The organism is Reichenbachiella sp., assembly GCF_033344935.1.
Lineage (GTDB): Bacteria > Bacteroidota > Bacteroidia > Cytophagales > Cyclobacteriaceae > Reichenbachiella.
The window spans coordinates 288,358-725,000 of record NZ_JAWPMM010000001.1 but is presented as its reverse complement, the minus strand read 5'-3'; the positions used below and the strand labels follow the sequence as shown (position 1 = coordinate 725,000).

At 40.1% G+C, this 436,643-nt stretch carries 362 protein-coding genes and 3 tRNA genes (2 of these 365 only partly in view); 151 read left to right on the top strand and 214 right to left on the bottom strand.

The window, feature by feature from the left end; translation table 11 throughout:
* The 3 genes in view from recJ to R8N23_RS03035 are tightly spaced (at most 59 nt apart) and all read left to right on the top strand, a layout consistent with a single transcriptional unit that may run on beyond the window.
* On the top strand, positions 1-1,393 hold the 3' portion of the coding sequence (gene recJ, locus R8N23_RS03045) for a single-stranded-DNA-specific exonuclease RecJ (RefSeq protein WP_318170092.1). It extends 299 nt beyond the left edge of the window; 1,393 of the gene's 1,692 nt are visible here — the last part of the coding sequence; its start codon lies beyond the left edge, outside the window; its stop codon occupies positions 1,391-1,393.
* Between the two features lie 59 nt (positions 1,394-1,452).
* On the top strand, positions 1,453-2,184 hold the full coding sequence (gene lptB / locus R8N23_RS03040; RefSeq protein ID WP_318170091.1) for an LPS export ABC transporter ATP-binding protein: 732 nt from the start codon (positions 1,453-1,455) through the stop codon (positions 2,182-2,184).
* Positions 2,185-2,223: 39 nt separating this feature from the next.
* Entirely contained in the window at positions 2,224-3,708 is a 1,485-nt protein-coding gene (locus tag R8N23_RS03035; RefSeq protein WP_318170090.1) for a GH3 auxin-responsive promoter family protein, read from the top strand.
* Here R8N23_RS03035 and R8N23_RS03030 read toward each other — a convergent pair whose 3' ends face one another.
* The 17 genes from R8N23_RS03030 to R8N23_RS02950 form a co-directional block, all read right to left on the bottom strand.
* Positions 3,709-4,362 carry a hypothetical protein gene (locus tag R8N23_RS03030; protein WP_318170089.1) on the bottom strand — a complete coding sequence of 218 codons (654 nt, stop codon included), beginning with the start codon at positions 4,360-4,362 and terminating at the stop codon, positions 3,709-3,711.
* A 10-nt stretch (positions 4,363-4,372) separates the two neighbouring features.
* Entirely contained in the window at positions 4,373-4,900 is a 528-nt protein-coding gene (locus R8N23_RS03025) for a hypothetical protein (RefSeq protein WP_318170088.1), read from the bottom strand.
* Positions 4,901-4,915: 15 nt separating this feature from the next.
* On the bottom strand, positions 4,916-6,067 hold the full coding sequence (locus R8N23_RS03020) for a hypothetical protein (RefSeq protein ID WP_318170087.1): 1,152 nt from the start codon (positions 6,065-6,067) through the stop codon (positions 4,916-4,918).
* The gene (locus R8N23_RS03015; protein ID WP_318170086.1) at positions 6,064-6,576 is read right to left on the bottom strand and encodes a hypothetical protein; all 513 of its coding nucleotides are present in this window, start codon (positions 6,574-6,576) and stop codon (positions 6,064-6,066) included. Before R8N23_RS03015 ends, R8N23_RS03020 begins: the two co-directional genes overlap by 4 nt.
* Positions 6,563-7,159 (bottom strand): RNA polymerase sigma factor, encoded by a 597-nt coding sequence (locus R8N23_RS03010; RefSeq protein ID WP_318170085.1) that lies wholly within the window; start codon positions 7,157-7,159, stop codon positions 6,563-6,565. Before R8N23_RS03010 ends, R8N23_RS03015 begins: the two co-directional genes overlap by 14 nt.
* 23 nt (positions 7,160-7,182) lie before the next feature.
* Entirely contained in the window at positions 7,183-7,812 is a 630-nt protein-coding gene (locus tag R8N23_RS03005) for a class I SAM-dependent methyltransferase (RefSeq protein ID WP_318170084.1), read from the bottom strand.
* The gene (locus R8N23_RS03000; protein WP_318170083.1) at positions 7,809-8,639 is read right to left on the bottom strand and encodes a UbiA family prenyltransferase; all 831 of its coding nucleotides are present in this window, start codon (positions 8,637-8,639) and stop codon (positions 7,809-7,811) included. The genes R8N23_RS03005 and R8N23_RS03000 overlap by 4 nt, the downstream gene beginning before the upstream one ends.
* Before the next feature lie 69 nt (positions 8,640-8,708).
* Positions 8,709-9,608, bottom strand: a complete 900-nt coding sequence (gene atpG, locus R8N23_RS02995) for an ATP synthase F1 subunit gamma (protein WP_318170082.1) — start codon at positions 9,606-9,608, stop codon at positions 8,709-8,711.
* 9 nt (positions 9,609-9,617) lie between these two features.
* Positions 9,618-11,198, bottom strand: coding sequence for a F0F1 ATP synthase subunit alpha (atpA, locus tag R8N23_RS02990; protein ID WP_318170081.1), 1,581 nt, complete (start codon positions 11,196-11,198; stop codon positions 9,618-9,620).
* Between the two features lie 56 nt (positions 11,199-11,254).
* Positions 11,255-11,812 (bottom strand): ATP synthase F1 subunit delta, encoded by a 558-nt coding sequence (gene atpH, locus R8N23_RS02985; protein ID WP_318170080.1) that lies wholly within the window; start codon positions 11,810-11,812, stop codon positions 11,255-11,257.
* Between the two features lies 1 nt (position 11,813).
* The gene (gene atpF, locus R8N23_RS02980; RefSeq protein ID WP_318170079.1) at positions 11,814-12,308 is read right to left on the bottom strand and encodes a F0F1 ATP synthase subunit B; all 495 of its coding nucleotides are present in this window, start codon (positions 12,306-12,308) and stop codon (positions 11,814-11,816) included.
* Between the two features lie 68 nt (positions 12,309-12,376).
* Positions 12,377-12,583 (bottom strand): ATP synthase F0 subunit C, encoded by a 207-nt coding sequence (gene atpE, locus R8N23_RS02975; RefSeq protein WP_084373165.1) that lies wholly within the window; start codon positions 12,581-12,583, stop codon positions 12,377-12,379.
* A gap of 36 nt (positions 12,584-12,619) precedes the next feature.
* Positions 12,620-13,705, bottom strand: a complete 1,086-nt coding sequence (gene atpB, locus R8N23_RS02970; protein WP_318170078.1) for a F0F1 ATP synthase subunit A — start codon at positions 13,703-13,705, stop codon at positions 12,620-12,622.
* Between the two features lie 14 nt (positions 13,706-13,719).
* Positions 13,720-14,109, bottom strand: a complete 390-nt coding sequence (locus R8N23_RS02965; protein WP_318170077.1) for a hypothetical protein — start codon at positions 14,107-14,109, stop codon at positions 13,720-13,722.
* Between the two features lie 3 nt (positions 14,110-14,112).
* On the bottom strand, positions 14,113-14,358 hold the full coding sequence (locus tag R8N23_RS02960; protein WP_318170076.1) for an AtpZ/AtpI family protein: 246 nt from the start codon (positions 14,356-14,358) through the stop codon (positions 14,113-14,115).
* Positions 14,312-14,734 (bottom strand): polymer-forming cytoskeletal protein, encoded by a 423-nt coding sequence (locus R8N23_RS02955; protein WP_318170075.1) that lies wholly within the window; start codon positions 14,732-14,734, stop codon positions 14,312-14,314. The genes R8N23_RS02960 and R8N23_RS02955 overlap by 47 nt, the downstream gene beginning before the upstream one ends.
* A 16-nt stretch (positions 14,735-14,750) precedes the next feature.
* The gene (locus tag R8N23_RS02950) at positions 14,751-15,617 is read right to left on the bottom strand and encodes a M23 family metallopeptidase (protein WP_318170074.1); all 867 of its coding nucleotides are present in this window, start codon (positions 15,615-15,617) and stop codon (positions 14,751-14,753) included.
* A gap of 183 nt (positions 15,618-15,800) precedes the next feature.
* Here R8N23_RS02950 and R8N23_RS02945 point away from each other — a divergent pair, with 183 nt between their 5' ends.
* Genes R8N23_RS02945 through uvrC form a run of 3 tightly spaced genes read left to right on the top strand, consistent with a single transcriptional unit; the run spans position 15,801 to position 22,387 of the window.
* Entirely contained in the window at positions 15,801-18,311 is a 2,511-nt protein-coding gene (locus tag R8N23_RS02945) for a methyltransferase (RefSeq protein WP_318170073.1), read from the top strand.
* Positions 18,308-20,575, top strand: coding sequence for a transglycosylase domain-containing protein (locus R8N23_RS02940; RefSeq protein WP_318170072.1), 2,268 nt, complete (start codon positions 18,308-18,310; stop codon positions 20,573-20,575). The genes R8N23_RS02945 and R8N23_RS02940 overlap by 4 nt, the downstream gene beginning before the upstream one ends.
* A 12-nt stretch (positions 20,576-20,587) precedes the next feature.
* A complete protein-coding gene (gene uvrC / locus R8N23_RS02935) occupies positions 20,588-22,387 on the top strand; it encodes an excinuclease ABC subunit UvrC (protein ID WP_318170071.1) in 1,800 nt (599 codons plus the stop codon).
* Between the two features lie 33 nt (positions 22,388-22,420).
* Here the strand turns inward: uvrC and gldN are convergent, their stop codons facing one another.
* The 9 genes from gldN to R8N23_RS02890 form a co-directional block, all read right to left on the bottom strand.
* Positions 22,421-23,287: a gliding motility protein GldN gene (gene gldN / locus R8N23_RS02930; protein WP_318170070.1), complete on the bottom strand. Its 867-nt coding sequence runs from the start codon at positions 23,285-23,287 to the stop codon at positions 22,421-22,423.
* Between the two features lie 11 nt (positions 23,288-23,298).
* Positions 23,299-24,882, bottom strand: a complete 1,584-nt coding sequence (gldM, locus tag R8N23_RS02925; RefSeq protein ID WP_318170069.1) for a gliding motility protein GldM — start codon at positions 24,880-24,882, stop codon at positions 23,299-23,301.
* A gap of 35 nt (positions 24,883-24,917) precedes the next feature.
* The gene (gene gldL, locus R8N23_RS02920; protein WP_318170068.1) at positions 24,918-25,751 is read right to left on the bottom strand and encodes a gliding motility protein GldL; all 834 of its coding nucleotides are present in this window, start codon (positions 25,749-25,751) and stop codon (positions 24,918-24,920) included.
* 40 nt (positions 25,752-25,791) lie between these two features.
* Positions 25,792-26,850: an SUMF1/EgtB/PvdO family nonheme iron enzyme gene (locus R8N23_RS02915; RefSeq protein ID WP_318170067.1), complete on the bottom strand. Its 1,059-nt coding sequence runs from the start codon at positions 26,848-26,850 to the stop codon at positions 25,792-25,794.
* A 186-nt stretch (positions 26,851-27,036) separates the two neighbouring features.
* Positions 27,037-28,005 carry a type IX secretion system membrane protein PorP/SprF gene (locus tag R8N23_RS02910; RefSeq protein ID WP_318170066.1) on the bottom strand — a complete coding sequence of 323 codons (969 nt, stop codon included), beginning with the start codon at positions 28,003-28,005 and terminating at the stop codon, positions 27,037-27,039.
* Between the two features lie 100 nt (positions 28,006-28,105).
* On the bottom strand, positions 28,106-28,891 hold the full coding sequence (locus R8N23_RS02905; protein WP_318170065.1) for a uroporphyrinogen-III synthase: 786 nt from the start codon (positions 28,889-28,891) through the stop codon (positions 28,106-28,108).
* 32 nt (positions 28,892-28,923) lie between these two features.
* Positions 28,924-29,748: a DUF4271 domain-containing protein gene (locus tag R8N23_RS02900; RefSeq protein ID WP_318170064.1), complete on the bottom strand. Its 825-nt coding sequence runs from the start codon at positions 29,746-29,748 to the stop codon at positions 28,924-28,926.
* A 289-nt stretch (positions 29,749-30,037) separates the two neighbouring features.
* Positions 30,038-31,060, bottom strand: a complete 1,023-nt coding sequence (locus R8N23_RS02895) for an MraY family glycosyltransferase (protein WP_318170063.1) — start codon at positions 31,058-31,060, stop codon at positions 30,038-30,040.
* Positions 31,061-31,107: 47 nt separating this feature from the next.
* Positions 31,108-32,799 carry a BamA/TamA family outer membrane protein gene (locus tag R8N23_RS02890; protein ID WP_318170062.1) on the bottom strand — a complete coding sequence of 564 codons (1,692 nt, stop codon included), beginning with the start codon at positions 32,797-32,799 and terminating at the stop codon, positions 31,108-31,110.
* 26 nt (positions 32,800-32,825) lie between these two features.
* Between R8N23_RS02890 and hemW the strand changes: the two genes are divergently transcribed.
* The gene (gene hemW, locus R8N23_RS02885) at positions 32,826-33,950 is read left to right on the top strand and encodes a radical SAM family heme chaperone HemW (RefSeq protein ID WP_318170061.1); all 1,125 of its coding nucleotides are present in this window, start codon (positions 32,826-32,828) and stop codon (positions 33,948-33,950) included.
* Positions 33,951-34,087: 137 nt separating this feature from the next.
* Positions 34,088-34,429, top strand: coding sequence for a hypothetical protein (locus R8N23_RS02880; RefSeq protein WP_318170060.1), 342 nt, complete (start codon positions 34,088-34,090; stop codon positions 34,427-34,429).
* Here the strand turns inward: R8N23_RS02880 and R8N23_RS02875 are convergent.
* The 7 genes from R8N23_RS02875 to R8N23_RS02845 all read right to left on the bottom strand — a co-directional run bounded on the left by R8N23_RS02875 (position 34,426) and on the right by R8N23_RS02845 (position 43,138).
* Complete coding sequence (locus tag R8N23_RS02875; RefSeq protein WP_318170059.1) at positions 34,426-35,148, bottom strand: LytR/AlgR family response regulator transcription factor; 723 nt, start codon at positions 35,146-35,148, stop codon at positions 34,426-34,428. The two genes, R8N23_RS02880 and R8N23_RS02875, sit on opposite strands and share 4 nt — an antisense overlap.
* Before the next feature lie 2 nt (positions 35,149-35,150).
* Positions 35,151-36,188: a sensor histidine kinase gene (locus R8N23_RS02870; protein ID WP_318170058.1), complete on the bottom strand. Its 1,038-nt coding sequence runs from the start codon at positions 36,186-36,188 to the stop codon at positions 35,151-35,153.
* A gap of 111 nt (positions 36,189-36,299) precedes the next feature.
* A complete protein-coding gene (locus R8N23_RS02865; RefSeq protein WP_318170057.1) occupies positions 36,300-37,643 on the bottom strand; it encodes an NAD(P)/FAD-dependent oxidoreductase in 1,344 nt (447 codons plus the stop codon).
* Between the two features lie 103 nt (positions 37,644-37,746).
* The gene (locus R8N23_RS02860; protein ID WP_318170056.1) at positions 37,747-38,484 is read right to left on the bottom strand and encodes a rhomboid family intramembrane serine protease; all 738 of its coding nucleotides are present in this window, start codon (positions 38,482-38,484) and stop codon (positions 37,747-37,749) included.
* A 36-nt stretch (positions 38,485-38,520) separates the two neighbouring features.
* Positions 38,521-41,394 carry an excinuclease ABC subunit UvrA gene (gene uvrA, locus R8N23_RS02855; protein WP_318170055.1) on the bottom strand — a complete coding sequence of 958 codons (2,874 nt, stop codon included), beginning with the start codon at positions 41,392-41,394 and terminating at the stop codon, positions 38,521-38,523.
* A gap of 31 nt (positions 41,395-41,425) precedes the next feature.
* The gene (locus R8N23_RS02850; protein WP_318170054.1) at positions 41,426-42,151 is read right to left on the bottom strand and encodes a TIGR00730 family Rossman fold protein; all 726 of its coding nucleotides are present in this window, start codon (positions 42,149-42,151) and stop codon (positions 41,426-41,428) included.
* 78 nt (positions 42,152-42,229) lie between these two features.
* On the bottom strand, positions 42,230-43,138 hold the full coding sequence (locus tag R8N23_RS02845; RefSeq protein WP_318170053.1) for a TIGR01777 family oxidoreductase: 909 nt from the start codon (positions 43,136-43,138) through the stop codon (positions 42,230-42,232).
* Positions 43,139-43,232: 94 nt separating this feature from the next.
* Between R8N23_RS02845 and R8N23_RS02840 the strand changes: the two genes are divergently transcribed.
* A complete protein-coding gene (locus tag R8N23_RS02840) occupies positions 43,233-45,164 on the top strand; it encodes a cation:proton antiporter (protein WP_318170052.1) in 1,932 nt (643 codons plus the stop codon).
* Between the two features lie 13 nt (positions 45,165-45,177).
* On the opposite strand, the gene R8N23_RS02835 is transcribed toward R8N23_RS02840, so the two are convergent.
* From R8N23_RS02835 to R8N23_RS02825, 3 genes are all read right to left on the bottom strand, one after another.
* Positions 45,178-46,971: a hypothetical protein gene (locus R8N23_RS02835; RefSeq protein ID WP_318170051.1), complete on the bottom strand. Its 1,794-nt coding sequence runs from the start codon at positions 46,969-46,971 to the stop codon at positions 45,178-45,180.
* Positions 46,972-47,114: 143 nt separating this feature from the next.
* Positions 47,115-48,605, bottom strand: a complete 1,491-nt coding sequence (cysS, locus tag R8N23_RS02830) for a cysteine--tRNA ligase (protein ID WP_318170050.1) — start codon at positions 48,603-48,605, stop codon at positions 47,115-47,117.
* Between the two features lie 59 nt (positions 48,606-48,664).
* The gene (locus R8N23_RS02825) at positions 48,665-49,072 is read right to left on the bottom strand and encodes an OsmC family protein (protein ID WP_318170049.1); all 408 of its coding nucleotides are present in this window, start codon (positions 49,070-49,072) and stop codon (positions 48,665-48,667) included.
* A 131-nt stretch (positions 49,073-49,203) separates the two neighbouring features.
* Between R8N23_RS02825 and R8N23_RS02820 the strand changes: the two genes are divergently transcribed.
* The gene (locus R8N23_RS02820; RefSeq protein ID WP_318170048.1) at positions 49,204-49,944 is read left to right on the top strand and encodes a hypothetical protein; all 741 of its coding nucleotides are present in this window, start codon (positions 49,204-49,206) and stop codon (positions 49,942-49,944) included.
* Between the two features lie 89 nt (positions 49,945-50,033).
* A complete protein-coding gene (gene lipA, locus R8N23_RS02815; RefSeq protein ID WP_318170047.1) occupies positions 50,034-50,921 on the top strand; it encodes a lipoyl synthase in 888 nt (295 codons plus the stop codon).
* Between the two features lie 36 nt (positions 50,922-50,957).
* Here the strand turns inward: lipA and R8N23_RS02810 are convergent, their stop codons facing one another.
* The gene (locus tag R8N23_RS02810) at positions 50,958-51,686 is read right to left on the bottom strand and encodes a DUF6503 family protein (RefSeq protein ID WP_318170046.1); all 729 of its coding nucleotides are present in this window, start codon (positions 51,684-51,686) and stop codon (positions 50,958-50,960) included.
* A 146-nt stretch (positions 51,687-51,832) separates the two neighbouring features.
* On the opposite strand from R8N23_RS02810, the gene R8N23_RS02805 reads away from it, so the two are divergent.
* Positions 51,833-52,198 carry a VOC family protein gene (locus R8N23_RS02805; protein WP_318170045.1) on the top strand — a complete coding sequence of 122 codons (366 nt, stop codon included), beginning with the start codon at positions 51,833-51,835 and terminating at the stop codon, positions 52,196-52,198.
* Positions 52,199-52,201: 3 nt separating this feature from the next.
* On the opposite strand, the gene R8N23_RS02800 is transcribed toward R8N23_RS02805, so the two are convergent.
* Positions 52,202-52,753, bottom strand: a complete 552-nt coding sequence (locus tag R8N23_RS02800) for a hypothetical protein (protein ID WP_318170044.1) — start codon at positions 52,751-52,753, stop codon at positions 52,202-52,204.
* A 128-nt stretch (positions 52,754-52,881) separates the two neighbouring features.
* On the opposite strand from R8N23_RS02800, the gene R8N23_RS02795 reads away from it, so the two are divergent.
* The 3 genes from R8N23_RS02795 to R8N23_RS02785 are packed head-to-tail and all read left to right on the top strand — an operon-like array spanning position 52,882 to position 55,083.
* Positions 52,882-53,547: a hypothetical protein gene (locus R8N23_RS02795; RefSeq protein WP_318170043.1), complete on the top strand. Its 666-nt coding sequence runs from the start codon at positions 52,882-52,884 to the stop codon at positions 53,545-53,547.
* Positions 53,548-53,557: 10 nt separating this feature from the next.
* Entirely contained in the window at positions 53,558-54,013 is a 456-nt protein-coding gene (locus R8N23_RS02790) for a nuclear transport factor 2 family protein (RefSeq protein ID WP_318170042.1), read from the top strand.
* 50 nt (positions 54,014-54,063) lie between these two features.
* Positions 54,064-55,083, top strand: coding sequence for a glycosyltransferase family 2 protein (locus R8N23_RS02785; protein WP_318170041.1), 1,020 nt, complete (start codon positions 54,064-54,066; stop codon positions 55,081-55,083).
* Between the two features lie 6 nt (positions 55,084-55,089).
* Here the strand turns inward: R8N23_RS02785 and R8N23_RS02780 are convergent, their stop codons facing one another.
* The 8 genes from R8N23_RS02780 to R8N23_RS02745 form a co-directional block, all read right to left on the bottom strand.
* Complete coding sequence (locus R8N23_RS02780) at positions 55,090-55,947, bottom strand: bestrophin family protein (protein ID WP_318170040.1); 858 nt, start codon at positions 55,945-55,947, stop codon at positions 55,090-55,092.
* Between the two features lie 82 nt (positions 55,948-56,029).
* The gene (locus tag R8N23_RS02775; RefSeq protein ID WP_318170039.1) at positions 56,030-56,617 is read right to left on the bottom strand and encodes a DinB family protein; all 588 of its coding nucleotides are present in this window, start codon (positions 56,615-56,617) and stop codon (positions 56,030-56,032) included.
* A 231-nt stretch (positions 56,618-56,848) separates the two neighbouring features.
* Positions 56,849-57,292, bottom strand: coding sequence for a hypothetical protein (locus tag R8N23_RS02770; RefSeq protein ID WP_318170038.1), 444 nt, complete (start codon positions 57,290-57,292; stop codon positions 56,849-56,851).
* A 129-nt stretch (positions 57,293-57,421) separates the two neighbouring features.
* A tRNA-Pro gene (locus tag R8N23_RS02765) sits at positions 57,422-57,495 on the bottom strand.
* 128 nt (positions 57,496-57,623) lie between these two features.
* Positions 57,624-60,215, bottom strand: a complete 2,592-nt coding sequence (locus R8N23_RS02760) for a TonB-dependent receptor (RefSeq protein WP_318170037.1) — start codon at positions 60,213-60,215, stop codon at positions 57,624-57,626.
* 29 nt (positions 60,216-60,244) lie between these two features.
* Positions 60,245-61,225, bottom strand: coding sequence for a FecR family protein (locus tag R8N23_RS02755; RefSeq protein ID WP_318170036.1), 981 nt, complete (start codon positions 61,223-61,225; stop codon positions 60,245-60,247).
* Between the two features lie 58 nt (positions 61,226-61,283).
* Positions 61,284-61,865 carry an RNA polymerase sigma-70 factor gene (locus R8N23_RS02750; protein ID WP_318170035.1) on the bottom strand — a complete coding sequence of 194 codons (582 nt, stop codon included), beginning with the start codon at positions 61,863-61,865 and terminating at the stop codon, positions 61,284-61,286.
* 8 nt (positions 61,866-61,873) lie between these two features.
* Entirely contained in the window at positions 61,874-62,734 is an 861-nt protein-coding gene (locus R8N23_RS02745) for a UbiA family prenyltransferase (RefSeq protein ID WP_318170034.1), read from the bottom strand.
* 110 nt (positions 62,735-62,844) lie between these two features.
* Between R8N23_RS02745 and R8N23_RS02740 the strand changes: the two genes are divergently transcribed.
* Both R8N23_RS02740 and R8N23_RS02735 read left to right on the top strand, forming a co-directional pair.
* A complete protein-coding gene (locus R8N23_RS02740; RefSeq protein WP_318170033.1) occupies positions 62,845-63,942 on the top strand; it encodes a type III polyketide synthase in 1,098 nt (365 codons plus the stop codon).
* Between the two features lie 4 nt (positions 63,943-63,946).
* Positions 63,947-64,654, top strand: coding sequence for a methyltransferase domain-containing protein (locus tag R8N23_RS02735; RefSeq protein ID WP_318170032.1), 708 nt, complete (start codon positions 63,947-63,949; stop codon positions 64,652-64,654).
* Here the strand turns inward: R8N23_RS02735 and R8N23_RS02730 are convergent, their stop codons facing one another.
* The 7 genes from R8N23_RS02730 to R8N23_RS02700 all read right to left on the bottom strand — a co-directional run bounded on the left by R8N23_RS02730 (position 64,655) and on the right by R8N23_RS02700 (position 72,194).
* Positions 64,655-65,236, bottom strand: a complete 582-nt coding sequence (locus tag R8N23_RS02730; protein ID WP_318170031.1) for a nitroreductase — start codon at positions 65,234-65,236, stop codon at positions 64,655-64,657.
* Between the two features lie 83 nt (positions 65,237-65,319).
* Positions 65,320-66,618 (bottom strand): peptidoglycan DD-metalloendopeptidase family protein, encoded by a 1,299-nt coding sequence (locus tag R8N23_RS02725; protein WP_318170030.1) that lies wholly within the window; start codon positions 66,616-66,618, stop codon positions 65,320-65,322.
* A 15-nt stretch (positions 66,619-66,633) separates the two neighbouring features.
* Positions 66,634-68,628, bottom strand: a complete 1,995-nt coding sequence (locus R8N23_RS02720) for a protein-disulfide reductase DsbD family protein (RefSeq protein WP_318170029.1) — start codon at positions 68,626-68,628, stop codon at positions 66,634-66,636.
* Positions 68,629-68,688: 60 nt separating this feature from the next.
* Positions 68,689-69,942: a methionine adenosyltransferase gene (metK, locus tag R8N23_RS02715; RefSeq protein WP_318170028.1), complete on the bottom strand. Its 1,254-nt coding sequence runs from the start codon at positions 69,940-69,942 to the stop codon at positions 68,689-68,691.
* Positions 69,943-70,017: 75 nt separating this feature from the next.
* Positions 70,018-70,722, bottom strand: a complete 705-nt coding sequence (locus R8N23_RS02710; protein ID WP_318170027.1) for an SAM-dependent methyltransferase — start codon at positions 70,720-70,722, stop codon at positions 70,018-70,020.
* A complete protein-coding gene (locus R8N23_RS02705; RefSeq protein WP_318170026.1) occupies positions 70,719-71,480 on the bottom strand; it encodes an alpha/beta fold hydrolase in 762 nt (253 codons plus the stop codon). The genes R8N23_RS02710 and R8N23_RS02705 overlap by 4 nt, the downstream gene beginning before the upstream one ends.
* On the bottom strand, positions 71,481-72,194 hold the full coding sequence (locus R8N23_RS02700; protein ID WP_318170025.1) for a pyridoxine 5'-phosphate synthase: 714 nt from the start codon (positions 72,192-72,194) through the stop codon (positions 71,481-71,483).
* A 108-nt stretch (positions 72,195-72,302) separates the two neighbouring features.
* Between R8N23_RS02700 and R8N23_RS02695 the strand changes: the two genes are divergently transcribed.
* The 11 genes from R8N23_RS02695 (at position 72,303) to R8N23_RS02645 (ending at position 82,237) form a co-directional block, all read left to right on the top strand.
* Positions 72,303-72,752, top strand: coding sequence for a GatB/YqeY domain-containing protein (locus R8N23_RS02695; protein ID WP_318170024.1), 450 nt, complete (start codon positions 72,303-72,305; stop codon positions 72,750-72,752).
* A gap of 3 nt (positions 72,753-72,755) precedes the next feature.
* A complete protein-coding gene (locus R8N23_RS02690; protein WP_318170023.1) occupies positions 72,756-73,295 on the top strand; it encodes a CvpA family protein in 540 nt (179 codons plus the stop codon).
* Positions 73,296-73,348: 53 nt separating this feature from the next.
* Positions 73,349-74,119 (top strand): alpha/beta hydrolase, encoded by a 771-nt coding sequence (locus tag R8N23_RS02685; RefSeq protein ID WP_318170022.1) that lies wholly within the window; start codon positions 73,349-73,351, stop codon positions 74,117-74,119.
* Positions 74,116-74,781, top strand: coding sequence for a CBS domain-containing protein (locus R8N23_RS02680; RefSeq protein ID WP_318170021.1), 666 nt, complete (start codon positions 74,116-74,118; stop codon positions 74,779-74,781). The genes R8N23_RS02685 and R8N23_RS02680 overlap by 4 nt, the downstream gene beginning before the upstream one ends.
* Before the next feature lie 12 nt (positions 74,782-74,793).
* Entirely contained in the window at positions 74,794-75,672 is an 879-nt protein-coding gene (locus tag R8N23_RS02675) for an NAD kinase (protein ID WP_318170020.1), read from the top strand.
* Positions 75,673-75,756: 84 nt separating this feature from the next.
* Positions 75,757-76,830, top strand: coding sequence for a hypothetical protein (locus tag R8N23_RS02670; RefSeq protein WP_318170019.1), 1,074 nt, complete (start codon positions 75,757-75,759; stop codon positions 76,828-76,830).
* Positions 76,831-76,838: 8 nt separating this feature from the next.
* Positions 76,839-77,561 carry a DUF6089 family protein gene (locus R8N23_RS02665; protein ID WP_318170018.1) on the top strand — a complete coding sequence of 241 codons (723 nt, stop codon included), beginning with the start codon at positions 76,839-76,841 and terminating at the stop codon, positions 77,559-77,561.
* An 82-nt stretch (positions 77,562-77,643) separates the two neighbouring features.
* On the top strand, positions 77,644-78,384 hold the full coding sequence (locus R8N23_RS02660; protein WP_318170017.1) for an isoprenyl transferase: 741 nt from the start codon (positions 77,644-77,646) through the stop codon (positions 78,382-78,384).
* Positions 78,385-78,415: 31 nt separating this feature from the next.
* Positions 78,416-81,070: an outer membrane protein assembly factor gene (locus tag R8N23_RS02655; protein WP_318170016.1), complete on the top strand. Its 2,655-nt coding sequence runs from the start codon at positions 78,416-78,418 to the stop codon at positions 81,068-81,070.
* Between the two features lie 59 nt (positions 81,071-81,129).
* Positions 81,130-81,681: an OmpH family outer membrane protein gene (locus R8N23_RS02650; RefSeq protein ID WP_318170015.1), complete on the top strand. Its 552-nt coding sequence runs from the start codon at positions 81,130-81,132 to the stop codon at positions 81,679-81,681.
* Between the two features lie 13 nt (positions 81,682-81,694).
* The gene (locus R8N23_RS02645; RefSeq protein ID WP_263051930.1) at positions 81,695-82,237 is read left to right on the top strand and encodes an OmpH family outer membrane protein; all 543 of its coding nucleotides are present in this window, start codon (positions 81,695-81,697) and stop codon (positions 82,235-82,237) included.
* Between the two features lie 26 nt (positions 82,238-82,263).
* Here the strand turns inward: R8N23_RS02645 and R8N23_RS02640 are convergent, their stop codons facing one another.
* From R8N23_RS02640 to R8N23_RS02605, 8 genes are all read right to left on the bottom strand, one after another.
* Entirely contained in the window at positions 82,264-82,641 is a 378-nt protein-coding gene (locus R8N23_RS02640; protein WP_318170014.1) for a hypothetical protein, read from the bottom strand.
* Entirely contained in the window at positions 82,638-83,813 is a 1,176-nt protein-coding gene (gene chrA / locus R8N23_RS02635; protein WP_318170013.1) for a chromate efflux transporter, read from the bottom strand. Before chrA ends, R8N23_RS02640 begins: the two co-directional genes overlap by 4 nt.
* Entirely contained in the window at positions 83,813-84,784 is a 972-nt protein-coding gene (locus R8N23_RS02630; protein WP_318170012.1) for an isopenicillin N synthase family dioxygenase, read from the bottom strand. Before R8N23_RS02630 ends, chrA begins: the two co-directional genes overlap by 1 nt.
* A gap of 29 nt (positions 84,785-84,813) precedes the next feature.
* The gene (locus R8N23_RS02625; protein WP_318170011.1) at positions 84,814-85,272 is read right to left on the bottom strand and encodes a DUF4399 domain-containing protein; all 459 of its coding nucleotides are present in this window, start codon (positions 85,270-85,272) and stop codon (positions 84,814-84,816) included.
* Between the two features lie 62 nt (positions 85,273-85,334).
* On the bottom strand, positions 85,335-86,027 hold the full coding sequence (recO, locus tag R8N23_RS02620) for a DNA repair protein RecO (protein WP_318170010.1): 693 nt from the start codon (positions 86,025-86,027) through the stop codon (positions 85,335-85,337).
* Positions 86,027-88,252, bottom strand: coding sequence for a hypothetical protein (locus tag R8N23_RS02615; RefSeq protein ID WP_318170009.1), 2,226 nt, complete (start codon positions 88,250-88,252; stop codon positions 86,027-86,029). The genes recO and R8N23_RS02615 overlap by 1 nt, the downstream gene beginning before the upstream one ends.
* On the bottom strand, positions 88,242-88,838 hold the full coding sequence (locus R8N23_RS02610; RefSeq protein WP_318170008.1) for a thymidine kinase: 597 nt from the start codon (positions 88,836-88,838) through the stop codon (positions 88,242-88,244). The genes R8N23_RS02615 and R8N23_RS02610 overlap by 11 nt, the downstream gene beginning before the upstream one ends.
* A gap of 5 nt (positions 88,839-88,843) precedes the next feature.
* Positions 88,844-89,167, bottom strand: coding sequence for a 2Fe-2S iron-sulfur cluster-binding protein (locus R8N23_RS02605; protein WP_318170007.1), 324 nt, complete (start codon positions 89,165-89,167; stop codon positions 88,844-88,846).
* A gap of 31 nt (positions 89,168-89,198) precedes the next feature.
* Between R8N23_RS02605 and R8N23_RS02600 the strand changes: the two genes are divergently transcribed.
* Both R8N23_RS02600 and R8N23_RS02595 read left to right on the top strand, forming a co-directional pair.
* A complete protein-coding gene (locus R8N23_RS02600; RefSeq protein WP_318170006.1) occupies positions 89,199-90,287 on the top strand; it encodes a hypothetical protein in 1,089 nt (362 codons plus the stop codon).
* 57 nt (positions 90,288-90,344) lie between these two features.
* Positions 90,345-90,950 (top strand): hypothetical protein, encoded by a 606-nt coding sequence (locus R8N23_RS02595; protein ID WP_318170005.1) that lies wholly within the window; start codon positions 90,345-90,347, stop codon positions 90,948-90,950.
* On the opposite strand, the gene rodA is transcribed toward R8N23_RS02595, so the two are convergent.
* From rodA to R8N23_RS02550, 9 genes are all read right to left on the bottom strand, one after another.
* A complete protein-coding gene (rodA, locus tag R8N23_RS02590; protein WP_318170004.1) occupies positions 90,951-92,216 on the bottom strand; it encodes a rod shape-determining protein RodA in 1,266 nt (421 codons plus the stop codon).
* A complete protein-coding gene (locus tag R8N23_RS02585) occupies positions 92,213-94,096 on the bottom strand; it encodes a penicillin-binding transpeptidase domain-containing protein (protein ID WP_318170003.1) in 1,884 nt (627 codons plus the stop codon). Before R8N23_RS02585 ends, rodA begins: the two co-directional genes overlap by 4 nt.
* A gap of 1 nt (position 94,097) precedes the next feature.
* Positions 94,098-94,613: a Rod shape-determining protein MreD gene (locus tag R8N23_RS02580; RefSeq protein ID WP_318170002.1), complete on the bottom strand. Its 516-nt coding sequence runs from the start codon at positions 94,611-94,613 to the stop codon at positions 94,098-94,100.
* On the bottom strand, positions 94,606-95,421 hold the full coding sequence (gene mreC, locus R8N23_RS02575; RefSeq protein ID WP_318170001.1) for a rod shape-determining protein MreC: 816 nt from the start codon (positions 95,419-95,421) through the stop codon (positions 94,606-94,608). The genes R8N23_RS02580 and mreC overlap by 8 nt, the downstream gene beginning before the upstream one ends.
* 5 nt (positions 95,422-95,426) lie before the next feature.
* Positions 95,427-96,455: a rod shape-determining protein gene (locus R8N23_RS02570; protein WP_084373086.1), complete on the bottom strand. Its 1,029-nt coding sequence runs from the start codon at positions 96,453-96,455 to the stop codon at positions 95,427-95,429.
* A 106-nt stretch (positions 96,456-96,561) separates the two neighbouring features.
* A complete protein-coding gene (gene purH, locus R8N23_RS02565; protein ID WP_318170000.1) occupies positions 96,562-98,088 on the bottom strand; it encodes a bifunctional phosphoribosylaminoimidazolecarboxamide formyltransferase/IMP cyclohydrolase in 1,527 nt (508 codons plus the stop codon).
* Between the two features lie 85 nt (positions 98,089-98,173).
* Complete coding sequence (gene purN / locus R8N23_RS02560; protein WP_318169999.1) at positions 98,174-98,746, bottom strand: phosphoribosylglycinamide formyltransferase; 573 nt, start codon at positions 98,744-98,746, stop codon at positions 98,174-98,176.
* Between the two features lie 7 nt (positions 98,747-98,753).
* Positions 98,754-99,626 carry a geranylgeranylglycerol-phosphate geranylgeranyltransferase gene (locus R8N23_RS02555; protein ID WP_318169998.1) on the bottom strand — a complete coding sequence of 291 codons (873 nt, stop codon included), beginning with the start codon at positions 99,624-99,626 and terminating at the stop codon, positions 98,754-98,756.
* Between the two features lie 9 nt (positions 99,627-99,635).
* A complete protein-coding gene (locus R8N23_RS02550; protein WP_318169997.1) occupies positions 99,636-100,259 on the bottom strand; it encodes a hypothetical protein in 624 nt (207 codons plus the stop codon).
* 312 nt (positions 100,260-100,571) lie between these two features.
* Between R8N23_RS02550 and R8N23_RS02545 the strand changes: the two genes are divergently transcribed.
* The gene (locus tag R8N23_RS02545; protein WP_318169996.1) at positions 100,572-101,153 is read left to right on the top strand and encodes an FISUMP domain-containing protein; all 582 of its coding nucleotides are present in this window, start codon (positions 100,572-100,574) and stop codon (positions 101,151-101,153) included.
* Here R8N23_RS02545 and hflX read toward each other — a convergent pair.
* Positions 101,150-102,319, bottom strand: a complete 1,170-nt coding sequence (hflX, locus tag R8N23_RS02540; RefSeq protein WP_318169995.1) for a GTPase HflX — start codon at positions 102,317-102,319, stop codon at positions 101,150-101,152. The genes R8N23_RS02545 and hflX overlap by 4 nt on opposite strands.
* A gap of 139 nt (positions 102,320-102,458) precedes the next feature.
* Here hflX and R8N23_RS02535 point away from each other — a divergent pair, with 139 nt between their 5' ends.
* The 5 genes from R8N23_RS02535 to R8N23_RS02515 all read left to right on the top strand — a co-directional run bounded on the left by R8N23_RS02535 (position 102,459) and on the right by R8N23_RS02515 (position 108,324).
* Positions 102,459-103,580, top strand: a complete 1,122-nt coding sequence (locus tag R8N23_RS02535; RefSeq protein ID WP_318169994.1) for a glycosyltransferase family 4 protein — start codon at positions 102,459-102,461, stop codon at positions 103,578-103,580.
* Between the two features lie 135 nt (positions 103,581-103,715).
* The gene (locus tag R8N23_RS02530; RefSeq protein ID WP_318169993.1) at positions 103,716-104,411 is read left to right on the top strand and encodes a polysaccharide biosynthesis/export family protein; all 696 of its coding nucleotides are present in this window, start codon (positions 103,716-103,718) and stop codon (positions 104,409-104,411) included.
* A gap of 3 nt (positions 104,412-104,414) precedes the next feature.
* Positions 104,415-106,745 carry a polysaccharide biosynthesis tyrosine autokinase gene (locus R8N23_RS02525; protein ID WP_318169992.1) on the top strand — a complete coding sequence of 777 codons (2,331 nt, stop codon included), beginning with the start codon at positions 104,415-104,417 and terminating at the stop codon, positions 106,743-106,745.
* Positions 106,746-106,771: 26 nt separating this feature from the next.
* Positions 106,772-107,488 (top strand): tyrosine-protein phosphatase, encoded by a 717-nt coding sequence (locus tag R8N23_RS02520; RefSeq protein WP_318169991.1) that lies wholly within the window; start codon positions 106,772-106,774, stop codon positions 107,486-107,488.
* A 107-nt stretch (positions 107,489-107,595) separates the two neighbouring features.
* Entirely contained in the window at positions 107,596-108,324 is a 729-nt protein-coding gene (locus tag R8N23_RS02515; protein ID WP_318169990.1) for an outer membrane beta-barrel protein, read from the top strand.
* On the opposite strand, the gene R8N23_RS02510 is transcribed toward R8N23_RS02515, so the two are convergent.
* A complete protein-coding gene (locus R8N23_RS02510) occupies positions 108,321-108,869 on the bottom strand; it encodes a PA-phosphatase (protein WP_318169989.1) in 549 nt (182 codons plus the stop codon). The genes R8N23_RS02515 and R8N23_RS02510 overlap by 4 nt on opposite strands.
* Before the next feature lie 59 nt (positions 108,870-108,928).
* Positions 108,929-110,356: an RNA polymerase factor sigma-54 gene (rpoN, locus tag R8N23_RS02505; protein WP_318169988.1), complete on the bottom strand. Its 1,428-nt coding sequence runs from the start codon at positions 110,354-110,356 to the stop codon at positions 108,929-108,931.
* 138 nt (positions 110,357-110,494) lie between these two features.
* Between rpoN and R8N23_RS02500 the strand changes: the two genes are divergently transcribed.
* Positions 110,495-111,223 (top strand): DUF547 domain-containing protein, encoded by a 729-nt coding sequence (locus tag R8N23_RS02500; RefSeq protein ID WP_318169987.1) that lies wholly within the window; start codon positions 110,495-110,497, stop codon positions 111,221-111,223.
* Between the two features lie 12 nt (positions 111,224-111,235).
* Here the strand turns inward: R8N23_RS02500 and R8N23_RS02495 are convergent, their stop codons facing one another.
* Positions 111,236-111,598 carry a hypothetical protein gene (locus tag R8N23_RS02495; RefSeq protein WP_318169986.1) on the bottom strand — a complete coding sequence of 121 codons (363 nt, stop codon included), beginning with the start codon at positions 111,596-111,598 and terminating at the stop codon, positions 111,236-111,238.
* A gap of 215 nt (positions 111,599-111,813) precedes the next feature.
* On the opposite strand from R8N23_RS02495, the gene R8N23_RS02490 reads away from it, so the two are divergent.
* Positions 111,814-114,201, top strand: a complete 2,388-nt coding sequence (locus tag R8N23_RS02490; RefSeq protein WP_318169985.1) for an ABC transporter permease — start codon at positions 111,814-111,816, stop codon at positions 114,199-114,201.
* Between the two features lie 23 nt (positions 114,202-114,224).
* Here the strand turns inward: R8N23_RS02490 and R8N23_RS02485 are convergent, their stop codons facing one another.
* Positions 114,225-115,133, bottom strand: a complete 909-nt coding sequence (locus tag R8N23_RS02485; protein ID WP_318169984.1) for an SDR family oxidoreductase — start codon at positions 115,131-115,133, stop codon at positions 114,225-114,227.
* Between the two features lie 121 nt (positions 115,134-115,254).
* Between R8N23_RS02485 and R8N23_RS02480 the strand changes: the two genes are divergently transcribed.
* Both R8N23_RS02480 and R8N23_RS02475 read left to right on the top strand, forming a co-directional pair.
* Positions 115,255-115,989 carry an ion transporter gene (locus tag R8N23_RS02480; protein WP_318169983.1) on the top strand — a complete coding sequence of 245 codons (735 nt, stop codon included), beginning with the start codon at positions 115,255-115,257 and terminating at the stop codon, positions 115,987-115,989.
* A gap of 1 nt (position 115,990) precedes the next feature.
* A complete protein-coding gene (locus tag R8N23_RS02475) occupies positions 115,991-116,782 on the top strand; it encodes an arylamine N-acetyltransferase family protein (protein WP_318169982.1) in 792 nt (263 codons plus the stop codon).
* A 14-nt stretch (positions 116,783-116,796) separates the two neighbouring features.
* Here R8N23_RS02475 and R8N23_RS02470 read toward each other — a convergent pair whose 3' ends face one another.
* The gene (locus R8N23_RS02470) at positions 116,797-119,718 is read right to left on the bottom strand and encodes an FAD-binding and (Fe-S)-binding domain-containing protein (protein ID WP_318169981.1); all 2,922 of its coding nucleotides are present in this window, start codon (positions 119,716-119,718) and stop codon (positions 116,797-116,799) included.
* Positions 119,719-119,950: 232 nt separating this feature from the next.
* On the opposite strand from R8N23_RS02470, the gene R8N23_RS02465 reads away from it, so the two are divergent.
* The gene (locus tag R8N23_RS02465) at positions 119,951-120,814 is read left to right on the top strand and encodes an ion transporter (RefSeq protein WP_318169980.1); all 864 of its coding nucleotides are present in this window, start codon (positions 119,951-119,953) and stop codon (positions 120,812-120,814) included.
* On the opposite strand, the gene R8N23_RS02460 is transcribed toward R8N23_RS02465, so the two are convergent.
* From R8N23_RS02460 to R8N23_RS02450, 3 genes are read right to left on the bottom strand one after another with little or no spacing between them, the layout of a single operon-like run.
* Positions 120,794-122,902: a cache domain-containing protein gene (locus tag R8N23_RS02460; RefSeq protein ID WP_318169979.1), complete on the bottom strand. Its 2,109-nt coding sequence runs from the start codon at positions 122,900-122,902 to the stop codon at positions 120,794-120,796. The two genes, R8N23_RS02465 and R8N23_RS02460, sit on opposite strands and share 21 nt — an antisense overlap.
* A gap of 16 nt (positions 122,903-122,918) precedes the next feature.
* Positions 122,919-125,027 (bottom strand): hypothetical protein, encoded by a 2,109-nt coding sequence (locus R8N23_RS02455; protein ID WP_318169978.1) that lies wholly within the window; start codon positions 125,025-125,027, stop codon positions 122,919-122,921.
* 30 nt (positions 125,028-125,057) lie between these two features.
* On the bottom strand, positions 125,058-125,750 hold the full coding sequence (locus R8N23_RS02450) for a hypothetical protein (RefSeq protein WP_318169977.1): 693 nt from the start codon (positions 125,748-125,750) through the stop codon (positions 125,058-125,060).
* A 197-nt stretch (positions 125,751-125,947) separates the two neighbouring features.
* On the opposite strand from R8N23_RS02450, the gene R8N23_RS02445 reads away from it, so the two are divergent.
* Both R8N23_RS02445 and R8N23_RS02440 read left to right on the top strand, forming a co-directional pair.
* Entirely contained in the window at positions 125,948-127,606 is a 1,659-nt protein-coding gene (locus tag R8N23_RS02445) for a S41 family peptidase (protein ID WP_318169976.1), read from the top strand.
* Positions 127,607-127,657: 51 nt separating this feature from the next.
* Positions 127,658-128,569 (top strand): bile acid:sodium symporter family protein, encoded by a 912-nt coding sequence (locus tag R8N23_RS02440; RefSeq protein WP_318169975.1) that lies wholly within the window; start codon positions 127,658-127,660, stop codon positions 128,567-128,569.
* A 636-nt stretch (positions 128,570-129,205) separates the two neighbouring features.
* On the opposite strand, the gene hemB is transcribed toward R8N23_RS02440, so the two are convergent.
* Positions 129,206-130,177, bottom strand: coding sequence for a porphobilinogen synthase (gene hemB / locus R8N23_RS02435; protein WP_318169974.1), 972 nt, complete (start codon positions 130,175-130,177; stop codon positions 129,206-129,208).
* A 258-nt stretch (positions 130,178-130,435) separates the two neighbouring features.
* Between hemB and R8N23_RS02430 the strand changes: the two genes are divergently transcribed.
* The 3 genes from R8N23_RS02430 to R8N23_RS02420 all read left to right on the top strand — a co-directional run bounded on the left by R8N23_RS02430 (position 130,436) and on the right by R8N23_RS02420 (position 135,774).
* Entirely contained in the window at positions 130,436-131,611 is a 1,176-nt protein-coding gene (locus tag R8N23_RS02430; protein WP_318169973.1) for an aspartyl protease family protein, read from the top strand.
* Between the two features lie 176 nt (positions 131,612-131,787).
* Complete coding sequence (locus R8N23_RS02425) at positions 131,788-135,156, top strand: methylmalonyl-CoA mutase family protein (protein WP_318169972.1); 3,369 nt, start codon at positions 131,788-131,790, stop codon at positions 135,154-135,156.
* A gap of 45 nt (positions 135,157-135,201) precedes the next feature.
* Positions 135,202-135,774, top strand: coding sequence for a hypothetical protein (locus tag R8N23_RS02420; protein WP_318169971.1), 573 nt, complete (start codon positions 135,202-135,204; stop codon positions 135,772-135,774).
* 124 nt (positions 135,775-135,898) lie between these two features.
* On the opposite strand, the gene R8N23_RS02415 is transcribed toward R8N23_RS02420, so the two are convergent.
* Both R8N23_RS02415 and R8N23_RS02410 read right to left on the bottom strand, forming a co-directional pair.
* Entirely contained in the window at positions 135,899-136,807 is a 909-nt protein-coding gene (locus R8N23_RS02415; RefSeq protein WP_318169970.1) for a DMT family transporter, read from the bottom strand.
* Positions 136,808-136,893: 86 nt separating this feature from the next.
* Positions 136,894-137,070 carry a hypothetical protein gene (locus R8N23_RS02410; protein WP_318169969.1) on the bottom strand — a complete coding sequence of 59 codons (177 nt, stop codon included), beginning with the start codon at positions 137,068-137,070 and terminating at the stop codon, positions 136,894-136,896.
* Positions 137,071-137,221: 151 nt separating this feature from the next.
* On the opposite strand from R8N23_RS02410, the gene R8N23_RS02405 reads away from it, so the two are divergent.
* Entirely contained in the window at positions 137,222-138,133 is a 912-nt protein-coding gene (locus R8N23_RS02405) for a LysR family transcriptional regulator (protein WP_318169968.1), read from the top strand.
* Positions 138,134-138,441: 308 nt separating this feature from the next.
* On the opposite strand, the gene R8N23_RS02400 is transcribed toward R8N23_RS02405, so the two are convergent.
* A complete protein-coding gene (locus R8N23_RS02400; protein WP_318169967.1) occupies positions 138,442-138,720 on the bottom strand; it encodes a hypothetical protein in 279 nt (92 codons plus the stop codon).
* Between the two features lie 156 nt (positions 138,721-138,876).
* On the opposite strand from R8N23_RS02400, the gene R8N23_RS02395 reads away from it, so the two are divergent.
* The gene (locus R8N23_RS02395; protein ID WP_318169966.1) at positions 138,877-141,042 is read left to right on the top strand and encodes a S9 family peptidase; all 2,166 of its coding nucleotides are present in this window, start codon (positions 138,877-138,879) and stop codon (positions 141,040-141,042) included.
* An 86-nt stretch (positions 141,043-141,128) separates the two neighbouring features.
* Positions 141,129-142,484, top strand: a complete 1,356-nt coding sequence (locus R8N23_RS02390; protein WP_318169965.1) for a hypothetical protein — start codon at positions 141,129-141,131, stop codon at positions 142,482-142,484.
* A 57-nt stretch (positions 142,485-142,541) separates the two neighbouring features.
* Here R8N23_RS02390 and R8N23_RS02385 read toward each other — a convergent pair whose 3' ends face one another.
* Both R8N23_RS02385 and R8N23_RS02380 read right to left on the bottom strand, forming a co-directional pair.
* A complete protein-coding gene (locus R8N23_RS02385) occupies positions 142,542-144,872 on the bottom strand; it encodes a T9SS type A sorting domain-containing protein (RefSeq protein ID WP_318169964.1) in 2,331 nt (776 codons plus the stop codon).
* A 176-nt stretch (positions 144,873-145,048) separates the two neighbouring features.
* On the bottom strand, positions 145,049-146,479 hold the full coding sequence (locus R8N23_RS02380; protein ID WP_318169963.1) for a helix-turn-helix domain-containing protein: 1,431 nt from the start codon (positions 146,477-146,479) through the stop codon (positions 145,049-145,051).
* A gap of 219 nt (positions 146,480-146,698) precedes the next feature.
* Here R8N23_RS02380 and R8N23_RS02375 point away from each other — a divergent pair, with 219 nt between their 5' ends.
* Positions 146,699-147,124 carry a secondary thiamine-phosphate synthase enzyme YjbQ gene (locus R8N23_RS02375; RefSeq protein ID WP_318169962.1) on the top strand — a complete coding sequence of 142 codons (426 nt, stop codon included), beginning with the start codon at positions 146,699-146,701 and terminating at the stop codon, positions 147,122-147,124.
* Here R8N23_RS02375 and R8N23_RS02370 read toward each other — a convergent pair.
* The 3 genes from R8N23_RS02370 to R8N23_RS02360 form a co-directional block, all read right to left on the bottom strand.
* Entirely contained in the window at positions 147,121-148,587 is a 1,467-nt protein-coding gene (locus R8N23_RS02370; protein WP_318169961.1) for a T9SS type A sorting domain-containing protein, read from the bottom strand. The two genes, R8N23_RS02375 and R8N23_RS02370, sit on opposite strands and share 4 nt — an antisense overlap.
* Positions 148,588-148,826: 239 nt before the next feature.
* Entirely contained in the window at positions 148,827-151,637 is a 2,811-nt protein-coding gene (polA, locus tag R8N23_RS02365; protein WP_318169960.1) for a DNA polymerase I, read from the bottom strand.
* 176 nt (positions 151,638-151,813) lie between these two features.
* A complete protein-coding gene (locus R8N23_RS02360; protein ID WP_318169959.1) occupies positions 151,814-152,269 on the bottom strand; it encodes a hypothetical protein in 456 nt (151 codons plus the stop codon).
* A 107-nt stretch (positions 152,270-152,376) separates the two neighbouring features.
* Between R8N23_RS02360 and R8N23_RS02355 the strand changes: the two genes are divergently transcribed.
* The 9 genes from R8N23_RS02355 to R8N23_RS02315 all read left to right on the top strand — a co-directional run bounded on the left by R8N23_RS02355 (position 152,377) and on the right by R8N23_RS02315 (position 160,695).
* Complete coding sequence (locus R8N23_RS02355; protein WP_412071663.1) at positions 152,377-153,285, top strand: M20/M25/M40 family metallo-hydrolase; 909 nt, start codon at positions 152,377-152,379, stop codon at positions 153,283-153,285.
* Positions 153,282-153,812 carry a hypoxanthine phosphoribosyltransferase gene (hpt, locus tag R8N23_RS02350; RefSeq protein WP_318169958.1) on the top strand — a complete coding sequence of 177 codons (531 nt, stop codon included), beginning with the start codon at positions 153,282-153,284 and terminating at the stop codon, positions 153,810-153,812. The genes R8N23_RS02355 and hpt overlap by 4 nt, the downstream gene beginning before the upstream one ends.
* A gap of 73 nt (positions 153,813-153,885) precedes the next feature.
* The gene (locus R8N23_RS02345; RefSeq protein WP_318169957.1) at positions 153,886-154,458 is read left to right on the top strand and encodes an adenylate kinase; all 573 of its coding nucleotides are present in this window, start codon (positions 153,886-153,888) and stop codon (positions 154,456-154,458) included.
* Between the two features lie 85 nt (positions 154,459-154,543).
* Entirely contained in the window at positions 154,544-155,536 is a 993-nt protein-coding gene (gene obgE, locus R8N23_RS02340; protein WP_318169956.1) for a GTPase ObgE, read from the top strand.
* Between the two features lie 105 nt (positions 155,537-155,641).
* A complete protein-coding gene (locus R8N23_RS02335) occupies positions 155,642-156,220 on the top strand; it encodes a nucleotide exchange factor GrpE (protein ID WP_318169955.1) in 579 nt (192 codons plus the stop codon).
* A gap of 2 nt (positions 156,221-156,222) precedes the next feature.
* Positions 156,223-157,350 (top strand): molecular chaperone DnaJ, encoded by a 1,128-nt coding sequence (dnaJ, locus tag R8N23_RS02330; RefSeq protein ID WP_318169954.1) that lies wholly within the window; start codon positions 156,223-156,225, stop codon positions 157,348-157,350.
* Positions 157,351-157,570: 220 nt separating this feature from the next.
* Positions 157,571-158,416, top strand: coding sequence for a hypothetical protein (locus R8N23_RS02325; RefSeq protein WP_318169953.1), 846 nt, complete (start codon positions 157,571-157,573; stop codon positions 158,414-158,416).
* Positions 158,417-158,480: 64 nt separating this feature from the next.
* Positions 158,481-159,395, top strand: a complete 915-nt coding sequence (locus tag R8N23_RS02320) for an ATP-binding cassette domain-containing protein (protein ID WP_318169952.1) — start codon at positions 158,481-158,483, stop codon at positions 159,393-159,395.
* Positions 159,388-160,695 (top strand): ABC transporter permease, encoded by a 1,308-nt coding sequence (locus tag R8N23_RS02315; RefSeq protein ID WP_318169951.1) that lies wholly within the window; start codon positions 159,388-159,390, stop codon positions 160,693-160,695. Before R8N23_RS02320 ends, R8N23_RS02315 begins: the two co-directional genes overlap by 8 nt.
* A gap of 43 nt (positions 160,696-160,738) precedes the next feature.
* Here R8N23_RS02315 and R8N23_RS02310 read toward each other — a convergent pair whose 3' ends face one another.
* Positions 160,739-161,233 carry an NUMOD4 domain-containing protein gene (locus R8N23_RS02310; protein ID WP_318169950.1) on the bottom strand — a complete coding sequence of 165 codons (495 nt, stop codon included), beginning with the start codon at positions 161,231-161,233 and terminating at the stop codon, positions 160,739-160,741.
* A gap of 168 nt (positions 161,234-161,401) precedes the next feature.
* On the opposite strand from R8N23_RS02310, the gene R8N23_RS02305 reads away from it, so the two are divergent.
* Positions 161,402-163,072 carry a formate--tetrahydrofolate ligase gene (locus tag R8N23_RS02305; protein ID WP_318169949.1) on the top strand — a complete coding sequence of 557 codons (1,671 nt, stop codon included), beginning with the start codon at positions 161,402-161,404 and terminating at the stop codon, positions 163,070-163,072.
* Between the two features lie 9 nt (positions 163,073-163,081).
* Complete coding sequence (locus tag R8N23_RS02300) at positions 163,082-163,387, top strand: DUF4286 family protein (RefSeq protein WP_318169948.1); 306 nt, start codon at positions 163,082-163,084, stop codon at positions 163,385-163,387.
* Here the strand turns inward: R8N23_RS02300 and R8N23_RS02295 are convergent.
* Both R8N23_RS02295 and serS read right to left on the bottom strand, forming a co-directional pair.
* Positions 163,384-163,830, bottom strand: coding sequence for a GNAT family N-acetyltransferase (locus R8N23_RS02295; RefSeq protein WP_318169947.1), 447 nt, complete (start codon positions 163,828-163,830; stop codon positions 163,384-163,386). The genes R8N23_RS02300 and R8N23_RS02295 overlap by 4 nt on opposite strands.
* A gap of 18 nt (positions 163,831-163,848) precedes the next feature.
* Positions 163,849-165,123 carry a serine--tRNA ligase gene (gene serS / locus R8N23_RS02290; RefSeq protein WP_318169946.1) on the bottom strand — a complete coding sequence of 425 codons (1,275 nt, stop codon included), beginning with the start codon at positions 165,121-165,123 and terminating at the stop codon, positions 163,849-163,851.
* Positions 165,124-165,423: 300 nt separating this feature from the next.
* Here serS and rho point away from each other — a divergent pair, with 300 nt between their 5' ends.
* Positions 165,424-167,043, top strand: a complete 1,620-nt coding sequence (gene rho, locus R8N23_RS02285) for a transcription termination factor Rho (RefSeq protein WP_318169945.1) — start codon at positions 165,424-165,426, stop codon at positions 167,041-167,043.
* A gap of 275 nt (positions 167,044-167,318) precedes the next feature.
* Positions 167,319-168,056 (top strand): hypothetical protein, encoded by a 738-nt coding sequence (locus tag R8N23_RS02280; RefSeq protein ID WP_318169944.1) that lies wholly within the window; start codon positions 167,319-167,321, stop codon positions 168,054-168,056.
* Between the two features lie 59 nt (positions 168,057-168,115).
* On the opposite strand, the gene recG is transcribed toward R8N23_RS02280, so the two are convergent.
* Genes recG through mutY form a run of 5 tightly spaced genes read right to left on the bottom strand, consistent with a single transcriptional unit; the run spans position 168,116 to position 173,700 of the window.
* Positions 168,116-170,212 carry an ATP-dependent DNA helicase RecG gene (recG, locus tag R8N23_RS02275; RefSeq protein ID WP_318169943.1) on the bottom strand — a complete coding sequence of 699 codons (2,097 nt, stop codon included), beginning with the start codon at positions 170,210-170,212 and terminating at the stop codon, positions 168,116-168,118.
* A 9-nt stretch (positions 170,213-170,221) separates the two neighbouring features.
* Positions 170,222-170,794, bottom strand: coding sequence for a gliding motility lipoprotein GldD (gene gldD, locus R8N23_RS02270; RefSeq protein WP_318169942.1), 573 nt, complete (start codon positions 170,792-170,794; stop codon positions 170,222-170,224).
* Positions 170,794-172,116: a gliding motility-associated protein GldE gene (gene gldE / locus R8N23_RS02265; protein ID WP_318169941.1), complete on the bottom strand. Its 1,323-nt coding sequence runs from the start codon at positions 172,114-172,116 to the stop codon at positions 170,794-170,796. Before gldE ends, gldD begins: the two co-directional genes overlap by 1 nt.
* Positions 172,117-172,137: 21 nt before the next feature.
* Positions 172,138-172,581: a single-stranded DNA-binding protein gene (locus R8N23_RS02260; RefSeq protein ID WP_318169940.1), complete on the bottom strand. Its 444-nt coding sequence runs from the start codon at positions 172,579-172,581 to the stop codon at positions 172,138-172,140.
* Positions 172,582-172,617: 36 nt separating this feature from the next.
* Positions 172,618-173,700 carry an A/G-specific adenine glycosylase gene (gene mutY, locus R8N23_RS02255; RefSeq protein ID WP_318169939.1) on the bottom strand — a complete coding sequence of 361 codons (1,083 nt, stop codon included), beginning with the start codon at positions 173,698-173,700 and terminating at the stop codon, positions 172,618-172,620.
* Positions 173,701-173,805: 105 nt separating this feature from the next.
* Here mutY and R8N23_RS02250 point away from each other — a divergent pair, with 105 nt between their 5' ends.
* Both R8N23_RS02250 and R8N23_RS02245 read left to right on the top strand, forming a co-directional pair.
* On the top strand, positions 173,806-174,096 hold the full coding sequence (locus R8N23_RS02250; protein WP_263052009.1) for an HU family DNA-binding protein: 291 nt from the start codon (positions 173,806-173,808) through the stop codon (positions 174,094-174,096).
* A gap of 449 nt (positions 174,097-174,545) precedes the next feature.
* Positions 174,546-176,096 (top strand): Rne/Rng family ribonuclease, encoded by a 1,551-nt coding sequence (locus R8N23_RS02245; RefSeq protein ID WP_318169938.1) that lies wholly within the window; start codon positions 174,546-174,548, stop codon positions 176,094-176,096.
* Positions 176,097-176,113: 17 nt separating this feature from the next.
* Here R8N23_RS02245 and R8N23_RS02240 read toward each other — a convergent pair whose 3' ends face one another.
* Positions 176,114-176,746: a porin family protein gene (locus R8N23_RS02240; protein ID WP_318169937.1), complete on the bottom strand. Its 633-nt coding sequence runs from the start codon at positions 176,744-176,746 to the stop codon at positions 176,114-176,116.
* An 87-nt stretch (positions 176,747-176,833) separates the two neighbouring features.
* Between R8N23_RS02240 and R8N23_RS02235 the strand changes: the two genes are divergently transcribed.
* Positions 176,834-177,862 (top strand): gliding motility lipoprotein GldB, encoded by a 1,029-nt coding sequence (locus tag R8N23_RS02235; protein ID WP_318169935.1) that lies wholly within the window; start codon positions 176,834-176,836, stop codon positions 177,860-177,862.
* Here R8N23_RS02235 and R8N23_RS02230 read toward each other — a convergent pair.
* A complete protein-coding gene (locus R8N23_RS02230; RefSeq protein ID WP_318169934.1) occupies positions 177,855-179,027 on the bottom strand; it encodes a glycosyltransferase family 4 protein in 1,173 nt (390 codons plus the stop codon). The two genes, R8N23_RS02235 and R8N23_RS02230, sit on opposite strands and share 8 nt — an antisense overlap.
* 83 nt (positions 179,028-179,110) lie before the next feature.
* On the opposite strand from R8N23_RS02230, the gene R8N23_RS02225 reads away from it, so the two are divergent.
* The 4 genes from R8N23_RS02225 (at position 179,111) to R8N23_RS02210 (ending at position 187,862) form a co-directional block, all read left to right on the top strand.
* The gene (locus R8N23_RS02225; protein ID WP_318169933.1) at positions 179,111-179,464 is read left to right on the top strand and encodes a hypothetical protein; all 354 of its coding nucleotides are present in this window, start codon (positions 179,111-179,113) and stop codon (positions 179,462-179,464) included.
* Positions 179,465-179,568: 104 nt separating this feature from the next.
* A complete protein-coding gene (locus R8N23_RS02220) occupies positions 179,569-183,522 on the top strand; it encodes a tetratricopeptide repeat protein (RefSeq protein ID WP_318169932.1) in 3,954 nt (1,317 codons plus the stop codon).
* 4 nt (positions 183,523-183,526) lie between these two features.
* Positions 183,527-185,623, top strand: coding sequence for an OmpA family protein (locus tag R8N23_RS02215; RefSeq protein ID WP_318169931.1), 2,097 nt, complete (start codon positions 183,527-183,529; stop codon positions 185,621-185,623).
* Positions 185,624-185,630: 7 nt separating this feature from the next.
* A complete protein-coding gene (locus R8N23_RS02210; protein WP_318169930.1) occupies positions 185,631-187,862 on the top strand; it encodes a hypothetical protein in 2,232 nt (743 codons plus the stop codon).
* Positions 187,863-187,865: 3 nt separating this feature from the next.
* Here the strand turns inward: R8N23_RS02210 and R8N23_RS02205 are convergent, their stop codons facing one another.
* Both R8N23_RS02205 and R8N23_RS02200 read right to left on the bottom strand, forming a co-directional pair.
* Positions 187,866-188,321, bottom strand: coding sequence for an OsmC family protein (locus tag R8N23_RS02205; RefSeq protein ID WP_318169929.1), 456 nt, complete (start codon positions 188,319-188,321; stop codon positions 187,866-187,868).
* A 40-nt stretch (positions 188,322-188,361) separates the two neighbouring features.
* A complete protein-coding gene (locus tag R8N23_RS02200; RefSeq protein ID WP_318169928.1) occupies positions 188,362-189,354 on the bottom strand; it encodes an adenosine kinase in 993 nt (330 codons plus the stop codon).
* Between the two features lie 247 nt (positions 189,355-189,601).
* Here R8N23_RS02200 and asnS point away from each other — a divergent pair, with 247 nt between their 5' ends.
* A complete protein-coding gene (asnS, locus tag R8N23_RS02195) occupies positions 189,602-191,053 on the top strand; it encodes an asparagine--tRNA ligase (RefSeq protein WP_318169927.1) in 1,452 nt (483 codons plus the stop codon).
* An 86-nt stretch (positions 191,054-191,139) separates the two neighbouring features.
* Complete coding sequence (sdaAA, locus tag R8N23_RS02190) at positions 191,140-192,036, top strand: L-serine ammonia-lyase, iron-sulfur-dependent, subunit alpha (protein ID WP_318169926.1); 897 nt, start codon at positions 191,140-191,142, stop codon at positions 192,034-192,036.
* A gap of 54 nt (positions 192,037-192,090) precedes the next feature.
* On the opposite strand, the gene R8N23_RS02185 is transcribed toward sdaAA, so the two are convergent.
* The 12 genes from R8N23_RS02185 to R8N23_RS02130 form a co-directional block, all read right to left on the bottom strand.
* Positions 192,091-192,933 (bottom strand): IS3 family transposase, encoded by an 843-nt coding sequence (locus R8N23_RS02185; protein WP_318169925.1) that lies wholly within the window; start codon positions 192,931-192,933, stop codon positions 192,091-192,093.
* Between the two features lie 23 nt (positions 192,934-192,956).
* Entirely contained in the window at positions 192,957-193,391 is a 435-nt protein-coding gene (locus R8N23_RS02180) for a helix-turn-helix domain-containing protein (protein WP_318169924.1), read from the bottom strand.
* 98 nt (positions 193,392-193,489) lie between these two features.
* Positions 193,490-194,824, bottom strand: a complete 1,335-nt coding sequence (locus R8N23_RS02175; protein ID WP_318169923.1) for a RagB/SusD family nutrient uptake outer membrane protein — start codon at positions 194,822-194,824, stop codon at positions 193,490-193,492.
* A gap of 15 nt (positions 194,825-194,839) precedes the next feature.
* Positions 194,840-197,812, bottom strand: a complete 2,973-nt coding sequence (locus R8N23_RS02170; protein WP_318169922.1) for a SusC/RagA family TonB-linked outer membrane protein — start codon at positions 197,810-197,812, stop codon at positions 194,840-194,842.
* Positions 197,813-198,045: 233 nt separating this feature from the next.
* Complete coding sequence (locus R8N23_RS02165; protein ID WP_318169921.1) at positions 198,046-200,964, bottom strand: TonB-dependent receptor; 2,919 nt, start codon at positions 200,962-200,964, stop codon at positions 198,046-198,048.
* A gap of 10 nt (positions 200,965-200,974) precedes the next feature.
* Positions 200,975-201,955 (bottom strand): FecR family protein, encoded by a 981-nt coding sequence (locus R8N23_RS02160; protein ID WP_318169920.1) that lies wholly within the window; start codon positions 201,953-201,955, stop codon positions 200,975-200,977.
* Between the two features lie 67 nt (positions 201,956-202,022).
* Positions 202,023-202,565: an RNA polymerase sigma-70 factor gene (locus R8N23_RS02155; protein ID WP_318169919.1), complete on the bottom strand. Its 543-nt coding sequence runs from the start codon at positions 202,563-202,565 to the stop codon at positions 202,023-202,025.
* Positions 202,566-202,691: 126 nt separating this feature from the next.
* Positions 202,692-203,576, bottom strand: a complete 885-nt coding sequence (locus R8N23_RS02150) for a peptidylprolyl isomerase (RefSeq protein ID WP_318169918.1) — start codon at positions 203,574-203,576, stop codon at positions 202,692-202,694.
* Position 203,577: 1 nt separating this feature from the next.
* Complete coding sequence (hemC, locus tag R8N23_RS02145) at positions 203,578-204,501, bottom strand: hydroxymethylbilane synthase (protein ID WP_318169917.1); 924 nt, start codon at positions 204,499-204,501, stop codon at positions 203,578-203,580.
* Entirely contained in the window at positions 204,498-205,625 is a 1,128-nt protein-coding gene (locus R8N23_RS02140; protein ID WP_318169916.1) for a DNA polymerase III subunit delta, read from the bottom strand. Before R8N23_RS02140 ends, hemC begins: the two co-directional genes overlap by 4 nt.
* A gap of 2 nt (positions 205,626-205,627) precedes the next feature.
* Positions 205,628-206,803, bottom strand: a complete 1,176-nt coding sequence (locus tag R8N23_RS02135; protein ID WP_318169915.1) for a putative sugar nucleotidyl transferase — start codon at positions 206,801-206,803, stop codon at positions 205,628-205,630.
* Positions 206,804-206,874: 71 nt separating this feature from the next.
* Positions 206,875-207,120, bottom strand: a complete 246-nt coding sequence (locus R8N23_RS02130; protein ID WP_084373219.1) for a type B 50S ribosomal protein L31 — start codon at positions 207,118-207,120, stop codon at positions 206,875-206,877.
* Between the two features lie 220 nt (positions 207,121-207,340).
* On the opposite strand from R8N23_RS02130, the gene R8N23_RS02125 reads away from it, so the two are divergent.
* The gene (locus R8N23_RS02125; protein WP_318169914.1) at positions 207,341-209,014 is read left to right on the top strand and encodes a hypothetical protein; all 1,674 of its coding nucleotides are present in this window, start codon (positions 207,341-207,343) and stop codon (positions 209,012-209,014) included.
* A 16-nt stretch (positions 209,015-209,030) separates the two neighbouring features.
* Here R8N23_RS02125 and R8N23_RS02120 read toward each other — a convergent pair whose 3' ends face one another.
* Positions 209,031-209,396, bottom strand: a complete 366-nt coding sequence (locus R8N23_RS02120) for a response regulator (protein WP_318169913.1) — start codon at positions 209,394-209,396, stop codon at positions 209,031-209,033.
* Between the two features lie 138 nt (positions 209,397-209,534).
* On the opposite strand from R8N23_RS02120, the gene R8N23_RS02115 reads away from it, so the two are divergent.
* The gene (locus R8N23_RS02115; protein ID WP_318169912.1) at positions 209,535-210,662 is read left to right on the top strand and encodes a cysteine desulfurase family protein; all 1,128 of its coding nucleotides are present in this window, start codon (positions 209,535-209,537) and stop codon (positions 210,660-210,662) included.
* On the opposite strand, the gene hemH is transcribed toward R8N23_RS02115, so the two are convergent.
* The 3 genes from hemH to R8N23_RS02100 form a co-directional block, all read right to left on the bottom strand.
* Positions 210,659-211,666, bottom strand: coding sequence for a ferrochelatase (gene hemH / locus R8N23_RS02110; protein ID WP_318169911.1), 1,008 nt, complete (start codon positions 211,664-211,666; stop codon positions 210,659-210,661). The genes R8N23_RS02115 and hemH overlap by 4 nt on opposite strands.
* 215 nt (positions 211,667-211,881) lie before the next feature.
* The gene (locus R8N23_RS02105; RefSeq protein WP_318169910.1) at positions 211,882-212,370 is read right to left on the bottom strand and encodes a hypothetical protein; all 489 of its coding nucleotides are present in this window, start codon (positions 212,368-212,370) and stop codon (positions 211,882-211,884) included.
* Positions 212,371-212,423: 53 nt separating this feature from the next.
* Positions 212,424-212,497 (bottom strand) — tRNA-Asn (locus tag R8N23_RS02100).
* A gap of 311 nt (positions 212,498-212,808) precedes the next feature.
* Here R8N23_RS02100 and R8N23_RS02095 point away from each other — a divergent pair.
* From R8N23_RS02095 to R8N23_RS02080, 4 genes are all read left to right on the top strand, one after another.
* Positions 212,809-213,246 carry an Hsp20/alpha crystallin family protein gene (locus R8N23_RS02095; protein WP_318169909.1) on the top strand — a complete coding sequence of 146 codons (438 nt, stop codon included), beginning with the start codon at positions 212,809-212,811 and terminating at the stop codon, positions 213,244-213,246.
* A 144-nt stretch (positions 213,247-213,390) separates the two neighbouring features.
* Positions 213,391-214,875: a Do family serine endopeptidase gene (locus tag R8N23_RS02090; RefSeq protein ID WP_318169908.1), complete on the top strand. Its 1,485-nt coding sequence runs from the start codon at positions 213,391-213,393 to the stop codon at positions 214,873-214,875.
* A gap of 119 nt (positions 214,876-214,994) precedes the next feature.
* Positions 214,995-216,539: an aldehyde dehydrogenase family protein gene (locus R8N23_RS02085; protein ID WP_318169907.1), complete on the top strand. Its 1,545-nt coding sequence runs from the start codon at positions 214,995-214,997 to the stop codon at positions 216,537-216,539.
* Positions 216,540-216,885: 346 nt separating this feature from the next.
* Complete coding sequence (locus R8N23_RS02080) at positions 216,886-217,881, top strand: acetamidase/formamidase family protein (RefSeq protein WP_318169906.1); 996 nt, start codon at positions 216,886-216,888, stop codon at positions 217,879-217,881.
* A gap of 217 nt (positions 217,882-218,098) precedes the next feature.
* Here the strand turns inward: R8N23_RS02080 and R8N23_RS02075 are convergent, their stop codons facing one another.
* The 7 genes from R8N23_RS02075 to R8N23_RS02045 form a co-directional block, all read right to left on the bottom strand.
* A complete protein-coding gene (locus tag R8N23_RS02075) occupies positions 218,099-218,701 on the bottom strand; it encodes a NifU family protein (protein ID WP_318169905.1) in 603 nt (200 codons plus the stop codon).
* 143 nt (positions 218,702-218,844) lie between these two features.
* A complete protein-coding gene (locus R8N23_RS02070) occupies positions 218,845-219,390 on the bottom strand; it encodes a hypothetical protein (protein WP_318169904.1) in 546 nt (181 codons plus the stop codon).
* Between the two features lie 77 nt (positions 219,391-219,467).
* Positions 219,468-220,877 carry a dicarboxylate/amino acid:cation symporter gene (locus tag R8N23_RS02065; RefSeq protein WP_318169903.1) on the bottom strand — a complete coding sequence of 470 codons (1,410 nt, stop codon included), beginning with the start codon at positions 220,875-220,877 and terminating at the stop codon, positions 219,468-219,470.
* Between the two features lie 118 nt (positions 220,878-220,995).
* On the bottom strand, positions 220,996-221,394 hold the full coding sequence (locus R8N23_RS02060) for a hypothetical protein (RefSeq protein WP_318169902.1): 399 nt from the start codon (positions 221,392-221,394) through the stop codon (positions 220,996-220,998).
* Between the two features lie 195 nt (positions 221,395-221,589).
* Positions 221,590-222,954 carry an IS4 family transposase gene (locus tag R8N23_RS02055; RefSeq protein ID WP_318169595.1) on the bottom strand — a complete coding sequence of 455 codons (1,365 nt, stop codon included), beginning with the start codon at positions 222,952-222,954 and terminating at the stop codon, positions 221,590-221,592.
* A gap of 188 nt (positions 222,955-223,142) precedes the next feature.
* Positions 223,143-224,219: a chorismate synthase gene (aroC, locus tag R8N23_RS02050; protein WP_318169901.1), complete on the bottom strand. Its 1,077-nt coding sequence runs from the start codon at positions 224,217-224,219 to the stop codon at positions 223,143-223,145.
* A 134-nt stretch (positions 224,220-224,353) separates the two neighbouring features.
* Positions 224,354-225,793 (bottom strand): BatD family protein, encoded by a 1,440-nt coding sequence (locus R8N23_RS02045; RefSeq protein WP_318169900.1) that lies wholly within the window; start codon positions 225,791-225,793, stop codon positions 224,354-224,356.
* Positions 225,794-226,159: 366 nt separating this feature from the next.
* Here R8N23_RS02045 and R8N23_RS02040 point away from each other — a divergent pair, with 366 nt between their 5' ends.
* Positions 226,160-227,074: a prolyl oligopeptidase family serine peptidase gene (locus tag R8N23_RS02040; protein ID WP_318169899.1), complete on the top strand. Its 915-nt coding sequence runs from the start codon at positions 226,160-226,162 to the stop codon at positions 227,072-227,074.
* Positions 227,075-227,098: 24 nt separating this feature from the next.
* A complete protein-coding gene (locus R8N23_RS02035; protein WP_318169898.1) occupies positions 227,099-228,703 on the top strand; it encodes a mechanosensitive ion channel family protein in 1,605 nt (534 codons plus the stop codon).
* Here R8N23_RS02035 and R8N23_RS02030 read toward each other — a convergent pair.
* Positions 228,693-229,364, bottom strand: coding sequence for a TVP38/TMEM64 family protein (locus R8N23_RS02030; RefSeq protein ID WP_318169897.1), 672 nt, complete (start codon positions 229,362-229,364; stop codon positions 228,693-228,695). The genes R8N23_RS02035 and R8N23_RS02030 overlap by 11 nt on opposite strands.
* Before the next feature lie 154 nt (positions 229,365-229,518).
* Here R8N23_RS02030 and R8N23_RS02025 point away from each other — a divergent pair, with 154 nt between their 5' ends.
* Positions 229,519-230,658: a PLP-dependent aspartate aminotransferase family protein gene (locus R8N23_RS02025; protein ID WP_318169896.1), complete on the top strand. Its 1,140-nt coding sequence runs from the start codon at positions 229,519-229,521 to the stop codon at positions 230,656-230,658.
* Positions 230,659-230,707: 49 nt separating this feature from the next.
* Here R8N23_RS02025 and R8N23_RS02020 read toward each other — a convergent pair whose 3' ends face one another.
* The 6 genes from R8N23_RS02020 to gltB form a co-directional block, all read right to left on the bottom strand.
* Positions 230,708-231,799, bottom strand: coding sequence for an alpha/beta hydrolase (locus tag R8N23_RS02020; protein ID WP_318169895.1), 1,092 nt, complete (start codon positions 231,797-231,799; stop codon positions 230,708-230,710).
* A gap of 112 nt (positions 231,800-231,911) precedes the next feature.
* On the bottom strand, positions 231,912-233,441 hold the full coding sequence (locus R8N23_RS02015; RefSeq protein WP_318169894.1) for a hypothetical protein: 1,530 nt from the start codon (positions 233,439-233,441) through the stop codon (positions 231,912-231,914).
* A gap of 35 nt (positions 233,442-233,476) precedes the next feature.
* A complete protein-coding gene (locus R8N23_RS02010) occupies positions 233,477-233,965 on the bottom strand; it encodes a MepB family protein (protein WP_318169893.1) in 489 nt (162 codons plus the stop codon).
* Positions 233,962-234,348 (bottom strand): DoxX family protein, encoded by a 387-nt coding sequence (locus R8N23_RS02005; RefSeq protein ID WP_318169892.1) that lies wholly within the window; start codon positions 234,346-234,348, stop codon positions 233,962-233,964. Before R8N23_RS02005 ends, R8N23_RS02010 begins: the two co-directional genes overlap by 4 nt.
* Positions 234,349-234,541: 193 nt before the next feature.
* Positions 234,542-235,957, bottom strand: coding sequence for a glutamate synthase subunit beta (locus R8N23_RS02000; protein WP_318169891.1), 1,416 nt, complete (start codon positions 235,955-235,957; stop codon positions 234,542-234,544).
* A 1-nt stretch (position 235,958) separates the two neighbouring features.
* Positions 235,959-240,446, bottom strand: a complete 4,488-nt coding sequence (gene gltB / locus R8N23_RS01995; protein WP_318169890.1) for a glutamate synthase large subunit — start codon at positions 240,444-240,446, stop codon at positions 235,959-235,961.
* Between the two features lie 209 nt (positions 240,447-240,655).
* Between gltB and R8N23_RS01990 the strand changes: the two genes are divergently transcribed.
* Positions 240,656-242,200 (top strand): hypothetical protein, encoded by a 1,545-nt coding sequence (locus R8N23_RS01990; protein ID WP_318169889.1) that lies wholly within the window; start codon positions 240,656-240,658, stop codon positions 242,198-242,200.
* Between the two features lie 333 nt (positions 242,201-242,533).
* On the opposite strand, the gene R8N23_RS01985 is transcribed toward R8N23_RS01990, so the two are convergent.
* The 3 genes from R8N23_RS01985 to R8N23_RS01975 form a co-directional block, all read right to left on the bottom strand.
* Positions 242,534-242,608 (bottom strand) — tRNA-Val (locus R8N23_RS01985).
* Positions 242,609-242,670: 62 nt separating this feature from the next.
* Positions 242,671-243,327, bottom strand: coding sequence for a DUF2461 domain-containing protein (locus tag R8N23_RS01980; RefSeq protein ID WP_318169888.1), 657 nt, complete (start codon positions 243,325-243,327; stop codon positions 242,671-242,673).
* A complete protein-coding gene (locus R8N23_RS01975) occupies positions 243,318-244,598 on the bottom strand; it encodes a UDP-N-acetylmuramoyl-tripeptide--D-alanyl-D-alanine ligase (protein WP_318169887.1) in 1,281 nt (426 codons plus the stop codon). The genes R8N23_RS01980 and R8N23_RS01975 overlap by 10 nt, the downstream gene beginning before the upstream one ends.
* 84 nt (positions 244,599-244,682) lie before the next feature.
* Between R8N23_RS01975 and R8N23_RS01970 the strand changes: the two genes are divergently transcribed.
* A complete protein-coding gene (locus tag R8N23_RS01970) occupies positions 244,683-246,854 on the top strand; it encodes a T9SS type A sorting domain-containing protein (protein ID WP_318169886.1) in 2,172 nt (723 codons plus the stop codon).
* Here R8N23_RS01970 and R8N23_RS01965 read toward each other — a convergent pair.
* From R8N23_RS01965 to guaB, 15 genes are all read right to left on the bottom strand, one after another.
* Positions 246,851-247,648: an amidohydrolase gene (locus tag R8N23_RS01965; RefSeq protein WP_318169885.1), complete on the bottom strand. Its 798-nt coding sequence runs from the start codon at positions 247,646-247,648 to the stop codon at positions 246,851-246,853. The two genes, R8N23_RS01970 and R8N23_RS01965, sit on opposite strands and share 4 nt — an antisense overlap.
* A complete protein-coding gene (locus R8N23_RS01960; RefSeq protein WP_318169884.1) occupies positions 247,636-248,769 on the bottom strand; it encodes a methionine aminotransferase in 1,134 nt (377 codons plus the stop codon). Before R8N23_RS01960 ends, R8N23_RS01965 begins: the two co-directional genes overlap by 13 nt.
* Position 248,770: 1 nt before the next feature.
* Positions 248,771-249,325: a peptide deformylase gene (gene def, locus R8N23_RS01955; RefSeq protein WP_318169883.1), complete on the bottom strand. Its 555-nt coding sequence runs from the start codon at positions 249,323-249,325 to the stop codon at positions 248,771-248,773.
* Positions 249,322-249,735 (bottom strand): Holliday junction resolvase RuvX, encoded by a 414-nt coding sequence (gene ruvX, locus R8N23_RS01950; RefSeq protein ID WP_318169882.1) that lies wholly within the window; start codon positions 249,733-249,735, stop codon positions 249,322-249,324. Before ruvX ends, def begins: the two co-directional genes overlap by 4 nt.
* The gene (locus R8N23_RS01945; protein ID WP_318169881.1) at positions 249,736-250,473 is read right to left on the bottom strand and encodes an iron-sulfur cluster repair di-iron protein; all 738 of its coding nucleotides are present in this window, start codon (positions 250,471-250,473) and stop codon (positions 249,736-249,738) included.
* Between the two features lie 79 nt (positions 250,474-250,552).
* Complete coding sequence (locus R8N23_RS01940; protein WP_318169880.1) at positions 250,553-251,518, bottom strand: MoxR family ATPase; 966 nt, start codon at positions 251,516-251,518, stop codon at positions 250,553-250,555.
* Positions 251,519-251,525: 7 nt separating this feature from the next.
* A complete protein-coding gene (locus tag R8N23_RS01935) occupies positions 251,526-252,872 on the bottom strand; it encodes a peptidylprolyl isomerase (protein ID WP_412071619.1) in 1,347 nt (448 codons plus the stop codon).
* On the bottom strand, positions 252,853-253,719 hold the full coding sequence (locus R8N23_RS01930) for a peptidyl-prolyl cis-trans isomerase (RefSeq protein ID WP_318169878.1): 867 nt from the start codon (positions 253,717-253,719) through the stop codon (positions 252,853-252,855). The genes R8N23_RS01935 and R8N23_RS01930 overlap by 20 nt, the downstream gene beginning before the upstream one ends.
* Positions 253,709-255,670, bottom strand: coding sequence for a peptidylprolyl isomerase (locus R8N23_RS01925; protein WP_318169877.1), 1,962 nt, complete (start codon positions 255,668-255,670; stop codon positions 253,709-253,711). Before R8N23_RS01925 ends, R8N23_RS01930 begins: the two co-directional genes overlap by 11 nt.
* A complete protein-coding gene (locus R8N23_RS01920; RefSeq protein WP_318169876.1) occupies positions 255,667-256,086 on the bottom strand; it encodes an ATP-binding protein in 420 nt (139 codons plus the stop codon). Before R8N23_RS01920 ends, R8N23_RS01925 begins: the two co-directional genes overlap by 4 nt.
* A 1-nt stretch (position 256,087) precedes the next feature.
* On the bottom strand, positions 256,088-256,429 hold the full coding sequence (locus R8N23_RS01915; RefSeq protein WP_318169875.1) for an STAS domain-containing protein: 342 nt from the start codon (positions 256,427-256,429) through the stop codon (positions 256,088-256,090).
* 1 nt (position 256,430) lies between these two features.
* On the bottom strand, positions 256,431-258,485 hold the full coding sequence (locus tag R8N23_RS01910; RefSeq protein WP_318169874.1) for a GAF domain-containing SpoIIE family protein phosphatase: 2,055 nt from the start codon (positions 258,483-258,485) through the stop codon (positions 256,431-256,433).
* A gap of 193 nt (positions 258,486-258,678) precedes the next feature.
* Positions 258,679-258,987 (bottom strand): type II toxin-antitoxin system RelE/ParE family toxin, encoded by a 309-nt coding sequence (locus R8N23_RS01905; RefSeq protein WP_318169873.1) that lies wholly within the window; start codon positions 258,985-258,987, stop codon positions 258,679-258,681.
* A gap of 3 nt (positions 258,988-258,990) precedes the next feature.
* Positions 258,991-259,233, bottom strand: coding sequence for a hypothetical protein (locus R8N23_RS01900; protein ID WP_318169872.1), 243 nt, complete (start codon positions 259,231-259,233; stop codon positions 258,991-258,993).
* Positions 259,234-259,437: 204 nt separating this feature from the next.
* Positions 259,438-260,907 (bottom strand): IMP dehydrogenase, encoded by a 1,470-nt coding sequence (gene guaB, locus R8N23_RS01895; protein ID WP_318169871.1) that lies wholly within the window; start codon positions 260,905-260,907, stop codon positions 259,438-259,440.
* 188 nt (positions 260,908-261,095) lie between these two features.
* Here guaB and hemA point away from each other — a divergent pair, with 188 nt between their 5' ends.
* Positions 261,096-262,376, top strand: a complete 1,281-nt coding sequence (gene hemA / locus R8N23_RS01890) for a glutamyl-tRNA reductase (RefSeq protein WP_318169870.1) — start codon at positions 261,096-261,098, stop codon at positions 262,374-262,376.
* Complete coding sequence (locus R8N23_RS01885) at positions 262,373-264,580, top strand: WG repeat-containing protein (RefSeq protein WP_318169869.1); 2,208 nt, start codon at positions 262,373-262,375, stop codon at positions 264,578-264,580. The genes hemA and R8N23_RS01885 overlap by 4 nt, the downstream gene beginning before the upstream one ends.
* On the opposite strand, the gene R8N23_RS01880 is transcribed toward R8N23_RS01885, so the two are convergent.
* Genes R8N23_RS01880 through R8N23_RS01860 form a run of 5 tightly spaced genes read right to left on the bottom strand, consistent with a single transcriptional unit; the run spans position 264,581 to position 271,851 of the window.
* Positions 264,581-265,849 (bottom strand): pitrilysin family protein, encoded by a 1,269-nt coding sequence (locus R8N23_RS01880; RefSeq protein ID WP_318169868.1) that lies wholly within the window; start codon positions 265,847-265,849, stop codon positions 264,581-264,583.
* Entirely contained in the window at positions 265,849-267,072 is a 1,224-nt protein-coding gene (gene porV, locus R8N23_RS01875) for a type IX secretion system outer membrane channel protein PorV (RefSeq protein ID WP_318169867.1), read from the bottom strand. Before porV ends, R8N23_RS01880 begins: the two co-directional genes overlap by 1 nt.
* 28 nt (positions 267,073-267,100) lie before the next feature.
* Positions 267,101-270,475, bottom strand: a complete 3,375-nt coding sequence (porU, locus tag R8N23_RS01870) for a type IX secretion system sortase PorU (protein WP_318169866.1) — start codon at positions 270,473-270,475, stop codon at positions 267,101-267,103.
* A gap of 39 nt (positions 270,476-270,514) precedes the next feature.
* Complete coding sequence (locus R8N23_RS01865; protein ID WP_318169865.1) at positions 270,515-271,207, bottom strand: CDP-alcohol phosphatidyltransferase family protein; 693 nt, start codon at positions 271,205-271,207, stop codon at positions 270,515-270,517.
* On the bottom strand, positions 271,204-271,851 hold the full coding sequence (locus R8N23_RS01860; protein ID WP_318169864.1) for an MBL fold metallo-hydrolase: 648 nt from the start codon (positions 271,849-271,851) through the stop codon (positions 271,204-271,206). Before R8N23_RS01860 ends, R8N23_RS01865 begins: the two co-directional genes overlap by 4 nt.
* 57 nt (positions 271,852-271,908) lie before the next feature.
* Here R8N23_RS01860 and R8N23_RS01855 point away from each other — a divergent pair, with 57 nt between their 5' ends.
* Genes R8N23_RS01855 through R8N23_RS01845 form a run of 3 tightly spaced genes read left to right on the top strand, consistent with a single transcriptional unit; the run spans position 271,909 to position 277,161 of the window.
* Entirely contained in the window at positions 271,909-272,976 is a 1,068-nt protein-coding gene (locus tag R8N23_RS01855; protein ID WP_318169863.1) for an FAD-dependent oxidoreductase, read from the top strand.
* A 4-nt stretch (positions 272,977-272,980) separates the two neighbouring features.
* Positions 272,981-276,229: a translocation protein TolB gene (locus tag R8N23_RS01850; protein ID WP_318169862.1), complete on the top strand. Its 3,249-nt coding sequence runs from the start codon at positions 272,981-272,983 to the stop codon at positions 276,227-276,229.
* Positions 276,230-276,285: 56 nt separating this feature from the next.
* On the top strand, positions 276,286-277,161 hold the full coding sequence (locus R8N23_RS01845) for a YicC/YloC family endoribonuclease (protein WP_318169861.1): 876 nt from the start codon (positions 276,286-276,288) through the stop codon (positions 277,159-277,161).
* A 79-nt stretch (positions 277,162-277,240) separates the two neighbouring features.
* Here R8N23_RS01845 and R8N23_RS01840 read toward each other — a convergent pair whose 3' ends face one another.
* The 10 genes from R8N23_RS01840 to tatA all read right to left on the bottom strand — a co-directional run bounded on the left by R8N23_RS01840 (position 277,241) and on the right by tatA (position 293,173).
* Positions 277,241-277,915 carry an energy transducer TonB gene (locus R8N23_RS01840; RefSeq protein ID WP_318169860.1) on the bottom strand — a complete coding sequence of 225 codons (675 nt, stop codon included), beginning with the start codon at positions 277,913-277,915 and terminating at the stop codon, positions 277,241-277,243.
* Positions 277,916-278,048: 133 nt separating this feature from the next.
* Complete coding sequence (locus R8N23_RS01835; protein WP_318169859.1) at positions 278,049-278,384, bottom strand: VanZ family protein; 336 nt, start codon at positions 278,382-278,384, stop codon at positions 278,049-278,051.
* A gap of 26 nt (positions 278,385-278,410) precedes the next feature.
* Complete coding sequence (gene gcvH / locus R8N23_RS01830; RefSeq protein WP_318169858.1) at positions 278,411-278,791, bottom strand: glycine cleavage system protein GcvH; 381 nt, start codon at positions 278,789-278,791, stop codon at positions 278,411-278,413.
* 101 nt (positions 278,792-278,892) lie between these two features.
* Positions 278,893-285,915, bottom strand: a complete 7,023-nt coding sequence (gene sprA / locus R8N23_RS01825; protein ID WP_318169857.1) for a cell surface protein SprA — start codon at positions 285,913-285,915, stop codon at positions 278,893-278,895.
* A 116-nt stretch (positions 285,916-286,031) separates the two neighbouring features.
* Complete coding sequence (ruvA, locus tag R8N23_RS01820; protein WP_318169856.1) at positions 286,032-286,625, bottom strand: Holliday junction branch migration protein RuvA; 594 nt, start codon at positions 286,623-286,625, stop codon at positions 286,032-286,034.
* Positions 286,626-288,899, bottom strand: a complete 2,274-nt coding sequence (locus R8N23_RS01815; protein ID WP_318169855.1) for an NADP-dependent malic enzyme — start codon at positions 288,897-288,899, stop codon at positions 286,626-286,628. It abuts the gene before it with no gap.
* 158 nt (positions 288,900-289,057) lie between these two features.
* A complete protein-coding gene (locus R8N23_RS01810; RefSeq protein ID WP_318169854.1) occupies positions 289,058-290,137 on the bottom strand; it encodes a DUF4837 family protein in 1,080 nt (359 codons plus the stop codon).
* A 43-nt stretch (positions 290,138-290,180) separates the two neighbouring features.
* The gene (locus R8N23_RS01805; protein WP_318169853.1) at positions 290,181-291,533 is read right to left on the bottom strand and encodes a lytic transglycosylase domain-containing protein; all 1,353 of its coding nucleotides are present in this window, start codon (positions 291,531-291,533) and stop codon (positions 290,181-290,183) included.
* 3 nt (positions 291,534-291,536) lie between these two features.
* Positions 291,537-292,970, bottom strand: coding sequence for an Asp-tRNA(Asn)/Glu-tRNA(Gln) amidotransferase subunit GatA (gene gatA, locus R8N23_RS01800; protein WP_318169852.1), 1,434 nt, complete (start codon positions 292,968-292,970; stop codon positions 291,537-291,539).
* Between the two features lie 2 nt (positions 292,971-292,972).
* Positions 292,973-293,173, bottom strand: coding sequence for a twin-arginine translocase TatA/TatE family subunit (gene tatA / locus R8N23_RS01795; RefSeq protein ID WP_176214756.1), 201 nt, complete (start codon positions 293,171-293,173; stop codon positions 292,973-292,975).
* Positions 293,174-293,419: 246 nt separating this feature from the next.
* On the opposite strand from tatA, the gene R8N23_RS01790 reads away from it, so the two are divergent.
* Entirely contained in the window at positions 293,420-293,998 is a 579-nt protein-coding gene (locus R8N23_RS01790) for a YceI family protein (RefSeq protein ID WP_318169851.1), read from the top strand.
* A 104-nt stretch (positions 293,999-294,102) separates the two neighbouring features.
* Complete coding sequence (locus R8N23_RS01785; RefSeq protein ID WP_318169850.1) at positions 294,103-294,411, top strand: LiaF transmembrane domain-containing protein; 309 nt, start codon at positions 294,103-294,105, stop codon at positions 294,409-294,411.
* On the opposite strand, the gene R8N23_RS01780 is transcribed toward R8N23_RS01785, so the two are convergent.
* Positions 294,408-295,046, bottom strand: coding sequence for a hypothetical protein (locus R8N23_RS01780; protein ID WP_318169849.1), 639 nt, complete (start codon positions 295,044-295,046; stop codon positions 294,408-294,410). The genes R8N23_RS01785 and R8N23_RS01780 overlap by 4 nt on opposite strands.
* Positions 295,047-295,129: 83 nt before the next feature.
* On the opposite strand from R8N23_RS01780, the gene R8N23_RS01775 reads away from it, so the two are divergent.
* Positions 295,130-295,441 (top strand): hypothetical protein, encoded by a 312-nt coding sequence (locus R8N23_RS01775; RefSeq protein WP_318169848.1) that lies wholly within the window; start codon positions 295,130-295,132, stop codon positions 295,439-295,441.
* Between the two features lie 214 nt (positions 295,442-295,655).
* Positions 295,656-296,744, top strand: coding sequence for an NAD-dependent epimerase/dehydratase family protein (locus tag R8N23_RS01770; protein WP_318169847.1), 1,089 nt, complete (start codon positions 295,656-295,658; stop codon positions 296,742-296,744).
* A gap of 133 nt (positions 296,745-296,877) precedes the next feature.
* Here the strand turns inward: R8N23_RS01770 and R8N23_RS01765 are convergent, their stop codons facing one another.
* The 5 genes from R8N23_RS01765 to R8N23_RS01745 all read right to left on the bottom strand — a co-directional run bounded on the left by R8N23_RS01765 (position 296,878) and on the right by R8N23_RS01745 (position 302,801).
* Entirely contained in the window at positions 296,878-300,108 is a 3,231-nt protein-coding gene (locus tag R8N23_RS01765; protein WP_318169846.1) for a T9SS type A sorting domain-containing protein, read from the bottom strand.
* Positions 300,109-300,200: 92 nt separating this feature from the next.
* On the bottom strand, positions 300,201-301,280 hold the full coding sequence (locus R8N23_RS01760) for an alanine racemase (protein ID WP_318169845.1): 1,080 nt from the start codon (positions 301,278-301,280) through the stop codon (positions 300,201-300,203).
* A gap of 12 nt (positions 301,281-301,292) precedes the next feature.
* Positions 301,293-301,745, bottom strand: a complete 453-nt coding sequence (locus R8N23_RS01755) for a DinB family protein (RefSeq protein ID WP_318169844.1) — start codon at positions 301,743-301,745, stop codon at positions 301,293-301,295.
* A 2-nt stretch (positions 301,746-301,747) separates the two neighbouring features.
* Complete coding sequence (gene folE / locus R8N23_RS01750; protein ID WP_318169843.1) at positions 301,748-302,431, bottom strand: GTP cyclohydrolase I FolE; 684 nt, start codon at positions 302,429-302,431, stop codon at positions 301,748-301,750.
* Complete coding sequence (locus R8N23_RS01745) at positions 302,391-302,801, bottom strand: 6-pyruvoyl trahydropterin synthase family protein (RefSeq protein WP_318169842.1); 411 nt, start codon at positions 302,799-302,801, stop codon at positions 302,391-302,393. Before R8N23_RS01745 ends, folE begins: the two co-directional genes overlap by 41 nt.
* 174 nt (positions 302,802-302,975) lie before the next feature.
* Here R8N23_RS01745 and R8N23_RS01740 point away from each other — a divergent pair, with 174 nt between their 5' ends.
* Together R8N23_RS01740 and R8N23_RS01735 are read left to right on the top strand one after the other, a co-directional pair.
* Positions 302,976-303,632 (top strand): phosphoadenylyl-sulfate reductase, encoded by a 657-nt coding sequence (locus R8N23_RS01740; RefSeq protein WP_318169841.1) that lies wholly within the window; start codon positions 302,976-302,978, stop codon positions 303,630-303,632.
* A 23-nt stretch (positions 303,633-303,655) separates the two neighbouring features.
* Entirely contained in the window at positions 303,656-304,579 is a 924-nt protein-coding gene (locus R8N23_RS01735; RefSeq protein ID WP_318169840.1) for an NAD-dependent epimerase/dehydratase, read from the top strand.
* Positions 304,580-304,655: 76 nt separating this feature from the next.
* Here the strand turns inward: R8N23_RS01735 and R8N23_RS01730 are convergent, their stop codons facing one another.
* The 3 genes from R8N23_RS01730 to R8N23_RS01720 all read right to left on the bottom strand — a co-directional run bounded on the left by R8N23_RS01730 (position 304,656) and on the right by R8N23_RS01720 (position 307,760).
* Positions 304,656-306,650 (bottom strand): T9SS type A sorting domain-containing protein, encoded by a 1,995-nt coding sequence (locus tag R8N23_RS01730; protein WP_318169839.1) that lies wholly within the window; start codon positions 306,648-306,650, stop codon positions 304,656-304,658.
* 185 nt (positions 306,651-306,835) lie between these two features.
* On the bottom strand, positions 306,836-307,231 hold the full coding sequence (locus tag R8N23_RS01725) for a DoxX family protein (RefSeq protein ID WP_318169838.1): 396 nt from the start codon (positions 307,229-307,231) through the stop codon (positions 306,836-306,838).
* A 46-nt stretch (positions 307,232-307,277) separates the two neighbouring features.
* Positions 307,278-307,760, bottom strand: a complete 483-nt coding sequence (locus tag R8N23_RS01720; protein ID WP_318169837.1) for a GAF domain-containing protein — start codon at positions 307,758-307,760, stop codon at positions 307,278-307,280.
* Between the two features lie 73 nt (positions 307,761-307,833).
* Between R8N23_RS01720 and R8N23_RS01715 the strand changes: the two genes are divergently transcribed.
* Positions 307,834-308,934, top strand: coding sequence for an NAD(P)/FAD-dependent oxidoreductase (locus R8N23_RS01715; RefSeq protein ID WP_318169836.1), 1,101 nt, complete (start codon positions 307,834-307,836; stop codon positions 308,932-308,934).
* A 21-nt stretch (positions 308,935-308,955) separates the two neighbouring features.
* Here R8N23_RS01715 and R8N23_RS01710 read toward each other — a convergent pair whose 3' ends face one another.
* Positions 308,956-309,801, bottom strand: coding sequence for a hypothetical protein (locus tag R8N23_RS01710; RefSeq protein ID WP_318169835.1), 846 nt, complete (start codon positions 309,799-309,801; stop codon positions 308,956-308,958).
* Positions 309,802-310,075: 274 nt separating this feature from the next.
* Here R8N23_RS01710 and R8N23_RS01705 point away from each other — a divergent pair, with 274 nt between their 5' ends.
* Positions 310,076-311,134 (top strand): methylated-DNA--[protein]-cysteine S-methyltransferase, encoded by a 1,059-nt coding sequence (locus R8N23_RS01705; protein ID WP_318169834.1) that lies wholly within the window; start codon positions 310,076-310,078, stop codon positions 311,132-311,134.
* Here R8N23_RS01705 and R8N23_RS01700 read toward each other — a convergent pair.
* Positions 311,131-311,862: a hypothetical protein gene (locus tag R8N23_RS01700; RefSeq protein ID WP_318169833.1), complete on the bottom strand. Its 732-nt coding sequence runs from the start codon at positions 311,860-311,862 to the stop codon at positions 311,131-311,133. The two genes, R8N23_RS01705 and R8N23_RS01700, sit on opposite strands and share 4 nt — an antisense overlap.
* 136 nt (positions 311,863-311,998) lie before the next feature.
* On the opposite strand from R8N23_RS01700, the gene R8N23_RS01695 reads away from it, so the two are divergent.
* Positions 311,999-313,315 carry a cytochrome P450 gene (locus R8N23_RS01695; protein ID WP_318169832.1) on the top strand — a complete coding sequence of 439 codons (1,317 nt, stop codon included), beginning with the start codon at positions 311,999-312,001 and terminating at the stop codon, positions 313,313-313,315.
* Between the two features lie 87 nt (positions 313,316-313,402).
* Complete coding sequence (locus R8N23_RS01690) at positions 313,403-314,719, top strand: HAMP domain-containing sensor histidine kinase (RefSeq protein WP_318169831.1); 1,317 nt, start codon at positions 313,403-313,405, stop codon at positions 314,717-314,719.
* Here the strand turns inward: R8N23_RS01690 and recF are convergent.
* Positions 314,711-315,817: a DNA replication/repair protein RecF gene (gene recF / locus R8N23_RS01685; protein ID WP_318169830.1), complete on the bottom strand. Its 1,107-nt coding sequence runs from the start codon at positions 315,815-315,817 to the stop codon at positions 314,711-314,713. The genes R8N23_RS01690 and recF overlap by 9 nt on opposite strands.
* A 120-nt stretch (positions 315,818-315,937) precedes the next feature.
* Between recF and pdhA the strand changes: the two genes are divergently transcribed.
* The 3 genes from pdhA (at position 315,938) to ribH (ending at position 318,304) form a co-directional block, all read left to right on the top strand.
* Positions 315,938-316,969, top strand: coding sequence for a pyruvate dehydrogenase (acetyl-transferring) E1 component subunit alpha (gene pdhA, locus R8N23_RS01680; protein ID WP_318169829.1), 1,032 nt, complete (start codon positions 315,938-315,940; stop codon positions 316,967-316,969).
* A gap of 76 nt (positions 316,970-317,045) precedes the next feature.
* Positions 317,046-317,750 carry a tetratricopeptide repeat protein gene (locus R8N23_RS01675; protein WP_318169828.1) on the top strand — a complete coding sequence of 235 codons (705 nt, stop codon included), beginning with the start codon at positions 317,046-317,048 and terminating at the stop codon, positions 317,748-317,750.
* A gap of 77 nt (positions 317,751-317,827) precedes the next feature.
* A complete protein-coding gene (ribH, locus tag R8N23_RS01670; RefSeq protein WP_318169827.1) occupies positions 317,828-318,304 on the top strand; it encodes a 6,7-dimethyl-8-ribityllumazine synthase in 477 nt (158 codons plus the stop codon).
* 1 nt (position 318,305) lies between these two features.
* Here the strand turns inward: ribH and R8N23_RS01665 are convergent, their stop codons facing one another.
* Entirely contained in the window at positions 318,306-319,790 is a 1,485-nt protein-coding gene (locus R8N23_RS01665) for a sodium:proton antiporter (RefSeq protein WP_318169826.1), read from the bottom strand.
* 231 nt (positions 319,791-320,021) lie between these two features.
* On the opposite strand from R8N23_RS01665, the gene R8N23_RS01660 reads away from it, so the two are divergent.
* From R8N23_RS01660 to R8N23_RS01620, 9 genes are all read left to right on the top strand, one after another.
* Positions 320,022-320,753 carry a type III pantothenate kinase gene (locus R8N23_RS01660; protein WP_318169825.1) on the top strand — a complete coding sequence of 244 codons (732 nt, stop codon included), beginning with the start codon at positions 320,022-320,024 and terminating at the stop codon, positions 320,751-320,753.
* On the top strand, positions 320,740-322,026 hold the full coding sequence (locus R8N23_RS01655) for a hypothetical protein (protein WP_318169824.1): 1,287 nt from the start codon (positions 320,740-320,742) through the stop codon (positions 322,024-322,026). The genes R8N23_RS01660 and R8N23_RS01655 overlap by 14 nt, the downstream gene beginning before the upstream one ends.
* Before the next feature lie 89 nt (positions 322,027-322,115).
* Positions 322,116-323,408 carry a tetratricopeptide repeat protein gene (locus tag R8N23_RS01650; protein WP_318169823.1) on the top strand — a complete coding sequence of 431 codons (1,293 nt, stop codon included), beginning with the start codon at positions 322,116-322,118 and terminating at the stop codon, positions 323,406-323,408.
* A 95-nt stretch (positions 323,409-323,503) separates the two neighbouring features.
* Entirely contained in the window at positions 323,504-324,046 is a 543-nt protein-coding gene (gene lptC / locus R8N23_RS01645) for an LPS export ABC transporter periplasmic protein LptC (protein WP_318169822.1), read from the top strand.
* A gap of 168 nt (positions 324,047-324,214) precedes the next feature.
* Positions 324,215-325,498 carry a hemolysin family protein gene (locus tag R8N23_RS01640; RefSeq protein WP_318169821.1) on the top strand — a complete coding sequence of 428 codons (1,284 nt, stop codon included), beginning with the start codon at positions 324,215-324,217 and terminating at the stop codon, positions 325,496-325,498.
* A gap of 85 nt (positions 325,499-325,583) precedes the next feature.
* Positions 325,584-327,692, top strand: coding sequence for a SurA N-terminal domain-containing protein (locus R8N23_RS01635; protein ID WP_318169820.1), 2,109 nt, complete (start codon positions 325,584-325,586; stop codon positions 327,690-327,692).
* 55 nt (positions 327,693-327,747) lie between these two features.
* Entirely contained in the window at positions 327,748-328,008 is a 261-nt protein-coding gene (locus R8N23_RS01630; protein WP_318169819.1) for a DUF493 family protein, read from the top strand.
* Between the two features lie 59 nt (positions 328,009-328,067).
* Positions 328,068-328,478: a hypothetical protein gene (locus tag R8N23_RS01625; protein ID WP_318169818.1), complete on the top strand. Its 411-nt coding sequence runs from the start codon at positions 328,068-328,070 to the stop codon at positions 328,476-328,478.
* A gap of 248 nt (positions 328,479-328,726) precedes the next feature.
* Entirely contained in the window at positions 328,727-330,091 is a 1,365-nt protein-coding gene (locus tag R8N23_RS01620) for an IS4 family transposase (RefSeq protein WP_318169595.1), read from the top strand.
* 388 nt (positions 330,092-330,479) lie between these two features.
* Here R8N23_RS01620 and purB read toward each other — a convergent pair whose 3' ends face one another.
* The gene (gene purB / locus R8N23_RS01615) at positions 330,480-331,835 is read right to left on the bottom strand and encodes an adenylosuccinate lyase (RefSeq protein WP_318169817.1); all 1,356 of its coding nucleotides are present in this window, start codon (positions 331,833-331,835) and stop codon (positions 330,480-330,482) included.
* A gap of 440 nt (positions 331,836-332,275) precedes the next feature.
* Between purB and R8N23_RS01610 the strand changes: the two genes are divergently transcribed.
* From R8N23_RS01610 to R8N23_RS01600, 3 genes are all read left to right on the top strand, one after another.
* Complete coding sequence (locus R8N23_RS01610; RefSeq protein ID WP_318169816.1) at positions 332,276-337,792, top strand: alpha-2-macroglobulin family protein; 5,517 nt, start codon at positions 332,276-332,278, stop codon at positions 337,790-337,792.
* Positions 337,793-337,990: 198 nt separating this feature from the next.
* The gene (gene pbpC / locus R8N23_RS01605; RefSeq protein WP_318169815.1) at positions 337,991-340,360 is read left to right on the top strand and encodes a penicillin-binding protein 1C; all 2,370 of its coding nucleotides are present in this window, start codon (positions 337,991-337,993) and stop codon (positions 340,358-340,360) included.
* Between the two features lie 57 nt (positions 340,361-340,417).
* Entirely contained in the window at positions 340,418-340,714 is a 297-nt protein-coding gene (locus R8N23_RS01600; protein ID WP_318169814.1) for a hypothetical protein, read from the top strand.
* On the opposite strand, the gene R8N23_RS01595 is transcribed toward R8N23_RS01600, so the two are convergent.
* From R8N23_RS01595 to R8N23_RS01585, 3 genes are all read right to left on the bottom strand, one after another.
* Positions 340,711-341,562 carry a hypothetical protein gene (locus R8N23_RS01595; protein WP_318169813.1) on the bottom strand — a complete coding sequence of 284 codons (852 nt, stop codon included), beginning with the start codon at positions 341,560-341,562 and terminating at the stop codon, positions 340,711-340,713. The two genes, R8N23_RS01600 and R8N23_RS01595, sit on opposite strands and share 4 nt — an antisense overlap.
* 58 nt (positions 341,563-341,620) lie before the next feature.
* Positions 341,621-342,037, bottom strand: a complete 417-nt coding sequence (locus tag R8N23_RS01590) for a DoxX family protein (RefSeq protein WP_318169812.1) — start codon at positions 342,035-342,037, stop codon at positions 341,621-341,623.
* A 97-nt stretch (positions 342,038-342,134) separates the two neighbouring features.
* Positions 342,135-343,004 (bottom strand): helix-turn-helix domain-containing protein, encoded by an 870-nt coding sequence (locus R8N23_RS01585; RefSeq protein WP_318169811.1) that lies wholly within the window; start codon positions 343,002-343,004, stop codon positions 342,135-342,137.
* A gap of 134 nt (positions 343,005-343,138) precedes the next feature.
* On the opposite strand from R8N23_RS01585, the gene R8N23_RS01580 reads away from it, so the two are divergent.
* The 3 genes from R8N23_RS01580 to R8N23_RS01570 are packed head-to-tail and all read left to right on the top strand — an operon-like array spanning position 343,139 to position 350,684.
* Positions 343,139-344,002, top strand: coding sequence for a DUF1080 domain-containing protein (locus R8N23_RS01580; protein WP_318169810.1), 864 nt, complete (start codon positions 343,139-343,141; stop codon positions 344,000-344,002).
* Positions 344,003-344,048: 46 nt separating this feature from the next.
* Positions 344,049-347,570 carry an ABC transporter permease gene (locus R8N23_RS01575; RefSeq protein WP_318169809.1) on the top strand — a complete coding sequence of 1,174 codons (3,522 nt, stop codon included), beginning with the start codon at positions 344,049-344,051 and terminating at the stop codon, positions 347,568-347,570.
* Between the two features lie 51 nt (positions 347,571-347,621).
* Positions 347,622-350,684, top strand: coding sequence for a DUF3971 domain-containing protein (locus R8N23_RS01570; protein WP_318169808.1), 3,063 nt, complete (start codon positions 347,622-347,624; stop codon positions 350,682-350,684).
* 53 nt (positions 350,685-350,737) lie between these two features.
* Here R8N23_RS01570 and R8N23_RS01565 read toward each other — a convergent pair whose 3' ends face one another.
* From R8N23_RS01565 to R8N23_RS01555, 3 genes are all read right to left on the bottom strand, one after another.
* Positions 350,738-351,670: a DUF4249 family protein gene (locus tag R8N23_RS01565; protein ID WP_318169807.1), complete on the bottom strand. Its 933-nt coding sequence runs from the start codon at positions 351,668-351,670 to the stop codon at positions 350,738-350,740.
* 5 nt (positions 351,671-351,675) lie between these two features.
* The gene (locus R8N23_RS01560) at positions 351,676-354,054 is read right to left on the bottom strand and encodes a TonB-dependent receptor (RefSeq protein WP_318169806.1); all 2,379 of its coding nucleotides are present in this window, start codon (positions 354,052-354,054) and stop codon (positions 351,676-351,678) included.
* Positions 354,055-354,291: 237 nt separating this feature from the next.
* A complete protein-coding gene (locus R8N23_RS01555) occupies positions 354,292-354,735 on the bottom strand; it encodes a DUF1801 domain-containing protein (protein WP_318169805.1) in 444 nt (147 codons plus the stop codon).
* 260 nt (positions 354,736-354,995) lie between these two features.
* On the opposite strand from R8N23_RS01555, the gene R8N23_RS01550 reads away from it, so the two are divergent.
* Positions 354,996-356,123, top strand: a complete 1,128-nt coding sequence (locus R8N23_RS01550; protein WP_318169804.1) for a DUF2911 domain-containing protein — start codon at positions 354,996-354,998, stop codon at positions 356,121-356,123.
* A gap of 54 nt (positions 356,124-356,177) precedes the next feature.
* Here the strand turns inward: R8N23_RS01550 and R8N23_RS01545 are convergent, their stop codons facing one another.
* Positions 356,178-358,760 carry an ABC transporter permease gene (locus R8N23_RS01545; RefSeq protein WP_318169803.1) on the bottom strand — a complete coding sequence of 861 codons (2,583 nt, stop codon included), beginning with the start codon at positions 358,758-358,760 and terminating at the stop codon, positions 356,178-356,180.
* 2 nt (positions 358,761-358,762) lie between these two features.
* Positions 358,763-359,104: a PadR family transcriptional regulator gene (locus tag R8N23_RS01540; protein ID WP_318169802.1), complete on the bottom strand. Its 342-nt coding sequence runs from the start codon at positions 359,102-359,104 to the stop codon at positions 358,763-358,765.
* Between the two features lie 120 nt (positions 359,105-359,224).
* Here R8N23_RS01540 and R8N23_RS01535 point away from each other — a divergent pair, with 120 nt between their 5' ends.
* The 4 genes from R8N23_RS01535 (at position 359,225) to R8N23_RS01520 (ending at position 361,993) form a co-directional block, all read left to right on the top strand.
* A complete protein-coding gene (locus R8N23_RS01535; RefSeq protein WP_318169801.1) occupies positions 359,225-359,452 on the top strand; it encodes a Kazal-type serine protease inhibitor domain-containing protein in 228 nt (75 codons plus the stop codon).
* A 225-nt stretch (positions 359,453-359,677) separates the two neighbouring features.
* Complete coding sequence (locus R8N23_RS01530) at positions 359,678-360,988, top strand: ammonium transporter (RefSeq protein ID WP_318169800.1); 1,311 nt, start codon at positions 359,678-359,680, stop codon at positions 360,986-360,988.
* Positions 360,989-361,083: 95 nt separating this feature from the next.
* Positions 361,084-361,443, top strand: a complete 360-nt coding sequence (locus tag R8N23_RS01525) for a DUF3703 domain-containing protein (RefSeq protein WP_318169799.1) — start codon at positions 361,084-361,086, stop codon at positions 361,441-361,443.
* 64 nt (positions 361,444-361,507) lie between these two features.
* The gene (locus R8N23_RS01520; RefSeq protein ID WP_318169798.1) at positions 361,508-361,993 is read left to right on the top strand and encodes a hypothetical protein; all 486 of its coding nucleotides are present in this window, start codon (positions 361,508-361,510) and stop codon (positions 361,991-361,993) included.
* Here R8N23_RS01520 and R8N23_RS01515 read toward each other — a convergent pair.
* From R8N23_RS01515 to uvrA (R8N23_RS01505), 3 genes are all read right to left on the bottom strand, one after another.
* The gene (locus R8N23_RS01515) at positions 361,990-364,176 is read right to left on the bottom strand and encodes a bifunctional alpha,alpha-trehalose-phosphate synthase (UDP-forming)/trehalose-phosphatase (protein ID WP_318169797.1); all 2,187 of its coding nucleotides are present in this window, start codon (positions 364,174-364,176) and stop codon (positions 361,990-361,992) included. The genes R8N23_RS01520 and R8N23_RS01515 overlap by 4 nt on opposite strands.
* A 161-nt stretch (positions 364,177-364,337) precedes the next feature.
* The gene (locus R8N23_RS01510; protein WP_318169796.1) at positions 364,338-365,510 is read right to left on the bottom strand and encodes a DUF1343 domain-containing protein; all 1,173 of its coding nucleotides are present in this window, start codon (positions 365,508-365,510) and stop codon (positions 364,338-364,340) included.
* Complete coding sequence (gene uvrA / locus R8N23_RS01505) at positions 365,510-368,326, bottom strand: excinuclease ABC subunit UvrA (protein WP_318169795.1); 2,817 nt, start codon at positions 368,324-368,326, stop codon at positions 365,510-365,512. Before uvrA (R8N23_RS01505) ends, R8N23_RS01510 begins: the two co-directional genes overlap by 1 nt.
* A 143-nt stretch (positions 368,327-368,469) precedes the next feature.
* On the opposite strand from uvrA (R8N23_RS01505), the gene R8N23_RS01500 reads away from it, so the two are divergent.
* Together R8N23_RS01500 and R8N23_RS01495 are read left to right on the top strand one after the other, a co-directional pair.
* The gene (locus tag R8N23_RS01500; protein ID WP_318169794.1) at positions 368,470-369,240 is read left to right on the top strand and encodes an acyl-CoA desaturase; all 771 of its coding nucleotides are present in this window, start codon (positions 368,470-368,472) and stop codon (positions 369,238-369,240) included.
* A gap of 151 nt (positions 369,241-369,391) precedes the next feature.
* Complete coding sequence (locus R8N23_RS01495; protein WP_318169793.1) at positions 369,392-370,861, top strand: aminopeptidase P family protein; 1,470 nt, start codon at positions 369,392-369,394, stop codon at positions 370,859-370,861.
* Between the two features lie 2 nt (positions 370,862-370,863).
* Here R8N23_RS01495 and R8N23_RS01490 read toward each other — a convergent pair whose 3' ends face one another.
* A complete protein-coding gene (locus R8N23_RS01490; protein ID WP_318169792.1) occupies positions 370,864-371,184 on the bottom strand; it encodes a Rieske (2Fe-2S) protein in 321 nt (106 codons plus the stop codon).
* A gap of 118 nt (positions 371,185-371,302) precedes the next feature.
* Between R8N23_RS01490 and R8N23_RS01485 the strand changes: the two genes are divergently transcribed.
* Positions 371,303-372,451 (top strand): aminotransferase class V-fold PLP-dependent enzyme, encoded by a 1,149-nt coding sequence (locus tag R8N23_RS01485; RefSeq protein ID WP_318169791.1) that lies wholly within the window; start codon positions 371,303-371,305, stop codon positions 372,449-372,451.
* A 106-nt stretch (positions 372,452-372,557) separates the two neighbouring features.
* On the opposite strand, the gene R8N23_RS01480 is transcribed toward R8N23_RS01485, so the two are convergent.
* A complete protein-coding gene (locus R8N23_RS01480) occupies positions 372,558-372,974 on the bottom strand; it encodes a globin family protein (RefSeq protein WP_318169790.1) in 417 nt (138 codons plus the stop codon).
* A 588-nt stretch (positions 372,975-373,562) separates the two neighbouring features.
* On the opposite strand from R8N23_RS01480, the gene R8N23_RS01475 reads away from it, so the two are divergent.
* Positions 373,563-376,355, top strand: coding sequence for a TonB-dependent receptor (locus R8N23_RS01475; protein WP_318169789.1), 2,793 nt, complete (start codon positions 373,563-373,565; stop codon positions 376,353-376,355).
* Positions 376,356-376,417: 62 nt separating this feature from the next.
* On the opposite strand, the gene R8N23_RS01470 is transcribed toward R8N23_RS01475, so the two are convergent.
* Together R8N23_RS01470 and R8N23_RS01465 are read right to left on the bottom strand one after the other, a co-directional pair.
* The gene (locus R8N23_RS01470) at positions 376,418-376,660 is read right to left on the bottom strand and encodes a hypothetical protein (protein WP_318169788.1); all 243 of its coding nucleotides are present in this window, start codon (positions 376,658-376,660) and stop codon (positions 376,418-376,420) included.
* A 3-nt stretch (positions 376,661-376,663) separates the two neighbouring features.
* Positions 376,664-378,565, bottom strand: coding sequence for a S9 family peptidase (locus R8N23_RS01465; protein WP_318169787.1), 1,902 nt, complete (start codon positions 378,563-378,565; stop codon positions 376,664-376,666).
* A 112-nt stretch (positions 378,566-378,677) separates the two neighbouring features.
* On the opposite strand from R8N23_RS01465, the gene R8N23_RS01460 reads away from it, so the two are divergent.
* Positions 378,678-379,532, top strand: a complete 855-nt coding sequence (locus R8N23_RS01460; protein WP_318169786.1) for a DUF1571 domain-containing protein — start codon at positions 378,678-378,680, stop codon at positions 379,530-379,532.
* Between the two features lie 10 nt (positions 379,533-379,542).
* Here the strand turns inward: R8N23_RS01460 and R8N23_RS01455 are convergent, their stop codons facing one another.
* A complete protein-coding gene (locus tag R8N23_RS01455) occupies positions 379,543-380,166 on the bottom strand; it encodes a rhomboid family intramembrane serine protease (protein WP_318169785.1) in 624 nt (207 codons plus the stop codon).
* Positions 380,167-380,314: 148 nt separating this feature from the next.
* On the opposite strand from R8N23_RS01455, the gene R8N23_RS01450 reads away from it, so the two are divergent.
* Complete coding sequence (locus R8N23_RS01450) at positions 380,315-381,019, top strand: porin family protein (protein ID WP_318169784.1); 705 nt, start codon at positions 380,315-380,317, stop codon at positions 381,017-381,019.
* 7 nt (positions 381,020-381,026) lie between these two features.
* Entirely contained in the window at positions 381,027-381,548 is a 522-nt protein-coding gene (locus R8N23_RS01445) for a hypothetical protein (protein WP_318169783.1), read from the top strand.
* A 5-nt stretch (positions 381,549-381,553) separates the two neighbouring features.
* Here R8N23_RS01445 and R8N23_RS01440 read toward each other — a convergent pair whose 3' ends face one another.
* The 10 genes from R8N23_RS01440 to R8N23_RS01395 all read right to left on the bottom strand — a co-directional run bounded on the left by R8N23_RS01440 (position 381,554) and on the right by R8N23_RS01395 (position 391,327).
* Positions 381,554-382,531 (bottom strand): polyprenyl synthetase family protein, encoded by a 978-nt coding sequence (locus tag R8N23_RS01440; RefSeq protein WP_318169782.1) that lies wholly within the window; start codon positions 382,529-382,531, stop codon positions 381,554-381,556.
* Positions 382,524-384,689 carry a ribonuclease R gene (gene rnr, locus R8N23_RS01435; protein WP_318169781.1) on the bottom strand — a complete coding sequence of 722 codons (2,166 nt, stop codon included), beginning with the start codon at positions 384,687-384,689 and terminating at the stop codon, positions 382,524-382,526. The genes R8N23_RS01440 and rnr overlap by 8 nt, the downstream gene beginning before the upstream one ends.
* Before the next feature lie 403 nt (positions 384,690-385,092).
* Complete coding sequence (locus R8N23_RS01430) at positions 385,093-385,557, bottom strand: VOC family protein (RefSeq protein WP_318169780.1); 465 nt, start codon at positions 385,555-385,557, stop codon at positions 385,093-385,095.
* Positions 385,558-385,629: 72 nt separating this feature from the next.
* Positions 385,630-386,445, bottom strand: coding sequence for a helix-turn-helix domain-containing protein (locus R8N23_RS01425; RefSeq protein WP_318169779.1), 816 nt, complete (start codon positions 386,443-386,445; stop codon positions 385,630-385,632).
* A gap of 96 nt (positions 386,446-386,541) precedes the next feature.
* Entirely contained in the window at positions 386,542-386,955 is a 414-nt protein-coding gene (locus tag R8N23_RS01420; RefSeq protein ID WP_318169778.1) for a hypothetical protein, read from the bottom strand.
* Between the two features lie 116 nt (positions 386,956-387,071).
* Positions 387,072-387,767, bottom strand: a complete 696-nt coding sequence (locus R8N23_RS01415; protein WP_318169777.1) for a DJ-1/PfpI family protein — start codon at positions 387,765-387,767, stop codon at positions 387,072-387,074.
* A 74-nt stretch (positions 387,768-387,841) separates the two neighbouring features.
* Positions 387,842-388,237, bottom strand: a complete 396-nt coding sequence (locus R8N23_RS01410; protein WP_318169776.1) for an ester cyclase — start codon at positions 388,235-388,237, stop codon at positions 387,842-387,844.
* A 130-nt stretch (positions 388,238-388,367) separates the two neighbouring features.
* The gene (fabF, locus tag R8N23_RS01405; protein ID WP_318169775.1) at positions 388,368-389,615 is read right to left on the bottom strand and encodes a beta-ketoacyl-ACP synthase II; all 1,248 of its coding nucleotides are present in this window, start codon (positions 389,613-389,615) and stop codon (positions 388,368-388,370) included.
* An 8-nt stretch (positions 389,616-389,623) separates the two neighbouring features.
* Complete coding sequence (locus R8N23_RS01400) at positions 389,624-390,184, bottom strand: TetR/AcrR family transcriptional regulator (RefSeq protein WP_318169774.1); 561 nt, start codon at positions 390,182-390,184, stop codon at positions 389,624-389,626.
* 33 nt (positions 390,185-390,217) lie between these two features.
* Positions 390,218-391,327, bottom strand: coding sequence for a sulfotransferase (locus R8N23_RS01395; RefSeq protein WP_318169773.1), 1,110 nt, complete (start codon positions 391,325-391,327; stop codon positions 390,218-390,220).
* A 156-nt stretch (positions 391,328-391,483) separates the two neighbouring features.
* On the opposite strand from R8N23_RS01395, the gene R8N23_RS01390 reads away from it, so the two are divergent.
* Positions 391,484-393,064, top strand: coding sequence for a SulP family inorganic anion transporter (locus R8N23_RS01390; protein ID WP_318169772.1), 1,581 nt, complete (start codon positions 391,484-391,486; stop codon positions 393,062-393,064).
* On the opposite strand, the gene R8N23_RS01385 is transcribed toward R8N23_RS01390, so the two are convergent.
* Entirely contained in the window at positions 393,061-393,564 is a 504-nt protein-coding gene (locus R8N23_RS01385) for a hypothetical protein (protein ID WP_318169771.1), read from the bottom strand. The genes R8N23_RS01390 and R8N23_RS01385 overlap by 4 nt on opposite strands.
* Complete coding sequence (locus R8N23_RS01380) at positions 393,561-394,496, bottom strand: glycerophosphodiester phosphodiesterase (RefSeq protein ID WP_318169770.1); 936 nt, start codon at positions 394,494-394,496, stop codon at positions 393,561-393,563. The genes R8N23_RS01385 and R8N23_RS01380 overlap by 4 nt, the downstream gene beginning before the upstream one ends.
* A gap of 156 nt (positions 394,497-394,652) precedes the next feature.
* On the opposite strand from R8N23_RS01380, the gene R8N23_RS01375 reads away from it, so the two are divergent.
* Both R8N23_RS01375 and R8N23_RS01370 read left to right on the top strand, forming a co-directional pair.
* Complete coding sequence (locus tag R8N23_RS01375) at positions 394,653-395,699, top strand: saccharopine dehydrogenase family protein (protein ID WP_318169769.1); 1,047 nt, start codon at positions 394,653-394,655, stop codon at positions 395,697-395,699.
* Positions 395,699-398,467, top strand: coding sequence for a FlgD immunoglobulin-like domain containing protein (locus R8N23_RS01370; RefSeq protein WP_318169768.1), 2,769 nt, complete (start codon positions 395,699-395,701; stop codon positions 398,465-398,467). The genes R8N23_RS01375 and R8N23_RS01370 overlap by 1 nt, the downstream gene beginning before the upstream one ends.
* A gap of 3 nt (positions 398,468-398,470) precedes the next feature.
* Here R8N23_RS01370 and R8N23_RS01365 read toward each other — a convergent pair whose 3' ends face one another.
* Both R8N23_RS01365 and R8N23_RS01360 read right to left on the bottom strand, forming a co-directional pair.
* A complete protein-coding gene (locus R8N23_RS01365; RefSeq protein WP_318169767.1) occupies positions 398,471-399,637 on the bottom strand; it encodes an aspartyl protease family protein in 1,167 nt (388 codons plus the stop codon).
* 104 nt (positions 399,638-399,741) lie between these two features.
* Positions 399,742-400,335, bottom strand: a complete 594-nt coding sequence (locus tag R8N23_RS01360) for a sigma-70 family RNA polymerase sigma factor (protein ID WP_318169766.1) — start codon at positions 400,333-400,335, stop codon at positions 399,742-399,744.
* Positions 400,336-400,608: 273 nt separating this feature from the next.
* Here R8N23_RS01360 and gldJ point away from each other — a divergent pair, with 273 nt between their 5' ends.
* Positions 400,609-401,838: a gliding motility lipoprotein GldJ gene (gene gldJ, locus R8N23_RS01355; RefSeq protein ID WP_318169765.1), complete on the top strand. Its 1,230-nt coding sequence runs from the start codon at positions 400,609-400,611 to the stop codon at positions 401,836-401,838.
* 47 nt (positions 401,839-401,885) lie between these two features.
* Here gldJ and R8N23_RS01350 read toward each other — a convergent pair whose 3' ends face one another.
* A complete protein-coding gene (locus R8N23_RS01350; protein ID WP_318169764.1) occupies positions 401,886-402,578 on the bottom strand; it encodes a ComF family protein in 693 nt (230 codons plus the stop codon).
* Positions 402,579-402,673: 95 nt separating this feature from the next.
* Here R8N23_RS01350 and R8N23_RS01345 point away from each other — a divergent pair, with 95 nt between their 5' ends.
* The 16 genes from R8N23_RS01345 (at position 402,674) to R8N23_RS01270 (ending at position 422,523) form a co-directional block, all read left to right on the top strand.
* Positions 402,674-403,033: a hypothetical protein gene (locus R8N23_RS01345; protein WP_318169763.1), complete on the top strand. Its 360-nt coding sequence runs from the start codon at positions 402,674-402,676 to the stop codon at positions 403,031-403,033.
* Complete coding sequence (locus R8N23_RS01340) at positions 403,034-404,413, top strand: ABC transporter substrate-binding protein (RefSeq protein WP_318169762.1); 1,380 nt, start codon at positions 403,034-403,036, stop codon at positions 404,411-404,413.
* 28 nt (positions 404,414-404,441) lie between these two features.
* Positions 404,442-407,705 carry a DUF4175 family protein gene (locus R8N23_RS01335; RefSeq protein WP_318169761.1) on the top strand — a complete coding sequence of 1,088 codons (3,264 nt, stop codon included), beginning with the start codon at positions 404,442-404,444 and terminating at the stop codon, positions 407,703-407,705.
* 33 nt (positions 407,706-407,738) lie between these two features.
* Complete coding sequence (locus R8N23_RS01330; RefSeq protein ID WP_318169760.1) at positions 407,739-408,140, top strand: ATP-binding protein; 402 nt, start codon at positions 407,739-407,741, stop codon at positions 408,138-408,140.
* Entirely contained in the window at positions 408,140-408,571 is a 432-nt protein-coding gene (ybeY, locus tag R8N23_RS01325; protein ID WP_318169759.1) for an rRNA maturation RNase YbeY, read from the top strand. The genes R8N23_RS01330 and ybeY overlap by 1 nt, the downstream gene beginning before the upstream one ends.
* 79 nt (positions 408,572-408,650) lie before the next feature.
* Complete coding sequence (gene mnmG / locus R8N23_RS01320) at positions 408,651-410,513, top strand: tRNA uridine-5-carboxymethylaminomethyl(34) synthesis enzyme MnmG (RefSeq protein ID WP_318169758.1); 1,863 nt, start codon at positions 408,651-408,653, stop codon at positions 410,511-410,513.
* Between the two features lie 3 nt (positions 410,514-410,516).
* Positions 410,517-411,401: a class I SAM-dependent methyltransferase gene (locus R8N23_RS01315; RefSeq protein WP_318169757.1), complete on the top strand. Its 885-nt coding sequence runs from the start codon at positions 410,517-410,519 to the stop codon at positions 411,399-411,401.
* Positions 411,398-413,152 (top strand): Ig-like domain-containing protein, encoded by a 1,755-nt coding sequence (locus tag R8N23_RS01310; RefSeq protein ID WP_318169756.1) that lies wholly within the window; start codon positions 411,398-411,400, stop codon positions 413,150-413,152. Before R8N23_RS01315 ends, R8N23_RS01310 begins: the two co-directional genes overlap by 4 nt.
* Before the next feature lie 382 nt (positions 413,153-413,534).
* Positions 413,535-415,343, top strand: a complete 1,809-nt coding sequence (locus R8N23_RS01305; protein WP_318169755.1) for a tetratricopeptide repeat protein — start codon at positions 413,535-413,537, stop codon at positions 415,341-415,343.
* Between the two features lie 126 nt (positions 415,344-415,469).
* On the top strand, positions 415,470-415,934 hold the full coding sequence (locus R8N23_RS01300) for a MarR family transcriptional regulator (protein ID WP_318169754.1): 465 nt from the start codon (positions 415,470-415,472) through the stop codon (positions 415,932-415,934).
* On the top strand, positions 415,927-418,329 hold the full coding sequence (locus tag R8N23_RS01295; RefSeq protein ID WP_318169753.1) for a 3-hydroxyacyl-CoA dehydrogenase/enoyl-CoA hydratase family protein: 2,403 nt from the start codon (positions 415,927-415,929) through the stop codon (positions 418,327-418,329). Before R8N23_RS01300 ends, R8N23_RS01295 begins: the two co-directional genes overlap by 8 nt.
* Positions 418,330-418,369: 40 nt before the next feature.
* Positions 418,370-419,545 carry an acetyl-CoA C-acyltransferase gene (locus tag R8N23_RS01290; RefSeq protein WP_318169752.1) on the top strand — a complete coding sequence of 392 codons (1,176 nt, stop codon included), beginning with the start codon at positions 418,370-418,372 and terminating at the stop codon, positions 419,543-419,545.
* Positions 419,546-419,862: 317 nt separating this feature from the next.
* On the top strand, positions 419,863-420,321 hold the full coding sequence (locus tag R8N23_RS01285) for a hypothetical protein (RefSeq protein WP_318169751.1): 459 nt from the start codon (positions 419,863-419,865) through the stop codon (positions 420,319-420,321).
* A 4-nt stretch (positions 420,322-420,325) separates the two neighbouring features.
* Positions 420,326-420,739 (top strand): MaoC family dehydratase, encoded by a 414-nt coding sequence (locus R8N23_RS01280; protein WP_318169750.1) that lies wholly within the window; start codon positions 420,326-420,328, stop codon positions 420,737-420,739.
* A gap of 121 nt (positions 420,740-420,860) precedes the next feature.
* A complete protein-coding gene (locus R8N23_RS01275) occupies positions 420,861-422,111 on the top strand; it encodes an MFS transporter (protein WP_318169749.1) in 1,251 nt (416 codons plus the stop codon).
* Entirely contained in the window at positions 422,071-422,523 is a 453-nt protein-coding gene (locus R8N23_RS01270; RefSeq protein WP_318169748.1) for a GNAT family N-acetyltransferase, read from the top strand. The genes R8N23_RS01275 and R8N23_RS01270 overlap by 41 nt, the downstream gene beginning before the upstream one ends.
* A gap of 17 nt (positions 422,524-422,540) precedes the next feature.
* Here R8N23_RS01270 and R8N23_RS01265 read toward each other — a convergent pair whose 3' ends face one another.
* The 6 genes from R8N23_RS01265 to R8N23_RS01240 all read right to left on the bottom strand — a co-directional run bounded on the left by R8N23_RS01265 (position 422,541) and on the right by R8N23_RS01240 (position 432,318).
* On the bottom strand, positions 422,541-423,107 hold the full coding sequence (locus R8N23_RS01265; protein WP_318169747.1) for a hypothetical protein: 567 nt from the start codon (positions 423,105-423,107) through the stop codon (positions 422,541-422,543).
* A 31-nt stretch (positions 423,108-423,138) separates the two neighbouring features.
* Complete coding sequence (locus tag R8N23_RS01260; RefSeq protein WP_318169746.1) at positions 423,139-424,254, bottom strand: TRAP transporter substrate-binding protein; 1,116 nt, start codon at positions 424,252-424,254, stop codon at positions 423,139-423,141.
* A gap of 62 nt (positions 424,255-424,316) precedes the next feature.
* The gene (locus R8N23_RS01255) at positions 424,317-426,104 is read right to left on the bottom strand and encodes a PKD domain-containing protein (protein ID WP_318169745.1); all 1,788 of its coding nucleotides are present in this window, start codon (positions 426,102-426,104) and stop codon (positions 424,317-424,319) included.
* Between the two features lie 44 nt (positions 426,105-426,148).
* Positions 426,149-427,345, bottom strand: a complete 1,197-nt coding sequence (locus R8N23_RS01250) for a hypothetical protein (RefSeq protein WP_318169744.1) — start codon at positions 427,343-427,345, stop codon at positions 426,149-426,151.
* Between the two features lie 154 nt (positions 427,346-427,499).
* Positions 427,500-430,649 carry a choice-of-anchor tandem repeat GloVer-containing protein gene (locus R8N23_RS01245; protein ID WP_318169743.1) on the bottom strand — a complete coding sequence of 1,050 codons (3,150 nt, stop codon included), beginning with the start codon at positions 430,647-430,649 and terminating at the stop codon, positions 427,500-427,502.
* Between the two features lie 97 nt (positions 430,650-430,746).
* The gene (locus R8N23_RS01240) at positions 430,747-432,318 is read right to left on the bottom strand and encodes a LuxR C-terminal-related transcriptional regulator (RefSeq protein ID WP_318169742.1); all 1,572 of its coding nucleotides are present in this window, start codon (positions 432,316-432,318) and stop codon (positions 430,747-430,749) included.
* Positions 432,319-432,519: 201 nt separating this feature from the next.
* On the opposite strand from R8N23_RS01240, the gene clpB reads away from it, so the two are divergent.
* The 3 genes from clpB to R8N23_RS01225 all read left to right on the top strand — a co-directional run.
* Positions 432,520-435,135: an ATP-dependent chaperone ClpB gene (gene clpB / locus R8N23_RS01235; protein ID WP_318169741.1), complete on the top strand. Its 2,616-nt coding sequence runs from the start codon at positions 432,520-432,522 to the stop codon at positions 435,133-435,135.
* A gap of 172 nt (positions 435,136-435,307) precedes the next feature.
* On the top strand, positions 435,308-435,670 hold the full coding sequence (locus R8N23_RS01230) for a response regulator transcription factor (protein WP_318169740.1): 363 nt from the start codon (positions 435,308-435,310) through the stop codon (positions 435,668-435,670).
* 248 nt (positions 435,671-435,918) lie between these two features.
* Positions 435,919-436,643: the 5' portion of an MBL fold metallo-hydrolase gene (locus tag R8N23_RS01225; RefSeq protein ID WP_318169739.1), read on the top strand. The gene runs 166 nt beyond the window's last position; the window shows 725 of its 891 coding nt (coding positions 1-725); the start codon lies at positions 435,919-435,921; the stop codon falls past the right edge of the window.

Genomic DNA, 436,643 nt, shown 5'->3' with positions numbered 1-436,643 from the left:
TTTTCTCAAAGAATTGTCACCCAATGTATTTACCTATATACCCGATCGCTATACAGAAGGGTATGGCGTTTCCCGAAAGGGCATCCAATGGGCCATTGATCACAATATCAATTTGTTCATTACCTTAGACTGTGGTATTCGCGCAGTCGATAATATTAAAATGGCTTCAGAAAATGATATAGATGTCATTGTTTGTGATCACCATTTACCAGGTGATCAACTCCCTCCTGCTGTTGCTATTCTTGACCCAAAACAATCCGACTGCACCTATCCTTATGATGAATTATCCGGATGTGGGATTGGTTACAAATTATTAGAAGCATTTTCCATTCAAAATGGAATTGAAAATCACAAGCTTTTGGATCTGTTGGATTTGGTAGCTGTGAGTATCGCTTCGGATATTGTTCCTATAACAGGTGAGAACAGGTTGCTCGCCTGGTTCGGGCTGAAGAAACTGAATAACTCTCCACTGCCTGGTTTTGCTGCTTTGATAGACAAAGCGGGTATGCGTACACCATTGAGTATTTCGGATGTAGTCTTTGGTATTGGACCTAGAATCAACGCGGCTGGAAGAATCGGTCATGCAAAAACTGCCCTTGACTTGTTGACCCAAGAAGTAAAAGAAGATGCTTATGTTTTTGCTGAAAAGCTCAATCTGGAAAATCAAGAAAGAAGAAACTACGACGAAAGCATAACTGCTACTGCGCTAGATATGATTCAGGCTGATGGACAAGCAGAAAAATGTAGCACTGTATTATATAAAGAGGATTGGCACAAAGGGGTGATTGGCATTGTGGCCTCCAGATGTATAGAGCATTATTATAAACCTACCATCATCATGACAGAGTCGAATGGTAAGATTACAGGATCTGCTCGATCGGTTAATGGTTTTGATATATATACTGCGTTGGAAAATTGCAGCGAACATCTGATCCAGTTTGGTGGGCACAAATACGCAGCCGGCTTAACCATGGAGCCAGATCAATTGGACAATTTTAAAAATGCCTTTGAAGAATCGGTCTCTTCTCTGATTGAAGAAAAACAAAAGACACCCGTCATAGACATCGATCTAGAAATTGACCTGGAAGACATCGATTTCAAGATGTTTGGTATTTTAAAACAGATGGGGCCTTTCGGTCCACAGAATATGCAGCCTGTTTTTTGTAGTCGAAATGTATTTTTGAAAAAAGAGGCACGAGTATTGAAAGAGAAACATCTCAAGCTTTTTATATCTCAAGCCGGTACTACTAATAATTTTGATGTGATTGGGTTTGGGCTTGGTCATTTTCATGACAAACTGGATACTCCATTCGATATTGTATATACAATAGAAGAAAATCACTACATGGGGCAGACTACTTTGCAGCTGATGCTGAAGGATATAAGAGTATGAGACCGATTAAATTGAATTATTATCATTAAAATTGCTGAACGCAAGAGTAGGTATATCATATGCAACTGAGGGCAGAAAATTTAGTAAAGAAATATAAGAGCAGAACGGTCGTAAAAGGCATTTCCGTAAAGGTGGATCAAGGTGAGATTGTAGGTCTACTAGGACCAAATGGCGCCGGTAAAACGACAAGCTTCTATATGACTGTAGGACTAATCAAGCCCAACAGCGGTCATATCTATCTGGATGACCAAGACATTACTGACCTGCCGATGTACAAACGGTCTAAGCTCGGCATTGGGTATCTGGCCCAAGAGGCTTCTGTTTTCAGAAAGCTCACAGTAGAAGAAAATATACTTGCCGTGCTTGAAATGAAGAACTTCACTAAACAGGAAAGGAAAGAAAAAGCCGAAGCATTGATGGAAGAGTTTAGTTTAACTCACGTGCGCAATAACTTTGGCATAGCCCTATCCGGTGGAGAACGAAGAAGGACAGAAATTGCCAGAGCACTCGCCATTGACCCTAATTTCGTTTTGTTAGACGAACCTTTTGCCGGTGTTGATCCGATTGCGGTAGAAGAAATTCAGACCGTAGTAGCTCAGCTGAAAAACAAGAACATTGGCATTCTTATTACTGACCACAACGTGCAAGAGACGCTCTCCATTACTGATCGTGCCTATCTGATGTTTGAAGGGCAGTTGCTTAAATCCGGGACTGCAGAGGAGCTCGCAGCGGATGAACAAGTTCGCCGCGTCTACTTGGGAAGACATTTTGAATTGAAAAGAAAAATTTAATCTAGCGTGCCTCTTTTTAATTCCATCCTCACCTGGGTCATGAGAAAGCGAATCCATCAAATGGAGCTTTTCATGAAGTATCCACACGAAGTTCAAAAAGAAGTTTTGACTCGCTTATTGCATACGGCCAAAGACACAGAGTTTGGCAGAAAGTATGATTTCAAGAATATAAAAACTTACGATCAGTATAAAGAGATTGTACCTGTTCAGGCCTACGAAGCTTTGTATCCTTATATAGAAAGGAGGATGAAGGGGGAACAAAAGCTGCTTTGGTCTTCGGATATCAAATGGTTCGCTAAGTCGTCGGGCACTACAAACGCTCGAAGCAAATTCATTCCGGTTTCGCCTGAAGCTTTGGAAGATTGCCACTTCAAAGGGGGTAAAGATTTGATCTCTATCTACGTCAACAACAATCCAGACACTCAGATGTTTACTGGCAAAGGGTTGGCCATCGGTGGCAGTCATCAGCTCAACGAGTTTGATCCCAATCACGATTCTCACTACGGTGATGTATCAGCAGTGATTATGCAGAACTTGCCTATCTGGGCACAATTCATCCGAACACCTTCTTTGGATGTAGCATTGATGGATAAGTGGGAAGAAAAGATAGAGAAAATGGCTGAATCCACAGCCAACGAAAACGTAACTAACATTTCAGGTGTACCTACCTGGACAATTCCTTTGATTCAAAGAATAAAGGAGATGAAAGGGACTGAAAATATTCTAGACGTCTGGCCTAATCTGGAGGTCTTCTTTCATGGAGCAGTAGCTTTTGGACCTTATCGTTCTTTGTTTAAAGAGCTGATCCCATCCGATCAGATGAATTATGTTGAAACTTATACAGCATCTGAAGGCTTTTTTGGGATTCAAGATCGCTCTGATTCAGATGAATTGTTGTTGATGCTGGACTATGGAATATTCTACGAATTCATTCCTTATGATGAAATTCAAAAAGAACATCCAAAAACTATAGGGTTAGGCGAAGTGAAGATTGGTGAAATCTATGCCATGGTCATTTCCACCAACGCTGGTCTTTGGAGGTACAGCATAGGAGACACCATAAAATTTACTTCAACGGATCCCTATCGAATAAAAATAGCCGGTCGGACAAAACACTTCATCAATGCATTTGGTGAAGAGCTCGTGGTGGAAAATGCGGAAACTGCGATTACCCATGCCTGCGAAATGACTGGAGCGGTAATTGAAAATTTCACGGCTGCGCCCATTCATTTTACTGATAAGACAAGTGGCGGTCACGAATGGGTGATTGAATTTCAGAAGTGCCCAGACAGTCTAGAAAGATTTGCCAGTATCCTTGATGAAAAACTAAGGGAAGTAAACTCTGATTATGACGCCAAGCGCTATAAAGATATTGCGCTAAAAATGCCTGTACTTCATTCTGCAAAGCCGGGTACCTTTTACGAATGGATGAAAAGAAGAGGAAAATTAGGTGGTCAAAATAAAGTGCCCAGACTGGCCAACAATCGAGAATATCTAGATGATATACTAACAATGCTAGCTTAATTAGAATTTACCCAGCTGAATCGAGACCACTCCTGAAAAACCGGATAAATCATCATCGTCTAAGTTTTCTAAAGACGAACCTTTCACCAATCTATACCCAGCGCCAAATCCTAATCTAAAGTGATGCGAGATATTAAGTTCGATAAGCGCAGAGGGTTCGAATACAAAAAATGATGAGGACTCCAACACAAAATCATTATCGCCATTCGCCAAATCAAAGTAATTATCATCCGAAACATCAAGTTGGCCTGCGCCAATAATCATTGGCACACTTAAATGGATGATCTCTCTGGACGCTACTTTAAACCCCATCAACATTCCGGCATAGCCGCCATAAAGGTTCAATTCTCTTGGTGCAGAAGTTTCTGGATTAAAGCCATCGAACTTTGACTCCGTGGTAATGCCATAACCAGCTACTCCTAACATAAAATATTTGTTGATCAATACTCCGCCATAAGCGCCTACTATCAAGGCTTGCTGATCCACTACTTCTCCCACTCTGAAATCAATATTTCCAAATCCTGTAATTTCCTTATCTCTACCAATAATGGATTTAACCTCATTGTTACTTGGCTTGTCAGTAAACTGCTGGGCCCAACTCAAAGAAGTCATAAGACATCCAACAAGTACAAATAGAAGTTTTAACTGTTTCATGACGCTAAGATTAAAATACATATTTGATGGCTATGGAAGCATCCCAAAAGTCAGCCTTGATTTTGCGCATGTCTATATAATTAAGATAGGGCTTCATGTCCAGACTCAACGTGATCGGAACACTCAACATGCGATATTCTATGCCAATCATACCATCTATTCCCATCGTCAGGTAGTTCTTTTCTTTGTATGTGAATTCCGTAGGGTCCGCATTCGATAGTTCCTTATCAATCCCTCCATGCTCTTCAGAACCTATATGTCCCCCAACTCCATAGTAGAAATAAAAATTCTCGTTGAAAGATACATGCATGGGTTGGTGTATCAGGTGAAGCACTGTAAGTTGAATACCACTTCTTCTATTGCTAATGATAGCCTCAATCGACTGCTCATCTACAATAAACTTCTTGAAAGTTAAACCAGAGCTGCCTCCCAATCTAATGCCAGCAGAACGATCGTATTGCTGAGCATGAGATTGAACTGAACTAAATATTAGCAGCATGAACAAACACACCGCTTTCATTAAATACAATTGTTTCATTGAGATAGACCTTGATTAGTTTTTATTGGTTATGCCTCCTGTTTCTTCCAGATAAACAGTCACTTCTCCTGATTCCCCTGCGATGGTTACTTGGCTTTGTTTTGGTTTTATCATGCCTACAACTCCAGTCAATGTAATGACTTTGTCATTGTCGGCACTTCGAGTTTTGTTCATTCCCATAAAATTGGATGTCAAAAACATCCGGTCTTCACGACCTGTAAGGGTGGCTGAAAAATATGACCCCATATCAAAGCTTATATTGACATCGGCTGTTTTACTCTTCAGGTTCACCAGATTGAAGTTGCTATTAATGCTGTGCACAAGCAAATCGCCATAGTTCAATTCCATGTCCAATCGGTCTAGCATACTATCTATGAGTATGTTTGAAAAACTGGAGTAACCCCTGACCGCTGTTGCTTTTGCCATATGGATTTTATCATTCCTAGAATCTACTTTCAAGCTTTGAACCGTCTTTACGTTAAAAGTAGAAGAACTGCTGGTGAGAACAATATCACCTCCCTCTCTTAAATCCAATTCAGCTCCTTTCAATTCCAAAAATGCCTTATCCAATTTTTTTATCCGAGCCTTACAAAAACTCAAATTCAACTTGCAGGTGCCAGCTAATTCGTCTGCTTTGAAATCTCCATGAGCCACACTAATATTAGATTCCTGACTGAGGCTTTCCATGTATACGTCTCCGTATTTATTGTCCAAAGTCACGGAAGCCTTATGTGGAATACTCAATTCGTAATCAACACTGATTTTATTTTTACTAATTAATGTTTTAGAGTAATCCCCCAAACTATTGATCACCTCTTTGAATACACTGGAGTTTCGATCGAATAAAGTCTCAATGGTTAAGACATCTCCGAAATTGGTGAAATCCACATCCACTCTTTCCATACTTTTGGTTAGCGCTTCATCGTTTTTACCATAGGCTGTGATCTTTACATTGACTTGAACTGAATCTTTGTCCCAGGTATTTAATATCACTTGGCCATACTTGTTAGTTAATTCGACAGTTGCAGTATTTTCCACTTTAAAACTTTGCGAAATATTCTTCACCAAAGTCCTAGACTGTGCTTGTGAGACATACGCTGCCACCATCACTCCAATTAAAATTAGAATGACCTTCCCCCACATTCGATATGTAGCGCGTTGTCTCATAGTTCCTTACGCTCCTCCAATTGGGTGATGATTTGTTCTAATATCTGCAATTTGATTTTGTAATTATCAATCATCGCATGAATCACCTCCTCATTGTCTGCGTTGTCCTTCAAATCACTTTTTAATTCATTGAAAGCTACATCCAAGGCCTCCATATTTCGAAAGACTTCTTGTTCCGCATTTTGATCCAATTGTGATATATGAGCGACTTTAGTGGCTATGAGCTCACCATAATAATACTCGGCCTCTTGCAATTCTGCGCTCATCATGAATTCCTGCGATTGACTTTTCCAATTGACCCAGCTCATATAAAAAGCAGCCCCAGTCACAACTAGAAAAACTGCCGCCGCTCTCCAAACATAAACAAGAGGAATCACCACGCTTTTGGCTCTTTTTTCAGCTTGTTCAAGTTTATCCGAAATCGCCTGCCAATCCTCTTGAGGATAATCGTAAACCTCAAAGGAATCACGATTTACATCTATAAAATTCTTTAAATCATTTGTTTCCATAGCCTTGGAATTTTTTGGTTTTCAGCAAGTCGCGGATTTTCTGCTTGGCCTTGCTGTACTGTGATTTTGACGCTGATTCCGAAATACCCATGATCTGACTGATCTCTTTATGATCGTACCCTTCGAACAAATACAAATTGAATACTGTCCTGCATCCATCGGATATTTGTTCCAAGGCTTTCATAATTGCCTGTGCCTCATGTCCAATAATCTCTTGATCAATCCATTCATCTTCATCGGCTGGATCCACATTTTCATCAATTGAAATGGCAAATATCCGTTTCTTCTTGATGGCGTTAATGCATTTGTTGACCGTTATTCTTTTGATCCATGCACTGAATGTGCTCAACTCTTTGAGGCTATGAATTTTCATAAAAGCCTCAACAAACGCATCCTGAAGTAAATCACGAGCCTCATCTTCGTCATTCATCATTCTTCTGCAGATATTATACATCGCGCCCGCATACCTCTTATACAATTCATTCTGTGCCACACGGTCGCCCGCTTTGCACTGAAGGATGAGTTTGTTGTGTATGTCGTACTGAATGTTTTTCACTTCTGCATTTGAATACTCTATAGACATCTCCTTTTTAGAATGGTTTCCAATTAAAAGACTTCTTTTTGATAGATAGCACTAAAAATAAATCGTGAAAAGAAATGGGCTTCTTTTTCCTTTCGGAATCCTGAGTCAAGCAATAGGCTATCTATATTTTTAAGTTTATTACTTTCTAGTTGAGTGGTCATTTTAAAAAACCAATGCATAATTGCAGAAAGTAACCTTTTCCACCAATTAGATTCCCGATTGTTAAAATCTGCTACTAATAAATTGGCACCTTCATTCATCATTGTTTTGATGCGATATAAATGCTCTTTTAGTGAGTGTTCCTTGAATAAATCAAGAAAGTAAAAACAACACACCCAATCATATTTACTCCGTGGAGTAAAGGACTCTAGCGTGACTTGCTGGAAATTCACTATCAAATTTGAAGAATCTAGGATGCGTTTTCTAGCTTTTTCGATCATTGAGGACGAAGGTTCGATAAAATCTATCTCCAGAGGAATATCCAAACGACTTAATGCCTCAAGTACCTTTCCAGTACCGCCACCAATAATAAGGATACGATCATTGGGTTTTAGATCTGACAGAAAGTGCGTTTGTGATTTTAGAAGATTACCTCGGAAAATCAACTTTGCTAGCACATCGTAGATCCAAGCAATACGGTCGTAATTGTTCAAAACAAAAAGATCAATCCTGGAAATAAAAACACTAAATCACCCACCCATCTGAAGCGTTCGTTTTTTTTGAACCATTGCGGAGCGAAATAAATAGCAGCTAATATCAAGGACATAACTATAAATATAGTCGTCAGCAAAAATTGGTTCAGAGATAGGCTAAAAAAGAAAACAGACCCAATGGACAACCCCAATAAAACAAGTAAAAGAAGCAGGTGATTCAAAGTCTTGACAACACCAAAGTGAGTGGCCCAAGATTGATGACCATCCTGTGTGTCATGTGCTACTTCGTAAAATGAGAACAACAATAAATTGATCGATGCCATCAATACAGTTTGCATAAACAGAAGATAGATCACCAAATCCATATCAGGCTTTAAAGAAAAACTCCCCAAGAATACTCCACAGCTATAGAGCACGGCGATGAATATTTCCTTAGCAAAGTAAATTTTGAACAGCCAAATGGATAAGAAATAGAGACCTACCAGTCCCAATAAAACACAGCCCAATATCAAAGTTTGGTAGGGGAGAAAAGATAAAATTCGAAGCCCAAAACAAGCAACGAGAACAAACACAATAAAAATGGGCTTCCGGAATTTCTTATGAAACGCATGTCGTTTCATACTGGGATCTCTTTCTGAGCTATTGCCGTCGATCAAATGATCCAATGTATAGATGAGCCAAATACAGCAGCCCAATGCTGTGGGAATACTCCAGTGCAAATCAGCATTTACAACTTTGCCAATAGCCAATGAAAATATAACTCCCCCAGTTACAACGTCGAGTGACAGCCAGCGCAAAACTGACAATATGGACTTGAAAACGCTCATAGTACAATCTAAAACAAAAAAGGCTGAACTTAAATGAAGCTCAGCCTTTCGTTTATGTTTTTATATGCCTTATCCATCGCTGGCCAATGCCTCAGCACCACCCACGATTTCAAGAATTTCCTTAGTAATTGCTGCCTGACGAGTTCTGTTGTAAGTCAATTTCAATGCTTTCAACATTTCTCCAGCATTGTCAGTGGCTTGATCCATGGCTGTCATTCGAGCGCCATGCTCTGAAGCATTCGACTCAAGCGCTGCTTTGTAGAACTGTACTTTCAACGATTTAGGGATCAACTCCTCAACCACATATTGCATAGATGGCTGATAGATATATTCCTGATTAGTGAAAGCTGACTCAGCCTCATCCGCAGTAGCCTCTACTTGCTCTACTGGCAAGAATTGCTCTACTTGAAGAATTTGAGTGGCCACATTTTTGAACTCGTTGTAAACTAATTCTACTTTGTCGTAATCACCATCAACAAAAGACTTCATCACATACTCCGCCGCTACTTTCGCTTGATCAAAAGATAGATCACCGAAAATACCATAGAAGTTGTCTACTACTTGATAATTTCTCTTAGAGAAAAATTCAAAAGCCTTTTTACCTAATGGTAAGATGTGAATGCCGTCGTGTTTGCTCTCGTAAGAGTAATTTTCTTCTATCAGATTGACAGTTGCTTTGAACACGTTGTTGTTGAAAGCGCCACACAACCCTCTGTCAGAAGAAACCACTACGAGAAGTACATTGTTCACTTCACGTTCCTGACCGTAGATATTATCAGAACTATCCTCCATACCTGCCGACACATTTTGCAATAAGCCCGTAAGCTTTTGCGAATAAGGCCTCATTTGAGTGATCTTATCCTGTGCTCTTTTCAGCTTGGCAGCAGCTACCATTTTCATGGCGCTAGTGATCTGCTGAGTTGAGGTTACAGAAGATATTCTGTTTTTTACTTCTTTTAAATTAGCCATTGCAGCTTATTAGTTTTCAAATCTTGTAGCAACTTCTTTCGCTACTTCGCCCAATTTACTTGTTGTATCGTCGTCGAACTTACCAGCAGCTAGTGCAGACAATATGTCGGCGTGCTGAGTTCTCATTACGGTTACAAATTCAGTTTGGTAAGCTCTAGCTTTTTCTACAGGCACCTTATCCATGAAACCTTTAGTAGAAGCATAAATAGTAGCTACTTGCTCACCCACTGGTATTGGAGAGTATTGTGCTTGCTTCAAAATTTCCTGGTTTTTCTGTCCTCTTGAAATTACCAATCGAGTGGCGTTATCCAAATCAGATCCGAATTTAGCGAAAGCTTCAAGCTCTCTAAACTGTGCCTGATCTAGTTTCAAAGTACCAGCCACTTTCTTCATTGATTTGATCTGTGCAGAACTTCCAACTCTAGATACTGAGATACCTACGTTAATCGCTGGTCTGATACCAGAGTTAAACAAGTTAGTCTCCAAGAAGATCTGACCATCCGTAATCGAAATTACGTTTGTCGGAATATAAGCAGAAACGTCACCCGCTTGAGTTTCAATGATTGGAAGTGCGGTCAAAGAACCACCACCTTTTACTTTTCCTTTCAATGACTCTGGTAAGTCATTCATGTCTTTTGCGATGTCATCATTGTCGTTGACCTTCGCAGCTCTTTCTAATAATCTTGAGTGAAGATAGAATACATCACCAGGATATGCCTCACGTCCTGGAGGTCTTCTCAAAAGCAAAGAAACTTCACGATAAGCAACCGCTTGCTTAGACAAATCATCATATATCACCAATGCTGGACGACCAGTATCTCTGAAGAACTCACCCACAGCAGCACCAGTAAATGGAGCAAAGAACTGCATTGGAGCAGGATCAGATGCAGAAGCAGAAACGATTACTGTGTAATCCATGGCGCCCGCTTTGTCCAAAGCAGCGTAGATACCAGCTACTGTAGATGCTTTTTGTCCTACGGCCACGTAGATACAAAATACAGGCTCACCCTTGTCATAAAATTCTTTCTGGTTGATGATGGTATCGATCGCAACAGCAGTCTTACCTGTCTGACGGTCACCAATGATCAATTCTCTTTGGCCTCTTCCAATCGGAATCATAGAATCGATTGAAGTAATACCAGTTTGTAATGGCTCATCTACAGGCTGTCTGTAGATTACACCTGGAGCTTTACGCTCCAATGGCATTTCGTAAAGATCACCAGAGATAGCCCCTTTACCATCGATAGGATTACCCAAAGTATCAATTACTCTACCACATAAGCCGTCACCAGCTTTGATAGAAGCAATTTGCTTGGTTCTTTTTACGGTATCACCTTCTTTTACGTCAGAAGATTCACCTAGCAATACAGCTCCTACGTTGTCTTCTTCCAAGTTCAAAACCATAGCTTTCAAGCCATTTTCGAACTCCAAAAGCTCACCTGACTGTGCTTCAGTCAAACCGTAGATTCTGGCTACACCATCACCTACTTGTAGTACTGTACCTATTTCCTCTAATTCAGCCTCTGTTCTGAAATTCGAGAGTTGCTCTCTCAATATCGATGAAACTTCATCTGGTCTTACATCTGCCATTACTGTAGTTAATTTTAGATCTTTTAATTTCTTATTGACAAATCACCGTCTGGTGATTACATTTTACTTTGATAGCCTTTGTCTACAAACTGAAGTCTTAATTCCTTCAACTTGCCACTCACGCTGTCATCTATTTGTTTATCACCAATTTTTAAAACGAAACCACCAATCAACTCAGGATTGGTTTTTTCGGTAAGTACCACATCGCTATTTGTGATCTTTTTCACGATGGCACTGATATCTTTTCTAATTGCATCAGAAATCGGGTGTACAGTGGTAATTGTACTTTCCACGATGCCTTTGAAAGTATAAAACTGCGACTTGAAAGCTGCAGCCACTTCTGGCAAATACATTTCTCTGTTCTTCTTGGCAAGGATTTCAAAAATAGACATGGTCAAGTCATTGACCTTGCCTTTGAAAATTTCCTTAAGGATAGCTAGCTTCTTGTAGTGGCTAATGATTGGATTTTTCAACATCAAAACCAAATCATGGTTGCTTTTGCAGACTTCTGTGAATTGCTCCATGTCCGCTACTACCTTGTCTAGACACTTTTTTTCTTCAGCCAGCTCTAGTAGCGCTTTGGCATATCTCGATGCTATCCTAAATTCTGACATCTCAGTTTACTTTTATGTCTTTGACCAAATCTTTAACCAATGTCTCTTGAGCCTTTTTGTCGGCCAAGCTACCTTTCAAGAGTTTCTCAGCAATATCCAATGACAATTCAGCCACCAAGTTTTTCACGTCGGCTAAAGCTGCGTTTTTCTCAGTGTTGATCACTGACTTCGCATCTTCTATCATTTTTGCTGTGATCTTAGATGTTTCGTCTTTCGCGTCTTCCTTGATTTTGTTAGCAATCTCGGTCGCATCTTTGATCATTTTATCTCTTTCTAGTCGAGCTTCTTCCAGCAAATATTCATTGTCTTGCTTGAGCTCTTCAATTTTCTTTTTGGCATTTTCTGCCGCGTCCAATGAGTCCTGAATGAACGACTCTCTTGTTCTCAACGCATCTGTGATTGGTCTCCATACGAACGCAGCCAATATTCCAAATACCGCTAAGAATACGATGGTCTGCCAAATGATAAGTCCAATACCGGGGGTAACTAATTCCATTATATTTTTTTTAATTGAAATAAGACCTGGCCCTGATGCCTAATGCAAACAGAGCCAAGTCAGAAAAATTAATTTCCTGCGTTTACAGACATAAAGCCAATTACTGCAGCAAACAAGGCAACACCTTCAATCAAGGCTGCTGCGATAATCATTGCTGTTTGAACTTTACCAGCTGCTTCAGGTTGTCTAGCGATACTTTCAGTTGCTCCTTTACCGATCATTCCGATACCAAGACCTGCTCCTAGTACTGCTAATCCTGCTCCTATTGCTCCCATTACAGTTAATTTATATGGTTAAAAAAAAATAATTTCTTAATGATGTTCTTCTACTGCTTGTCCGAAATACATCGAAGTCAATAGTGTAAATACATAAGCTTGTAGTAGCGCTACAAATAGTTCTAACATGTTCATCACTGTAGCGAATGCGGTAGAAGCTACTCCTACTGCGATACTCTGTGTGATGAAAGTCAAACTTATGATACTCAATATAATAATGTGCCCTGCTGTGATGTTCGCAAACAAACGAATCATCAATGAGAAAGGCTTAATAAAGATTCCTAATATCTCGATTGGCCATAAGATTAGATACAAAGGAAATTTTGCCAACCAGGGCATGCTGTTTCCTAATGGATCCAAAATATGCAACCAGTAAGTTTTTCTACCTGAGGCTAATGTGATGATCAAGGTAAGTCCTGCCAATGCCATACATACAGCAATATTACCTGTAAGGTTAGCTGCTGCTGGAAGGAGGCCTAACAGGTTTCCAAACCAGATGAAGAAAAATAGACTCAATAGATAAGGCAAATACCTTTCATATTTAGGGCCTACGTTTGGCTTCACAATTTCGTCTCTTACATAAATGATGATAGGCTCGAAAAATGACTGAACTCCTTTCGGCGCTCGTTTAGCGTTTTTCTTATACCCTCTAGCTACCGCCAAAAATATCAAAACCATTACTACGGCATTGATAAGTAACATCGCTACATTTTTAGTGATTGAAAGGTCTAGTGGGTGTACATTGGTGATGACACCAGCTTCATCATATTCCAAAGTGCCATTGGCATCTGTCTTATATATATGCTCATGCGCATTGAAGTAGTAATTGCCATTGCTTTCTACTGCGTTTTGTCCGTGATGGAATTCAGACGACATGAAAACTTGCAATCCATTGTCCCATAAGATAACGGGTAATGGGATGCTTACCGCATGTACTTCACCATTATCATCTTTGAGATCAAAAAGATGCCAATCATGAGCATCCATGATGTGATGATTGATCATCGTACTCGGGTCAAATTTTTCTCCTTCTTTCGATTCCCCCGCAAAACTTGCCTGTGATACAAACAGACCGAAAACCGCTAGTAAAATGTTGATTTTCAGATGCTTAAATGTTGTCATAATTCGACCGTTAATCATGTATTTTGATCTTGACTTGAATTTCGTCGCAAGTTAGACAATAAGGCTGTGATTTCAAACACTACGTAGATTAAATAGACAACCATAAAATTAAGAACAAACAATGCCGAATTTTCTGGGAACTTGATCAGGTAAAACATCACTGTGAAAAGTGAAACTAAAAACCTTAAACCCAAACCAACTAATGGCAATATAGCACTCTCAATATTTGGGTTTTTAGCAACGAGCAAATAGGTAATATGTATGCTGGTGTACAGAAACCATAGAAATCCTATGATTTGGTAAATAGCTGAGTGAACAAATGAAAATTTGAATACTTCTAAAAGACAGTAGCTTATTAAGATCAAAATCCCTGTGAAAACAGAGATTTTAGACAATTCTTTCATGAATTAATTTTTTGGCAGTTTTCGAAATAAATTGATCAATGCACCAGCTATTCCTAGCATTATTCCTACAAGCGTGAGAATCGAATCAAATTCGAAATGCTGATCTAATTGATTGCCCACCCAATACCCTATGATGATATAGGCGAGCATTTCAAATGCCATCCCTGAAAACTTTAAATAGGAAAGAGGCTGATCCTCTTCTTTATTCGGCTTTGAGGAGTTTTGATTTTCCTTCTGCGGTGTCTCCAATTTGAATTTCTTTAATGGTTACGCCCATTTTACATCCACCATTGAAGGTAGCTCCAGATTCCACGATCAACTTGTTAGTAATGATATCACCGTTGATGATTGCAGATGGTTTAAGGATCAATAATTCAGAAACTTCTACTTTTCCAGTCACATGGCCTGCGATCTCTGCGTTTTGTGCGATCAAGTTACCTTCGATATGTGAAGAATGTCCACATGCGGCTTTGGATTTGGTTTTCATATTCCCTACGATCTTTCCTTCTATCCGGATATTACCGTAAGTTTCGATATCACCATTCAGAAGGGTTCCCTTGCCAATGATGTTACTAGAGTTGCTAAGTTCTTCCACTTCTTTGATTTCTTGCTTATTATTAAACATTAGTACAGGTGTTTGTTTAAAATCTAATCAATTCCTCTGGGTTAATGGGATTACCATTGTACCACAGTTCAAAATGCAAATGCGGACCTGAAGTGAGCTCTCCAGTGTTCCCAATGATAGACACCACTTCTCCCGCGGTGACAAAATTACCTACGTTTTTCAACAAATCCGAATTGTGTTTATACATAGAGATCAAATTGCCCCTATGCTGGATGGCTAAAACATACCCGCTATCCTGTGTCCAGGAAGCAAAAATTACAGTTCCATCAGCTACAGATTTGACTGGCTCATCTTGTTTAGCTACAATATCAATTGCCAGATGATCAATTTGTGGATCGAAATGTTCAGACACGATGCCGTCCACTGGTTTGAAGAGAAAAAAGTCTTTGAGCTCTTCTGATAGTCTGTTGTCGGTCAATTGAAATTCAAGTCCACCCTTCTCAAACTCCTCCCGGAATTGAGAATCGATTGCATTGACACCTTGAGATTCGACAATTTCAGAAATCTCACTACTTTCAATACTCCCTGTATTTTCCACATCTGTATATTGGGTATCCTCACCAGACATGATCGTCTTGATGTTGCTAATAAAATCATCCTTCCTTTTTACTTCTAATTGAAGAGAATCCACTCGTGTCGCTAATTCCATCACCTGCTTGGTTGCCTTCAGCTCAGCAAAGCGAGGATCAAACCAAGCTTCCAATAACGAGGTGGATAAATAAAAACTCAAACCAAAGAAGGCAAAAAAGGAAAGCATCAAAACCAAAATAATCTTAGAGTATGTGAAACTATAAGTTGATTTTTCAGCAAAATTTTCCTCATTTCTTACAATGAGTAAATATTTAGTAGTTAGCCGATTAGAAAGGGTTCTCTTTTGTTCCAAGGAAATAGCTTCTGATTTGCGGTAAAAATATATATTAATAGATATTTACTAAGCCAATATTGTATTAATTGCGTTTGAATTGGCGTTTATTCGAAAACATTGAATTTGATCCATCGAAGTCTAATACTATTGCTCGGCGTTGCCGTCCTTTTGGGTTCCTGTGCTCCAGAAAAAAATAACGTGATGAGTAACTCTTATCACAATATGACGGCCCACTATAATGCTTACTTCATTGCATTAGAGCATATCAAAACTATAGAACAAACCATAGAGGATCAATACGACTGGAATTACAATCTGATTCTACCCATTTTTCCACAATTCGATTCCACTGCAGCCAGTTCGTTTAATGATCAGATAGAAGATTGCATAGAAAAAGCTTCATTGGCCATTCAAAGACACAAAGGATCTAAATGGGAAGACGACTCATATGTTTTGGTAGGCAAGGCCAGATTCTACAGTCTAGATTATCAAAATGCAGTAGAGACTTTTAAATATGTAAACACTAAAGGCAAAGACGATAATGCTAAACATGAAGCGCTTGTTGCACTGATGCGAACGTTTATAGAATATAAAGAAAGCAACAATGCCATTGCCGTTTCAGATTACCTCAAGAAAGAAAAGCTCAACAAGAAGAATCTAAAGAACCTTTACCTAACCAGGGGGTATTTGTATCAGAAGAGTGGGGACTACAACAATATGGTTCAAAATCTAATTCAGGCTGAAGACCTCATTACTAATTTCAAGGAAAGGGCAAGAATCAATTTTATCATTGGACAAGTGTACCAATCTTTAGGGTTCGACGGCGAAGCTTACAACTACTATAAACAGACACTCAAGAATAACCCTCCGTATGAACTATCTTTTTATACTAAATTGAACATGGCGCAGGTTACACAACTTGCCAAAACTAATGACGCAAAAAAAGTTAGGAAGTATTTCAAGAAGCTACTCAAAGACCGAAAGAATGAAGAGTTTAAGGATAAGATCTACTATGAAATGGCCAAATTCGAAGTGCGCCATGGCTATTTGGACCAAGGCATAGCCTATTATAATTCTTCCATTCGATCGAGTGTCAATAACAACAGACAAAAAGCACACAGTTATTTAAGTCTCGGCAAGATCTATTACGATAGTCTAGCTGAATATAAACTAGCTAAATTGTATTATGACAGTACACTAAGTGTGCTTCCCAAGGATGAAGCAGAATATGCAGAAATAGAAGCCCGACAGAAAATTTTAGAAAATTTCGTTGAGCAGTACACGATCATCCAGGTTAACGATAGTTTGCTTAACCTAACCAATTTACCTCCTGATTCTTTGGATCGATTTCTTGATGCCTACATTGCACAAGAAGAGGCTGCAGAAATGAAGCGACGAGAGGAGGAGAAAAAGAGAAAAAGAAATGCAGCCAGATTGGCGGCTAACAACTCTAGTGTATTTAGCCAAAACACAGGAGGGATTGGAGCCAACAACTATGAAGGCACCACTTGGTACTTCTATAATACGGCAGCCGTTTCGCGAGGGAAGTCTGAATTTAAAAGGGTCTGGGGGGATCGAAAGCTAGAAGACAATTGGCGCAGGTCAAATAGTACGGCCAGCATTTCAGCTGATGATGAAAATGAAGAGCCAGGTCCAGGCGGTGAAAAAGTTTCCAACAAGGATTCGGAGGAAGAAGAAGCGGAATTCAAAATTGACAAATCAGAGCTATTAGCCACTTTGCCTCAGACGGCAGAAGACAAACAAAAGCTGCTCGACGAAATAGAAGAAGCGACCTACCAACTAGGAAAAATTTACAACTTTGATTTGAATGAAAAACATAACTCTTCAGAAACTTATGAGAGTCTTTTTACTCGTTTTCCAGAGTCTGAATATCGTCACGAAGTATTGTATCTGCTCTATATAATTTTTAAAGAATTAGAAAATATTCCTAAATCTGAACGATACAAAAACATTTTACTCGAAGAAGCTCCAGAAAGTATCTATGCGAAAATTATTATCAACCCTAACTATAGAGCCGAATCACAAGCTGCAAGTGAAAAGCTAAAGCTAATATATGCACAGGCTTACAGTAGTTATCAAAGCGGCAACTATCAAGAAGCTATGGGCTTGATCAATGATGGCTTGAGAGAATATCCAGACAATGACTTTGTGGATAACATGGCTCTATTGAAAATACTTGTTCAAGGAAAGTCTGAGTCAATATATAAGTACCAATATGAGTTAAATAACTTTATCGCTACATATTCAGAAAGTGAGCTATTACCATATGCTGATTCTTTGGTAACTGCTTCAGAGCAGTATCAGATCAATCTGGTCAATAGTACGAGAGCGAAATACATTCCAAAATTTGAAAAACCTCATTTCTTCATCTTTGTTTATCAAACTGATCAGGAACTTTCAGATGCACTGCCACAGTATTTTAAAACACTTATTGCCGAGGACAGCCCACTGAAAATTGGAAATTTAATTCTGGACGAGCAGTATTCGATGATTCTTATCTCGGAATTTTCTGACAAGGAAACCGCCATCACTTTCAACAAGGAGGTAGAGACTGAAAAGCCTGCTGAAAAAATTAATAAGACTGGCAAATTCTATAATTTCGTAATCACGAAAGATAATTTCAACATTCTTTATCAAACAAAGGAATTGGACACGTATCTTAAGTTCTACAGGAAAAATTACCAGCAATGAATAAATACAAGAAGCTAATCGCATTAGTTTGGATTTTACTTGCCACCGGAGTACTGGCTATCTTCTTCATGTTTTATTCTATTAAAATTGACGCCTTTGGATTATTCGGTGGTCTTCCAAGTACTAAGTCTTTAGAAAAGCCTGATCCAGATCTTTCTTCTGAATTGTTCTCTGCTGATGGAGTTTCTCTTGGCAAATACTTTCGCCATAACAGAACAGAAGTCTCCTATAATGAGCTTTCTCAAGAACTCATAGATGCATTGCTAGTAACTGAAGATATAAGATTTACTCAGCATTCGGGGATTGATTTGCGTGGACTCGGCCGTGTGCTTTTCCAGACCATCCTCATGGGAAACAGAAATGCTGGAGGAGGAAGTACACTCACACAACAGGTAGCCAAAAATCTTTTCAAAACCAGAGACTTGGGTGGAAAACTTAGTGATGTGCCTGGCTTCGGCATATTCATTATTAAAATGAAAGAATGGATAGTTTCCGTTCAATTAGAAGCCTCCTATACCAAAGAAGAGATTCTTGCCATGTATCTCAATACGATTGAATATGGAAATAATACTTATGGTATCAAAGTAGCTGCACAGACCTATTTCAACAAATTGCCTAGTGAATTGAATCATAAGGAGTCAGCGATTCTTGTTGGATTAATTAATAAACCTACACGTTACAATCCTATCCGAAACCCTGAATTTGCTATGGAAAAAAGGACTGAGATTCTTTACAATCTATTGAAGTACGGAAAAATAGATCAGGAAGCCTATGACTCATTGAAGGTATCAGATTTTGGACTTCAGTATAAGGTTCAAGATCAAAATGAGGGACTCGCCACTTACTTCCGAACAGTGATGAGGAATTTCCTTATGGGCTGGGCTAAAACCAATGATTATGATCTATTCGCAGATGGACTGAAAATATATACGACTATAGATAGTCGCATGCAGCTGTACGCAGAGCAAGCAATGGCCGAAGAAATGGATACCTTGCAAAGTGTATTTATCAACCATCTACAGGGAGATGCGCCATGGATAGATGAAGATGGCAATGAAATTCTAGACTTCGTTGATAAGGCCATTAAACGTACACCCAACTACAGATCCCTTGCCAAAAAATATGGCGAAGATTCAGACTCTCTAAACTATTGGCTCAACTACCCAAGAGATATGACAGTATTTAGCTGGGGAGGAGAAATAGACACCACTTTCAGCTTGATTGATTCTCTTAAATACTACAAGCATTTTCTGCAAGCTGGCTTTATGGCTATGGACCCTCAAACTGGTCATATTAAAGCATGGGTAGGAGGCATCAATCACAAGTACTTCAAATTTGATCACGTCAAGCAAAGCAAACGTCAACCAGGTTCTACGTTCAAGCCTTTCGTCTATACGGCCGCCATTGACTTGGGGTATTCGCCATGCTATACCGCAGTAGATGCACCTGTGACTTGGATGATGGACGATCCTGAAAAACCAACCTGGACACCTCAAAACGCCAATGGAAAATTCACTGGTCAAACAATGACCATTCGACAGGCGATGGCCGCGTCAGTAAATTCGGTGACCGCTCGTATCATGCAAAAAATCACTCCTCGTGCTGCTGTGGATATGGCACACACTTGTGGAATTGAAAGCGATCTACCTGCCGTTCCAGCTCTCTGTTTGGGAATTGGAGAGGTATCCTTATATGAATTAGTAGGGGCCTATTCCACATTTGCCAATCAGGGTGTATGGACTCAGCCATTTTTTATCACTAGGATAGAAGATAAGAATGGTGTTGTCATTCAAGATTTCATACCTAAAAGGAGAGAGGCCTTGAGCGAAAAAACAGCCTATTTAATGATTCATATGCTCAAAGGAGCCATGGAAGAAAGAAATGGATCTGCACATGCACTGGATTACAGATTAAAGCAGAACAATGAAATCGGCTCGAAAACCGGGACCACACAAAATGCATCTGACGGTTGGTACATGGGCGTGACCCATGACTTAGTAGCTGGTGCATGGGTAGGTGGTGATGACCGTAGTATACACTTCAAATACTGGGCTTTAGGGCAAGGAGGAAAAACCGCTCGTCCTATATGGGAAAATTTTATGTTAAAAGTTTACGACGACCCAAGAACAGGTGTAGAAAAGGGGTATTTCAAAAAACCTAGTACCCCACTTGGCGTAGAATTAGATTGCGACCTCTATGAAGGTGGTACAACAGAGGCAGATTCCTTAAACATAGATTTAGGCTTTGATGACCTTGATCTTTAAGCACCACTTATTTTGGGTGAAAACAAATACCCCATAAATTTAAAAACTTTACCCAACGCTCCAGGCGTTTACAAATACTTCAATAAAGAGGTACTTATCTATGTTGGGAAAGCTAAAAATCTCAAGAAACGCGTATCTAGTTATTTCAATAGACAAAAGGGTGACAGTTTAAAAACCCGAAAACTCGTTAAAGAAATCGATCATGTAGAATATGTCATTGTTGATTCTGAATACGATGCTTTATTGCTCGAAAACAATCTAATAAAGGAAAACCAACCCAAGTATAATATCTTATTGAAGGATGATAAGAGTTTCCCCTTTATCTGTATTTCTAGCGAACGTTTTCCCAAAATCTTCTCAACTCGTAGAGATGAATTAAATGAAGGTGAGTATTTCGGACCTTATACGAGTGTCAAGGCGCTTAATAATGTGCTTGAATTGATCCGCAGCTTGTACAAAGTACGAACCTGTAACTACCTGCTTTCTGAGAAAAACATAAAAGAAAAAAAATTTAAAGTATGCCTGGAATATCATATTGGTAATTGCCTAGGTCCATGCGAAGGGCTACAGAAAGAAGAAGACTATTTATCAGAAATCGAACAGGCTCGGCACATCATTAAAGGACATCTCAAGATTGTAAAGGATCATTTTTTGTCCACTATGAAATCATCGGCTGAAAATCTGGAATTTGAAAAGGCCCAGGAATACAAAACAAAAATCGACTTTCTAGACAAATTTCAATCTAGGACTGTAATCGTTAACAAAAAGTTGAAAGGCATTGATGTAATTACCATCACTTCTACAGATAAGAAAGCCTTTCTTAACTATATGAGAGTAGATAATGGTATCATCAATATATCCGACTCATTAACTGTATCAAAACGCTTAGACGAAACGGATGAACAAATTTTAGAATTACTGATTATAGAACTCCGTGACAGGTTTAGTAGTTCATCTAAAACAATCCTGACAAATAAGACATTTGAATACTGGCAAGAATCCGTAGATATCATTGTTCCTCAAATCGGTGACAAGAAGAAGCTTGTTGAGCTATCGCTTAAAAATGCCCTTTATCATAAAAAAGAAGCCCTGTCTCAAGCAGAAAAGACTAAGCAAAAAGAAAACAGAGTTACACAACAGCTGATGAATGACCTTAAGCTAAAGGTAATTCCCAATCACATCGAATGCTTTGACAACTCCAATATCCAGGGCACTAATCCCGTGGCTTCGATGGTATGCTTCAAAAATGGAAAACCATCAAAAAAAGACTATCGACATTTTAAGATAAAAACGGTAGTAGGTCCAGATGACTTTGGTTCCATGAAGGAAATTGTTTTCAGAAGATACAAGAGGCTACAGGAGGAAAACTCACCCTTTCCAAATCTAATCGTCATCGATGGGGGTAAAGGTCAACTGCACGCTGCGTGTGATGCACTCAAAGCACTTGACATCTACACAGAAATCCCAATCATTGGCATAGCCAAAAGATTGGAGGAAATTTACTATCCAGAAGACAGTATTCCTCTCCATATTAGTAAAAAATCAGAATCACTTAAACTCATACAACAACTTCGAGACGAGGCTCATCGCTTTGCAATCACTTTTCATCGATCGCTCAGAAGTAAATCGCAAGTAGCTTCAGAACTAGATCAAATCGCAGGCTTTGGAGATAAAACCAAACAAAAATTACTTACCAAGTTTAAATCTTATAAAAAGATTATTCAAGCAAATCCTGAGCAACTGATAAATGTAATCGGACAAGCTAAGGCCAATATATTACTCGAGCATATACAAAAAAAGGGATCAAATTGATCCCTTTAAATATTATAAGTGCGTGGTTATGTATTAGAACTCCCAAAGTTCGTTCTCAAACTCAACCATATCGTATTCCAATTGTTTCGATGCCAATATTGCATCTCTTCTTGACTTTGTATAGATATCTACGATTCTGTCATCCCTTGGATTAGCTATTTTTGTCAAATTAGAACCAAATAACCTCAAGTTAAACGCATCAGCCATATTTCTATGTTCAGCCATATTCTGAGCATTATACCAAATAGCTTCATCCGGCATACTTCTCCACAAGGCTACCAAATCTTTATACTTAAAAGATGCTAATGGCTTCTCGAACAATGCTGGGTTCTTATCTGCAGGAAGAAAAAGAGTAATTGACTGAATATCATAGAAAATTCTCGATCTCATTCTATCGAAATAAACTTCTTCTTTCAATTCTGCAATAGAAAAATCTCTAGTTGCAAATTCATTCGTGTCAATAATTTCCTCTTCTGGCTCCTCTCCTTCATCTCCGCCTCCACCGAAGAAGTCGTCTTCAGCATCAGCACCAAATCCCATATCGATTTCCTCTTGAGTAAGTCCACCACCTTCGTCTTCAAACTTCATGTTTTCCAAAAAGGTCTCCTTAGACATTCTTGTATTCACAGAGTCGTTAGTATAAGGAAATAATAATCCTGCCTTTACAGCATTGATAAGGATTGTAGACAACTCACCATTTCTAGAAAAAAATGGAGCGTTTTGCTTTTCCTCCAAATCTATTCTTCTCCAAACGGTTTTTTTGAACATTTTGTATGCCTCATTAACAGGGTAAACGGAATCTTTATTATAGCCACCCGCTTTTTCCTGAGCCATACCCAACTCCACATTGAGTAATGCAAAACATACAAAAAGGCCAATTACATAACAAAATTTCTTCATAACCAATTTGTTTAATTTATTCTTATCGTGATGATCTTAGGTCCAAAATTAGGGAAATTTTCAACTTCACCTTTGAAATTCCTTCTCTGCACCTTTTTCACTTCAATTACCAAAGCATCACCCTCTCTGGCTTGACTTGCTAATGACGAGAGGTTCAAATCTGGACCTTTAGGTCTAACACTTCCTACAGATCTTCCGGCTCTAACCAAGTTAACTTCAGATTCCGCCACTCTAAATTTTGCATCCTTTGGCAAGAATTGAGCAAATGACTCATCTGGCTCAGCAGCCAACTTCAATGATCTTGGTGCACCCTTAACTCCTCTTTTCAAGTTAACAGGACCTCCCTTACCATAAACCACAATCTCTGGCTTAGGAATTCTTTTCACTTTAAAATCTTGAGATCCAATTAAATTGCCATTACTAGATACACTTAACGTCACTTTTGCAGATTTTGGTATAATTACCACCTCACCTTTATTAGCACCTTTAATGTTTACACCTCCTTTAGTAGTGAAAGATGGATTATAGGCTGTTCCCATAGCAGGAACCTGCACGTCCAATTCATTACCACAATTTAGATATAAAGCCTGAACCGAAGCTGACTGAATCTGCATTACTGGTTTAGATACGATATACTCAATGGTGTCAACAAAAGTAGTGTCTCTTCCACCTGGCATCTTCACACTAATTGCACCAATAAATGATTTGGTTGCATTACCAGATTTATCGTAGTTACCTGGAGTTGCTGTGAATGATACTTTACCCATTCCACCAACCACTTCAATTTCGTTACCATCTACGGTCATAGTTGGTGATACAGAAGAAGAAGATGCAGCGATAAAAAGATCCGCTTCGTATTTAGTTCCTGCAGCTACCACTTTAGAGTGAGGCTTAACCATTGGTACAATTTGATCAAATTTCAAATCTTCAGCACCTACCTGTCTTGCCAAGTCTTCTAGTGCCTTTGTTTCTTCTGAAATAACATCAGACTGAAACTGACTTAAAGAAGCTAGTGCTCCTACCATTGGTGTATTGTGGCCAAAGTTCAAATCTGCAAAACCTTTTTTGTTTTGGTTCGGATCTTTAGCAAACACTGGAATGTCTTTAGCATCTTTAGCTAAATCTCCAATATCTTCGTCTCCAGTAATATTTCTAAGGAATTTTGAATAACCATTTAGCTTCTCCTTTAGTTTATCACCTTCCTTTTCATTTACAAAAAGGGCAGAAGGAGCATCAATATCCTTTTGTCCAACATATACACCATCCTGAATGCCACCAGTCCTAGCAATTAGCTCTTCTTTATAGACTTCTAACATTTTAAGGATTTGAGTCGTTTCCGCTCTAACTTCCTGAGCTTTAGTCATAACAGCTACATCCTTTTCTCTGTTACCAGCATCGGAAACTGCATTTTGGATACTCTCTAATTTTTTAGCATTGTTAGTGACTTTTTCCTCATTAGTAAGCTCAAAAGCCTGATTAATGAAAATAAACTTCTCTAAAACACTATTACTTACTTGCAGAGCCAATAGGGCAGTCAGTACCAGGTACATCATGCCAATCATCTTGTCTCTTGCGGATTGTTTACCTCCAGCCATAATTTTCGCTTTTTAAGGTTAAAAGATTATTTAACTTATTTAGCTGATGAAGTATCTCCCCCACCTCTCATAGCTGCCAACATACTTCCATATATTTTGTTCAATGAAGTAATATTGGTATTTAAACTTGTCATTCCTGATCTGAATTTCTCAGTATCCTTAGCCGCTTCAGCCATACCTTCCATTGCAGAAGTTACGTTTGAGTAAAACTTGTTCATTGCCTTAACATGACTGTTGGCATCCTGAAGTTCCATTTCATATACTGCATTAAGTGCTCCCAAATTCTTGGTAACGTTTTTCACTTGTGAGTGATACTCAGAAGCGTCTTTAGAAGCATTTGCCATATCTGACATTGATGTAGCAGTAGTAGCATAAGATTTATTCATTTCGATGAGCGACTTAGATGCTGTTTTCACATTAGTGGCATACTCGTTGGTAGCAACCGCGGCATCACTTAAGTTGGACATTTTCTTAGCAGATTCGGCCATATTTCTCATGCCGTCACCCAAACTCTTAATCAGCTCAGGGCCAACTTTTGCTTCTGCAAGCATTTTATCCATTTGCTGTGAAGCACCGCCAGTTGCAGCAGGTACAGCTGCTCTTGGTTGAGCTTTAGGTCCATCATAGTCATCCGCTAATTCTGGATACACTTTAGACCAATCAGTTTCGGCATGTTTTGGTTCAAATGCACTTAAAAAGAAAATTGCAGCCTCAGTACTCAAACCGATTACTAGCATTTCCCCAGCACCTTGCCAGTGCATAATCTTAAACATGGCTCCAACAATTACTACAGCAGCTCCAATACCATATACTTTAGGCATTATTGTTGAAAACAAAAGCTCTTTAAATCCACCTTTTTTCGCACTCATATTATTTAATATTTTAGGTTATTTAATACAGTTATAATTATTAAAATTCATTCCCGCCAGATCGACCCAAATGAGTCATTGCACATCTAAATCCAATAGATGCTCTAGTGGAATCTTTAAATTCGTAAGTTTTAGTTCCGGTTTCAAGATAATAGGCAATATCTTTCCAAGAGCCGCCTCTGATCACCTTCTTAGGTTCATCCTCATCAAAGTAAGTAGGGTTCAAATCCCAAACCAATGGCATGGCCGAAGGATTAAAAGCATCTTCCACCCACTCCGCTACATTACCTGACATTTCATATAGTCCGTAATCATTAGCAAAGAAAGTTCCCACCGGTGAAGTATAGGCAAAACCATCATCAAAATAGTTGCCTCTTCCTGGTTTGAAGTTGGCGAGAAGACATCCCTTCTTATTTCTAATATAAGGGCTACCCCAAGGGTACTTATTCATATCTCTGCCTCCTCTTGCAGCATACTCCCATTCGGCCTCAGATGGCAATCTGAAGTTTGGCATAGGGAATAGACCACGATCGGCTCTAAAATTATTCAAATGATCCGTTCTCCATTTACAGAAGTACTTTGCAGCTTCCCAATCTACACCCACTACAGGATAGTTGTCAAAAGCTGGATGCGACCAATAATAAACCATCATTGGGTCCCCCATATGGTGAGTGAAGTCTCTAACCCAAACAGAAGAATCAGGCACTAAGTCCTCTACAACAAATCCTTCTGGCAGATCAGATTCCGATCCTTCAGTAATATCTTCAATAAACTGTCGATATTCATTATTTGTAATTTCCGTATCGTCCATATAAAATGGCCCGATCGTCACCTGCTTATTGTAATTGATTTGAGTAGCAGCAACATCTTCATCCGCCTGTCCCATATGGAATGTTCCCGGAGGAATAGCAACCATACCGAAGGGCCGAGTCATTTCCCAACCTTCTCGTCCTTGAGCTCCTATCAACTCTCCATTACTATCTATGGCTTGACCCTTGCCTCCTCCGAATATATTTAAGAGGCTGCAACTTTGGGTACCAACAAGAATTATGGATAGGAAAAGGAACGAAAAAATTTGGCTCACACTAAATTTATTCATAACACAATTTTTATAACATTCATACTTTAACATAACAAGTATACACAAAATATATTGCATGGATTAAACCATAAATATAATCTTTACAATTCAAGATACATTAATTCTTGAACAAAATTTATTTCACTCCGCTAAAATAAGAAAAGCGCCTGCTTTACAACTATTTCTAACTAACTAATTACCTATTTAATACCTAAAGCGAGGAGTTCTTATAATCTTTTTAGCACCTGTTGAAATTGAAGGCAGGTCGTAGCGAATGAAAATTTCGTGCGAGGTTGGTTGCTTAGCTGATTGCTCCTTAATTATATAATCAAACGAATAACCAGCTTTAAGTTGATTGTTGTCTAAAAATGAATAGCCCATCAACAAGGCCATTGCTTCATTGTTTCGATAACTCAGCCCGCCCCATATTTTCTTATTATAAGTGGCTATGACACTCAGGTCTATCGAATAAGTATTCAAGTCGCTGGCGACCAACATAGATGGGGTCAAATCAATATTGTAGGTGAGCCTGTAATTATACTCTCCATACAAGTTATAGATCATGCTTGATTTATTACTAACATTGCTAGAAGCATCAAGGCCATAATTCAATTCAGGTCTTAGCAAGTGGTTAACTCCAGCTGCTAATATGTAATTTTCCGTAGAGTAGCTCATTCCAAAAGCCAAATCGAAAACCGCTTGAGATTCTTTGGTTTGAACATTCTTCGGGTCTGAGGGATCTACAAATCGTAGCTTTGAAAAGTCCAATGTACGGTTAACAAATGCAGGCCTAATTCCAAAACTAAGCGTCCCTCTATTTAAGGTCTTATGGTAGGCTAATGATACCTGAGCCTCCATATTGTTTAGCACACCAAGCTTGTCATAAATTACATTTACCCCTAGACCTAAAGGCAATTCTTTAAAAGAGATTGGGGTTGAGAAATTCAAAAATTGAGTTGATGGCGCACCACCGTCTTGTTCAAATGTAGGTTCGTAACCTATCCACTGCGCTCTACTCAGCACGCTCACGCTTCCCTTTCCATCATGAGCTGTAAGCGCAGGGCTCCAATAAGACTTATTGAACATGTACTGAGTAAAATGAGGGTCTTGTTGAGCAATCGATGTAAAACCGACCGTCACCAATACAATCAATATAAATAAGGATTTCCTCATAAGGGATTTGGATTACAATTACGTTTAGCAACAACGTGTTATGTAATAATAATCAAAAATTGAAAATACCCTTACCTCGATCAGCACAAATTGGCTGAACTTAAATATTGTTCGCCTTTTTGATGTAATATTCTAATGCGCCTGTCATTGAAGGTGCATTAGGGAGTGGAGCTTGAATGTCTAAAATTAAATCAGCATCCCTTACTGCTTGGGCAGTAGTAGGTCCGAAAGCCGCAATTCTCGTCTTCTTCTGCTCAAAATCAGGGAAATTAACCATTAGAGAGTTAATCCCAGAAGGACTGAAGAATGCAATTACGTCATAATTAACATCTGCCAAATCTGACAAGTCGCTAGCTACCGTTTTGTAAATAATTGCTTCAGTACAATCGAAACCATTTTCGTTCAGAAAATCTGGAATATCATTTTTTCTAATATTCGAACAAGGAAAAATGTACTTCTCGTTTTTGTGTTTTTTCAACACTTCGATTAATTCAGTTGCCGTTCTTGACCCAGTAAATATCTTTCTTTTTCGAATGACAATATACTTTTGAAGATAATTAGCTGTCTGCTCTGAAATACAGAAATACTTCATGTCTGACGGAATCTCCACCTTGCTTTCAGCAGCTAGTCTGAAAAAATGATCTACTGCATTTCTACTCGTGAAAATCACAGCAGAATGCTTCAAAATATCAATTTTTTGCGCTCTAAACTCTTTTATATCGACTGGGTCGATTTGAATAAAAGGCCTGAAGTCAATTTTAATATTGTATTTTTCTGCAAGATCAAAATAAGGTGACTTATCACCTGTTGGCTTTGGTTGAGAAACTAAAATGCTGGATACTTTCTTTAGCCTAGCCTTGTCTTCAATCAATAATTCTTCGCTCATTCCGATGTACCTATTTGAAAACTATTATGTAACTATTTTAAGAAAATCTTAAAAAATACTAATAGCGGGATCAATTCTGAACTGCAAAGGTAAGAAAATAAATGTAGTTTTCTAAAGGTATAAATCTTATTTAGAACAAAATAGATTAGTACAAGGCGTCCTGACCAAAAAAGCACAACGATTAATTGAATCCAATTCCACCAAGTGCTGACAAGATATCCTCCAAATACGCCATCTAAAATGCTCAACGAAAAACAAAATAAAGCGAAGATTAAGGAGAGTCGAAAGTAAGTAAAGAAATGAATCAACTTTACTTTTTTCAATTTAAAAAGTTCCGTGCCAGCTGTAATTAACAGCAGCTTGGCAATCATAAAAACAAAGCAATAAATCGAAATTTTTAATCCTAAATAAATACCTCCTTCATTCTTTATTGAAAATGGGAAAATCAAACTAGAATTAGGCAGAAATAAATCACAGATCATGACCGCGCTACCTATCAAAATTGAGTAGAAGATTATGAACCCTATGTTAGGCCACGCCAGTGGCGCATGCGCTACGGCCAACTCAAAATTTTGTCGTAACTGCAACGATTTACCAATTGATAAATATTCTTGAAATAGCCTAAAATAAAACGCTCTAAATATCGCAATCAAAGACATGGTTGCAATTGAGATGATAATAAAAATGTCTTGCCAATTATTACTCTTTCTTCTTGAAAAAGAAGACTCTTCTCTTAGAGAAAGGTTATCATCTTCCTTATTGACCAGCACTGAAGTAATAGTATTACCATTTAGATTATCTGAATAAACTGAGAGATAAAAACTTCCCATTCTATAAATATCTTGTAAACTATCCAAAGAGAGGTATTTAGTTACTGGTCGTGAACTTACATAAATCAATTCGTCTTGAATCCAGATAGAATGCTTCTCTGGTACACTGAGTTTGAGGTAGGAGTTTCTATATTTATTTAGGTCTACCTTGAAACGAACAGCATCTGTGGTAGGTTTTTTGAAATAGGGAACGTAATGCTGACTCTTTTGATCAAACACTTCCCAATCCCATTTCAGGTTTTTTAGTTCTATATCAGAGGCCTCAACACCAGGGGCAAGCATAAGGCATACTAAATAGATCCAAATACAGATCTGTTTAAACATCTACTTGCCTTTTTCTCTTATTTAAAAACTCTAAAACGACACTACTCACTACTGCAAATAGACCCACAATAGTTAGTAAAACGGAGTTGCCTAAGTAAGAAAAGGTAATTGTAAATGCAACAACTGAAAGGTTGACTGCAACAAGAACCAAAACTACTTGCAAGTGAGAAAAGCCAAGATCACAAAGGTAATGATGTACGTGATTTCGATCAGGCATAAACGGAGATACTCCTCTATATACACGAATGATAAAAACTCTAATTGTATCAAATATGGGAATAAAAAGAATACCGATTGCCAAGGCAGGGGCAGAAGCAACTTTATCCATCTCAATAAAATGAATTGCTAAAATGGATATGATAAATCCGCTGACCAAAGCGCCGGTATCTCCCATGAATACCCGCGCATTTAACAAATTGTATCTCAAAAAACCAACCATTGCTCCCGTCAGTGCAAAACACACATAAGCATAACTAGGCTCTCCGTACAAATAAAAATAAGTGCCAAAAGCCATACAAATGACAATCACAATTGAGCCCGCCAAGCCATCTACACCATCTATCAGGTTCACGGCATTGGTAATGCACAAAATGACGAGAAAACTAAATGCGTAGCTCATTCCCACTTCTAGATCATAAACTCCCATAAATCCTTGAAAGCTGGAAATTCTGATATCTGCATAAAACAAAACAATACCCGCGGCCAATACCTGAACAAAAAACTTCTTGAATACTGATACTCCATTGATATCATCTTTCACACCAACGAAGAAAATAATCAAGCTTCCAGCCAAGAGCTGCTGGATACCAAGTGACATCTGGCCAAAGATGGCAACTCCGGTCATAAAGCCAGCAAATATGGCTAACCCACCTAAACGAGGTGTGTTGATATCATGAAATTTTCTAAAATCGGGTTCATCCAATATTCGTTTGCTATGCGCTACGCTAATAATTGTAGGAATAGAAAACATAGAAATTAGAAGCGCCCAGAAAAATATCAGTATGGATTCGATCATGTGCTACAGTGAGTTTGGCTCAAAGTAAGTCAAAAGTCCATATCTTTTCAAAATATGGCAGTATATCCAAAATGGATTTTCGAGTTAGCAAATGAAAATGACTCTCCGTCTCTTTTTCCTAAGCCGTATAAAATCTTGAAATTACCGCGTTCAGTCATGAATTGCATACCCGTACCAAGTCCGGCAGGACGATCAGCATAGTCTCCATTTAGAATTTCATAGGAAAGAAAAGACTGGTCATAAAAAGCGACCAGATAAGAACTGGCATCAAGGTAATACCTCCACTCCAAATTAACCAGGGCATATTTGGAAGCAAAAAATTCCAGCTCATTGAAGCCCCTTATGGTTTGTAAGCCTCCCAGTCTGAACAAATCATTTAAGTATAAATAATCATTAAAAATCAATCCATTTTGCGAAGCAAGATATATCACCGACCTGTTGGAAATTCTCTTGTACCATTCAAGTTCAGCTCGTAGGCGATATTGTGTTGACTCAGGAATGGGTGTGACTGAATTAGTTATGGACTTTCTACCAATGTTGCCAGTCCATGCCATCTTAAAACCTTCCTTAGGATTATAAAGCTGATCCAGTTTATGCCAAGTCGCTGCCAACCCATAATAATCAATGTTAAAATCTCCACTCGCTCCTGATTGATCATCCAGCTCATTGCCTAACAAACTCTCATAACTGATGCGCATGCTGACCCTTCGACTGGGTCGATAATCAAAAGCCAGCTTGAGTGAGCGATTAGAGTAGACCGTGTCTTGACGGATTTGATCTAAAGCAAAATAAAAATCCAAAGGAGAACCTAATAAAATCGGGTGCAAATACGAAGCATGCAGTTGTTGAGAGCCAGGCTCTAGTTTTTTCCAATTGACCTCGATTTTTTTGCCTGACTGAAACAAATTATTAATGCTTAAATCAAGCTCGCCGGTGACCTCTACCCCCTCTCCATCCCTGTCTGGAACAAGGCCTAGTATTCCATCAAAATAATTAACCTTCCTTGATTCCAAATCCAACATCACTTTAGCTTTCTTAAGCTGAAAGGAGGTATTCATATTTACCAACGACAAAAAGGGAAGATACTGAATCTTATCTTTTACTTCGAGCAAGTCCCGTTCATCATAGTTTTTACCATAGCCCAGCCCTAGGTATTTGCTCAAAAAGACCGGCTTCACAAGTCCTGTTGGTTTGACCTCCAAACTATCATAGGTAATCCTTGTTCCTAAATCCAGCTGAAAAAAAACTTGAAGGGTTTCTTCTAGCATCTGTGTAGAGTCCAGAGTAAAGCTGGCAAACGGATAACCATTAGCCTCTAAATAATCAAGTAATTCAACTATTTCGGATTCCACCCGATCGGGAGAGGAGAGTTGACGAGATTTGATTTTAGGAAAGCGAGACAATTTGCTTACTACATTTTTCTTATCAGTAATCGATACCTCTATTGCATCAAATGATTTGCCTTGATAACCAAATATGATCAGCGTATCCTCAGCGTATTTCACAGAATCCAAACTGGCCAGCCAGAAACCATCACTTCTCATTTCAGAAATTAGTGTCCTTTTTGTTACTTCAATTTCAGCTGAATCAATCCTTGATTTTTTTGGCAAGTACTTTTCGTCGATTCCTTCAAAAACAACCACCACCGATGTAGAATCTGAGGGCTGAGTGTAGGCACAGTTGATTATACCCAGAACAAAGTAGAAAGAAGCAATATGTTTTCGGAAATGTCTATACATTAGCGGCTCACTATTATTCGTACGCCTTGGCCGGAATCTACATTCATATTCCTTATTGCAAACAAGCCTGCCATTACTGTGATTTTCATTTTTCTACCAATCTAAACACCAAATCAGATTTAATCGATGCAATCCTAAAGGAAATTGAATTACAAAAACATTATCTGCTTGGCGAAACAATAGAAACTATCTATTTCGGTGGAGGAACTCCTTCCATTCTTAGCACGCAAGAGTTATCAACCATTCTACAGAACATCTATGAAAATTTTTCGATTGGTGAAAACCCAGAAATTACTTTGGAAGCAAACCCGGATGATCTGGGTCAATCGAAACTTGAAGAATTGAAAGCCGCTGGAATCAATAGATTAAGTATCGGCATACAGTCTTTTGACAATCAAATCTTATCCTATTTCAATCGCGCGCATAATTCCCAAATGGCAATTAACTCAGTTTGGAATGCTAAGCAAATAGGTTTTCAGAACATCTCAATTGATTTAATTTTTGGAGTCCCAAACCAGTCACTAGATGCGCTCGAAAAAGATCTAAAACAAGCATTAAAACTAAGCACTCCCCACATCTCAATTTACGGACTCACTATAGAAGAAAATACAGTTTTTGGCAAATGGGAAAAGCAAGACAAACTAACCCCTATCAACGAGGACCTTGCTGCCGAACATCTGACGTTGATCATGAATACCCTTGCGGCCTCAGGCTATGAACAATACGAGATTTCTAACTTTTGCCTTCCTGGCTTTGAGTCCAGACATAATTCGTCCTACTGGCACAGAAAAAAATACTTAGGATTGGGGCCCGCAGCTCACTCTTACAACGGCACAGAAAGACAATTCAATCATGCCAACAACATCAAATACATTAAGAGTCTAAACTCCAACGAGCTGCCCATCTCCATTGAAAAATTAAGTATAGAAGATCAAATCAATGAAATGATTCTTACTCAACTTCGACTCAAAGAAGGATTAAACCATGCGAGCCTAAAGAAGAACTTTGACTTCGAAATGTTGGTAGAAAGAAAGGACCATATTCAGAAATTTTTGCAAATGAATCTGCTTGAAATCGACGGCAATTTCTTACGCCTTACGTCAAATGGAAAATTACTTGCCGATTTCATTACAGAAAAACTTATAATCTGATTATATTCATCATTTATTATTGACAACTGTATTTTTATACTAGACAAACAGGCTAGTATGGGGTTTATATCATCCACACGGGCACAATTAAAACAGTGTAGTTTTTTAGCATGACAAGGCAAGAAAAAAGAGCATTAATGTTACTGAAATCGTTGATATTTCACTATCACGGTTTAGACGAAGACGAAAAAGCCCTACTCGATGAAAGTGCCAATCAATATGATGCCCACAGAGAATTGGATTGGGCTAATGCCTTTATTGCCGAAGACTTTATTTCAGCCTTTGAACGGGCAAGGGAATTCCTAAACAAAGTAATTGGTGTATTACCCAAAGAGAAAAAACTGGATCATTTGATTGCCGTGTGGCAAGACAATCATAAAAAAGGGTACATGACTGAGATGGAAGCCACCGCTATGATCAATCTCGCTAAGGACTGGGATATCCAGGCAGAATTAATGGAACGAGTAAGAGAGGGCTAGAGGCTCATTCGTTCTTTAAATTTTGAAGCTTGTCTTCTACTTACCTCCACCTTATCACCTCCTTTGAGCTGTACCATCAACCCTCCGTTAAACCATGGCTCTATGGACTCTACCCATCCAAGATTGATAATGTGTTTTCTACTGGCCCTAAAAAATGATTTGTCGTCCAACTTCTCATCGAGTGCGTTCAAAGACTTGTGAATCATTGGCCGAAAACCATCGAAGAAAACTTTGATATAATTACCATCAGATTCAAACAACCGAATGTTTTCCAGTTTTACAAACCAACATTTCTCTCCATCCTTTACAAATACCTGATCTGATGACTTTAATTTTTCTGCTGACTCCACAACAACTGGAGCTGGCTTTGATGATTGATCTAGTACTTTCTTCACTACACTAGCTAATCTTTCTGTATCGATCGGCTTGAGCAAATAATCTAAAGCGTTAAACTCAAAAGCTTTAATTGCAAACTGATCATAGGCAGTAGTGAAAACTACCAAAGGTGTCTTTTCCAACATTTCCAACAATTCAAATCCCGTCTTATCAGGCATTTGAATGTCAAGGAAGATTAGATCGGGATCGTGTTTTTGTATTTTTTCCACAGCATCATCAGCATTGACCGCTTCATCCACGATTTCGATTTCTGGAAATTCTGCCAGTAGAGAAGTCAGTTCCTTTCTTGCTAATCTTTCGTCATCTATAATTATGGCCTTCATATCTAGTATCCTTTGGGCAAAACCAATTCGGTTAATACCGTATTTTCCGATTCATTTTTAATTGTAAAACGAGCCAAACCACCATAGATCAGCTCAATCCTTTTCCTTGTATTGCTCAAGCCATACCCACTTTTCTTGGATGGTTTGTTATTTAAATATACACCTGAATTTCTAATTTGAACCACCAAAAAGTCACCTTCAATCCTTGCCATCACACTTATTGTACCTCCGGATTTTAACTTGGATATACCATGCTTGATTCCATTTTCTACTAAAGTCTGAATCATCATCGGAGGAATCTTAATCTTATGCGTTCGCTTGCTCACTTCCCACTCTACATTCAACCTTTCTTCATATCGAATCGACTCCAAGCTCAGATAATCCTCTACAGTAGCCATTTCGTCTTGTAGTAGTACCAACTTCTGCTTATCTACTTGAAGAGAATTTCTCAGAATATTAGACAATTGAGTAATTGCTGATTTAGATTTTTTGGGATCTTCATCTACCAAAGCCCTGATACTGTTTAACGCATTAAATATAAAGTGAGGATTCAACTGCGCCCGTAAATTGTTCAATTCGGTGTCACGAATAACCGTCTGGTATTGCAAGGATTTATTATACTCCTCGAAGTAGTGATAAGTGAAATACACCAATGACCATAAGAAATACATGGCAGTAGGCCCCAAAATTCCTAATATCATGTGGGTAGGCTTCATCTCGACTGAAACAATCAAAGTTCCCATCAGAAATGACACTAGAATCAAGGAGAAATAGTTTACAAGGCCAAGAACAAGGTTTGAAATCAGAATCCTTGGTATTAGCCGTATCGAGGAAAAAGTCGACCATTGTTTCTTTTTGATCAATGATCGCAAAAAGTGCGAAGAACCAATATAAAAAGCTACCTGAAAAATAGCTCCAAAAAAATCAGTAAAAGCCACCTTATTGCTTTGCATCAGTAACACAGCAAAGTTGAGTAGTCCCCAGGTAGACCACCCCATGATTTGGCATAGCCAATAGGCGCGTTGCTTAGTAATTTGCATACCTGCCAAATTTATAGAAACCGTAGGATTGCGCCACTATCATTTTACTAGTGGTGAAATGGCTAGTCGACTGGACAGCAAGATTAGGTGGAAATGTCCACAGTCAACTTTTTAAGCCACCAGTACTTTCTCGTCTTCGCTCGGCTTTTCTTTCTTTTTGGCTTTATGTTTTACAAATGGGCGAATGATCAAACGTGTGCCTCGATCGTAAGTAAAATAGTTCCATAACCAATTTCCAAAAATCACAATCTTGTTTCTAAACTCAACGATAAGGATCAAATGCACAAACATCCAGGTCAACCAAGCCATAAATCCACCAAACTTAAACTTGCCTAGCAGTTCAGTTACAGCCTTATTGCGACCCACGGTAGCCATTGTTCCCTTATCGGTATAAGTAAATGCTTTCCAAGGCTTGCCTTTGCTCAACCCATTCAGATTACTGGCCAACAAGGCTCCTTGCTGAATAGCTACAGGAGCTAGCATCGGATGTCCCTTCGGAAACTTTTCTGTTGACATACTAGCCACATCGCCGATGGCGTAAATATTTTCAAATCCTGCCACCCTACTGTATTCATCTACTTTGAAGCGTTTGTCAGGTGTAATATCGAGCGTAAGTCCTGCAATGGCGTTGCCTTTGACGCCCGCCGCCCATACCAATGTCTCCGTTGGAATTTGCATACCGTCATTGAGAGTCACAATTTCCCCGTCAAAAGCCTTTACAATCTTCCCGACGTAGATATTGACATCAAATTTCTTGAGATAGTCAAAAGCCTTTTTACTTGAGTATTCAGACATAGCGCCTAACAATCGCTCTTGGCCTTCCACCAAGTAAATCTGCATTTTGTTGAGGTTCAGTTCAGGAAAGTCCTTGGGCAATACATGCTTTTTTAACTCTCCCAATGCGCCAGCTACTTCTACTCCTGTAGGTCCTCCACCCACAATCACGTAATTCATCAACCGCTGCATTTCATTTTCGTCGGTCTTGAGAACAGCCTTTTCGAAATTTTGAAGAATTTGACTTCGAAGGTTTAAGGCATGAGGCACTTGCTTCAAAGGAAAACTTTTGTGCTCGAATTCATCATTACCAAAGAAGTTGGTCAAAGAACCACACGCCAAAACCAATCGGTCGTATTTCAACTTTCCGATGTTGGTCTCTACTTGTTGATTCTTTTCATCGATGCGATTCACACTGGCCATTCTGAAAAAGAAATTCTTTCTGTTTTGGAAACTTTTTCTCAGTGGACCTGCAATAGAATCCGGCTCGAGTCCTGCCGTGGCTACTTGATATAAGAGTGGCTGAAAAGTGTGATAATTGTATCGGTCGAGTAATACGATTTGAAACTTATTAGAGTCCAGTTTCTTTAAAAATCTTAGGCCTCCAAAGCCTCCTCCTACTACGACAACTCTGGGTAATTCTGATTGAGGAATTTTGATCTCCTCATTTTCGCCTACCATGTTTTTTTACGGTTTGAGTACGGTTAATCTTTACGATTATAATCCAGCGAAGTTGAGAATATTAAAAGTATTTCTTTGGGTACTAATCACAGATATTTAGGTACTAATTCGCAGCTAAAACATCCTTTTTCTTAAGGATCCAGCAAGTAAGAAATCCACTGGTCGCAGACATCACATGAATAAACGAAATATGCACATCTATTCCGATCACCGTTAGGTTTATCACCTCGAAACAACCGATGAGCAAAAGCAAAAACCACTGCTTGCGACTGGTATAAGCCAGCGCGCCGATCAATGCATAAAAACCTACAGAGCCACCCATCCAGTTTCTAACAAAACCAAATTGAAAAAATTCATTATCAGGCCAATAGGCAATGCCTACATTGAACAATGTTCCAAAAAACAAGCCAACAAAAATGTATGAGACAAAGAAGATAATTACAGTTGACTTTGTGCCGTTTTGCACCTCAAATGACTGCACAGGCATCAAAAAACCAAAGATGGAAACAAAGAGGATATGATCCAGACCATTATGAAAAAATGGAGCGGTAAACCAGCTCATGACATAATTTAATGGCTCTGTTACTATTTTGATCATCCAAATGGCTCTATCACAAGCAAAAGCCATCTGCCAGGTTTCTTCACAATTTCTAGTAGAGGCAAATCCCAATACACCAATGATAGACCAAACGATCACGAGATAAATAATCGTAAATGGACGAGACTTGGCCCATTCTACGAATCCCATGCGTTCTCCATACACATTGGTCCAAAACCACTGATAGGGGATAAGTTGTTCGTTGGTATGTTTCTTCCTAGATGCCTGTTTGCTTTCTTCCATGGGTATTTTTCAAGCCGCCAAAATAGGTCAAATATTTCAAGAAGCTAATTCCTCTGCAAGAAACTTGGCGGTATAGCCAGCGTTTTTGGCTGCCACCTGCTCTGGTGTCCCTTCCGCGATAATTTGTCCACCACCATTTCCTCCTTCAGGTCCTAAGTCAATGATATGATCTGAAATTTTGATTACATCCAAATTGTGTTCAATGATCATGACTGTATTGCCCTTTTCCACAAGGATATTTAATACATTGAGCAAGTGCTGAATGTCTTGGAAATGGAGACCCGTAGTAGGTTCATCCAATACATAGAATGTTTTTCCTGTGTCTTTCTTAGAAAGTTCTGTAGCTAATTTCACCCGTTGTGCCTCACCGCCAGAGAGAGTAGTAGCATGTTGTCCGAGGGTGATATAGCCCAAACCTACGTCATTCAAAGTTTTAATCTTCCGAACAATTTTTGGCTGATGCTCGAAAAACTCTACTGCCTGCTCTACAGTCATATCCAACACATCCGAAATCGATTTTCCTTTGAACCTAACTTCCAGCGTTTCTCGGTTGTACCGCTTGTCTTTACATGTTTCACAAGGGACATATACATCTGGCAAGAAGTCCATCTCCACTAGTTTCATCCCAGCGCCTTCACAGGTTTCGCATCGCCCGCCTTTTACATTGAAAGAGAATCTACCCGGCTTGTACCCTCGAATTTTTGCTTCTGGCAATTGAGAAAATAAGGCCCGAATATCTGTGAAAACCCCTGTGTATGTGGCAGGGTTCGATCTTGGTGTTCGACCAATCGGCGATTGATCTACTTCAATAATTTTATCAACATGATCTACACCATCAATGCTCTTGTAGAGCAATGGCTCTTTCCGAGATCTATAAAATTTCTTATTAAGAATAGGAACAAAAGTTTCGTGAATCAAAGATGATTTTCCACTTCCAGATACGCCCGTTACACAAATCATTTTGCCTAACGGCAAAGTTAGATTCACGTTTTTCAGGTTGTGACCGGTGGCACCTTTCAGGACAATCTTCTCTCCATTTCCAGCTCTTCTTTTTGCTGGCACTTCAATACTTAACTTGCCATTCAGATAACCAGAAGTCGTCGTAGGGTTCTTTATGAATTCATTCGGGGCCCCTTCGGCTACAATCTGACCTCCGTGACGCCCCGCGCCCGGACCTATATCTATGATGTAATCCGAATCAAGCATCATATCCTTGTCATGCTCTACCACAATCACGGTATTGCCCAAATCCCTCAAGTCCTTCAGCGCTTTGATCAACTTCACATTGTCTCGCTGGTGCAAACCGATACTAGGCTCATCCAAAATATAAAGTACGCCAACCAACTGTGTGCCTATCTGCGTAGCCAATCTGATTCGCTGAGCCTCTCCTCCGGACAATGTTCTCAGTGGTCTATTGAGCTCAAGATAGTCCAACCCTACATCCAATAAAAAGCCTAATCGCTTTCTAATCTCCTTCAGTATTTCTGTGGCAATTATATTTTGTCTGTCAGTCAATCGACTTTCAACATCCTTGAACCATTCCGTCAGATCATAGATATTGAGCCTTGCTAGTTCAGAGATATTCTTATCCGCTATTTTGAAGTGAAGCGACTCTTTTCTCAGTCGTGCGCCATCACATTCAGGGCAGGTGGAAGTAGTTGTAAAATCTTTGATCCATTTCTGGATTTTTTCAGTCCCGCTGTCTTTCTGTTTTTCCAAAAAATTAGCAATCCCTTCAAATTTTGTATTCCAATCTGTTCCAGGATATTTTTTTGAGCTAACTGCTACAGGCTCATCATCACCATAAAGAAGCACATCCAACACGGCAGGTTTAATATCCTTTACTGGAGTGGTCAGACTGTACTTATGCTTTTTCAAAATGGCTTCTACCTTTTTGAAAATCCAGATGTCCCTAAATTCGCCCAAAGGCAAAATAGCTCCACGACTGATACTCAGTGTTTCATCAGGAATGATATTTTCTTTTTCGATTTTCTCTATGACCCCAAGGCCATTGCAAGACTGACAAGCGCCATAAGGAGAGTTGAATGAAAAATTATTGGGTGCAGGGTCATCATAGGCTAAGCCAGATTTGGCATCCATCAGATGCTTGGAGAAGTGATGCATTTCTCCCTGCTCATCCAATATCATCATTACACCTTTGCCCTGCTGAATAGCCGTCTTCAAAGAAGCGTTGATTCGGATCTTGTCTTTCTCCCGAACCTGAACACGATCGATTACTACTTCGATGTCGTGCGTCTTGTATCGGTCCACTTGCATTTTTGGCACCAAGTCTTGCAGCTCTCCGTCGATGCGAACTTTAGTGTATCCCATTTTAGCAATTTGAACAAATAGTTCACGGTAGTGGCCTTTTCTTCCTTTGACAAGAGGAGCCAGGATAGAAATTTTTTGATTGTCGAAAAAAGACAACACATGGAAGAATATCTGCTCCTCGGTCTGCTTCTCCATTTTCTCACCAGTCACATACGAATAAGCAATACCGGCTCTCGCAAAAAGCAGTCGCATGAAATCATATACCTCAGTGACCGTCCCGACGGTAGACCTTGGGTTTCGACTAGTTGTTTTTTGTTCAATTGAAATTACGGGGGAAAGCCCGTTGATCTTGTCTACATCTGGACGCTCCATGTCTCCCATGAAACTTCTCGCATAGGCAGAAAAGCTTTCCATATAGCGACGCTGGCCTTCTGCATAGATGGTGTCAAAAGCTAGGGATGACTTGCCGCTACCGCTGATGCCCGTAATGACCACCAACTGATTTCTCTTGAACTTAACATCGATATTCTTAAGGTTGTGCTCGCGCGCACCATACACTTCGATGTAATCCGTATGTTCCCCTTCCAAGGAATCCAGAACGGTTAGTTCCAGATCCTCAGTTTCTGCCGCTTTTGCCATTATTCTTTTGCAGGTATTAAGTTTTCAATTATTAGAAATTTGGAGATAGTTTGTACTGGTTGTAGAAGTTGTCGATCACTGCCACTGCTTCTTCCTCAGTCTCTACCAGATGGAATAGGTCCAGGTCATCCGCATTAATATTTTTCTCCTTGAGCAAAACGTCTTTCAACCAATCAACTAACCCTCCCCAATAGGCTTTACTCACCAAAACGATTGGAAATTTTTCAATTTTCAGTGTTTGAATCAAAGTCAAAGCTTCAAACATTTCATCTAGAGTACCAAAGCCACCAGGCATAACGATAAAACCCTGCGAATATCGAACGAACATCACCTTTCTTACAAAGAAATAATCGAAGTTGATCAACTTATCCTGGTCGATGTAAATATTATTGTTTTGCTCGAAGGGAAGGTCAATATTCAAACCCACAGATTTTCCTTTTTCACTATGCGCACCTTTGTTACCGGCTTCCATGATACCTGGCCCACCTCCAGTGATCACCCCATATCCATGACGGACTAATTTGGCTGAGATCTCCTCTGCCATTTTGTAGTACTTATGATCAGGTTTGGTTCTAGCTGAACCAAAGATGGAAACGCAAGGGCCAATCTTTGCCAACTTTTCAAACCCTTCCACAAACTCAGACATGACTTTGAAAATCACCCATGAGTCCGCACTTTTAATTTCATTCCAGTTTTTGTCTTTAAAAGCTTTTTTTATTTTCTCAACGTGCGCTTTTTTCTTACTTCCGTCTCCCATGTTGTTATATGTAGGTTGTTAAATTCTTTGACTAAAAAAATGCCAAGCCGGCAAAGTTAGAGATTATTGGCTAAAGCCTCAATCTCGACCTAATAATTCAGAAAGGGCTTGTTCTGCCGAAGTGTACTGAAATTTAAATCCAGATGCCTCAAGTTTCTGGCTAGATACTTTATGTCCCCTCAATACAATAGATGACATCTCTCCTAGCATCAACTTCAGAACAAACGCCGGCACATTGGGCAAAAACAATGGCCTTCCAATAACCCTTGCAATCAAACGAGTCAATGTTGCATTAGTTACAGGTTCTGGAGCCACCAGATTGTAAGCGCCTGATAGTTCATTTTCATTAACCAAATGTCCAACAGCTCCACACCAATCTTTCCAATGAATCCAGGGAATTATTTGCTTACCTGAACCCAATGGAGCTCCTGCAAACCAACGAATAGGTAGCGTCATTTTTTGAAGTGCCCCTCCAGATTCGTCAAAAACGACTCCGGTTCTCAACTTGACAACTCTTAATCCCAAATCCTGAAATCGATCGGCCTCTGATTCCCATTTTTCACATACTTGTGCTAGAAAATCACCACCCGCATTTTCATCCTCCTGAGATTCGTGATCAAATTCTTGAAGGCCATAGTAACCGGTAGCTGAAGCACAAATTAGTGTTTTGGGCTTGTTTTGCATTCCAGCAACTGCCTCATAAAGCAGTTGTGTTGAATCTATTCTACTATCTATAATTTCCTTTTTGCGGTTGGCTGTCCATCTACCCTCACCCACATTAGCACCAGCCAAATGAATCAATACATCAACACCTTCTAAGGCGCTAGGGTCAATTTTACTCTCACGAATGTTCCATTCGAAACGTGAAATCTCTGCGTTCAAATCTTCCTTCCTGCTCAACAATCGCGGGAACATTCCAAGACTTGAAAAATAGTCTACTAGCCTTCCTCCTAACAAACCTGTACCTCCTGTGATAAGAATATTCATATATAAAATTTTAGCCCGTAAAAGCAGTCCATAATTGGAACCCTTTTAAAGATATTGACTATTTTAGAATTTAATCCAAATTATGCGCTTGTAGATGGATCTCAATTTTGATAGTATAAAACTTACAGTTATTCTAATTGCTGGGTTTGGAGTAGTGTCCATTGCCGCTAATAGAATTGCGTCAGTTTTTCAAAAAGCTAACCTACCCATTATTACCGGTTTTTTAATGACTGGTATTTTGTGTGGCCCTTTCGTTTTGGATCTAATCCCATCTCAATCGATTGGTGAACTCAACTTTATCAATGAATTAGCCTTAGCCTTTATCGCATTTGCTGCTGGAGCAGAATTATACTTTAGAGAATTGATTTCTAAAATCAATAGCATCAAATGGAATACGCTGGGACAGCTTTTCTTTTCATTTGGTATAGGCAGTCTCACAGTTTTCTTTTTAGCTGATCATATCTCATTTATGGCCGATATGAATTTCAGCACGAGACTGGCCGTCGCACTATTGGCAGGTACCGTATTCGTAGCTAGGTCACCAGCTTCAGCCATAGCTGTGATCAACGAACTCAGAGCCAAAGGGCCGTTCACCCAAACTGTAATGGGTGTCACCGTACTTAAAGATTTCATAGTTATTGTATTGTTCGCCATGTGCTTTGCCATGAGCATCTCGCTCGTGAGCGGAAACGAATTCAAATATATCAGTGTATTATTTCCGGTTTTAGAAATACTAATTTCCGCAGGGATAGGATACTTATTGGGTAGATTACTCGATGTATTTCTTGGTTTTGGACTCAAATCTGACACAAAGGCCGTAGTTATAGTTTTGCTTGGGTGGGGGGTTTATTTTATCAATCATCTGCTGGGCACACTTGATGTCATCCCTGGTCATCATATCAGACTTGAACCTTTGATTACTTGTATTATTGCAAGCCTATACATCACTAACTACTCTCGATTTAAACCTGAGTTCTTGTCCATACTGGAAAAAACAGGGCCTATGATTTATGCGGCCTTTTTCACGTTGACGGGTGCTTCCTTAGATATTCACATTCTTTTTAGTATTTGGCCGATTGCATTATTCTTTTTCTGCATTCGTTTGATAACCATCATAGGCGGATCTTATGCTGGAGGGTTTATTGCGAAAGATCCCATTCGGTTTGTACATGTAGGCTGGATGCCTTATGTCACTCAAGCAGGGGTAGCACTTGGTTTAACCGCTCTGGTTTCTAACCAATTCCCAGAATGGGGGCCGGAATTTGCAACCATAATGATCGGAATCATTGTACTCAATCAAATCGTAGGACCTCCCCTGTTTAAGTATGCCCTAAGAAAAGTGGGTGAAGATAAAACCCGAGCCAAGTTTCAAACTGACGGGATCAGAGACGCTATTATTTTCGGTTTTGAAAGTCAGTCTGTAGCATTAGCCAAACAACTGATGACGAACAATTGGCAGGTTCAGATTGTGACACTGATGAAGAAAGGCAGCATAGATGAACCTGAGGGGATCGTAATCCATTATATGGACAAAATCAACCTTCAGCAAATTAAAGACATGGGTGCAGCAAAAACTGAAGCAATTGTTTGTATGCTGGCCGACCGTGAAAACCTTGAAGTTTGTGAACTGGCTTATCACCACTTTGGTACGCCCGATATCATCGTTCGGCTAACAGATCGATTGTATTATGATAAGTTTTTAAACCTAGGGGTAAGAATTGTCGACCCTTCTATGGCCATGGTTAGTCTGATGGATCATTATGTAAGGTCGCCTCAAGCTACTTCACTCTTGCTTGGTATGGAGCCCGGACAAGATTCCAGAGATCTAGAAGTAATGAATCCGAATTTGCATGGTGTGCCTTTGAGAGATTTGCGCCTGCCAGCAGATGTTATCATTCTATCCATCAAACGCGGAGGTCAAATGATCATCTCACATGGATATACCAGACTTCGTCTCAAAGATTTGGTGACTTTTGTAGGATCCAAGAAAAGCCTCAATGATCTGACCAGAAGGTTTGATTATTAGGGATTAATCCTTCTCATAAGGAAAAGATAAGGGAAACATCAAAGGAGTGATTGTCAAATATGTATATAGGATCGATTTGTGTCTCTCCATTAACTGACCAATTCATCAATTCTGAAGAATATTCATGGTTTTTGCTAAAAATATTGAAGATGCCATACTTTTCCTTCAGGTAGAACTTTTCTTTAGTACCTAATGATAGAAAATATTTGTATTGCCATCCTAATTTCCATCTGGGGTTAAGTCGTACTTCGTAACCTATCCCAGCAACCATTCCAATATTCTTTTGTTTAAAAAAAGGCTGAACTCCATCTTGCTTATCAAAAGCAAAACGGCTCACAAATTCGGCATATCCTAAATGTAAATTCATATAGGTTGGTCTCTTGGAATTGAATTGCCAACGATACAATAAACCTAAATCCCAGTGTTTATTCTTAACAGAGCTATTGTAGTTTTCTGCTTGAGTGAATGTTGCAAAACATTTGCTCATAAAAGCATATCTAATCATTCCAGAAACACCGATAGTAATTGGTGAAATATGAAATGACTCATCCCAATTCAATTGATCGTTTTGATAATTGAGCGTAGTTGTAGCTCGAAGTTCATTGCTCATCAAAGTATAAATTTGAATACCAAAACCCAATTCCAATTTGGATACCAGCTTATACAGTTTGCCTGAAGTTCTGGAAAATTCGACTTGTGGCACGGAATCAACAACTGGCATATCATTTAATATGATCAAGCTATCCCCAGCTTTCTTTTCTATCACATCGTGAAAATGTGTTTTTTCTTCATAACTCCAGTTCACTAGTGTATCGAAGTCAATTGACTTAGTTTTAAAATATTGACTCAATAAAAAATTCTTACTTTTCAATACGGCTTCATCCCAAGTATACGCAAAATACCAACCCTCATCACTTAAATTATATTCTGTAATAAAAAGACGTTGGTCCGGCCACCTAGACTCTGGGTTTCCGAGTAGACCAGACTTCGTGTATTGATATTCGGCTTTTAGAAAAACCTTTTCCATCATATCTACATAAATCTTTCCCTTGAATTGTCCTTCTACCAGAGATGAGGAGTTTGGTGTAAAACCAATCACATCTACTTTCCGGTTTTGGAGACTGATTTCTCCCAAGTACATATAATCATATTTATTAAACCCAGAAGGATTAATAAACTCTTCTCGCTTCATTACAAAATCAAAACGATGAGGTATATGAGCACCTGCATAGATTTGGGTATAAACCGAGTTTGCCACATTATAAGTCTTAGATAGCGAATCTATTTTAACCTCCCCTTTGCTATGCTTCCTGGTATAGGACTCCTTTTGCACTTGTAATTGGGCTGAGGATGTAATTTGTGCGTGTCCAAGGGTATCCATGTATTTTTCTGTCAACTCACCACTCAACAAATGAGGTTTGGATATATAAGCATTAGGAATATTATCATATACTTCTCTAATCATGTCTTCAAGGGTGGTGGGGGTGATAGTGACGGACTTAAGTACTTTTTGATCTGGAATTAGTGTTAGTATTGTTTTCTTATGAAGAGAAAAAGCTTCACTAGAAAACGTCAAAGCTTTATATCCAATACACGTTGTTCGATAAGTGGCGTCTGAACTTTTTGAAATCGTGGCATTTCCAAAATGATCTGTAATGGCCACTAGTTCCCCTTTACTTGATATGTGGGCGTAGGGAATAGGTTCATTGGTTTGGCTATCCTGTAAATGGATATAGAATGATTTTGAATTTTGCCCAAAAGTCAACGAGCATATCGCAATGAATATGCTGAAAAGTATGAATTTCATCGAGGTGTAAAAGGCTAAGGTTGATTAAAGAAATTATATAAGGCCACCTCTAAAATATCATTCGACTTATAGAATTCAAAATATACTCTGCATGCCTACTGTCTAAGCGAATACATTTATAAAGATTCAAATGGGAGATAGACTTACTCCTCGTACGCCCAATCAATTCCTGTCTTCATATCTTTGAGCACGACACCTTGGGCTTTTAGGCCGTTTCTGATTTCGTCTACTTTGTCGTAGTCTTTGGCTTCTTTAGCTTCCTTGTAGACATTGATTAAAACGTCAATCAAACCATCAAAATCTACATTACTTTCTTCCTTCAAGCCGAGTATATCCAATACAAAAGACTCGAACGTAGTCTTCATTCGATTGAACGTATCTGACCCTATTTCGGCAATGGAAAGCACTCCAGTATGAATGGAGTTGATTTTCTTCAAAAGGTTAAACAAATGACCAATGGCCAATGCCGTATTGAAGTCGTCATTCATTGCGCGATAGCAGTTGTCGCACAGGCTATTGATTTGTTGAATGGCTTTTTCGTTTGGTTCGCCATCAGCAATTCCTTCTGCAGATAAACCACGTAGCGTTTTCAATCCATTCATCAGTTTGCGATAGCCTTTTTGGGCAGCACTTAGGGCTTCATTGGAAAAATCCAATGTACTGGCATAATGCGATTGCAACATGAAAAACTTAGTGGTCATTGGGCTATAAGCCTTATCTAAGAGCTCATGATCACCTGAGAACAATTCTCTCGGTAAGAAAGAATTACCGAGGGATTTACTCATCTTTTGACCATTCACCGTCAGCATATTGGTATGAATCCAGTACTTCACAGGATCAGTACCATGAGCACCTACAGACTGCGCCAGTTCACATTCATGGTGAGGGAATTTTAGGTCCATTCCTCCGCCATGGATATCGAAAGTTTGTCCTAAATATTTTTTACCCATCACGGTGCACTCCAAGTGCCAGCCTGGAAAACCAGCACCCCATGGTGAGTTCCAACGCATGATGTGTTCTGGAGAAGCATTTTTCCAAAGCGCAAAATCTACTGAGTTTCTTTTTTCATCTTGCCCATCCAAATCTCTGGTGTTGGACAAGAGTTCTTCTATTTTTCTACCCGAAAGTTTGCCATAATCATGGTCTTTTTGATAGGCATTGACATCAAAGTAAACCGAACCCTCCACCTCATAGGCCAAGCCTTTTTCTATCAATAGCTCGATCATCTCAATTTGCTCAAGAATGTGACCGGTAGCCGACGGCTCAATGCTCGGCGGCAGTGTGTTGAACATGGCCATGACCTGATGGAAATCCTGCGTGTAACGTTGAACCACTTCCATTGGCTCTAGGTTCTCTAACTTAGCTTTTTTGCCAATTTTATCTTCGCCTTCGTCACCATCGTTGACCAAATGTCCTACATCCGTAATGTTTCTAACGTATCGAACTTTATAGCCAAGGTGCATGAGATACCTGAAAATCACATCAAAACTCAAGAAGGTACGGACATTGCCTAAATGCACATCACTATAAACGGTAGGTCCACAGACGTACATGCCTACATGTGGGGCATGAATAGGTTCAAATAGTTCCTTCTTTCCGGTTAGTGAATTGTTGATGCGAAGATCTTTGAGCATTGATGATAGGTTTATCTCTATGAAAAAAGGTTTATACGGGCTAAATCCAAAAAAGTAAGTTAATTCAGATTAAAAGTTACTTCTAATTTGATATCCGGATGGATACTTAAAGCAACGGGGCAAGTTTTGGCTGCATTGATGAGCATCTTTTTTTGTTTGTCAGTCAGTTCCAATTTAGGCCAATTGAAATTGACATGAATTTCTGACACTTTTCTTGGGCTGGCGGACATCACTTTGGTGATATCAGTAGTCAAGCCTTCCATGGCAATATTTTCGCGATCAGCGACTTGCCCCATGATAGTCATCATACACGCACTCAACGAAAATGACATCAAATCGGTAGGAGAGAATGCTTCACCTTTGCCCATATTATCTACCGGAGCATCAGTTATGATCTTATTCCCCGAAGGAATATGCAGGCCTTCGGTACGAAGGTTTCCAAGATATTGGTTTTTTAAGGTGCCCATTAAACTTTAAATTTTGAAAAAACGTTATTTTGCAAAGCTTAAGTACCTACACTTCAAATCAAAAGTTATCAGAATTTAATTTTGTCTGAGTAATGTAATAAGTGGATGAAGTTGTTAGATTTATTAAGAATATGCGCAGAAAGCTTTTACTTATATCATGCCTTGCATTTTTTGCAACTAGTGCCGTCGCCCAATCGTCTGGTCATTACGACTATACCAAAGAGTTTATTTGGGGCATCAATAAGAACACAAATGGTGGCTTGATTGGTGGGTTCGTGATGAAGTTCTCTAGTGCGCTTAGTGAGACCCAATTTCGTACCATTGGGTTCGAGCTGATGAATGTGAAGCATCCCAATGAGCATAGAAGAAATTCAGCAGCTGGAAATCCATTTATTTATGGCAAATCCAATTATTTGTATGCCATTCGAGCACAATACGGAAGAGATTTTATTCTATTCAAGAAAGCACCACAACAAGGTGTTCAAATCAATGCTTCTATTGCCGCTGGTCCAACCATTGGAATAGTTGCTCCATATTATGTAAAAGTAGGAGATAGCCGCACGGCAGTGCCTTTTGGGTATGATCCAAAGACCGTAGGCCCAGGGAAAACACCAGTATTATATTCATATCAATCCATTACAGGAACCGGTCATTTGTTTCAAGGGCTTGGGGAATCAAAAATCAAACCTGGCTTAAACCTGAAAGCTTCTATGACTTTTGAAATGGGTGCTTTCAAGAGTAATGTGACTGGATTTGAAATAGGATCTATGATAGAAGCCTATGCCGGCGAAGTAGAGTTGATGCCAGTGGAAGACAACAAATCTGTTTATTTGTCGGCTTTCATTACGCTGTTCTACGGTCATAGAAAATAAGTAGCCATACTCTGATCTTTTCAAAAAACCACTCGTAAACCCTCCAAGTTAGTACACTTGTTTGTTTCTTTGCACAAATTTCGAGTTTCATGATAGAATTACCAGTAGTCGACGGAAAGCAAGCCAGAAAGCGCACGAAGCCAGATTGGTTGAGAGTGAAGTTGCCAGTAGGCCAAAGCTATGCTAATGTGAGAAAGATTGTAGATGAAAACAAGCTTCATACAATCTGTGAGAGTGGCAATTGCCCAAACATGGGTGAATGTTGGGGAGCCGGTACTGCTACTTTCATGATTCTTGGAAACGTTTGTACACGTAGCTGTACCTTCTGTGCTGTAGCTACTGGTAGACCACCAGAGTACGATACAGATGAACCTAAGCGTGTAGCTGATGCCATTAAAACCATGGGTGTAAAGCATGCGGTGATTACTTCGGTTAATCGTGATGAGTTAAAAGATCGTGGGGCAGAAATTTGGTATCAGACAGTAGTAGAAACCAAAAAGGCTTCACCGGAGACAACTATTGAAATTTTGATCCCAGATGTAAAAGGAAAATGGGAAGCACTTTATCGTATGATTGATGGTGGACAAGAAGTGGTCTCTCACAATATGGAAACCGTAGAAAGCCTTTATAGAAGAGTTCGTCCACAAGCCAAATATGCCAGGAGCTTAAAGCAAATCAAGCTGACCAAGGAATATGGTCAACGTACCAAATCTGGTATCATGCTGGGGCTGGGTGAAACAGTAGACGAAGTGCACAAAGCCATGGATGATTTGGTAGAGCATGGGTTAGATATTCTGACCTTGGGTCAGTACTTACAGCCAACCAAAATGCACATTGAAGTAGCGGAGTTTATTCATCCCGATCAATTCGATAAATATAGAGAAGAAGGATTGAAAAGAGGATTGAAATATGTCGAGTCAGGTCCATTGGTAAGATCTTCATACCATGCTGAAAGACATGTAAACGTACCGATTTAAATATTGAGACAAGTAGATAATTCAATCTAGCATTACCTATTTCACTTCAATATTTTCATTTTCAATTTGTGATAGTTCGACCAAGGAAGCCTCGATGAAAGCTTGATCAAGGGACTCGACTGGAGCGTTTTTATCCGCTGGCTTGAAATTGATGTAATCTTGAAAAACCATATCTTTGATTGTTCTGCGATTCACCGCCTGACGAAATCTTACTCCTCCTCCATCTGTCAAATAGGAATAACCTAGAAAGTCCAATGTATTAGTTTCTGCATTGATCCAGTATACAAATACATCTTCGAAATCCTTCCCGCCGTTCTCTTGCTTAAAAGTCACTTGAACTTTCTCATAGAGTTTTTGATTGATCACTTTTTGGCCTAAATACTTCTTTACAACAGCAGCATCATTCAACCCATAAGGCAATTGAAAAAAATACAAGACAGAGTTTACTGAATTTGCATATTTGAATTTCCACTCATCACTAATATATAGAAGTGTGTCATTGACATATCGCTCAAGTTCCGTGCTATTAGTTAATACATCTTTGACCTGGCCCAAACTATCATCTTCGAACGAACGGATATAAGTATAGCCCTCGGGCTTTCGTTGAACCAAATAGTGCTTATCCCGAAAATCGAAAGTCACCGTACGCCCTTCAAAAAGTTGTCCTCCATGAGCGGCAATAGCCTTGTCGATAATCTTTTGTGGGTCTTTGTTTGGCGTACAAGCGGCCAGTAATACTAGAAGTAAAATGTAAATATTTTTCATTAGTGTATCATTCATAGTGTCGCATACGGCACGACCACATTAGGGTTTAAATAATTCATAAATCAAAGACCAATATTACGAAGAATCGTTTCTTCTAAAGCGAAAAATAAGCTTACATTTGAAATGAAATTTAAAGCAATACGCGCATGGCAATTCTAGGATTACGAACAGCAATTTATAAAGTAGGAAATATTAAAGAAGCTACAGAATGGTATACGAAAGCCTTTGAAGTTTCTCCGTATTTCGAAGAAGACGGATACGTCGGCTTCAATGTGGCTGGCTACGAATTAGGTCTACAACCAGAATCGACTCCTACGACAGAAAAAGCCGAAAGTGTAATCAATTATTGGGGAGTAGAAGATATCCGTGGTAGGTATCAGCATTTCTTAGATTTAGGCGCCACAGAGCATGAACCTCCTACTAATGTTGGAGGCGCTTTGGAAGTGGCTACCGTGAAGGATCCATGGGGAAATATTCTAGGGTTGATTTATAATCCTGATTTTAAACTCTAAGGCTTAGTCCCAGTTGATTGTGGTTTCAAAAACACTGTTGCCCTTAGCCATTGATTTGGTGATGTCAACTTTCAGGTTTTTGCATCCGCAGATTTCTAAGGCCATTTCCATCCACCCGGCAATTCGATATTCTATCAATTCATTTTTAATTGGCAATTTGGTGAATTGAATAACCATAGATGTATCTGAACTATGAGCTACAGTTAAATCTGTAGGCTCGTAAAAAGTAGCAATCACGCGAGAAGCTCTTTTCAGCATAAATGAGGGGGAGCTAATTAGGACAAACACCTTATAAATTCCAGTCAAGCCCATCTTAGCGCTATATCGACCAGATTCCCACGCCCCTTGCTTTTTATCATCGTAAAACATATCGCAAAGCACCTCTGTAGGTACGATCACACCTGGTTCTACTGGATACCAATTGGAGGTAGATACCGAAGAAAGCAATAAATTCGATGCTGCCGATAATCCCTTTTTCCATTCTTCGTATTTGCTCCCGTGATTATCCGCAACAAAACTATCTATACTCTTGATTACTGATCCTCTGACTTGCATTCTTGATTGATATTCGATTGGTTAATTTCAAATATAAGAATTATCCCCAAATCGACTAAAATTATTAGACGAAACTAACATTCTAAAAATCTGTTTATATATTCTAGAATCGAACTCCACTAACCAAGATGAAATTTAACAAACTAAAATTAGGATCCAAAAGCGTTAAAAAGCAGCAGGGTTTTTATGCCGATGTTTTAGGCTTTGGAATAAAAAAAAGTACTACTGACCAACTCGTGATACAAGCAGGATTTACTGAATTTATTTTTAGCCAACAACTTGACCCACCTAACTTGTATCATTTTTGTTTTTTAATTCCTACAGGCAGCTTGGAATCTTCTATCCAGTATCTAGAATCGCGCGAAATTGAACTCCTGCCTTTCCAAGAAGAGAAGATTATTCACTTTGATACTGGTCGCTCTATTTATTTCTTTGACCCTGATGGAAACATTGCTGAATTTATTGAACGACCCTCACTTGATTACCCAGCCAAAAAAACTTTTGACATCAATGATGTCATCTGCGTGAATGAAATCGGGCTTCCCGTTTTGAATACACTAGAAATGAGTCATGAATTAATGACCAACAAAGGTGTTCAGCCTATAAACCCGAAAGCTTGGAATGAAAATTTCTGTTGGGTGGGTGATCATGAAGGTGCCCTAATAGTCGTCAAAGAAGGACGGCATTGGATGCCAACAGAGATTCCCTGTGTTTTAAATGATTTTGAACTGGATTATTTAGAAAATGGAGAGCATATGACTATCAAGTGTAAATCAGGAAAACTAACTACATAAATCCGAAACAATGAAAATATATACTTACCTCGTTTATTTAGTTGTATTCATTTCTTGTCATGTTGAAACCTCTACTGAGTCAGATTCAAAATTGCTCTCTCAAACCATAGACGAGTTTAATCTGGCATTTGAAAAAGTTGATATCAACAAACTCAATCAATTGACTACCGACCAGTACACACATGTAAATGGAAGTAGCCCTGCCATTTCCAAAGAAGCTTGGATGACTTATTTGAAAAATAGAAAAGAGCAGCTAGAAAACGGAGCACTTGAGGTTACTAAATATCAGTTCAAAGACAAGCAACTCATACTATATGATCAATCAGCCTATGTGACTGGTGTTATAGAAATGGATGGAGTTTTAAATGGCGAAGTATTCTCAAGAAGGATCAGGGTTTCTCACTCATGGGTAAAAGAAGAAGGACAATGGAAACGAGCTGGTTTTCATGACGTGAGAATCCAATAAGCATCACCGTTACGGTTTGAATTCACTTCCAGATTATCGAGGTTTGCGCAATGAATGAAGAACCTCAGCCCCTTGTCTCTATCATTATGGCCACGAAGGACACCGAGCCTTATTTGCCTGCCTGTCTGGATTCAATCCTAGCTCAAACCTACCCTCATTGGGAATTGATTGCCGTTAATGATCATTCTACAGATCGTACGCCAGAAATATTAGAAGCTTACGCGCAAAAGGATGCCCGTGTCCGTGTATTTCATAGCACAAAACCCAAGCTCATCCCAACGCTACAAGAGGGATACAAGCATGTCAACGGAACACTAATCAATCGGATGGATTCCGATGATAAAATGCCAGCTGATAAACTGGAAGTACTTGTTGATGAATGGCAAAAGCATGGCAAGGGAACAATTATTGCTGGGGGTACGGAACATTTCGTTGATGAAGGTGAAGTAGGTGATGGATTTCTCCGCTATGAGCGTTGGCTCAACGATGTAGCACGTAGAAGTGTCCACTACGAAGAGATTTACAAAGAATGTGTGATCCCATCACATAGTTGGCTAGCACATAAAGATGATTTTGATGCCGTAGGAGCTTTTGACTCGGAGATATATCCAGAGGACTATGACCTGACTTTCAGGTTCTATAAGCATGGTATGAAGATCGCTGGATTGGATAAAGTATTGCACCATTGGAGGGACCGATCCAATCGGATTTCGCGTACATGGGAAGAATATAAGGACAACAGGTACTTCGACCTAAAGATTAAAAATTTCTACGAACTAGATAGAGACCTGTCCAGACCGTTAGTATTGTGGGGAGCTGGCCGAAACGGCAAAGACATGGCCAAATTACTCCTTCAGCAGGAAAACCAGTTTCACTGGGTCTGCGACAATGAAAACAAAATAGGGAAGGATGTTTATGGCATTAGGCTAGCTCACTTTGAAGAGATTCAGAACCTAGACCACCCACAGCTCATGATAGTGGTAGCTTCTCCGGATGGACAAGTTGAAATAAGAGAACAATTAAAAAAATGGGGCAAAAAACCAGTATTAGATTTCTGGTTTTTTGCCTGATGAACCTTAGTCCATAATTTCTCTTACGTTCTTTTCGATTTTGCCTGCTAGAATATCTGTCGGCAAGTCATTGATGTCTGAGCCAAACGGATCTTCTATCTCCTCTGCCAGTAATTCGATACTCATCAAAATATATAGTATCAATACTACGATCAGAATGGTCCAATAATGATATACCGTTACAAAAGCGAATGGTAGCGTAGCTATGAATGTGAAGATAAACTTCTTCATAAACATGCTATATGAATAAGGAATAGGTGTATTTCTAATTCGTTCACATTTACCCATGATATCAGTCAAAGCTACCAACTGCTCATCGAGTACTCGGTATTGTTCCTGATCAATTGTTTTGTCTTTCTTTAGCAGGTTGGTAATTCCAATGAGTCTTTTAGCAATGGCGTTAGGTATATGATCGAGATTCTCCATCTTCAGCTTTTCCACCATCTCCTGTCCCATTTCTACCGGTACTCCTTCTCTCAAGTGCTCCTTCAATGCCTTAGGATAAGCAGCAATACATTCTGTGATATATTGTCTTTCAGGATGGCTTCCAGGCACCATTATTGAAAACTTGATCGCCAGATTTCGAGTATTGTTTACTAACTCTCCCCAAACTTTTCGACCTTCCCACCATCTGTCATAAGCGCCATTGGTTCTAAATACCAAAAAGAATCCTAGTACAATACCCAATATACTGTGAACCGATGTGGTACTGACAAAGTTGATGTCTAACTCATAAAAAACATAGGTGATAAATGACGTATAGACTGTGACGTACATCAGCGCAGGCAACAAACGTCTGAAAACATATCGGCTGTAGCTATGAAAGAGTAAGTTTAGCCAGCTCTTGGGGTTATATTCTACCATAGACCAAAACTATCAAAAAATGGCTAACTACCACGAGCTTAACGTCCTATCACAATAAAATCCGTATTTTTACTGAGTACCCTTAGTCCTTCAGTCTCCCCCTCAATACACTCACGTTCGAATTGAACGGATTTCCTGAAGCCCGTCTAAATGACACCACTTGCCCAACATGCCAGATGGCATCTGCCAACGGACCGTTGAGCTGATTCCAGAATGGATACTCTGTACGCCCTCTAGAACTGATGAATATTATCTTGTAACTCTCCAGATCTTCTGCCGTGCTTTGCTTCAAAATCTCACTCGCCTCTTTGATGTTTTGTAGTGTCTTGGCTCTTTTTTCTTCAAAGGTCAATTCTTCCTCATTCTCTTTTGTAAAGTCATTGGGCAGTTTTTTCGTAGCGTTTACCAAAACATTGGTAAGCTCATAAATATGATCAATGGTTTCTGCAGCCGTTCTAGCTTCTGGAGATGGTTGATAAGCCAAATCTTCGGCCTTCAACCCTATCGTACCCCAATAGTACCTAAAACCTAATCCATCTACCATTCGAGCTGCCACTGTACCAGCATTGTAACTTTCTGGGTATTCTGGTATTTTGTAATAGTAGTCTGTAGAGTCCTGAGCCTTAGCAATAGCGCTAAGACACACCAAAAAAAGTAATAATGTACGCATACAATGATTTGATTAGTAAAAAAAGAAAGAAACGCTCCAAGCTAGTTATGGTTCTGAAATTTACACGAACGGAACAGAAAGGAGCCTGTCTCAAAAGAAGACCTATTGGAATTTCTATCAAGTTAAACTACGTCGAAACATAGTCTGCTTCTGTCAGTGGGGCTTCGAGTACCTCAGCCTGACAGGTGCCGTTATTTTTGAGACCGTCTCCATTTAGGAACTTCTATGACTCTAAAATTTCATAGCCAACCCCAAACCATTGGCATTCAAGTTCAGCCTAAAATCTACAGCGACTTTCTGATAGCCATTGTTATAAAATTTCATGGCTTTGTCTGCATTTTTTTCAAACCCCTTTTTGAATGGAATGGACAATAGTGCACAGCCAGCCCCAATATAAGCTAGCGTCCAATTAGGATCATCATTGCCCGCAATATGCTCACCAATAGGCCAGAAAATTAATACGCTTGACGCTGCTGTGAGCAAGGCATCTCCCATATAGTTGATCGCCAGAGGCTTCACAAATTCACTCATATTCGAATCTTCGCCAATAAGCTTAAAAAACTGCGCGTTGGTCATGGTGATCCCACACTTTTTGTAGGCCGCCTTAGTTTTAAACAAGCCGATTTTTGTCTTTTCAATAGCATTATCTGTTTGTGCCAAACTATAAGAGCTCATAAAGATTGCTAAGCACAGTGTCAATAACATTTTTTTCATGATAGGTCTAAACGTTAATCCAAATTAGAACTTATAAACTTATTCTAATATAAAAAAGGCAGCCATTGCTGACTGCCTTCATCTTTATAGTCGGAATGACAGGATTTGAACCTGCGACCCCCACGTCCCTAACGTGGTGCGCTACCGGACTGCGCCACATCCCGAATTAGTAACAAAACAGGGTATCGAAACGATGCGCTACCGGACTGCGCCGGGCGACGTTCGCCACTTCCTGAATATGTATTTGGGGTGGCAAATTTAAATAAATTTTGAAGTGATTATCAATTAGTTGCTAAAATTCAATTCGGTAACTGAGTACGGGTATTAATCCAATCTGATCCTCCTGAACAATCTGCTGCAAACCATCATTGTAATACTGTTCTCCATAGTTCATTCGTCCTGTTACATTTTGTAGATCCAGTCGCCATTCGGAAGTAGATTTAGCTCTGTTTTTTCGATAGCTAATTTGCAAATCAAACCTAAAATAATCGGGCGCTCGTTCTTCAAAAGCACGATCAAAATCATTCACTTGTCGGCCTTGATCTATTGATTCTTCTAAATCAATAGGAATTAGCCGCTTATTTCCAGCATAAGAAATTTTAGCGCTTACACCAAGGATATTGTTTTTCCCGTTCTTACCAACCTTCCATTCCTTACCTCCCAAACCATGATAAGTGAAATTGCCATTGAATCTGGAGTTTCTCTCAATTTCATCTCCGCCTTTGTATTTGGATTCGAAAATGGAACCATTGACCATAAAATAGTAGTTTCTAGAAAATCGTTTATCCAGCGTCATTTCTATTCCGTAGTTTTCTCCAGTGCCCTCATTTACAAGTGGGATTGTTGAATAGTCATCCGAAGAATTGATCGACGAATACCAACCAAAAGCAGGGTTGTTAGAAATAGGAATATTATAGAGATGTTGATAGTACACTTCAGTTTTAAAGTATAAACTTGGCCCTAACACCCGATCATAGCCCAAAACGAAATGATTGGCTTTGGACATGCCCAGATTAGGATTGTTGTCAACGGTAGTGCCATCGCTGTTGATATGATTTCCGAGGTAATACTCCAAAGACTCCAATCTACTATGCATACCAAAACCGGCAGTGATAGATTGATTCTCTCTGAATTGCCACTTGAGACTTGAGCGAGGCTCCCACGAATCCTCTCCTGTAAAACTAAACCTGAAATAGTGTAAGCCATTAACCAGACTCAGCTTCTCGGTAATTCTAAACTTCCATGACACAAAAGCTTGTTGAGTACCTGAAGCGCCTTCATCATTAAACAAAACCAGATCAACAAAAGGATCTGCATTATTAATGTTATGCTCCCGCTCTACAAAATCATAATCCAACCAACTAATAACAGTTCCTAATTCTAAAATATGCCGGGAATTAAACTTTTTGTTCAAGATGACTGACCCCCTGGTATAGCTTTTCTTGAATGATTCAAGATTATTATAATCCACATTAATGGTGTCTTGTTGATATTTCACGAACTCATCATTCCCAACCTCAGTCCCTGAGACAGATACATTAGTCTTTAAAAATGTACTACTATTGAGGATCAGATCATTAGATACACCAATTACACCCATATTGTATTTTTCAATATCTTCTCGAAACCCCTCGCCGGTCCTCGAATATTTGCTTAGTCCGCCCATGCCAAAAACAGAGAAGGTCCCCATGTTCTCAGTTGGAAAATTTACTTTGAAAGCTAAATCCTGAAAGGTATTCTTTTCATTCTCATCTATTTCTACAACACCAAGGTCACTCAGAATAGATAGGGTAGAATATCGATAATTGAACAAATAAGAGCTACCCGAAGATTTACTAATTGGTCCTTCTGAAGAAAGGTCTATTCCTAACAATCCGGCCTGAACTGTATGCTCATGCTTTTCATTATTTCCTTTTCTCAAATTGATATCAAATACACCAGAAAGCACATTTCCATAAATCGGCGCAAACGCACCAGTATAAAAGTCTGATCTAGAAATAACCTGTGTGCTAAACATACTGATCCCTCCAGAAGAAGCCCCTTCGCTGGAAAAGTGATTGGGATTGGGAATTTCAACACCTTCCATTTTCCAAAGTATACCTCGAGGACTATTCCCTCGAATCACAATTTCATTAGAGTCGTCGTCAGTTCCCATGACGCCAGCAAAAGAAGAAGCCAGTCTCATGGGATCACCAATACTTATGGGGTATCTTTTGGTTTCCTCAACAGTAAATGATCTCCCACTGATCATACCCATTTCGTTGAGCGGCTGTGACCCAATGCCAGTGGCACTCACCACGATTTCTTCCATCTTTATCACAGATTCGACCAACTCCACATCCAATATCAGCTCCTTACCAGAACCTAATAGTACATTGGGAATTGCGCCTTCTTCATAACCCAAATAGCCATAGTGTAGCGTCAATCGGCCAACAGGCACATTGGTCAATCGATAATTGCCATTCATATCCGTTGTGGCTCCTATCAAAGGATCCGAGCCAACAACCATTACGGTTGCGCCAAAAATGGGCTGTTTTGTGTCCTTGTCTAGAATAGTACCCCGAATCGTTTGAGTCAATTCATTATACTTTAGTACAATATTTTGATTTACCACTTCGTAAGAAACAGGCAAATATTTTAACGATTCATCTAGTGCATACCAGAAGGAAATATCTTGTTCTTTAAGTGTTACTTTTTCATCTAAGGGTATAGCACTAGAGCTATAGGAGAAGGTGTAATCTGATTGCTCTTCCAAATAGGTTAGAACCTTTTCTAGCGGAAGTTCATGAAAATAGGTATTAATCTTTAAATCAGTTTTTTCCTGTGCCAGCACACTTCCTGTAGAAAACAGGCATAGCAAGGCCAAATAATAATATTTGTTCATTGGTTTAAGATATTGTTTTGAGTATTTGACTATGGTTGTGGAGAGCAACCCTCTCCTTGAATGGTATAGCTATTATTGTTTTCGGTGTGAGTAATACCGATAGAAATGGCTATCACCTTCAATATTTCTTTTAGTTTCGGCTTTTTGAATTCGCCCGTGAAGCGGCAGTTTTTTATTTTGTTATTGGCAATGACTATTTCAACGTCAAAATAATTCTCGAGATCGGCAAAGACCTTGTCCAATGGAGCGTCCTTGAATTCGAGAGAATTGACGTGCCAGGCCAATGCATTGGCTTGATTTTCTTCAAGCGCCAGTAGATCGTTGGATTTATCAAAATTTGCCGCCATTCCTTGAGTAAGAATGAGTTCTGAATCTTTGGCTGAAAAAGAAACTTTCCCGCTTACCACATATATTTCAACATTATCCTCCTCTTCGATAGCTCGAATATTGAAAGAAGTTCCCAACACCTGTGTTTTGGCTCCTTCGGTCTGAATGATAAACGGTTTGGATTCATCTCTGGAAATTTCAAAAAAAGCTTCTCCCTTTAGAGAAACATTCCTTTCTTCCATGTTAAAATCAGAAGCAACTGTAAGTAGTGTAGATTCATTCAATTTGATTCTACTACTATCTGGTAATACAACCCATTTAGTTTCGCCCTCAAAAGTTGCGTAGTGATAGGGTTCATTTTTTCCGAATTCACGAATTAAGAACCCTAAACCAACAGTCAGCAAAATCATAGCTGCCAGACGGGTGGCAAAATGAATCCACCGTACGGTGGTAGGCTGGTCGTCAGATTTAAGTTCGGAAAACTTCTCCCATGCTAGCTGCGGGTCAGCTTCATATTTAAGCTTAAGCTTACCACTTGTCTCCCATTGCTTTTCAAAATCATGAAAAGCGTTCTTTTGATCTGGATTGTTCTCCAGGTAATCGTAAAACTTCGATTCTTCTTCAGATGTAAAGGCTCCAGATAGTTTCTGGGCACAGCGGTCGAAAAATTTCTGATCATTCATGTTTTTAACCTTTGGGACTCGATACTAAGACGAACCAATTGTTAAAACACGTAAAACATTACAAAAATAATTCTGACCCTTTATCAATCCATTGACTTCCAACAAGAAGGCCCCAGCCTAAAAACTCTATAAAGTAATGGCGTAAGTCTGTCCTAAAACTTTTGAGCGCATTAGAAATTTGTGTTTCTACGGTTCGGATAGAAACATCCAAATGCTCCGCTATCTCTGGATTGGTTAATCCTTCAAATCGACTCAGGGAAAAAACCAATCTGCACTTAGGGCTCAATTGTCCAACAGCCTGCTCAATGGCTTTACGCATATCATCGTGCTCAATATTGGTATCGGCTAAATCTTCCTCAAACTCTAACGGGATAAATTCTTCTCCCAAGTAATCTCCTTTTTTGACTACATCCAGGGCTCCATTCCTGGCCATCTGCATGATGTAAGCTTTTGGATTGTTGAGTTGGTCCAATTGCCCTCGTTTGTCCCAAAGTTTGAGAAAAACATTCTGAACGACGTCTTCCGCTGCATCCTGTCGTTTCAGCACATACATAGCCGTACGCAGGGCAGCTTCATAAAACTCAAAATATAAGTCTTTGAAGTTTTGGTCCAGATTGTTTTGAATGGGTATGGTAGGCATTGAGTCTTTTAAAGATTCAAGGCAAAAATCAAGAAAAACAGATTCAACATCAAAGCAGACACCAAGTTTAATCGCATGGTATGTCTAAAATCTGCTTTGTTGGCATCTTTTCGCACTATTAAAAACCAATAAAAGAAATAACCTACTACTGGAAGCATAAGAATGATAAACAAAAGACCAGTCTGGGGCGAATGGGTTTCCGTGAAATAGTAAATAAATCCTAAAGTTGAAATAAAAAAGAATGCGCCTGTAAAATAGAAGGTTCCTAAGATGCCGAGCTTCAAACTTATGGTAATGTCTCCTCGTTCTTCATCCTCCTTGTGCTGATAGATCTGCGTCATAGGATAACTACCCAGAAGTAACATCGAACTCAACAGCGCAGGAAGTTGCCATTGCCAATCAAATAGATCAATGTGATAAGTAGAAACTCCGAAAACCGTCATGAGAAATGTAAAATAACCCTGAAAAACACCTACTGCCAGCCATCCCAGAATTGGTCGCTTCTTGAGTCTAATTAAAGGATGACTATAAGCTTTGGATACCAGCCCATAGATTAAAAGCAAACCACTAAACCTCCAATCAATTAATAGTCCAAGTCCTAGCGCCAGCAAATCCAAAATCAGCGACCAACCATATAAGTTCTTCGTTGCTTCCGGTGGGTGCTCCAATCCACCAATACTTCCCTCATCTTGATCGAAGTAGGAATTGTATCCATTACTCGCAGGATATAGCAGAAAATGAAGAATAAAAAACACCAACGCTATTCGGGTCCAATCCTCCGGCTGAGCTATTGCTACTCCGAAAACGAAAACAGGTAACAGAAAAAAAGAAAATGGAAAACGAAGGTGTAAAAATGTGGATTTGGTCATTGTATGCCTTTTCGCAACAATTTATTAAATGCTTGTCTAATCCGTTTCCGATTCTACCATTTTAATCATTCGTTCGAATCCCAAATTTTCGCTATTTTCCACTTTAGAAAATGGGCGCTTACATCACAGCTATAGGAACAGCCAATCCGGCCAATCGTTACTCTCAAGAGGATCTCGCACAGTTTATGTGCGACCATTTGACTGAAGACGCTAACCAACATAAAAAAGTTAAAGTCTTATACCGGGCTACTGGTATTAAACACCGGTATTCTGTACTAGATGATTACAAAAAACAACCAGGTACATTCACCTTCTATTCTAATGAGGAAAATCTAAGTCCATTCCCAAGCACGCAGAAACGCATGAATATCTACCGACAAGAAGCGCTGCCACTGGCTATTTCGGCCATCACGGACTGTTTGGACAACAATCATCAATTGTCAGAATTTACTCACTTAATTACTGTAAGCTGCACCGGTATGTACGCACCAGGCTTAGATGTTGATCTAATCAAAGCACTCAATCTAGCCTCAGACATTAGAAGAAATAGCCTCAACTTTATGGGTTGCTATGCAGCCATGAATGCGATTAATCTATCCAAAGAAATTTGTGACAATAGCCCAGAAGCCAAGGTTTTGATCGTAAGTGTTGAGCTTTGCAGTTTACATCTCCAAAAAGAACAAACTGAGGACAATCTTCTCGCTCACTCACTATTCGCGGATGGTGCGGCTGCTGTGGTTGTTTCAGGTCAACTTCAAAAAAATAAACCAGCACTTGAAGTTATGCATTCAGCCAGTCAACTTTTTATAAGCGGCCAAAATGATATGGCATGGCAAATTGGAGACTTTGGTTTTGAAATGGCGTTGACCTCCTACGTGCCAAAAATTATCGAGGGTGGAATCCAAAAGCTTACCTCTGATTTGTTAGCTAAGAACAATTTAGCGCTGACTGACATAGATGCATATGCTATTCACCCTGGCGGCAAGAAAATACTAGAAGCCATAGAAAACCAATTGGGAATTACTAAAACACAGAACCATCAGGCTTATGAAATTTTGAAAAATCATGGTAATATGTCTTCACCAACTGTTCTATTTGTACTCAATCAAGTTTGGTCGCCACTAAAATCCCAGCCTAATAAAAAAATTCTCTCCTTTGCATTCGGGCCAGGCCTCACCCTTGAAAGTCTATTGTTCAAAACCGTTTAAGACCATGTTCGACTTTCTCAAACAGCGCTCACTCAAAGAAGAAATCATGGATGATTTTTTCTGCCAAGGAGAGGTAGTCAATCAAACGCTACGAGAACTCAATCAAATCAATACTTACTTAGGTGGAGATCTGCTTTCGCTAAATGGGGTGAAAAAACTAATCCTAAAAAAACCTCAAGAGAATTATAAAATAGTTGATTTAGGATGTGGGGGTGGAGATACACTAAAGCTATTCGCTAAATGGGGCAAGAAACACAACCAAGACCTTCAGCTGGTCGGCATAGATGCGAATAAATACATTGTAGACTACGCACAAAAAAACTGCAGCAAATACCCTAACATTTCATTCAGCGCAGAAAATATTCTGAGGGAAGAGTTCAAAGCTCGTGAGTTTGACATTGCCCATGCCAGCCTATTTTTCCATCACATGCAAGCTGAGGAAATCGTAGAATTACTCCAGCAATTGATGAGACAGGTGCGGGTGGGCCTGGTGATCAACGACCTACATCGTCATTGGGTATCTTATCTATTCACCAAGTACTTAATCACCAATTGGTCTAAGTCAGAAATGGTGAAATACGATTCTTTGTTGTCCGTTGAACGATCCTTTACCAGAGAAGAATTAGAAAAATATTTGAAAATGGCCGGGATCCAAGACTACTCCCTCACCTGGCGCTGGGCCTATCGTTGGGAGTTGATTATTTGTAAGTGATTACTTCCTCACCCACTTTACTTTCTTATCTATGGACTTTCTTTTGCCCTTGGGCCACTTAGCTTTTTTGGGCATGCCGACGTATAAAAAGCCCATCAACAAATCTTTCTCCCCGAGATCAAAGAAAGAATTTGCATTCTTGTCGTAGGTCACGCCACCTGTACTCCAATAGCAGCCGACGCCATGCGCAGTGGCGGTCAGGTGCATGTTTTGTACAGCCGCAGCCACGGCAGCAATCTCTTCCATTTTCGGAATGGATTTGTTTCTTTTCATACCTATAGAAATGATGTGTGAACACATCAAAGGCTTGGACTTGAGTTTTTTGATTTTGTCCTTGTCTGGCTTCTTGCCAGCAGACTTCAGATACAACTCTGCCTGAAAATTGGCGAAAGCCTCAATACCCTCATCGCAGAAAACAGTGAATCTCCACGGCTCAGTCATCTTGTGGGTCGGGGCCCAATTGGCATTTTCGAGCATCTCTGCAATCACCTCATCAGACACCCTTTCTCCAGAATAGTTTTTCGGGAAGATGGATCTACGATTCTTAATCAGATCGGATATTTGAGTTATATCGTAATTCATTTGTGATTAGTTAATGGGTTATTGGTTAATAAGTTATTGGGGTCAATCAGTACCGATTCACTCAATAACTGATAACCAATAACTTACCTGGAAACGCTGGCGTAAACGACACTATCGGCTGCTTCGACAGGCAAATACATCTGGTCCAATCTCTGTTGCCACACGAGTCTTACTGAATCAAAGGTAGCCATATTTTCAGGCAAAATAGGCTCTGATGGTGGTAAGTCCACCTTGAGCGCATCCACTTGCACGCCATTTTTCCAAAACCTATAGCACAAGTGTGGGCCACTAGCCAAACCTGTTGATCCTACGAATCCGATCGTTTGTCCACGTTTTACTTTCTGACCGTATTTGATACCACTGGCGATCTTCGACATGTGTAGATATTGGGTCGCAATATTTCCGTTGTGCTGAATCTTGACGAAGTTGCCATTAAACCTGTGGTATTTGGCAGCAATGATTTTGCCATCGGCTACTGCTCTGATCGGCGTGCCTACTGGCGCTGCATAGTCGGTGCCTAAGTGTGCTTTATATCTCTTTTGCACCGGATGATAACGGCGACCGGTATATCTGGAGCTAATTCTGGTGAAGCTCAATGGTGCTTTCAAAAATTCACGACGGAGACTTTGACCGTGCTGATCGAAATAGTCGGTTCCTACACTGTCTTGCTCAAATCGGAAACCGTAATACGAATCACCCACATGCTGAAAATATGCCGCCTTGATTTCGCCAATACCTACCAACTCATCATCCACGTATTGTTCGTCGTAGATCATCTTGTAGTTGTCTCCTTTTTGAATCCCAAAGAAATCCACCTGCCAGGCAAATACATCCACCAGTTTGTTTACCAAATCAGCGTTACCTCCAGCTTCGAGCATATCCACATATAGCGAAGTGTTGATCTCACCTACCATCTCTGTTTCTTTCAATTCGATTTGCTTACTGGCCTGATACATCTTTACAGAATCCTGAAAATCAATCACCACATAATCGATCGCGTTTGGTCTGTAGATGAAGTGTGTCGCTTCTTTCAAACTGTCTCCCTTGTAAAGCATCGAATACGGCTTGCCAGACACAAATTTCCTTACATCAAATACCTTCTTAGAATCATGCGCTACTTTATGAATCTTTTCATAGGGCACATTGTATGGCTTCAGAATATCAGCCAGATTTTGATTTCGCCTAATCTTGCCTTCTTCAATCAGCAAAGAATCGACGATAATTCCATAATATTTTTTAGGAATATAAGCCTGTACGGTATCCTCCACCACAGGCACTTCTACCAACTCATCTTCAGGAATGGGTTGATACAAAAAGGCAAAATAAATAGTCGCTGGTACGATCCCTGCCAACAATACCAAACTCCAACCCCACTTCTTCAAAAACTGCATATATAATTACTGTCTTTTTTCAAATTCCGCTTTGGCTTCATCCAAAAACGTCACAAAATTAGCAATTTCTAGATCATAAGCCTTGATTGGTGGTATCAGTTCGCCATTTGTATCTAGAATGACGTAGTAAGGTTGGGCGTTATTATTGAATCTTGTGATTTGAAAATCAGCGTTTTGCTTTCCGATTGATTTTTTCATTTTGCCATCATATTCAGACTTAAACCATTGCAATTCGGGCAGCTCTGTCTTGTCATCCACATATAACGCAACTACCACAAAATCTTCTTTGAGTCGTTTCAACACCTGCGAGTCGGACCATACACGTGCTTCCATTTCACGGCAATTCACACAACCGTGTCCGGTAAAGTCGATAAAAAGCGGTTTGTTTTGTTCTTTGGCGCAAGCCAATGCCTGCTCATAATCGAAGTACCCTTGAATGCCATGCGGCAAATGCAAGAAGTCAGCATATTTAGGCGCTTCGCAAATGGTGCTTTCCACATTAGCGTTTGCACCCCTCGATGAGGTCAAATCAAAATCTAAGGTGGTCTGTGGTGGTAAGTATCCAGAAAGTGCTTTGAGCGGTGCACCAAACATTCCTGGAATCAGATACACCACGAACGAGAAGGTGATGATCGCCAACATCAGCCCACCTACGGAAGTCTTTTCGGTTTTGCTATCATGTGGCAATTCGATTTTACCCAAAAGGTAAAAGCCCATAAGAGTGAAAATCACGATCCAGATCGCGAGATAAATTTCTCTATCCAAAAGATTCCAATGATAGGCCTGATCGGCAATACTTAAGAATTTGAAGGCGAAAGCCAATTCCAAAAATCCCAGCACCACTTTCACGCTATTGAGCCAACCGCCCGACTTCGGCATATTGTTCATCAAACTAGGAAACAGCGCAAATACCGTAAATGGCAAGGCAAAGGCCATGGAGAAAGCAAACATGCCCAGGATAGGCTTGAGGATCAGTCCTCCAGCAGACTCTACCAGAATCGTACCTACCAGCGGCCCAGTGCAAGAAAATGAAACCAGCACCAACGTGAAGGCCATAAAGAACACGCCGATAAATCCACCCTTGTCCGCTTGCTTGTCCACATTGTTGACAAACTTGCTAGGTAGGGTGATTTCGAAGAGCCCCAAAAAGGACAAGGCGAAAATGACAAATACTGCAAAAAAGATGACGTTTGGAACCCAGTTGGTGGCGAGTTCGTTGGCCGTTTCAGGCCCCATAAATGGCGCCAGCAAAGAGCCGATCAATGTATAAATGATGATAATCGACAAGCCATAAAGCACGCCCAATCCTTTTTTCTTTCCGGTGAAGAAGCTCACCGTCATAGGTATCATAGGAAATACGCAAGGTGTGAATATAGCGGCGATACCCGCCAAAAATGCAGCAATCATAAATGCCCAAAGACTATACGGGTCATTCACTCCACGCTGGTCTAGTACACCTTCCTTAGTTTCTTTGCTTTCGGATTCTTTTACTTCACTCTTTTCTTCTGCAGGAGCCCCCTTTGTAGCTGCCGCTTTCGCACCCAGCAATTCTCCAAAACTAAACTCGTCATCGAACGGGATACACTTGCCATCCACATCGGTACACACCTGATAGGCGTAGGATCCTTTGATTTCAGGATTTTCAGATAGGATTTTTACTCGCGCTACAAATTTTCCCTTTTCACGGAAGTAGGTGTATTCGCCTTCCCAGAGTTCATCATATTTTTTCTTTGCTCCTACGGGAGCCAAAGAATCGACTATGGCATAACTCTCGTGTGGGATAAATTCGAACTCGGTCACCATAGGACCAAGATCAGGATCGAAATCTGTGGAATACAAATACCAGTCCTTGTCGATCTTCACATTGAAGATCAAATCGACTTCTTCTCCAGCTTTTGCATCTGGATTAGAAACCTCAAGAGACCACTTGGCTGGTTGTAATATTTGCGCCCAGGATTGGGCACTTAGGAGTATAAAAAAAATTGCGATTACCTTTTTCATTCTTAACATTTAAGAGTCAAATCTAGTAATCGCAATTTATAGCAAAAAAGTTCGGAAAAATTATATTCCGAACACCTGCTTCACCTGATCTACGTAATCTAGTTTCTCCCAGGTGAAAGTTTCTACTTCTTGAGTCACGTCTGCGGCAGCCGGAGATGAGAAGGTCACTTTTTTGATCTCTGGTGTTCGTCCCATGTGGCCGTATGCTGCAGTTTCCGAATAAATCGGGTTCATCAATTTCAATCTTTTGATCAAAGCCGCTGGTTTCATGTCGAAGATCTCAGAGATTTTCTTAGCAATCTCGCCGTCGTTCATGTCCACCTTAGCAGAACCATATGTATTCACAAAAATACCCATTGGCTCAGCCACACCGATAGCGTAAGATACCTGCACCAACATCTCGTCGGCCACACCTGCTGCTACCATGTTTTTAGCAATGTGTCTGGTTGCATAGGCTGCAGATCTATCTACTTTTGAAGGATCTTTTCCGGAAAATGCTCCACCGCCGTGAGCGCCCTTTCCGCCATAGGTATCTACGATTATTTTTCTACCTGTCAATCCCGTATCGCCGTGTGGTCCACCAATTACAAATTTTCCAGTAGGGTTGATATGATATTTGATTTGATCATTAAACAACGCCTGAATTTCAGGTTTCAATTGAGCAACAACTCTTGGAATCAAGATTTTTACAATGTCTTCTTTGATTTTAGCTAGCATCGCAGACTCCTCGTCGAAATCGTCGTGCTGAGTAGATACCACAATGGCATCAATTCTTACCGGTTTATTGTCATCATTGTATTCGATAGTCACCTGAGATTTTGCATCTGGTCTCAAATATTTGATGGCATCATTTTCTCTTCTCAAGGCAGCCAACTCAATCAAAAGCATGTGAGAAATTTGCAAGGCCAATGGCATGTAATTCTCTGTTTCGTTCGTCGCATACCCGAACATCATGCCCTGATCACCTGCGCCTTGCTCTTCTTCACTGGCTCTTTCTACACCCTGGTTGATGTCTGGAGATTGCTCATGAATGGCAGAAATCACACCACAAGAATTGCCATCGAACTGATACTCCCCTTTGGTGTATCCAATTCTGTTGATCACATCTCTGGCTACGGTTTGTACATCGATGTAAGATTCAGTTTTCACTTCACCGCTCAATACAGTCAAACCAGTTGTTACCAAGGTTTCGCAAGCTACTTTCGACGTGTTATCGAATGCTAGAAAATGGTCTAAAAGTGCGTCAGAAATTTGATCTGCTACTTTATCTGGGTGTCCTTCGGACACAGATTCCGATGTAAATAAATATGGCATATTCTAAATGTTTTCTATTTTGAAGTCGGCAAATTTAGGTTAAATGATTTGTATCTAAAAACTGTACTGATTTCCTCACGCATAAAGCGAAAATATGGTTGGCGTTTTGTGTAAATGAATTTTTTCTCGTTTCCATTCTCCGATGGATTTGGTAGAAATATATTCTTCATCTCCTGTAATTCCTTTAGCTACAGAAAGCAAAGTATTCGGATGACAAGCCTTAATCAAATGCTCAAAGAGTTTTTGGTTTCTATAAGGTGTATCCATAAATATCTGCGTCTGGCGCAATCGTGAAGCCGCATCTTCCATTTCACGGATTTTTTTCTCCCTGTCCTTTTTATCTATCGGCACATAGCCATGGAATACAAAAGATTGGCCATTGAAACCAGAAGCCATAAGCGCCATAAAAATGGACGACGGCCCGCTCAACGGCACCACTCTGAGTCCCTGCTTGTGCGCCACCGAAGCAGCAACAGCTCCTGGGTCGGCGATGCCAGGGCAACCGGACTCTGAGAGTATTCCTATGTTTTTACCATTGGCTTTCGCAAAATAAGCTTCTACCTGCTCCGGCTTGGTCTTTCGATCCAACACTTCAAATTCCAGCTCCTCGATCGTAAGCCCCAATCTGAGCTTACTCATGTATCTGCGCGCAGTGCGTACATTCTCTACCAAAAAATAGTCCAAGGACTTGATCACATGTTTGACCTGATCGCTGATGACGTCCTGCTCGGTATTGTCAGCGATGACCATTGGGATCATATATAGTTTTTGTTCGCTCATGCCAGAAAGTTAGTTACTAGATCGTAGAACTTATCTGGATTTTCAGCATGCAACCAATGGCCGGTTTTTTCGATAGTTTCTAGTTGTGCATTTGGGAATATCTCTTCGATATCTTCCCATTCTTCATCCAGAATATAGTTGGAATTTCCTCCTCTTATAAATAGGGTGTCCGTTTCAATCGGCAAATGATAAGTTAATGCCTTGCCCACCTCTTCGATCTTTTCTGCCAACACTGGTAGATTCATTTTCCAATCGAAACCTTCAGAAGTTCTTTTTAGGTTTTTTAATAAAAATATTCGCGTACTCTCTTCTTTTACATAATCAGACAGGATTTCATCCGCCTCTTGCCGAGAAGAAATTTGCCCAACAGGTATGCTTTTCAACCCATTTAGGATCTGATCGTGGTGTACTGGATATGCTTTAGGGCCAATGTCCGCCACTATCAGCTTATCAATTTGTTGAGGATAAAAAGCGGCGTATTGCATCACCGTTTTTCCTCCCATAGAGTGGCCCAACAAGATAGGATTTTCAAGATTTAGAGTCTCTATCAGATGCTCCAAGTCCGTGGTCATTTCATCGTAACCCCAGTCATTCGAATGAAAAGACTTGCCATGATTTCGCTGATCAACTAAGATGACATCATAATCTTCTGCAAACCTTTTTCCGAGTGTTAACCAATTGTCCAAAGAGCCCAAGAACCCATGAAGTATGATTAGCGGCTGGCCTTGTCCAAACCTTTTGTAATTCAATAACTCCATTTATGCTAGTTCTCTTTTGTAAAGTTCAATGGTATTTTCCAATCCATAATATAAAGCATCGCAAACCAACGCATGTCCGATTGATACCTCATCCATGAATGGCAATTGCTCCTTGAGAAATTTAAGATTGACCAAATCCAAATCATGTCCGGCGTTCACTCCCAATCCTAAGTCTTTGGCTAACCGCCCTGTATTAGCATAAGGCCTTACTGCCGCTTCTTTATCCTTTAGATATCCAATGGCAAATGCTTCAGTATATAATTCAATCCGATCTGTACCGACCTTCGCTGCTCCTTCTATACGCTCAGGAATGGGGTCAATAAAAATGGAAGTTCTCACTCCCGCAGCTTTGATTCTGTCAATCACCTCTTTTAGGAACGAGGCATGTGCTATCGTATTCCACCCGGCATTAGAAGTCAGTACTTCTGGAGAGTCAGGGACCAATGTGGCCTGCTCTGGCTTCACTTCTTCAATGATTCTAAGAAATCGCTCATCTGGATAACCTTCGATATTAAATTCAGTTGTCACTACCTCTTTTAGCTGATACACATCTTCAGTAGTGATATGTCGCTCGTCGGGTCGCGGATGAATGGTGATCCCTTGTGCTCCAAATTTTTCACAGTCCCGGGCTACCTTCACCAAGTCAGGATTGTTGCCACCACGAGCATTTCGGATGGTAGCAAATTTATTTACGTTTACGCTCAGTTTTGTCATACTAGATATACGAGCCTTTTGTATCTTGGGCTCCGCATTGGGTTAGAATTCTTTCTGATTAAATTTGCCGCAAAAATAATCAATTCATCGATTAAGAAAACCAGAATTATGAGCTTGAAAGATCAAATAAACGCAGATATAAAGGCCGCCATGTTGGCTAAAGAAAAAGAAAAATTGACCGCATTGAGGTCTATCAAATCTATGATTCTTTTGACTGAGACGGAAAAAGGAGCGGCTGAAGACATCTCAGAAGATGCCGAAATGAAACTCCTCATGAAAGCTGCCAAACAAAGAAAAGATTCTGTTGATCTATTCAGAGAGCAAGGCAGAGATGATCTTGCCGATAAGGAGCAAGGCGAATTGGACATTATCAGCCAATACCTACCAAAGCAATTGAGCGAAGACGAACTAAAAGCAGAATTGCAAAAAGTAATCGGTCAGGTAGGTGCATCAGGACCACAAGACATGGGCAAAGTCATGGGAATGGCCACCAAAGCTTTAGCTGGAAAAGCTGACGGAAAAACTATTTCGGCCATGGTTAAAACAATGCTATCCTAAAGAGTGAATACCATAGACATAGTCATATTGGTTTTTCTGCTGATAGGCGCCTACACAGGCTTCCGACGAGGTATGCTAATGGAAGTGATTTCCTTAGTGGCATTCTTTGCGGCAATTTTGGCAGGGATCAAACTTTTGGATTGGGGCATCTCTGTTTTATCCGAATACATAGAAGGCTATGATTCCTTACTTCCTATTATAGCATTTACAATCATTTTTATTGGCATCATCGTGCTATTAAATGTGATTGGCAAAACAGTGAAGAAGATCATAGACATGACCTTATTAGGTAGTTTAGATGATATCATAGGCAGCTTAATGGGAATTGTAAAATGGGCCCTTTTCATCAGCATATTCTTTTGGATTTTTGAATCCTTTGGAGGCACGATCAGCGAATCCACTAGTGAAGGAAGTATGTTATTTGGACCCATTGCCTCCTTTGCACCAGCTATGTTCAATTTATTTTCAGGATTGTTTCCTTATTTTATGGACTTTTTCGAACAATCGAAAGAAATGGTAAATCAGCAGGAACTTAACGTTTGATTCATCAGAAATTAATATATTATACCTAATATTAGCAAAACTACAAATACAGAATGCTAGAAGTACCCAATATCATAGAAGAAGGAGAATTCAAATACATAGAAGAAGGAGAAGGAAAAGTGATGCTCTTGTTGCACGGGTTGTTTGGAGCACTTAGCAATTGGGAAGCAGTAGTAAATAAATTCTCAGGCCAATTCAAAGTAGTAATACCAATGCTGCCTATTTATGATATGCCAGTTCGAGAAACTGGCTTGACAAAGTTGACCGAGTTTGTTGAATCCTTCATTGATTTTAAAGGTTACAACCAATTTGATGTGATGGGAAATTCGCTAGGTGGGCATGTAGCGCTCATGTACATTTTGAAGCATCCTGAAAAAGTAGACCGAATGATTTTGACAGGTAGTTCAGGACTATTCGAAAATTCTATGGGCGGTTCGTATCCTAAACGGGGTAATTATTCGTACATAGAAGAACGAGTGAGATATACATTCTATGACCCAAATACAGCCACAAAAGAATATATTGATGAAATTTTCGAAACAACCAACGACATCCCAAAGTGCATGAGGATCATTCAGATGGCAAAATCTGCACAAAGGAATAACCTAGCTGATGAACTGCATAAAATAGAAAACGAAACCCTGCTTATTTGGGGACTCAATGATACAATTACACCACCGAGTGTGGGTCACGACTTTAATCGCCTAATAAAAAACTCCACCTTGCGTTTCATTGATGAATGCTGTCATGCCCCTATGATGGAGCAACCAGACAAATTCAATGATATACTAGACGAATTTTTGAACCAAACGGTACAAGCATGAGAGCAAAGGATCTAATTAATTACACTATACCACCACTAAAACCTTCAGACAATATAGATAAGGCGCAGTCGTGGATGAGTGAATTTCATGTACATGAACTGCCAATAGTAGACAACGGTAGTTTTTTAGGATTCTTTAACGAAAATCTATTGTTTGATCATTTTACCGGGGCCGAAAAAATTGAAGATTATCAGTTTATGGGCACGGGGCTTTTTGTAGATCAAAATGAACACTATTACGAACTACTCAAGAAAGCTTATGAAGCCAGTTCTAATTTAGTAGCCGTTTTAGATGAAAACCAGAAATACCTTGGCACGGTTACAATTCAAGACGTAGTTGAGGCATTTTCAAAAATGTCCTCTATCAATAGCCCAGGAACCATTATAGTAATTTCCATGACACAAACTGACTACTCAATGACTGAGTTGAGTAGAATCATAGAGTCTGAAGGAGGAAAAATACTGAGTAGCTTTATTGAAAATAATGAACAACAACCTGGTAAAATTAGAGTTACCATTAAGCTGAATCTGGAGAATGCATCAGCTATAATAGCTTCATTAGAAAGATTTGGATACACAATAAGTTCTATCTTTGGCAAAGGAGACGAGGAATTGATTGAAAAAGAACGATTGGACACACTCCTCAGATACCTCAAAGTCTAAATTCATTAACACATGAGAATCGCGCTGCATGGAAGAAAGTTCTCCAAAGAGTCCTTTCCGTATGTTAAAACCATTGCCAAGAAATTAATGGACAATGGGCATGAGATATTTATCACTGATGTTTGTGCCAAAGAAAACAGAGCCGAAGCAAAGGCATACTTACAATCTTACCCTCAAATTAATATTCTAGAAAGTCTGGAGCCAATAGATTTCTTCTTCAGTCTTGGTGGAGATGGTACTCTACTTGAAACCGTCTCGTTGGTTGGAGCAATGCAAATTCCAATTCTAGGGATAAATTTAGGCACCATGGGCTTTTTGGCCACAACAGCAAAAAGTGATATAGAATCTGCCTTGAATTTATTCTTTGACGGGCAGTATGAACTTGAGGATCGAGCGCTTCTACATCTCAATAGCAATACCGAGTTGTTCGAAGGACAAAATTTTGCATTAAATGAGGTCGCAATTCTAAAAAGAGATACCTCGTCGATGATCATTGTAAGATGTTTTATTGACGGAGAGTTCGTCAATACTTACTGGGCTGATGGACTCATGGTCTCTACGCCTACAGGCTCTACAGGATATTCTTTGAGTTGTGGCGGGCCATTGGTGCTTTCACAATCTGAGAGCTTTATTATTACACCGGTGAGCCCACACAATTTAAATGTTCGACCCTTGGTTGTTTCAGATAAAAGTGAAATTTCGTTTGAAATTGAAGGCAAAGGACGCTCCTTTCTTATTTCATTAGACTCCAGGTCTCATACTGTGAATAGTACGGTTAAAATTTCACTAACAAAAGGTGATTTTACAGCAAAACTCGTTAAAATTTCGGGCTCCAATTTCTTTGATACACTCAGGAATAAATTAAATTGGGGGCAGGACGTTAGGAATTAGAAGTTAAAAACAATAATTTTAGCGTTTATAATAAGTTGCGCCGAATTATATAATAAAAGTTTTTTGGTCGTTTGATTATTGGAAATGCGTAAAAAATTACTAATCTCATTCACATTGCTACTACTAGCAGTTTGCGTCACTGACTCTTTTGGTCAGAAGAGACGTTATGGCTATAGCAAAAGTAGAAACAAAAAATACTCCAATTATAGTGGTGGCCGAACCAGCTATCGCGGTGTCGGCAAAACAAATTATTGGACCGTTGGTGCTAGTATTAACGTTCTCAATTACTATGGCGATTTATCTCCAGAAGTAAAACGATTTAGCACGAACTACGGTGAGACTAAATTTGGATTTGGCATAACCGGATCTCGGATGGTCTATCCCGGCATATTTCTGCGTGCTGGGTATAATTTTGGAACCATTGAAGGAGACGATTTTAACAACGGTGATGAAAGTTCGGGTGACGCAAGTAAATATGGACGATACCTTCGGAATTTACATTTCAAAAACAATATTCACGAATTATCTGTTGGCTTTGAAGCCGATATGATTCCTAACAATGGTGGCGTAAGAGGAAGATTTCCAATAAATCCATACATGTTTGTGGGCGTGGCAGTAATTGCGCATAACCCCAAGGCAAAGGCGCCGGATTTTGATCAAGCAGGTAATGCCATAGCTGAAGCGGGAGAATGGGTGGATCTCAGAGATCTAGGTACAGAAGGGCAGAATATTGATAGCATAGGAGCAGACCCCTATGGTAAATTTGCCTTTGTTATACCCGTCGGGTTGGGAGTCAAAGTCAAACTTCATCATAACTTTGATCTAAATTTTGAAATCGGTTTTAGAAAAACATTCACTGATTATTTAGATGATGTAAGTGGCGGATATGTAGATTTGGCCACATTCGGCGATGACAATTTAGCCAGAGCCATGTCTGAAAGGGGCGCTGAAGCAACGCATGTGCTATCAGGCGCAACCCGCTCTTTAAATCCAGGAGATACCGGAACAACCGGACCATATACTCATGGTAGCGGATATGACCCAAGAAGTGATCATTCGAGAGGTGGTCCAGGCCAAGATGATTTTTATATCACCACTCAAATTCGCCTAGTTTATATCTTCGATCAAAAAGGAGCAACCAGAGGCAAATTCAGATAAGCACATATTTGATAAAAAAAACTCTTCATATTACCCTTAAAGCATTGCCGATTCTATCGGCTTTTCTTTTGGCACAAACTTTATGTATTGGACAGAAAACTGAAATTGGAGTAGCTCTAGGAGGTGTAAGTTATGCCGGTGACCTCTACCGTGGGTATGAAATTGCGAACCAAAACATAGGTATTCAGGGTATATATCGAATCAATTTCGAAAAAGATGTCACTTTTAAAGCAGGGCTCCTGTATGGCAAAGTTTCAGGAGATGATAGTCATCCATTTGATGCGCTTGGTCAAATTAGAAATGCCTCTTTTGATCGATCATTTATTGAGGCATCAGCTAATTTTGAATTTCATTTTTTGGATTACAAAAACAAAAATTCCACAATTAAATGGACGCCTTACTTTTTTGCAGGATTCGGATTAACTAAGTTTTTAAACTTGGAAGAGCAGGACGATTTCAGTAGTATTCAACCCGTACTCCCCTTTGGATTAGGGGTTAAACATCTCATTGGTAAACAATTCAGTTTAGCACTAGAGTTTGGTGCAAGAAAGACCTTCTTTGATCAATTGGATGGCATTTCAGACGGCGATGTGTATGACAAGACAAACACTCAATTTGGTAATCCCAATGATAAAGATTGGTATCATTATTTGAACATTTCATTCTCATACCTGATTTTTAAAATACCCTGTCTTTACAAGGACGTACCCAACAAATCCTTGTATAAATAATTAAATCTCCCTTAAGTTCATTTTAACTAAAAAAAAGCACAAATTTGCGGTTTGGTTTTGGCCAGTGGTCAACAAAGAGGGCATGAAAGAGAAGATTGATCCAGCAAAAATTCCTACACATATAGCCGTAATAATGGACGGTAATGGGCGATGGGCAAAGAAGCGGGGAGCAGCTAGACTGTTTGGCCACAGAAACGCTATTCAGGCGGTGAGAGATGTGACCGAAGGTTGCGCGGAGTTAGGGGTTAAACATCTCACACTCTACGCTTTTTCGACGGAAAACTGGAACAGACCGAAAATAGAGGTAGAAGGTCTTATGTCCCTTCTTATTTCAACTATAAAAAAAGAAATCCCGACACTGGTAAAAAACAACATCCGCTTACAACCAATTGGTGACATTGAGCATTTACCAGTAGATGCTCAGAAAAATCTCGCTTTAGGAATGAAAGAAACTGAATCCAATACAGGAATGGTTTTGTCCCTGGCGCTGAACTATGGAGGCAAGTGGGAAATTAGTCATGTAGTTAAAAAGCTCATTGACGAGATAAAGGAAAACCCGAATGAAGTTGATACAGTAAGTGTTGACTTCATAAACCAATATATAGATGAGCATACTGCTCCGGAAGTTGAGTTAATGATCCGAACGAGCGGTGAGCATCGAATTAGTAATTTTTTATTGTGGCAGGCCGCATATGCCGAGCTGCATTTTACCGAAACGCTTTGGCCAGACTTTAGAAGGGAACATTTATACGACGCCATATTAGACTTTCAAAATAGAGAAAGACGCCTGGGGATGACAAGTGAACAACTGGTAAAAAAATAAAATCAAAGCAACAGATAGGTCAGATTTAAAGATGAAATCCAAAATACTTTTACTTTTTCTTTGCATTTCAACAGCAGCTGTTGGTCAGATTAGATATGGCAGTCAAGGTAGAACCAACTCGAATAATGTAAATATTAGCTATTCCAATCCTCAGGAATTTACCATTGCAGATATTGAGGTGGTTGGTGCTGAATATCTTGACAAAATTGCTCTCATTTCAATTTCGGGTCTAAAAGTAGGTGACAAAATCAAAATACCTGGCGATGGCATTACAGCAGCCATTAAAAAGCTTTGGAAGCAAGGACTTATAGGTGATATTCAAATTTATGCCTCTAAAGTTGTAGGGGAGGATGTCTATTTAACCATTTCATTGGCAGAAAGGCCGCGATTAAGCAGGTTCGAATTTAAGGGTCTAACTAAAAGTCAAGAGTCTGATATTAGAGAAAAGGTCAACCTAATTAGAGGCCGAGTGATGACTGATGCCATTCGCAAGAATGCAGAGCTTACCATTAAAAAATATTTCTACGAAAAAGGATATCTCAATACAACGGTAGATATACGCTACAAAACAGACAGTACACTGCACAACAGCGTCTTATTAGATGTCCGTGTTGATAAAAACAGAAAAGTAAAAATCAGAGATGTCAACTTTGTGGGTAACGAACATTTTACGGATGCCAAGCTCAAGAGTAAAATGAAAAACTCTGGTGAAAGGGCCAGGTTCAAATTGATCAGCGCACTTTTGGCTTCCAGCCTAGACCTCTTCAAACCTAAAGGTGAACGGTTTGAATTTGTAGATGATAGCGTTGAGCACAACGTATCAAACACATTACTTGAAATCGTCCACGAAAATGTAAAGTTAAATGTATTCAAGTCGTCAAAATTTGTAAAAGAAAAATACGAAGAAGACAAAGCAGCACTTATCGCCTTCTACAACTCCAAAGGACATAGAGATGCTGAAATCGTTGAAGACACTATTGTATTTGCAGATCACAAATCTGTAGATATCAACATCCGCGTAAATCCAGGCCAACAATATTATTTTAGAGATATTAATTGGGTCGGTAATTTTATCCATGATGACCGTACCTTGGATCAGATTCTTGCCATTGAAAAGGGAGATATCTACAATCTAGAGCTCGTTGATAAAAAATTAAATTTTAATCCTAACGGCCCAGACATTAGTTCACTCTACATGGATAATGGCTATTTATTTTTCAGCGTTACTCCAGTAGAAACTAAAATCGATGGTGACTCGGTTGATATTGAAATGAGGGTCTATGAAGGTGCTCAGGCCACCATCCGAAAAGTTTTTGTGACTGGCAATGATCGTACCAATGATCATGTAATCATGAGAGAATTGCGTACCATGCCAGGTCAAAAGTTTAGTCGTGCAGAATTAATTAGAACTCAAAGGGAACTTTCTCAACTTGGTTACTTTGATCCTGAGCAAGTAAACCCAAAACCTATCCCTAACCCTGTAGATGAAACCGTTGATATTGAATGGGAACTGGTAGAAAGACCAAGTGATCAAGTAGAACTTTCTGGAGGATGGGGAGGAACCTTTGGATTCGTTGGAACCTTAGGGCTTACATTCAACAACTTCTCTTTAAGAAACATCCCGCACTTCGATAAATGGAGACCATTGCCTGTGGGAGATGGACAGAAACTATCCCTGAGACTTCAAGCCAATGGAAAAAGGTATCAAAGTTATTCAGTGAGTTTCTCTGAACCATGGCTAGGTGGAAAGAAGCCTCACTCATTCGGTGTGAGTTTCAACTACTCAGTCCAAAGAAGTATCGATTTCTTCACAGACAAAACAATTGGCTCATTGCAGGTATTTGGTACAACGGTGAGTTTAGGAAGAAGAGTCAAATGGCCTGACGATTACTTTACGCTAAGCAACTCACTTTCTTATCTAAGATATAACCTGTTCAACTATGGGAACTCTCTAGGTTTCAGCACTGGAGCTGCAAACAACTTCACGTTCAATACAACTTTAGCTAGAAATAGTGTTGATAATCCAATGTATCCAAGGTCTGGGTCTTCTATTTCTTTGAGTTTAGCATTGACCCCTCCATGGTCATTGTGGAATGATATTGACTATGAAACTGCTGAAAACAGTGAAAAATATAAATATGTAGAATACCACAAATGGATGTTTGATGCCAAATACTATATGCAGCTGGCAGGCGACTTGGTGCTAGCCGCCCGGGCTCATATGGGATTCATGGGTTACTACCAGGAGAAAGTAGGTGTAGGTCCGTTTGAAAGGTTCCAGTTAGGTGGAGATGGCTTGACAGGTACTAATTTCTTACTTGGTAATGATGTAATTGGACTTAGAGGCTATGACAACAACTCTATTACTCCTTATGATCCAGTAACGAATATTACCGGAGGAAACATATACAACAAGTTTGTTATGGAATTAAGATACCCAGTATCGTTAAATCCATCAGCTACAATCTATTTACTAGCTTTCTCTGAGGCAGGAAATAACTGGAATGGTTTTGAAAACTTCAACCCTAACAAGCTGTACAAGTCATCCGGTTTTGGTGTAAGAATTTTTATGCCGGCATTCGGACTATTGGGTATAGATTGGGGATATGGGTATGATGCATTACCAGGTCAAAGTTCAAATCCAGGAGGTCAGATACACTTCTCAATTGGCCAGCAATTGAGGTAAATTCAAAGAATGCGTGAGTTTATTAGATAAAATAATGTGCAAAGTCTAATTTTAGTGGTATGAAAATTGCAACCCGACTTACATCACTGATTTTAGTGCTTTTAGTTTTCATTTTAAATGATACATTTGCACAGAAATTTGGCTACGTGGATACGGATTACATCCTAAGTCAAATGCCAGAATATAGCGAGGCTAAAGGTGAAATTGAAAAAATTTCAAAAGCCTGGGAGCAAGAGATTCGTGAGATGTACAAAGACATCGAAGAAATGGAAACTTCTCTGCAAGCAGAAGAAGTGCTCTTAACGAAAGAAATGAAAGACGATCGATTAAAAGAAATTGATCTTAAATGGGACGAAGTCAAAGCCTATCAAAAAAAGGTTTTTGGATTTGAAGGCCTGTTTTTCTTGAAGAAAAAAGAATTAATCAAACCTGTACAGGATCAAGTATTTGATGCTGTTGAGAAGGTAGCCAAAAATCATCGCTTGCAAATTGTGTTTGACAAGAGTGGAGATTTGGTAATGATTTATACCGATCCTGTTCATGACTATACCGACTACGTGCTGGAGGAGCTTGGACTTGGTGATCAAAATGATGTAATAAGTAACAACTAATTAGAACTGAATTATGAAAGTTAAATCGATAATTTTTGCAGTTGTATTGTCTGCATTTAGCCTGACTGCAAGTGCGCAGGGTGTGGTAATGAAAATAGGCTATACCAATGTAGAGTACATTCTTAGCCAAATGCCTGAGGCAAAGCAAGTAGACTCTGAATTTAAAGCTTATGAAGCACAGCTTCAAAACCAATTGCAATCAAAAGGCACTGAGCTTCAAACTAAATTGCAGGAATATCAGCAAGGAGCAGCTACTATGACTGACTTGGTTAGAGCTGACAAAGAAGCTGAATTGCAATCTTTGAACCAAAGGTTCGAAGCTTTCCAAAGAGAAGCTCAAACCTCATTGCAAAAGAAGCAAGGTGAGTTATACGCTCCACTTTTCGAGAAAATCGGAAACGCTGTTAAAGCTGTTAGAACTGAAAATGGTTATGACATGATCTTCAGCACTGGTGTACCTGGTGTAGATATCCTATTGGATGCAGATGAGAAATATGACGTTTCTGATTTAGTATTCAAAAAAATGGGAATCACTCCTCCTGCTAAGTTGAACTAAGGTTCAAAAACAAAAAATTGAAGGCCTCAATTGCTCAGCAGTTGAGGCTTTTTTCTGCAATCTCTTCCAGTTTTTTTTCGGAATTTCCACCAAAGGGTATTGTACAAATGACACTTTATTCTGAAGAATAGATTCTCTCTCCGGGTGTAGTTATAATGACACTTGGTATTGATCTCTTCCGAACAAAAACCAGACCAAATCCCAGCCGTACTCAATAGGTTAGCGCCTAATGCTGGGGCTACTTCGTAATAATCTATCCTCTTTGCCTTGCCAAAGACAAAGCCTAAATCCTTTATTTCATTGGCTATTCTAAAGTAATCCTCGTCGGTCGATTCTGTATCCAGATAAAGTTCAGACAGGGCTAACCACAGTTTCCTTCGATTTTCTAGGGTATGATCAATCACAGAATGACACCAAGCAATATTCCCCCAAGAATCAGGAATGGGGTAGGTACTTTTTTGGTAAACATGATAGCAAATGTTCCTATCATGATGGCATAGTTTAAATAATCTCCCATCAGTGGTTGTGAAAGCAATACGACAGCCGCTAGTATCATTCCCGAACTGGCGGCATTCACTCCATCCAGAGAAGCTTTAACGATTCTGAATTTTTTTAATTCTTCCCAAAAGCGAATAACAAAGAAGATCAGAAATGTACCAGGAAGAAAGATTCCAAGCGCAGCCATAAACCCGCCCATCACCTGTCCAAACATGCCATACTCCTTCATAGAAATAGATCCTACATAGGATGCAAATGAAAACACAGGCCCTGGTACAGCTTGTACTAATGCAAAGCCAGAAAGAAATTCTTCAGAGGTTAAATATTCCTTAAACTCAACAAATTCCGTATACATAAATGGCACCAAAACCTGGCCTCCTCCAAAAATCAAACTCCCAATACGATAGAAATTTTCAAAAATTCGAATACCGAGCCAATCAACTGACGCACCTATTAAAGCCGCTCCGACAAGCACACCAGCCCATAAGATAAAATTGGACCACTGAATGCGAATGCCTTCCTTCTCCTCTCTTTCATGGCGTTTATAATTGAATGCAGTAATGCTACCACCTACCAAAAGGATAAAGGGAAATATGTAAGGTGTACGAACCAAAAAACTCGCCACCGCAGCAACCAACATAAGTACAACTGCTAGTCTGGTAGTCACCACTTTTTTGATGATGACATATGCTGAATAAGCCACTATTCCTACAGCCATCGGTTTGATGAAACGAGCAAACTCCATGGAAATATCGTACTGTTCGAGCGTAGAGATGAAAATACCCGCGAACGTCATGATTAAAAATGCCGGCGTAATCCAAATAAGTAAAGTCAGATAGGCAAGATTTGGCCCTCCGACCCTAAATCCTATTGCTGTCAATGTTTGGGTAGAGGTGGGGCCAGGAAGAAACTGGCACAAGGCCGTCAATTCAATCAGATCCTTTTCATCGAGATATCCCCTTTTATGCACCAACAGGTCCAACATCATGGCAAAATGTGCCTGCGGACCGCCAAATGCAGAAATGGTTAGTAAAAAAACATCTTTAAGAAAAATATAGTATCGAACCTTCTTAATCATTACTTCTTCAGGCCAATTTCTGCCAGTCGTTGATGCAAAAATTCACCAGCCGTAATGTCTTCAAATTGTTTTGGGTGATCTTCATCAATACAGTTTTCCAAACAAGTCAAATCCATATCTGACCTTGGATGCATGAAAAAAGGAATTGAGAATCTCGAAGTTTTCATTAGCTCCTTTGGAGGGTTAACTACTCGATGTATGGTCGATTTAAGTTTGTCGTTAGTATGGCGAGCAAGCATATCCCCTACATTGACGACGATTTGCTCTGGCAATGCGGTAATTGGTATCCATTCACCATCTCTACGAAGCACCTGCAATCCATCAGCACTAGCACCCATCAACAGAGTGATCAAATTGATATCACCATGCTCTGCCGCCCTAACGGCGTCATCGGGTACTTCTTCAGGGTTTTCTATAGGAAAGTAATGAATAGGCCTCAGGATACTGTTTCCATTGTGCACACGACTTTCAAAATAGTCCTCCTCAAGACCTAAATAAAGTGCAATAGCTTTCAGCATTTGTCTTCCAGCCTTTTCTAAGGTTTGATAAGCCTCTAAAGCTATCTTGTCAAAATTTTCAATTTCCTCAGGCCAAATATTATCTGGATATTCCTTTTTGATCGGATCGCCATCGACTACTTCCTGACCGACGTGGTAAAACTCCTTTAAGTCCCCTGTTGCTCGGCCTTTTGCATGTTCCTTGCCTTTTCCAATATATCCTCGTTGGCCAAACAGCTCCGGTACTTCGTACTTTTGCTTCACTTCATCAGGCAAAGCAAAAAAATCTTGAACTGCTTGGTAGAGCTTAGTGCAAAGTTCATCAGACAAACCATGGTTTTTGACCGCCACGAATCCAATACTATGATAAGCAGCACCAAGATCAGCAACAAACTTTTGCTTTCTTACTTCATCACCTGAATTGAAGTCAGCCAAATCCAGTGATGGAATTTCGTTGTATAGCTTTTCGCTCATGAGGAGTTTTGTTTGGGTTAGAAACGAGATTATTCAACAGTCACAGTGATCGATGCGGCCATTTTCTCACCATAAGAAGAATGAACACCATCAGCGAATTGCAATGATATCGTATACTCTCCTGGCTCTAATTCTAATGTGGTATCGGTCTGTCCTTTCCCATAATGAATCGTAGAATCTGACATAGGGATCACAGTCCCTTCTGGCCAGCTTGATTGATTGATTAGGACATGGTGGTGACCAAATCCCTCCTTGACAGCACCAGCAGGTTCAATTTGCATTCCTGACACGCCCATCTCGATATATACAGGGCTCGGCACAGTTGCACCATCTGCTGGGTGTTTAAAAAACACATAGGCTGAGTCAACCATTGGTTTTTCTGCAATTGCCGTATTGTCTTCGACGGGTGCAGATTGTTCATTGGATTTATTAGGCGTTGAGCAGCTATAGATCATTACGCTCAATAAGGCTACAGATAGATATTTCATAATTGTTTTTCTAGAAAATGTTTAAGATAAATTTATAGATTCTTTTGGGAACGAATGGATGCCTAACGAAATATTTGAGTCAGGACATCCAAAGATTTAAGCTCTTTGAATCCTTCAATGTGCAATTTGTAGTACTCAATCATATAATTAAGCACATCTCGTCTCAATGAATTCTTCATCGTCAACTCATCTGATAAACTACCGCTATTAAGCAATAATACTGCTTCATATATTTCGTCATAGCTAGTAGATAGTTCGTGCAACAAATTTTCATTTTCCAATTCCTTTTTGGCATGAATACCGAATCCAATATAGTGTGTGAGTTGCACCAGGAGAAATATGTGTAAACTCCCATAGCCGGCTTTTCTTTCATCCAGAGCTAGTATAAATTGGAATAAAAATTCAAATACTTGCCCTCGATCATCTTCTTCTTTTAAAACCTTTGCGAGTAATTCTGTAACGAATAAAGCCATTGCTGACTTCTTCACGTCGAATGGAATACTCGTAAAATTATGAGCCGGCTTATATTCAGAAATTCGCTGCAAACCATCCGATTTTTGGTTCTTGAAATAAACCACCATATCCAAAACAGTAAGCGGCTGCAACAAAGCCAATCCCTTTTTCGATTTTTTACTTCTTACGCTATTAATGATGTAGGATTGGATACCAAAACTTTCTGTATAGATTCTAGCGATGATTGAAGTCTCTCTGTACTTGATATAATTTAATACTATGCCACGTGTTTTATGAAGCATCAGTCTATCACGGCTATTTTACCGACGAATGTCTCGCTACCATCTCTGCTTGAACTAAAAACCAAATAAACCCCAGTGGCCACTCTACGACCTGAGTAATCGCGAACATCCCATGAAGCCCCTCCTCCTGACGCGTTTACGGTTTTGACGAGCTGACCAGATACAGATGTAATTTTGATGTTGACATCATTGGCTAAGCCAGATAAACCCACCCAACCCTCAAAATTTGGCAAAACAGGATTCGGGAAAATCTTAACATTTTGATGAGTTTCTAACCCTTCAGTAGCGTTCGTTCGATAGGAAACCACACCTTGGTCAGTAGCCACAAATAACTCTCCCGTTTCCGGATGAATGCTTAGATCAATCACAGTATTGGATGGAAGCGGACTATTTTCTGAAGTGAAATGTTCGATCAAATTCGATACATTTTCATCAAATAACCAAAGACCATCTTGTGTCCCCACCCACATGCGATTCCCACCATCGATGGCTAATGAAAGTACCTCTTTGTCCTCAAACAAAATACGATCCTCAAAAATGGGGAGTGTAACGTCGATGGTCTGATCCTCAATAATACCGAATGAATAAGGAAAATAAGCCAGCCCTTTACTTGTAGCAAACCAAATCTCATCATCCTTTCCAAAAGCTAAATCATTAACCTGATTCGAAGGCAGGCTTGTAGCGGTAGCTGTGATATAGCGACTTATTTCTGCTTCAATATCGTAGGCCAAGACACCCTGGCCATTTTGCAATCCCAAGGTCATCCATGCCTGATTATTTTCATTGATTGCTATAGAAGTAGGTTCAGCCGCCGCCGAGGAACCAAAGTCAAATGGCTGCCAGTCGTCAATGCCATTCCATTGGTATAATGAATAGGCGTCAAAATTGGCTACCCAAATATTATCCGATTGATCAATAGTAAGTCCTGACACTAGCGTATTCCCTGTCCCTAATTCAACCTCTTGTAGTGGGCTGTTAGTATAATCGATTGCTTTGTCTGTATTTAAAATTCCTTTTCCAAAGGAGGAAATCAACTCAATATCGTTTAACACCAACACATCGGAAATATTTACAAATCCATCGAGGTCGCTGGGAGTCTTAGTTGTCCAATTGCCTGATTTAAATACCGAATATCCTTTTCCATTCGAGGCCGGCAATGTGTAATCGATAGCCAGTTCTGGCAATGCATAAATATCTCCCGCTTGCTCCTTGAGCTTTACAATGCCATTCAATGGCCCAGCCAAAACGATATGCTCAACACTACCATTTTCCAATTTGGACAAACCACTTAAATCATCAGCATACCAAAATATAGAAGCGCCCTCCTGAAATATATCATTAATGACCGCATCACTCGGAGCATCAAGCGTAGAAATGGCTTCTGAATTATTCATAATCAAAACTCTTTGATTGGTCGTTATCAACAGGTTTTCTACTCCTTCCTTAATGTTTTTTATTGACTCTCCAGCCTCGAGTACAATAGCCAAATCTGTCCAGTTGCTTTCAAAAAGCTGATATAACGCAGTAGCTGAAGCTGCAAATACTTTTTGATTAGACATGGCTATTGAAACCATATCAGTATTATAAACTAAACTTCCAGCATATCTCGTCCAATTATTGAAATCTTGAAGATTGTCACCATTGGTCAATGAGCCCGAGATAACTCCATCCTCTGTGGCCAAATACAAAACATCATCCATCACTACAGAGTTTCTTACAGCTATGACCTCTCCGTTTTCGCCCAAATTTTGATAAGCTTCTTTTATTTTATTCTCAGCGGTTAGAACCAAAAGACCAAAATCTGTAGATAAGTTCATATTTCCTGCATAAAAAGAAACATGGTTGATCTCCTTGATTTCTGTCACATCGCTATTGAATAAAATAGGCAAATTCTGAATTCCTTCTGAAGTAATGATGTCTACGTTTCCACTTTGGTAACCAATCGTCAAGTACTCGGAATCTGAGTTGTAAGCGAGGGCACTAATTCCTACATCACTCAGACCATCGACTTTAGACAGTTTGTTGATACTCCCGTCTTCCTGATCAAAATACATCAAGCCATGCGAAGCCGCTGCAAATACTTTAGATGTAGTCTTTTCAACGAGAGTGGTTTGTTCATAATTGAAGTGTGAGCGCCAGGTGCCCATAGGAATGAGTTCTTGTGCCTCTATCGAAAAAGCCTTCAACAAAAGAACGAGCAGAAAAAAACCAACTTTAACCCTCATTGTCGGAATTTTTATAAAAACAATTTCTACACCTTGCCTCATAGGCGTCTTGTTCGCCGAGAAGCACCTTCTGATCTGACTTGGTCAGTCTATAGGAATAGGACGCCACACCTCCGCATTTCATACAGATAGCATGAACTTTTGTAACAAACTCTGCGATTCCCATCAAACCTGGCATCGGCCCAAAGGGCTCTCCCTTAAAGTCCATATCAAGTCCAGCTAAGATGACTCGCTTGCCTTTGTTGGCCAGCGTCCTTGCCACTTTAATCAATTCCATATCAAAAAACTGAGCCTCATCAATACCTACTACATCACTATCCCCAACGAGCAATAAAATATCATCCGCAAACTGAACTGGGGTAGAGCGGATGGAAGAATCGTTGTGAGACACTACACTTGTCTCATGATATCTCGTATCCACAGCAGGTTTATAAATTTCGATTTTTTGCTTGGCAATTTTTGCGCGATTGAGTCGGCGAATGAGTTCTTCTGTTTTACCAGAAAACATGGAGCCACAAATTACTTCTATCCACCCTGCTCCCCTAGAGTCGGCCTTAAAACTATCAATTCTTGGTTCGACAAACATTCGCTTTAGTCAGAGTACTGGATATGATTGAATTTATGTTCTGGAGCCACTTTCACAACGATGTCTCCATTAATTTGGCATTGGCAAGATAGTCGTTCGTTAGAGGCTAACCGATTCATTTTCCTAAATTTAAGTTCTGCTTGACTCTCTTCCGAGAAGTTTTGGAGACCATCCAGGACTTGTACTTTACAGGTAGTGCATCTACCTTTTCCTCCACAAGCATGCATCCAGTCGATATAATTTTCATGTATTATATCTAAAAGATTTTTATTTTCGTTGATGATGAAAATCTCCTTGTTGTGAAGGTTTTGTATAACGATTTTCGGCATATTCTTTAACTTAGCAAAAGAAGCAAATATTATGCACGGTAGCAAATTAAATCAAGAAGCCACAAACACCTACAGCCAGTCCTACGCAGCCAAAATAGCCGAAGAATTTTTTAGCCAAAATGATTCCATTTCTGGTCAACAGATTATTTCAATCACGCCTGTCAAGCAGGTCAATTTTTTTGTACTGAAAGTCCTCTTTGACGAATGGCAGAATGAAATTAAGAAATTCAAAAGTCCGTATTTTGACTACAAGAGTGAGGATGTGAACCAGGCACTTAAAGCCTTCATCAATACTTTGTCGAAGAATATTCGAATAGAGAAAGATCATTTTTTACATCTGATAGAAAAGGCAGTAGTATCCACTTTAGAACTACTCTATGAGCCAGCCAAATACTATTCAAAAGAATTGGCAAAAAGCACAGGCAAAGACAAAAGCAGAGAGCTAATGTCTAATAGTAAGTATATCAAGTTACACAAACCTTTGTTTGACGAACTTCTTGAGAGACTGAAAGAAGAAGGCGACCTCCAATCGGCGATTCAAAGCGCAATAGCAGCATACCAGGATGCAAACCAAGAAATTGAGCAAACGGCTAGCTTGTTTGAAACTACCTTGCCTCTAAATGTAGTTGAGCGACAGGAAACCGCGGATGAACTTCCTATGCCAGAACCTTTGGAAGAGTTAGAAGACATTGAAATTTCGACACCTGAGGAGTCCGCTTCAGAAGAAGAAATCAATAATGAGTTTGAGCCAATAGAAGAAGAGGAAGTAGAATCGGAATCAGATAATATTAACCAGCAGTATAAAGGAGACATCAAAACCCTCAACCAGCAATATGAGGAAAAAGAAAAATCAAAAACTGTAGCTGCAGCACTTGAAACTAAATCACTTTCAAACCTCAAGAACAACATAAACATCAACCAACGCTATATGTTCGTCAACGATCTCTTCGAAGGGAACGACAAGGACTATGAAGTAGCCATGGATGAGGTAGAGGAGTGCGATTCATTCGACTCATCTGTTGAAATTTTGGTACAGAACTATGCCAAAAAGTATGCTTGGGATATGAATTCTGAAGAGGTAAAAGAGTTGCTCAAAGTGATATTCAAGAGATTTCGATAGTCAGTTATAAAAGGGGTTTGTGCTATGTAGTTGTTTTTGAATGAAACATGATACGAAATGACAAACCTAAGATACCTTTTTATACTTCTGTTCATAAGTTGTTCATCAACCAAGCAAAATCAAGAACTCTATTCTATAAGCTCCAAGGCTAAATGCAAAGGACCTGAACGTGAATACCATACTACGCTGCACGCTACTATAGACGGCTATTTTCGATTTCATCAAAACTATAATGAAGGTAGTGCCGGTTATGATGCGGTGGCTTTCGGCGACACGCTAGGATTTGCGTTGGTCGGAGATAGCATAAGTAGAGTAATAGACGCTGCCGAATTATCGGTAGGCAAAGGCCATTCCTTTCATCTAATAGCCCATCAACCCAATGCAGTTTTCAACTACAGAAAAGGGAAGTATTTTGATGCTATAGGTAATGAAGTCAAGTTTCAGTTTGAGCCTGAATCTAGTCGAGTTGAAGGTTTTCAAATAACAAATCCATTCGACAGCACGGAAAAAATTGACATCTATTATTCCCAGTGGGAAGATATTCAAGGCTTCACGCTTCCAATGCATGTGCAGATCATACAAGGTGGAAAAGATGAGTATTTCTTTGAATTTTATGAAGTAAAAGTCAACGACCCTGCATTTTCAACAATCCCAATTCCTTGATTATCGCATCAGTATCTGCATACGATGGGAATCCAATTTGATCAAAATAAACAGCAAAATGGTAAATGACCACAAAGAAGAACCCCCGTAACTAAAAAAAGGAAGAGGGATCCCAATCACAGGAAAAAAACCAATGGTCATGGCGATGTTCACCGCAAAGTGAAAAAAGAAAACGCTTAAAACCCCATACCCATAGATTCTTGCAAATTTCGACTTTTGTCTTTCTGCAATTGCTGAAATTCGAAAGAGTAGGACCACGAAGAGGCTGATTAGAACTACACTCCCTAACCAACCTTGCTCTTCTCCAATTGTGCAGAAAATAAAATCAGTACTCTGCTCAGGGACAAAATCAAATTTTGTCTGTGTGCCTTGCAAGAAGCCTTTGCCAAAAAAGCCTCCAGAGCCTATGGCAATCTTAGACTGAGTCACATTCCATCCAGCCCCTAGCGGGTCGGCATCAGGGTTTACCAATGAAATTACTCTACTTCGCTGGTGTGGCTTTAGGACGCTAGTCATTAAAAAATCCACACTAATTACGGTTGCAAAAACCATGGCTCCGAGCACAACTGTAGCAATAATACGTTTGGGGTTTTTGAAAGATACTCCGATCATGATCACACAAATTACTATGGTCGCAATAAACAAAACCGTTTTACTAACCAGCAAAGTCAGAATGAATAGCACAACAAATGCAAAACCTAAAATGAAATAGATTGGAGATATTCCCTCTCTAAAAAGAACAATCAAGAAGGAACCAAAAACCATCGCAGAACCAGCATCTCCCTGAAGTAAAATCAATAACATCGGCGCTCCAAAAATTGCTAATGCGATTAGCTGAGTTTTTATTTCCTCGAACTTGACGTGCACGTTACCTAAATACTTGGCCAAAGCCAATGCCGTAGCAAATTTGGCAAACTCAGCAGGCTGTAATCGAAAACTTCCAATTTGAAACCAAGATTTAGACCCTGCTACTACTGTCCCTGTAGTCAGAACCGCAATTAGCAAGACGATAACCACGCCATATATGACATAGGCCGAATAGTCATAAAACTTAAAATCTAAACTCATCACCCCAATAATGATGATCAATGAAGTGCCTATCCACATTAATTGTTTACCCGGGTTGTATGCCAACGAAATCAGATCCGCTGCATTTTCCTCGTCATATACTGCAGCATAGATACTACACCAGCCCAAAAGAACCATTACAAAATAAAGGCTGATGGTTGTCCAATCGACTCGATCTAATATACTCTCCGCTCTCATTCTATCCCTTCCGTTTCGAGTATCTCATTGCTTTCTGTTCCCACTGAATCTACTACAGCAGGGGCCGGGGTCGTCCTTTTTCGATCTTTAAAATCCCCCACCAAGACATAATCTTCTAACCACTGTCTGGTATGTTTTCCCTTTAAATAAGTCTCTATCAGTAGGCTCGCCGTAGAGGCAGCAGCTCTACCACCCCATCCTGCATTTTCAACAAAGACCGAAATCGCAATCTTGGGATCGTCCTTTGGCGCAAACGCCATAAACACAGAATGGTCTTCTCCGTGTGGGTTTTCAACTGTTCCAGTTTTGCCACAAATAGCGATATCTGGTACAATAGCCCTTGGAGCTGTGCCACTCAATGCATCAGCCATACCCTGAATAATAACTGGAAAGTGTTCGGCACTGATTCCAGTTTCTATTCGCTCTCGATACTCCGGGGGCAAATAGCCAGATTCTCCTATTGATTTTACTATATGCGGCTTATAGTAAAAGCCTCGGTTGGCCATGATTGCTGCCAAATTAGTCATCTGAATGGGATTCATGAGAATTTCACCCTGACCGATACTCAATGAGGTGAGGTTGGAAACCTTCCACCTTCCAGTGCCATACACTCTATTGTAATAAGCTGGATCTGGCATAAAACCTGACTTCTCGTTGGGTAAATCCACACCCAAAGGTCTGCCCAGTCCAAACCTACCCACTTGTTCCTTCCAATTAGCCAATCCAAGGGGAGCCTGCTCAAACTGACTCATCTCAGGATACTGATTGATCACCAAACGAAAAACTTTTGCAAAGTAATTATTGGAAGACAGCATGATACCACGACGCATATCATAGATGCCTTGCGGTGCATGATCGCCTATTAAAGAGTGGTCACAGTAAACCTTGTCATAGGCACCTATCACCCCTTCTTCCAAAGCAATTAGACCCTGTACAATTTTGAAAATAGAGCCTGGAGGATACATCGCCATGAGCGGCCTATTAAAAAGTGGCTTTAAACTATCAGTGCTTAACTCTCTAAAGTTTTCACTAAAATTTCTACCTGCTAGATCAGCGGGATTATAGCTTGGTGCAGAAACGAAAGTTAAAATTTCGCCAGTCGATGGCTCTATAGCTACCACACTGCCAATTTTACCCTTCATTAGCTTTTCCGCATAAGACTGCAATTCAATGTCTATGCTGAGGGTCAGGTTTTCTCCTGGTACAGATAGTGTATCCAGCTCTCCATCTTTGAATGAGCCCATCTCCACACGACGTACATTCACCATCTTGTACTTTACTCCGCGTTTTCCTCTCAGGTATTTCTCATAAGAAGATTCGAGACCGGTGATTCCCATATAGTCTCCACTTTTGTAATAGTTGGTAGTATCTCGATCTAGTTGCCGCTTGCTTACCTCACCGATATATCCAAAAACATTAGCTAATCCTTCGTATTCATAACCGCGTATCGTTCTGGCTTTTGGATAAATTCCATCATAGTTTACCAGTTTATCTTGCACCTGCGCAAATACCTGATTGGGCACTTGTTTAACAATAGTCGTAGGCTGAATAGAAGAGTATCGTTTAGCCTTTTGTAAATTTGAGAGTAGATCCTTATAGTCAATACCAAGCATGCTACTCAACATGAGTGTGTCCTTGATTTGTAATTCTCTAGGCACTGCATCTAAGTCAAATATTGGCTCATTATGTACCAGCAATTCTCCGTTTCTGTCAAAGATCAACCCACGATAAGGGTACTCTGTTACGGTATGAATGATATTACTTTCGGCCTTCGCTTTGTAATCATCGTCCAATACCTGAATTGAAAATAGTTTGATGAGGAAGCTCGCCGCTACCAGAACGATGGCAATCCTCACAATATATTTTCTATCCTCATTCATCCTATTTCATTTTTTTATAAAATAAATACTGGATGATCAAAATGATGACCGTTGTAAAGACAGAGCTATAAAAAACTTTGGTCAGCGTCTGCCAAAACAAACCAAAACCAGAGGCCTCAATGAAAAGCAAAAGCAATGCATGAACAAGTATCAATGGATAGGTATAGGTTAAAAACCACCCTATCCCTTGTGTTCTTACATTAATTTTAGGGCCTGAATCGTATCCCCCACTAGGGGTCATCACTCTAGACCAGTATATTCTCAGATATACTACAAGTACACTAGCCGCTGCGTGGATACCTAATGTATTGTAAAATGCATCTATAATTATCCCCACGACAAACCCAACCAATAGTTGCACTATCGGATTAGTATCCATCGGTAGCATTAAGAATATCAATACATAGGCAAAACAAAAAGCGCTATCGAATAGCACAAGATTCTTGAATAGTATCACCTGCGCAAGAATGAGCAAAATCGTCCTAAACAACCCACTAAAGACATTAAACCTATTCATATCTGAGTTCTGAGTTTAATGAATCAATTTCTTCCTGCCCTGTCAAATAAAGCAAGTACACATGCGTAAGTGAATAGAAGTTTGTGGCCAATTTAATCTTCACATCATAAAAAGTAGCGTCATCTTCCAGATGAACTTCTGTCACTACTCCTATCATTTCATCCTCTGGATAGGTAGAATTAAAACCTGATGTACTAATTAAATCACCAGGAGCAATTGAAATATGTCTTGGTAAGTATTCTAGGTTTGCATAAAGAGGGTCTTCACCCTTCCATACTACAGAGCACAAGGTGCCTGTTGGCATGTGATTGGCAGAAACCATGGATTTGCCATGCAAGATTGAAGTGATAGTTGCGTAGTTTTCTGTTGTATTTAACACCTGACCAACTATCCCATCAGGTCCAACCACACCCATGCCAGACTCCACGCCGTGTATTGAGCCTTTGTTTATAGTTAAATAGTTGTTTCTGAAAAAAAGTGAATTGTCGATGACCTTGGCCTTGACTCCCAAATGACTAGAGTCTAAAAGTAACTCCGCCATAAAAACAGAGTCCGTAAGATTTAATAATCGCTGACGAAGTCGGGCATTTTCTTCAGCCAATCTCTTATTTTGATTAGTTAGATCAAAGTAGTCTCCAACTTGATCTGAGGCAGACACGATCGTCGCAACCAATCGATTAGACGATGTAAAATATTTGGCTCCATGATAGATATTGGAATTGACAATAATCCAAAAGCAAATTCCTTCCAGCACTAGCAACAGGATGAAAGTTCTATATTTATATAGAAACTGGAGGAGCCTTTCCATTTAGCTTACTGCATTAAAACGGCACGATAACGCTCTAATTCCTTCAGAGCTTTTCCAGTACCTCGAACTACTGCCTTCAATGGATCTTCAGCAATATGAATAGGCAGTTTGGTCTTCATTCCTAACCGCTTGTCAAGGCCTCTAAGTAAAGCACCGCCACCAGTCAGGTAAATACCATTATCATAAATATCGGCTGACAATTCAGGCGGGGCAATTTCCAAGGCTTTGAGTACTGCTTCTTCTATTTTAGAAACTGACTTATCAATCGCAAAGGCAACCTCTGAGTAAGACAACTTGATCACCTTTGGAATACCCGTCATCAAATCTCTTCCACGGATATCAAAATCCTCAGGGCCTTCGTCCAATTCCGTTAGGGCTGATCCCACTTGAATTTTAACCTTTTCAGCAGTTCTTTCGCCGATAAGCAAATTATGCTGCCTTCTCATATAGTCCAAAATGTCCTTGTTGAAAGCATCTCCAGCGACACGTATTGACTGATCACAAACAATGCCTGAAAGTGCAATCACAGCAATCTCAGTAGTACCACCTCCGATATCAACGATCATACTACCATCAGGTCTTTCAATATCGATTCCGATTCCGATGGCTGCTGCAATAGGCTCATGAATCATAAAAACCTCTTTAGCTCCTGCATGTTCTGCAGAATCTCGTACGGCTCTTTTTTCAACCTCAGTGATACCAGAAGGTATACAAATGATCATGCGATGCGAAGCAGGGAATAGTCGCTTCTTATCTTTATCGATCATTTTGATCATACCACGAATCATAGATTCAGCTGCCTGGAAATCGGCGATTACACCGTCTTTGAGTGGACGAATGGTTTTGATGCTTTCATGCGTTTTTTCATGCATCTGCATGGCCTCTGCTCCAATAGCTAGCACCTTATTCTTAGACTTATCGATAGCAATAATGGAAGGCTCGTCGACCACAACCTCTCCTTTGCTAATGATCAAAGTATTGGCCGTTCCTAAATCGATCGCAATATCACTCGAGAAAAAATCAAATATTCCCATAACTCCGTTGACTCAAATATTTTTGGTGATCAAAAGATCACAAATTACGCACAAATAATTACGTAATCAATACTAACTATCGATTGATAATTAATTTAATGATTACTTAGTGTTTGAAATGACGAGTACCCGTCATGACCATAGCCATATCTACCTCGTCACAATAATCTATTGACAGCTGATCCTTGATCGAACCTCCTGGTTGAATGACTGCTGCAATTCCTGCTTTATTAGCGATTTCCACACAATCAGGGAATGGAAAGAAAGCGTCAGATGCCATCACTGCTCCATTTAAGTCCATTCCAAAACTACCAGCTTTTTCAATCGCCTGATTCAAAGCATCAACCCGACTTGTCTGGCCAGTTCCGCTTGAAAGCATCATATCGTTGTTTGTAAATACAATAGTGTTAGACTTCGTATGCTTACAAATTTTAGAAGCAAACAACAGGGCATCAATTTGCTCTGCTGTTGGTACTTTTTTAGTGACTGTAGTCAAATCTTCCTTTGCATCCGTTTTTAAATCTGCATCCTGTACGATCACTCCATTCAAAAGAGACTTGAATTGCACTGGATTTGGAGATAAATCCTTGATACGAAGAATTATTCTGTTCTTTTTGGATTTCAATAATTTCAAAGCCTCTTCGTCGTATTCTGGTGCAATTAGCACTTCACAAAACAATTTGTTGATCTCTTCTGCTGCTGCCAGATCTACTTTCTTGTTGGTAATTAAAATACCTCCAAAAGCAGAAACATTATCGGAAGACAATGCTTTCAAATAAGCATCCTTTACGTCAGATCCTAACGCCACGCCGCATGCATTCGTATGCTTGATAATCGCAAAAGCTGTCTCTCCTTCAAACTCTCTGATTAAAGATACGGCTGCATCTACATCCACCAAGTTGTTATATGAAAGCTCTTTGCCATTGAGTTGGTCAAATAATTCTGTTAGGTCTCCAAAGAAGCTTCCATTCTGATGTGGGTTTTCACCATATCTCAAGGATTGAGATTGTCTTACACTTTGTTTGAATGATGGCTCTTCTTGCTCCTTGTTGAAATAGTTAAAAATTGCAGAATCATAGTGAGAGGAAATATCAAATGCCTTACAAGCAAATGATTTTCTTTGCTCAAGAGAGGTTTCACAGTTTTGTGAATCCAGCATGCCTAAAACTTCTTCGTATTGTTCCATTGAAGACACGATCAATACATCGTTGAAATTCTTAGCCGCTCCTCTAATGAGAGAAATACCTCCAATGTCAATTTTTTCAATAATATCAGCCTCATTGGCTCCCGACGCCACAGTAGCTTCAAATGGATACAAATCAACTATCACCAAATCAATATCCGGAATATCATGTGCTGCTTTTTCTTCTTGATCACTAGTATTGTCTCTTCTATTGAGGATGCCTCCAAAAATAGCAGGGTGTAGGGTTTTTACTCGACCAGAAAAAATAGAAGGGTAAGAAGTCAGATCCTCCACAGGAGTAACTGCAATATTCAAATCTTCAATAAATTTTTGTGTTCCGCCAGTAGAATAGATAGTTACATCATTAGCGGCCAATACTTTGACGATGTTGTCCAGGTTGTCTTTGTGAAAGACAGAAATAAGTGCTGATTTAATTTTTTTTGATCCCATTTTCCCCTTTTAAAAATAAGGGGCAAAAGTACTTATTTATTTAGCAGAAGTGCAGAAATACGCTAAAGTTTTACCCTCTAAAGAGCTAAATTTTGGAAAGGTATTCTTCAATGGTTTTAGGAAAGTGCTCATATTCCAATTCATGAATTTTTTCCGCCACTTGATCCGGCGTATCAGCATCCGACACCTCACACTTTTCTTGTCTGAGAATGTCGCCATTATCATACACTTCGTCGACCAAGTGAATCGTTATTCCAGTTTCTTTTTCGCTATTAGCAACTACGGCCTCGTGTACATGATGACCATACATACCCTTACCTCCATACTTTGGGAGCAACGCTGGGTGAATGTTTATTATTCGATCTGGAAATTCAGCAATTAAGTTTTTTGGAACCAACCATAAGAATCCTGCTAATACCACCAAATCAATATCTTTTGATTTAAGCAGATCTACAATTTTATCAGAATGATAAAACGCATCTCTATCAAAAACTTTGGTTTCTACTCCAAGTTTCTTAGCTCGCTCTAAAACAAAGGCATTAGACTTGTTGGTCAGAATCAGTTCGACAGATACCCCTGATTGTTTATTGTGAAAATATTTGGTGATTTGTTCGGCGTTCGAACCGCTCCCTGAAGCAAAAATTGCAAGTCTTTTCATTACTTGATCAAAATTTTAGAATGGCCATACTCAAAATGCCTGCAATAATAAGCCATTTGCAGTAGCTGCTCAGATACGAAAAATGTTTTTTGGTGTCAGCTAAAACCAGCTTGTATAAAAAGTATATAAATGGAATCGTAAGTACACCAAAATAATATAGAAGATATTGGTTTCGTACCTGAAGCAAAAACACCACCAGACTAGAAAAAAAAGGAGCGATGATGCAGAATAGAATAATTTTAGTTTTCCTCAAACCAAAGACAACTGGCAAAGTCAATCCATCGTAATTAGCGTCGCCCTCCATATCTTCAATGTCCTTAATGATTTCACGAATCAAAGTAATGCCAAATGCGAATAGCGCATAAACCATGGTGAGTAAATCCAAGGATTGATAATACACCAAAAGTACCAACAGCGTGGAGCCGGTCAGGAGCGCGACCACAAAATTTCCAATGAAGGGAAGCCGTTTCAGCTGATTGGAATACCACCAAAGTAAAAAGGCACAAACCAAGTTTATGACACCAATCCACAAGGAAACTACAGCTCCCAAAAGAATGCCCAAAGCATTCAAGGAGGTATGAGCGATCATAACTGGTCTTCGCTTAATCGTATTTCCTACAATTACACGATCTGGCTTGTTGATTAGGTCAATTTTTATATCGTAGTAGTCATTAATGTAGTAACCCGCCGCCGCTATAATAACTGTGCTTAGTACCAATACAAAAAACCTGAAGTCTCCAACAACAAACCAAACGGGCTGATCTGAATTCAACAAGAATATCGCTCCCGCATATTGGGTGATAAAAATGATAACAAGATTATTGAAACGACTCAGTCTTAGGGCATCTACGAGCAACTGGATATGAGACCTTCTTTGCATGTCACAAAACTACATATCCTCCCACTCTTTCCTAAGTGTTCTTAGCGTAAAAGGTTTCTCTTTTAAAGCAGTAGTGTCGGTCCCAATTTCCACAGAATGAGCTTTCCATGCATCATGATACTTGGACAATGTCATGCTTTGGAGATTAATTCCATTTTCCATCAGATAATATGCTATTCTTATCAGATCTTCCTTTTTCACAGAGTCTCCATAAAAAATAGCATTAGATGCATAATCATCGAAATCATCTTCTGCAGGTCGCTCATGAATATAAAACCCTAAATTTCTTAATTGATATACCCGATCACCGTCTTTTTCCTTTTTGTAGTACCTAATGACGATATCTGTTCTAGACCGAGCTTCTGATTTCAAGCTACCGTTGGAATTATCGTTTGCAAATAAGTTGGTGAAAAATTCCTTGTCTCCAATTTTATCCGGCACCTTCGCTTCCTTGGTAGTCTCAACTGCTGACTTTTTAGAAGTTTGAGATAGTGTATCCGTATTTTGAACAATTTCTTTTTTTTCTTTAGAAACAGGTTTTTTTCTCTTTTTCTTAGACCGTTCCTTCTTCTGAGTTAAATCAATCGCTTTTATTTCTCGTTGATGTCGACGTTTGTTGACTACCTCACTCATATGAATAATAGAAATACTGAAGACAACTAAACAGATATAAAATATAGGTAAGTAAGAAGAAATATTCCTCTGCGTCATTTCAAGTTGGATTTATTCCGAAAGATAGACTCTTTAGTTTTAAAATTTATATAACTTCCTCATTAGCAGATAATTCCATTTAGCATGGATATTTGTTAAATTTAATACAATGTTTAAGATTTGCAAAATGAGGCCGAGTCATAGAATTTTTATATTTTTGGTCTGACATAGCCAATTTTTGTATTATTTTCAGAATAATTAATGAATCCTCGATTAAACCTTAATAAATCGAACATGAAAAGAATCTTTACTCTACTTACCATTTTTTCACTTTCCTTTGGAGCATTTGCTCAAGAGATGGGTTCTATGACTGACCCTCGAGATGGAAAAACTTATAAAACAGCTGTAATGAGAATTGAGCTGGAAGGTGGCATTTTCATTGAAAGAGAATGGATGGCAGAAAACTTAAATTATGAAACTGAGGGTTCAGTATGTTACAAAAACTACCCTGCCTACTGCGGAAAATTCGGCAGATTGTACAACTGGGTTGATGCCAAGTTAGCTTGTCCAGAAGGATGGCACCTCTCCACTCAACTAGAATGGCAGGAACTCATGCTTAACTACGGCGGATATAAAACGGCTGCAAAAGAGCTTAAAGAGGGTGGTGTTAGTAATTTAAACATCCTTATGGCTGGTTTTTCGAATGTAGAAGGACAGTTTAGTGACATCGGAAAAACTGCTCACTTATGGGATGCAGAGATTGGCAACAAAAGAACTGCTGGTTTGATTTCACTTTATGCGGACTACGACGAGGTAGCCCATGACGTGATCAGCGCAAGAAACATGAACAGCTGCCGCTGTGTAAAGGATTACTAATAGTATTCTGGAGCTAAATAATTCGGATAAATTTTCATATGGTGGTTTTTGACTTTCTCAAAAATCACCTTTCTAAATTCAGCGGTGTTAGTTTTCTTAACGGCTGAGATAAAGATATTCGTTTTGTTTTTTGAAGCAGTATCAATTCCAGCCACAAAATCGAAATTATCGTCCTCACCTGGTGAAGTAAGTTGATCTATCTTGTTATAGACTACAATTGTTTCTTTATCTGCAGCCCCCAATTCCTGCAACGTATCATTTACCACCTGCATGTGCTCCTCAAACGAAGGATGTGAGATATCTACTACATGCAAAAGAATATCAGCTTCTCGTACTTCATCTAGCGTTGATTTAAAGGATTCAATTAGATTATGTGGGAGTTTTCGAATAAACCCAACAGTATCTGACAATAGAAATGGGATCGTATTAATCACTACTTTTCTGACCGTAGAGTCTACCGTAGCAAAAAGTTCATTTTTGGCATAAATATCACCCTTTGAGAGCATATTCATTATAGTAGATTTACCCACATTGGTATATCCAACTAATGACACCCGAACCACGTTTGATCTTGACTTGCGTCTAGTCTCCCCCTGTTTGTCAATCTTAGCCAACTTCTTCTTCAAGACAGAAATCTGATCACGAATCATACGTCTATCAGTCTCTATTTCTTTTTCCCCTGCACCACCTCTAGTTCCTGTGCCTCCACGTTGTCGCTCAAGGTGGGTCCACATTCTGGTTAGTCTTGGCATAAGGTATTGATATCTAGCCAGTTCTACTTGTGTTTTTGCTTGAGAAGTTTGAGCTCTTTTTAGGAAAATATCGAGAATAAGTAAACTGCGATCATAAATTTTAACCTCCAGCTCCTTTTCCAAGTTTCTCAATTGAGATGGCGAAAGGTCATCATCAAAGATCACCACATCTATCTCTTGATCTTTGACATAAGTAATTATTTCTTCTAATTTTCCCTTACCTACAAAACTTCTGATGTCTGGTTTATCCAATTTTTGAACAAAGGATTTTTTGGTTTGAATACCAAGAGTCTCCGCCAAAAACTCCAGCTCATCCAAGTATTCTTCTGTCTTTTCTACAGATTGTCTACTTGGTGATAGTGCTACCAATACTGCCTTCTCTATTTCTTTTTTGGTTTCGTAATAATCTCCCATTTCTTCCCTTTTTTGCAAAATTGTTCAATAATTAGGATTTCCATCAAGTAAAACAGAATATTCGTCGATCTATCTACGGGCATCATCTAATCATAAATATATTTGACATGGTAAAACCCTTGCTATTCACTTTTATAAAATGAGAATCGCCATTACGATTAACACTTCGTGGAATATTTACAACTTTCGGATGGGACTCATCCGGACCCTAATCGAGCAGGGCAATGAAGTAATTGCGATAGCGCCGCTGGATGAATACTCTCATAAATTAAAGGAAGAAGGCTGTGAATATGTCCCAATAACGATGGACAATACTGGCTCGAATCCTTTCAAAGATTATAATTTGCTCAGGCAGCTGAAAAAGGTTTACCAGGGATTGAAGCCGGACATTGTTCTTCACTATACTGTCAAACCAAACATATATGGCACTTTGGCTGCTCGTTCTTTGAATATACCCGTGATCAACAATGTGAGCGGACTCGGCACCGTGTTTCTTTCCAAAAGTGTGGCCTCTTTTGCAGCCAAGAAGCTCTATAAGAAAGCATTCAGCAAAGCTGAATTGGTGTTTTTTCAAAATTCGGACGACAGAAAGGCTTTTCTGGCTGAAATAAATTTACCTCATCTCAATTCAGACTTACTTCCTGGATCTGGGATTAATTTAACTGACTTTCAAGCCAGCCCAATTCCAAATCAAAAAAATAAAACCTTTTTGATGATCTCCAGAGTGATCATTGATAAAGGAATTTTAGAATACATAGAAGCAGCAAAACAAGTGCACGCTAAATACCCGGATGTAACTTTTCAACTATTGGGGAAGTTGGATACTGGTCATGCAAGAGGTATTCCTAAAGAAACTATTTCTGAAGCCGTGGATAATGGCTTCTTAGAATATCTTGGAGAAGTAGAGGATGTTAGACCCTTTATAAAATCATCTCATTGTGTGGTATTACCTTCCTATCGGGAAGGAACTCCACGCACGCTACTGGAAGCCGCCGCTTTAGGCAAACCAATTGTAACTACGGATGTTCCCGGATGTAGAGAGGTAGTGGAAGATGGTGAAAATGGTTACTTATGCAAAGTCAAAAGTCCGACAGACCTATCGAATAAAATGATGGATATCTGCGAAACGCCTGAAGATAAACTACAAGAAATGGGTAGAAAGAGTAGGGCACTCGTCGAAAGAAAATTTGATGAACAAATTGTGATCAATCAATATTTAAAACATCTGTCAAATATTATGAATCAAATACCTAATGAATAAATTTGTTCTGTTTTATATTACCGTTTGAATGGAATTTTCCCCAAACTACCCATAGTGAAAAGGTTTAACTCTCTTATATTTTATTTTCCAATTATAATTTCACTTATCAGCTGTAAGGCCTATAAGCAGGATGTAATGTTCAAACTCGACGAAGAGTTTACCGAACAAGACCTGTCTTCTGCCGTCAACCAAGCCGAACGAAATTATGTAATTCAGATCGATGACATGCTTTCTTTAGAGGTCTTTACAAACGATGGGGAAAGAATTGTAGACCCGAACAATGAACTACAGCAGAATATGCAGGGCATGCAAAATAGACCGACCTTCGACTATTTAGTAAAAACGGATGGAACTGTAAAATTTCCAATTGTTGGTCAAGTGAAAGTAGACAGTTTGACCTTGGATCAGGCCGAATTAATGTTACAAAAAAGATACGACCAGTTTTATAAGCAATCGTTTGTTAAACTAACATTTAATAATAAAAGAGTGGTTGTATTGGGTGCCACCCCTACTGGAGGGCAAATAATTCCATTAATGAATGAAAACGTGTCTTTAGTTGAGGTTCTCGCCATGGCAGGTGGACTTGACATGGGATCCAAATCACAGAATATCAAGGTGATCCGGGGGAAACTATCTAACCCTGAAGTGTATCAAATAAATCTATCAACAGTATCAGGCATGAAGCAATCCATGTTAGACATAGAGCCTGGAGATATTATATATGTCGAACCTTGGAGAAGACCATTCATAGAAGCAACCAAAGATATTGCACCAATTTTAAGCCTTCTTAGCAGTACACTTGCACTCGTATTAGTTTTACAGAATCTTTAGTCTTTGAATCCTAGAAACGTACATATTCCACAAGAAATTCAAGGCCATCAAACAAATGCTGGAGACGGACCATTTGATGATTTTGACTTTGAGAAACTAAGACAGGTTTTTGTTTCTGTTTGGCCTTGGGTTTTGGCAATACTTGTTATTACGATGAGTCTTGCCTTTTTATATGTAAGATATACCAAGCCAATCTACAGTGCCGAATCAATTTTAAAACTCGATATTAAAAACGATGCCAACTTACTTGGCCTTCAAAACCCTCTCGAACAAGACATCAAAGGATTAGCTGGCGAAATAGAAATCTTAAGATCAAGACTTTTCTTTAGCAAGGTGGTTGACGCCATAGGTATGGATATATCTTATTACCATCCAGGTCGAAGCCATTTGGTCGATGAAAGGTATGGCAACTCCCCTTTTGAGGTAAAGTATAAACTAGAAAACCAAAACGTCGAAGACAAACAATTTGACATTGAAATCATCAACGACACAGATTTTTACCTCTCATGCGCTCAGTTTGGAGGACAAATAGGTGACGTTCAAAAATTCGGAAAGGAAATTGTTACGAGAGATTTTAGTTTCATTGTCGAAAAAACCCGTTACTTCGAAGAACAAAAAAACTTGGTGGATTTCTATTTTGTAATCAACAGTAAGTCCTCGTTGATTAACTATCTGGTATCGCATGTCACGGTCGAGCCAGTCAACTTCAACGCCAATACCATAAAAATTTCACTCTCTGATTTTAATCAAACAAAGGCCAGAAACTTACTTGCTGCCATTGATACCATCTATTTGGCGTTCACTAAAGACGCAAAAAATCAGGCAGTAGAACAAAAGATTAAGTTTCTAGAAACTCAAATGGAAAAAACCTCCAAGGAACTTGTAGAGTATGAAGACTATTTTGAAAAATTTACTATTCAAAATAGAACTACAGATCTTTCTAGTGACTTGACGAAAACCATAGCGCTATTGAATGATCTCGATTCTCAACGCTACAATATGCGCGAACATTTGGCGGAAGTAGACCTTGTTGGTGAAAATTTCAGAAATGATCAGCCGGTAAGTGTATTTCGAATGCCTGCGAGAATTGCAGAGCTTATCAATAACTATAATGACCTAGTAAATGAGAAAAATCTTAAACTCAATTCTTATAATGAAAATACTCAAGTCATTAAAAGAATAGACCAGCAAATCGTAATCGCCAAAAGCTCTGCCAATGATAGACTCATCGCCTACAAGAACAACTTAATCGAGGACTTGAAAGAGCTCAATGAAAAGCGCTCCATTCTTGAGAGTAATTTTATTGAGTTGCCTTCTATGGGCACCTCATACAATAAGAATAGGAGACTATATACGCTCCAGGAAGAGTTCTACTTTTCACTTATCCAGAGTAAAATCGAATTGGAAATAGCTCGAGCAGGTACGGTAACAAATTTTGTTATTCTTTCTCCAGCAGCTGTATCAAGTATTCCCATACATCCTCAAAAACTATTAATTTATGGGTTAGGATTAGTAGCAGGAATCATACTCAGCCTCTTCTTTGTTGCCATTCAGTTTTTACTTCATGACAAAATCACAAGTCAACGAGAACTAGAAAAAATCATGCATGCCCCTATTCTAGGTCTGATTCCGAACTACAAACAAGAGAAATTAGCTAATTCAAAACTTATTGTTACCAACAACCCTAAGTCATCAATAAGCGAGTCTCTTCGGTCAATAAGAACCAACATGGAATTTATGGCGACCACAGGAAAGAATCAGTTGATATCTGTTACATCTACAGTTAGTGGAGAGGGCAAAACTTTCATTGCGGTTAACCTAGGTGCTGTTTTCGCCTATGCAGGGCAAAAAGTAGTGATTGTGGATTTGGATATGAGAAAGCCAAAAGTGCACATTGCCTTTGAGTCTGAAAAAGTACAAAAGGGGATGAGTACCATACTTATTGGAAAAGAAAAAGTTGAAGACTGCATTCAGGAATCTGAATTAGAAAATCTACATTTCATATCCGCTGGCCCAATGCCGCCAAACCCATCAGAATTATTACTTAGCCCTAGGTTTGATGAGTTTTTGGAGAAACTGAAAAAAACCTATGATGTTATATTTCTTGATTCACCACCGGTAGGGTTAGTCACTGATGGAATCTTGGTAATGAAAAAAGCTGACTTGCCCATATATGTGGTTCGCGCAGACTATTCTAAGCGATCTTATCTCAAGTCGGTACATAGCCTGATTTCTAATAATAAATTTGAACATCTATCCGTCGTACTCAACGGAGTGAAATCTGGTAAAGGGTCCTATGGCTACGGATATGGCTATGGGTACTATGAGGATTAACAGAGTCATTATTAAATCTGACCACATTGTTTAGTTGGCTAAAACCTACATCTAATTTTCTTGAAGTGGATCTCCACTCTCATCTTATTCCGGGTATCGATGACGGTGTAAAATCTTGGGATGAATCGCTGAGTATTCTAAGTCAACTGAACGAGTTGGGATATAAAAAAGTAATCACCACTCCTCATATCATTCAAAATTACTATCCGAACACACCCGACAATATTCGTCAAGGAACCATCGAGTTGAATAAAAAAATAGCAGAAATTGATTTATCAATATCAGTCGAAGCTGGCGCAGAATATTATCTTGATGACCATTTTGCTAAGCAAGTCAAAAACAAACAGGAGCTTTTGTCCTTTGCAGATGGATATATTCTCATCGAAACTCCATTCATGAACAAACCCTTATTTTTGGAGGAAACCATATTCAACCTTCAAGCCAATGGTTTCAAACCCATACTCGCTCACCCCGAGCGATACACCTATCTGCAAAACAACTTAGAGTTGGTTCACAGTTTGACTTCTCTAGGTCTTTTTATGCAAGTCAATATAAGTTCACTCACAGGTTACTATTCGAAGGAAGCGCAGAAATTAGCCAAATACCTCATTAATACGAATCAAATTCACTTTTTAGCTTCAGATATCCACAACCAAAAGCATTTGAACCAAGTCAAAAAAGCTACTAAATCAAAATTATTCCAGCGGTGTAGGCAACTTCAACTACTTAATTCTACATTATGACAACAATGGCAAAACAGAGCTTCGAGATAATTTTACCTCAGAGTCGTTAATTTGAAAATTAATCTATCTTTGCCAGTTCAAATTTTAGAATGCTCTACAGCAGATACATGATGAAGAAAATTATTTTTCCCTTTTTTGCAATTTTATTGTTGACTTCCAGTCACCTAGTTAAAGCACAACTAACTGAAGAAGTAAAAAAGAAAACACCTGAGTTACCTGGCCAAATCATGGTGGACTTTGGGTTCAATTCTACTACTGATGCTCCATCAAACATGCCGTATCACTGGTGGAGATCTAAATCTGTCGGTATCTATTTTGTGAAATCATTCGAGTTTTCAAAAAAACTTGAACTACGTCCTGGAATTGGGGTTAGTCTTGAAAAATTTGGGCATGTCGATAATATGGGAGTTTTTAGCTATCAGGAAGACGCCAATGGTTCGGTGAGCATAGAGTTTGATACCATACCGGGTTCTGGTCTGAAGAAAAACCAATTGGCCGTCAACTATTTTGAAGCTCCAGTTGAGGTTAGATTTAATTTCAATGGTAATGAGAAAAAAGACGGACTTTTCTTAGCTATCGGCGGATCTGCAGCTTACCGATTCGAATCTCATACCAAAATAAAATATACCGACGAGTATGGCAACAAGATGAAAGACAAGCAGAAGAATGATTTTGGTTTGAACAAAATCAGATTAGGGGCCTACGGCCGATTAGGTTATAGAAGCTTTAGCGTTTTTTACAAAACCTACTTCACCAATGTGTTCAACTCAGATGGCCCTACAGGTACTGCTGACATGCTGTACTCGACAATAGGAGTCTCTCTGACTGGTCTCTAAACAAACCAATACAAAATATTAAAACAAATGCCCAAGCCGGTGATCGTACCGGCTAATATCTCTTTTGGCGAATGGGCATTTAACTGAAGTCTGGCACTCATTACTATTCCCGCAGCCAGTATCAATACCAACAAAGGGTATAGTGCATGGCTATTGGGGGACTTTAACCCAAAGACTAAAAAATAGCCAACTACCCCGCTAATAGCAGCAGCATGGATGCTTATTTTCACCCAAAACGTTATTGCCGTCAATACCAAAATTAATATAGTAGTTGAGACTAGTATAATCGCAATGGTTTCATTGACCTGGATCTTAACTACAAACAAATAAGTTGTCATTCCATAAAAAATCGACACAAAAGAGAATGGCATAATGCGCTCTTGTCTGTTTTCAAGCTTCAAGCTTGAAATCGACCCTAAAACTCTTAGCATTGAAATGCTGAGAAGTGGGATCAGAAATGTGGTAATAAACAAAAATGGCAGCGTAACCAATGTAAGTGGTTTGATCAGCTCAGGCATCAGCCAATACAAGATCAAAAATGTCATCGACGGCATGAGCAGTGGATGAAAAATGTAGGAGATAATAGTATTCACTCTATACGCCACTACAGTTCTTTTCTCAATCTGGCCACAGGCAGGTTGAGCTGCTCTCTGTATTTAGCCACTGTTCTGCGGGCGATGTTGTAGCCATCAGCCTTCAATAATTTTTCTAACTTATCATCTGATAGAGGTTTAGACTTGTCCTCTTCCTCTATGTGTTTTTTCAATTTTTGTTTCACCTCTCGGCTACTTACATCCTCACCTGAATCCGTAGCGATGCCTTCCGAGAAGAAATATTTTAATGGGTAAATTCCAAATTCAGTTTGAATGGATTTGCTGTTGGCCACCCTTGAGACTGTTGAAATATCCATACTGATCAATTCAGCTATATCCTTTAAAATCATTGGCTTCAATTTGCTTTCATCACCTTCTTGAAAGAAATCATACTGATATTTGATAATCGCATTCATGGTGTTGAGCAAAGTGTTCTGTCTTTGACGTATGGCATCAATAAACCACTTGGCAGAATCGAGTTTTTGCTTAACGAAAGATACAGTCTCTTTCAGCTTCTTGTCCTTTTTATCGCTCTTGTGATAGCTCTGAAACATATCTGCATATGATCGGCTAATTCTCAATTCAGGGGCGTTGCGTGAATTTAAAGTCAGGTCTAACTTCCCATCAGTATTGGTCAGAATAAAATCTGGCATCAGGTATTGGGTTTTAACTAACCCATCGGTGATGCCCCCCGGTTTTGGGTTTAGCTTTGTTATAAGCTGTACAGCGCATTTGAGCTGCTCATCGTCTATACCTAGCTTTTTCTGAATTTTATCATAGTGCTTCTTAGTAAACTCATCGAAACAACTCGAGATAATCTTATGAGCCAATTGATTCTCCTCAGAATGATCATCTCGCTTTTCTAGCTGGATTAAAAGGCATTCCTTTAAGTTTCTAGCGGCTATTCCCGGAGGATCGAAAGTTTGAATTTTGTATAATATTTCTTCAAGCTCCTCTTCTGTGGTTTCTATGTTTTGCGAAAAAGCCAGATCATTCATAATAGCCTCCAAATCTCTTCTGATATACCCATCGGCTTCAATGCTACCCAATAGCTGCAAACCAATCTGAGTCTGTCGCTCATCTAGTTTTTCGAAACCCAGCTGAACGATCAATTGCTCTTGCAAGGATGACCCAGAAGATATTGGCATTTCGCGCTCTTCTTCTTGCCCGTTGCCATCTCCCTGCATCTTATATCCTGCATAATCATCTTCATTGAGATAATCATCAATGTCTAGTTCATCACTTACTTCTTCAGTAGACTCTTCCCCTTGCTCTTCTGTGGACTCTTCTTTTCCTTCCTCCAGTGCAGGATTCACTTCCAACTCCTCCTTTATCCTAGCTTCCAATTCGGCAGTAGGTACTTGAAGCAGTTTGATAAACTGAATCTGTTGTGGCGACAGCTTCTGGCCTAAAGACTGAATTAAACTTAGATTTTGCATTGGCTACTATTTTGCACTAGTTGTAGAAAGTCAAATTTATTCTTTTTAACAAAAAGAAACGCTGTCTTATTATTAATTTGATCAACGGAATTTTATCTGCACGTTACTTGTTAGGTCAATATCAATAACTTTTTTACTATGAAATACCTTCTTGCACTACTTATATCAACTGCGCCCTTTCTGATTAAAGCTCAACCCTCACATGATAATTTTGATATCTTGCTCAAAAAACATGTCAACACCCAGGGCGGAGTCAATTACAAGGCCTTCAAAAGCGATGAGCAAAAACTCAACACCTATCTAGACGTCATGAAGCAAAATTCGCCTGCCAACTCCTGGAATGACAACGAAAAATTGACCTATTGGATTAATGTATACAACGCACTGACTATCCAATTGATTCTAAAATATTACCCAGTAAAAAGCATTAAGGACATTGGCTCTTCCATACAAATTCCCTATGTAAACACGCCTTGGGACATTAAGTGTTTTGAAATTGATGACGAAGAGCTTTCACTCAATAACATTGAACATGGCATTATTAGAAAAGACTTTGAAGAACCACGGATTCATTTTGCCTTGGTTTGCGCAGCCGTTTCATGTCCGAAATTGTTGAATGAAGCCTATGAAGCCAGTCGTCTGGACGCACAGCTAACAGCTCAAACCAAATCATTTTTGGCCAACACCAGCAAAAACAAAATCAGCACAGACCGATTGGAGCTTTCAAAGATTTTCAACTGGTACGGAGGCGACTTTCGAAAAAATGGCACCCTGGTTGATTTCTTAAATCAATATACTACTGTTGAAATTGACAAAAAGGCCAAAACATCCTTTATGGATTATGATTGGGCGTTGAATGAGCAATAGCCATTTCATAGTTTAAGTAATCAAAAAGTCCAAAGCTTTGTCTTTTGTATCAAATGGTACCGTTTTCGTGGAATTTTTACTAAATCGGTTAAAGGCCATAAGCAATACCTTTTTCAAACCGTCAATACCTAGAATAGCTCTTTTGCTCACATTATGACCATAATTTGGCTCGAGTTCCTTTGCTCGTTCCATAAATTCTTTACTTCTTCCAGACTGCCCTCGCAAGTCTACAAGGACAAGTGCATTCCCCTGATGCTGAGAGAGAAACTGTGCAGTCTCTTCTAATTGTTTTAATCTTTCGAAGTCAGATCTACAAGACTGGTAATCCACATAAATTACTTCTTTTCCTTTGTGTTCGAGTTTGTTGATTGGCATTTAATTCAAATGTTATAGTTGGTTATTGAAATTATTCATGGTCAAATTGATGAATTACATAAAACTATAAATATTATTAGATTATTTCATGTCTGACCAGAATTCAACCTTGCTATATTCAAAAAAATCTATTTCATACTGAGATACCACCCATCACAAATTCATTGACCTGAAGCACAACTTTTTCTAGATTAGGTACATCTCAATCAACTCTCATGGTCAAAAACTATTTTAAACTCGCGATTCGAAACCTTTTCAAAAGTAAATCCACGGCCTTTATTAATATTGGTGGCCTCACCATAGGATTTCTGTGCGCACTGCTCATTTTCACCTATATCAAAAAGGAATTGTCTTACGACCGGTTCCATTCCAACATTGACAATATTTACAGAGTGCTCACCATCGATGAAGCGCTAGGGGTCACTAGTAATTTGGTAGGTATCACCTTGCCTGCGCTGAGCGAAACCATGAAAAACGAATTGACGGATGTAGAAAACAGTGTTCGGATTAGCACGAATGGAAGATCGCTGGTAGAGTACAATAAAATTCCACTCTACACAGAAAACATGGTATATGTAGAACCCAGCCTATTCGAAGTTTTCGATTATGAACTTGTGGCTGGTCACCAGCCAACTGCCCTGCAGGCACCTAATACGGCTGTGCTTACTGAAACCATGGCGAGAAAAATATTTTCCAAAGAAGACCCGATTGGTAAAACCATCAAAGTGGATAATGCTACCGACTTAGAAATAGTAGGCGTGATGAAAGACCCTTCAAAATTTACTTCGATGGAATTTGACCTTTTGGTCTCTATGGTTCCCAGTGAAAGCGACAGCAATACCATCAACTATCTCAATAGCTGGAACAGCATCTCGATGGTCGAATATGTTTCTTTGAACCCAACGACCAATCCGGAGGAAGTAAAAATTAAAATGGAGGAAATCATTCGCAAGAATAGCGTTGGGGATAATTTCAAAGTAACGCTACAGCCATTGAGTGAAACTCATTTAAGTTCCACAGGCATTCTGTTTGACGTTTTCAATGCAAACAAAGGAGATATCAATTATTTATATACCCTAGCTATTGTGGGGCTCTTTGTTGTACTTATTGCCGCTTTCAATTTTATGAATCTCTCTACTGCTCGTTCAGCCAACCGAGCCAAGGAAGTAGGTATGCGAAAGGTGATGGGAGCGAGCAAGAGACAGCTAGCTGCACAGTTTTTATCCGAGTCTATAGTGATCTGTTTCTTTTCACTTTTATTGGCTCTAGTGGCACTATTCTTATCCAGTTCATTTTTGGATTTCGGAATTGATCAAAACCTTCTTGTGTACTTGCTGAGTGAAAACACGACCGTGATATGGATCGTAGGGTCAGTACTTGGGTTGGGTATTCTTTCAGGGCTTTACCCCGCGTTTTTGCTTTCAGGGTTTTCTATTCTAAAAGTACTGAAGGGCAATTTCAAAACCGGCACTTCTGGTGTTTGGTTACGAAAAATATTGGTAGTTGTACAGTTTACAGCTTCTATAGCCATGATTATAGGAACCATTACAGTTTACTATCAACTAGACTATTTGAAATCAGCAGATAAGGGCTTCAAGGATGAACAAATCCTATCCATCAACTTTAGTGATCAAAGCTTGAGAACTTCAGGAGAACGGTTAAAAAACAAACTTTCTCAAATACCGAATATCGAAATGATGGGACTTTCTGGTTCAATGCCGGGCAGAGGCGTGGGCCGAACGGGTATGTTGCCAGAAGGGTCGGATGAAGACGATATTTGGATTGTGAGTACGATGGGTGTCAACCATGAGTATTTTGATCTGATGGGCATGGAAATCGTAGCAGGTCGCAATTACTCCAGAGAGATCAAATCAGACTCAGCTTCAGCTATTATAATGAATGAGGCAGCCGTAAAAGCCATTGGTTGGGACGATCCCATTGGCAAGAAAATTAGTCAGGGGCCAAACGAAAAAACAGTTGTTGGGGTCGTGAAAAACTTCCACTTCGCCAACATGAGGCACCAAATTGAGCCGATCATCTTACCCTATCAGCCCACTGCACTTAGCAATGGCGTTTTGTCATTGAAAATTCGACAGGAAAACATAAAAAGTACGCTCCAAAAAGTAGAAGAAATATGGACAGAAGTAAATCCAAACTATCCATTCGAATATGCATTCTTTAATGAAGAATTTGGACAGCAATATGAAAACGACGAAAACTTTGCTACACTCATCGTAAGCTTCACCTGGCTAGCCATTTTTATTGCATGTTTAGGTTTGATCGGGTTATCTATGTTCACAGCAGAACAACGTATCAAAGAAATTGGCATCCGAAAAGTGCTAGGTGCAAGCATCAAAACAATTACTTTGTTGCTCTCTACCGAGTTTACGAAACCAGTTTTGATCGCATGCTTGATTGCCATGCCAATCGCCTATTATTTTTTGAATGAATGGCTTTCAGGATTTGCCTATCATGTGGATATGCCATGGGTGGCTTTTGTTTTAGCCTCTGTACTCGCTTTGGTTATCTCGCAGCTCACGGTGAGTTTTCATGCAGTTAAAGCTGCCACCTCCAATCCTGTAAATGCCTTAAGAAATGAATAATTGGACAGTCAGCGTATGAGAGATTATTCTCCCATACGTTGTACTTGTTGATCTAATATTTTAATCCCCTCTTCAAAAGTATGAGGCTGATAGCCCAGCACTTCTTTTGCTTTATCTAAGATGAAGCCAGTCTTAGGGGGACGTTTAGCTGGCTGAGAGAAAGTACTTGCATCGACTTTTGTTACTAAAGAAAAATCCAGATCGAAATAATCTGCCGTTTTTTTGGCCATATCAAATGGCGTAAGCATTTCCTCTCCTGAAATGTTAAACACTCCCGCAGCTCCTTTTGTCGCAGTCAAAAAACAGCCCATCGCCAAATCTTCTGCCAACGTTGGTGTCCTCCACTGATCATCAACTATCTTGAGCGGTTTACCGTTTTCCAGATTTTCTTTCACCCAAAGAATAATGTTCGAACGGCTCATGCCAGGAGTAATGCCATATACCAAGACCGTTCGAAGAATAGCCCATTTGCATTTAGCTGCTTTGACAATCTCTTCTGCATCCAACTTACTCTGACCATAGTAGCTTATCGGATTTGCTTTGTCATCCTCTTTGTAAGGACCGTTCTCTCCATCGAAAATGAAATCAGTGGAAAGGTGAACGAAATGTACATTGTGTCTCTCACAAGCTACTACCAAATACTTTACAGCATCCACATTTAGTTTTCTACAACCTGCCTGCTCTTGCTCGCATTGATCTACATTGGTCATGGCCGCCGTATGGATTACGGCATCCGGCTGATACTTCCCGATCACCTCATTCACCTGATCCTGATTTGTAATATCTAATTCACAATATTCAAATGGAGTAGACAGATAGTCAATTCTGTTCGTTCCACGAGCTGTGGCCATGAAGTCTACTCCTTGATCTAATAGCAGTTTGACTAATTTTTGTCCTAAAAGGCCATTAGATCCAGTGATCAATATTTTCATTTTGAATGGGATGATTTAACATAGTGATAAGCAGCTGCAAACTTAGAAAGATTAAATATTTTTTATATTCGCTTGAGTGCTTTAAAACTAACCATCATTTTCGACATCATATTTTGACCAAATGGAAACTGAAGCGTACCAAAAATCATCACGATTTCAATCTGTCCTTCTTATTCTCTCCATATATGTGGTCATCGAATTGTATGTAGGAACCATAGTTGATTATCCACCAGAGCTAAAAGAGATTCTGTCTTGGATTGATTTTGCCATATGCATGCTCTTCCTCTATGACTTTTTCAATGGGTTCTTCAGATCTGATGACAAATGGAAATACTTCAAAGGCAATTGGATTGATTTGATTTCTTCGATCCCAACGGTGGAAGCCCTTCGTATGGGTAGAATAGTAAGAGTGGTTAGGATTCTTCGAGTTCTGAGATCAGCGAAATATATTTTCAACGCTTTTAGCAGAAAGAACAGTTTCAATACGTTCAGGAATTTGATGCTTATCAGTGGGATGATCATTCTGTTTTTCACACTCAGTTTTTATCATCTGGAAAGACATGCCAATCCGCATATCACTTCTATGTCTGATAGTCTTTGGTGGACAACCGTAACGACCATCACCGTAGGATTCCTCCAGGATATACCACCAGTAACCGTCGAGGGAAAATTTCTCAGTGTAGCTTTGATTTTATTAGGAATGATTATGTTTTCTACACTTACAGGAACAATCACGGATTATTTTATTGAAGATGAAGACATTCAGGAAAATATCGATGAACTCAAGGAAAAAGTAGAATCTCTAGAGCATAAGATCGATCTGATGACTAGTAAAATTGATCAACTCAATAAGTAGTATGCCCCCTTTCGATTCTTTAGGAAACCAATCTAAGTTGCCCAAAATTGATGTCGACCAATATCTGCAGCGAATAAAATGTCAAAGAGAAAGAGTGCCTAATCTTCGGTATCTAAAAGCGTTGCATAAGAACCATATACTTCATGTGCCTTTTGAAAATCTCGATATTCATTTGGGCAATCAGATCATATTGGATGTAAAAAAAATCTTCACCAAAGTAATCCTGAATAAACGCGGTGGCTTTTGCTTTGAATTGAATGGGCTATTTTATCACTTACTTTCCCAACTTGGATTTACCTGCCACCTCATATCCGCTCAGGTGTATCAAGATGGAGATTGGGGTCTACCTTTCGAACATGCGGCTATTCTCGTATATTTTGAAGATCAGGTGTATTTAGTGGATGTCGGTTTCGGCGATCTTTTTCTACAACCCAAATTGTTACAACCTGGTCTAGTACAGATGGATTTCAATCGATATTTCAGAATCGATAAAACCATAGACGATGAATACGTTCTTCGTCTCTCAGAAAACTCCATTGACTTTGAAGAAAAGTATCTTTTTTCCGATAAGGAGCGACAGCTCATTGAATTTATTGATATGTGTGATTATCATCAAACTCACGAGAACTCTCATTTCAGAAAGAAAAAAATAATCACCCGTGCCACTTCCACTGGTCGAATAACGCTAACCGACTCCAAACTCATCACCACCATCGCTGGGAAAAAAGAAGAGCAAAATATCTTAAATTTTGACGAGTTTCGAGTCAAACTCAAGGAGTACTTTGGCATGTAGTTTCCTTGGAAGCTTTAGACCAAAGCATCCCATAGCACCTCCACCGGGTGCTTCGCGACTTTACCCGTGCCGTCTTTGATCTGATGACGACAACTGGTACCTGGTGCCGCAATGATCGTGTCTGATGGGGCTTTCCTCACTGTTGGAAATAGTACCAATTCACCTACTTTCATGGAAACATCATAATGGTTTTTTTCATAACCAAACGAACCAGCCATACCACAACAGCCAGATGGAATAACCTCCACCTTATAGTTTTCTGGAATGGATAAAGTATCCTTCAAAGTTTGAATAGAAGACAGCGCCTTTTGATGACAGTGCCCATGCACTTTCAGGTTTCGCTGCACTCTGGAGAATTTCTCCTTTTTGATATTTCCTCTTCGGGTTTCCCTTGCCAAAAACTCCTCGATGGTCATGGAAGCATCTGCCAATGATTTAGCTTTTTCTCTCCATTGGTCGTTGACCAAGTCAGGGTACTCATCTCGAATGGTCAAAATTGTAGAGGGCTCAATACCAACAAGTGGCACATCATTGGATACCAAATGAGCCAACAACTCTACATTCTGATCCGCAATGTTTTTAGCTTTCTTCACCATGCCCTTAGATATCAGCGCTCGGCCAGATTCTTTGTGCTCAGGTATAATGACATTATAACCCAATTTGTCCAACAACTTGATGGCTTTAATACCAATTTCTGCATCCAGATAATTGGTAAACTCATCACAAAAGACGTACACCTTTTTATCCGATTGTCGGCTCAGAAACTTTCCTTTCTTTTGATCATACCAGCTGCTCATGGTCCGAGAAGCAATGGGTGGCATAGAGCGATCCTGATGTACACCCATGACAGCCTTGGCGATTCCTCCTGTCAGTTTGTTGCCAAATACAAAATTGTAAAGTGCAGGCACCTTAGAGGCCAGTTTCATATTGGTAGCAAACTCCCCCATCATGCGAGTCTGAATCGGCAAGCCATTCGCATCATAGTAGTTCTGCTGAAATTCAGCCTTGAGGCGGGCCATGTCCACATTCGACGGACATTCTGATTTACACCCTTTGCAGGACAGACACAAGTCTAGGACCTCCTTGATTTCTTCATTATCGAACTTATTGGCCTTATCTGAATTCGTAAGAATTTCCCTCAAGATATTAGCCCGAGCCCGAGTAGTATCCTTTTCATTTTGGGTAGCCATATAGCTAGGACACATCGTGCCTCCACTACCTGCTGACTTTCTACAATCCCCTGAACCGTTACACAACTCAGCCGAACGAAGCACGCCCTGATTCTTATCCCAGTTAAAATAGGTTTTGATTTCATCATCTTTCTGATCCGCCGTGTAGCGCAGACAAGAATCCATTGGTGGGGTGTCGGTGATTTTTCCCGGGTTGAAGATGTCTTTCGGATCCCAAGTTTGTTTTACTTCTTTGAGTAATTCGTAGTTCTTTTCACCTATTTGTTCTTTAATGAATTCTCCTCTCAATCGGCCGTCGCCATGCTCACCGCTCAATGAGCCCTTGTATTTTTTTACGAGTTTAGAAATCTCTTCAGCTACCACTCTAAACATCTTATGGCCCTCCTCTGTCTTCAGGTTTAGAATAGGCCTCAAGTGCAATTCGCCAGAGCCTGCATGTGCATAGTGCACACAGCTCATATTGTACTTGTCAAGGGTCTCGTTGAATTCTTTGATATAGGCAGGGAGATCATTGACATCTACAGCCGTATCCTCTATTACTGGCTGAGCTTTAGCATCTCCAGGTATGTTTGCCAGCAAGCCAAGTCCCGCCTTTCGAAGGTTCCAAATCTTACCTATATCGCTTCCTTTAAGCACAGGGAAATGATAACCCAGTTTTTCCTTTTTTAAATCTGAAATTAAGTCCAATACCAGATTGTCCAAATTTTCATCATTGTCAGCTGCCAACTCAACCACCAAAATGGCACCTGGGTCTCCTTGTATAAAAAACCTATTCTTCTGCTGCTCAATGTTTTCTTTGGTGCACTCAAGGATGTAATGATCAATCAACTCGCAAGCATGCGGGCCATATTTGAGCGCAACTAAGTTGGCCAATAACGACTCGTTCACATCATTACAGTGAATACAAACCAGAGCTTTGTTTTTCGGTGGAAGTGGAATGGTTCCAACCTTAATTTCCGTAATGAACATCAGGGTCCCTTCAGAACCTGCGACAAGTTTGCAAAAGTTGAATGGCTCACCGTCTTCTTTGAAAGGCTGGTTGATCGCCAAAAGATCTATCGCATATCCTGTGTTTCTTCTTGGAATAGATGGCTTTGGAAATTCTCTTTCTATTTCTGCTCGATGCGCTTGCGATGAAAGCATTTTTTGAACATTTCTATAGACTTCACCCTCTAAGGTCTGAAGCTTGAGTTTCTCCTCAAATTCGTTTGCCGAAAGGCTCGAGAAAGTAACTTCACTTCCATCTGACAAATAGCCCGTTACTGCTATCAAATGTTCGCGAGTACTGCCATAAACCACGGAATTGGAACCGCAGGAATTGTTGCCCACCATCCCGCCAATCATGGCTCGATTGGCAGTAGAGGTCTCTGGCCCAAAATACAGTCCATAGGGTTTCAGGTGTCTGTTTAAGTCATCACGGATTACACCTGGGTGAACCGTTACCCAGTTTTCCTTTTCATTGACTTCCAGAACCTTGTTAAAATGTTTGGAAACGTCTACTACAATTCCGCTGCCTACTACCTGGCCAGCTAAAGAGGTGCCGGCAGTTCTAGGAATCAAGTTGGTTCCTTGCTCATTGGCGAATGCAATAAGCGCCTGAATATCTGCTTTGGTTTTAGGAAGTGCAACAGCCAAAGGCATCTCTCTGTAGGCCGAAGCATCAGTCGCATAAAGCTTGCGCAATGTGTCATCCCAATACAACTCCCCTTCGAGCTTCTTCGCCAATCCTTTTAGTGCACTTTCCATGGCGGCAAAATTATGGATTTAACAACATAATCACCTTTAGCTTAAAGGTACTTTTCTATGGCAACTCATTATTTTGAATTATTATAAATTTCATGCTGAAATATTGAAAATATTGTACGAGGTATTCATGGTCTCAATGTCTACATTTCACGCTAGATTAAGCTTAAATTATTACTTTTAAGGCAATTTCAACAACGAACTAGTTTTATTAGTCCCAGCAAGTTCTATCAATATGGATCGAGATTATTCTAACATGAAAAAATGGCAACAAAAGATACATGAAGTAATCTTTGGCTATCATACAACTGCTGGAAAAATGTTTGACTTAGCCTTGTTAGTAGCTATTGTTACTAGTGTGCTTGTGGTCATGTTAGAAAGTGTAAATGACATTGAAGAGCATTTTGGCCAAGAACTAAGAATGATAGAATGGGGTTTTACTTTTCTTTTTTCTATTGAATACCTTGCTCGAATTTTATCATCTCCAAGACCCCTAAAATATATGACCAGTTTTATGGGGATAGTGGATTTATTGTCATTGATACCAACCTATCTCAGCTTCTTCTTTGTTGGCACACATTCACTATCTGTTATTCGGTCATTCAGATTGATTCGGGTATTTAGGATTTTAAAGCTTACTCACTTCATGGGCGGAGCGCAACAGCTTGGTACTGCATTATGGGGTAGTAGACATAAAATTGTTGTCTTCATGGGTACGGTGGTATGTATTGTGGTGATAGCTGGCACCATGATGTACTTAATCGAAGGAGGAGAAAATGGCTTTACTAGTATCCCTAAAAGTATCTATTGGGCCATCGTCACCATCACTACAGTGGGGTATGGAGATATTGCTCCGCAAACCATTTTTGGTCAAACTGCTGCATCAATATTAATGATTCTTGGATATGCAATTATTGCAGTACCTACTGGAATAGTCACGAGCCAAATGATGGCGGATGCTAAAAGAATAGGTACTATCACTTGTTCGAATTGTGGGGAAGAAGACCTGCCTAATCACTCCAGGTTTTGCTTGAATTGTGGGGCTGGGTTCCATCGAAAAGTAGATTCGCAACTCGACTCAAGTATAAAAAACCAATAAGGTGATTATCATCCAAGTGAATAGCAGTACTGGCCAGTAAGAAATCTTAACCAATAGGTTGTCCTGATAGTGTAAAAATCTTTTCTCGTTCTTACTCTTAATGAAGGCCACCACATTAATCGCCAATAAGGCCATAATTACATACATGGTCAAATAGAAACTCTCTATATAGGTCAGGGAAGGCGTATTAAGTCTCCTTCTCAAATCGATATGCGCTACAAGAAGCACAAAAAAGAAACCGGCGCAACTCTGTACTGCGCCCATCATACTCACTCCTGATTTATCATCTTTGTCCTTTGTATTACTATAAAAAATCAGGAATATCATAGAGGCCACTACGAGAATGGGAATGATGTTCATGACCAGAACATTCAACAACCTACGCTTCAGATTAATGGAGTACTTCATGATCGGAAACTCATTTAACCCACTAAATTTTTGATGGCCAAATCGATCATGAAAATTCACCAAATCAAAAGAAAATTGAGTGGACAGAAGCTCAGAATCATTCAGATAAATGTCTTGATTTATACCTGGCGTACTATAAGGTAAAATATCTGAGTAACCATCTACATCTGGCACCAATAATATACCCGAATCCACATCCGGATACATAATTTCAATCTTTACGTCTCGAACATCAAAAGGGTATTTCGAATAATCAAAAGGCATTTTGAGCATCACCTTAACCGACCAGGTATGAGTGATGAAGTTTTTACTTTCCTTCTCGGAGATTTTTGTAATCAAGGTACGACCGGCCAGAGCTTCCTGAGGAAACCTCAAACCAGCGTCATAAAACCTGGCCAGTTGTTTGGGCCATTTTTGCCATATTTCACCTCGGATGATGACATTATAGGAGTCTCTAAATTCAAACTCTTCAACAAAAATCCCAGTGGCCACTGGAATAAATTTCTGCAAGCCCAACTTGACAACTTTTTGGTTTTCGTTGTTTATGAATGAGCCCAGACTTGTTTTGCTATCAATAAAAACTTCAGCATCACTCCCCCGTTCATCGTCATAGTTCAGGTTGAGATACCACATTACCACAATATTCCCAACGATCACAATCGAGAGGTAAATTGAAATGGACCACAACTTCTTCCTCGCTGAAGCATTCTTCTTAATCAAAAGCAACAGCAGTAAGAAAATAACACCCGATACGCCCAAGCATATGCGTACTAATTTGACGTGCAATAAACTTGCTCCTCCGAGAAGATCCGAAGAGTTAAAAATCACAAGCGTTTTCCAAGACACATTTGGAATCTCTGTATAGAAAACGTATGACTTTTTTCCCGAATATCTACTGTAACTTAAGTTTCCATTTTTGGTCAATAAGATGACATCCACTAATTCTTCAAATCCAAGCTCTTCTGCCATTGTTTGTAAGGAGAGGTCAAGGATATATTCAGATATTGGATGTGCCACTAAGTTTCCACTTTCAGAAAACACCATGATCGTGCCTGTTTGACCAACGGCTAATGAGTCCATCTTAGCACCCAATTTCTTTAGATCAAGCGTCAGAGATATGACACCTGAAGGCTGAGACGCTCCATCTAGATAAAATGGCAAGCCATAATCTGCTACCAACAGCTTTGCGCCAATACCAAAATACGGATCCGTCCATTGAGGCCCATTTTCATCCAGAGGACCCAAGTACCATTCATTGGTCGCAATCGTATCTGATGTATAATCATACTTTTCTTCCAGCTGAATAACCCTGCCTTGGCGCTTATCATAATAAGGGGCAAAAAGTTCAACTGTTTTATCGAAAGCGTTTGGTTCATAAGCCACTGTGATGCCCTGAAGATAAAACAAATCCCTACTTCTATTTTCAACTAGTGCACGAGTCTCTTCCCGAGATAAATTTTGGGATTCTACAATGTTCTTTACTTTTTCTCCTTCTACTATTATCTCATCTAGAATGGAGGCTATTTCACTTTGCACAAGCTCCAATGACTCCTGACCCAACCGTACACTTTCTATTTCCCGATCATTCATATAATCCATGTAATCATAGATAAAATATGAACTGAGCAAAGTGAGCGCTACAGTAAGTATATAGTATGTCTTGCTTCTAATATAGATCACGTTAATAGACAATCAGCTAATTATAAAACACTAAAAGTGTAATTATCATCCAGGCTAGTAACAGCACAGGCCAATACGACACTTTAACAATCAAATTATCTTCATAGTGCAGTAGTCCAGATTGAACTTTGCTTTTAGTAAATGCCACCACATTAATAGCGAGCAAAGCCAAAATAACATACATAATCAGATAAAAGCTTTCAATATAGGTCAATGAAGGTGTACTCAAACGCCTCCTGAGGCCTATGTGGGCTACAAGAAGTACAAAGAAAAAGCCAGCCGAACTTTGCACCGCACCCATCATACTCACACCTGACTTGTCATCTTTATCTTTTGTAAGGCTATAAAAAATCAGAAAAATCATTGAGGCTACAACTGAAATCGGAATAATATTCATCACCATTACATTCAATAATCTTCTTTTCAGATTAATTGAATACTTCATGATTGGGAACTGATTCAAGCCATTGAATCTTTTGTTTCCAAATCGATCGTGAAAATTCACCAAATTGAAGGAAAATTGGGTAGACAACAATTTCGAATCATTCAGATAGATGTCTTTATTGATACCAGGAAAACTATAAGGAAAAATATCGGAATAGCCATCCACATCAGGCACCAACAAAATTCCTGATTCTACATCTGGATACATTATTTCAATCTTTACATCCCGAACATCAAAAGGATACTTCGAATAATCGAAAGGCATTTTCAGCATCACCTTAACAGTCCAGGTATGTGTTACGAAATTCTTGTCTTCTTGCTCCGAAAATTTTGTAATCAACGTTCTTGCGGCCAAAGCCTCTTGTGGAAAACGAATACCTGCATCATAAAACCTTGCTAAGTGCTTGGGCCATTTCTGCCAAACTTCTCCCCTTATAATCACATTGTAGGAGTCTCTAAATTCGAATTCTTCAACAAAAATACCAGTAGCCACGGGTATAAATTTTTGTAAACCCAACTTCGACACTTTCTGATTTTCACTATTTATAAAAGCAGCCAAACTTGTTCGACTATCAATAAATACTTCATTCTTTGAACCCCGAGAACTATTGAAATTGAGGTTTAAATACCACATCACCATTATATTGGCCACTATAATAATTGAGAGAAAGACAGATATAGACCATAGCTTTCGCTTAATACTTGCCTTAGGGCGGAGAATAAATAGAAACAGCATAAAAACTATCCCAGACAATCCATGACATAGTCTAATTAATTTGAAGTGTAATTTTTCAGCTTGCCCAAGCAAATCTTCCGAATTGAAAACAACAAGTGTTTTCCATTGTACGTGCGGAACTTCGGCATAAAAGGCATAGACCGTTCTTCCTAAATATCTGGTAAATTCTGTATAACCCTCCTTAGTCAATAGCATGACATCAACCATATCTGCCAGCCCCAACTCTTCAGCCATGGACTGTAAATCCACATCCAGTATGTACTCAGAAATAGGATGAGCAACCACATGCCCACCTTCAGAAAAAATCATGGCTGTGCCCGTCGAGCCAATAGCCAACGAATCCATTTTCGCACCCAGTTTTTTCAGATCCATAATTAGAGATATGACCCCAGAGGGCTTACTTGAACCCTCAAGGTAAAAGGGGACTCCATAATCAGCTACCAAAACTTTAGAAGCCGTGCCAAAAAACGGATCGCTCCACTCAGGCCCTTCGTTTTGGAGAGGTCCATGGTACCAAATATTAGTCGAAACAGTATCTACAGTATAATCATATTTATCTTCGAGTTGAATGACTCTGCCCTTTCGTTTGTCATAGAATGGGGCAAAAAGAAGCTTGGTGGAATCAAAAACATAGGGCTCGTAGGCAATAGCGACAGCTTGTAGATAAAATAAATCTCTGCTACTTGTTTCGACTAATTTTCTAACCTCTGCTGCCGTCAGCTTCTGGTTTTCTACAATCTCTTTTAGTTTGGCTCCTTCTTCGATGACACCATTCAGAATTTCCTCGACTTCACTTTGAACTTTTTGCAACGATTCATTACCCACTTGAATGCTTTTTGCCTCACGGTCATTCATATAACTCATCAAATCATATATGAAAAAACCGCTAAGTACAACGAGTACAACGGTGATAACTATAAAAGTCTTGTTTCGAAGATTAATCATGAAAGCCAGCCAGTTATTCTCATATGTAAATTAACCATCGTTCCTTGGCCCGTTGTATTTGAACCTTCTTGAAATGCCTAAACCGAATGTATAATCATTGCCAGCATCTAATAAATACCCGGCATTCAAATCAATTTGTGTTTCAGAATTGATCAAATAAATAACAGAAGTATGCAGCTGCTTCCAATCCTCATGATGCCAATATTCGCCTGTAACAGTTAATTTATCCCCTATTCCATAGGCTAGAGTAAAATCACCAAAATATCCCCCGGATGTATACCCTGTATTAAAATAGCCTGTCAAATTATCAGTCAACCCCTTTTCAAGTGAAACCCTATATCCAACCAAATTCAGGGCCCCACCTTCATTGCCCACATCCATAGAAAATCCAACGCCCAATTTACCATCTCTTGGTTGCATCATCATCCACTTTACACCAGCTATCACCTCTCTGCTTTCTAGCGTAGGGACCAAAAACCTAATTTCTGTAGACCTGGAAATAGATGCTCTAATAAAAGCGTCGTAAGCCCATTCATTTCCTTTAATATCAGAATACTGCGCTCCTTGTTCCCACTGTAGACTGTGCTCTGGCAACACCCATGGGCCAATAGAAAGGGTAGGCCTCTCAGTTGCGATCGACTCTTGAGCTATTGACTGCTGAGTTACAAATAATATCCCTAGTAATAATAAGAGTTGTTTAGTTCTGTCGAAGGTAGCAGTCATGGTTTGAGTATTTTGTACGAAGCCATTAATTTAAAAAACATCTCATTCATTATTATCGATAATAGAAATATTTCAAATCCATTCTAAAAAAAGCTGCTTAGCTAATTAATTCTTATTTTTGACTTGCTAAATCTCTGGAATGACAACCTGATTGATACTATTGGCAACAAAATCTCATTTTCTCGTATAGTATAAATATGAAATTGAAGGGTAAGGTGAAAAATGTAATTGCGATTGGACTGGCAGTTCCAGCGCTACTGTTAGGAATATTTGCATTTTCCTCAGACGACAAGCATTTCGAAATGGCGAAGAACCTCGAGATTTTTGCCTCTTTATATTCCGAAGTGAACAAATATTATGTGGACGATGTAAATCCTAATACGCTGATCCGAACAAGTATAGATGCTATGCTTGAAAAATTAGACCCATATACTGTTTACATCCCAGAGGACGATATTGAAGACTTCAGAACCAATGCGACCGGAGAATATGGCGGTCTTGGTATTCAGTCCAATAAAATCAATGAAAAACATATTGTATTAAACCTTTACGAAAATTCTCCTGCCATGAATGCCGGAATAAAAATCGGGGATGTGATTACAGCAGTTGATGGAGTGCCTTTGGCCAATCTATCTGATGAACAGGCCGGTAAACTTATGAAAGGTCAGTCCGGTTCTGATATCAAAGTAGACATACTACGAAATAATAGTGAAGAACTTAGCTTCATTACCAAAAGAGAGAAAATTGTAATTCCGAACATTAGTTATAGTACCGTTCTTGAAGAATCTGTTGGTTATTTAAGACTTAGTGAGTTCACCAGAGATGCAGCAGAAGATGTAAAGAAAACGGTCCTAGAATTAAAGAAAGATGGTGCAACCAGACTTATTATTGATTTGAGAGAAAACCCGGGAGGTTTATTGAATGAAGCTGTCGACATCTGCAATTTGTTTGTCCCTAAAGGATCCAAAATAGTTGATACCAAGGGGAAAATTGATGCGCAAAGCCATTCTTATACAGCTAGTGCCGAACCATTGGATTTAAATATTCCAATTGCCGTTATTATCAACAACGGCAGCGCTTCAGCTTCTGAAATAGTGTCTGGCGTACTGCAAGACTACGACCGTGCTGTGGTCATTGGGCAAAAGTCTTATGGCAAAGGTCTAGTGCAGGTAAAAAGAGAATTGTCATTCAACTCTGCGCTAAAAGTCACGACGGCGAAATACTACATTCCAAGTGGTAGATGCATCCAAGCATTAGACTATGCCAAAAGGAAAGCCGACGGCAGTGCAACTAAAATGGCGGACTCCTTAAAAACAGAGTTCAGAACCACAAACAATCGCATAGTATACGATGGAGATGGAATAGACCCTGATATTTTCATAGAAGAAGTAACCTCCTCATCATTTGCCAAAAACCTTTCGGAGAGTGGACTAATATTCGACTATGCCACTAAATACTATTATGAACATGATAGTATTGAAAGTCCACAGAAATTCGCTCTATCCGATGATGAATATGCATCCTTTACTAAATGGATGGAAAGTAAAACTTTCGATAACCCTTCACAAGTAGAAAACACTTTAGAAGTATTGAAGTACGCCGCTACCGAAGATGATGTCTACAATAAATTAATTACAGAAATAGACGACATCACAGCCTCAGTGGAAAAAATCAAAACTAATGGACTTACTTCATTCAAGCCTGAAATAAAGTCTCTGCTTGAAAAACAAATCATATTAAGATACTATTACACTTCTGGGCAAGTAGAAGCTGCCCTAAATAAGGATGAAGAAATAAAAGAGGCCATTCGTGTTTTGACGGATACCGAAGCCTATACTGCAAAACTCTCTGGCTAGAATATTTCATTTCGTCCTGATCTGATATATTGCGAGCTCATTCCGATTATTATGTACGAAAATTTGGATCATGTTGTCCTCTCTTTCAATAGAGAGTCTTTGCTTTTGCTAAATGTATGTATTGCTCTCATCATGTTTGGGGTAGCGCTTGATCTAAAAATAGATCATTTCAAATATCTGCTAAAGTCTCCGAAAGCCATATTCGTAGGCTTAATCTCTCAACTCATTTTGCTACCCTTGCTCACCTTTGTTCTTGTTTATTCCCTGGAACCGTCACCTAGTATGGCACTTGGCATGATGCTAGTCGCTGCTTGTCCGGGAGGAAACGTATCTAACTTTTACGCTAGTCTTTCCAATGGTAATGTTGCTCTATCCGTAAGCTTAACGGCCATTACATCTTCCTTAGCATTTTTGGCTACTCCCCTAAATTTTATGTTTTGGGCTAATCAATACGCTCCAACGGCCGCGATTTTACAAGCTGTTGAACTGGACATTTTGGATGTGATCATCACAGTTGTTTTCATTTTGGTTATTCCCCTCTCATTAGGCATGTATGTGAGTAAAAAATTTCCAAATACCACGTTGAAAATAGCGAAGCCCATTAAAAGGCTTTCGATTGTGATTTTTGCAGGTTTCGTGGTTGGAGCGTTATCTTCTAATTTTGATCATTTTGTCAATTATATACTCAATTTCCTTGCGCTAGTCCTCATTCACAATGCGCTTGCGTTGACTACGGGATTTTCAATCTCTAAAGTTTTTCAATTAGGACAAGCAGAAACAAGAAGTATTACCATCGAAACTGGAATTCAAAATTCAGGCTTAGCTCTTGTAATCATTTTCGAATACTTTAATGGGCTAGGAGGAATGGCTATCATTGCTGCCTGGTGGGGTGTCTGGCACTTAATTTCCGGCGCTATCATTTCATGGCAATGGTCCTCGAGACCTTCATTAGCTGTCCGATAATAATTTCATTTTTTAGTTTTCTGTCATTTTTTATAATTCCACCTTTTTTGTATTTTTGGAATATTCTATTTACTAATTCTACTATCCCATTTAGAATGAAGACTGAGTTTATTTGGTACAATCCTGCTGAGAAAGAATATCAGTTCGGAGACAAAGAACAATATATAGACACTATTAGAAATAGTAACCAGTCTCACAACTTTGTCATCTTAGACCGATTCTCAAACCTGACAGTTGACTTCAGAAATAAGCTCATATCCAAGCTTAGATTTCTCAATTCAATGAACAAATCAGGCGTTATGGAGTTTATTTAGACCTCAAAATTTTCTTATCCTTAAAATACTCTCATTGATCGATGTTAGACTTCTTCTGATCGAATCAACGTTTTTTTATAGGCAGTGATCGAGTCTGTCTACCTATCGGTCGAATATAAAATTTACCCTCAGGATTGCTTGATATACTTGTATCAAGAAAGCGCAGTTTATGAGAATCCAAGTTCGGGAATAGAACTTGGGTTTTCTTTTAAACTCAAGAAATTACCGCAAGGTCCGAATTAATTAGCTATTGGAAAGATTCGGGATAGGTTGTATGAATTGGAATTTTGAAACACTTTCTCAGATTCTGGGAAGGTGTTTTTTATTTCATCAGTAGAGCAGCTTCTTTAGCGAAATAGGTCAATATCACTTTTGTACCCGCTCGCTTCATACTGAGTAAAGTCTCCATCATAGTAGCGTCATTATCTAACCATCCTTTCTGGGCAGCCGCTTTGATCATGGCATATTCACCCGAAACATTGTAGGCAGCAATTGGCAAATCAAAATTATCTCTCAACAATTTTATCACATCCAAATAAGCGAGCGCAGGTTTGACCATAAGAAAATCAGCACCCTCCTCTTCATCCAACTCGGCTTCAATAATGGCTTCCCGCAAATTGGCCGGATTCATTTGATAAGTCTTTTTGTCTCCTGATTTCGGCGCAGAATCCAAGGCATCTCGAAATGGGCCATAAAAAGCACTTGCGTACTTCGCGGTGTATGACATAATTGAGGTGTCTTCATATCCGTTATCATCCAAAATATCACGAATGTATTCTACTCGTCCATCCATCATATCCGATGGGCCAATAATATCTATTCCTGTTTCGGCTTGAGTTAGTGCCATGGCTCCTAATATTTCCAATGATTCATCATTGAGTATGTTTCCGTACTCATCGACGATACCGTCATGACCATCTGTGCTGTATGGGTCCATCGCCACATCAGTCATAATACAAGCCTCCGGAAATTTATCTTTGATCTCGGACAAAGCCTTCAAATAGAAAAAGTCAGGGTTGTGACTTTGTGTTGCTAATTTATCCTTGTGCTTTTCATCAACCACAGGAAAAACATCAAATGACATGATTCCAAGGTTGAGACAAGACTCTATCTCTTTAAGCATAAGGTCTAAAGAAAGCCTATTGATACCAGGCATCGACTCCACTTCAATTGATTTCGACTTTCCTTCCAATAAAAACATCGGATACATAAAATCAGCAGTAGCGAGTTTGTTCTCTTCTACCATACTTCTAATCGCAGCTGTCTTTCTGTTTCTTCTTGGTCGTCTTAGCATGAGGCTTTTTTTACAAATGTAAAAAGATGAAAGCAAACCCATCATCCAAATCTTTTTTCGAAGGGTAAGAAATTGACATTCATCCTAATTATCTACCGTTTGTATAGCTATTTGACGTTTTTTATTGTAAATTATTAGTTCCTGTAAGGGATTCTTCTGTCCCGAATTGTTAAATATTCAGACACTGAGGCGAGAGATATGAAACAATTGAGAACATACTGCATATTATTTTTCTTACTTTTTATTGCAAGGCAAGGTATGTCTCAGCAGATAGGTTTTGATATGCCACCAGATGTTCACAAGGTTATCATTCCATTCGAGCGATATAATAACCTGATGGTCATTCCGGTTACCATCAATCATTCTCTAACCCTAAAATTTATCTTAGACACCGGTGTTCAGTATCCAATCCTCACCGAGAAAATGTTTGGGGATTACCTGAATCTAAATTACACACGAAATATCACGATCCAGGGTCCAGGCTCTGCAGATTCTATTAAGGCCAAAGTGGCTCAAGAAATAACACTTAGCTTACCAGGTGGAATAGATTCCGGTATAAACCAAGCCCTCCTCGTGCTTGAAGAAGATTATTTAAAACTCAGAAACAATTTAGGAACTGATGTATTTGGCGTGATTGGATATGATATTTTCAGTCGGTTCATTGTGGAAATCAATTATGACGAAAACTATTTGGTCCTGCATGAACCAAAAAAGTTTCATGCCAAAAGATCATATAAAAGAATTCCTATGAAAGTGGTCAATACAAAACCGTATGTTGAATTGACCATCATGAAAAATGAAAATGAAGGGCGGCGCATGCATTTAATGGTAGACTCAGGAGCTAGTCATGCGGTATTGTTAGACAACCCTGAGGACGACTCACTAATTCCAAAACAAAATATTACCTCAGTCATTGGGCGGGGCCTTGGAGGTAATATCAAAGGCTATTTAGGCAGAATGACTTCTATTAAAATGGGGAAATTTGAATTCGAAGAACCTATCGCCTCCTTTCCTGTCAGCGGAGATTATGGCGAAGCGATAAAAAGAGGAAGTAGAAATGGAACCATTGGAGGGGAGTTGTTGAGCAGGTTTAATGTGGCGTTTGATTATTTCGGAGGGTACCTCTATTTGAGAAAAAGCAAAATGTATCATCAAGGATTCGAACATGACATGAGCGGAATGAATATTGCAGCTTATGGGGAACAACTAGATGAACTCCAAGTAAATCATGTTCGTGATGATTCTCCAGCCTATCGAGCAGGAATTCGAGCAGGAGATCAAATCGAATCAATCAATGGCTACTCTCTGGAAAGTCTAAAATTTTCTGATTTTTCCACCTTGCTAAGAAATAAGCCCGGTAAAAAAATTGTAGTAAAATATGTAAGAGATGGTGAGGTCCAAAAAACCTCCTTTAAGCTCGAGAGGTACATATAATCCTTATAGCCGTTTTAGCGAAAATTCTCGTTTCAGAATATCTGAACTTTTATTCGCACATTGAATAACTGGCCAAATTAGTTAATAGGATTACTTTTTGGACTTACTCCTTTCTTTAAATCAATCAGCGAAAAACAATTAATTGGTTAGTTTTGCGGTCTTAAAAAATCACAGGCATGACCCAAGACAAAATCGCCCCATATCAACCCAAAAATCACATTCGAATTGTTACTGCAGCGTCACTTTTTGATGGCCACGATGCAGCAATAAATATAATGCGAAGAATCATCCAATCTACCGGTGTAGAAGTGATTCATCTTGGACACAATCGCTCCGTAAACGAAATCGTAAATTGCGCTATTCAAGAGGATGCACAAGCCATCGCCATTACCTCTTATCAAGGAGGGCATGTAGAATATTTCAAATACATGTACGATCTGTTAAAGGAAAATGGAAGTGGTCACATCAAAATCTTCGGTGGTGGTGGTGGAACTATTCTTCCAACCGAAATAGACGAGCTACATCAATATGGCATCTCCAGAATTTACTCACCAGATGATGGTCGAGCCATGGGACTTCAAGGCATGATTAATGACATGGTGGAATCGAGTGATTTTGCCATTGGCGAAAACTTGAATGGCGAATTCAAACAGATCAATGATCAAGACGCGAAATCAATCGCTCGAATCATTTCAGCAGCTGAAAATTTTCCCGAACAATCGGTTGACTTGTTGAAGGACATTAACGCGAAATCTGAAACCTCGAAAACACCTGTATTAGGAATTACCGGAACTGGCGGCGCCGGAAAATCTTCATTGGTAGATGAATTAGTTAGGCGATTTTTGATTGACTTTGAAGATAAAAATATTGCCATCATTTCCGTAGATCCTTCTAAAAGGAAGACTGGAGGCGCACTGCTAGGAGATCGAATCAGAATGAATGCCATCAACAATTCACGCGTGTATATGCGTTCGTTAGCTACCAGGCAGTCGAATTTGGCCCTTTCAAAATATGTGCAGGAGGCCGTAAATGTGGTAAAGACTGCCGGCTATGACTTGGTCATTTTGGAAACCAGTGGAATTGGTCAGTCAGATACCGAGATCATCGAACATTCTGATTTGTCTCTGTATGTAATGACTCCAGAATATGGGGCAGCCACTCAGTTGGAGAAAATCGATATGCTGGACTTTGCAGATATCATTGCACTCAATAAGTTTGACAAAAGAGGTGCCCTGGATGCGCTTCGTGATGTGAAAAAGCAATACCAAAGAAATCATCAACTCTTTGATGCCAATATAGATGACTTGCCTGTTTTTGGCACCATTGCCTCACAATTCAATGACCCGGGCATGAATAAGCTTTATCGAGTGATCATGGACTCTATTGCGGAAAAGACAGGTGCTGATTTGAAATCTTCATTTCAAGCATCAGAAGAAATGTCAGAGAAAGTATTCATCATTCCTCCTAAGAGAACCAGATATCTATCTGAAATTTCTGACAGTATTCGTGAATATGATCAGTGGGTGGAGAAGCAAAGAGAGATCGCGCAGAATCTCTACGGTATCGACAAAACCATGCGTTTGTCCAAAGACGAAGAGTTAAACAACAAACTCAAAGAACTTTACAAAGAAACTTCACTTGATTTCGATCCTCGAAATCAGCAAATTCTTGACGAATGGCAGAGCAAAGTTGACAACTATAATTCAGATGAGTTTGTCTATCAAGTAAGAGGAAAAGACATTAAGGTACAAACCAAATCAGAGTCCCTTTCTCACACCAAAATCCCAAAGGTTTCTTTACCGAAGTACGAAGGCTGGGGCGATGTATTGAAATGGAATCTGCAAGAAAATGTACCAGGTGAATTTCCTTACACAGCCGGTGTATTCCCCTTCAAAAGACAAGGTGAAGATCCAACCAGAATGTTCGCTGGCGAAGGTGGTCCAGAAAGAACCAATAGAAGATTTCACTACGTGTCAAAAGGACTGCCTGCAGCACGCTTGTCTACGGCTTTTGATTCAGTAACGCTCTATGGAGAAGACCCAGATCACCGTCCGGATATTTATGGTAAAATTGGAAACTCTGGGGTTAACATCTGCTGCTTGGATGATGCCAAAAAACTATACTCTGGTTTCAACCTTTCTGCTCCAACCACATCAGTATCTATGACCATTAATGGTCCGGCAGCTACGATAGCGGCTTTCTTTATGAATGCAGCTATTGACCAACAATGTGAATTGTACATCAAAGAAAATGGGCTTGAAAAAGAGGTTGAAAAGGAAATCGCTGCGATCTACAAAGGTCGCGAAGACAAACGGCCAAGATATAATGGAGACTTACCAGAAGGCAATGATGGACTCGGTCTCATGTTGCTTGGCGTAACAGGCGATCAGGTTTTGGATGCTGAGATTTACAACAAGATCAAAATAGAGACCTTAGCCAAAGTAAGAGGAACAGTACAAGCAGATATTCTTAAGGAAGATCAAGCGCAGAATACTTGTATATTTTCAACAGAATTTTCTCTTCGAGTGATGGGCGATGTGCAGCAGTACTTCATTGATCAAAATGTGAGAAACTTCTACTCTGTCTCCATTTCTGGTTATCATATCGCAGAGGCTGGCGCTAACCCAATTACACAGCTGGCATTGACACTTTCAAATGGTTTCACCTTCGTGGAATACTATGTATCGCGTGGCATGGATATCAATAAGTTTGCGCCAAACTTGTCTTTCTTCTTTTCGAACGGTATCGATCCAGAATATGCAGTGATTGGACGTGTAGCCAGAAGAATTTGGGCAAAAGCCATGAAGTTGAAATATGGTGCTGATAGCCGTTCGCAAATGCTGAAGTATCATATCCAGACCAGTGGCAGATCGTTGCATGCACAGGAAATCGATTTCAATGACATCAGAACCACATTGCAGGCCTTGTATGCCATCTATGACAATTGTAATTCATTACATACCAACGCATATGACGAAGCCATCACGACACCTACAGAAGAATCTGTAAGACGGGCCATGGCGATTCAGTTGATCATCAACAGAGAACTTGGGCTAGCGAAAAACGAGAATCCAATTCAAGGCTCATTCATCATTGAGGAATTAACTGATTTGGTGGAAGAAGCGGTATTGGATGAATTCGACAGAATTACTGAAAGAGGCGGTGTATTGGGTGCTATGGAAACCATGTACCAGCGTAGCAAAATTCAAGAGGAAAGTTTATACTATGAGACCTTGAAGCATACAGGCGAATTCCCAATTATAGGGGTAAATACATTCTTGTCTTCTAAAGGTTCACCTACGGTGATTCCTCAGGAAGTAATCAGAGCTACTACTGACGAGAAGGAGTATCAGATTGAGATGCTAAACAACTTGAAAGAATTCAGTAGCAATGAGTCTGAAAAAGCCTTGAGTAAATTGCAGGAAACGGCCGTACACAACGAAAACATTTTCGAAACCCTGATGGAATGTGTCAAGCATTGTTCTCTCGGTCAGGTTACGAATGCCCTATTTGAAGTAGGTGGTCAGTATAGAAGGAATATGTAATTCAACCCAGATTTTGTATTTTCATGCTCATAAAACATAATGAGCATGAAAAATATAACTTGGACCAATCACCTGATCGAATTTTTTACCGTCGTTCTAGGTATACTTCTGGCTTTTGGGCTCAACACCTATTACAACAACAAAGTAGAAGAAGAGCGTGCTCTTCATTTTCTGGAGGGTATTCGGTTGGAAATTGAAGAAAACACTAAAGAGGTTACACAAAAATTAACCTATCATAAGGGTATACTAGATACCTTAAACATAAATCCATCAGAGGTAATCTTGAGACTCAAAACATCAAGAGTAAAGGATTTTGCATGGCAAATCGCTCAGGAAAACTCCATTAGCCAACACATTCCATACGATTTATATAGAAGACTAGCTGAAATATATGAAACTCAAGATGATCTCAAACTAAGTAATAAAGAAGCAAGTGCCATGATGTCTCATGTGAATGTTCTTAGCCCTTTTTATATAGTGGGTGTGGACGTAAGCCAAGAAGAAGCTAAAGCGTTTAGCGAAGATTACAAACGAGGGTGGGCGCCAATTTTTGAAGATTTTATAACTGCGGAACAAAATCTGATTGAGCTTTATAAAGAAGCATTAGAGATGTTCTAAAAAAACAGCAGCCGACTCGTTAGCCGGCTGCCTATCTATACCAAACTAAGATAAACCTAAATCACCTGCTGTGATTAACCAGTGGCTGACGAAAGCCTTGCTTTGTCAGGGTTATGAAACTTAATTAAGTCACTTTAATTGCTTTCCTACCAAGAGGAATGCTAATAGTTTTGTTGGCAATCATTATTCCGAAGAGAATTAGGGCCGCACCGATAATAGCCTCAACAGCCAGAATTTCATCGAGAAAAATTACACCTAAGGCGACACCGTAAATTGGCATCAGATAAGTCACAAGGGATAAATAAGATGCGCTAGCGCTAGCCAATATCTTATAATAAATCACGAAGGCCAAAGCAGTTCCCAGCGTTCCCAAAATAACCAATGAACCAATAGATTCCCAAGAAAGCGTAGACCAGGATACTGGGCCTTCTACCATCAAAGCAAATGGGATCAAATAAATAGACGTCACCAGCAACTGCGAACTGGGAGCATATAGCGGTTTCTCCTTCATTAAATTTAATCTGGAATACACCAAAGCAACTCCATACGATATAGCCGCCACAGCCACAGCTACGATCCCTAATACCGAAGCGTCTACTCCCGATACTAACTCTGGCGAAACCAGAACCAATAAACCAATAAAGCCGAGAGTGGTTCCTATTATTCGTTCGACAGTCATGCGTTCATCAGCAATAGCAAAATTGGCAATCAGCACCGTCGCCAATGGTGTCAGGCCATTTAAGATTGAAGCAACAGAACTATCAATATATTGCTCCCCCCAATTAATCAAGGCAAAAGGTACCGCATGAGCGAAAAAGCCTGCAATAGTCACGTGCTTCCAAAAAGTCCAAGACTTATTAAACTCATAGCCTTTAATTAATAACCAAATATTCAATAGAACGGCCGCCAACCCAATCCTCAAAGCTGCCAATGTGATTGGTGAGATCTCAACTACTGCAATTTTTATGAACAAAAAAGATGGTCCCCAAAGGGTAGCCAAAAACAATAGAGAGAGTAGATTTTTTAGTTTCATATGTATGTTGATTTATTGGTTAAGGAATGGCTATCGCCAACAGCATTTGATCCCGTTGGCGATAACACCAACGAGACTTTCGTTGGCTATTTAGTAAAAGACATTAGTCCTATATGAGGAGTCTTCACTTCTTTGAGATATTCTACCAAGTCAAACTCGCTACTTGCAGTAGCTCTTCTTTGTAGTTTCTCAGGTTGCTCGATCTGAATGCACCCATGTCCATTCAGCTTGGCAATTTTTAAATGTAGTGCTGGTGTTTCCATATCGGTTATGTTTAGCGTTTGGTGAAAATCATTCCACCTTAAAAAATTAAATGATGAGGAATGAAACGCCCGACCAAAATTTTCGTTCCATGAATTGGATGAATTGATTTAGTCAATTCCATGAATAAAACTAATACCTCAAAGCAAACCAATGGAACTACGTCACCTCAAACTGGTACGGGAGGTTGCCGACAAAGGCAGCTTGACCAAAGCCATGGAAAACCTTTATTTATCTCAATCGGCACTCAGCCACCAGCTCAAGGAAATTGAAACTCATTTAGGCGCACAGCTTTTTCACCGTGTCAACAAAAAATTGATACTGACTGGCGCAGGTCAAATTGTTCTCGACTCTGCCAAGAAGATTTTGAATGAAATTGACAAAACCGAAAATTCAGTTAAAAAATATGTGAATGGAGACAAAGGGTTGGTTCGACTGGCCACTCAATGCTACACCTGCTACCATTGGTTACCTACACTGATGATTGATTTCAATAAAGAATTCCCAAAAGTAGACATTGAGATTTTCCCCGGAGTCACTGAAAATCCGGACAAATTGATTCTGGATGGAGAATTGGATTTGGCGATCACGAGCGATCACAACGACCACCCGGCGCTTACTTATACAGAACTTTTCAGAGATGAAATGATGGTGGTAGTGCCGTCTGGTCACCCATGGACTAAAAAGCCCTATGTGGAGGCAGAGGACTTCAGAGACCAAAATGTATTTATTCACTCTTACCCCATTGAATCTGTAACATTATTCAATCAGGTGCTTATGCCCGAAGGTGTGAAACCGAAAAAAGTTATGCCTATACAGGTCACAGATGCCGTGTTACAAATGATCAAAGCAGGTTTGGGTGTTCAAGTTATGGCTCGCTGGATGGTTGATCCATATCTATCGGACAACAGCCTGGAGCTTGTTCCAGTCACTAAAAAAGGCTTATACAGGACTTGGTATGCCGCTCATCTCAATCAACCGGAAGCACCTGCCTATATCAATAATTTCATTGAGCATCTTCGGTGCAATGTAGGCGGAGTTTGTGAGTGTGAAGGGGATTGTTGAAAATGATCTTATCTCCTCAGAGTCCCTTTCAGGTGACTCTGAGGGATATGAATGGTTTACTTAAGGACATGCAACAGGAATAGGATCACCATTATTATCAATAAGTTCATTTCCACTCCCATCCTCAGCGTAACAAATTGTTTCTTCATCATCATCACATGCACATAAACAAATGATCAGTAATAAAGCGTACATAGAAATTTTAGAAAAATGTTTTTTAATTATCATAGTACTTAAAACAGTCTAATAACATTTATTTTGAGCATAATAGATACTACATCAAATACAAATTAGCTACCCCCTCAGAGTCACTCGTTAGAGGATTCTGGCAGCAAACCTCTAAAATCCACCAAACCAAACTCAGGCTCTTGTCCCCCTTCATAAAATGCAGCGCTTGAATGCGGATAGTCTACATATTCTTGAACCAATTGCCATTTCTTACTCACCGGATTGCGATGGATATAATCCAAAACTCTCCCGACTTCGCTTAAGTCAATCGGCTTGGCATCGAATGACAACCGGAACACCTGATGCTTCTTCCCCTTTTCCTTCTCCTTTTCAGGTGACTCTGAGTGGTAAAAAACCAACTCCCAACCACCTAGTCCAGAGTCACTCGCCAGAGAACGCTGGAGAACTCAAACCTTCCATGTTTTGAAAACTTGGAAGGTTTGAGCTTATTCTAGATTTCCAATGTCATTCGTCAATTATTTTATATTTGTCGATCATCAAACAACCGAAAGACTATGAAGCTGAACCTCACTGGCCTGCTATTGCTCATCACTTTTATCTCCTTCGCACAAAAAAAACTCACCATTAGTGATATTTATGAAAAGGAACTCTTTAAAGAAGAAACCATAAAAAGCCTCAACTGGATGAACGACGGCCAGTACTATACGGCACTTGAGGACAATAAAATTTTGCGCTATGACGTCACCTCTGGCAAGTCCGATTCGGTGATCATCGATGGCCAAGCGCTTAACCTTAAAATCGACGACTACAGTTTTACCACAGATGAGTCCAAGCTGCTTATCCTCACCGACAAGCAAAAAATTTACAGACGATCATTCACAGCCGTGTATTACATCTACACATTTGAAGGCAAGGAGCTCCAAAAGCTCTCGTCAAAAGGCCGACAATCCTACGCTACCATTTCGCCAGACAATAAAAATGTGGCCTTCGTTCGCGACAATAATCTGTACTTCGTGAAACTCTCCAACATGAGTGAGCATCAGGTAACCTCCGATGGAAAGTTGGGCAGTATCATCAATGGATCGACTGATTGGGTGTACGAAGAAGAACTATACATCACTAAGGCTTTCTTCTGGTCTCCCAACTCGGAGAAGCTGGCCTTCTATAGATTTGATGAGACAGCAGTGAAAGAATATAATCTGCAATATTGGGATAATGGCGCGCTGTACCCTAGAGACTACCGATACAAATACCCAAAGGCAGGAGAGGAAAACTCCACCGTCACCATTAAGGTGTATAACCTCAAAGACAACACCACACAAACCGTAGACTTGGGTAAGGAAACGGATATTTACATACCAAATATCCAGTGGACGAAAAACTCAGATATCCTGGCGATCAAACGACTCAATCGATTGCAAAATCAGCAGGATATTTTTCACTACAGCACAAAGTTCAAATCAGCGACAAACATCCTTACAGACAAGTCTAAAACCTACATACATGCTACCTATACGGACGAATGGATATATCTCGACAATGGCACTCACTTTTTAATGTCATCTGAGCGAGAAGGGTACAAGCATTTCTACATTCACCGTATGGATGGGCAGCTGGAATACAAGGCCACCTCAGGAGCCTATAATGCTGAAAAATTAATCGCGTTAGATCAACGTTCGAAGACACCGGTTCTCTATTACACCTCTACAGAAAATGGTTCAACAGAACGACATGTCTATCAGGTAGATTTTAAAGGAAAAGGCAAAATACAACTCAGCACCAAACCAGGGGTGAATACCGCTGATATGAGCAAAGATTTTAAGTATTATGTCAGCTACAATAGCTCGGCCACTAGTCCAAAAGAAGTCTCTTTAATAATGACAAAAGGCAATAAATTGGTCAAAGTACTGAAGGACAATGCCAAATTAAAAGAAACTATTGCTGAATATGGGCTCACCGAAAAGATCATGTTCGAAATCGAAGCAGCAGACAAGAAGCTTCTCAATGCCTATATGATTCGCCCTGCAAATATGGATAGTACCAAAAAATATCCTTTGCTCCTTTATCAATACAGTGGTCCGGGTAAACAGCGAATCAAAAATGACTGGTACGGAGATAAGCATTTCATGTGGCACCAATTGCTTGCACAGAAAGGCATTATCGTAGTAGGTATAGACTGCCGAGGAACGGGAGGAAAGAGTGAAGAATTCAAAAAAATGACCTATATGAAAATGGGTAAAATGGAAGCCGAAGATCAAGTAGCTACTGCTAAATATTTAGGCACTTTGCCGTTTGTAGATCAGGACAGAATAGGTATTTGGGGATGGAGTTATGGCGGCTATATATCCACGCTGGCCTTAGAAACCGGTCCGGAAGTCTTCAAAGCGGGCATAGCGGTATCACCTTTTTTATGGAAGTATTATGACACCATATATTCAGAAAGGTATTTGCGAAGACCACAAGACAATCCAGAAGGATACAACGAGTATTCGATCGTCAGAAACGCCGGAAAATTGCGTTCGAAGTATTTGCTGATACATGGCACTGGCGACGACAATGTCCATTTTCAAAATGCCATCGCATTACAAAATGAATTGATTAATCAGGGCAAACAGTTTCAATCTTTCTATTATCCAGATAAAGACCACAGCCTGACAGGCACAAAGACCAAAATGCATTTGTACTCGATGATGACCAATTTCTTGTTGGAGAATTTATGAAAAATTTGATCCTCAGATTCTCATTTGAGAAAACAAGAAGGAATTGAGAATTATTATTATATTCCGAAAAAATAACTAACTAAAATATGAGTACAATAGGAATCATCCTGGCCGTCATCGGTCTGATTATTTATTTACTTCGTCCGCAATTGGCTGAAGAAAATGTATTTGAAGGAGAACAAAAAGTTCGCTCGAAGGCTCCTCCTTTTCTTCTAATGTTCAATAAAAAAATTGCCACAGTGATCATGGTGGCGGGTACCACCATGGCCCTTCTACCTTATTTGTTTTTCTGGGCTGATGCTACTGAGCAGTACTTCCTCGTATATCCTACGGGTAATACAAGCGTAGTAACCAGTCAGGGTATTAAATTTCGAGGCTTTGCCAAAATTACTCCATGGCAAAAATATATTGATGTAAAAGTGGTGGATGACAAAGGTAGCAAATACGGTATAGAAGGCGTAATGAAACCCATTCCTATTCGATTCATCGATCAGGTGACAGCTACGGTTTATATCTCCTGTCGATTTCAACTTCCACTAGATGAGGAGAGTTTTGAAACGCTTGCCATCAAATTTAGAAGCATGTCCAACTTAGTGAATAACACGCTGATACCAACTGTTAGAGAGCAGACCAACAACACCGGCTATATGTTTGCCGCGCAGGACTATATCTCAGGGGAGGCACAAAGTTTTCGTCAGACGCTCGATGAACAATTAAAAGATGGTGCTTATGCTGTGGAGAAACTTGAAAATCGAGATACGGTCTATGCAGATATCCAACAAGCTAACGAAACCAGGAAAATCAAAGAGATACAAACTTCGTATTCCGTAAATAAAATTCTAATAAATGGCGTGCCTAAACGAATCTCTCATGAAATCACCGAAAACAACATTATCGTTTCACAGGTGATCGTAGATGATGTGGTGCTAGAAGGAGCTTTCAAAGAAAGACTGGAAGCACAGCGAGATGAATCGGCCAAAAGGCAACTAGAACAGCAAAAAATCGAAACGGCAAAATCCTCTCAGCAAAGGATCCTTGCAGAAGGAGAGCGAGATAAAGCCGCTGAAAGAGTAGCACAGGAAACAGAGCAGGTCAAACAATTGATCGCGATCGAAACTAAGCTCAAGCAAGAAAAAACCAATAAGGAATTGGCAGCGATAGCTTTGGAGACGGAGCGTCTCAAATCTCAGCAACGCAAAGTAGCTGCCGATGCACAGGCCTATGAAAATGCCAAATTAGTTTCTGCAGGCCTTACGCCTCAGGAAAAAGCCGAATGGCAGTACAAAACTTCTGTAGGTGTGGCTCAGGAAATTTCTAAAATCCAATTCCCTCAAACGATGATCACTGGTGGAGGAGAAAAAGGAGGAACACCACTAGAATCTCTAATTGGAGCCGCTATGGCCAAGCAATTGCTTGATTCAAAAGGAGGATTTACACAATAAAAAACAGAGCTCCTCAGATATGATCTGAGGAGCTCACCTTTTTGAAACTGGTAGTCTCTAGTTCTTCACTAGAAATGGTTTAGTCTGAGTTACATAATCTCTATATGAAAATCTGTAGAGATAATAACCGGTTCTTAGATTTTGTACATCCAACTCAATGTTGTGATGACCAGCTGGCTTTTGTATTTCAATAGATCTCTCCGTTCTGCCCCAAAGGTCTACGATCTGAATCGAAACTAGTCCGTCCTCAGGCAAATCCACCGATAGGCTGGAAAAACCATTTACTACAGGATTAGGAAAAATATCAGATACATTGAATTCAATATTATCCTGCAAATATTGACCCACGCCCAAGTCTCTTGTTCTGGCAGTAGGTGCTGAATATGCCACATACTCACCCTGTTTTACATATACGGCATAACCACGGGCCGGTGCTTCTACCCACGCTCTGCCACTGCCATACACCTGCGTCGTCTGACTGTTGTCAAATGCATTGACCAAGACAGTATTGCTCCAGCTAGACCATCCAGAAGGTGTGATATCTACCCAAAGCCCTTTGGTAGAATTGCTATTATTGATTACCACAATAGCGCCATCTTTGGAGCCATTGCCACCGCGTCTGGCCACATACACATCGTGTGCATCGCCTGATGGGTATGGATTGCCAATGTCACTGAGTACTTCCAGCGTGCCACCTAAGTAAGTGGTCCTTACAAACATCAGTTTGTTGATATCCTCCTGCAAGCTGGCCGGTGAGGTAACTGTATTATTCGAGTCATGATTGTCTACCAGCGTCACATTGTAATAGTGAGGGTAGAATACACATGGTCGTCCTTCATGAGTCAGAATATAGGCATAGCCCATTTTCCAATCTTTGGTCACCCATTTGTCGTGCTCTTTGCCAGTATCATGATTGTCCAACCAAGTCACCACCGAAGTGCCAGGCAGCGAATGTCCGTTTCCGTTTCTTACCATCCCGGCATTATTGAGCCATCGCATGTCGTAGCTACTAGAGCCATTACACATATCTGTCAATGAAGATTTTAATGGAAAATCAAATCCATCAGCATCGGCGCCATCGACAGCCAAGTCATTGACCCAGTCATTAATTCGTGAATCCGAGCCCCAATATTCTCCCACGATAAATCGCTGGCTACCGTTGAGCAGTGGCAAACTGTTGATCCAATCTGCTGCATAGTCGGCCTGAAAACCTCTGACAAAATCCAGTCTATATCCATCAAACCCGATTTCATCAGACAGCCATTCACCCCAATCTTGAAAGCGATCTTTTACCACCGTGCTGTAAGTATTAAAATCGTTGCCGAAGCCTTTGGTATTAGGGATAATCTCATCTCCTCCCCAGTCTCCTAACCAATCGTTGCCATCCACGGGATGAAAGTGGGAATAATTCCAACTGTAATTGGCCTCGCCACTACCTGTGTGGTTCACATAGCTGATGCCCGTGTTGGTTCGTGCTTCGAGCGTGGTACTGGCCAGGTTGTTGCCATTATACCATATCTCTACTGGGTACAGTCCGTGATTTTGGTTCCCCCAATTCCAACCATTGGTATTGTCAATCGCTTTTAATTTGATCACGATATCATGCGCGCTAGATAACGTGACCTGGTATTCATCTATGTCTGAAGACGAACCGATAAACCCACGCATGATTTGACCTGATCCGGGGAATACGTCCGTATCTCCATTGCCTCCATTGGGTTCGCTTTCCCATGAATAGGTGGAGTTGTCACCTGCGCCGGTCCAGTCGATAGTCACTTCATAGCCACGTTTGTCATAGCTGCTCCAGTCCATTTCAAAACCCTTGATCTTGATGTAATAGTCTCCCGTACTGGCATTAGGGATCACCCACTTGATTTCGTTGGATGGGTAGGGTACGTGCTGCGAGCCATTGGTGAATGCCTCAGCAAAAGTGTAAGCCTTTACGGCGGGATTGGCTTCTTCGTCTTCTTCATTCGAATAAACATGGTTGAGCACGATGTCGGCGTAGACTTCTATTTTAGGTTGGCCGCCGCTGGTATCGTGCATATCCGCTATCATGGCTTCGAGCTCCGCCCGGCTGCCAAAACGAGTTTCGGTTGAGCCCTTTTGGTTGTAATTGCCAAGGTCATAGTGATCGTATATGCCATAGCCCATGTCTACAATTCCCCAATTACCTTTGGCTGGAGAGGGTAACCAGAGTCCGGTGAATCCTGCGTTTTTTAGGTATGTGGATTTGTCTGCGAGATTGTCCCACCAGTTGCCATCTAGGTTGGCTTCATCTACTGGCAGGTCCCAGTAAAATGCCTGCATCATTACATCATTCTGTGCCGTACTGGCCGTGGCAAACAGAAAGGCGCAACAAATAATTAAAGTAATTTTTTTGATCATGTCGATTAGATTTTGAAAGTAACAGCATTTCTCACATGCCGCCTGATTAACTATTAATCAAGTCTTCAAATGTGCCCTTGAGGACAATGAAAAACGTCCTATTTTCTAAAATCAGCCAAGAAATTAAAAGAATACATCACTTGTAATCAGATCGTAACTAGCTGATAATTTGAAAGTTAAAGAGCGTAAGATTTGAAAAAATCTCGAGGGCTTTTTTGAGTGAATTTTTTGAAGGCTAGGTTAAATGTAGACTTGGAATTGAAGCCCACCTCATGAGCCAAACCCAAATACGTGAGTTTTTCTAACCTACCATCATTAGCCAAATCAATAAATTCTTCAACCCTATATCCATTGACATAGTCTCTGAAATTTTGTTCAAAATGTTCATTCAATAGCTTCGAAAGTATATGAGGCTTTGTCTCCATCAATTCAGCCAAGCGATTAACGCTCAATTCTGCGTTGTGATACACTTTTTCTTTTTCCATTAGTTCACGGAGTTTGAGCAGTAGCCGGTCGGCATTGTCAATGTGTAGCACCTGTGATTTTTCTTTAAAAAATTGCGGGTCTTTCCATAACACAATTACTTCCGTCCAAACCCATAACGAAAGCAAAACAAAGAACCATTTGTATTCACCCAAGTTCTCAGAAAATAGACCATACCCATCGGCGTAAAGACTTAAAAAAACAAAACATAGACAAACACAATTAAGAATTAAGACCCAAAGGAAAAATGAGAACGGTCTTCCTTTTGTTTTACTCCAATTCAAATTCACAATTATCTTTACCAAAAAGTAAAGGGTGAACATGGCCCCACCTCCCATCAATAACACCTTACCCCAAGTTAAAAACCCCCTTATTGATACAGAAAAGAAACTGAAAAATTCAAAATTCATCAATCTCAATAGAGCTATCAAAGAAGCAAGAATAACAGGTAGAAAATAAGAATAGGTAACTGGCAGATTTTCCTTGTTTTCAACGTGTTTGATAAAAAAATAAGCCATAGGACCCCAAACAAAAATGAGTGCTTGCCCCAAAATAGTCAAATAACTCTGCCATATAGGATTAACAACAAAATAGGTTACAGCGCTCAAATAAAGAACGGCTAAAAATCCGTGAAGCGTCACAAAAACTTGCCTTCCAATCGGATCTTTTTTGAAAATTCTAAATGAAAGTATCAACAGAATAATGGACAAGAATGCAATAGAGAAGTAGTAAAAAATCAAGTATTCAAAACTTCGCGCACCACCTAAATCTTGCCAATTTTTTATTCTTATGGGAATAGGCTCTAATGAAGAACGTTTGACCAAAGTTCGATTAGGAATGTATTCATTCTGTGCCCCAGTTTCTACTTTCAACCAATCCCCTCGGGTAAATTTATATTCTATTACAGGCTCGTTGATATTTAGGATAACAGCTAATTGACCATTTGGCTGCTTTCGCAAGAGATATTTTGGGTCACTTGTATTCCAGCTGTTGAAAGTGCCTGTAATAAAGATAGAATCTTGGGCTGGAGTGGTCTCCGGAAGAGACTCAATGATAAATTTGACCTGACCAAAAGATGGGTAAGACAAATAAAGAAGGATCAAAAGCCCGTAATAGTTTTTCACTGTTGTCTAGATTCAAATTGACTTTGACAAATTCAACCTGAGCATTTAAACAACAAAAGTGAAGCGCTTGATTCACCTTTGATCTAATGCGCTGATTGAAATAAAACGTGCTTTTTGAAGCTACAATTTACACAGAAATTACGACTTACATCTATACCAATATTCAATTAATATGAAGCTTTCGTTTTGATTAATCAGAAGAATGGTAGAATTTAGAATATGCCAAGTTTTCAAAAAGAAATAGCTCTCAACCCTCGTTCACGAGGTTTCCATCTAGTCACCAGTGAGATTTTGGATGCTATTCCCGAAATCGGGAAAATATCTATCGGCATCATGCAAGTGTTCATCAAGCATACTTCTGCTAGCCTTACTATCAACGAAAACGCAGACCCAACAGTCCGTCAAGATTTTGAAAGTCATTTCAATGAATTTGTACCGGAGAATGCACCCTACTATCGACATACTTATGAAGGGCCAGATGATATGCCGGCACATATCAAATCTTCATTGCTAGGCAGCTCAGTTTCTATTCCAATCAGCAATGGAAAACTAAACCTTGGCACTTGGCAAGGCATATACCTCTGTGAACATCGAGATTATAGTGGGTCTAGAAAAGTAGTGATTACTCTATTAGGAAGTGACTAGATCACTCTGAATTTCTTTGTATATAGCTTATTGCTTGTCGATATTTTAATCACATACACACCTGGTTTTATCCCCAACTCTGAAGAATTTACCTTGATATTCCTCTCACCTATCTCAAAAGGCAATTCCATACTCAAACCACCTGACAAGTCATAAATTTTCGCTGTCACACTTGTTTGATCATGTCCCGGAAATGAAACATAAAAGTCATCTCCTGCTATAAATGGAACAGGGTATATGCTTATTTGCTCTTGACCACCTAAATTGAAATTCACTTCCTTGATAGGAAAAAACTCATTAGTACCATCATAATCCACTTGTTCGAGTTGATAATAGTAAATCCCTTTTTGGGTTGGGTAATCTTTTAATTCGTATTTCTTTTTCTCGTTTGTAGTGCCGTGACCTGCTTTCCAATCAATAATTTCAAAATCTACTCCATTCGTTGAGCGGTGGATATTAAAATGATCATTGTTTAACTCTGACGCAGTTGACCAACTCAAAGCCACATGATCCAGCATCGCTTGAGCATCAAACGAAATCAAACTCACAGGCATTGCAGAACATGCTGCTCCACAACAGCCTCCTCCACCTCCGCTGCAATGTGCATCTGCTCCGCCAGTCACATCGGGGTCATTCCCTTCAAAATCGCCTCCTACCACTACGCCTCCGCCATCTACAACTAACTCTGATCCACCACCAGAATTATCAAAATCACCTCCTACTTCTAGCGTTCCACCATCTTCGACTGTAGTATGCCCTGTTCCAGAGTTATCATAATCCCCATCAACCTTAAAAGTTCCTCCATTAGTGACAGTGACACTGCCAGTTCCAGAATTATCAAAGTTTCCAGTAACATATACATCTGAAGCGTTAATGTTTATTTGCGCACCACTTCCTGCATCTACATCTCCCCTAACATCCATAGAAGCACCATTAGAAAAATTCAGAATAGAACTACCATTAAGACTTACTACAAACGTTCCTGTAGTACCCGCATAGCCAATCCCAACATCAAATGATGTTCCATTGAGTTCGTGAGGCCCACTTCCAAAACTTAAATCCCCATCCACATTGTAATTTGAATTGGTGTGAGATGTTGAATTCCCTCCAATGGACAAATCGCCACCAATGTTCGCTGTGATATCTATGGAGAAAAAATCTCCGGAAGTTGTAAAATCTCCTGCAACGTTATATGTGCCTCCATTTAAAGTACTAGAAGCCCATTGTTCGCGCATGGACCCTGCCTCTATTATCGCACCAGAAGCGTTAATGGTATGACCTGTGTACGTAATTCTACCAGTGACTTCATAAGTTACCCCTGGGTTAATATTCAAAGTACCACTTACTGTCAAATCACCAACTGTAGTACAATCTGCTGAAATAGTACCACTAGTTGGGCATTGCGCTGACACACGCATACTTATAACAAGTATGCTGGCGCATAATATAATTTTTCTCTTCATTATTCTTTATTCTGCTTCTTTCTTCTGTCTTGACAGGCAAGACTTACGAAGTAAGGCTGCAAAAGAGATTTAAAAGAATGAGAAAAAAAGAAGTTTTCGACGAAATATATCTATTGCCCGATAAATTATATTTATCAGTCCAAAAAAGACCTATATTTAAATATGGTCTTTGTATAGTACAATTTAATTCTGTCAAAAAACAGAATAATGCATGTAATGCAACATGTACGGATCAGGTATTAATGCGCCTCCAACCAATTATCTCCAATACCCATGCCCACTTCCATGGGTACATCAATCGGCAGTGCATTTTTCATCAGCTCTTCCACTTTCTTTTGAAGAGTAGCTAGCTCGTCTTTATGAGCATCAAAAACCAATTCATCATGTACCTGCATAATCATTTTGGATTGCAGTTTTTCTTTTTTCATCCAGTCGTGGATGTTGATCATCGCCACTTTGATTATATCGGCGGCACTACCCTGAATCGGTGCATTCACCGCATTTCGCTCTGCAAATCCACGAACCGTCGCATTTCTGGAATTGATATCGCGTAAGTATCGACGACGACCTAAAATGGTCTCCACATATTCATGCTCTTTGGCAAAATTGACCTGATCATCCATATACCTTTTGATATTAGGGAATTGCGTAAAATAAGCGTCGATAATCTCCGCTGCTTCCGTGCGCGAGATTCCGATATTTTGAGACAATCCAAAAGCCGAAATTCCATAAATTAAACCAAAGTTGACCTCCTTGGCCTTTCGGCGAATGTCTGGAGTCATGTCGGCCATCGGCACGTCAAAAACTTTGGAAGCCGTGGTAGAGTGAATGTCTTGGCCATCCTTGAATGCCTGAATCATGCTCTCATCTTTAGCAAATGCTGCAATGATTCTCAACTCGATCTGAGAATAATCCGCTGCGAATATGGTGTAATCCTTACTTCTTGGCACAAATGCCTTTCGAATCTCCCGACCTTTGGCTGTTCGAATAGGGATATTTTGAAGATTCGGGTTGTTTGAGCTCAAACGACCCGTGGCCGCCACGGCTTGCCTATAGTCCGTGTGAATCAGTCCATCCTTTTTACTAATCAAAAGAGGCAGGGCATCCACATAAGTGGACTTCAATTTTTGATATTCTCTAAACTCAAGAATACGCTCGGCGATTTCGTGCTCACCGGCTAGTTTAGACAAGATTTCTTCGCCCGTAGCGTATTGTCCTGTCTTGGTTTTTTTGGGCTTGTCTACCAGCTTCATTTGATCAAACAAAATCTCACCCATCTGCTTAGGTGAATTGATGTTGAACTCCTGCCCGGCCAATTCATAAATTTTGTCCTGAGCGGTCACGCTCAATTCGTTCAGGTCCTTAGACATTTCTCCAAGTACATCAGTGTCTATTTTCACCCCAGCATACTCTACATCAGCCAGTACCACACTCAATGGTTCTTCCACTTCATGAAGCAGTTTCTCAAGTCCTCGCTCTTTGATTTCCTTCTCTAATTTCAATTTCAACTGCAAAGTGATATCCGCATCTTCACATGCATAGTCCACAACGTCGGCCACTAGTATATCACGCATGTTCTTTTGTGACTTGCCTTTTCCGATTAGCTCTTCAATAGGGATTGCAGTGTAATTCAGATAATTTTCAGCCAGCACGTCCATCTTGTGCCTGGACTCTGGATCGATAAGATAATGTGCAAGCATGGTGTCAAACATTTTGCCTTTCACCTCTACCCCGTAGTTTTTCATCACCTGAATGTCGTACTTCAGGTTTTGACCGATTTTCAAAATTTCATCATTTTCCAGTACCGACCTAAACTCTTCCACGATGCTTTGCGCTACTTTTTGATCCGCTGGTATCGGCACATAATAAGCCTCGCCTGCGATGTAAGAGAATGCTATCCCTACCAGCTCAGCTTCTTCAGGGTTTACGCTGGTAGTCTCTGTGTCAAAACAATATTCGTCCTGTAGAGACAAGTATTTCACCAGAGATTTTCTCAATGCTGGTGTATCAATGCAATGGTAGTCGTGCTTATGATTCTTAGCATTTTTCTTCTCTTGCACGGCCACTTGGGTAGTGACATCGGAGGGCGAATCACCAAAAAGCCCCAATTGAGATGGTTCAGCTGCTTTCTTTTTTGCCGGGGCTTTTGTGGGGGTGGATGGCGCATCATCTATGTCGAAAATTCGCTTGAGCATTGTACGAAATTCGAGTTCTTCGAAGATCTCTTTCACCTTGGCTTCATTGGGTTCGCAATGCTCTAAATCCTCTGCATTGAAATCGATCGGTACATCAATCTTGATAGTAGCTAGTTCTTTTGACAAGATCCCTTGCTGTCCAAATTCTTCCACCTTTTCTTTCATCTTACCTTTCAGGTCGGCGGTGTTTTCGAGTAACCCTTCTACAGTTCCGTAGGCTTGAAGAAACTTAATCGCAGTTTTCTTACCCACCCCGGGTATACCCGGAATGTTATCAGCCGCATCGCCTTCCAGCCCTAAAATATCTCTTACCTGATCTACTTTCTCAATTTCGAATTTGGCCAATACTTCTGGGATACCGAGCACGTCTACACCATTACCCATGTAGGCTGGTTTGTATAGATAAATGTGCTCTTCTACAAGCTGTGCATAATCTTTATCCGGCGTCATCATGAATACTTCGAAGCCATCTCGTGCAGCGGCTTTCGCCAAGGTTCCAATCACATCATCCGCTTCAAAACCGTCCATTTGAAGTATAGGAATATTGAACGCCTTCAAAATGTCTTTGATAATCGGGGTAGCGGTTCTGATGTCTTCGGGTGTTTCTTCCCGATGGGCTTTGTATTCAGGAAACTGTTCGTGACGAAAAGTTGGCGCGCTTGTGTCAAATGCTACGCCAATGTGGGTTGGTTTTTCTTTTTTTAGTATCTCCAACAATGAATTCATAAATCCAAAAACGGCACTCGTATTCATGCCTTTGGAGTTGATTCTTGGGTTTTTGCTAAAAGCAAAATGTGCACGATAAATCAGGGCAAATGCATCCAGCAGGAACAGTTTCTTTTCAGGTTTACTCATGTGAGTAAAGGTAAGAAAATGATCTGAACTGTTGAGATACGACTCGATGGATTAATACAGATCATTGGAAAATTTCGCTATCCATGGAGGTACGACTTGAAGTTTTAAGCTCTTCTGTTTATCCGGCTAGTATGTGGAATGTAAACCGAAATATTTAGAATCCAGTCGTGCCTCCACTAAAGATCCAAAAACGGAATCATGTGCCCAGCGAATTTTACCGCCCATGTCATCGGGTATCCCCAAAAGATACTACTCACCCACATATATTTAATAATATCCTTTTTTCGTCCACCGAAAGCATTTACCAAGATGGCACCACCAAGGGGAGAAAGTAATACCGGAGTGAGAAAAGACATGCCGGCTACGCCATACTTCAACCAAAGCTGAACGTACTTTCTGTTTTTCTTAGTGAAAATCTTTTTGTCTTTTGATCGAAAAATACTTTGCGTAAAATGCCGAATGTATGTGCCAAAGTAGGTGAAAAGATACACCGTAGTCATCATTCCCAAGATAGTCAATGTACCCGTGAGGAAAACGCTGTACCCAAAAGAAGCCCCAAACACCGGCCCAAAAACAAACTTGATTCCGCTTGTGCTATAGATCAATAGATACTTCAGAAATTCTTCGAGCATAGTGATTTGTGAGTTCAGCGGTAAAATTAGTCTCGCCTATTTGATTTAGACTAAAAACATTGATTTTTGTGCTTCGATTTTCAAAAGAATACATGCAAGCTGCAGATATCAAATTACTAAAGACACTTTGTGAGATTTTTGCCCCTTCGGGCAATGAGTCCGCCATGACGGAATTTCTTATTGGCTATGTCAATCAAAATAAGGACCATTGGAAAACTCAACCCGAACTCATCTATGGTGAAGAGTTTCAGGATTGTTTGGTTCTTAAGTTTGGTAAACCACGTACTGCCATTTTCGCTCACATAGATTCCATTGGTTTTACAGTACGCTATGAAAATCAACTAATACCAATAGGCGGACCTGAGACCGAGGATGGTTACACCCTAGTAGGGCATGATGTCATGGGGCCAATCGAATGCAAACTGAAAGTAGAAGACCGAGATTTGTTCTACGATTTTGGCCGTGGGATCGAATCTGGCACTGATCTGGTATTCAAATCTGACTTCCGTGAAACTGACGAATATGTGCAATCCTGTTATATGGATAATCGTTTGGGTGTATTCAACGCGCTAAAAGTAGCGGAAACACTCGAAGATGGTCTTATCATATTTTCTTGTTGGGAAGAGCACGGTGGAGGTACGGTTCCATTTCTATGCAAATGGATGTATGAAAATTACCAAATCAGGCAAGCACTAGTTTCTGATATCACTTGGGTCACGGAAGGAGTAACTCATGGAAATGGAGTAGCGATTTCATTGCGAGACATGAGTATTCCGAGAAGAGAGTATGTAGATAAAATTATTGCATTAGCCGAAACTTCTGGGGTCAATTACCAAATTGAAGTCGAACGAAGTGGAGGCAGCGATGGACGCGAAATTCAGCAATCGCCTTACCCGATTGATTGGTGCTTTGTAGGTGCTCCAGAAGATCATGTACATTCGCCAGGTGAAATTGTCCACAAAAGTGACATTGAAGCCATGATCAATCTATATAAATATTTAATGAAACACTTATGATCCAAGTAGGAGACAAAAAATTCGAAGAGTACCTTACGGCTGATCAAATTCAGGATTGTGTCAAACAGCTCGCACATCAAATTGATATCGATTATCAAGGAAAGGGCCTGCTGATTCTTGGCATATTGAATGGTGCATTTCTATTCATGGCTGATCTGGTGAAGTATATGACTTCAGATCCAGAAATTAGTTTTTTGAAATTCGCTTCCTACGAAGGCACTTCGTCCACAGGAAAAGTCAATGAATTAATCGGCCTCAATGAAGACCTTACCGGCAAACACATCTTGATAGTAGAAGACATTGTGGATAGCGGGAATACCTTAGCTCATATTTTGGAAATACTCAGTGATAAAAAGGCAGCTTCAATCCATACCGCTACTCTCTTTTTTAAGCCTGAAGCCTACCAACAATCCATCGAACTTCAATATGTTGGGAAGGAAATCCCAAATCTATTCGTGGTAGGCTATGGTATGGACTACTTGGGCAAGGGTAGAAATCTTACCGGATTGTATCAATTGAAGCCTTAAATTCACCCCAATTAATTTATTATATTTGCCCCTTTTTTGTAGAATACTAATAATACACACTAATAAATAAATCATGCTAAACATCGTATTATTCGGCCCTCCCGGTGCTGGCAAAGGCACACAGAGTGAAAAAATAATAGAGCAATACAAATTGGTTCACCTTTCTACAGGTGATTTATTTAGAAAGCACTTAGGAGAAGGCACTGAACTAGGCAAGCTAGCTCAGAAATACATGGATGAAGGAAATCTGGTTCCTGATGAAGTAGTCATCGGAATGGTAAAAGACAAAATTGCCACCACCATCGATCCTCAAGGGTTCATTTTCGATGGATTCCCAAGAACAGTTGCTCAAGCAGTTGCACTTGAAGATATGCTCAATGATTTTGATACTTCTATCAGTGGTATGATTGCACTTGATGTGCCAGATGAAGAGCTAAAAACTAGATTACTCGAAAGAGGTAAAACTTCTGGAAGAGCGGACGATCAGGACGAGGCTAAAATCGATAACCGTATTCAGGTATACAAAAACGAAACGTTGCCAGTCGCTGAATTTTATGAGAAACAGGGCAAATACAACAAAATTCATGGTGTAGGAGCTATCGAAGAAATCTACTTGGCCATTCGCCGAGTGATGGATGGGCTCTAATTAGGCATTCAAATAAAATTTTAAATGGCAAAATTCTTAAGCAAGGGCTTAGGGTTTTGCCATTTGTTTTTTCAACTTTAAGTAAATGGCATCTTCAAACTTCATTGATCACGTAAGGTTTTGTTCCCGATCGGGAAATGGCGGACCTGGTTCTGTACATTTCCGAAGAGAAAAACATGTTCCGAAAGGCGGGCCTGATGGAGGCAATGGTGGCCGTGGCGGCCATATCATTCTTCGTGGCAACAGGCAGCTGTGGACCTTGCTTCATCTGAGGTATAAAAAACATGCGATTGCCGAAGATGGCAAACCAGGGGAAGGAGGCAATAGAAGTGGTTCCGAAGGCAAAGACATCATCCTAGAAGTGCCATTGGGTACTATCGCTAAAGATGCCGAAACTGGAGAGCGAAGAGTAGAAATATTAGAAGATGGTCAGGAGATCATTCTTACTCAAGGGGGACGTGGCGGCCTTGGCAACGACAATTTCAAAAACGCCACTAATCAAACGCCACATTATGCTCAACCAGGTGAATTAGGCATAGAAGAATGGATCGTTCTTGAACTGAAAGTCTTGGCCGATGTCGGTTTAGTTGGGTTTCCTAATGCTGGAAAGTCCACATTGCTTTCAGTGTTGTCCGAGGCCAAACCAGAAATCGCCAATTATCCTTTCACCACGCTCGTGCCGAACCTTGGTGTAGTGGCCTATAGAGATCACAAGTCATTTGTGATGGCCGATATTCCTGGTATCATCGAAGGAGCTGCAGAAGGCAAAGGACTAGGCATTAGATTCTTACGGCATATCGAAAGAAATTCGATCTTGTTGTTTATGGTACCCGCCGATTCCGATGACATCAAGAAAGAATATGAAATTCTTCTCAAAGAATTGACCAAATACAACCCTGAGCTTTTAGATAAACAGCGCATGCTCGCAATTACCAAATCGGATATGCTGGATGATGAACTGATGGAAGAAATGAAAAAGGAAGTACCGACCGAATTGCCTTCTATTTTTATATCGAGTGTGGCGCAGAAAAACCTGAACCCATTGAAGGATATGATTTGGGATGCCATCAACGCCTAACATGACAATATTTTATTGAATTAATAAATTTTAGGACAATCTGTCACAGATTTTCCATTGGCAAAGTAATTGCCAAACCAATAGCGCATTTAATTGTGAATACTAATGGCAAAAAATAATAAAAAAGCTGACAAGAAGTCGGAAGAGACTGTCGTGGAAGAACCACAGGTGAAGAACGAAGAAACTGTGGAAGAGCAAGAGGAGCAGAATGAAGAACCGCAGGTAGAATTAAGTGCTGAAGAAAAACTTCAAGCAGAAGTGGCGGAGTCGAAAGACAAGTACCTAAGACTATATTCTGAATTCGAAAACTTCAGAAGAAGAACTTCTAAAGAGAAATTAGAGCTTATCAATTCTGCTAATGAGAATTTAATTAAGGACTTGCTTCCTGTATTAGATGATTTCGAAAGAGCGGATCAATCGATGACCGAAGAGGCAGACATTAAATCTGTGAAAGAAGGTGTGGATTTGATATACAATAAATTTAAGGGCATCCTTGAGCAAAAAGGAGTGAAAAAAATCGAAGCCGACAAAGGTTCCGAGTTTGATGTGGAATACCATGAGGCTATCACACAGATTCCAGCACCTGAGGAAGAGTTGAAAGGGAAAGTAGTAGATGTAATTGAGAAAGGCTATCAACTCAACGACAAGGTGATCAGATTTGCGAAAGTAGTAACCGGAGCATAGTTATGGCAAAAAGAGATTATTACGAAGTACTGGGTGTATCCAAATCTGCTTCTGCAGATGAGATCAAAAAAGCATATAGAAAGCTTGCTATCAAGTACCACCCAGACAAAAATCCAGACGACAAACAAGCAGAAGAAAACTTCAAAGAGGCTGCAGAGGCTTATGAAGTTTTGAGTGATGCCCAGAAAAAGCAGCGCTACGACCAATTCGGTCATGCCGGAATGGGCGGAGCTGCCGGCGGTGGCTTTGGTGGTGGAGGTATGTCTATGGACGATATCTTCTCTCAATTTGGCGATATCTTCGGTGGCGGAGGCGGCAGCCCTTTCGATAGCTTCTTTGGTGGAGGCGGCGGCGGTAGAGGCCGAGCTCGCAAAGGCACCAACCTTCGCATCAAGCTCAAGCTTACGCTAGAAGACATAGCACACGGCGTAGAAAAGAAAATTAAGGTCAATCGTTTAGTAGTAGCTGATGGCGTGACATTCAAGACTTGTCAGTCATGTAATGGAAGCGGCCAAGTGAAAAAAGTGGTTAATACCATGCTGGGTCAGATGGTTTCTGCTTCTACTTGTCCTACTTGTAATGGTGCAGGTCAAAGCATTGACAAAAAGCCAAATGGTGTTGACAATTCTGGCTTGACGTACAAAGACGAAGTCATACCGGTGAAAATACCAGCTGGTGTAGTAGATGGCATGCAGCTTTCTATGTCTGGTAAAGGAAACGAAGCCCCAGGTGGTGGAATGCCTGGAGATCTTTTGATCGTAATCGAGGAGCAAGAAGGAGATGAACTAAAGCGTGAAGGCAATAACATTGTTTACGACTTGTATCTCAACTTTGTAGATGCGGTATTAGGCACTTCTGTGGAAGTACCAACTATTGACGGCAAAGTGAAAATCAAAATTGATCAAGGCACCCAAAGCGGCAAAATCTTGAGATTGCGTGGCAAGGGTATCAAAGACATCAATGGCTACGGCAAAGGAGATCAGTTGATTCATGTGAATATCTGGACGCCTAAGACCCTGTCGAAAGACGAAAAGGAAAAGCTGGAGAGTATGAGAGATTCCGACAACTTCACGCCAAATCCTGGCAAAGGAGAAAAAGGTTTCTTCGAAAAGATCAAGGAATTCTTTTAGGAATTGCTCAAAGACTACAAAGACCTCTTATTGTCACTATCGATAAGAGGTCTTTTTTTGGTACATAACGGTCTAAATTTTTGATTTAGACAGATTCAGTCTATTTTCGACGCTTGAATCTCGACAATCGTCGAACGAATCGAACCAGAATGAGAGAAATTCCGTACGTAGGGACATGCTAAGGGTTTATATTGTTGTAATAGCAACATTGGTTTGTGGGATGAAGGGGCATTGCCAACTGAAAAAGTTCTATACTGTAAAGGACGAAGCCTCTTTTGATACGGTCGCTTTTTCGCTGAAAGCTACCTCAGGCACCTGCTTTATCAACCCTTCCGACAACAACGACCCAGTCACTATCTATGGCAATCCTTCCTTTTCTGAAGTCAACCCTACCTTTCATACGAATATCTCCAACAATCGAAACGAAGTCAACCTCTTTCTTGAAGACTACAATCAGAAAGGGCTAAGTCAGGCCATTTCCTACAGTATGTTTGGCAATGAAAAATCTGAAAAAAACTTCTGGAAAGTGTTTTTAGCGGATCAAAAAATTTACGATCTGGATTTGAAATATGGAGTCGGCGATGCCTTTGTGAATTTATCGAACTTATCGGTTTCTAAATTTAAAATAGAGTCTGGAAGTGCCAATGTGAAAATCATGTACGACGACAACTCTATGAACAAATGTGCCATGGATACTTTTTATGTCAATGTAGATGTAGGCAATATCATGACTAAAAATGTGAACAAGTCGAATGCAAACGTCGTCATCGCTGATGTTGGCTTTGGAACGGCTGTACTCGACTTTAGCAAGGGAGTAGAAAAAGCTTGTAAAATCAATGTGAGTGTTGGAGCTGGCAAGCTAAAGATCATAGTTCCTGAAGAAGACTATCCAGCCATCATTCATTTCAAAAGCTCACCGCTTTGCAATATTTCTCTCAGCCAAGCCTTCGAAGAAGTTTCAGAAAATGTCTACGTCAATCGCAGCTATACGGCAAGTGCAAAAAATTTGATGGAATTCAACGTTGACGTAGCACTCGGCAATATCATCTTTGAATACGTGAAGTAATTTTACTCTGCTGTAATATTTCTTTAGATTTAGCTACTCATGTAGCAAATCAAAAACAATCAACTTGAATTTAGTAAAAATCAATGGTGTCTCTAAATCCTATGGAGATCATCAAGCCTTGGACAATATTGACTTTGGCATCCCAGAAAACAGTGTTTTTGGATTATTAGGACCCAATGGGGCTGGTAAAACCACATTGATCAGAATCATTACTCAAATCATTATGCCCGACAACGGCCAGGTACTTTTTAAAGATGTACCTATGCTAGCCGAAGACGTACGAAAGATTGGATACCTACCAGAAGAAAGAGGTCTTTACAAAAAAATGAAAGTCTCGGACCAACTCATTTTCTTGGCGAGATTGAAAGGCATGACCCGACCAGATGCAGTTGCGTCTATCAAACACTGGATGGAAAAACTGGACATCATGGCCTGGCACAACAAGAATGTAGAAGACCTTTCTAAAGGAATGCAGCAAAAGATTCAATTCATTGCTACTGTCGTACACAATCCTTCTCTTATCATTCTAGATGAGCCTTTTTCAGGGTTTGACCCTGTAAACGCCAATTTGATCAAAGACGAAATTCTAGAATTGAAAGAGAAAGGAGCTACCATCATCTTCTCAACGCATAGGATGGAATCCGTAGAAGAATTGTGTGACCAAATCACGTTGATTCATCACTCCAAAATTCTCATACATGGAGCTAAAAAAGATATCAAAAACCAGTATCGAGACAATACTTTCATAGCCGAATATCAAGGAGATATCCCGATGTCTGATAATGGATTCGAAATGCTGAAATCAACCCAACTAGAAGATGGCATCGTCAGGTCAGAAGTGAAAATTGCAGACAACCATTCGGTGAATGACTTGACAAACTTCATTACTTCAAAAACGAAGATTGTTTCTATAAACGAAAAAATCCCATCTATCAATGACATTTTTATTTCCACTGTAAAGCCTACCAACCATGAATAAGATTGGACTCATCGTCGCACGCGAGTACATCGCTAGAGTAAAGAAAAAGTCATTTATTATCATGACCATCCTAGGGCCAATTCTATTCGCAGGAATGATGGCTATCGTATTTTGGTCAGCGACAAGGGAAGGTGACCAAAAGCTCATTCAAGTCATTGATGAAAGTGGATTCTTCGAAAATAAAATTGAAAACACAGAAACCATCACCTATCAATTTATACAAGCAGATATTGAAGAATCCAAGGAGTCGCTCCTAAGGAGCGAAGCCATCTTCGGAATTCTCCATATACCGAAAATTGATCTTGATAATCCAGAAGGTATAAAATTCTACTCCACGCAAAGTCCAGGAATAGCCATAGAAGGGGGAATCGAAAAAAGAGTACGTGGAATAATTGAAGATGAAAAATTGGCTAATTCAGGCTTGGACCAAGAGCTTATCGACAACCTGAGATCTTATGTAGATATTCAAACTATCAATCTGTCTGATACCGGTGGAGAAAGCGAAAGCAATTCTGGGATTGCCTTTGGTGTGGGATATGTTTCCTCATTTCTACTCTATATGTTCATCTTTATCTATGGCATGCAAATCATGCGTGGGGTCACTCAAGAAAAAACAAGTCGAATCATAGAAGTAATGATCGCGTCGGTACGCCCCTTTCAGCTAATGATGGGCAAAATATTAGGAATAGCAGCTGTTGGTCTTACTCAGTTTGTGTTATGGGCGGTCATGACTACGGCTCTCACCTCAGTTACTTCTACATTAATATTGGATCAGCCTACTATCACCGAACAAATGGCCAACGAGACCGGCGTAGATGCCGAACAAATCGAAGCTCAAAACCAAGCATTTGATCTCTCAGGTGTTTTAGATAAGATTGACGTGCCAAAGATACTGGTTAGCTTTTTGATCTACTTTCTAGGAGGTTATTTGCTGTATGGCGCATTGCTTGCGGCGATTGGGTCAGCAGTGGACAGCGAAGCCGACTCTCAGCAATTTATGTTGCCAGTCACGCTACCGCTCATTTTCTCAATGATGATGATTTCGATCGTCATTCAAGAACCCCATGGTACAATGGCGTTTTGGTTGTCCATGATCCCTTTCACCTCTCCGGTAATCATGATGATGCGATTGCCATTTGACGTGCCGCTGTGGGAGTTGGCACTATCAGTTTCCTTGCTCATCGCAGGCTTCTGCGGTACGACATGGATGGCCGGTAGGATTTATCGAATCGGGATATTTATGCATGGCACCAAGGTCAATTATAAGACATTGGCCAAGTGGTTTGTAATGAAGATATAACAAAAAAGGGCAGCTGAATAGCTGCCCTTTTTACTTATCCATACTAGGCCAATTTTCTTGGACGACCTTTGAAGATCGTGCCTGCTTTAAACCCATTTTTATACTTCTCTTTGCGAGTACGCCATACTTTGAAGTTATTTTTATTTCCCACTTCAAATTGAAAAGCCATGTGCTCTGATGGCGAAACCCATTCCAGGTTCGAGCTATCATTGTTTTTTGGATCATTATCCAAATGAACAATCATAGTATACTCTTCTGGTAAAATATTAATACAAAAAGCAGAAGCTACTTCTCGGTGAGGGTAGACTGTCTTTCTTTTCTTTTCATCATTGAGCAAATCCATGAAATAACATTTGCACGTTTTATTCCATCGCTGCTTCATTACTTTCTCCTTCAAAAAAATGTCCTTGTTAGAGCCGGCATGAAATGTCTTGCGTGCCTTTCGGCGAACCCTTCCCAAATTGGATATTTCATAATTTGAAAAACCATCAATAGTTTTCCATACTTCTGCCATTCGTTCGATCTTGTGCGCTTCCATAATACGGTGGGTTTAAGATTTACTTGAATAAATGTAGAAACGGCAATTGCCAATTGTAAAAAAGTTCGATGAACCTCTGGAAAAAATTGATAACTTGGTTTCTAAACAAGACTAAGGGTTTTTAGAATTGATGAAAACCCTGGATTGACATTAACAACAGTACTACCCATGAACTCTGATTTAGAAATTTCTAAAAAGGCTACCCTATTGCCTATTAGTGAAGTTGGCAACAAGCTGAACATCCTTCCCGAAGACCTCATACCCTATGGGAAAACCAAGGCAAAAATTCCACTGACATACATTGACAAGGAAAAGTATAGCAATAACAATCTGATTTTGGTATCCGCCATTTCTCCAACACCAGCTGGAGAAGGCAAAACCACTATGTCTATCGGACTGACAGAAGCACTGAATAAAATCGGAAAGAAAACGACCGTTGTACTAAGAGAACCCTCCTTAGGGCCGGTGTTTGGGATCAAAGGAGGGGCCACAGGTGGAGGTTATTCACAAGTGTTGCCTATGGAGGATATCAACCTTCATTTTACAGGTGACTTTTCCGCCATAGAAAAATCCAACAATTTGCTAGCCGCACTCATTGATAACAATATCCAAAACAAAAAGAACTCATTAGGCATAGACCCAAGGACAGTGACCTGGAAACGGGTCATGGATATGAATGATCGGTCATTGAGGAACCTCATCGTGGGGCTGGGTGGTACTACTTCAGGGGTACCTCGTGAAACAGGGTTTGATATCACCGCAGCTTCAGAAATAATGGCAATCCTCTGCTTGGCTGAAAATTTCTCTGACCTTAAGAAGAGACTCGGCAATATCTTCATAGGATTCACCTACGACAAACAGCCTATCTATGCGCGGGATTTGAAAGCGCATGGTGCAATGGCGGCATTGCTCAAAGATGCCATCATGCCCAACCTCGTTCAAACGATGGAAGGAAATCCAGCCATCATTCACGGTGGACCATTTGCTAATATTGCACAGGGCACGAATTCCATTATTGCTACTAAAACAGGTCTATCCCTCTCCGAATACGTGGTGACTGAAGCAGGATTTGGTTTCGATCTCGGAGCTGAAAAATTCTTTGACATTAAATGTGTGTCTGGTGGACTGTCGCCGAAGGCAGTCGTATTGGTCGCTACTGTCCGTGCGCTTAAATATCATGGTGGAGTTTTAGTGGATGACTTACAAAAAGAAAATGTGAAAGCTCTGGATAAAGGACTAGCCAATCTGGAAAAGCATATCGAAAACATAGGCTTATTTAATATCCTACCTGTGGTGGCTATCAACAAATTCACCTCAGATACTGATGCTGAAATAGAGCACATCCGTGCTCGATGTGAATCACTCGGAGTCAAAGTAGAGATAGCAGATGTATGGTCCAAGGGAGGAGATGGTGCTATCGAATTAGCCAAAGACGTTGCCGCAACTGTTGAAGCTAACAATGTCAAATTCACACCCATGTATGATTGGTCGCTACCCGTAGAAGAAAAGATTGACATTATAGCCAAGAAAATCTACGGTGCTAAGGCCATCGACTATACGGCCAAAGCCAAAGCAAATCTTAGAAAAATCGAACGACTAGGCTTATCTAACTTACCTGTCTGCATTGCCAAGACTCAGAAATCTTTGTCAGATAATCCTGCCCTTTTGGGAAGGCCAAAGGATTTTGTGGTGACTGTCAGGGAAATTGAAATTGCCGCTGGTGCTGGGTTCTTAGTTCCTATTACCGGAGACATTATGCGTATGCCTGGACTACCAGCCTTCCCGGCTTCAGAGAAAATTGATATCACAGATGACGGCACTATTGAGGGGTTGTTTTAATTTTACACCATGATATTATACAACGTAACAGTAAGCCTGGACGAAAACATTGAAACGGATTGGCTGACTTGGATGAAAGAAGATCACATTCCAAAAGTGATGGATACAGGTATGTTTGTGGATCGTAAAATCTTCAGGCTACTTTCTCATGAACAGGAAGGCGCTATCACCTATGCCATCCAATATTTCGCTGATAGTATCAATCATATTCATGAGTATCAGGAAAAGCATGCAGAGGCCTTGCAAACTGAACATACAGAAAAGTTCAAGGACAAGTTTGTTGCCTTCCGAACCATGCTGGAGCATGTTGATTAATCAAAATCAATGTGGCAATTGAGCCACTCTTCGTCGAAGGAGGTGTTGTATTTCTTATAGAAGTTGATGGCAGATTCATTCCAATCCAGGACTTGCCACATCATGCCGCTGGCATCTTCGGCTTTACCAAATTCAAGCATTTTATCGAAGAGCATTTTTCCAGCCCCCATACCTCTGACGGCTTCTGTCACTATCAAATCTTCGAGATAGAGTCGTTTACCCTTCCAGGTAGAATAGCGCCAGTAGTAAACAGCTGCGCCTACTATTTCATCTTGATGTTCAACCACAAAAAACCCAAAAACAGCAGAAGGGCCAAAGCCCTCCTTCTTCATTCTTTCTATGGTATTGGATACCTGATCTTCTGCATTTTCATAGATTGCTAACTCGCGAATGAGCTCGAGTAATCTAGGTAGATCTGCTTCCGTTCCTTTTCTTAAATTCATCCCTATTGATCGTATTCCTTACGAAATAGTTTCAAAGCCGGCGTACTGATGCAAAGCCGTCGGTATTTTGATACCCTCTGGTGTCTGACCATTTTCGAGTATTGCAGCTATGATTCTTGGGAGAGCCAAGGCACTTCCATTTAAGGTATGAAGCAAATGTTTGTTATTTTCAGCGTCACGATATCTCAATTTTAAACGATTCGCCTGATACGCTTTGAAATTACTTACAGAGCTTACTTCCAACCATCTTTTTTGAGCAGCAGAATACACTTCAAAATCATAAGTGATATTTGATGTAAAGCCTAAGTCTCCAGCACACAGTTTCAATATTCTATAAGGCAACTCTAATTTCTTCAATAGTCCCTCCACATGATCTCTCATTTCGATCAAAGTATCAAAAGACTTATCCGGATGTTGCACCTGCACAATTTCTACTTTATCAAACTGGTGCAATCTATTAAGGCCTCTTACATGTGCGCCCCAAGAACCTGCTTCTCTTCTGAAACAAGGTGTGAAACCAACATTTTTGATTGGTAAATCCTTTTCGTCAATAATTACATCCCTATACAAATTGGTGATCGGTACTTCAGCTGTAGGAATCAGATACAAATCAGAATCTGTGATTTGATACATCTGCCCTTCTTTGTCAGGTAGTTGACCCGTACCACGACCTGAGGCTTCATTTACAACCACAGGAGGCTGTACTTCATCATATCCAGCCTTACTTGCTTCATCCAAAAAGAGATTCACCAATGCACGCTGAAGTCTAGCTCCCTTTCCTTTATACACTGGAAAGCCAGCACCTGTGATTTTCACTCCAAGATCAAAATCAATGATGTCGTAGTTTTTAATAAGTTCCCAATGCGGTAACGCATCCTCACCAACTTCAGGCAAATGGTCAACAGTAAATAGTACCTCATTGTCATCCTCTGAATTACCAGCTGGTACTTCTTCGTTCGGAATATTTGGAATTTGGTATAGTTTATCATCAAGCAACTGCTTAGTTTCTTCCAAAACCTGTCCTAGTTCCTTGGTTTTTGCTTTAAGCTCAGATGTTTTTGCTTTTGCTTCATTGGCCTCATCCTGCTTGCCTTCTTTCATCAGCAGACCAATCGACTTCGAGATTTTGTTAGACTCAGCTAAAAGCTCATCAAGCTGAGCCTGTGTACTTTTTCTTTTTTCATCCAACGCAAGTACTTCATCTAGCAAGGCTTCAGCATCAGAAATGCCTCTTTTTACTAATCCTGCAGTGAATTCCGTCTTGTTTTCTCTAATGTCTGAAACAATTAACATAAGGTTCTAAATTTTTTGAAAGGCAAATTTATATGAACATCCGACACGTACGCTATAGAAGCATAAAGAATCAATTAATAAAAAAGTACTTTTCGTGCATTTAGAGGCAATACAAATAAATTTGAGTAAATTTGTGTTATAATATTAGTTGTCATATAATTGTGGCACTTATATGCATTTGGGCTTAGGTAGCCATCCAGCTATTCACAATAGGCCAATCTTCATTACTATAATATTTCAAAAAATATTTCATTTCAAGACGCTTATATCATTAAGCACAATTTCTACTAATTAATTATCATGTATAAAATTGAAGAATTGAATGACAGACTGCTATCTGAGCTTAAAGAAATTGCAGATAGTCTGGGCATCAAAAACTACAAGAAAGCTGCGAAGAAGGATCTGATATACAAAATTCTAGACGAGCAGGCCATCAACCCTAAGCCTGCAGCTGAAAGAAAGGCTGAAGAACAAAAGAAAGAACAGCCTGCCGAAAAAGCAGAAAACAAAAAAGAATCAAAACCAGAAAAGAAGAAATCATCTGATGACTTATTGAGTGATTTCAATCTGGAAGCGGAATCAAAATCTAAAAAGCCAGAGGCAAAAGACAAGTCTGACAAACCAAAGGCCGACAAACCAAAGGCTGATAAAAAAGACGATTCTAAACCTGAGGCTAAGGACAAAGAGCCTAGAGAAAAAGAAGAAAGAAAGGACAGAGGCGATAGAAACGACAGAGGAGAAAGACGAGAAAAAAGACCCGATCAAAAGTCTAAAAGAGCTGAATACAACGAAAAAGTTAAAGAATTCGATGGTGTCATCGAAAACGGCGGTGTATTGGAAATCATGCAAGATGGCTATGGTTTCTTGAGGTCTGGTGATTACAACTACCTGGCTAGTCCAGATGATATTTATGTATCGCCTTCTCAAATCAAATTGTTTGGTCTGAAAACTGGTGATTCTGTATTGGGTCAAATCAGACCTCCAAAAGACGGTGAAAAGTACTTTGCACTACTAAGAGTAAGTTCTGTAAACGGAAAGACTACTGAAGAAATTAGAGACAGAGTTCCTTTCGAATACTTGACTCCTCTTTTCCCTGAGGAAAAATTAAACTTAAGCTACAAGCCTAGTGATTACTCTACAAGAGTAATGGACATGTTCTCTCCAATCGGAAAAGGGCAAAGAGGTATGATCGTAGCTCAGCCGAAAACAGGTAAAACTGTCTTGCTTAAAAATGTGGCTAACGCCATTGCTGAAAATCACCCAGAGGTTTATTTAATGATCTTATTGATCGATGAAAGACCTGAGGAAGTAACTGATATGGCTAGAAGCGTAAAAGCAGAAGTAATCGCTTCTACTTTTGATGAGCAAGCAGAAAGACATGTGAAAGTAGCTAACATCGTTCTAGAGAAAGCCAAAAGAATGGTGGAATGCGGTCACGATGTAGTGATCCTTTTGGATTCGATTACCCGTCTGGCAAGAGCACACAATACAGTAGTGCCATCAAGCGGTAAGATTCTTTCTGGTGGTGTAGATGCCAATGCACTTCACAAGCCTAAGAGATTCTTCGGAGCGGCTAGAAATGTAGAGAACGGTGGATCATTGACCATCCTTGCTACAGCATTGATCGAGACTGGATCTAAAATGGATGAAGTGATCTTTGAAGAATTCAAAGGAACGGGTAACATGGAGCTCCAGTTGGACAGAAAACTATCCAACAAGCGTGTGTACCCTGCTATCGATATTCCAGCTTCTGGTACTCGAAGAGAAGATTTGCTTATCGACAAAGAAGAATTGGCTCGTATCTGGATTTTGAGAAAATTCATGGACGACATGAACTCAAACGAAGCGATGGAATTCTTGCTTGGCAAAATGAAAGGCACAAGAAACAACCAAGAGTTTTTGGTTTCTATGAACGGTTAAAACCGTTAGACAAAATACATAAAAAAGCCATTCCGAATTATCGGAATGGCTTTTTGCATTTTAATCAGTCCCAATTAGAATATTCCAACAAGGATGTCTCCTAATTAATCATTTGAACTGATTGTTTTTTTTTATAAATTTAATTCAGCTTATCTCATACAGAAGATCATTTTATCTATATTTGGAAATAAGCTGCGCCAACTGATGACTATTATTATTAGTTGAATTTTAAGGCAAAATTTTATTAGAATCCACTTTACTTAAAGCTTAACGCTATGAATAAAATTGATCAAGGCTTACTGGATACCTGGAATATGTATGGCACTTATGCTTCATACGCTATTGCAGCTGTCGGTTTGTTGATCCTAATCGGTCATCTATTCAAATTAATGATCACCAAAGACCACAAAGAGAAATACGATTACATCAATATGTATGAAATCAATTTTCTTTGGTACAGCGCACTATTGATTATCATCGCCTTAGCGGTTTATGCTAATACACTCGTCGCTGAGTCTGGCATGATGTGGTTCTTCGTTAGACTTTTTGTGAGCACCATGTTTGCCATCATTGCAGGCGTTATTGTTCAGAATATTCTTAAATTTTACTACCCATTCTACATTGAAAAAAGATTAAAACTTCTGAGATTCTCTCCTCGAATTTCACCTGACGGTCGTCAAATGAAATTGTTGAGTGAAGAAGAAGAAGACGTTTATTTAGATGAAGGAATGCAAGCTGAAGAGGATGCCTTTTCAGTTGATTATGATGTTTGGATAGATGAAGAGTCAGGATATACCAAAATCGAAAAATACAACGGTAGACTTCACGCTTTGAAGTGCAACGAATGCAACTATCAAACATTAAAAGTAAATAGAGAAGAAGTTGTTTCTTCAGCTACACTAGAAGCTGATGGTGAGTTAGTGAAATACTTCACTTGCGGATACTGTGGACATAAGGAGAAAAAATCTTTCACAATTGCCAAATTGAAAGCTCCAACCGAAGCGGAATCTTAAGATTAGTTTCGAACGAAATTCAGACCATCCCGATTGCTATTGGGATGGTTTTTTTATGCTTATGAAATAGCACTCCATTTGAGAGTGGCTATTTGACTCTTATTTAGATGTCGTGCCATTCTGCTATGAGTTGCAAGCTTTAGCTCTGGATCATCTGAAACAATTCTCTCGGCCATTGCTCTAGCTTTTTTAAGTAGTTCACCATCTGTGGTCAAATCGGCCACCTTTAGTTCCAGCAATCCACTTTGTTGGGTGCCCATCAAATCACCGGGACCTCTCAGCTCCAAATCTTTTTCTGCAATTTCGAACCCATCAGTAGTTGCAACCATGCAACCAATTCTTTCTCTGGCTTCTTTAGAAATTTTGCTTCCTGTCATCAGGATACAGTAAGATTGATCTGCCCCACGGCCGACTCTTCCTCTGAGCTGGTGCAGCTGAGAAAGCCCGAATCGCTCGGCATTCTCAATGACCATCACTGAGGCATTGGGTACATTCACCCCTACTTCAATCACCGTGGTAGCTACCATGATCTTGGTTTCTCCACGAACAAAGCGATCCATTTCAAAATCTTTGTCCTTGGCTTTCATCCTGCCATGAAGAATACTCAAAGGAATCTTTGGGAATGCACGAGAAATACTCTCATAGCCATCCATCAAATCTTTATAATCCAAGGTGCTCGACTCTTCGATCAAAGGATAGACCACATAAACTTGTCTTCCCAAATCAACTTCCCTTTGGATAAAACCGAATAACTTCAATCTAGAGGAATCGTACAAATGTGAAGTTTTTATTGGTTTCCGCCCCTTAGGCAATTCCTTAATGGTTGAAACCTCTAAATCACCATAGAGCGTCATGGCTAATGTCCTTGGGATTGGGGTAGCCGTCATTACCAACACATGAGGATACACATGTTTATTTTTTTGCCAGAGCTTGGCTCGTTGGGCTACACCAAACCTATGCTGCTCATCTATGACGGCTAATCCCAATCGATCAAACTGAACATCATTTTCAATGAGGGCATGTGTACCAACCAATATTTTCATCTCACCAGACGCTAATTCTTCAAGATATTTTTTTCTTAGGCTTTTCTTAGTCGAGCCAGTAATCAAGCCTATTTTCAATCCCAACTTATCACAGAATTCTTCTAGCCCCAGAAAATGCTGAATCGCTAATATTTCCGTGGGGGCCATGATCGTGGTTTGAAAGCCGCTCCCAATGGCAATCAACATACAAACAAAAGCAGTGATGGTTTTGCCACTCCCTACATCTCCCTGAAGCAATCGATTCATTTGAACGCCGGATTGTAAATCATTATAAATTTCTTTGATTACTTGCTTCTGAGAATTAGTCAACTCAAACGGAATGTGCTTTTCGTAAAACTCACGAACCAAATGGCTCTTCTGAAAAACGATGCCTTTATGGACTTCTTTCTGATCCGACTTCTCTCTAAATATTTTTAGCTGAATGAAGAATAGTTCGTCAAATTTGAGCCGCTCAAGTGCTCTGTTTTTGGCCGATAAGTTCGGAGGAAAATGTATATCTCTGAGTGCTGTATTTAAATCAACCAGTTTCATTTGAGCCAATATGTCTTCATCCACAGTCTCTGGCACTCCAAACCCTTTAGTCTTGATCAGTTCCATTTGCAGCTTAGCAATGGCTTTGCTGTCTATAAATTTCCTTTTTAGTTTCTCTGTGGTTGCGTACACAGGTAACATTGTTTTTTTACCCGCTTCATTTGCCGGAGTCATGACCTCAATCTCAGGGTGGCTAATGGAAAATTTAGTTTGAAATAGTGAAGGCTTGCCATAAACAATATAAGGTATGCCTGGCTTCAACTTAGTCTTCATCCATTTCACCCCTTTGAACCAGATCAGTTCGATTTGACCAGTAGTGTCTCTAAAAACAGCGGTGAGCCGTTGTTTTCTTGCCGCACCTACCACTTCGACTCGTTCGACAACTCCTTTGATCTGAACGTTTTCACTATCTGGATGAATCTGATTGATAGTTTGAAATCGAGATCGATCTTCGTACCTAAAAGGAAAATGATGGATAAGATTATGGAAAGTCTGAATACCGAGCTCTTCGCTTAGGAGTTTGGCCTTAGCCGGTCCCACCCCTTTAAGAAACTCGATTTTGGTATCCATAAAGCTCGACATGCAAATGGGTTATTGATCCCAGGTGAGAGTATTAAGCATATGCAGCATATCCATTTTTACATAATTTATCACCGGTCGCAATGAATCATTTTGGGTGGCTGTTCTAAAATATAGTGCACATCGTAAAAAGTGTTGAGTGGAGTCAGTTACATGAAACTGAAATTGAGTGGGCACCTCACCAGACAATTCCATGACGGTTGCCTTAATCCCATTTTTCAATGTAATCACAGTTTCATCGATGGCGTATGCTTTCACTTTATGCTCGGAAGTAAGCTTATACGAATCCATTAAATATTCCTCTAAGGTCTTTCTATCATTATTTACTGGCTTATAGGTCACTTGAATGTTAGCTCCAAGCTTTTCATAATACAGATCAAACCAATATCGCTCAGCTATCCAAGAGCTATCTTTCAAAATTCTTGCTTGTGTGGAGTACTCCATCTGAAATGGAAATGAATCGGCTAGAATCTGATATTCTGCTGGTCTCAGATCTATTCTATTGTACCCTTTCGGCTTTGGATTGAAATTATTACTCCCACAGCCAACAGTTACCACCAACAATACCCAAGCCCACCTCATCATCATCTCGTAATATGTACTCTAACCTTTTTTATACGTTTGTCATTTACTGCCACAGTAGTAAAGAGAAAGTTTTCAAATACTATTTTCTCTCCAGCATTGGGAAGCATAGAATTGATTTCCAGGAGTAAACCTCCCAATGACTCACTTTCTCCCTTTACCTGATCGAAGGTTTTGTGATCGACACCGGCAAGTTTACAAAAATCCATCAAAGAAGTTTTACCTTCAAAAATAAAGGTGTTGCTATCCAGCCTGCTATAAGCCACATCGGAATCTTCATCAAATTCGTCGTTGATTTCTCCTACTATTTCTTCAATTACATCTTCCATAGTAATCAATCCGGAAGTCCCTCCATACTCATCCACTACTATGGCAATGTGAATTCTCTTTTCCTGAAAATCCTTGAAAAGTGTGTCAATCTTTTTTGTCTCAGGAACAAAAAACCCGGGTCTCAATAATTCCTGCCATTTAAAATTCTCTTCTTCGCTGACGTGAGGAAGCAAATCTTTGATATATAAAATTCCTTCTATCTTATCTATCGTTTCCTTGAAAACCGGAATTCTTGAATACCCTGTTTTGTTGATTTGGTTCATCAATTCATGAAAATCTGTTTCCAAGTCAATGGCAGTAATATCCATTCTGGACTTCATGATCTGCTTCACAGACAAAGTACCAAAGTTCACAATACCTTTAAGAATGCCTTTTTCTTCTTCGGTTGTCTCATCTTCGGCTGCCAGATCTAGTGCTTGATTCAAATCATCCACGGAAACCCGATAGCCCTTTCTTTCAATCCGACGCTCTATCACGTTGCTCACTTTAATCAGCAACCACGCCAATGGATGGAAAATCTTGAATGAGATAGTAAGCAGAGTGGCAGTGCGTTTGGCAAACGCCATATTATTCTGATTGGCATAAACCTTAGGGACAATTTCACCTAAAAAGACCATCAGAAAAGTAATAACTACTGTCAGAGCTGCAATGATGGCTCCACCAGACAAAACATCTCCGAGTAAGGCCGCAGTCACATAGGTAGACAGCATCACTATCGAGATATTAATGAAATTGTTCAATATCAGAATGGTCGCAAGAAGTTGTTTGGGATGGCCTAGCAACCTAGCAATCTTTTTTCTGCCTTTCGATGGTGTTTGCTCAGCGTCCAAGAATTGATCATGGCTTAGCGAGAAATAAGCTACTTCAGATCCTGAAACCAAAGCGGATCCAAGAAATAAGAGACTAATGCCAATAAGACTAAAAACCAGCAGATAAATCTCTCCGCTCGTAAGTAATGCTGTCAATATTAAATTTCCCGGGAGTGGGTCGTCCATTAGAGTATATCCAGTTTTTGATTAGAACGGTAGATCGTCGATTTCGTTTGATTCTTCAACCGGCGCTGGGGCATTCGAGGCAGTACTTGTTTCTGCAGATGCACTTTGTGCAGGAGCTCCACCTTCAGGTCGAGATGGCCCGCCCAGCAACGTCATTTCACGACCTACCACTTCGGTAATATATTTTGTAACTCCCTCTTTGTCTTCATAAGAACGTGAAGTCAGTTTGCCTTCTATATACACTTGATTGCCCTTATTTAGATACTTTTCCGCAATTTCCGCTAAGGGGGTCCATAGCACCACATTGTGCCACTCAGTATTGGTTACTTTTTCACCCTGCTTATTTTTATACGTTTCGCTCGTGGCGATCGAAAAATTTGCCACAGCGCGACCATTTTCCAAATGTCTTACTTCTGGGTCTTTACCCAAATTTCCTAAAAGGATTACTTTATTTACTCCTGCCATTTTATACTGTTATTAAGGTTGATTCCGATGTTTAATTTACTGACAAAACTCATTATTCAAAAACAATTCAATTGGTTTTGGAACTGCGAATTCGCCTAAATTGGCAATCGAAACTTCCTTCATCTGTTTTTCCTCTTTTAACTGTTGCCAAGCTTTCTTAGATTCCATTTCAAACACCTGAAATTGCATGTGCAACTTCTGATGTGTCAATTGATGAATAATCTCCTTTGAATTGTACTGCAGTTTTGCTTCAACAAAGTTACTGCTTTTTAGACTCTTTTCAGTTTCTAATAAATCGAATTCGAAAAGTCCAGTCCATATATCACCAGACTTACGCTGTCGCAACAACACATGATTATCAAAAGTAAATACCCGATAATTCAAATATCGGTGTTTGACTTTTACAGTCTTCGATTTGACAGGCAGCTTATCAATCATATTATGCTGACTAGCAAAACAATGAGAGGCAAACATGCATTCGTCACAATTAGGAGATTTAGGTACACACACAGTAGCCCCAAACTCCATCATAGCCTGATTAAAATTACCAGGCTGGTTTTCAGGCATTAACTGTTTTGCCTTCTCAAAATAAACTTTGAAACTGATGGCTTTAGCTATATCATCTGTAATTCCAAACAATCTGGACAGCACCCTAAACACATTGCCATCCACAGAAGGAACCGGATCATTAAAACAAATAGATGCTATGGCTGCAGCAGTATATTTCCCTATACCCTTTAACTTTTGCAGTTCAACGTAATTGTCAGGAAAGTGCCCAGAATATTTTGTTGAGACTACCGTCGCACATTCATGCATATTTCGTGCTCTCGAATAATAGCCCAATCCTTGCCATAATTTCAGGATTTCATCCAAATCTGCTTTTGCAAACTCTTCAACTGTTTGAAATGAATTGGTGAATTTCTGATAGTAGGGCAACCCTTGACTTACCCGCGTTTGCTGCAAAATGATCTCAGACAACCATACTTTAAAAGGATCCTTTGTCTCCCTCCAAGGCAACTCACGCTTATTGATATCATACCATTCTAATAGTTGTGTGGAAAACCAATCTTCTTTTGAATGTAACTGCTCTCCCTTTAAAGGCTTATTAATATTTCTCAATAATTGATTTTTTGTGTTTATTTGCCCTCTGAAATCGCTGAATTTCAGGCAACTAAATTACTTTGTAATTTATTTATCTTATTATTTATACCTAAAAAATTAGAGGTGACAAAGGCAGATGTGATCAACGAGATAGCAGAAAAGACAGGAATTGACCGATTGGACGTTCAGGCATCAGTGGAAGCTTTTTTTTCTGTAGTAAAAAATTCAATGGCGGACGGTGAGAATATTTACGTTCGTGGATTTGGAAGCTTCATCAATAAAAAACGTGCAAAAAAAATAGCTCGAAACATCTCTAAGAATACTGCCATCATCATAGATGAGCACTATATCCCTAGCTTTAAACCTTCTAAGGTTTTTGTTGAGAAGATAAAAAGCAGCAAAAAAATAGGTTAACAACCAGCAAAGTAGGCCGTAGAAACACACCACTTAGATAGAATTTCAAGCTATTTACGGAACAATTTGGCGAATTAAAATTATTTCTTTTTAAGATTAAAAAAAGTACTATCTTTGCGGACTGTTTGGGGAGGCATTGTCTTTGATCAAAAGACTAATCTTCACCAAAACCTAGTAAAAGAATTTAAAAATTGTCTGACTTGTTAAAAGGTTGTGGCAGTTTGAAAATATAAAGCGTGCGGAGATAAAGTTTTATCAAAGCGAAGAAATTAAACGAATTTAGAACATTTAACGAATTTAGATTATGCCTTGCGGTAAGAAAAGAAAGAGACATAAGATATCTACTCACAAAAGAAAGAAGAGGCTAAGAAAGAATAGACACAAGAAAAAATAATTGTGCTTTCTTGGGTTGTTTGAACTAATATTTGAACCTATAAAACATTTCAATTTTGAGTAACGAATTAATAATCAATTCAACTCAGAACGGATGTCGAATAGCCCTATTAAAAGATAAAAAATTAGCCGAGTTCCATCAGGACAATGATGGGCATCAATTCAATGTAGGCGACATATACCTGGGATCTGTTAAAAAAGTGGTTCCCGGGCTTAATGCCGCATTTGTAGACATTGGATATGAAAAAGATGCCTTCCTACACTATTTAGATCTCGGCCCCCAATTGCAATCATTAATGAAATGCACCAAACAGGTGACTTCTGGTAAGATAACCGGAAAGAATCTGAATGGTTTCAAAAGATTGCCCGATATCAATAAGTTGGGGAAAATGAACCAGGTTTTAACAAAAAACCAACGTGTTCTCGTACAGGTTGTAAAAGAACCTATATCAACAAAAGGGCCTAGACTATCCAGTGAGTTATCGATAGCAGGAAGATATTTGGTACTTGTACCATTTTCTGATGCTGTGAGTGTTTCCAAGAAAATTGGAGACAGTAATGAAAGGAAGCGTTTGCTTCGACTAATCACCTCTATTAAACCGGAGAATTTCGGTGTCATCATTAGAACAGTTGCTGCTGGAAAAGATGTAGCTGAACTAGACAGAGACCTAAGCGGATTGGTTGAGAAATGGTCTTCAGGAATGCAAAAACTGAAGAAAGTCAAACCAAACGAAAAAGTCATTGGCGAAATGAATCGCGCCAATTCTATTCTGAGAGACGTATTAAATGAAACTTTCGACAGCATAGTTGTCGATGACAAAGCACTTTACAAAGACGTAAAGAGTTTTATTCATGATATAGCTCCTGATAAAGAAAAGATTGTCAAACTGTATACTGGCAGAGTCAAGATGTTTGAGTCTTACGGTATCGAAAAACAGCTTAAAGGATTGTTTGGTCAGTCCGTAAGTATAGACGGCGGTGGCTATTTGATCATTGAGCACACAGAGGCATTGCATGTCATCGATGTAAACAGTGGCAACAAATCTAACGCTGAAGACAATCAAGAAAATACTGCATTAAAGGTGAATCTTGATGCAGCCAAGGAAATTGCTCGTCAGTTACGCTTGCGTGACATGGGAGGTATTATCGTAGTCGACTTCATAGATATGAGAAAAGCAGAAAATAAGAAGCTGCTATTCCAAAAAATGAAGGACGAGATGAAAACAGACCGTTCAAAATTTACGGTACTTCCATTATCCAAATTTGGTTTGATGCAAATCACTCGCCAGCGAGTGAGACCTGAAGTTGATATCAAAACACGTGAAGTCTGTCCTACATGTGATGGTACTGGTAAAATTACCGCGTCCATCTTAGTGACGGATCAGGTAGAAAAAGACCTGGAGCACCTTTTGATGAAACAAAATGAGAAGAAGCTAACCATTTCTTTACATCCTTATTTGTTTGCCTTTTTTACCAAAGGCTTCATTTCAAGACAATGGAAATGGTTCTTTAAATATAAAAGATGGATTACCCTGGTAGAAGATTCGTCTGTGCCAATTACACAGTATAATTTTCTAAACGGGTTAGGAGAAGAGATCGAACTTTAAGTTCGATCTTTTTTTGTTTAAAATTTCAGACCGACTCTCAGGTCAAGCATATCCATTTTCGTAGTAAGGTCATTGGTCGCTATGGTCGACTTCACAATGTTTACTAAACCTCGATCATAGAATATTCCTCCGTAGATGATAGTATTGACTCCTGCTCCATACTCAACTCCAACCCCTCCGGTAAAAGAACAGTCGAAAAATCGAAACTCATCAATGAGGGTGTAGTCTTCTTCAAATGGCTCGTTGAATAGCTTAATTTCACCTTTAAAGCCAATTTGAAAGAAAGCCTTTAAATCTGGTTGCAACTCACTGGTAAACAACTTTAAGGTAACAGGCAATTGAAGATAGTGGACTTTGTAGTCTTCCGTGTAAGGAGTCCCACCCTCGGGATGAATCGTGTAGCCCGCTCTTTTAGGCGCAAAAATCAATCCGGTACTAAAAGCATAAGTCTCAGAAACCATGAAGTCAGCTTCCAGACCAAATTTGAATTTAAAGGCTGAGCCGTCTTTGGTAATATCTCCGAACGAATCATCCACATATTTTACCCTATTCATCGAAATGCCAGTTCCCACCATAAGGCCCAATTTTGGCTGAGCATAGGTAAAGAATGAAACCACGATAAGAAAGGAGGCTAGTATTATTTTCTTCATGAGAAATTAAAATAAATAAATAGTTTTGTCATTCTTTAAATAGTACCTCCGAAGAGGTTGTCCATTACAAATCTAAAGTCCACAGACTTGAAGCAACGAACAATTTATCAATTAATTCTAATAATATTCATCGCCCCATTGGGAATTATAGGTCTTGAATCCTGCGAGAGTAAAGATTGCGACCAAGAAAGCGTCTATCAGGATGTCGCTGTAGAGCTGAAGGTAGAAAGACTGGAGGATGAGTTGAAGGATTTAAAAAATGTTGAGCAAACACTGGCATTCTTTCAGGCAAACAGAATAATGACTGATTTCTTTTTAGATGCTAACCAATATCCCAATGACACCATCCTCGCCAGAAGACTTTACAAACTACTTCAGCAACCTTCAATCGATACGCTAATATCAGATTCGAAATCTTACTTTTCAGATTTTGACACCAACATTTCTGAACTTACCAGAGCTTATCAGTTTATTAAAAATCACTACCCAACGGCTAAAGTGCCGAGGATTCAAACCATAGTTTCTGGGTTTTACAATGACATGTATATCTCTGATTCTCTCATCGTTTTGGGGCTCGATTATTTCGCTGGTGAAAATGGCAGGTATTATCCTAATGACATTCCTAGATATATCGTAAAAAGATACATGAAGGAAAGCTTGTCTCCGATACTCTTAAGCTTTGTATCTAATGAATTTAATCTGGCAGATCAGTCTCACGGCACACTCTTAGCAGACATGGTAAACTTAGGCAAGTCCTATTATTTCGTAGAGCAAGCCTTGCCATGCAAGGCAGATTCATTGATCATTGGTTATTCCACCGAAGAATTACACGCAGTTAAAACCAATCAGGAGATCATCTGGGCCAATATCATTGAAAATGAAATGCTCTACGAAACCAGTCACTTTTTGAAAAATAAATTCATAGGTGAGCGACCCAATATCGCAGAAATCAGTGAAAACTGTCCTGGACGAGTGGGTGCCTGGATCGGCTGGCAAATTGTAAGAAAATACATGGATCAAAATCCTAAAGTGACATTCACTGACTTGATGGCAGAAACAGATGCGCATAAAATATTTCAACGATCCAACTACAAACCAAGGAATCAGTCTAACTAAATAGTCGCAGTATAAAATCCTGCTGATTTTTGGCTTGAATTTTTAGCTCAAACTTTTCCTCCGCCAGACGTCTGGCATTGGATTGAAATTTTTGAAGTAGTTCGGGAGGTTCCAAAAATGGCTGAATTTTTTGTGCAAAATCCTGAGGTGAATTTGCTGAAAACCCACACTGCCTTTTTTCGATTAACTCACCAATCCAACCACCAAAGTTCGTAATCACTAACTTACCAGCAGCCAGCGCATCGAAAAACTTATTTGGGCTCCCTGTATGCAAAGACTCATAGGGTACAAAAGAAACCGCCAATGCATCAGATACATTGATCACTTCAACTACCTGATCCTTATTCATCGCATCAAGTATTTGAATATTCCTTAACCCACTTTTAACTACTCTTTTGTGGACCAATACCTTTTCTGCACCATCACCCACCAGGATAAACTTGATAGGCAAATGCTGTACTTCTTTGGCAAAATCAACTAGCTGGCTCAAATTATTGGCTAGCCCAAAAGTGCCAGTATAGCTAATTACAAATTGATCTTTTACTTCATATTGAGCAACCCAACTGGCCTTTTTTGGTGCTGGCACGAAAGCCTGACAATCCGAAATGTTAAATACCGTTTGAGTAGGGATTTTTGGAGCAACCAATTGTAAATGCTCCTTTATAGGCTCTGACAAACCAATCAACCCTTTGGCGTTTTTATAAAATACGCTTTCAAGCCAAGTAAGCACCTTTTGTTTCCATCTGGCTTTCAAAAGTCCCATTTCGATCGGCACTTTGGGCCAGAGGTCACCCACTTCAAATATATAGGCTCGTCCTAACATGAACTTATTAAACAGAGCCACTACTCCAGTCGACAACGGTGTCGTCATGACATAGCAAAAATCGACGCTGCGCTGTTGGACTGATTCTTTGATCGCCAACAACATAAACTTAATAAACGCCCTGCCGCGCTTTTGAAAATTCATTTCATTCCTGTATGGTACTGGTAAATAAATCACTTCAATACCATCTACGACTTTTCGAACTCGCTGAGTCTGGCTATGCGCAGTTATCATCGTTACAGAAAAACCGTTATTCACCAATTCTTTTGCTAGATAATAGGATCGCAGACTTCCTCCCTCTTCAGGCCTTTTAAAGTACTGATGAATATATAATACCTTCAATGAATGTTTATTTCCTTAAAGAATTTATTAAATTAGTCGCTGCTACTTCTTGAATTTCTTCGACTAACTAAATTACTTCGTGTATGAGCGAAAAACTAACCGTTAGATTAAAAACGCTACATTGTTATCAAAATGACGAAGAAAAATTCGACGATATTTTTCTAAAGTTTAACGGTAAAAAGATTTGGCCGAAGGATAAAAAACACGAAGATGTAAGAATCAACACCAAGCACGCATTAGAAGTTGACCTTTTAGGGTTGACGCCAAACGAAGAGGTGTCTATAGAAGTATGGGATCATGATGTGATCTCCCCCAATGACCTTCTAGGAACCGCATACTTCGTACCAGACAAACCCGGCGGACCATATACAGTAGATATGCGTCCCGTAAATGATACAGAAACAGCACGATATAGTATAGATTGGGAAATTCTCTGATGAGAAAAGCAGCATGCCCACAAGTAGGATTTTAACTTTTTAAAGATAGCGCCTTGAAATTTTTTTGCTTCTTAATAGTTCTTTGTGGTTCAATTTCTATGTCCATGGCTCAGCAGGACTGGCACAGTCTCTACAATCAAAGTATTGACGACTACAACAATTACAATCTAACAGCAGCCAAAACTAATTGCCTGCAAGCGCTGGACTTGCTGACCCAAGCAGAATCTGCTGATCATCCGAACGTTGCCTCGATTCTTAGACAACTGGCTCTCATTTGCTATGATGAAGGCACTTTCGAAGAAGGCTTGAAGTATGCACAGCAGGAAAAAGAGCTCTTGATCAAATTGCAAAAAGCTGGCGACAACAATTATGCGATCACCCTATACAACATCGGACTGCTTCATTCGGCCAATGGAGATTTTGAATTAGCACAAGAGTCTTTAAAAGAGGCCAAGGTTATGTTGCTGCAATTTCATACCAAAGACGATTTAGAAATTGCTGAAGTTGATGGAAATCTAGCCATTACCAATTATTATCTCATGGAGTGGGAGGCCTGTGATCCATTGTTCAAATCGGCATTGGCTATCATGGAGCGTGCCGAGGAGCAATCTCCCGAATATGCTAATATCCTTTATACTTATGGTGATTATTGCTTGATGAGTGGACAACCTCAGGAAGCGATAAAAGCTCTCCTTCCACTAGATGAGGCCTACAAAGAACAAGGCTCTTCAGAACAATTGGCTAGTATAGAAGTAAAAATTGCCACCGCCTATGAAGAAAACAACGAAGTATCTCAGGCGGTAAGTTTCTATGAATCGGCCATTAACATATTTGAAAATTTAAGCGCCACAGACCATGACGATTATTTGATCGCACTCAATAATCTCTCCTTGCTTTTCCAGCGAGCAGGGCAACTAGAACAAGCAGAAAAACTCATGTCGGAAGTAGTCTCCAGAAATTCTGATATGCAGGACCCGGCTTACCTTATCGCGATGGCCAATTTGGGAAACATTTACTACATGAACGAGCGTTTTGACCAAGCGCAAGCTACTTATGATAAAATCATTGAGACGACCAATCTCTCCTCTCCCAATGCCATGAAACCCTATCTGCTGGCCATGTCTGGTACAGCGTTGATCCAAATCGACAAAGGATTATATACCGAAGCATTTGAAACAAGTGAAAAGGCTATTGCTCAAGCAGGAAGCAACACATCTCAAAAGATATCCCTGCTCAAATCAAAGGCATCAGCACAAATCGCGCTGGGCAAATACGAAGATGCAGAAATTACTTTGAAACAGATCTTACCATTGACGATACATCATCGCAACGAATCTAATGATGTAAGATCTCGATTGGCCTCTCTTTACACCCAGATGAATCAATTGTCAAAGGCAGAAGCGCTTTATATAGAAATCAAGCCCTATTATGAGGCACAAGCTCAAACTGCTGAAATGGCCTATGTCAACTTCCTCGGTAATTACGCTGCTTTTCTACAAGCCAACAGCAATTTTGCTTTAGCAGAACAGAAGCTGATTGAAGCTATAGACACGAAGAAAAGACTTTTTGGTGACCAAAATCCTTCTTACCTGTCTTCTTTAGAAAACCTGGGTGTGCTTTATCTCACTTTAGGAAAATATTCTAAGTCAAAAGAAATTTTAGAAAGCGTCAACACGACTAAATCTGGGTCTGGAGAAATAGATGATGTCTCGAAAGCATATACCCTAAACAATTTAGGAGTGATTAACAGAGCCATGGGAGATTTTGGAGTAGCCGAAGAGTCCTTTTTAAAATCATTAGCGCTCTATGAAAATAGTTTGGGAAAAAACCACATCTATTACGCCAACACTTCCAATGAGCTGGGTCTTTTGTATATGAAAATGGGGAATACTAAGGCAGCCAGAGTTTCCCTTCAAACCGCATTGTCCACCTTTGAAAAAGCTTACGGCAAAAATCATATCGATTATGTATCCGCGCTAGAGAATCTCGCATCACTGAATTACATGGAAGGAGAGATAGAAGCTAGTCGGCAGCAGCTAGAAGAAGCACTCGCCATAGACAAGCTAATTTTAGGAATTGAACATCCATTGTACTCTAAAACACTTCACAATTTAGCTTCAATTCTAGAAGAACTAGGAGAGTATGAAAGGGCGTCAGAACTATATAAAGAGTCGTTAGACATTGCAGAAAAAAACTTTGGGAAAGAACACCCTTCTTATGCCAATACGCTCTACAACCTAGCCGTACTAAAACAAGAACAAGAAAATCTTGAAGAGGCAAAGAGACTGTTCCAAGAAGTAGTGGATCTACGTTCGGTACTTCTCAATGCTGACCACCCAGATATTGCTTACTCCTATTATGGACTAGCCTCTATCAAACAAAAAACCGAAGATTATGATGGCGCTCAAGGCGATTACAGAATTGCTATTCAATCATATTTAGAGAGTATTAACAATTATTTTCCTTCATTGAGTGAAGAGGAAAAAAGTGCCTTTTATGCCAAAATAAAACCTGTTTTCGAAGCCTATCAGGATTTTGCTGTCGAATTTGTTTTTCATCAAAGAGGTGATCAGGCAGTAATGGATCAAATGTTGGCTGACTTATATGACCTTCAGCTCCAAACTAAAGCTTTGCTTTTAAATGCCAGCAATAAAATAAGAAACACCATTATGAATAGTGGTGATGCTACATTGATTGCCAAGTTTAATGAATGGCAAGCTGCTAAGGAGGAGCTTGTGAAAAGTTTGAGCCTATCGAAAGACGAACTTGAAAAAAACAATATCGACATCGGCACTCTTCAGGCCAATTCCAATACGCTTGAAAAAGAAATTTCTAAAATGTCGACCGCTTTTGCTGGAGCGTATGATCAACAAAAGATTCAATGGACCGATGTTCAAGCTCATGTTGGAGAAAAAGAAAAAGCCATTGAAATACTGCGAATCAAGAAAAACACCAAAAACGACTCTATCTATTACGCTGCTCTAATTCTCTCAGGAGTATCAGGCACTTATCCTCAATTGGTGGTAGTCGAAGATGGTGTAAATATGGAAGGCAAGTATTTCAAACAGTACAAAAACATGATTGTGTACAAGCTGGAAAATCCTAGATCCTATGGCCAATTCTGGCAAGCCATAGATGACCAATTGTCTGACACCAAAAGGATCTATCTCTCCTCTGATGGCGTGTATAACAAAATCAACATCAACACGCTGTATGATACTAAAAAGAAGGAATACGTCTTTGACAAATACGCCATCGACTTATTAAGTAATACCAAAGAATTAACTGAAGGCAGTACTTCCAATCAAACACCGCAAGCCAGCAGGGCTTCGATATTCGGGTTCCCTGACTATGAACTTGGTGGAGGAGAAGCGGTGGCCAGTACTGCATCCACTGAAAGAGGGTTTGAGTCCGGAATTTCAGCATTACCTGGGACACTTGAAGAAATCAACAACATTGTAAAAACACTTGACCAAAATTTTTGGAAGTATGAAAAATTTGAGGCCGCCGAAGCCAATGAAGTGAACGTAAAACAAGTCGACAATCCTAAACTTTTGCATATCGCTACGCATGGTTTTTTTATGTCAGACATGACGATCAAAGCGGATGCAAACGAAGGCATTCAAACACAAGAGGCCAGATATAATCCACTGCTTCGGTCTGGTTTGTTGCTTGCCGGTGCATCTAAGACTTTTCAGGGGCAACCGTTGCCCTATAATGAAGACGGGATTCTAACAGCATACGAAGCTATGAACCTTAATCTGGATGAGACAGAACTCGTTGTCATGTCTGCTTGCGAAACAGGTCTTGGCGAAGTGAAAAATGGAGAAGGTGTATATGGTTTGCAGCGAGCTTTTATTGTGGCAGGTGCAGACAATTTGATCATGAGTCTCTGGAAAGTAAACGACGAAACAACTCAAAAATTAATGTCAAGATTTTATAGTAACTGGCTCGGAGGAGAAACAAAAAAAGATGCCTTCCGACAGGCTATTAAATCACTAAAGAAAGAATACAAACAGCCCTACTATTGGGGCGCATTTGTCATACTAGGGAACTAATGCTATGAGAATATTTTTTACCCTTTGTTGGTTGGCATTGTCGTATTGCACGACAGTACAAAATAGCTATGCACAAGAGGCAACTACCTCTACATTCGACTCACTTGAATATTATAAGGGTACGAGCAAAATTGTAGAAAACATCAACAGTGAGGCGACAGAATATGCGCCATCTATTTCGGCAGATGGAAAGGTAATGATCTTTGAATCCAATCAATCTGGTTCCTACAAATTGTATGAAGCGCTACTAGATGAGGAAAGACATTGGGGTAGTCCAATTCCTGTGGATAGTGTAAATAATTACGGAGCAGACAACGACCTGATCGGTGGCCCAAATATTAGCTTCGATGGAAACACCATGTATTTCTTTAGCTCATTTTCTGGTGGCATTGGAGCAGATGACATTTACTATTCTACCCGGGAAGAATTCGGATGGTCAAGCCCCATCAATATTGGGGAGCCTATCAATACGCCAGGCTTCGACGGATTCCCTTCTATCTCTTCCAATGGCAAGACCCTATATTTCGTGAGAGTAAATGACCAAGGCCCTCAAGACGAAGAACTCAGAGAGGAAACTGAAGGTCAAACTTGTTATTCAATTTACAAATCTGAGATCAACAAAGACGGAGAATGGTCAAAACCCTCTAAGCTTCCTTATCCGATTAATAAAGACTGTGAAAAGGCGCCTAGAATTATGGCTGACAACAGGACATTAATTTTTTCCTCCAATCGTCCAGGGGGTTTGGGCAAATATGACCTATACCAATCTTTTCTGGATGATGCCGGAGACTGGACTACACCGGTCCCATTAGCTTATGTCAATTCAGAACTTAACGATCAATTTCCTTGTATTGCTGCACAGGGAGACAAGATGTATTATATCAACAACAACGACATTTATGAAGTTGATATTCCTCCAAGTTATCAGCAATTTAGAAACAATGTCATTCAAGGATATGTGAAAAATGGCCAAACTAATGAGGGGCTCGCTTCAGAAATTATCGTTCGAGATGCATTTACCTCTGAGGAACTTATGTTCTTAAGTAGCAACCCTAAGGACGGAAAATTCAGTTTGGTCCTTGCAGTTGGAGGCAGCTATAATGTAGAATTTCGAAGAGAAGGCTATACCACATACGCTACGCAATACGATTTGACGGCAATCGACGAATACCGAGAGATTGAGTACAATGTAGAATTATTTGAAAGTGCTAAACTCAATTTAAACATTTATGATGTTGAAATATTTGAACCCATTTTAGCTTCAGTCAAAGTTAAAATCGAAGGTGAACGCAGCATGCTAATGGACCTTGAGAGTGACGCCACATCTGGTCAATTGGAATTGGACCTACCTTTGGGTAGCGCCTATGAAATCATAATCGACAAAGAGAATTTCCAGAGCGAATACTTTGTGTTCGATGCTTCTGGCCTTATGATGTATCCTTCGTTTGAAAAGGACATAGAACTTATTCCTAAAAAGAAGGAAATCGCTATTAATGTGGCCGATTTGACTAACAATTCCAAAGTGAGATCAAGAGTCAGGATACGCAATAGAAATAGAGATGAAACGATCATTGTAGAAGGTAATGAAACCGTTGGTCTTCGTGTTGGTGACCGCTATGAGATTGAAGCTACTAGTGATCAAGGCTACGCCTACAGTACCACTGTTTTGGATGTGACGGAAGAAGGTATCGTAAACAGTGATGGAGAAGTCGAGGTGTCCGCGGCAGTGGACATGAAGCTTCAACCTCTATTAGTTGGAGCAAACCTCACGCTGAAGGATATTCTTTTTGAATCTAACTCAGATCAGTTAAGTGAAAACTCTTATGATGAGCTTCTTCGAGTAGTAGGACTCATGTACGCCAACCCTACCATGGCCGTTGAAATTTCTGCGCATACCGATGATGTAGGGTCAGCCAGCTACAATAAATTATTGTCTGAACGGAGAGCGAAGAGCGTAGTAGAATTTTTACAAGAAAATGAGATTGTTGGCGAGCGATTTTCTCCGGTAGGCTATGGAGAAGATCAGCCACTGGTCGCCAATGACACGGATGAAGGTAGAGCCAAGAATAGAAGAGTAGTATTGAAAATATTGAAAATATAAGCGGACTATGAAAAAGGTATTGTTCTTTTCAGTTTTGTCGATGAGCCTATTGGCTTTCAACTATTCATCGGACGCTCAAAGAAGAGTTAAATATGAAGACCTATTACCAGGTATTCTCAATAGTGAACCTGGAGTAGGCGTTGCTGACCTTGAGAATTTGGTGAAGGAAGATCCCGAAAATCCGAGTATGTACCTACAGCTTGGCCTGATTTATTATAAACGATTTGAGGAAAGTGACCCTATCACAAACTACAAAAAAGCCATGGCAAACATTCAATTGGCCAAAGAAGCTTTTGATAACTGCGAGAGGTTTATCACCGAAAAAGATGTCAAAAAGAATAAAGAAGAATATATCAATTTCGCCATTTATGATGAAAAAGGGAAGTTCACAGTTTCTCTAGATTCCATTCAAAAAAACATATTGGAGTCTCGGCAAAACATGGATGCCTTTGAAATCAACATGCCTGGTATCTATGAAGACTTTACACGCAGCTATACCCATTATTCTAAGGCGAACAGAACCTTTACCAAAATCATCAGCAAGCATCGTTCGATCAAAGACCTGTATTTGTTATATGATGATCAAATGGCACAAAGCTTCGAAGAAATCAAATCCAACTATTTAGAGAGTTTGAAGTTTTTCAAGTCCTACAAAGAGAAAATCAATGGATATGACATAGGATACAACCAAAACATAAAGATTGATACCATTAGCATTTATAAACTAGATGGCCTGGCTGTCGAAATAAACTTTTTGGAGCAGGATGAAATTCCTATTTGGGATTATGCCAAATGGGTGGATGATACCAAGGCCTATATCGACGAACATATATCTGCGCTTAGACTCATGATGATCGAGAACGAAAAAATTACCTCGGCCAAACTCAATAAAGTACCTGAAGATGTAGCCAGTGGCCATTTGGAGCCCCTTCATATCGGCAAAGAATTTTTATTTACCCTTCGTAAATACGACCTCAATTCTGTGGTAGAACCACTCTTTTTGTACAATGAGAAAAAACATGAACTGCTCATTCAGGAAGAACTCAATAAATTCTCAGAAGAAACTATGAAAATTTCCCCGGAACGTCAAATCAGTCATTACGGCTATTTGTTGAGTTCTATTAGAAAATCGGACACTCTCTTACAGCATGTAGAAACAAGGAATACCGATTTTTCCTATCAAAAGTATAAAGGGTTTCTGGATGATTATTATTCTGGAATGTCAGGACTCAACCTGATGGTAGAGAGAGAAAAAGCTACAAGTCAAGCGCAATTCGAGGATTATTTGACAAGTGTCAGATTACTCTTAGAAGAAAAATATAGACCTGATTCGGTTGAGACGACTGTCAAGTATCGTCGAGTTTCTATTCCTAATTATACGCGCGTGCCTCGATTAGATTCGTTGCAACCTTCTCAACGAGTGACCATGCAAAAAACGGTCAACTTAGATGGCTCTGCCTATTTGGGAGGCGTGTATTTAAATGATAAGTCAAATTTAATTACTGCCTACGTATGCAGAGTGGAGCCCAACAATTCAGTGGGTTGGTACAAGGACTTCACCTTGCAGATGGACAGTGTCAAGGCTGATTCTCACACCATTCTTTCAGCCATGGTAGGCGGTCAGGCCGGATGCACCTTTGTCCTTAATGGAACCCATCACGAAAATGGAGCCAAAATGAATACGCTCTTCAGCTATAGCGAAGAAGGCGAACAGCTTATGGTTAGAAATTTGATCATTGATGACTTTCCTAGAATTATTGAGTTTGAAGAACAAACCAATACCTTTTTGATAGGATTTAATGGACGAGAGTTGGCTAAAAATAAAACGGAAACCAGCCAGGTGGTTTTGGCCAATTACAATGTAATCGGTGACTTGCTTTGGAAGTATTCCAAAGAGGTCGTTGGAGATTTGGTTGGGGTAGTAGCCCTGGAAGATGGCTATTTAATCAATGGCAATTATTCCAGAATCCAGGACAATACTGGAAAATTTTCCAGGGTTGAAGATGGCTTCGCTTCGTACTTGATCAAAGTAAACAACTCAGGACAATGGTCAAACGAAAGAATGCTAACCACTCCTTTCCCATACAATACCACCCACTTTTTGAAAGCCGGAGAACATTCCATTCATGTAATCGGCAGTAAGTATCTGGGCCAAGAGAATTATGAACTTGAATCCGACCGACTGGTTCACTTTATAGTAAACAGAGATCTGGATATTGTGAGTAGCCCTAATCTCTAGAGACTACCTGATCAGCTCAAAACTATGAGTCAATTCTATGGCCGGATCAAGTGATGAGGCTACACTGCAGTAATTATTAACAGCTAAGTCTATGACTTTTTCTGCTTCCTTTTCAGTCAAGTCTGGTGAAGTAATGATGTACTTGATATGAATCTTAGTAAATTTTTTCGGATGACTTTCCGCTCTTTCTCCAGTGGTTTCGGCTTTCAAGTCAACAAATGTTCTACGCTTCTTTTTAATCATCGAAACGATATCAACCGCAGCACATCCAGCTACAGCAGATAGCAAGAGGTCCATAGGAGATTGATCCTTCTTTTCATCCTGAGGATACATGTCCATGGCTACCGTGTTACCAGCCTGATTAGTAGCTTCAAATTCGTTTTCTGCTTTATATCTAAGTGAAGAAGTCATGATGATCTGTTTTTTTACAAAGGTATTTAGAAACAAAAAAGGTTCCATTGGAACCCTTTTAAATATCTTTATTTATGATGAGAATCAGTTATCCTAATAGATGACTCAATACATCTTGAGCTTGTGCCTTTTCTAGCCTTGGTCCAAATTGGGAAACAACCTTTGACGAAGCCAAACTGGCCAATTTTCCTGCTTCTGCGTAAGAGTGGCCATTGGTGATCCCAAACATAAAAGCACCTGCGAACATATCGCCAGCTCCGTTGGTGTCAATAGCATCCACCTGATAGGACTCAATATCAATGAAAGTGTCACCATCAAATATAGTTGCCCCATTCTTGCCGAGTGTAATGGCAAACCTCTTAGCCACCTTTTTCAAAGCCTCACGAGCATCTAGCAAATTGTCAGTGTCTGTGTATAGCATCGCTTCTTCTTCGTTGCAAAACAACAAATCAACCCCTTCTCCTACTACTTCTACCATTTCATTTTTGAAGAATTTCACCATACTCGGGTCAGAAAAAGAAAGTGCTACTTTCACACCATTGGCTCTTGCCACTTCCATTCCCTTCAGCATGGCCTCTCGTCCCGATGGAGATGGCACTAAATAACCTTCAGAATAGATGTATTTTGACTCTTTGATGGCTGCTTCATCTATTTCCGCTACAGAGAAATCCGAAGTAATACCCAAAAAGGTATTCATCGTGCGCTCAGCGTCAGGAGTCGTCATTACCAAACATTTTCCCGTGATCCCATCAGGAGCTGTGTCTTTTGTCAATTTCGTATCTACACCATTGCCAGCAAGATCTTTCAGGAAGAATTGACCAAACTCATCATTCGAAACTTTGCAAGAGTAATAGCATTTGCCTCCGAATTGGCTGGTGGCCACTACAGTGTTAGCAGCTGAGCCTCCTCCCTTCATCATATTCTCATGGATATCTATGGCTCCAATAAGTTCGTTCTGTCGATCCTCTTCTACCAAAGTCATCAAACCCTTTTCAACCTTGTGATCCAATAGAAATTTTTCATCTACTTCAAACACTAAATCAACCAAGGCATTTCCTATGCCATATACATCGTACTTCATCTTATTTTGATTTTAATTAAAGGGTGGAATTTGCTTGGCGCAAAGAGAATAAATTTTTGGCTATTGAACTTATAAATAAGGATAAAAACTACTTCGAAGCTAGAAGTCCGAAGTATGAAGACCGAAAGCTTCAGACTACCCACTTCGGTCTTCCGACTGTAAATAAATTGCACAGGAACTTAAAATACTTTTTTTTTGCGCTCTGCCTTCATTATCAGGCAATTATTGAATTAAAAATCAGAGAAACGTGAGTACGGAAAGACGAACCAAGGTATTAGAGGTTTTAAAATCGGCAGAAGTAGGATCAAGTCTACTTGTGAAAGGATGGGTAAGAACCAAAAGGCAAAACAAAAATGTAGCATTCATTGCACTAAACGACGGTTCGACAATCAATAATTTGCAATTGGTCGCAGATCCAAATGAAATTTCTGAGGAAGTTCTCAAGCTGGTCACTACAGGTGCTTGCGTAGCGGCAAGAGGTGAAATTGTAGCTTCTCAGGGTTCTGGGCAATCAGTTGAAATGCATGTAAAGGAATTGGAAGTATTGGGCGAAGCCGACCCGGAAAAATATCCACTACAACCGAAAAAACACTCCCTTGAGTTTTTAAGGGAAATCGCTTACTTACGCCCAAGGACAAACACTTTTGGTGCTGTATATAGAATTCGTCACGCGATGATTTTCGCCGTACACAAATTCTTCAACGATAAAGGGTTCTTAAATATCCATACACCGATCATTACAGCTTCAGACGCTGAAGGTGCTGGTGAGACTTTTAGAGTAACATCATTGGATATGGACAATCTACCAAAGACAGAAGATGGTGCAATTGATTACAAACAAGATTTCTTTGACAAGGAAACCAATCTAACAGTATCTGGGCAGCTGGAAGGAGAGCTAGCTGCTATGGCCCTAGGTCAGATCTATACTTTTGGCCCTACCTTCAGAGCAGAAAATTCAAACACTACTCGCCACCTGGCAGAGTTCTGGATGATAGAGCCAGAAATGGCATTTTTCGATGCAGATGACAATGCCGACTTAGCAGAGGAGATGCTTCAATATTTGGTTCAGTATGCTTTGGATAACTGCCACGACGATTTGAAGTTCTTGCACGAGAGAGAAGTGGAGGAGAACAAAAACAAGAAGGAAACTGAGCGGCCCGAGCTCTATTTGATGGATCGATTGAAATTTGTAGTTGACAACAAATTTGAGCGAGTGACTTATACAGAGGCTATTGATATTCTCAGAAATTCAAAGCCAAATAAAAAGAAGAAATTCAAGTATTTGATTGACGCCTGGGGTGCTGATTTGCAGTCAGAGCATGAGAGATATTTGGTGGAAAAGCACTTTAAGAAACCAGTAATTCTATCAGACTATCCAAAGGACATCAAAGCCTTTTATATGCGCCAAAACGATGATGGGAAAACCGTTGCCGCTATGGACATTCTGTTTCCAGGTATTGGAGAAATCATCGGTGGATCTCAAAGAGAAGAGCGATTGGATAAATTAGAACAAAGAATGGATGAAATGGGTGTACCCAAAGAAGAACTTTGGTGGTACCTTGACACTCGTAAATTCGGTTCTGCGCCGCACAGTGGTTATGGATTGGGCTTTGAAAGAATGATCTTGTTCGTCACGGGTATGACCAACATCAGAGACGTCATTCCTTTCCCAAGAACTCCAGGCAACGCAGAGTTTTAGAGATACATTATTCAATTCTTGGCCGTCACTAACAACAAGCGGCCAAGAATCTTAGTAACTTTAGAAGACATTTAACCCAAAACATCATGTCATTTCTATTCGAAGATTTCAAAGGCTGGAAGGCACTTTGTGAAAAAGAGGGTACTCTTTTGTTTGAGCCCGTGCTGAATTATGAAATTGAGCAAAAAGGTGCTCAAGAAGATGATATTTGGTCAGGGTTGGAAAAAGCCTATCAGGTCATGAAAGAAGCCGTTGAAACGGGTTTAACCGAAGACATGTCTTCCCATTCAGGAATGATAAAGAATGGCGCCAAAAAAGTAGCTCAGAATAAAACTGTGGTGTTATCCAAAGAATTTCAGACCTTGATATCCAGTGCCCTGGCTGCCAAAGAAGTAAATTCTTGTATGGGGCGTGTAGTAGCAGCCCCAACAGCAGGTGCCTCTGGCATTCTTCCCGGAGTGCTAACTACCATGCAGAAAATTCACGGTATTGAAGATCGAAAAATCCATGAAGCCTTGCTCATCAGCGCAGGTATTGCTTTGATTCTAGAACAAAAAGCCTCTCTCGCTGGTGCCGTGGGCGGTTGTCAAGCCGAGACCGGCAGTGCTGCTGCGATGGCTTCAGGAAGCATCGTGTATTGCCTCGGCGGAAACATAGATCAGGTTTTCAATGCTGTTGCTGTGACTCTACAGTGTATGCTCGGACTGGTATGTGATCCAGTAGCCGGATTAGTAGAAGTACCTTGCGTCGTTCGAAATGCAAGTGCCGCGGCTATAGCCAATTCTTCGGCTCAAATCGCACTTTCTGACGTAGACAGCGTAATCCCTGTAGATGAATGTGCGGAAGCCATGGGAGAAGTAGGGCAGAGCATGGAGACTCGCTACAAGGAAACTGCCCTTGGTGGTTTGGCAGCAACAAAAACAGGACAAGCCATTTCTAAAAGGGTATTGATTCAGGATATTGATATGCTGGATGAAGAATAATATTACCCACTCTGACTAGTCCTAAATAATCGTTACAGATTTTAGGATAAAATATTAGATAGCATCGGGTTTTAGCTCGGTGCTATTTTTGTTTCTATAGTTTCTAATCTTGACCTTGTCTTGCTGATGCATAAATGCCGGGGTATTCATCCAACAGCTCCAATGAGGTCGATCATGGTTGTAGATATAAATACTCTGCTCAATGAGTTTGTCCATTAGTGCTACATCTGATGTGGTGATCCCTAAGATAAATTCATGTTTCAATATCCCATTCACCCTTTCGGCTATGGCATTTTGATATGGGTCATAGCTTTCGGTCATGCTGCACCTTATATTATGATTGTTAAACACCTGTTGATAGGCATCGCAACAATACTGCAATCCTCTGTCTGAGTGATGGATCAACTTTCGCTCAGGATATATACGATTGGCAATAGCCATATTAAGGGCTGATATTGCACCTGAAGCATCCAGACTTTTCGATACATCAAAGCCCATGATCCGCTTTGAATAAGCGTCTGTGACCAACGATAAATACATCGGATTTTTCCGTGTTCCAATGTAGGTGATATCCGATACCCATACTTGCTCAGGCCTTTGTATGGAAAGCCCATCAATAAGGTTTTTATGTTTTCTAAATCGATGATGAGAGTCAGTAGTGATATGATATTGTCTCTTAGGTACGATCTGAAGATGATTTGCTTTCATAATAGCAAATAGCCTGTCTCTTCCAACTCCCAGCGGCTGAAGTTCATCATAAAGTAAATGATACAACTTTCTGGTACCTATACGAGGCATTTTCATACGCACCTTTTCAACCATAACTACTACCTTGGTGGCTATTTCTTGCTTTTGTTTACTTCTTCTGATAGAGCGGTAATAGATTTGCCTATTCATCCCCAACAGTCTACAGATCTGGGTTACCCCTTCTTTTTGTTCAACCTTGAATCGATCAACTGTTGGGGTAAAGACTTTTTTCTGATGGGGAGTTTGAATTCTTCTTCGGCTATGTCGATCATCATATCAAAGAAAATGGCTTTCTTATCTGCGTTTTCAACCTGCTGTTCAAGCTCTTTTTTTTGCTTTTCCAACAGCCGTACTTTCTGCTCAAGTTCGTATAGTTTTTGGTCTTTAGATTTTGGCATCCGAAGTGTTGATTTATTGACCCAATCAAAGTTACCAAATTTTCGAAGCCAATTGGTAACTGTAGAGTGTGACTGAATACCATACTTGCGAGCGGCGGCTTTTATGCCTAACTCTCCGCTTTCAACTTCTGACACAACTGACAATTTAAAAGCGTAGCTGTAGTCCTTCTGTGTTCTTTTAACATACTTGTTCTCTGTGAGTTCGTTCATAACGTCGTTTTTTGTGTAACGCTATTTCAGGACGGGACACTCTAAAACATAAAAAACGCCATTCAGAAGAATGGCGTTTTTTATTTGGTGTGAGAGATTTAACCTCCTTGCACCCCTATCTCATTGAATGGTCTCGGTAGTTGTACAATTACAGAATGATTGGGAAGATCTAGGGGGAGCTCGTCTAACCTATCGTATCTTCTCATATCAATCCATCTATGACCTTCATCAAACAATGAATACCTTCTTTGATGAAGCATTTCATTAATTAAATCCGATTGAGTCACAGGTCCACTATAATTTCCTAACCCTCCTGATTGGACTCTAATTATATCAATCAGAGTAACCGCTTCAGCTAAAGCCGCTGCTGAACCATCCTGGATCAAAGCTTCGGCTTTTATCAGAATCAATTCCTCATTGCGAATAAAAGCCATAGGCTGCGTCTGATCTTTAACTGCCCATGCATCATAGTTAGCAACCAACTGACCAGATATAACATCCTGTGGCGAATTTCTTAATGATGCTTTTGACAATCTCAAATCACCGTCTTCAGCATCAGGAACCCAATCATTCTGAACCAACCTTGTTGTTCCATTTGTATTGTTTGGAAAAAACAAAGCATTTACTCGATCTCCAGAAGCATTCGCAAATACTCGGTAGACGCCCAGATCAAAATTTCCTGTCTCATCCAAAAAAGATTGATCAACAAATGTCACGGCATCGGCATAATTCTCCTGATATAAGGCCACTCTAGCTTGTAACGCTTTTATAAATCCTGCAAAGGTTGCTGGTGTATCGAAACCATCGAACCCAGAAGTCAAGCCAAATGCAAAAGATGTTCCTGCGTTCTCTATGTGGGTAGCAGCTTCAGCTAAGATCGCTGCTATTGCATCATACCCCTCAGCAGCATTGCTTGTATAAGGGCCAAGAGCATTTGGATCTTCCACATCAACCCTGATCCCATTGTCGTACTGATGATTCAAAGCAAATAATAATGCATGTGCTTTAAAAGTTTTGGCAAAAGCCAAGTATCCTTGGGCCTCTTCATCAGTCAGTACAGTGGTATTCTCAACGGCTCCAATTAAAGTATTTGCCGTTTTAACGCCATTGTATCTAGTACTGAAATTTGTTCCTGTATAAAATGCACTATTATCCAAATTTCCAGTTCCTAGCAAGTCTCCTACCCATCTTGGGTCAGACACATCAATGCGATAAATTTCACGACCAATTACCCCGACTATATCGTGGTAGTTGCCCATACCTGTACTGGCCCTTGCCACTACTCCAGTAACCAACTCATTTAATTGACCAATACTGGCGTCGTTAAGAACACCCCCAAAACTTGGATTGTTTAGATCAACTGGTTCGTCCAACTCACATGAAAATGTGAAAACAGCTATTAGCGCTATTATATATTGATTTATTTTTTTCATAATTCAATTCGTTTTTTAGAATCCAACTTCTAAGTGAAAAAACATTCTTTTTGAGGATGGAAATGGAGTTACCTCTATACCTTGTAGTACCCCGCCACTTCCGAAGTTTGAGACTTCAGGATCATAACTTGTATATGGAGTTTCCATGAACAAGTTATTACCTGAGATACCTACCCTCACTCTATCTATGGTGCCATTGAAAGCATTTCCCAAAACTGATTTAGGGATAGAATAATAAAGAGATACCTCTCTTAACTTGATATAGTCCGCGTCCTCTACGAATAGTGTAGAATTTTCCCCACTGAAGAATGCAGCTATTCTAGCGTCTCCCAAACGCTGTCCGTCATCCAACAATTCGTCATAATTATATGAGGTGCCTCCGAAATCTGTTAATAAACCAGTAAGGTTTACGTTTTGCCCACCCTTTTTCCAGTGCCACAACATAGAGAAGGTGAAGTTTTTCAAGAAAGTAATATCATTACTCCAGCCCAACTGAAAATCTGGAGCAGCATCGCCAAGTTGAACGACTTCAGAAGAACCAGCGGTACCAACGATTTGAGTTAGTGATTTGCCTTCTTCCAATCGAATCGTTCCTAGGCCAGCACCAAAACCACCTCCAGGAGGGTTAAAGGCTGGAACATCTAATCTTGTCATTTCAGATTCATTGGTCCACCAATTTACCGTGGTGTTCCATTTGATAGCGGAATTATTCACAACTAACGCATTCAAAGACATCTCAATCCCTTTATTCTGCAAAGCCCCCAAATTAGTTTGCTGATTCAAGAACCCAGAGGTCGGAGGCATTGCAGCCACCAATATCAAATCTTCAACTTTCTTGTTGTACCAGGTAAAAGTGTATCCAATTCGACCATCCAACAACCCAAGATCAAACCCAAACTCAAGCTCTTTAGATCTTTCTGGCTCTACATTAGGATCACCAAAGGCAGTTCCAACTACTGATCCTGTGTTACCACCTGTATTTAATGGGGCAAGGGCTGTGAATTTTGGTTGGACGAAAGTTACAGAGTTCGGATTTGGCACACCACCAGCTTCTCCATAGGCTCCTCTTAGTTTCAGCTGGCTGATTATACCCACATTCCAGAATTCGAAATTTGCTAAGTTAGCGGCTAGTGAGAACTTTGGATAAGTATAAAGTTTATTCGCATCACCATTTAACGTCGATTTATCCAACCTTACACTAGCCGTTGCGATTAACTTATCATCCCAATTGGCCTCTTGCTGAATAGCATAACCTAAATCTTGCGATTCCAACCTTCTATGAAAGGCTGTTAAAGATCCTCCTTGCTGCAGATTTTGTTGTCCGGCTGTCAATTGTTGAGCTTGTACAGTCAAAAGCTCTTTAGACTGGTCCAAACGATTCACACCAGCAGATGATGTAAGATCAACATCTCCAACACTTGTATTATAAATCAAGAAGGCTGACATGTTTGTATTGAATGTTACATTATTTCCTCTTGAATACACCCCATCTTGATTGCCGATTGTGAATTGCAGATCTTCAGGAAAATGGAGCGTAGATTCATTATTGTAGTAATCCAGTCCTCCTTGTAATTTCAACTGAAGAAAAGAGTTCTCTTTTCTCAAAAGATTGAAATTAATCCCTGACCCAATAACAAACCGGTTCGTTTCATCTTCTACTGTCGACTTATCTCTTGTAGCCAATGGGTTGGACGGATTGGTCGGATGATTGGGGTATATCCCATTTTCATTTGGATATAGATCCTGCCAGGGCAAAGTACTTGACAAAGCCACTCCATAAGAAACACCAGCGTTATCATTGTTCGTTAGTCCACGTCCAGTCTTTGACTTTATATAATTGGTTGACAAATTAATATCAACAAACTTTGAAATTTTGTGGTCAATATTAGCTCTCACAGAATTTCTTTCAAATCCAGTATTTTTTATAATACCTTCTTCATCTTTTCTACTTGCAGAAAGGTAAAATTTCGTTCTATCACTACCTCCAGCTAAAGTAACTTTAGTATTAGTCAACAGTCCTGTCTCACCGTACATTTCATCTTCATAATCGTACAGCTGGCCAGAAGCGTTGGCTGCATCAAATTCAGCTTGAGCGGTTGGCCCAAAATCAGAAAGAACAAGGTTTGAAGTGAATGGTCTTGTACCAAGTGGGTTTAAGATTTTTGCAAAACCAATATCCTGTTTAAAAGTAATTTGAGTTTTCCCTTCACTTCCTCTTTTGGTAGTGATGATGACCACACCGGCATTTGCTCGCGAACCATAGATGGCTGACGCTGATGCTCCCTTTAGTATCTCAATACTTTCAATGTCAGAGGGATCTAAATCAGCAATCCTGTTGGCTGCGTTGTCCTGATTAGTTGTCATAGCACCATTCGTAGATGCTGCGGTAACAGTATTTGAACCATTTGAAACAGCGGAGTTATCTATGTATACACCATCTACTATATAAAGTGGCTCAGAAGAACCCGTAATCGTTGTAATACCTCTAAGCTTCATAGAAATACCTCCTCCTGGTGCACCCGAATTATTTAGAATATTCGCTCCAGCTACTTTACCCTGAAGACCCCCATCCAAGGTTTGAATGTTTGTCTTTCCAGCCAAATCTTCACCCGATACAGAAGCTACTGCATTAGCCAAATTCGACCGCTTCACAGAGGTGGCCAAACCTGTAACAATTACTTCTTCAAGGTTTGTGACATCTTCTTTCATGGAAACGTCTATCTGAGCTTGCGACCCTACGGTCACCTCAGATCCAACATATCCTATATAAGAAAAAACTAAAACAGCCCCGTCCGTTACTTCTATTTTGAAGTTACCATCTAGGTCTGTCAAAGCACCGTTGGCGGTGCCTTTTTCAATGACATTCACCCCAACGAGTGGCTCGCCGGATGATCCATCTGTCACCGTACCTGAAACCGTTTTCTGGGCAAAGGCAACAGTAACCGATAACATTAGCATTACGGTTAATGCAGAGTAAACTTTTTTCATAAAGTTTGGTTTTAGAGTTTAAATAATTCGCAACTAACGTCTGTTAGCTATTGGAAAACAATCGCTCTATTACTAGCCACTAGCTATCCGGAGGTCAACTAACCAAATTGTCTTATGCAGACTTTTAAGGCAGAAAAGAGGAAAAAATTAGAATGAAGTGTAAGGGTATTATTTGAGAGAATAATAATATTTTCTTTTGCAAATAGAGAATATTATAAAATTAAATATCGCAGTTAATCGAATTTAATTCTAAAATTAGCTGAAACCGTAGTGCCTAAATACCCGAATTGATTCACCTCCCAAGCATATTTGAAGCGACCTCCTAAATTGGTAATCGGATCGCCTTTAGGATCTACTTCGTCTGGGTACACATTAAAAATATTATTAATTGAAAGTCCGAATGTAGCCGTATGGCTCAGACGATATTCCATGTTTAAGTCGGTAACTAACTTAGCAGAAAACGTCTGATCCTTGCCTGGATCCTCGGCATGTTTCCACGTCACCTCTCCAAACCTTGTAAACCGAAGCCCTGCTGAAAATTTCCCCAAACCATAGTCCATTCCCAGAAGGAGTTTACTCGCTGGTCGAGCAGAAATAATACGTGCCTGTTCCTTCCTATTAAATATTTCATTGCCTGAAGCTGCAATCGGGTCCGGTGTTCGAATGGCACTTACAATGGAGGTCGAATTGAGATTGGCAGCGAAACTGATATCTAACATTCCATTTCCAAAAAGGATATCGCGGTAAGTGGCCACCGCGTCTATTCCTTTTGTTCTTGTATCGGCCGCATTGATAAAAAACTTCAAACTGGTCACTTCATAAGAGCTCAGCGTATCTTCTAGCGCAGTGAAAGTATTAGGATTCCCATCGGACCCGATTTCATTTGTAAAGAGAATTCGATTATTGACTCGAATGTCGTAATAGTCCAGCGTTACTTCCAGTTTGGAGATGGGTTGTATGGCCGTGCCAACAGAAAGATTTATAGAACTTTCCTGAGTCAAATTGGGTACCTCTAATTCGCGAATAACTGGACTATGATTGCTGAAAGTCCCTTGATTGGAGATGGTGCCATCAGAAACCAGTGTTTGTACATTACTCAAATAGATTTGATGTAAGGAGGGTGCTCGAAAACCCGTACTTGCTGACGCTCTAATCGCTATCAGATCGCCAAACGGCCTATATCTCGAATTAATTTTCCAGGTAAAATTCTTTCCAAAATCATCATAATTTTCAAACCTAGCTGCTCCTCCGATTAAAATTACTTCATTGTCGTATTCCAGATCAGTATAAACACCCACATTATACCTATTTTCATTTACCTCATCTGTTGGTCTAATCCCAGGAAATGAAATTGCTCCATTGCCTTCGTATGAAGCAGGCTCACCAGCAAACGCTTGAAAACGTTCCGTCCGAAATTCAGAACCAAAACCAATATTGAAATCACCTACGCGCTTGAATAAATCCACATTACTCACAAAGTTTTGAAACTCATATCCTCCTGCCTCAAATCGTGTGGGACTTTGCCGTCCTAGAGCCGGATTCATGGTTTGGCCAATATGATAGTCTACTGTATTAGCTCCTGAAACTGCACTAATATCCACTGCCCAATCTCGAATCTTGCTTCTAACTCCAAAACCCAGCGTATGGTCTTTGATGTCGGTTTCGAAAGTTGGGTGAAAGCCGTTATACACCTCATCATCTTTGTGAAAAATGTGGTCAGGATCCGGCACCCAATAGGGCGTTCTGTACAAAGCAAAACTCGACCCCTTTCTCAATGTAATACCACCAAAAGAATACAGTTCGGAATTGTCGTTTATTGGAATATCTGCATTATAGAATACATCAAAAGTTGACATATCAGGCTGGCCCACGATCATTCCCAAGTCGGGGTTTTCTGCTACCCAATCTTCAAAGTTTTCATCATTCAAAAACTCATCCTTTCCTGGGCTGCCTGCCCTATTCGTATACTCTTGCTCTTTAAATGAGGTAGTAATATTCAGAAATCCATTCCGAGGTAATTCAAAACCAGTATTGGCACTTAAACCATAGTGCAACCCATCTCCTTTAGTGGTAATACCCGAAAAAGCATTGATACTCGTGATTTCGGTATCCTCTTTTAAAATGATGTTAATGACTCCGGCTATTGCGTCAGAACCGTATTGAGCAGACGCACCATCCCTAAGGATTTCTACACGTTCTACGGCTCCTATTGGAATACTCTGCATATCTACCCCCACCTCACCTTTTCCCGGTGTATCATTGATATACACCAATGCACTAGGGTTTTTCCGTTTGCCGTTGATCAATATAAGCGTACGCGAAGGACCCAACCCTCTTAAATCAGCAGGGTTGAAATGGGCGGTAGCATCGGAAATGGTCTGTTGAGATGCGTTGAATGACTGCATTTTGAAGTTGATCATCTGATCAAGGGTAAGCTGACCTGTAGCCTCCAGTTCTTGACTAGATATATTGTCTATGGGCACTGGCGAATCTAAAACTGATCTGGGATTGAACCTTGTGCCTACCACCACCACATCATTTAGGCTTTTTAAATCCGTTTTTATCCCAACCCTCAGATTGGTCATTGAAGGTGCAACATCTACTTTGATAGTTTCAAATCCAACGTAGGATATTAGCAATCTGGCGGATTGACCGGGAATGGTCAATTCAAAATCACCTTCTAAATCTGATATAATTCCAATATTAGAACCACTGACTCTAATGGAGACACCAGCCAAAGGAGTCCCATCCTCTTCATTCAGAATTTGACCACCTACTTTAAAGTGTCGAATAGATTCATTGGCTAGACCTTCACTCGACGAATTTTTATAAACATTGATCGTATTATTGATCTGCTTGAATTTGAGCTGACTTTTTTCGGAAATTTTTAGAAGCAATTCAGAAAGCGGTATGTTCTTGTCTGAGTTACTAATTCTTAAGGACGGGTCGATATCCTTTTCATCAAAGGCAAATCGAAAAGAAGTATTTTTTTCAATCAGTTGAAATGCTTGCTCAATAGAAACCTCTTTCAGAATTATACTGACTTTGGTGTTTTTGATATTATCATATTTGCTTTCATCGCCGGGAGCGGCAAACAAAGAATAAGAAAATACCAAACCAAGAAAGACAATTCTAGTAAAGGTTTTTAGCATAGGCTGAGGTTTACTTGAACATAATTTCTACCTTTTTTTGCTCCATTTTATACTCAAAGTTTTTGGTCAGTTTCATTCCCTCTAAAATCATCTCAAGCGACTGGTTTTCAAATGACCCAGTATATTTCCACCTTTCCGAAGGGTCTACATTACTCACAATACGAACACCAAACCATCGCTCTAGTCGGCTTTTCACTTCTTCATAATTAGCCTCCTGAAACTTAATTAGGCCGTTTTTCCAACCTACTATTTCATCTGTGTCAAACTCTGATTTTGAAACTCTTTTTGAATCTGAAGAATAATGAAGCTGTTCTCCTGGAACCAAGAAAAACTCCTCCTCTAAGTTTGTTGAGGTCACTTTTACCTTTCCTTCAGTAAGCGCAATACCGAGTTTCTTCTCATTAGCATATGCACGAACATTAAAAGCTGTACCAATTGCAGTGGTAGATACTCCTTTGGATTTGACCACAAATGGTTTTTCAGGATTTTTTGTTACTTCAAAATAGGCCTCCCCCTTCAATTCAATTGCTCTTTTATCGCCTTCAAACTCACGAGCATAACTGATAGAACTTTCAGCATTCAGATACACCTTACTACCGTCTGGCAAGAAATGAGTGGACTTCTGACCACTTGGATTGACTTTCACAATCCGTTGAGGTTGATTTAGGGTCTGCAATTCAGGAAATATCAAATAGGTCAATCCTGCAAATACAACCAAAAGTGCCACAGCTGCTGCCAGCTTTGAGAAAAAATGACTTCTTGATTCCTGTGCACTTTCTTCTCCCGTTTCAGCTTTGATCTGAGTAAGTATCGACTCTAGTCTGGTCTCATCAGTGGCCTCCTTGGCATCCAGATAATTCCAATCGTTTTCGATATCCCCCAAAATCTTTTCTTCCCCTTCTTTCGAATTCATCCATGCCACAAACTCCTCAGCCTCTTCCTGAGATAGTTGGCCCGCTTTAAAAGCTCGATACTTGTTTAAAAAATCCAATCGTTTGATAGTTTACATATTCTATACAGACAAAGTCGCAACAGCACCCACTCTGTATTCCATTTTTTTAAGAAAATTTTGAAAGGTTGGTTTTTAAGGTTTTAATCGCCTTATTCATTTGGTTTTCTACCGTACTTTCGGCTATTCCCAGTTTTTGAGCAATCTCCTTGACGGACATACCGGAATCTCTTCTAAGCAAAAAAATCTGTTTCCGCTTAGGAGGAAGATCTTCTATTTTGCTTTTAGCTATTTGCTCCAGGTCTGCAAAAATAACTTTACTCTCCGTTTCATTGGTCACAAGCTCAGCATCCTCGATTTGATTTCGATATTGCTTGCGACTAGCTTCCTTTTTGATTCTGTTGAAAATGTGATTTTTTGCAATAGTGATTAAAAAAGCATTGAAAGAAAGTTTAGGATTGATAGTCTCTCTCTTATTCCAAATTTTAAGAAAAACTTCTTGTACTATTTCTTCAGATTCGGCATGAGATTGGGTGTATTTGTACGAAAAATTATACAGCTTTTTAGCATACAAATGAAAGAGAGTAGTAAAGGATTGGTGACATCCTCCCTTTAATTTTTTAACCAGTTTTTGTTCTCCTAAGATGGGCACGGCCTATCAATTTTTGGGGTTAGCCCCACAAAATAGAGAATTTTCTGTAAATCAAGACGGTTTCTTTGTGAATTTACCTTGGTGGTTTCTCCTTGCCTTCCTCACAAATCGAGTAAATAGCAGCGCCTATTTTTCAGGATAGCTAATACCATATTGCTTACTCAACTTCTTTTTAGATACTTCTTCTACCTCGATAGTTAAATAGAGATTTTCGATAGGCTTCTCCCTAATGGTCTTGGTTGCGGCAATTTTATCTATGACATCAAAGCCCTCAACTACCTGACCAAAGACTGTATATTCGTCGTCCAAGTGAGGAGCACCGCCAATAGTGGTATAGGCATCTATTCTCTCCTGACTTACGTCTTTTCTTACTGATATACCCAATTCTGATTCTATCAATGACGCTTTGCTCATCACCAGTTTATTCATTCCATCGAAGTCTCTTCTTTCCTGCATAGCAATGAGTTCTTCCCTAAGCGCAAGGTGTTTATCATTTTGTAACAACTTTCCTATACCTGCATTCAACTTTTGCTGATCTAGTGTTAGTTCATCTTTGGTCCACTTTTTCCCTTGTACAATATAGAACTGACACCAACTAGAAGCTTTCTCTGGATTTACCCGATCACCTTGACGAGCGGCCGCTAGGGCTCCTTTCACATGAAATAGTCTGGCATCAAACTCTGCAGGTATTCTATCTGTTCGTTTAGGAGTGCTTGGTTTCATGTCAATTCCACCGCCTTGAATCATGAATTCCTTGATCACGCGATGCCAGGTCGTACTGTCATAAGCGCCTTCCTTGATCAACTTAAGAAAATTGTCTCTATGCAAAGGTGTCTCGTCATAAAGTACGGCTTTCATATCCCCAAGAGAGGTGTGAATAGTTACTAAAAAGTCCTTCTTCTCCTCCGTTTGTGTGTATTTTTTTACGTCAAAACTCGGTTGATCCTGGGCACAAGCCCCAAGTACCGTTGAAATAGTAAGTACTAAAAGTAATTGTCTTTTTAATTTCATCTTAATCCGCTTGATGTTTTCTAATGTCTTCTAATATTTCTCGGCCACCATTTTCTAAAATGTACTCTCCCAAAGTCTCTCCAACTTTTTTCGCAGCATTAGTTGTCGAGCAACAGGACTTTTCAACAACCGTCTTTCCATCTAGACTAATGATTCCTCCATATAAGGTAAGTACATCATTTTCTATGGTTGCCAACCCAAATACTGGAATGCTACAACCTCCATCCATTTTCTTTAAAAACGAACGTTCCGCAATCAGGCATTTTTCACTTGGTTCGTGATTGACTGCCAGGCGGACAATGTCCTTTTTATCTTGATCCAACGACTCGCAAACTTCTATCGCAATACTGCCCTGACCCACGGCAGGAACAAATGTGGAAGGATCGAATTCATGGACGATCATATCATCATATTCCATCCGATGTGCTCCAGCATATGCCAACCATAGCGCATCACAAACCCCGTCCTTCATCTTCTTAATCCGTGTTTGTAAGTTGCCACGAACAGGTACTGTCTTTACATGCGGGTAGTATTTATTTAGGAAGGCTAAACGTCTGGTAGAAGACGTTCCCAAGACTAAATCTTTTTGATCTAAATCAATGGTCTTGTGGCTTACCAGTACGTCGTGCGACTTTTCACGTTCGCCAAAAGCAATCAATTCAAACCCTTCGGGCAAAGTAGACTGCATGTCTTTGGCGCTATGAACAGCGATATCGATCCGACCATCTTTTAATTGTTCTTCAATCTCTTCAGTAAAGACACCCTTACTTCCAATTTTTGCGATAGTGACATCGAGAATTTTATCTCCCTTGGTTTCTATGGTGATTATCTCCGAATCCACTCCCTGCTTTTTTAGCAAGCCCTGAACATGATAGGCCTGCCACAACGCCAATTTACTCCCCCTCGTTCCGATCTTTATTTTCATGCTGCTGTCATGATTCTGCCAACTGTGAGCGACAGGTCCAAAAATAATATTTTCACATTAGCATTTCGCTCCAGATGATAATGGGCTTTGCTAAATTCTTCACTAATTTTTTCAAGTTTCTGAGTAGTCAAAGCTTTGCCAAATTTTACTGCAAAGTCTTTTTCCGAATCGTTCAGTTTTTCCTTTTCATCTACTAAATATTCAGATACTACTGCCTGGCGCATCATATTGAGTGCATATTGAAGAAATAGTTTTTGACCGGTTTTGCTCAACTTACTAAATGAATCGTTGGTGCTATTGAGAGAGGTAAAGTCCTTCACCCAACACTGACGCATCCAATCCCGAAACATCACATGTGCATCGTCTTCCGTGCTATCAATATTTTCTACGGCAGCTTGCAAACTACCTTCCGCCAAAGCGGCAATTTTCTTCGCCTTCCCGGCCTCAATGCCCTTCGACTCAATCAAATAGTTTTTAATCTCCTCATCGCTAAATGCAGGAACCTTGAACAATTGACATCTAGAAAGAATCGTAGTGAGTAATCTCTCATACTCACAGGTCACCAATAGAAATAGGGTCTTTTCGGCTGGCTCTTCTAAAATTTTGAGAATGCCGTTCGCTGCCGATACGTTCATGTATTCAGGCAACCAGATAATCATTACCTTATACTCAGCCTCAAACGACTTTAGCGTTAAAGACTTAATAATGTTTCTACTTTCCTCTTTTGAAATATTGGCCTGCTTGTTTTCCGCACCATAATGTTCGCTCCAATCTACCAGGTTGCCGTATTTGTTAGCACTCAAAAAAGCCCGCCATTCTTTAAGGTAACTTGAACTCACCACATTTTTTCCAGTCACGCTTTTAGTAGAACTCACAGGAAAAACGAATTGGAGATCTGGATGAACGAGCTTGTCCATTTTAGTGCAAGAATCGCAAGTCCCACAGGAATCTGAATCAGTTGGATTTTTACAGTTGATATAAGTAGCATAGGCCAAGGCTAAGGCCAAATTTGCCGAGCCTTCCTGTCCATAAAATAACTGAGCATGCGCTACATGATTACTTTTGATGGCATGAATCAATTGCTCTTTGGCTGCACTAAGTCCAGGAATATCTGCGAATCTCATGACTATTTTTTGGTCGAGCGGTCAAAGATAGTTTTTAATATCTTTTCGTCCTCGTCGGTGTCTTTGATATTCTTACGTGCCCATACTTTTCTCGCTGTTTCGATGGCTTTGTCAAATTTATGAATCACCGTTTGATCACCTCCTCCCCATGAGAAAGAAGGGATATAAGTGGATGGAAATCCACTTCCAAACACATTCGAACAAACGCCAATTGTTGTTCCTGTATTTAAGGCTGTATTAATGGCCGTTTTAGAATGGTCTCCAACGAAAAGTCCACAAAACTGCAGACCTGTTTTGATGAAATTATTGGTTTCAAAATCATAGGCTTTGACTTCATCGTAGTTGTTCTTGAGATTAGAATTATTGGTATCTGCGCCTAGATTACACCATTCACCTACTACCGCATTACCCAAATAACCATCGTGCGCCTTGTTGGAATTTCCGTAAACAATAGAATTAGACACTTCTCCACCAATCTTACAATTTGGTCCGATGGTTACACCTTCACGAATCTTGGCATTCATGTTTATTCTAGAATTTTCCCCCAGGCCGAAAGGTCCTCGAATCGTCGCTCCTTCTTGTACGATGCTGTTTTTCGCCAAATAGATTGGTCCCTCTTCTGCATTCAAAATGGCAGCTTTGATATCAACTCCTTCTTCTAAAAAAACTTGATCGCCATATACGATGGTATGCGGATCAATAATTTTTTGTGACTCTCGGCCGTTGGTAAGCAATTCAAAGTCAGCGTTCAGTTGCGCTTTGTTATTGGAAAATAAATCCCAACTTCTATTAATCACGGTGCAAGACTTTTGGAATTCAACCGGTTGATACCCTTTTAAGTTGATTGTCGGATCAGATGGGTCAAATGAGCCCTTGGCTGCTATAAACAATTCACCACTTTTTAAAACCTCTTTGTCGTTTAGAGATTGTATAGCCTTCAATAATTCTGCATTGGGACAAATCGCCCCATTAATAATCAAATCAATTGCTCCTGTGGGTTTTGGGAATTTTCCCACCAGTTCTGGTACGGCAAGAAAATGAATGGATTGTTTGAGATGCTTTTCCCATTTTTCACGAATCGTTAAAATGCCGACGCGCAAATCTGCTACGGGTCGGGTAAGGGTAAATGGAAATAGCTTAGTCCTATGCTCAGATAGGTCTGCTAAGGCGATGTTCATGGGCTAGAAATAAAAAAGTCTTCAGGAACAAATATCCTGAAGACTTCAATCTTTTTACCCGAAAGGGGCGATTATTTTTTCTTGTATCTTTTGTTGAATTTCTCAACTCTACCAGCAGTATCCACAAATAGTTTCTTACCTGTGTAGAATGGGTGAGATGCAGAACTAACTTCAATCTTAACAACTGGGTACTCATTTCCATCTTCCCACTTGATTGTCTCTTCAGAAGTCATCGTAGACTTTGTCATGAATTTAAAATCACTTGACGTGTCCCAGAAGATTACTTCTTTATACTCTGGATGAATATCTTTTTTCATGTTTTTATCTTTTGTGCGCCATGGTTTTTGCCATAGTGCTTTTCTGTTAAAATTTTCGCCTATTAACGAAAAGGATTGCAAAAGTACTTAAACCTCAATGAATTGCAAAACTATTAAATAAAAATGCTTTAAGCTGTTTTTAGTGTGGATAAACAATATTTTAGCAGTTGCGCCACTTCTTATATTATTACTTCATTTAAGATTGCAAGTACGCGTGCCGATGAATAAACACATATTGCTATTTGCGCTGATGATTTCAGCCGTCTCTATCTCTGCTCAGAGTATATATGCACCTTTAAATGCGGACTATTATCATTTGGTAGATCGAGCGGATGTGTTGAATAAAAACTTTAGCGAAAGTATCCACACCAGTTTCAAGCCTTATCGAGCCACAGATGTAGTGGCTACCATGGATTCCGCTGATTACTTAACTTCTGGTCAGGATCAATTCAACACACAATACATAAAAACGGATCATTGGGAATACTGGAGTGAAGATTCGGTGCAAAGCAAAAAACCATTTCTAAAGAAAATCTACAGATCAAAAGCTGACTTTCTTCATGTCAATACCAAAGACTTTCAGCTGAGGGTCAATCCCATATTATACCTGAGTGGTGGGCGTGACAATAATAGTGGTTCAACTCCTTTCATCAATACCAGAGGAGCGCAGATTCGAGGATCTATAGATGACAAAATCGGTTTTTACTCAACTATAGAAGAATCGCAAGCTGTATTCCCAAAGTATGTTCAGGACTATACGGCTGATCGGGGCGTAGTTCCAAACGAGGCCTTTTGGAAAAAATATGGAGATCATGCGGTTGATTTTTTTACAGCCCGCGGTTATTTCACCTTCAATGCCAGCAAACATATTGCCCTCCAATTTGGCTATGACAAAAACTTTGTAGGTAATGGCTATCGTTCGCTGTTGCTATCCGACTTTAGTGCACCCAGTACATTCTTAAAAATTCAGACCAAAGTCTGGCGCATTCAATACACCAACTTATATACCGAGATGATAGCTGATGCGCCGTATAGTTCGTTCGGTTCAAATGGAACTGCAGAGTTTCCCAAGAAATTTTTGACCTCACACCATTTAAGTATCAATATAACTGACAACTTCAATGTGGGTGTGTTCGAAGCCATTATTTTCAATAGAGGAGACAGCACAGGATCAGCTTTCGAGTGGAACTATTTGAATCCAATCATTTTCTATCGTTCTATTGAACAATACACCGGCAGTCCAGACAATGCTCTTTTTGGTATAGACTGGAAGTGGAACATTGCGAAAGGCATACAGTTTTATGGACAAGGATTGCTGGACGAAATGGTCATCAGCGAACTCAAGGCCGGCAATGGCTGGTGGGGCAATAAATTCTCGGTGCAAATGGGTGGCAAGTATTATAATGCTTTCGGAATCAATAATCTAGACTTACAAGCAGAATACAACGTTTCCAGACCATTTACCTATTCTCATGAATCCATTTTTACCAACTACGCCCACTATCGTCAACCTCTAGCTCATCCTCTTGGGGCAAATTTCAATGAGGCGGTGCTTATTGGTCGCTATCAGCCGATTCCCAAATTGTACTTAAGCGGTAAATTGATCTTCAGCCAGTATGGCACTGACCCTGTGAATGAGAACTACGGTGGTGATGTATTGAAGGATTATAATTCAAGAACTCAAGAATACGGCAACTCTATTGGGCAAGGGGTTTCGAATGATCAGCTCTATATCGACCTGACGGCTAGCTATATGCTCAAACACAATCTATTTATCGATCTTAAACACATTTATAGAGATAGAGACAGTGTTGATCCGCTATTATCGTCTACGACCAACTTCACTTCCCTTGCCATTCGGTTGAATGTGGCAGCAAGAGATCAAAGTTTCTAATAAAAAATGAAATGACTTAGGCTTTTTCCTCCTCAAGGACGCCTTTAACAATATTGGCCAGATGATCGGGGCTTACTATGGGTTTGGTAACAAATTTAGAAGCTCCTGCCTTCAACAACTCCCTTTCATGCTCGTAGTGCGAAGAGACCATAATTATTATTGGTTTATGCTCCAATGCGTCAATGGTAGTAAAGCCGCTAATCTCCGGCATATCTACATCGAGAAAAAGAATGTCTGGTTTCAATTTATCAATAGCCATTACCCCTTCAATGGGATTACTATAAGCTCCAGCAAATTCAAGAAAGTCTACACGTTTGATGTACTGTTCTAGAATTTCATTAAACATCTTATCGTCATCAATGCAAACGCAGCTATATTTCATCTTTACCCTTTTCAAATATCTTATAAAGATAATCCCAATTGCTGAAATTTGTAAACAGTGGTCTCACCTTAATAGAAAAATAACAATGATTCTTATTGTCTGATAAAATGATCAATTTTGCCCAAAGCCAAAAAATTGATGAAGGTATATCTAGACAATTCAGCCACAACTCCCATGGATCCCGAAGTTTTCGAAGCGATGAAGCCCTACTTCATAGAAAATTTTGGCAACCCATCTTCTATTCATTCTCATGGAAGACAGGCCCGTTCTACTATCGAAAAATGCAGGAAGCAGATTGCTGACTTACTCAACACTTCACCCGCTGAGATATTTTTTACATCTGGAGGGACAGAGGCGGATAATACCGCTATTTGTAGCTCAATAGAAAGTCTTGGGGTTAAAACAGCCATTACCTCCAGACTAGAGCATCACGCAGTGCTGCATACGCTAGAATATTTGGCCAAAGAAAAAAAAGTTGATCTGAAGTTCGTTGATGTAGATCCAGATGGCCGAATAGATATGAATCATTTGGACTCCCTGTTGCAAAACACTCCTTCCTTTGTCAGTCTCATGCACGCCAATAACGAAATTGGAAATTTGAACGACATCAAAGCCATAGGTGAATTGGTGACATCAAACAACGGATATTTTCATTCCGATACGGTGCAAGCCATGGGCAAATATGTCCACGACCTATCCGAGATAAAGGCAGATTTCATCGTCGGTGCGGCGCATAAAATTTATGGACCAAAAGGATGTGGCTTTCTTTATATCAATCATGAAACCAAGATAGAGCCATTTATCCATGGCGGAGCGCAAGAGCGTAACATGCGTGGAGGCACAGAAAATGTGGCAGGTATTGTAGGGCTAGCTAAAGCTTTGGAAATTTCATATCGTGATATGAATGCCAACCGAAAGCATATTTCATCCCTAAAAGAAAGAATGATTGCCGGCATTAAGGACAAAGTTCAAGGTGCCACTTTCAATGGCCTGTCTGGTCATATGAACGAAAGTCTTTATTCTGTTATAAATGTTGGATTGCCTGCAACAGACGAAAATGACATGTTGTTATTCAATCTGGATATCAAAGGTGTATCTGCCAGTGGGGGTAGCGCTTGCGCCAGTGGATCGAACATAGGTTCTCATGTTTTGACGGCATTGGGAGTAGACCCTGACAGAGGAGCGATTCGATTTTCTTTCTCTAAATACACCAAGCCAGAGGAAGTAGACTATGCAGTAGATGCACTGGCAGAATTGATGAATTAATTTTTGGCCAGGTCACAAACACAATCCACCCATGAAGGATGAACGTTTAGGCTTTCTACCAAGTCCCAGCGCTCTCCTCCTAATTCAATGAATTCTTCTTTATAAGTCTCACCAACTTCTAAGGTGGTTTCTAGGCAGTCTGCAACAAAGGCAGGAGAAAAAGCTAACACTTTCTTAATTCCTTTTCCCGCTAATTCTTTCAATGTATCTTCTGTATACGGCTTAATCCATGGGTCTTTTCCTAACCTCGACTGGAAAGTGGTTGATACTTTGTCTTCCGGAATGTTCAATTCTTGCATCAAAAGACGAGTAGTTTCAAAGCATTGCGCGCGATAACAGTATTGGTTTTTCGCATCGCACGTATTACAGCAATCTCCCAACGCACAGGTATCAATCTTTGCTTTATAAATTTGCCTTTCCGGCAAACCATGATAGCTGAAAACGAAATGATCATAGTCGTGGTCATTCATCCAAACCCTGGCATTCTCTACAAAAGTCTGAAGAAGCTTTGGATGGTTGTAGAAGGGTCCTTCAAAATCAATTTTAGGAATCACTTGGTCACCTTTGACGATATCCATCACTTTCTCAATCACAGATCCGCTGGTAGCAGAAGCATACTGTGGGAATAAAGGTATGACCTTGATTTGTGTAGCTCCTTTGGCTTGTAAGTTTCTCAGGCCATTTTCAATGGATGGGCTTTGGTATCTCATGCCCAACTCCACTATATAGTCGTTCCCTAATTTTTTTTGAACTTCGACGGTTAAGTCTTCACTATAAAACTTCAATGGGGATCCTCTGTCCTCCCAAAGCTTTTGATATTCTTTGGCAGACTTAGGGCCTCGGAAAGTAGTGATAATCAAATTCACCAATAGCCATCGCGAAACAAATGGAATGTCTATGACACGGCCATCCATAAGAAACTCTCTCAAATATTTTCTAACATCTTTTACGGATGGGCTGTCCGGTGTACCCAAGTTGACAAGAAGAATTCCTTTTTTGGCCATGATCATTTTTTGATTAACGCAAAGAAAGAGGAGAATAGGGATACAGCCAAATAATAAAAAAAGCTCCAGATGGAGAACACCTGGAGCCAGCAGCATTTTGAGAAAAATTAATTATTATGTACTGGCTAAAGTAGTAGGAGACGATTTACAGATCTTGCCAGATGTTTTAAACATCCTGCCAAAAACTGCCTATTTAATATAATTTGATAAAAAGACTACTCCGAAGGTTTGTAAACTGAAGAAACAATTGACTTATATTGTTCCAATCTGCTCTTCAATTTTTCTTCACTTTTGTCTGTGTCTAAATGAAGCTTTTCGCCATTGTCTAATCTGATGTAGGCTTTGAACAATTTGTTTTTCAGATCAAACTTCGCTCCCGTTCGAGTGGTTGCTTGCGCTTGTTCTGTTACTTGATTGATGTAAAACTTATCAATGAAATTGAACGATGCAGGCTTTCCAAATTCCAAGCCCAATAGCAGTGTATATACAGTGTAAGTTTTGTTGTTTGGATCTACCCTCAATGCATAGCGAGCAAAAATCATAGATGCGCCAAGTAGAATGACCAAAAGAGTTATAACCACTCTTAATGCTGAAATGAAAGGTGCATTTACCAAATAAGCGATGGAACCGAAAATTAGGATAACTCCAAATATCTTGAAATTTTGAGGGAAGTATGATTCTTGTTTAACGTCGAGAATTTGCATAAGTAAGTTTATAACAAAAAAGGCAGCTTTTTCTCAAAAACTGCCTTTGCTTGCTCCTCTTGTTAGACTCGAACTAACGACCCTCTGATTAACAGTCAGATGCTCTAACCAACTGAGCTAAAGAGGAATTTTGATGTATTAGTTACTCACTTTTGAATAACTCCCTGATTTTGGGACTGCAATATTAGTGGCTTCTTTTTAATTCTACAATATATGTATTCAAAAAAATTGCAAGTTTATTTCTTGTCCGGATTGATCTATGATTATTCGGACATATTGCATCCTAATCATTAAACAAAACGGACATTATGGCGCAATAAAATTGATTATTTGCAATTAACCAGACATAATGACATTAAAATAAAGTTTTTATTCTAATGGCATACAATTCGCAATATGGCTTCATGAATTTATTGTTCAACAAAAAATTAAAATAAAATGTCATTGATTAAGTATAACCCAAGAACCCTAAGAACATTCACTACAAACAATCTGTTTGATGACTTGTTCAACGATCGTTTTTTTAATAACGATGTAACTGTTGGAAAATCATTTACCCCACAGGTAGATATTTCCGAAACAGAGAAAGCATTCGAATTGAGCTTTGCCATTCCTGGCATCAAGAAGAATGAAATTAATATTGACTTGAATGAAGGTCAGTTGATCGTAAGTGGCGAAAGAAAATTTGAAGAGAAGAAAGAAGAAAAGAACTTCCATTCTGTGGAAACCAGATATGGCTCTTTCAGCAGGTCTTTCCACTTGCCAGACAACATTGACGCAAACAAAGTCGAAGCAAAATATGAAGATGGTCTTCTGAACATTACCATCCCTAAGGATGAGAAAAAGATTCAGAAGAAGACCATTGCTATCAAATAACAGTTAGTAAGTTGAGGTTGGTTTTAACCCCGACAACTGGCCTCCAGTCAGCTCGTCGGGGTTTTTTGTTAAATGTTGTTAACATTTTTATCCATTAGTTTTATATGACGTTAATTGGTCGAAAGAAAGTAAAATCCAAGAGAAATGAATAATAGACAGTTTTTTATAAGAATGGTGTTTGCCTCTATGCTGGGAGGATTTGTAGCGCTTGGCGGATACCAGTTGATCAAGGAAGAACCTGTTCGCGTGATTCAAGCAGATAATCAACCCGTGAGATTTTCGAACTTTGAACTGGACTCCTCTGCTATGATAGTACCCGAGGGGCTAAATTTTGTTTATGCAGCTAAGGCCGTAACTCCAGGCGTCGTGCATATACGCAGTACGTTTGAGGGTGTTTCTCGATCAGGTCAATCCAATCAGTTTGATGAATATTTCAGGCAGTTTTTTGGAGACCCACAGGGTGGAGGTCATCCACAGCAGCGCCAGTCGATGGGATCTGGAAGTGGCGTGATCATTAGTGAAGATGGCTATATAGCCACCAATAATCATGTAATCGAAAATGCAACTGAAATAGAAGTATTGCTGAATGACAACAGAACCTATAAAGCAGAAATTGTTGGTACGGACCCTACCACAGATTTAGCATTACTTAAAATAGAGGCCTCAGGACTGCCATTTGTAAAAGTTGGCAATTCTGATCAAGTCCAAATTGGTGAGTGGGTACTGGCCGTAGGTAATCCATTTGAATTCCGCTCTACAGTTACTGCGGGTATCATCAGTGCCAAAGGAAGAAATATTAACATCCTAAGAAATAGAAACAATCTTCAGATCGAATCATTCTTACAGACAGATGCAGCCGTAAACCCTGGAAATTCGGGTGGCGCTTTAGTCAATTTGAGAGGAGAACTAGTAGGAATAAACACAGCCATAGCTACACCGACCGGAACTTATGCCGGGTATTCATTTGCCGTGCCAGCCAATTTAGTAGATAAGGTATTAGCCGACTTAAAAGAATTTGGTGTGGTACAAAGAGCTTTGCTCGGCATCAATATTCGAGACGTCAATGCACAATTAGCTGAGGACGAAGACTTGAATGTCTTGGAAGGTGTTTATGTGATCAATGTCAACCCAAATAGTGGCGCGGATGAAGCTGGAATTGAAAACGGTGATGTGATCATAGCCGTACAAGGAGAGAAAGTGACCAAGACTTCTGAATTGCAAGAGAAGGTCGCATTGAACAGACCTGGTGACAAAGTAAAAGTGACACTAATCCGAAATGGAAAAGAGAAGACAGTCACAGCCACTTTGAAGAATACGCTGGGTACTACCACAACGATAGCTTCATCCAACAATATGACCATTCAAGGTGGTACGTTTGCGGATCTTTCTAAAGATGAAAAAGAAGAGCTAAAGGTCGAAGGTGGCGCTAAACTCTTGAAAGTAGAAGATGGCAAATGGAAGGACGCTGGAATAAAAGAAGGGTTTATCGTAACTGCGATTGACAAAAGACCTATTCTTTCAGTAGAAGATTTGTCTCGTGCACTATCCAGAACCAACGGAGGTTCGGGCCTTTTAATCGAAGGCTTGTACGAAGATGGCGAGAAAGCTTATTACGGTATTGGCTGGTAAAAACCATCCTTTCTGATACGATATTAACATAATCCCCGCTCGTTCGGGGATTTTTTATGTATCAATCCTATTAATCAATAGGATCATCTATTTTTGCGGCAACTCTAATTAACACAGAAATGGCAGACAAATTCGGCATAGCGCAAGCACTCAAAAACCTCGGCATTGAGGAACTAAACATGGGATCAAGCACTGGTTCTAATTGGATCAAATCCAACGGTGCAGTTATAGAATCCTTTTCTCCTGCAGATGGAGAATTAATAGGTAAGGTGACTTCTGGAACAGAAGAAACCTATGAAGAAATTATCAAAACAGCCTCTGAAGCATTCAAATCTTGGAGATTGGTTCCAGGGCCAAAAAGAGGTGAAATTGTTCGTCAGGTTGGAGATGCTTTACGTGAGCACAAAGAAGACTTGGGTAAATTGGTTTCTTACGAAATGGGCAAGTCTTATCAAGAAGGACTAGGTGAAGTACAGGAGATGATTGACATCTGCGACTTCGCAGTTGGTCTATCTCGTCAGATGTATGGATTGACTATGCACTCCGAAAGACCAAGCCACAGAATGTACGAGCAGTACCACCCGCTAGGTATTGTAGGTATCATTTCAGCTTTCAACTTCCCTGTAGCGGTTTGGGCTTGGAACAGCGCCTTGGCTTGGGTTTGTGGAGATGTTTGTCTTTGGAAACCAAGTGAAAAAACACCGATCACAGCGATCGCTTGTCAGCACATTACTGACAAAGTATTCAGAGCGAATGGAGTAGCTGAGGGTGTAAACAACTTGATCATCGGGGATGCAAAAATTGGACAATTGATGTCTAATGATAAGCGTGTGCCTCTTGTATCTGCTACAGGTTCTACTCGTATGGGTAAAGCTGTCGGAGAAGCAGTAGGAGCAAGATTAGGAAGGGCGCTATTGGAATTAGGAGGAAACAATGCCATCATTATTTCTAAGCATGCGGACTTGGACATGTCTTTGATTGGTGCTGTATTTGGAGCAGTAGGAACTGCAGGTCAACGTTGTACTTCTACCCGAAGACTAATTATTCACGAAGACATCTATGAGGATGTGAAGAAGAAATTACAAAGTGCCTATGGCCAATTGAAGATTGGTAATCCTTTGGATGAAAGCAATCACGTGGGGCCATTAATTGATACGCTCGCTGTGGATATGTACAGTCAGGCGATTGAAAAAGCTAAAGCTGAAGGAGGCAAAACCGTAGTAGATGGTGAAGTCCTTTCTGGAGAAGGGTACGAATCAGGTTGTTATGTGAAGCCAGCCATCTTTGAAGTGGAAAACCATTTCGAGATTGTGCAGCACGAGACATTTGCTCCGATCTTGTATTTGATCAAGTACAGCAACATCGAAGATGCAATTGCCATCCAGAATGACGTGCCACAAGGTTTGTCTTCTGCAATCATGACACAAAACATGAGAGAGTCAGAAATGTTCTTATCTCATGGTGGATCTGATTGTGGAATTGCTAATGTGAACATCGGGACTTCTGGTGCTGAGATTGGCGGTGCATTCGGTGGTGAAAAAGAAACTGGTGGCGGACGCGAGTCTGGCTCAGATGCTTGGAAAGTATACATGAGACGTCAAACCAATACAATCAACTTTGGTACTGATTTGCCTTTGGCTCAGGGTATCAAGTTTGAGTTTTAATTATTAGAGCCGTCATTACCCGATGTGACGAAGGAGCATTCGGGTAATCTTTTTTCATTTGGCAGGCTGTTCGAATAAGGCAGCACTTTCCGCCAACAGATTACCCGAATGAGTTCTCCTCCGTCGAACTCATCGTGTAATGACGGTATTTGAAATAGCTCAGGGTTTAAACCCTGAGCTATTTTTATTACAATTCAGCGTCACTTCGACGTAAGGAGAAGTCTCCATCGGCCTACTCCACCGAAGGGGATATCTCGCTTCGCTCGATATGACTTTGGATTGACAACTTTTGAATTCGTTTTTTTAATGCCACTTCAGGATTAGAGTAAATCATTATCTTTAGAAAATGAAAACATTGACCTTAATCCTAGCTTTATCATTTGTCATTGGTTGCCAACCAAATAGTCAAAATTCAAAACCTGAAGTAGTACCTCAGTACACTCTGCCCTCTACTCACAAGCACAACAAATGGAGCCGAACCATAGCGCCAGTACTTTCTGTGCCTAGTGGTGCTATTGTGGAGGCCTTTACAGAAGAAGCCACGGATGCTCAACTGAATATCAATTCCACTTTAGAAGATATGGCCAGTGTTTCCTTTGATCCAATTCATCCTCTGACTGGGCCCATCTACGTGGAGGAAGCTCAACCTGGTGATGTGCTAGCGGTGACCATGCACAAGATTGAAGTAGGTAATTGGGGGTGGTCGGCCATATTTCCTGGTTTCGGATATTTGGCAGATACGTACACAGAGCCTAAACTCAAGATTTTTGAGATAGACAGCGCGGATCGATTGATTCATTTTTCTGATAAGATCAAAATCCCCACCAGACCATTCGCTGGAGTGATGGGTGTGGCTCCGGACACCGATTCTTTACTATCTACCATTCCTCCTCGTGCCAATGGAGGCAATATGGATGACCCTAATATGGTAGAGGGAACGACGGTTTATTTTCCTGTTTTTGTAGAAGGCGCCTTGTTTTCGATAGGCGATGCTCACGCCGTGCAGGGCATGGGTGAAGTGTCTGGTACTGCGGTAGAGTCACCCATGCGATTCGTTTTCGAATTAAAATTGCTCAAAGGCCAAAAGCCATATCTGAACGAGCCGCAATACGAAACCGACGACTATTATGCTGTAACTGCTTTTGGTACTACCATCGACGCAGCTACCAAAAAGGCTGTAAAATACATGATTGAATATTTGGTGAATGAGCATGACCTGACCGAAGAAGACGCCTATATTCTTTGCTCTCTAGCTGGTGATCTTAAAATTGCTGAAGTAGTGGATGTACCCAATATGCTAGTGACGATGCATATTTCTAAAGAGGTGTTGGGGGTGAAATGACAGTCGTGTCGTACCAGTTGCGGCACCCCTATCGTAACTGCTAAGGCAGAGCATACTACCACCGACTACGGGTCTAGATTTCGTGCAAAAGTTCTTATCAATGAACGATCCTACTCCCTCTTGGAGAAGAGGGCTGGGGAGATTGAAAAGAATTTATAAAAACCTATGAGGTGTCCAGCAAATCCCCCTAACCCCCTTTTTCTAAGGGGGAATTAGTTTACCCATTAATCGCCTCTACTTCTTGAACTTCAGGTACCATTCTCTTCAAGAGATTTTCGATGCCTGCTTTAAGCGTAAGGGTAGAGGAAGGACATCCACTACAAGCACCTTGAAGAACCACTTTCACTTTGCCATCTTCGAAAGAGTGGAAGTCAATCGCGCCACCGTCTTGCTCTACGGCTGGGCGAATATATTCGTCCAAGATGCCTTTAATATTTTCGTCTAGGTCTGACACAGGTGCTTTCGGCGCTGCGTCTTCTTGCTTTGGTTCTGCGTAAGGCTGAGACAGGTTTACCGCCAATTTTCCAGACTCCAAATAACCTTTGATGTGTTCTTTGATGCCGTCGCGTACTTCTTCCCATTCCGTAGCTTCGTCTTTCGATACCGTAATAAAATTACTCATCACAAATACACCTTTCACAAATGGAAAAGTGAATAGCTCTTGCGCCAACTCAGAGTTAGTGGCACGCTCAGGCGATGGGTAGTCGAAATTGGTGCCTTCAGGTACCAACATAAAGTTCACTACAAACTTCAATGTGTTTGGGTTCGGGTTCGACTCGAAATATATATTTACCGGGGTATTTGCTACTGCTTCAGCCATCTTCTTTTCTTCTTATATGAGATTACAAAGATACGAAACACTGGGGTTCTTTGTTTGGTTCTTTTGATAGGATTTTAGTAGGCTTGAGATTGTTTCAATCTATTGTTCTAAATCTAGGTAATGAACTTTGAAGTAACTATAAATTATTCAAATATCCTTAGAATACCTTTTGATTCAAATCTTTCAACGTCAGAATTAAGTTTTTCACAACCATAATTAGCAAAAAATTCTAGATGATTTCCTTCATTTGGAATATTGCTTGAGTCAGTGTATTGCTTATCTCCAATTGAGATGAAAAATTTGCAGTTGTCTTCTTGTTTTATAAATTCAGTAATAAAAACAGCATTTCCATATTCATCTTCAGATAATTCAGCATTTCCAAGAGAATCAATATACTTCTGTGCAATACCAGAATATGAGTTAATCACATTGGACTTTAAATTTTGAGAATTAACCACAAACTCTAAAGATTCACTGTCAACTTCATTGATTTCAGAAAACTTTATTTTAACTATCTGTAAATAAGCACTGTCTTCATACTTATAATTAATCCACTTGGAATTCAATAAAACAGAATCCTTGGCAATTGTATCTAATTGTTTATTAACTGGATTACTTGTTACTGTTTCTTTCTTATTCCCGCATGCCCAGATGTTTCCCAGAATTAATAAAATGAAAATACGTTTCATATACATTAAGTTCATTTGACATTAAAATTGATTTTATCTTAAAGCGTGATTTGAAATGACTACGACTTGCTTTTTCATTAATACTTACTCAACTCTCCTTCACTTTTGGCGATCAAGGTAGAAACGGTCGCATCTCCAGTCACATTCACTACTGTGCGACACATATCGAGAATACGGTCTACGGGGAAGATGATGGCTACCCAAGCAGGATTTAAACCTACGGATTGCAAGACGATAATCATCATCACCAAGCCGGCACTAGGGGTAGCTGCGGCACCGATAGAGGCGAGTGTAGCGGTAAGCACAATGGTCAACTGCTGAGCGACTGTGAGATCTACCATATGAAGCTGCGCCAGGAAGACTACAGCTACCGCTTGATACAAACTCGTGCCATCCATGTTAACTGTAGCACCAACAGGAAGTACGAAGCTGGCGATGTTGTTGGACACGCCCATGTTGTCTTCTACACACTCCATAGTGACTGGGAGCGTAGCCGCACTAGAGCTGGTAGAAAAGGCCAGAAATTGCGCCGGACTTATATTCTTAAAGAATTCTTTGTAGCTCAATTTTGGCACGAAAACCTTCATAATTAATGGATAGAAAACAAACACCAGGAAGAATAAACCTGCCACCAGAGTCAATGAGTATGAACCAAGGCCTAAGAAGATTTCAAACACCTCCGCAGGCGTATCTGCCATCTTAGCGATAACACCCGCCAGCAAGGCAAATACAAAAAACGGAGCGGCGCCCATCACCATATTCACCATTTTCAGGAAGACTTCATTCATGCTTTGAATAAAGTCTACCACTGGTTTCTTTTTGTCCTCAGGTACCATCACCAATGTGATTCCAAAAAAGATGGAGAAGAATATCACCTGAAGCATCAGTCCATTATTGGAGATAGAGAAAATGACATTCTCCGGTACCATCTCCACGATAAACATCAAAGGGCTACTCTCTTTTTGTTTTTTGGCCGACTCCATTTTTTCGGCCACTTTTTGTTGATCTTCTTCAGACAGCTGATTTTCCTTCTGGGCATCGGTGATCAGATGCTGGTAGGTAGGGTCATTGAGATAGGACTCTCCATCGTGTGGGATGCCCATGTTCTGGTCTTGTAACCAAAGTTCGAAGGCAATTCTATTTTTTATTCGCTGATCTTCCTCTACAAAGTCACCTGGCTTCACCACATTGACTAGAAGCAAACCAATCCCCACAGCAGCAACGGTAGTCACCATATAGGCACCCAAAGTTTTGCCTCCCAAGCGACCCAATTTGGATACATCGCTCAACCCTGACACGCCACTAATAATAGAAAAAAGTACCAGAGGCACAGCGATAAACTTCAGCAAGCGAATAAAAATCACCCCAAAAGGGTCAATCCATGTAATGGTAAAATCATTCCAACCCAAAGCACTGGAAACAAACGCCCAAATAACTCCTAAAACTAGACCTATGACGATTTTGAGGTGTAAGGGTAAATTTTTCATGGGCTAAATGGGTTTAATGTGCCTGAGTTGTGCTAGAATAAAACTCAATACTAAACAGAAAAAGCGGAAAATTCTAAGAATAGAACCTCCCGCTTTTTATTCCTTATATGGATGGTAACTAGAGCTGACGCGCTAGCTCCTGTGCATCCGACAAACTCCCTGCTTCAAACGAATCGAACTTAAATGTTCCAGCATTTTTCACCCATTTTTTAGAGGCCAGTTTAGTCAAAGCACTCTTTGGTAAAATCGTAATTGATGCCTTTAGACCGAGGGAAGAGAAATTAGGGAACAGATGGCTTTCAAACCAATCTTGTCTTTTTTGTGACGGCACACCATTAGCAGTCGCAACATCCAACAATAATACTTTAATTCCCTTTTTTACTTGCTCGATTTGAGCTTCACAGCATTCTTCGATGGCTTTGTCATCGAGTAATGAATCCCACTGCACGGTCATGGTTCCCGATGCTACATTAGCACTGGCTTTTACCACGCCTTCCTTTTCATAAAAAGTTGTCATGTTCTGATTGTGTTTTTGAAATAATTAAAGGGTAAAATTACTTCTCAAAAACACCTTCAGGCATCCGCTTAACTACCTAAAAATTCAATTATGGTATTCCCCTAAAGTTGCAGTAGTACGCAGATTTATTCTACGAACTGCCAGACTCGACGACAGATGTGTGGGTAGCAGATGCCGCAATAAATGCCATAGCCGTCAAGTTAAGAAGTTGTTTATGGTCTTAAACACATTTTGTTTTCCGTTTTTGGTTTCAGTGAGATATTTTCTATCAGATCGGATGAGTAATTTTTTAAACCAGTATTCTAGGGGTTGGTCTTCAAAAACAACTTTCTTGAGGTCATTAGATAGCCTAAAAGCTGTTTTGAAAAATTTATTCTGACTGCACCGTATAGCCATTCCTTGGTCAAGCAAGCCCTGTTCTATTAACCTGAAGGCTTGATAGTGGAGCATGATCCAGATAAAGCGGGCAATAAGCTGGCACTGGAATCTTTCCTGTTTCATAGCTTTCATTTTGTCAATTCGGGCTTGTGATTTCCAGGCTTTGAATACAAGTTCGATTTGCCAGCGGGTGCGGTATATGCCTTGAACCTGTGAAGTGGAAACCCATGCTTTTGGCACATTGGTTATAAATATGTTCAGCCATGCCCTTGTTTTATACTCTTTACTGACCTTGTGTCTACCATGGGCTGCTCTTTCAGCCCTCAATAAACGTTGTTTGTAAACCTGCTCGGGCACTTTTGCAACAATCATTCGCATCGGCATATCTGCGATTTTCACCTCCAGCTCTAAAGCAGGCAATGTGTGTTTGTTGAGTTTTCTCAATATGGCAGAAAAGTCGATTGGAGCCTGGTCCACATCCTGAACGCCCCACCTGCTGTTTAAGCGGTTCAGGAAATAAGCCCCTTGTTGGGAAACATGCTTCAGATAGTGCTGGGTCACATAGCCCAAGTCCCGAACCAAGAGGTCTCCCTTTTCGATATCGCCCAGGGTTTGCCTAGAATCTGTTTGATCATTACGGCAGGCTGCCGTCAATTCCAGCCTTTGAGTGACATTGGTAAGCAAATCATATTCATACTGGATACTGATCTGGGCCTTGCTGCCTTGGCCTCCATGACCTTTGAACGTTTTGGCATAAGCCTCTGGAAGCGTGTACCGTGTAGAATCTTTGACCATCACCCGATTGAACCGCTTAAATTTGTTTTGTTCAGATGGGTTCAAATTCAGCTGCCCAGCCAGCAATTGGCTAAGCAAAGCACTCATAAATTCGACAGCCTTGATATTGAACCGCTCTTGGACGGCTTGTTTTGAAATAGACAAACCATGTTGCTCAACAAAACCATTGGCCAGATCCTCAAGGCTCACTTGATCTAGGTACTGATCACAAAAAAGAAGTAGATCAAGGAACTTAGATGCGTCCAAACGTGACTTACGCTGTACAAAGCCACTCTCCCTGGCCAAAAGATCAAGTTTCTCTTTAGAAAAAATCTTATTTAAACAGCCTGAAAAACAACTGGCCTTAGCCTCAATTAGTTGTGAAATTTCTTGTCGGTTCTTCCCCAAACAGTATTTTTGAGAAAGAAAAAAGGCAGGTCACTAATACATCAAAAGCCCGCCTTTTTGTTCATTTAAAAATCAAACAAATATGGGGAAGAACACTAGGTATTCCTAACTGGGATACCATGCCCAAACCACAAATTCAGTCGAGAAAACCTTAGCTTGACGGCTATGGCAATAAATGCGGCAAAGCACTACAATCTTCTCGATTTATTCAACAGATAAAAGTCGAGAATAGTCAAAGCAGACATGGCCTCCACGATAGGCACGGCTCTTGGTACGACACACGGATCATGTCTTCCTTTACCAGAAACGGTTATTTTATTTCCATCCTGATCTACCGATTCCTGATCGCGCATGATGGTAGCTACTGGTTTGAAAGCCACATTGAAGTAAATGTCTTCTCCATTGGAAATACCTCCTTGTATACCGCCAGATAGGTTGGTGCGAGTTTTTACTTGATCTCCATCTTTTTCGATGATGTCGTTGTGCGCTGAGCCTTTCATTTTGGCCCCTTCAAATCCGCTGCCATATTCGAAGCCTTTCACTGCATTGATACCGAGCATAGCTGCACCCAGTCGAGCATGCAGTTTGTCAAAGACCGGCTCGCCTAGCCCAACCGGAGTACCTTTTATCACGCCAGTGACAACTCCCCCTACAGTATCTCCATTTTTACGAACGCCATCAATGAATGAAATCATTTCTTCGGCCATGGATTCATCCGGGCATCTCACGATGTTGTTTTCTGTTTTTGAAAGATCTAGCTCTAGGTAGGACTTCTCCGTTTTCAAATCGCCTACTTGAGACACATAAGCGAAGACTTCAATGCCCAATTGGCGCAAGGCAAGTTTGGCCAACGCACCAGCTGCTACTCTGGCGGCTGTTTCGCGTGCAGAACTTCTGCCTCCTCCACGGTAATCTCTTATCCCATATTTCTCCTGATAGGTAAAATCAGCGTGAGATGGTCTGTATGACTTGGCAATATGAGCGTAATCCTTACTTTTCTGATCGGTATTGTGAATGACCATGGCGATAGGAGTTCCAGTAGTTTTACCTTCAAACACGCCGGATAAGATCTCAAAACTGTCTGGCTCTTTTCGCTGCGTAGTAATCTTGGATTGGCCGGGTTTTCTTCGTTCTAGCTCGGATTGGATGAAGGCTTCGTCTACCTCAATGCCGGCTGGACAACCATCAATAGTTACTCCTATGGCTCTGCCATGTGATTCTCCAAATGTAGTGATCTTGAATAAAGATCCGAATGAATTACTCATATTAGATTACTCGAATAAAAAAGAGATTGCTTCGCTAGCCGCTCGCAATGACGGATAGTATTGAAGGCAATTGAACTAAAGATCAAAATTAATTGAAATTCGCTTCTGAAGTGCGATTTTATTAACAGGAAGTCCTATTTTTTGAACATTACCAAAGCCACGAGGCCAATCAATACAAATATGGCAATGTTGGCCATACTGCGCATGCGATCCTGGGCATCTAAAGGTTGCAATTGATTGCTCTGAATATCCATGGCATCATAAAACGATCCCATGTCATTGGACAGGATGTACTCATTTTTTTTGCTTTCTCCAGTCACAGTCAATATTATATCAGACCGAAGCGTGTCGTAGGTTTCAGTTTTTACATTGAAATAAATAAACTGAAGGTAATCTCCTAAAGCGTATTCTCCAGGCTCATTTGGGATACCGTAATAGCTGAAGGACTTGGTTCCTCTTACTTTCCCATGTCCTCGGCTAATATCCTGACGGATATTAGGAGAATAGATATCAAAATTCTCATCTTCATACAATCGAGGTTCACCGATGGCTGAAATGTTACCTTCGCCTGTGACGTCAAAGGCGTAGTTGAAGCTTTCTCCAGTCTTCAGTGTTTGGCTGGAGAGTTTTTCTTTCAATCTGTAATTCCCAACAGTCACACTTTCTTTGAGTGGATGCGGGGGCAATTCCTTTATAGTAACCTGTTTTGGTTTCGTATTGAATGTAACTATCTCCTCCTGCTTATTTCGTCCAAAGAAAGTCGGGTTTTTAGCCACTTTGTATTTGATTAAATCCAGACCGACTTTGGGAAAATTGATCGTTTCATTGTTCAATGGGTAATAGGCTGCCTGATAAATTTTAAACTGCGTGTAGCTTTCGCCATTAATTTCTACCGGTTCGCCTGTAATGTTGTCAATATTGAAATTCTCCTCCCAGCAGTTGGCTGGCTTGATTTTTTTCATGATTTCCGGAATCTGCTTGCTCAGTTCATAGAACCTCATGTCTGCGCGGTTGTTGCTGGCCACATAAAAAGCTAAAGTCAGCGTAAATCCTTCTCCTGGATAAACGGAAGATTTATCCGTGGTTAAAGCCAAAAAAGCATCGGCTTTCACATCCACAAATTCTTGCGGAGCCTCCTGCCTGCCAAAAAAGTCTTGAAATGGATCACTGCCAAAAGGGTCGTTGCGCTGTCTACGCTGGGCGGGTGGCCCTACTTTTATTTTTTTCCCTTTTACTCGATAGGTCTGTTCGTTGACTTTCATGACAAACGAATTGAGTGTGAATTCGCCTTCAGCTGTGGCTACATAATTTTGAATGATACTTTGAGAAGAGCTTCTTCTTCCGTTTATGAAGTTGGTAGAAGAGGAAGACGAGGTGCCCCGCTTTACAAATCCCGGAATTTCGGGAAACGAGGAATAATTCTCTAACCGTTCATTGTGAATAGTAAGCGTAATCGTAAAGGCTTGATTGCTTGCAATCTCATCTGGACCTAAGTCAATACTCACTTGCTGACCGAATGATTTAACACCAGTTAACAATAAAATAATTAAGAACAAAAACCCTACTTTCCGCATGACCGTTTAGAAGAATAAAATTGCTAATCTAAATGATATTTCTTATTTTCAGGTGCAATTTGATGGGTGGCAAACGTGTCACCAGGTTTATTTAATAAAATTTAACAAACCACTTAATCCATGCTGGAATATTCTAAAACAATTCTTTCAAAAGTCAGTTTTGATAAAAATTTGTTTGACAAAGAACTAGCAAAAGCAATCAGGCTAGTTGGAAGGGAGCTGGAAGCTCTAAAAAAATGGTGTTACGATAAGTTTGGCCATTTGTACCTCAGTATTCTAAATAAACATTTTAAATTGAATTAATATTAAGCTCCGAAATTCGGAGCTTTTCTTTTATTGTCGATTACCTTTTCATTCCTTCTTCAAATGTTTTTAATAAATTACTCTCAAATCATCCTAGCGTTGATTTTGCTTATCAATGCTCCACTTCTTCATGCTCAATCCACTGCCAGTTTAGAACGAATTTCTTACACCAGTGAAGCCGATGAATCGAAAAGAGAGTTCTTATTGTATTTACCAAAAGGCTATCAAGATGACCCGAAAAAAAAGTGGCCGGTCATGATGTTCTTGCATGGCAACGGAGAACGAGGAAATGGAACTACAGAATTGGACTTTGTCATGGTTCACGGCCCATTGTATGAGGCTTGGATACAAAAAAGAGATTTGCCATTTATTATCATCGCCCCTCAGCTGCACATGTTTGGTAGGGACAAATACGCTAAGTACCTCGCTGAACGCACTTTAGATCAGCTACCAAAAAGGCTTGAAACTGGTGTTCCTCCACGTGAACCTAAATGGGTCATTGATACACTCATGCAAGGAAGTCCGGCAGATGAAGTTTATCCCTACAAGAGTTATGGACCTCCAATGGGCTGGGAGCAAGTAGAAAGTGACCTACTGAACATGCTTGATCAGGTGAATACTAATTATCAAACTGATCAATCGAGGATTTACCTAACAGGTTTGAGCTACGGCGGGTTTGGCACGTGGTATATGGGGAGTAAACATGCAGAGCTTTTTGCCGCCATCAGCCCAGTAGTCGGCTGGGGACACAAAGACTTGATGAAACCCTTGGCAGAAAACAAAGTACCCATCTGGTGTTTTGCAGGAGGTCGAGATTTAGTGATTAAAGAACAGTATTTTTATCCTGGTCTCAATGAACTAGAGAAGCTGGGCCATGAAGTTCGGTTTACAGTCGAAGCAGACATGGGTCATGACACCTGGAAACGGGTATACGCAGGCGGAGATCTTTATGCTTGGTTTTTGGCTCAACGGAAATAACTTTACAGGATAAATTCGATCAACATGCGAAATATTTTCATCTGCCTTTTCATTATTTACTCTCAGTCGATTCTGGCAAATCCCAATGACACGATTACCAGTAGACTTGAAACCCCCTATCTGGCACTAAATACGTTCGTATCCAATATTTCGTCTGAAAATAGTAATTGGGAAGCTGCTTCTATTCTGTTCAACAACCCGCAGATGACTGTGGGGCAGAAGGTGAAATACGCTAAGAAGCTAGAGCAGGTGTTAGACGGAGCCGGGATATTCATTTTCTTCGATAAGGTGCCAACCTATCCAGATTATTTTGATTCCGTGCACAATGAACATGTATATGTAATAAACAGCAGGTACCCGGAAATCTTCCTACAAAAAAAGCGAGGACGCTGGCAATTTCAACCTGAGGTTATGGAATCCATCGATCAGGTTCATGAAGAATTATTCAAATTCGATCCCAAAAATTTGATCGGATTAGAAATGGAAAAAACAAGTTTGAGCACCTATTTCCTAGGGTTGAAACTTTGGCAATGGATAGGTATTGCCATCCTTTTTGCGCTTTGTTTTCTTATCCGATATATCTTCTCCATCATCTTCGAACGCATATTTATTCGTTTACTGGATAAAATTGGTCAACGGCACATTGGGAGTAGATACATCTTGCCCGTGGCCAGGCCAGCAGGAATGCTCATGGTATTCTTTTTCATTGGAGCGCTTTATCCAAGCTTAGAATTACCTCGGTTGGTTGGCTACTATGTAGTGCTCGCCCTGAAAGGTTTGATCCCTCTTTATGGCATGATCGCACTTTATCAATTGACTAGTGTGATAGACGTCTATCTAACCCGTTTGGTCAACCGCACGGAGAGTACATTAGATGATCAGCTTATTCCTATTATCAGAAAAGTGCTAAGGGTAGGCGTGGTTGTAATCGGTGGTTTGGTCATTCTAGATAGCTTGGATGTACCTATCTTACCTCTTTTAACTGGTCTTTCTATTGGTGGCTTGGCCTTTGCTTTAGCTGCTCAGGATACCATCAAGAATTTTTTCGGTTCGTTCATGATTTTCGTGGACAAGCCATTTCAAATTGGAGATTGGATTGTATCTGGAGACATCGATGGTATGGTCGAAGAAGTAGGGTTTAGGTCTACAAGAATACGTACTTTCAGAAACTCGGTAGTCTCAGTGCCTAATGGCCAATTGGCTGATCGAACCATTGACAACAATGGCCTGAGACGAATGAGAAGGTTTAAGACCACTATTCAAATCAAATACGACACCCCACCGAGTCTCATTGAAGCTTTTGTTAAAGGACTAAACCGTATCGTCAAAGAGCACCCTAAAACCAATGATGAAAAGTACGAGATTCACTTTAATGATCTCGGCGCCCACTCTTTAGATATTTTGTTTTACATATTTTTTGAGGCCGCTTCATGGACTGATGAGTTGAAATTCAGACAGGAAATCTTATTGGATGTACTGAAATTGGCAGAACATTTGGGTGTTGAGTTTGCCTATCCTACTCAGACTTTGCATGTTGAAAATATGCCGGGGCATGAATTTTTTGATCCTAAATACATCAAAGATCAAAAAATGCTCGACGGCAAATTGGATGAGTTTTTTAAGGCTTAGGTTTCAGGATATAAAATAACCCAAATATACCTGCAACACTGAGCACTATAAATAGTCCAAAGTAGTCATTACTTTGCACGGCTTCGACGAGCATGGGTGCCTGCGCACCCAACCAAATAAAGAAAAGTGTGCGCGGCAACATACCTAAGAGACCGCTCAAAAAGAAAGGTCCAAACCTGACGCCAGAAACTGCTAAGACTACATTCATTAACCCAAAGGGTAAAGCCGGAGAAATCCTCGCCAGAAATGTAGTGAGCCATTGTCGACTTTCAACATTGGCAAAAATAGGAGCAGACTTGGGGAACCTTTCCTCTACCCAATCTATTGTATGGTTATCCAATTTTTGGGCTAACCCATACCCCACTAGAGAAGCCAATTGATAACTCAGCACCACAGGAATAATGGCATGGTATCCTAAAAAATAACCGCTTACCAAAGAAATAAAAGTAGTAGGAGTAATCGCCAGTCCCATGCTGAAAATACAAATGGTAAAAAAACACAACCACTGTAATAAGGAAAATGATCTGATCAATTCTTCATGCTCAAGTGCCAAATAGGAAAGCGATACTGTTGAAAACCAAGGCATCAGAGTCATCCAAGCCATAAGCATGAACATGCCGCTTCGATTATTGAAAAATGAAGAATATCTATGTTTATTCAAGTATGAAAATAGTCTATTCAAAAAAACACGGCGAATATGCGATATTGATTACATTTGTCGCTCAAAATCACGAGAGAATTACTTAAATTAAAGTGGTGCAAAGCGAAGTTAATTGCTTTCACAACAAAGCATCACTGCATTAAAATAAGAAATTATGAAATTTGGTACTAAAGCCATTCATGCAGGAGTAGAACCGGATCCAAGCACAGGAGCCATAATGACTCCGATCTATCAAACTTCAACCTATGTGCAACCATCACCTGGTCAACACAAAGGTTACGAATACTCAAGAACACAAAACCCAACAAGAGACGCGCTCCAAAATAACTTGGCAGCCCTGGAAAATGCACAACATGGTTTATGTTTCGCATCTGGCTTGGCGGCTACTGATGCGATATTGAAATTATTAAAGCCTGGTGATGAGGTTTTAGCATCTAATGATTTGTATGGTGGCACTTATAGAATCTTTACGAAGATATATCAGGATTTCGGCATCAAGTTCAAGTTTATTGACATGAGAGACTTGAATAGAATCTCAGAACACTTCTCGAACAAAATCAAAATGGTGTGGGCCGAAACCCCATCAAACCCAATGATGAACATTATTGACATCAAAGGGCTTTCTGGTGTTTGTAAAAAATTTGGAGCCATGTTTTGTGTGGACAACACATTTGCCACTCCATACCTGCAAAACCCTTTAGATCTAGGCGCTGACGTAGTATTACACTCTGTGACCAAATACTTAGCCGGTCACTCTGATGTAGTGATGGGTTGTTTGATGACTAACCATGATGTACTCAAAGAAAAGTTAGCTTTCATTCAAAACTCAAGCGGCGCGGTAGCTGGTCCTCAGGATTGTTTCTTAGCCTTAAGAGGGATTAAAACCTTGCATATCAGAATGCAACGTCACTGTGAAAACGGTCGACGAGTAGCTCACTTTTTAAAATCACACCCTAAAGTAGGAGAGGTATACTGGCCTGGGTTTGAAGAGCACAAGAATCATGACATTGCTAAAAAGCAAATGAAAGATTTTGGCGGTATGATTTCATTCGTACTGAAAAATGATAAAATCGATGATGCGATTAAAGTGATGGAAACGCTTAAACTTTTCGCTCTAGCAGAATCTCTTGGTGGAGTAGAGTCGCTTTGCGGTCATCCAGCAAGTATGACTCATGCAGCTATTCCTAGAGAAGAGCGAATCAAGGCTGGACTCAAAGACTCACTCATTCGACTAAGCGTGGGTATCGAAGATGTAGAAGACTTGATCGCTGACTTAGAAAAAGCACTAGGATAGTACCATTCAGAATATTTCAAGCCTGATAGCATAGCGTTGTCAGGCTTTTTTAATTCTGGTCCTCAAACTTTTTCGACAAGTACTGATACTTCCTTGAGGCAGCACTTTTTGGAACAGATTTTTCAAAAGCCAATTTGTAATATTTGATGGCTAATTCTGTCTGATCCAGATACTCATACACCTCGCCCAAAGAGCCATGCAGATCGGCCGAATCAGGGTGTATGGTAAGCCCATACTTTAGAAGATTAACCGCTTCTCCTGGTTTGCTTTGAAATAAAATACCTGCCGATTCACCAAAGGCGCCCACCGGAATTTTAACTTGAAAATCATAGGCTTTGTCTAAGTCAGCGTAGTAGCCCTTGATTTCTTCAACACCTTTCAATACAACGGAGTCTGGTATATAAAAATCGTTGAACACAAATTTCAACCCATTATAAATTCCCTCGGCTAGTACATCCACATGAGAGGAAGATATCAATTCGAACTTCCATTTTAAGTTTTTCGGACTTAAACTATCTATGAGGTTCTTATACTTTTCGAGCCCTACAGCCCTTGGTCCTGAGCCCTCTGTTCCCGCATAGAGGTATCGGTTTTTGTAATTATGCTTGCTCAACTGCTCAGAGAAAAAGGCCGCCGTTTTAGGTCCAACGCCTGTTCCTGATTGAATATGCGCATCAAACAAATCAGGTTTAGTAACAAAAAACTGCATACTGATGTCAGAAGCTGATGACCAGCCATAAATGATATCAAAGCCATTGGTACGGTAATTTGAATCAATGAAAGGCTTCAATTCAGACTCAATAAATTCAAGGAATTTGGCATACGGGTCTTTATCATCATTAGTAACATATACATCTCTCAGTCGGTCAATATTTGGAATCCCCACTACAATAAGTGGAGGAATATGACCAAAAGCATTGGACAAAAAGTTAACAGTACCAGCAGCGTAGTCATATACATATTCCCCATCCAGCACATAAAGCACCCCGTAGCTATCAAAAGTATTATTATACTCCTGTGGAAGTTGAATATTGATCGACCTATCTTCTGCTAGCGCCCTTGATTGTATCAAATGTGTGATTTGTGCTAATCCAGCTTGAGTACAACAGGAAAAAACAAGAAAGGAGAAGAGTAGCTTCATAGTCCTGACAGTTAATTATTAAGACTAATCTAACTAGTGGTAATTATCCCCACAATCTCGCCCAGATAGATGAATGATTGCTCAGGTCAAAACACTGAAACCTCAAGTTTTTTTAAGTGCCCTTATTATCAGAAAGTACCTCATTCATGTCGATGATCACTTCATCTATCTCTCTTGCTGATTGACGAATGTATTCCGCTATTTCTTCTCGCTCGGATGGAATCTCAGTGTTTAATATATCTACCAAGCCTAACAATCTCGCCACAGGAGCACGCGTGCGATGTGAATTATGATAAGCTGCTGCTTTAATTTTTTCACTTTGTTCTACCACTTCTTTGGTTCGTCGCTCGATTTCACTCTCTAAGCTGTGGTTCATTTGTTCAAGCTTATCTCGGAACTTCTTCTGTGTACGGTGCAGTCGATAAAAATTAAATGCAAGCAAACCAATACTAAAAAGCAATAAACCAAGAAGCCAATTGATTATTATGTTTTGGCGGTTTTTATGATCTAATAGATCAATGCGTTCTTCCGCCTGTGACAAGTCATTTTCTGCTTTGGATAAGTCAAAATTGATTTGAGCAATTGATTTATGAATTTCGTTTATGGCTTCATACTGCTCATTTAAAGACTCGAATGCCGCCTCCAAGTTTCCCGTAGACTTATAATACCTGTGTGCCACATCCATGAATATCTGATGAATGTATTTATTCTTTAAATACTTCGAATAGTATTCTGCTTTCTTGATGTGATAGATTGCGCTGTCCTTCATTCCCAATTGTAGATAGGCATCCGCTAATACACTATGTAAGCCACCGACACTTTCTACACTGTTCTTTGCTGTGGAGTAGGATAAATCTTCCAGAGCTAACGGTATCATACTTTCATATTCTTGATTGAGGTAATGCAAGTATGACAGGTTTCCAGTGGTATTGTAGTAAGCATGTTCGAAGCCTTTTTTCTTAGCCAGAGTGATCACATGTTTCAGTACTTTTTGTGCGGGCCCAATGCTATCTCGATGCAGATTTGATATGGTAGTCCATAATGTAGCATTGTGATTCCAGAGTGTGATTTTAAACTTTTCAAGTTGATCCTTGTTTTCAAAGACATCTACATCTGGGTTTAATGAATTAAATAAGTAGTTGATTTCATCAAAACCTTCATCATACTGACCTCCAGATATGAAATTTCGGACCTTGTAACTTCTAGAGATCAGCGCCATAGGCTCATTTTGACTTTCTTCAAATTTTACAATTGACTGATCCATCAATAGATTGGCCTTATCATACTTTCCCAAATGCTGATAAAGGCTCGCTTCGGCCAATGATAAATATTGCTTATACTCTTTCAGGCTTTCCTCTTTTGAAAACCAACTTTTAGCCTCGATCAACTCCTGTGTAGCTTTGGGGATATCACTGATAGAAAGACGAAGGGATTTTGCCAAATGACAGAAAAATATTACTTCAGGTTTTTCATTATTCAGTTGAATAGAATCGTAGTAAGCTGCTGTATATTTATTGTTAGAATCCTCAGCGGTATTGAGGAAAATGTATATGACTTCCCTCTGATTGACCTCATAGCTTTGTCCAAACCCTTGATAAAAAGTTAGGAACACAAATACCATATAAAGGAAGGAGGTTTTCATAAATATTGATGTACCTCTAAAATAGTAAAATAAGATTAAATCTGCTGGTAGCAATTCATCACAGCTTCATATGAGTCTTCTGATGTTATAAAATACCCGATTTGCCACTTTTGGCTTCTAGTGGCTTGACTATTCGTTGGTTCATCCCAGGGTGGATAAACACGAAAACCTCTTTTGCCTTCTTTCTTGTTAGAAGTTATAATTCCCTTTTCAATAAGGATTGATTTTGGAAAAACAAATTGGCCTAATTGATCTTCATTTCTAACATTGATAACCAATAAGTTGAAATTATCCGATTCTTCAAAAGGCTGAGTAATCCCTTCGGATGATCTCTTCCAAACGGTCACAAACTGCCCTACTTTTTTGGGAGTGATTTTGGCATTTCGGCTTATGATTTTCTTTCCATTAATTTCATATCTGCAGGCACCATATTCTTGGCTTTCTTTTTCTTTTTGAAAGCAAGAAATAATAATTCCGTGAGAGTCATAAAAACTCTTTTTAAATGAAAGAATTGGATCTATCATTCGTCTGTTGAAGACACTAACAATAGGCATAAAATTAGTAAGACGCTGTACTCAGCTCCACCAGAGCCATAACCGACAACAAACCAACCATTATTAATATGAACCAGAATAATGCCCATGAACAGAATAGATATAAAACCAGCGCAAATCACTCGATGAAAATAACCAAGAGCTAATAAAACTCCTCCAAATAGTTCAAAAACAGTTATGCTCCATGCTATTGCAGACCCAATGAAAAACCCTTTTGCATTCAAAAACTCTCCAAACCCACCAACAGTTCCGGCATAGAGCCGGATGGCACCATGTGCCATAAGCATGAGACCGACCGAAAAACGAATTATATTTAAATATTGTGATGTGGTTAGGAAGGGAAATGATTTCATACTCGTAATGTATTGGGTGAAAGATAACAAAACAACCGAATCACATCATTACACTACTATAAACAAAAAAACCCCAATACCTAAACCACTGGTACCGGGGTTTTAATCCAACAAATGACTTCCGACTAGGTTGAAGCCCTTACCAACTTCTATATGAGAAAACTACTTAGCATTCTATCTAGATTTACCATTTTTATTTGGTTAAGAACTTGTTGACTGAATAGGCAGCTTTGCGACCTTCGCTGATGGCCCATACCACCAGGGATTGGCCTCTTCGGCAATCGCCCGCTGCAAATACATTTTCTTTATTGGTTCGATACATCTCATCTTGGATGTTGCCACGCTCATTAGTTTCTATACCTAGTTCTTCGAGCAACCCTTCTTTTTGTGGGTGCATGAATCCGATGGCTAGATAAGCTCTTTCGCATGGCAAAACACGCTCAGATCCTTCTATTTCTTCGAACTTGAATGAGGCCTTGTCGGTCCATTCTACATCCACTACTCTTAGGCCTGTTACTTCACCTTTGTCGTTTCCGATAAACTCTTTGGTGAGTACCGACCAGTTTCTTTCACAACCTTCCTTTTGAGAAGTAGAAGTTCTCAAAACCATTGGCCATTCTGGCCATGGGTTGGCCTCCGTTCTGCCTTCAGATGGTTTGTCTAGTAATTCGATCTGAGTCACACTTTCTGCCCCTTGACGGATAGAAGTACCCACACAGTCGGATCCTGTATCACCACCACCGATCACAATCACGTTTTTGCCAGCAGCGTTCATTTCGGCTACTATTTCAGCATCTTCGCCAGACACTACTTTATTTGAGTTTTTCAAAAATTTCATGGCCAAGTGAATACCATTCAATTCTCTTCCTGGAATCGGTAGGTCTCTGGCCACGGTACTACCCGTACAGATCGCAATGGCATCAAATTTTGTTTCGATTTCTTTGGCAGAAATGTCTTTGCCAATCTCCACACCACATTCGAATTTCACACCAGAATCCTTCATCAGATTCACGCGTCTTTCGACAACAGTTTTCTCCAATTTGAAATCAGGAATACCGAACCTTAAGAGTCCACCAGGCTGTGTGTCACGTTCGAAGACTGTAACGTCATGTCCTTGCTTGCATAGCTGATCTGCAGCAGCCAATCCTGCAGGTCCAGAGCCGATGACGGCCACTGACTTGCCAGACTTGATATTTACGGTATGAGTGGTTTCCCAACCCTGTGCAAATGCTTCTTCTGCAATTGTCTTCTCGATATGCTCGATACTTACCGGGTCATTGTTTAGTCCCAATACGCATGAACCCTCACAGGGTGCAGGGCAAATTCTACCGGTAAATTCCGGGAAATTGTTGGTGCTTTTTAGAATGCCCCAAGCTTCCTTAAATTCATTGCGATACACAGCGTCGTTGAAATCAGGAATCTTATTGCCTAGCGGGCAACCACTATGGCAAAATGGAATCCCACAATCCATACATCGAGCGGCTTGCTCGTTGGTTTCTTCTGCTGAAACAGGCTTTACAAATTCTTTGTAATGCTTCGTTCTTTTTTCCACTTCCTCATACTGGAGGCTGTGTCTTTTATAAGTCAAAAATCCATCTACCTGTCCCATATTATGCGATCTTTTCTTGTTCTAACTTTTTCTTTTCCAATATCAGCTTGTACTCGGTAGGTATCACCTTCACAAACTTATTTTTAGCAGTCTCCCATTGGTCCAGAATCTTGAATGCTTTGTTGCTCTTGGTATATCTAGAATGTTTATTGATTTGGTTCTGGATATACTCGAAGTCTTCAGCGCCTGGTGATTCTAGCTCTACCAGCTCCATGTTGCATTTAGATGCAAAATCGAAGTCTTCTACATAGATGTAAGCAATACCACCACTCATACCAGCAGCGAAGTTTTTACCCGTTTCGCCTAGTACGATTACTCGACCACCTGTCATATATTCACAACCGTGATCTCCAAGACCTTCTGTCACTGCTTCTGCTCCCGAATTTCTCACGGCGAATCTTTCGCCTGCTTTTCCGTTCACATATAGCTCACCAGAAGTAGCTCCGTAGAGACAAACATTACCTACCAGGATGTTGTCTTCAGGCACGATGTCAGACTTGGTGTGTGGATAGCAAACTACCTTACCGCCAGACAAGCCCTTGCCTACGTAGTCATTGGCTTCACCTTCAAGGTTGAAAGTAATTCCCTTGGCCAAGAAGGCCGCAAAACTCTGTCCTGCCGATCCGGTGAATTTCACCTTGATTGTATTTCTGTCCAATCCTTTAGGGCCATGGGCTTGCGCCAATTCGCCTGATAGCATAGCTCCAGTAGTTCGGTTCTGGCTATTGATCGGAACATCTATTCTTACTTTTTCTTTATTCGTCAAAGCAGGTTGTGCCTCTTTGATCAATTGTCTATCCAAGACTTTCGTCAATTCATGATCCTGATCTTCAAGTTTACAAGACAAGTGATCTTTTGGCTTGAATGGGTTTTGAAGCAACGCTTCCAAATCGATATTACCCGCATGATCTTTAGCTTTTTTTCTATCGAAAGTCAACAAATCAGTTCTTCCGACCAACTCAGCTACAGTTTTCACACCTAGCTCTGCCATAATCTCTCTGAGTTCTTCGGCTAAGAAGTTGAAGAAGTTGACAATGTGCTCCACCTTACCAGAGAATAGTTTCCTCAATTCAGGGTTTTGTGTAGCTACACCTACAGGGCAAGTATTCAAGTGACATTTTCTCATCATGATACAGCCTTCTACTACAAGAACAGCAGTAGAAACACCCCACTCTTCAGCACCTAAAATCGCCGCAATGGCTAGGTCTCTACCAGTACGCATCTGACCGTCTGCCTGAAGTTTCACCTTCTTTCTTAGGTCGTTTTTCTCCAGCGTCTGGTGCGTTTCCGCCAATCCAATCTCCCAAGGAATACCTGCATGATGTACAGAACTAATCGGAGATGCTCCTGTTCCTCCATCATGGCCAGCGATCAAAATATTGTCGGCCTTGGCTTTAGCCACACCAGCCGCAATAGTACCTACACCAGCCTCAGCCACCAACTTCACGTTGATATCAGCCTTTTCGTTGGTGTTTTTCAGGTCATAAATTAACTGCGCTAAATCCTCAATCGAATAAATATCGTGATGAGGAGGAGGTGAGATCAATGATACACCCGGTGTAGAATGTCTGATTCTACCGATTGTTTCGTCTACCTTTTTCCCTGGTAATTGACCTCCCTCTCCTGGTTTTGCTCCTTGCGCTATTTTTATTTGAATTTCATCTGCGTTCACTAGATAGTGAGCCGTCACGCCAAATCGCCCAGAGGCTACTTGCTTGATGGCCGACCTTGACAAGGTGCCGTCTGCATTTGGTGTGTATCTGATGGCATCTTCTCCACCTTCACCACTGTTAGATTTTCCTCCAATGAGGTTCATCGCCTTAGCGATGGTGGTATGTGCTTCTTCTGAAATAGACCCAAAAGACATCGCACCAGTAGCGAATCTTTTCATGATTTCTGAAGCAGGCTCCACTTGATCAATCGAGATAGATTTCTTGCCATTGAATTCGAACATACTTCTCAAAGTGATGTTCTTTTCTGCTTGATCGTTGATCGCCTGACTATAAGTTTTGAATAACTCATAGTTTCCACTTCTAGTGGACTTTTGTAAAGAATGGATGACTTCAGGAGTGAACAAGTGTCGCACACCATCTCTTTTCCATTGGTACAACCCACCAGTTTCTAAATCAGCTTTTTCGTTGGCAGGAACGAATGCTGCTTTGTGATTTTCCAGTATCTCTTTTTCGATTTGCTCGAATCCTTTACCAGAAATTCTAGATGGCGTACCTCTGAAACACAAGTCTGTTACCTCAAGGTCCAAACCAATAATTTCAAAAATCTGAGCTGACTCATAAGACTGGATGGTCGAGATGCCCATTTTAGAAAGAATCTTTCTCAGCCCATAACCTATTGATTTTCTGTACTGCTCAAACAACTCAGTGCCTGACTGGCTCAGCGAAGCACCTTGGTGCAAGATGGTCTCTACTGTCAGATAAGGATAAACCGCTGTCGCCCCAAATCCAACTAATGTCGCTATATGATGCGTTTCTACTACATCTCCACCTTCAATCACTAAGCTCGTTTTAGCTCTCAATTTTTTCTTTAGCAAGTACTGGTGTACTGCTCCTGTAGCCAACAAACTTGGAATTCTTACGCGATCTACGGAAACGTCTTTATTCGAAAGAATCAAGATGTTGGTCCCAGCTTCAACTGCCTTGGCCGCCTTCTTAGACAATATTTTGAGCGCACTTTGCAGATCGTTGTCTTTTGGATCGTAAGTAGCGTCAATTACTTCCGAAACGAATCCACTAAATTTTACATTTCTGATGAATTCAAACTCATGAGCGGACAGCAGCGGATTTTCTATTCTAATCTTTTGTGCATGCTCTGACTTATGCTCCAGAATGTTCTCGCTATTACCTAAATAATTGATCAGCGACATCACAGATCGTTCCCGGATCGGATCAATTGGCGGGTTACTTACCTGCGCAAATATTTGCTTCACATATTGAGATAGGTGCGTCGGGTTTTCTCTGAATACTGCTAGCGCTGTATCATTACCCATAGACCCTAATGGCTCAGTGCCATTTTTCATCATTGGCTCAAGAATAAACTTGATATCCTCTTGAGTGAAACCATTAGCTATTTGCTTTTGTAGCAAATCATCCGCCTGAAGTGATTGATCTAACGGTTTGTCTTTAATAAAATCTGATAGGTGAATTAAATTCTCTTCTACCCATTTTTGATATGGCTGATCTTTCGCCAGTTTGTCCTTTATTTCCTGATTGAAAGAAATTGTTCCGGTAGTCAGATCCACCATGATCATTTGGCCGGGTCCTAATCTTTCATTTTTCTTGATTAGCTCAGGCGCAATTTCTACCGCACCCACTTCAGAACTCAAGATTAAGCGATCATCTTTCGTAGCGATAACTCGAGAAGGTCTTAGTCCATTTCTATCCAAACTCGCTCCAATAGTATATCCATCAGTATAAACTAAAGACGCTGGTCCGTCCCACGGTTCGAATATAGTAGAATGAAATTCGTAGAAGGCTCTTTTCTCAGGACTGATGTCAGTTTCTTCTTGCCACGCTTCTGGTACAAGCATAGCCATCGTATGCTGTAAGCTTCTACCACCCATGATCAACAATTCTAAGATGCCATCTAAGTTGGCCGAATCTGAGAACTGCATGTTACAAATAGGAGTAAGTACCGCAATCTCCTCTTCAGTAAAATCTGTAGAAGCCAGCAAGGCCTCTCTAGACACCATCTTATTAATATTACCTTTGATCGTATTGATCTCACCATTGTGCGCCAAAAATCGGAAGGGCTGGGCCAATCTCCACTCAGGGAAAGTGTTGGTAGAGAATCTTGAGTGTACCATCGCTGTGGCCGATGTATATCTCTCATCATTCAAATCCAAGTAATACTGATTCACTTGCCAGGTTCTCAACTCACCTTTATAAGTAATGGTAGAGCATGAGAAAGAAGCGATGTAGAAATCCGAGACTGGATAAGTTTCTCTTACCTTGTGCTCAATGTATTTTCTTAGTACGTATAGTTTTCTGTTGAGCTCTTTGCCTTCATATTCGCCTTTCTTTACGAACAAGTGATAGATAGATGGCTCCGACTGCTTGGCAATTCTTCCAATTTTTTTTGAGTCTACAGGTACTCTTCTCAACCAAATTTTATCAAAGCTTAATGCTTCAATTGATTCTTGTACTATTTCTAAAATTCCTTTTTTGTCGTGTCCCTTAGGAACGAACAAAGTGCCAACACCATATTTGCCTTTGGCAGGAAGTGTAATTTCATTTTCTTTAGCTACTTCATTGAAGAAGTCGTAAGGCAATTGGGTCAATACACCTGCGCCGTCACCTGTTTCTCCATCTGCTGCTACTCCTCCACGATGCTCCATCTTTTCGAGCATGGTCAATCCATCTTGAACAATTTGGTGAGAAGGCTGGTTCTTTATCTGGGCGATAAATCCTATCCCACAAGAGTCACGCTCAAATTCCGGAGAGTATAATCCCGTTGTTTTCTGGTAATTTTCCATATAGATCAAATGCTTACAAGGATAACCTCTCTCATTTTGGGGAAATTGTTGCTTGGGTTGCTAACAAGAGGTTTTCCGATATTGAGGAGTAAAACTATATTTTTTATATATTGCAAAAACTAAGTATCCAGAAATGATATGAAGTTCAACATTAACCCAATAATGTATAATGAATTGATTGTCAAACTATTACATACTTAGAAAATACAATGGCCAAAACTTCACACGCACAGCCACTTTTTCAATTGATCCATGCTTTGACCAAATCGGAGAAGCGAAGTTTCAAATTATATGCAGGAAAGGTAAGTGACCCTGCCGAAGCCAAATTTGTAAAACTGTTCGATGTCCTAGAGGGCATGGAGGTCTACGATGAAGATCAAATCTTTAAAAAGATGCCAGATCTGAAGCGTTCACAAATGGCGAACATGAAATCTCACCTGTTTAAGCAAGTGCTCATGGTGCTACGCCAGAGTCAAATAAAAACGGATGTAGATATCTCGCTTCGTGAAAATCTGGATTATGTCAGACTGCTTTTCAAAAAAGGTCTGTACGAGCAAAGCATGAAAATGCTGCAAAAGACCAAGGCTACGGCGAATAACTACAAGAAGAATATTTTCAAACTAGCACTTCTCAACTACGAAAAAAATATTGAGAATCAGCAAATGTTGTCCCTGGACCAAACCACTTGTTTAAAGCTCGACAAGGACACCAAAAGCCTGCTGCGCAAGATCAATGTAGCACAGGCCTTCTTCTCACTGGCGCTTCGAATGAAAGCCCACTTTCTCAGAAGTGGTATGGCGCGTAACGAAGATGAGTTGGAAAAAATCAATAAGATCTTTTATGGCAACTTGCCAGAGCATGATAAAACGCACTTATCCTTCAGTGAGCAGTATAACATGTGTAGAGCCTACTATTGGTTTTCATATATCACGCAAGATTTTCAATCATGTGTAAAGTATACGGAGATTTGGGTCAGCATTTTCAAAGAAAGTAATCTTACACACCTTCGTCATGCCGAATTCTTAAGAGGACTTAATAGATTGTTGCAATCACTTTTTAGAATCAATGACGTAGATAGATTTAGTATCTACTACGAAGAGCTGCTAGAGTTTGAGAAACTGTATGCTAAAGCGATTGATAGCAATAGTAAACAACTTCTAGTTCGATGTTTGACAATCCAGACTTTGAACAAATGTTTCTTAGAAGGCGATTTCAAACAATATGGACCAAGGCTAGAGCGCTATTTAGGCAAATTAGAAGAGTCGCTTGAGTATGTAGACAGCAACAACCAGCTGGTGGTGTTCTACAAAGCGGCTATCCTATATTTCGGACTAGGCAAGTATGAAAAGAGTCTGGCCTATCTGGATCGAGTAATCGACAATAAGAATGATCAGCTGCGTGAAGATTTGAAGAGTTTCGCGTACATCTTATATCTGATTGTTCTTTACGATATGAGAGATTTGGACAATTTGAAAACCATGAGAAATCGAGCTTTCGTTTATTTACGTCAACGAAACATTTTGGGGCAGTTCCACCATATCATTCTGCAGTTCTTGAAAAAGACAGAAGACATCATGCCTCTCGATTTGAAGGGAGAGCTGATCACTTTGAGAACTAGTCTGCAGGGACTTCTAGAAGACAAGTTTGAAGCGAAGCCATTACTTTATTTTGATATAATGAGTTGGTTGGAAAGTAAAATTACCAGTCGTCCATTCCATGAGGTAGTGAAGGAATTGGCCGAGAGTAAGCACTAATCGTCTTCCCAAAACAAGTGGTCAGACGAATGGTAACACCTGATTCGGTTGAAGGTTATTCAGGCATTTGAAGGTAATTAGATTTAGGCAAGCAGCGACTCGTCAGACCACTAAACTCTAAAAACAAAAAGCCATTTCGATATCGAAATGGCTTTTTAAGTAGTGGGCGCTGAGGGATTATTTCATGATCCCCATTAGCTAAATGGGTCGTCAATCTTCAAGCCTTATTCGCTCCGCTCATCCGCCTTTTATTTTTTTCAATCAAGTATATACAAGTACAACTTTCTGAAAAAAATAAAAGCCGCATATCGTTTGATATGCGGCTTTCGATTGTGGGCGCTGAGGGATTCGAACCCCCGACCCCCTCGGTGTAAACGAGGTGCTCTGAACCAGCTGAGCTAAGCGCCCTTTATTTGGGTGTGCAAAAATAGATTATGATTTTATATTACCAAATCTTTTCAGAAATATTTTTAACTAATTGCTTCTTTTAAGTATTTGTTGAACTCATGGGCCTTTTTATAGGTCGAAACCAACTCTTCAAAAAAACCATCAGACGTAAGTTCCTTCTCACTAAATTCTTTAATCACATAGAAACTTTTTAGTCTTAGCAACTCAATGTTTGGGTGATCCTTTGGATACCCTTTTGGTGCCGTCTTTAGCTTGTCGCCTTTGATGTCTACAAATGTTTCCTTGAAATCCTTTGACGCCAACAGCTTTTTCAACCCCTCAGGATTGTAATCGATTTCTTGTCGAATAGCAGCTAAAGTTTCAGGAGGTGGCATATAAATTCCTCCTCCAGCAAAATTTTGTCCTGGTGCAAGGTGCATATAAAATCCAGTGCCTTCTGTCTTTTTCCCATTGGCACCCATTAGGGCTCCAAAGTTGGTTTTGTATGGTGTTTTATCCTTGCTGAATCGGATATCTCTATTGATTCTAAAAACACATTTTTTAGGGTCTACACCGGTCAATTCAGGATCAAATTTGGCGAGCTCGTCAATGATGTTTTGAACCAACCCTAAAAACTGCTTACGGCAGGCTTCGTAGGTCTTTCTATTGGTGTCAAACCATTCCTTATTGTTGTTGACTGAAAGGTCCTTTAAAAATTGAATGGTGGGTTTTAAGTCCATAGGTCAGTACGTTCTGTGAGCTGCTCCATTCGCATGCCTCTCGAACCTTTGATCAAAACTGTGGCTGCCGAAAGTGGTTGCTTCTGAAGCAATGAAATTAGCTCTTCTATTTTTTCAAAAACTTTTGAATTCGAATGATTGTGAGCCTTTTTAAAATCATTCCCTACCAAATACACCTCATCAAGCGATAAGGTTTCAGCGTAGTCAATAATTTTTTTATGCTCGTCAATCGAATATTCCCCTAGTTCTTTCATGTCTCCAAGAATAGCCACCTTCTGATCGCTCTCTATCACAGCCAAATTATCCAACGCTACTCTAATAGAATCTGGGTTGGCATTGTAAGCATCAAGCACGACAGTATTGGAACTCAACTCTATCAGCTGAGACCGGTTATTATCCGGCATATAACCATCAATAGCCCGATAGGGCTCTTCCACTTCAAAATAATTTCCAACTGTAACAGCCGCCGCAATATTTGAAAAATTGTACGCGCCAATCATCTCGGTTGCATGGGTTTCTCCATGTACATCTTGGTAATGGACAAAAGGAGTGGCTGATTTCAGCGAACACAATTGATTAGGATATGTAATTGCATTCGGGAAACGTTTGGACATATTTTGTAAGACCCGGTCATCCATATTGATGAAAGGGATCCCGTCTGTTTTTCTCAGATAATCAAACAACTCACTTTTCGCTCGAATAATGGCTTCTTGCCCACCAAATTCTCCGATGTGTGCAGTACCGATATTAGTAATCAAACCGTGGGTGGGTTTTGCCATTTCGCAAAGCGCCGCTATTTCACCAATGTGATTAGCTCCCATTTCAATAATGGCAAACTCTGTATCTGACTCAATACTGAGTAGTGTCAGAGGCACCCCTATATGGTTATTTAGATTCCCTCGGGTATATCGAACCTTTCGGTCCGTAGCCATGACCCGGGCAGTCAATTCCTTGGTAGACGTTTTTCCGTTGGAACCTGTAATTCCTAAGAAGGGAATATCAAATTGATTACGGTGATGACTGGCTAATAGCTGAAGAGTTTCGAGTACATCCTCTACCAGATAGAATTTGTCATTAGCTAGATCTTGCGGCTCATCAATCACCGCCAAGAGCGCTCCGTCTTCTACGGCTTTAGCGGCATAAGTATTGCCATTAAAGTTATCTCCTTTCAGCGCAAAGAAGATTTGATTTTTTTGAAGTGAACGCGTGTCGGTGCAAACACCGTCACTTTCTAAAAATTTTTCGTAAAGGAAAGAAATGGTTTGATCCAAATTTGTTGTTATTTGTATGGCAACGCACAAATATATTGAGCAGCACCCAATAATTTTGATTATTGTCTGTTTGATTGTCGATGCATGCATGAGCGCCGAATGATTATGGTCAGAATTTCCCTCTTCTTCTTGATCCTGCTGACTTTATGCCAGACGCTTCTGGCACAAGTTGAACTCGAATTCATCCAACCTTCTGTTACTTATAACGAAACAACACTTGACTTAGCTTTTGCAGGTGGAATCAACAGTGCCCAATACCAAACCATAGATTTGGATGGAGATAAAGATTTGGATCTGATCCTTTTTGACCGATCCTCAGATAAAATAAATGGGTTCGAAAATACTGGTGATAGATATGTCTATCAGGCGCATTTTGAGTTTCTATTCCCAGAAGATATTCAACATTGGGTGGTACTAGCTGATTATGACTGCGACGGTCAAAAGGATCTGTTTACATATACTGGTCAGGGGATTCGAGTGTTTAAAAATTTAGGGACGGAAAACAACGTTTCTTGGCAAGAAATAGCCAACCCGCTAAAAACACAAGGCTCCAGCTCCTCTATCAATTTGTTTTTCAACCCTACAGACATTCCGTCCATTGCGGATCTAGATGGTGACGGAGATTTAGACATTTTAGTTTTTGACTTTGCTTCGAGTAGCCAAATAGAATTTCACCAAAACCAGTCGATAGAAAACACAGGCGCCTGTGGCTTAGACTTTGTTAGAGTCACTCGAACTTACGGTAATATTTTAGACTGCGGATGCGATGCCTTTTTAGTCAACCAACCTTGTCCATCCTCAGGAAGAATCCTTCACGCTGGAGGAAAAGCGTTGCTCTCCTTGGATTATGACAGGGATGGGAAAATGGATTTAGTGTTGAGTCAGGAAGCATGTGAAAACCTTAATTACTCCAATAATATTGGAACACTCACTGAAGCATCATTCACCACTTTCGACAACCGGTTTCCTTCCCTCATCTCCAACATTGGCTTGACTTCTTTCCCTTCTGCTTTTTTTGAGGATGTCACTTTCGATGGAAAAAAAGACATTCTCGTATCCAGCAATGAAAGATCGAACTCAGCTCGTGACATAGACTTTAAAATGTCGAGTTTCCTTTTTGAAAACGGAGGGTCTTCATCAGAAAATCAATTCGAAAACTCTAGTGTTTTCTTACAAGACCAAATGATTGATGTGGGTGAGTTTGCCTATCCAGCCATTGTGGATGTCGATGGAGACGGATTAAACGATTTGGTGATTGGAAATGCAGGTAGCCTGATAGATGATGAATACAGTTCCACCCTCACTTATTACCGAGCCAGCGCCACCGGGCTGGAATGGCAAACGGATGACCTATATGGTTTGTCGACGCTTGAATACACTGAAATAAAACCTCAATTTATTGATCTTAATAATGATCAAAAGCTAGACTTAGTGTTTTCACTCGTGAATAATGCGCTTGAGACCCAACTAGCCTATATATTAAATCAAGGCGAATCCTTAACCACTCTAGACCCTTCGCGAATTCAATTTCTTGATACCGAAATTTCCAGATTGGATGACTATGTGCTGGACGACATAGACGAAGATGGATTGCCTGATTTGTTGCTGGGTTTATCCAATGGCCAACTCAATTATTATAGCAATACGGGGTCTTCAACTCAAACAATTTTCATGTTGGATACAGAAAATTTTTTAGGGCTGACTGCTGATAATGATAGAAGTAATTTATCAATTGCAATAGGGGACCTTGATGGCAACTCCGAAACAGACTTAATTACAACAGACCGAACAGGAAAAATAAAAATCTATTCGGATTATCATTCTGGTAATAGTTCAGCACAAGAATCTTTGGTTAACATTCCAAATTCGGAAGTTCTTGTTTCCACACGATTAGGTAGAATCTCCAAGCCTGCTTCTGCTGAATTATTGGGTCGAAATGTGATAGTCATTGGGAGCATTCAGGGAGGGCTTAGACTTCTGGCTACAAGTGGTACATCAGGAGAAACCTCACTAAAACTTAAGGCTTTCCCCGTTCCTAGTTCAAAAGATAAAACAATCAGTTTTCAATCCAACTTATCAAACACACTCGTGGAAATCTATTCTTTAGCAGGAAGCAAAGTGGCTGAACTAAACCTCGCCAGTTATATCACCGAATCCATTGATTTGAGTAATCTCGAGGATGGGCTCTATCTCGCTAAGGCTAGCACTGGGAACCAACAGTGTACGGTAAAAATATTGCTTGGCGGTGGTAACTAGTTCTTAATTTCAAATTCATCACTATCTGCCACAAAAGGATACTTCGTTCTAAATTCATCCTGTTGAGACTTCAGTAGCTTTTGTATAATGATACCTTCTTGATTGTCCTTAAAATCACGCGTCTCACCCAAATAATCATACACTCCACTGTGTCCCACATAGGCATAGCCATTTCCATCTTCGCCTATTCGGTTGCAGCCTAACGTGTAGCTTTGATTTTCGATAGCTCTAGCTTTTAGCAGCGTATCCCAAGCGTTGACTCTTGGCTTCGGCCAACTGGCCACATAAAGTAACAAATCGTAATCAAAAGAATTTTTCACCTTATCGAATTTGTTTTTCGCCCAGGCGGGAAAGCGCAGATCATAACAAACCAATGGGCAAATTTTCCAGCCCTTGTATTCTATTATAAGTCTTTCTGTGCCCCCTTTGAAAAACATTTCTTCCTTTGCTAGGGAAAACAAGTGACGCTTGTCATAGGTTTGAAATGAGCCGTCAGGAAATGCCATAAAAAAGCGGTTGAAATAATCTGTTCCTTCTTTCACGATATAACTTCCGCCGACTAGTGCTTTCTTTTGATTGGCCATTTGGAGTAGCCATTTATGTGTTTTCAGACCAGGTACTTCAGCCAATTTTTCTGGGGTCATCGAAAACCCTGTGTTGAACATTTCAGGAAGCACAATGAGGTCTACCGGTTCGGTGATGCTCCAGATTTGTTCTTCAAACATCGCCAGATTGGCGTCTACATTCTCCCAGTGGAGGTTGGACTGAAGAATGGCTACAGTTAGATCTGACATAGTTTCAAGGCGGCTTGTTTCAGTGTTTCTTCGCTCTTTGCAAAACAAAGACGAATTTGTTTGTTGTCCGAGTGGTCCGTATAAAAAGGGGATAATGGAATGGATGCTACGCCATGTGTTTTAGTAATCCACTCTGCCATTTCCCTGTCGGGCTTATCGCTGATGGCTGCGTACGAGAAACTTTGGAAATAAGTACCCCTGCAGGTGACTGGTTTGAACCTGGAATCTTCCATCAAACGAAGTAAAACATCTCTCTTTTGCTGAAAAAAATCAGGGAGATATTCATAATGGTCTGACTCTTCTAAATAATCCGCCAACGCCCATTGGGTAGCTGTGCTCACACTGAAAACTAAAAATTGATGGACCTTTCTTATTTCTTCTGTAAGATCACTTGGCGCTATTGTATAACCCATTTTCCATCCGGTCGCATGAAAGGTTTTTCCAAAAGAATAAATAGCCACACTCTTTTTTCTAAGTTCCGCATTCTTCAGTACCGAGCTATGGGTTTCTCCATCATATATCAAATGTTCATAAACTTCATCGCTTATCACATAGATTTCTTTGCTGCGAGTCAGCCTCTCCAACTCATTGATATCATCCTCCCTAAGAATAGCTCCGCTAGGGTTATGCGGTGTGTTGATTATTATGAGTTTGGTCTTAGCAGTAATTTTTCTTTCCACTTCGTCCCATGGAATAGAAAAGTCAACTTTGTCCAAGTTGATATTCACAGGTACGCCTCCGCATAACTGAATGGTGGGTAAATAGCAGTCATAAGCAGGGTCAAAGAAAATCACTTCATCTCCGGCGTGTACAATGGCAGTAATTGCAGCAAATAAAGCTTGAGTAGCTCCTGCTGTCACTGTTACTTCATCAGGAGAAATAGAAACATCATAGGTATGATCTATTTTCTTGGCTATGGCTTCGCGCAAGGCAGGTACTCCTGGCATTGGCGCATATTGATTCATCCCCTTTTGCATATAGTGATGTATCCTGTCTATCAGCTTAGGAGCTACATCAAAATCAGGAAATCCTTGCGCCAAATTGATTGCCCCGCACTCATTGGCCATTTTCGTCATTACGGCGAAAATGGAAGTTTGAGCATCAGGGAGTTTGGATATCATCTTATTTCTTAGATGGGAGTTTTATTTTGTAATCGGCATCGCACTTACCTTTAGAAATATTGTTGAGTTTACCTTTCAATACACGTTTTTTGAATGGGCTTAAATAATCCGTAAACAAAATACCATCGATGTGATCATATTCATGCTGAATGATTCGCGCTTTCATGCCATCAAATTCTTCTTCGTGCTCTACGAAATTTTCATCCAGGTAGTTGATTCTTAGTTTCGCATGTCGAGAAATTTCTTCTCTGATACCCGGAATACTCAGGCATCCTTCTTCAAAATTCCATTTGTCCCCATCCTCCCAAACCATTTCAGGGTTGATGAATACCTTCTTGAAATTTTCCATGCCTTCTTCTTCCAAAGGGCTACCATCCACTACAAACATCCGAATAGACTTGCCTATCTGTGGAGCAGCCAATCCTATGCCGCTGGCTTCATACATGGTCTCAAACATATCATCTCTAAGTTTGATCACATCTAGGCTTCCTTCTTCAATCTCATCTGCTTCCCGTTTCAGCACCGGGTCTCCATATACTACAATGGGGTAAATCATAATCTCGATTCTAAATATGACTGCAAAATGATCGCTGCACTCAATTTGTCAACGTTCTCTTTTTTCTGTCTATCCTTCTTTTTCATACCTCCCCTGATCATAGCATCCATAGCTAGTTTACTTGTGAATCGCTCATCCACCTGATGAATTTTATGATCTGGGAAATTCTTCTTCAGCAAATTTATAAAAGACCTTACAGATGCCGTACTATCAGTGTCTTTATTCATCAAATCCTTTGGCATACCAATGACAAACTCGTCAATGCCTTCCGTTTGCTGGTAATTTTTCAGGAAATCAATGGTTTGAAATGTTCGGACAGTTTCTAAGGGAGTAGCAATAATTTGGAGCGGATCCGTGACGGCTAGTCCAATCCGCTTAGTGCCAAAATCAATGGCTAATATTCTACCCATTTAGTTTTGGCTGTAGGTCAGCGTGAGTTTTTCCTTGGCTTGCTTTTCTAGCATCAAGGCTTTTGGAAACAATACATTGTTTTCAATATGAGCGTGTTTGGTAAGCTCATTATCGAATGCTTGCAATTCTTTGAAAATAACCTTTAGCTGTATATCCTCAATGTTTTCCGTATGGTATTCACCTGTAATGCCTCTTATACCTTTCATTTCGTCGTCCGAGTCGCCGTGGTGCAGAGCAAATTTTTGAATTGAAAAGGAATTGATATTGGCCAACACCTTGGCTGAGCTACTCTTACCTAAAACGAAATTTTCTAAGTCGTTAATATATGAAAACAGTCGGTCTTCCTCTTCATAGATGTGATGAATAAAGTCATCCACAAACATGGGTAATACCATTTTGAGATCCTCTATTAGTTCTTGATCAGTGGGCGTTTTTAGCGCGTTGATTTGTCTAAGAATAAATGGCAATCTGTCTTTGATAAAAAGCTCGTGTGCGTGTTTGAGGTAACCTACAATTAATCGAGCAGGAAAGTTGATTAGTTCGGAGGAATCTATGGTGGATCTTTCTTGCGCTCTATCAATCACATCTAGCAATTGACTCAAGTCGATTTTATGATCCTGACAAACCTGATGAAGCGTCTTATTCTTGGACTTATAATACTCCACGCCGAAATAGTCCAACACTTTCGCATAAACGAAATTTTCGTTGATTAATATTTCTATTGATTTATTCTCCATGGGTTCTTAATGCACTATTACAAATATAAAAAAATTGTAAGAGAGCTTAATGTCCATTGATCATTTCAGCTTGAAATTTTTAGAGAATGTCGGTAATAATTTTGCTAGTCGTTACTCCTTCAGCCTCAGCTTTAAAGTTTCTCACAATTCTATGTCTTAAAATTGGCTCGGCTACCATTTTCACATCCTCTATATCAGGCGAATATTTACCGGCCAAAAGTGCGTTGCATTTAGCTCCTTTGATCAGAAATTGAGAAGCTCTTGGTCCTGCCCCCCATTCTAAATAAGATTTGGCTATATCAGATGCTCGCTCAGCATCTGGTCGAGTTTTATGAACGAGGTTCACGGCATACTCAATTACATTATCCGCCACTGGCACCTTATCCACTAGCTTTTGAAATGCTATGATTTGTTTAGCGTCTAGCACGGCCTTCACTTCGCCAATTGCTCCGGCTGCCTCGTTTTTCACAATGTCTATCTCGGACTCATAAGATGGGTAATCCAAATTGATCATAAACATGAACCTGTCCAGCTGAGCTTCTGGCAATGGATATGTACCCTCTTGTTCTATTGGGTTTTGGGTAGCCATTACAAAAAATGGCTCTTCCAGCTTCCACTGCTTGCCTGCTACGGTAACAGAGTACTCCTGCATAGATTCAAGAAGCGCCGCTTGTGTCTTAGGGGGAGTACGATTGATTTCATCTGCCAAAATGATATTTGAAAATATTGGCCCTTTAATAAATTGAAAATTCCTGTCTTTATCCAATGTCTCTGCACCAATAATGTCTGAAGGCATCAGATCCGGAGTAAATTGAATTCTGTTAAAATCTAAGTGAAGTGCCGAAGAAATAGTTCTTATCAGTAGGGTTTTTGCCAAACCTGGTACACCCACCAATAGGGCATGACCTTGACAAAAAATTGATGTAATCAACAATTTGACTACCTCATCCTGCCCTACGATTACTTTTGATATTTCTTCCTTTAGTTTAGTATAGGCCTGATGCAAAGCATCTGCAGCTTCAACCTCTGTCGCATGTTCACTCATATAGACTTTAATTTATCAAAATTTGGCAATTTTCGTATTCAGGGTCCACATGAATATATACTTCGCCCTGAGCATCCTTAAACCACTTTGACATTATTTTGTTTCGTTTGTCTGCGACTGCAGCCGCTCTAATTTTCTGGTAGTCCTGAAGCAAATTGGCCTGATGAGGGGCTACCTTGTCCTTGTACATAAGGATACGTACCGCATCAGTACCATCTCCCATTCTAAATTCCATAGGTCTGGTGATACTTCCTACTGCCATCGTATCAATTGTGAAAAACAAAGTAGGATCTATTTCCTCTACAGAAACTCTCATTGCTCCTGTTGCATCGCTAAAGAAACCACCGTTGCCCGCAGTAAGCTGATCGTCAGAGTGCTCTTTGGCCAGTACTTCAAACCTCATGCTATCTTCAATGACAGAGGTTCGCAAGCTATCCAAAAAGTCTTTGGCTTCTTGGATGTCACTTTCCGTGGATTTAGGAATAATTAATATGTGTCTGGAGCTATAGGTGTTTCCTCTTCTTTCTATCAATTGGATCAAGTGAAAACCAAACTGTGACTCGACTGGTCTGGAAATTTCACCCGGTTTCATACTCAAAGCTGCCGCTTCATATTCAGGAGCTAATTCTCCTCTTTTGAAAAACCCTAACTCACCACCTGCAGGTGCCGAGCCTGGATCTTGAGAGTATTTCTTAGCCAGTTGTCCAAAATCTTCTCCGTTTTCTATTCGCTTTTTCAAATCAAGCATCTGCTTACGAATTTCACCCTTTCTGTTTTCATTCACTTCAGGAATCTTTACGATTTGACCAATCGTCACTTCAGTGGAAAAATAGGGTAAACTGTCTGCAGGGATTTTACTAAAGAATTTTTTGACCTCGCCTGGTGTCACAGACACGTCTTCCCCAATAGTGCCTTGCATTTTTTGCACAATCATTTGTTCTTTGATCTGATCAAAAAGCTCTTCCTTAAATTCTTCAATCGACTTGTTGTAGATCTCTTCTAACCTTTCTTCTGATCCGATCTGCTGGATAAAGTATGACATCCTACGATCAAGATTGCTTTCTACTTCAACATCAAGTACGTAGACAGAGTCAATTTCGGCTTTGGCCACCATCATTTTGTTGATAACCAAAGATTCCAAAATCTGGCACTTTGCATTCCCTTGAGAAAGTTCACCTCTCGACAAAAATTCCAAATAGGCCCTATCAAGCTCAGATTTGAGCACAATGTAATCATCAACTTTAGCGATGATTTTATCAATCACCACACCCTTGTCATCGGACTGTGCTTGAACAAGCCCTACGGTGCCAATCAAAAGCGTTAATATCCCTAACTTAATATATTTCAAATTCATTATTTTCCTTCGCTACTTTGTATACCTCTTCTTCCAATTCCTTTCTTAACTCCACCTTTTTCTTGTTGATCAAAATACTTTCTATGTCATCTTTGATATAGGAAAGTGGTGCAATTTGATCTGATATTTTATAGTCTAATACTCTGATGAAATAGTAGTAACTCGAATCAGAGGTTTCTACAAAACTATTGTTCTTCAAAAACGCTGGCTTTTCTTGAACACTTATCAAAGGAGTATTACTTATTACTTCATCAAAATTGATCCAAAGTTCTGTCTCTAAAGAAGACTTAGAGGCAAACCGATAGCAATAAGACTGGATTTCTTCCAGGTTAGAATCTGGGTAGGACCTAATTAGTTTTCTGAAATTTTCTATCTGGGGAGCTTCTACCGGAACCATAGCAAATAAACATCTCATGATGTTCTGACGAAGGACAAAATTCTCAAATTTTTCGTTGTAGTACCTTTCGATTTCTTCCTCAGAGGTCTCCTTATCCAGACGCTGATTGATGTAGTGCATTTCAAATTCATGTACCATCAATGCATATCTATAGTCAAGTATTTTACGCTCAATCTTTGCCTCGTCAAAATCCAACTCGGTAGATGCTCTTGCAATAGTCAATTGCTTTTTAACCCACGAGTCCACATATTTAGAGACTATCATACTGCTATCGCCTTGATTTCCCCGTGGTACTAAACTGCTGATATCTTCATCATAGAGGTAAATATCATTGACACGAGCGATTTTCACTCGATCATCCACTTCTTCTGTGGTATCTACCTGATAAAGTTGCTCGCAGGATGCTAAAAAGATGCCGAGAACTACAGCTATGTAAGATTTAATTTTCAAATTCTTCTATATATGATTTTAATACCGACCTGTTCAGCTTTAAAGGATATTTCTTACTCAATGTTTTCAACCACTGTTTCTCCAACTCATTCTGATAGTCCGATATCACTAACCCTTTGATGTCTTCCAATGGCTTATATCCATCTGGTTGAAGAGAGACTACTGACCACAAAGTGAAATAGTTTTCCCCTTTTTGAATTGAAGTTCCTACTTCCCAATGCTCATCAAGCCAATCGTTCTTTCCATTCTCAATTTTTTCATCAAAAGTCTGCAAAGTTAATGGTTCTTGGCTATTGAACAGGCTATCCAATTCGGAATTTGATTTATCCAATTGTAGGCTAACACTTTGAAGCACAGTCGAGTCCTTCGAAACAAATCTTCTGACCACCACATGCTCTGCCAATTTATAACTCTTCTTTTTGTTCTTTTCATAAAACCCTTCAAGGCCTACGCTATCTACCATGGCCTTATTCCAAACTTCCTTCTCCATGAGATTGAACAATAAAATTCCGCTGCGGTATTCGTCTAATACCATTTGGTAATCATAGTTATTAGCTTCGATGAGTTTCAGCTCTTCGTCAAAAATGCTCTTTTCTTCGAATTGGTTGTACAGCTGATCAACATAAACTGGAAGAGCAGTCAGCTTGCGCTTCTTTTGCTTTTCTTCAACAAACTCAAAGAAGTCCTCAAGCTTGTATGGCACCTCATTAGTGACAAATAAAGTCTCCTTCAAATCGGCATTAGTTTTTGCATAACTCCAATTGGCATCCAACAAGGTAGAATCAAAGTAGTTGATCAATTGATCACGAACAGCCGGATACTGCTTGAAATTTTGAGACACTTTCAGTTTTGATAATGCCGTAGATTTTTTGTCAGCCGCCCTTGTGTCTCTTGAAATTTTACTTTCAAGGTCAGCTCTCACTTCATCCAAAGGAGGAACTCCTTTTTTATCTATCAACTGTATAATATGCCATCCAAATCGAGTTTGAATCGGCTCAGAAATATCTCCGTTGCTCTTAAGAGAAAAAGCAGCACTTTCAAACTCAGGCACCAAATTGCCAGTCCCAAACCACTGCAGTCTTCCTCCTTGTTTCTTCGTGCGAACATCATCAGAATATAAGCGACACTGCTCATTCCAATCAGCACCAGATTTCAGGTTTTCGTAAATCGATGTGGCCTTATCTTTCGCCGCAATAATGGAAGCACTATCGGGGTTAGATCGAATCATAATGTGAGCGACCAAAACTTCCCCTCGAGCTGCTCTTTTCTCTTTGATTTCAATAATATGATAGCCGAATCTAGTTTTAACCGGCCCCACAATTGAACCTGGCTGATTCTCGTAGACAGCATTTTCAAATGGGTAAACCATTTGCAAAGCCGAAAAGTAACCCAAATAACCACCGTTTTGTTTGGCACTTGGATCATCTGATTCTTTCGCCGCAAGCGTCGCAAAATCCTCTCTGTTAACAATTCGATTTTTTATTTCCAATGCCTTATTGTAGGCCTTCAAAGTATCTTCCGGATTGCCTTGCTCTTCTGACTTGATTAAAATGTGAGCAGCAGAAACCTCTTGTTTCATTCTGGCATATGCCTCCTCTACCATTTCGTCATTCACCTTCGTCTGTGTGAGGTATGGTTCGGCTAATTGCTTCTTGTAAGTCTCAAACTCCTGTTTGAATTCAGACGTTTGGTCTTGGCCAAGGGCCACAGCTTCCTTTACCTTTAGTCTGAATTTAACATACAAATCCAGATATTCAGTCACCTTGACTTTGGCGCTATCAGCAGAAGGTTCATCAGAGTTTTTTAGAAAATAATAATTGAAAACTTTTAAACCGAAAGGCTCATCACCCAATTGAAATAGCGTTTGGTCATCCTGGTTTGGCTGAGCAAAAGATAAAGTGGAGAATGAAACGAGAAGAATTAGAAGTAAAAATCGGGAGGGTTGGATCATTTGTCTTTGGTAAACTTTTTAATCATTCTGCAAATATTCTTATTTTCTTCATTTTTGAACTCTACGGTGTCCATTATATTTTTTACTAGCATAATGCCCAGGCCACCTTTCTTCCTTTTGCGAATGATTTCTTCCAGATTCGGTTCTTTGTAATTGTTGTAATTGAAGCCAATTCCATAATCGATAATTTCAAACAATACGCCATCTTTTCCGTGGTCTTCAATAAACAACTCCAAACACTCAGAAGGATTGCATTTATTCGAATGGATAATCAGATTGGCGCAGACTTCATCTACTGCCAGAATCACCTTATGGGCATCAATTTCGGACAAACCAATATCAGTCAAGACTTCCGCCACAAAGTGCCGGATTTCCTTGAGTCGCTCTCGCTTACAATTGGTTTTAAATTGATGCATTTTATTTGATGGCCTCCAAAGCCTCTTCTTTATCCTTTTTGATTGTAATCAATTGATTCAACCCTAGTATTTCAAACACTTCATTCACTTTAGGTGCCATACCGTAAATGACGAACTGAATTCCTTCGTTTTCCAAGTCTTGAATGATAGACATAAATACGCCCAAACCAGCCGAAGAGATATATTCCAGCTCTGCCAGATCTACGATAATCTTCTTACTAGCCACCATGGCATTCTTCAGTCCTTCTTCTAGATGAATAGAAGATGAAGCATCTACCTCACCACCTATCGAGAGTTGATAGTAAGCTGGGTCGTCATTGATATGATTATCTATTTTTATCATTCTAGTTAAATTTCACAATTAAAAGGGTATAGTCATCATTCAATGATTCCTTACCACAAAACTCATATAGATCGTTGATTATGCCTTCTTGAATAGCACCAGGTGATTGGTCAGCGTGCTTGGTTAGAGCACTTTGTAGTCGATCGAAGCCAAATTGCTCCTTTTTATCGTTGCAGGCTTCTGTGATTCCGTCGGTATACAATACCAGTACGTCCTTGGCCTGATAGGTAAACTCATTTACCTGTACGTATTTATGGAAATTGAAGTTTCTCAATATCCCCAATCCCAATCCTCTATTTTTAAAATATTCTGTTGTTCCCTTTTCTGCACTGTAATATAAGGAAGGACAATGCCCTGCACGTGCGAATTGAACTTTCTTCTTTTTGCTATCTATCACAAAGAAAGAAACGGTGATGAACGACGTACTTTCCAAACATCTGCTTAGTGCATTATTGGCATGCACCAAAAACTCTTTGGGGTCAAGATCCAATTGAACCAAACTCTGAAACACGCCTTTCATTTGCGCCATATGGAATGCAGCGGAAGTTCCTTTCCCAGACACATCACCAATGATTAGGGCGGTACGCTCTTCGTCTAGCTGGTACACATCATAATAGTCACCGCCCACTTCATCCGCCGCTTGAGAATAAGCATGAATATCATACGCTGCGCAAGGTTCTAGTCTTTCGGGGAGCAATTTGTTTTGTACACGGTTGGCAATCTTCAGCTCTTCCTTGTATCGCTCATTGACAATGGCATCGTTGAGAAGTCTGAAGTTCTCCACAGAAATACTCGCCTGATTCACAAAGGTGTCGATGATGTCGACCATTTCTCTATTGAATCCGTCATTCACCTCCTTGAGCAAGGCGAGCACGCCGATCTTTTCTCCTTTTACCGTCACCGGAAATTGGAGAATTGATCGGAAGTTGACGTTTTTCAGATTGGCTGAGATCTTGAGTGACTTAGGGTTTCTATCAAAATCCGAATTCAATATTTTTTTGAAGCGACTATTGTTAACTGCTTTCGTAATAACCGGGATTAATTCCTTATCCAAATTATGGGTCAGCGTGACTTCTACATTCTTGCTCGGGTCTGAAATTTGTAGCCAGGCCGCTTCAGAGTACACGGCACTCACCGAACTATCGAGCAAAATTTCATAGACTTTTTCTTCGCTTTCTCCGGCAGGGATGGATTGGCTCAATCGTTGGAAGTTGACAGCCTCTTCCAGTTTCTTCTCGAACACAGAGGTGGTAGGCAAATTGAACAATATCACCAAAAGCGCGATAACACAATAGATGATTATGAAAGTAATCAACGCCAGTATGAACACACTATCAAGCAGGTCTCTGACTAATTGTACTTTCTCTGAGAAGAACATCAGGGTTTTGAAGAAATACCAGATGTAAATCACCACCAGAAGTACGAAAAGTATACTTCTCCACTTTTGTTTGAAGTTGAGATAAGCGATCCATTTCAAATTGAATGATAGGTATAACCCTATCAAAACCAGAATACCATACACCGCTAGAAAGGCAGGGTCTTGATAATCATGCGAAAAGAGATCGAAAATCAAAGTACCCAGTAAGGCATATTCATATAGCTGCCAGGTAGCCAGCAATGTCTTCGACTTTTGATAGAGAATCAGCCTTTTCCAAACGATAAAAGTGGAAACCAGAAAGGCAATGACCAGCCCAATATTGACATGGTAAAGGAAATTAATGACTAGCGTATTGCTTCCTACTTTACTAGAGGCAAATACTGTGAAGAAAAACTCTATGCAAAGGGTGACTACGGTTGCGATCAACCCTGATACAAAAACCCGCCAGAGTAAATCCACAAAATTGACACTCTCTGCCTGTCCAATATTGAACCTATAAAATAAGATGAGTGAGATGATGAACATCGTCAGCATCGCATTGGATACAAAAGGAGGGAACCCAAAAGCAATGCCGTTGAGCTCACTGAATAGCGCCATCAGGTCCACTATGGTGAATAGCGACCAGAATATAATCCCAAGGATTACGCTTAATCTAATGATGCCCTTTTGTGAAATCATTCAATGAGTTGATAACCGAGGCAATTTAGTAAAAGTTAATCAACCGTCATTACCCGATTGACGAGCAGAGTCGCAAAATTTCAGTCAGGTCTATAAGGCATTTCGGGTAATCTATTGCGGTGGGATTGGGAGTAAGGACATTTATTTCGTCTTCCTCGGAAACGAGAGCGAGACGAATTATTGAAACTGAACGTTAAACATTTCTTTTCAATATTGAATCAGGGTCTTGACGTGTACTAAATACGTCAGTGGTATAGATTTTATCCTTTTCAATTCGATAAATAATTTTGAAATGGAGGGCTAAAATATAACGATGATCTTTACCTAACTCCTGAAGCTCTTCAACCAATCTTCCTCTTTTAGAAAATTTATTTAGACTTTGGGTCGTTTCAATAATTTGATTTGCAATGTCAACGGCTTTCTCTTGTGAAGCGACTTCTAAGTAATAATCGTGGATTGATTTTAGGCAAGATTTTGCCCAAAATGTGAAAACAACAGTCACTTGCTACCAACTCTTGATTTCTTTTTGAAGTGCCTTTGCGCTCTGGGTTCTTTTGGCGATAATATCTTCTTCTGAGGTATTGGCACGCTTTAAAAGCTCGTTTTGACCGATTTGAGATCCATCAAGGTGATAGGCTTTTTTACTTGAATATTCAGATTCAACTAAGTCTAATACCATTTCTAATGTACGCTCATCTGCTTGATCTACATACTTATGTACCGTTTTTCTTAAATCTGATTTGCTCATCGTATTGCTCTTTTATCAAAGTTAACGAATTGACAGGAATTGTGTTAGCGCACTAAGTCTTAATGAATCGCTCGGAGGTAAGATCCGAGCTAGAAAGTTAGCCCAAACCTTATAGGTTTTCAAAAACCTATAAGGTTTACTCTAATAAAAAACCCCAGCCTCTAATAGAAACTGGGGTTCGAAATTTTCTTCAAAAGAAATTGATTACCTACTATAATTCGGCGCTTCTCTCGTGATCTGGATATCGTGAGGGTGAGACTCTGCCATTCCAGCACCAGTGATTTTTACGAATTTACCTTTCTTCAATCCTTCAACCGTAGAGGCACCTGCATAGCCCATACCCGCTTTCAATCCACCTGTTAGTTGGTAAAGTACTTCAGCCACCATGCCTTTGTACGGCACTCGACCTACGATACCTTCTGGCACTAATTTTTTCACGTCGTCCTCAGCATCCTGGAAGTAGCGATCTTTAGATCCGTCTTCCATCGCTTCTACAGATCCCATACCTCTATAAGTCTTGAACTTTCTGCCTTCATAAATGATCACCTCACCTGGCGCTTCTTCAGTACCACCCAGCAACGAACCAATCATGATACAGTTGGCTCCGGCTACGATGGCCTTCACAAAGTCGCCGGAGAATCGAATCCCACCATCTGCGATAATAGGAATCCCTCTGCCTTCCACAGCTTTGGCTGCTTCGTACACTGCCGACAACTGTGGCATACCTACACCCGCAATAATTCTAGTCGTACAAATACTACCTGGTCCTACACCTACTTTGATCGCATCCGCTCCTGCATCTGCCAAGGCTACCGCGGCTTCAGCAGTCGCAATGTTGCCTACAATTACATCTAAATCTGGGTAAGCTTTTTTGATTGTTTTGCACGTATCAATTACCCCTTTTGAGTGACCATGAGCCGTATCAATAGACACCACATCTACACCTGCTTCGATTAATTTTTGGATTCTATCTTTGATATCTGGTGTCACACCTACGGCTGCACCTACTCTCAGCCTGCCAAATTCATCCTTACATGCATTAGGCTTGTCCTTATTCTTTAGGATATCCTTGTAGGTAATGAGACCAGTCATCTTTCCAGCGTCATTTACGATTGGCAATTTTTCGATTTTGTATTCTTGCAGAATTTCTTCAGCACCCTCTAATCCGATACCATCTTTGGCGGTGATCAGATTGTCCTTGGTCATGATCTCCTGGATCAACTGCTTTTTGTTCTTTTGGAATCTCAAGTCACGGTTCGTGATGATACCTACTAATGTCTTGTCCTTGTCTATCACCGGAATGCCACCAATCTTATGCTCCTTCATCGCTGCCAAGGCGTCGCCAACAGTAGCATCGCCATGTAGTGTAACAGGATCGAGGATCATTCCACTTTGAGATCTCTTGACTTTACGAACCTGAGCAGCCTGCTGCTCTATGGTCATATTCTTGTGAATAAAGCCGATGCCACCTTCCAACGCCATGGCAATTGCCAAGTCAGATTCTGTAACGGTGTCCATCGCCGCAGAGACCAAAGGAATGTTTAATTTGATGTTTTTGGTGAGATAAGTACTCGTGTCTGTATCTCTTGGTAAAACTTCTGAATAACCTGGGAGTAGAAGCACGTCGTCGTAGGTGAGCGCCTCAAAAACCAATTTAGAACTGTCGAAATGCATGTGCAAATAAGTGTTTTTATTTGCCGTGCAAAACTAGGGTCAAAAATGTTATGAATAAGCATGAACTGATAGATTATTTTTTCTGTTGATGTATTTATTTATATAGATTCTAAATAAGGGCTGACATGATTCTCGTCATATAAAATATTTCTTTTTGGGTTAATTTTGCCAGTTCGAATAGTAAGTGTATGCACAATCAATTCAAGGCGGTCAGTTTATCTTATAAAAACACGCCAGTTGACGTACGGGAAATGGTAGCATTCGATGAAGCGCAAAGCAAGCAGCTTCTCGAATTGATAGAAGATTATGCGGATATATCTGAAGCACTGATTATCTCTACCTGTAATCGCACCGAAGTATATTATTCTTCTCCTTCGGATCAATATGAAACAATCATCAAATTGATCGGCGTAGCCAAAGGCATTTCCAACATTTCAGAATACAAAAAATATTTCTCCAATCTCAGTGAGCACAGACAAGCAGTGCAACACCTGTTTAATGTTTCGATAGGATTGGAGGCACAGGTCGTTGGTGATTTGCAAATTATCAACCAAATCAAATCAGCCTACCAGTTAGCTGCTGATCAAAATATTGTAGGACCTTTCCTACACCGATTACTTCATACCATTTTCTTCACCAACAAGCGCGTGGTACAGGAGACCGCTTTCAGAGATGGCGCCGCTTCTGTTTCTTACGCGACCGTTGAACTTATCGATGAATTGACTTCGGCACATGAAAAGCCAAACATTTTGGTGCTCGGCCTTGGTGAAATCGGAGAAGACGTGGTTCGAAACCTTGAACACATCGCAGAGAAAGAAGTAGTGATCTGCAACCGAAGCATCGAAAAGGCTAATGCCTTGGCAACCGAGTTCGGATTTACGGTTATGCCATTTGAAAATCACCAACAAGCTCTTTTAGATGCTGATGTGATTATCTCTTCGGTTCGAGTAGACCAACCATTGATAACTAAAAACACCTTTGAAGATCATAAGATCTTGAGTCATAAATATCTTTTTGATTTGTCTATGCCAAGAAGCATTGACCAGCACATTGAAGAGATTAATGGTCTGTTACTATACAACATTGATGGCATCCAGGCGAAAGCTACTGAAGCACTCGACAGAAGATTGGCTGCGATTCCTGATGTGAAGGCAATTATTGGCGAAGCGATTAATGAGTTTGGGAGCTGGTCTAAAGAAATGGAAGTTTCTCCAGTGATCAATAAACTCAAGAATGCTTTAGAAGAAATTCGTCAGAACGAAATGGCTCGTTACTTGAAAAAGGCCAATGACGCTGAAACCAAGTTACTTGAGACAGCCACTAAAAACATGATGAATAAAATCATCAAGCTGCCAGTGTTACAATTGAAAGCGGCATGTCAAAGAGGTGAAGCTGATTCATTGATAGAAGTACTCAACGACTTATTTAACCTGGAAGAACAGTCGGAAAAAATCAAATCCAAAGGGTGAGAATAAAACAGTATCCCACCTATTTAATAACCTTCCTCTTCATCGCTTTCTTACAATTTCAAACAGAAATTGTGCTAAGCCAATCTCCCATTGACATTTATAAAGAGGGAGAAAAGGTTGGTTTAAAAGACGAAAATGGAGAAATTCTTATTCCAGCCCAATACAATCAGCTAGGTTGGAGTAAAGGATTAAATGTTCCCGTTAATTCAGTTATTGGATATAAGAAAGAACACTGGGGACTAATAACCATTAAGAATAAGGTTATCACTAGCCCAAGGTACTACTCACTCGAGGCCTTTCATAGAAATCTTATCATAGCTTCCATAAAAGGAAAGTTTTCAAATGAACTGTTCTTTGGTGTAATAAATTTCAAAGGAGAAGTGGTTGTGGATTTCAAATATCACTCGATCAAACCACTTCAAGATTTATTAATCGTATCGGAAAGGAAAAGAGGCAAATCCTACTATGGCCTTCTTTCTCAGCAAGGGAAAAAACTACTTCCTACAGACTTCGTCCGTATTGCCTATTTCAAAGACGACCTGTTCGTATTTACCAATGAAAAAAAGAAAAATGGTATAATTAACAAAAATGGTCTCATCAAGATAGAGGCTTCACTGGATAGTATAGCACCTGCTTCGGATCACTATTCATTGATTATAAAAGCTGGAAAAGTAGGAGCGATTGATTCAGCAGGAACGATTCTTCACAAAGCTGAATTTAAAAGTATTCCTTCGCTCAATCAAACAGAGGAGTTCAAACATTTTCAAATATTTGATGCTAATCACTCTTTGCTGAAAGACTTTTATTGCGACTCTATTTTTGAAATCTCTTCTGATCTAATGGTCGTAAGTCGCAACGGGTTTTCTGAGATTTTAAATAGAGACTTTGAAATGGTGTACCGTGGTCAATCTCTGAAACAGCTTTCCGCATTTCGAAAGAATGTGATTGTAAAAAATGGTGTCTATAGAATCATCAAATACAATGGCGAGCAGGTAAACAAAAGCGGTTTTGACACCTTGATCTTCGACGCCAATTATATATACGCCTCTGCTGGAGATGGATGGAACATCATCAACAAATTTGGATCGAATATATCCTCTTTACAATTTGATAGTCTCTTGGCCAACAGTAATAATTTGATTCCAGTAAAACGAAATGACTACTGGGGGTACATTGATCATTCGGGAAAAATGGCCATCCCAGCCAAATTTGATGAAGCAGGTCTTTTTATAGGAAATATTGCTCGTGTGAACTATCTAGGGTCCAAAAGAATCATTAACCAATTTGGAGAGTTCATTGGCGAATATGAATACGATCGTGTGACTATTCAAAAGTCAAATACCGCTTTGGTGACTAAACGCGGACGCACCGACCTCATCAATTACCGGGGGAAAATTCTTTTCCAGACCTACAACCACCTACGACCTAACCCTTTTGGTTATTCCGAAACGACTGAAGAAGGTAAGGTAGGGCTTGTTTCACCTTTAGGTGAAATCATCCTTCATCCCGAATATGACAGTATTTCCAAGCCGCTGAGTAAGCGGTTTGCCGTAGTCACTCAAGGTAATCAGGTCGGACTTATCAATTCCAAAGGCTTTTGGATTATCCCATTATCAGAAGACATTCAGGAAATATGTCATGAGGGTGAGGGATTCATTAGCATCAAAAAAAATGGGCAGTACGGGTTTGTTGATTTTGGACAGCGACTACTCATCGCCAATAGATACGAAAAAACTAAACCGTTCACTTCTGATTTGGCTGCGGTCTCTCTCAATGACAAATGGGGGTTTATTGACAAGAAAGAAAAGCTAGTCATTCAACCTACTTATGATCAGGTAACATCATTTAAAAATGGTATTTCTCTAGTCCGAAGGGATGGGAAAATTGGAGCTATAGATCATACCGGTAGTGTAAAAATCAAAATTGAATTTGATTCAATCCATATCACAACGCATGATTTTTTACTAGGTAATAAGAATGGAAAACTTGGACTCTTCAATCAGTTTGGAGACCCATTACTTCAACCATCTTATACCCATATTCAACCTACTATGGATGGTCATTTTATTGTTGAACGTCGAGGGTTGTACGGCTTGATTGACTCCTCTGGCCGGTACAGCATTCCATTAAGGTATTTCAGTATTAATGAAATATCCAATGGGCGATACATCTGTTTGAAAACAGGATCAGAAGAAGTGGAATAACTACTGATTCAAACCAACGATCGCAGTATAGGCCTTGCTGGCATTAAAATATTTCTCTGTCGCCTTTTTGATTGAATCCTCATTCACACCCCTTAGGGCTTCAAAATACCGATCATAATAGGATATATCTAAGCCGGCTTCTTCAATTTTTTTGAATTTACCCATCAGCTGAAAGGGTGTGCCTAGTGATGATAAAAAAGAGCCTGCCAAATAATTGGTTAGTGTTTCAATCTCTTCTCCAGGAATCGGTTCATTCAACAATTTGTCGATCTCTGCCTTAATTTCAGCGAAAGTGTCTTTAGTATGCGCGGCTACTACATCTCCAGCAATCATCCCAAAAGAGCTGTGCTTGAGATGGACAGGATAGGCATGAATGCCATAGGTATATCCCTTGTCCTCCCGTATATTTTTCATCAGCCTCGATCCAAAGTACCCTCCTAATAAACTATTTGTGATTTGATAATCAAAGTAATTCTCGTCATTCCGATCAGGAATCAACCATGCCATCCTGATAGACGATTGCATGCTACCCTCTCGTTCTACATATATATCTCGAGTGGATGATTCAAAATCAATCACTTTTTTTACTGGCTCATTGGACTTAGGAAATACAATGTTTTTTTCAACCAAACTCACCAAACGATCACTGACTTGGCCAGAGAGATAAATTTTAGGGTTGTGAAATAGTCGGTCTGAATAATATTGTTTTATGTCAGTGAGCTGTATTCTATCAATGTCATCCACTCCAAGTCCCTGCCCATAGCTAAATTGTGCACCATAGATGGCTTCTCGTAGTTTTTTGGAAGCAAACAAATTGCTCTTGTTGTCATTTAGAGTAATCTGATCTTTTCGGTTTGATTTTAGTATTTCAAACTCACGCTCTGGAAAAATGGACTCAATGATGATCTCATTGAGCAAGGCAATGACTTGATCAAAATTTCTTTGCAAACCGTAGACAGCGATAGATACATCATCAAAGCCTGGATTGATTTCTAAAAAAGCACCAAGTTGTTCAAACCCCTCAGTGATTTGGCGTGCCGTTTTTTTGCTCGTTCCTTCAGCTAACATTTTGGCTGTGAGCCAGGAGGTAGCTTTCTGAGTTTCGAACCAAATCCCAGATTCGAATACAAGCTCAACTTTAACAACAGGCTGATCACCAGCACTAAGCCAAAACAGAGAAACTCCTGAATCAAATGTTTGTCGATTAACTTTTGGTAGCCCACCGAATACAATTTCTCCTGCCGGTGGGGCAATGGTTCTATCTAGCATTAATTGACTGTAGTATCTTGTACTTCCGCCTTTTCAAAATTGAAAAGTAAAGAGAATCTTACCGTTTCTGCCAGCGGGTGATTGTTGTCCCCTGGTACTAAGTAGGAAAAGTCAATTCCAAATTTCTGGTATCTGAACCCGAGACCCAAAGTGAGGTATTGTCTGCCTCCTTTGTTTTGATTTTCGTAAAAGTAGCCGAGACGAGCTGCGAATAGTTCTTTGTACCAGTATTCTACACCTGTAGCAATCATAATCTCCTGCATTTCCTCAGAAAAACCATTTGGCGCATCGCTAAATGATCCGAACATACCTGCCAATAGATTTCTATTTGGGTCTTTCCCTTTGAAAATTACCTGATCACCGTTGTTGTCTACTACCGGCTCTCCCGTATCCGGGTCTACTGCATAGATGGGAGGAGTTGGAACCATCAATTTGTTCAAATCCAAAGCAAAGGTCAGTGAGTTATAAGCATCCAAGCCTACTTTCAAGGCCGTACCAACCCTCAGGTTAATTGGAATAAAATCAGCCTCACTTTCATTGCTATAAGTTACTTTTTGTCCAATATTGGTAATAGCAGCTCCAAATGAAATCTCTGAGTCCTTACCACTGATTACAATAGGGTTGGTATAATAAAAGCCCAAATCCACAGCGAAACTCTTTCCTGGTTTAGCAGCTCCTGTCACACTCCCGATGAGGTTCGACCAGATATATCTGGCAGTCACTCCGATACCGATCTTTTCTGTTAGCTTTCTTGAGTAAGTGGCATCAAAAGCCATTTCTCTTGGGTTTTCAACACCCAAAGCATTTCCTGAATTATCGGTCAATTGAATCTCTCCCAGATCAAAGTATCTCATAGAAACTCCTATGGTTTGAATTCGATCCAATTTGTAGTATCCAGAGAGGTAAGAGAGAGACATATCTCCCACTATATTTTTCAGCCAAGGCGCATATGAGAGCGAGACACCATAGTCCTTATCAATAAATGCCAATTTTCCATTGTTCCAATGCACACTATTGGCATCCGGTGAGGTCGCTACTCCTGCATCTCCCATGCCGGATGCCCTTGAGTCTGGGGCAAAACTGACAAATGGTACTGCAGTGGTAATCACTCGTGATCCCTCCTGTCCGGCTAAATCATCCAAATTTATTTGTCCAAACACAACTAGGCTAGGTAGTGAAAGGAAGGCGGTTATAAAAATCCTTTTAATTGTTGTCGTTGTCATAGATTAAAAATTAACGTGCGCAAGATAGCTAATTCATGATTACTATCCTTCTAAACACTTCTCCAGAAGAATTATCTATCTGGCTTTGTACTTTGAGCCTATAAATATATATCCCTTTTCTAACTCTATCTGCACCTGGACTATTCAAGTTCCAGTCAAGCTGAAGTGTATTTTCAGAAACATTATCAAAACGATAAATTCGGGTATATATTTCTTGCCCTTGCATATCTGTAATAGTGAGAAAAACTCGAAGGTCTTCACCCAATCTGTCATGCACAAACCTGATAGTGGTTTTTTCCTCAGCTGGCATTACAGGATTTGGGTAGTTAAGTACTTCAGTCAATTTTATTCCATTTTCTTCTGTAATGAAAAATTCTATTGTTTGACTTGTAGAGTTGTTAAATATATCTGAAGCCTCAATGGTCAGTTCATGTCTACCCGCCTCAAGATTATCCAAAGGATAAGTAATCCAACCTTCTTGATAGGTGTCAAGAGTCGCCTCATAATATTCATTTAACACCCTCGCTTCCGAACCATCCAGATAGAGTAAGAGTTCGTTTCCAAAACCAGCATTTGAAATGTTAATCCCGCTTTCGTCGGTCAGTTTTGTAAGCAATAAAGGAGAAGCGCCAACAGTTTCTCCTGACTGAAAGGTACTGTCGTTAAGATATATGTCGATCTCTGGGGGTGTTTGGTCGGTATTGGCGGACTTTTCCGATCCTCCTACAATCACTTCAGAAAATGCGCCATGGGCATCTATTGTAGATAAATGGTTCAGTGCATAAAAGCTAAGTTTGCCTTCTCCGAAAGAGTAATTAATGTTTTTGGGGACTATAAACTCAATGTTGAACTCCCCTTCGGTGACCGTCGCTCGGCCCTGAAAAAGAAGCACATCTCTGATTCCAAAAATCTCTTTGGTCGACTCATCACCCAATGTCTGAAAACTAGCTGGTTTATCGTATGCTGTCAACGTCACCTCACCACTAAATTTTGGATCACGAACCCCATTTGATTGAACCTCTCCGGTGATTTGATATTTTCCGAAAGCTCTCAAAGTATCTAACTGGTCAATGGGCTTTCCGTTGATTGACTTCAAGCTTATCGTTTGCTCTGGGTAGACAACTCTCATCATCGGATCTCCAAGCAGCGCATAATTTCTATTGCCTGCACCTACGAGGCTATTGTTTTTAGTTTCACGCATAATATCTCCCAACCTTTTGAATTTACCATCTACCTTTTCCATTGCCGAGAAATAAAATGCCTCATTAATCTGATAGTTGGTATTCGAAAATACAGGTCTTGTGGCGGTAATCAATGCGGCTGATCCACCATAAGGAAGTAGTACCATTTTTTCACCTCCAGAGACTCGATTGGGGTCGTCATAATTGCCAAACTGACAAGTAGCGGTTATGAACAATGACATCACTATGTTATTGCTCAAATCATTGATCATGAATTCATTAAAAATATCTTCATGGGTCAACTGTCCTTCATTGCCGTGGCCTGTAAAATTCACAATCAAATTGCCTTGGGATATAGCCTTCAAAAAAGCATCAGAGGCCTCCGGAGACCTATTCTGTTCTTGAGGATAAGCGTCAAGGTATAATTTGTTTACATTCAGCTCTGTTCTTGTGGTATCCACAAATTCAGCCATTTTTTCAGCGTCTTGTTGATGGATATTGTTGTCGCCATCATCTGCGATGAAGGTCATTTTATTTCTCCATTTACCATAACCTAAGCGATTGGTCTGATAGCGAATCAACTTGTTTACTACCCCTTCTCCTTCTTCATTTGTTTGAATAGGAATACGCCCAACTCCAATTTCCATCGTATGATCACCAGCTGAAGTCTCTACCCACTCGCCCTCATCAGCTTCCATAAATCCAAAATAGTCATCTGAAGAATAACTCCACAGCCTATGCAAAGAGTTTCTAGACTCGTACACAGGAACAAAATTGGTAGAATTGATGCTTCTATCTTTATAATCGAATGAACAATCACCAAACATCAAGACATACTTGAGTTCGCCATATTTTTCATATTGGTATCTAATGAAATCACGAATGGCTGTCACATCCTGTGCTCCGCTTGAAAATTCATTAAATATCTGATGCACAGTAACCACTTCAACCAGCAGCCCATCATGGGCTAACCTGAAATCAGCCAGTTTTCTTGCTGAAGGTAGAAAATTATCATGAGTGATAATGATACCATCTGCCGATGGTAAACCATGTAGGTTTTGAGTGGATATAGGCTTACTTAATAATGGGGTTATTTCCTGCCCTTCATTAAACGCTAAAAAGTGATCTGTATCTGTTGTCGTCCCGAAAGATAAATCGCTACTACCAGATTCTGCAATTACCTTTTTTACTCCAGTCGGATCAGAAATATCCCAAATTCTACTGGATGCCGTTGTACCTGACACGCTAAAAGCCTGGTCACTGGATGTTTTAAACCAATTCAAAACGCCAGAAGACAAATCCAATTTCTTTTCATAAAGCAGATGTGCATAATCCACATAACCATCACTAACACCAGGTTCATTAAATGTCAATTGCAGAGAAAGGCCATCCAAATTATTTATTGATGTGCTGTTGATACTTAAGGTATCGTTTTTAGTATCGGCTTGAGTCACATAAGTTCCAGATGAAATAGGATCCATCACAATGGAGCCTAAACTTTGTCCATTCAAAGACAAGTCGAATGAAGAAGCCTCTGTGGATCTGGACATTACCCCCATATAAAGTGTAATATCAGAACCACCCACGATTCCATCAGCTGAATATCCAATGGTTTGGGTTCTTTCTGAGGTTGTAAAGCGCTCACCAAACCAATGACGACCCGAGCTAATTATTGTGTTTGTCTCTAGTTCATGTGCTTGAAGTTGAAGGTAAGTGTTTGATACCGTAGCTCCATTTACTGGAAGGCTGGTTTCTGCAATTCTTTTCCCATTCGATTCTTGAATCGTTAGAAAATAAAAAGCCGTGTCACTGTAGACATTTCTTTCGAACTGAAAAGTATCAGATGAGGAATCAAAACTAAAGTGGTCAGATGATTTACCATAAAAAAGTAGGTAGTCTCCTGCATCAAACTTCCCATCGGATTCACCAACAATCAAAATGCTATTTTCAACGAGGTCATTAGGTCTGGGTCCATCATTGGCCTGAGGAAGCATGCCATTATAAGCGTTTCCATAAATAGCTAGCTTTCTTGGATCGATGCTACTCGGGTCCAATCCCATCTCGGTCAGAAAGGTATGATCTATTTTATAAGGACCATCTTCAATCACAGCTAGTTTGAACCACTCTCCATTGGATAGTACCGAGGTATTTTGCCCTACCACATCCGGTGTAATAGATAACAAAAGCAAAACTGCCGATATGATATGTACTTTCCTTTTCAACCTATTCCTGTCAAATCCACTGGTGGGTACTTTTGTTCCTTATGCTTTTGGCGACATCAGGTGTGCAATTACTGAACCAATTATATACATGACAATAATTAATGGTACAGCCACTAACTGAAATACAATTCCCATCACCAAACTCAGTAATAAAAAGCTATACTTTGCTTCGTTACCCTTCCATCCATATTTACTAAACTTAAAAGCCAGCATGGGAATGTCAGCTACCAGAAGAAAGGAAGTGGTAAAGGTAATTCCCACTAATGCCATCCAATTGTTAACTATATCATACCAAAAGCCCTCTGTTGCCAAATAAGCTAACGAAATAATCAAAAAAGCATTAGCTGGAGTGGGTAGACCATAAAATCGATCAGATTGACGCTCATCATTGTTGAACTTGGCCAATCGAAGTCCCGACATCACCGCTATTAAAATGGCGGTATATTTCCAAGGCGTATCTGGCGCACTGATTTGCAATAATTGATACATGACTAGCGCAGGAACTACCCCAAACGAAACCATATCAGCCAACGAATCCAAGTCTTTGCCAATGTTTGAAGTGGACTTTAGCAGACGGGCGGAAAACCCATCAAAAAAGTCTACTACCCCCGATAAGAGCGTGTAATAAATAACATTCTCCAACCTCCCTTCAAATATCTCCACGATAGCAAAGCAGCCAAAAGCCAAATTGAGACTCGTGAGGGCGTTGGGAGTGAAATTTCGAATGCTCATCTGGATAGGGCGCAAAATGGATTGGAGACTTTTTCTTTTCCTACGGTTGTGGTTCCTCCATGTCCAGGATACACTACGGTTTCATCTTCAAGTGCGAATACCTTCTCATGGATACTTTTAATAAGTGTATCAAAATCTCCTCCTGGCAAATCTGTACGCCCAATGCTTCCATCAAAAAGTACATCTCCACCGATGCAAATATTTTGTTCTTGGTTTACCAAAACGACATGGCCTGGTGCATGACCCGGTGTAAAAAAGATATCCAGGGTAGAATTGCCAAACTTTATCTGATCTCCCTCATCAAAGAACTCTTCTGCTTCGGTGTTTTCAAAATTCTGAAATCCATAAGCTGGCGCATAAACTTCCACAGATTTTAGTGTGGCTTCGTCTTCCTTATGAATCGTCAAAGTCACACCGTATTTTTTCTTTACAAAAGCATTACCAAAAACATGATCAATATGGCAATGCGTATTGATGAGTTTGACGACCTTAAGTTCATTCGTTTCAATGAAGTCTGTCAGTTCATCCTTTTCGGCCTGTTCATAACATCCCGGATCGATAATAATCGCTTCTTTGGTTTCATCATACAACACATAGGTATTCTCCATGAAGGGATTGAAAACAAAATTCTGAATTTGGATCATATTTTATAATAGTAAGTCCGCAATTTTGTAGGATTATTGCTCAATCGCAAATATAACATGTACGACTACTTAATCATCGGTCATGGTCTGGCAGGAGCCATACTTTCCCAAAGATTGCTCGAAAGGGGGCAAAAAATCATGGTATTGGATCAACCGGACCAGAATCATTCCTCGGCTGTAGCCGCAGGTATATTCAATCCAATCACCGGCCGAAAGATGTTTAAAACCTGGAAGGCTGATGAGTTATTTCCTGAACTGCTCAATTTTTATCCACAACTGGAAGGTAAATTGGTGTCCAAATTTTTTCATCCTATTGGAGTGTACCGTCCATACTTCGCCATAGATGATCAAAACGACTGGGAAGCCAAAAAATCAGATGAAAAATTCAACCACTATATTGACAAAACAGCTACCACTCACATAGATGCACACCAGCTACATGACCAATATGGAGGGTTGTTTTTAAAGCAAGCCGGTTATGTGAATATCCTCAATCTTCTAAAGGCCAATAAAAACTATTTGATCGATAAGGGTAGTTATCAGGAAACAATGTTTTATGAACAGGATTTGAAGAGCCATTCTGATCACTTTTCATTCAGTGATTTGAAATTCAAGAAAATAATATTCTGTAATGGGATCATGGCTCATCAATCCGAATGGTTTCGATGGTTACCATTTCATCCAGTAAAGGGCGAAATAATGGACATCGAAATGGATAAAAGGCCAAAGACTATCTATAATCGAGGAGTCTTCATTTTACCATTTGAAAATCAGAACATCAGGGTAGGTTCTACCTATAAGCATCAGTTTGATGATATGGAACCTACTGAAGCCGGACAAAATGAATTGAAAGAGAAATTGAGCGGGTTGCTAAACGAAACATATCAAGTAACGGAAAGAAGGGCAGGGATAAGGCCAGCCACAAAAGATCGCCGACCATTCATTGGAAAACATCCAGATAATGAACATATTTATGTCTTTAATGGTTTTGGTTCTAAGGGTGTTTCTTTAATCCCAGAGTGTTCAAAACTATTCACGGCCTATTTGTTGGATGGAGAGGTGCTAGATACTGAAATTGATATAAGTCGTTATTACTCATACTATTCGACAGAACCCAAAAATTAACTGCATGCGTTTGAGAGCATTACTTATTGGTCTTCTTTTACTTTCTACACTGGCTGTACAAGCTCAGGAGCATAGAAAAGTATTTGGCCAAAATAGAGTGCAATACAAGAGCTATGACTGGTACTACTACAGTACAGACGACTATGATATTCATTATTACGCGCTGGGGGAAGAATATGCCAAATTAGCCTTGGACTATCTGGACGAAGAGTATGACAAGCTCACAGACATGCTGGGCTATGCACCTTTTTCCAAAACAAAAATTTTCCTTTACAATTCTCCTGTTGACCTGAAGCAGAGTAACATCGGTGTGGACGGGGCTACTTTTACCATTGCCGGGCAAACCAAGTTTGTCAAACTACAGGTAGAAATTGCCTATCCGGGTAGCATTGTTGAGTTCAAAAAAGAACTAAAGTATCGTTTAACAAAAATGCTATTGGACGATATGATGTTTGGAGGGAGTTTGGCAGAAATGTTTCAAAGTGCCTATCTGCTTCATTTGCCCGAGTGGTTCATAGGAGGAGCGGCCAACTACGCCGCCTATGGATGGAGTGTTGAGATGGACGATTATATGAGGGATTTCTTAACCAAAAGAAAAACAAAAAAACTGAATCGTCTCGAAGATATCAGAGCACAAATGGTAGGACAGTCAGTGTGGAACTATATCGCGGTTAAATATGGGCCCAGCAACATTTCCAACATCCTCAACCTAACAAGAATTATAAGAAACCCTGAACACAGTATAGCGAGCTCATTAGGAATTTCATTCAAGCAGTTTAAATACGAATGGGCCGAATACTACAGAAATGCAAATGCTTCGTTGGATGCAGCTTATGATTCCCCTGAAAAGGACAACAAGCTGATCAATAAAACCGGCAAAGTGGCTAAGCTTACCAAGGTTCGTGTGAGTCCTGATGGAAAATATCTCGCCTATGTCAACAACTACCGCGGCAAGTACACCGTGAATGTAAGAAATCTCGACAACGGAAGAGAAAGAACTGCGCTTCGTGGTGGTTACCATGTCATCAATCAGGAAGTAACTCTTGAGCTTCCAATCATCGAATGGATTACCGAATCCAAATTGGGTATTATACAAAACTGGTATGGCACCAATTATCTGGTTTCCTACGATGTTCCTACCAGAACTAAACAACGAAAGTCCCTTCTTAGGTTTAATCAAATTCAAGGCATCGGTTTTAATGACAATGGAAAGTTGGCGGTGCTTAGTGCTGACATTCAGGGGCAGAACGACCTGTACCTAATCAGCATGAGGAGAAATGCTGTAAAACGACTTACCAGAGACAAGTACGATGACTTGAATCCAAAGTTTATCCCGGGCACGGATGCGATTGTCTTCAGCTCCAACCGTCCGAGCGACACACTGAATCTTGAACTAGACAATATCAATGATGCCCCGAACAATTTGAACTTGTTCGCCTATGATTTAGATACCACCACAAACGTGGTCTACAGGATGACCAACACTTTGAGCAATGATTATTACCCTGTGCCAGTTGATCGTGAGAATGTATTCTACCTAAGTGATCAAAAAGGGATCTACAACCTTTACAAATACAATTTTTCGAATGGTATTTATAATCAGGTGTCTAATTTCCGGGCAAGTTTGCAGGAATATGATATTAACAGACAAAATCACGACTTGGCTTTTTTAATGCTGAATAATGGCAAGTCTAGGATCTACCTCCACCAAAATTACAACCTGGATCAAACCACCTTTACCCCACCTACTTTACGCAACCAAATAGAACAAGTAGAGTTTATAAAAAAGCGAAGAGCTGAACAGAGCAAAGATGATCTACCATCCGAAGAGCTCGAGTTGGGAGAGGGCCTTTTTGATATTTCTTCTGAGAGTGAAGGCGTAGAGACAGAAGAAGAGGAAGAAGATTACGAAGATGTATTTATTGATACGGATGATTACCAATTCGAAGATGAGCCAGAAGAAGATGAAGAGGATGGGCAAGCCTTTTCTTTTCTTACTACCTATCAGAAAATGCAAAAGGAACCAAGCGTAACAGGTCCTCATGCTTATGAAACTGCCTTCTCATCCAATAACGTCATCACCACATTTAAAATTGATCCAATTCGCGGCTTTGGAATTTTGATGGAATACGAAATGAATGATATTCTGGAAAACCATAAGTTTTATGGGGGATTTTTAGCTATTACAGACCTGAAAAGCGGTGACTTCTTTGCGGAATACCGATTCTTAAAATACACCATTGATTTGATGGCGAGATATGATAGAAACGTTTATTTGGAAGAGCGTTTTGATTTCTCTGGGGCAGGGGATGAGATTATTCAAAAGTATAAAAAGAATACCTTCACAGTGGGAGCATCTTTACCACTTTCCGTGGCCACACGTTTTGATTTACAGCCGTTTGTTACGTTTACGCGATTCAACAATCTAAGTCCAGATGCTCTACAGAGAAATTTCCCACCACAAGAACCCTATGTACTAGAGTCACAAAACACATTTGCAGGGATTAAAGCACACTGGGTATATGATAATACATTAGCCAATGGTTTAAATCTATACGAGGGAAGCCGTGCCAAAATATCTTTTGAGCATTATCAGGCTGTCTCTGATAACGATCTTACCTTCAGCAACTTCTCGGTTGACCTTCGTCGTTATCAAAAGATATCAAGAGAGTTGATTTTCGCCGGGCGTATTTACTTCGGGCGATCATTTGGAAACAATCCTAAAACTTACATGCTTGGTGGTATGGATAATTGGGTGGCTAACGACAGTGAAAACACAGATCAGGTAGATTCGCCACTTCATTTCAGTAACACAAAAGATAATACCGATATACTATTTGCTGAGTTTGTCAATCTACGAGGTTTCGATTACAACACTTTTAGCGGCTCGAATGTCTTGGCCATGAATGCCGAGCTTAGGTTTCCGATATTCAAGTATTTCTCTCGTGGGTCTATCAAGTCTAATTTCCTAAGGAACTTCCAGGCGATAGGATTCTACGACCTTGGCTCTTCCTGGTCCGGTAAGTCTCCGTTTAGTGACGAGCATGAAGTCAATAGCAAGGTGGTCAAAAGAGAAGGGTCTCCTTTTGAAGCAGTCATCAGGACTTCAGATAATCCCTGGCTGGCGAGTTATGGGTTTGGTATACGTACAGTACTTCTTGGTTATTATGCACGATTCGATTTTGCTAAGCCAATTGCCGATTATGAAGTCGGCGACATGCAGTTCTATCTGAGTTTAGGCTACGATTTTTAAACCCGCCCCTAATCTATTCTATTTTTAATACTGGCCTTATTTGACGATCATTGCAAATGCTTAAATCTATGACAGGGTACGGCCATGCCAATTTTGAGAATGATCAAATGAGCATTGATGTTGAAATCAAATCCCTCAATTCGAAGTTTCTCGATATCTCCACGAAGCTGCCTAAAGAAGTAGCTGCGTACGAAAACGAGATAAAAAAAATATTGACAGATAAAATCGTCAGAGGCAAGGTCAATTTTAGTATTGATATCACGCTGAAAAATGGTGTTGGTAGCGCGGGAGTCCTTAATCAATCACTATTTAATCATTATAAAAAACAGTTGCGAACTGTGGTCAGTGAGGCCGAATTGTCAGATGCTGAACTGATCAAAGAAGTACTTCGACAGCCAGATATTTTCGAATATTCGGACACAACCAATGACTTGGTAGATAAAGAACAACTCTTTACCCTGATCAATCAGGCACTAGTAGAATGTGAAAAATTTCGCATACAAGAAGGACAAGCTGCCGAATCTGCCTTAGGTACTTTTGCCAAAAGTATTGACCAAAAATTAACCCTTATCAAAGAGAAAGATCCTGAAAGAATAATCGCCATTAAGGATCGAATCAATGAGAGTTTATCTGAATTGGCGGCCTCCGAAAAGTCAGACCCTAATCGTTTTGAACAGGAATTGATCTACTACATAGAAAAGCTAGATATAGCCGAAGAGATTATTCGACTACAGAACCATATTTCCTACTTTCACGAAACCCTTGCAGTAAAGGAATCACAAGGCAAAAAATTAGGATTCATCAGTCAGGAAATGGGAAGAGAGATCAATACGATTGGATCTAAAGCCAACAACTCGGACATCCAGAAGTTGGTAGTAGACATGAAGGATGAATTGGAAAAAATCAAGGAGCAGGTATTGAACGTAGTTTAATTTTCCTTTCAAAAAATACAGACATAAAAAAACCCTGATGGTCTACCATCAGGGTTTTTTGTTTCTTATCGTTTCTCTATTAGCTCAACTTGAACGTAATAGGTAGAATCATTCTTACTTTTACTGGACGACCTCTCTGCTTACCAGGAGTCCACTTAGGAGCATTTTTCAATACTCTTACTGCTTCTTCATCACATCCAGCTCCAATACCTTTGATAGCTCTAACTTCAGTAAGGTTTCCAGACTTATCCACTACAAACTGAACGAACACTCTACCTTCGATACCCATTCTACGCGCCTGGTTAGGATATTTCATTTCCTTACCCACGTACTTGTAGAACGCTGCCATTCCACCCGGAGGTCCTGGCTGGTCTTCAACAATATCAAAAATCTCGTCTGCAACTTCCTCTTCAGGAGCTTCTTCGAATACGATATCTTCAATAACTGTTTCTTCTGTGATTTCCACATCCAAATCCACTTCGATCTCTTCCTCGATTTCTTCCTCATCAGGAATTTCTATAATCTTAGGCAATTCGATCTTTGGTGGTGGTGGTGGTGGTTGCTCGGTTGGAGGAATCTCCATGATATCCTCAAAATCATCATCCACTTGACCTAAATCAACTAATCCTCCATCATCATAAAATCTCCACTCAAAGGCAGTGATGACTAGTAATAAACTGATAGCAAGGCCAATGTTAAAAAACATCCCTGACTTTCTCTCTAGAGATATTTTCGGGTCTTTTTTTAGCTCCATGCTTATTTAATTAAATAAAATTTCTTTTCTAATAGCAACTTCAAATATACGAAAGTCCAGATTATATCTATGCTAATTCATTTTTTTTCAACAGAATTAATCCACAATAAATCAACAATTGACAAGACTGATGCTAAGTAGCTGATTCTCTGGACCTAACTATGTATACCGAAAGGAGTCCGAATAGGGTTCCGCAGACATCGGCCAAACCATCGTAAATGTCGGTGTGCCGACCTGGGACATAAGATTGCATCCATTCTGTAAATAACCCTAGAGAAATACCACTCAATATTCCAATAACGAGACCTTTTCTAAGATCTTGCGACAGCCCTACAAAAACAGCATGAATCATGAATAGCCCAAAGTGAACTACTTTATCAAAATGTGGAATGGGTATCTCAAAAAGAGGATCACCATCCGAAGGAGAGAGTGTAGCAAAAAGGATGGCACCTGTCCATCCTATTACCAATTTTTTGAATATGGATTTTGAAGGGATTATTTCCCTATCAACTCTTTGTAAGCATCTGGAGAAAGCAGGCTATCTTTTTCACTCATGTCTGAAAGTTTGATTTTGATCATCCAACCATCGCCATAAGCATCAGAGTTTACAATCTCTGGCTCGGACTCCAACTCTTCATTGAACTCTGCCACTTCACCAGACATAGGCATGAACAAATCGGACACCGTTTTTACCGCCTCTATAGTTCCGAATAATTCACCTTTGGCAATAGTTTCACCTTCAGTTTCGATTTCTACATATACAATATCACCAAGCTCACCTTGAGCAAAATCTGTAATACCAACAGTGGCTACATCGCCATCTATCTTTACCCACTCGTGATCTTCTGTATAAAGTAAGTTTTCAGGAATATTCATCTTGAATCGATTTTGTTTAATTAAGTGCTCCAAAAATACGTTGATTTTCACAAATCGATTAACAATCTAATAAGATTATTATATCCAGATATATGCAAAATTTATTGTGCTAAACTGAAGCGCATTTGGACACCAAAAGCTGAAGAAGATCTAGGGAAAGTGTTCGAGACTTTAGGTTCGTTGATGTTCTTTTCGAAGTACATCGTAATGTTCAATTTTTGATTAGCAACATAACTCACTGTCGGTCTTATCTGATAATTGATGTTTCCATTGGTCACGGTCTGCACGTCTTCAATTTTTCGCTGGATGGTTTTGGTATCCCTTACGGTAAAGGTAAACCTGAACTGGATATCGTTGTCCAGGGTAGATGTTCTTCCCTTAATCTTGAATGGGATCTTCATTTTGCTCTTGGTAATTCCAAAATCAAAGGCAATATCGTTGCTACTCAACTCGGTCACCTGTGAGTTCGAAAGGTTCAGGGACAAACTTCGTTCTTTCTTGTACTCGATTTTCGATGTGATCTTACTTTTGGTTCTTATATTAATTCCGATCAACGGAGAGAAACGCTCCACCATATCCACTTGATTGATTACATAAACCGGGGAAAGCGAACCATTGTCTCCCAACTGTGTAGCCTGAGGGTAGTCCAATATACTATTGTCCAATTCAAGCGCCGATGGGTTGTTATACAAGAGAGAATTTGTGTAGTTGGTAATACTAAAGGTAGACACATAAGCATGTGTCAAATTGATTGAAGCGAATGTTTCCTTGAGTGCAGGGATTTTACTTAACCCGGCATAATCTATCCGCCAGTTTGGCACCGGTGTTTTAGGAAAGGGGGTCAACTTTACACTCTCTGCACTTTTTCCACTATAAGCTGCAATAAACGCGGGTATCAAAACATCCTGAGAATTAATATCATACTCTCCATTTGAGTTGAGCAAGTTCAGCCGTTGACGAATCACCTCTCGGTTTTCTACAAATTTTTCGAAAGTAGGAGAAATATTCTCTCCATTATCTTTCGTAAATGCAGTCTTTATTGGCAGAAATGTCACTGTATAACTTCCAGACCTAGACGGCGTCAGCGATCTATATGCCTGAGCGACTGTGTCATACCTGTAAATTTCTTGATAGGCACTGGTCTCGGATCTTTTCGCATCCAACTGAATTTTCAAATCCTTGAATGGCTCTACATTCGCACGGATATTGAGGTCTACTGTGAGACTCTGAACAAATGGAGTGGTCAATCTTCCGTTTTCTACTAACCAGCCACTCTCAGCCGCCTTAAATCTGATGTTGGGATCCTGACTACCAAAAATGAATGCAGAGCCTGGCGCATCAAATTCACTATCCATACCAAATAAGTAAGGCACCGGGATAAAACCAGGGAGTTTAGTTGATTCCCTTTGCCCATAGGTCATATTAATTGAGCGCAGAGACATGAGTAGGCGCATAAAACCTTTGAGTCCAGCACCTCCACCGGACGACCTGGTGGTATCTACACGAGCCGGAGCTCGTGATCTTGTCGAGCTGCTTCTGGATCGAGAAGGGGAGTTGATCGATTTGAGGTACTTAGACTTATTATACAACTTTATCATGTCAATCTTTCCATTCAAATCTCTGGTACGGCTGTTTTCCACCAGATTCCCGAACTCATCTACCTGACCAATATTTCCACCTGTCCAGCGATAATCCACATTGTATCGATAATCGGCACTCATCCAGTCGGTCAAGGGAAGCTTATCCAAAGGCAGCCTATAGTTGGCTCCGATACTTTGGTTATAGTTTTTCATCCTTCCAAACCTTTTGATGTTGTTCCAGATAGAATCCCGTTTGGCCTGTGTATCTATATCTCCCTCAGGTTCGTCGATGATAGCATTAGCGGTGGCATTATAATTTACACTGAGGCTTTTGAAAATGCTCCATCGGACATTATAGGTTCTGTTGAAAGTAAAATACTTTTCGAAATTTGGATCAATTCCAGTGGTGGTTAAGTCCGCGTTCCTCAATTGCCTTTTTCTAAAAACTCGATTCATAGATGCTCTAACAGAAAAATTATTAGGCAAAGGAGAAAAATTGATGTCCTTGATCAGTTTCAGGTAGGGGCTGGAAAGAGCTTCTGAGTTTTTGAATGGTTCCAGAGATGGAGGCTGCGGGCTGTAGTTGTATGAAACATTACCATCATACTCTTTTCTAAAGTCCCTTTCTGTATTCACATTGCTTGACTTCTGCTCAGAGTAGGCGTAGCTGAACGAGAAATTCTCAATATCATACACATGGCTTTTGGCATCTGGCTTCACTTTTTCTTTATGTACATCAATAAAGTTGATGCTTTTATTGACCGTCTGTGATATTACTTTCTCTTTGTATTCGTCGCGCTCTTCCTGTTGGTCAAATTTCAACACTGAAGCTTCCAAAGGTATATCGGGGTCTAACGGGTCATATTTTGGTGTTTGTTTGGACTTCGAATAACTTACAAACATGGGGATCTTAATGCCAGTATTCCACGGTATTAGTTTATCCACATTCATGTTCATGGACAAATCATAATCAATGGATTCATCACGTGTCCGTTGAGATATATTGTCTTGTATACCGCCAAAGCCTACACTGGTGTATCGAGTTGCTGCATTAATTGTAGCAAAGTCGGCCAATTTCACACTCATTCTGGCATTAGCAGCCCAGCCTTTTTCATCATCGTAATCGGTCAATCTCATTTCGTTGGCCCATATACAGAGTGAATGCGGTTCTGCACTATCTTCGGATTTTGGATTTCTAATCCCAATCATCATGGTCGTGATATTGTTCAGCTTTGGATTTCCAACTATGGTAAGTCTGTATTTTCCATCCGAAGACTGCCTGCTAAATTCATCTTCGACATTCACATCGCTCCCATTTCTCGCAGCTTTCACTCCGTACAGCTCGTTTAAGGCAATATTGATTTCATTTTCTTCCGGCCATACATCAGTATCCAAGTAAGGTGCCGCATTATCAGGAGTGATTTTTAAAGGAACTTCAATCTCATAATAATTAGAGGTTTGGTCTAACCCCAAGCGAAGAAACCCTGTCATTTCATCGTCATTAACCATATCATTTTGATATTGCTCGGCATGAAAAAACATTTTGAGTCTGCCATAATTGACCAAATCCTGAGAAACTTCTTTGTACACGGCCCGTGCATCTCCATCTTCCAAATCCTCCACACAAATCTTGAGCGACTGCTCATTCACCTGACGAGAAATTGTGGTGGTATTATCCTGATCTCGAGTAATTCCAGGCGGCAGTACATAGGGTGGCTTCCCATCTGCTGGCAAACTATTTTCCTCAATATTTACCACCGACACTTCAAAATCAGAAGTGCCTGTCTCTGGTAATACATCAAAGCCCTGATCCTTAAGGTTTTCGACTGATTTTCTCCACTGGCTGGCCACTAATTGCATCTTAGCCATCCTCAATACTACCGGCTGCTGCCAATCGGTCATATACATTCTGATGAATCTATTGGATTCTTCCGTGTATTCCCCAACCGTTTTGGTCGGTTGGTTGATGGGTATTCTAAATAGATACCACGTCGCTTCACCATCACTACTCACGGCCTTGTCAACAATATTGTGATTTCCAACCTGTAAGGAATTGATGTCTGTCATATCAATTTCAAATTCGCGGTAAGCTTCTAGTGTATTGATGTAATTATCATCGTTCAAATCTTCGTTTTCAGGAATATTGGTTGCTGAGGCCGTAAAACTATTCGAACCGGCACCAATCGGCGAGTTCCCTTCAATTCCGTTAAATTTTTTGTATCGCTCTAGAATTTTTGCATTACGCTCGTCATAGTTGTCACTAAGAAAATATTCAAAATCATCCGCAGCGACATCATCTCTGGTTCTAGCTTGGCCGGTAGCGTTCATTCCGTCTAGGCCAATGATAGGGCCAAACTGTGCCCGCTCTTCTTCTGATTTAAGCCCATCCAGTCCAACATCCTGATTAGGTCTGGAAGAAGCTGAATTGTCAAAAAACTCCGTGAGATATTGCAAGGTCGTGGCCTTACCATAAGACGTAGGTTCTGTATTTTCAAGGCTTCCATCAGGAGGTAATCCATTCTCAAATTCATGTTTTCCTTCCTCCAACAAATTCTCTGAGACGTCTCCCAAATTGAATATCAGCTTTCCTCCCGTTTGATTATTTGTATTCACAATACCATCGTGCACCACACCACGCTCTCCTTGAATAAACGGATCCATCATCCAGAATTCAATGTACTCCATGTTATTCTGGCGGAAGTTCACTTCTCCGGTAATCGCACGGGTAATGGCTCCATAATTACTCTTAGGATCCGGAAGTAGACCATCAGGTGTCAGGTTTGGATTGTAGTTGTAAGGTCCTCTTTCTTGCGGATAGTAGGCAATATCAAAAACTGGAAGGTTAGTATTCACTACTTGGCGATCTTGTTGCTTGTAGATTTCCTGAGGTAGTACTGGTCTCACATAGTGATTTTCCAAATCCTCGTCAGAAATGTTATCCGGCTTATTTCCTCCACTTAGATAAAAAGCAGATCTGTCGATGATGTACCAAGCCATTTTAGCTCGTCGATAGTTATCTGCCAATGGGTCGGAACTATCTTGAAAACGGGCAGGAGTAGAGCCCAACTTCCATGGCAGATGCCCACCAGCAATGTTGTAAGGAGTAACTGCGCTCTCAAAATCATCCAGATAGGACGAACTTTCCCCATTCACCTTGTTGGATGTACCAGGCAGTAATTGGGCAAATTCACCATTAAAAGTCACCGTGGATTTTTCCTTCGTACTCAACAAGGGCAATGCATCAACCATTTTGGTTAGCATCCGAGATTCTTCCTGATAGTTGACGTCGAAGCCATATTTGGTATTTTTAATTGGTTCATTACCCGCGGTGTAGCGACTCACGCCACCAGGCCTCTCACTCAAGTGAAATACGGTAGCTCCTACATTTATCTTATCTGAAAAGCGGTAGTCCAATCGAGCCCCGGTCAACCATCTGGATCTAAAACTAAAAAGATCGTCTACCTCATAAGAAATGTTGATTTGCTTCCCGGAGGCAATAACACCTTGATTAAGTATAGTTACTGTTCCTCCTGTATTGTAATTGACCTGATAATCTACTCCCTCAGCCAACAATTGGCTACCAGCAGTGACTCTTACCGATCCTTTCGCAATATTGAAAGCATTGAGTGGATACACGCCTGCTGCGCTAGAGGAATAGGTACCATTGATGAAGAATTTATTTTTAGCGATATTCTGCTGAGCATCAATTTTTGACTGATCATATAAATCCTGAAAAACATATTGATCCTTCAATCTTTGTTCGTTGCTCTCAAATTTTGATTCAAGCGTAGTTCCGAAAGGTTCCAATACTGGAAAAATCACATAACCGTTATCTACATCGAAGGTGACATCAGGGATAAAGTCAAATTTACCGTCTTTTTGGTTGTCTCCATTCACGTTCAATTGATCCAAAGCCAACAGTTCAATCAACGGGACATTGTTGGTATTAGCTCCCTCATTTAAGTTCGGTGCATCGTAGTTTTTCGTATCATCACGATAATTGATTCGTAATTCGAAGCCTTCTTGATTAATTCTTGGAGAATTCAGTGAGTAAATATTTTTCATCATCAAATCCCAGGTTTTAATCTCCGTGTTGATCCGACCAGGACGCAACATTTTCAAAAAGATTAGATCGTCATCTGGACGCCCATTGTACGACTCTGATAATTCCCCTACTTTAAAGCTCTGGCCATTATAAGTATACTCAAAAGCCACAGCCAGTACTTCATCGTTTTGCAGCTTTCGCTGCAAACTGATGTATCCCAATTTAGAATGCCACTTGTATTCGCGAGCATCTAGTTTCCTTGCCGTTGGTCTCACCTCAAAATCAGTACCCACCATCATATTTCCAGAAGCAGAACTACCCAAAAAACTTTCAACAGTTGAAATATTCCTTACCTGACTTTCATTGGTGTTGATATAATTCCAAAGTCCATTGGCATCATTATCCGATGGGTCGCCCTGAGCGCCTGGTCCCCACTGAATACTATTTTGAATATTGTCCGCCTTGCCTTCTCCTAAATCTGTAAAGGCAATAAAATTTCGAACATTGGCCGTCTCATTATTGGTGTTCACCACGTAGACCTCTACCCTTGTGATATTGACACCAGAGGTAACCTGAGGGATGTCTTGCAACCAGTTTTGATAATTGTCTCTAAAGAAATGTGATAAGAAGAAATGTCGTCGTTCGTCGTAATCAGCCGCTCTCAAACTGAAAGGTTGGCCTTCAGCTCCAAATTGAAAGGTCTTGCTTTGAGATTTTCCTTGTTGGCGAGAGGCCAGAGCCGTCACGTATAGTTTTCCAAACTGGAGCTGCGTTTTGATACCGAACAAACTCTGTCCGCCGGTCATCAATGAATTGGAGACTGGCATACTTACATTACCAATCTCAATCTTTTTGATAATGTCCTCTTCGTAACCGGTGTACTCAACTTTCAAGTTATTCTGAAAATCGAAGGAGTTGTTGTTATCAAAATTAGCGGTAATAGCCAGTTTTTCTCCCACTTTACCCACCACATTCATGGAGATTTGCTGGTTGTAGTTGAAGCCCCCATTCCTTTGTTGATTGATAGGAATGGCCGGGTTTTCTATTCGCTGCCAACGGCCTCCAAAATCGAGATTTACAAAACCATTAGGTTCGATGTCCACATAGCTTCCTCCAAAAATTCTATCGAAGATGGGACTGATATAAAGTTTAGGAATGAGTCGCCTGCCACTCACGGCACTTTCACCATCCAAACCTGACGATCGGTTTTGCCAGTATTCCTTCTTCATTTCTGCATCCTGATACCGATTGAATTCCTCAAAAGTCATGGTAGACCTTGGGCGATAATTGAGCGCACCTACTCTTTCGTAGATGGTGTAGTTCATGCCTGTATCTATTTCCAGATCCAGCTGCATAGACGCTGGGTCTTCCAATAATAAGGGTGAAGGACTTTGTGTATTGGAGAAGGGATCACCAAATCTGTCCTGTTGTCTAAAAGTTGGGCGGTAAGAAGGCTCGTATTTTTGATTGACTACAGAGTCAGCACTAACAGAATCCACCGGAATTTGTTGATACCCATATGAAGAATATGCTCCCAGCATTCCCACGAGGAGAACGAGTATTAAGGTAGGTGTTATTTGGAATTTGATTGGACTCAAACTCTGTTGTTGCTGATTTAGGCCCTTTTCAGGGCTAATTTAATTAATTCCTCCAGACTCATTTGCTCCGCGGTTTCATTCATAATTTTATCAATCGTTTTTTCAGCTGCTGCTTTATTAATGCCCAAAGTTGTCAGGGCGGATAACGCTTCTGACTTTAGTGTATTGCCTGAAGATAGGGATATCACCGGCGCATGACCTTCGAGCTCTTCTTTGCTCATTTTATCTTTCAATTCAAGGATAATTCTCTGCGCTGTTTTCTGACCAATTCCCTTCACCCCACTTATGGTTTTTACATCACCGTTTACAATCGCTGAATGAATTTCTTCAGGCGAAAGAGAAGACAATATCATCAATCCGGTGGAAGGTCCTACTCCTGATATAGAAATCAGTTGTAAAAATCTCTTACGCTCCGACTCCTCGAAGAACCCATACAAAGTATGAGCATCTTCTTTGACATGTAAGTGGGTGTGAATCTTGCAGCTATCGAGCCCCTTGACCTGCGCAAAAGTGTTGAGTGTAATTTTGACCTGATAACCCATACCTCCTACATCCACAATGATATAGGTAGGATCTTTAACCATCAGCTTTCCTTCCAGATATGCAATCATTTATTTCTTCTTATTGGCGGTAGCCTGTGCATCAACAACGGCAATAGCTGCCATGTTATAAATTTCTCTAACTGAGCTCCCCGTTTGCAATACATGCACCGGTTTTTGCATACCCATTAGAATAGGTCCTATGGCTTCGCTTGCTCCAATCTCCATGAGCAGTTTATAAGCAATATTTCCAGAAGACAAATTAGGGAAAATTAATGTGTTAACCTGATGCCCAGCCAAATCACTAAACGGATAAGTTTTCTCTAGCATTTTTTTGTTCATCGCCAAGTTCGCTTGAATGTCTCCATCGATAATCATCTCCGGCCATTTTTCCTTAGCAATCTGTACCGCTTTGGCTGTCTTGCTTGGTACATCTCCCTTAGCTGAGCCAAAGTTGGAGTAGGAGAGCATAGCCATTTTTGGTTCGAAACCAAAGAACTTCACCGCCCGATGAGTCAATTCAATAATGTTGACTAACCCTTCCACATTTGGATTTACATTTACTGTAGTATCTGCCAGGAAGAAAGTCCCTTTCTTATTTCTAACGATGTACATACCTGCGACACGTGTTAATCCTTCTTCAACACCAATGATTTGAAGTGCTGGACGTATCGTGTTAGGGTAGTCGCTATTCAATCCGGATATCAGTGCATCGGCTTCGCCAGTTTCTACCATCATCGCCCCGTAGTAATTTCTATCGAGCATCTGATGTCTACCCTCTTGTACAGTAGCCCCTTTTCTCTTTCTCTTTTCAAAATAAATTTTGGCGAAAACATCTACTTTCTCCTCTTGGTAGAATGGATCGATGATCGTACAATCTAAATCAAGATTTAATTCACCGATGAGGCGTTTGATCTTTTTCTCATTACCCAATAAGATAGGAATACCCACTTTTTCATCAGCCACGAGCTGTGCCGCTTTCAGGATTTTTTCTTCGTCCGCCTCAGCAAATACGATTCGCTTAGGGTTCTTTTTCGCCGCAGAAATGATTCTTGATATGATTCGCTTCTCGGCTCCTACGCGCTCTTCTAACTCAATTTTGTATTCTTCCCAGTTGTCGATAGTTGTTTTTGCCACTCCAGAATCCATAGCAGCTTTAGCCACTGCAGATGATATATTAGCTATCAATCTTGGGTCTAACGGTTTGGGAATCAAATAATCCTTCCCGAACTTGATCGACTTCTCGCCATAAGCTTTGGAAACGATTTCAGGCACAGGGAGTTTGGTCATTTCTGCCAAGGCCTTCACTGCGGCCAACTTCATTTCTTCATTAATGGATGTAGCTCTCACATCCAATGCACCTCTAAAAATATAGGGGAATCCTAAGACGTTGTTCACCTGATTAGGATGATCTGAACGACCAGTAGCCATTACTATGTCGTCTCTTGTTGACATCGCTAAGTCATAAGCGATTTCAGGGTCTGGATTAGCCAACGCAAATACGATTGGGTTATCAGCCATGGACAATAGGTCGTCCGGAGAAAGCACATTGCCCATAGACAAGCCCAGAAACATGTCTGCCCCTTTTACCGCTTCTGAAATCGTTGATATATCTCTTTCAGTGGCATACTTGCCTTTCATTGCATCTAGATTTTCACGATCTTTTCGGATCACTCCTTTGCTATCTAGCATTACAATGTTTTCACGAGTAGCACCCATTTTAACATACAAATCCGTACAGGCTATGGCCGCTCCACCAGCTCCATTCACTACGATCTTGATTTCGGAAATTTTCTTGTCTACAACTTCAAGTGCGTTGAGCAAAGCTGCACTGGAAATGATAGCCGTACCGTGCTGATCATCGTGCATGACCGGAATGTTCATTTGCTCTCTCAGTTGACCCTCTATCTTGAAGCTTTCTGGTGCTTTGATATCTTCAAGATTTATTCCTCCAAATGTCGGCTCCAAAGACTTGACGATTTTGATAAACTCATCAGGGTCTTCCTCGTTGATTTCGATGTCGAAAACATCTATTCCAGCAAATTTTTTGAAAAGTACACCTTTACCTTCCATTACGGGCTTAGACGCTTCAGGACCAATATTACCTAGTCCCAATACTGCGGTACCATTTGAAATCACACCCACCAAATTGCCCTTGGCTGTGTACTTGTATACTTTCTCTTTATCTTCTGCTATTTCAAGACACGGCTCTGCCACTCCTGGAGAATAGGCCAAGGCCAAGTCGTGTTGTGTGGCTAAGGGTTTTGTGGGAGTAACCTCTATTTTTCCAGGAATAGGTTCTGAATGAAAATCGAGTGCGTCTTTCTTTCTTATTTTTAAACTCATAGTAGAATTTGTGGATTAATAATGTTGTTGGCTTTTGAGCACATGGGGGAATGCTAAATGGGCAAAAACCAAGCTTCAAAATTGCGGAAATTCTACGAGAAATGACCTAGAAAATAGGCATTATGTTATCAGAGTTTAATGACTTGAAAATAGCACCCTTATTTCAATTCTTTCCCAGAACGGAAGGTGTTTATTATGACTTCCATTTCTTGCATAAACTCACGCTTATCCTTGGATGGCGCGTATACATACCCTTCCAAATAATACAAGCGTTTTTGAGATTCGTCAACAAATACGTAACTGACAAAAGGTCCTCCTCCAGAAATATCACTCAGCTTCCAAAGACCACGGAGTTCTTTGGCATATTTTCCTTTGAAGTTCACTTCACGGATATTCATGTTCTCATTTTGTAGCGTCATGAAAATATCTGGCTTCTGGACATCACGCATATAAGAGGAGGTGATTTCTTCGCGAAATGCTAACACATCCTCAAAAGGTTCGCGAGAATTGAATGGTCTATAATGAACAAAAATATTTTTTTCATATTCTGGGTCTAAAAGTCTAATCCAAATAAAATCTCGTTGGTTTTTTGCCAAATCATAACCATAAGGCACTTGCACATCAAAGCCATGAGTTTCTCTCAATGTCTTCTCGATCTGCTTTTCACGAACCTTAAATACAGCCTTTGAAATTCTTTCATTCTCAATATTCAAGAAGTAATTTCTTAATACCTCTTTATCTCTTTTCAAATGAGCAATAAGTTGCTGCTCTGTTTGACCAAAAAGATGTAAGATTTCTTGTCCTCGTGCAAACTGATTCTTTTGAGGCAATCTATACAAGGCAGTGTCACTCAAAATTTTCTCTAAAGAGGAAGAGGTAAAATAGTTTTGCATGGCTCGGCTTTGAGCACCTTGGTTATCCATTGTACTCACGAATATCATGGACTTACCCGTTTTGAGAATATTATTCATTTTCAATGGGTTGATATTTCTCAACTTGAAGTAAGGCTCGTCCTGAGGCAAGCCTGGGACATAGTCAGAAAAAATATCTCTTAATGCCTCGCCTACCGGACCGTTCCACTGGGTAGTATCCATCACACAAAGTATAGCATTGGCTTCGCCACGTGCCACTGGCAAATGAGACTTGCTTCCACCGTTTTTCGCGGTGTCTGAACTACAGCTAACAGTTAAAAATGAAATTAAAAGTATTAATAGGTAATGCGTGTTTCTCAATGTCATAAGAGTTGAATGCTTTTAGTAGTAATCCGGGTTTTAGCAAAAGTCACATATTAATTAATAATTTTTGGCCCGGCTTGATATTGGAAGTAGTGAGGTTATTCAATTTCTTAATTTTTTCAATGCTTAAATCTTCATACAGCTTCGAAATACTCCAGAGCGATTCCCCAGACTTCACCAAATGATAAGTTCCTCCCGCCACAACCGGCACGGGTTTTGGGACATTTTTCACCACGTAAGTTTCTCTAGTTTTGGAAGAATAGTGTGGTAAGGTCCAAATATTCAATCGCTGACCCACTCGGATCATATTGCTATTTAAATTATTCCATCTCTTGAGATCAGATACCCGGACATGATATCGCTGAGCAATGGTGCCTAACACATCACCACTTCTTACTCTATAGACCTGTCGTGTACGACCATAGGTGCTGCCTGGTGAATTTCTGGCCAAATACTCCAATTCTTTTCTTCCTACTTTGCTCGCTGAATCCAAAATAGCTAAACGGTTCATCCGAATGTCCTCGGCCAAGTCCGATGGCACCCTAAGCGGAAAATTCAATGTGCCATCAGGAGTGGCTCCTCTAATCACATGAGGGTTGAGCGAAATAAGATCATCTACACAAAGATTGGTCAGATTTGCAAAAGTCTCTAGATGCATGTAGCCATTCACATGTACCGTATCATGGGCTACCTGATAATTCATATCTATTTCGTCAAGGATAAAATTGTGTTCATCCAAATAGTTGAGCGTATAGATCATGGCCACAAACTGTGGCACATACGAACGGGTTTCTCTTGGTAGATATCGATATATTTCCCAAAATGTCTTTTGGTACCCAGATCTCCGAATGGCCTTTCTCACATTTCCTGGGCCCGTATTATAAGCAGCCAAGGCCAATTCCCAATCGCCAAACATATTGTAAAGTGCCTTTAAATATCTACAGGCTGCCTGAGTAGCTTCATAGGGATCCATCCGTTCATCGATATACCAGGACTGTGAAAGTCCATAGGATTTTCCGGTAGCCGGCATGAATTGCCATAATCCTGCAGCGCCGACCCTGGACATGGCATTAGGACGTAAGCCCGACTCTACGATGGACAAGTATTTCAATTCATCTGGCATGCCTCTTTCGGCTAATGCCTTTTCAAAAATGGGAAAGAATAAATCACGGTTGGCCAATACAGATTTGGTGTACTCTCTGTCTCGAATGGTGAAATAGTCGATAAAGGATTTGATGCGCTCGTTGAATTCCAATGGAATGCTACCCTCCACACATTTCAATCGGTCTTCCATCAATTCGTAAGAAGTTTCTGGAAATTGATCCAAAGTGGCGTCCTTTTGTGCTAAGAGCTGAAAGGAGGGAATAAGCCCGAGAATAATAAGTATGTTTTTGATCATCATTTATTTGGCCAGTACATGATCTACCAAGTACTTCGAAAAAGATAACAGTTTTTCCTCTTCAAAAGTATTAGCAATCACCTGAATTCCAATGGGCATACCATTTTTATCCTTGCCATTGGGCAAAGAGATGGCAGGCAACCCAGCCAATGAGGCTTGAACAGTGAAAATATCCTCCAAATACATTTCTAAAGGATCTCGGTTGTGGCTATTGAGTTCGAATGCCGTAGTCGGTGCTGTAGGCAAGATAATAAAGTCATGATTCTCGAATATCTTCTTCGTTTCATCGCGAATTAATCTTCGTACCTTTTGTGCTTTAGTGAAATAGGCATCGTAAAAGCCTTCACTCAAGACATACGTTCCGAGCAAAATTCTTTTCTTCACCTCATCTCCAAATCCCTCCGAACGAGATTTTTTATACATGGACTCCAGGTCATGACCATTCTCACTTCTATAACCATAGCGGACCCCATCATAGCGAGACAAGTTCGTGCTAGCCTCAGCTGTAGTAAGGATATAATAGGTGGGCAATACGTGATCTAAATAATCAAAACCCAGGTGATCAATGCTATGGCCTAAGCTCTGAAGCTTATCATAAGCCTCACTGGTGGCAAATTTTACTTCATCATCTATGCCTTCATGAGAAAGCGTATTGTCAAAGCAAGCTACCTTGGCATTGCCATTCCAGTCGATATTTTTTGAGTACGTTGGTACGTCGGAATGAGATACTGTTGTATCATATTCGTCTGCGCCAGCCATAATCTCTAAAGTCAAAGCAGTGTCGTCTATGCAATGGGCTAGAATACCTACACAGTCAAATGAACTTGCATAGGCCGATAGGCCGTGTCTTGATATTCTTCCGTAATTAGGCTTGAAGCCAACTATACCACAATAGGCTGCTGGTTGACGAACAGAGCCTCCTGTATCTGAACCAATAGAAACTAAGCACATATCTGCTTGTACGGCTACTGCAGAACCACCTGATGATCCTCCTGGGACTTTGTTTTCTCCTGCCGCATTAATGGTTGGCCCAAAAACCGAATTTTCATTGGACGAACCCATGGCGAATTCATCACAGTTGTTTCGACCTATTAGAATAGCGTCTTCGTCTAGCAGTCGCTGGACACATGTCGCAGTAAACTGTGATTCGAATCCTTCTAAGATTTTGCTTCCGCATTGGAGTTCATGCCCTTCATGACAATAAACATCTTTGATGGTAAAGACCATACCAGCCAATCGGCCAGCGGTTCCACCATTGATTTTTTGCTGTACTTTTTTCGCAGCAGCCAATGCTTCATCGGCATAAACTGCCGTAAGTGCATTAAGGTGTTCGTATGTCTTAATGTTGGAAAGGTAGTGGTTGACCAACCCTACGCAATCTATTTTGCCCGAATCAATGTCTGATTGGATTCGAGACAATGAATCGTATGTGTTCAAAATTATTCTTTGTCGTCTTTGATTCCTTCTTGAATCTCGTCCTTGATTTCTTTAGACGCATCCTTGAATTCTCTAATTCCTTTTCCTAAACCTTTAGCCAATTCAGGAATTTTTTTCGCACCAAAAAGAAGAATAATAACCAAAACTATAATTACAAGCTCCCATCCGCCAGGCATCCCAAATGCTAATACTGTATTCGTCATTTTTGTTTTGATCTAGTGTGTATTGTTTTCAGCTTGCAAAGATAAGCCAATTTGGTTCAACTATACGTGGGTCTTATTTAATTAGTTCTCTCTGCGCTCGATTATTGCATTTTTCAAAATATCAATTACAATTATTAAGAATTTGAAAAAAATTTATAAAATCAAAACCTTATAATCTAATGATCGTTACATTTGTAATTACAACTATTGTATAGACATATATTTTACTAAACTAATTTATCAAACATGTTAAACGTATTATTATTAGCTATTGGATTGAATCTTAATCCTGTTGAAACAAACGCCACTTATGAAACCAATGTTTCAGAAAGTAGTGTAGTGTGGACGGCCACTAAAGTGGTGAGCGGTGGTCACACCGGTACCGTGAAAATTTCTAAAGGTTCCTTGGAAATTGATGGATCTGAATTGAAAGGTGGATCTTTTGAAATTGATATGACAACCATTGCCAATACAGATATCGAAGGAGAATGGAGAGCAAAATTGGAAGGTCACTTGAAGTCTGATGATTTCTTTGCTGTGGAAACTTACAAAACTGCTGGCTTAAAAATCACTTCAGTGAAAAGTACAGCAAAAGGCAAATACGATATCACGGCTGATTTGACTATTAAAGGCAAAACAGAATCTGTAAGTTTTCCTGCAGAGCTAAGCGTAAAAGGAGGAAAAGCAACTGCTACTGCAAAAATCACTGTGGACAGAACTAAATATGACGTAAGATATGGCTCACCAAGTTTCTTTGACGACTTGGGTGACAAAGCGATTTCTAATGAATTTACATTAGACGTGAAAGTAGTAGCTTCTAAGTAATTTTATATACCGCTTTTCCAAAGTACAGATTTTAAGAAAAGTATGTTACAATAGCGAAGTCTCCTGGTCTTCGCTATTTTTTTTAACTTAACTTCAAAAACATCATGACTGCTCGCGATAAACGTACTTCTTTGGGCGCCATATTTATATTGATCGGCGTACTATTTCTTCTAGACAACTTAGGTCTTTTACCTTGGGAAATCCCATATTACTTTTTTACCTGGCAGATGGTGTTAGTTCTGATAGGCGTTTATCAATTTCTATCCGGCAATGCCAGAGGCGGGCTTTTCTTTATCGCGCTTGGTTTGATCTTTTGGCTTCCAGAGTACTTTAATGTTAGATTCAAAGACTATTGGCCTGTTGTCCTAATTGCTGTTGGCGTAGGTTTTTTAATAGACAAAAGAAAAAATTAGAGCTTATTGATAATTTCTTTAATAGGAATTTTAATAGTCCAAAGCTCTGCTGACTTTCTTGAGATACTATCCATGCAATACTTATAGATGTTGCTATTAGAATCTACGGGGTATGCATAAAGAGCAGTTTTAGCATCGAGTTTTTGAATAGAACCTGTGGGTTTCATATTTTGCTCCAAGTTATATTGATAAGCTTCCAATAGCTGTAGCTCTAGTTCAGTCAAATTTTCACTTTTGCTATTTATTCGTTGGACTTTAGCCTGGTTCATTTTCACTAAAGCATCGAGTTCTTTCCAGTCCTTTTCATCACATAATGTAGAAGTATCATTTACCTTCTGAGCACTTAGATTAATAACAGATTTTACCATCTCTCTACCTATAATCTCTCCTATCTTTAGAATCTCCGCTTCAGAAACCTTTCTAATCTCTCTCGACTTCATCAATTCAGCTGGCGATACTTTGTTCTTGTTTTGTTCGTGACAGGCGATAGTAAAAAAAAACACCAAACATAAAAGGCCAAAACTTCTTATTCTTCTTTCTATTATACTGATCATGTTCTTTTTTGAGCCATTGTTTAGAAATTCTGTGTTGCTATCTCTTTCATGCAATTTTAGAAAAACTAGTCTTAATTTCATCCAAGTCCTTCATGCTATCTTCCTGTTCTGCTATAAAATAGGTAATTTTAAGTAACTCCATTCTTAAACTAAACAATCGAACCATGAAAAATTTACTCTTCCTATTTAGCCTATTAGGCCTTTTAATGATAACCACAGCATGTGGCGACGACGATGATTGTGATATTGATGCACTTGAAGATCAAGAAGAAGATTACTACGACGATTATTATGATGCCTGTTTTATCGATCAAGATTGTGATGATTGTGAAGAAGTTCTCACAGAATATATCAGCTTCCTGAAAAATAACAAAAGCTGTGCTTCACAGATAGAAGATATTGACGAGGATGATATTGATGACTTTGTTGAAGAGTTAGAAGATAACCTAGATGAGGTTCAGGACGCATGTGAATAATTATCCATAAACTGAAAAGAAAATCATAGGGCAGCCTTTTGGTTGCCCCTTTTTTGCAGCATTCTTTCAAACACACTAAAATCTCCTTTTTGAATAATTATCCACAGCCACAGCCATAATTTCCTACAGTAAACACTATCACTTGATTGTCTTTTTTGTTTCTGACCTAATAACATTAGGAATGTTCTCCGCTTATCATTAATTTTTGACTTCAATGTTACAACAGGTCGAAGAAGAAGAAATTAACCCCCATATTCTCTGTCGAGAACTGCCAGTTTTGGTGACTGGCGGAGCTGGGTTTATGGCCTCTTGGCTTGTAAAATACTTATTGGAAGATGGGTATAAGGTTCGTATCACTGTTCGTGATATGAACAACGAAGATAAATACAAGCACCTCCAAAAAATAGCAGAGAATTCAAGAGGGTCACTCGACATTTTCGAGGCCGATTTGCTGGAGCCAGATGGTTTCAAAGCTGCTATGTATGGTTGCAACATTGTCTTTCACACTGCCTCTCCCTATCTCCTTAGCGGAATCAAAGATCCTCAAAAACAGCTTATTGACCCTTCGTTTGAAGGTACTAGAAATGTACTTGAAATGGTGAACAAGACATCTTCAGTACGAAAGGTAATATTTACAAGCGCAGTATCCGCCATCTATGGGGACATATCTGATATAGATACTACCAAAGAGCGCACATTTACCGAAGATTACTGGAACAAATCTAGCAACCTCAAACACCAACCACTCGCTTTCTCAAAAACTGTAGCTGAGCGTGAAGCGTGGCGCATTCATGATGAACAAAGTAGATGGAAAATGGTCGCTTTAAATCCGGCTATCATTCTTGGCCCATCGCTTACTAACAATAGCAAATCTGGCAGCTTCGATTTTATAAAAAAAATAGCCAACGGTACATACAAGACTGGTGTACCCAATGTGCAATATGGTTTTGTAGATGTAAGGGATGTCGCTCAGGCTCATATTTTTGCTGCGCAAGATCAGTATGCGGAAGGTCGGTTTATGCTTGTGAGCGAAACCAAATCAATGCTCGATATCGCCAATATATTGCACCAAAAATTTGGTGAATCCTTCCCGTTTCCAAGGAAACTCTTTCCCACCAAAATGCTGTACTTTTTTGGTTTCACTAAAGGTTTCTCCCGAAAATTTGTTGTCGAAAATGTCGATAAAGAACTAAAATTCGAAAACAAAAAGAGCCGTCACGAAATTGGGGTTTATTATAAACCGGTAGATGAAGCTGCTTGTGAGACATTACAGTTTTTGTTGGACCATAACATGCTGGCTTGATTCTATAACGCAATGTCCAACTTTCTCTGTCAATACATTCCACCCTCGTTCACATATTATTTATAGAAGAAACACATAGACCCAAACTAATAGCTTGGGCCTTGTTATCATAAAGTTATTGTGAACTAGATGATTAATTTTTTATGAAAGTTTGACTCCATCTATCCGAGTTTGATTGAACCTGAAGAATATAAAGACCAGGCTGAAGGCTTATCAAGTTCAAATATCCACTCCCATCCGAAATCGTTGTGGCCGTGTTGTCAAGTTGAATAAGCTTTCCTGAGACATCATTAATTTTAACAGACGCCCTTTCCGTCAATCCGTTGACCCTTATTGTCAGACCACTTGTTGCAGGATTCGGAAAAACCTCCAAGCCCAATTTGTTTATATTGATAGCGGTTACTTCTTTCGCTTCTCTTTTTGTCAAAGTAAAACTCTGCTTCGTCGAAATGGTATGAACTGCGTCAGACACGTACAAACTAATCTCCTGATCTTCCATGTTCTCTTCTGCTGGAACTCCACCCAAAGTAGCGGTTCCGTCCCCATGATCGGTCAATGTTAACCAGGTAGGCAAATCAAGTGCAGAAATGCTTAATGTTGGCATTTCATCCTTATCTTCAGTGCTTATACTATAGCTATATTTTTCTCCCGCTTCAATGATTACTTCTGGTTCTGATATAAAAGTAGGAGCTTCATTACTTACGTCAAAGGCTCCATAAAAGCCAGACCTAACATTATCGGCAGCATGAGACTTTGACCCCAATGTGATTTCATCCAAGAAGTACCCTCCTACACAAATTTTGTGTGTTCCAACTACTGCTAGTCCATATATTTGACTTACTTCGGTACCTCCTTTTATAACCTTAAGCCATCCGAAAAGGCCATCAGAAGTATATTTGGTGATGTACAAATCTGTATAACCAAAGTCAGGCGTATAGGACAGATCGTCGGCAAAATTAATCTGTGCTGTTGCTTGAATAGCAAAGTATACATTACCCAACGCATCAATTTCAAACTCATTGTAATCAAAGCCAAAACCCTGAGTCTGCTCAATTCCTTCGGCCCAGATAACATTTCCCTTGTTGTCTATTTTAGTAATGAAATGGTGATAGTTACTACCCTCAAATTCCAATAATATATCATCAAAGTATATGGTTTTGGCCATCCATCCTTTGAGGTAGGAGTTCCCCTCATCATCTACTACTATTCCCGTTGGCCAAGTAATATCCTCATTATGACTATCCGCTTCCACATTTCTTCCTGTTACCCTTGCCCATTGCAATTCGCCCTTCTCATTGAGCTTAGCTAGCAATACATTTCCATCGCCTTTTGGTGCTTTTAATATTGACACCCCATTTAAAAAAATATCGTCCGATAAGTATTCTCCACTTACATATATGTTTCCTTCGTCGTCTACATCTGTAAAAGTCGAATATTCGGTACTTAAACCTCCCAATTGTTTGGTCCATTGAGCGACGCCAGACGCATTGTACTTCACTACAAACCCATCACTTGATCCTTTTGAGCTTATAGACTCTCCGCCCAATTCGATAGTATTGTAAAATATACCTGACAGGATTACATTAGCCTCCTGATCTACAGCCAGGTCAAAATCGTATTCTACTAGATCTTCTTTCCATGAGGTAGAAAGGTTACCTCCTGTATCAAATTTTACGATAGCAGTACTTCCGTCTTCATGTGCATCAAGACTCGTCTCATTAGATAATTCCAACTGTCCATCAAATGCAGCAAGAAGATAAATATATCCGCCTGTTGGGTCTATTTTCATAGGATCTCCAATTCCCAAGTGTACTGACATACGATCCGAGTCAGTTTTTAAGCTTCTAACCCAGTTGATACTCTCATCTGCAGCCACTTTCACAAGAAAATATCCTGCTTCCATCGTTTCACCAAAGGCCTGTAAAGTATTGGTGGTATATCCATAATAATAGGTATTACCAAAAAGATCAGATTCAACGGCTAAAATTGAAGATTCAGCGCTATTTCCTGATACAGATATTGCAAAATCCTGAACGTGAGTGACCTGAGACTCTTGTGCAAAAAAACTCAAGTGCTTCTTTTCACCGCATCTAAGAACTTTGTTAGCAGCTGTGGTATATATACCGTACAAATCACCTTCCAATTCAACCTCGTAATCCTCAAGAAGATCAGCATCTCTTGCCGTGAGTTCTTTATTGGTATACTGAAAATACCCTTCTGTTCCATTATTCACTAATTCAAAGGCGTCAAGTGTTCCATTATCGACTTCGTAGGTTAATACTTCGAATGAGCCCGTATTATCAAATTCTACAAAAAAAGTACCTGACCCTTCGGCCTCCAGCGCATCAAATTTTCCGTATGTTCTAACACGCCCCGAAAGGATAAGTTCGTCACCAATACCAAGGGTGACGTTATAAGCTTGACTCTCTCCGCTATAATCATCATTCCCCACTTCATGATCCGCCAAACTAACCCACTGAAAGTCTCCACTTAAACTGAGTTTTGCTACCATAGCAATGGAATAGACGTTGGGGTTTGTTGTCACACTGATGTCATTATTAAAAACTCCATCACTATCATAAAAGAGACTTCCTGATAAGTATAGATCTGTTCCCATGATAAGCAAATCGGTAAAACTTTCATCGTGTGATTGTGAGAATGATAAATTGTCTGATCCGTCATATTTAAGCAGTGCCCCTCTAATCGATCCGGCTTGTCCTAACACATAGAGATTTCCATCATCATCTAAGGCTGACTTCAAATTTAAGTTGTCATTCACATTGGCATCGTAATGTGATTGATTTGCTGCTATTGCTCCAGTTGTGCCATTGATCCGTGCATAAAATATAGATTCGCCATCGGACCCAGACAACGGATCGTCAATTCCAAAATCTACATTTCCATTATAACTACCAACCACAATAGGGTCGGCACCATCCATTACAATGCTCTGAGCCATTACGAAGCCATCTGCTTTTGAAGGAAGAGTTGTCCACCATTGCAATTCACCTGTATTGTCATATTTAGCAACGAAACCATCCATTTCACCTGTGCTTTCAATTGGCGTGTCATCTGGAGTAATTTGTCCTGTGAAATATCCGCAGACAAAAACATTTCCTGAAGCATCAGCAATAATGTCGGTCGCAACATCCGTATTCGACCCTCCAAAGCTTCCAGAAAAACTCAAACTAGGAGTATCTCCAAAGTCGAGTGTGGCAGCCGACTTTCGTTGGCCAGATTTTGATGACAAGGAATTTGACTTATTAGGTTCTTCCAAAAATGGTTTTATAGGTCTTTGTGAAATCCCTTGAGTGGATACAAGAAGACCTAGACCCAATAGGGTATGAAAGATTGGTTTCAGCATAGCTTTATTTTGTTGGAATAGTGTTATTTAACAGTTGCGCAAATTAGCAATTACTTTTCCTTCTCAAAATTTTTTGCCAAATAAATAAGTTATTATCCGAACATCGTTCCAATTTTCTCGCCTCTCAGCGTCATATATTCTTTCATCAGATTTGCCACAAGGCAAGAGTGGACTGGCAGAATGCCTAATACGTCTCCGATTTTAATTTTTTCAATTTGATCTTTAGGAACAGAGATTTTTCCATGTTCTTGCGAAAGACTTTTTACTCTACAGCCTTTGATAGGAGTTGACCAGCCTTTTTCCTCCAAAGCGACCACTTTTCCAAAGTAGGTACCTTCTTCGTCTTCGAGCTTGTCTTTGCTCAGATGAACAGCGCCTCCATGCACTACCACTTCCGATCGCTCGGGGTATACAGCTACCACAGGCGCCGCCAAACAAACGGCTATCTCTTTATAGGTGCAAGAGCCAATATTTGCTTGCATCACATCATAAAATATCAAATTACCAGGCCGAGTTTCATCTATGTTTTCAAACTTGTCTACTATACTACACGACGGAGTATCGCCTATGGAGATCTTTAGGTTCTTATCTATTTGGTCTCTCAAACTGTTAAGTGATGCTACTCCACCTTTATAGATCGATTGAATTTTTTCTTTCTTGGTCTCTGCATAGGTATGACCAAAATGCGCCAATAAGCCTTTGAACTGGTGAGGTTCAGCAATAGCTTCTCCCAGTCGTTTGATCTCTTCTACGTTCTCATGCCAAATGCCCACACGGTGATATCCCGTATCCACTTTGATGTAAATGTCGACAGCGCTCTCAATTTCACTATTGATCGCTTCTATTGCCGATTTAGATTCCACCACTAATCCAAGCTTTACAGCTTTGGCCAGATGCTTAAGCACATCCATCTGCAGAATGTTCACTGGAAAGGCGATGGTGATATCATCCCAACCATGACCGGCAAAAAATACCGCCATGTCAATAGAAGACACTGTAATACTTTTTACCCCTAAGTCACGATACCATTCTCCTATCTCCTTGGAAAAATGAGTTTTGAAATGTGGACGGTAATTTACCATAGAGGCTTTCGCCTTCTCAGCCATTCTTTTGATGTTTTTAATGGCCTTTTTTTTGTCAAGAAGTAGTGTAGGTTTGGTGACTTTGTACATAGTGTATCGGCGTTAAGACGCCAATAGACGTCTATGGTAGTTGATCTGACCGAGGTGGTACATCAGATGACCAGTTAAATGAATCAGAAAATAAGAAAAAGTCATCGGTTTGCCAAATACTTCCATGGGATAGGTACTTTCCAAGTCTTGATCCGAAAACTGATCAAGTGCTGACGTTACGGCACTTTTTGTACGGTCAATTTCAGCGAGCAAATCAGCGGCTGGCACCTCCTTCTTGTCAAACTCATCCTCGCGTTTACGAACATAGCCGTCTTTCCCTATGATGGATCCTACAAAATGTTGAAGGTTCCCGCAAATATGCAAGGTTAAGTTGCCTGCTGTATTTTTAATTTCTCCATCCAGTTTCCAGATATCAGGCTCATGTTCGTAAGACTGAATTTCTTTTTCTAGACTAGTCAAATCTCTAATTAATAGGGATTTGATGGAATCAACATTTGTTTTCATTTTTATACCGGCGTATTGATATAGTTCAGAAATTCCTTTTTGGTGTCTTCATTTGTGAATTTTCCACTGAAGTGAGCTGTTCCTGTTTTGCTATTGGTATCGCCCACTCCTCGAGAAGAAACACACATATGATTGGCATCAATCACGACAGCCACATCTTCCGTTTTCAAAACGCGTCGTAATTCATTAGCAATTTGAACCGTCATGCGCTCTTGTACTTGCGGACGCTTGGCGTAGTACTGTACAATTCGGTTAATCTTGGAAAGCCCAATTACTTTTCCACTAGAGATATATGCTACGTGTGCCTTTCCATAGATAGGGACAAAATGATGCTCACAATGAGAATAGAAAGTAATTTCTTTCTCTACTAGCATTTGGTCATAACCAAACTTATTTTCAAATAGCCTGGCGTGAGGTTTGTTTTTCGGATTGAGTCCACTAAACACTTCTTTCACGTACATTTTTGCCACTCGATTGGGTGTGCCTTGGAGACTATCGTCTGTCAGGTCCAAGCCGAGCACCTGCATGATTTCTTTGAAATGCTTAGCAATCAATTCAATCTTCAATTCATCATCCATCTCGAAAGCATCTGCTCGTAGAGGGGTGTCAAATGAAGTCGCTACATGATCCAAGTCATCGATCACATCATCCGATGGGGTATTCGACATAGTTTCTTTCTGTTTCATATAGCTTTATTTTCAAATCGTATTTTTCGTCTATTTCGCTGCGCAGCAGATTGTAGATTACTACAACTATATTTTCTGCCGTTGGGTTCAGGTTTTTGAATTCAATTACATCCAAATTCAAGTTTTTGTGATCAAACCGATCCAGCACCTTTTCCTCAATCAAGTCACTCAAGACCTTCAAGTCATACACATAACCGGTCTCCGGATTGATCTCACCAAACAAGCCTACTTCTAGGTTATAATTATGCCCGTGATAATTAGGGTTGTTGCACTTGCCAAAAACGGATTCGTTTTTTTCATCGCTCCATTCAGGATTGTGCAGGCGGTGTGCCGCATTGAAATGCTCTACTCTATAAACGGCTGCTCTCATATTGCAATGTTACGCCATTCTGTTTAAATGGTTCTTTTGAAAATATTGAAACTTCTACCCACAAAAACTGAAAAGACTGTAACCTTATCCCAAACTATGAGGTTTAGTAAAGCCTTTTAAGTTCTAATTAGAGCAATTAATATATCTTCGCAACTTATTTAAATACCTGTCTCGATGGATTTTGATGAAATAAAAAGTCATATCATAAAGTATCAGGAGGAAGGTAAAAAACTATTTACCACATCTTCCTTTCAAACGCACAGTATCGTGTTGCTCCATTTGTTGAGCCGCATCGACAAATCTATTCCTGTGTATTGTTTGAATACTGGCTTCTTATTTCCTGAAACCATGGCCTACAAAGATCAGCTGGCCGAAGAGTTCGGACTTAATATGATCGAGATCAAACCCGACGTGCCAAAAAGTTTGCAAAAAGACAGCGAAGGCAAATTGCTTTTTGCTTCTGACCCAGACAGATGTTGCTACTACAACAAAGTGCAGCCCATGGACAGATTGCTTTCTGATTACGACATTTGGATCAATGGGATCAGAAGAGATCAGAATGCCAATCGAGCAAAAATGAAAGTAGAAGAGAAGTCCAAATTTGACTCTGTTCGTTTTCATCCTATGCTCGAATGGACCAACAAAATGATTTTTGATTATATCCGAGAGTATAAGCTGCCTAAGCATCCATTAGAGTCTCAGGGTTATAGCAGTATTGGTTGTGAACCATGTACTCGAAAACCAAGTCTCGAAATGATGGAAAGAGAGGCCCGTTGGTATGGAATGAATAAGACCGAATGTGGGCTTCATACCGAACTAGTCAGTAAATAACCACCTATTTAGATTTAGAAGAAATGAAAGTATTAATTACCGGCGGCGCCGGATATATAGGCACTCGATTGATCAAGAATCTTAGCAGCAATAAAGCGGTTGAGAAGATTGTAGTTTATGACAATTTGATGCGTGGCAACTACAACCTATTCTTGGGCGATAAGTTTATCAACCCTTTTGCCATAGAGTTTGTGAAAGGTGATTTGCTCGATTCCAGAAGCTTGAAAAAAGCCATGGAGGGAATCGATGTGGTCATTCATTTGGCGGCTAAGGTGACTTCTCCTTTTGCCAATGTGAACCTGCACTTCTACGAGCAAATCAATAACTGGGGAACAGCTGAATTGACCTACGCCATCGAAGAAAGTGATGTCAAAAAAGTTGTTTATCTAAGTAGTATGGGTGTTTATGGTTTTGACGACGAGCCCATCAAAGATGATCACAGTCTGAATCCTTCTTCGTATTACGCCATTTCCAAACAAAGAGGAGAGGAGCATATACAAAGACTTAGTAAAGAAAGAAATCCAATTGTCCTACGATGTGGTAATGTCTACGGCTATAGCCGTAGCATGCGTTTCGATGCGGTAATCAACAAGTTTGTATTTGAGTGTAACTTTAACGGTCGTTTGCAAATCAATGGAAACGGAAACCAGCAGCGTGCTTTTATCCACGTGAATTCTATTGCTAATATTCTGGAAGACGTGATCAAAAAGGAAGTGCCAGCAGGAGCATACAATGTAGCTGAAAGGAATCTTTCGGTACTTGATATTGTAGATGTGCTTAAGGAATTGAAGCCTGAATTAGAGTTCCTATTTGTCAATCAAAACACTGAGCTCCAGCAGCAAATGATAGACATGGATCAGAAGCTCATGCAGTATGTAGACTATGGGAAGGACCTGCCTGACTTCAAATCCGAGATGATCGAGTTTCTGAATAGTTTTAGTTACTGATTTTCAAAAGACTTAAAAAAACAAGCCCTCTCAATTCTTTCGAAGTTGAGAGGGCTTTTTGTTGATTGTGGTTTGACTAGTTTTTTATAATTTTTACTCTTGCCGTATTCATCTGATACTTTAGTGTCAAGTAATAAATGCCCGCTTTCAGTTTTGAAACATTAATGGAAGAACCTGGTGAAAGAATTTGCATTTCAAGCTGCCCATTTTGGTTAAATATTTCTACCTCATCAATTTTCTGCTTGAAATTGATCTGACCCAATGAAGGGTTAGGGTAGACTTCCACCAAATTATTTAACTCAACACTTAACGGCTGACAGCTCTGATCGATAATCACTTTTTGAGTCTGAGTGGAAGTGTTACCATTTCCATCGTTGTAGGTCCAAGTCACCTCATGAGTGCCTACGGTTTCGATTGGGAATTCAGCATCGGTAGTGGCTGTCAGATCTCCCCCGCAACCAATGGCTGTTGGGGCTACCAAACTCTCCACAGAACAAAGCTCCGTCTGGTCCTCTAAGGTCAAATAATTATGAACAGGTATGCTGCTACTCGAGCAATCTACATGATGATAATATGTCGCCCGATAAGTATGCTTCCATCCACCATCTATCCAATTGTAATAATTGGAAGATTTTCTCTTTGCATGATCATTGACCTCATAAGTGTATCGGTACTCTCCTACCCATGAATTGGTTTCAAAATCCCAACCTCTATATCTTTCTTCATCAATAGTATACCCGCGATCATCATAAGTATAATTATAACCTCTAATACCTTCCCATGTAGCATGATCACTGTTCCATTGGAAATGACGATAATAAGAAACTCTGCCCTCTTCCGTATAGGTATGAACAGTTTTCAGACTTTTTACTTCTATATTCAATTCATCATCCCAATATGAGCTTTCAGATAAAGTTTTAAAACCATTATCATCATATTCATTGATTCCAAAGTTTGACAATTTCCAAGAACCTTCCTCTGAGATATCGTCCCATTCATACTGATAATATTCTAAAACCTGATTATTGTCGTTGTATTTGATCGTATTTTTAGTTTCATATTCCCGTGTATCGGGATCTGAATAATCATATCTTATTATAGTTGTATTAAACTGATCATTATATGTGTATTCGAATTTACTTTCTAAAATAAATGGATTGCTATAGTAGTGAGTTCTTGATTTGAGAGACGCATCCTCATTGTACTCATACTCATCTTTATATGCGCTAACCCAATCATCCCCTGAATCATCCCATTCATAAGTAATGTGTAAAACCAACTGATCTGAGGCATTGTAAGTGTATGCGTTCTTTTTTGAATTGACCCAATTCCCATCATCACTATTCCATACGGAGTAAATTCTTTCAATAATTTCATTCTTATCGTTAAACCAGGTTTGTGATTTCTCATCACCTATCCACAAGCCATTCACCTGATCCCAATTATTGTAATGTTCATATAAAGTTCTATTTCCGTCTTCATCAAACTCAGAAACATCCTTATAGTGCCCCTCCCATTCAGCTTGCTCTATATTCCAATTGTATCGATCATATAAAGTTTTATTACCATTTTCATCATAACTCTGAATGGTTTTTAAACTATTAACCCAAGCTTCTGATACCTTATCCCAGCTGTACTCTATAAAACTTGTCTCAAGATCATCATCATTGAATACCTTCTCTCTCTTGGTCTCGTGAACCCACTTCTGATTTTCAGAGTCATACAATTGATATATGTATAACAGAGGATTGCCTCGCTCATCCCTCTCGTACCAATACATCGAAGAGAATTCCCACGCATTCTTTTCTTCATCATACACCTCCCATATCAGGCTGTCAAAAATCAATCGATCACCTTCGTTGGTTGCAGATTGATCAACATATGCTGTACGTTGGTTTGAGTGCTGAGCGAAGGCTGGGTATCCAACTGAAAGTGGATCATTCAAAATAGCCTCTGGTTCCAGCATAAGTGAATGTCCGTCCTCTGGCAAAGGTGCAGGGTAGTGTTGTAGATTTTGTGAAAGAAGAAATGATGAAGGAAGGAGGCAAATAGCCAGTAGTAATATTCTCATAGGGTTGTTAGTTAAACTTTTTTAAAATCAGCTCGCCTGGATCAAATAAGAACCTATTTGAACATTAAGGAGCACGGCCAGACTTTTTTCAATAATAATAAACCGCAATTATATATTACTCCTCTTATTATTTGCCTTCTATTTAGAATAAAATTTTGTTAATCATAACAAAACAATATAAAGCCTTACTGTTTTATCGAATACTTCCCTCCTCCACTGCAAAGCAAGAAGAAAGCAAATGTGAGTAGGTGAATGGCAGGAGCTGTGTTGATGTAAGTGTCTCCAATATGTACCATAAGAATGGCTATGACAAAATTGGCCACCATGACTAATGAGGCTTCTCGTACCCATAAACCAAGAATCCAACAAATCCCTGCAGCAAACTGAAGGTAAACAGACGCGAACGCTGATACCATAGGAAATGGAAACCCATTAGCCTCTAAAAATCCCGCAAACTCTTGCATTCGTTCGTAGCTTAGGATGTTGTCTTGTGTGCCCCAGATCAGACGCACACCAAAGGCTATTCGGACAAAAAGAAGGGAAAGATCGGAGTATTTGGAAAAGGTCTTTTGTAGGTTCATGTCTTGAATTTAATTCAAAACAATTGAAGATCGTATTTCCAGTACCCTAGAGCTTAGCTTCGATGATTTTCATCAATCGCTCAAGATGTATTTGATCTTCTTGATTAAAATCAGCCAATTCGTCACTATCAATATCCAAAATTAACTTGACTTCATCATCCTTGATCGCTGGCAATACTATTTCTGATTTAGAAGCGCTGCTACAGGCAATATGACCAGGAAACTGATCCACATCCTCTACTATTACAGTCCTTTTTTTTGCCCATGCTGTACCACAAACTCCTTTGCCTTTTTTAATCCTTGTACAGGCGATCGGACCCTGAAAAGGCCCAAGCACCAATTCATCTTCCTTAACCAAATAAAATCCTACCCAGAAAAAATTCATACCTTCTTTCAAAGCCGCAGCCACATTAGCCAAATTGGCTATCAGATCCGATTCAGTAGAGATCAAAGCTTCGATTTGAGGAATTAAAGCTTCGTATTTTTCAACTCTGCTTTCTGTTTCCGGGAGAAATAAATTTTCTGACATCGCATTTGGGATTTAATTGCAATTTTACGCGGAGTCTCTCTAATAGTTCGTCATTTCTAAAGATATTTAATCCATGTACGATGTCATTATCGTTGGAGGTGGCTTAGCTGGACTTGTCAATGCTATATTGCTAGCTCGATCAGGGTTTGAAGTAGCGTTGTTCGAGAAAAACAGCTACCCGTTTCATCGGGTCTGTGGTGAATATATTTCGAATGAAGTAAAACCCTTTTTGATAAGAAATGGCCTGTTTCCAACAGACTTGAACCCCACAGAAATTTCCAAATTCAAGCTCACCTCTACTAATGGAAAACAAGCAGAACTGGCATTGGAAATGGGTGGATTCGGTGTCAGTCGATTTGCTTTTGATTATTTTCTCTTTCAACAAGCACAAGCCGCTGGAGCGACCATTCTTCAAAACCATAAAGTTAAAGACATCAAATTTGTAGACAACGAGTTTCAAATTTCTGCCAATAGGCAGGACTACAGGAGTAAACTAGTAATTGGTGCTTACGGCAAGCGATCTGCGCTGGACAAGAGCAGAAAATTCATGAATAAAAAATCACCATACCTAGGCGTAAAGTATCACATTAAAATAGACTTGCCGACTGAAGAAATTGCTCTACATAATTTTCAGAATGGATACTGCGGCATTAGTCAAGTAGAAAATAATACATTCAATCTCTGCTATTTATCACACCGAAATAACCTAAAAAACAAATCCATCGATGAGATGGAAACTACTGTCCTTCATAAAAATCAATTCCTTAAAAGTATTTGGGATAATGCCGATTTCGTGTTTGAAAAACCTAAAGTCATCAATGAGATTTCGTTTGAAAAAAAGGAGCTCGTTTATGATCATATCCTGATGTGTGGCGACACTGCAGGTATGATCACCCCACTTTGCGGCAATGGCATGGCGATGGCGATTCGCTCAGCAAAACTCCTGTCAGATGTAATTTTGGAAGAATGGAATGGCGGGAATTTCAAACGCTTTCAAATAGAAGAAAACTATAGAATGCATTGGCACCAAAATTTTTCTTCAAGGCTTTGGACTGGGAGGCAAATACAAAAAATGTTCGGCTCCAAATGGTCTTCGAATTTGGCTGTTCGTCTCGTCAATAATGAATGGTTAGGAAACTGGGTAGTCAGTCAAACGCATGGAACAGAATTCTAGAAACTAATTTTTTGTACTGTTTTATTTAGAACCTTGCTGTTCTTCCAATGAGTCATTTATTTTAGAAACTACCTCATCCAACTCTTCAGCACTGGCTAAGAGTTCATGTACAAGCTTTTGATGTTTTTCTGCCTTCACATCTTTAGACACAACTTGAGCCAACCCTAACATTCGAGCCAGAGGGGCTCGCAGCACATGAGAATTGATAAACGTATATTCAGTTAACTTATCATTGTTAAATTGCACCTCCTTAAGTGCTGATTTGAGCTTCTCATTTTTTGTTTTTAATTCAATTTGGTTTCCTTCCAGCTCATTATTCTTTTTTTCAAGACTTCCAATTAAATTATACAACTCTCCATTATAGTTTCTAGTAAAAATTAAAATAATAAGCGCAACTGTCGAAAGCAAAATGGCACCTTCAATCCAGACACCAAATGAATTCATTCTTTCTATAATCGAATGGACCTCTTGAGTTTTAAAAATTTTAAAAAATCCAATACTCAGAAAAGCAATTAATGAAATGCCATAAACTACAAGGGCATTCCAAAAATTGAAAATGAATAAAGTATAAAAAGGTATAATAACAATCATAACTTTATTCAAAGAGTAAAGCCCCCACATATACATATCGCTAAAAACTAATACCAATAAGATCAAAATAACCACAATAGCTTTATGCTTGATCTTTATCTGCTTACGGAAAGTGCAAATGAGTATAAGGCTTGCAAGCAATATTAAATCACTGAAGAATAGTAGTGATACTTCCCGAATATTATAAGGATAGTAGGCAATCAAAAAGGCCACAGTACCTGCACATACGCCTGCCAATAGTGTAGAATCAACAATTTGATTTTTAACTTTTTCCATGCTCCAGATTATAAAACAATGCCTAAGAGACTATTGCTTTTTTACTCCAAGTCCTTACTTATCGAATTTAAGCTTGATATAAGAAAAATGGGCCAGTTGAATAGCTCCGAATAACTAGAACCAACTAAAGTTATGATAACCTAGCTTAAAATCAACTTATTGTGCGCGCTAATTGAGTCACCTATGAGTCTTTACTGCTCGAAAAATGCTTGTCCATTTTTCGGTTGAACGCGGGTTCTACCTACCATAATTTAGCTGATAAATAGCTAATTTTATGAATATGCAACTTTCTCTTTTGCCCGATACTGAAACTATGTACCATGCACTGATAAGCAAAGACAGTTCTTTCGAGGGTGTGTTTTTTGCGGCCATCAAAACCACCGGTATATTCTGTCGCCCGACCTGCCACGCTCGCAAACCAAAACCAGAAAATGTAGAATACTTTGGCAATTCTAAAGATGCATTGGATCACGGCTACCGACCTTGTAAAGTGTGTCACCCAATGGAAATGAAAGGGGTAGTTCCCATTTGGTTAAAACCACTATTGGAGGACATCGAACAAACGCCAAACATCAAAATCAACGATCAAAACTTAAGAGACCGAGGGCTTGATCCCACTCGAGTGAGAAGATGGTTCAAGAAAAACCACGGGATGACTTTTCAAGCCTATCTCCGTTCGCTGAGAATTAACAATGCTTTTGGTCAAATTAGACAAGGAGATCAGGTCATTCAGTCCGCTTATAGCAATGGATTCGATTCCTTGAGCGGCTTTCTAGAAACCTTCAAAAACTCAACCGGTTTTACGCCTAAAGAAAGTAAATTTAAAAATGTGATATCTGTAACACGTATCCCAACACCCCTAGGACCAATGATCGCAGGGGCCACAGACAAGGGTATTTGCTTATTGGAGTTTACCGACCGACGCATGATCGAAACGCAAGTAGAAAGACTTAGGAAATACCTCAAAGCAGAGTTGATACCAGGGCAAAGCCCATTTTTTGAACCATTGACCAAAGAGTTAAATCTCTATTTCGAAGGCAATCTTAAAAAATTCTCAGTTCCTCTGGAGACCCCAGGCACCGAATTCCAACAAAAAGTATGGCGCGTACTGCAAGATATTCCATATGGAAAAACGCGTAGCTACAAAGAACAGGCGCTTGCTATAAATAATTTAAAAGCTATTCGTGCAGTAGCCACTGCAAACGGTGACAACCGAATTGCTATTATCATTCCTTGTCACAGAGTGATCGGCTCAGATGGATCAATGACTGGGTATGGGGGAGGTGTTTGGAGGAAACAAAAACTCTTGGAGCTTGAAAGGCAAAACGCCTAATTCAATTGGTTATAAAAGCTGACAATTTTAATCAGATCTTTAGGCTTACTGGGTTTCAAATTATTTTCTGATATGTATCTATCAACCTCTTTTTGATGCCTGCCCAAGGCTTTGAGTAATGGTTTTCTTGCTCCTTTAATTTCTTCGAGACTTACGCCATTATACAGATAAAAATTATCCTCTCGACTGAAGAATCCAGCGCCTCTTCCCCCTGCTGTAGCCATGGTAGTTTTCGGAGGTTGTCTAATTTCTACAATTGGCTGATACAATAGGTTCATATTTCCCGACACCAACAATTGGTAAAAATCCAAATAAGGCTCTGGCTTCTGTCCTTCTAGTTTCTGTACCCTCATAAAAGTATGAGTAGTGTCTTGACCAACAAATGCAAACTGAAGCAGTTTGGTATCATCCATCAAAAATGAATCTTTAGAATTCAAGGGTTGGACCATCAATTCCTTTTGATATAAATTCAGCTTCAATCTTACATCTCCATATCGCTCTCCCCGGACAGAAACCACTTTGCCATATACCCATTCATCCAAAAAATAAGGAGAACCTTCTACTTTTGATAAGTCCTCTCCGCTCGGCCGAATGTCATTGAGCCAGGAGGTTAGTAAGTCGTTGTTTACTCTATTGATTCCATCCGAAACCCCACTCAGCTGTTGTTGTCCATAGCCCGAAAAACATATAGTAGTCAATAGAAGAGAAGCCATCCATTTCATGGTCATATATATTGGTTCAATATAAACCTAAGGTATTTATCCTCCTTTTCCAGAATCAAAAATCAAAATTGCAAACTGATGTCTTAATAAGACACTGTTTTCATCTGTCTGAATAAACTATCTTCGCTTCTAAAAGCAAATTTTGAAACCACCTAAAGCCTTTCCAGAAAACAGCAAGTTTAAAAATCTCAAGAAGTTTCAGGCTTCTCCTATTGAATACATGAAAGAGGCGGCTTCTATTTATGGTTCGCCTGTAGACTTAAATCTACCCATTGGAAAATTTGCCTTGATATCTGACCCAGAACAGGCTCAACATGTCCTCGCCACCAATCACGAAAATTACACGAAGAGTAATGGATATAAGCAAGTAGCCTTAGTGCTAGGCAATGGATTGCTTACTGCTGAGGGTGACGAATGGCATAAAAACAGGAAAATACTTCAGCCCTCATTTCACAAGAATGAGCTCAGAAAACTGCTTCCTGCAGTTTGGGAAACAGGCATGCAGTATTTATCCACTTTGGATGACAAGCAAGCGCTTAGGTTGGACACCGAAATGAATGGTCTGACACTAACGATTTTATTGAATTCTCTTATACATTCCTCAGATGAGGAGATACTCACCAAAATGTCCGATCATGTCAACTTTGGTCAGGAATTTATCGTCAATCGTATTCGCAATCCCTTCAAATGGCCGCTCTGGATTCCGTCAAAGAACCATCGACGCTACCACGCCATGATGCGCGACTCCAATGAATTGATCGAAAGGACTATCAATGAACGCTCGTCAATTAGTGGCAAAGACATCGATGATTTACTTAGTGTATTATTGAAAAATTTCGACGCTGAACAAGACTTTTTCCAAATACGAGACGAAATTTTGACCTTTTTAGTCGCTGGGCATGAAACCTCCTCTCTCGGTATGACATGGACCTTACACCTTTTGGCCCACCACCCTGAAACTCAAAACCGACTCTTTAAAGAGGTTAAAAGTTTAGAAGGATTTGAAAGTCTGGATTTAATGAATTTTTCGAACTTAAAATACACGGGCCAGGTCATCAAAGAATCTATGAGATTATTTCCTCCAATTTGGAACGTCGTAAGAAAAGCCAAGGCACAGGACGAATTGGGTGGTTTTGAAATTGAAGAAGGTTATCAACTGATGAACAGCATATACGAACTTCACCACCATCCTGATTATTGGGAAAACCCAGAGGCGTTTAATCCAGATCGGTTTGAAAACTATAATTTCAAGCATAAGTTTCAATATTTACCCTTTGGTGGAGGACCTAGATTTTGCATTGGAAACAATTTTGCATTATTCGAAATGACCATTTTATTGGTTCAATTCGTACAATCTTATGAACTCAAACCACTCTCTCCTCAAAAAATTGGATTCAATCCGCTACTAACACTCCGTCCTGATCAACCAATCAATCTTCAATTGATTAAAAGAAGCTAGCTGCAGTTAAAAAGTTACCTAGATTCCTTATATTACTATAGACCTATCCATTACAACCAGCTCTATTAATATCGATGACTAAATATTATGGAGCCCATTCATTTCAAGCAAAGTCTATTCACTTTACACTTTCTAGATGACGACCTGGAAGAAGAGTATAGATTAAAGGCTTTTCCCAACTCGCTCAAGTCATTCAAGGTGGTTTTTCTTTTTTTGTTGGCTCTTGATCTCTACATCATTGTCGTTGAGTTCTTTAGAATGGATGATCCTTTTTACGCCGTATTCACCAGATCCTTGATGCTTATATTTTATTCGGCGGTTATTTTAATTTCGAACTTTCTGGGAAAAGTAGGACCCAAGTATCATCAAAGTTTTGTGTTCCTGGCCCTACTCGCCATGTATCTCATTGTACTCACTCAGGACATTTATGGTGACATGTACTACCTCTTCTTTTCTAATGTTGCTTTCACCCTTATCTATATTGTATTTACGGTTAGCGGATTACGGTTTACAAATGCGTTGATATTGGCACTATTGTATTTAGCCATTTACGTGTTTTATTGCTTTTGGTGGTACCCTAATGCTTATCACGCCGGGCAACTGCCAAACGTGATGATCAATTGGGTGATAGCTGCCATGGCAGGGTATATTCTTGAAAAGAGCAGCCGCAAAGCTTTTGCGAACGGCTACCTTTTGAAGCAAAAAAATATCGAATCTGAAAGATACAATGCCTTAAAAAATAAATTGCTCTCTGTTGTATCCCACGACGTTCAATCTCCGCTCAACAGCATCAATTCCGTACTGAGCATGTTCAAAGAAAAGGCCATTTCTCCAGCCGATTCAACCAAGCTACTGCATAAAATTCACGAACAGGTTGCAGGCACTATAGGCTATGTGCAAAAAATTCTATTCTGGACCAAAAACCAGATGAATGGATTCCAAATCAACAAGCAGTCCATCAACTTACACGCTGAAATTAGTAAATGCGTTAAAGGGTTTGAGAGCCTGGCAGAAGAAAAAAATATTAGAATCGACAACCATGTTGAACACAACAATGAAATCTTTGCCGATCCAGAAATGTTTGATATTGTACTTAGAAATCTCCTGGGGAACGCCATTAAATTCAGCCCTGAACATACGGCAGTAGAGATTTCCTTTCATTCTAATGAACAGTGGGACGAACTAGCTATTCGAGATCATGGAGTAGGCATTGAACAAGATCGATTGGAAAAAATTTTTGCCTTCAATCATGCACATACCGACGGAACAAAACTTGAGCGAGGTTCTGGCATTGGACTATCTCTTTGCTCTGAGTTTATGACCAAACTGGAGGGAGGGCTTTCCGTAGAAAGCCAAGTAGGTGAGGGAAGTACGTTTTATTTAAAGTTCAAAAAATCAATCTAGCTCCTCAATCACATTCTTTTCAACTCTAAAAATTTTCATAGGTTCGAATTTTCCTTGAAGCAAACTTCGAGTACGCTCTTCTCGTGCATCCGTGACAAACACCTGTCCAAAAGAGTCTGACCCGATAATCTCCATGAGCTGTGAAATACGGCCGTCATCCAATTTGTCAAAAATGTCGTCCAAGAGTAAAATCGGGGTAACTCCCAAATGTGATTTTACAAATTCAAATTGAGCCAACTTCAAGCTAATAAGTAGAGATTTTTGCTGACCCTGAGAACCAAATTTTTTGATTAGATAATTGTCGATTTCGAACAAATATTCATCTCTATGAATACCCAAATTAGTTCGTTGCATGATCACATCCTTTTGAAGACCTTTCGCATATTGTTGTGCAAAATCCTTTTCGAGTACCTTCGTATTATAGTCAATATTTACTCGCTCTTTTTTTTCTGAAATCCGGTCGTAATTGGATTGTAAATGCGGAAGAAATTCCTTGATGAAAGCCTTCCTTTTTTTGGCGATGTCAGTACCAAGAGCAATCAACGGCTTGTCGTATGTTTCGATCATTACCTTATCCACCTTACCACTTTCATTCATGGATTTCAGCAATGCATTCCGCTGTTTGAGATAATGATTGTATTTGATGAGTGCATGTAAATATTCCGCGTCATACTGAGAAATGATACTATCGAAAAACCGTCTTCTGATTTCATTGCTTTCACGAATAAGCTCATCATCGTTGGGAGCGATTAAAACCAACGGGAATTTTCCGACATGCTCACTCAATTTTTCATATTCTGCCCCGTCTACCTTAAAAGTCTTTCGGCTATTTTTTTTCAAGCTACAATGCACTTTATTAAACTTCTCACCCAATTTAAATTCACCATTAACTACAAAATATTGACCTTCATGGTTAATGCTTTGAGAATCCAGGGAATGAAAGGCACTTTTGGTCGTAGATAAATAATGAATGGCGTCCAGCACATTGGTTTTACCACTTCCATTCATCCCCACCAGACAATTAAAATGATCGCAAAATGAAACCTCTGCCTTTTCATAATTTTTAAAATATTGCAAGGAGAGTGATTGAAGAAACATAATGCTTTGCTGTAACTACTAATTTAACTAATTTCGCAGTTCGTAAAAACGAGCGAAACGACAATCCCAAAGTACTTAATTCAGTCAAAATTCAGTCAAACCGCTTAAATAACTTTTGAAATGGCAAGTGTAAAAGAAAAAAAGAAATCAAAAGCAACATCCAAAAACGAATTCTCAAAAGAAACTTATATGACATGGTATGAGTCCATGTTGATGATGAGAAAATTTGAAGAGAAGGCGGGACAGCTTTACGGTCAGCAGAAGATTAAGGGATTTTGTCACTTGTACATTGGCCAAGAGGCCTGTGTGGCAGGAGCCGTTAGTGCGCTTGAAGAAGGAGATAAATATATCACTGCTTATAGGGATCACGCACACCCAATTGCATTAGGTACAGATCCTAAAAAAATAATGGCAGAGCTTTTTGCTAAGGAAACTGGTATATCAAAAGGCAAAGGTGGCTCTATGCACATCTTTGACAAAGAGCATGGCTTTTTTGGTGGACACGGGATTGTAGGAGGCCAGGTGCCATTAGGTGCTGGTATCGCTTTCGCAGAAAAATATAACAACACCGGAAAGCTATGTATGTGCTACATGGGTGATGGTGCCGTAAGACAAGGTGCTTTTCACGAAGCGTTGAACATGGCAATGACTATGAAGTTGCCTGTGATTTTCGTGATCGAAAACAATGGCTATGCCATGGGTACTTCTGTACAAAGAACGTCTAACGTGACTGGCTTGGATCAATTAGGTAGCGCATACGAAATGCCCTCTGAGTCTGTTGATGGTATGTCTGTCATTGATGTGCATCATGCAGTAGCCAGAGCAGCAGATAGAGCAAGAAAAGGAGATGGCCCTACGCTATTAGAAATGAGAACCTATAGATATAAAGGTCACTCGATGTCTGATCCTGCTAAATACAGAACCAAAGAAGAAGTAGAGTCTTACAAAGCAAAAGATCCAGTTGAAATGGTGAGAAAGGAAATTCTCAGCAAAAAATTGGCATCAGAAAACGAATTAACAACAATTGACCAAAAAGTAAAGGAAGAAGTAGCCCTTTGCGTAAAATTTGCTGAGGAATCAGCTTATCCAGCACCGGAAAATGCCTATACTGATGTGTATGCAGATCCGTCTTATCCATTCTTGGAAGACTAATCATGGATATAATTTGTAGCAATAAGTAATGATTTTAAAATATTGCTACATTTGCGGTCAGAATTTTTGAAATAGAATGACAAAGAAGAGAAAAAGTACGGAGAATCACGACCACGATTTGTTTGAGAATCCGGAAGCAATTGCTGAGCAGTTTTCAAGAACGGAGCAATTTATCGAGAAGAATAAAACCTTGGTTTCTGTTATCGCAGGTATCATTGTAGTAGCTATCGTTGGATACATGTTTGCTAACTACTACATCCAGGGGCAAAATGATAACGCTCAGAGAGATATGTTTCAAGCGGTATACTACTTTGAAGCAGACAGCCTTGGAAAAGCATTGAACGGAGATGGTAATAACTACGGCTTCCTGGAAATCATCAGTGAGTACGGCATGTCTGATGCTGCTAATCTAGCAAATTATTATGCTGGTGCTACATACCTTAAACTTGGAGATTTCGAGAATGCGGTGCGGTACTTAAGTGATTTCAGCGCTTCAGATTATATTATTCAGGCTAGAGCCTACTCGCTAATTGGCGATGCTCAAATGGAATTGGGAAATTTTGAAGAGGCGGCTGCTCAATATGAAAAGGCAGCTGACTATAATGCAAACAAGCAATTCAGCCCAACTTATTTGATAAAAGCAGCTATTGCCAACGAACAGGCTGGCGACTTAAACTCTGCTAAAGACAACTATCAAACTATTGTAGATGACTTTTACGGTGTAGTAGAATACCAGGAGTCTGTAAAGCAATTGGCAAGACTTGAAGGATTGGCCAACTAAGCTAGTTCACAAAAACATTAATGAAAGGGATGGGTTTTTACCTTTCCCTTTTTTATTTCAAAACAACAAATTGACCCATGGCAAGTAACCTTAAAAACCTTAGCGACTACAGTTCAAAAAATGTAATTGACATATCAAACAAAACATTTGCAGTAGTTGTATCAGAATGGAATGAGGAAGTCACAGAGTCGCTCTACAATGGCGCCATTGAAACCCTAAAACAGCACGGTGCTCAGCCTAATAACATTGTGAGAGTTGATGTGCCGGGAAGTTTCGAACTCAGCCTAGGTGCACAAAAACTAGCACAAAGAGATGATGTAGACGCTGTCATCTGTCTTGGCTGCGTTATTCAGGGGGAAACCAGACATTTTGATTTTATCTGTGATGCCGTAGCCCATGGCATTACGAATGTTTCCCTTAAATATGATAAGCCAGTAATATTTGGTGTATTGACTCCAGACAATCAAAAACAAGCCACCGATAGAGCTGGTGGTAAACATGGAAACAAAGGAGATGAGGCAGCTATTACTGCTATAAAAATGTTGGCTCTTTAACTTAGAGGAGTCCCCAATAAAAGAAAATCAACCAAACGATCACAAATAGCGGGAGTAGAATTGGAATTGAAAATCTGATGATGTAACCAAAGAATGAGGGCATCTTAATTCCAACTTGCTCGGCGATAGACTTCACCATGAAGTTCGGACCGTTCCCAATGTAGGTCATAGACCCAAAAAATACAGCCGCAACGGAAATGGCTTTCAAGGACAGAATTGAGTTGACAAACTCACCATTCGAAAATCCCACTACATCAGCCATTGTGGTAATAGAACCTCCCTGTGATGCCAAGGCTGCAGTTAAGAAGTTAATATAAGTTGGCGCATTATCTAGAAATCCAGATAGTAGTCCGGTTCCCCAATATAAAGTGTTGTGCGTGATCATCGCAGCCCCTGCATCAGATTGCGCAAAGTTCCCAACAAGTTCAAGCGCAGGCATCATCGTCCCAAAAATGCCAATGAAAATAAAGGCGACTTCCCGAATCGGCTCAAAATTAAATTCATTCCACTGTAAGGCTTCTTTATCCGCAAATTTGTAAGAAAGAAAACCGGAGGTAAGCATGATAATCTCTCTAATATAGGAGAATTTTTGTCCATCATAGTGAATAGCTGGCACCCAGTCTAAAACGTTAGGGTCCAAGAATACAGCACCCACTATCACAGCTAACCACAAGAAATTTTTGGTGCCTACGAAAGTAACTGTGTTCGATGGCTTATGTGTGCTCTCGCCAAAACTGTAATCTGATTTGTTCTTTTTGTCCGTAAAGTAGAACACAACCGCTAGTGCCAAACAAGCAAATATCCAAGGGAAGATATTGTGCTCAAGTGTCCAAAAGAATGGCACTCCTTTTAAAAACCCAAGAAACAGTGGAGGATCACCAATCGGAGTAAGTGAACCACCAATATTACTTACCATAAAAATGAAGAAGATGATATGGTAGGGTTTGATTCTATTTTTGTTGAGTCGGATAAAGGGACGAATCAGCAGCATTGAAGCACCTGTGGTACCAATGATATTTGAGATTAAAGCCCCGATCAATAATATGACAACATTGGTCATTGGTTTGGCTTCCTTGTCTACCTCAATCATAATACCTCCTGAGGCAATAAATAGTCCGCTGAGCAGAGCTATAAACTGTACATATTCAGCTAAAGCATGAACGGGCGCATGTACATTGTGCAAACCAAACAAGTAATATAGGACTACAAGAGCCGCCAGCACACAGGCAACAATCGGATAGTTTTTGTGCCAGAAATGCTCATAAAACAAAGGACCAGTGGCGATCATGATCAAGAGAAGTGCAAAGGGAATTACACTCCAAGACGGAGCATGATGATGTGCGTCATCGCCAGCAACTTCCACAGAAGTTCCTTCAGGTGCTACCAACTCCACTGTATTTTCTTCCAAATCATTGGACTTTACATTGCCAGCATACCCCTGAAGGGTAAAACTTAACAAAATAAAAAGAACCAAATATTTGTACATACTGCTAAAGAATAAATGAGGGCAATTATATTAAATCTGAACCGATCATTTTAGTTTCAAGATGTAAATTTTTAAATCTTCTCATAGCAGGTTCCGAACAATGTAATAAAGATATTATCTGTTCACATAAAACCAAACGAGAGGTATTAATATTTTACAATTATTGTACGTAATAAGTTCTCCCATTAATTTCACAGTATAGAAAAAGTACAATAAACCTTGGCATTAAATATGAACAATGACTCAATCAATATAGCCATTGATATCGGCAACTCTTCTATCAAGGTCGGTCTTTTTCAAAACAATCTCTTGTCAGAGGATTGGACATTTCAAAGTTTGAGTGAAGTAACCGATCTTATCAAGAAAAAACAACCGAACCATATAATTGCATGTTCAGTAGCAGGCAACGAACAAATTCTGACCAAAGAGCTGCCCGCTCACAAAATATTTATTTTACATGCCAGCACACCTATTCCCTTCGAGAATCATTATAAAACAAAAAACACACTTGGGGTGGATAGAATTGCTGCACTTGCTGGAGCTGAATGCATAAACAAAGGAAAAAACAATTTGGTAATAGATATTGGCTCTTGCGTAACCTACGACTTCTTGGACGATAAGAGTCTGTACCATGGCGGTAGTATTTCTCCAGGTATTGATCTAAGGTTTAAGTCCATGAATGATTACACCAAAAAGCTTCCTTTAATTTCAAAATATGATTCAGTCGATTTGATTGGACAAACCACGGAAGAAGCGATGATTAGTGGAGTCCTCAATGGCATTACAGCGGAAATGGATGGGATAATTAGTCGCTATCAGTCCAAATGGCCTGATTTAGAAGTCATTATGTGTGGCAGAGCAGCAAATAGTTTTGAATCTAAATTAAAAGCAACCATCTTTGCATCCCCTAAATTGGTGTTGATCGGATTGAACAGGATATTGGAGTACAATGAGAAGAGTTAAATGGATGATGATTGTTGCAGCTTTTTTAAGCTGCAAATTTGTTTTAGCACAGCATAGTTACTCGCCGTATTCAGCCATTGGAATCGGGGATTTGAATGATATGAGTCTTTCAAATAATGCTGCAATGGGAAATGTAGGGATTGCTACTCCATCGGTATGGCACATAAATAATATAAACCCGGCCTTGCTGGGTTACAATTCACTTACGGTATTCGAAATAGGAATTGAAGCAGAAAACAGGACGGTTTCCAACAGTTTCAACTCCGTTAAAGTAGGAACAGGTGGCTTTAAGTATTTGACCTTTGCTTTCCCTATAATCAACGGAAAATGGACGTCGAATATAGGACTCATGCCTTATAGTTCTGTCAATTACAACTTTTCGGCAAGAGAGGATATCGATGGCACCAACGTGGATGCATTGATAGATTTTGAAGGAAGTGGAGGAATTAATCAAGTATATTTTTCGAATGGATATCGCTTGAATAAAGAATTATCTGTCGGGCTTCGAATGTCATACCTATTCGGATTGGTCGAATCCAGAAACACCACCTATATTGAGGGAGAGGGAATTACACAGCAATTTCCAACCGGAGTGTATGAAAAAACCAACTACTCCAGTTTCGATTTCGGTCTGGGATTATCCTATAGCAAAAAGATATCCGATAATGATCTGCTAAATTTTGGAGCTATATACGACCTTGGAGGAGATATCAATGGCAAGCGATCAGAACGACTTGAAGTAGAGTCAGGCTCAGGAGTTTCTATACAAGGTGATACATTAATTGACAGGGCCACTGGGTACTACCAGCTTCCTACAAAATTAGGAATTGGATTTTCTTGGCAAAAATTGAATAAGCTAAGCATAGGACTAGATGTGAAAAGATCATTCTGGAATCAAAACGCTGGATTTACCTTTGACGATCCCAGTTTACCTAGGGACAGTGAGGAATACCGAAGTACCTGGTTCATAGGTTTAGGGTTTGAAATAACACCAAAATACAATGACGTAAATAGCTACTTCAAACGGATAAAGTACCGACTGGGATTGGACTTTAAACAAGAGCCATATGTGATATCAGGAAAGACCATTAACAATTTTGGCATCAATTTTGGCTGGTCGTTACCAGTAAAAGGAGTTTCCGCGGTGAACATGGCCTTCAAATATGGTCAAAGAGGAGAAACTGAAGGCACTCTAGTAAAAGAACAGTACTTCAAATTTGTATTGGGTGCCACGATCAATGATCGCTGGTTTGTTAGAAGAAAATACAATTAATTGTTATGTTGCGCTTTCTTTTGTAAGAATCAATCAGCATTGAAGTTGTTTTTACAAAAAACAGGGAAAGATTATTAAAATTAAAAAATATGAAAAAGCTAGTACTATTAGGATTATTTATCGCGATAAATACGATCTCAATTGCACAGCAGGGGTGGAAATGGCCCGAAGACGTGGAGACGGCCAAAGAAAAAAATGCACTTTACGTTGATGCGGTAAAAAGCAAACAATTTGCAACAGCTGTCGCACCACACCAGTGGTTGTTAGACAACTGTCCAGATCTTAATGAATCTTTATATATCAATGGAGCTAAAATTTATGAAGGCCTTGTTGACGCAGAAAAGGACGCAGCAAAAAAACTTGAACTCCAGGAAAAAGCACTTCAGATGTATGATGAAAGAATCAAGCATTTTGGAGATGAGGCAAATGTGCTCAACAGAAAGGCATTTACCGCTTACAAATACTACAAAAGTACCAAATCAAAGTATCAAGAACTGATGACTCTTTTCGATAAAACTTTCGAAATGAACAAGCAAAAAACCTTGGACAACAACTTGATGGCCTATATGGATGTGGTGAGAAGATATAAGTTGAGTGGTGGAGCCATCACGGACGAAGAGGTGATCGATAGATACGGTATGATCTCAGACGTAATTGATGGCAAAATCGCTAAAGGAAGAAATGTTCCTCGTTTGGAAAAAATTCAGGCCAATGTAGATAAATTGTTGACTGCCACTGTAACTGTTGACTGCGCATTTGTTGAAGATAAGCTTGCTCCAAAGATGAGAGAAAGTAAGGATCCTAAAATGGCTAAAAAAGTTTTCCAGTTGATGCTAACGGCCAAGTGCTCTGACAGCCCTACTTTCGTGGAAGCTGCTGAGCTTGTGTACAATAGCGAACCTGCTTTCGGCTTAGCTAAAGTGATCGCAATGAAGCACGCATCATCAGGCGATTTGGCTAAAGCAGGAGAATACTATGACCAAGCGCTGGAACTTACTGAGGATAACTTAAAAAAGTCCGAAATCTATTTAAACATGGCTAATATGTATTCTAGCAGTGGAAATAAACCTGCTGCTCGTACTAGTGCCAGAAAAGCTTTAGCCAATGACCCGTCTGCCACTAAGGCTTACTCAATTATTGGTGGATTGTATATGCATAGTTACGATCAATGTAAAGCAGGTGTGAGCAAAGTAGACGACCGTTTGGTGTTCATCGCAGCTTACAACCAATTCAAAAGAGCTGGAGATAGCAAAATGATGGAAGCAGCAAAAGCTCAGTTCCCATCGATTGAAGAAATTTTCGAACTTGGTCTTACTGAAGGGCAGTCTATGACTGTTGGATGTTGGATCAATGAAACTGTTGTCTTGGAGAGAAGACCATAGTACTAAAGAAATAATTGTAGATGAGAAGCACTCTGAAGGTGGCAAGCCCTTCAGAGTGCTTTTTTATTTTTAGATAAATGATCACTTTTGCTTCGATGAATAAATTATGGTTTCTTGTTTGTCTGACCATGCTATTTGCAAGCTGTAGAGAGCAAAAGAAAGTGGATCATGAAATCTACGATGGTCCCGAAGTGGCCATGCGGAATATCGATATGTTGGTATCAGACTCTGCTGTAATCAAACTTCGCTTAGTCGCACGAACACAACTCGTTCTTCCCAACAAGGACCGTGATTTTCCAAACGGTATTTACCTAAGGTTTTATAATAAATTTGGTTTAGTAACATCTACGTTGGTAGCTGATAAGGGGTATTACTTTTCGGAGAAGGATTATTATCAGGCAGAAGGAAATGTAATTATGAGAAGTTTATTTTCCGGAGACGAATTATCCACTGAGTTGCTCAACTGGGATCCAGAGAAGGAGCAAATCTATACCGACAATTTTGTGACTATAAAAACCCAAGATGAAGTAATGACCGGCGAGGGGCTGGAAGCCAGCCAGGATTTCGAAGAATACACCATATTAAAACCAAGTGGGGTAATGTCTATCATGCCCACACCCAACCCACAGGTAGAATAAACCCTATGAGCCTTTTACAAATTATTATTCTCACTTTTTCAGCCGCTCTGTTTCTCATTGGTTTACATCAAACAATGACGCTCGGCTTCATGCATTCCTATTGGATTTTTATGCTAAGTATTTCTCTTATACTTTTATACAAATTAAGAAAGGACAAGAAATAGTCAAATGGATCCATTTCTGGTAAGCGTAATCATAATTTGTATTGTATTCTCCGCCTTATTTTCAGGTTTGGAAATCGCATTCATCACAACCAACAAGCTACACATAGAATTACAAGGCCAACAGGGAACACTGTCTGCCAGAGTTCTCTCTAAATTCGCTCGCAAACCATCTAACTTTATTGCCACCACCTTGATCGGCAATAACCTTACCCTAGTTATCTATGGTATTTTTATGGCCATGCTGTTGGACCCTTGGTTGGTACGCATCCTACCGGAGCAATTTTCTAACGATTTGTTGATCCTGCTGCTGCAGACTATTATCTCAACCATCATCGTACTTTTTACTGCTGAGTACATTCCTAAAAGTATTTTTTTGGTCAACCCTTATCGCCTCTTGTCTTTTTTGGCTGTACCATTTTTAATCATTTATTACATCCTTAGTCCGGCTGTCTTTCTCATCGTTTTCGCAAGCAAATTCTTCATTGTAAAATTGCTCCGCCTCAATTATTCGGATGAAATTCCAGTTTTCGGCTTAACCGACCTAAACAATTACATTAAAAAAATAGCGGACGACAGAATAGATCAAGCCGAACAGGATGTCGATACCAAGTATTTTAACAATGCGCTTGACTTCAAAACTGTGAAAGTGAGAGAGTGTATGATCCCTCGCACCGAAATTATCGCCATTGACGTCAACGCAAGTATTGAAGAACTAAACAATCAATTCATTGAAAGTGGCCACTCAAAAATTATCATATACAATGAGTCCATTGATGATGTCATTGGTTACTGTCATTCTCTGGAGCTTTTTAAAAAGCCTACAGATATTAAGAGTATTCTAACCAAAATCATTATCGTGCCTGAAACCATGGCCGCTAATGAATTACTTCTGCAAATGATAACCGATCACAAGACCTTGGCCTTGGTGGTTGACGAATACGGTGGGACATCCGGAATTGTTAGTATAGAAGATATCATTGAAGAGATTTTTGGAGAAATCCATGACGAGCATGACGAAAGTGATTTGTTGGAAGAAAAGCTTAATGACCAGGAATATATCCTTAGTGCTCGGCAAGAAATTACCTACCTCAACGAAACCTATGGATGGGTTCTCCCTAAGGGTGATTTTGACACCATTGGCGGCTTGATATTGTCTGTCAATGAGAACCTCCCAAAAAAGGGGCAAATTATTGAAATAGAGGGCTTTTCTATGGAAATTCTCTCCATGGAAGAAGCCAGAATCGAAAAGGTTCGCTTAAAAATAAATCCGCCGAACTTAACTCCGTGACAATCAATTTCCTAAGCACAGGAAAAGTTTTGATATTAACACCAGTCTTGCTTATTTTGCGCTTCGTTTTAAACAATTTTATACAATGGCAGCAATAAATACGCTAAGAGAGAAGGGGAGTAAGATCATTGTTTTCCTTATTGGGTTTTCAATTGTGGCATTCGTAGGCGCTGACCTATTAGGCCCAAATTCAACTTTACTTGGCAATTCCAAAACTAATGTTGGCGAAATCGCTGGCACTAAAATATCCTACCAAGACTTTCTTGCTAAGCAAGACGAAATAGAGTACAACTGGGCTCAGTCAAATAGAAGAACTCCAACCTCAAACGATTTAGTCGGCATCCGCAATCTTACTTGGGATGCACTTGTTGCTGAGTATGCCTTCAAAAACGAATTCAATTCCATCGGTCTAGATGTTTCTAATGAAGAAATTGTAGATATGGTTCAGGGTGATAATATCAGCCCTGAAATCAGACAGGCATTCACTGACCCTGAAACTGGTGAGTTTAGCAAAGACAATGTAGTAGCCTTCTTGCAAAGCCTAGGAGAGCAAACTCCTGCGCAACGTGCGAACTGGTACAACTTTGAGCGAAACTTAGGTCCAGGTAGATTACGATTGAAATTCGACAACCTACTGATCAAAACTAACTACGCCACTGAAGCTGAAGCCAAGTACAAATATCGGAACGAATCTAATACTGCAGAAATCAACTATGTGTACGTTCCATTTTTGTCCATGGCAGACACGGCTATTGAGGTTTCAGACAGTGAACTAAGCGCTTACCTAAGTGCTAATGAAAAAGAATACAAAAGAGAGGAGTCTAAATCATTAAAGTATGTGACTTTTGATGTAGTTCCATCTGCTGATGATACCGCCATGGTGGTTGAACAAATTGAGCAATTGAAAGCGCAATTGATTAGCACTGATAATGATTCAACTTTTGCTGTTGTCAATTCTGACGCCTCAGATGCTTTCAGAAACTATACACCAGGTCAGCTTCCAGCTGTATTCCAAGGCGAAGATGTAGTAATGGGAAGCGGCGCATTCGTTGGTCCAGTAGTGGAAAATGGCAGCTATGTAATTTACAAAGTAGCTACCATGAGACCTAGCGATACTTACTCAGCAAGAGCTAGCCATATTCTTTTCAAATGGGCGAGCGATAGTGATACAGAAAAAGCAAAAGCTAAAAAAGAAGCTAGAGATGTATTAAGAAAAATAAAAAATGGTGCTGATTTCGCGGAAATGGCAAGACTACACGGAACTGATGGTACTGCCTCTAAAGGTGGAGATTTAGGTTGGTTCTCTGATGGTGCCATGGTTGCACCGTTCCAAGAAGCTGTTTACGGAGCTACAAAGAAAGGTGTACTAAGTGATGTAGTGGAAACTCAATTTGGTTACCACATTATTGATGTAACTGAAACTAAGACTAACGTGGTTTATAAAATTGCGAAAGTGGCCTTAGAAATTTTCGTGAGCGACGAAACTAGAAACAAATTTTATAGAGATGCTGAGCAGTTCGCCTTGAATGCTTCTAACATTGAAGAATTCGAATCTACGGCTAAGGAGAATGGGTTGTCAATCCGAACAGCAGCTAGAGTTCGTAAAAACGACAGAAGAATCACTGGAATAACGGAAGGAAGAAGTCTAGTATACTGGGCTTATAATACAGCAAGTAAAGGAGAGGTTTCGGATGTTTTCGAAATTGACGATCAATATGTAGTTGCTGTAATTACTGGAGAGCAAGAGGAAGGCCCTGCAGATCTGGAATCTGTAAGATTTGAGGTAACTAAAAAAGTTAGAGATCAGAAAAAGGCGAAGATCATCACTGATAAACTGAATGGATTGTCTGGATCTTTGGATGAAATTGCTGCTGGATATGGCGAAGGCGCCAAAGTTTACAACATGCCAGCATTGAAGTTAAGCAGCAACTCTTTAAAGAGTGTTGGATTGGCTCCTGAAGCCGTAGGTGTAGCGTTCTCAATGGAAAATGGAGAGACCACGAAACCATTTGCTGTTGACAATGGTGTATTGGTTATCGAAATGGTGAATAAGTTAGAAGCTCCTGAAATCTCAGATTATGAGTCTTACCGTACGCAAGTCCTACAACAACGTCAAGGACGAATTGCATACAGCACAGACCAAACGATCAAAGAACTAGCTGAAATCAAAGACGAGAGATATAAGTTCTTTTAGTCAATAAAATTTTTAAATTTAAAGTCCCGACATCCTCGGGACTTTTTTCATTTATATGGACTATTCAACAGACTCTTTTAAAGAAAAATTAGACAATACCCATAGCTTCCCCACGCTATATGTATTTAAGTTTATCGTAAAACCAGATCAGGTCAACGAAATAGAAAAACTCTTTCCAAAGCACGAAGTCATTCAGAAAGCATCCAGCGGCGGAAAATACATAAGCACAACAGTCAAAATAATGGCGGCTTCAAGTGAGGAAATCATCGAACGATACAAAGAAGCCTCCAAAATAGACGGAATAATTTCCCTCTAACGCACTATCTTCTTTGCCTATCAGTTTATATCTTGTCTTGTTAATTGATTAATCTGGAAATGAAGCCTTATGTTCTTCTTGTGTTTGTTGGCTTACTCCTTGGGAGTGTAGACGCATTGGCTCAAAACCCGATTGAAGAGGATCTGCCGACTCGGAAGGTGAACAAAAAGGTTAAAGAAAATAAAGCCAGCAACTTCCCAAAAGAAAAGAAGATTCGATTTATCTATGTAAAAGATGGCGGCAAAGTCTTATTTGGCAACCCATGCGCATTACAGGTTACTCACAACATGGGCTTCGAATATGGTATAGAGCATAGACCAGAACCAGGCTTCGTCCCATGGTGGCGTAGGTTTAAAACCAATACGTCGACAAAAACCATCCTTTTCTTTACCAAAGGGCCCTGGTGGAAAGCTACCGTCAACAAACGATTCAAAGCCTGCGCCATGACCAGTGGCGATCGTAGGGGCTAATTGCACCTATTCGCGGGCCTGTCTCGCGATCTGCAAGAAATAACTGCAGCAGTATCCAAAACAGATGCCGCAATACATGCCATAGCCGTCAAGCTAAGGTTTTCTCGACTGAATTTGTGGTTTGGGCATGGTATCCCAGTTAGGAATACCTAGTGTTCTTCCCCATATTTGTTTGATTTTTAAATGAACAAAAAGGCGGGCTTTTGATGTATTAGTGACCTGCCTTTTTTCTTTCTCAAAAATACTGTTTGGGGAAGAACCGACAAGAAATTTCACAACTAATTGAGGCTAAGGCCAGTTGTTTTTCAGGCTGTTTAAATAAGATTTTTTCTAAAGAGAAACTTGATCTTTTGGCCAGGGAGAGTGGCTTTGTACAGCGTAAGTCACGTTTGGACGCATCTAAGTTCCTTGATCTACTTCTTTTTTGTGATCAGTACCTAGATCAAGTGAGCCTTGAGGATCTGGCCAATGGTTTTGTTGAGCAACATGGTTTGTCTATTTCAAAACAAGCCGTCCAAGAGCGGTTCAATATCAAGGCTGTCGAATTTATGAGTGCTTTGCTTAGCCAATTGCTGGCTGGGCAGCTGAATTTGAACCCATCTGAACAAAACAAATTTAAGCGGTTCAATCGGGTGATGGTCAAAGATTCTACACGGTACACGCTTCCAGAGGCTTATGCCAAAACGTTCAAAGGTCATGGAGGCCAAGGCAGCAAGGCCCAGATCAGTATCCAGTATGAATATGATTTGCTTACCAATGTCACTCAAAGGCTGGAATTGACGGCAGCCTGCCGTAATGATCAAACAGATTCTAGGCAAACCCTGGGCGATATCGAAAAGGGAGACCTCTTGGTTCGGGACTTGGGCTATGTGACCCAGCACTATCTGAAGCATGTTTCCCAACAAGGGGCTTATTTCCTGAACCGCTTAAACAGCAGGTGGGGCGTTCAGGATGTGGACCAGGCTCCAATCGACTTTTCTGCCATATTGAGAAAACTCAACAAACACACATTGCCTGCTTTAGAGCTGGAGGTGAAAATCGCAGATATGCCGATGCGAATGATTGTTGCAAAAGTGCCCGAGCAGGTTTACAAACAACGTTTATTGAGGGCTGAAAGAGCAGCCCATGGTAGACACAAGGTCAGTAAAGAGTATAAAACAAGGGCATGGCTGAACATATTTATAACCAATGTGCCAAAAGCATGGGTTTCCACTTCACAGGTTCAAGGCATATACCGCACCCGCTGGCAAATCGAACTTGTATTCAAAGCCTGGAAATCACAAGCCCGAATTGACAAAATGAAAGCTATGAAACAGGAAAGATTCCAGTGCCAGCTTATTGCCCGCTTTATCTGGATCATGCTCCACTATCAAGCCTTCAGGTTAATAGAACAGGGCTTGCTTGACCAAGGAATGGCTATACGGTGCAGTCAGAATAAATTTTTCAAAACAGCTTTTAGGCTATCTAATGACCTCAAGAAAGTTGTTTTTGAAGACCAACCCCTAGAATACTGGTTTAAAAAATTACTCATCCGATCTGATAGAAAATATCTCACTGAAACCAAAAACGGAAAACAAAATGTGTTTAAGACCATAAACAACTTCTTAACTTGACGGCTATGGCAATACATGCGGCAAAGAACTAAACGAATTTTAGGTAATCAAATTCCCCCTTAGAAAAAGGAGGCAAGGGGATTTGCAACGAATTCTACATATAAGTACTCGCCGGCCAACCTAATTAACAATATGGGGTGGGTTCATCCAAGGCATGCGTGAAATCATTTTGACCTTTCCTGATTCTAATAATCAGAAGGGAATCATTGTCAAAATGACTTTTATGCGTTGGTGCCCTTTTCTTTGCTTCGTTTCTTTTGGGCAAGCAAAAGAAATGAAGGCCGAGGTCATAAGAACCACTTAGTTCTTAGCCTTTTACTTAAACAATTCAACATACGTTGTACCGATCCTTCAAAAAACAAAGTAAGAACCCGATTGAGCTAATCAATTACCCCAAAGGATTAATCCCTGTATAATTAAAAGGAGTAATTGACTTCAGCTGCTTCTTCAACTCATCCGAGACATCTAAAGTATCTACAAAATCTTTGATCACCTGATGCGTGATTTCCTGATTACCACGTGTCAAGGCTTTCAATGCTTCATAAGGTTCTGGATAAGCTTCTCTTCTTAAGATTGTTTGAATGGCCTCTGAAACCACTGCCCAGTTTTGGTCCAAATCATACTCAATCGCATGCTGGTTCAATTCCAGTTTACCTATTCCTTTTTCCAATGACTTCAAAGCAATGAAAGAGTGGCTGATCGGCACACCTACGTTTCTCAATACCGTAGAATCCGTCAAATCTCTTTGCAATCTTGAAATTGGCAATTTGCCAGATAAGAAATCGTAATTCGCGTTGGCGATACCCAGGTTGCCTTCTGCATTTTCGAAGTCAATCGGATTCACCTTGTGCGGCATGGCTGATGACCCTACCTCGCCCTTCACGATTTTCTGCTTGAAGTAGCCCATAGAAATATACTGCCAGATATCTCGACTAAAATCAATCAAGATTGTGTTGATTCTTTTCAGATTATCAAACAAAGCAGCCATATCATCATAGTGCTCAATCTGAGTGGTTGGGTAACTTCTTCTCAGTCCCAATGTGTTGTCCACAAAGTTGTTGGCAAACTTGATCCAGTTCACTTCAGGATAAGCTATATGATGCGCATTCATGTTACCTGTAGCTCCACCAAACTTGGCACCATATCTCACGCCATCTAGCATGTTGATCTGCTGCGTCAAACGCTCATGGAACACCAATATTTCTTTACCAAGCATGGTAGGAGATGCCGGCTGACCGTGTGTTTTAGCTAGCATCGGAATGTCTTTCCAATCTTCCGCCAAGCCCATCAAGGTATCTGTGATCTGATTGATCAAAGGCAAATACTCCTCGTTGATCGCATGCTTCAACTGCAACGGAATCGCCGTGTTGTTGATGTCCTGAGAAGTCAATCCAAAGTGGATAAATTCTTTATGTGCTGACAAGCCCAAATCATCGAATTTGCCTTTGATGAAATACTCTACAGCTTTCACATCATGGTTGGTAGTTTTTTCAATGTCTTTGATCGCTTGCGCATCGGCTTCCGAAAACTCCACCACAATCTGTCTCAATTTGCCAAACACAGAAGCATCCACATCCTTCAACTGAGGTAATGGATGCTGACACAAAGCAATGAAATATTCTACCTCCACATGAACCCGGTATTTGATTAATCCAAATTCAGAAAAATACTCAGCCAACTGAGCGGTATGTCGTCTATATCTTCCGTCTACTGGCGAGATCGCCGTGAGTGCATTCAATTCCATCCTTTTTGTACTTAGTATGAGCGGCTTGCGCCAAAATTATTGGACGGCAAAATTAGACAAATAAGACTAGAAGAGGAACGCCCTCCTACGTCATTTCGCAAGGAATTCGACGACAGTCTGATGACTCGATAAATCTTGTCAATCATTGGCCTTGCCAGACCCGTTCTGGCACCCGTTTCGGATACAGCAACTGTTCCCTCCTGCAGATTGCGCAATGAATGCGCAAAGTTTCCCTTCCAATCCCACCGCCAAGATTCGTGTCCTCACGAATCTCTCCACTTTGTAATTTCGAAACCTATCTAACACCCCTCAGAGCTACTCACTTGAGAACTCTGAGCGATTATTAAACATTTCCAAAGTTCAGAACTTTGGAAATGTTATCATGCAGTTTCCCTCCCAATCCCCTATTTTTATAACCCAATAATTATCCGTAAACTTCCATGAAAAAAATCCTCCTCGCCTGTGCTGTTGCAGTATTCATTTTTAGCTGCACAAAGAAAACTGAAGTAGAAGGCCCTAACTTCGATCAAGCCAAAAGTCTCTTTGTAGACTATATCTCAGCCTACACATCTGGTGTAATTTCTGCCAAGTCCAAAATCAAAATCAAGATGGCCAAGCCGATAGAAGAAATCGAACCTGGCGCAGCGTTAGATTCAGATATTTTCCAATTCGAACCCAAACTCGAAGGAAAGGCCTATTGGGAAGATAATCGCACCATCATTTTCGAACCTGCGCAAAAACTCCAAAGTGGGGCCAGTTACAACGTTAAATTCAACATCGCCAAAATTCATCCGGACTCAAAAGACAAAGGGGAATTCAAGTTTAACTTTAGAACCATCCCTCAAAATTTCGAAGTAAAGATGCTCGGCATGGCCTTGTACGACCCAAAAGACTTGTCAAAAGTCAAACTGAATGGAGAAGTTCAAACCGCAGATGATGTAGACAACAAAGCGGTAGAAGAAATACTCAAAGTAACCCAGAGTCAAAGTAGTCTGTCCATTACCTGGGCGCATAGTTCTCCCACACGACATTCATTCACGATAGAAAATGTAAAACGAGGTGAAAAGCCAAGCCCAGTGAACCTCGCTTGGAATGGAGCAAGTATTCAAGTGGAAGAAGCAGATGAGCTGACTTATGAAATTCCATCCATCAACGACTATAAAGTATTGTCCGTCAACATTGGGCGAGGCTCGAATGATTACATCTCAGTCCTATTTTCAGATCCGCTAATGCCAAAACAAAACCTGGAAGGTTTTATCACCCTAGGTAGCAACCAGCCTAGATATGTGATAGATCAAAATGAATTGAAGCTTTACCCTACGGAGGAAGTTTATGGTACAGTCACGCTCAAGATATTTTCTAAAATCAAAAACTCGGCTGGTTATTCTCTCAAAAAGGACTTTACGAAAGAACTAGAACTGAGCCAAGCCAAGCCAGATGTTAGAATGGCAGCCAACAGCGGAACGATCATCCCAAATTCCGAAGGATTGATTATTCCATTCGAAGCCATTGGTCTAAAAGCTGTGGACATCACCATTGTGCAGATATTTGAAGACAATATTTTACAATACCTCCAGGTCAATAATTTGGGAGGTGATTATGAACTCAACCGTGTGGGAAGACCCATTGCCAGAAAAACAATCAATCTCTTGGAAACTGGTGTCACAGATCTCAACGAATGGAACCGATACACGCTAGATATTGCAGAATTTACTAAGGTACAACCTGGTGCCATGTACCAAATCAAACTGGGATTCCGAAAAGGTCAGTCCGCTTACTTCTGCCCTAATTCGGAAGAAGGTGATTTAGAAAACCTGGACGACTGGGACAATACTGAAGAAAGCAGCAATTGGGATAATTACGAAAACTATTATTCCTACAACAATTATGATTGGCGCGAACGAGAAAATCCCTGCCACGATTCGTACTATATGTACAGAAGTCAGCCAACCAAATTGGTATTGGCCTCTGACCTGGGCTTAGTCGCTAAAAGAAGTGATCACGGTGATCTGCACGTTTTTACGACCAACATGCTAGACACCAAGCCACTTTCTGATGTCAGCCTCGCGGTGTATGATTATCAACAACAGGCCATAGGTTCAGGCATGACCAATAAAGATGGACAGGCCAAAATCAAAATTAAAGGCAAACCGTTTTTGCTAGTCGCCAAATCTGGCAATCAAATGGGCTATCTGAAAATCGATGATGGCTCTTCTCTGTCTCTTAGTAATTTCAATGTCACAGGTCAAAAAATTCAAAAAGGAGTAAAAGGATTTATTTATGGTGAGCGAGGCGTTTGGCGCCCTGGAGATGATATCTTCTTGACTTTCATTCTAGAAGATAAAGAAAATGTCTTGCCAGAAGGCTATCCAGTGGTGCTGGAATTGAATAACCCGCAAGGACAACTAGTGAAAAAAATCGTGAAAACTGAATCGGTTTCTGGCATGTATGGCTATCAGCTTGCTACTACTTCCGATGCACCGACCGGCAGCTGGCAGGCGGTGATCAAAGCCGGAGGAGCCACCTTCTCCAAAAACTTGAAAATTGAAACCATAAAACCTAATCGCTTAAAAATTGAGCTGGATTTCAAAAAGGATCGACTGACCGCTTTGGATGAAAATATCTCTGGAGACTTGAATGTGAAATGGCTACATGGAGCAACTGCAGGAGGTCTCAAAGCAGAATACGAAATGTTTGTCTCCCCAGTCAAAACCACTTTTGAAGATTATCCTAATTTCAGTTTTGACGACCAGTCGAAATACTTCTATGCGGAAAGACAAGAAGTGTTCTCCGGAAGGCTCGATGCCAATGGATTTGCTAAAGTAAACTTAGACCTATATGTAGAAAACAATCCTCCGGGTGCCCTTCGAGCTACTTTCAGTGGCAAAGTCTACGAAGAAGGTGGCAATTTCAGCATTGACCAGGTCAGCATTCCCTATTATCCATATACCTCATTCGTTGGGCTGAAAACACCCGAAGGAGACAAACGTGGTATGTTGCTGACTGACGAAGACCACAACATCCGAATTGTATCTGTAGACGCCAAAGGACAACCGGTAAGCCGGCGCAAGGTAGAAGTAGAACTATACAAACTCGACTGGCGATGGTGGTGGGACAATAGCTACGACAACATAGGCAACTATGTGAGTAGATCATACAATACCCCGATTCAGAATACCACGATTAATACATCTAATGGTGAAGGGAAGTGGGACTTGAATATCAAATACCCAGATTGGGGCAGGTACTATGTAAAAGTCACCGATCCCGTCTCTGGCCACAGCGCTGGACAAGTGGTTTATGTAGACTGGCCAGGGTGGGCTGGCAAAGGTAAACGTGGAGATGCCGGTGGCGTGAGCATGCTCAACTTTGAAGTTGAGAAAGAAGAATACAAAGTTGGCGAACCGGTCAAGCTGACGTTCCCAAGCACCAAAGGCGGTAGAGTGTTGGTGAGTTTGGAAACTGGAAAAAAGATCATCCAATCCTTCTCGGTAGAAACGGAAGAAAAGTCTACAGCCATTCAGTTTGAAGCTACTTCAGATATGGCGCCCAATGTCTATGCTCACATCACTTTGATTCAACCCCATGCACAAACGGCCAATGATTTGCCGATTCGAATGTACGGCGTTCAATCTATCAAAGTAGTAGATCCGAGCACCACTTTGAAACCATTGATCGCTATGCCGAAGGAATTGAACCCTGAGCAAAAATTCCAAGTGAAAGTAAGTGAACAAAACGGGAGAACTATGGCTTACTCAGTAGCGATGGTGGACGATGGTATTTTAGATTTGACCAAATACAAAACACCTTCCCCATGGGAAACATTCTATGCGCGAGAAGCACTTGGTGTAAAAACCTGGGATTTATACGATGATGTCATTGGCGCTTATGGTGGAAAATTAGAAAGACTGCTAGCCATTGGTGGAGATGCACCTCTAGAAGCACAGGATGCCAAAAAAGCCAATCGTTTCAAGCCAGTTGTGAAATATCTGGGGCCATTCCAACTCAAAGCTGGAGAAACTGCTACTCATGAAATCACCATGCCGCAGTATGTGGGAAGTGTGAGAACGATGGTTGTAGCTGCTCATGAAGGAGCTTATGGTTCGGTAGAACAAACCACTCCAGTGAAGCAAGCGGTAATGGTTTTAGCCACCTTACCAAGAGTTGCTGGCCCAGGCGAAGAAATGGATTTGCCTGTGACCGTCTTTGTCAGCGATGCCAAAATAAAACAGGTGACCGTTTCTGTCAAAGAAGTAGGAAAGCTGAAATTAATAGGTCAGAATAGCCAAACAGTGAAATTTGCACAGCCTGGCGAACAGGTGGTATATTTTAAAGTAAAGGCAGCTGAAGCTTTAGGCTTCGCTAAAATCAATGTCAGTGCTAAAGGAGGGAACGTTACTTCCAATCACGAAATTGAAATGGATGTACGTGCTTCCAACCCTGAAATGGTCGATGTGCAAGATCAGCTCATTTCAGTCAATACAAGCTGGAACGTGGCTTATCAACCATTAGGTATGATCGGTACCAACGAAGGACTCATTGAATTATCTTCTTTGCCTTCGCTTAACCTTGAACAGAGACTCAGATATCTCATTCGCTATCCACATGGTTGCATCGAGCAAACTACTTCATCGGTTTTTGCTCAGTTGTATTTAGAAGAATTTGTAGAGTTATCCGAGAAGCGCAAGCAGCAAATCAGTAGCAACATCAATGCGGCGATTCAGCGTCTTGGCAGTTTCCAAACGGTCAACGGTGGAATGTCTTACTGGCCAGGGCAAGTAGAAGAAAACGATTGGGGAACCAATTATGCCGGACACTTTTTGCTTGAAGCCAAAAAGAAAGGCTATGCCGTACCTGAAAGTTTATTGAGCAAGTGGGCCAAATTCCAAAAAAGACAGGCCAATCAATGGTCGAAAGGAGGCAGAAGGGATAATGATTTGATTCAGGCCTATAGACTTTATACGCTCACACTTGCGGATGAAAAAGTGCTTGGTGCGATGAATCGCATGAAGGAAATGGACGACATCAGCCATGTGGCCAAGTGGAGATTGGCGTTGGCCTATGCGCTCGCCGGACACCAAGGCCCTGCTGAAACGATGATTGACGGCCTCTCCAAAACCGTGGAAAAATATAATCGTCCCTCGTATACCTATGGCTCCAGACTTCGCGATCGAGCGATGATATTAGAAACCCTTGCCGTATTGGAAAGAAAAGAAGAAGCCTATGTCATCCTTGAAGAAATCGCCCAGCATTTGGGAGATCAACAGCGCTGGATGAGTACACAGACGACCGCATATAGTTTAGTCGCTATTGCCAGCTATACCAAGGGAGCCGAACTAAACGAAGCCTTGGATTTTGAGGTGAATGTGGGCAGTGCAGTAGCCAATTTCCAAAAAGGAAAGTACGTCACACAAATTCTGATTGATGAGAAGGAAAAGACGCAACCCGTCGCAATCAAAAACCTGGGCAATACGCCGATATATGCTCGTCTGATTCGCACCGGAATACCACTCGGGGGAAATGAAACCGCAGCTGCGCAAAACATCAAAATGACCGTGAGCTATAAGGATCAAAATGGAAAGTCATTGACAGTTTCTGATTTAAAGCAAAGTGCCAATTTCACAGCTCAAGTAACCGTACACCATCCAGGCATACGAGGCGAGTATAAAGACTTGGCCTTAACTCAGATTTTTCCTTCAGGCTGGGAAATTATTAATTCTCGTTTGAATGACACGCCTAGTGCCGGAGGTGGAGACGAGCCAGACTACATCGATATTCGGGATGATCGCGTGATGCAATATTTCGATTTGAAACCGAATGAAAAGAAGACGTTTGAAGTGAAACTCAATGCTTCTTACAAAGGCAAGTTCTACTTACCTGCTGTAGCGATCGAAGCGATGTACGACAATTCTATCTATGCGAATAGTGCTGGGCAGTGGGTGACTGTGAAGGAATAAATGTTTCGTGAGGACACGAATCATAGCCAAAGAAGTGAGTTGGGTTGGGAGACTTAAGCCGTTGTCTGCAGGAAAATTTAACCTACGTCATTGCGAGCGGAGCGTGGCATCTTATCCCACGTGTACCAAAACATCACTAAGATCGCTTCATTGCATTCGCGATGACGATATTGCTTGTTTGGCTGACGTGCTTTTAAAATGAAAAACAAAATCATCAAAATACTCCAAAACCGACTTGTGCAGTTGCTCCTGCTCGGATCGGTTTTGTTTTTGTTGATACTGCTCCCTGATCCGCTATTCGACAAGCCTTACACCACCACTATAGAATCAGCGGATGGTCAACTCATGGGCGCTCGTATTGCTGAAGATGGTCAGTGGCGTTTCCCGATGGTGGATAGCTTGCCGGCCAATTTTGAAACCGCAATCCTCCACTTCGAAGACGAATATTTCTATTACCACCCCGGGGTTAATCCCATTTCCATTTTTAAGGCCTTCGTCACGAATGTGAAAACGGGCAGCATTAAGCGTGGAGGCAGTACTTTGTCTATGCAAGTAATCAGAATGGCGCGAGGCAATCAGTCCAGAACCATTATCCAAAAACTATGGGAAACCCTATTAGCGCTTAAACTTGAGCTATTTTATTCCAAAAAAGAAATCCTCCATCTCTATGCCAGTCATGCGCCGTTTGGGGGAAATGTGGTAGGTATCACAGCTGCCTCCTGGCGATATTTCAATCGAGCGCCAGAACAACTTTCCTGGGCAGAAGTGACTGCACTGGCCGTACTGCCTAATCAACCTTCGATCATTTTTCCAGGGAAGAACCAAGAAACCTTTCGTAGAAAAAGAGATTTCCTTCTCCAAAAACTACATCAAAAAGGAATTTTTGATAAGACCACTTTGGAATTAGCTATGGCAGAAGAATTGCCAGGAGAGCCGCATGACTTACCTCAACTAGCTCCTCACCTTTTAGGTCAATTGATCAAAGATGGAAAAAAAGGACAGCGCAACCGAGTGACACTGGACTTGCCGATGCAAAATACTGTAACTCAACTTTTGGAAAAGCACCTCCAAAACTGGAATGCTAATTATGTTTTTAATGGAGCTGTGCTAGTGGTAGATCTGAGGAGTGGTGAAACCAAAGCCTACGTAGGCAATGTCGATACAGAAGACATTCATAGCCCATCAGTGGATATCATTCAGGCCAGGAGAAGTACGGGTAGCTTACTTAAACCCTTCTTGTATGCTACCACCATCGACGAAGGGTTGATTACGCCCAAACAGTTACTTGGTGATTATCCTATCTTTTTCGAAGGTTTTGCACCGAAGAATTTTGACTTACAATATCGCGGTGCAGTTCATGCCGATGAGGCATTGACTCGTTCGCTCAACCTACCTTTTGTGATGCTTTTAAAGGAATACGGTTATCAAAAATTCCATCAAAAGCTCCAACGAATTGGGATGCGTAGTCTGGATCAATCGGCCGATCATTATGGCTTGTCAATGATATTAGGAGGAGCAGAATCCAGTCTTTGGGAATTGGTGAATATGTATGCGAATTTATATCGTGTCTATCAAAATTCTTTTGACCAATCGATCACCGCACGCTACGAAGCAAACAACTATATCCATCACCAATATCTGATTGATCAACCCAAGCAAGTACTAAATACTGTACAGAATCCTGAGGAATTCAGCATTGCTTCTATCTGGTCGATGCTAGAAGCCATGAAAGGCCTCCACCGCCCTGATGACTTTGCCGGATGGGAGCAGTTTAGATCCTCCACAGCCATTTCCTGGAAAACAGGAACCAGTTTTGGTTTTCGTGATGCTTGGGCCATTGGGCTCAACGGCCGATATGCCGTGGGGGTCTGGGTAGGCAATGCAGACGGAGAAGGACGACCCGGACTAGTTGGTGGTAAGGCGGCAGCGCCTTTAATGTTTCAGGTATTTGAACAGCTGGAAAGCAACCCTTTCGGAGAAGTGCCCACTAGTGAAACTCAGCTTTTTGAAATCTGTAAAGAGAGTGGCCAAAAAGCGAATTCGAATTGTGAAAACACAGCAGAGATTTCATTGCCAATCATGGTAGAAAACACCGGAGTATGTAGTTTTCATCAGCTCATACATTTGGACAAGCAGGAAACCTATCAAGTGAATAGTTCTTGCTATGATGTGAATCAGATGATACACAAAAGCTGGTTTACGCTGCCGCCAGTTCAGGCATGGTACTATCGTCAATACAACACCGATTACCAAAGCCCACCTAAGTTTCTCACGGGGTGTGACCAATCATCAAAAGCCAACACACTCGAAATGATTTACCCAAAATCCAACGCCAGAGTCTTCATCCCAAAGGAACTCGATGGCACTTACGGCCAAACCATTTTCGAAGCGGCGCACAGCGATACCAAAGAGACGATTTACTGGCACTTGGATGGCGTATACTTGGGCAGCACCAAGCGTGTGCATCAAATGGGACTCTTTACCGAGCCCGGTGACCATATACTCCAGTTGCTCGACGGTCAAGGCCAGGAGTTGAATTTGAAATTTGAGGTGATGGGGGAGGAATAAAAATGCCTATTAATAGGTATACCAAATGACCTCGCCTTATTCTATATTTGGCAAATCATGGTGGTAGAAGTAGCCAAACATATCAATGAAATTCAAGCACTTTGTACGAAACACAAGGTGAAAGAACTGTCGGTTATTGACAACCCTACATTACAACCGGACCAAGTACATTTTTTAGTGAAGTTTAGCACCAATATCTCAACCATGCACTATGCTGACAACTATTGCGAACTTCAGGACGGTTTCAACGCCTTATTTGGCAAGACTGTCACCCTCTGGTTCGAAAAATCCTTCCCCGATTTGCAACAGCTGGAAGAGGTCAAAAAAAGCAAACGGTTGTTGTTTGAGGTTTAGCTCAAATGAATAAATAGCTGGCCAATTACCATTTCTGCTTTCCAATCATAGGTTAATCCAAAAAATCCACCCAAATGGACAGCAGAGGCTCTAATATATTTTCTGATTCCTGTTTGAAGAAACGCCACTTCTTCCTGTTCAAACATATATTGGGTATCAATTAAAAAACTCCAACCGCTCCTAACATTTACAAACACTGAAGTAGACAATTTTTCCTTTGAAGAATAAGTAGTTGTATTTTCAAACCACTCCCTATTAAACCTCAAGGCTGTAAAATATTCTCCATTGGCCAAACGATAGCCCGCTACACGCCAATCCTGAATAGTGATATTCAAATGATGCGCCCAATGTTTTCCATGATTGAAGTAACCGTAAGTAAGCATAGCATTAGAGCTAAAAACATAAGCCACTTTAGTGCCCGGTCGCCCGGGAATAATCGTACTTTGAGCATGAGTTTCTACCTGACTTTCCCAAGTGGTCGGATTAGGTCTTAGTACGGTAGTCGGTGTAGCAATCAAACCTACATGCCAACTGAATTTAGCTGTTGGCTTGAGCATCAGTTCAAATGAATTGTATCCAGCTACTGGTTGGTTTTTACTTATTTGAATGGCCCCCCAGGTTTTAAATATCAATTGGTCACTCAATTTTAATGAAGACTTAATCCCTATTCGGAAATTAACATCCGCGTAGCTGGCAATGCTGTCAGTTGGAAAGAGGGTAGTAGAATTGAAACCAGCGTATATCCTCGACAAGGAAAATTGGTCGTCTACATAGACATTGGTCATTTGAGCATGAACCACCGAGGACATTAAAAATCCTATCAATAATGGAATGAAGTGATGTCTCATATTTTCAGCTTGATAAAACAGACGCGACTAGAAAGTCGCGCCTGTCTACGTCACCCACTCAATCCCAATAATTGGTTTTTGAAAACGCAAGAGCACCGGCCCCTGAAAAAAATACCGCAAGTCCTCCGAATAGATAAAAAGCCTGAAGTTCGACAGCCCAGCCCCCAAATTGATTAAGAGCAAAAATATCTCCGGCGTGCGCCAACAATGTGGCTACGAGTATATTGAATACAAGGACAAGGGCCGCCAACCTCGTGCGATAACCTGCAATGATCAAAAGCGGTGCAACGATCTCCCCGATGAAGGCTCCATAGGCGAAAAATTCCGGTAGACCATATCCTGCAAATACACTTTTGATAAAAGCATATCCAGAAGTGAAGTTGGCAATGCCGTGAAAGAGTAGAAGAAAGCCAACAAGCACACGCTGGATGAATAGTGCAAGGCCTTGATTTTTGTCAATTTTTAAAATTTCCATGATATTTTGATTTGTTTAGAGCCATTGAAACGGCGGTCTATGACCTGGGTTAATGGACAAATCGGATGATATCATGGACTTTTGTGCAGCCCCTGTGTTAAATCGCCACTTCCACCTGCTCTTTATAGAATTGGGGCGCAAGACCGGTGTGTTTTTTGAAGAATCTGGTAAAGTATGCCGGGTCATCAAAGCCCAACTCATAGCATATTTCTTTCACTCGTTTGTCTTCATGAAAGAGAATCCTTTGTGCCTCTAGTAATAATCTTTCTTGGATAAGTTCCCCTGTCGAACGTTCTGCATACTTACGCGTTGCGGCGTTGAGTGCTCTGGGTTGCACATTAAGCAGGTCAGCATAAAACTGGACTGAGTGCTCCTCCTTGTAATTTTTTTCTATGGCTATTTTTAACGCTCGAAACAGCTTGTAGCTCGCATCATTGATTGGCACTTGATCGCTCGATTTTTTTCTTTTGATACGGTTGATTTGAGAGATGACAATCTTCAAGTAAGAACAAATGATTTCACTGGCATTGATATCCTGAATTAGAAATTCTTCATGCAATTGCTTAAATAAATTGTCAAATATTGCTTTGCTGTTTTCATCCAATTGAATGACTGGACAAGAAGTATTGCTGTCGAATAAGCAAGTGTCTAAAACATGATTCATAAAATCCTGCTCATGCTGAAAGACGGCAGGAGAAAACCTCACAACATACCCTTCTGATTCGGAAAACTGGTTGAGTTTGTGAATCTGACCTGGAGCTAATACAAACATCACCGACCCATCGTAGTAATGTCTTTTCAAATCCAAATCATGGGTGCCGTTGCCATCTTTCAACCAAATGATTGCAAAGCTTTTTTGACGACTTCCCTCTCCCAATACATCCAGGGCACAATGCATTGGTGAAAAAGTATCAATTCTGAAACTTTTAAATTCATCCAGATCGTAATAATCAGCTGACTTGTTCATGATTGGTTTTTTCTGAGTTAAACAGAATACGGCTATCAACAAGATTGGTTTTGTACCACATGCCCCATTTGAATGGGACAATTATCATTCTACCCATTTAAGAGTCTAAGCTATGTTTACTTAAACTTGTTGTCATGAAAAAACTACTGCTCCTTCCGTTCTTTATCATTTTCTCTTCCTTTTCTCAAAATAAAGGTAACTGGGTAGCATTACTGGACAAAGAACTCTCTCAATGGGACACTTATTTGAGTTATCGACATCAAACCAGTTACAATGGAGATGAGCCTTTGGACGCAAATGGAAATGTCATTAAACCTATAGGGTTGAATCCAGAAGGGTTTGATGTGTTTAGCGTATCAGAAAAGTCAGGCGAGCCCACCTTAAGAGTGAGTGGAGAAATTTATGGCAGTTTGATTTCAAAAAAAGAATATGAAAACTATCACCTCCGCTTGAAAGTGAAATGGGGAAACGAAAAATGGACGCCGAGAAAAGACAAGCTCAAAGATTCAGGAATCTTATACCATTCTATTGGACCCATGGGCGCAGAATATTGGCGTTCTTGGATGCTGTCTCAAGAATTTCAAATCATGGAGGGACACATGGGCGATTATTGGAGTCAAGCCAATTCAGCGATTGATGTTAGGGCTTATATTCCTGAAGGAGTGATGAATCCTGTCGCAGATGAAAACCCCGATTTCATTGGGCTAGGAGCTGGAGAAAAGGCAGGCGGGTTTTGCATGCGAAGTGTAAATGCCGAAAAACCTTCTGGTGAATGGAATACACTCGAACTCGTTTGCTTTGAAAGTAAAAGCCTGCACATCGTGAATGGTCAGGTGGTTATGATCTTGAAAAATTCAAGGTATTTAAAAGATGGTCTAACTATGCCAATGACTAAAGGCAAAATACAAATTCAAAGTGAAGCAGCCGAAGTTTACTTCAAGGATATAGCCATTCGGGAGTTGAATGCAATGCCTAAAGCCTATCTCAAATACTTTTAAGCCAGACTCTATTTTCAACCTGCCTTTTATTCCCTAATTTCATCCCATGGATCAATGGATCGAATGGCCTTGGATACAAATGTTAGCAGCATGCACTTGCCTTTCTGGTTTTGTGCTTTCCGTTTTCCTATTGCTGAGTAAGTTTCCCGCGAGCCGCTTTTTAGGACAGTTGGTCCTGGCTTACCTTGGGTTTGCGCTTCTTTCCAGCTTGCCCTTCGGAGAATTCTGGACAAACTTCTCTCTTGTATTTGTCGCCTTTTCACTCAATCGGTATGGTTGCACTTTTTTCACACAAGATTCTAGGTTCAATAGAAAACATCTAGGGTTTATTTTCTTTGTTAGCATAGTTTGCTGCTTTTCTTTTTACTTTTCACTATTCTGGGTACTGAAAGGATTAGCGATCATGCTGGTTATTGAGTCTGTTCAAAAAACAAATCGGGAAGCCAGCACCCGGGGCATCTCTTGGTTTCAGAATCCAGGAGCCAGAGTGGTTTGGTTTAGAAACTTTTATGGCTTCAATCTATTCCTCGTTTCTGCTTTTCTGTTTTTGGATCAGTACATTTTTTCAGAAATGATCTGGGGAGGAGTGCTCCTCCTTTTTGGCTTTATCTATTTCCAAATATTCCAAGAATCCGGTTTTTCGTCTCCTATCCCAGTAGCCAATAAGTACAAAAAGTCAACCCTTTCTGCTTCCCAAAAAGCAACGATACTAGAGAAGTTGGACAAACTCATCGCAGGAACAAAATTTTATCTAAAAGATGATACGTCGCTCAGTAATCTGGCCGAAGAACTTCACACCACAACGCATCATCTATCGCAGGTATTGAATGAAAGCAAGGGAATCAGTTTTCAAGAACTGATCAGTCAACACAGAATACGTGAGGCTCGCCGTTTACTTAAGGATCCAGAGCAAAAAGACGCCAAAGTAGAGAGCATTGCGGCGATGGTGGGTTATAATTCCAAGTCAGCATTCAATACTGCATTTAAACGCCATACAGGTATAACTCCAAGTGAATATCGTGAGGCAAAAGACGTTCGGTCCTATCGGGAAGAACGGCTACCCGATAAGAAAATACCCTATTCTTTTAGTAGCACTTTTAGTTTGAGTCATCTTTTTACCAAAAAACTCAAACGAACCATGGTTATCAATTTTTTCAGAACATTTATCCGAGCACTTAAGCGCAATAAAGTTTTTACACTCATTAATCTATTTGGACTCACCGTAGGTTTTGCCTGCAGCATGCTGATTTATCTTTTCATCGAACATGAGCTTTCGTACGATCGCTCACTTCCCAATCATGAAAATATCTATCGAATCAGTTGGATTGCTGAGCATTCGCAAACACGAACTCCACACCCGATGGCGCAAGCCATGCGAAGAGATTTTCCGGAAGTAAAAACAGCTGTTAGTATCTCCCCATGGTACGGAGCTGGTCTCACCAAACAAGAAATTCAGGTAGAAAACAAAACACTGGAATTGAAATTTGATGAACCAGATTTCTTCTTTGCAGATTCTACTTTTCTGGAAGTTTTTCAGTTAGCCATAGTAGCCGGAGATGTCAGGGCGCTTCATGAACCCAACACACTGGTAATCACAGAAGCCATGGCCATGAAGTATTTTGGAAAGGCGGATCCCATTGGTCAGATACTTACCATCAGTGATATGCCAATTGAAGTTTCTCTGGTGGTCGAAGGTATGCCTGAAAACTCTCACTTCCATTTTAATGCTTTGATTTCGTATGAAACAGTTAAGGCAATAAACCCAGAAAATCATTGGATGACCTGGGCAGATTTTGGACACTTCAACTATATCGTATTGGAAGATGGTGCTAACTCTTCGTCACTACAATCGAAAATAGGAGAATGGGTGTTTAAATATCTCAATTGGGATGAGGACGCTAAAGAACGGTTCGATACTGGGGAGATTAAGTTTGAGCTTCAATCGATCACAGATATTCACCTCCACTCACATCTTCGGTGGGAGCTAGAGAGCAATGGCAACATCCTATACATTTACATTCTAAGCGGAACGCTGGTTTTCATTCTGATCATTGCAGGAATCAACTACATCAATCTCACAACAGCTAAATCCGTGGAGCGCGCAAAAGAGATAGGTGTGAGAAAAACCCTTGGCGCCGTCTCTGGTCATCTCACGCTACAGTTTTACCTGGAGTCCATTCTCTTTTGTCTTGTGTCCATGATGCTAGCCATTGGACTAACCGGGCTGGTCATTGATGCATTTAACGAACTCAGCAACAAAGCTTTTGCTTTTACTGATTTGTTTAGTCTCGGCTTTTTGGGAAAAGCAGGTTTACTTGCCTTAGTCATTGGGCTGTTGGCAGGTATCTATCCTGCACTTTTTCTTTCGGCTTTTAAACCCTCAGATGTACTGAAGGGAAAGCTATCTGTAAGCGGAGGAAACAACAAACTGAGAAGCTTGCTCGTGGTTTGTCAATTTGTTGTCTCTGCCATCTTGATAACATCCAGTCTCATTATTTTGAAGCAGATCGATTTTATGAAGTCCAAAGAACTGGGGTTTGATCAGGATGCGGTAATTTCTATTCCTATTCCTTCGAGTGTTGAGCATGGAGGAATCAACCTTTCGCAAACTCAAACCATCCAACAAGAGCTTAGAAAAATTCCCGGTGTTCAAAACGTATCCGCCGTTTCTAACCTTCCCGGGTCGCAGTTCGATAATCACCCTGTTCATTCTGTAGAACATCATCCGGACTATCTGGACGCCAGCGAAATGTTTGTCGATTTTGGTGTCGTAGAGCTGCTCGATTTGGAAATACTAGAGGGCAGAACACTCGGTCAAAGCTATGCCGCCGATTCTGCAGGAACCAATGTTTTGATCAATGAGTCATTGGCCCGTGGACTCAACTTTACTGATCCGATTGGCGAAAAATTCACCTGGCACCTAGGCGGGAGAGATTTGGAAATCACTGTGGTTGGTGTGATTCGAGACTTTCATTACAAATCTTTACATCAACCAATCAATCCACTTATTATTCAATACCAACCTTACATGATGAATGAAATGGTGATAAAACTGGAGGGCCAGCGTTTCCAAAAAACACTTGCAGCCATAGAAAAACTGTACATTTCCCATGGTCAGCAAGATGGCTTTGAGTATCATTTCCTTGATCAACAGCTTAGTGACCTATACAACAATGAGGTACGCACCTTAAGTGTCTTTTCCGTATTTGCCGTGATCGCACTATTTCTAGCTTGTTTGGGTTTGCTCGGTATGGCACTAGCCATGCTCGGTCAAAAACTAAAAGAAGTGAGTATTAGAAAAATTTTAGGCGCGAGCCCACTTCAAATCATATATATGATATTTTCTCAGTTTGCCGTTCTCATCGGTATTGCGCTAGTTATAGGATTGCCATTGGCGCACTTGCTTATGCAAGAATGGCTCGGAGAATTTCCCTATCAAGCATCTCAAGGTTTGATCCCATTTGTTTGGTCGGCCATATTACTACTCGCCATAGCATTGACTAGCGTGAGTTTGGTGGTTGTAAAAATCGCCACTACCAACCCTGTAGATACTTTGAGATACGAATAACCAATTCATATCTCATGAATAATTGATACCTTAGATGGCTTATCGTTATTCATGAGATTATTCTTTAAAATTACCGGCTCCATTGCCATCCTGTTCATTCTTCCTCTTTTGATTCTAGAATTGGTGGTGGGTTTCTGGTATAAAAACGAAATTGTCGATCGGTTAAAAATTTTGGCCGATGAGAGCCTAGAATCATCCATTTATTTTTCGGATATAGGAATTAGTACTCTACCTAACTTCCCTCATCTCACCATTTCTATAAAAAATTTATCCATTCGGGAGAGCGGCTATGAAATCCTCAAAACAGAAAAAATAGCGCTTCATGCTGATCTAATGGATCTTTATCATGAAAACTATTCGCTAAGCAAAATAGAGATCCTCAAGCCTCGATTTTATGCACCGATAGATTCTACTGGCAAGAAGTTTATGCTTCGCATTAAAAAAAAGGAAGAAGCAAAACCTGGAGCCAAACTCCTGCTTGATATCCCGAAAATTGAAATAAGAGATGCTTTAATAATTGTAGAAAATGCATACAAAAAGAACAGAGTAAGGATATCTGTTGACCAGGGTAATTTTCGACTCAAGTCATTCGACGACTTGCTTGAATTCAAGGGAGATGCTGTTGGGGTGCTAGACACAATGATTTCCCGAGGAAACTTAAACCAGACCGCAGTCCCTATTGCTGCTCATCAAGCGACCTTTCGAGTAAACACTTTGGATGACAAAAAACTATTTGATGGTATTCTTCAGCTTTATAATGCTCAACTTCGAGCGTATGGTCTGTTAAAACCTACAGGCAATGGTAACCTACTAGATATTACATTGGAAGGAGATGAGGCTAGAATTAATGACTATCTGGCCCTCATTCCACAATTCAAACCACTCAAGCTGGTCCAACACAACCCGGATGCTCAACTTACTCTGACTATTCGAAATTCTGGCTTTGTAGATCCAGTCACTTTTCCTAATGTCGACATACTGTTTGAACTGCGTAACGCGGCTTTTACCAGAATTGGATTATCTGGTATAATGGACAGCGTAAGTTTTCGCGGACGTTTTACCAATGGGAAAGAACGAAATGCCAAAACAAGCGAAATGGTCATTGACTTTGGTCATGCCAAAGTGAAAAATAGCTTTTTTCAAATCAAAGGTTCTATCAGCAACTTTGAAGATCCGTATCTAAATATTGACGCGAGTTCAGAATTAGAATTAGCGGACCTAAAGAATCTATTGAATTATCCAGATGTAGAAATGTCTGGATCTATAAAAATTCTGGCCGATGTAGATGGGAAAATTTCGGAACTAGAAAAACAAGGAAGATCAAGACGAAATACCTTCAATGGTTATTTTAAATTCGACAATATCAATATTAGAAAAAAGGCGTCGAACATCAAGGTTGAAAATCTCTCAGGAGGAATTGGAGTAAAGAACAAAGAACTCACTCTATCCGCACTGACTGCTCGATTCAATGACGCCAAGGTAAGGATATCAGGCTCCACACGAAACTTTTTTCCATTGTTCGAAAAGAAGCCAGGCAAAACCTCTTTTGCCAACTTATACATAAATATAGATGGGCTGTCCGTATCCCAATCGGATATAAAGGCTTTTTCGAATAGTGATCAAGGTAAGGCCAACCCAAAAGCTTTTGAGTTTCCACCGTTTCTTCATCTCAACTGTGATGTAAACATGAAGGAGTTTTCCTACGAAGATTATCATGCTGAAAGCATCAAGCTTAAATTGGCACTCAACAACGACTCTTTATCAATAGCAACCAGTCACTTCAAGTTGGCAGAAGGTGATTTGTGGTTGGGTGCGGTATCCAGACCATCAGCTAACACCATAAATAATTACAACATCTGGGTTAAAGCTGATTTGAACCATTTGGATACGAAAAATTATTTGTCTTCAAAAAAGAGTGAGAGCAACAAAGAAGTTATTGGAAGCAGAGACTATTCGAACTATACTATCCATACTGACATACAACTCAAAAACCTAAAGCATAACAAAATAGAACTATCAAACCTTAGAATTCTTGCTGATTTAAAGGAGGGGAAACTCAAAGCCAAAACATTCAATTTTGACTTTCCATTTGGAAAAACCCAGTCAAGCTTAGAAATTGACCTCAAAGACTCTGTTTATCAAGTAAGTGGAAATTCCAAAGTGGCTCTTCACGCTTTCAATATTGATTCACTAAAAAAATACTATAACACCTTAAGGCCAAAGCAATCTTCTGAAGATTCTCTTCAAAACAAAAAGCCATCACCTTTCTCCGTAGATAGATTTATTTTTCATGTTTCAGCTCCAAGTGCGACCTATCAACAATTCAAGATAAACTCCCTTGATGCCAATCTTCATGTTCGAGAAAATCGACTGCGACTTGCTAAATCTTCTTTCGAAATGTTTGATGGGGTATTTGAAATAGATGGCCTGATTCGAAAAAACGAAGCACATGAAGTAAAAGCCTTTTGCAACCTATCTGCATCCAATATTAACTTGGGAGACATTACTTCAAATGTGGTTAAATCCAAGAACGAAATGTTTTCTGAGCAACATTTTAAAGGTAATGTAGGAGTAAGCGGCCAGATACTACTCAAGTATAACCATGAGCTTGTGCACCAGGAAGATGAGATGTTGGGGAAAGTGAATATTTCTCTGAGTCACGGAGAATTAATAAGATTCAAACCAATAACTGAATCACTCAAATTTATCAAACAATCGAATCGTGATACGATTTTTCTGGCCAACCCTAATTTGGAGGTGCTATTTCATAACGACGAGATCGTGCTACCAACTACCACATTTAAGTCTTCCTTGTCCAATATAGAATTTTCCGGTTACCATAGCACTGAGTTTGATTTTGGGTTCGACTTGCAGATTAGTGTGAGTGATTTGCTGTTTAAATCTCAAAAGAAAAAACGTAAAGAAGTCAATAATGAAGAAAAAGCCCGTTTCGGTTTAATCAAACATTACCTTCAAGCCAGAACAGTCGATGGTAAGTTGCAAATTGAATCTATGAAGAAGAAAGACTATCACGATGATCTGTATATACTAAAGAGAAGATACGACCAAGTGGATTCTACACTGAATCAAATGAGTCTGCAAATTGTGCAATAAAAAACCCCGACTCGTTTGCCGGGGTCTTCTCAATCGAACTAAACTGCAAATTCTTATTCATCTTTTGGCACCTGACTGATATCCAACCTTTTGCCATTACCCTCCACTGCAGATACACAGAAGAAGCCTAAGGCAAGGTCATCAGAGGTGGAGTTTACAATATTTGTGGGCACGTTGCTCAGCGGTGTATCAAACAATGCAGCAAACCCTCCGGGTCTATCCGTCTGAATACTCAGTTGCGTCAAAAAATTATGTGCCGCATGTGTAATCGAATGTACCTCTACATATAAAGAATCTCCGTCTTCATACGGTGATAGAAAAGAGTCTTCTTCATTTGGGTCTTCATCGAATGGATTTACCGCATCTCGAATTGGAGGAATAAAGATCAACCCATCAATAGCACCTCCTGCAGAAAAGCCTGCATCCCAGGCAATATTAATTTCAGAAGGTTTAGCTAAGTATTGTTCATTTTTGAAGGATTTAATCCAATACGTGTCACCCGTTCCTTCAGGGTCTCGTGACCAAAATTCTCCGATATAAAACTCTTCTTCGGTTCCAAAAGCAGTCTCCAATTCATACCTAAACGTCACGCTATCTACTGTAGGTACCCGATTGAGTTCCGAGACGGAAGTATAGGTGTTTCCTTCGGCAACTACTGTCAAAGTGTAAGAATTGCCAACTGTGCCGAAAGCCTCTGTACTATATGACCATACATACGCTCCATTAGTAGATTCTATAAAATCAAAACGAGTGCCCTCATTGTCGACTATATAAACTTCTGCTCCTGTCACACCCACACTTTCTGAATTGTCGAAATAGGGCTGCGTTTTGGTCACTTTGATCACCTGGTCTTCTGGTTTGTTGTTTACCCAAGCATCGACCACAACTACCTCAGGAGCGTCATTTAGTTCTGGATATATCTGGTCATCACAAGACATGATGACTATACCCACGATAAGAATGTTAATATATTTTAAAGCTTTCATCGTCATTAAAATTTGAAGTTGTAAGAAACGGCCGGTATCATATTACCAATAATGGAAACTTGTCTCGCTTGGGTATCAACCAAATCACCCGGCCCAGGCCTTACGTCATTATCTTGTGTGAAATAAATGGAGAATGGGTTCTTTCTACCATAGAGGTTATACACTGAAAACACCCAATAGCTTTCGTTTTTCCTTCTTTCTCCGTTTCTTCTAAATCGTTTGCCCTGTAGTGTCGCCGAAATATCCAATCTGTGATAAACAGGTATTCTGAAATTGTTTCGTCCATCTCCATAGTTGTAGGGTACAACATAATCTCCCATTTGGTAGCGAGAGGTAGGGAAGGTAGTAGGTGTACCTGTAAGGAAAGTGAAGTTTGTAGAAAGACTCCACCGGTCATTCAAGTCATAAAAGGCCGCCAATTTCACATTATGTCTTTGATCATAACGGGTCGGATACCATCTACCTCTATTGATTCCTTCGGTTTGCAACTCTGTTTTGGCAAGGGTATAACTCACCCAACCGGTCAACCTTCCAGTATTCTTTTTCGCATATAATTCAAGCCCATAGGCTCGGCCTTCTCCGCTTAGAAGGTCACCTTCTATGTATTCATTGATTAATAGGTCCGCCCCGTCGATATAGTCAATCTGGTTTTCGGTTTTTCTGTAATAGACCTCCGCAGAAAACTCCACATTGTTATCCGGTCCAAAATTTCTAAACCATCCCAAAGCTACCTGATGACCTATTTGAGGTTTGATATTATTGCTACTAGGAGTCCAAACATCCAATGGGTTCGAGGCCGTGGTATTGGATATCAGATGTAAGTACTGGCTTGTTTTATTATAACTCGCCTTGAAGGAATTGTATTTATTCAGTTGATACTTTACAGAAAATCTAGGCTCGAAATTGTCATAGCTTTGAATAGATTCCCTACTATCAAATTCCTCCGCGCCAATCACTGGCCGTCTGGTACCTGGGATCGTATCTCCATAAGTATATGCAACACCAGAACCTAATAGACTAAAGTGTGAATATCTCAAACCATATTGTAGCTGAATACTCTGGCCAATCTTTTGATCATTCGATATATAGAGCGCCGACTCTAGTGCATTTTTAGATGGTAAGCTAATGTCCTGAGACTCTCCATTACTCACACCTACCGCATTGGCCGGTTCGAATTTGAGGAATAACAACTCCCCGCCAAAGGATACTTCATTGTTCGGATTTACGAAGTAGGTAAACTCTGGCTTAAAGTCATAGTTCAGTATTCGGGAATTCCAGTCAAACTGGTCCATCTCGTCTTCACCAAATGCCAACACATAATCGTAATCACTAAAAAAGGCCGTGAAGTTGGCAAATATTCGATCCGTAAAAATATGATTCCATCTCAGGGTGGCAGTCTTGTTTCCCCAGTTGAACCCTTGGTTGGCATCAAACTTAAAGTTGTCTCTTCCAAAATAACCAGAAAGATAAACTCTGTTCTTCTCATTGATATTCCAGTTGGTCTTCATAGTCAGATCATAGAAGTTGAGTGCTGCACCTCCATCTAGTGCGTCAGTAAATGCCTTGGCAAATACGTCGATATATGATCTTCTTGCTGCTATTATAAATGAAGCCTTGTCTTTCACAATTGGTGCCTCAACTGCCACCCGACTAAAAATGGTTCCTATACCACCCTGTGCGGCAAACTCCTTACTGTTACCTTCTTTCATTCTGATATCTAATACAGATGATATTCGACCACCATATCTGGCAGGGATACCACCTTTAATTAAATTGACATCTTTTACGGCATCTGGGTTAAATACTGAGAAAAAGCCAAGCATGTGCGAAGAATTATAAACAGGAGCTTCATCGAGCAACACCATATTTTGGCCAACACTTCCTCCTCTTACATTGAACCCTGATGCGCCTTCTCCAACAGTAGCCACGCCAGGCACCATCTGGATACTTCTGAGCACATCTGCCTCACCCATAAAAGAAGGGATTTTGGTAATCGTTTCAATATCCAATTTGTTGGAAGACATTTGAATACCTGAAACATTGACGTCCTCGGGTTCTGCAGATATTACCACTTCTTCGAGTTGCTGGCTATCTGAAAATAGTTCTACATCTATCCTTCTGTTTTCAGATAGATCTACAGATTGCGCAATAGGCTGATAGCCGATATAGCGGTATTCTACTTCATAAACATCTTGTGGGAGTGTGATGGAGTAAAATCCATACACGTTGGTGATTACACCTTGAGAGCTCCCTTTGATAAGTACCGTTGCACCTATCAGGGTTTCTCCATTACTTGCATCTTTTACATAGCCACTTATGGTATTTTGTGCCTGCGTATAAAAAGCCAGGCAAACCAAAAGTTTGGCCAATAGAATTTTGTTCATTGAGTTTAGTGTAAAGTTTTAAGCTTTAGTTTTTATTAACCTTTGGGAAGACGATAAAGAATTCCAATTCACGCAATTATTGGTTATTACTTTTTGATGTGTAGAGTTTTCATACAGAAAGACAGTATTTACATCAAAGAGGTTACCTTTTTTCTGAAAAATTTATCGTTTTCCAGATTCAGGAAAACCAAAATTGATTTTACCCCCACGATAATTTGAAAAATTCTTGAATTCCTTTCATTTCCTTCTATTCTCTTTCGCGAATAATACGAAAGTTTCCATATCGGCAGCGCCAATGGCCCAACCTATGACATCCAGCGGAAGATTTTCTAGTTTTTTGAAACGGACACAACTTTTGCCCATATCCATTTTCTTTCCGCTGGCCTTATAATCCATTTCAAACTTTTCTCGCAGCGCTGGGTCACAATAGATTCCGCTAAGGTAAACCGCCATATGATTTTTCTGGGAGGCTAATGCAGCAAACATCAAAGGTTTTTTGTTGTAAGTATCAGGATAAACATCAAGTGGCACTTCGTAGCTTATCATGCCCCAATTCATTGTTTCCTCTATGCCTTTGGGTAAATTTTGAAGGATGATTTCTCTTACTTTCATAATGGCATCTTTTCGATCATCCGGAAGGGATTCGAGATATTCTTGTACAGAGGTCGCTGAGCTTTGCATAATTGGGGTTTTGTGTTTAAATAAATTTAAGGGTTTAGCTGTCAAAACAGAACAACCAACAATCAAAAAGCTCCTCATTTGGATAAGGGTATCTTAAAAAATCTTCAAATTCATCAAATAGGGGCTTTTTTACTCCCCTACTATCAGCAGCATTCAACCTTTCATCACGGAATTTACCGTCTATCACAAAATCTCCTCACGCATACAGGATACACGTTTATCTACTTGTTAAAAATTCAAATACCATAACCATTTATATTATGAAGATAAAAACTAACATCAAAGCACTTTTTACAGCTGCGATCGTCGCATTGCTGTGCTGGGAGGTAAGTGCCCAAAACGTAACTACTCCTCGAGCAGTTGTACCTGCCGGTGAGATGACCCAAACTATCGGGATCTCGACAGTAAATATCAAATACTCACGACCTAGAGTTACACTCAGAGGAAATGACCGTACCGGAAACATCTGGGGCACTTTGATCCCTTGGGGTTTTGAGGCTACTACATTTGTAGATGGCAGCAATATTCCATGGAGAGCAGGAGCCAATGAAAACACGATTATCACATTCTCAGATGATGTAAAAATTGAAGGAAAAGATTTAGCTGCCGGTACTTACGGCTTGCATATGGCTGTTTATGAAGATGGAAAAGCCACAGTAATATTCTCCAACAACAGCAGTTCGTGGGGGAGTTTCTATTACAAAGAAGCCGAAGACGCACTTAGGGTGGACGTTCAATCTATGGACATTGCACACACAGAAGTGTTGACCTATGATGTAATTAATATGGATAACACCAGCGCTACAGTTGCATTGAAATGGGAGAAAAAAGCCATTCCATTCAAAGTGGAGTATGATGTTCACAGCATTGTGATTGCTAACTTCAAAGATGAGTTAAGGTCGATCCCAGGTTTTGGCTGGCAAGGACTTAACCAAGCGGCTAACTATTGCGCACAAAACAATGTAGAACTAGAGCAAGGGCTTGCCTGGGTAGATCGGTCGATAGCCAACACAAAAAACTTCAACAATCTTTCAACCAAAGGTCAGCTATTGACAGCGATGGGCAAAACATCAGAAGCCCAGGCGATCATGGATGAATCTGTAGCTATAGCCAATGTGGGGCAGCTTAACTTCCTCGGCTATCAAATGCTAGGCCAGCAGAAGTATGACAAGGCGATAGAGTACTTCACACTTAATGCAAAAAGAAATCCTAAGAATGCCAACTGCTGGGATAGCTTAGGCGAAGCGTATAAAACAAAAGGAGATAACAAGAATGCGATCAAATACTTGAAAAAGTCTCTTTCCATGAACCCTGCAGCTAACGTAAAAGCCAATTCAATCAAATTATTGAAAGAAATGGGGGTAGACACAAGTAGCTACGAATCATAAAAAATTCCAATTTTGGATATGTTTGGAAGGCCAGCGATTGCTGGCCTTTTTTATTTACTCCGATCTCAATACTTCCGTAGGATTTACTTTGGTTGCATGCAATAGTTGACCTATAATGGTCCCTGCCACTGTCGTCACAATGATGACTACTGACAAGATGATAGGAGCAGCGCTAAAACTGTTGGAATCAGGATAAATAACCTTCAGCAATTGACTAATCAGAGCAGTGCCTAATGGTGCCCCAATAACAAAAGCAACGAGCATAATCCACATATACTCTTTGTTGGCTTGGTTGAGAATTGAAAGTCGACTGGCTCCTAATACTTTTCTAACTCCGAATTCTTTCATTCTTCGCTGTAAATTAAAACTCAAAAGGCCAAACAAACCTAGGCATGCCAGAACCATTGCAAATACTGAAATTGTACCTGTCAAAGTCAGATTACCTTTATTTTCTCTGTAAAAATCGTCAAAAGTGAATCGCTGAAATTCCCGATTATAGGGGTCGTTTGGAGCAAATTCGAACCAGGAGTCATGAATCTGGTCATCCACATCAAAGAGTTTGTCCTCCGATGTCTTAATAACAAAAAACTTGAACTCTTCATCAGTTCCAATATTGAAAAATGCAGGACTTACCTCATCATGAAAATTGTTAGTATAGAAATTTTCAACCACTCCAATCACGTAATAATCTGTACTATCATGAGTGAATTTCTTGTCCAACGGTTGTTCCCATCCTAGCTTTTCTGCAAACTTCTGATTGATCACGGCAAATTTAGAAGGGTAGGTGGCCTCTTCATCAAACAGCTTTCCTTCAACCAAGCGTAAATTCATAGTTTGCAAATAGTTCGGCGTCGCTTCATAATGCAAGGTTTTGAGTTGTACATCCAAAACATCCACATGGGTCAACCAGTTCGTGCGACCCAAATGACCTTTGGCCTCTGCGTATGATTCTACGTCAGGGTTGGTTTCTGCAGACTGACGTAGATACTGAAGATGACTTCGATCATTAACCATGATGGAAAAAACCCCATTAGCTTTATAACCCCAGTCTTTTTCATTTACGTACATCGCATTATCTGTAAACACAAAACAGCCAACCACCATCATAAAGGCTAACACCAACTGTAGCGTCAACAGAATCTTACTAAACCAGTTTTTTCCACCCAATTTTTGATTGCCTTTTAAAATCGATACTGGTTGAAATTTCGAAATATAAAATGCCGGGTAAGAGCCCGACGCAAAGCCTATGATCAGCATTAAACTACCAAAGAATATGATCGCTACCTGAAACGATGAAAATGAAAATGGAATAGAAACCGGAAAAAGAGAATTCAATCCAGGCAGGAAGAAAAAGTAACTTAGTAAAACCCCTACGGATAGAGCGATCACGCATAAGATGAAGTTTTCTGTGAGGAACTGATAAATGATATTGCTCCTATTCCCACCCATCACTTTACGCAGCGCTATTTCCTTCAGTCTCTTGGCTGCTGAAGCTACAGCGATGTTCATATAATTAAAACAAGCCAAAATGAGTAACATCGCCGCTATTACCGATAAAGCTATTCTGCCCGCTGGATGACCTCCTTGAGACACACTACTTCTTATTTCAAAATCCCTCAAGGACAATTGGTCCAAAGGCAGGAGCTCAAATTTTTGAATAGTCCAATTTGATGCCACTTTGTTATGCCTTTCGACATATTCATTGAGCGATTCGTATAATTCGGAAGGATGGTGGCCTGGTGCCAATTCAATAAAAGTTGCATTCGTGAGGTAATCCCATTTTGGTTTTTCATTGCCCTTAATTTCAAACCAGTTTGACATGGGGATGATAAGATTAAACTTCAGACTTGAATTGGATGGGTACTTTTCTAAAACACCCTCTACTAGAAATGATTGTATTTGATCACCTGGTAGTTTTACCGTGAGCGTTTTTCCAATGGGATCTTCATCACCAAAATACTTAATCGCATATTCATAACTAATCAGAATAGATTGTTTGTTATCCAATACATTTCTTGAACCACGCTTCAATTTAAAATCAAACATCTGCAAAAAACTTGGGTCTGTATAAGACAGTCTTTCTGCAAATACTTTATCTCCATATCTGACATTACCACTTGCATATTCTATTCTCAAGGTATTGTTTACGGCTGCACTATTAGTCTTTAATTCTTCTGCTAGAAGAATTGGGTTGGCTCCCCATAACTCTGTTCCCGAGTCATGCTGCACATGGTTAATAAGGTTGTACATTCTATCTTTTTTGGAATGAAACTGATCCATATGCAGCATCATATCTACAAAAATGAAAATGGTAATGGCACAACCGATGGCCAGCGCCAATCCAAAAATGTTGATAGTAGAAATGCCCCAATTTTTTCTGAGATTTCTAAATCCGATTTTTAAATAACTGTTAAACATAATGAGTGAGTTTATTTTGAGTTTGTTTGACCTTAAATTGGAAAGTCGCAAAAAGCGAATGATGTCCCAGACATATTTTCTTTTAGCAGCATTCAAACCCTCTTCGTCCACACGACGATAAAATAGTTCCTGTGAATCACCTTGGATCTCTTCCAAAAGATCAGGGTCACAGTACCATTCTAAAAATCGATCGGCCCATTTGGGAGGACGTGGACGCACTGCTAAACGAAGTTAAAAGTGAGTTTAGGAATAGAATTGTAAAGTTCGTTTCTCAAGCCAATAGAATGATCGAGTGCTTGCTTTCCTTCTAATGTTAGCGTGAAAAAACGTTTACGCCTTCCGCCACGTTCGTTGGTCGCTCCTCCCATTCGTGAGTTTACAAATCCTTTCTTTTCCAATCGTTTCAGCACTTCGTGTACCGCACTGATATTAACCTTTCTGCCGGTTTTAGCCGCTATTTCATCTAAGATGGCTACGCCATATGCTTCATCAAAAAGAGCTCCTACCGTTAGCAGTGCTAGCTCTTCAAATTCACCTAAGTGATTTCCTTTTGTACTTCCCATTTTAAAAACGATTTGTTATACAAACGTGAATTTAATGCATTAGTTTCAGTTTTGTATAACTAAATATTAAGTGTCTTATTTTCTTTTTATATTGAAGGATAAATCTCAAGTCTTCGTTTTATGAAAACATATGCACTTTTTGCCGCCTTACTTCTTTTCTTAATTGCTGCCAAATGCACAGAATCTACTTCCTCTCAACCCTGTATTGACGAATCTAAAATCAACCCCAACGCTATCTGTACGATGGAGTACAACCCGGTCTGTGGATGCGATGGAAAAACCTATGGAAACCAATGCCAGGCTGCCCATGCTGGTTTGACCTCATGGGAATCAGGTGAGTGCAAATAACCTTGAGTTATTAGTACATTCGTCCTACTTTTCAAGTATTGTGGCTTGCATTACACCCTAATAATCCTCATATCATGTATTTTTATGTCTTTTTGCATAAAATAAAATGTCAATTTTCTATATTTACAGCGCATTCTATTTTATAGGGTGTCATTTGACCCAAATTTGTAGATTATTCTTTTTTTAATTGTTCGGCAATTGTTGTTGAACTGTAACACTCTACAAATGACTAGAAAATTCATTTCTGCACTCAGCCTCACTTTATTTTTTCCAATTTTAGCATTTGGACAAGAGTCCACCCTAAACTCTGGTGATACCGCATGGATGCTTATCGCCACGGCCTTAGTGGTGCTGATGACGCCGGCTGGACTTACACTTTTTTATGGAGGCCTTACTCGTAGAAAAAGTGTGCTGAATACGATTGGCATGAGCTACGTCGCGTATTGTACCGCCACTGTGGTTTGGGTAATCATAGGATATAGTTTTGCTTTTGGGTCAGGCAACGGTGTGATCGGAGGCTTCGATTACGCTTTGCTCAGAAACATCAAGATTCATGACTTGATTGGAACTATTCCTCATTTATTATTCGTGATGTTCCAAGGCACATTCGCGGCAATTGCTGTAGCTCTCGTAAGTGGATCCATCATTGAGCGCGTCAAGTTTTCCACCTGGTTCATCTTCTCTATTCTTTGGGTCATGTTTATTTATTCTCCCATCGCCCACATGGTCTGGGGTGGGGGCCTGCTAAGCAATCATGGTGAACTAGATTTTGCAGGAGGCACAGTCATTCATATTAATGCCGGCATTTCTGGTTTGGTGCTGGTTTACTTATTAGGAAATAGAAAAGGTCATAAAAATATTGATGCTCAACCTTCTTCCACGAAATTGATGCTTTTAGGTAGTGCGCTACTTTGGTTCGGTTGGTTCGGATTTAATGGCGGAAGCCAACTCGCCGCTGACTTTGTCGCTGCCAATGCACTGCTTGTAACCAATGTAGCTGCAGCTGCAGGTGGTTTATCCTGGTTGATCATCGAATGGTCTACCTCAGACAAAAAACCAACATTGCTTGGATCAGCATCTGGCGTAGTCTCAGGTTTGGTTGGAATCACTCCAGCGTCAGGATATGTAGATGTATCCGCTGCCCTTACCATCGGAACATTCTCTGGAGCTATTGGATACTACGGCGTAGTCAAACTCAAAAGCATTCTTGGCTATGATGATACGTTGGATGTATTTGGTATTCATGGCTTAGTTGGCATCTTTGGTGCCATAGCTACAGGCCTATTTGCCAATCCCGAAATAAATGGTGCAGCAGGTGCTTTCTACGGCAACCCTGGTCAACTTATTCCTCAATTAGTCGCTGTAGGTGCCACCATTGTATATGCGGGCATAGGCTCTGCCTTACTTTTTAAAGTAACTACACTTGTTACAGGAGGCGGTCGAATTGAAGATGCTCTGGAAGATCAAGGCATGGACATGGGTTACCATGGTGAGGAGAGCTTTCACACCGCAGACAACCCATTGCCTGAGGCTTAAAAGTTTTCATGAATTGAAAATGGGCCTTATATTCAGCAGGTTTATACAAGCCATTCATTTTCTGATCGATCAACTTTGTTTAAAAAAGGATCGATATGAAATTGAATACGGCAATGCCCAAGAATATAAAACCTTTCTATCAAGAGGAAATCAATAAGTACAGTTGCGCTTTACATAGGCATGAAATGGCTAAGGCCTGGCATCATCTAGAAAGAGCACATGTCATTGGTCAGCGTTTTCCGATTCAGCACACCGAAACACATTGGAAGATGTTGCTGCTTGGCTGCCGGACAGGAAATTTCAAGGAAATAATTGGTCAAGTGGTAAGACTTGTTTTTGGAGCACCGCTATCTTTCATTAATCAAATTCCTGTCGGCAATGTAGGTAGCAGTCGAGTCTCCATGACCAAGCCTCAACCCATTCCAAAAGACATCCAAGAGGTATTCATGGAATAGAAAATAGTGCATCTCAGGTGTCTAGTTTTCGTAATAGGTAGTGTACAATTAAATAGCTAACCCAATGAACCTAATCGAAGACTGGACAAAAATCAGAAAACACTTCAACCAGAGTTTTAAAACCAATTTACATGTTTCCATTGCGTCTGTGGATGAAGATAACAACCCTACGGTGACACCTATTGGCTCTCTTTTCTTGAATGACAATCAAGCCGGTTTCTACTTTGAAATGTTTCCTTCCAAATTGCCGAAACATGCTAAGAACAAAAAGAATATCTGTGTCCTTGGGGTTAATAGTAACCGATGGTTTTGGGTAAAGTCATTATTCAAAAGAAAGTTTGACAGTTATCCGGCAGTGAAGCTCTACGGTCAACTGGGAGATAAAAGGAAGGCCACAGATCAAGAAATTGCTCGCCTTAAACGTCGTATGCGTATGACCAGAGGTCTAAAGGGTCACAAATACCTCTGGGGCCACATGGATATGATTCGTGAAGTCTCTTTTCAAAAAGGAGAGTCTATAAATTTGAAGGAGATGACTAGAGAACTTTAGCCAATAAGAGCTCCTAACAACGCCCTAACATCTTCATAACTATTCACACTAAACTTGGCAGCTGAGTTAGAGCTCCCTACTTTGATGGTATAGGCATCCTCTGGCATAGCCTTGAAAGTGTCTTCATCCGTCCAGTCATCGCCAGCTGCCATAATAAAATCCGACCCCTCATAGCGTTTCATCCAGTTGCGAGCCGCGCGGCCTTTGTTGATTTCAGTGCTTTTGATTTCTACCACCATATCTCCTTCCAATACCTGCAGGTTTTGGTTAGAGGCCAAGTATTTCAAATGGCTGGTTAGCTCCCTGGTTCTTAATTCTCCAAGTCCAGTTTCCACCTTGCGGTAATGCCAAACCAAACTGTAATCCTTTTCTTCAATAAAAGATCCCGGCGTTCTAGCCACATAGCCATCCAGCACCTCTCCAATCGCCTCTTTCCACATATCAGTCAGGTTAGTAATCGTATGCCAATCTTCTTTGTGGCCTTTTAGCCAAACCCCATGTTCTCCGATTAGGTCCACTTTGGAACCCTTGAACCACTCACCTAGGGTAGTTTTGTCTCTACCACTAATTATTACAACATGAGCTTTTTTACCAAGGCTTTTAATCAATGCATACAATTCCTCATCCGGCTTCGCAGCTTGTGGGTCTCCATAGAAACCTTTTAGTGTGCCATCATAATCTAAGAAAATTAGCGGTTGTTTAGATTTTTTATAGGCTGATACCACCACTTTGGTAGACTTATCATCTAACAGTTTTGTGGTAAGAGATCGCTGCGCTTTTTTGACAATTTCCAAACGGTTCATAAATAGATCTACCCAGTGGTAAATATTATATCGTTTGATGGTATTCTGCATGACGGTCATACGCTGAACTTGTTCTTCCTCCTCCATTTCCAACGCTTCACGTATCGCTTCAACCATCTGGTGACGGTTGTTAGGGTTAACAAGCAAGGCATCCGAAAGCTCTTTAGAAGCCCCAGCCATTTCACTCAATACCAATACCCCCTTTTTGTCCAGTTTACTGGCAATAAATTCCTTACACACCAGGTTCATTCCATCACGCATAGGACTCACCAAACAGACATGTGCCATTCTATAAAAAGCAGAAAGCGCATGTAAAGGAAATGATCTGTAGAAGTAATGGATTGGTGTCCAACTGAGGCGTGAATATTGCCCATTGATTCGTCCGACCAATAAATCAATTTCTTCTTTCAACTCTTTGTATTTACCCACCTGATCTCTTGATGGTACCACTACCATTAGAATGGATACTTTCTCCAGATACTCTGGATATTTTTCCAACAGCTTTTCAAATGCTTTCAATCTTTGCGAGATGCCTTTGGAGTAATCCAACCGATCGATACAAAGTATGAGCTTTTCACTTCCAATACTGGTTCGATATCTCACCTCACGCTCTAAAGTCTCAGGCGCCGCGGCCACCTCCGCATATTTATCATAGTCGATTCCCATCGGCAAAGCATCCGCCATGATCTGGCGATTGTTGTAGTTGATGTGGCCATGTTCATTACCAATACCAGCCAGTCGGCTTACCGAAGACAAAAAATGGCGCGTATCGTCATAGGTATGAAAGCCCAAAAAGTCTGCGCCGAGCATACCTAATAACAACTCTCTTCTCCAAGGTAAAAGTCTGAACGACTCATAGGATGGAAAAGGAATATGTAAAAAGAAGCCTATGGATATATCAGGCCTTTCCGCTCTTACCAATGCTGGCAACAACAACAACTGATAATCATGAATCCAGATGGTATCATTGGCGTTAGCATTTTTCAAAATTTGATCCGCAAACTTTTGATTGACTGCCTTATAGGATTCCCAATATTCTTGATTGAACTCCGAAAACTGATTGAAGTAATGAAAGCAGGGCCAAAGGGTCTCGTTAGAAAAGCCTTCGTAGTAGAGTTCGATATCTTCATCCGTCAAAAACACCGGAGCCATATTTTGCTCCTTCAGTTCCTTTTTGGTTTGTGTCTCCTCTGCTTTACTATTAAGTACTGCACCAGGCCAACCCAACCAAATATTATCTCCTTGTTTGTAAATGGAACCTAATCCCGTAGCCAGTCCACCTTCACTTGGCGTGAAGGCTAATTTTCCATCTTCTTTGACAATTCTTACCGGTAGTCGGTTCGATACAATAATAGTTTTTGACGATTGCTTAGCAGCCATATAGTTATTCTGATTTAAAAAAATATTCGGCGCACCAATAGACCTAGGGGAATAGGTTTTGGCCTACACCATATTGTGTCTGAGAAAACACTTACTTATCAGTTTTGGGCAAACTGGATATAAAATTAACGATAAAAACTAAGTAGTGTGTGAATTAAGTATTAATAGATTAATATTTCGGCTCTTTTGTCCAAAAAATCAGACATCCCTACATTTTCGATCGTCCTTAATTCATATATGGATCCATTCGATTCTACCCACCTTCGAACCAAGTCCGTACCATTTAGAATATCAATAGGAAGCAACTCTTCTTCATATTCATAAGGCGGTTGTTTCCACTGAAAGTCTCTACCTAGATGATGGAAAAATTCTCGACAGAGTACCTGTCCAACAGACCAAGGAGAAAAACCTTTATAATCTGTTACATGAATTTGATAACCGTGACAAACTTGTCCCGCATGCTTTTGAAAAGTAGGCATGAAAGAAACTGGTCTTAGAATAAACCCAGTCAATCCTGCTGATTCAAATGTTTTGAGCAGCTGAGGGTGCAAATCATAATTCAGAATTTCTGGATGGCCTATAGTTTCCAAGCTTTTGGTCGTACCACGACCTTCCGAAATATTAGTCCCTTCAAATAGCACGCTTCCTACAAATGAGAAGGCCGTTTCCGGATTAGGTAAGTTGGGGGAAGGTAGCACCCAAGGTAATTTGGTATCCCAAAAAAATTGATCCCGCTGCCAGCCTTGCATCTCAATAATCCTCAAGTCGCCATTTATTCCCCAATGCTTTTTGGCCATCAGAGCCACCTCTCCCATCGTAAGACCGTGTCGCATGGGCAGCTCATGTCTTCCGACAAAGGACCGATAGGTTGAATCAAGGATGTTTCCTTCTGTTTTTTTCCCCCCAATCGGGTTCGGTCGATCTAAAATGATGACTTCTACATCATTTTCGGCGCAAGCCTCCATCATGTAGGTCATGGTATAGATGTAGGTGTATACTCTTGTTCCCACATCTTGCAAGTCGATCAGGACATGATCCAAGCCTTCCAGCATTTGTTTCGTTGGCTTTCTTGTATCCGAGTACAAGCTGTACACCGGTAGGTCATAGTGTTTGTGATGGAAATGATCAGACTCCACCATGTTGTCCTGCACATCAGCAAAGAGTCCATGCTGTGGCGAAAACAGCTTCTTTAGCCTGGAGCCGAAAATCGATTTGACTATATCAATACCATGGTTGTAGTTGGAATCTATAGATGCCGCATGGCACAGATAGCCTACATTACCTTTAATGTCAGCATGGTTCTTCTTAAGCGATTCTAGTCCGGTTGTTACCATCAGTTGATTTTTTCTCTAAGATACCTCGCTGTATGATTATTCTCCAACTTCACCATATCTTCTGGTGTGCCAGCAAAACAAAGCTGTCCGCCATGATCTCCACCATCAGGGCCAAGGTCAATAATCCAATCTGCCGATTTGATTATTTCCATATTGTGCTCAATGATCAGCACTGTATTGCCCTGGTCCACTAGCGCATTGATACTATCCAATAGTTTTTCAATGTCTTTGAAGTGCAGGCCAGTCGTAGGTTCATCAAATATGAAAAGGATCTTTTCTTTATTAGCCGACTGCCCTTTGCCAAGGAATGACGCCAATTTCACACGCTGAGCTTCTCCTCCACTGAGCGAGTTAGAAGATTGCCCCAATTTCACGTAACCCAGTCCAACATCATCTAGCGGCTGCAATTTTGAGACAATTGCTTTTTGATCTTCAAAGAAAGACAGGCTTTCTTCTATACTCAAATCAAGTATGTCTGCAATGTGTTTGTCCTTATAAGTGACTTCCAGAATTTCTTCCTTGAATCGTTTTCCTTTACATTCATCACAGGTCAAGTGCAAGTCTGCCATGAACTGCATTTCGATTTTCACTTCACCCTCTCCCTGGCAAGTTTCGCATCGTCCACCATCTACATTAAAAGAGAAATGAGCTGGTTTCAGATTTCTTTGTTTGGCTGTGGGCTGGTCTGCATAAAGCTGACGAATGGCATCGTAAGCTTTCACATAAGTCACTGGGTTTGATCGAGAACTTCTACCCAGCGGATTTTGATCGATCATCTCCATACGCTGGATCATTTTGTAGTCACCATCGAGCTCACCAAACTTACCGGTTTCTTCGCCAGTGACACCAACGATCTTGCCTAGCGCAGGATATAATATTTTTCTAATCAAAGTAGATTTGCCAGAACCGCTCACTCCAGTAACTACAGTCAAAACGCCCAACGGGATAGAAACATCAATGCGTTTTAGATTGTTCTCTCTCGCACCCAAAATATCAATGCTATGCTTCCATGGTCTTCTTCGGGTTGGGGTCGGGATAAATTCGGTGCCGTTTAGAAATCTCGCGGTCACTGATTCCTTCTCTTCCAAAATCGCCTCCCAATCTCCCTGAAAGACTAATTCACCACCATGTATACCAGCAGCAGGACCAATGTCAATGATCTGATCGGCCCGCTTCATCACCTCCTCCTCGTGTTCTACTACGATGACCGTGTTGCCTAGTCGTTTGAGTGTTTCCAACACATTGCCCAATCGGGCTGTGTCTCTCGGGTGCAAACCAATACTTGGTTCATCCAAAATGTACATCGAGCCTACCAGCGCACTTCCAAGTGAAGTAGCCAATTTGATTCTTTGATATTCACCTCCTGAAAGAGTGGAAGTCAATCGATTCAACGTGAGATAACCCAATCCCACTTCTTTCATATAGCTCAAGCGGTTTTGAATTTCCTTCAATATTCGCTTGGCTACTTTTTGATCATAATCGCTCAACTCAAGGGATTCGAAAAAGTCTAAAGCCCGATCAATAGGCATTAATACTAGTTCCGAAACAGCCTTGCCACCCACTTTTACATAGAAAGCATCTTTCCTTAATCGGGTGCCTTTACAATCCGGGCAAGTGGTTTTTCCGCGATAGCGAGAAAGCATCACACGGTACTGAATTTTGTGCAGTTGAGATTCTATAAAAGCATAGAAGGCATGAAGCCCTTCAAAATTCCCTGTTCCTTCCCAGAGCAAATCATATTCATCTTCAGTCAAATCTTTCACCGGACGATGCACTGGAAAGTCTATATCATGTGCCATATGGAGCAAGGGCTGCAACCACTTCTTCATGGTCTCACTGCGCCAAGGCACAATGGCGCCTTCGTAAACCGACAAGTTTTTATCAGCAATGACCAAATCCGGATCTATCCCCAGCACCTTCCCAAACCCTTCACACTTGCGACAAGCGCCGTACGGGTTGTTGAAACTAAAAAGATTGACAGACGGCTCTTCGAACGTCATGCCGTCCAATTCAAAGCGATCAGAAAATTTTCTTGGTTCGCCCTCACGGAAATGAATGATACAATCGCCATGACCTTCGAAAAATGCAGTTTGTACAGAATCAGACAATCGGAAAGTGGCATCTTCATCTTCCTTATTCACACTCAAACGATCAATCAGAATTTCAACTTTACCAGGGTCTACTTTCTGAGGGTCTAAATCTTCTATTTGCTCTAGCGCTCCATCTACTAATACTCTTGTAAAACCCTTGCTTAGCAAAATGTTGAATTCTATTTCTAGGGTACGATCAGCAGCTAATGTCAGTGGTGCGCTGACCATAAATTTGGTACCGTCTTCATATTGGTTAATGGCATTCACGACAGTAGATACGGTATCTCTTTTCACCGGATTACCGCTGACAGGCGAGATCGTTTGCCCTATTCTAGCGTAGAGCAATTTGATGTAATCGTAAATCTCCGTGGTGGTACCCACGGTGGAACGCGGATTTCTGGTGTTTACCTTTTGCTCGATAGCCACTGCTGGGGAAACTCCTTTGATGTAGTCGACTTCAGGCTTTTCCATCCGCCCTAGAAACTGACGTGCATATGAACTTAAACTCTCTACATATTTCCTCTGGCCTTCAGCGAAAAGCGTATCAAAGGCTAAAGATGATTTCCCTGATCCGGATAATCCAGTGACCACAACCAGCTTATTTCTTGGAATAGCAACACTTAAATTCTTCAGGTTGTTGACTCGCGCGCCCTTGATGATAATAAAATCACGTGGGTCCAATTGATCTATATTTTTAGCTACCTGATTTTTTAGTGTTTCCGCCATTGAAAGTGAATTTTTAACAATCCGCAAAGATAGAGATACGGATGTCAAAAAGCACGCGATCAAAAAATATTGATTTTTTTACCGAACTTTGTCACAAACAAGGGTTGATACTGTCCTTGTAATTAGGATTACAAACAATTGAAATGGAGATATTAATATTTATGTTGGTGATGTGGTATGGTGGTTTGTTTTTTCAGACCTTCTTCTTGCATCGCTATTCAGCGCACCAGAGTTTTACGATGTCAAGATTTGGTGAGAAGCTTTGCTACTTTCTTACTTGGGTATTTCAAGGTTCTAACTATCTAAGCGCCTATGGTTATGGGGTGATGCACCGTATGCACCATGCTTATGCTGATACAGAAAAGGATGTGCACTCGCCTAAATACGACGGCAATTTGTTTGCTATGATGTGGCGTACAAAAACTACATATTCTGCGATAACTAGCAAAAAAATGGAAGTTGAGGAAAGGTTTACCAGAGATGTGCCTGAGTGGCCTGCATTCGACAGGTTTGCAAGGTCTTGGGTATCAAGATTGCTTTGGGGTACTGCCTATTTCGCTTTCTTTTTTACTTTTGCTACTGCTTGGTGGCAATGGCTATTCTTGCCAATGGCCTGGATGATGGCGCCTATTCACGGTGCAATTATCAATTGGTTCGCCCATGTTTATGGATATGTAAATTTCAAAGTAGGGGATACTTCTAAAAATTTCCTTCCATTTGATTTCTTGATGATGGGTGAGAGCTATCACAACAATCACCACAAGCATGGCAACAGAGCCAACTTCGGTGGTGTCCGTTGGCACGAGATCGATCCAACCTATATGATTATGTGGGTGATGGATAAGCTAGGCATGATCCATATCAAAAAGCTAGAAGTTTCTGTGAAACGAGAAAGCTTCAAGAAAGCAGCCTAATTAGGCGCTAAAAAAATATTGAAAGCCTCGGTCATTGATCGGGGCTTTTTTGTTACCATTCAAATCATCAGTCCTCCGCTTACTAATATTGTCATTGGCATATTCATACGTCAATGCGTATGTTGCACTCAAAACCATTAACGTTTTCAAAATGAGAAAAATTTTAGGAATGCTGTTGTGTGTATTGCCAATACTAGCATCAGCGCAGCAAAAGGTGAGTCCAGATGATTTGAATAGCGAGTTTCATAAAGAAAGGCGGGCGGAGCTTAGAGCTAAAATGCCAAACAACTCTGTAGCCGTTTTTTTTGCTAATCCGATTCGCAACAGGGCCAATGATGTGTATTATATCTACCATCAGGATCCGAACTTCTACTACCTGACAGGACAAAAGGAGCCGCACGGTGTTTTGTTGATATTTAAAGAGGAGCAACAGATCAATGAAGAAAAGCTGAACGAAATTCTTTTTGTGAGAGGTCGGGATGCACTGAAAGAATTGTATGATGGGCCTCGATTAGGCAAAGACGGAGCTTCAGAAAAGCTGGATGTTCAAATGGCTTTTGAAAACCCTGACTTCAAAGCTTTCAACATTGATTTTTCAACGTTTGACAAGGTGTTGTTTTATGACTTCCACAATGACGTAAGAAATACAAAAGAAGAAGGCGACCTCTATGACTTGATCGAACAATTCAAAGAGAAGGCTGGCTATAATCAAGGGGACTTGTCCATCGAACCACAAAAAAATAATCTAGATGTAGTATCTCTCGATACATTAATGAGAGAACTTAGAGGAGTCAAGACTGAAGAAGAATTGGCACTGATCAGAAAAGCTGTAGACATATCCACTATAGGTCAGCGAGAAGTAATGAAAGCCATGAGGCCTGGTATGTCTGAAGCAGAAATTCAGGGCATACATGAATTTGTCTTCAAAAAATATGGGGCAGAATATGAAGGCTATCCAAGTATCGTAGGTGCGGGAAATCATGGATGCACGCTACACTATATTGACAACTATAAACCTGCGATCGAAGACGGGGAATTAATACTGATGGATTTGGGTGCAGAGTATCATGGGTACACCGCAGACGTCACTCGTACGGTACCAGTAAACGGAAAATTCACCAAGGAGCAAAAATTGATTTACGATTTGGTGTATGAAGCTCAACAAGCTGCAGCCGATACTTGCAAGGCAGGCATTCCTTTCTCGGTTCTTTACGAAACGACTAAAGAAATCGTGAATAATGGTTTGGTAGAACTGGGTTTGTATGAAAGCACAGCAGATCAGGACGTAATCAATCCAGAAACTGGCAGAAACAGATACTACCCACATGGCTGTTGCCACCATATCGGATTGGATGTTCATGACAAGGGCATGTATGGTAATCTGGAAGAAAACATGACAATCACCATTGAGCCAGGAATCTATATTCCAAGTGGAAGCCCATCAGATAAAAAATGGTGGGACATTCCGGTAAGAATTGAAGATGATTATTTGATTACCAAAGATGGCTGTGAATTGATGTCTAACAAAGCACCACGTAAATCAGATGAAATAGAAAAGCTCATGAAGGAGCCGAGTATTTTCACTGATTATCAACTTCCTGAATTAAAGTCTGGAGAATAAAATCAGACGAACACATAGAGCTGTTCGTTTTCCCAATCGGTGCCATAGATAATCAGACTGTCGCACCGATTTTCATTTTCGTCTCCTGTTGTTAAATTGAATCGATAAGAATGCCAGGGACAAACCACTTCACAATCGGGGTTAATTTTTCCCTTGCTCAGGTCATCACCCAGATGCGGGCATTCCTTTTCAAAAGCTACAAAGCCTTTTCTTGTATTTGCCAAACAGATCTCAAGTTTGTCAATTCTAATTTTTCTGATCTCATTTAATGGAATGACCCTTTCCGCTTGCTCCTTAGACTCAAAAACTAAAACTTTATCCATCGCAAGTAAGTTATTGGTTGAATGGTTATTGGGAGATTAATTTATTGATTTCGATCCCAAATAACTTTTTAACTTATAACTTTTCACTTTTTACAAGTTAACGGCATTAACACACACTATGAACTGTCAAAGAAAGAAATTTAATCTCAACAAAAAATTCGCTTACCTGAATTGCGCCTATATGGCGCCGTTGCTCAAAAAAGTGGAAAAGGCAGGCATAGAAGGAATCAAAGCCAAACGCCAACCGAATAAAGTAAGTGGAGAAGATTTTTTCAAGGATGCCGAGACCTTACGCATACTTTATTCTGATTTGATCAACAACCCGGAGCCAAACCGCATAGTCATGATACCTTCAGTATCGTATGGTATTGGCAATGTGGTAAACAATATTCCAGTTGGAAAGGGTGAAAATATTGTATTAACTGATGGGCAGTTTCCGAGTAATGTCTATCCCTGGAAAAATCATTGCGACAAGCACGGAGCCGACCTTATTCTTGTGGCAGCGCCAGATACCGAAGAACAACGAGGTAAAAAATGGAATGAAGAAATATTAAAAGCCATTACACAAAAGACTAAAGCCGTAAGCCTCGGTCATGTCCATTGGGCAGATGGTACTTTGTTTGATTTGAAAACCATTCGAAAAAAATGTGATGAAGTTGGCGCAGCCTTGATAATTGATGGCACGCAATCCATAGGCGCTCTACCCTTCGACATACAAGAAATTAAACCTGATGCGTTGATTGTAGCCGGATACAAATGGCTGCTGGGTCCCTATACTTCTGGACTCGCTTATTATGGCCCCAGATTCGATCAAGGGGAACCGATAGAACAAAACTGGATCAATCGATTGCACAGTGATGATTTTGCCAATTTGGTCAATTATCAAGACGAATATATGGAGGGTGCCTTGCGCTATGGCATGGGACAGCAAAGTAACTTCATTGCCAACCCGATGCTGATCGCCTCAATTAAAGAAATACGAAAATGGGGGGTGGAGAATATTCAGCAATATTGTCAAGACCTGATCCAATCGCCATTGCACGAAGTAAAGCAACTTGGACTTTACGTCGAAGATTCATCGGCCCGCAGTGCTCACCTATTCGGCATCAAGTTTCCTAAGGAAAAAATGGAAAACCTTGCCACAGCGCTAAAAGTAAATCGAGTAAGTGTCTCTATTCGTGGAGAGTTTATTCGAGTATCTCCGCATGTATACAATGACGAAAGGGATATGAAGAAACTGATTCAAGCGCTGAAAGCAACACTATAGCTCATTATTTACGAGACTCCATTCAGCCAGCAATTACTAGCAACATGATGAGCATATAGGAAATTAAGCTGATGGCTATTCGAACATATTTTTTGAATGTCATGATTTAAGCAGATTGCATGATACATGAAACTGTTTGGTAGACTTCGAGCCAAGCTGATTCAACTTCTTCATTCCAGTTTTCTTTGAGCTCTTCTTTGAGAGAATACATGAGCGCTGTAGCCGCCATGTGGTAGTGTTCTGTTTTGATTCCATAATTCACGTGTCTTCTTCCCATACTTCTAACCAATGGTGCCAATACATCCAAAGTGTTCAGCCCCTTAACAACGGTCGCTAACATTTCCATCATTCTTCTTCCCTGATCTTTCATGTCACCTTTGAATAAAGGCTTGAGCTCAGGGCTCATTTCAAAAAGTTTATTATAAAAGATTTCTGCTGCCTCGTCCGCTTTAGGTTCTACCATCCAAAACGTAGCCCGAACAAGTTTTTTATGGTAAGGAGTAATTGATACTGTATTTGTCATAATCCAAAATTTTAGTGAGTGAAAATTCGGAGTACCGGCATCTCCAATACCCCGATTGTAAGCATTTTCTCATATTAAAATTGTATTACAAATCTAGGAGGGCCCATAATCGATAACTATGGCAGATAACACGAACAGTCGATTTTTATGGCATAAATTAAACTGTTAAATGACAGTTATTGATAGGGTGATCTGCCTTTCAGAAAAAATTAGGCACAAAAAAAACCGGCGTTGGCCAGTTCAGCTGAGGCTTCTTGTTCATAAAACCCCTTTCGCGACGATCTACTTTTGCTTGGTCATCCCCGCTGTGTCTTTGGTAGCTGCACGTCTGCAACTATTTTCTACCACAAAGAACGCAAATACTTAGGAGAGGGTTTAGTATTCAATATTAAGTTAAGGTTAATTCTTTCCAATTCCGGTTCCGTTGATTCTACTTGAGTTCATTCTATTTCAAGCCATTTATTCTGTCCCGAAGAAAAAATAAAAATTTTATTCTAGTTGGAGTGGGTGCTAGCCCATAATCATCTGTATATCTAAACAAGCGCAGACAACCGCGCCTATATCTATATCAACTAAAATAAATTTAACATGAAGAAATCATTACAGATTTTAATGTTGCTGGCCATGCCATTTTTGGTCCATGCTCAGCAAATCAGCGGTACCGTTTCTGACAAAAACGGACCCGTAATTGGAGCTACAGTAAGTATCTCCAGTAGCAACGGTACAATCACAGACGTGAATGGTACCTATTCATTGAAAGTGCCAGCTGGCACGCACGATGTTTCTGTTGCTTTTGTTGGGTACAACAAAAAAACACAGAGTGTTACCGTCGCTTCGGGTGAAAACAAAACTTTGAATGTCACTATCGAAGAGAATGTGGAATTGCTAAATGAATTGGTAGTAGTAGGTACTAGGAGTAGACCTAGGTCTAATGTTGACACTGCTGTGCCAGTAGACATTCTGGATGCCAAGGACCTAACTAGCACCGGGCAAAATACTTTTGATAAGGCCTTGACGTATAGAGTGCCTTCTTTCAACTCCGTGCAAACACCGGTAAACGATGCGACTTCGCTACTTGACCCTTATGAAATTAGAAACATGGGACCAAGTAGAACCTTGATTTTGATCAATGGAAAAAGAAAGAATCTAAGTGCATTGCTTTACACACAAACTTCTCCAGGTAGAGGTGAAACTGGTGCAGACATATCTGCCATTCCTCAGGATGCGATTGAAAGAGTCGAGATATTGAGAGATGGAGCGTCTGCACAGTATGGTTCTGATGCCATCGCTGGTGTCATGAATATCATCCTTAAAGATGACGTGGACTATGGCTCAGTAACTTTAAGAGCTGGAATCACAGGCGAAGGTGATGGTGAGTCTGTAGGAGTAAGCCTAAATGCAGGTACTGGCCTTGGAAATGGAGGGTTCTTAAACTACACGGTTGATTTCTCGAAAAGAGAGTTAGCCAACAGACCGGGAACAGTAAACGCTCAAGGTGAGGCTTCTGATTTTGGTGCGGCACTCGCAGATGTTCAGGAATTCTTGAACAGAAGACCTGATGCAGGAAATATCAATGGTTCTCCAGAAACAACAGCTGCTAAATTTTTAGTAAATGGTGGATTCAATATCAGCGACAATACCAAGGGATATTTTAATGGTGCATACGTTTATAAGAACGTAAACAGTTACGCCAACTATAGAACTCCTTATTGGAGAACTGTAGCTGACATGCCATACTTAGCAGATTTCTTTCCTGGCAACCACCCTACGAATCCCGGAGGATACGACGGGTATGTGCCAACTTTCGACGGATTGTTGAATGACTATAATGGAACGCTAGGGGTAAGATCCGAAATGAATGGTTGGACTTATGATGGAAGTTTCACCGTTGGAGGAAATACTCAGACTTATAAAGTGACCAATTCTCACAATAGAAACTTTGTTTATTCGCCTTCTACCTGGCTAGATGCCAATGGCAATGGCTCTGTAGATGATGGAGAAATCAATGAGGGTTCTTTACTCTACAGAGAAAATAGCCCAATTAGCTTCGACCCAGGAGGAACCAAGTTCAATCATATTGTTGGGAACATCGATATCTCAAAAGAAATCTCTTCGTCATTGGCGATGGCTTTCGGTGCTGAGTTTAGAAACGAAACGTTTACAGTAATTGAAGGAGGTAAAGCTTCTTACGATGGTGGTGGAGCTGATTCTTTCGCTGGTAACACCCCTGAGAACTCGGGCAAATTCAATAGATACAATTTCGGTGGATACTTTGATTTATCTTTTGATGTCACTGAAGACTTCCTATTGAACGGTACAGTAAGAGCTGAAAATTATAGTGATTTCGGGCAAGCCTTTGTTTGGAAGTTGAGTTCCAGATACAAATTGATGGATGATAAGATGACCGTAAGAGCCTCTGCGTCTACTGGTTTCAGAGCACCTACCTTGCACCAAATTTATACTCAAAAAGCGCAGTACAGCTTTGTGCCTGGAGCTGGTATCCAAGTTGGTGGATTGGTTAACAATGTATCTCCTCAAGCCAAACTTTTAGGTATTCCTCAGTTGGATGCTGAAGAGTCCTTCAATTTTACTGTTGGAATGGGATTGAGACCATCTGACAATTTTGATATCACGGTAGATTATTACAATATATCCGTGTCTGATAGAATTGTGTTGAGTACTGAGATTGGCCCTACAGCTGGTGGAGGCACGCCATTAGATCAAGTACTTGCGGACAATAATTTAAGTGATGTGAGTTTCTTCGTTAATGCATTGGATACTAAAACTTCAGGTATTGATTTCGTAGCCAATTACAAAAACTTAGGTGTTGGTAATGGTACTCTAGGATTCACTCTTTCTGGAAACTATACGATTGAAAACGAAAGAGATGGAGATGTGAAAAACCCTGACTTGGTAGCAGGTGCTGGTCAGTCTGTTGTGAATGAGACTCAAGAGGCCTTATTCTTTACTTCAAGGCCAAAGACTAAGTGGATATTAGGTATTAACTATGACTTAGGTAAGTTCGGATTCTCTTTAAACAACACTTACTTCGGTACGACTACCTTCAGACAACAAGGAATGGATTCTAACCTAAAAACTGAATTCAAGCCTAAAGTAGTAACGGATTTGGGAGTCAATTTCAGAGCTAGTGACAAAGTAAATATCTCTTTCAATGTAAACAACATCTTGAATGTGTTGCCAGAATGGGAGTTTAAAGCACTTAATGCCTCTGGTGAAACTTTGTTGAATGATCCCGCTCAGGTTCAAAATCAATCCAACCTGATCACATTCAACCAAAGATATTCTCAAATGACTTACGATGGTTATCATTTCAGCCAGTTGGGTTCATTGTATAACCTAACGGTGAATGTAAGGTTTTAAAGATGAGTAAAGTTGAGTAATTAGTTAGTAGTAAAAAGGGGTCGCAAATGTGACCCCTTTTTTTATCTCAATTTCCTTTCCCAATAATTGGCCTCGCGATTAGCATCGATTTTGGACTTGTTCTCTTTGATCAAATCACTTACTTCTCCTTGTGACGTGAAGTGGTAAGTTCCACAATCCCTGCACTCATAAACGTTGATCGGCCCGCTGTTTTCATTGTGATAGTGACGTGAGCGGTGCTCGATAAGCGCATCTTCGGCCAGCTCTTTGGTGTCATAACAAACCTTGTTGGTCACGCACTTCATTTTCTACAGGGTTTCTTGTAACCAACGAAAAAACTCACGTTGCCAAACCAAACCGTTTTGTGCTGATAACACCCAGTGGTTTTCATTAGGGATATAAATCAATCGACTCTTGATACCTAATAATTGAGCGGCCTGAAATGCCTCCAACCCTTGCCCAATAGGTACGCGATAATCTTTGCCTCCTTGCACGATCATGATCGGACTATCCCAGTTTTGCACGAACTCAATGGGGTTGAATTCTGCGTAGGATTTTTGTGCGGCAGCGTTGTTCTTGTCCCAATATGGGCCTCCAATTTCCCAATCGACAAAAAACATTTCTTCAGTCGTGCCATACATACTCCGCCAGTTGAAAATCCCATCATGTGAAATGAACGTTTTGAATCTTTTGTTGTGCATGCCCGCCAGATAAAAAACCGAATATCCACCATAACTAGCGCCAACAGCCCCCAGTCTGTTTTCATCTACAAATGGCTCCTTGGCCATATCATCGATGGCCGATAGATAGTCTTGCATGTTTTGACCACCGTAGTCTTTACTGATTTGATCATTCCATTCTACGCCATGGCCATACATACCTCTACGATTAGGTGCTACTACGATGTATCCTTGAGCAGCCATGACCTGAAAATTCCAGCGATAAGAATAGAATTGTGAAAGCGCGCCGTGTGGACCTCCTTGACAATATAACAAGGTCGGATACTTTTTTGCAGGGTCAAAATTAGGAGGATAGATCACCCAAGTCACCATTTGTTTGTTATCCGTAGTGGTGACCATTCGCTTTTCCACTTTGCTCAAACCTATGCTATTATACACTTCGTCATTGACATGCGTCAATTGCTGCATACTGCCATCACTGAGGTTTACACTGTATAGTTCTGTAGCATGATTCATATCCGTTCTGGATACAATCATTTGCTTACCACTTTGACCTACAAAACCTGTCACGTCAAACTGTCCTTGAGTAATTTGTTTTACGACTGGCTGCTTCTTCGACTTTCCTGGATAGTCTACAGCAAACAAATGCTTTTCTCCACCAAATGGGGCGATGAAATAAATCGTTTTACCATCCTCAGACCATAGGAAGCTATCCGCCGAACCATCCCAATTTTCCGTTAGGTTCTTTTTGCCAAATCTATCCGAGATGATGATATCGATTTTATCAGCCTCATTCCCATCTGTCTTCATGCTCAACCAAGCCAGAATGCCATATTTAGAATAGGCCGGGCTGTTATCATAGCCCATCATTCCTTTGGTTAGATTCGTGGTTGTCTGTGTATTGAGGTCATAAGAATAGATATCGGTATTCGTGCTGGTGGTATAAGCAGCTCCCGTTTTCGCTTTAGTCACATACAAAACCTTACCGCCTTTGTGACTCCAGATATAATCAGATTCATCCCCAAAAGGTTTTGTCGGACTATGAAAAGTTTTGTTTTTCATAATGTCCACTTCGTTGGAGCCATCTACGTTGCTCATAAATACATGATTGTATGAACCATCTGCCCAAGTATCCCAATGTCGATACATCAGGTCATTGTAGATCTGTACTTCAGATTTGTCCAGTTCTGGATAGTAATCCTTGCCTGTAACGCTGTAGATTTTTACTGCGCGATGATAAAGTTTGTACTTTCCATTGGGAGAAATACTGGGATCAGCCACTAGTTTATTAGGGTCATCTATCTTAATGGGCGTTCCTCCGCTTAATGGGATGGAATAATACTCCGTGTTACTTTCATTGGAGTTGACATCATACCTGGTTACGCCATATACAGCACTCTTACCATCTGTGGATATTCCTACTCCACTTACTCGGCCTAAACTCCAAAGTAATTCCGGAGACATCACTTCTTGAGCCCAAACGGTTTGAATAATTAAGGAAAGGCAAAACAGGGAAATAATCTTTTTCATAGCATCTTGGATTTGCCGGCAATTTACAAAATACAGATGCATTTGGGGGTGAGTCGTTTATTTTTTGTCTTATCACAGAATACACGAGTTGGTTACAGCCATTCAATAGATTATGATGAAGTCTCATTTCTGGTTAGTTACATTTTTTGCCACCCTTTCTTTAAGCTTTACAGACCCGAGCAAAAAGTCGGCGCCTGAAAAGGTGAAGCAGGTATTTGCCGCTACGAGAAATATCGAAACGCTTAAGTACGAATTGATTCGTTCAGAAAGAATCAATGGGACTTATTTGGAAAATCATGTGTCTATCAAGATGCACAGGAGGCCATACAAGATTTACATTAAAGAGTTGGCCCCAAACACCGGACTTGAAGTACTATACCCCCATCCCTTGGATGAGAAAAAAGCGTTAGTCAACCCCAATGGATTCCCTTGGGTAAACTTGAAGCTCGATCCTAATGGTGAGTTGATGAGAAAAGATCAACACCATACGATATTAGAAGGTGGGTACGATTACGTCGTTTCGGTAATGGAATATCTATTCTATAAGCATAAGGACGGTATATCAGATTTACTCAATGATCACGGCACCGGAAACCTCAACGGCCAACCTTGTGAGATCATTTCTATGGTCAACCCAAACTTTACTTATAACAATCATGTGGTCAAACGTGGAGAGAGTATCTCGAGTATAGCTTTAAAAAACAGGCTCAATGAGTACATGATCTATGAGAAAAATAAAAGCGTAAGTGTATTTGGTCAGGTTAAGGAAGGGGACATTATCCAACTACCTTCTGACTATGCCGCTAAAATGGTTTTGTTCATCGATCAAAAAAGACAAATTCCGCTGAAGCTCGAAGTATATGACGAAAAAGGGCTATTCGAGAAATACGAATTCAGAAACGTAGAAATCAACCCGGACCTCAGCGAAGAAGAGTTTTCTGACGGATACACCGCCTATAATTTCTAACAGCGTTTTTTTAACCAAACGGATTCCACTCGGATATCTGTTGAATAAAACTAGCCAACACCCTCGGCTCCATTACCACACTAAAAACTAATCCGAATACTGCTCCAATCAAGTGTGCATCATGATTGACGTTATCTGAAATTTGTTTGCCTTTAGTATAGGAGTAAATCAGATACAGTGCGCCAAGAATAAATCCAGGAATACATAAGAAACCATATAGGCAAATGTCATTAGTTGGGAAAAACAAAATACTACAAAACACCACCGCAGCTACTCCACCAGAAGCTCCCAATGAATTATAATGAGGGTGATCTTTGTGTTTTAACAAGGAAGGTAAATCTGAAATCACAATACCTAGTAGGTAAAAAGCCACAAAATATATTCCTCCCAAGTCTCCTTTTAAAGCGGTGAAAATTTGCTCTACCAATCGACCAAAAAAGTAAAAGGTAAACATGTTGAACCCAAGGTGCGCCCAGTTGGAATGGATAAACCCGCTCGTGACCACACGATACCACTGGCCATGTCTCAAAATAGCTACAGGATTCATGGTGAGTTTGTACTGTAGATTGTGGTTTTGAAAGCCCATATAGCTTACAACTACATTGGCAATAATGATGATGATGGTCCAGGACATATTTGAAATTCTACTTATTCTGATTTTGGTCGCAATATCAACTAAAAACTCCGAAATATGTCAATTTGGGCAGAATTAAGGCCTTTTAAAAGTCGTCTACTTTGAGGGATAACTTCGGAAATTTTGTCTTATACACAAACTCACAACAATGGACAAATCACTAAAACTACTTGTGCTTTTGGCACCCATCCTGTGGTGCGAAAAAGCACTCGCTCAACGCGATAGTCTGCGCCAAACCGGTGTAGAATTTGGGCTTCATAATTCGATCAATTTCACACATTTGAGTGGAACCGGAGGGCCAATAGTATACAGCAATCGCATCGAATACTACGAGCCCATCAGAAATCGAGTCACCTTCGATTTAGGCATGTTTGCTGTCGTTCATTTATCCAAAAGCATTGCTCTGCAACCAGAAGTGGCTTATAGCTATATGGGTGGACATTTTCAAAAAACAACCACCTACCTCCATGATCTTGGCGCATTCGAAGGTACAGAAAATGTGTCCTTTGCCGCCGACTATATCAAGGCCGCCTTAGCAGCCAATATCAAGTTCAATGAAAGGGTATTTTTTCAAGTCGGTGGTTATGGGTCTTCCCTGTTATCTGCCGAACGGTTTGTTCCCTGGTGGGAGGTCAATACTGAAAACGATAGAACGCAACTGACAGGTGTAAGAGGTTTTGATGCAGGCGTATTGGGTGGGTTTGGTCTTAGCACGAATGTAGTTAACATGACTTTCAGATATAACTATGGCCTGTTAGATATATTCGAAAGCGGGGATTTCAGTGAATTCAATATGCGAAATGGCGTTTTCCAGTTTGTCCTTCAGTGGAAATTTTATTCCGACCTTAGATAAAATCATCATGAAACATACATTCTACATAATATTCCTCTTATTATTCAGTTGTGAATCCAGTGATTTCACCAGTATTCCGCAAGACTACAGCCAAAGTTCTTATGACTATAATTCATCGTCTGATTATTTTGATGATAGAGACCGTTTATCCCATCAAAGCACCAACAGAGGTTCTTTAGATTTATTCTTATCCGAAGATCAGATGAGCATGACCATATACCCTCGGTTGGGATGGTCCTATGAACTGACATTTGATAATCTGGTAGAACATACTCTGAGTGACGGAACTTCAGCCACCTCTTTCCGAATCGTGAGAAGTGGTCAATATCTATCCAATGCCATCAGTGATGATGACAATGAATTCAGAGTAAGCGGGACAACCAATATAGTCCTCGAGGACGGAAACTCTTCTTTGGGAACATTCGATGGTCTGATTTTCTCAGACGGCTCTATTCAATTCGAATTTGAGTCAGTCAATCTAAAATCAGGAGAATATGTGATTACCACAATCAGGGGATTTCCTATCTAGTCTTTCTAGTGATCGCGTGCAATTAATGCTTCCGTGAATTCGCGAAGTGGGGCGAGGTTGTAATCAGCTTTTTCAAGATCATTGAGTTGGTCAAAGCCTTTTTCGAAGTGATCATTCATGGCTTTTTCTGCAATGGCTTCGATATTCAAATCGGCATAAATGGCCTTCATTTCCCTCACTTTCTTGTCTGGGTCAATATCTTTATCCGCCATTAAATTATGCAAGTCCAATTTTTGCTTGCCTTCGGCTAATTCAATCGCTTTTATAAGTAATAGGGTCTTTTTATTGGCAATAATATCGCCTCCCACTTGTTTACCGAATTTTTGTGCATCACCATACACATCTAGAAGATCATCTTTGAGCTGAAAACCAATACCGATGTTTACTCCAAAATCTCTGAGGTGATGGGCATCTTCTTTCGACATGCCACCAAGTAAACCACCCAGTTCCAAGCTGAACCCTAACAATACGGCCGTTTTGAGTCGGATCATTTCCAAATAATCCGCTTCACTAACCGAAGAGGTTTCCTCAAAATTCATGTCCAACTGCTGGCCTTCGCAAACTTCTGCAGCACATTGATTAAATAATCGCAGGATATATTTGAAATCCGAATACTCCGCTCTCATAAGCAAGTCATACGCCATTACCATCAGTACATCGCCAGATAAAATAGCGATGTCCTTATTCCATTTTTTGTAAACGGTCGGTTCACCTCTACGAAGAGGGGCTTCATCCATGATGTCATCATGGATCAAGGTGAAATTATGAAAAAGCTCAATAGACAACGCCGGATCAATAATTTTTTCCCAGTCCTCTTTGTTACACAAGTAGCCCATGATGACAAGGATAGGACGCATACGTTTGCCTCCTAAACTCAATGTATAATGAATAGGCTGGTAGAGCTCTTTCGGCTCTTTCTCCAAATCCAATTCGAGCAATCTTTCGCTAAGTTTTTGTTGAAAGATTTTAATGTCTTCAGTCATGATCTACAAATTCCAAATCTATGGTTCTACGGTCGATGTCGGTGTCTACCACCATCACCGTCACTTCGTCGCCCAAAGTAAACATCCTTTTGTTTCGTTTGCCAATCATGCGAAAGTTCTTTTCGTCAAACTCGTAGAAGTCATCGGTCATGGATGATGTTCTGATCATCCCTTCACATTTGGTTTCTGTGATTTCCACAAAAATGCCCCACTCAGTTACACCAGATATAATACCAGCAAACGGACGATTTTCGGCCATCGCCATAAACTCAACCTGCTTGTATTTAATAGATGCTCTTTCGGCGTCAGCTGCTCTTTTTTCTCTTTCCGAAGAATGACGACACAACTCGTTATAAGGATCTACTTTTGGAGATTTCCCTCCATCTAGATAGTGCTGCAACAAGCGATGAACCATCACATCCGGATATCTCCTAATTGGTGACGTAAAATGCGTATAGTGTGGAAAGGCCAATCCAAAGTGACCCTTAGGCTCGGTGGTATATACCGCTTTAGACATGGTACGGATTGCCAATGATTCCAATACGTTTTGCTCTGGCTTCCCATGAATATCATTCATCAGCGTATTCAGATTGTCGGCTACATCTTTTCCCGGATTCATGCGGTGACCAAATTTCGCTGCGAACTTAGAGAACGTTTCTAATTTTTCAGGATTAGGATCATCGTGTGTTCTGTACACGAATGTATCTTCTCCTTTGTGTTTGTTGAAGACAAACTCCGCTACTTTCTTATTGGCCAAGAGCATGAACTCTTCCACCAGTTTATGGGCGTCTTTTCTTTCCTTTGGAAAAAGTCCGATAGGCTTTCCTGTTTCGTCCAACTTGAATTTGACCTCCACAGTTTCAAAACCAATCGCTCCTTTTTTGAAACGTTTGTCTTTGAGCTGATGTGCCAAGCCATTGAGTAAGTTGATCTCTTCTTGAAAATCGCCTTCGCCAGATTCTATTCTTTCTTGTGCCTCCTCGTAGGTAAACCTGCGATCAGAGTACGTCACTGTTCGTCCGAACCATTGGTTTTTGATTTCCGCTTTTGGCGTAATTTCAAACATGGCAGAGAAAGTGAGTTTTTCTTCATTCGGCCTGAGTGAACAAAGTCCGTTTGATAGTTTCTCGGGTAACATAGGAATTGTTCGATCCACCAAATAAACCGAAGTAGCTCTATTTACCGCTTCGTCATCGAGAATGCCGTCTTCTTCCACATAGTAAGACACATCGGCGATGTGCACACCGATTTCATAATTGCCATTTTTCAGATACTCTACCGATATCGCATCATCGAAATCCTTCGCATCTTCCGGGTCAATCGTAAAAGTGGTAGTCTTCCGGACATCTCTTCTTTTCTTGATTTCGTCTTTTGGAACTTCTACAGGAATTTTCTCTGCAGCAGCTTCTACATTCTTAGGAAATCTAAAGGGCAACTCAAATTCGGCCATGATCGAATGAATCTCTGTTTCATGATCACCAGCTTGACCTAGTACTTCTACGACTTGCCCTACAGGATTCTTTTGTTTGCCGCCATGCCAATCTTTGATTTTGACCAGCACCTTGTCGTTGGTTTTGGCCTTACCAATTTTTTCTGGGTAGATAAAAATGTCGTGATAGATCTTTCTGAAGTCTGGCACTACAAAGGCATAGTTAGGGAGTACTTCAATTTTACCCACAAACTCTGTTCGTCCTCTGGATACAATTTTGGTAACGACACCTTCTGGCCTATTGCCCTGACGGCCGCCACTTTTGATCCTTACAGCTACTCGGTCACCGTTAATGGCGCCTTTCAGATCATCGGTTTTCACCCAGATGTCCTCTTCTTCACCTTCACAGATCACGTAGGCGAATCTACGATTCACATGATCTACAAGACCTTCCAGACCTGATGCTGTGTTTGATTTTCTGGATCGGAATGATCCATTTCTCAACTGTTCTACTGCGCCTTCCTGCTCTAGGTCGAGCACGAAGTTGAGGCCTTCTTTCTTCGCCAGTTTGTCTCTCAAACCAGCCTTGCTAAATATTTGTTTGACTGTAAAGGCTTCTCCGGGGTTCTCCTCGAACAATCCGGCGACTTGTCTTCTTACAACGTCTATGTTTAGTACTTTTTTAGTGCGGTTGATTTTCCGCCTATTGTCTTTTTTCTTTTTCGCCATGTATGGGAATATAATAAGATGTGATTGGAGTCGAACACAATCCTAACAAAGATACGGGGAAGGGTGAGAATCTTTCTTATCGGATATGATCTTATGATGATCATTTTCGCAACTCATGCGAAAGCTTGCCAGGGTTGGCTCTACTCGATTGGTTAATAATAATTTTTACAAAGGTAGGCATTTAATTTTTAGTCCTACAAATGCCTTAACGGGAGAGGGAGATTTAGGTTGTTTATTGTTTTAGTACGTCATTGCGAGAAGAGTATTTTGCCGAAAGGCAAAAAATCGACGTGGCAATCTCCTCCCAAAACTTCTATTATATCAATTTAAATTCAGGAAAAATGGAATGAGATTGCTCCGTGAGTTTTATGCCCCAGTTGGTCTTGTGACCAGCGGGCTTCAATTACTTAAGAGAATGTAAACCCATTTTATTGCCTTCTGAATCAATGAAAATAGCAAAAAAGCCACTTTCATCGGCGTGGGGTGTTTTGGGTATCAAAATCTTCCCTCCATTGTTTTCAACCTTGTCAAGAATAATTTGGAGGTCTGTACCTCCGTTCAAGTATATCGTTACTCCTTCTGACGATGGTTGATAACCTTCTCCTTTCATCAAAACTCCGGTAACCAGCTGATTTTCATATGGGAACAGACCCATTTCCATACCCGGAAAATCCATCCTTTCAATATCAATATCTAAAATGGTCTGGTAAAAATTGATGGCGCGAGTGATATCCGTTACGGGAATTTCAAAAATGGAAACGAAGCTATTCATGTCTTTTGTAGTGTTTATCGATGACTCCATGTTTTGGCCTTTTGAATAAGAAGCAGCCAGGCAGCAGAGCATCATTGTGGTAAAAAATCTCTTCATACTGATTAGTTTCTTTTTGAGACAAAAGTATGGCCTAGCTAGAAGTAAAATTGTAAAAGTGCGACGCCGAGTCTATTTGTAGAACAGGGAGGAAAGCACCATATTTTCATTGCCTAAAAATTCCTTGGGACTCACTCCTGTAAACTCCCTGAAGTCTTTTATAAAATGGGCTTGATCGTAGTATTCGCTTTCGTAAGCTATGTTGGTCAAACTTTCTCCTTCTTCATTTAGCATCATCTTTAATGCGCCTTGAAGTCGAATCACCTTGCCCAATTGCTTCGGACTGATCCCGATTTGTTTCACAAACTTCCGTTCCAGTTGCCTCCTTTTGGATAAATCTTCTTTGAGAATATTGCTTATTGAAGAACTCCCCTTTTTTGATAAAAGGGTATCTATAGTCGTTTTAACAATATGGTCGACCATTGGTTGCCGCGTCAACTTGCTCAAAAGAAAGCGTTCGATGATCTCTATTCTTTGTCCAACGTCCTCGGCTTCAATTATTTTCCTGGTCAATTCCTTTGCTTTTTTTTCATCTAGCAGGCATTCGATTGGCGTCTCCTTGTTTGCTAAATCTTTTATAGGTACGGTAACCAAATTAGCAAAACCATAGGGGTAAAAGCTAACAGCAAAGGTATTGACATCGCCTGTGGGCTCAATATAGAACGGTTCAATAGTTTGCCCAAGAACCATGGCACGAGGTTGAAGAATAAATGAATCTTTTGAAGTATATCGTTTGATATCGTCTCCGAGAATAAAAGCCATTTCAATACATCCATCAGGCACAATGCGCTGTCTTTGCGCGCTAGGATCAGCAGGAAGCTCCAAAGTCCAGTAGCAACGAATAATGGATTCTAAGTCCGAATGGGGCTGATAGGTTTGGTAATTCATTTAGGTATTGGGGGTAGGCTATAAAGTTAGCTGGAATTCGCGTTACAAAGGCTCGGCTTCTTTCATACTCGTTAAAAACAAGGACTATTTGGGATACTATTCCGTAGTTATTGAATTTTTTAATCTCTTTAGTTCCTCCAGTTTTTTATTGGCTATTTCTATCCCTTTTTCTACTGTTAGCAATGCAGTAACTGAATCATCCATAACAGCATTTTGAAAATGTCCATATTCCAAGTATCCGTCCAAATCACTAGAATTTAAGTCATTATAACTTTTCAAAACCTTAGCAAGGTCATCTAATCGAAAGTCGAAATCTGGATTATTCAATAGTTGAAGATTGGTTACTAAATCGATGATTAGGAATGAGTCCAGCCCATGTTCCTCAATGAATTTTTTGAATTTAGGGACATTTTGACCTGCATGTTCATAATCTCTACCTGTTTGATCCAAGAATTTATTAAGCTTCAGATTTCGTTCCTGAAGTTTAGTAAGTGTCTCTGCGATTTCCATTTTAGCATTAATTATTTTCACATCGAGCACTATGCTTACGATTAATCCCCAAATTAATCAAAAGGGGTGTTTATCCAGACATAGTAGCTGAATAAACACACTTATTTGGTTCTCAATCAATTTGACACTATTAGCCGATCTAGGTACAGAGAGCCCTCCACATATTTTCTATGTTCTGAGCTAGTGAGTGCTTCTAGTAAGTCCAATGAGCCAAGGTAAGACACTAAGCTCCCATTGGAAGAAAATACTTTACCATCTCTCGCCACAGAAACCACAGCATCGTCCTGTACTTTCAAGTTTGGAAATTCTTTCTGAAGAGACTCTCCACCAGTAATGTAGGTCACCAGCTCTTTATTGTCAATTTTCCCTGAAGCAGCCAGGGTAAACGCACCCGCACAGTGGGTGGCCACATAATCCAATTGATCGTACTGCTGATTGACAAAACCAACCAGTTGTGGATCCTTGTATTGTTTGGCGGGCTTATAAGAACTGGGAATCACCAATACATCCAGGTCTGGTGTGTTCTCAAAAGAAAAGTCGGGCAACATACGCATGCCTTCTTCGGTTTTATAGGCTCTTTGTTCGGCGGCAATAAAAATGACATTAAAAAGTTTTTCTCCATTAGCCGTGTGTTTGGAAAACACATCGAGCGGAGCCAAAATTTCATTGGTGATCACCGCATCAAAAATGATGATGCCAATGGTCGGCAAATCTTTGTTGATGTAAGTGGTTTCTTGAGAAGCCACTTTTTGTTCACAACTGGAAATACTAATGGCCAATAGAAAACCCAGGCCAAACATATATTTAATCATGGTTTTAAAATTTTGTTTGACTGATTGAACGAAAAGGAGAAAGCGAATTTCTTAATCTAGATTAAGAAATTTGATCAGTACATGGTATTAGGGTTCGCCGAAGTTTCAGGGATCTGCTGAATAGCATCCCAGTGCTCTACGATTTTGCCGTTGTTGTCAAACCTGAAAAAGTCCATAGTCACATATTGGTCATTACCAGGCCAGGTCTGATGGGTGTGTAGTGCCACGAGGTCTCCTTCAGCAATCACCCGAACAAACGCGATACTTTTCTCAGGATATTCCCTTTGCATTCTTTCGAAGTAGTCAATGAATCCTTGAGTCCCATTGGCTACATCAGGGTTGTGCTGAATGTAGTCATCACCAACATATAGTTCAATGGCTTTGGCGGGGTTCCCTTCATAGGCCATTTGGTAGAAGGCGACGGCATATTTCTTGTTTTGGTCTGGGTTCATGTTATTAGCATACGTCATTGCGAGGAGTCTGTTTTGCCAATGCAAAACAGAAGACGTGACAATCCCTCCCAGACTTCTACTACATCTATTTTTATGTATGTAAAAGGAATAAGATTGCTTCGCTTTGCTCGCAATGACGTGATTTGTTTTAAACCGCTTTAAAAATCGAAATGGCATTGTGGCCACCGAAGCCAAAAGTGTTACTCATCGCCACATTCACTTCTTTTTCTCTGGCTTCCTTCGTCACAATGTCATGATCACCTACAATCTCCGGATCAATCGTTTCGGTATTGATGGTAGGAGGCACCACGTTGTTGTTGATCGACTGGATCGAAAGTATGGCTTCAGCTACTCCTGCCGCACCCAGCATGTGACCGGTCATTGATTTGGTACCACTGATCACGGATTTGTTTTCATAACCATCCATCAATTTGGCAATAGCCGCTGGTTCGCTCAAATCACCCACAGGCGTAGAGGTAGAATGCGTATTGATGTAGTCCAAATCACTTGGTGTCAGATTCGCTTCTTTCAGTGCCCACTCCATGGCACGAAGTGCCCCTAGTCCTTCAGGGTGAGTCGCCGTCATGTGGTAGGCATCATTCGTCATAGCCGACCCTACAATCTCTGCGTAGATTTTTGCACCTCGCGCTTTGGCGTGATCATAGTCTTCCAAAATCAAGGCTCCTCCACCTTCACCCATCACGAAGCCATCTCTGTCAATATCGTACGGACGAGATGCTCCTGCAGGGTCTTCATTTCTAGTGGACAATGCTTTCATGGATCCAAAGCCTCCAATGCTCGCTTCTGTGATTGGCGCTTCTGATCCGCCAGTCACAAAAATTTTGGCTTTGCCCAATTTGATGTAATTGAAGGCATCCATAATAGCTGTGTTTGTGGTGGCACAAGCAGAAATAGTGGTAAAGCCAATTCCCATAAAACCATATTTCAAGGCGATCATTCCACCACACATGTTGGTTAGCATCTTTGGAACCAGAAATGGATTGAACTTCGGCTCTTTGTCCTTCTCCATAAAGTACTGAACCTCTTGTTCCAGTGTTTCCAAACCACCTTGGCCCGTTCCCCAGATGACACCCACATCAAAAGGATCCATTTTGTCCAATTCGAAACCAGAATCTTCGATCGCTTGTGCAGCAGCATATAATCCGTACTGACTGTATAAGTCAGTTCGTTTGATTTCATTTCTGTCCAGATATAACTTCGGGTCGAAGTCTTTGACTTCGCAGGCAAATTGTGTTTTGAATTTTTCTGCATTGAAATGCGTGATTGGTCCAGCTCCACTCACCCCTTTTACTGCATTGTCCCAAAAGGTTTGTACATCGTTGCCCAGCGGGGTGATTGCACCCATGCCTGTGACTACTACTCTTCTTTCAGCCATTGTATGATTTAGTTATTTGATATTACAGATTGAATAATTGAATTTTTAATCGAGTCGAATACTTTTTCTTTCATCACTCTTTCGAGTAAAAGTGAAGAAAGCAGCGAAGATATAATCAGTTCTGCTTTTGCCCTTGGCTCCTCGGGGAAACTGAACTCGCCACTTTGTAGCCCTTCCTGCAAAGTGACTGTCAACCGATCAAGAATGTATTTCCCCATTTCGTTGAGCTTGCCCTGCATACTTTCTGGGAGCGCTTCCACTGAAGCACTTAAGGCACCCATTAAGCAAGACCATTTACGATCGTTGCTTTTTTGGTAAATACTGATAAAATCCTGAAGTTGATCCCTGGATGACATTTGATCCCATGACTCTTCCTTGCTTTTGAACAGATCTATACTATCCTGGATAATCGCTGCGCCCAATGCTTCTTTCGATGGAAAGTGATAATGCACGGCGGCATTCTTCACATTTAGCTTTTGACTGATGTCTTTGTAACTAAAAGCATGGTAACCACGCGTTCTGATTAGCTCTTCTGCCAGGTTCAATATTTGCTGTCTGGTATTCGACATAATGCAAATATACTTACTAGTAAGTAAGTTTTGTCAAATGACCTTAATATTTTCTGGAACGTCATAATCAAAGGCTTCGAAGGCAAAGGCCCATTTCTTTACAACTCGGTCCAATTCAAATCTTGAAATTTGGTAGCTGTTTTTTTGATAATCACTCTGTGCCTCCAAGTACTTCTGAATTTGAGCCTTGGCTTCGTCCCAATTCGAATGATTCAATTGTGAGAAAATCTCATGAGTGTATTGCATGGGTTCTTTTTCGAAATCTTCAAAACACAATTCATACAATTGTCCTTTCGGAATCAAATGACGCTGATCTAAATATCGTTTCATCAACCTTGGATACAGTTGCATGATCAAGTCCACCAATTGCTTTTCTGTGGTGTGCTGAAATTGTAAGGTTGGAAAAAGAGACAAGAAGAACTTCTTAATCGAAAGATAAACAACCACTGGGTTTCGATAAATATGGAGAAATTTTGCATTTGGAAAAAGTTCCAGCAGTTTATCTACTCGACCCGTATTGACAGGGTTTTTCAAAATGGGATAATTGCCTTGTCCATGTTTCTGTGTATTTCTGATAAGCCCTTGGTATGCCGACTTCCACTCGTCAATATCTTTTTGCTCAACACCTTTGAACTCAACGGTTCGGTCAAACAAAACTTCGAACTGATCAGGAAAATAGAAAAAGTCATAAAAGGATAACCGTTGCCAATTGCCTAATGCAAACTCATCTTCTTGTGGCAGGTCTATCCCGAGTCGTACATTATCACTGGGCCGTTTATCTGGCATATTCATTTTCATGAAGTTTTTGAAAATGATTTTGCTATGCATGTTGTTCGGGAAAAGTGATTGATAGGTTGAAACATAGGCAGCATTTGGGTCTTGGCACAGGAGGTTGTGAAGAAACGTAGTACCACTTCTCCAATGGCCAATAATAAAAAGGGGAGATTTGCTTCCTTTTGGCTTTTCAATTTCTCGAAGCCTTTCCCAAAAATGAAAAGGTGTTGCCAAGCCACAAACCAATCCTGTCAACAATACTTTATGGTAATATCTCCATTCGACACGACCACTTTTAATCGCTCGCACATAATTCGAAAATGTACTGCCTGATAAGGTTGATATAGGTGGTATTCTGAAATTGGACATTGAAAATGATTTGGTGACCGTAGACTACATTTTAGTTATCTATTCTTTTGCTGCTTCTTACGTCAAATGAGCAATGTTTATAATTTACACATAGACTATGAGCTAATGAAATAGTCTTCTACCTTTGCACCCCATTTTAGAAAAATCTTAATTTTTATGTTTGAGCTGATCAAGAATAAAACCCAAAACGCCAAAAATGATATTCTTTCAGGAATGACGGTTGCGCTAGCGCTAGTTCCCGAAGCTGTTGCCTTTGCGTTTGTAGCAGGTATCGATCCTATCATTGGTTTGTATGGTGCCTTCATGGTCGGCTTGGTCACCGCGGTAATCGGTGGTCGCCCAGGAATGATTTCTGGGGCAACTGGCGCACTCGCTGTAGTGATGGTTTCTTTGGTAAAGGAAGGTAATGATTTGATGCCGGGAGTAGAAGGTGCGGGTGTCCAATATTTATTTGCCACTTTGGTGATCATGGGGTTGCTTCAAATGGCTGCGGGTATTTTCAAATTGGGGAAATTCGTGCGTTTGATCCCGCACCCAGTGATGCTGGGCTTTGTCAATGGTTTGGCCATTGTGATTTTCTTGTCTCAGCTAGGTATGTTCAAAGTTGAAGGTCAATGGTTGGCTGGAACTGATCTTTGGGTCATGTTAGGTCTGGTATTATTGACTATGGGTATCATGTTTGGTTTACCTAAAATCACCAATAAAATTCCAGCTGGACTAGCAGCGATTCTAACCGTTTCCTTAGTTGTGATCTTCGGAGGTATTGACACACAAACCGTATTATCATTTGTGCAGTCCAATGGTGGGTCAGGCATAGAAGGAGGTTTACCTTCTTTCATGATTCCTCAGATTCCTCTTACATTAGATACCTTGTACTTCATTTTCCCTTACGCTTTGATTCTTGCCGCCATTGGTTTAATTGAATCATTGATGACATTAACACTCATAGATGAAATCACAGAAACCAGAGGTAGTGGTAATAAAGAATGTGTTGCTCAAGGTACCGCCAATATCATTAATGGATTCTTTGGTGGAATGGGTGGATGTGCCATGATTGGTCAATCAATGATCAACGTGGAATCTGGTGGTCGTGGTCGTTTGTCAGGTATTGTAGCTGCCTTGATGCTCTTGTCTTTTATATTATTCTTTTCTCCATATATCGAACAGGTACCCATTGCAGCTTTAGTAGGTGTCATGTTTATGGTGGTAATCGGAACTTTTGCCTGGTCTAGCTTTAGGATTATCAATAAAATTCCAAAGGCTGATGCCTTTGTTCTCATCCTTGTTTCTGCAGTTACGGTTATGTTTGATTTAGCGATTGCTGTGATTTGTGGTGTGATTGTCTCTTCATTAGTATTCGCTTGGGAAAACGCGACGAAGATTAGAGCACGCAAAACCATGCGAGAAGATGGCACTAAAGTTTATGAAATCTGGGGTCCATTGTTTTTTGGGTCCATACAAGCCTTCAATGGTAAATTCACACCAGTAGAAGATCCGGATCAAATTGAAATAGACTTCATTGATTCTAAAGTATCAGACCATTCAGGTGTAGAAGCGGTAAGAATAGTGGTCAACAAATATGAGGCATTGGGTAAAAAAGTAATGCTTAAACACTTGAGTCCAGACTGTAAAAGAGTGCTGAAAAAAGCCAATCCTAAGTTTGATGAAATTATCATTTCGGATATCGACGACCCGAGGTATTATGTAATGACCGAAGCGGTGGGAGTTGAGGCTTAGTTAAAGGGTATATCCTTTTTTTCAATTAGAACATTTTGTTCTTCTTCAGATAGTTTCAAATCCTCGATAATGGTATTGAGTGTCGGTCGTTTGATAGATAATAAAATGGTCGACACAATATAACCAACAATGAAAAATGCACTGGCAGTAAGATAAAAGCCACAAACACAAATCATACTGGCCAGCAAAAAGCCAACGAATTTTTTGACTGATTCATTTTTGTAAACATTGAGCTTGTCTCTGAGGCTTGTTGAGCTTTGTTCTTTTTTGAGATAAGCTCTGAATTTCTGATGGGATTGAAATATGATAGCTGCTGAAGCCAACAATAAAGCGACTAAAATCACGTAGTACCATTCATCAATCACCAATGACTCAAGTTCACCTACTTGTTTCTGTAAAAGCAAATAGCCAAAAGGAACCAATGAAATGGCAATAAAAAAATTAAATAGGAGATAGATCTTGTTGTAATACTCTTCTCCGTTTTTGTAATGATTTGTCAAGGTGTTTCTTCGTCTCCGGCTGCTCTTCTTCTGTCTAGCTGCTCCAATTCCTCCCTAATTTTCACCATACGATCTGGATAGTCAGTAATGATACCGTCTAATCCCATATTCAGCATTTTGAGCATATCAGATCTTTCATTTACTACATAAGTATACACTTTGTAGCCCCTGGCATGAAATCTGAAAATTCGTCTTTGCGATAAGGTCTTGTAATGTGGATTCAATGTGCCATAAAACTCGTGCATGTTTCTATGGTCTGTGAAACTCTTGGCATTAATATAAAAGGCCAACAAATGGGTTTCGTCTTCGCCCATCATTATCTTTTTCATTTCGATCGTAGAATCCGCTTCATAAGCATGCTCCAGATACTGCTCATCATAAGCCTGGATAATACACCAATCCATAGCTCCTTTTTCATCGATGACTTCAACGATTCTCTCGGCAAAGCCATCGTAATAACCATGTCCTTTAGACTTGATGTCAATAATCAACTCCATTTTGCCATGGATCAAATCAATGGTTTCTCCTAGTGTCGGTACTTTTTCACCCTCGAACTTTGGTGAGAACCAGTAACCTGCATCCAACTCCTTAACCTCTGCCAAAGTCATTTCGTGAATTCGACCGGTGCCATTAGTTGTTCTTGATACTTCCTCATCATGAAAAACAACCACTTCACCATCTTTAGTGTAATGCACATCCACTTCAATCATATCGGCACCCATGTCCATAGCGATTTGAAATGAGGACAACGTATTTTCAGGTGCATACCCTGCAGCTCCCTTATGACCAACAATTTTAAAATCGCGCTTCTTGATCTTCTCCAGTTTTTCGCTGGCAATATATCTTTGATAAAACCAAGGTTCATATAGCCACATGAGGCCCAAAAAGATCATCATGGGAAGCGCATACCAGATAAAATTGCGGCTGTTCATCGACATAGGAATTGTAAGTCTGTTTTGTGGCAATAAAAATACAACAAGTCACTTAACATAAAAAAACTTGGTGAACTTAGCTTGCATTATTGTTGTAGTTAAGAGTCAAGGGATTGAAAGGATTTGCTTAATTTCCAATCTTAAAAATTAAACAACATGAAATTTCTCATCTACGGTGCGTACGGGTATACAGGAAAACTTATTTCAAAACTGGCTAAAGACAAAGGGCTTAACCCTATGCTGGGTGGGCGTGATGCTATTAAAACTAAAGCACTCGCAGATGAATTAGGTTTTGACTATCGCACTTTTGATCTATCCGAATCCGATAAACTCCATGAAGCATTAAATGAAGTTGACCTTATTTTGCATTGTGCAGGTCCATTTTCTTCAACAGCCAAAGTCATGATGCAGGCATGCCTATCGACTAAAACACACTATTTAGATATTACCGGTGAAATCGAAGTGTTTGAATTGGGCGCGTCATTCGATCAAAAAGCAAAAGATGCTGGGATTTTAATCATGCCTGGCGTAGGATTTGATGTGGTGCCCAGTGATTGTTTGGCTAGTCATTTAAAATCAAAACTTCCAGATGCCACTCATCTTGAACTGGCCTTTATGAGTGAATCTTCCACTTCACGTGGAACGGCCCTCACGATGACACAAGGCATTGGAAAAGGTGGAGCCATTAGAAAAGGTGGAAAAATTATTCCTGTTCCCCATGTATACGCTACCAGAAAATTAAACCTGGATGGAAAAGAAAAATCATTCGTTTCAATTCCGTGGGGAGATGTATCGACTGCCTATAGAAGTACAAGCATCCCCAATATTATGGTGTATACCGCTATGCACCCGGGTCAGATTAAAAAAATGAAGTTCGTTCAAAAGTGGCGTTGGTTTTTCAATATTGGACTGGTGCAGAGCTACCTACAGAACAAAGTCAAAAACACAGTAACAGGACCAAGTGAACAAATGAGGGAAGAAAGTCACTGTTACTTATGGGGTGAGGTCAAGAATGCGGCAGGAGAAACTCGTTCGGCGAAACTCACAACGCCAGAGGGCTATAAACTTACAGCAATCACATCGCTCATGATTGTGGAGAAACTAAGTGAGCAGCTATCGGGGACAGGGTTTCAAACACCAAGTATGGCATTCGGTGCTGATTTAATTTTGAATGTTGCAAACACGAAGCGAGAAGATATTTGATGAATTTGAAGATAGGTTTATTGAGTATTACACTCAGCGTTTTGATATTAGGATGTGAAACCAGCTCCCGAAAAAATAGTATTCCTCCCTTGCCAAGTGCACCCTCAACCATTGGAACAAAAGAAAATCCCAATGCTCGGTTTGACTATGAGAGACGAATGCTAGTGGATCCTAAAACCAATAAAGTTCCTGCAGATATTCATCAAAAGGAATTTGCCTTTGCTAGAAAAATACAAAAAAGTCAAAGTAATTTAAGAAGCAGACAAGAGAACTGGTCGCTGGCGGGTCCTCACAATGTAGGAGGTAGAACCCGTGCTTTGGCGTTTGATGTGAGAGATGAGAATGTCCTACTGGCTGGCGGAGTGTCTGGTGGAATGTGGAGATCTACTAATGGCGGCATCAGCTGGAGTAGGACCACCCAACCATCAGCACTCAATAGTGTAACATCGATTGTTCAAGATTCCAGAATCGGAAAAAGGGACTCTTGGTATTTCGGGACGGGAGAACTAGACGGAAATTCGGCCAGAGCCTCAGGTGCCCCTTATCGAGGCGATGGCATATTTAAATCTACTGACAACGGCGAGTCCTGGGACTTGCTAGCTTCAACCTCGACGAACAACCCCGCTTCATTCGACAGCCCATTCAACTATGTATGGAATTTAGCAATCAACCCGCTCGAACCATTTTCAAATGATGTTGTATATGCCGCTATATATGGAAATATTGTTCGCTCCACAGATGGTGGAAATAGCTGGGAAAAAGTACTCGGTGAACCTAACCTTTTGGAAGACAAATCAGGAGATCTCAATAATTCAGAAGCATCCTTCTATACCAATGTCATGATTACTCCAGCTGGGAAAATGTATGCCTACTTAAGTACCTCCACAGGTAGCGGGTTCAGTGGTATCAACAAAGGTGTTTTTTACTCAGAGGATGGGATAAATTGGTCCAACATTACACCTACTGGTTTCAATTCATTTTCTGAGCGCTTGGTCATGTCTTATGCTCCATCCAATGAAAACATCATTTACTTTTTATTGGAAGGAACAAGTCTTCAGTTATGGAAATTTCAAAACGGCATATGGTCTAACCATTCAGACCAAATACCAAATGAGGACTCTGAATTAGAAGCTTTTGATAGCCAAGGTTCATATAATATGGTAATAAAGGTTCACCCTGAAGACCCGAATACGGTATTTATCGGTGGAACCAACCTCTATCGCTCAACAGATGGATTCACCACTACATCCAATATTACACAAATTGGAGGGTACGATACAGAAAATGTGAACCAACCTTATGAAAACCATCATCCAGATCAGCACGAACTATTATTTCTATCAAACAGTAATCAAATGTTGTCATCGTGCGATGGAGGCATATTTAAAACCTTTGATAATCGAGCAGCTTCCGTTTCCTGGTCTTCACTCAATAATGGTTATGTCACTTCACAATTTTATACGGTCGCCATTTCTAAAGACCAAGGAAGAAATGAAATGCTCGGTGGAATGCAAGACAATGGTACTTATTTTAGTTCAGGAAATGGAGTTAATCGAAGTTGGAGCTCTGTTCTTGGAGGCGATGGCAGTTATTGTGCTACCACGCCAGGTAATCAATTTTGGTACATGTCTTTTCAAGAAGCCGGAATTTTTAAAATTTCTTATGAGGATGACGGCGGCATAGATACTTGGGCCAAAGTAGATCCAAAAGGAGTAAACCGGGACAATTACTTGTTCATTACCCCATTTGTTTTAGACCCCAACAATTACAATAGAATGTATTTGGCTGGAGATAGTGCCGTGTGGCGAAATGATAATTTATCTCAGATTAAACCTTTCAAACAGGTTTCAACTTCGGTTAACTGGCAAGTAGTCTCAGTGGCTCCTAGTAGAAGTGAAAATGTTACAGCTTTAGATATTTCTACCAACCCTGCGCATACGCTATTTTTTGGAACGTATAATTTCATGAGTGGTACACCCATGGGCACCGTTTATAAAAGTACTAACGCAAATTCTCCTTCAGCTGAATCTGAAGCCGTTTTTTCTCATGAGGGTTACATTTCGAACATTTGCATTGATCCAGATGATGCGTCACGTATTCTAGTTTGTTTTTCCAATTACAATATCCTGAGTCTATTTTGGTCAGATAACGGAGGTCAATCTTTTGTCGAGGTTGGCGGTAATTTAGAAGAAAACCCAGATGGCTCTGGCAATGGTCCCAGTATTCGATGGTCAGAAATCATTGCACTCAATGATGGCTCATATAAATATTTTGTAGGGACAAGCATGGGTTTGTATAGCACTGATCAGTTGGTTGCCAATGAAACCGTTTGGCAACAAGAGGGAATTGAAAGTATTGGAAATTCAGTGGTTACAATGATGGACTATCGGTCTAGTGATGGAAAAATGGCTGTAGCCACGCATGGCAATGGCATTTTTGAAACTAACCTGTTTAATACCAAACCAGTTACTCCAGGAGCCGACCTTGAGGAAAATGTATCAGTAGCTTTAGGATACCCAAATCCTTTTGAAGACGAATTCCATATCAGATTGTCTATTCCAGAAGAATCCGAAATGACTATTCATATCACAGATGTTGCAGGCAAAGTGATCAGAACTTTATTCAGCACATCACAATACGCCGGTGACATTACAGCTACATGGGATGGCAAAAACCAGAGCGGAAACCCAGTTCAAAATGGGTTATACCATTACCTCATCATCTATCAAGGTAATAGTTACGGCGGGAAAATGATACTAAATAAATAGCCCTTACAATAATGGTTTCAATGCGAGGTTAACGGATTTTTCTTGACCGTCCTGGGCAATAACAAGCTTTACAGACTTACCAGGCTGAACAAGCAAGTTTTGTATTTGAGGAAAGTTCACTTCTGATAGTGCACGCTTTCCATCAATGCTAATCAGTTCGGCGTTTTGCTTAATTCCAACAGCCTCAGCCACACTTCCTTCAAATACCTGATGAATCAAAACCTTCTTTTTGTCCTTAGAAAGTTGAATATCAATACCGCTGCAATTCACCGTAAAGTGATCGTCAAAGTTTTTGTTTTTTTCCAAATAGATGAGTTTAGCTGGGAGGTCAAAAATCACATTGTATCTACTGAGTATTTTGTTGCCCAATATGCCTGACACTTTTTCATGTGCTTGTGTGCCTGATTTCGCTTGACTGATACCAATTGGAAGGTCCTCAAATTTTTGATTGCCAAAAGTGAAAGACTTCACCATGCCTTCATAGTGTTTAGTCTCATCTTCAGAAATACTCTTGACGTAGTAGAAGTAGTGCTCTCCAGTTTTGTGAATGACGTCATACTCCTCAGCATATGGAGAATTGAAGTCCAGTGTGGTACCGGCACCTGTCATAACAAAAAAGGTACCTGGATGTGGCTCGCCATTGTTTAGAACGACATTTCCCTTGATGGTAGGAATTGCTGTGTTCAGTTTGAATGGAATAGCTTCTCCTTTTTTTGGATGCTGGCCATGCTCGTAGATTTCGAATTTCATATTGTCGTAATCGATACGAACAGCGTGGTGATGCAATAAGTCATATCCAATAATGCCATCAAAGTCTCTTCCCAAACTTATCTCTAGATGATCTAAATCCGTAGAATACACCTTGATGTTTTTTTCAAGCAAATAGTCCCCAATTTCTAGTTTATTATGCTTGATCAATGAACCTGCAACAGTCCCTTGATTTAGGATTACTTTCTCTTTGACCAGGTGCAGTTGATCTGCGATATCTTCATCTATAACAGTTATCCCGTCTCCAGAATCGAATATAAAATCTAAGGGGTCTGAACCGTCCACACTTAACTGAATAATAATGTGATCACCGAAAAGTTCAAATGGGATGCTTTTTGTAGGAGTTTGAGCAAAACTCCAAAGTGGGGTCAAGCTAGCTAGTAGAAGGGCAAATTTTTTCATGGTGGATATTTGTTATTTCGTAATGATAATTTAGGGAGTCTTAATAAAGAAATGAAATTATTGAACAGATATCAGCTATGACCGAGTCATATTAATCATACTGGTCAAGTAGATTCCATGCCAATATCTTCTTTCAAAGTCTTGATAAGCCCTTCGAACTCTCCAAGAGTTGCCTTTTTGAAGTTACCAATCAGTGAAGATAATTTCTGCGGCTCAAGTGTGAAGCGCTCCTTTTCTTGATTCAACTTTTGCTGAGCTCTGCTCAACAATTGGCGACAGTTATCCGATGTCTTACCAATTATGGCTGGCAAATCAGAATAGTCAAAATTAAAGACCTCTTTCAGAACAAAAACTGCTCGTTCTGCTGGAGCCAATTTTTTCAGCAAAACCGCCATTGATTCTGAAATTTCCTGCTTTATGTCCAAATAAGAGATATCGGTGTTGATACTAAAGGAGGGAAGGTTTGGTGTAAAATTCTCAAATAGCTCATCCTTTTTCTTTTTCAGATGATTAATACTCAGGTTTCTAACGGAAGAAATCAAATAGGCTTTAGCATCCTTTACTTCCTTTCGTTCATTTTTGAACCAGTTTAAAAAAGTATCTTGTACCATATCTTCAGCAATAGCCGAACACCCAACAATCTTGTAGGCAATGGTATGAAGTAAGGGACGATATAGTGCTGCTTCTGCTTGAGACATATTTTGAACTGCAAATTTAACTAAAATATTCTTCACCGATCAGATGTATTTGTTCTGTGATTCTTTCTTAATCGGTTAAAAGTTGTGCACATGAACAATAAATTAAATATTTTTGGATTCTATATATAGATAAAAAATGTTAACCTCCCGGTATGGACTAATCAACGTTGTCTGGAAATAAATTGTGATTATTTTTCCAGCTTGCATTTTGCAGTGTTTGTTTTACGAAAAAATGTCCTTATTTTAGGAGCTTGAATAAAATTTGAGTTTGTTATGAAAAAATTTGTTCCCTACTTAAACGCATCAGCAATCCTTGTTGGGCTCACAATGGGTATCTCCTCTTGTGGTTCGCTGGGTGGTGGTGGCCACGCGACCAGTCATAATCCTGGTGAAGCGAGTACAGCAACTGGTCTTGCTTTCAACGAAGAAGAAAGTGGCTTTCAGGTGAATGACTTCCGCGGTCAACCAGATGGTCCAAACTTAAGATTTATCGAAGGTGGTAGAACTATCCTTGGTAGTTTTGAGGAAGATGTGGCTAATCAAAGCGACAATCACGAAAGAACAGTTACAGTTGCTTCGTTCTATATGGACGAAACTGAGGTAGCCAATATTCACTGGTTGGAGTACTTACACTACGTTCGATTGGACTCCTCTCGTGAATTTTACGAATCTGCTCTACCAGATACCACGGTTTGGGCAAAAAACCTTGCATACAACGATCCCTATGTTGATCATTATTTGAGATATCCTGGCTTTAGATTTTTCCCTGTTGTAGGTGTCACCTGGAAGCAGGCGCAAGACTACTGTACTTGGAGATCGATAGTTGTAAATCAAAAATTGGCCGAGGACGCCGGATATTATGATGAGGCTATTGAAGCTGAAGCTGATTTGCCTTCTGCAGGAAGAATTCCATTAGAATCTGGGTTCGTATTGCCTAACTATCGTCTCCCAACTGAGGCAGAATGGGAATATGCTGCACTTGCACTTATCGGTACTCAGTGGTTAGATGAAAATCAAACACACAGCAGACTTTACCCATGGGACGGTCACGCATTAAGAAACCCTTACGGAAAACAACTAGGTACATTCTTAGCTAACTTCAAAAGAGGTAGAGGAGATTATGCCGGTATTGCTGGTAAGTTGAATGATGGGGCCATGATTACTACTTACATCTATGATTACCCTCCAAATGACTTTGGTCTTTACAACATGGCTGGAAATGTAAACGAGTGGGTGCAAGATGTTTACCGTCCGCTTTCTTACCAAGACTTTGATGATCTTAACCCAGTAAGAAGAGATGGTTTCCTTGATGAAGAAGATGGTTATGATTTCGCCAACTACAATTCACTTATCAACGACAGAGTAAGAGTTTATAAAGGAGGGTCATGGGCAGATGTTGCTTACTGGATGTCTCCAGGACAAAGAAGATACTTAGAAGAAGATTCTGCTACATCTACTATCGGTTTCCGATGTGCGATGATCAGAGCAGGAACTAACTACTAAAAGATAACAAACTTAGATATGAAGGCCGGTTTTCGAATCGGCCTTTTTTATTTGCCTGATGCGATACAACCAAAATAGATGTCGCTGACTCCACCATTCCCAAGGACTTCAGCGGCCATACTAATCGTCGCTCCTGTGGTGATTACGTCATCAACTAACAAAAGCTTTTTGCCTATAATTGATTCTTTATTCACTACCTGATATAGTGAATCCACATTTTGCCATCGTTCTACTTTTCCTTTTTTTGTCTGTGTGCTGACATTCCTTGTCCTAATTAGCACGCCTTCCATAACTTTTAGTCCTGTCACATTTTGAATCCCTTTAGCTATTAGTTCACTTTGGTTGTAACCACGTTTTCTTTTTTTGCTTTTATGTAGTGGAACGGGGATAATTGCGTCCAATTCCAAAGCATCCAATTCTCTCTTAATATATTTTCCAAACCACTCGCCAAGTAGCACTCCAATCGTTGAATTACCTTTATACTTTACTTCATGAAGTAGTTTTTGAGCTACTCCATGTTTATTAAACTTCATGTAACAAAATGCGCCCTTAACCTTTTCATTTCCGGCAGCTATCTGAACCAAAGGGTTTGGTTCAGATTCATGATAATTGGTTAAGGGAAAGTCACGATAGCACCGAAGACAAATTTTATCTTCTCCTTCGACCAGGGCAACGTCACAATTGTAGCAGAGTTCAGGGTATAGCAGCGATAAGAAGTCTTTCCAGTATTTTTTTATCATCATATGAAAATTAAACTGCTGCCTGTTCTATTTCAAACACAAGGTAGAATATCTTTGATAATACGGTTAGTTTTGGTCGGAAGTGATTTACTAAAATGCTCAAAAAAGATTTAGATCTAGAGAGAAAGTGGGTAAAGTTGAGGGAAAAGCTCAAGGAAGTGTTGGGCAAAAAGCCAGCTGATTTAAAGGGTATTCTTTTTCTAATTGGAGTTCAAGAGCTTGGTCGTGGATATGCTAATTTTTCCAAAGAAGAGAAACAAGACCTTATACATTTAGGAATATGCAAATGTCTAAGCCTAGCGGGTTTTTATGAGCTAGAAGGGACAGATGCCGATGGCTGGCCACACTGGGTTCTAAAAAAACAACTTCCTCATTTTGATGTTCTGGAGCAAGAGAAATTGCTCAAAATGCATGTACTTGAGTATTTTTCTGATGAAATAGGCATTATCAACTAAATGAAAACCATCAGAATATATCATTTAATTCTTTGTGTATTGGGGCTCATTGTTTCATGTGAAACAAGAACAAAACTTGTTAACCACAAGGAGCAAGAAATAATAAAAACTATTCGAATTAACTTTCACGATAACATTCTACAGCTCAACCCCATTAAAGCCGAAAGTAGAAGCGAACAATTTGTAAAAGATCTGGTTTTTGACCCATTCATAGAAAAAGATCTCTCTAGTCATTTATTTGCATCTTATCAAGTTGATTCTCTACTTGGGTTATATACTTTTCAGCTAGAAACAGATAAAAGCTTCCATGATGGAACTCCTGTTAATTCTGATGCCATTAAAAACTTCTTTAAGTATCTTCTAAAAAACCATTATGACGATCAATACGTGCACTTACTATTTTCATCAATGGACGGTTTCGGTCCAATCAGTTGGTATCGCGAAAATCGAGGCATCAAAGATTCAATTCCCAGCGGCTTTCAAGTTATAGATCAAACCAGTTTTAGCATTCAACTGAGAACCAACAAGGATAAGCTGCTCGATTGGTTCCAGAGTCCTATTTTCACACTATTCAAAGAAAGTAGCGGCACGTACATCGGAAGCGGTGATTTTGAGTTAAAAAACTTAAACGAAGATATTTCGGCTAACCTAGTCCGAAAAATTCCAGGTAATCACAAAATCGAAGCCATTCGGTTGAGTTTTATTAAAAACGAAGATCTGGTTTATTCAGAGTTTTTTCGTGGAGCACTTGATATTATATTATACCAACCCTATAGGTCAAAGCTTACACCTCAGACGAAACGCCTCAACAAAATACTCAACAGTCAATATCCAGACTATCAGATTACACAAAACGAAAAATCCATCCTTAAATTTATGGATTTCAAGATGTTTACAGATTCAACATTGCTTCATCAGGTGATAGCGTCGATCAACTCTAATACAGAAGAGTCAATTGATATAAATAATGAAATCAGCCAAGCACCTCTTCCTTTGGATAGTCCAAAAACTAATGTGGCATTAGATTCATCTTATCATAAAGTCCAATGGTATTCTGAACTATCAAGTGACTCCAGCCAGTACTTTACCAATACTCCATACCTTGAATTCGTTGAGACTAATCACGAAAATATAAATCCAACTCAGCCACAAATCGTAATAAGGGAAGTGGAAGTCGAGTTTTGGCCTAGAAATATCAAAATATTGTCGAAAAATGAACTTACTAAAGAATTGAAAGGCGATAATAATTCCGTCATTCTGATATTAGAGTCTTTTCCAGAGTATGTTATTTATAACAATAAATTAAACGGAATCAATACAAATACAAGCTTTAGTAATATGGTAAGAAATGCATATTATCAAGAAATAGAAACTTATTAAAATTCAGTTGGACCAATCAACAGACATATTGAAAAATAAGATAAATGCTTTCAAAAAGAAGTATTATCTCAATATTCTTGTAAAGAATACCATTGTCTTTGTATCTCTGGTTCTTACTATATATCTCTTTGCCACAGGATTCGAAGGCTCTCTTCAGCTCAATTCTTCTGCTCGAACAATTCTTTTTTACACCACACTTCTTTCGTTATTATTTTTATTATTCAAACTAATTATACGGCCGTATTTGAATATCATTCAAGCTAATTCCCAGATAAGTGATGAAGAAGCCGCTAAGCTAATTGGTAGATTTTTTCCAGAAATTGGCGATAAACTATTGAATACCATACAGTTAGGTCAAATTTCATCTTCTAACAATAGTTTGGCCATTGCGAGTATTGAAAAACGAACTATTGAGATTACTCCATTCGAGTTTAACTCAAGCATTGATATAAAATCGAATAAAAAATATCTCAAATACATTGCCTACCCAGGTTTTGTACTGCTTTTACTCTTTCTTATCGTGCCACAATATTTAACCGAGAGTACCAAGCGCATTGTCAATTATGACAAAGAGTTTTCACCAGGGTTTTTATTCTCAATCACACCACTGAACGATAACTTCAAAGCCTTTAAAAACGAAGATTTTGTGCTTGAAGTTGAAGTGTCTGGCTCAGCCATTCCTGAGCAAGTTTACATTAGCGCAAGGGGTAGAAGGGCAAAGATGAAAACCAATGCGAACCAAAGGTTAGAATATGTATTTACTAAAGTGCAGGACAATTTCAATTTTCGAATAGAGGCTGCTGATTACCAATCGAAGAGCTATGAAGTCGAAGTACTTCAAAGGCCAGATATCAAAACATTTAATATTAATCTAGTTTATCCCAACTATACTGGAAAGAAAAATGAAACGCTAGAGAATGTAGGAAACCTAACTATTCCTGAAGGTACTCAAGTTCACTGGAGAATAAAGACTATAGAAACTGAATCAGTTCAAATGATATTTGAGCAAGAAAAATCAACCATAGAACTGAAACGCACTGGGAATCAACTATTTGAATCCAAAAAAACAGTAAAATCAAGCGATGCCTATAAACTAAAGTTACAAAACCAGCATAGTCCTAACAAAGACTCAATTTCTTACAAGATTGATGTGATCAAAGATGAATTTCCCAAGATTTCGGTAGATGCCTTTCAGGATACTACGCTTTTTGCATTTATTGTTTTCAATGGCCTCATCAGTGACGATTATGGCATTTCTAAATTGGAGTTCGTCTATGATCAAGGCGATGAAAGGGTTTCGCTTCCCATACCCTTTAATAAGTCTCTCGCCTCTCAAAACTATTTTTATCAATGGAAATTAGACTCTTTAGACATTAAAGAGGGCGAGTCACTTCAGTATTTCGTTAGAGTTTGGGATAATGATGCAATTAACGGACGCAAACCTTCACAAAGTGCCACTTACACCTTTAAACTTCCAGAAAAGAAGGAAATCAAGGAAAAACTAGATAAACAAGCCGAAGGAGCTAAAAAGGAACTAGATAAATCATTGGAAGAAGCTGAAGATTTGAATGAACAAATCAAAGACATCCAAAATGATTTGAAAAGCAAGGAAAACCTCAATTGGCAGGAAAACAAGAAGATCAATGATCTTATCAACCAAAAGGAAAAATTAGAAGAAGCCATTGAAAAAATATCCCAGCAAAATAAAGATTTGGCCAAAAAGCAGGAACGCTTCAACAAGCCAAATGAAAAGCTCCAGGAAAAAGTCGACCAACTCCAAAAATTGATGGACGATATACTGGATGAGGAAACCAAAAAGCTTTACGATGAACTAAAAAAGCTATTAGAAGAGCAGAAAGGATCTGAGGATATTGAAGAAGTCATGGATCAGATTGAAAACAAGGAAGAAAATCTGCAAAAGGAAATCGAACGCGCCATAGAAATGTTCAAGCGATTACAGTTTGATTATAAAATGGACGAGATTATCAATGATCTTGATGAACTCAGCGAAGAGCAGGAACAACTGTCTAAGGAAACTCTCGATAAGGACAATGACACTGAATCTCTTCAAGAGAAACAAAAAGAACTTAATGAGTCCTTTAAAGATCTACAAGAACAAATCGATCAATTGGAAGAGCTCAATGAGGAAATGAAACAGCCAGAAAGCCTAGAAAACTTTGATCAAGAAGAGTCTGACATCCAAGAAGAACAACAAGAGAGTTTAGAAATGCTTGAACAGAAGAAAAGAAAGAAATCTTCTCAGTCACAACAAAATGCTTCAGACAAAATGAAGCAAATGAAAAAGAAGATGGAAGAGATGCAAGCAGGCATGGAAATGACCATGATGCAAGAGAATTTAGACCATCTTAGAGACATTGTAGATAACCTTGTCAAAGTATCCTTTGATCAAGAAGACATTATGACTGAGTTTAAAGGGGTGAATCAAAGTGATCCACGATACGTGACTCTATCTCAGCAACAACTGAAACTAAAAGACGATGCCAAAATTATTGAAGATAGTTTACTGTCCTTAGCCAATCGTGTGTTTCAGATTCAAAGCTTTGTGACCCGAGAAGTAGGCGCCATGAACGACGAAATAGAAGCAAGTCTGCAAGGGTTAAAGGACAGAAGAAAAGCAGAAGCTACAACCCATCAGCAATACGCCATGACCTCTATAAACAATCTAGCACTGTTACTGGATGACGTACTACGGCAAATGCAACAGCAAATGGCTGATGCCATGGGTAAACCTCAGAAAGGGCAAAAGGGACAAAAACAGAAACTTCCAGGTATGTCTGAACTGCAAAAACAACTCAATCAGAAAATTGAAGACCTAAAGAAAAGTGGAAAATCCGGAAGACCGCTCTCCAAAGAACTTGCCGAGCTAGCTGCTGAACAAGAAATGCTTCGTAATGAACTTCAAAAACTACAAGACCAACTCGGTGAAAACGAAGGAGGTGCTGGTCAAAACCTTAAGGAAGCCATTGAAAAAATGGAGCAAACAGAGATGGACTTAGTGAACAAACGAATTACACAAGAAACTATCAACAGGCAAAAGGATATACTTACTCGTATGCTAAAAGCAGAAGATGCCTTACGCGAACGCGAACTAGATGACGAGCGAGAGGCAGAACAAGCAGACAACTACGAACGTAACCTTCCTCCTGAATTTGAAGAATACATCAAAGCCAAACAAAAAGAACTTGAACTACTAAATACCGTTCCACCAAAGATGAACCCTTACTATAAGGAAGAAGTAAATAAATATTTCCGTCGGTTGAACGAACAGTAATATATTTGTAAACAAATTGACTAACAGAGAATAATGGACGCCATCAAAATTCAGATTCCGTCGCTTTCAGAAAACATCAGAATCATTGAAAGCTTCATAGACAATGCCAAGGAGCAGTATAACTTCACGGATGACATATACGGCAACATCATGATCGCAGTAACAGAATCAGTCAACAATGCGATCGTTCATGGCAATCAATCTGATAAATCAAAAAACGTTCATTTGTCATTAAGCCTTGAAGACAATCAGGTAAAGTTCATTATAGAAGATGAAGGTCCGGGGTTTGACTTTGACAATTTACCAGATCCAACAGCCCCAGAGAATTTGGAAAAGCCTGGAGGTAGAGGAATTTTTCTAATGAAAAACCTATGCGACGCGGTCTCCTTTGCTGACAACGGAAAAAAAGTAGAACTCAGCTTTTACCTACCTTAATGGAACAAATCAATTTCTTCTATGAAGACACAGCCTTTGAGCTGGCTCATAAAGAAATCATTTCCTCATGGATTGCTCATACTATTACCTCAGAAGATCATGAGCTCTCAGAAATCAATTACATCTTTTGTTCAGACGAGTATTTGCATCAAATCAACGTAGACTATCTACAGCACGATTACTATACAGATATTATCACTTTCGATAATTCTGAAGAAGAGGGTATCGTTGAGAGCGATATTTTCGTAAGCATAGAGAGGGTGCAAGACAATGCACAGGACCAAGGCATCCCATTTGAACAGGAGCTACGAAGAGTCATTATTCATGGCATCTTACATTTAGTGGGATACAATGATAAGACGGAGTCGGAGCAAACGCTTATGAGAGAAAAAGAGAATGCTTATTTATCTTTGCCGCAATTTCAGAGTTAAGAGAATTTAAAACGTTTCACGTGGAACACTTTCCAGTGTTTCTATCAACTGTTTCACGTGGAACATAAGAGGATATTTCATGTTTCCACAATACGATGTAATAGTAGTAGGGGCAGGACATGCCGGATGCGAAGCAGCCGCGGCGGCCGCCAACATGGGTTCTAAGGTCATGCTCATTACCATGAATATGAATACCATCGCTCAGATGTCATGCAACCCTGCCATGGGAGGAGTAGCCAAAGGACAGATTGTTCGGGAGATTGATGCGCTAGGAGGTTACTCCGGAATCATATCCGATAAATCAATGATCCAATTTAGGATGCTCAATAAGTCCAAAGGACCAGCAATGTGGAGCCCACGTACTCAAAACGATAGAATGCGCTTTGCTGAAGAATGGCGCATTGCACTTGAGCAAACGCCTAACGTTGACTTCTGGCAAGAAATGGTCTCAGGGCTCGTTGTTAAAAACAACCGAGTAATTGGCGTTCGTACCAGCATGGGCATTGAAATCATGGGGAAATCTGTAGTGCTTACAAACGGTACTTTCCTTAATGGACTTATTCATATAGGAGAAAAACGTTTCGGAGGTGGAAGAACAGGGGAGAAGGCAGCAACAGGAATTACCGAACAATTAGTAAAATTAGGCTTTGAGTCTGGAAGAATGAAAACCGGGACTCCTCCTAGAGTAGATGGTAGATCCTTAAATTGGAAAGTCATGGAAGAACAACCAGGTGATGAAACTCCAGGTAAATTCTCTTTCACGGATACTGAACCACTCAAGACCCAACGGCCTTGTCATATCACCTATACTAACTCTGAGGTACACGAAATACTCAAGACTGGATTCGAGAAATCTCCAATGTTTACCGGTAGAATAAAGGGACTGGGACCCAGGTACTGTCCATCCATTGAAGATAAAATCAATCGATTTGCAGAAAGAGATAGACATCAAATATTTGTTGAACCAGAAGGGTGGAATACAGTAGAGATCTATGTCAATGGTTTTTCCACCAGTTTACCGGAAGATGTGCAATACAAAGCCATCACCAAAATACCAGGATTTGAAAACGTGAAAATGTTTAGACCTGGCTATGCCATTGAATACGATTACTTTCCACCCACACAGTTAGAGTCTACTCTGGAAACTAAACTGATCGCCAATCTCTACTTTGCAGGTCAAATCAATGGCACTACAGGCTACGAGGAAGCTGCCAGTCAAGGGTTGATGGCAGGTATTAATGCACACAACAAAGTACACGAGAAAGACCCTTTTGTACTTGGTAGATCAGAAGCCTACATAGGTGTACTCATAGATGACCTTATCAATAAAGGGACAGATGAGCCTTACCGTATGTTTACCTCACGAGCTGAGTTTAGAATCCTACTACGTCAGGACAATGCAGATATCCGATTAACTGGCATAGGACATCAACTCGGATTAGCTTCAGAAGAACGTCTCGAAAAAGTAAACAAAAAAATAACTGATACAGATGAGCTTATCAATCAGCTCAGTAAGATCAAAGTAAAGCCTGATGAGATTAATGGTAAGTTGACAGAAATCAACTCAGCCAACATTAAGGAAAAAACTCCATTGATAAACTTTCTACGGCGGCCTGAACTCGATATTCTAGATGTACTTTCTTTCCACCCAGAAGGTCAAGTATTGATTCAAAACAATCAGTCGGATATTCTTGAACAAGCTTCTATTCTAGTTAAATATGAAACCTACATAGAGAAAGAAAAAAGTCTTGCTGATCAAATGGGTAATCTGGACAACAAAAAAATCCCACAAGGATTTGACTACAGAAATATTCCAGCTTTGTCCGCTGAGGCAAAAGAAAAACTTTCTAATATTAAACCTACAAACCTCGGACAAGCTTCACGAATCAGTGGAGTCAATCCTGCAGATATCTCTGTATTGATGGTCTATATGGCTCGATAATTTATGTACGAAAAAGTAGAATCCTGTCCTTCTTGTCATTCCAAAGAGTTCATCAATCACATGATTTGTGATGACTACTCGGTTTCAAAAGAAAGTTTCGCGATAATGAAATGCTCCAATTGTGAGCTTTTACTAACCTCACCACGTCCAAGCAAAGATAAGATTGGTTCCTATTACCAATCTGAAGATTACATATCTCACACCAATCAAGCCAACAATCTCATTAACTGGGTTTACAAAATTGCTAGAAACTATACGCTCAGAAAAAAGTTCAAACTCATCAAACGACTGGCATCTAAAGAATCAATTCTTGATTACGGCTGTGGTACTGGCCACCTGCTGAACTACATTCAGCAAAACAAATCATGGAAGACTCTTGGCATTGAACCTGATCAAACCGCTCGAACTATCGCCATTAGTGATCATGGTCTCAACGTAGTTTCTTCTATTGAAGACCTACCTGATAAAAAATTCGGAATCATTACACTCTGGCACGTACTCGAACATGTCCACGATCTCAATGAAACTATCCAAGCACTTAAGAAACATCTATCCAAAAAAGGTCGATTAGTGATTGCGGTTCCCAATCACAAATCATTAGATGAACAAATATACCAACAGCACTGGGCAGCCTATGACGTTCCAAGACACCTTTATCACTTCAACCAATTGACTATCAAAGAGTTGATGAAGTACAACAAGTTCACGTTAGAGGAAACCATACCCATGAAACTCGACGCCTATTACGTAAGTATGCTCAGCGAAAAGCACAAAACGGGTAAAATAAATTATCTAAAATCAGTTATAAACGGTTGGAAATCAAATACTTGGGCTAGAAAAAACAATAAAAATTATTCAAGTTTGATATATATATTTAAACAAGCATGAAATCCTTATTTCCCCTTTTCTTACTAATAACATCCATATATATCTATTCTTGTGCTAATCAGGGGTCACCATCAGGAGGTCCCAGAGATACCATTCCTCCCCTACTTATTGAAAGCATTCCAGTAAATAAGTCCATAAATTATAAAGGCCAGGAATTTCAATTCATATTCGATGAGCGAGTGAATGCAGATAAACTCAAAAGTCAATTACTCATCACACCGCACATTGAAAACAAATTCAATGTGAAGGTTCGAAAAAATGAACTCACTCTAACCTTCGATGAACCCTTCAATGACAGTACGACCTTCACTCTGAATTTCTCTGATGGTGTAGTGGATGTCACTGAAAAAAATCCAGTAATCAATCTAAGCTTCGCCTTCTCCACCGGAAACTATATCGACTCCATTTATGTCACTGGAAAAATTACAGATCTCTATACAAATGAAAACAAAGATGGATTTATAGTTGGCCTCTATCAACTTACCGATTCCATAGATCTACTCAAGGACAAGCCTAGATACTTTGCAAAAACCAATAAGCAAGGACAGTTTCTTATTGAAAACATAAAGAATGGTTATTACAAAATTCTCACTTTCAGTGACGAGAATAAAAACCTCATACTCAATCCTGAAACTGAGGATCACGGTTTTCTTTCCGATTCCATAGACCTCACACTTTCTAGAGATTCTGTTCGTATTCAAACACAATTGATCAATGCTTCCGAGTTCAAATCTATCAGATCAAAAAAAACCGGAAGGTATTTTGATGTGCAGTACAACAAACCTTTTATCCAATATCACCTAACCAAACTTGATTCCACTAATACACTTCCTATACCTCCTAACAATCGAGTGAAAGGAAATAAGATCTTAAGATTCTATCCACGTGAAACCTATCAATACGATATTGATAGTTTAGGTCTGATCATTACTGCCATCGACAGTATGTTTAATCAGAGCATTGATACAGCCTATATCCAATTCGCCGAAACATCAAGAAAACCAGAAGCATTCAAGGCATCCTTTTTTCCTTCAGACAATGCTTATGTCGATCCATTAGTACGTCATACTTACTCCTTTGACAAACCAATTGAAACCTTCTACCAAGACAGTCTATTCATTCTATACGACACACTTAAAGTAGAACTCGTGCCAGATAGCACAATTTCATGGAACAAGAATAAAACCGAACTGAATTTTGATATTCTTTTGGATAAGGACTTTCTCGCAACTGAGATAGACACCTTACTAAAAATATATAGTGATACAACCAACATTGACTCGCTTGTGGTGAACGATACAATACGAACAGACTCTATTCGAATGGCAAAATACGACTACTTTTCCAGCGTTAATACCCATCAGGTCACTGTATCCTTTCCAAAAGGTACTTTCATTAGTGTAGAAGGCGACAGTACGCCGGCGGTAAGGAATAATTATAAATTCAAATCTCTTGATCAACTCGGATCCGTAAGTGGTCAAATCACTACAGACTACCAATCATTCACACTACAGCTCGTCAACGCTAAATATGAAATCATAGAAGAACTACATAACACTACAATTTTCTCCTTTCCTTACGTAAAACCAGGCAAATACACTTTCAGAATAATGATTGATAACAACGCTGATGGTACCTGGTCTTATGGAAACATCCTAAAAGATGAAATGCCGGAAAGTGTATATTTCTACCCCGAGGTATTTGATGTTCGTGCCAATTGGCAACTAGAAAATATTCAAATTTCATTCTAAAATCACTGTGGATAAAATGTAAATCAAGGTGGAATAACCCGTGAACTTCCTTTTACAATTACAGAACTATCAACCAACTCGATTCACGAAAAGGATAACTTTCAAGAAGTCCATAAATATCAACATCTTCTCCCAGCATTCGTAGATGTAAATAAGTAATTCACAAAAGTGAAACTGTCTGTTGATAAGTCAATACCAAACTAAAAATCAATAACTTATGATGTGAATAAGATGTAGCTAGTTTTTAGTAATACACCAATCAATAACAAATAGAATTCAAAAGAAAACTTATACACATATCCACGCCCTTAATAAAGAATAATAATTTCTTTAATCTATATTTTTATTTTAGGGTTTTGGTCAAAGTGTGGACAACTGAGAAATGAAGAGATTTTTTTATCTGATATTAATAATAATTCCTACGCTGGGGGCGGCGCAAAATTCTAACCAAGTGCAACTCGCTAATGAGTATTACATGAATGGTGAATTAGATAAGGCGCTCGATATTTATGAAAAGTTAGCCGGCAATCCACAATACATTCAGCAGATCCATAATAATTATCTCAACATTTTAATAACGAAGGGAGAATACAAACAGGCAGAGAAACATCTGAAGAAAGCCACTAGATATTATCCTTCTAACGTTTTTTATCAGATCGACTTGGGATTGCTTTATCAAGAGATGGGTCAAATCGAAAAAGCCAATGAGACTTTCAACCAGACCATAGAAAACTCCAAAGAAAATAAATACCTCATTGGAACCGCTGCTCAATATTTTATTAGTAAGCAGCTAACACCCTATGCACTCCAGGCTTATCAACAAGCTAGAAAAAGTAATAAGGATAAAACTAGTTATGCATTGGAATTAGCGAATACTTATCGACTGCTGGATCAACAATCTGAAATGATTGAAGAGTATTTGGTTTTTGCTTCGATTAGACCAAACAACTTGAGGTATGTAAAAAACATTCTCCAGAACATTCTTCAAAAAGAAGAGGCCATTCAAAATTTTCAAGAGATCCTAATTGATAAAGTTCAAAAAAACCCAAATGAAAAAATCTACCCTGAATTGTTGATCTGGGTAAATTTGCAACAGAATAATTTTTATGGTGCCTATATCCAAGCAAGAGCTGTGGATAAAAAGTTCAAGACACATGGAAACAGAGTGATGAATATTGGCCACATCGCTTTAGAGAATAAAGCTTATGATGATGCCATTCAGATCTACACTTATGTCACAAAAACATATCCTAACACTGGCAATTATATCACAGCTCGACGTCAGATAATAAAAGCAAGAGAGGAAAAAGTGAAAAACGATTTTCCAGTTGAAAAAACGGCGATTCGAGAATTGACTTATGAATATAAGCAGTTGATTTTGGACATTGGTGTAAATGCCCAGACGATTGAAGCGTTTAGAAGCAAGGCGCTTCTCCATGCCTTTTATTTGGATGAGTTAGATTCAGCAATCAATATTTTGAATGAAATAATTTTGGCACCTAGAATTAACCCATCTCTAAAAGCAAAAAGTAAATTGGACTTGGGAGATATTTATCTATTGACGGGTGATCCTTGGGAAGCTACCTTGCTTTATTCGCAAGTAGAAAAAAGTAATAAGGATAGTCCGATAGGCTATGAAGCGAAACTGAAAAACGCACAGCTAAATTATTTTCAGGGAAACTTTGAGCTAGCTAAAAGTCATCTGGATATTTTAAAATTGGCTACTACCCGAGAGATTGCCAATGATGCATTGGCTTTGAGTTTGCTGATCCAGGACAACACGGCATTGGACTCTTCTGATTTTGTAATGAAAAAATTTGCCAATATTGAGCTCATGCTTTTTCAAAATAAAAAAGACAGTGCTCTACTGGCTTTTGAACAAATGCTCAAAGATTATCCTGGTCATTCACTCACAGATGAGATCTATTGGAAGATGGCACGCATCAATCTTGAATTGGGCAACTTTGAAAATTCACTACTCGAATTGCAGGCAATTCTCAGTGGTTATCCCACAGATATATTGGGTGATGATGCTATGTTCTTATCTGCACAGATTTATGAGGAACATTTGTATGACTATACCAAGGCCATGGAAATTTACAGAGACTTCTTAATTACCTATCCAGGGAGTGTGTATGTGGCTGAAGCCAGAAAAAGATTTCGTAAGCTAAGAGGAGATAATATCAATTAATCTTAAGCTACCCTTCCAGATTCTTTTGAAGCGTATGACATAATTACAAAATATAGTATGCATGCATAACATATTTTGTATATCTTTGGTTTCCACCGAAAGTTACTTACTTAATTTGAGAAGCATATGCGTAAAGAAGAAACGGTCGATTATCATATCAAAGTAGTTTGGCACGCCATATCTAGAATGTATAATCAAGGAGGTGCCACGAAAGGAATTACCGCCTCTTCAGGATTTGTACTTCTCAATATTGATCAGGAAGAAGGAACGCCCGCTACCAAAATTGCTCCGCTATTAGGTATGGAATCCAGAAGTTTGACACGCATGCTAAAAACTATGGAGGAGACAGGTTTGATTTATAGAGAGCGAGACACCGAAGACAAACGTTCGGTTCGTATTTATCTAACCGAAGCAGGAAAAAAACAAAGAGATTTTTCTAGAAAAGCGGTTATCTATTTTAATGATAAAGTAAGAGAAGCTGTATCGCCTAAAAAACTAGAAGCCTTCTTTGAAGTGATGACTACTATCGACAGTATAATAGAAGAAAATAAAAATCTTGACCAAAAAATACAATTGATCGAAAATGAATAGAGCTATAAAAAAAGTAGCGATACTAGGGTCCGGTATCATGGGATCCAGAATCGCTTGTCACTTTGCAAATATTGGAGTGGAAGTTTTGCTTCTCGATATTGTGCCAAAAGAATTGGATGAAGCAGAAAAAGCAAAAGGTCTTTCGCTTGAAGACAAAACAGTTCGAAACCGAATTGTAAATGAGGCATTTCAAAATACATTGAAATCAAAGCCAGCATCCTTGTATGATTCTAAAAAAGCCAGTCTGGTGACTCTTGGAAATTTTGACGACGATATGTCGAAAATTTCCGAGTACGATTGGATCATGGAAGTGGTAGTCGAAAGACTAGACATCAAAAAAATCGTTTTCGAACAAGTCGAAAAATACAGAAAACCAGGAACCCTGATTACATCAAACACCTCTGGAATTCCTATCCACTTTATGGCCGAGGGGCGAAGTGAAGATTTCAAAAAACACTTTTGTGGAACTCACTTTTTCAATCCTCCGAGGTATTTGAGGTTGTTAGAAATTATTCCGACCAAAGAAACAGATCCTGAAGTCATCGACTTCCTGATGAAATATGGTGATCTCTTCTTAGGTAAAGAAACCGTGCTTTGTAAAGACACACCAGCATTTATCGCCAACCGTATTGGCATCTACGCGATTATGTCTGGCATGCACGCCGTCGAAAAAATCGGCCTCACCGTTGGTGAGGTAGATAAATTGACGGGGCCAATTATTGGCCGCGCTAAATCTGCAACATTCCGTACGATGGATGTCGTAGGTCTGGATACTACGGTCAATGTGGCCAAAGGACTTTATGAAGGTTTGCCAAACGACGAATCGAAGGAAAAATTTAAACTTCCGAAAATAGTTCAAGAACTGTACGACAGAAAATGGTGGGGTGATAAAACCAAACAGGGCTATTTCAAAAAGACCGTTGATGAAAACGGCAAAAAAGAAATCCTTGAACTCAATTTAAAAACTTTCGAATATGGTCCTCGAACCAAAGGGCATTTTGATGCTATTGGTCAGGTAAAGGATATTGAAAATGTAAAAGAAAGAATTCCGATTTTGGTTAACTCAGAAGGCAAAGCCGGAGAGTTTTACCGAGCTACTTTCTACGACATGTTCAAATATTGTTCCATGCGAATTCCTGAAATTGCTGATGAGCTATACAGAATCGACAATGCAGTTGCTGCAGGATTCGCTTGGGAAATTGGACCATTCGCCACGTGGGATGTATTGGGTGTAAAAGATACTGCTGCCAAAATGGAAGAAGCAGGAATGAAACCTGCCGACTGGGTAGGAGAAATGATTGCAGCAGGTCATGAGAGTTTTTACAAATTCGAAAATGGCAAAAAACTCTATTACGATATTCCATCCAAATCTTATAAAGTAATTCCGGGAACAGAAGGCCTGGTCATACTTGATGCTTTCAAGGAAAACAATATTGTTTATCAAAACCCTGGATGCACACTTTACGATGTTGGAGATGGAATTCTAAATTTAGAGTACCACACTAAGATGAATGCCATGGGTGCCGAAATCATTGAGGGCATCAATGCATCGATTTCAAAAGCAGAGGAAAGCTTCCGAGGATTAGTCATTGGAAATGAAGGTCAGAACTTTTCAGCTGGTGCCAATTTAGCCATGCTGTTCATGTATGCTGGAGATCAGGATTTTGACGAAATCAACATGATGATCGGACATTTCCAAAATACCATGATGCGAGCTAGATATTCTTCAATTCCGGTTGTGGTGGCCACATCAGGCATGGCGCTTGGTGGCGGATGTGAATTGTCCTTACATTCTGATCATATTCAGGCGCACACAGAAACTTATATGGGATTAGTAGAAGTTGGAGTTGGTTTGATCCCTGGCGGGGGTGGAACTAAGGAGATGACCTTAAGAACTTCCGATGCTTATCGAGCGGGCGACCCAGAGTTGAACGTGCTACAAGAAAACTTCATGACTATTGCGACTGCCAAAGTAGCGACATCGGCCTATGAAGCTAGAGATTTAGGATTCGTTAGAAAATCTGATGATTTCACATTGAACAGAGCTCGACTTTTGGCGGATGCCAAAAACAAAGCGATCGAATTAGCTGAAGCGGGTTATACACAACCTGCTCAAAGAACGGATATCAAAGTTCAAGGAAAATCTGGTTTGGCGATGTTCGAAGCAGGTGTAGCTGGTATGAGATATGGCAATTACATTTCGGATCACGATATGAAGATTGCTAAGAAAATTTCTTGGGTGATGAATGGTGGAGACCTGTCAGCGCCAACGTTAGTTTCAGAACAGTATTTACTGGATTTGGAACGTGAAGCATTCTTGAGTTTGACGGGTGAACCGAAAACTTTGGAAAGAATCCACAGCATTTTGTTTAAAGGCAAACCGCTAAGGAACTAATTTCTCGATTCTAGAATTTTAATATTAAGAAACTACAAAAATGGAAGCATATATAGTAAACGGATATAGAACAGCAATTGGCAAATCAAAAAGAGGTGGGTTTAGATTCACACGACCAGATGATTTGGCTGCTGATGTGATCAAGCACTTGGTAGCTGATGTGCCAGCGCTCGACCCAAAAAGAATAGATGATTTAATTGTAGGGAATGCCATTCCCGAAGCGGAACAAGGTATGCAAATGGGAAGAATGATTTCTCTTCTTTCTCTCCCGATTGAAGTACCAGGAGTTACGGTCAATAGATATTGTGGATCTGGATTGGAAACTATCGCTATCGCTGCTGCAAGAATCAAAGCAGGAATGGCGAATTGTATTATCGCTGGAGGAACGGAGTCCATGTCTTTGGTTCCGATGCTAGGATACAAAACAGCACTGAACTGGAAAATTGCAGAAAAAACACCTGAATATTATTTGGGCATGGGGCTGACGGCTGAGGAAATAGCTGAGGATTACAAGATTTCTAGAGAAGAGGCAGACGAGTTTTCTGTAAAATCTCATGACAAAGCATTGGCCGCATTGGCAGAAGGAAAATTCAAAGATGAGATCGTGCCGATCACCGTCAAAGAAACTTATGTGAACGAAGAAGGCAAAAAAGCCGAGCGTGAATATGTAGTGGATACTGACGAAGGACCTCGAGCAGGAACATCTATGGAAGGTTTGTCTAGGTTAAAGCCTGCCTTTAAAATGGGTGGTGTTGTCACAGCGGGAAATTCTTCTCAAACTTCAGATGGTGCCGCTTTCGTAATGGTGATGTCTGAAGCGATGGTGAAAGAATTGAAACTGGAGCCGGTGGCTAGAATGGTGACCTACACTGCTGCAGGTGTTGATCCGAGAATTATGGGGATTGGTCCAGTGGCTGCTATTCCGAAAGCATTGAAGCAGGCCGGATTGAAACTGAATGACATCGATCAATTCGAATTGAACGAAGCCTTCGCCACGCAATCCTTGGCTGTTATAAAGGAGGCGGGACTAGATCCGGAGAAGATCAACCCGAATGGAGGGGCTATTGCCTTAGGTCATCCGCTAGGATGCTCAGGAGCGAAGCTATCCGTTCAGTTGATCAATGAAATGCGAAGAAGAAAACAAAAGTATGGAATGGTAACTGCCTGCGTAGGCGGTGGCCAAGGTGTAGCTGGCATCTACGAATTCCTGAAGTAATCAAACTTTTATTATGAGAAAACGCTGATTGCGTGAAAGGCCTTGAGCAATCAAGGCCTTTTTATTCTATCAAAATTAAAAATTTTAAAATTATATTTTTTGTTTGAACTATTATCCAACGAAAATTCTGAATGGGCAAAATAGCTTGTTCAATATTTCCAACTTATTTGGTTTCTAAGTATTTTTATAACCCAAGTGGACTTTTTTATTAGACTACTTAGCATACTAATCCAACAAATGACTAGCAGATGATCACGGGCGATCATCTGCTTTTTTTATATTCTCCTTCATCCGAAATTTTTTATTTCTATTTTTATATGATGAAAAACCTTGTGCTTATATTTTTGACATTATTCATGTTGTCTTGCTCTACAAAAAAAGAAGAGCCTTTGCGTGAAGAAGAATTAATTGGAAAATGGACCAATCTTTCCCTATTGGTTACTATGAAAAGATTGGAAAAAGAAGATTCAATTTTGCATGCCAAAGAAGGAGAGTGGGAAAAGGTGCTGAAGATCAAACCTATCTTATCAGAATTTAAAGATGATGGAACTTTCAAAGCACAATACTCAAACCTTGATGAGGAAATAATAAAAGAAGATGAAGGTAAATGGTTTATTCGAAATGATTCCTTGGTTATAGTAATTGATGGACATGAAACGACATACCATTTTACAGTCAATAATGATCGTGTGATGTACAAAGCCCATTTGGATTGGGATGGAGAAGGTCACAAAAATGACTACTATGACGGTGTTCAGATCAAGGTAAAAGAATAATCAGATGCTAAAAGTTGGAGATACATATGAGACTGATTTCATTATCAGGCAGGAGCAAGTCAATGCATTCGCAGAATTATCAGGAGATAAAAACCCTTTGCATCTAGATGCAGCGTTTGCAGCGACCACCAATTTTAAATCACCAATAGTACATGGCATTTTTACTTCAGCCGTGATTTCTAAAGTTTTAGGCATGGAATTTCCTGGGCCAGGCACTTTTTATTTGAGTCAAAAGCTCGATTTTAAAAGGGCGATCTATCCTGACAAGCGCTACGTCGCGAAATTTGAAATAACAGAAATACGAGAAGGAAAACATATAGCGGTAATTAGCACGCAATATTTTGAAACCGAAACAGGAAGAAATCGAATCGTATTAGATGGACAAGCTGAGGTTAAAAACCTGGAGCAAATTCCGTAATTAGTATTTTCGATAATCGTCAGTATTTTAATTCATAGATAGGAGGCATCCTTTCATTGACTTTGGTCGTAACCAAACTGTCGGTACTCAGTATCGAACTCACTCATTACAAACCAACACGATGATTAAACGACAACTCAATGCGTACATCCAATCTTACCAAGGCCTTTCCCGAGAAATATGGCTGCTTGCCTTAATCACATTAATCAATAGAGCGGGCACCATGGTGGTGCCTTTTTTGTCTCTATACCTTACGGCCAGTTTGGGTTATTCTCTTTCGCAGGTTGGGTGGGTCATGACCGCTTTTGGCTTGGGTTCCATTTTGGGTGCCTGGTTGGGTGGTAAACTCACCGATCTTTTTGGTTATTACAAAGTGATGCTGGCCAGCCTGATTGGATCAGGAGTTGTTTTTATTGTAGTTCAATATCTCAATGAATTTTGGTTTTTAGTAGGAGGGATTTTTGTGTTGATGCTGATAGCAGATATGTTTCGTCCAGCGATGTATGTATCCATCAAAGCCTATAGCAAACCGGAAAACAACACCAGGTCCGTGACGCTCATCCGACTGGCGATTAATCTTGGGTTTTCTTTTGGCCCGGCGATGGGAGGGCTCATCATTGCCACGATGACTTATGGTTCTTTGTTTTGGATTGATGGCGTTACCTGTTTGGTTGCTTCGATATTATTGTATCTGCTTTTGAACGAAAAAGACGGTATGCCTATAACTGATGAAAAAACGAACGGGCAAAAAAGTCAGTCGGCATATTCTGATATACCATATTTGGTTTTTCTGGCCATCGTGTTTTTGACGGCCATCGTGTTTCTACAGATGTTTGCGACGGTGCCAGTTTATTACAAGACAATTCATTTGCTTACCGAAGGACAAATCGGCTTACTATTGGGAATGAATGGCATGCTCATATTTTTATTTGAAATGCCTTTGATCAATTGGTTGGAAAAAAGCAGAGTTTCGAAAGCTACGGTTTTGTTGATTGGTACATTGATTCTCGGTTTGGGGTTTTTAGTATTTAACCTTTCGGAATGGGTAGGCATCCTGGTGATTAGTATGTTTTTTATCACGCTGGGTGAAATGCTCATATTTCCATTTGCCAATTCTTTCGCCATGGAGCGTTCTCAAAAGGGAAAGGCTGGAGAATACATGGCGTTGTTTCCGATTGCCTTTTCAGCGGCACATATTATTGGACCCAATATAGGCATGCAGCTGATAGAAACCTATGGATATGGGTTTACCTGGAGTATGACTTTTGTGGCGACAGCTGTAGGCTTGGTACTTTGTTTATATTTGAAATACAGGCTGAATGCCGAATCTTATGGAAATACAGATAAAAAAATACCATCAACTGTCTCTTGATGAATTGTATCAAATACTCAAGTTGAGAGTTGATGCGTTTGTGGTAGAGCAAGCCTGCGCCTACCCGGAACTGGATGATGCGGATCAAAATGCCACGCATCTTTTTATTGAAAAAAACCAAAAGGTCATAGGCTATCTGCGGTTGTTTCAGCTGAAAAATGGCTCGGCCAAAATTAGCCGTGTAGTTACCGCTAAGTCAGAAAGAGGAAAAGGCATCAGTCGAAAACTCGTTGATGCAGCTTTGGTACAAATGAAAAAGGAAAGACAAACGGAGTCTGTCGTCTTGCAGTCTCAAGAATACCTCACAGACTTCTATGCTTCATTTGGTTTTGAAAAAACTTCCGAAGTCTATCTGGAAGATGGTATTCCACATGTGGATATGGTGCTCAACTTTACTTCATTGCACAATTAAAAGGTTAGAAACTTCAATTAAAACATCATAGTGTTTTGAAGAACTATTCCAATTCCAATAACTAAAATATTGACTAATATTAGCTCAATTGAAATATGAACTTTTAAAAGTTCGGAAGTGAATGTTGAATTACTAATCTTTGGTTGATTTACAATTTTTGTTCCAGCAAGTATGTCACCTATGCGTTGACCTGTGCCACTAAACGCTATCAATGCTTCTAGAGGCCAAGCAAAAAAAGTAATATTTCTAAAGAAACATTGAAGTTTAGAAGCAGGTTCACCACTACTACTTTTTACAATTGCAAGGCCTAAATTCCGTTTTGTAATACTACGGCCATCTACAATATCTTTATTAAACATAACCAGTGTGAGAAGAGGCCAAAGTAGATAAAAGCCGAGATCAAATGACCAATAGCGTTCCACTACAAATATTAACGGTAAAACTATTGGAAATACAATTCCCATTGATCGAGCAAAATCTAACATCATGCTTTTTGCTCTTAAAGGCAACGGCAAAGTTTTCTCTACTTGATTTACTAATGCATTTGCAAAAGGGTTGAAGATTAAAAAGTTAAAGAACTTCATAGTACGAAAATTGTTTAGGCTAGATTAAACTCTAAAGCACATTCTTATAATAGTATCCTTCACTAATGGCTGACCAATTATTTATCTGCTTCCTGAATTTGGTATAATGCTCGTAGATTTTTTTGCTCTGGGCATCCGACTCTACAACTTCTAATACGACTTCTTCGGCTATCTTTTTTAATGGATCAAGCACCTCCTTTGAAAACGGCCTGATGTCTACTTTTTCATCTTTCATTTTTTGAAGGTAAATCGAGTTTTTTTGCTCAAACTCAAGAAGCATCCATTGGTTCAGTCTGTAGATCGCTGCACGAACGATTTCCTGAAGATCTTTGGGTAGTTCGTTGAACTTGTCCTTGTTCATGATCATTTCCAAAACGGTACCTGGCTCATGCCAACCCGGATAATAGTAATGCTTAGCCACACGATGAAACCCCATCAGGTAATCATGATACGGGCCGATCCATTCGGTGGCATCAATGACACCTCGTTCGAGATTGGTAAACAATTCTCCTCCGGCTACGAGCACCGCAGTACCGCCAGCTTTGTTTATAATTTTGCTGCCCAATCCAGGCATCCGCATTTTTAGGCCTTTGTAATCTTCGATAGTATTGATTTCCTTGTTGTACCAGCCGCCAGCTTGCACGCCGGTATTTCCTCCAGGCAGAGGTATCAGATTGAATGGCTCATAGATTTCGTCCCACAATTTATTGGCGCCGCCGTTGATGATCCAGGCGTTCATTTGCTGAGCATTCATGCCGAATGGAACGGAAGAGAAAAACTGCGCCGCTGGGATTTTACCTGCCCAGTAATAACCTGACCCGCTGGCCATCTCTACTGCACCATGACTCACTGCGTCAAAACATTCCAAAGAAGGAATTAATTCTCCCCCACCATATACTTCGATTTTCAATCGACCACCACTCATTTCTTCCACCCACTTGGCTAGAAGTTTACAGCCTTCTCCTAACACCGGAAAATTCGGAGGCCACGTGGTCACCATTTTCCAATGATAGGTGTTGTTGAAATTGATCTTAATGGACTGGTCTTTGGTTGGCTCTTTGCCACAGGCAGCCAACAGACCAGTGGCACCTGCCGCGGCTACCAAACTTCCTTTCTTGATAAACTTTCTTCGAGACGAATCGGACATAAACTAGATAATTCAATCCACCAATATAATCCAATTGTTTGAATGCTCGATTGGAAGAAGGTCTATTCCTTTACCAATCTTAAAACATAAAATTTATCGTTGAGCGACACGCGCATGATATAGTTTCCAGCACGTAATGATGATAAGTCGAAAACAGTTTGTTGATTTTCAAATTCCAATACTTCTGTGCCTTTCAAATCATATATGCTTATTTGATCAATTTTTTGATCCGACTCCAACGTCAAAAATGATTGTACCGGATTTGGATAAAAAGACAGCAATTCATTGAGCTCCTCAGTAGAAAGCACATCATCATCATCGATCACTGCGGTTCCTTCTACTACGATTACCTCTTTTTGATAAAAAGCTTCACATCCCAGGCCATCAGATACCACAAGGGAAGTGAGGTAAGTTCCATCTTCTGAGAATGTATGGCTATTGTCCCCGGCCGTATCGTCATCTATTTCATCATCTGTTTCAAAATCCCAGGCCCAGTTAGCTTCTGAAGAAACATAATATTGCTCAACATCAAAAGTCGTTGGTGTTCCTTCTTCTACAGGTAGGGTGCTAAAAAAAACGATAGGCTTTGGTTTGATTTCAATTTCCATACCCAGACTGTCTTTGCAAATTTGACCTTGCCTAACCGCAAGGCTAACTTCATAGGTGCCAGGGTGTTCGTAGATATGAGAAGTGTTTGTTTCTGTATTATCAATTTCATTATCACCATTGACGTACCACCGGTAGGTAGCATCGATTTGTAAGTTTGTTGTAGCGTCTTCAAAAGCAACAGTTTCTCCTGCACAAGCCAAACTCACCACAAAGTCTACGATGGGCTGGGTGCAATCATCCATCACTTCAAACTCACGACCTTCTGCAAATCCCCAAGCGCCATTTGCATTTTGGGCTCTAAAATAGATCACATTTGTACCTACAGGTGTACTCTCTTCGGTTATAGCTTCCAATACCTCTTGGTTGAAAGAATCTGTAGGAGAAACATCTACTTGTGTGGCTTGCCCTACGCCAGGATCTTCATTCACAAAATATTCTAAGCGCACAATGTCAGAGACTTCTTGAAAAACATCCACTGAAGGTTTGACATAAAACCTTCGTTTTTCGCTAAAACCCCAATCCCCATTAGCGTTTTGTGCCCGTAAATTCAAAGTATGCCAACCTTCAGCTAGGTCGTCTGCCACGGCATAATCCATATCGATTTGTGGGCCGTTTGTGATGTCAATGCTTGTTCCTGCTCCCACGCCTGGGTCTTCGTCTATGAAATATTCGACCGCCACTACGTCATGTACTGTTGGTTCGGGGTTGCCTGTATTAGTATTGATAACGAAAGACCGTGTTTCATAAAAGCCCCAGTCACCGCTGGCGTTTTGTGCACGCACCACCAGGAGGTGGTAGCCCTCTTCCAGTGCAAACGGCGTCAGGTCAATGCTATGCATCACATCTTCTGTTTGGCCCGGGGTTATCCCAATGGAAGTACCGTTGCCCAAACCCGGATCATCATCGATAAAGTATTCTAATGATGTGATGTTTTCCGCTGAAGGCTCAGGGTTGCCTACGTTGGTGTTGATTACAAATGAGCGGGTTTCGTAAAAGCTCCAATCTCCGTCTGCATTTTGTGCGCGCACTACGAGCAAGTGCCAACCGTCACTAAGATTTTCACCTGACAGATCTAGGGTAAAGTTTTCATCCACTGTAGGGCCTGCTGATATGCTCAGGCTTTGGCCGTTGCCTACTCCTGGGTCGTCGTCGATAAAATATTCAAGGGCGACAATATTGGATTGCCCCCATACATACATCGGGGTTATTGCCAATAGAAAAATGTTCAATAGTTTCTTCATGACTCCATTGTTGAGGTACATGTGGCGGTAGCCACCTTCTAACATTAATTGGCCTTGATGCTAATTTCCACATCCAAATCATCCCCCGGATTGATTACCGCCTCTGTATTCAGAATTTGGATGGTAGGCATTGGAGAAGTGTCATAGGTAAAGTTTGATCCGTTGAAAGGATATGATCCATCAGATATTCCACAATGGTTCCCATTGCCATCAATGTTGGTAGCTGGAGAACCACTGTCTAGTGTAAAGTCTCGCGAGGAATCCCATGAGTTAAGAACAGGAGCGTTAAGAAACAATGGGCTTTGTCCTTCTACATTACCTAGCCCAGTATTGCTATTGCCCGAGCTGCCACCTGATGGAGGTAATTCGTCGTTGCCTGTTTCATAAGTAAGATTGTAGCTAAAAATATTACGCTGAAAATTGTCGGATGTACTTCCTCCTGCCGCTGTTAAACTAGGCGTACGGCCATAAAAAATGTTGAACGAGATAGTTGCATCAATCATGCTCGAACTGAATGCAGCATCTGAGCCATTGGCTCCAAGGAAATTATTATTGACTATCATCAGTCCATCTCCCTGAGAATCCTTACGAATTACACCATAAATGATATTATTAGTAATGATAGCAGATTGTGCCGTTGGCGAATCAAGTATCACATTATTCCTAATCAAATTGTTTCGAAGCAACAGATTACTCACTTCTCGATGGATGTGAATGGCGCCTCTAATGTCACAATCATAAATTTCTAAATCTGCAATGGGTACTTCACATGAGCCGCAATATACGTCTGAGGTAATACTATATCCACCTGTCAAAATACAGTTGTTGATTTTAATTCCAGTAGAAGTGTAGGAGCCACCACTACCATGACCAATTCGGATAGTGACAAGTGTAACTCCCGTCAACGTACTATTTGATGAGTTGCTCGTGTTGTCAGTATTATTCCAAAAAAGCAGCGTTCCCATTCTAGAATGAAATGGGAGATCTTTATCTAAATTGTAGCCAATACCTTTGATGTGTAGTTCTTTGGTGATCGTGGCATCCCCATAGGTGGTGGGGCTGGGTTGTATGTAAATCAAGTCACCTGCATCGGCTGCATCTACTGCGTCCTGTATGGTCGAGTAGATCAAATTGCCAGTTGGGGCATTGTAGTTATTGTCAACGATTCTAACGGTTTGGGCATGGCCACATAGACATGACCCAATTAGCAAAACGCTAAGAGTTTTTCTGAGGTGCTTCATTATGGTGGAGTTTAGGTGAAAACTCACTGATCTCATTTGATTGAAAATCAATGAGTTGTTCTTTTAAATTTCGTCAATTTAAATTGGAATTCAAAAGTTGCTACCTGTTCCAACAGGTTTAAGGTAGGATCGGGACAAATTCTTAGAAAATAATTTATTGTTTTATTAATGGTAAGGTCCATTGTTCCTTGCCAACTATCCTTACTACATAATATCCATCGGGCAGTTGATCGATAGAAATGGCTCCGCGAGGGTTTGATATGTTCAGCCACTTCTTACCTTTCATATCCAATATTTCGATTTGATGAATTCGCTTAGCTCCCTGGATGTTAAACTGATGATTGGAAGGATTGGGATAGACCGACATTGTCACTCCTGCCTCATCTATATTCAACACAGGTTCATCTGGCACAGTGGCTTGCTCCTCGATGATCAATGTACCACCAATCAAATTGAAAGTATAATTATCTGCCGATCCGCCGGTTAGCGTTATATCATACTCTCCGGATGCACCGGCCTCACCATCCGTCGATATCGAAGGAGGCGCGATGTCCTCCTTCGAATCGCCATTTACAAACCCGTCGTACACAAGTTGGAATTCGGGGATTGATGCTGTTGCGGATATGGTAGTATCTTGAGCGGTGATGGTCAATGGTGCTTTGTTTATGGTCAATGTTCCGTTCGTCAAGGTCAGCGCATAGTTGGCAGCATCTCCACCCGTCAGAGTGATTTCATACGTGCCAACATCTGACGTAACGGTAGCTGCAGTACTGACATCTGGTAGCTCGCTAAGGTCATCGGAATTGTCCCCATTGACGAAACCAGTATAGCTCATCGTTAGTGCTGGGTTTTCATCTCCGTAGGTCCGGCTTTGATCATCGGCTGTGATGGTAAGTGGTACCTGAGCTACCTCGACATCAGCCATGGCTTGCCCCTCCTCATAGTTTACATTTTCGTTCTGGAGGGCACTGATGGTGCATTGGCCTGCCCCGACAACTTCGGCCAAATTTCCGTCAATCTCGATGACCGAAGAATTTGAGCTTTCGTAGGTAATAGCGGCTCCACTGCTGGAAAATGCCTCAAGCTCAAACGAAGGATTGCCATAAGTCTGATTGGCCACTTCAAATTCCATTTCTGGAATCTCCTGTTCACCGACGATTAGTAGCTCGAACCTGTCAGTAGGCATTTTGGTACTGGCATCGAAATCCATCAGGTTTTGAAATCCATTCGTATCATCATAGGTGAAAATGAATCCTTCACTATTGGCTCCGCTATACGCCATGGCACCCCAGAGCATTCCTCCATAAAAGGTAGGTCGTCCTATAAAATTGCCATCTTCTTCTATCAAGTGATATGGTGTTTCTTCTTCTGTGCCATCGAGAGCCACTTTTCTGATGAATCCCTGGCTGTTGTTTCCTCCAGCATTGGTAATCAGATAAAAATGAGTGTCAGATAAAGTAACTTTTTCTATGACATCGGTTATGGTATATATCACTTCGTAGCTATTGTCAGACAGGTCTATGCGGTAGATGCCCATGCTGTTGGCGCCATTACTATATAATGTTCTGCCATACAGCATACCATTTCTTATTTCTAAAAACGCTGAAGGCCGATATAAACCATCTGTACTAAATGTATGTAAGGTTGTTCGCTCAGCTGTTTCAGGATTAAATGAATATACCAGACCTACGCTATTGTCGCCTCCTCCATAGGTGGTACCGTAAATCATACCTTCATAGGCCACTACGGGATTGGGTTGATAGCCGCTGGCAGTAGATTTGGAAAAGTCGAGTTCTACTTTGAAGGCTTCCTCTTGTAAATCATAACTGAACAATGTTCCAGCTATTGAGTTGCCATGCTTGTAATTGACCCCCCAGATTTTGCCATTCAAAGCTATCAGTGAGCCGTGAGGTTCTTCACCATCTTCCAGTTCGAAATAGTGCAGATGCTTAAAATCTGATCCGTCTGTATTGACAGAGAATAGGCCGCCGTAGTAATTGTACATTTCTCCACCTGATCTCATAACGCCGAACAGTCGGTTTTGATAAAAAAGGAGTTTGCCGTCAAACTCATAACCAAATCGATAGGCACCATATTGACTAACGTCTGTAATAAGCTTGCTGAATTGTAATGATTCGTAATCAGACCCGTCAGTGTCAATTTTAAACACCGAGCCGGTTCCACTAAAGTTGGATGAAGTAGTTCCCCAAAAGTGGCCGTCAGATTCTACCAAACCTCCATAAGAGTAATAATCTCTATATATAGAAAAAGTATGATGATTGTTCGCTTCGTCCGCTATCGGATCAAAACTGTAGAGCCCAAATTGATAGGTCATTCCCCACAACACACCATCCCTTTCTATTACCGGCCCTTCCGGGAATTTTCCTACCTCTGAGTTATCAAACGAATGCTCCACTTGATAACCTGAGCCATCTGTGCCAATAGAGAAAATGGAACCCCAGAGGTTATCGCCTCCACCCCATGAGGTTCCCCATAGCCGATTGTTGTATAGCAATAATGTTCCGTTTGGTCTACGCGATATGCGCTGTCGTACCGTATAGGCACTACCGTCTGTATTGATAGTAAAAATCAGACCAGTGTCTGAGGTACTTCCAGTGGCAGCACTGACACTATACTCACAAACTCCCCAAAGCTTCGAGCCATCGTAGGTCATTTTGCCATCTGGCAGCTGACCATCCAGGCCATTAAAGTCATGAATGCTTTCGAAATTCTGGCCATCATGGTCGACGCGGAAGATAATTCCGTAGTCATGTGCGCCTCCCGTGGCATAGCCGTAGATCTTTCCATCCACCGAGATAATCTCCGCACCTGGTGTATCCAGTTCTTCGTCTAGCACAATGGTGTAGCCCGTACCATTGGTATTGATTTTGAATACCACACCAGTATCTGACACCCCACCCTCAGCGGCAGTTCCCCAAAAGTAGCCATCTGCTACAATCAGTGATCCCCAGGGGCGGATGCCGGTAGAAGTATGAAAATGATGATGGATTTGAAGGTCTTCCAGATTCATGTCCACACTAAATAGCGTGCCTCCGCTGTACTTACCACCACCACGAGAAAGTCCCCACATTCGGTCATTATGGTAAAGCAAGTCAGAATCAGGACTACTTGGCTCACCGTCGTTTACGATGATTTCCAAGTTGCTGCCGTCGATATCTGCGGAAAAGACAGCACCATTGCCGTTGACGGCTTTGGTGGTTCCATAGATTTTGTTGATTTGAGATTGGGCTGTGAATACAGATCCAAGGATAATTGTGAGCAAAAGAGAACTTTTGATGTTCATGGCAATACAGATTAAATGGCGAATTAATGCTTCAAAGCTGCTTGCCAATCACAAAAATATTCCAACCCACCCCGGGTAGTTGTTTATTACCCTTTTGCTAATTTGTATGAGAAAGTGCTTCTCTGGCTTCTAGTCTGGTAGATACGCCCAGTTTTGCATAGATATTTTTCAAGTGATATTTCACGGTATTGACACTTAGAAATATTTCATCTGCTATTTCTTGATTTGATTTATTTGTGATGGCCAATTGCAGGATCTGAATTTCTCGATCAGTAAGTGAATTGGGAATTTCATTTTTTAGCTTGCCATAATCGAGTTCTATCTCGTCAAGTTTCACATCGGACATGATTTTGCCGATTCTTAATCGTAGGCCATCAATCTCTTCACTCAATAAGGCTTTTTGTAATTTGTTTCGAACCTGACGTTGACGGATGGTCACGATAAGAAAAATACAGAGCATGAAAACCAAGACAGCTATAATTGATAAGGCAATCGTTTGTCGATCTTTGTTTTTTACCTCAGTTTCCAATTTTTCTATTTCCCACTCTCGTTCTGCTTTTTTAAACTTTTGTTCCAATTCGGTGGTTCGTTCTGCCACTTTCTCATCAAGCATAGCATCTTTCATTTCCATCGCTTGGCTCAACGACTCAGAGCTTTTCTTCCAGTTTTTAACCCCTTGGTAATAATCGGAAAGAAGCAGATAATAACTATGAGCCATATCAACATGCTTATGAGTGAGCTCCAACTTATCTAATCTTTCCAGATATGGATAAGTGACTTGATAATTCTCATTTTTTAAATGGTAATCAGCCATACCCATATTGGTATAAATTTGAATAGCCTGAGGTGTATTTGAAGCCAATCTTTGTTCTGCTTCGCTGTAGTATTGATAGGCTTGTTTGCTATCACCTAATTCATTCCATGACTGGCCAAGAATGACCAAAGCTTGTGCCTCATAATCATGATTACCCAGTTGTAGAGCCAATTCAATTGCTTCCTTGGCTATTACAATAGCGCTATCATAATTGTGCAGCTGCATGTACATGCCAGACAGGTTGATCGAAGCATTATACTGCTGCTCTACTCTTCCGTGTTTTTTGTAGATTTCAATGGCTTGAATCAATACTGATTTGGCCATGTCAAATTGCCTTGTTCTGCGAAAAATGAGCGATTGATTATTCAATACTTTAGCTTGATACACAGGCAAGTCGATTTTTTGATAAATTTCTCCTGCCTCAGCGTACTCGTCTAGCGCCAAGTCCAACTCACCAATAATGGTGAACACCGCTCCTTTATTGAATATGGCCCTTGCACATTCCTCCAAATTATTTTGTGAACGGGCTAGATCTTCTGCCTTTTGGTAATAAAATATTGCGCTATCAAATTGATTTTGATAATCGAATGCCAGGCCGTAAGCATTCCATCCTCTGGCAGTTAGTCTGGAGTTTTTCAGTTTTTCTGAAATAATCATGCCCTGATGGGCATGAAAAAGAGCAGAGTCAAAATTGTATTCTGCCCAACTCTTGTTGAGTTCATAATGGAGAAGGGCTAGGCTACTATCCTCTTTTGAGGAATGAAGTCTATCATTTAGAGAATCAATGATGTTTTGATTCTGTGCCAGGCCATTCACACTTAAAAGGAACAAAAGGCCAAAAACTGTTGATTTCATATAGGCTTGCATTGATCACACCAAGATAATTCATTTGATTGTTCTATTGGCTTATTAACTTCTTCTCTTTACAATGAATTTCGGCCATTCTGTCCGAGAAAATATAAATCTCCTCCTATTGCAAGCCATAATGTCTTGATTCACATGAATTTAGGCTTTGGAATGTGATTTGATCGACTTCTCGTCAAACAAGGAAGAATTATGAATTTTAATATATATACAGTAAAATCACAAGAGGTCATCAACAAAGCCGGAGAGCTGGTTTTGGCTAATGGCCAACAGGCCATAGAGCCGGCGCACTTATTCCAGAGCATACTGGAATCGGATGAAAATGTCATCGGTTTTGTAACCAAGAAGTTGGGAGTTAATAAAGAGCAACTGGCTGAGAAGGTTAACGCTCAGGTAGCCACCTATGCCAAAGTATCTGGTCAGCAACCTTATCTATCCAACGATTCCGCTGCGGCGTTGACCAAGGCAGAATCTATCGCTAAAAAGCAAGGAGACGAGTTTGTAGCCATCGAGCATTTGATTTTGGGCATATTGGCTGGCAAAGACAAAACCGCCAGCATTTTAAAAGAATCTGGATTCAACCAAAAGGATCTCGAATCAGCTATTAATGAACTAAGAGGAGGAAATAAAGTGAATAGTCAAAACGCAGAATCGAATTATCAGTCTTTGGAGCGATACTCCAAAAACCTGAATCAACTGGCCAAGGATGGCAAGATTGATCCGGTGATTGGGCGCGACGAAGAAATACGACGTGTCCTACAGATTTTGTCTCGTAGGACAAAAAACAACCCGATGCTTATTGGTGAACCGGGGGTGGGTAAAACCGCAATCATCGAAGGTATGGCACAAAGGATTATAGATGGCGATGTGCCCGAAAACCTGAAAAGTAAGGTTTTGTATTCACTGGACATGGGTATGCTTGTGGCTGGCGCCAAATACAAAGGTGAATTTGAGGAGCGCCTAAAGGCCGTGATTAAAGAAGTAACGGACTCGGCAGGAGAAATTATTCTCTTTATCGATGAGATCCACACCTTGATAGGAGCCGGTGGAGGAGAAGGAGCTATGGATGCAGCGAACCTGTTGAAGCCGGCTTTGGCCAGAGGCGAACTGCATGCGATTGGTGCCACTACTTTGAAAGAGTATCAAAAATACATTGAGAAGGACAAAGCGCTGGAGCGAAGGTTCCAGACGGTACTGGTAGATGAACCTACAGAAGTGGATGCCATTTCTATTCTTCGAGGAATCAAGGAAAAATACGAAGTCCATCACGGCGTCCGAATTAAAGATGATGCGGTGATAGCAGCGGTTGAATTGTCGAGCAGATATATTTCTGATCGTCAGTTGCCAGACAAGGCGATTGACTTGATGGACGAGGCGGCTTCTAAGTTGAGAATCGAAATCGATTCCTTGCCAGAAGAACTCGATGAATTGCAGCGAAGAATCATGCAATTGGAAATTGAACGAGCTGCGATTCGACGTGAGAAAAACAAGGATCGAGAAAAAGTACTTTCTAAAGAAATCTCGGAATTGTCTGAGAGACGTGATGAGCTGAAGGCCAAGTGGGAGAACGAAAAAGCGGTAATCACTGGTATTCAAACAGAGAAGGAAAACATAGATAAGTATAAAGCTGAAGCAGACCGGGCGGAAAGAGAAGGAGACTTTGGGAAAGTAGCCGAATATAGATATGGCAAAATCCAGGAAGCGGAGAAAAAGCTCGAAGAGTTTAAAGTTCAGCTGGCTCAGATGCAAGGCGAAAGTTCTTTGCTGAAAGAAGAGGTAGGTTCCGAAGATATTGCCGAAGTGGTAGCTAAGTGGACGGGAATCCCTGTACAAAAAATGCTACAAAGTGATCGCGAAAAACTGCTGCACCTCGAGGATGAGTTGGGCAAGCGGGTAGCTGGACAGGCAGAGGCGATCGAAAGCATCTCTGATGCGGTACGAAGAAGTCGTGCCGGATTGCAAGATCCAAATCGTCCGATTGGCTCGTTCATATTCTTAGGTACCACCGGTGTGGGTAAAACAGAATTGGCTAAAGCCCTTGCGGACTACTTGTTCAACGATGAGAATGCCATGGTACGTATTGACATGTCTGAATATCAGGAAAGACATGCAGTGAGTAGACTGATCGGTGCTCCTCCCGGATATGTGGGTTATGACGAAGGTGGCCAGCTTACTGAAGCGGTAAGAAGAAAGCCGTACTCAGTAGTACTTTTAGACGAAATCGAAAAAGCGCACCCAGATGCTTTCAACGTCTTGTTGCAAGTCTTGGATGATGGCCGATTGACAGACAATAAAGGTCGCGTGGCGAACTTTAAGAATACGATCATCATTATGACTACAAATATTGGTTCGCATTTGATTCAGGAAAATTTCGAGAAGCTAAATGCTGACAATGAAGCAGAGGTAATCGAAAAGACCAAACGCGAAGTCTTTGAGTTGATGAAGCAGTCGGTCCGTCCGGAATTCTTGAACCGTGTGGATGAAACCATCATGTTCCGTCCACTGACGAAGGAGAACATCCGCAAGATTGTGGGCATCCAGTTCAAGTTGATACAGAAGCGATTGGCAGAGAACGGCATGAAGCTGGAAGGATCGAATCAGGTCTTGGATCGCTTGGGTGAATTAGGATTTGACCCTCAGTTTGGAGCCAGACCGCTCAAGCGAGTGATGCAGAAGCTGATTTTGAATGATTTGTCTAAACAAATATTATCTGGCAAGATCAGCAACGAATCAGTAATCGGGATGACACTCAATGATCAAAACGAAATTGAGTTCATCAACCTCGATGAGGTGAAAATAGAAGAGTAATAAATTCGCATTCATATGAGGCCTGTGCATGAAAGTGCACAGGCTTTTTTGTGCCATCAAATGTCTAGGTGAAATACCCATTTTCACCTATTTAGAGCATTTCGGCATGGTCGTGGCAAGTATACTTCCATCAAATAACGAATGATCTCATTCTACCTAAATGGAAGAAAACATGAAAAAGGTTTTAATTGTTGACGATAGCTTTCTGATTAGACAAACACTGAAAAAATTACTTCCGGCGTGTGGAAACATAGAAATAGTTGGAGAATGTAATGACGGTAATCAGGTGATGGACTTTTTGTACAACTATTGGGTGGATACCATTATTCTAGATTATCACATGCCGAAGATGAATGGAGCGGAGACGGCAAAACGAGTAAAGGAATCTTTCAACCATATTAATATTATCCTTCATACTTCAGATAGAGAAATGGCTTATATCACCGATCATGTAGATGATGTGATCATCAAACCGGCCAAATTTTTTGAGTTAGCTCAATTGGTGAAGAAAGATATGCTAGTTTCTTCTAGGTGAAATACCCATTTTAACATTTCTTAATACTTTTTGGCATAAAGATTGAATGTATATACATGAGTTTAGATTGATTAACAATCGTTGAGACTGACGGTCTCAATGATACTCAACCGCTCGGTTGAGATTAGTTGATTGGTTATGTTTTGAGTTTTGTCCCGGGGGTGGTTCCCCGGGATTTTTTTTGCCCAAAGCGCTTGGTTGGTTTCGAAAAGGATTAATTCTTTTATCTTTATTCAAACTTCATACGCATGCCGGATATTAAAATTATTGACCTTCAGTTTAAAAGTTTAGATCACGCTATTGCAGCTTATTTACTGCCAACAAGCGAAGGCCCTATTCTTATAGAAACCGGTCCACATTCTACATTTCCAAAATTGAAAGAGGATGTAGAAGCAATGGGCTATCAGATGGAAGATATCAAACATGTTTTTTTGACACATATCCATTTGGACCATGCAGGTGCAGCCTGGGCTTTGGCAGAAACAGGTGCTAAAATTTATTTGCACCCGTTTGGAGCAAAAAATATGGAAGATCCTTCGCGCCTGATGGAATCAGCCACAAGAATTTATGGTGATCAGATGGATACTTTATGGGGTCAAATGAAACCGATTCCTGCCGATCAGCTTATACAGGTGGAAGACCAGCAATCCTTTCGATGTGGAGATATAGAGATCAAGAGTTTACACACCCCAGGCCATGCCAAGCATCATATCGCCTGGCAAGTGGGGGATGTTATTTTTACCGGAGATGTAGCTGGAGTGAAAATTGATAATGGCCCTGTGGTTCCTCCTTGCCCACCGCCAGATATCAACTTGGAAGACTGGAAAGCTTCAATTGATATTTTACGGAATGCTGAACCATCTGCCTTGTATCTCACCCATTATAACAAAATAACGGCTATTGAACCTCATCTTTCTGCTTTAGAAAACATTCTAGACGATTGGGCAGCGTGGATCAAAAAACAAATGCAAGC

Coding starts and splice junctions, on each gene's coding strand:
- lptB (WP_318170091.1), top strand. CDS start 1,453: ATGCAACTGAGGGCAGAAAATTTAGTAAAGAAATATAAGAGCAGAACG.
- R8N23_RS03035 (WP_318170090.1), top strand. CDS start 2,224: ATGAGAAAGCGAATCCATCAAATGGAGCTTTTCATGAAGTATCCACAC.
- R8N23_RS03030 (WP_318170089.1), bottom strand. CDS start 4,362: ATGAAACAGTTAAAACTTCTATTTGTACTTGTTGGATGTCTTATGACT.
- R8N23_RS03025 (WP_318170088.1), bottom strand. CDS start 4,900: ATGAAACAATTGTATTTAATGAAAGCGGTGTGTTTGTTCATGCTGCTA.
- R8N23_RS03020 (WP_318170087.1), bottom strand. CDS start 6,067: ATGAGACAACGCGCTACATATCGAATGTGGGGGAAGGTCATTCTAATT.
- R8N23_RS03015 (WP_318170086.1), bottom strand. CDS start 6,576: ATGGAAACAAATGATTTAAAGAATTTTATAGATGTAAATCGTGATTCC.
- R8N23_RS03010 (WP_318170085.1), bottom strand. CDS start 7,159: ATGTCTATAGAGTATTCAAATGCAGAAGTGAAAAACATTCAGTACGAC.
- R8N23_RS03000 (WP_318170083.1), bottom strand. CDS start 8,639: ATGAGCGTTTTCAAGTCCATATTGTCAGTTTTGCGCTGGCTGTCACTC.
- atpG (WP_318170082.1), bottom strand. CDS start 9,608: ATGGCTAATTTAAAAGAAGTAAAAAACAGAATATCTTCTGTAACCTCA.
- atpA (WP_318170081.1), bottom strand. CDS start 11,198: ATGGCAGATGTAAGACCAGATGAAGTTTCATCGATATTGAGAGAGCAA.
- atpH (WP_318170080.1), bottom strand. CDS start 11,812: ATGTCAGAATTTAGGATAGCATCGAGATATGCCAAAGCGCTACTAGAG.
- atpF (WP_318170079.1), bottom strand. CDS start 12,308: ATGGAATTAGTTACCCCCGGTATTGGACTTATCATTTGGCAGACCATC.
- atpE (WP_084373165.1), bottom strand. CDS start 12,583: ATGGGAGCAATAGGAGCAGGATTAGCAGTACTAGGAGCAGGTCTTGGT.
- atpB (WP_318170078.1), bottom strand. CDS start 13,705: ATGACAACATTTAAGCATCTGAAAATCAACATTTTACTAGCGGTTTTC.
- R8N23_RS02965 (WP_318170077.1), bottom strand. CDS start 14,109: ATGAAAGAATTGTCTAAAATCTCTGTTTTCACAGGGATTTTGATCTTA.
- R8N23_RS02955 (WP_318170075.1), bottom strand. CDS start 14,734: ATGTTTAATAATAAGCAAGAAATCAAAGAAGTGGAAGAACTTAGCAAC.
- R8N23_RS02945 (WP_318170073.1), top strand. CDS start 15,801: ATGAGTAACTCTTATCACAATATGACGGCCCACTATAATGCTTACTTC.
- R8N23_RS02940 (WP_318170072.1), top strand. CDS start 18,308: ATGAATAAATACAAGAAGCTAATCGCATTAGTTTGGATTTTACTTGCC.
- gldN (WP_318170070.1), bottom strand. CDS start 23,287: ATGAAGAAATTTTGTTATGTAATTGGCCTTTTTGTATGTTTTGCATTA.
- gldM (WP_318170069.1), bottom strand. CDS start 24,882: ATGGCTGGAGGTAAACAATCCGCAAGAGACAAGATGATTGGCATGATG.
- gldL (WP_318170068.1), bottom strand. CDS start 25,751: ATGAGTGCGAAAAAAGGTGGATTTAAAGAGCTTTTGTTTTCAACAATA.
- R8N23_RS02915 (WP_318170067.1), bottom strand. CDS start 26,850: ATGAATAAATTTAGTGTGAGCCAAATTTTTTCGTTCCTTTTCCTATCC.
- R8N23_RS02910 (WP_318170066.1), bottom strand. CDS start 28,005: ATGAGGAAATCCTTATTTATATTGATTGTATTGGTGACGGTCGGTTTT.
- R8N23_RS02905 (WP_318170065.1), bottom strand. CDS start 28,891: ATGAGCGAAGAATTATTGATTGAAGACAAGGCTAGGCTAAAGAAAGTA.
- R8N23_RS02895 (WP_318170063.1), bottom strand. CDS start 31,060: ATGATCGAATCCATACTGATATTTTTCTGGGCGCTTCTAATTTCTATG.
- R8N23_RS02890 (WP_318170062.1), bottom strand. CDS start 32,799: ATGTATAGACATTTCCGAAAACATATTGCTTCTTTCTACTTTGTTCTG.
- R8N23_RS02880 (WP_318170060.1), top strand. CDS start 34,088: ATGTTACTGAAATCGTTGATATTTCACTATCACGGTTTAGACGAAGAC.
- R8N23_RS02875 (WP_318170059.1), bottom strand. CDS start 35,148: ATGAAGGCCATAATTATAGATGACGAAAGATTAGCAAGAAAGGAACTG.
- R8N23_RS02870 (WP_318170058.1), bottom strand. CDS start 36,188: ATGCAAATTACTAAGCAACGCGCCTATTGGCTATGCCAAATCATGGGG.
- R8N23_RS02865 (WP_318170057.1), bottom strand. CDS start 37,643: ATGGTAGGCGAAAATGAGGAGATCAAAATTCCTCAATCAGAATTACCC.
- R8N23_RS02860 (WP_318170056.1), bottom strand. CDS start 38,484: ATGGAAGAAAGCAAACAGGCATCTAGGAAGAAACATACCAACGAACAA.
- uvrA (WP_318170055.1), bottom strand. CDS start 41,394: ATGGCAAAAGCGGCAGAAACTGAGGATCTGGAACTAACCGTTCTGGAT.
- R8N23_RS02850 (WP_318170054.1), bottom strand. CDS start 42,151: ATGGGAGACGGAAGTAAGAAAAAAGCGCACGTTGAGAAAATAAAAAAA.
- R8N23_RS02845 (WP_318170053.1), bottom strand. CDS start 43,138: ATGAATATTCTTATCACAGGAGGTACAGGTTTGTTAGGAGGAAGGCTA.
- R8N23_RS02840 (WP_318170052.1), top strand. CDS start 43,233: ATGGATCTCAATTTTGATAGTATAAAACTTACAGTTATTCTAATTGCT.
- R8N23_RS02835 (WP_318170051.1), bottom strand. CDS start 46,971: ATGAAATTCATACTTTTCAGCATATTCATTGCGATATGCTCGTTGACT.
- cysS (WP_318170050.1), bottom strand. CDS start 48,605: ATGCTCAAAGATCTTCGCATCAACAATTCACTAACCGGAAAGAAGGAA.
- R8N23_RS02825 (WP_318170049.1), bottom strand. CDS start 49,072: ATGGGCACCTTAAAAAACCAATATCTTGGAAACCTTCGTACCGAAGGC.
- R8N23_RS02820 (WP_318170048.1), top strand. CDS start 49,204: ATGCGCAGAAAGCTTTTACTTATATCATGCCTTGCATTTTTTGCAACT.
- lipA (WP_318170047.1), top strand. CDS start 50,034: ATGATAGAATTACCAGTAGTCGACGGAAAGCAAGCCAGAAAGCGCACG.
- R8N23_RS02810 (WP_318170046.1), bottom strand. CDS start 51,686: ATGAAAAATATTTACATTTTACTTCTAGTATTACTGGCCGCTTGTACG.
- R8N23_RS02805 (WP_318170045.1), top strand. CDS start 51,833: ATGGCAATTCTAGGATTACGAACAGCAATTTATAAAGTAGGAAATATT.
- R8N23_RS02800 (WP_318170044.1), bottom strand. CDS start 52,753: ATGCAAGTCAGAGGATCAGTAATCAAGAGTATAGATAGTTTTGTTGCG.
- R8N23_RS02795 (WP_318170043.1), top strand. CDS start 52,882: ATGAAATTTAACAAACTAAAATTAGGATCCAAAAGCGTTAAAAAGCAG.
- R8N23_RS02790 (WP_318170042.1), top strand. CDS start 53,558: ATGAAAATATATACTTACCTCGTTTATTTAGTTGTATTCATTTCTTGT.
- R8N23_RS02785 (WP_318170041.1), top strand. CDS start 54,064: ATGAATGAAGAACCTCAGCCCCTTGTCTCTATCATTATGGCCACGAAG.
- R8N23_RS02780 (WP_318170040.1), bottom strand. CDS start 55,947: ATGGTAGAATATAACCCCAAGAGCTGGCTAAACTTACTCTTTCATAGC.
- R8N23_RS02775 (WP_318170039.1), bottom strand. CDS start 56,617: ATGCGTACATTATTACTTTTTTTGGTGTGTCTTAGCGCTATTGCTAAG.
- R8N23_RS02770 (WP_318170038.1), bottom strand. CDS start 57,292: ATGAGCTCTTATAGTTTGGCACAAACAGATAATGCTATTGAAAAGACA.
- R8N23_RS02760 (WP_318170037.1), bottom strand. CDS start 60,215: ATGAACAAATATTATTATTTGGCCTTGCTATGCCTGTTTTCTACAGGA.
- R8N23_RS02755 (WP_318170036.1), bottom strand. CDS start 61,225: ATGAATGATCAGAAATTTTTCGACCGCTGTGCCCAGAAACTATCTGGA.
- R8N23_RS02750 (WP_318170035.1), bottom strand. CDS start 61,865: ATGCCTACCATACCCATTCAAAACAATCTGGACCAAAACTTCAAAGAC.
- R8N23_RS02745 (WP_318170034.1), bottom strand. CDS start 62,734: ATGACCAAATCCACATTTTTACACCTTCGTTTTCCATTTTCTTTTTTT.
- R8N23_RS02740 (WP_318170033.1), top strand. CDS start 62,845: ATGGGCGCTTACATCACAGCTATAGGAACAGCCAATCCGGCCAATCGT.
- R8N23_RS02735 (WP_318170032.1), top strand. CDS start 63,947: ATGTTCGACTTTCTCAAACAGCGCTCACTCAAAGAAGAAATCATGGAT.
- R8N23_RS02730 (WP_318170031.1), bottom strand. CDS start 65,236: ATGAATTACGATATAACTCAAATATCCGATCTGATTAAGAATCGTAGA.
- R8N23_RS02720 (WP_318170029.1), bottom strand. CDS start 68,628: ATGAAAAAGGTAATCGCAATTTTTTTTATACTCCTAAGTGCCCAATCC.
- metK (WP_318170028.1), bottom strand. CDS start 69,942: ATGCCATATTTATTTACATCGGAATCTGTGTCCGAAGGACACCCAGAT.
- R8N23_RS02710 (WP_318170027.1), bottom strand. CDS start 70,722: ATGAGCGAACAAAAACTATATATGATCCCAATGGTCATCGCTGACAAT.
- R8N23_RS02705 (WP_318170026.1), bottom strand. CDS start 71,480: ATGGAGTTATTGAATTACAAAAGGTTTGGACAAGGCCAGCCGCTAATC.
- R8N23_RS02700 (WP_318170025.1), bottom strand. CDS start 72,194: ATGACAAAACTGAGCGTAAACGTAAATAAATTTGCTACCATCCGAAAT.
- R8N23_RS02695 (WP_318170024.1), top strand. CDS start 72,303: ATGAGCTTGAAAGATCAAATAAACGCAGATATAAAGGCCGCCATGTTG.
- R8N23_RS02685 (WP_318170022.1), top strand. CDS start 73,349: ATGCTAGAAGTACCCAATATCATAGAAGAAGGAGAATTCAAATACATA.
- R8N23_RS02680 (WP_318170021.1), top strand. CDS start 74,116: ATGAGAGCAAAGGATCTAATTAATTACACTATACCACCACTAAAACCT.
- R8N23_RS02675 (WP_318170020.1), top strand. CDS start 74,794: ATGAGAATCGCGCTGCATGGAAGAAAGTTCTCCAAAGAGTCCTTTCCG.
- R8N23_RS02670 (WP_318170019.1), top strand. CDS start 75,757: ATGCGTAAAAAATTACTAATCTCATTCACATTGCTACTACTAGCAGTT.
- R8N23_RS02660 (WP_318170017.1), top strand. CDS start 77,644: ATGAAAGAGAAGATTGATCCAGCAAAAATTCCTACACATATAGCCGTA.
- R8N23_RS02655 (WP_318170016.1), top strand. CDS start 78,416: ATGAAATCCAAAATACTTTTACTTTTTCTTTGCATTTCAACAGCAGCT.
- R8N23_RS02650 (WP_318170015.1), top strand. CDS start 81,130: ATGAAAATTGCAACCCGACTTACATCACTGATTTTAGTGCTTTTAGTT.
- R8N23_RS02645 (WP_263051930.1), top strand. CDS start 81,695: ATGAAAGTTAAATCGATAATTTTTGCAGTTGTATTGTCTGCATTTAGC.
- chrA (WP_318170013.1), bottom strand. CDS start 83,813: ATGATTAAGAAGGTTCGATACTATATTTTTCTTAAAGATGTTTTTTTA.
- R8N23_RS02630 (WP_318170012.1), bottom strand. CDS start 84,784: ATGAGCGAAAAGCTATACAACGAAATTCCATCACTGGATTTGGCTGAC.
- R8N23_RS02625 (WP_318170011.1), bottom strand. CDS start 85,272: ATGAAATATCTATCTGTAGCCTTATTGAGCGTAATGATCTATAGCTGC.
- recO (WP_318170010.1), bottom strand. CDS start 86,027: ATGCTTCATAAAACACGTGGCATAGTATTAAATTATATCAAGTACAGA.
- R8N23_RS02615 (WP_318170009.1), bottom strand. CDS start 88,252: ATGAGGGTTAAAGTTGGTTTTTTTCTGCTCGTTCTTTTGTTGAAGGCT.
- R8N23_RS02610 (WP_318170008.1), bottom strand. CDS start 88,838: ATGTTTGTCGAACCAAGAATTGATAGTTTTAAGGCCGACTCTAGGGGA.
- R8N23_RS02605 (WP_318170007.1), bottom strand. CDS start 89,167: ATGCCGAAAATCGTTATACAAAACCTTCACAACAAGGAGATTTTCATC.
- R8N23_RS02600 (WP_318170006.1), top strand. CDS start 89,199: ATGCACGGTAGCAAATTAAATCAAGAAGCCACAAACACCTACAGCCAG.
- R8N23_RS02595 (WP_318170005.1), top strand. CDS start 90,345: ATGACAAACCTAAGATACCTTTTTATACTTCTGTTCATAAGTTGTTCA.
- rodA (WP_318170004.1), bottom strand. CDS start 92,216: ATGAGAGCGGAGAGTATATTAGATCGAGTCGATTGGACAACCATCAGC.
- R8N23_RS02585 (WP_318170003.1), bottom strand. CDS start 94,096: ATGAATGAGGATAGAAAATATATTGTGAGGATTGCCATCGTTCTGGTA.
- R8N23_RS02580 (WP_318170002.1), bottom strand. CDS start 94,613: ATGAATAGGTTTAATGTCTTTAGTGGGTTGTTTAGGACGATTTTGCTC.
- mreC (WP_318170001.1), bottom strand. CDS start 95,421: ATGGAAAGGCTCCTCCAGTTTCTATATAAATATAGAACTTTCATCCTG.
- R8N23_RS02570 (WP_084373086.1), bottom strand. CDS start 96,455: ATGGGAATATTTGATTTTTTCTCGAGTGATATTGCGATCGATTTAGGA.
- purH (WP_318170000.1), bottom strand. CDS start 98,088: ATGGGATCAAAAAAAATTAAATCAGCACTTATTTCTGTCTTTCACAAA.
- purN (WP_318169999.1), bottom strand. CDS start 98,746: ATGAAAAGACTTGCAATTTTTGCTTCAGGGAGCGGTTCGAACGCCGAA.
- R8N23_RS02555 (WP_318169998.1), bottom strand. CDS start 99,626: ATGCAAAGAAGGTCTCATATCCAGTTGCTCGTAGATGCCCTAAGACTG.
- R8N23_RS02550 (WP_318169997.1), bottom strand. CDS start 100,259: ATGAGTGAGGTAGTCAACAAACGTCGACATCAACGAGAAATAAAAGCG.
- R8N23_RS02545 (WP_318169996.1), top strand. CDS start 100,572: ATGAAAAGAATCTTTACTCTACTTACCATTTTTTCACTTTCCTTTGGA.
- hflX (WP_318169995.1), bottom strand. CDS start 102,319: ATGGGAGATTATTACGAAACCAAAAAAGAAATAGAGAAGGCAGTATTG.
- R8N23_RS02535 (WP_318169994.1), top strand. CDS start 102,459: ATGAGAATCGCCATTACGATTAACACTTCGTGGAATATTTACAACTTT.
- R8N23_RS02530 (WP_318169993.1), top strand. CDS start 103,716: ATGTTCAAACTCGACGAAGAGTTTACCGAACAAGACCTGTCTTCTGCC.
- R8N23_RS02515 (WP_318169990.1), top strand. CDS start 107,596: ATGATGAAGAAAATTATTTTTCCCTTTTTTGCAATTTTATTGTTGACT.
- R8N23_RS02510 (WP_318169989.1), bottom strand. CDS start 108,869: ATGACATTTTTGATCTTGTATTGGCTGATGCCTGAGCTGATCAAACCA.
- rpoN (WP_318169988.1), bottom strand. CDS start 110,356: ATGCAAAATCTAAGTTTAATTCAGTCTTTAGGCCAGAAGCTGTCGCCA.
- R8N23_RS02500 (WP_318169987.1), top strand. CDS start 110,495: ATGAAATACCTTCTTGCACTACTTATATCAACTGCGCCCTTTCTGATT.
- R8N23_RS02495 (WP_318169986.1), bottom strand. CDS start 111,598: ATGCCAATCAACAAACTCGAACACAAAGGAAAAGAAGTAATTTATGTG.
- R8N23_RS02490 (WP_318169985.1), top strand. CDS start 111,814: ATGGTCAAAAACTATTTTAAACTCGCGATTCGAAACCTTTTCAAAAGT.
- R8N23_RS02485 (WP_318169984.1), bottom strand. CDS start 115,133: ATGAAAATATTGATCACTGGATCTAATGGCCTTTTAGGACAAAAATTA.
- R8N23_RS02480 (WP_318169983.1), top strand. CDS start 115,255: ATGGAAACTGAAGCGTACCAAAAATCATCACGATTTCAATCTGTCCTT.
- R8N23_RS02475 (WP_318169982.1), top strand. CDS start 115,991: ATGCCCCCTTTCGATTCTTTAGGAAACCAATCTAAGTTGCCCAAAATT.
- R8N23_RS02470 (WP_318169981.1), bottom strand. CDS start 119,718: ATGGAAAGTGCACTAAAAGGATTGGCGAAGAAGCTCGAAGGGGAGTTG.
- R8N23_RS02465 (WP_318169980.1), top strand. CDS start 119,951: ATGGATCGAGATTATTCTAACATGAAAAAATGGCAACAAAAGATACAT.
- R8N23_RS02455 (WP_318169978.1), bottom strand. CDS start 125,027: ATGATTAATCTTCGAAACAAGACTTTTATAGTTATCACCGTTGTACTC.
- R8N23_RS02450 (WP_318169977.1), bottom strand. CDS start 125,750: ATGACTGCTACCTTCGACAGAACTAAACAACTCTTATTATTACTAGGG.
- R8N23_RS02445 (WP_318169976.1), top strand. CDS start 125,948: ATGAAATTGAAGGGTAAGGTGAAAAATGTAATTGCGATTGGACTGGCA.
- R8N23_RS02440 (WP_318169975.1), top strand. CDS start 127,658: ATGTACGAAAATTTGGATCATGTTGTCCTCTCTTTCAATAGAGAGTCT.
- hemB (WP_318169974.1), bottom strand. CDS start 130,177: ATGCTAAGACGACCAAGAAGAAACAGAAAGACAGCTGCGATTAGAAGT.
- R8N23_RS02430 (WP_318169973.1), top strand. CDS start 130,436: ATGTCTCAGCAGATAGGTTTTGATATGCCACCAGATGTTCACAAGGTT.
- R8N23_RS02425 (WP_318169972.1), top strand. CDS start 131,788: ATGACCCAAGACAAAATCGCCCCATATCAACCCAAAAATCACATTCGA.
- R8N23_RS02420 (WP_318169971.1), top strand. CDS start 135,202: ATGAAAAATATAACTTGGACCAATCACCTGATCGAATTTTTTACCGTC.
- R8N23_RS02415 (WP_318169970.1), bottom strand. CDS start 136,807: ATGAAACTAAAAAATCTACTCTCTCTATTGTTTTTGGCTACCCTTTGG.
- R8N23_RS02410 (WP_318169969.1), bottom strand. CDS start 137,070: ATGGAAACACCAGCACTACATTTAAAAATTGCCAAGCTGAATGGACAT.
- R8N23_RS02405 (WP_318169968.1), top strand. CDS start 137,222: ATGGAACTACGTCACCTCAAACTGGTACGGGAGGTTGCCGACAAAGGC.
- R8N23_RS02395 (WP_318169966.1), top strand. CDS start 138,877: ATGAAGCTGAACCTCACTGGCCTGCTATTGCTCATCACTTTTATCTCC.
- R8N23_RS02390 (WP_318169965.1), top strand. CDS start 141,129: ATGAGTACAATAGGAATCATCCTGGCCGTCATCGGTCTGATTATTTAT.
- R8N23_RS02385 (WP_318169964.1), bottom strand. CDS start 144,872: ATGATCAAAAAAATTACTTTAATTATTTGTTGCGCCTTTCTGTTTGCC.
- R8N23_RS02375 (WP_318169962.1), top strand. CDS start 146,699: ATGCCAAGTTTTCAAAAAGAAATAGCTCTCAACCCTCGTTCACGAGGT.
- R8N23_RS02370 (WP_318169961.1), bottom strand. CDS start 148,587: ATGAAGAGAAAAATTATATTATGCGCCAGCATACTTGTTATAAGTATG.
- polA (WP_318169960.1), bottom strand. CDS start 151,637: ATGAGTAAACCTGAAAAGAAACTGTTCCTGCTGGATGCATTTGCCCTG.
- R8N23_RS02360 (WP_318169959.1), bottom strand. CDS start 152,269: ATGCTCGAAGAATTTCTGAAGTATCTATTGATCTATAGCACAAGCGGA.
- hpt (WP_318169958.1), top strand. CDS start 153,282: ATGATCCAAGTAGGAGACAAAAAATTCGAAGAGTACCTTACGGCTGAT.
- R8N23_RS02345 (WP_318169957.1), top strand. CDS start 153,886: ATGCTAAACATCGTATTATTCGGCCCTCCCGGTGCTGGCAAAGGCACA.
- obgE (WP_318169956.1), top strand. CDS start 154,544: ATGGCATCTTCAAACTTCATTGATCACGTAAGGTTTTGTTCCCGATCG.
- R8N23_RS02335 (WP_318169955.1), top strand. CDS start 155,642: ATGGCAAAAAATAATAAAAAAGCTGACAAGAAGTCGGAAGAGACTGTC.
- dnaJ (WP_318169954.1), top strand. CDS start 156,223: ATGGCAAAAAGAGATTATTACGAAGTACTGGGTGTATCCAAATCTGCT.
- R8N23_RS02325 (WP_318169953.1), top strand. CDS start 157,571: ATGAAGGGGCATTGCCAACTGAAAAAGTTCTATACTGTAAAGGACGAA.
- R8N23_RS02315 (WP_318169951.1), top strand. CDS start 159,388: ATGAATAAGATTGGACTCATCGTCGCACGCGAGTACATCGCTAGAGTA.
- R8N23_RS02310 (WP_318169950.1), bottom strand. CDS start 161,233: ATGGAAGCGCACAAGATCGAACGAATGGCAGAAGTATGGAAAACTATT.
- R8N23_RS02305 (WP_318169949.1), top strand. CDS start 161,402: ATGAACTCTGATTTAGAAATTTCTAAAAAGGCTACCCTATTGCCTATT.
- R8N23_RS02300 (WP_318169948.1), top strand. CDS start 163,082: ATGATATTATACAACGTAACAGTAAGCCTGGACGAAAACATTGAAACG.
- R8N23_RS02295 (WP_318169947.1), bottom strand. CDS start 163,830: ATGAATTTAAGAAAAGGAACGGAAGCAGATCTACCTAGATTACTCGAG.
- serS (WP_318169946.1), bottom strand. CDS start 165,123: ATGTTAATTGTTTCAGACATTAGAGAAAACAAGACGGAATTCACTGCA.
- rho (WP_318169945.1), top strand. CDS start 165,424: ATGTATAAAATTGAAGAATTGAATGACAGACTGCTATCTGAGCTTAAA.
- R8N23_RS02280 (WP_318169944.1), top strand. CDS start 167,319: ATGAATAAAATTGATCAAGGCTTACTGGATACCTGGAATATGTATGGC.
- recG (WP_318169943.1), bottom strand. CDS start 170,212: ATGTCGAGCTTTATGGATACCAAAATCGAGTTTCTTAAAGGGGTGGGA.
- gldD (WP_318169942.1), bottom strand. CDS start 170,794: ATGATGAGGTGGGCTTGGGTATTGTTGGTGGTAACTGTTGGCTGTGGG.
- gldE (WP_318169941.1), bottom strand. CDS start 172,116: ATGGACGACCCACTCCCGGGAAATTTAATATTGACAGCATTACTTACG.
- R8N23_RS02260 (WP_318169940.1), bottom strand. CDS start 172,581: ATGGCAGGAGTAAATAAAGTAATCCTTTTAGGAAATTTGGGTAAAGAC.
- R8N23_RS02240 (WP_318169937.1), bottom strand. CDS start 176,746: ATGAAGAAAATAATACTAGCCTCCTTTCTTATCGTGGTTTCATTCTTT.
- R8N23_RS02225 (WP_318169933.1), top strand. CDS start 179,111: ATGAGCGAAAAACTAACCGTTAGATTAAAAACGCTACATTGTTATCAA.
- R8N23_RS02220 (WP_318169932.1), top strand. CDS start 179,569: ATGGCTCAGCAGGACTGGCACAGTCTCTACAATCAAAGTATTGACGAC.
- R8N23_RS02215 (WP_318169931.1), top strand. CDS start 183,527: ATGAGAATATTTTTTACCCTTTGTTGGTTGGCATTGTCGTATTGCACG.
- R8N23_RS02210 (WP_318169930.1), top strand. CDS start 185,631: ATGAAAAAGGTATTGTTCTTTTCAGTTTTGTCGATGAGCCTATTGGCT.
- R8N23_RS02205 (WP_318169929.1), bottom strand. CDS start 188,321: ATGGAACCTTTTTTGTTTCTAAATACCTTTGTAAAAAAACAGATCATC.
- R8N23_RS02200 (WP_318169928.1), bottom strand. CDS start 189,354: ATGAAGTACGATGTATATGGCATAGGAAATGCCTTGGTTGATTTAGTG.
- sdaAA (WP_318169926.1), top strand. CDS start 191,140: ATGTCATTTCTATTCGAAGATTTCAAAGGCTGGAAGGCACTTTGTGAA.
- R8N23_RS02185 (WP_318169925.1), bottom strand. CDS start 192,933: ATGAATAGGCAAATCTATTACCGCTCTATCAGAAGAAGTAAACAAAAG.
- R8N23_RS02180 (WP_318169924.1), bottom strand. CDS start 193,391: ATGAACGAACTCACAGAGAACAAGTATGTTAAAAGAACACAGAAGGAC.
- R8N23_RS02175 (WP_318169923.1), bottom strand. CDS start 194,824: ATGAAAAAAATAAATCAATATATAATAGCGCTAATAGCTGTTTTCACA.
- R8N23_RS02170 (WP_318169922.1), bottom strand. CDS start 197,812: ATGAAAAAAGTTTACTCTGCATTAACCGTAATGCTAATGTTATCGGTT.
- R8N23_RS02165 (WP_318169921.1), bottom strand. CDS start 200,964: ATGCTAAAAACCTTTACTAGAATTGTCTTTCTTGGTTTGGTATTTTCT.
- R8N23_RS02150 (WP_318169918.1), bottom strand. CDS start 203,576: ATGAAATTAAAAAGACAATTACTTTTAGTACTTACTATTTCAACGGTA.
- hemC (WP_318169917.1), bottom strand. CDS start 204,501: ATGAAAATAAAGATCGGAACGAGGGGGAGTAAATTGGCGTTGTGGCAG.
- R8N23_RS02140 (WP_318169916.1), bottom strand. CDS start 205,625: ATGAGATTCGCAGATATTCCTGGACTTAGTGCAGCCAAAGAGCAATTG.
- R8N23_RS02135 (WP_318169915.1), bottom strand. CDS start 206,803: ATGAACATCGCCTTAGCAGACCTATCTGAGCATAGGACTAAGCTATTT.
- R8N23_RS02130 (WP_084373219.1), bottom strand. CDS start 207,120: ATGAAAAAAGATATTCATCCAGAGTATAAAGAAGTAATCTTCTGGGAC.
- R8N23_RS02125 (WP_318169914.1), top strand. CDS start 207,341: ATGAATAAACACATATTGCTATTTGCGCTGATGATTTCAGCCGTCTCT.
- R8N23_RS02120 (WP_318169913.1), bottom strand. CDS start 209,396: ATGAAATATAGCTGCGTTTGCATTGATGACGATAAGATGTTTAATGAA.
- R8N23_RS02115 (WP_318169912.1), top strand. CDS start 209,535: ATGAAGGTATATCTAGACAATTCAGCCACAACTCCCATGGATCCCGAA.
- hemH (WP_318169911.1), bottom strand. CDS start 211,666: ATGGCCAAAAAAGGAATTCTTCTTGTCAACTTGGGTACACCGGACAGC.
- R8N23_RS02105 (WP_318169910.1), bottom strand. CDS start 212,370: ATGCAAATTCTCGACGTTAAACAAGAATCATACTTCCCTCAAAATTTC.
- R8N23_RS02095 (WP_318169909.1), top strand. CDS start 212,809: ATGTCATTGATTAAGTATAACCCAAGAACCCTAAGAACATTCACTACA.
- R8N23_RS02090 (WP_318169908.1), top strand. CDS start 213,391: ATGAATAATAGACAGTTTTTTATAAGAATGGTGTTTGCCTCTATGCTG.
- R8N23_RS02085 (WP_318169907.1), top strand. CDS start 214,995: ATGGCAGACAAATTCGGCATAGCGCAAGCACTCAAAAACCTCGGCATT.
- R8N23_RS02080 (WP_318169906.1), top strand. CDS start 216,886: ATGAAAACATTGACCTTAATCCTAGCTTTATCATTTGTCATTGGTTGC.
- R8N23_RS02075 (WP_318169905.1), bottom strand. CDS start 218,701: ATGGCTGAAGCAGTAGCAAATACCCCGGTAAATATATATTTCGAGTCG.
- R8N23_RS02070 (WP_318169904.1), bottom strand. CDS start 219,390: ATGAAACGTATTTTCATTTTATTAATTCTGGGAAACATCTGGGCATGC.
- R8N23_RS02065 (WP_318169903.1), bottom strand. CDS start 220,877: ATGAAAAATTTACCCTTACACCTCAAAATCGTCATAGGTCTAGTTTTA.
- R8N23_RS02060 (WP_318169902.1), bottom strand. CDS start 221,394: ATGACAACTTTTTATGAAAAGGAAGGCGTGGTAAAAGCCAGTGCTAAT.
- aroC (WP_318169901.1), bottom strand. CDS start 224,219: ATGAGTAATTCATTCGGATCTTTATTCAAGATCACTACATTTGGAGAA.
- R8N23_RS02045 (WP_318169900.1), bottom strand. CDS start 225,793: ATGCGGAAAGTAGGGTTTTTGTTCTTAATTATTTTATTGTTAACTGGT.
- R8N23_RS02040 (WP_318169899.1), top strand. CDS start 226,160: ATGTTTTTAATAAATTACTCTCAAATCATCCTAGCGTTGATTTTGCTT.
- R8N23_RS02035 (WP_318169898.1), top strand. CDS start 227,099: ATGCGAAATATTTTCATCTGCCTTTTCATTATTTACTCTCAGTCGATT.
- R8N23_RS02025 (WP_318169896.1), top strand. CDS start 229,519: ATGAAATTTGGTACTAAAGCCATTCATGCAGGAGTAGAACCGGATCCA.
- R8N23_RS02020 (WP_318169895.1), bottom strand. CDS start 231,799: ATGAAGCTACTCTTCTCCTTTCTTGTTTTTTCCTGTTGTACTCAAGCT.
- R8N23_RS02015 (WP_318169894.1), bottom strand. CDS start 233,441: ATGAAAACCTCCTTCCTTTATATGGTATTTGTGTTCCTAACTTTTTAT.
- R8N23_RS02010 (WP_318169893.1), bottom strand. CDS start 233,965: ATGATAGATCCAATTCTTTCATTTAAAAAGAGTTTTTATGACTCTCAC.
- R8N23_RS02005 (WP_318169892.1), bottom strand. CDS start 234,348: ATGAAATCATTTCCCTTCCTAACCACATCACAATATTTAAATATAATT.
- R8N23_RS02000 (WP_318169891.1), bottom strand. CDS start 235,957: ATGGGACAGGTAGATGGATTTTTGACTTATAAAAGACACAGCCTCCAG.
- gltB (WP_318169890.1), bottom strand. CDS start 240,446: ATGGAAAATTACCAGAAAACAACGGGATTATACTCTCCGGAATTTGAG.
- R8N23_RS01990 (WP_318169889.1), top strand. CDS start 240,656: ATGGCCAAAACTTCACACGCACAGCCACTTTTTCAATTGATCCATGCT.
- R8N23_RS01980 (WP_318169888.1), bottom strand. CDS start 243,327: ATGGACTTAAAACCCACCATTCAATTTTTAAAGGACCTTTCAGTCAAC.
- R8N23_RS01970 (WP_318169886.1), top strand. CDS start 244,683: ATGCATGAGCGCCGAATGATTATGGTCAGAATTTCCCTCTTCTTCTTG.
- R8N23_RS01965 (WP_318169885.1), bottom strand. CDS start 247,648: ATGTCAGATCTAACTGTAGCCATTCTTCAGTCCAACCTCCACTGGGAG.
- R8N23_RS01960 (WP_318169884.1), bottom strand. CDS start 248,769: ATGATATCCAAACTCCCTGATGCTCAAACTTCCATTTTCGCCGTAATG.
- def (WP_318169883.1), bottom strand. CDS start 249,325: ATGATTTACCCCATTGTAGTATATGGAGACCCGGTGCTGAAACGGGAA.
- ruvX (WP_318169882.1), bottom strand. CDS start 249,735: ATGGGTAGAATATTAGCCATTGATTTTGGCACTAAGCGGATTGGACTA.
- R8N23_RS01945 (WP_318169881.1), bottom strand. CDS start 250,473: ATGGAGAATAAATCAATAGAAATATTAATCAACGAAAATTTCGTTTAT.
- R8N23_RS01940 (WP_318169880.1), bottom strand. CDS start 251,518: ATGAGTGAACATGCGACAGAGGTTGAAGCTGCAGATGCTTTGCATCAG.
- R8N23_RS01935 (WP_412071619.1), bottom strand. CDS start 252,872: ATGAATTTGAAATATATTAAGTTAGGGATATTAACGCTTTTGATTGGC.
- R8N23_RS01925 (WP_318169877.1), bottom strand. CDS start 255,670: ATGATCCAACCCTCCCGATTTTTACTTCTAATTCTTCTCGTTTCATTC.
- R8N23_RS01920 (WP_318169876.1), bottom strand. CDS start 256,086: ATGCATCAATTTAAAACCAATTGTAAGCGAGAGCGACTCAAGGAAATC.
- R8N23_RS01915 (WP_318169875.1), bottom strand. CDS start 256,429: ATGATAAAAATAGATAATCATATCAATGACGACCCAGCTTACTATCAA.
- R8N23_RS01910 (WP_318169874.1), bottom strand. CDS start 258,485: ATGATTTCACAAAAGGGCATCATTAGATTAAGCGTAATCCTTGGGATT.
- R8N23_RS01900 (WP_318169872.1), bottom strand. CDS start 259,233: ATGAGCAAATCAGATTTAAGAAAAACGGTACATAAGTATGTAGATCAA.
- guaB (WP_318169871.1), bottom strand. CDS start 260,907: ATGCATTTCGACAGTTCTAAATTGGTTTTTGAGGCGCTCACCTACGAC.
- hemA (WP_318169870.1), top strand. CDS start 261,096: ATGCACAATCAATTCAAGGCGGTCAGTTTATCTTATAAAAACACGCCA.
- R8N23_RS01880 (WP_318169868.1), bottom strand. CDS start 265,849: ATGCTAGATAGAACCATTGCCCCACCGGCAGGAGAAATTGTATTCGGT.
- porV (WP_318169867.1), bottom strand. CDS start 267,072: ATGACAACGACAACAATTAAAAGGATTTTTATAACCGCCTTCCTTTCA.
- R8N23_RS01865 (WP_318169865.1), bottom strand. CDS start 271,207: ATGAGCATTCGAAATTTCACTCCCAACGCCCTCACGAGTCTCAATTTG.
- R8N23_RS01860 (WP_318169864.1), bottom strand. CDS start 271,851: ATGATCCAAATTCAGAATTTTGTTTTCAATCCCTTCATGGAGAATACC.
- R8N23_RS01855 (WP_318169863.1), top strand. CDS start 271,909: ATGTACGACTACTTAATCATCGGTCATGGTCTGGCAGGAGCCATACTT.
- R8N23_RS01850 (WP_318169862.1), top strand. CDS start 272,981: ATGCGTTTGAGAGCATTACTTATTGGTCTTCTTTTACTTTCTACACTG.
- R8N23_RS01845 (WP_318169861.1), top strand. CDS start 276,286: ATGCTTAAATCTATGACAGGGTACGGCCATGCCAATTTTGAGAATGAT.
- R8N23_RS01840 (WP_318169860.1), bottom strand. CDS start 277,915: ATGGAGCTAAAAAAAGACCCGAAAATATCTCTAGAGAGAAAGTCAGGG.
- gcvH (WP_318169858.1), bottom strand. CDS start 278,791: ATGAATATTCCTGAAAACTTACTTTATACAGAAGATCACGAGTGGGTA.
- ruvA (WP_318169856.1), bottom strand. CDS start 286,625: ATGATTGCATATCTGGAAGGAAAGCTGATGGTTAAAGATCCTACCTAT.
- R8N23_RS01815 (WP_318169855.1), bottom strand. CDS start 288,899: ATGAGTTTAAAAATAAGAAAGAAAGACGCACTCGATTTTCATTCAGAA.
- R8N23_RS01810 (WP_318169854.1), bottom strand. CDS start 290,137: ATGACATTGAGAAACACGCATTACCTATTAATACTTTTAATTTCATTT.
- R8N23_RS01805 (WP_318169853.1), bottom strand. CDS start 291,533: ATGATCAAAAACATACTTATTATTCTCGGGCTTATTCCCTCCTTTCAG.
- tatA (WP_176214756.1), bottom strand. CDS start 293,173: ATGACGAATACAGTATTAGCATTTGGGATGCCTGGCGGATGGGAGCTT.
- R8N23_RS01790 (WP_318169851.1), top strand. CDS start 293,420: ATGTTAAACGTATTATTATTAGCTATTGGATTGAATCTTAATCCTGTT.
- R8N23_RS01785 (WP_318169850.1), top strand. CDS start 294,103: ATGACTGCTCGCGATAAACGTACTTCTTTGGGCGCCATATTTATATTG.
- R8N23_RS01780 (WP_318169849.1), bottom strand. CDS start 295,046: ATGAAATTAAGACTAGTTTTTCTAAAATTGCATGAAAGAGATAGCAAC.
- R8N23_RS01775 (WP_318169848.1), top strand. CDS start 295,130: ATGAAAAATTTACTCTTCCTATTTAGCCTATTAGGCCTTTTAATGATA.
- R8N23_RS01770 (WP_318169847.1), top strand. CDS start 295,656: ATGTTACAACAGGTCGAAGAAGAAGAAATTAACCCCCATATTCTCTGT.
- R8N23_RS01765 (WP_318169846.1), bottom strand. CDS start 300,108: ATGCTGAAACCAATCTTTCATACCCTATTGGGTCTAGGTCTTCTTGTA.
- R8N23_RS01760 (WP_318169845.1), bottom strand. CDS start 301,280: ATGTACAAAGTCACCAAACCTACACTACTTCTTGACAAAAAAAAGGCC.
- R8N23_RS01755 (WP_318169844.1), bottom strand. CDS start 301,745: ATGAAAACAAATGTTGATTCCATCAAATCCCTATTAATTAGAGATTTG.
- folE (WP_318169843.1), bottom strand. CDS start 302,431: ATGAAACAGAAAGAAACTATGTCGAATACCCCATCGGATGATGTGATC.
- R8N23_RS01745 (WP_318169842.1), bottom strand. CDS start 302,801: ATGAGAGCAGCCGTTTATAGAGTAGAGCATTTCAATGCGGCACACCGC.
- R8N23_RS01740 (WP_318169841.1), top strand. CDS start 302,976: ATGGATTTTGATGAAATAAAAAGTCATATCATAAAGTATCAGGAGGAA.
- R8N23_RS01735 (WP_318169840.1), top strand. CDS start 303,656: ATGAAAGTATTAATTACCGGCGGCGCCGGATATATAGGCACTCGATTG.
- R8N23_RS01730 (WP_318169839.1), bottom strand. CDS start 306,650: ATGAGAATATTACTACTGGCTATTTGCCTCCTTCCTTCATCATTTCTT.
- R8N23_RS01725 (WP_318169838.1), bottom strand. CDS start 307,231: ATGAACCTACAAAAGACCTTTTCCAAATACTCCGATCTTTCCCTTCTT.
- R8N23_RS01720 (WP_318169837.1), bottom strand. CDS start 307,760: ATGTCAGAAAATTTATTTCTCCCGGAAACAGAAAGCAGAGTTGAAAAA.
- R8N23_RS01715 (WP_318169836.1), top strand. CDS start 307,834: ATGTACGATGTCATTATCGTTGGAGGTGGCTTAGCTGGACTTGTCAAT.
- R8N23_RS01710 (WP_318169835.1), bottom strand. CDS start 309,801: ATGGAAAAAGTTAAAAATCAAATTGTTGATTCTACACTATTGGCAGGC.
- R8N23_RS01705 (WP_318169834.1), top strand. CDS start 310,076: ATGAATATGCAACTTTCTCTTTTGCCCGATACTGAAACTATGTACCAT.
- R8N23_RS01700 (WP_318169833.1), bottom strand. CDS start 311,862: ATGACCATGAAATGGATGGCTTCTCTTCTATTGACTACTATATGTTTT.
- R8N23_RS01690 (WP_318169831.1), top strand. CDS start 313,403: ATGGAGCCCATTCATTTCAAGCAAAGTCTATTCACTTTACACTTTCTA.
- recF (WP_318169830.1), bottom strand. CDS start 315,817: ATGTTTCTTCAATCACTCTCCTTGCAATATTTTAAAAATTATGAAAAG.
- pdhA (WP_318169829.1), top strand. CDS start 315,938: ATGGCAAGTGTAAAAGAAAAAAAGAAATCAAAAGCAACATCCAAAAAC.
- R8N23_RS01675 (WP_318169828.1), top strand. CDS start 317,046: ATGACAAAGAAGAGAAAAAGTACGGAGAATCACGACCACGATTTGTTT.
- ribH (WP_318169827.1), top strand. CDS start 317,828: ATGGCAAGTAACCTTAAAAACCTTAGCGACTACAGTTCAAAAAATGTA.
- R8N23_RS01665 (WP_318169826.1), bottom strand. CDS start 319,790: ATGTACAAATATTTGGTTCTTTTTATTTTGTTAAGTTTTACCCTTCAG.
- R8N23_RS01660 (WP_318169825.1), top strand. CDS start 320,022: ATGAACAATGACTCAATCAATATAGCCATTGATATCGGCAACTCTTCT.
- R8N23_RS01655 (WP_318169824.1), top strand. CDS start 320,740: ATGAGAAGAGTTAAATGGATGATGATTGTTGCAGCTTTTTTAAGCTGC.
- R8N23_RS01650 (WP_318169823.1), top strand. CDS start 322,116: ATGAAAAAGCTAGTACTATTAGGATTATTTATCGCGATAAATACGATC.
- lptC (WP_318169822.1), top strand. CDS start 323,504: ATGAATAAATTATGGTTTCTTGTTTGTCTGACCATGCTATTTGCAAGC.
- R8N23_RS01640 (WP_318169821.1), top strand. CDS start 324,215: ATGGATCCATTTCTGGTAAGCGTAATCATAATTTGTATTGTATTCTCC.
- R8N23_RS01635 (WP_318169820.1), top strand. CDS start 325,584: ATGGCAGCAATAAATACGCTAAGAGAGAAGGGGAGTAAGATCATTGTT.
- R8N23_RS01630 (WP_318169819.1), top strand. CDS start 327,748: ATGGACTATTCAACAGACTCTTTTAAAGAAAAATTAGACAATACCCAT.
- R8N23_RS01625 (WP_318169818.1), top strand. CDS start 328,068: ATGAAGCCTTATGTTCTTCTTGTGTTTGTTGGCTTACTCCTTGGGAGT.
- purB (WP_318169817.1), bottom strand. CDS start 331,835: ATGGAATTGAATGCACTCACGGCGATCTCGCCAGTAGACGGAAGATAT.
- R8N23_RS01610 (WP_318169816.1), top strand. CDS start 332,276: ATGAAAAAAATCCTCCTCGCCTGTGCTGTTGCAGTATTCATTTTTAGC.
- pbpC (WP_318169815.1), top strand. CDS start 337,991: ATGAAAAACAAAATCATCAAAATACTCCAAAACCGACTTGTGCAGTTG.
- R8N23_RS01600 (WP_318169814.1), top strand. CDS start 340,418: ATGGTGGTAGAAGTAGCCAAACATATCAATGAAATTCAAGCACTTTGT.
- R8N23_RS01595 (WP_318169813.1), bottom strand. CDS start 341,562: ATGAGACATCACTTCATTCCATTATTGATAGGATTTTTAATGTCCTCG.
- R8N23_RS01590 (WP_318169812.1), bottom strand. CDS start 342,037: ATGGAAATTTTAAAAATTGACAAAAATCAAGGCCTTGCACTATTCATC.
- R8N23_RS01585 (WP_318169811.1), bottom strand. CDS start 343,004: ATGAACAAGTCAGCTGATTATTACGATCTGGATGAATTTAAAAGTTTC.
- R8N23_RS01580 (WP_318169810.1), top strand. CDS start 343,139: ATGAAAAAACTACTGCTCCTTCCGTTCTTTATCATTTTCTCTTCCTTT.
- R8N23_RS01575 (WP_318169809.1), top strand. CDS start 344,049: ATGGATCAATGGATCGAATGGCCTTGGATACAAATGTTAGCAGCATGC.
- R8N23_RS01570 (WP_318169808.1), top strand. CDS start 347,622: ATGAGATTATTCTTTAAAATTACCGGCTCCATTGCCATCCTGTTCATT.
- R8N23_RS01565 (WP_318169807.1), bottom strand. CDS start 351,670: ATGAAAGCTTTAAAATATATTAACATTCTTATCGTGGGTATAGTCATC.
- R8N23_RS01560 (WP_318169806.1), bottom strand. CDS start 354,054: ATGAACAAAATTCTATTGGCCAAACTTTTGGTTTGCCTGGCTTTTTAT.
- R8N23_RS01555 (WP_318169805.1), bottom strand. CDS start 354,735: ATGCAAAGCTCAGCGACCTCTGTACAAGAATATCTCGAATCCCTTCCG.
- R8N23_RS01550 (WP_318169804.1), top strand. CDS start 354,996: ATGAAGATAAAAACTAACATCAAAGCACTTTTTACAGCTGCGATCGTC.
- R8N23_RS01540 (WP_318169802.1), bottom strand. CDS start 359,104: ATGGGAAGTACAAAAGGAAATCACTTAGGTGAATTTGAAGAGCTAGCA.
- R8N23_RS01535 (WP_318169801.1), top strand. CDS start 359,225: ATGAAAACATATGCACTTTTTGCCGCCTTACTTCTTTTCTTAATTGCT.
- R8N23_RS01530 (WP_318169800.1), top strand. CDS start 359,678: ATGACTAGAAAATTCATTTCTGCACTCAGCCTCACTTTATTTTTTCCA.
- R8N23_RS01525 (WP_318169799.1), top strand. CDS start 361,084: ATGAAATTGAATACGGCAATGCCCAAGAATATAAAACCTTTCTATCAA.
- R8N23_RS01520 (WP_318169798.1), top strand. CDS start 361,508: ATGAACCTAATCGAAGACTGGACAAAAATCAGAAAACACTTCAACCAG.
- R8N23_RS01515 (WP_318169797.1), bottom strand. CDS start 364,176: ATGGCTGCTAAGCAATCGTCAAAAACTATTATTGTATCGAACCGACTA.
- R8N23_RS01510 (WP_318169796.1), bottom strand. CDS start 365,510: ATGGTAACAACCGGACTAGAATCGCTTAAGAAGAACCATGCTGACATT.
- uvrA (WP_318169795.1), bottom strand. CDS start 368,326: ATGGCGGAAACACTAAAAAATCAGGTAGCTAAAAATATAGATCAATTG.
- R8N23_RS01500 (WP_318169794.1), top strand. CDS start 368,470: ATGGAGATATTAATATTTATGTTGGTGATGTGGTATGGTGGTTTGTTT.
- R8N23_RS01495 (WP_318169793.1), top strand. CDS start 369,392: ATGAGAAAAATTTTAGGAATGCTGTTGTGTGTATTGCCAATACTAGCA.
- R8N23_RS01490 (WP_318169792.1), bottom strand. CDS start 371,184: ATGGATAAAGTTTTAGTTTTTGAGTCTAAGGAGCAAGCGGAAAGGGTC.
- R8N23_RS01485 (WP_318169791.1), top strand. CDS start 371,303: ATGAACTGTCAAAGAAAGAAATTTAATCTCAACAAAAAATTCGCTTAC.
- R8N23_RS01480 (WP_318169790.1), bottom strand. CDS start 372,974: ATGACAAATACAGTATCAATTACTCCTTACCATAAAAAACTTGTTCGG.
- R8N23_RS01475 (WP_318169789.1), top strand. CDS start 373,563: ATGAAGAAATCATTACAGATTTTAATGTTGCTGGCCATGCCATTTTTG.
- R8N23_RS01470 (WP_318169788.1), bottom strand. CDS start 376,660: ATGAAGTGCGTGACCAACAAGGTTTGTTATGACACCAAAGAGCTGGCC.
- R8N23_RS01465 (WP_318169787.1), bottom strand. CDS start 378,565: ATGAAAAAGATTATTTCCCTGTTTTGCCTTTCCTTAATTATTCAAACC.
- R8N23_RS01460 (WP_318169786.1), top strand. CDS start 378,678: ATGATGAAGTCTCATTTCTGGTTAGTTACATTTTTTGCCACCCTTTCT.
- R8N23_RS01455 (WP_318169785.1), bottom strand. CDS start 380,166: ATGTCCTGGACCATCATCATCATTATTGCCAATGTAGTTGTAAGCTAT.
- R8N23_RS01450 (WP_318169784.1), top strand. CDS start 380,315: ATGGACAAATCACTAAAACTACTTGTGCTTTTGGCACCCATCCTGTGG.
- R8N23_RS01445 (WP_318169783.1), top strand. CDS start 381,027: ATGAAACATACATTCTACATAATATTCCTCTTATTATTCAGTTGTGAA.
- R8N23_RS01440 (WP_318169782.1), bottom strand. CDS start 382,531: ATGACTGAAGACATTAAAATCTTTCAACAAAAACTTAGCGAAAGATTG.
- rnr (WP_318169781.1), bottom strand. CDS start 384,689: ATGGCGAAAAAGAAAAAAGACAATAGGCGGAAAATCAACCGCACTAAA.
- R8N23_RS01430 (WP_318169780.1), bottom strand. CDS start 385,557: ATGAAGAGATTTTTTACCACAATGATGCTCTGCTGCCTGGCTGCTTCT.
- R8N23_RS01425 (WP_318169779.1), bottom strand. CDS start 386,445: ATGAATTACCAAACCTATCAGCCCCATTCGGACTTAGAATCCATTATT.
- R8N23_RS01420 (WP_318169778.1), bottom strand. CDS start 386,955: ATGGAAATCGCAGAGACACTTACTAAACTTCAGGAACGAAATCTGAAG.
- R8N23_RS01415 (WP_318169777.1), bottom strand. CDS start 387,767: ATGATTAAATATATGTTTGGCCTGGGTTTTCTATTGGCCATTAGTATT.
- R8N23_RS01410 (WP_318169776.1), bottom strand. CDS start 388,237: ATGACGTATGCTAATAACATGAACCCAGACCAAAACAAGAAATATGCC.
- fabF (WP_318169775.1), bottom strand. CDS start 389,615: ATGGCTGAAAGAAGAGTAGTAGTCACAGGCATGGGTGCAATCACCCCG.
- R8N23_RS01400 (WP_318169774.1), bottom strand. CDS start 390,184: ATGTCGAATACCAGACAGCAAATATTGAACCTGGCAGAAGAGCTAATC.
- R8N23_RS01395 (WP_318169773.1), bottom strand. CDS start 391,327: ATGTCCAATTTCAGAATACCACCTATATCAACCTTATCAGGCAGTACA.
- R8N23_RS01390 (WP_318169772.1), top strand. CDS start 391,484: ATGTTTGAGCTGATCAAGAATAAAACCCAAAACGCCAAAAATGATATT.
- R8N23_RS01380 (WP_318169770.1), bottom strand. CDS start 394,496: ATGAACAGCCGCAATTTTATCTGGTATGCGCTTCCCATGATGATCTTT.
- R8N23_RS01375 (WP_318169769.1), top strand. CDS start 394,653: ATGAAATTTCTCATCTACGGTGCGTACGGGTATACAGGAAAACTTATT.
- R8N23_RS01370 (WP_318169768.1), top strand. CDS start 395,699: ATGAATTTGAAGATAGGTTTATTGAGTATTACACTCAGCGTTTTGATA.
- R8N23_RS01365 (WP_318169767.1), bottom strand. CDS start 399,637: ATGAAAAAATTTGCCCTTCTACTAGCTAGCTTGACCCCACTTTGGAGT.
- R8N23_RS01360 (WP_318169766.1), bottom strand. CDS start 400,335: ATGTCTCAAGCAGAAGCAGCACTATATCGTCCCTTACTTCATACCATT.
- gldJ (WP_318169765.1), top strand. CDS start 400,609: ATGAAAAAATTTGTTCCCTACTTAAACGCATCAGCAATCCTTGTTGGG.
- R8N23_RS01350 (WP_318169764.1), bottom strand. CDS start 402,578: ATGATAAAAAAATACTGGAAAGACTTCTTATCGCTGCTATACCCTGAA.
- R8N23_RS01345 (WP_318169763.1), top strand. CDS start 402,674: ATGCTCAAAAAAGATTTAGATCTAGAGAGAAAGTGGGTAAAGTTGAGG.
- R8N23_RS01340 (WP_318169762.1), top strand. CDS start 403,034: ATGAAAACCATCAGAATATATCATTTAATTCTTTGTGTATTGGGGCTC.
- R8N23_RS01330 (WP_318169760.1), top strand. CDS start 407,739: ATGGACGCCATCAAAATTCAGATTCCGTCGCTTTCAGAAAACATCAGA.
- ybeY (WP_318169759.1), top strand. CDS start 408,140: ATGGAACAAATCAATTTCTTCTATGAAGACACAGCCTTTGAGCTGGCT.
- mnmG (WP_318169758.1), top strand. CDS start 408,651: ATGTTTCCACAATACGATGTAATAGTAGTAGGGGCAGGACATGCCGGA.
- R8N23_RS01315 (WP_318169757.1), top strand. CDS start 410,517: ATGTACGAAAAAGTAGAATCCTGTCCTTCTTGTCATTCCAAAGAGTTC.
- R8N23_RS01310 (WP_318169756.1), top strand. CDS start 411,398: ATGAAATCCTTATTTCCCCTTTTCTTACTAATAACATCCATATATATC.
- R8N23_RS01305 (WP_318169755.1), top strand. CDS start 413,535: ATGAAGAGATTTTTTTATCTGATATTAATAATAATTCCTACGCTGGGG.
- R8N23_RS01300 (WP_318169754.1), top strand. CDS start 415,470: ATGCGTAAAGAAGAAACGGTCGATTATCATATCAAAGTAGTTTGGCAC.
- R8N23_RS01295 (WP_318169753.1), top strand. CDS start 415,927: ATGAATAGAGCTATAAAAAAAGTAGCGATACTAGGGTCCGGTATCATG.
- R8N23_RS01290 (WP_318169752.1), top strand. CDS start 418,370: ATGGAAGCATATATAGTAAACGGATATAGAACAGCAATTGGCAAATCA.
- R8N23_RS01285 (WP_318169751.1), top strand. CDS start 419,863: ATGATGAAAAACCTTGTGCTTATATTTTTGACATTATTCATGTTGTCT.
- R8N23_RS01280 (WP_318169750.1), top strand. CDS start 420,326: ATGCTAAAAGTTGGAGATACATATGAGACTGATTTCATTATCAGGCAG.
- R8N23_RS01275 (WP_318169749.1), top strand. CDS start 420,861: ATGATTAAACGACAACTCAATGCGTACATCCAATCTTACCAAGGCCTT.
- R8N23_RS01270 (WP_318169748.1), top strand. CDS start 422,071: ATGGAAATACAGATAAAAAAATACCATCAACTGTCTCTTGATGAATTG.
- R8N23_RS01265 (WP_318169747.1), bottom strand. CDS start 423,107: ATGAAGTTCTTTAACTTTTTAATCTTCAACCCTTTTGCAAATGCATTA.
- R8N23_RS01260 (WP_318169746.1), bottom strand. CDS start 424,254: ATGTCCGATTCGTCTCGAAGAAAGTTTATCAAGAAAGGAAGTTTGGTA.
- R8N23_RS01255 (WP_318169745.1), bottom strand. CDS start 426,104: ATGAAGAAACTATTGAACATTTTTCTATTGGCAATAACCCCGATGTAT.
- R8N23_RS01250 (WP_318169744.1), bottom strand. CDS start 427,345: ATGAAGCACCTCAGAAAAACTCTTAGCGTTTTGCTAATTGGGTCATGT.
- R8N23_RS01245 (WP_318169743.1), bottom strand. CDS start 430,649: ATGAACATCAAAAGTTCTCTTTTGCTCACAATTATCCTTGGATCTGTA.
- R8N23_RS01240 (WP_318169742.1), bottom strand. CDS start 432,318: ATGAAATCAACAGTTTTTGGCCTTTTGTTCCTTTTAAGTGTGAATGGC.
- clpB (WP_318169741.1), top strand. CDS start 432,520: ATGAATTTTAATATATATACAGTAAAATCACAAGAGGTCATCAACAAA.
- R8N23_RS01230 (WP_318169740.1), top strand. CDS start 435,308: ATGAAAAAGGTTTTAATTGTTGACGATAGCTTTCTGATTAGACAAACA.